Annotated in this window: 426 protein-coding genes, 9 tRNA genes and 8 pseudogenes (1 of these 443 running past the window's edge); 244 read left to right on the top strand and 199 right to left on the bottom strand. The window is 40.9% G+C overall.

Going from position 1 to position 428373, the window contains the following annotated elements:
• The coding region (locus PHY14_02805; protein ID MDD2693837.1) for a CTP synthase at nucleotides 1-1267 on the bottom strand (1267 nt) is incomplete at its 3' end.
• 261 nt (nucleotides 1268-1528) lie between these two features.
• Nucleotides 1529-3673 carry an elongation factor G gene (gene fusA, locus PHY14_02800; GenBank protein ID MDD2693836.1) on the bottom strand — a complete coding sequence of 715 codons (2145 nt, stop codon included), beginning with the start codon at nucleotides 3671-3673 and terminating at the stop codon, nucleotides 1529-1531.
• Nucleotides 3674-4148: 475 nt separating this feature from the next.
• On the opposite strand from fusA, the gene PHY14_02795 reads away from it, so the two are divergent.
• Both PHY14_02795 and PHY14_02790 read left to right on the top strand, forming a co-directional pair.
• Nucleotides 4149-7367 (top strand): hypothetical protein, encoded by a 3219-nt coding sequence (locus PHY14_02795; GenBank protein ID MDD2693835.1) that lies wholly within the window; start codon nucleotides 4149-4151, stop codon nucleotides 7365-7367.
• A 4-nt stretch (nucleotides 7368-7371) separates the two neighbouring features.
• Nucleotides 7372-10110: a hypothetical protein gene (locus PHY14_02790; protein MDD2693834.1), complete on the top strand. Its 2739-nt coding sequence runs from the start codon at nucleotides 7372-7374 to the stop codon at nucleotides 10108-10110.
• A 65-nt stretch (nucleotides 10111-10175) separates the two neighbouring features.
• Here the strand turns inward: PHY14_02790 and nusA are convergent, their stop codons facing one another.
• Nucleotides 10176-11261 (bottom strand): transcription termination factor NusA, encoded by a 1086-nt coding sequence (gene nusA / locus PHY14_02785; GenBank protein MDD2693833.1) that lies wholly within the window; start codon nucleotides 11259-11261, stop codon nucleotides 10176-10178.
• 312 nt (nucleotides 11262-11573) lie between these two features.
• Here nusA and PHY14_02780 point away from each other — a divergent pair, with 312 nt between their 5' ends.
• Nucleotides 11574-12224: a hypothetical protein gene (locus PHY14_02780; protein MDD2693832.1), complete on the top strand. Its 651-nt coding sequence runs from the start codon at nucleotides 11574-11576 to the stop codon at nucleotides 12222-12224.
• Between the two features lie 3 nt (nucleotides 12225-12227).
• Here PHY14_02780 and PHY14_02775 read toward each other — a convergent pair whose 3' ends face one another.
• Nucleotides 12228-13874 carry a replication-associated recombination protein A gene (locus tag PHY14_02775; GenBank protein MDD2693831.1) on the bottom strand — a complete coding sequence of 549 codons (1647 nt, stop codon included), beginning with the start codon at nucleotides 13872-13874 and terminating at the stop codon, nucleotides 12228-12230.
• Between the two features lie 521 nt (nucleotides 13875-14395).
• Here PHY14_02775 and PHY14_02770 point away from each other — a divergent pair.
• The 5 genes and pseudogenes from PHY14_02770 (at nucleotide 14396) to PHY14_02750 (ending at nucleotide 19463) form a co-directional block, all read left to right on the top strand.
• The gene (locus PHY14_02770; protein MDD2693830.1) at nucleotides 14396-15865 is read left to right on the top strand and encodes a His/Gly/Thr/Pro-type tRNA ligase C-terminal domain-containing protein; all 1470 of its coding nucleotides are present in this window, start codon (nucleotides 14396-14398) and stop codon (nucleotides 15863-15865) included.
• A gap of 1 nt (nucleotide 15866) precedes the next feature.
• Nucleotides 15867-16292 carry an NUDIX hydrolase gene (locus PHY14_02765; GenBank protein MDD2693829.1) on the top strand — a complete coding sequence of 142 codons (426 nt, stop codon included), beginning with the start codon at nucleotides 15867-15869 and terminating at the stop codon, nucleotides 16290-16292.
• Nucleotides 16285-16917: an ElyC/SanA/YdcF family protein gene (locus tag PHY14_02760; protein MDD2693828.1), complete on the top strand. Its 633-nt coding sequence runs from the start codon at nucleotides 16285-16287 to the stop codon at nucleotides 16915-16917. Before PHY14_02765 ends, PHY14_02760 begins: the two co-directional genes overlap by 8 nt.
• 11 nt (nucleotides 16918-16928) lie before the next feature.
• Entirely contained in the window at nucleotides 16929-18356 is a 1428-nt protein-coding gene (gene rlmD, locus PHY14_02755) for a 23S rRNA (uracil(1939)-C(5))-methyltransferase RlmD (GenBank protein MDD2693827.1), read from the top strand.
• Nucleotides 18357-18359: 3 nt separating this feature from the next.
• Nucleotides 18360-19463, top strand: a pseudogene (locus PHY14_02750) (aminopeptidase P N-terminal domain-containing protein).
• A 188-nt stretch (nucleotides 19464-19651) separates the two neighbouring features.
• Here PHY14_02750 and PHY14_02745 read toward each other — a convergent pair.
• Nucleotides 19652-20377 (bottom strand): annotated as a pseudogene (locus PHY14_02745) (endonuclease/exonuclease/phosphatase family protein).
• Nucleotides 20378-20516: 139 nt separating this feature from the next.
• Between PHY14_02745 and PHY14_02740 the strand changes: the two are divergent.
• From PHY14_02740 to PHY14_02715, 6 genes are all read left to right on the top strand, one after another.
• On the top strand, nucleotides 20517-21014 hold the full coding sequence (locus PHY14_02740; protein ID MDD2693826.1) for a hypothetical protein: 498 nt from the start codon (nucleotides 20517-20519) through the stop codon (nucleotides 21012-21014).
• 59 nt (nucleotides 21015-21073) lie between these two features.
• On the top strand, nucleotides 21074-21622 hold the full coding sequence (locus PHY14_02735; GenBank protein ID MDD2693825.1) for a nucleotide exchange factor GrpE: 549 nt from the start codon (nucleotides 21074-21076) through the stop codon (nucleotides 21620-21622).
• Nucleotides 21623-21632: 10 nt separating this feature from the next.
• Entirely contained in the window at nucleotides 21633-22244 is a 612-nt protein-coding gene (locus tag PHY14_02730) for a hypothetical protein (GenBank protein ID MDD2693824.1), read from the top strand.
• 45 nt (nucleotides 22245-22289) lie between these two features.
• Nucleotides 22290-23327 carry an RsmB/NOP family class I SAM-dependent RNA methyltransferase gene (locus PHY14_02725; GenBank protein ID MDD2693823.1) on the top strand — a complete coding sequence of 346 codons (1038 nt, stop codon included), beginning with the start codon at nucleotides 22290-22292 and terminating at the stop codon, nucleotides 23325-23327.
• A gap of 405 nt (nucleotides 23328-23732) precedes the next feature.
• The gene (locus PHY14_02720; GenBank protein MDD2693822.1) at nucleotides 23733-23981 is read left to right on the top strand and encodes a hypothetical protein; all 249 of its coding nucleotides are present in this window, start codon (nucleotides 23733-23735) and stop codon (nucleotides 23979-23981) included.
• 3 nt (nucleotides 23982-23984) lie between these two features.
• Nucleotides 23985-24425: a hypothetical protein gene (locus PHY14_02715; GenBank protein ID MDD2693821.1), complete on the top strand. Its 441-nt coding sequence runs from the start codon at nucleotides 23985-23987 to the stop codon at nucleotides 24423-24425.
• 17 nt (nucleotides 24426-24442) lie between these two features.
• Here PHY14_02715 and PHY14_02710 read toward each other — a convergent pair whose 3' ends face one another.
• Nucleotides 24443-24814 (bottom strand): hypothetical protein, encoded by a 372-nt coding sequence (locus tag PHY14_02710; GenBank protein ID MDD2693820.1) that lies wholly within the window; start codon nucleotides 24812-24814, stop codon nucleotides 24443-24445.
• A gap of 13 nt (nucleotides 24815-24827) precedes the next feature.
• Nucleotides 24828-25775 (bottom strand): rRNA adenine dimethyltransferase family protein, encoded by a 948-nt coding sequence (locus tag PHY14_02705; protein ID MDD2693819.1) that lies wholly within the window; start codon nucleotides 25773-25775, stop codon nucleotides 24828-24830.
• A gap of 264 nt (nucleotides 25776-26039) precedes the next feature.
• On the opposite strand from PHY14_02705, the gene rplC reads away from it, so the two are divergent.
• From rplC to PHY14_02600, 21 genes are all read left to right on the top strand, one after another.
• Entirely contained in the window at nucleotides 26040-26594 is a 555-nt protein-coding gene (gene rplC / locus PHY14_02700; protein ID MDD2693818.1) for a 50S ribosomal protein L3, read from the top strand.
• 48 nt (nucleotides 26595-26642) lie between these two features.
• Nucleotides 26643-27266 (top strand): 50S ribosomal protein L4, encoded by a 624-nt coding sequence (gene rplD / locus PHY14_02695; protein ID MDD2693817.1) that lies wholly within the window; start codon nucleotides 26643-26645, stop codon nucleotides 27264-27266.
• 90 nt (nucleotides 27267-27356) lie between these two features.
• Nucleotides 27357-27650 carry a 50S ribosomal protein L23 gene (gene rplW, locus PHY14_02690; protein ID MDD2693816.1) on the top strand — a complete coding sequence of 98 codons (294 nt, stop codon included), beginning with the start codon at nucleotides 27357-27359 and terminating at the stop codon, nucleotides 27648-27650.
• Nucleotides 27651-27758: 108 nt separating this feature from the next.
• Nucleotides 27759-28601, top strand: a complete 843-nt coding sequence (rplB, locus tag PHY14_02685) for a 50S ribosomal protein L2 (protein ID MDD2693815.1) — start codon at nucleotides 27759-27761, stop codon at nucleotides 28599-28601.
• A gap of 92 nt (nucleotides 28602-28693) precedes the next feature.
• Nucleotides 28694-28957 carry a 30S ribosomal protein S19 gene (gene rpsS, locus PHY14_02680; protein ID MDD2693814.1) on the top strand — a complete coding sequence of 88 codons (264 nt, stop codon included), beginning with the start codon at nucleotides 28694-28696 and terminating at the stop codon, nucleotides 28955-28957.
• An 80-nt stretch (nucleotides 28958-29037) separates the two neighbouring features.
• Complete coding sequence (gene rplV / locus PHY14_02675) at nucleotides 29038-29364, top strand: 50S ribosomal protein L22 (GenBank protein MDD2693813.1); 327 nt, start codon at nucleotides 29038-29040, stop codon at nucleotides 29362-29364.
• A gap of 18 nt (nucleotides 29365-29382) precedes the next feature.
• Complete coding sequence (gene rpsC, locus PHY14_02670; protein MDD2693812.1) at nucleotides 29383-30021, top strand: 30S ribosomal protein S3; 639 nt, start codon at nucleotides 29383-29385, stop codon at nucleotides 30019-30021.
• Nucleotides 30022-30066: 45 nt separating this feature from the next.
• Complete coding sequence (gene rplP, locus PHY14_02665) at nucleotides 30067-30483, top strand: 50S ribosomal protein L16 (GenBank protein ID MDD2693811.1); 417 nt, start codon at nucleotides 30067-30069, stop codon at nucleotides 30481-30483.
• 32 nt (nucleotides 30484-30515) lie between these two features.
• Nucleotides 30516-30737 carry a 50S ribosomal protein L29 gene (gene rpmC, locus PHY14_02660; GenBank protein MDD2693810.1) on the top strand — a complete coding sequence of 74 codons (222 nt, stop codon included), beginning with the start codon at nucleotides 30516-30518 and terminating at the stop codon, nucleotides 30735-30737.
• Between the two features lie 19 nt (nucleotides 30738-30756).
• Complete coding sequence (rpsQ, locus tag PHY14_02655) at nucleotides 30757-31005, top strand: 30S ribosomal protein S17 (GenBank protein ID MDD2693809.1); 249 nt, start codon at nucleotides 30757-30759, stop codon at nucleotides 31003-31005.
• A 73-nt stretch (nucleotides 31006-31078) separates the two neighbouring features.
• Nucleotides 31079-31447, top strand: a complete 369-nt coding sequence (gene rplN / locus PHY14_02650; GenBank protein MDD2693808.1) for a 50S ribosomal protein L14 — start codon at nucleotides 31079-31081, stop codon at nucleotides 31445-31447.
• A gap of 77 nt (nucleotides 31448-31524) precedes the next feature.
• The gene (rplX, locus tag PHY14_02645; protein MDD2693807.1) at nucleotides 31525-31830 is read left to right on the top strand and encodes a 50S ribosomal protein L24; all 306 of its coding nucleotides are present in this window, start codon (nucleotides 31525-31527) and stop codon (nucleotides 31828-31830) included.
• A gap of 80 nt (nucleotides 31831-31910) precedes the next feature.
• Entirely contained in the window at nucleotides 31911-32450 is a 540-nt protein-coding gene (rplE, locus tag PHY14_02640) for a 50S ribosomal protein L5 (GenBank protein MDD2693806.1), read from the top strand.
• 12 nt (nucleotides 32451-32462) lie between these two features.
• Nucleotides 32463-32687: a type Z 30S ribosomal protein S14 gene (locus PHY14_02635; GenBank protein MDD2693805.1), complete on the top strand. Its 225-nt coding sequence runs from the start codon at nucleotides 32463-32465 to the stop codon at nucleotides 32685-32687.
• 45 nt (nucleotides 32688-32732) lie between these two features.
• Nucleotides 32733-33119, top strand: a complete 387-nt coding sequence (rpsH, locus tag PHY14_02630) for a 30S ribosomal protein S8 (GenBank protein ID MDD2693804.1) — start codon at nucleotides 32733-32735, stop codon at nucleotides 33117-33119.
• Between the two features lie 88 nt (nucleotides 33120-33207).
• The gene (rplF, locus tag PHY14_02625; GenBank protein ID MDD2693803.1) at nucleotides 33208-33759 is read left to right on the top strand and encodes a 50S ribosomal protein L6; all 552 of its coding nucleotides are present in this window, start codon (nucleotides 33208-33210) and stop codon (nucleotides 33757-33759) included.
• 51 nt (nucleotides 33760-33810) lie between these two features.
• A complete protein-coding gene (rplR, locus tag PHY14_02620) occupies nucleotides 33811-34152 on the top strand; it encodes a 50S ribosomal protein L18 (GenBank protein ID MDD2693802.1) in 342 nt (113 codons plus the stop codon).
• 36 nt (nucleotides 34153-34188) lie between these two features.
• Nucleotides 34189-34896, top strand: coding sequence for a 30S ribosomal protein S5 (gene rpsE, locus PHY14_02615; GenBank protein MDD2693801.1), 708 nt, complete (start codon nucleotides 34189-34191; stop codon nucleotides 34894-34896).
• Nucleotides 34897-34976: 80 nt separating this feature from the next.
• Entirely contained in the window at nucleotides 34977-35429 is a 453-nt protein-coding gene (gene rplO, locus PHY14_02610) for a 50S ribosomal protein L15 (GenBank protein MDD2693800.1), read from the top strand.
• Nucleotides 35430-35548: 119 nt separating this feature from the next.
• Nucleotides 35549-36871, top strand: coding sequence for a preprotein translocase subunit SecY (gene secY / locus PHY14_02605; GenBank protein MDD2693799.1), 1323 nt, complete (start codon nucleotides 35549-35551; stop codon nucleotides 36869-36871).
• 168 nt (nucleotides 36872-37039) lie between these two features.
• Nucleotides 37040-37639 carry a 3'-5' exonuclease gene (locus tag PHY14_02600; protein ID MDD2693798.1) on the top strand — a complete coding sequence of 200 codons (600 nt, stop codon included), beginning with the start codon at nucleotides 37040-37042 and terminating at the stop codon, nucleotides 37637-37639.
• A gap of 139 nt (nucleotides 37640-37778) precedes the next feature.
• On the opposite strand, the gene mnmA is transcribed toward PHY14_02600, so the two are convergent.
• The 3 genes from mnmA to PHY14_02585 are packed head-to-tail and all read right to left on the bottom strand — an operon-like array spanning nucleotide 37779 to nucleotide 39950.
• Complete coding sequence (gene mnmA / locus PHY14_02595; GenBank protein ID MDD2693797.1) at nucleotides 37779-38873, bottom strand: tRNA 2-thiouridine(34) synthase MnmA; 1095 nt, start codon at nucleotides 38871-38873, stop codon at nucleotides 37779-37781.
• A 4-nt stretch (nucleotides 38874-38877) separates the two neighbouring features.
• The gene (locus PHY14_02590; protein ID MDD2693796.1) at nucleotides 38878-39609 is read right to left on the bottom strand and encodes an ABC transporter ATP-binding protein; all 732 of its coding nucleotides are present in this window, start codon (nucleotides 39607-39609) and stop codon (nucleotides 38878-38880) included.
• Between the two features lie 2 nt (nucleotides 39610-39611).
• On the bottom strand, nucleotides 39612-39950 hold the full coding sequence (locus tag PHY14_02585; protein MDD2693795.1) for a transcriptional repressor: 339 nt from the start codon (nucleotides 39948-39950) through the stop codon (nucleotides 39612-39614).
• Between the two features lie 220 nt (nucleotides 39951-40170).
• On the opposite strand from PHY14_02585, the gene PHY14_02580 reads away from it, so the two are divergent.
• On the top strand, nucleotides 40171-40785 hold the full coding sequence (locus PHY14_02580; protein MDD2693794.1) for a peroxiredoxin: 615 nt from the start codon (nucleotides 40171-40173) through the stop codon (nucleotides 40783-40785).
• A 52-nt stretch (nucleotides 40786-40837) separates the two neighbouring features.
• Here the strand turns inward: PHY14_02580 and PHY14_02575 are convergent, their stop codons facing one another.
• On the bottom strand, nucleotides 40838-41287 hold the full coding sequence (locus PHY14_02575; protein MDD2693793.1) for an NUDIX hydrolase: 450 nt from the start codon (nucleotides 41285-41287) through the stop codon (nucleotides 40838-40840).
• Between the two features lie 274 nt (nucleotides 41288-41561).
• On the opposite strand from PHY14_02575, the gene infB reads away from it, so the two are divergent.
• Nucleotides 41562-44045 carry a translation initiation factor IF-2 gene (gene infB, locus PHY14_02570; GenBank protein MDD2693792.1) on the top strand — a complete coding sequence of 828 codons (2484 nt, stop codon included), beginning with the start codon at nucleotides 41562-41564 and terminating at the stop codon, nucleotides 44043-44045.
• Nucleotides 44046-44099: 54 nt separating this feature from the next.
• On the opposite strand, the gene PHY14_02565 is transcribed toward infB, so the two are convergent.
• Nucleotides 44100-44483, bottom strand: coding sequence for a hypothetical protein (locus tag PHY14_02565; protein ID MDD2693791.1), 384 nt, complete (start codon nucleotides 44481-44483; stop codon nucleotides 44100-44102).
• A 242-nt stretch (nucleotides 44484-44725) separates the two neighbouring features.
• Here PHY14_02565 and infA point away from each other — a divergent pair, with 242 nt between their 5' ends.
• The 24 genes from infA to PHY14_02445 all read left to right on the top strand — a co-directional run bounded on the left by infA (nucleotide 44726) and on the right by PHY14_02445 (nucleotide 62902).
• The gene (gene infA, locus PHY14_02560; GenBank protein MDD2693790.1) at nucleotides 44726-44998 is read left to right on the top strand and encodes a translation initiation factor IF-1; all 273 of its coding nucleotides are present in this window, start codon (nucleotides 44726-44728) and stop codon (nucleotides 44996-44998) included.
• A 90-nt stretch (nucleotides 44999-45088) separates the two neighbouring features.
• On the top strand, nucleotides 45089-45202 hold the full coding sequence (rpmJ, locus tag PHY14_02555) for a 50S ribosomal protein L36 (protein MDD2693789.1): 114 nt from the start codon (nucleotides 45089-45091) through the stop codon (nucleotides 45200-45202).
• A gap of 42 nt (nucleotides 45203-45244) precedes the next feature.
• The gene (gene rpsM, locus PHY14_02550; GenBank protein MDD2693788.1) at nucleotides 45245-45610 is read left to right on the top strand and encodes a 30S ribosomal protein S13; all 366 of its coding nucleotides are present in this window, start codon (nucleotides 45245-45247) and stop codon (nucleotides 45608-45610) included.
• A 43-nt stretch (nucleotides 45611-45653) separates the two neighbouring features.
• Nucleotides 45654-46046, top strand: coding sequence for a 30S ribosomal protein S11 (gene rpsK, locus PHY14_02545; protein MDD2693787.1), 393 nt, complete (start codon nucleotides 45654-45656; stop codon nucleotides 46044-46046).
• Nucleotides 46047-46134: 88 nt separating this feature from the next.
• The gene (rpsD, locus tag PHY14_02540; GenBank protein ID MDD2693786.1) at nucleotides 46135-46755 is read left to right on the top strand and encodes a 30S ribosomal protein S4; all 621 of its coding nucleotides are present in this window, start codon (nucleotides 46135-46137) and stop codon (nucleotides 46753-46755) included.
• Between the two features lie 82 nt (nucleotides 46756-46837).
• The gene (locus PHY14_02535) at nucleotides 46838-47815 is read left to right on the top strand and encodes a DNA-directed RNA polymerase subunit alpha (GenBank protein MDD2693785.1); all 978 of its coding nucleotides are present in this window, start codon (nucleotides 46838-46840) and stop codon (nucleotides 47813-47815) included.
• 38 nt (nucleotides 47816-47853) lie between these two features.
• The gene (locus PHY14_02530) at nucleotides 47854-48213 is read left to right on the top strand and encodes a bL17 family ribosomal protein (GenBank protein MDD2693784.1); all 360 of its coding nucleotides are present in this window, start codon (nucleotides 47854-47856) and stop codon (nucleotides 48211-48213) included.
• Nucleotides 48214-48248: 35 nt separating this feature from the next.
• Nucleotides 48249-48680, top strand: coding sequence for a 50S ribosomal protein L13 (gene rplM, locus PHY14_02525; GenBank protein ID MDD2693783.1), 432 nt, complete (start codon nucleotides 48249-48251; stop codon nucleotides 48678-48680).
• Nucleotides 48681-48702: 22 nt separating this feature from the next.
• On the top strand, nucleotides 48703-49098 hold the full coding sequence (gene rpsI, locus PHY14_02520; protein ID MDD2693782.1) for a 30S ribosomal protein S9: 396 nt from the start codon (nucleotides 48703-48705) through the stop codon (nucleotides 49096-49098).
• Nucleotides 49099-49185: 87 nt separating this feature from the next.
• Complete coding sequence (rpsL, locus tag PHY14_02515) at nucleotides 49186-49605, top strand: 30S ribosomal protein S12 (protein ID MDD2693781.1); 420 nt, start codon at nucleotides 49186-49188, stop codon at nucleotides 49603-49605.
• A 120-nt stretch (nucleotides 49606-49725) separates the two neighbouring features.
• Nucleotides 49726-50181 (top strand): 30S ribosomal protein S7, encoded by a 456-nt coding sequence (gene rpsG, locus PHY14_02510; protein MDD2693780.1) that lies wholly within the window; start codon nucleotides 49726-49728, stop codon nucleotides 50179-50181.
• A 45-nt stretch (nucleotides 50182-50226) separates the two neighbouring features.
• Nucleotides 50227-50499 carry a 50S ribosomal protein L27 gene (gene rpmA, locus PHY14_02505; GenBank protein ID MDD2693779.1) on the top strand — a complete coding sequence of 91 codons (273 nt, stop codon included), beginning with the start codon at nucleotides 50227-50229 and terminating at the stop codon, nucleotides 50497-50499.
• A 79-nt stretch (nucleotides 50500-50578) separates the two neighbouring features.
• Nucleotides 50579-50815: a 50S ribosomal protein L32 gene (locus PHY14_02500; protein MDD2693778.1), complete on the top strand. Its 237-nt coding sequence runs from the start codon at nucleotides 50579-50581 to the stop codon at nucleotides 50813-50815.
• A gap of 71 nt (nucleotides 50816-50886) precedes the next feature.
• Nucleotides 50887-51348, top strand: a complete 462-nt coding sequence (locus PHY14_02495) for a transcription antitermination factor NusB (protein MDD2693777.1) — start codon at nucleotides 50887-50889, stop codon at nucleotides 51346-51348.
• Between the two features lie 26 nt (nucleotides 51349-51374).
• The gene (gene rnc / locus PHY14_02490) at nucleotides 51375-52145 is read left to right on the top strand and encodes a ribonuclease III (protein MDD2693776.1); all 771 of its coding nucleotides are present in this window, start codon (nucleotides 51375-51377) and stop codon (nucleotides 52143-52145) included.
• 44 nt (nucleotides 52146-52189) lie between these two features.
• A complete protein-coding gene (locus PHY14_02485; protein ID MDD2693775.1) occupies nucleotides 52190-53035 on the top strand; it encodes a hypothetical protein in 846 nt (281 codons plus the stop codon).
• Nucleotides 53036-53314: 279 nt separating this feature from the next.
• Nucleotides 53315-55519, top strand: a complete 2205-nt coding sequence (locus tag PHY14_02480; protein MDD2693774.1) for a ribonucleoside triphosphate reductase — start codon at nucleotides 53315-53317, stop codon at nucleotides 55517-55519.
• 273 nt (nucleotides 55520-55792) lie between these two features.
• Nucleotides 55793-55975, top strand: coding sequence for an anaerobic ribonucleoside-triphosphate reductase (locus PHY14_02475; GenBank protein MDD2693773.1), 183 nt, complete (start codon nucleotides 55793-55795; stop codon nucleotides 55973-55975).
• Entirely contained in the window at nucleotides 55969-56670 is a 702-nt protein-coding gene (locus tag PHY14_02470) for an anaerobic ribonucleoside-triphosphate reductase activating protein (GenBank protein ID MDD2693772.1), read from the top strand. The genes PHY14_02475 and PHY14_02470 overlap by 7 nt, the downstream gene beginning before the upstream one ends.
• 56 nt (nucleotides 56671-56726) lie before the next feature.
• On the top strand, nucleotides 56727-57227 hold the full coding sequence (locus tag PHY14_02465; protein ID MDD2693771.1) for a hypothetical protein: 501 nt from the start codon (nucleotides 56727-56729) through the stop codon (nucleotides 57225-57227).
• 99 nt (nucleotides 57228-57326) lie between these two features.
• Entirely contained in the window at nucleotides 57327-58895 is a 1569-nt protein-coding gene (locus PHY14_02460) for an AAA family ATPase (protein ID MDD2693770.1), read from the top strand.
• 79 nt (nucleotides 58896-58974) lie between these two features.
• Complete coding sequence (locus PHY14_02455) at nucleotides 58975-60984, top strand: HlyD family efflux transporter periplasmic adaptor subunit (protein ID MDD2693769.1); 2010 nt, start codon at nucleotides 58975-58977, stop codon at nucleotides 60982-60984.
• Between the two features lie 25 nt (nucleotides 60985-61009).
• The gene (locus PHY14_02450; protein ID MDD2693768.1) at nucleotides 61010-61669 is read left to right on the top strand and encodes an ABC transporter ATP-binding protein; all 660 of its coding nucleotides are present in this window, start codon (nucleotides 61010-61012) and stop codon (nucleotides 61667-61669) included.
• A gap of 15 nt (nucleotides 61670-61684) precedes the next feature.
• On the top strand, nucleotides 61685-62902 hold the full coding sequence (locus tag PHY14_02445; GenBank protein ID MDD2693767.1) for an ABC transporter permease: 1218 nt from the start codon (nucleotides 61685-61687) through the stop codon (nucleotides 62900-62902).
• Nucleotides 62903-62905: 3 nt separating this feature from the next.
• Here PHY14_02445 and PHY14_02440 read toward each other — a convergent pair whose 3' ends face one another.
• Nucleotides 62906-63370: a hypothetical protein gene (locus tag PHY14_02440; protein ID MDD2693766.1), complete on the bottom strand. Its 465-nt coding sequence runs from the start codon at nucleotides 63368-63370 to the stop codon at nucleotides 62906-62908.
• Between the two features lie 10 nt (nucleotides 63371-63380).
• The gene (locus PHY14_02435; GenBank protein MDD2693765.1) at nucleotides 63381-63752 is read right to left on the bottom strand and encodes a hypothetical protein; all 372 of its coding nucleotides are present in this window, start codon (nucleotides 63750-63752) and stop codon (nucleotides 63381-63383) included.
• A 111-nt stretch (nucleotides 63753-63863) separates the two neighbouring features.
• Here PHY14_02435 and PHY14_02430 point away from each other — a divergent pair, with 111 nt between their 5' ends.
• Entirely contained in the window at nucleotides 63864-64367 is a 504-nt protein-coding gene (locus PHY14_02430; protein ID MDD2693764.1) for a hypothetical protein, read from the top strand.
• 58 nt (nucleotides 64368-64425) lie between these two features.
• Here PHY14_02430 and PHY14_02425 read toward each other — a convergent pair whose 3' ends face one another.
• From PHY14_02425 to PHY14_02405, 5 genes are all read right to left on the bottom strand, one after another.
• Complete coding sequence (locus tag PHY14_02425) at nucleotides 64426-65043, bottom strand: hypothetical protein (GenBank protein MDD2693763.1); 618 nt, start codon at nucleotides 65041-65043, stop codon at nucleotides 64426-64428.
• Between the two features lie 355 nt (nucleotides 65044-65398).
• The gene (locus PHY14_02420) at nucleotides 65399-68005 is read right to left on the bottom strand and encodes a hypothetical protein (GenBank protein ID MDD2693762.1); all 2607 of its coding nucleotides are present in this window, start codon (nucleotides 68003-68005) and stop codon (nucleotides 65399-65401) included.
• 148 nt (nucleotides 68006-68153) lie between these two features.
• Nucleotides 68154-68963, bottom strand: a complete 810-nt coding sequence (locus PHY14_02415) for a hypothetical protein (protein MDD2693761.1) — start codon at nucleotides 68961-68963, stop codon at nucleotides 68154-68156.
• Between the two features lie 8 nt (nucleotides 68964-68971).
• Entirely contained in the window at nucleotides 68972-70030 is a 1059-nt protein-coding gene (locus tag PHY14_02410; GenBank protein ID MDD2693760.1) for a PilT/PilU family type 4a pilus ATPase, read from the bottom strand.
• A 12-nt stretch (nucleotides 70031-70042) separates the two neighbouring features.
• Nucleotides 70043-70294, bottom strand: a complete 252-nt coding sequence (locus tag PHY14_02405; GenBank protein ID MDD2693759.1) for a hypothetical protein — start codon at nucleotides 70292-70294, stop codon at nucleotides 70043-70045.
• Between the two features lie 167 nt (nucleotides 70295-70461).
• On the opposite strand from PHY14_02405, the gene pth reads away from it, so the two are divergent.
• The 7 genes from pth (at nucleotide 70462) to PHY14_02370 (ending at nucleotide 76979) form a co-directional block, all read left to right on the top strand.
• Nucleotides 70462-71001, top strand: coding sequence for an aminoacyl-tRNA hydrolase (gene pth / locus PHY14_02400; GenBank protein MDD2693758.1), 540 nt, complete (start codon nucleotides 70462-70464; stop codon nucleotides 70999-71001).
• Nucleotides 70986-71717, top strand: a complete 732-nt coding sequence (locus tag PHY14_02395; GenBank protein MDD2693757.1) for a TlyA family RNA methyltransferase — start codon at nucleotides 70986-70988, stop codon at nucleotides 71715-71717. The genes pth and PHY14_02395 overlap by 16 nt, the downstream gene beginning before the upstream one ends.
• Before the next feature lie 69 nt (nucleotides 71718-71786).
• The gene (locus PHY14_02390) at nucleotides 71787-72344 is read left to right on the top strand and encodes a hypothetical protein (GenBank protein ID MDD2693756.1); all 558 of its coding nucleotides are present in this window, start codon (nucleotides 71787-71789) and stop codon (nucleotides 72342-72344) included.
• 81 nt (nucleotides 72345-72425) lie between these two features.
• Nucleotides 72426-73196, top strand: a complete 771-nt coding sequence (locus PHY14_02385; protein ID MDD2693755.1) for a YebC/PmpR family DNA-binding transcriptional regulator — start codon at nucleotides 72426-72428, stop codon at nucleotides 73194-73196.
• Nucleotides 73197-73250: 54 nt separating this feature from the next.
• Nucleotides 73251-73730 carry a hypothetical protein gene (locus PHY14_02380; GenBank protein ID MDD2693754.1) on the top strand — a complete coding sequence of 160 codons (480 nt, stop codon included), beginning with the start codon at nucleotides 73251-73253 and terminating at the stop codon, nucleotides 73728-73730.
• Nucleotides 73731-73774: 44 nt separating this feature from the next.
• Entirely contained in the window at nucleotides 73775-74620 is an 846-nt protein-coding gene (locus PHY14_02375) for a hypothetical protein (protein MDD2693753.1), read from the top strand.
• Between the two features lie 34 nt (nucleotides 74621-74654).
• The gene (locus PHY14_02370; protein MDD2693752.1) at nucleotides 74655-76979 is read left to right on the top strand and encodes a penicillin-binding protein 2; all 2325 of its coding nucleotides are present in this window, start codon (nucleotides 74655-74657) and stop codon (nucleotides 76977-76979) included.
• Between the two features lie 45 nt (nucleotides 76980-77024).
• Here the strand turns inward: PHY14_02370 and PHY14_02365 are convergent, their stop codons facing one another.
• The 5 genes from PHY14_02365 to PHY14_02345 form a co-directional block, all read right to left on the bottom strand.
• A complete protein-coding gene (locus PHY14_02365) occupies nucleotides 77025-77303 on the bottom strand; it encodes a hypothetical protein (protein MDD2693751.1) in 279 nt (92 codons plus the stop codon).
• Between the two features lie 9 nt (nucleotides 77304-77312).
• Nucleotides 77313-78185, bottom strand: coding sequence for a class E sortase (locus tag PHY14_02360; GenBank protein MDD2693750.1), 873 nt, complete (start codon nucleotides 78183-78185; stop codon nucleotides 77313-77315).
• Nucleotides 78186-78279: 94 nt separating this feature from the next.
• Nucleotides 78280-79227 (bottom strand): RluA family pseudouridine synthase, encoded by a 948-nt coding sequence (locus tag PHY14_02355; protein MDD2693749.1) that lies wholly within the window; start codon nucleotides 79225-79227, stop codon nucleotides 78280-78282.
• A gap of 14 nt (nucleotides 79228-79241) precedes the next feature.
• Nucleotides 79242-80162 (bottom strand): hypothetical protein, encoded by a 921-nt coding sequence (locus PHY14_02350; GenBank protein MDD2693748.1) that lies wholly within the window; start codon nucleotides 80160-80162, stop codon nucleotides 79242-79244.
• A complete protein-coding gene (locus tag PHY14_02345) occupies nucleotides 80149-81342 on the bottom strand; it encodes a prepilin-type N-terminal cleavage/methylation domain-containing protein (GenBank protein MDD2693747.1) in 1194 nt (397 codons plus the stop codon). The genes PHY14_02350 and PHY14_02345 overlap by 14 nt, the downstream gene beginning before the upstream one ends.
• 495 nt (nucleotides 81343-81837) lie before the next feature.
• On the opposite strand from PHY14_02345, the gene PHY14_02340 reads away from it, so the two are divergent.
• The 3 genes from PHY14_02340 (at nucleotide 81838) to PHY14_02330 (ending at nucleotide 84960) form a co-directional block, all read left to right on the top strand.
• Nucleotides 81838-82320 (top strand): hypothetical protein, encoded by a 483-nt coding sequence (locus PHY14_02340; GenBank protein ID MDD2693746.1) that lies wholly within the window; start codon nucleotides 81838-81840, stop codon nucleotides 82318-82320.
• Nucleotides 82321-82439: 119 nt separating this feature from the next.
• The gene (locus PHY14_02335) at nucleotides 82440-83483 is read left to right on the top strand and encodes a sigma factor-like helix-turn-helix DNA-binding protein (GenBank protein MDD2693745.1); all 1044 of its coding nucleotides are present in this window, start codon (nucleotides 82440-82442) and stop codon (nucleotides 83481-83483) included.
• Nucleotides 83484-83571: 88 nt separating this feature from the next.
• A complete protein-coding gene (locus PHY14_02330) occupies nucleotides 83572-84960 on the top strand; it encodes an MgtC/SapB family protein (protein ID MDD2693744.1) in 1389 nt (462 codons plus the stop codon).
• Here the strand turns inward: PHY14_02330 and PHY14_02325 are convergent.
• Complete coding sequence (locus PHY14_02325; GenBank protein ID MDD2693743.1) at nucleotides 84944-86098, bottom strand: FecR family protein; 1155 nt, start codon at nucleotides 86096-86098, stop codon at nucleotides 84944-84946. The two genes, PHY14_02330 and PHY14_02325, sit on opposite strands and share 17 nt — an antisense overlap.
• Before the next feature lie 73 nt (nucleotides 86099-86171).
• Between PHY14_02325 and PHY14_02320 the strand changes: the two genes are divergently transcribed.
• A complete protein-coding gene (locus PHY14_02320; protein MDD2693742.1) occupies nucleotides 86172-86585 on the top strand; it encodes a hypothetical protein in 414 nt (137 codons plus the stop codon).
• Here the strand turns inward: PHY14_02320 and PHY14_02315 are convergent, their stop codons facing one another.
• The 6 genes from PHY14_02315 to PHY14_02290 form a co-directional block, all read right to left on the bottom strand.
• Entirely contained in the window at nucleotides 86586-87266 is a 681-nt protein-coding gene (locus PHY14_02315; protein ID MDD2693741.1) for a hypothetical protein, read from the bottom strand.
• 22 nt (nucleotides 87267-87288) lie between these two features.
• Nucleotides 87289-87525, bottom strand: a complete 237-nt coding sequence (locus tag PHY14_02310) for a hypothetical protein (GenBank protein MDD2693740.1) — start codon at nucleotides 87523-87525, stop codon at nucleotides 87289-87291.
• A gap of 56 nt (nucleotides 87526-87581) precedes the next feature.
• Nucleotides 87582-88037, bottom strand: coding sequence for an Hsp20/alpha crystallin family protein (locus PHY14_02305; protein MDD2693739.1), 456 nt, complete (start codon nucleotides 88035-88037; stop codon nucleotides 87582-87584).
• A gap of 43 nt (nucleotides 88038-88080) precedes the next feature.
• The gene (locus tag PHY14_02300) at nucleotides 88081-89115 is read right to left on the bottom strand and encodes a hypothetical protein (protein MDD2693738.1); all 1035 of its coding nucleotides are present in this window, start codon (nucleotides 89113-89115) and stop codon (nucleotides 88081-88083) included.
• A 4-nt stretch (nucleotides 89116-89119) separates the two neighbouring features.
• Nucleotides 89120-90481 carry a histidine--tRNA ligase gene (hisS, locus tag PHY14_02295; protein ID MDD2693737.1) on the bottom strand — a complete coding sequence of 454 codons (1362 nt, stop codon included), beginning with the start codon at nucleotides 90479-90481 and terminating at the stop codon, nucleotides 89120-89122.
• A 154-nt stretch (nucleotides 90482-90635) separates the two neighbouring features.
• A complete protein-coding gene (locus PHY14_02290; protein MDD2693736.1) occupies nucleotides 90636-91199 on the bottom strand; it encodes a hypothetical protein in 564 nt (187 codons plus the stop codon).
• A gap of 188 nt (nucleotides 91200-91387) precedes the next feature.
• Here PHY14_02290 and gatA point away from each other — a divergent pair, with 188 nt between their 5' ends.
• The 7 genes from gatA (at nucleotide 91388) to PHY14_02255 (ending at nucleotide 99025) form a co-directional block, all read left to right on the top strand.
• On the top strand, nucleotides 91388-92833 hold the full coding sequence (gene gatA / locus PHY14_02285) for an Asp-tRNA(Asn)/Glu-tRNA(Gln) amidotransferase subunit GatA (protein ID MDD2693735.1): 1446 nt from the start codon (nucleotides 91388-91390) through the stop codon (nucleotides 92831-92833).
• Between the two features lie 17 nt (nucleotides 92834-92850).
• Nucleotides 92851-93750: an FKBP-type peptidyl-prolyl cis-trans isomerase gene (locus tag PHY14_02280; protein MDD2693734.1), complete on the top strand. Its 900-nt coding sequence runs from the start codon at nucleotides 92851-92853 to the stop codon at nucleotides 93748-93750.
• A gap of 15 nt (nucleotides 93751-93765) precedes the next feature.
• Complete coding sequence (locus PHY14_02275; GenBank protein MDD2693733.1) at nucleotides 93766-94416, top strand: haloacid dehalogenase-like hydrolase; 651 nt, start codon at nucleotides 93766-93768, stop codon at nucleotides 94414-94416.
• A 77-nt stretch (nucleotides 94417-94493) separates the two neighbouring features.
• On the top strand, nucleotides 94494-96329 hold the full coding sequence (locus PHY14_02270) for a hypothetical protein (GenBank protein MDD2693732.1): 1836 nt from the start codon (nucleotides 94494-94496) through the stop codon (nucleotides 96327-96329).
• 3 nt (nucleotides 96330-96332) lie between these two features.
• Complete coding sequence (locus PHY14_02265) at nucleotides 96333-98030, top strand: CapA family protein (protein ID MDD2693731.1); 1698 nt, start codon at nucleotides 96333-96335, stop codon at nucleotides 98028-98030.
• 6 nt (nucleotides 98031-98036) lie between these two features.
• Nucleotides 98037-98768 carry a hypothetical protein gene (locus PHY14_02260; protein MDD2693730.1) on the top strand — a complete coding sequence of 244 codons (732 nt, stop codon included), beginning with the start codon at nucleotides 98037-98039 and terminating at the stop codon, nucleotides 98766-98768.
• Between the two features lie 38 nt (nucleotides 98769-98806).
• A complete protein-coding gene (locus PHY14_02255) occupies nucleotides 98807-99025 on the top strand; it encodes a hypothetical protein (GenBank protein MDD2693729.1) in 219 nt (72 codons plus the stop codon).
• Between the two features lie 18 nt (nucleotides 99026-99043).
• Here PHY14_02255 and PHY14_02250 read toward each other — a convergent pair whose 3' ends face one another.
• Nucleotides 99044-99346, bottom strand: a complete 303-nt coding sequence (locus tag PHY14_02250) for a helix-turn-helix domain-containing protein (protein MDD2693728.1) — start codon at nucleotides 99344-99346, stop codon at nucleotides 99044-99046.
• A gap of 162 nt (nucleotides 99347-99508) precedes the next feature.
• Between PHY14_02250 and PHY14_02245 the strand changes: the two genes are divergently transcribed.
• Nucleotides 99509-100132, top strand: coding sequence for an NAD(P)H-dependent oxidoreductase (locus PHY14_02245; GenBank protein ID MDD2693727.1), 624 nt, complete (start codon nucleotides 99509-99511; stop codon nucleotides 100130-100132).
• A 5-nt stretch (nucleotides 100133-100137) separates the two neighbouring features.
• On the opposite strand, the gene PHY14_02240 is transcribed toward PHY14_02245, so the two are convergent.
• Nucleotides 100138-102483, bottom strand: a complete 2346-nt coding sequence (locus tag PHY14_02240; protein ID MDD2693726.1) for an InlB B-repeat-containing protein — start codon at nucleotides 102481-102483, stop codon at nucleotides 100138-100140.
• A gap of 281 nt (nucleotides 102484-102764) precedes the next feature.
• Between PHY14_02240 and PHY14_02235 the strand changes: the two genes are divergently transcribed.
• A complete protein-coding gene (locus PHY14_02235) occupies nucleotides 102765-103397 on the top strand; it encodes a hypothetical protein (GenBank protein ID MDD2693725.1) in 633 nt (210 codons plus the stop codon).
• Nucleotides 103398-103458: 61 nt separating this feature from the next.
• Here the strand turns inward: PHY14_02235 and PHY14_02230 are convergent, their stop codons facing one another.
• Nucleotides 103459-103860 (bottom strand): hypothetical protein, encoded by a 402-nt coding sequence (locus tag PHY14_02230; GenBank protein MDD2693724.1) that lies wholly within the window; start codon nucleotides 103858-103860, stop codon nucleotides 103459-103461.
• Between the two features lie 247 nt (nucleotides 103861-104107).
• Nucleotides 104108-105013 carry a cation diffusion facilitator family transporter gene (locus tag PHY14_02225; GenBank protein ID MDD2693723.1) on the bottom strand — a complete coding sequence of 302 codons (906 nt, stop codon included), beginning with the start codon at nucleotides 105011-105013 and terminating at the stop codon, nucleotides 104108-104110.
• A 103-nt stretch (nucleotides 105014-105116) separates the two neighbouring features.
• Here PHY14_02225 and PHY14_02220 point away from each other — a divergent pair, with 103 nt between their 5' ends.
• The gene (locus PHY14_02220; protein MDD2693722.1) at nucleotides 105117-105782 is read left to right on the top strand and encodes a DUF4163 domain-containing protein; all 666 of its coding nucleotides are present in this window, start codon (nucleotides 105117-105119) and stop codon (nucleotides 105780-105782) included.
• Between the two features lie 15 nt (nucleotides 105783-105797).
• Here PHY14_02220 and PHY14_02215 read toward each other — a convergent pair whose 3' ends face one another.
• From PHY14_02215 to PHY14_02180, 8 genes are all read right to left on the bottom strand, one after another.
• Entirely contained in the window at nucleotides 105798-106577 is a 780-nt protein-coding gene (locus tag PHY14_02215) for a ZIP family metal transporter (GenBank protein ID MDD2693721.1), read from the bottom strand.
• A 567-nt stretch (nucleotides 106578-107144) separates the two neighbouring features.
• Nucleotides 107145-108089 (bottom strand): GTP-binding protein, encoded by a 945-nt coding sequence (locus PHY14_02210; GenBank protein MDD2693720.1) that lies wholly within the window; start codon nucleotides 108087-108089, stop codon nucleotides 107145-107147.
• A gap of 45 nt (nucleotides 108090-108134) precedes the next feature.
• Nucleotides 108135-108482, bottom strand: coding sequence for a transcriptional repressor (locus PHY14_02205; protein ID MDD2693719.1), 348 nt, complete (start codon nucleotides 108480-108482; stop codon nucleotides 108135-108137).
• Between the two features lie 55 nt (nucleotides 108483-108537).
• The gene (locus PHY14_02200; GenBank protein MDD2693718.1) at nucleotides 108538-109089 is read right to left on the bottom strand and encodes a disulfide bond formation protein B; all 552 of its coding nucleotides are present in this window, start codon (nucleotides 109087-109089) and stop codon (nucleotides 108538-108540) included.
• A gap of 28 nt (nucleotides 109090-109117) precedes the next feature.
• Nucleotides 109118-109492 carry a transcriptional repressor gene (locus PHY14_02195; protein ID MDD2693717.1) on the bottom strand — a complete coding sequence of 125 codons (375 nt, stop codon included), beginning with the start codon at nucleotides 109490-109492 and terminating at the stop codon, nucleotides 109118-109120.
• Nucleotides 109493-109576: 84 nt separating this feature from the next.
• Nucleotides 109577-109966, bottom strand: coding sequence for a Holliday junction resolvase RuvX (ruvX, locus tag PHY14_02190; GenBank protein MDD2693716.1), 390 nt, complete (start codon nucleotides 109964-109966; stop codon nucleotides 109577-109579).
• Nucleotides 109959-110426 carry a 50S ribosomal protein L9 gene (gene rplI, locus PHY14_02185; protein ID MDD2693715.1) on the bottom strand — a complete coding sequence of 156 codons (468 nt, stop codon included), beginning with the start codon at nucleotides 110424-110426 and terminating at the stop codon, nucleotides 109959-109961. Before rplI ends, ruvX begins: the two co-directional genes overlap by 8 nt.
• Nucleotides 110427-110496: 70 nt before the next feature.
• Nucleotides 110497-110946, bottom strand: a complete 450-nt coding sequence (locus tag PHY14_02180) for a hypothetical protein (protein MDD2693714.1) — start codon at nucleotides 110944-110946, stop codon at nucleotides 110497-110499.
• A gap of 317 nt (nucleotides 110947-111263) precedes the next feature.
• Between PHY14_02180 and PHY14_02175 the strand changes: the two genes are divergently transcribed.
• From PHY14_02175 to PHY14_02155, 5 genes are all read left to right on the top strand, one after another.
• Nucleotides 111264-111338: transfer RNA gene (locus tag PHY14_02175), tRNA-Gln, on the top strand.
• 251 nt (nucleotides 111339-111589) lie between these two features.
• On the top strand, nucleotides 111590-111901 hold the full coding sequence (gene rplU, locus PHY14_02170; protein MDD2693713.1) for a 50S ribosomal protein L21: 312 nt from the start codon (nucleotides 111590-111592) through the stop codon (nucleotides 111899-111901).
• A 188-nt stretch (nucleotides 111902-112089) separates the two neighbouring features.
• Nucleotides 112090-113091, top strand: coding sequence for a LysM peptidoglycan-binding domain-containing protein (locus PHY14_02165; protein MDD2693712.1), 1002 nt, complete (start codon nucleotides 112090-112092; stop codon nucleotides 113089-113091).
• 161 nt (nucleotides 113092-113252) lie between these two features.
• Complete coding sequence (locus tag PHY14_02160; GenBank protein ID MDD2693711.1) at nucleotides 113253-113510, top strand: RNA-binding protein; 258 nt, start codon at nucleotides 113253-113255, stop codon at nucleotides 113508-113510.
• Between the two features lie 116 nt (nucleotides 113511-113626).
• Nucleotides 113627-114616: an undecaprenyl diphosphate synthase family protein gene (locus PHY14_02155; protein ID MDD2693710.1), complete on the top strand. Its 990-nt coding sequence runs from the start codon at nucleotides 113627-113629 to the stop codon at nucleotides 114614-114616.
• A gap of 20 nt (nucleotides 114617-114636) precedes the next feature.
• On the opposite strand, the gene PHY14_02150 is transcribed toward PHY14_02155, so the two are convergent.
• Nucleotides 114637-115470, bottom strand: coding sequence for a bifunctional 5,10-methylenetetrahydrofolate dehydrogenase/5,10-methenyltetrahydrofolate cyclohydrolase (locus tag PHY14_02150; GenBank protein ID MDD2693709.1), 834 nt, complete (start codon nucleotides 115468-115470; stop codon nucleotides 114637-114639).
• Nucleotides 115471-116103: 633 nt separating this feature from the next.
• On the opposite strand from PHY14_02150, the gene PHY14_02145 reads away from it, so the two are divergent.
• Nucleotides 116104-116706, top strand: a complete 603-nt coding sequence (locus PHY14_02145) for a superoxide dismutase (GenBank protein ID MDD2693708.1) — start codon at nucleotides 116104-116106, stop codon at nucleotides 116704-116706.
• Nucleotides 116707-116741: 35 nt separating this feature from the next.
• On the opposite strand, the gene PHY14_02140 is transcribed toward PHY14_02145, so the two are convergent.
• The 15 genes from PHY14_02140 to PHY14_02070 form a co-directional block, all read right to left on the bottom strand.
• Complete coding sequence (locus PHY14_02140) at nucleotides 116742-117014, bottom strand: hypothetical protein (GenBank protein ID MDD2693707.1); 273 nt, start codon at nucleotides 117012-117014, stop codon at nucleotides 116742-116744.
• Nucleotides 117015-117083: 69 nt separating this feature from the next.
• Nucleotides 117084-118205, bottom strand: coding sequence for an MraY family glycosyltransferase (locus PHY14_02135; GenBank protein ID MDD2693706.1), 1122 nt, complete (start codon nucleotides 118203-118205; stop codon nucleotides 117084-117086).
• A 29-nt stretch (nucleotides 118206-118234) separates the two neighbouring features.
• The gene (locus PHY14_02130; protein MDD2693705.1) at nucleotides 118235-118987 is read right to left on the bottom strand and encodes a DedA family protein; all 753 of its coding nucleotides are present in this window, start codon (nucleotides 118985-118987) and stop codon (nucleotides 118235-118237) included.
• A gap of 81 nt (nucleotides 118988-119068) precedes the next feature.
• Complete coding sequence (locus PHY14_02125) at nucleotides 119069-119923, bottom strand: peptide chain release factor N(5)-glutamine methyltransferase (protein MDD2693704.1); 855 nt, start codon at nucleotides 119921-119923, stop codon at nucleotides 119069-119071.
• A gap of 60 nt (nucleotides 119924-119983) precedes the next feature.
• Nucleotides 119984-120433, bottom strand: coding sequence for a DUF1761 domain-containing protein (locus tag PHY14_02120; protein MDD2693703.1), 450 nt, complete (start codon nucleotides 120431-120433; stop codon nucleotides 119984-119986).
• Between the two features lie 102 nt (nucleotides 120434-120535).
• A complete protein-coding gene (gene thrS, locus PHY14_02115) occupies nucleotides 120536-122353 on the bottom strand; it encodes a threonine--tRNA ligase (protein MDD2693702.1) in 1818 nt (605 codons plus the stop codon).
• Nucleotides 122354-122357: 4 nt separating this feature from the next.
• The gene (locus tag PHY14_02110) at nucleotides 122358-122903 is read right to left on the bottom strand and encodes a hypothetical protein (protein MDD2693701.1); all 546 of its coding nucleotides are present in this window, start codon (nucleotides 122901-122903) and stop codon (nucleotides 122358-122360) included.
• Between the two features lie 17 nt (nucleotides 122904-122920).
• Nucleotides 122921-123286 (bottom strand): hypothetical protein, encoded by a 366-nt coding sequence (locus tag PHY14_02105; GenBank protein ID MDD2693700.1) that lies wholly within the window; start codon nucleotides 123284-123286, stop codon nucleotides 122921-122923.
• A gap of 273 nt (nucleotides 123287-123559) precedes the next feature.
• Nucleotides 123560-123841 carry a hypothetical protein gene (locus PHY14_02100; protein MDD2693699.1) on the bottom strand — a complete coding sequence of 94 codons (282 nt, stop codon included), beginning with the start codon at nucleotides 123839-123841 and terminating at the stop codon, nucleotides 123560-123562.
• Between the two features lie 9 nt (nucleotides 123842-123850).
• Entirely contained in the window at nucleotides 123851-124339 is a 489-nt protein-coding gene (locus PHY14_02095; GenBank protein MDD2693698.1) for a vitamin K epoxide reductase family protein, read from the bottom strand.
• 11 nt (nucleotides 124340-124350) lie between these two features.
• The gene (locus tag PHY14_02090; GenBank protein MDD2693697.1) at nucleotides 124351-124731 is read right to left on the bottom strand and encodes a hypothetical protein; all 381 of its coding nucleotides are present in this window, start codon (nucleotides 124729-124731) and stop codon (nucleotides 124351-124353) included.
• Nucleotides 124732-124733: 2 nt separating this feature from the next.
• Entirely contained in the window at nucleotides 124734-125180 is a 447-nt protein-coding gene (locus tag PHY14_02085; GenBank protein MDD2693696.1) for an NUDIX domain-containing protein, read from the bottom strand.
• A gap of 432 nt (nucleotides 125181-125612) precedes the next feature.
• Nucleotides 125613-126632 carry a hypothetical protein gene (locus PHY14_02080; protein ID MDD2693695.1) on the bottom strand — a complete coding sequence of 340 codons (1020 nt, stop codon included), beginning with the start codon at nucleotides 126630-126632 and terminating at the stop codon, nucleotides 125613-125615.
• A gap of 9 nt (nucleotides 126633-126641) precedes the next feature.
• Nucleotides 126642-127661, bottom strand: coding sequence for a Holliday junction branch migration DNA helicase RuvB (ruvB, locus tag PHY14_02075; protein ID MDD2693694.1), 1020 nt, complete (start codon nucleotides 127659-127661; stop codon nucleotides 126642-126644).
• Nucleotides 127662-127709: 48 nt separating this feature from the next.
• Nucleotides 127710-128366 (bottom strand): CDP-alcohol phosphatidyltransferase family protein, encoded by a 657-nt coding sequence (locus PHY14_02070; GenBank protein MDD2693693.1) that lies wholly within the window; start codon nucleotides 128364-128366, stop codon nucleotides 127710-127712.
• Between the two features lie 93 nt (nucleotides 128367-128459).
• Between PHY14_02070 and PHY14_02065 the strand changes: the two genes are divergently transcribed.
• Complete coding sequence (locus PHY14_02065; protein ID MDD2693692.1) at nucleotides 128460-129305, top strand: hypothetical protein; 846 nt, start codon at nucleotides 128460-128462, stop codon at nucleotides 129303-129305.
• Here the strand turns inward: PHY14_02065 and PHY14_02060 are convergent.
• The 5 genes from PHY14_02060 to PHY14_02040 form a co-directional block, all read right to left on the bottom strand.
• Complete coding sequence (locus tag PHY14_02060) at nucleotides 129297-129596, bottom strand: hypothetical protein (protein MDD2693691.1); 300 nt, start codon at nucleotides 129594-129596, stop codon at nucleotides 129297-129299. The two genes, PHY14_02065 and PHY14_02060, sit on opposite strands and share 9 nt — an antisense overlap.
• A gap of 366 nt (nucleotides 129597-129962) precedes the next feature.
• The gene (locus PHY14_02055; GenBank protein ID MDD2693690.1) at nucleotides 129963-131372 is read right to left on the bottom strand and encodes a hypothetical protein; all 1410 of its coding nucleotides are present in this window, start codon (nucleotides 131370-131372) and stop codon (nucleotides 129963-129965) included.
• A gap of 61 nt (nucleotides 131373-131433) precedes the next feature.
• Nucleotides 131434-132156 carry a M15 family metallopeptidase gene (locus tag PHY14_02050; protein ID MDD2693689.1) on the bottom strand — a complete coding sequence of 241 codons (723 nt, stop codon included), beginning with the start codon at nucleotides 132154-132156 and terminating at the stop codon, nucleotides 131434-131436.
• Nucleotides 132157-132218: 62 nt separating this feature from the next.
• Complete coding sequence (locus PHY14_02045) at nucleotides 132219-133163, bottom strand: magnesium transporter CorA family protein (protein ID MDD2693688.1); 945 nt, start codon at nucleotides 133161-133163, stop codon at nucleotides 132219-132221.
• Between the two features lie 118 nt (nucleotides 133164-133281).
• Nucleotides 133282-133365, bottom strand: a tRNA-Leu gene (locus PHY14_02040).
• 96 nt (nucleotides 133366-133461) lie between these two features.
• Here PHY14_02040 and prfA point away from each other — a divergent pair.
• The 7 genes from prfA (at nucleotide 133462) to PHY14_02005 (ending at nucleotide 144182) form a co-directional block, all read left to right on the top strand.
• On the top strand, nucleotides 133462-134568 hold the full coding sequence (prfA, locus tag PHY14_02035) for a peptide chain release factor 1 (protein ID MDD2693687.1): 1107 nt from the start codon (nucleotides 133462-133464) through the stop codon (nucleotides 134566-134568).
• 120 nt (nucleotides 134569-134688) lie between these two features.
• Nucleotides 134689-134937 (top strand): hypothetical protein, encoded by a 249-nt coding sequence (locus PHY14_02030; protein ID MDD2693686.1) that lies wholly within the window; start codon nucleotides 134689-134691, stop codon nucleotides 134935-134937.
• Nucleotides 134938-135043: 106 nt separating this feature from the next.
• Nucleotides 135044-135706, top strand: a complete 663-nt coding sequence (locus tag PHY14_02025) for a hypothetical protein (GenBank protein MDD2693685.1) — start codon at nucleotides 135044-135046, stop codon at nucleotides 135704-135706.
• A gap of 66 nt (nucleotides 135707-135772) precedes the next feature.
• On the top strand, nucleotides 135773-136741 hold the full coding sequence (locus PHY14_02020; protein MDD2693684.1) for a hypothetical protein: 969 nt from the start codon (nucleotides 135773-135775) through the stop codon (nucleotides 136739-136741).
• 94 nt (nucleotides 136742-136835) lie between these two features.
• Entirely contained in the window at nucleotides 136836-139199 is a 2364-nt protein-coding gene (locus PHY14_02015; protein ID MDD2693683.1) for a hypothetical protein, read from the top strand.
• Nucleotides 139200-139291: 92 nt separating this feature from the next.
• Nucleotides 139292-141385 (top strand): hypothetical protein, encoded by a 2094-nt coding sequence (locus PHY14_02010; GenBank protein MDD2693682.1) that lies wholly within the window; start codon nucleotides 139292-139294, stop codon nucleotides 141383-141385.
• A gap of 37 nt (nucleotides 141386-141422) precedes the next feature.
• Nucleotides 141423-144182, top strand: a complete 2760-nt coding sequence (locus PHY14_02005; GenBank protein MDD2693681.1) for a hypothetical protein — start codon at nucleotides 141423-141425, stop codon at nucleotides 144180-144182.
• A gap of 49 nt (nucleotides 144183-144231) precedes the next feature.
• On the opposite strand, the gene PHY14_02000 is transcribed toward PHY14_02005, so the two are convergent.
• The 5 genes from PHY14_02000 to PHY14_01980 all read right to left on the bottom strand — a co-directional run bounded on the left by PHY14_02000 (nucleotide 144232) and on the right by PHY14_01980 (nucleotide 150665).
• Complete coding sequence (locus PHY14_02000) at nucleotides 144232-146193, bottom strand: hypothetical protein (GenBank protein MDD2693680.1); 1962 nt, start codon at nucleotides 146191-146193, stop codon at nucleotides 144232-144234.
• Nucleotides 146194-146265: 72 nt separating this feature from the next.
• Nucleotides 146266-148119: a hypothetical protein gene (locus tag PHY14_01995; GenBank protein ID MDD2693679.1), complete on the bottom strand. Its 1854-nt coding sequence runs from the start codon at nucleotides 148117-148119 to the stop codon at nucleotides 146266-146268.
• 57 nt (nucleotides 148120-148176) lie between these two features.
• On the bottom strand, nucleotides 148177-148890 hold the full coding sequence (locus tag PHY14_01990; protein MDD2693678.1) for a hypothetical protein: 714 nt from the start codon (nucleotides 148888-148890) through the stop codon (nucleotides 148177-148179).
• Between the two features lie 221 nt (nucleotides 148891-149111).
• Nucleotides 149112-149993 carry a succinylglutamate desuccinylase/aspartoacylase family protein gene (locus tag PHY14_01985; protein ID MDD2693677.1) on the bottom strand — a complete coding sequence of 294 codons (882 nt, stop codon included), beginning with the start codon at nucleotides 149991-149993 and terminating at the stop codon, nucleotides 149112-149114.
• A gap of 9 nt (nucleotides 149994-150002) precedes the next feature.
• Nucleotides 150003-150665, bottom strand: coding sequence for a GNAT family N-acetyltransferase (locus tag PHY14_01980; GenBank protein ID MDD2693676.1), 663 nt, complete (start codon nucleotides 150663-150665; stop codon nucleotides 150003-150005).
• A 106-nt stretch (nucleotides 150666-150771) separates the two neighbouring features.
• On the opposite strand from PHY14_01980, the gene PHY14_01975 reads away from it, so the two are divergent.
• The gene (locus PHY14_01975; protein MDD2693675.1) at nucleotides 150772-151404 is read left to right on the top strand and encodes a hypothetical protein; all 633 of its coding nucleotides are present in this window, start codon (nucleotides 150772-150774) and stop codon (nucleotides 151402-151404) included.
• A gap of 151 nt (nucleotides 151405-151555) precedes the next feature.
• Here PHY14_01975 and PHY14_01970 read toward each other — a convergent pair whose 3' ends face one another.
• Nucleotides 151556-151888, bottom strand: coding sequence for a hypothetical protein (locus PHY14_01970; GenBank protein MDD2693674.1), 333 nt, complete (start codon nucleotides 151886-151888; stop codon nucleotides 151556-151558).
• A gap of 60 nt (nucleotides 151889-151948) precedes the next feature.
• On the opposite strand from PHY14_01970, the gene PHY14_01965 reads away from it, so the two are divergent.
• Nucleotides 151949-154105 (top strand): adenylate/guanylate cyclase domain-containing protein, encoded by a 2157-nt coding sequence (locus PHY14_01965; protein MDD2693673.1) that lies wholly within the window; start codon nucleotides 151949-151951, stop codon nucleotides 154103-154105.
• Nucleotides 154106-154212: 107 nt separating this feature from the next.
• Here the strand turns inward: PHY14_01965 and PHY14_01960 are convergent, their stop codons facing one another.
• The 4 genes from PHY14_01960 to frr form a co-directional block, all read right to left on the bottom strand.
• Nucleotides 154213-154362 (bottom strand): hypothetical protein, encoded by a 150-nt coding sequence (locus tag PHY14_01960; protein ID MDD2693672.1) that lies wholly within the window; start codon nucleotides 154360-154362, stop codon nucleotides 154213-154215.
• Nucleotides 154363-154580: 218 nt separating this feature from the next.
• Entirely contained in the window at nucleotides 154581-158207 is a 3627-nt protein-coding gene (locus PHY14_01955; protein ID MDD2693671.1) for a CarD family transcriptional regulator, read from the bottom strand.
• 63 nt (nucleotides 158208-158270) lie between these two features.
• Nucleotides 158271-158657: a four helix bundle protein gene (locus tag PHY14_01950; GenBank protein ID MDD2693670.1), complete on the bottom strand. Its 387-nt coding sequence runs from the start codon at nucleotides 158655-158657 to the stop codon at nucleotides 158271-158273.
• A gap of 84 nt (nucleotides 158658-158741) precedes the next feature.
• Nucleotides 158742-159287 (bottom strand): ribosome recycling factor, encoded by a 546-nt coding sequence (gene frr, locus PHY14_01945; GenBank protein MDD2693669.1) that lies wholly within the window; start codon nucleotides 159285-159287, stop codon nucleotides 158742-158744.
• A gap of 138 nt (nucleotides 159288-159425) precedes the next feature.
• Between frr and PHY14_01940 the strand changes: the two genes are divergently transcribed.
• The 5 genes from PHY14_01940 to PHY14_01920 all read left to right on the top strand — a co-directional run bounded on the left by PHY14_01940 (nucleotide 159426) and on the right by PHY14_01920 (nucleotide 169102).
• Nucleotides 159426-160229 (top strand): hypothetical protein, encoded by an 804-nt coding sequence (locus PHY14_01940; protein ID MDD2693668.1) that lies wholly within the window; start codon nucleotides 159426-159428, stop codon nucleotides 160227-160229.
• A gap of 284 nt (nucleotides 160230-160513) precedes the next feature.
• The gene (locus tag PHY14_01935) at nucleotides 160514-163903 is read left to right on the top strand and encodes a hypothetical protein (GenBank protein ID MDD2693667.1); all 3390 of its coding nucleotides are present in this window, start codon (nucleotides 160514-160516) and stop codon (nucleotides 163901-163903) included.
• Between the two features lie 19 nt (nucleotides 163904-163922).
• A complete protein-coding gene (locus tag PHY14_01930) occupies nucleotides 163923-164108 on the top strand; it encodes a hypothetical protein (GenBank protein ID MDD2693666.1) in 186 nt (61 codons plus the stop codon).
• A gap of 11 nt (nucleotides 164109-164119) precedes the next feature.
• Nucleotides 164120-168754, top strand: coding sequence for a hypothetical protein (locus tag PHY14_01925; protein MDD2693665.1), 4635 nt, complete (start codon nucleotides 164120-164122; stop codon nucleotides 168752-168754).
• 96 nt (nucleotides 168755-168850) lie between these two features.
• Nucleotides 168851-169102, top strand: coding sequence for a hypothetical protein (locus tag PHY14_01920; GenBank protein ID MDD2693664.1), 252 nt, complete (start codon nucleotides 168851-168853; stop codon nucleotides 169100-169102).
• Nucleotides 169103-169108: 6 nt separating this feature from the next.
• On the opposite strand, the gene uvrB is transcribed toward PHY14_01920, so the two are convergent.
• The 6 genes from uvrB to PHY14_01890 form a co-directional block, all read right to left on the bottom strand.
• Nucleotides 169109-171061, bottom strand: coding sequence for an excinuclease ABC subunit UvrB (gene uvrB / locus PHY14_01915; GenBank protein MDD2693663.1), 1953 nt, complete (start codon nucleotides 171059-171061; stop codon nucleotides 169109-169111).
• A 36-nt stretch (nucleotides 171062-171097) separates the two neighbouring features.
• Nucleotides 171098-171502 (bottom strand): hypothetical protein, encoded by a 405-nt coding sequence (locus PHY14_01910; GenBank protein MDD2693662.1) that lies wholly within the window; start codon nucleotides 171500-171502, stop codon nucleotides 171098-171100.
• 173 nt (nucleotides 171503-171675) lie between these two features.
• Nucleotides 171676-171957, bottom strand: a complete 282-nt coding sequence (locus tag PHY14_01905) for a hypothetical protein (GenBank protein MDD2693661.1) — start codon at nucleotides 171955-171957, stop codon at nucleotides 171676-171678.
• Nucleotides 171958-172009: 52 nt separating this feature from the next.
• Entirely contained in the window at nucleotides 172010-172414 is a 405-nt protein-coding gene (locus PHY14_01900) for a peroxiredoxin (GenBank protein MDD2693660.1), read from the bottom strand.
• Between the two features lie 11 nt (nucleotides 172415-172425).
• Complete coding sequence (locus tag PHY14_01895) at nucleotides 172426-172815, bottom strand: hypothetical protein (protein ID MDD2693659.1); 390 nt, start codon at nucleotides 172813-172815, stop codon at nucleotides 172426-172428.
• A gap of 95 nt (nucleotides 172816-172910) precedes the next feature.
• On the bottom strand, nucleotides 172911-173321 hold the full coding sequence (locus PHY14_01890) for a hypothetical protein (GenBank protein MDD2693658.1): 411 nt from the start codon (nucleotides 173319-173321) through the stop codon (nucleotides 172911-172913).
• Nucleotides 173322-173572: 251 nt separating this feature from the next.
• Here PHY14_01890 and dnaK point away from each other — a divergent pair, with 251 nt between their 5' ends.
• The 5 genes from dnaK (at nucleotide 173573) to PHY14_01865 (ending at nucleotide 177977) form a co-directional block, all read left to right on the top strand.
• Entirely contained in the window at nucleotides 173573-175450 is a 1878-nt protein-coding gene (gene dnaK / locus PHY14_01885) for a molecular chaperone DnaK (protein ID MDD2693657.1), read from the top strand.
• 51 nt (nucleotides 175451-175501) lie between these two features.
• Nucleotides 175502-176353, top strand: a complete 852-nt coding sequence (locus PHY14_01880) for a hypothetical protein (GenBank protein ID MDD2693656.1) — start codon at nucleotides 175502-175504, stop codon at nucleotides 176351-176353.
• A 111-nt stretch (nucleotides 176354-176464) separates the two neighbouring features.
• On the top strand, nucleotides 176465-176794 hold the full coding sequence (locus PHY14_01875; GenBank protein ID MDD2693655.1) for a hypothetical protein: 330 nt from the start codon (nucleotides 176465-176467) through the stop codon (nucleotides 176792-176794).
• Between the two features lie 147 nt (nucleotides 176795-176941).
• Nucleotides 176942-177598: an META domain-containing protein gene (locus tag PHY14_01870; protein MDD2693654.1), complete on the top strand. Its 657-nt coding sequence runs from the start codon at nucleotides 176942-176944 to the stop codon at nucleotides 177596-177598.
• Between the two features lie 91 nt (nucleotides 177599-177689).
• Nucleotides 177690-177977 carry a hypothetical protein gene (locus PHY14_01865; GenBank protein ID MDD2693653.1) on the top strand — a complete coding sequence of 96 codons (288 nt, stop codon included), beginning with the start codon at nucleotides 177690-177692 and terminating at the stop codon, nucleotides 177975-177977.
• Here PHY14_01865 and PHY14_01860 read toward each other — a convergent pair.
• The 13 genes and pseudogenes from PHY14_01860 to PHY14_01800 all read right to left on the bottom strand — a co-directional run bounded on the left by PHY14_01860 (nucleotide 177974) and on the right by PHY14_01800 (nucleotide 188998).
• Complete coding sequence (locus PHY14_01860) at nucleotides 177974-178681, bottom strand: FAD-dependent oxidoreductase (protein MDD2693652.1); 708 nt, start codon at nucleotides 178679-178681, stop codon at nucleotides 177974-177976. The genes PHY14_01865 and PHY14_01860 overlap by 4 nt on opposite strands.
• A 111-nt stretch (nucleotides 178682-178792) precedes the next feature.
• Nucleotides 178793-179113: a hypothetical protein gene (locus tag PHY14_01855; GenBank protein ID MDD2693651.1), complete on the bottom strand. Its 321-nt coding sequence runs from the start codon at nucleotides 179111-179113 to the stop codon at nucleotides 178793-178795.
• Between the two features lie 121 nt (nucleotides 179114-179234).
• Nucleotides 179235-180212: pseudogene (gene recA, locus PHY14_01850) on the bottom strand (recombinase RecA).
• Between the two features lie 174 nt (nucleotides 180213-180386).
• A complete protein-coding gene (gene lexA, locus PHY14_01845) occupies nucleotides 180387-181013 on the bottom strand; it encodes a transcriptional repressor LexA (protein ID MDD2693650.1) in 627 nt (208 codons plus the stop codon).
• Between the two features lie 144 nt (nucleotides 181014-181157).
• Nucleotides 181158-181703 (bottom strand): hypothetical protein, encoded by a 546-nt coding sequence (locus PHY14_01840; protein MDD2693649.1) that lies wholly within the window; start codon nucleotides 181701-181703, stop codon nucleotides 181158-181160.
• A 56-nt stretch (nucleotides 181704-181759) separates the two neighbouring features.
• Entirely contained in the window at nucleotides 181760-182017 is a 258-nt protein-coding gene (locus tag PHY14_01835; GenBank protein MDD2693648.1) for a hypothetical protein, read from the bottom strand.
• Nucleotides 182018-182279: 262 nt separating this feature from the next.
• Nucleotides 182280-183383 carry a DnaJ C-terminal domain-containing protein gene (locus PHY14_01830; protein ID MDD2693647.1) on the bottom strand — a complete coding sequence of 368 codons (1104 nt, stop codon included), beginning with the start codon at nucleotides 183381-183383 and terminating at the stop codon, nucleotides 182280-182282.
• A 156-nt stretch (nucleotides 183384-183539) separates the two neighbouring features.
• A complete protein-coding gene (gene trxA, locus PHY14_01825; protein ID MDD2693646.1) occupies nucleotides 183540-183854 on the bottom strand; it encodes a thioredoxin in 315 nt (104 codons plus the stop codon).
• Nucleotides 183855-184006: 152 nt separating this feature from the next.
• Nucleotides 184007-184576, bottom strand: coding sequence for a class I SAM-dependent methyltransferase (locus PHY14_01820; protein ID MDD2693645.1), 570 nt, complete (start codon nucleotides 184574-184576; stop codon nucleotides 184007-184009).
• Between the two features lie 490 nt (nucleotides 184577-185066).
• Entirely contained in the window at nucleotides 185067-185552 is a 486-nt protein-coding gene (locus tag PHY14_01815; GenBank protein ID MDD2693644.1) for a hypothetical protein, read from the bottom strand.
• 52 nt (nucleotides 185553-185604) lie between these two features.
• The gene (locus PHY14_01810; protein MDD2693643.1) at nucleotides 185605-187953 is read right to left on the bottom strand and encodes an ATP-dependent DNA helicase RecG; all 2349 of its coding nucleotides are present in this window, start codon (nucleotides 187951-187953) and stop codon (nucleotides 185605-185607) included.
• 63 nt (nucleotides 187954-188016) lie between these two features.
• A complete protein-coding gene (locus tag PHY14_01805) occupies nucleotides 188017-188679 on the bottom strand; it encodes a hypothetical protein (GenBank protein ID MDD2693642.1) in 663 nt (220 codons plus the stop codon).
• A gap of 10 nt (nucleotides 188680-188689) precedes the next feature.
• A complete protein-coding gene (locus PHY14_01800) occupies nucleotides 188690-188998 on the bottom strand; it encodes a hypothetical protein (protein ID MDD2693641.1) in 309 nt (102 codons plus the stop codon).
• 334 nt (nucleotides 188999-189332) lie between these two features.
• On the opposite strand from PHY14_01800, the gene PHY14_01795 reads away from it, so the two are divergent.
• On the top strand, nucleotides 189333-190727 hold the full coding sequence (locus tag PHY14_01795; protein ID MDD2693640.1) for a glycine--tRNA ligase: 1395 nt from the start codon (nucleotides 189333-189335) through the stop codon (nucleotides 190725-190727).
• Between the two features lie 45 nt (nucleotides 190728-190772).
• Here PHY14_01795 and PHY14_01790 read toward each other — a convergent pair whose 3' ends face one another.
• On the bottom strand, nucleotides 190773-191195 hold the full coding sequence (locus PHY14_01790) for a DoxX family protein (GenBank protein MDD2693639.1): 423 nt from the start codon (nucleotides 191193-191195) through the stop codon (nucleotides 190773-190775).
• 155 nt (nucleotides 191196-191350) lie between these two features.
• Between PHY14_01790 and PHY14_01785 the strand changes: the two genes are divergently transcribed.
• Both PHY14_01785 and PHY14_01780 read left to right on the top strand, forming a co-directional pair.
• A complete protein-coding gene (locus tag PHY14_01785; protein MDD2693638.1) occupies nucleotides 191351-191941 on the top strand; it encodes a DedA family protein in 591 nt (196 codons plus the stop codon).
• Between the two features lie 24 nt (nucleotides 191942-191965).
• Entirely contained in the window at nucleotides 191966-192790 is an 825-nt protein-coding gene (locus PHY14_01780) for a hypothetical protein (GenBank protein MDD2693637.1), read from the top strand.
• Nucleotides 192791-192802: 12 nt separating this feature from the next.
• On the opposite strand, the gene PHY14_01775 is transcribed toward PHY14_01780, so the two are convergent.
• Together PHY14_01775 and PHY14_01770 are read right to left on the bottom strand one after the other, a co-directional pair.
• Nucleotides 192803-193702, bottom strand: a complete 900-nt coding sequence (locus PHY14_01775; protein MDD2693636.1) for a hypothetical protein — start codon at nucleotides 193700-193702, stop codon at nucleotides 192803-192805.
• 75 nt (nucleotides 193703-193777) lie between these two features.
• Nucleotides 193778-195934 carry a polyribonucleotide nucleotidyltransferase gene (locus PHY14_01770; protein MDD2693635.1) on the bottom strand — a complete coding sequence of 719 codons (2157 nt, stop codon included), beginning with the start codon at nucleotides 195932-195934 and terminating at the stop codon, nucleotides 193778-193780.
• Between the two features lie 845 nt (nucleotides 195935-196779).
• Here PHY14_01770 and PHY14_01765 point away from each other — a divergent pair.
• Nucleotides 196780-196856 (top strand) — tRNA-Gly (locus tag PHY14_01765).
• Between the two features lie 50 nt (nucleotides 196857-196906).
• On the opposite strand, the gene PHY14_01760 is transcribed toward PHY14_01765, so the two are convergent.
• Nucleotides 196907-196980, bottom strand: a tRNA-Arg gene (locus tag PHY14_01760).
• Between the two features lie 121 nt (nucleotides 196981-197101).
• On the opposite strand from PHY14_01760, the gene PHY14_01755 reads away from it, so the two are divergent.
• Entirely contained in the window at nucleotides 197102-197905 is an 804-nt protein-coding gene (locus PHY14_01755) for a restriction endonuclease (GenBank protein MDD2693634.1), read from the top strand.
• Between the two features lie 107 nt (nucleotides 197906-198012).
• Here the strand turns inward: PHY14_01755 and PHY14_01750 are convergent, their stop codons facing one another.
• Complete coding sequence (locus tag PHY14_01750) at nucleotides 198013-199677, bottom strand: OB-fold nucleic acid binding domain-containing protein (protein ID MDD2693633.1); 1665 nt, start codon at nucleotides 199675-199677, stop codon at nucleotides 198013-198015.
• A 136-nt stretch (nucleotides 199678-199813) separates the two neighbouring features.
• On the opposite strand from PHY14_01750, the gene PHY14_01745 reads away from it, so the two are divergent.
• On the top strand, nucleotides 199814-200137 hold the full coding sequence (locus PHY14_01745) for a hypothetical protein (protein ID MDD2693632.1): 324 nt from the start codon (nucleotides 199814-199816) through the stop codon (nucleotides 200135-200137).
• A 114-nt stretch (nucleotides 200138-200251) separates the two neighbouring features.
• Here PHY14_01745 and PHY14_01740 read toward each other — a convergent pair whose 3' ends face one another.
• Nucleotides 200252-201655 (bottom strand): inorganic phosphate transporter, encoded by a 1404-nt coding sequence (locus tag PHY14_01740; protein MDD2693631.1) that lies wholly within the window; start codon nucleotides 201653-201655, stop codon nucleotides 200252-200254.
• Nucleotides 201656-201979: 324 nt separating this feature from the next.
• Here PHY14_01740 and glmS point away from each other — a divergent pair, with 324 nt between their 5' ends.
• From glmS to PHY14_01720, 4 genes are all read left to right on the top strand, one after another.
• Entirely contained in the window at nucleotides 201980-203809 is a 1830-nt protein-coding gene (gene glmS, locus PHY14_01735) for a glutamine--fructose-6-phosphate transaminase (isomerizing) (protein ID MDD2693630.1), read from the top strand.
• Between the two features lie 236 nt (nucleotides 203810-204045).
• The gene (locus tag PHY14_01730) at nucleotides 204046-204567 is read left to right on the top strand and encodes a type II secretion system protein (GenBank protein MDD2693629.1); all 522 of its coding nucleotides are present in this window, start codon (nucleotides 204046-204048) and stop codon (nucleotides 204565-204567) included.
• 49 nt (nucleotides 204568-204616) lie between these two features.
• On the top strand, nucleotides 204617-204976 hold the full coding sequence (locus PHY14_01725; GenBank protein MDD2693628.1) for a hypothetical protein: 360 nt from the start codon (nucleotides 204617-204619) through the stop codon (nucleotides 204974-204976).
• Nucleotides 204977-205139: 163 nt separating this feature from the next.
• Nucleotides 205140-205940, top strand: a complete 801-nt coding sequence (locus PHY14_01720) for an exodeoxyribonuclease III (protein ID MDD2693627.1) — start codon at nucleotides 205140-205142, stop codon at nucleotides 205938-205940.
• Between the two features lie 12 nt (nucleotides 205941-205952).
• On the opposite strand, the gene PHY14_01715 is transcribed toward PHY14_01720, so the two are convergent.
• Complete coding sequence (locus PHY14_01715) at nucleotides 205953-207182, bottom strand: hypothetical protein (protein ID MDD2693626.1); 1230 nt, start codon at nucleotides 207180-207182, stop codon at nucleotides 205953-205955.
• A gap of 8 nt (nucleotides 207183-207190) precedes the next feature.
• Nucleotides 207191-208669, bottom strand: a complete 1479-nt coding sequence (locus PHY14_01710; protein ID MDD2693625.1) for a hypothetical protein — start codon at nucleotides 208667-208669, stop codon at nucleotides 207191-207193.
• 121 nt (nucleotides 208670-208790) lie between these two features.
• Between PHY14_01710 and PHY14_01705 the strand changes: the two genes are divergently transcribed.
• Both PHY14_01705 and tilS read left to right on the top strand, forming a co-directional pair.
• On the top strand, nucleotides 208791-209429 hold the full coding sequence (locus PHY14_01705; GenBank protein MDD2693624.1) for a thioredoxin domain-containing protein: 639 nt from the start codon (nucleotides 208791-208793) through the stop codon (nucleotides 209427-209429).
• 78 nt (nucleotides 209430-209507) lie between these two features.
• Nucleotides 209508-210473 (top strand): tRNA lysidine(34) synthetase TilS, encoded by a 966-nt coding sequence (gene tilS, locus PHY14_01700; protein ID MDD2693623.1) that lies wholly within the window; start codon nucleotides 209508-209510, stop codon nucleotides 210471-210473.
• Here the strand turns inward: tilS and PHY14_01695 are convergent.
• Complete coding sequence (locus tag PHY14_01695) at nucleotides 210466-211158, bottom strand: hypothetical protein (protein ID MDD2693622.1); 693 nt, start codon at nucleotides 211156-211158, stop codon at nucleotides 210466-210468. The genes tilS and PHY14_01695 overlap by 8 nt on opposite strands.
• 162 nt (nucleotides 211159-211320) lie before the next feature.
• Here PHY14_01695 and rplK point away from each other — a divergent pair, with 162 nt between their 5' ends.
• The 3 genes from rplK to PHY14_01680 all read left to right on the top strand — a co-directional run bounded on the left by rplK (nucleotide 211321) and on the right by PHY14_01680 (nucleotide 213940).
• Complete coding sequence (gene rplK, locus PHY14_01690) at nucleotides 211321-211758, top strand: 50S ribosomal protein L11 (protein MDD2693621.1); 438 nt, start codon at nucleotides 211321-211323, stop codon at nucleotides 211756-211758.
• 25 nt (nucleotides 211759-211783) lie between these two features.
• A tRNA-Glu gene (locus PHY14_01685) sits at nucleotides 211784-211858 on the top strand.
• 108 nt (nucleotides 211859-211966) lie between these two features.
• Nucleotides 211967-213940: a DUF4153 domain-containing protein gene (locus PHY14_01680; GenBank protein MDD2693620.1), complete on the top strand. Its 1974-nt coding sequence runs from the start codon at nucleotides 211967-211969 to the stop codon at nucleotides 213938-213940.
• A gap of 23 nt (nucleotides 213941-213963) precedes the next feature.
• Here PHY14_01680 and PHY14_01675 read toward each other — a convergent pair whose 3' ends face one another.
• Nucleotides 213964-215169 (bottom strand): hypothetical protein, encoded by a 1206-nt coding sequence (locus PHY14_01675; protein ID MDD2693619.1) that lies wholly within the window; start codon nucleotides 215167-215169, stop codon nucleotides 213964-213966.
• A 93-nt stretch (nucleotides 215170-215262) separates the two neighbouring features.
• Here PHY14_01675 and PHY14_01670 point away from each other — a divergent pair, with 93 nt between their 5' ends.
• Nucleotides 215263-216597 carry a hypothetical protein gene (locus PHY14_01670; protein MDD2693618.1) on the top strand — a complete coding sequence of 445 codons (1335 nt, stop codon included), beginning with the start codon at nucleotides 215263-215265 and terminating at the stop codon, nucleotides 216595-216597.
• Between the two features lie 9 nt (nucleotides 216598-216606).
• Here the strand turns inward: PHY14_01670 and PHY14_01665 are convergent, their stop codons facing one another.
• Nucleotides 216607-217194 carry an inorganic diphosphatase gene (locus PHY14_01665; protein MDD2693617.1) on the bottom strand — a complete coding sequence of 196 codons (588 nt, stop codon included), beginning with the start codon at nucleotides 217192-217194 and terminating at the stop codon, nucleotides 216607-216609.
• A gap of 178 nt (nucleotides 217195-217372) precedes the next feature.
• Between PHY14_01665 and PHY14_01660 the strand changes: the two genes are divergently transcribed.
• The 4 genes from PHY14_01660 (at nucleotide 217373) to PHY14_01645 (ending at nucleotide 221070) form a co-directional block, all read left to right on the top strand.
• Nucleotides 217373-218959 (top strand): hypothetical protein, encoded by a 1587-nt coding sequence (locus PHY14_01660; protein ID MDD2693616.1) that lies wholly within the window; start codon nucleotides 217373-217375, stop codon nucleotides 218957-218959.
• 16 nt (nucleotides 218960-218975) lie between these two features.
• Nucleotides 218976-219101, top strand: a complete 126-nt coding sequence (locus tag PHY14_01655) for a hypothetical protein (GenBank protein ID MDD2693615.1) — start codon at nucleotides 218976-218978, stop codon at nucleotides 219099-219101.
• An 18-nt stretch (nucleotides 219102-219119) separates the two neighbouring features.
• Nucleotides 219120-219416 carry a hypothetical protein gene (locus PHY14_01650; GenBank protein ID MDD2693614.1) on the top strand — a complete coding sequence of 99 codons (297 nt, stop codon included), beginning with the start codon at nucleotides 219120-219122 and terminating at the stop codon, nucleotides 219414-219416.
• 79 nt (nucleotides 219417-219495) lie between these two features.
• Nucleotides 219496-221070 carry an MBL fold metallo-hydrolase gene (locus PHY14_01645; GenBank protein MDD2693613.1) on the top strand — a complete coding sequence of 525 codons (1575 nt, stop codon included), beginning with the start codon at nucleotides 219496-219498 and terminating at the stop codon, nucleotides 221068-221070.
• A 115-nt stretch (nucleotides 221071-221185) separates the two neighbouring features.
• Here PHY14_01645 and PHY14_01640 read toward each other — a convergent pair whose 3' ends face one another.
• Entirely contained in the window at nucleotides 221186-223309 is a 2124-nt protein-coding gene (locus PHY14_01640; protein MDD2693612.1) for a hypothetical protein, read from the bottom strand.
• A gap of 112 nt (nucleotides 223310-223421) precedes the next feature.
• Here PHY14_01640 and PHY14_01635 point away from each other — a divergent pair, with 112 nt between their 5' ends.
• On the top strand, nucleotides 223422-224909 hold the full coding sequence (locus PHY14_01635; GenBank protein ID MDD2693611.1) for a Mur ligase family protein: 1488 nt from the start codon (nucleotides 223422-223424) through the stop codon (nucleotides 224907-224909).
• 91 nt (nucleotides 224910-225000) lie between these two features.
• On the opposite strand, the gene PHY14_01630 is transcribed toward PHY14_01635, so the two are convergent.
• A complete protein-coding gene (locus PHY14_01630; GenBank protein MDD2693610.1) occupies nucleotides 225001-225447 on the bottom strand; it encodes a hypothetical protein in 447 nt (148 codons plus the stop codon).
• A 122-nt stretch (nucleotides 225448-225569) separates the two neighbouring features.
• On the opposite strand from PHY14_01630, the gene PHY14_01625 reads away from it, so the two are divergent.
• From PHY14_01625 to PHY14_01605, 5 genes are all read left to right on the top strand, one after another.
• On the top strand, nucleotides 225570-225722 hold the full coding sequence (locus PHY14_01625) for a hypothetical protein (GenBank protein ID MDD2693609.1): 153 nt from the start codon (nucleotides 225570-225572) through the stop codon (nucleotides 225720-225722).
• 134 nt (nucleotides 225723-225856) lie between these two features.
• Nucleotides 225857-227572: a 2-oxoacid:acceptor oxidoreductase family protein gene (locus PHY14_01620; GenBank protein ID MDD2693608.1), complete on the top strand. Its 1716-nt coding sequence runs from the start codon at nucleotides 225857-225859 to the stop codon at nucleotides 227570-227572.
• Between the two features lie 463 nt (nucleotides 227573-228035).
• The gene (locus PHY14_01615; GenBank protein ID MDD2693607.1) at nucleotides 228036-228665 is read left to right on the top strand and encodes a thiamine pyrophosphate-dependent enzyme; all 630 of its coding nucleotides are present in this window, start codon (nucleotides 228036-228038) and stop codon (nucleotides 228663-228665) included.
• 13 nt (nucleotides 228666-228678) lie between these two features.
• On the top strand, nucleotides 228679-229029 hold the full coding sequence (locus PHY14_01610) for a four helix bundle protein (GenBank protein ID MDD2693606.1): 351 nt from the start codon (nucleotides 228679-228681) through the stop codon (nucleotides 229027-229029).
• A 29-nt stretch (nucleotides 229030-229058) separates the two neighbouring features.
• Nucleotides 229059-229565 (top strand): Sua5/YciO/YrdC/YwlC family protein, encoded by a 507-nt coding sequence (locus PHY14_01605; GenBank protein ID MDD2693605.1) that lies wholly within the window; start codon nucleotides 229059-229061, stop codon nucleotides 229563-229565.
• Nucleotides 229566-229569: 4 nt separating this feature from the next.
• Here the strand turns inward: PHY14_01605 and PHY14_01600 are convergent, their stop codons facing one another.
• The 5 genes from PHY14_01600 to PHY14_01580 form a co-directional block, all read right to left on the bottom strand.
• On the bottom strand, nucleotides 229570-230136 hold the full coding sequence (locus tag PHY14_01600) for a hypothetical protein (protein MDD2693604.1): 567 nt from the start codon (nucleotides 230134-230136) through the stop codon (nucleotides 229570-229572).
• The gene (gene miaA, locus PHY14_01595) at nucleotides 230117-231025 is read right to left on the bottom strand and encodes a tRNA (adenosine(37)-N6)-dimethylallyltransferase MiaA (protein ID MDD2693603.1); all 909 of its coding nucleotides are present in this window, start codon (nucleotides 231023-231025) and stop codon (nucleotides 230117-230119) included. The genes PHY14_01600 and miaA overlap by 20 nt, the downstream gene beginning before the upstream one ends.
• Nucleotides 231010-232170, bottom strand: a complete 1161-nt coding sequence (locus PHY14_01590) for an AI-2E family transporter (protein MDD2693602.1) — start codon at nucleotides 232168-232170, stop codon at nucleotides 231010-231012. The genes miaA and PHY14_01590 overlap by 16 nt, the downstream gene beginning before the upstream one ends.
• 198 nt (nucleotides 232171-232368) lie before the next feature.
• The gene (gene dnaX, locus PHY14_01585; GenBank protein MDD2693601.1) at nucleotides 232369-234048 is read right to left on the bottom strand and encodes a DNA polymerase III subunit gamma/tau; all 1680 of its coding nucleotides are present in this window, start codon (nucleotides 234046-234048) and stop codon (nucleotides 232369-232371) included.
• Nucleotides 234049-234210: 162 nt separating this feature from the next.
• A complete protein-coding gene (locus PHY14_01580; GenBank protein MDD2693600.1) occupies nucleotides 234211-234474 on the bottom strand; it encodes a hypothetical protein in 264 nt (87 codons plus the stop codon).
• 274 nt (nucleotides 234475-234748) lie between these two features.
• Here PHY14_01580 and serS point away from each other — a divergent pair, with 274 nt between their 5' ends.
• On the top strand, nucleotides 234749-236011 hold the full coding sequence (gene serS / locus PHY14_01575) for a serine--tRNA ligase (protein ID MDD2693599.1): 1263 nt from the start codon (nucleotides 234749-234751) through the stop codon (nucleotides 236009-236011).
• 1022 nt (nucleotides 236012-237033) lie between these two features.
• On the opposite strand, the gene PHY14_01570 is transcribed toward serS, so the two are convergent.
• The 4 genes from PHY14_01570 to PHY14_01555 form a co-directional block, all read right to left on the bottom strand.
• Nucleotides 237034-237654: a hypothetical protein gene (locus PHY14_01570; protein ID MDD2693598.1), complete on the bottom strand. Its 621-nt coding sequence runs from the start codon at nucleotides 237652-237654 to the stop codon at nucleotides 237034-237036.
• Nucleotides 237655-237723: 69 nt separating this feature from the next.
• The gene (locus PHY14_01565) at nucleotides 237724-238146 is read right to left on the bottom strand and encodes a hypothetical protein (protein ID MDD2693597.1); all 423 of its coding nucleotides are present in this window, start codon (nucleotides 238144-238146) and stop codon (nucleotides 237724-237726) included.
• Nucleotides 238147-238467: 321 nt separating this feature from the next.
• Nucleotides 238468-238692 (bottom strand): alkylphosphonate utilization protein, encoded by a 225-nt coding sequence (locus PHY14_01560; protein MDD2693596.1) that lies wholly within the window; start codon nucleotides 238690-238692, stop codon nucleotides 238468-238470.
• Nucleotides 238693-238719: 27 nt separating this feature from the next.
• Nucleotides 238720-239112, bottom strand: coding sequence for a hypothetical protein (locus tag PHY14_01555; GenBank protein MDD2693595.1), 393 nt, complete (start codon nucleotides 239110-239112; stop codon nucleotides 238720-238722).
• A gap of 86 nt (nucleotides 239113-239198) precedes the next feature.
• On the opposite strand from PHY14_01555, the gene PHY14_01550 reads away from it, so the two are divergent.
• Nucleotides 239199-239876: a metallophosphoesterase gene (locus PHY14_01550; GenBank protein ID MDD2693594.1), complete on the top strand. Its 678-nt coding sequence runs from the start codon at nucleotides 239199-239201 to the stop codon at nucleotides 239874-239876.
• On the opposite strand, the gene PHY14_01545 is transcribed toward PHY14_01550, so the two are convergent.
• The 3 genes from PHY14_01545 to PHY14_01535 are packed head-to-tail and all read right to left on the bottom strand — an operon-like array spanning nucleotide 239873 to nucleotide 243143.
• Nucleotides 239873-240379, bottom strand: coding sequence for a methylated-DNA--[protein]-cysteine S-methyltransferase (locus PHY14_01545; protein ID MDD2693593.1), 507 nt, complete (start codon nucleotides 240377-240379; stop codon nucleotides 239873-239875). The genes PHY14_01550 and PHY14_01545 overlap by 4 nt on opposite strands.
• A 2-nt stretch (nucleotides 240380-240381) precedes the next feature.
• Entirely contained in the window at nucleotides 240382-241671 is a 1290-nt protein-coding gene (locus tag PHY14_01540; GenBank protein MDD2693592.1) for a hypothetical protein, read from the bottom strand.
• A gap of 2 nt (nucleotides 241672-241673) precedes the next feature.
• Entirely contained in the window at nucleotides 241674-243143 is a 1470-nt protein-coding gene (locus PHY14_01535) for a glycosyltransferase family 2 protein (GenBank protein MDD2693591.1), read from the bottom strand.
• A gap of 63 nt (nucleotides 243144-243206) precedes the next feature.
• On the opposite strand from PHY14_01535, the gene PHY14_01530 reads away from it, so the two are divergent.
• The 3 genes from PHY14_01530 to PHY14_01520 all read left to right on the top strand — a co-directional run bounded on the left by PHY14_01530 (nucleotide 243207) and on the right by PHY14_01520 (nucleotide 244752).
• Nucleotides 243207-243404: a hypothetical protein gene (locus tag PHY14_01530; protein MDD2693590.1), complete on the top strand. Its 198-nt coding sequence runs from the start codon at nucleotides 243207-243209 to the stop codon at nucleotides 243402-243404.
• Nucleotides 243395-243658, top strand: coding sequence for a type II toxin-antitoxin system RelE/ParE family toxin (locus PHY14_01525; GenBank protein MDD2693589.1), 264 nt, complete (start codon nucleotides 243395-243397; stop codon nucleotides 243656-243658). The genes PHY14_01530 and PHY14_01525 overlap by 10 nt, the downstream gene beginning before the upstream one ends.
• Nucleotides 243659-243741: 83 nt before the next feature.
• On the top strand, nucleotides 243742-244752 hold the full coding sequence (locus tag PHY14_01520; protein ID MDD2693588.1) for an aldose 1-epimerase family protein: 1011 nt from the start codon (nucleotides 243742-243744) through the stop codon (nucleotides 244750-244752).
• Between the two features lie 5 nt (nucleotides 244753-244757).
• Here PHY14_01520 and PHY14_01515 read toward each other — a convergent pair whose 3' ends face one another.
• Nucleotides 244758-245405: a hypothetical protein gene (locus tag PHY14_01515; protein MDD2693587.1), complete on the bottom strand. Its 648-nt coding sequence runs from the start codon at nucleotides 245403-245405 to the stop codon at nucleotides 244758-244760.
• A gap of 260 nt (nucleotides 245406-245665) precedes the next feature.
• Nucleotides 245666-246172, bottom strand: coding sequence for a type II secretion system protein (locus PHY14_01510; GenBank protein MDD2693586.1), 507 nt, complete (start codon nucleotides 246170-246172; stop codon nucleotides 245666-245668).
• Between the two features lie 299 nt (nucleotides 246173-246471).
• On the opposite strand from PHY14_01510, the gene rsmG reads away from it, so the two are divergent.
• From rsmG to PHY14_01455, 11 genes are all read left to right on the top strand, one after another.
• Entirely contained in the window at nucleotides 246472-247098 is a 627-nt protein-coding gene (gene rsmG / locus PHY14_01505; GenBank protein MDD2693585.1) for a 16S rRNA (guanine(527)-N(7))-methyltransferase RsmG, read from the top strand.
• A 39-nt stretch (nucleotides 247099-247137) separates the two neighbouring features.
• Nucleotides 247138-247518: a hypothetical protein gene (locus PHY14_01500; protein ID MDD2693584.1), complete on the top strand. Its 381-nt coding sequence runs from the start codon at nucleotides 247138-247140 to the stop codon at nucleotides 247516-247518.
• A 75-nt stretch (nucleotides 247519-247593) separates the two neighbouring features.
• A complete protein-coding gene (locus PHY14_01495) occupies nucleotides 247594-247716 on the top strand; it encodes a hypothetical protein (GenBank protein MDD2693583.1) in 123 nt (40 codons plus the stop codon).
• Between the two features lie 189 nt (nucleotides 247717-247905).
• Nucleotides 247906-248310, top strand: a complete 405-nt coding sequence (locus PHY14_01490; GenBank protein ID MDD2693582.1) for a hypothetical protein — start codon at nucleotides 247906-247908, stop codon at nucleotides 248308-248310.
• A gap of 196 nt (nucleotides 248311-248506) precedes the next feature.
• Nucleotides 248507-248582 (top strand) — tRNA-Gly (locus tag PHY14_01485).
• Between the two features lie 85 nt (nucleotides 248583-248667).
• Nucleotides 248668-248744: transfer RNA gene (locus tag PHY14_01480), tRNA-Ile, on the top strand.
• A gap of 25 nt (nucleotides 248745-248769) precedes the next feature.
• Nucleotides 248770-248846 (top strand) — tRNA-Pro (locus tag PHY14_01475).
• Nucleotides 248847-248918: 72 nt separating this feature from the next.
• Nucleotides 248919-248993, top strand: a tRNA-Glu gene (locus PHY14_01470).
• A gap of 157 nt (nucleotides 248994-249150) precedes the next feature.
• A complete protein-coding gene (locus tag PHY14_01465) occupies nucleotides 249151-249660 on the top strand; it encodes a hypothetical protein (GenBank protein MDD2693581.1) in 510 nt (169 codons plus the stop codon).
• Nucleotides 249661-249736: 76 nt separating this feature from the next.
• A complete protein-coding gene (locus PHY14_01460) occupies nucleotides 249737-250180 on the top strand; it encodes a hypothetical protein (GenBank protein ID MDD2693580.1) in 444 nt (147 codons plus the stop codon).
• A gap of 3 nt (nucleotides 250181-250183) precedes the next feature.
• Nucleotides 250184-251074 carry an FAD:protein FMN transferase gene (locus tag PHY14_01455; protein MDD2693579.1) on the top strand — a complete coding sequence of 297 codons (891 nt, stop codon included), beginning with the start codon at nucleotides 250184-250186 and terminating at the stop codon, nucleotides 251072-251074.
• Nucleotides 251075-251188: 114 nt separating this feature from the next.
• Here PHY14_01455 and PHY14_01450 read toward each other — a convergent pair whose 3' ends face one another.
• Nucleotides 251189-252427 carry an FAD-dependent oxidoreductase gene (locus PHY14_01450; GenBank protein ID MDD2693578.1) on the bottom strand — a complete coding sequence of 413 codons (1239 nt, stop codon included), beginning with the start codon at nucleotides 252425-252427 and terminating at the stop codon, nucleotides 251189-251191.
• A gap of 153 nt (nucleotides 252428-252580) precedes the next feature.
• Nucleotides 252581-253597: a ferrochelatase gene (gene hemH, locus PHY14_01445; protein MDD2693577.1), complete on the bottom strand. Its 1017-nt coding sequence runs from the start codon at nucleotides 253595-253597 to the stop codon at nucleotides 252581-252583.
• Nucleotides 253598-253706: 109 nt separating this feature from the next.
• Here hemH and PHY14_01440 point away from each other — a divergent pair, with 109 nt between their 5' ends.
• The gene (locus PHY14_01440; GenBank protein MDD2693576.1) at nucleotides 253707-254315 is read left to right on the top strand and encodes a tetratricopeptide repeat protein; all 609 of its coding nucleotides are present in this window, start codon (nucleotides 253707-253709) and stop codon (nucleotides 254313-254315) included.
• A gap of 44 nt (nucleotides 254316-254359) precedes the next feature.
• Here PHY14_01440 and hemE read toward each other — a convergent pair whose 3' ends face one another.
• The 3 genes from hemE to hemC are packed head-to-tail and all read right to left on the bottom strand — an operon-like array spanning nucleotide 254360 to nucleotide 256999.
• Nucleotides 254360-255385 carry a uroporphyrinogen decarboxylase gene (hemE, locus tag PHY14_01435; protein MDD2693575.1) on the bottom strand — a complete coding sequence of 342 codons (1026 nt, stop codon included), beginning with the start codon at nucleotides 255383-255385 and terminating at the stop codon, nucleotides 254360-254362.
• Complete coding sequence (locus PHY14_01430; GenBank protein MDD2693574.1) at nucleotides 255385-256065, bottom strand: uroporphyrinogen-III synthase; 681 nt, start codon at nucleotides 256063-256065, stop codon at nucleotides 255385-255387. Before PHY14_01430 ends, hemE begins: the two co-directional genes overlap by 1 nt.
• A 25-nt stretch (nucleotides 256066-256090) precedes the next feature.
• Nucleotides 256091-256999 carry a hydroxymethylbilane synthase gene (gene hemC / locus PHY14_01425; GenBank protein ID MDD2693573.1) on the bottom strand — a complete coding sequence of 303 codons (909 nt, stop codon included), beginning with the start codon at nucleotides 256997-256999 and terminating at the stop codon, nucleotides 256091-256093.
• A gap of 705 nt (nucleotides 257000-257704) precedes the next feature.
• Here hemC and hemN point away from each other — a divergent pair.
• The 3 genes from hemN (at nucleotide 257705) to PHY14_01410 (ending at nucleotide 260580) form a co-directional block, all read left to right on the top strand.
• Entirely contained in the window at nucleotides 257705-259084 is a 1380-nt protein-coding gene (gene hemN, locus PHY14_01420) for an oxygen-independent coproporphyrinogen III oxidase (GenBank protein MDD2693572.1), read from the top strand.
• A gap of 113 nt (nucleotides 259085-259197) precedes the next feature.
• Nucleotides 259198-259845, top strand: a complete 648-nt coding sequence (locus PHY14_01415; protein MDD2693571.1) for a hypothetical protein — start codon at nucleotides 259198-259200, stop codon at nucleotides 259843-259845.
• Between the two features lie 9 nt (nucleotides 259846-259854).
• A complete protein-coding gene (locus tag PHY14_01410; protein ID MDD2693570.1) occupies nucleotides 259855-260580 on the top strand; it encodes a hypothetical protein in 726 nt (241 codons plus the stop codon).
• Here the strand turns inward: PHY14_01410 and hemG are convergent.
• From hemG to PHY14_01375, 7 genes are all read right to left on the bottom strand, one after another.
• Nucleotides 260577-261104: a menaquinone-dependent protoporphyrinogen IX dehydrogenase gene (gene hemG, locus PHY14_01405; GenBank protein ID MDD2693569.1), complete on the bottom strand. Its 528-nt coding sequence runs from the start codon at nucleotides 261102-261104 to the stop codon at nucleotides 260577-260579. The genes PHY14_01410 and hemG overlap by 4 nt on opposite strands.
• A gap of 50 nt (nucleotides 261105-261154) precedes the next feature.
• The gene (locus PHY14_01400; protein MDD2693568.1) at nucleotides 261155-262324 is read right to left on the bottom strand and encodes a cytochrome d ubiquinol oxidase subunit II; all 1170 of its coding nucleotides are present in this window, start codon (nucleotides 262322-262324) and stop codon (nucleotides 261155-261157) included.
• Nucleotides 262325-262367: 43 nt separating this feature from the next.
• Nucleotides 262368-264086 (bottom strand): cytochrome ubiquinol oxidase subunit I, encoded by a 1719-nt coding sequence (locus PHY14_01395; GenBank protein ID MDD2693567.1) that lies wholly within the window; start codon nucleotides 264084-264086, stop codon nucleotides 262368-262370.
• A gap of 41 nt (nucleotides 264087-264127) precedes the next feature.
• Nucleotides 264128-264343 carry a DUF4492 domain-containing protein gene (locus PHY14_01390; protein ID MDD2693566.1) on the bottom strand — a complete coding sequence of 72 codons (216 nt, stop codon included), beginning with the start codon at nucleotides 264341-264343 and terminating at the stop codon, nucleotides 264128-264130.
• 103 nt (nucleotides 264344-264446) lie between these two features.
• Nucleotides 264447-265751, bottom strand: coding sequence for an MFS transporter (locus PHY14_01385; protein MDD2693565.1), 1305 nt, complete (start codon nucleotides 265749-265751; stop codon nucleotides 264447-264449).
• A 1-nt stretch (nucleotide 265752) separates the two neighbouring features.
• A complete protein-coding gene (locus tag PHY14_01380) occupies nucleotides 265753-266565 on the bottom strand; it encodes a hypothetical protein (GenBank protein MDD2693564.1) in 813 nt (270 codons plus the stop codon).
• A 355-nt stretch (nucleotides 266566-266920) separates the two neighbouring features.
• Nucleotides 266921-267691 carry a CPBP family intramembrane metalloprotease gene (locus tag PHY14_01375; protein ID MDD2693563.1) on the bottom strand — a complete coding sequence of 257 codons (771 nt, stop codon included), beginning with the start codon at nucleotides 267689-267691 and terminating at the stop codon, nucleotides 266921-266923.
• A 183-nt stretch (nucleotides 267692-267874) separates the two neighbouring features.
• Between PHY14_01375 and PHY14_01370 the strand changes: the two genes are divergently transcribed.
• Nucleotides 267875-268996: an acyltransferase gene (locus tag PHY14_01370; GenBank protein ID MDD2693562.1), complete on the top strand. Its 1122-nt coding sequence runs from the start codon at nucleotides 267875-267877 to the stop codon at nucleotides 268994-268996.
• Nucleotides 268997-269013: 17 nt separating this feature from the next.
• Nucleotides 269014-271062, top strand: a complete 2049-nt coding sequence (locus PHY14_01365) for an acetate--CoA ligase family protein (protein MDD2693561.1) — start codon at nucleotides 269014-269016, stop codon at nucleotides 271060-271062.
• Here PHY14_01365 and PHY14_01360 read toward each other — a convergent pair.
• Nucleotides 271059-272885: a DHH family phosphoesterase gene (locus PHY14_01360; GenBank protein MDD2693560.1), complete on the bottom strand. Its 1827-nt coding sequence runs from the start codon at nucleotides 272883-272885 to the stop codon at nucleotides 271059-271061. The two genes, PHY14_01365 and PHY14_01360, sit on opposite strands and share 4 nt — an antisense overlap.
• A 146-nt stretch (nucleotides 272886-273031) precedes the next feature.
• Between PHY14_01360 and PHY14_01355 the strand changes: the two genes are divergently transcribed.
• The 17 genes and pseudogenes from PHY14_01355 (at nucleotide 273032) to PHY14_01275 (ending at nucleotide 287387) form a co-directional block, all read left to right on the top strand.
• Nucleotides 273032-273340 (top strand): DUF333 domain-containing protein, encoded by a 309-nt coding sequence (locus PHY14_01355; GenBank protein ID MDD2693559.1) that lies wholly within the window; start codon nucleotides 273032-273034, stop codon nucleotides 273338-273340.
• Between the two features lie 88 nt (nucleotides 273341-273428).
• Nucleotides 273429-273749 carry a DUF2304 domain-containing protein gene (locus PHY14_01350; protein MDD2693558.1) on the top strand — a complete coding sequence of 107 codons (321 nt, stop codon included), beginning with the start codon at nucleotides 273429-273431 and terminating at the stop codon, nucleotides 273747-273749.
• Entirely contained in the window at nucleotides 273736-274446 is a 711-nt protein-coding gene (locus tag PHY14_01345) for a glycosyltransferase family 2 protein (protein MDD2693557.1), read from the top strand. The genes PHY14_01350 and PHY14_01345 overlap by 14 nt, the downstream gene beginning before the upstream one ends.
• Before the next feature lie 6 nt (nucleotides 274447-274452).
• Complete coding sequence (gene rfbB, locus PHY14_01340; GenBank protein ID MDD2693556.1) at nucleotides 274453-275406, top strand: dTDP-glucose 4,6-dehydratase; 954 nt, start codon at nucleotides 274453-274455, stop codon at nucleotides 275404-275406.
• 17 nt (nucleotides 275407-275423) lie between these two features.
• Nucleotides 275424-276425 carry a hypothetical protein gene (locus PHY14_01335; protein MDD2693555.1) on the top strand — a complete coding sequence of 334 codons (1002 nt, stop codon included), beginning with the start codon at nucleotides 275424-275426 and terminating at the stop codon, nucleotides 276423-276425.
• Nucleotides 276426-276430: 5 nt separating this feature from the next.
• Nucleotides 276431-277897, top strand: coding sequence for a hypothetical protein (locus PHY14_01330; GenBank protein MDD2693554.1), 1467 nt, complete (start codon nucleotides 276431-276433; stop codon nucleotides 277895-277897).
• Nucleotides 277863-278258 (top strand): GtrA family protein, encoded by a 396-nt coding sequence (locus PHY14_01325; GenBank protein ID MDD2693553.1) that lies wholly within the window; start codon nucleotides 277863-277865, stop codon nucleotides 278256-278258. Before PHY14_01330 ends, PHY14_01325 begins: the two co-directional genes overlap by 35 nt.
• A complete protein-coding gene (locus PHY14_01320) occupies nucleotides 278259-278978 on the top strand; it encodes a glycosyltransferase family 2 protein (GenBank protein ID MDD2693552.1) in 720 nt (239 codons plus the stop codon).
• A 22-nt stretch (nucleotides 278979-279000) separates the two neighbouring features.
• Nucleotides 279001-279873, top strand: a complete 873-nt coding sequence (rfbA, locus tag PHY14_01315) for a glucose-1-phosphate thymidylyltransferase RfbA (GenBank protein ID MDD2693551.1) — start codon at nucleotides 279001-279003, stop codon at nucleotides 279871-279873.
• A gap of 3 nt (nucleotides 279874-279876) precedes the next feature.
• A pseudogene (gene rfbC, locus PHY14_01310) lies at nucleotides 279877-280410 on the top strand (dTDP-4-dehydrorhamnose 3,5-epimerase).
• 516 nt (nucleotides 280411-280926) lie between these two features.
• Nucleotides 280927-281946 (top strand): dTDP-4-dehydrorhamnose reductase, encoded by a 1020-nt coding sequence (rfbD, locus tag PHY14_01305; GenBank protein ID MDD2693550.1) that lies wholly within the window; start codon nucleotides 280927-280929, stop codon nucleotides 281944-281946.
• A 128-nt stretch (nucleotides 281947-282074) separates the two neighbouring features.
• Entirely contained in the window at nucleotides 282075-282689 is a 615-nt protein-coding gene (locus PHY14_01300) for a hypothetical protein (protein MDD2693549.1), read from the top strand.
• Nucleotides 282683-283453, top strand: coding sequence for a nucleotidyl transferase AbiEii/AbiGii toxin family protein (locus tag PHY14_01295; GenBank protein MDD2693548.1), 771 nt, complete (start codon nucleotides 282683-282685; stop codon nucleotides 283451-283453). Before PHY14_01300 ends, PHY14_01295 begins: the two co-directional genes overlap by 7 nt.
• Nucleotides 283454-283795: 342 nt before the next feature.
• On the top strand, nucleotides 283796-284527 hold the full coding sequence (locus tag PHY14_01290; GenBank protein ID MDD2693547.1) for a class I SAM-dependent methyltransferase: 732 nt from the start codon (nucleotides 283796-283798) through the stop codon (nucleotides 284525-284527).
• 1 nt (nucleotide 284528) lies between these two features.
• Nucleotides 284529-285428, top strand: coding sequence for a glycosyltransferase (locus PHY14_01285; GenBank protein MDD2693546.1), 900 nt, complete (start codon nucleotides 284529-284531; stop codon nucleotides 285426-285428).
• Entirely contained in the window at nucleotides 285421-286410 is a 990-nt protein-coding gene (locus PHY14_01280; protein ID MDD2693545.1) for a glycosyltransferase, read from the top strand. Before PHY14_01285 ends, PHY14_01280 begins: the two co-directional genes overlap by 8 nt.
• A 5-nt stretch (nucleotides 286411-286415) precedes the next feature.
• Nucleotides 286416-287387, top strand: coding sequence for a glycosyltransferase (locus PHY14_01275; GenBank protein ID MDD2693544.1), 972 nt, complete (start codon nucleotides 286416-286418; stop codon nucleotides 287385-287387).
• Here the strand turns inward: PHY14_01275 and PHY14_01270 are convergent.
• Genes PHY14_01270 through PHY14_01260 form a run of 3 tightly spaced genes read right to left on the bottom strand, consistent with a single transcriptional unit; the run spans nucleotide 287384 to nucleotide 290223 of the window.
• Nucleotides 287384-288223, bottom strand: a complete 840-nt coding sequence (locus tag PHY14_01270; GenBank protein ID MDD2693543.1) for a glycosyltransferase family 2 protein — start codon at nucleotides 288221-288223, stop codon at nucleotides 287384-287386. The genes PHY14_01275 and PHY14_01270 overlap by 4 nt on opposite strands.
• A complete protein-coding gene (locus PHY14_01265; GenBank protein MDD2693542.1) occupies nucleotides 288213-289466 on the bottom strand; it encodes a glycosyltransferase in 1254 nt (417 codons plus the stop codon). The genes PHY14_01270 and PHY14_01265 overlap by 11 nt, the downstream gene beginning before the upstream one ends.
• The gene (locus PHY14_01260) at nucleotides 289450-290223 is read right to left on the bottom strand and encodes a dihydrofolate reductase family protein (GenBank protein ID MDD2693541.1); all 774 of its coding nucleotides are present in this window, start codon (nucleotides 290221-290223) and stop codon (nucleotides 289450-289452) included. Before PHY14_01260 ends, PHY14_01265 begins: the two co-directional genes overlap by 17 nt.
• 62 nt (nucleotides 290224-290285) lie before the next feature.
• Here PHY14_01260 and PHY14_01255 point away from each other — a divergent pair, with 62 nt between their 5' ends.
• Together PHY14_01255 and PHY14_01250 are read left to right on the top strand one after the other, a co-directional pair.
• A complete protein-coding gene (locus PHY14_01255) occupies nucleotides 290286-291464 on the top strand; it encodes a glycosyltransferase (GenBank protein MDD2693540.1) in 1179 nt (392 codons plus the stop codon).
• Nucleotides 291457-292302 carry a WecB/TagA/CpsF family glycosyltransferase gene (locus PHY14_01250; GenBank protein ID MDD2693539.1) on the top strand — a complete coding sequence of 282 codons (846 nt, stop codon included), beginning with the start codon at nucleotides 291457-291459 and terminating at the stop codon, nucleotides 292300-292302. Before PHY14_01255 ends, PHY14_01250 begins: the two co-directional genes overlap by 8 nt.
• 13 nt (nucleotides 292303-292315) lie before the next feature.
• Here PHY14_01250 and PHY14_01245 read toward each other — a convergent pair whose 3' ends face one another.
• The 3 genes from PHY14_01245 to obgE are packed head-to-tail and all read right to left on the bottom strand — an operon-like array spanning nucleotide 292316 to nucleotide 295436.
• Nucleotides 292316-292600 (bottom strand): hypothetical protein, encoded by a 285-nt coding sequence (locus tag PHY14_01245; protein MDD2693538.1) that lies wholly within the window; start codon nucleotides 292598-292600, stop codon nucleotides 292316-292318.
• Between the two features lie 42 nt (nucleotides 292601-292642).
• Nucleotides 292643-294013, bottom strand: coding sequence for a UDP-N-acetylglucosamine 2-epimerase (locus PHY14_01240; protein MDD2693537.1), 1371 nt, complete (start codon nucleotides 294011-294013; stop codon nucleotides 292643-292645).
• Between the two features lie 52 nt (nucleotides 294014-294065).
• Nucleotides 294066-295436 carry a GTPase ObgE gene (gene obgE / locus PHY14_01235; protein ID MDD2693536.1) on the bottom strand — a complete coding sequence of 457 codons (1371 nt, stop codon included), beginning with the start codon at nucleotides 295434-295436 and terminating at the stop codon, nucleotides 294066-294068.
• A gap of 165 nt (nucleotides 295437-295601) precedes the next feature.
• Between obgE and rpmG the strand changes: the two genes are divergently transcribed.
• Complete coding sequence (rpmG, locus tag PHY14_01230; protein MDD2693535.1) at nucleotides 295602-295775, top strand: 50S ribosomal protein L33; 174 nt, start codon at nucleotides 295602-295604, stop codon at nucleotides 295773-295775.
• Nucleotides 295776-295840: 65 nt separating this feature from the next.
• On the opposite strand, the gene PHY14_01225 is transcribed toward rpmG, so the two are convergent.
• Entirely contained in the window at nucleotides 295841-296119 is a 279-nt protein-coding gene (locus PHY14_01225; GenBank protein ID MDD2693534.1) for a hypothetical protein, read from the bottom strand.
• A 231-nt stretch (nucleotides 296120-296350) separates the two neighbouring features.
• Here PHY14_01225 and rpsF point away from each other — a divergent pair, with 231 nt between their 5' ends.
• From rpsF to PHY14_01200, 5 genes and pseudogenes are all read left to right on the top strand, one after another.
• Nucleotides 296351-296641 (top strand): 30S ribosomal protein S6, encoded by a 291-nt coding sequence (gene rpsF / locus PHY14_01220; protein MDD2693533.1) that lies wholly within the window; start codon nucleotides 296351-296353, stop codon nucleotides 296639-296641.
• A 23-nt stretch (nucleotides 296642-296664) separates the two neighbouring features.
• The gene (locus PHY14_01215; GenBank protein ID MDD2693532.1) at nucleotides 296665-297072 is read left to right on the top strand and encodes a single-stranded DNA-binding protein; all 408 of its coding nucleotides are present in this window, start codon (nucleotides 296665-296667) and stop codon (nucleotides 297070-297072) included.
• A gap of 29 nt (nucleotides 297073-297101) precedes the next feature.
• Nucleotides 297102-297314, top strand: a pseudogene (gene rpsR / locus PHY14_01210) (30S ribosomal protein S18).
• Between the two features lie 261 nt (nucleotides 297315-297575).
• On the top strand, nucleotides 297576-297926 hold the full coding sequence (locus PHY14_01205) for a hypothetical protein (GenBank protein ID MDD2693531.1): 351 nt from the start codon (nucleotides 297576-297578) through the stop codon (nucleotides 297924-297926).
• A gap of 148 nt (nucleotides 297927-298074) precedes the next feature.
• Nucleotides 298075-301752: pseudogene (locus PHY14_01200) on the top strand (alpha/beta fold hydrolase).
• Nucleotides 301753-302480: 728 nt separating this feature from the next.
• Here the strand turns inward: PHY14_01200 and PHY14_01195 are convergent.
• Complete coding sequence (locus PHY14_01195) at nucleotides 302481-303482, bottom strand: YvcK family protein (protein MDD2693530.1); 1002 nt, start codon at nucleotides 303480-303482, stop codon at nucleotides 302481-302483.
• A gap of 80 nt (nucleotides 303483-303562) precedes the next feature.
• Here PHY14_01195 and PHY14_01190 point away from each other — a divergent pair, with 80 nt between their 5' ends.
• From PHY14_01190 to PHY14_01170, 5 genes are all read left to right on the top strand, one after another.
• Nucleotides 303563-304441, top strand: a complete 879-nt coding sequence (locus tag PHY14_01190; protein MDD2693529.1) for an SPFH/Band 7/PHB domain protein — start codon at nucleotides 303563-303565, stop codon at nucleotides 304439-304441.
• Nucleotides 304442-304585: 144 nt separating this feature from the next.
• Entirely contained in the window at nucleotides 304586-304999 is a 414-nt protein-coding gene (locus PHY14_01185; GenBank protein ID MDD2693528.1) for an NfeD family protein, read from the top strand.
• An 18-nt stretch (nucleotides 305000-305017) separates the two neighbouring features.
• Nucleotides 305018-305716, top strand: coding sequence for a hypothetical protein (locus tag PHY14_01180; GenBank protein MDD2693527.1), 699 nt, complete (start codon nucleotides 305018-305020; stop codon nucleotides 305714-305716).
• A 102-nt stretch (nucleotides 305717-305818) separates the two neighbouring features.
• Nucleotides 305819-306082: a 30S ribosomal protein S15 gene (gene rpsO / locus PHY14_01175; protein ID MDD2693526.1), complete on the top strand. Its 264-nt coding sequence runs from the start codon at nucleotides 305819-305821 to the stop codon at nucleotides 306080-306082.
• Nucleotides 306083-306281: 199 nt separating this feature from the next.
• Entirely contained in the window at nucleotides 306282-306854 is a 573-nt protein-coding gene (locus PHY14_01170; protein MDD2693525.1) for a rhomboid family intramembrane serine protease, read from the top strand.
• Here the strand turns inward: PHY14_01170 and PHY14_01165 are convergent.
• The 3 genes from PHY14_01165 to PHY14_01155 are packed head-to-tail and all read right to left on the bottom strand — an operon-like array spanning nucleotide 306820 to nucleotide 311353.
• Nucleotides 306820-307401 carry an HD domain-containing protein gene (locus PHY14_01165; GenBank protein MDD2693524.1) on the bottom strand — a complete coding sequence of 194 codons (582 nt, stop codon included), beginning with the start codon at nucleotides 307399-307401 and terminating at the stop codon, nucleotides 306820-306822. The genes PHY14_01170 and PHY14_01165 overlap by 35 nt on opposite strands.
• A 5-nt stretch (nucleotides 307402-307406) precedes the next feature.
• Nucleotides 307407-307913 (bottom strand): hypothetical protein, encoded by a 507-nt coding sequence (locus PHY14_01160; protein ID MDD2693523.1) that lies wholly within the window; start codon nucleotides 307911-307913, stop codon nucleotides 307407-307409.
• 38 nt (nucleotides 307914-307951) lie between these two features.
• On the bottom strand, nucleotides 307952-311353 hold the full coding sequence (locus PHY14_01155) for an ATP-dependent DNA helicase (protein MDD2693522.1): 3402 nt from the start codon (nucleotides 311351-311353) through the stop codon (nucleotides 307952-307954).
• 131 nt (nucleotides 311354-311484) lie between these two features.
• Between PHY14_01155 and PHY14_01150 the strand changes: the two genes are divergently transcribed.
• The gene (locus PHY14_01150) at nucleotides 311485-311949 is read left to right on the top strand and encodes a hypothetical protein (protein ID MDD2693521.1); all 465 of its coding nucleotides are present in this window, start codon (nucleotides 311485-311487) and stop codon (nucleotides 311947-311949) included.
• Between the two features lie 27 nt (nucleotides 311950-311976).
• On the opposite strand, the gene PHY14_01145 is transcribed toward PHY14_01150, so the two are convergent.
• The 3 genes from PHY14_01145 to PHY14_01135 all read right to left on the bottom strand — a co-directional run bounded on the left by PHY14_01145 (nucleotide 311977) and on the right by PHY14_01135 (nucleotide 314249).
• Complete coding sequence (locus PHY14_01145) at nucleotides 311977-312165, bottom strand: hypothetical protein (protein ID MDD2693520.1); 189 nt, start codon at nucleotides 312163-312165, stop codon at nucleotides 311977-311979.
• A 35-nt stretch (nucleotides 312166-312200) separates the two neighbouring features.
• The gene (locus PHY14_01140; protein MDD2693519.1) at nucleotides 312201-313460 is read right to left on the bottom strand and encodes a UDP-N-acetylglucosamine 1-carboxyvinyltransferase; all 1260 of its coding nucleotides are present in this window, start codon (nucleotides 313458-313460) and stop codon (nucleotides 312201-312203) included.
• Between the two features lie 105 nt (nucleotides 313461-313565).
• The gene (locus PHY14_01135) at nucleotides 313566-314249 is read right to left on the bottom strand and encodes a response regulator transcription factor (protein ID MDD2693518.1); all 684 of its coding nucleotides are present in this window, start codon (nucleotides 314247-314249) and stop codon (nucleotides 313566-313568) included.
• A 218-nt stretch (nucleotides 314250-314467) separates the two neighbouring features.
• Here PHY14_01135 and PHY14_01130 point away from each other — a divergent pair, with 218 nt between their 5' ends.
• The 3 genes from PHY14_01130 to PHY14_01120 all read left to right on the top strand — a co-directional run bounded on the left by PHY14_01130 (nucleotide 314468) and on the right by PHY14_01120 (nucleotide 318674).
• Entirely contained in the window at nucleotides 314468-317053 is a 2586-nt protein-coding gene (locus tag PHY14_01130; GenBank protein MDD2693517.1) for an ATP-dependent Clp protease ATP-binding subunit, read from the top strand.
• Nucleotides 317054-317179: 126 nt separating this feature from the next.
• On the top strand, nucleotides 317180-318178 hold the full coding sequence (locus tag PHY14_01125; protein MDD2693516.1) for a hypothetical protein: 999 nt from the start codon (nucleotides 317180-317182) through the stop codon (nucleotides 318176-318178).
• A 97-nt stretch (nucleotides 318179-318275) separates the two neighbouring features.
• Entirely contained in the window at nucleotides 318276-318674 is a 399-nt protein-coding gene (locus PHY14_01120) for a cyclic nucleotide-binding domain-containing protein (protein ID MDD2693515.1), read from the top strand.
• A 54-nt stretch (nucleotides 318675-318728) separates the two neighbouring features.
• Here PHY14_01120 and PHY14_01115 read toward each other — a convergent pair whose 3' ends face one another.
• The 5 genes from PHY14_01115 to PHY14_01095 form a co-directional block, all read right to left on the bottom strand.
• Complete coding sequence (locus PHY14_01115; protein MDD2693514.1) at nucleotides 318729-320000, bottom strand: PspC domain-containing protein; 1272 nt, start codon at nucleotides 319998-320000, stop codon at nucleotides 318729-318731.
• Between the two features lie 10 nt (nucleotides 320001-320010).
• Complete coding sequence (locus PHY14_01110; GenBank protein MDD2693513.1) at nucleotides 320011-320346, bottom strand: PadR family transcriptional regulator; 336 nt, start codon at nucleotides 320344-320346, stop codon at nucleotides 320011-320013.
• 140 nt (nucleotides 320347-320486) lie between these two features.
• Nucleotides 320487-322085 (bottom strand): chaperonin GroEL, encoded by a 1599-nt coding sequence (gene groL, locus PHY14_01105; GenBank protein ID MDD2693512.1) that lies wholly within the window; start codon nucleotides 322083-322085, stop codon nucleotides 320487-320489.
• A gap of 307 nt (nucleotides 322086-322392) precedes the next feature.
• Nucleotides 322393-322707, bottom strand: coding sequence for a co-chaperone GroES (locus PHY14_01100; GenBank protein ID MDD2693511.1), 315 nt, complete (start codon nucleotides 322705-322707; stop codon nucleotides 322393-322395).
• 126 nt (nucleotides 322708-322833) lie between these two features.
• Nucleotides 322834-323463: an HD domain-containing protein gene (locus PHY14_01095; protein MDD2693510.1), complete on the bottom strand. Its 630-nt coding sequence runs from the start codon at nucleotides 323461-323463 to the stop codon at nucleotides 322834-322836.
• Between the two features lie 233 nt (nucleotides 323464-323696).
• On the opposite strand from PHY14_01095, the gene secD reads away from it, so the two are divergent.
• Genes secD through murI form a run of 3 tightly spaced genes read left to right on the top strand, consistent with a single transcriptional unit; the run spans nucleotide 323697 to nucleotide 326675 of the window.
• Nucleotides 323697-325421 carry a protein translocase subunit SecD gene (secD, locus tag PHY14_01090; protein ID MDD2693509.1) on the top strand — a complete coding sequence of 575 codons (1725 nt, stop codon included), beginning with the start codon at nucleotides 323697-323699 and terminating at the stop codon, nucleotides 325419-325421.
• Nucleotides 325422-325474: 53 nt separating this feature from the next.
• Complete coding sequence (locus tag PHY14_01085) at nucleotides 325475-325990, top strand: hypothetical protein (protein MDD2693508.1); 516 nt, start codon at nucleotides 325475-325477, stop codon at nucleotides 325988-325990.
• A gap of 1 nt (nucleotide 325991) precedes the next feature.
• Nucleotides 325992-326675, top strand: coding sequence for a glutamate racemase (gene murI, locus PHY14_01080; GenBank protein ID MDD2693507.1), 684 nt, complete (start codon nucleotides 325992-325994; stop codon nucleotides 326673-326675).
• Here murI and PHY14_01075 read toward each other — a convergent pair.
• Entirely contained in the window at nucleotides 326670-328403 is a 1734-nt protein-coding gene (locus tag PHY14_01075; protein ID MDD2693506.1) for a hypothetical protein, read from the bottom strand. The two genes, murI and PHY14_01075, sit on opposite strands and share 6 nt — an antisense overlap.
• A gap of 78 nt (nucleotides 328404-328481) precedes the next feature.
• Here PHY14_01075 and murD point away from each other — a divergent pair, with 78 nt between their 5' ends.
• Nucleotides 328482-329828, top strand: coding sequence for a UDP-N-acetylmuramoyl-L-alanine--D-glutamate ligase (murD, locus tag PHY14_01070; protein MDD2693505.1), 1347 nt, complete (start codon nucleotides 328482-328484; stop codon nucleotides 329826-329828).
• 15 nt (nucleotides 329829-329843) lie between these two features.
• Here murD and PHY14_01065 read toward each other — a convergent pair whose 3' ends face one another.
• The 5 genes from PHY14_01065 to PHY14_01045 are packed head-to-tail and all read right to left on the bottom strand — an operon-like array spanning nucleotide 329844 to nucleotide 340342.
• Nucleotides 329844-333161 (bottom strand): hypothetical protein, encoded by a 3318-nt coding sequence (locus tag PHY14_01065; protein ID MDD2693504.1) that lies wholly within the window; start codon nucleotides 333159-333161, stop codon nucleotides 329844-329846.
• Nucleotides 333162-333186: 25 nt separating this feature from the next.
• Nucleotides 333187-334737, bottom strand: a complete 1551-nt coding sequence (locus PHY14_01060) for an oligosaccharide flippase family protein (GenBank protein MDD2693503.1) — start codon at nucleotides 334735-334737, stop codon at nucleotides 333187-333189.
• An 8-nt stretch (nucleotides 334738-334745) separates the two neighbouring features.
• Complete coding sequence (locus tag PHY14_01055; protein ID MDD2693502.1) at nucleotides 334746-335423, bottom strand: ATP-binding cassette domain-containing protein; 678 nt, start codon at nucleotides 335421-335423, stop codon at nucleotides 334746-334748.
• A 15-nt stretch (nucleotides 335424-335438) separates the two neighbouring features.
• A complete protein-coding gene (locus PHY14_01050) occupies nucleotides 335439-338630 on the bottom strand; it encodes a transglycosylase domain-containing protein (GenBank protein ID MDD2693501.1) in 3192 nt (1063 codons plus the stop codon).
• Between the two features lie 35 nt (nucleotides 338631-338665).
• Nucleotides 338666-340342, bottom strand: coding sequence for an LCP family protein (locus tag PHY14_01045; GenBank protein ID MDD2693500.1), 1677 nt, complete (start codon nucleotides 340340-340342; stop codon nucleotides 338666-338668).
• Between the two features lie 336 nt (nucleotides 340343-340678).
• On the opposite strand from PHY14_01045, the gene rsmH reads away from it, so the two are divergent.
• From rsmH to PHY14_01025, 4 genes are all read left to right on the top strand, one after another.
• Nucleotides 340679-341599, top strand: coding sequence for a 16S rRNA (cytosine(1402)-N(4))-methyltransferase RsmH (rsmH, locus tag PHY14_01040; GenBank protein ID MDD2693499.1), 921 nt, complete (start codon nucleotides 340679-340681; stop codon nucleotides 341597-341599).
• Between the two features lie 31 nt (nucleotides 341600-341630).
• The gene (locus PHY14_01035; protein MDD2693498.1) at nucleotides 341631-341996 is read left to right on the top strand and encodes a hypothetical protein; all 366 of its coding nucleotides are present in this window, start codon (nucleotides 341631-341633) and stop codon (nucleotides 341994-341996) included.
• A gap of 80 nt (nucleotides 341997-342076) precedes the next feature.
• The gene (recR, locus tag PHY14_01030; protein ID MDD2693497.1) at nucleotides 342077-342667 is read left to right on the top strand and encodes a recombination mediator RecR; all 591 of its coding nucleotides are present in this window, start codon (nucleotides 342077-342079) and stop codon (nucleotides 342665-342667) included.
• 13 nt (nucleotides 342668-342680) lie between these two features.
• The gene (locus PHY14_01025) at nucleotides 342681-343214 is read left to right on the top strand and encodes a hypothetical protein (GenBank protein ID MDD2693496.1); all 534 of its coding nucleotides are present in this window, start codon (nucleotides 342681-342683) and stop codon (nucleotides 343212-343214) included.
• A 62-nt stretch (nucleotides 343215-343276) separates the two neighbouring features.
• Here the strand turns inward: PHY14_01025 and PHY14_01020 are convergent, their stop codons facing one another.
• Together PHY14_01020 and rplA are read right to left on the bottom strand one after the other, a co-directional pair.
• On the bottom strand, nucleotides 343277-344056 hold the full coding sequence (locus tag PHY14_01020; protein ID MDD2693495.1) for an NYN domain-containing protein: 780 nt from the start codon (nucleotides 344054-344056) through the stop codon (nucleotides 343277-343279).
• Between the two features lie 124 nt (nucleotides 344057-344180).
• Nucleotides 344181-344879 (bottom strand): 50S ribosomal protein L1, encoded by a 699-nt coding sequence (gene rplA / locus PHY14_01015; GenBank protein MDD2693494.1) that lies wholly within the window; start codon nucleotides 344877-344879, stop codon nucleotides 344181-344183.
• Nucleotides 344880-345033: 154 nt separating this feature from the next.
• Between rplA and PHY14_01010 the strand changes: the two genes are divergently transcribed.
• Nucleotides 345034-345327: a barstar family protein gene (locus PHY14_01010; GenBank protein ID MDD2693493.1), complete on the top strand. Its 294-nt coding sequence runs from the start codon at nucleotides 345034-345036 to the stop codon at nucleotides 345325-345327.
• Here PHY14_01010 and PHY14_01005 read toward each other — a convergent pair.
• From PHY14_01005 to dnaN, 4 genes are all read right to left on the bottom strand, one after another.
• Nucleotides 345324-346601 (bottom strand): sugar phosphate nucleotidyltransferase, encoded by a 1278-nt coding sequence (locus tag PHY14_01005; protein MDD2693492.1) that lies wholly within the window; start codon nucleotides 346599-346601, stop codon nucleotides 345324-345326. The genes PHY14_01010 and PHY14_01005 overlap by 4 nt on opposite strands.
• A gap of 72 nt (nucleotides 346602-346673) precedes the next feature.
• Entirely contained in the window at nucleotides 346674-347828 is a 1155-nt protein-coding gene (locus PHY14_01000; protein MDD2693491.1) for a DUF4143 domain-containing protein, read from the bottom strand.
• A gap of 62 nt (nucleotides 347829-347890) precedes the next feature.
• Nucleotides 347891-348910 carry a phenylalanine--tRNA ligase subunit alpha gene (gene pheS / locus PHY14_00995; protein MDD2693490.1) on the bottom strand — a complete coding sequence of 340 codons (1020 nt, stop codon included), beginning with the start codon at nucleotides 348908-348910 and terminating at the stop codon, nucleotides 347891-347893.
• A 37-nt stretch (nucleotides 348911-348947) separates the two neighbouring features.
• Nucleotides 348948-350069: a DNA polymerase III subunit beta gene (dnaN, locus tag PHY14_00990; protein MDD2693489.1), complete on the bottom strand. Its 1122-nt coding sequence runs from the start codon at nucleotides 350067-350069 to the stop codon at nucleotides 348948-348950.
• A 203-nt stretch (nucleotides 350070-350272) separates the two neighbouring features.
• Between dnaN and PHY14_00985 the strand changes: the two genes are divergently transcribed.
• The 17 genes and pseudogenes from PHY14_00985 (at nucleotide 350273) to PHY14_00905 (ending at nucleotide 364675) form a co-directional block, all read left to right on the top strand.
• The gene (locus PHY14_00985) at nucleotides 350273-350722 is read left to right on the top strand and encodes an NUDIX domain-containing protein (GenBank protein MDD2693488.1); all 450 of its coding nucleotides are present in this window, start codon (nucleotides 350273-350275) and stop codon (nucleotides 350720-350722) included.
• A gap of 74 nt (nucleotides 350723-350796) precedes the next feature.
• Nucleotides 350797-351154, top strand: a pseudogene (locus PHY14_00980) (four helix bundle protein).
• Nucleotides 351155-351201: 47 nt separating this feature from the next.
• The gene (locus PHY14_00975) at nucleotides 351202-351663 is read left to right on the top strand and encodes a hypothetical protein (protein MDD2693487.1); all 462 of its coding nucleotides are present in this window, start codon (nucleotides 351202-351204) and stop codon (nucleotides 351661-351663) included.
• A 170-nt stretch (nucleotides 351664-351833) separates the two neighbouring features.
• Complete coding sequence (locus PHY14_00970) at nucleotides 351834-352718, top strand: F0F1 ATP synthase subunit A (protein MDD2693486.1); 885 nt, start codon at nucleotides 351834-351836, stop codon at nucleotides 352716-352718.
• A gap of 90 nt (nucleotides 352719-352808) precedes the next feature.
• Complete coding sequence (locus tag PHY14_00965) at nucleotides 352809-353027, top strand: hypothetical protein (protein MDD2693485.1); 219 nt, start codon at nucleotides 352809-352811, stop codon at nucleotides 353025-353027.
• A gap of 46 nt (nucleotides 353028-353073) precedes the next feature.
• The gene (locus tag PHY14_00960) at nucleotides 353074-353553 is read left to right on the top strand and encodes an ATP synthase F0 subunit B (protein MDD2693484.1); all 480 of its coding nucleotides are present in this window, start codon (nucleotides 353074-353076) and stop codon (nucleotides 353551-353553) included.
• 15 nt (nucleotides 353554-353568) lie between these two features.
• On the top strand, nucleotides 353569-353922 hold the full coding sequence (locus tag PHY14_00955) for a hypothetical protein (protein MDD2693483.1): 354 nt from the start codon (nucleotides 353569-353571) through the stop codon (nucleotides 353920-353922).
• A gap of 51 nt (nucleotides 353923-353973) precedes the next feature.
• Entirely contained in the window at nucleotides 353974-355497 is a 1524-nt protein-coding gene (gene atpA, locus PHY14_00950; GenBank protein ID MDD2693482.1) for a F0F1 ATP synthase subunit alpha, read from the top strand.
• 127 nt (nucleotides 355498-355624) lie between these two features.
• On the top strand, nucleotides 355625-356539 hold the full coding sequence (atpG, locus tag PHY14_00945) for an ATP synthase F1 subunit gamma (protein ID MDD2693481.1): 915 nt from the start codon (nucleotides 355625-355627) through the stop codon (nucleotides 356537-356539).
• Nucleotides 356540-356631: 92 nt separating this feature from the next.
• Nucleotides 356632-357180, top strand: a complete 549-nt coding sequence (locus PHY14_00940; protein ID MDD2693480.1) for a histidine phosphatase family protein — start codon at nucleotides 356632-356634, stop codon at nucleotides 357178-357180.
• 2 nt (nucleotides 357181-357182) lie between these two features.
• Nucleotides 357183-357590, top strand: a complete 408-nt coding sequence (locus PHY14_00935) for a ribonuclease HI family protein (GenBank protein MDD2693479.1) — start codon at nucleotides 357183-357185, stop codon at nucleotides 357588-357590.
• A gap of 218 nt (nucleotides 357591-357808) precedes the next feature.
• Entirely contained in the window at nucleotides 357809-359209 is a 1401-nt protein-coding gene (atpD, locus tag PHY14_00930) for a F0F1 ATP synthase subunit beta (protein ID MDD2693478.1), read from the top strand.
• Between the two features lie 31 nt (nucleotides 359210-359240).
• On the top strand, nucleotides 359241-359696 hold the full coding sequence (locus PHY14_00925) for a hypothetical protein (GenBank protein ID MDD2693477.1): 456 nt from the start codon (nucleotides 359241-359243) through the stop codon (nucleotides 359694-359696).
• 202 nt (nucleotides 359697-359898) lie between these two features.
• Nucleotides 359899-360495 (top strand): isochorismatase family protein, encoded by a 597-nt coding sequence (locus PHY14_00920; protein MDD2693476.1) that lies wholly within the window; start codon nucleotides 359899-359901, stop codon nucleotides 360493-360495.
• A 36-nt stretch (nucleotides 360496-360531) separates the two neighbouring features.
• Entirely contained in the window at nucleotides 360532-361887 is a 1356-nt protein-coding gene (locus PHY14_00915; protein MDD2693475.1) for a hypothetical protein, read from the top strand.
• Between the two features lie 13 nt (nucleotides 361888-361900).
• Nucleotides 361901-362809, top strand: coding sequence for a ribose-phosphate diphosphokinase (prs, locus tag PHY14_00910; GenBank protein ID MDD2693474.1), 909 nt, complete (start codon nucleotides 361901-361903; stop codon nucleotides 362807-362809).
• A 57-nt stretch (nucleotides 362810-362866) separates the two neighbouring features.
• A complete protein-coding gene (locus PHY14_00905) occupies nucleotides 362867-364675 on the top strand; it encodes a dephospho-CoA kinase (protein MDD2693473.1) in 1809 nt (602 codons plus the stop codon).
• 47 nt (nucleotides 364676-364722) lie between these two features.
• Here PHY14_00905 and PHY14_00900 read toward each other — a convergent pair whose 3' ends face one another.
• On the bottom strand, nucleotides 364723-365022 hold the full coding sequence (locus PHY14_00900; protein MDD2693472.1) for an HNH endonuclease signature motif containing protein: 300 nt from the start codon (nucleotides 365020-365022) through the stop codon (nucleotides 364723-364725).
• A gap of 78 nt (nucleotides 365023-365100) precedes the next feature.
• Complete coding sequence (locus PHY14_00895; protein ID MDD2693471.1) at nucleotides 365101-365283, bottom strand: hypothetical protein; 183 nt, start codon at nucleotides 365281-365283, stop codon at nucleotides 365101-365103.
• Nucleotides 365284-365539: 256 nt separating this feature from the next.
• Here PHY14_00895 and PHY14_00890 point away from each other — a divergent pair, with 256 nt between their 5' ends.
• The 10 genes and pseudogenes from PHY14_00890 (at nucleotide 365540) to PHY14_00845 (ending at nucleotide 374743) form a co-directional block, all read left to right on the top strand.
• Nucleotides 365540-366154, top strand: coding sequence for a S24 family peptidase (locus PHY14_00890; protein ID MDD2693470.1), 615 nt, complete (start codon nucleotides 365540-365542; stop codon nucleotides 366152-366154).
• Between the two features lie 154 nt (nucleotides 366155-366308).
• Nucleotides 366309-366914 (top strand): annotated as a pseudogene (locus PHY14_00885) (NAD(+) synthase).
• A 337-nt stretch (nucleotides 366915-367251) separates the two neighbouring features.
• The gene (nadE, locus tag PHY14_00880) at nucleotides 367252-368112 is read left to right on the top strand and encodes an NAD(+) synthase (protein MDD2693469.1); all 861 of its coding nucleotides are present in this window, start codon (nucleotides 367252-367254) and stop codon (nucleotides 368110-368112) included.
• 5 nt (nucleotides 368113-368117) lie between these two features.
• A complete protein-coding gene (locus PHY14_00875; GenBank protein ID MDD2693468.1) occupies nucleotides 368118-368933 on the top strand; it encodes a hypothetical protein in 816 nt (271 codons plus the stop codon).
• Nucleotides 368934-369047: 114 nt separating this feature from the next.
• Nucleotides 369048-369905 carry a hypothetical protein gene (locus PHY14_00870; GenBank protein ID MDD2693467.1) on the top strand — a complete coding sequence of 286 codons (858 nt, stop codon included), beginning with the start codon at nucleotides 369048-369050 and terminating at the stop codon, nucleotides 369903-369905.
• 152 nt (nucleotides 369906-370057) lie between these two features.
• Nucleotides 370058-370660 carry a hypothetical protein gene (locus PHY14_00865; protein ID MDD2693466.1) on the top strand — a complete coding sequence of 201 codons (603 nt, stop codon included), beginning with the start codon at nucleotides 370058-370060 and terminating at the stop codon, nucleotides 370658-370660.
• A gap of 26 nt (nucleotides 370661-370686) precedes the next feature.
• Entirely contained in the window at nucleotides 370687-371247 is a 561-nt protein-coding gene (locus tag PHY14_00860) for an NUDIX hydrolase (GenBank protein ID MDD2693465.1), read from the top strand.
• Nucleotides 371248-371331: 84 nt separating this feature from the next.
• Nucleotides 371332-372027 carry an NUDIX domain-containing protein gene (locus PHY14_00855; protein MDD2693464.1) on the top strand — a complete coding sequence of 232 codons (696 nt, stop codon included), beginning with the start codon at nucleotides 371332-371334 and terminating at the stop codon, nucleotides 372025-372027.
• Nucleotide 372028: 1 nt separating this feature from the next.
• Nucleotides 372029-373258, top strand: a complete 1230-nt coding sequence (locus PHY14_00850) for an epoxyqueuosine reductase QueH (GenBank protein MDD2693463.1) — start codon at nucleotides 372029-372031, stop codon at nucleotides 373256-373258.
• A 321-nt stretch (nucleotides 373259-373579) separates the two neighbouring features.
• Complete coding sequence (locus PHY14_00845) at nucleotides 373580-374743, top strand: NADP-dependent malic enzyme (protein MDD2693462.1); 1164 nt, start codon at nucleotides 373580-373582, stop codon at nucleotides 374741-374743.
• A 51-nt stretch (nucleotides 374744-374794) separates the two neighbouring features.
• Here PHY14_00845 and PHY14_00840 read toward each other — a convergent pair whose 3' ends face one another.
• Genes PHY14_00840 through PHY14_00830 form a run of 3 tightly spaced genes read right to left on the bottom strand, consistent with a single transcriptional unit; the run spans nucleotide 374795 to nucleotide 376974 of the window.
• Nucleotides 374795-375550, bottom strand: a complete 756-nt coding sequence (locus PHY14_00840; GenBank protein MDD2693461.1) for a hypothetical protein — start codon at nucleotides 375548-375550, stop codon at nucleotides 374795-374797.
• A 16-nt stretch (nucleotides 375551-375566) separates the two neighbouring features.
• Complete coding sequence (locus tag PHY14_00835) at nucleotides 375567-375965, bottom strand: hypothetical protein (protein ID MDD2693460.1); 399 nt, start codon at nucleotides 375963-375965, stop codon at nucleotides 375567-375569.
• 55 nt (nucleotides 375966-376020) lie between these two features.
• Nucleotides 376021-376974 (bottom strand): TerC family protein, encoded by a 954-nt coding sequence (locus PHY14_00830; GenBank protein MDD2693459.1) that lies wholly within the window; start codon nucleotides 376972-376974, stop codon nucleotides 376021-376023.
• 126 nt (nucleotides 376975-377100) lie between these two features.
• Here PHY14_00830 and PHY14_00825 point away from each other — a divergent pair, with 126 nt between their 5' ends.
• Nucleotides 377101-377721, top strand: coding sequence for a hypothetical protein (locus PHY14_00825; GenBank protein MDD2693458.1), 621 nt, complete (start codon nucleotides 377101-377103; stop codon nucleotides 377719-377721).
• On the opposite strand, the gene PHY14_00820 is transcribed toward PHY14_00825, so the two are convergent.
• Complete coding sequence (locus tag PHY14_00820; GenBank protein MDD2693457.1) at nucleotides 377718-378701, bottom strand: MoxR family ATPase; 984 nt, start codon at nucleotides 378699-378701, stop codon at nucleotides 377718-377720. The two genes, PHY14_00825 and PHY14_00820, sit on opposite strands and share 4 nt — an antisense overlap.
• A gap of 100 nt (nucleotides 378702-378801) precedes the next feature.
• On the bottom strand, nucleotides 378802-380736 hold the full coding sequence (locus PHY14_00815) for a hypothetical protein (GenBank protein MDD2693456.1): 1935 nt from the start codon (nucleotides 380734-380736) through the stop codon (nucleotides 378802-378804).
• Nucleotides 380737-381854: 1118 nt separating this feature from the next.
• On the opposite strand from PHY14_00815, the gene tgt reads away from it, so the two are divergent.
• Together tgt and PHY14_00805 are read left to right on the top strand one after the other, a co-directional pair.
• Entirely contained in the window at nucleotides 381855-383093 is a 1239-nt protein-coding gene (tgt, locus tag PHY14_00810; GenBank protein ID MDD2693455.1) for a tRNA guanosine(34) transglycosylase Tgt, read from the top strand.
• Nucleotides 383094-383161: 68 nt separating this feature from the next.
• Nucleotides 383162-383401 carry a DUF465 domain-containing protein gene (locus PHY14_00805; protein ID MDD2693454.1) on the top strand — a complete coding sequence of 80 codons (240 nt, stop codon included), beginning with the start codon at nucleotides 383162-383164 and terminating at the stop codon, nucleotides 383399-383401.
• 32 nt (nucleotides 383402-383433) lie between these two features.
• Here the strand turns inward: PHY14_00805 and PHY14_00800 are convergent, their stop codons facing one another.
• The 4 genes from PHY14_00800 to PHY14_00785 form a co-directional block, all read right to left on the bottom strand.
• A complete protein-coding gene (locus PHY14_00800) occupies nucleotides 383434-383817 on the bottom strand; it encodes a hypothetical protein (protein MDD2693453.1) in 384 nt (127 codons plus the stop codon).
• A gap of 308 nt (nucleotides 383818-384125) precedes the next feature.
• Nucleotides 384126-384662, bottom strand: coding sequence for a permease (locus PHY14_00795; GenBank protein ID MDD2693452.1), 537 nt, complete (start codon nucleotides 384660-384662; stop codon nucleotides 384126-384128).
• A gap of 38 nt (nucleotides 384663-384700) precedes the next feature.
• Nucleotides 384701-386374: a multicopper oxidase family protein gene (locus PHY14_00790; GenBank protein MDD2693451.1), complete on the bottom strand. Its 1674-nt coding sequence runs from the start codon at nucleotides 386372-386374 to the stop codon at nucleotides 384701-384703.
• Nucleotides 386375-386414: 40 nt separating this feature from the next.
• On the bottom strand, nucleotides 386415-386798 hold the full coding sequence (locus tag PHY14_00785; GenBank protein ID MDD2693450.1) for a hypothetical protein: 384 nt from the start codon (nucleotides 386796-386798) through the stop codon (nucleotides 386415-386417).
• A 102-nt stretch (nucleotides 386799-386900) separates the two neighbouring features.
• Between PHY14_00785 and PHY14_00780 the strand changes: the two genes are divergently transcribed.
• Nucleotides 386901-387257, top strand: a complete 357-nt coding sequence (locus tag PHY14_00780; protein ID MDD2693449.1) for a hypothetical protein — start codon at nucleotides 386901-386903, stop codon at nucleotides 387255-387257.
• A gap of 12 nt (nucleotides 387258-387269) precedes the next feature.
• Here the strand turns inward: PHY14_00780 and PHY14_00775 are convergent, their stop codons facing one another.
• Nucleotides 387270-388946, bottom strand: a complete 1677-nt coding sequence (locus PHY14_00775; protein ID MDD2693448.1) for a U32 family peptidase C-terminal domain-containing protein — start codon at nucleotides 388944-388946, stop codon at nucleotides 387270-387272.
• A 243-nt stretch (nucleotides 388947-389189) separates the two neighbouring features.
• Here PHY14_00775 and PHY14_00770 point away from each other — a divergent pair, with 243 nt between their 5' ends.
• Nucleotides 389190-389399: a hypothetical protein gene (locus PHY14_00770; GenBank protein MDD2693447.1), complete on the top strand. Its 210-nt coding sequence runs from the start codon at nucleotides 389190-389192 to the stop codon at nucleotides 389397-389399.
• Nucleotides 389400-389616: 217 nt separating this feature from the next.
• Here the strand turns inward: PHY14_00770 and grxC are convergent, their stop codons facing one another.
• The 5 genes from grxC to PHY14_00745 all read right to left on the bottom strand — a co-directional run bounded on the left by grxC (nucleotide 389617) and on the right by PHY14_00745 (nucleotide 396084).
• Nucleotides 389617-389865, bottom strand: a complete 249-nt coding sequence (grxC, locus tag PHY14_00765; protein ID MDD2693446.1) for a glutaredoxin 3 — start codon at nucleotides 389863-389865, stop codon at nucleotides 389617-389619.
• A gap of 168 nt (nucleotides 389866-390033) precedes the next feature.
• Nucleotides 390034-390378 (bottom strand): rhodanese-like domain-containing protein, encoded by a 345-nt coding sequence (locus tag PHY14_00760; GenBank protein ID MDD2693445.1) that lies wholly within the window; start codon nucleotides 390376-390378, stop codon nucleotides 390034-390036.
• Nucleotides 390379-390495: 117 nt separating this feature from the next.
• Nucleotides 390496-390783 (bottom strand): metalloregulator ArsR/SmtB family transcription factor, encoded by a 288-nt coding sequence (locus PHY14_00755; protein ID MDD2693444.1) that lies wholly within the window; start codon nucleotides 390781-390783, stop codon nucleotides 390496-390498.
• A gap of 62 nt (nucleotides 390784-390845) precedes the next feature.
• A complete protein-coding gene (locus PHY14_00750) occupies nucleotides 390846-392555 on the bottom strand; it encodes a hypothetical protein (protein ID MDD2693443.1) in 1710 nt (569 codons plus the stop codon).
• 160 nt (nucleotides 392556-392715) lie between these two features.
• Nucleotides 392716-396084, bottom strand: coding sequence for an efflux RND transporter permease subunit (locus PHY14_00745; GenBank protein ID MDD2693442.1), 3369 nt, complete (start codon nucleotides 396082-396084; stop codon nucleotides 392716-392718).
• A 210-nt stretch (nucleotides 396085-396294) separates the two neighbouring features.
• Here PHY14_00745 and PHY14_00740 point away from each other — a divergent pair, with 210 nt between their 5' ends.
• The gene (locus tag PHY14_00740; protein MDD2693441.1) at nucleotides 396295-396621 is read left to right on the top strand and encodes a hypothetical protein; all 327 of its coding nucleotides are present in this window, start codon (nucleotides 396295-396297) and stop codon (nucleotides 396619-396621) included.
• Between the two features lie 16 nt (nucleotides 396622-396637).
• On the opposite strand, the gene PHY14_00735 is transcribed toward PHY14_00740, so the two are convergent.
• Both PHY14_00735 and PHY14_00730 read right to left on the bottom strand, forming a co-directional pair.
• Nucleotides 396638-397183, bottom strand: a complete 546-nt coding sequence (locus PHY14_00735) for a hypothetical protein (protein MDD2693440.1) — start codon at nucleotides 397181-397183, stop codon at nucleotides 396638-396640.
• 16 nt (nucleotides 397184-397199) lie between these two features.
• Nucleotides 397200-397745: a TIGR00730 family Rossman fold protein gene (locus PHY14_00730; GenBank protein ID MDD2693439.1), complete on the bottom strand. Its 546-nt coding sequence runs from the start codon at nucleotides 397743-397745 to the stop codon at nucleotides 397200-397202.
• Nucleotides 397746-398037: 292 nt separating this feature from the next.
• Here PHY14_00730 and PHY14_00725 point away from each other — a divergent pair, with 292 nt between their 5' ends.
• The 3 genes from PHY14_00725 (at nucleotide 398038) to PHY14_00715 (ending at nucleotide 407571) form a co-directional block, all read left to right on the top strand.
• Nucleotides 398038-401607 carry a DNA-directed RNA polymerase subunit beta gene (locus PHY14_00725; GenBank protein MDD2693438.1) on the top strand — a complete coding sequence of 1190 codons (3570 nt, stop codon included), beginning with the start codon at nucleotides 398038-398040 and terminating at the stop codon, nucleotides 401605-401607.
• Between the two features lie 321 nt (nucleotides 401608-401928).
• The gene (gene rpoC / locus PHY14_00720) at nucleotides 401929-405927 is read left to right on the top strand and encodes a DNA-directed RNA polymerase subunit beta' (GenBank protein MDD2693437.1); all 3999 of its coding nucleotides are present in this window, start codon (nucleotides 401929-401931) and stop codon (nucleotides 405925-405927) included.
• 126 nt (nucleotides 405928-406053) lie between these two features.
• The gene (locus tag PHY14_00715; GenBank protein ID MDD2693436.1) at nucleotides 406054-407571 is read left to right on the top strand and encodes a hypothetical protein; all 1518 of its coding nucleotides are present in this window, start codon (nucleotides 406054-406056) and stop codon (nucleotides 407569-407571) included.
• Nucleotides 407572-407604: 33 nt separating this feature from the next.
• On the opposite strand, the gene PHY14_00710 is transcribed toward PHY14_00715, so the two are convergent.
• Entirely contained in the window at nucleotides 407605-407940 is a 336-nt protein-coding gene (locus PHY14_00710; protein MDD2693435.1) for an inorganic diphosphatase, read from the bottom strand.
• Between the two features lie 102 nt (nucleotides 407941-408042).
• Nucleotides 408043-408429, bottom strand: a complete 387-nt coding sequence (locus PHY14_00705; protein ID MDD2693434.1) for a hypothetical protein — start codon at nucleotides 408427-408429, stop codon at nucleotides 408043-408045.
• A 207-nt stretch (nucleotides 408430-408636) separates the two neighbouring features.
• Between PHY14_00705 and PHY14_00700 the strand changes: the two genes are divergently transcribed.
• Complete coding sequence (locus PHY14_00700) at nucleotides 408637-409296, top strand: uracil-DNA glycosylase (protein ID MDD2693433.1); 660 nt, start codon at nucleotides 408637-408639, stop codon at nucleotides 409294-409296.
• A 3-nt stretch (nucleotides 409297-409299) separates the two neighbouring features.
• Here the strand turns inward: PHY14_00700 and PHY14_00695 are convergent, their stop codons facing one another.
• Nucleotides 409300-410136, bottom strand: a complete 837-nt coding sequence (locus PHY14_00695; GenBank protein MDD2693432.1) for a hypothetical protein — start codon at nucleotides 410134-410136, stop codon at nucleotides 409300-409302.
• A gap of 114 nt (nucleotides 410137-410250) precedes the next feature.
• Here PHY14_00695 and PHY14_00690 point away from each other — a divergent pair, with 114 nt between their 5' ends.
• On the top strand, nucleotides 410251-411036 hold the full coding sequence (locus PHY14_00690; GenBank protein MDD2693431.1) for a Kazal-type serine protease inhibitor family protein: 786 nt from the start codon (nucleotides 410251-410253) through the stop codon (nucleotides 411034-411036).
• Nucleotides 411037-411201: 165 nt separating this feature from the next.
• Here the strand turns inward: PHY14_00690 and PHY14_00685 are convergent, their stop codons facing one another.
• Nucleotides 411202-411816 carry a DUF45 domain-containing protein gene (locus tag PHY14_00685; GenBank protein ID MDD2693430.1) on the bottom strand — a complete coding sequence of 205 codons (615 nt, stop codon included), beginning with the start codon at nucleotides 411814-411816 and terminating at the stop codon, nucleotides 411202-411204.
• A gap of 134 nt (nucleotides 411817-411950) precedes the next feature.
• On the opposite strand from PHY14_00685, the gene PHY14_00680 reads away from it, so the two are divergent.
• From PHY14_00680 to PHY14_00665, 4 genes are all read left to right on the top strand, one after another.
• Nucleotides 411951-412379 carry a hypothetical protein gene (locus PHY14_00680; GenBank protein ID MDD2693429.1) on the top strand — a complete coding sequence of 143 codons (429 nt, stop codon included), beginning with the start codon at nucleotides 411951-411953 and terminating at the stop codon, nucleotides 412377-412379.
• 2 nt (nucleotides 412380-412381) lie between these two features.
• Entirely contained in the window at nucleotides 412382-412591 is a 210-nt protein-coding gene (locus tag PHY14_00675) for a helix-turn-helix transcriptional regulator (protein ID MDD2693428.1), read from the top strand.
• A 105-nt stretch (nucleotides 412592-412696) separates the two neighbouring features.
• Nucleotides 412697-413323 (top strand): sigma-70 family RNA polymerase sigma factor, encoded by a 627-nt coding sequence (locus PHY14_00670; protein MDD2693427.1) that lies wholly within the window; start codon nucleotides 412697-412699, stop codon nucleotides 413321-413323.
• Nucleotides 413310-414953 (top strand): hypothetical protein, encoded by a 1644-nt coding sequence (locus PHY14_00665; GenBank protein ID MDD2693426.1) that lies wholly within the window; start codon nucleotides 413310-413312, stop codon nucleotides 414951-414953. The genes PHY14_00670 and PHY14_00665 overlap by 14 nt, the downstream gene beginning before the upstream one ends.
• 35 nt (nucleotides 414954-414988) lie before the next feature.
• Here PHY14_00665 and PHY14_00660 read toward each other — a convergent pair whose 3' ends face one another.
• On the bottom strand, nucleotides 414989-415699 hold the full coding sequence (locus PHY14_00660; protein MDD2693425.1) for a DNA alkylation repair protein: 711 nt from the start codon (nucleotides 415697-415699) through the stop codon (nucleotides 414989-414991).
• Nucleotides 415700-415837: 138 nt separating this feature from the next.
• On the opposite strand from PHY14_00660, the gene PHY14_00655 reads away from it, so the two are divergent.
• Nucleotides 415838-416095 (top strand): hypothetical protein, encoded by a 258-nt coding sequence (locus PHY14_00655; GenBank protein MDD2693424.1) that lies wholly within the window; start codon nucleotides 415838-415840, stop codon nucleotides 416093-416095.
• 60 nt (nucleotides 416096-416155) lie between these two features.
• Here PHY14_00655 and PHY14_00650 read toward each other — a convergent pair whose 3' ends face one another.
• From PHY14_00650 to PHY14_00600, 11 genes are all read right to left on the bottom strand, one after another.
• Nucleotides 416156-418393 (bottom strand): hypothetical protein, encoded by a 2238-nt coding sequence (locus PHY14_00650; GenBank protein ID MDD2693423.1) that lies wholly within the window; start codon nucleotides 418391-418393, stop codon nucleotides 416156-416158.
• 21 nt (nucleotides 418394-418414) lie between these two features.
• Nucleotides 418415-418621, bottom strand: coding sequence for a hypothetical protein (locus PHY14_00645; protein MDD2693422.1), 207 nt, complete (start codon nucleotides 418619-418621; stop codon nucleotides 418415-418417).
• A gap of 66 nt (nucleotides 418622-418687) precedes the next feature.
• A complete protein-coding gene (locus PHY14_00640) occupies nucleotides 418688-418852 on the bottom strand; it encodes a hypothetical protein (protein ID MDD2693421.1) in 165 nt (54 codons plus the stop codon).
• Between the two features lie 77 nt (nucleotides 418853-418929).
• The gene (locus PHY14_00635) at nucleotides 418930-419427 is read right to left on the bottom strand and encodes a hypothetical protein (protein MDD2693420.1); all 498 of its coding nucleotides are present in this window, start codon (nucleotides 419425-419427) and stop codon (nucleotides 418930-418932) included.
• Between the two features lie 275 nt (nucleotides 419428-419702).
• Nucleotides 419703-419951, bottom strand: coding sequence for a hypothetical protein (locus tag PHY14_00630; protein ID MDD2693419.1), 249 nt, complete (start codon nucleotides 419949-419951; stop codon nucleotides 419703-419705).
• A 1-nt stretch (nucleotide 419952) separates the two neighbouring features.
• On the bottom strand, nucleotides 419953-420183 hold the full coding sequence (locus tag PHY14_00625) for a type II toxin-antitoxin system prevent-host-death family antitoxin (protein ID MDD2693418.1): 231 nt from the start codon (nucleotides 420181-420183) through the stop codon (nucleotides 419953-419955).
• 64 nt (nucleotides 420184-420247) lie between these two features.
• Entirely contained in the window at nucleotides 420248-420733 is a 486-nt protein-coding gene (gene rhuM, locus PHY14_00620) for a RhuM family protein (protein MDD2693417.1), read from the bottom strand.
• A 64-nt stretch (nucleotides 420734-420797) separates the two neighbouring features.
• Nucleotides 420798-421226: a MarR family transcriptional regulator gene (locus tag PHY14_00615; GenBank protein ID MDD2693416.1), complete on the bottom strand. Its 429-nt coding sequence runs from the start codon at nucleotides 421224-421226 to the stop codon at nucleotides 420798-420800.
• A gap of 1231 nt (nucleotides 421227-422457) precedes the next feature.
• The gene (locus PHY14_00610) at nucleotides 422458-422922 is read right to left on the bottom strand and encodes a hypothetical protein (protein MDD2693415.1); all 465 of its coding nucleotides are present in this window, start codon (nucleotides 422920-422922) and stop codon (nucleotides 422458-422460) included.
• Nucleotides 422923-423003: 81 nt separating this feature from the next.
• Nucleotides 423004-424176, bottom strand: a complete 1173-nt coding sequence (locus PHY14_00605; GenBank protein MDD2693414.1) for a DUF2130 domain-containing protein — start codon at nucleotides 424174-424176, stop codon at nucleotides 423004-423006.
• 9 nt (nucleotides 424177-424185) lie between these two features.
• Nucleotides 424186-424650 (bottom strand): NUDIX hydrolase, encoded by a 465-nt coding sequence (locus PHY14_00600; GenBank protein MDD2693413.1) that lies wholly within the window; start codon nucleotides 424648-424650, stop codon nucleotides 424186-424188.
• A 421-nt stretch (nucleotides 424651-425071) separates the two neighbouring features.
• On the opposite strand from PHY14_00600, the gene PHY14_00595 reads away from it, so the two are divergent.
• Nucleotides 425072-428373, top strand: the 5' portion of a protein-coding gene (locus PHY14_00595; protein MDD2693412.1) for a DUF6531 domain-containing protein. 3748 nt of this gene lie beyond the right edge of the window; the window shows 3302 of its 7050 coding nt (coding positions 1-3302); its start codon is at nucleotides 425072-425074; its stop codon lies off the right edge, out of view.

Raw genomic sequence — 428373 nt, 5'->3', positions numbered from 1 at the left:
TGAGACCTTTCTGGTGTTCCATGATATGGATGATATTGTTCTGTCCTTCTGGTGCGAATTCCTCACTATCGGCATCCGAGATTCCGAGCACATTACGGGCGTATTCGATCGCCATGATCTGCGATCCGAGACAGATTCCGAGGTATGGGATTTTTTTCTCACGAGCATACTGTGCCGCGGTGATCATTCCTTCTGTTCCACGATTCCCAAAACCACCAGGAATACAGATTCCATCAAGATTTTCGAGAACTTTTGTTCCTTCTTTTTCGATATCTTCCGCCTCGATGAATCGGAGTTTTACACGTTTTTGGTAAGCAAATCCTGCTGCCTTGAGTCCTTCATTGAGTGAATAATACGCATCTTCCAGACCGACATATTTCCCGATCATACCGATACGAAGCACATCATTGGAGCTATCGATATTCGTGAGGAGTTTTTCCCATTTTTTGAGATCTGGAGTGCTAATCGGGAGCTTGAGTTCATCAGCGATTCTCTCACCGAAATGTTCCTTATTGAACGAGAGTGGAACACGATAAATAGAATCAAGGGTTGGCGCAGAGATAACATGATCATCCTTGAGTCCGGTCGAACGAGCAATTTTGTCGAGCATATCCGCAGGAATGTCTGTATCAGCACGCACGATGAGAAAATCCGGATTGATACCGTAGCTCATGAGTGTACGGATAGAGTGCTGGATTGGTTTTGTCTTCAGTTCCTTCGATGCCATAAGGAATGGAAGAAGGGCAACGTGAACAAAAATAACATTCTCATGTCCGAGATCATGCTGGAGTTGGCGCGCAGATTCGAGAATATATTCATTTTCCATATCACCGACGGTTCCGCCAATTTCTATGATAGAAATATCGGCACTCGATGAATCTGCTCCATTACGGATTTTTTCCTTCACGAGATCAGTGAGGTGCGGAACAATCTGAACTGTTCCGCCGAGATAATCACCACGACGTTCCTTCAGGATGATTTCTTCATAGAGCTTCCCACTCGTGAACGAAGAGAACTTGTTCATGTCCGTATCGAGAAATCGCTCATAGTGCCCGATATCGAGATCCGTCTCAGTTCCATCATTGGTGACGAACACTTCGCCATGCTGGAATGGACTCATAGTTCCTGGATCGACATTCAGATATCCGTCGAACTTCTGACAAAATACATTGAATCCCATGCCTTTCATGAGGGCACCGATGGATGCGGCGGCAATTCCTTTTCCGATTCCTGAGAGAACTCAGCCTGTGACGAAGATTAGTTTCATGTCGAGATTTTGCTAGATTATAAAAATGAAAAAAGAGGTCAGTAAAGACCTCTTTTTTATTCGATGAACGATGTGTTTGGCACCTGTATCATGCAGAAGAATTATAGGGAAAAATCAAAAAAAGCAAGAAAAAATCCCCATTTTTCAGCAGGGATTTCATAAGTGCATCAATTTCTATTCTTCCTCAATACCATAAAAAATTCCCCAATCAAGGGGAATTTTTGTTTTTCTAAAACTTGTACTAAGTTTCAGTGTTGATTTCTATTCTTCCTCATCTTCCTCGAACTTCACTCCGCGTTCTGCACGGATTTTTTCTGTGATGTTGTTTGGAACTTGAGAGTAGTGTGCGAATTCCATTGCGTATGTCGCACGACCCTGAGAAGATGAGCGGAGATCGGTTGAGTATCCGAACATTTCTGAGAGAGGTACGTGAGCGCGGATGATTTTTGCCATACCACGTTCAGTCATTTCGATGATCTGACCACGCTTTGAGTTGAGGTTTCCGAGAACGTCACCCATGTATTCTTCAGGAGTATTCACTTCTACGAGCATGATTGGTTCGAGGAGTACTGGGCGAGCTTTCTTGGCAGCCTGACGGAATGCCTTGATAGCAGCCATACGGAACGCGAGTTCATTCGAATCCACATCATGGTAAGAACCGAATGTGAGAGTCGCGCGAACATCAACGATAGGATAACCAGCGATGATACCACGAGTGTAGGCAGTGAGAAGTCCCTTTTCTACACCAGGGATGAATTCACGAGGAACCACACCACCGACAATCTTGTTCACGAATACTGTTTCTCCCTTGAGTCCTTCTGGATCGGCTGCGCGCATCTCAGGAGTGATAGGTTCGAATGTCATAGTAACATCACCGAACTGTCCGCGTCCTCCTGATTGCTTCTTGTGTACACCACGCTCATCAGTAACTGTTTGGGTGATTGTTTCACGGTAAGCAACCTGAGGAGCACCAACGTTTGCTTCGACCTTGAATTCACGCTTCATACGATCCACGAGGATTTCGAGGTGGAGTTCACCCATACCTGCCATGATCGTCTGACCCGTTTCTACATTTGTCGATACGCGGAATGAAGGATCTTCTTCAGCAAGCTTATTGAGGGCCATACCCATCTTTTCCTGGTCAGCCTTAGTTTTTGGCTCAACAGAGATAGAAATAACTGGCTCAGGGAATACCATACGCTCGAGAACAACAGGCTTCGCTTCATCACAGAGAGTATCACCCGTTTTTGTATCCTTGAGACCGATGACAGCACCGATATTACCAGCTGGGATTTCTTCGATTTCTGTACGATTGTTCGCATGCATCTGGAGGAGACGTCCGATACGTTCCTTCCCACCTGATACAGAGTTCATCACGTATGAACCAGACTTGAGAGTACCTGAGTAGACACGAACGAAAGTGATACGTCCAACGAATGGATCGGTCATGATCTTGAACGCGATAGCTGCGAGAGATTCATTTGGATCTTGCTTGAGAACGATTTCTTTCTCATGATCATCCACATCAGTACCAGTGATGGTACCATTGTCGATATCGAGAGGAGAAGGAAGAAAGTCCACAACTGCATCGAGAACGAGCTGAACCCCCTTGTTCATGAGAGCGGAACCACAGAGAAGTGGATATACTGCATCGGCGATAACCCCCTTGCGGAGACCAGCCTTGATCTCATCTTCAGAAAGAGTTCCGTTTTCGAAGAACTTATTCATGAGTTCATCATCTTGCTCAGCTGCCTTTTCGACGAGCTTTGCATGCCATTCCTCTGCTTGAGCCTGGTGAGATGCAGGGATTTCCATTTCGATTACCTTTTCACCCATCTTTCCGTCGAAAGTGTATGCCTTCATGTTGATGAGGTTGATGATTCCAGAGAAATCATTCTCCTGACCGATAGGGAGCTGGATAGGGATTACCTTGTTTCCAGCGAGACGCTTCACGATAGATTCGTATGTCATCATGAAGTTACCACCAGTCTTATCCATCTTGTTCGCGAAGGCGATACGAGGAACACCATATTTATCTGCTTGTTTCCATACTGTTTCTGATTGTGGCTCTACACCTTGTGAAGCGTCGAAAACCGCAACAGCACCATCAAGAACGCGCATAGAACGCTCCACTTCGATCGTGAAGTCAACGTGTCCTGGAGTATCGATAAGGTTGAGGTCAACACCCTTCCATGAAGTGGTAGTCGCAGCGGAAGTGATCGTGATACCACGTTCCTTCTCTTGTTCCATCCAGTCCATAGTTGCACCACCATCGTGCACTTCACCGATTTTGTGATTGATACCTGTATAGAAAAGAACACGCTCAGAAGTGGTAGTCTTACCCGCATCGATGTGGGCACAGATACCGAAGTTTCGGAGATTCTTCAGGTCTTTAGAAATAGCCATAGAGAATAATTAACAATTAAAAATGAATAATTAAAAATTGAGGAACCCAATTACAATTCCGTTTCCGTCATTGCGAAGAATGCACCCATTGATTCACAGAGTGAATCTTGGAAGTACCATTGGGGTGAAGCAATCCAGATATGTTTCTGAAAAGTCTCGAGAAAAATTCCAATTTTCGCGGGAATAATATGAAAAAAATGGGGAATGTCAAAAATAGTTGAGAGTTGTGAGAATAGAGTTGTGAGAAGGGGCATGGGAAAAGGAAAATACAGAAAAATCCTCGCAAAAGATTTGTATACAGAAATTGGTTCATGTAGTAAGAGTATTGACTTTCTCAAAATAGAGAGAATAATTTGATTTCTAGACCATTATATATATATTTCATTCTATGAACCTCGAAAACCGTCTCAAATATTTGCGAAATATATGGAAATATGGTAGGGTGGAGGGGTAATTATATTTTTAATGTTATTGTATGGCAAATAGATACGATCTTGAGCTCGCGATTGATACTTATCGAGCACAAAACGGAAAAGAATCAGAAATCAGTCTTTTCGGTGATTCTTTTAGTGGTTTTGAGTATGGATCAAATCGTTTTTCTACTCGTGAGCAAACAATCTGGTGGCTCAAACAACAAAAGCCGAATCACGATGAAATCCAGAAGATGATTGCAAAAGAGCGAAAGGATTATCCAAATAGTGGACTCAACCCATTGTTTGAGGTATATGAGCGATACTATAAACAAGTACAGCAAGTACAGCAAGATACGAGTAATCAGCTTGATCAACAGAAAATCTCTGAAGGTTCCTCTCTTCGTTGAAAGGAATTTTTGGCGAAAGATGGGATTCGTAGTCTGGACTCTGATGGAAAAATTGACCTCAGTTTACAAGGTATTATTTTACCAAAAGATTCAGTTGTTACGCTTACTGGACGAAAGAAAGTTATAAATGGAAAAGAATTGGTTGAATACTCAAAGGTCTCAGCATGAGGAAAGATTCATAATGGTACTGGTTGGGTATATCTTTCAGATTTTCTTGAAAATCCAAAACAAAAGCCAGAAACAGTAAAATCACAGAAAGACGTTCCTCAAAAGAAGTCAAAATCAAAAACCACAGATTATCCTGACCAAACTTTGCTCTCTCCTGATGGCTCTGAGATATCAAAGAGACCAAAAGCCTCAGAAAGTTCTCCTGTAGCAGAGTCTACCGATTCAATCTTTACTAGAAAACAATCAATCATCTTCAAAGATGGGCCATACTACCTCACTGGACCAAAGTGAGCCCCTAAGAGAATCGATGCAGAGTCACTCCTATTAAAGTTAAATATTTCAAAAGAGGCTCCAGAGAATCTTAAGAGGTCTGTTGGTATCGTTCAGGATTTTGCTCTTCTTCTTGATGCGTATCTCCTAAAGAATCCTGGAAAGAAAGAGCAACATGAAAAAGCAATTCAGGAAGTTTCACGACTTTTTTCATCCTCTGAAATTCAGTCTTGAGAAAAGATTCTTGATGTAACAGCTATTACTCCAGCGTTATTTAGTAATAATAACTTTTTGAAAAATAGTGACCTCTATGTCATCAATGAGGCACTTCGTATCCAAGATGGTCAGAAGCGTCATCTTGCAGTACTCCAATTTATCCGTGATCGTCTGGATCAATCTGATATGGTTGCCCAGAGATTGATGCAAGAGAATCAGAAAGAGTTTGGATTTCCTGCAGATGAAGTGCTCTTAAGAAATGGAGACCTTTCTGCTACTGGACTCTGAGCGGAAGCTCGCAAGAAAATCAGTGAGGCAATTGACCGAGCAAGATCAGATGCGAATAGTAATTGGATAAAAAATAAGGAACAATATATTCAGGTCTTTCAAGCAAATCATCCATGAAAGAAGCTGGATGAGGATGATGCGAGAGTATGGAATGAGAATCTCACCATCCTCATGATGGCAAAGCGAGAGATAGTATATCAGACCCTCTACAACAAAGCACAAAATTCCGAAGAGCTCAAACTCCTACAAGATATTCTCGGTGCTGGAACATGGAAGATGTCTGATAAGTCATGGGATATATCAAAAGAAGTTGGCTGAATGATTGCGATGGAAGCTCTTGCTATTGCTGCGGGTGTGGTGACAGCCGGTACAGCAACGGTGACCATCAATTCTGTTATGTTTGCACGGAATGGTCTGCGTGCAGCAGAGATTGCTCGTGCATATAGCTCAGCAAGCAAAGTAAAACAGATTTCAACGACTTCTGCTCGAATCCTTGGGTCTGGTGTTGGATTTGAGTTCGGTGCTGCATCAACTCGTGGATTCATGGAAAATGGAGATTGGAAATCTATGCACTCAAAAGAGGGATATGTTCAATCCGTCGCTATGATGGGAGTTATGAGTGGAATTGGGAAATTGGTGACTTCTGGAAAACTCGGACAGGGAATTCAATTCAAGGAATGAGCGGGATTCGCAAAAAATATTCTCCCATTTACTGGACAAGTTACTATTGAGGGTACTGCCATATTTGGAACCAGTGCCACTATCGGCTCAGTTGTATTTGACCACAGAGATAATTGGACACTTGAACAAATGGCTCAAGCAATGCTCATGGCAAGTATGTTCAAGGGAGTTGGAAGAATCCTTGCGAAGAAGACTCCAAAGGGAGAAGTGGAGGTTACCCAAGAAGCCCCAAAAAGCACTTCTCCAGAGACTCCAATCAAAGAATGAAGAACTAAAACCGTAAGCGATGAACTCATTGCCCAGAATCAATCACTTGATGACCCTGCTCGGCTAAAAAAAGCAAGTGAGCGACTTGGTCGAGAGTTTTCTCAGGAAGAAAAAGATTCCCTTCTCAAGGCTCATAATGCCGAAACAGTGATGCAGAAATGAAGAATCCTTGCCAGAGAGAGTCAAACTCCAGAGGCAAGTGAGTCATGATTTAGCAAAGAGGAGACACGAATCCTCATGGAAGAGGGGTATGCTGGACGCCGTAGGGGCTTGGCCGAAGGTGTTTCTAATAATCAATCAGTTTCATCTGAACAGCCTCAGCATAAGGAACAAAAACATGAGAAACATGAAAAAGAGCATGATGCTCATGGTGATAAAAAAAAGAAACCAGAATATGAATGGAAGTGGAAGAATATTGATCTCGTTCTACAGGGGGATAACAGAAAATTCCGACAGATTTTTCCATTTGCTGAAAATAATGTTTGGTCTGGTATTAAAGATTTAACGAAGTGAGAATTGCATATAATGCAAGCTATACAGAATTCCGCTGCATGGGTTCAGAATCAGACTTTCTCTCAGATTTATAGAGAGATGTCGAGTCCTTGGAGAAATCATCCACAGAAGTTTATTCAGAATGCTGGAGATAACATACGAACACTTCTTCTTTCTTGAGAATCTGGTAAGTGGATGTCATGAGATAGACTCTGAAAGCTCGGAATTGTTATATCAGCATCAACGATAGATTATATTACCTCTGATGAATATAAGAAGAATTCTGATGGATTATTGAAGGCAATTGGTGATGGTACTTGATATGCTTTCGGGAAGTATGTTTTCAATCCGAGCGAAACAGTAAAACTGTATCAAGAGATTTTATTGCTTAATTGGGTTGCGATTACCATAAAAGAAGCTTCATCTTTTGTTGGTGCAGGAACATGAATCATGAAGGCTACCGTTGATGAAGTAAAAGATCGATTAAAATAAGTTTATGACCTCTCCCGAAATACTCCAAAATACATCTATTCCAAAACCAAAAGAAGTTCTTGAGCTTTCTCGTGAAGCTCTAGCACAAAAACTCGGTATTGCGGTTGAGAAGATTCCTTCAGATAAAGAAGTTATCAAAATCTTCGACGAGCAGCTTGATGAGATTGCGAGCACCATTGGAAAAGTTGATCCAGCCGAGCAAGCAAAAGTATTAAAAGAAAGACTTGCTGCAATCCAAAAAGCAGAGCTCGCAGATAAGGCAAAGGAACTTGCTGATAAATGAAAAGATATCCTTGCCTCTGAGGCTCTTGAACAAACAAGTAAGGCAGTTGGTGTAGCTACTGAGAAACTCAAAGATGAGGGACTTGCAGTTGGACAAGATGCTTTGAAGGCTGTTGGCACAATTGCAACAGCTGGAAGTATCGCTGATGCGACCAAAGGAATTGATTCACTTTCGAAGGCTGTTGATGCAGGAGGAAAAATGGTAGGAAAAGCTATTGATGCTATCAAAGATATTTTTTCCGCGCTCTTTAGGATGCTGGGTCTTGATAAGCTCTTCAAGAGTATTGGGGGGCTTTTTGGGATGAAGTTTGATGAGAAGGAGGAAAAGGTTCAGGATAAAATACAGAAAGGCGCAGAATCTTTGAGCACTACTGCTAAAGATATTCGAGGGAAACTCATAACAAAAGAATGAAGACAAGAGTTTATAGAGAAGATTTCAAAAAGCTTTTCAGAGAAAATTTCGATGACATATTTCTGAGGAAATAAGCTCTCTGAGGCGCAGATAAAAAAACTCTATTCGATTTTTGATGAATCACTTAATACAGAATCCATAGTAAAAGTTGCTGAACGATTGGATAAGGGGGAGATAAATATTGGTGAGCTATTCGATGCCACGCTTGATGTTGCTGGAACATATCCTGCTCGCGTTATGTGGGAACTCTCACTTTCAGGGATTATTCCATTCTGGGCGATTACTCAACAGGTTGTTCTCAATCCGGCAGGAAATCTTATCAAGCTTACATTTGATGGGCTTGGCTTGCCAGTAACTTCTATATCACTTGAGAACTTCGGTTCCATGCTTGAGAAAAAGGCTCAAGGTGGGGATAGTCACGCACTCGATATGGCTCGCGTACAGCTCTATGGAGTCAATAGTGTATTGTTTCGTACTATTGGCACCGTTCTTGGTTGAGCCGTTGCTGGAGGAATCATGTTTACCAATACAACTACAGGGGTGGATGGACTCAAACATCTCTCAAAACTCTCATATCTCAAGGAATATGACACGCTTGCCTCAGAGTTCTGAAAAATAGAATCAATCCTTGCAAGATGATCAGGATATACAGATAAACTTGGGGCATTTGCTCATATGCTGGATGGAGTCAGAGATCTCCGTGCAAATTCACTTGTTATGGAGGCTGTTACACAACATACAGTGAAAGGAAAGCTCAATCATCAATGAATTATCGATGCTCTCGACAGTCTCGTTGAGAGTAATCCTGAACTTAAGCATATCAATACTCAGGCACTCAAGGCAAGCCTCAATAATGAAAATGCTTTTCGTGAGGCAATAAAAAATCTTGTAAAGTGACCTTCGAGTACTGCAGGTATTGCAGATGCTCTCAGACGAGAAATGGCGAAATATGGTGGTTGACGGGCAGGTGAAGCGCTCAGATATCTAGAACATATAGACAACGTAAAAAAGTGGCAACAGTCACTCATCGGAGATGTATGAACCATGAGCGAGAAACTCAAGCGTCTCAAGCTTTCTTATGAGTCACTCAAGCTCGCAAGAAGTGGAGATACCGTTATCCTTCATATGGAAAATATGGATGATATATCCAAGTTTCGAGCATTTCTCTCAACAATACCTGGTGGTATCAAAGCACTCTCTGAAGTTATTCCAGCTGCATCACTTGTTGTGAGTCTCGGTTCGGTTGCATGGGATGCACGTGATAAAAAGAATGGTACAACAGGAGAAAGCCTTATGGATGTATGTAAGACAGCTCTTATTCCAGCATATGGAACTTGGGGGATCATCCGTGATAAGACCGTAAATTTCTGACAAATGATAGCAGATGGAGAAATGCCAGAATTTTCTGACATTGCTCTTACTGGAGTGGTCGGTGGAGTATTCTTATATGAGGTTACGCGAGTTTGAAGCTGACTTATTGATATGAGGAATGGAAACTTCGCAAAAGGAGCCGCAAAACTTACCTACATGCATGACATCGGGCGTGGTATCGGACAGATATCACGATGAGTGCGCAATGTTCGAACTCTTGCTACAAAACCAGCCGCAAATCCTGCAACAACAAAAATCCTTACGGGTATCGCATCAAAAATGCCACATAAGTGAAGGTTGGCTATTGGTGCTGCTGCAATGTTTGTCGCAGGGGGTGCATATGCGTATTTTTCTTGACCAGAAAAACCAGAAGATATCATGAAAAATCTCCAGAAAGACGGATGGATTGATGCTTCTGGAAGAATCACAGAAAAGCTGCGAGAACAATTCTATCTCAAGAATACAGAGCAGAGAAAAGAAATTATTGATGAGCTCTTTATTCTCGCATTAGAGAAGAATGATAGCCTCCCGAAGACACATTATGATGCAGAATGAGGAAAATATACTGTGGTTTGAGACGTCAAAAAATATAGATCCCTTATAGATAGTGAATTCCGAAAGCAATTACAATATTTAGGGTTGGATATTGATTTTTCAGATGAGAAAGAATCTGAATAACGTTTCTACGCTAGCCTAAAAATCCGATACCAAATGATATCGGATTTTTTGATTCATAAGATGTTTTATTCTTCCCCATCCGTTGGCTTCACCTCTTCTCCTCCGATAGTCGTGAGAGAGATGCGGTAACCGAGGAGGTCGCCAGCGATATTGATATTTGTACCACCACGACCGAGGACTTTCGCCTTCTCTTCATCCTTCACTGTCGCGCGGATGATCGTGTTCTCATCGTCGATATCGATGGCTTCGACGGTTCCTGGGATGAGTGCGCGGCGTACCATCTCGACCTGATCAGTTGTATAGTTGATGATGTCGATTTTTTCTCCGAAGAGTTCGTCGACGATTCCACGAACACGCATTCCCTTCGGACCGATGAGACATCCAGCTGGATCTACATCTTCCTCATCAGAGGCGACGATGATTTTCGTCTTCACACCTGGCATACGGGCGATAGATACGATCTCAACCGTTCCTTCCTCGAGTTCTGGAGTATTCATCTCGAAGAGCTTCACGACGAGTTCCTTATCCTTGCGAGAGAGAACAACACGAGGTCCGTTCACTGGATCGATCTCAACCTTGCGAACGTAGAGGTACATACGCTGTCCTGGAGTGTATTTGTCCTTTGAGTTCTGTTCTGACTTTGGAAGAACGACCTGATTCCCATTGTAGTCGAAAACAACGCGGTTTTTCTCCACGAGTTCGACACGGAGATTCACAATAGTATCTTCCTTGTCCTTGAAGAGGTGATAGAGTTTTTCTTTCTCAGTTTCCTGAATCTTCTGGACGATGACTTGCTTCGCAGCTTGAGATGCGATACGACCGAATCCCTCAGATCCGACGATCTCATCAGAGACATCGATCTCGACGGTGTCACCGATACTGAATCCAGAATCAGCACCACCGATTTCCTCGTATGATACTTCGAGGTCTTCGTCTTCTACTTCTTCGACAATAGTTTTCTCGATAGAAATCTCGACATTTCCTGTTGTGATATCGAGGTGAACGTTCACATTCGCATCCTTCGATGCGTAGTCTTTTTTGTATGCAGTCTTGATTGCATGCTCGATGATTTCCACGAGTTTTTCTTTGGCAATCTTCTTTTCAGCCGATATTTGGTTGATCGCGGCTTCGATCTTCTGAAGGTCGAACATAGATTATAGTTGGTTAGTAACTGGTGATTAGAAGGAACGATTAGGAACTGAGTCAAAAAAAGACTCGCTCGTTGAGCAGGTCCTTTTTGATTCGATAGAGGCATTATATGGGAAAAATGGAAAATGCAAATTTTATTCCTCTCATACTCATAGAAAGAACTTTTTTGACAAATCTTATTTAATAGTTACCTTGTAAAAATGTTACATCAATCCGAACTCAATAATAGGTTTTCTCTGGAAAGAAAAGATGAGATACTGAAACAATCACATTTCCTAGATCAAAATGGAAGGAAGGTGATTTTTTATAGATTTATGAGACAGGAAATTTTTGAGAAGATTTTTGATAGTGGAATTATTCTACCATCTGATAACGTGCCCAAATACAGTTGAGAAGATACAAGTTTTGGATGATTTATTAGGTTTGTGCGAGGGCATGGTTACGAGTGAGATATTGATATTACACCAGATGCAACTTATAACGATTTGGTTGAATGGGTAAAACATAAAGTAGATTATGTAACTCTGTGTTTGGTGAAAACAGGATGATTGCAGCAGTGCTATGCACCATTTCTTTCCACTTCTGTCTGATGAATATGATGACCAAACAGGATTGAACGTTATCTATATGAGTGAGGGCTCGTCGCAGAAATGTGTATTCCAGAAGATGAAGTACTCCTACCTATTGGCGGTGCACCAAATGAAGGAGAGAAGGAGGTGTATGTCACGAGAATTAAGATGGATTGGATTCTCCGTGCCTTTGTTGATATAGATCAGATAAAAAATGAAGTATTTCAGAATCCGAATCATCCGATGAATAAGTACTATAATGGAACTCTCTCGGAAGCAATAAATGCTTGGAGATTCCAAGAGAGAAAGGCGGACTACTTGCCATTATGATACGAAAAGACTTTCTTTGAGTCCGGTAGGTTCAAAAATGAGGATTGAAAGATATACTTAATTTAGATTCTACTTTCTATATTTCCTCCCCTTTAGTTCCTCTGGAAAGTGTTCCTGCCCGCTTTTCTTCGACTCGAGATTGTGCGCGTATTCATATCATTTTCCATATCCGATCTCCTTCATGAGTTCTGTCGGGGCATTGCGGAGATGGAGTGGAACACCGAGGTTTCCATATTCTCGGATATCGTTGTGCATCGCTTTTTGAGCCATGTAGATGCGATTGTCCTTCGGTGCATCGGCGAGATAGTAGGCGACATTCAGAAGAGGGAGTTCACATTCGGGCATTCCCATTTTTTCGCAGATTTCATAGACAGAATTCGCGAGGATAATTGCCTGTGCATCATAGATATCCTCACTCGCGAAGTTCATCATGCGACGGGCGATATAGCGCGGGTCTTCACCACCCGCGAGCATGCGACCTATCCAATATATTGCCGCATCGCCGTCTGAATCACGAAGGGACTTGTGCATCGCAGAGATGAGGTTGTGATGCTCTTCACCATCTTGGTCGTACATGAGCGACTTGCTTCCTGCTTCGAGGATCATCTCTCGCGTGAGCATTCATTCTCACTGGAGGATGCAAGCGGTTTCGAGAAGATTCATCGTATTGCGGAGATCTCATCCTCAGAGGCGGGCGATGAGTTCAAAAGGATTCTGGGGCTTCATTCCCCCTTGAGAAAGGGGGTTAGGGGGATTTTGTTTCCGTTTCTCAATGATTTCCATAATTCTCTCGCACACTCCCTCATAACTCTTATATACTTCCTCGTTTGTAAATCGTACCACTGTAAGTCCCAAAGTTTCTAATATTTCAGTTCTGTGGGCATCATACATCTTTTCTTCTTCTGTACAATGAGTTGTTCCATCTACCTCGATAACAAGATTGTATGCTGAACAGTAAAAATCAACGATAAAATGTTCGATTGGTTTCTGACGATTCCATGTTTCTTGTTGTTGCTTCAAGAATAACCAAAGTTTCCTTTCTGCTTCCGTCATGTTAGCTCTTAGTTTACGAGCCTTTTCTTTGTTGTTCGGATTATATTCTCGGAAAGGAACATCAGAAACTAAATCCCCCCCACCCCCTTTATCAAGGGGGAGTCCAAAATTAACATTCGGATACCGTTCCGAGATTGTCGGCAGATTTTTCATGATGAAATCCACCACTTCTTCAGATTTAATCGGTTCGAGGACATACGTCCGACAGCGAGAAAGAAGGGCATTGATGACCGTGAAGCTTGGATTCTCAGTCGTAGCGCCGATGAGCGTCACGATTCCTTTCTCCACCCATGGAAGAAGGACATCTTGTTGAGATTTGGTCCAGCGATGAATCTCGTCGAGGAAGAGAATCGTTTGTCGTCATTCGGAGAAGTTTTTCTGCGCTTTGGCGATGATCTTCACGACATCTTCTTTTTTCGAGAGAACGCCCGAGAGGTGGAAAAATTCTGCATCCAGTGAGTTCGCAATCACACGTGCAATACTCGTCTTGCCGCATCCTGGAGGTCACCAGAAAAGAATCGACGGAAGTCGGCCTGCTTCGATGAACTTGCGAATCGGTTTTCCGGCTCCGATGAGGTGCTGTTGTCCGACGAGGTCGTCGAGCTTCTCAGGGCGGAGAAGGGACGCAAGCGGCGTAATGTTTTGAGAAAAGAGAGAATTCATAGGTTGAATTGTATCGATATTCCCGAGGATAAAAAATCTTTTTGACAATTTCTCTCCAATCCATACTATCCAGATATGACTCATCAGGTTCGCATCCTCACACACCTTGTTCCGCCTCCCCTTTCGACTCTCGAAAGGTAGTTTTGCAAATCAAAAACCAAAATCCCCCACGAGAGTCAAAAACCGATGGGGGATTTTATTTTTCTAATATTTTTATTCTATGGGACCGAAACTCTAATATCTCGTATAAACGAAACAGGTAAGCTATTGCTGGTTACCTTATGATCAAATTTACAAGTTACTGAACTTACAAAAGAACAAATCAATCTCATACTTTCTCTCCAAAATTCTCTCGAACAAAAGAATGGAGATTGGTATCATGTTCACGTTCCAAATAGTCGATTCGGAAATGGTAAACAATCAACATCTTCGAAGCTTCTCATTGGAAAACTTCAAAAAAGATTTTTTGTTTCCGAAAAATAGACTTTTCCTTATAATACTTCCCGTTAACTTTTCCTCATATGCAAATCACTTCTCGCGAACAAGATTATCCACAGTGGTATCTCGATGTGGCTCAAGCTGCCAATCTCTTCGAGTACTCTCCAACTCCAGGTTGTATCACCTTCATGCCCAAGGCTGTTACTATGTGGGATAGGATTCGCTCTACCATGCAAGCAAAACTCGATCTTCTCGGAGTGCAGAACCTCTATCTTCCGATGCTGATTCCGATGAGCTTTTTCGAGAAAGAAAAAGACCATGTCGAGGGATTTGCTCCAGAACTTGCAGTAGTCACTATCGGAGGAAACAAGGAACTCGAAGAACCGCTCGCTATACGCCCAACTTCGGAGATGCTTTTCTGTGATTTTTTCAAAAATAAGCTCCAATCCTATCGTGACTTGCCTCTTCTCTACAATCAGTGGGTGAGTGTACTTCGTTGGGAAAAGCGAACACGCCCATTTCTCCGCACCGCCGAGTTCTACTGGCAAGAGGGACATACGCTTCATGAAACTCGTGAAGACGCCAACACATTTGCGCTTAATATTCACTACAAAGTCTACATGGAGACGATTCGTGAACTTCTTGCCATCGATGGAATCGCTGGAACCAAGAGTCAGAGTGAGAAATTTGCTGGCGCTGATACGACCTATACGTTTGAGCCAATGATGTCCAATGGTTGGGCTCTCCAGATCTGTACGAGCCACTTGCTCGGGCAGGGATTTATGGAGGGATTTGGTGTCCAGTATCAGGATAGAGAAGGAAAACTCACTCATCCATGGTATACTTCTTGGGGGCTCTCTACTCGTTCTATCGGTGGAGTTATCTCTTCGCATTCAGATGATAGAGGGTTCATCGTTCCGCCAAAACTCAGTGAATATCGAGCAACCATCCTTCCTATCTATGGAAAGGACAATGCAGAAAAAGTAAATGCCTACGCTCGTGAGATTGCGAAAGATTTAGTCTGAGGTGACACAGAAGTTCCAGTTCAAGGAGAATACTTCCGTGCTATCGTTGGTACAAAAGGAAAGGTGCTTATCGACTTCCGCGATGCTCGTCTCGGGGAGAAAATCGGTGATTGGGAACAATCAGGATATCCGGTTCGTATTGAGTGTGGAGAGCGAGATATCGAGTGAGGAAAGTGTGTGGTGGCTTCTCGTATCTCAGGAGAAAAGGTGATTATTGAGCGTCAACTCGCTGACGAAGCGGTGACTCGTATGCACGAAGAGTGACAAAAAATTCTTCTCGGGAATAGCGCCAAGCGTCTCCGAGAAAATACCGTTGCTTGTGCCACTCTCGAGGAGGTAGGTCAAGTCATCGAGGCAGGGAAATTTGCTCTCTACGAGTGGGATGGTAATCCTGAAATGGAGAAGGAAATCAAGGAAAAATGGAAGGCAACGACCAGGTGTATTCCATTTGAGGGACAATTTACTGACGATATTCTGACTCTCAAGAATCCAAAGAATGTGAAAGTAGTTATTGCTCGTAATTTTTAGTATGCAACTTCGTCTCGCGAGCATCGTAGCATTTTACCGACCAGATGGGAAAATCCTTATCCAAGATCGACGCAATATCCCAAAAGATGATATTGAGTGGGGATTTTTCGGTGGCGGTTGGGAAGCATGAGAAACAGCAGAAATGGCAGCTATCCGAGAGATAAAAGAAGAATTAAATATTCCACTTTTTCCTGATGATTTGAAGAAAATTGGTCTTACGATTCGGGAAGTGATTGATATTTCTCGACTTGAGGTGAATCTTTTCGCAGTTCAATGGAAGCCTGAATATAGCAATATCCTTTGTATTCATGAATGAGCTGGGTATGATTGGATATCTCCAAAAGATATGAGAAATCTTCATATTTATTCCATAGATTATCCAAACATCGACATTCTTGAACAATACTTTTCCACCCTTCATGCGTAAAATCCTTCCCCTCATTCTTGCTTGTCTTCTCCTTGTTCTCATGCTTCCATGGGCGTATATTTCATGGACGGTTCGAGGGGAAGTCTATCGCGATGTCGAGAAAATCCCAGAACGTGATGTTGGACTTCTTCTCGGAACCTCGCCATCCGCGAGCGATGGACGAGTGAATCTCTTCTACACGACGCGCATCGAAGCGACGAAGATGCTCTATGAACAAGGGAAAATCCACCATATTCTCGTCTCATGAGATAATGCAACCCAATCATACAATGAACCTGAGATGATGAAGAAATCGCTCATGAATGCAGGAATCCCAGAAGATGCTATCACACTCGATTATGCTGGGTTCCGCACGCTCGATTCTGTTGTCCGGGCGAAGGAAATATTTTCTCTCACGGGTTGAGTGACCATCATTTCCCAGCCATTCCATGTCGAACGAGCTCTCTTCGTGGCTCAGAATCACTCGATTGATGCGATTGGATACGGCGCTGCCAATGTGAGTTTTCTCATCGCACCGAAGGTGTACTTCAGAGAAATACTTGCTCGGTGGCTCGCAATATTCGATGACTGGGTCGGGACTGAACCAATGGTGCTCGGCGAATCAGAAAAACTTTATAATGAATAAATCTCTCTCCTATGGCTAAGAATCAAATCCTCGAAAATCTCACGATCGACAAGCTCATCTTCGGATGAAAATGACTCGCAACAGCATCTGATGGACGAAAAGTTATCATCACTGGTGGATGCATCCCGGGAAGTGTGGTGAATGTCCGCATCCTGAAGGCAAAGAAGTCTCACTATGAAGGCCAACAACTCGATGTCGTGAAGAAATCTCCGATAGAAGTTCCACTTCCAGAAGGATTCCAGCTCTATGGTGGAGCGAAGTGGCTCACTATCGGATATCCGGATCAGCTCGCGATCAAGGAATGACAGGTGCGGGAAGCATTTTTCCATCTTGCGGAATATACGGGAAATACAATCTGGCACCCCATCGTTCCATCGCCAGAGCTCTACGGGTATCGTAATAAGGTAGAGTTCTCTTGGGGAAAATATATTTCCGAACGAGAAGGGGTTCATGATGAGTTCCGATTCGGATTCCATGCGCAGGGACAGTTCGATCGTATTGTTGATTGTACGTATTGTGCACTTGCTGATAAAGAAATAAATGATATTTTTCTCGATGTTGATGGATTCTCGCGGAATTCAGGACTTCCGACCTATGATCCGAAGAAGGCAAACGGTTTCTGGAGACATTTTGTCGTTCGCAAAGCGAAAAAAACTGGAGAGATCATGCTTGTGTTCTCAGTGAATTCCACTTGGGAGAATCTCTGAGAAAAGCAATGATTTTTCACACAAATGGTTCAACAATTGTCCGAAAAGTATGGAAATATTGTCTCCATCTATTTTCTTGAGAATACAGGATTCGCAGATATTGTGACAGGGAATCCAGTTCTTCTCTCAGGGAAATCGACGATTACCGAGGAACTTCTTGGGCTCACATTCGAGATCCAGCCGAAGAGTTTCTTCCAGGTGAATACGTACGGCGCAGAGTGACTCTATACGCAGGCGATTGACTGTATTCATCACAAGTGAGGAGTGCTACTTGATCTCTATGCAGGAACAGGTACGATTGGGATTCTTCTGGCGAAGTATTTCGACCGAGTATATTCCGTAGAACTTGTGCGCGATGCGAGCCTCGATGGTGAGAAAAATGCGCTCCGAAATGGGGTGAAAAACGTCGAATTCGTCTGCAACAAGGCGGAAGTATTTGCTCGTGAGTTTCTCGAAAAAGGTGGGAAAGCCGATACAATCGTCATCGATCCTCCGCGTGATGGTATGCATCCATCGACATTGCCGAATATTCTCTCTTTCGGTGCGCGAGAAATCATCTATGTCTCATGCAATCCTGCGACTCTTGCTCGTGATCTCGAAGTTCTCGTCGGCAAGATGCGCGATGAGAAAACAGAAAAACTTCCGAAGTATCAGATTTCTGATGTGATACCTGTCGACATGTTTCCACATACGCATCATATCGAGACGGTGGTGAGACTTGAACTCTTATAGCCCATGAACTCCTACCTCCTCCTCGCATCCGGTATTTCACCACTTCGCAATGGCGATGTCCACTATCCGTTCCGTGTCGATTCGGATTTTCTCGCGTGGACGGGAATGGATATCGAGTGAGCGATTTTGCTTCATGATCTTCGCACGGGGGAACAGATTCTTTTTTTCGATGAAAGCGATGAGAAAAAACGTATCTGGGAATCGGTGAAGTGGGATATTGTTCAGATTCGCGCACACGGATTTGCCGGAGAAATTCTTCCTCGAAATGCTATGAAGGAATATCTAGAATGACTCGAGTGACAGTTTCTCTTGCCCGAGAAGACCGTTGCATCGACTGAAAATGAATATGTATTGATTCGTGAAATATTGGCAGGGAAAGTTATATCCAGTGCGGATCGCCACCTCATGGCGAAACGAGTCGTGAAGTCTGATAATGATATCGAAAAACTCCAGAAAGCCGTCGAAATCACCGAAAAAACGTACAATTATCTCACCCAAAATGTCCGTCCAGGGATGTATGAATATGAGGTGGAAGCAATGATTGCCTATCAGTTTCGACTCCATCGTGGTATTGAGGCATTTCCTTCGATTGTCGCGAGTGGATCGAATGCTTGCATGTTGCACTATACGCTCAATAATCGCCAAATTGAATCAGGCGATTTGATACTTATTGACTTCGGGATTGAACTCGATGGATATGGTGCTGATATTTCTCGGACGTTTATTGTGGATGGAGTGATGAATCCGAGACAAAAAGAAATCTATGATGCTGTTCTCGATGTGAAACAATTTGCAGAAAGTACCCTAAAACCAGGAGTTACTCGCAAGAACTGGAATATATGAGTGAAAGAATATATGTTCGCCATATGTTAGAAACTCTGACTTCCAAATATCAGGAAATACACAGCACTGACGAATCCATATTTTCCGCATTCTATTGGGCATTTTCTAGGACTCGATACGCATGATGTTGGTGATTCGGATATTTCTCTGGCGCCAGGGATGGTACTCACGATCGAGCCGGGAATCTATATCGCGAGTGAAGGAATTGGCATTCGTATCGAAGATGATTATCTCGTCACCGAAGATGGATGTAGAAGGATATAATAGTCCATCTTTTTGTCATTCCGACGAAGGAGGAATCTCTTTTAAATGCACTTTTGAGAATGAGATGTATTAAATCTCTTAAGTAAAATAAAAAGGGATTTCTCCACTCCGTTTCACTTCGGTCGAAATGACAAATGAGACATGTTAGCACTACTAAAAGAATCCTCCAAAAACTGGAGGATTTTGTTTTAGACGACTTCGAATTCTGCAAAAATTGGGTAATGATCAGAAGTCTTGATATCATGACGAATTTCTGAATATTTCGGAGTGATGCCTCGATAGAGGATGTGATCCAGTCTCAGAAAGCGTTTATCATTCTCTGGAATGAGCCATTCGAGTCCGAGTTTCTCTGTGATTTTTTCGAGTTCACGAAATCTTTTTTTGCTCCATGTATTGAAGTCTCCAGCCCAAATCATCGGTCCTTCATGACCCTGAATTGCCTCATATACAGACTCAATCTGACGAAGAAATGGTTTTCCAAGGTTAAAATTCATCGCATGAGTGTTCACGACGAGGAGTTTTTCGCTCTTTCCTGCGATGTTAATTAGACTGATTCCTGTCGCTTTTGGAGTTCGGAGAATCGGTTCGCGGTCGATTGTCGGAACAATCGTGAGGATTTTTTGTCGATATTTGGAACCTGTGAGTACTCCAGTTTCAGCATTTTTATTCAGAGAAAAACTGCGGAAAAAATCCCATTTGAAGTGACGAATATTTTCCCATATCTGATTCCATTTTTCTGAGAAAACCGCTTCTTGCATGAGGATAATATCGAATTCATGGAAGAGTTTTTCTATGTCGGTTTTGAGCTTTCTTGAGAGGCATTTGTGAACATTCCAGACGCAGATACGAAAAGAAGACTCAATCGCTTCCATTTCTGAAAGTCCGAACGTGAATGTGTTATCTTTTTGCATAACGGAGTCAATAATAAAAAGGGTTTCCCCTTATTTCTCTGGAGAGTGTAACAGAAAAAGGGTGAAAATGCAATCATTTTTTGAATTTTTTTGACTTCTTCATATAATGAGTCAGATTTTTGAACTTCTTAATTTTATTCTTATGAAAAAATGACTTCTCACTCTCGTTGCAGGGTATGCTGCCGGACTCGCTGTCGCCATGAAGTTCCGCAAGGATAAAAAAATTCCTAAAAAATCTGCAGTAGATTCCACAGAATCAAAAGTTGAGGATTTTATCACGGAAGTAGTCGATATTCATCGTAGTGCTTTTGATGAAGCGAAGAAATTCTTCGATGATCATTTTGAAGACGTGAATGATTTTGACAGCCTCAAGTCCAAAGTGGAACAAGTTCTATCTGGATTTATTCCAGAGATTCAGTCAAAAATAGAAAATCTTAGCGCTCAAGGTGAAGCCTATAAGCAAGAAGCATTGAATCTGATTGAGAAAGCATATGGAGAAAAACAAGCATTTCTCCAAAATGCACAAGCGCGAGCCGAAAGATTCGTCGATACGAGTAGTGACGTCCTCAAATCATGGATATCTGAAGCGACCAAGAAACTCGATGATGCTTATGAGAAGCTCAAGATGGAGATGAAATAATTCTTCGTATGACTCGCTTCCGCGAGTCATTTTCATCAATAACTTTTTACTTAATTTCTATGACACAACAAGATAACAATATCAATCCGAATGAAGAAAACCAAGATTCTACTATTCTCGAAGAAATAGCTCAGACAGCTGCGGATGAAACTATTTCATCATGAGATGGAAAAACACCAACCCAAGATGATATAATCGCTGGACTTCAAGCTTCATTGGCTCGTTCCCAAGCAGATTACCAGAATCTTCTTATGCGTGTTGAGCGTGATAAAGCAGATATGGTTCATTTTTTGTCCGCGAAGATTCTCCTTCCCCTTCTTTCTCAGGTGGATAATCTCGAACGTGCTATCAAGCTCAAGGAAGGGATAGAAGGTGATGGATTCGTTGACGGAGTTCGTTCTCTCTATGCTGGATTCCAGAAATATCTCGAATCGCAGGGAGTGATAGCATTCGATTCTATCGGACAAGAAGTAGATCCAGACCGACATGATGTCATGACGGAGATGGTAGGTGAATCAGGAAAAATCATCCAAGAATTCGAAAAGGGATATATGCTCCGAGATCGAGTGCTTCGCCATGCGAAGGTTGTAGTAGGTAACGGACAATAATATTTCTCATATGCATCAGACAATCCGCGAGATTCTCGCAAAAATGGAATCACTGAATAATGATCTCCGTGAAGAATATGATCGACTTGCCAAGAAATATGGTTTTTCTCTTCAGAAAAGACGTGTCATATTTCTCGAAGAATTCCGCAAGCGGAATAAGTCATTCAAATTCCCAACATGGCGATATGCGATTCCGACGAATATTCGGCATTTTCTCTCAATCCCATTCATCTATGCGATGATTGTTCCTACTCTTCTTCTTGATATTTTTCTGACAATATATCAATGGACTGCTTTCTCTCTCTATCATATTCCGAGAGTAAAGAGAAAAGATTATATTGTCTATGACCGAAGATTTCTCGACTACCTGAATCTGATCCAGAAAATCAACTGTCTCTATTGTAGTTATGTGAATGGAGTATTTGCTTATGCAGTGGAGATTGGTGCACGTACTGAGCGTTATTGGTGTCCCGTGAAGGCTGCGAATAAACCAAAATTTTCTCATGGATGGTATCGTGATTTCGCTGACTATGGGAATCCCGAAGAGTGGAATGAGAAATTCAATCACAATGAAGAAGTATTTATTCATGCTTCTGAGGAGAAGTGTTTTGTGAAGGAATAAAACATGTCAGATATTCCGTAGTATACAATTATAACCCAATTGAACATGTCAAAAATTCCACAACTCCTTCAAGATCGTCTCCAGAAAATCCTCGGAAAGGATTTTGATGCCGTTATGTCGGCTTATTCTCATGAGAGAATGGGTTCTTTTCGTATCAACTTCCTGAAGGGAGATGGTGCTGATGTTTTTGTGGAATTCGCTGAGAAAGGAATCGTCACCAAACCGTTCGACAATGTCACGGGTGCATATCTCTTCGACCGCGAACACGAATATGTGATCAAGGGAACTCGTGCGTTCTATGATGGGAAAATCTATCTCCAGTCGCTCGCTTCCATGATTCCTGTACTTGCACTCGACCCGCGTTCCAATGAGACGATTCTCGATGTTTGTGCAGCGCCAGGATCCAAGACGACGCAACTCGCAAGTATGATGCACAATACTGGGAAGATTGTTGCTATCGAACAGAATCAGATTCGTTTCGACAAGCTCATACACAACTGTCGTCTCCAGGGTGCGACGAATATCGAGTGAGTGAAGCTTGATGCGAAAAAATATTTCGAAGGCGATTTCGAGGTGACGGGAACTGAGATCCACAAGAAGGGAAAATATGCGAAGTATATTGAACCGAAATACTCGGAACTCACCGATGCGGTTGAACGCAAGATTCCTCTTTTTGACCGAATCCTTATCGATGCGCCATGTAGCGCTGAGGGTCGCATTCATCTCGAGAATGAGAAGACCTACGGATTCTGGTCACTCGCCAATATCGAGCAAAAAGCAGAACTCCAATATGAACTCCTTTCTGCTGCAGTTGATGCTCTGAAATCTGGCGGAACGATCGTCTACTCGACGTGTACGCTTGCACCGGAAGAGAACGAGTGAGTCGTAGCTCGAGTACTCGCCGAGAACAAGGATCTCAGAATCCAAGATATCACACTCGGACTTGCTGGAAATGCTTGGTGGAAGTTAGGACTCACTTCATGGAAGGGGGTTGAATACAGCGAGGATATGAAGAAAGCAATACGCATTCTCCCAAGTGGAGAGACAGAAGGATTCTTCATTGTGAAGATCGGGAAGAGATAGAAAAAAGTTTGATTTACAGAAAAATCTGATATAATGCCCCTGTCCTCGAAAGAGGAATGCTTGTGAAAGGGCAAAATAAATCTCCTTTGAAAAATCCCCATTACAGTGGGGATTTTTCTTTATCGTGACGGACGGACTTATGTCTTCGTCTCACGAAACGCTTTCGGAAAATCGAAATCTCGATCATCCAGCATCGCTTCCAGAGGAAGATTCTACGAGAGAATCTCATAATGTGAAAGAGTAAGAAAATAAATCTCCTTGCCCCTCCTGGAAGCAAGGAGCCGAGAAAGTATAAGAAATCAATACTGAAAATCAATAAAAGACCAAAGAGAGACAATCTCCATATATTTGCGATACGTATGAGAAAGTGCTACTATCATGGTAGTACTTTTTTATTGTCCTCATATGTCCATCGAAAATCCCCATGCCTCGGAACGATCTCCTGAACATCAGCAACTTCTCGATGCTCTCATCAACAATATGAATCAACTCGAGAAACTTTCTCCTGATACGATGAAGAAGCTCTCAGAACTCTCATTCGCAGAGCTTCAAGAAGTCGCACAGAAGTCAGAAAGACAACAATCTAGATTGCAAGAAGAATTAAAGAATCTGGATGAGAAAAAATCTCAAGGATTCCAATCTGCTCTTGTATAAATTATGGATGTAAAAGCCTCTCTGCAACATCCTGGGAATGTCCGTTTTGTGGCATTGCTCAATTCTTCTCCCTTCTCAGAAGAGGAACGGTACAATATCTATACCATTTTCGAAGTGCTGAAAGATGCTCGAAAGGTAGATATTCTCGATAACTGGCAGAAATACCTCGAGAAACTCCTCACCGTCAAGATCCATGCCGATGAAGAACGAAAAATCCTGGTACATGAGACATTCCAGAAAATAGTTGCTGAAATCGATGATGCATATCTCCGGCATGAAGAAGAGAAACAGAAAATCCAAATGGAGACAAAAAAGCGACAAGAAGAAATGCTTGCCGCTATGCGATACGACTTCGAGCAGAATCGCAAGAAAATCATCGAGATGCAGAAAAAAGAGGAAAAAGAGCGAGAGGAAGTGAAAGATCCACTGGCGTTTATGGTTTAAGGGAAGACAGAAAGTAGTTACTTACTTTCAATGAATTTTATGGTAAGATCAATTTCTTTCAACAATCGAGAGACTTCCAGTGTTGAATTTCACCAACTATTGTGTAATCACTTTAAAATTCGCAATGTTACATCGTAGTATCATGGGAAATTTCGTAACTCATAAGCAATAGCAATTTGACGATCAAGTTTTGGTGTTCACTGTTCTCATACAAGTTCCCCAATAAGTTTGTGGTAATTTTGAAATTGAAGCTGTCTTTCTTGCAGGCTCTTATCTTGGAAGTATTTTTGAATTGGTAAAATAAGGCTCAAATAAGCCACTATAAATCATAGTACCTCAAGTATTGTTGAAAAATGATTAATAATAAATTCCTGTAAAGTATAAAACATAATAGACTAAAGGTTAAAATAATAATTTCCCCCAATCCTCCATCTTCACTGCTTCCGCCCGCACTTTCTCATCATATCCGAGTTCGGTGAGTGTCTTTCTGATAGCTTCTATATTATAGTGACTTCACTTCAGATTAGAGAGAAGCGTCTTGCGTGGATGAGTGAAGGCGATTTTCCAGAGGTTGATGAGTTGTTTTTCTGTTTCAGGATTTCGAGTCTGCTTCACACTGAACTTCAGGACGATAGAGTCAATCTTTGGTGCTGGGTCGAAAGATTCCTTGCCAACATAGCGGACAATCTCGATCTCTTCACAGGCGAGTTCCATCGCGAGCGAGAGGAAACTATGATGCGGTTTTCGTGCACGACCTTCGAGTATTTTTTCTCCGACTTCCTTCTGCATCATGATGGTCATTTCTCTTGGTGGTGCAAATCTCCTTTGTAAAGGAGATGCCGACGAAGGAGGCAGAGGATTTTGTTCCGTATTTTCAGATATAAAATCTCCCTGTCACTTCGTGACATCCCTCTTTACAAAGAGGGTCTCAGGATACAAAAAATGAAAGAGAATCGGACTCGTTATATAATAGGGGATATTCGCAATCACAGAATATTCGTCATATATTGGTGTGAATGTGAGGACATCCTGATGATGAAGGGTTATTTTTATTCCTTCCTCCTTCGCTCAAACAGTTTCGACCCCCGAACCCCCATTTTGCTCTTTTTGTCATCTATTTTGAATCTTGAATCTTGAATCCAGAATTTCTACCATATCCGTATCGAGCTCCACGAGATCAAGACTCTTCGGATTTGCAGCGACGATATGTTCCGTGAGAGCACCATATCCAGGTCATACTTCTATGATATGTCGTCCAGAGAGTTCGATAGAACCCGCGATGTCCGTGAGTGCTTCTTGGTCGATGAGAAAATTTTGCCCGAGGGATTTCTTGGCTTTGATAGTTTGCATGGCGCTATCATATAGAAAAGGAAAAATATTTCCAATTCTGTCCTATTTTTTTATACAGTGAAGCATTCCTGACATTCATGACACTACGGTTTTCCTCTACAGAGAGCCAATACAATATCTTTTGTAAAAAAGTTTTTGACATATATTCCTTTTTTCATATTATCTGGCTACTTTTTGCAAAACAATAGTGATGTTGCTGGGTAACCATCCAAACTTGGATGCCTCCTTGCAACCTCTCATTTTAATATCTATTCTCCACACAACATGGCTGGTATTATCGGAAAAAAACTTGAAATGACCCGCGTTATTCATAACGGGGCTTTTACACCTGTGACGCTTATCCGCGTTCCGACTCTCACTGTCGCTCAAGTGAAGACTGAAGAAAAGGACGGCTACCATGCGGTAGTTATCGCAATGACTGAAGGAAAGCGTGTTACTCTTCGTGAAGTTCCTGCTACAGGAGTTCTCGAGAACGTGAACAAGGGTGATGAGATTTCTCTCGATCTCCTTGAAGGTGTTGAGTCTTTCACTCTCACGAGCGTTTCCAAGGGTAAAGGTTTCCAAGGTGCTATGAAGCGCTGGAACTTCCACGGAGGTCCTGCTTCTCACGGTTCAAAATTTCACCGCGCACTTGGTTCTATCGGTAACCGCAAACCACGTCGTACAAAACTTGGTAAGAAGATGCACGGACATATGGGTCTCGACACAATTACTCTCAAGCATGTTCCTCTCGTTCTCGTGAACAAGGATCTCCGCGTGATCGCAGTAAAGGGTCCAGTTCCAGGTGCTCGCAACTCTCTTATTACTCTTACATTCTAGTTTCCGTTTATACGAAAATCAGAATATAAAATCTAAAACTCAATTTTTATGAAAGCTCCTCTCTTTGACATAAACGGTAAATCCAAAGGAACTGTAGACCTCCAGGCTACTCACTTCGGAGTGACTCCAAATATGAGCCTCATCCACCGTCTCCTTGTTCTCCAACAAGCAAATGGTCGTATCGCTATCGCTCACGCGAAGCATCGTGGTGAAGTTGCTGGTTCTACGAAGAAGATGTTCAAGCAAAAGGGAACTGGTAACGCTCGTATGGGTGACCGTCGTTCTCCAATGCGTCGTGGTGGTGGTGCTGTGTTCGGTCCTCGCAACGAGAGAAACTTCTCTCTTGATATGAACCGTCAAGAACGCCGTCTCGCTCTCACTTCACTCCTTTCTACAAAGGCAACTGAGAACAACGTAAAGGTTATCGAATCATTCGGTCCTGAAACTGCAAAGACAAAAGCTATGACATCTCTTCTTACTGCTGTTGAAGCAAAGAAGCCTCTCATCGCTATCACTCGCGAAGAAAAAAATGCAATTCTCGGTGCATGGAATATCGTCACTACTAAGGTAGTCAACGTTGAATACCTCAATCCACATGATCTTCTCAAGTACAGTGATGTTATCTTCTCAGAGGCATCTCTCAAGCACCTTTACGAACATTTCTCTAAATAGTGGATTGGTAATTGGTAGAATAGTTACTGGTAACAGAAACGAAATCCCTACCGACTAATCACTACTCACTATCCCACTAATTACTATCCTATGAATTCTCTCTACTCAGTCATCAAACGATTCGTTGTTACGAACAAAAGTACCGACGGTGAAGTACGTGGTGTATATACATGTATGATTGATCCAGCAGCAACAAAAATCGACGTAAAGAATGCATTCAAGACCATCTACGGAGTTGATGTCGAAAAAGTGAATGTTCTCCATACTCGTGAGAAGTTCCACAATACAAAGCTCGGAGTTACTCGCAAGAAAGGTATCGAAAAGAAGGCAATGGTCACTCTCAAGAATGGTCAAAAAGTTGCTAACTTCGAAGTTATACAGTAGTAAATTGGTCAGTTAGTTGGATAGGAAACTGGTAATAAAACCAGAACCTCCGCTAACTCACTATCCTACTAACTCACTATCCTACTAATCTACTAATCACTATCTAATATGTGAATTAAGAAATACAAACCAACCACTCCTTCCCGTCGTTTCATGACAGGTCTCACGTATGAGGAGCTCACAACCAATGAACCACACAAGGCGCTTACTACCTACAAAAAGAATACTGCTGGTCGCAATAGCGCTGGTCGTCTCTCTGTTCGTCATAAGGGTGGTGGACATAAGAAGCTCTATCGTGTCGTTGACTTCAAGCTCGAAAAGCTTGATATCCCTGCTCGTGTTGAGACAGTAGAATACGATCCATACCGCTCAGCATTCATTGCTCTTGTATGTTACCGTGATGGAGAACGTCGTTATGTTCTTGCTCATATGGAGACTAAGGTTGGAGATGAGATTATCACTGCTGTGACTGCCAAGGCGATTCCTGGCAATCGTATGGAAATCGGAAACATCCCAGTTGGTCTCTACGTTCACAATGTTGAAATGATTGTTGGTCAGGGTGCAAGCACAATTCGTTCTGCTGGTGCTTCTGCTCAAGTTCTCTCTCAAGAAGGTGAATACACTCAACTCAAGATGCCAAGTGGAGAAATCCGCCTCGTTCACAAGAAATGTTTTGCTACTGTCGGTACTGTATCAAATGAAGATTGGAATCAAATCACTATCGGTAAGGCTGGACGTTCTCGTTGGATGAATCGTCGTCCTACAGTTCTCGGTTCTTCTATGAATCCAGTTGACCATCCACACGGAGGAGGTGAAGGACACCAATCAGTTGGACAACGAAAGGGTCCAAAGACTCCATGGGGTCGTCTTGCTCGCGGTGTCAAAACTCGTTCAAGAAAGTATACAGATCGTTGGGTTCTCCGCACTCGCGCTGGAAAACTTCAAGGGTAATCTTAGATATAAACTATAAGAGATAAGCTATAAGAATCCGAAAATCTCATATCTCATATCTCATATCTCATATCTCATAACTTAACTTATTTATGACTCGCAGTCTTAAAAAATGACCTTACGTTGACCTTCGTGTCATGAAGAAAGTCGAAGCACTCAATACAAGCGGAAAAAAGTCTGTTATCAAGACTTGGTCACGTTCTTGTACGATTGCTCCGGAGTTCGTTGGTCACACATTCGGTGTTCATAATGGAAAACAACATATTCCAGTATTTGTCACTGAAGATATGGTTGGTCACAAACTCGGTGAATTCTCATTTACTCGCCGATTCATGGCTCACTCTGGTAACAAGTAGTAATTGGTAGATTGGTGACTAGAAATTAGTTTTATGCCAATCACTATCCTACGAATCACTTCCTACTAATCACTAACATTATGAAAGCTTCAGTAAAAAACGTTCGAATTTCTCCAAAGAAACTCAATGTCATCGCCTACATCATCAGAAATATGACTGCTAAGGATGCACTTGATACACTCAAGTTCATGCCAAAGAAAGGAGCTGATATCATGTATAAAGTCGTTGCAAGTGCTGTTGCAAATGCAGAACACAATGATTCTCAAGCTGCTTCAGAGCTCGTTATCTCTTCTGTAAGTGTGAGCCAAGGTCTCGTCTATCGTCGTATCAACCCGATTTCTCGTGGACGTGCTCACCGCATTCTGAAGCGTACTTCACATGTTGATCTCTCTCTTTCTGTAAAATAATTCTTCTTCTATTCTTCTATGTGACATAAGGTTTCCCCTCTCGCATTTCGCATCGGATATATCAAGACTTGGCGTTCAACAGGGTACTATGATAAAAAGTCATATGCTCACCATGTTGCCAATGATGTTGCTATCCGAGCACTCGTTACGAAGCATTTCAAAAATCTTCCAGTAGCAAACATTTTCATTAATCATATGGGTGAGAATGTGCTCTCCATCGTGTCATTCACTTCACGACCAGCACTTCTTCTCGGAACAAACGATGAAAACATCAATGCTCTCAAGACAAATCTTGCTACTCGTTTTCCTGGATATACATTCAATCTTGAAGTGAAGGAAGTAAAGAAACCAGAACTTTCTGCTCAGATTGTTGCTGATTCTATCGCTCGCCAGATCGAAAAGAAAATGCCATACCGCCGAGTTATCAAGAATGCAATCGCAAAAACTATGGAAAAGGGTGGTCTTGGTATCAAGGTAAAACTTGGAGGTCGCTTGAACGGTGCTGAAATCGCTCGTCGAGAGACATACAAGGATGGAAGTATCCCAACTCAAACAATTCGTGCTGATGTTGACTTCGCTTACGAGCGAGCTGAAACTCCAGCTGGTACAATCGGACTCAAGGTCTGGATCTATAAAGGTGACGTTTTCAAGAAATAAATTTGCATTTCTTCAATTTTCTCTATACTCTTAACGCTTCTTCTCATGCTACAACCGAGCAGAACAAAATATCGTAAGGCACACCGTGGTGTCATCAAAGGTCTCGCAACTCGCGGTTCCGACGTATCTTTTGGTGAATACGCCCTCAAGGTTACCGAATCTGGATACCTCACTTCTCGTCAAATCGAGAGTGCTCGTAAAGCTATCGTCCGCTTCCTCAAGAAGGGTGGACAGCTCTGGATTCGCGTTTTCCCAGACAAACCATATACCAAGAAACCTCTCGAGGTTCCAATGGGTGGTGGTAAAGGTGGTGTCGAAATGTACAGAGCTCCAGTAAAACCTGGTCGTATTATCTTCGAAATTGGAGATATATCACCAGAAGTTGCTAAGGAGGCTTTTACGCTCGCTTCTTACAAGCTTCCTCTCAAAACTAAGATTCTTCTCTCTCGAAACGAGATGTAATCCATTCAATACAATTCTAATTCTCCATTATTATGGCAAAGGCGAAGAAAACATCATCAACTGAAACAAAAGACCTTCATACTCTTCGTGAGATGGATCGTGCTGGACTTCTTTCAGAGCTCCAATCTGCACGCAAGGATCTTTTCGTTCTCGAAATGAAACATTCCCTCGGTGAACTCAAGCAAGCTCACCTTCTCAAGAAGTCTCGTAAGTATATTGCTCAGATTTCGACTGTCCTCACTTCAGCTCTCTAATTCATTTATTTCACTCTCTATGCGTACAAAGACTTGAGTTGTTACAAGTACTAAAATGCAAAAAACTATCGTTGTTACGGTAGATACTTATAAAACACATCCAAAGTATAAGAAGCGTTATAAATCTTCTGTGAAGTTTTACGCTCACGATGAGAACGGACTCGCAAAACTCGGTGACACTGTCACTGTGATTGAGACTCGTCCTCTCTCTCGTCTCAAGCGTTGGTCTCTCGTAGAGGATTCTATTATCTCTCATTCTGCTGAATAATCCGCAGATTCAAGATGACGGATTCCTTCGGGAATCTGCATAATCCAAAAACTAAAATCTAAAATCTTACTTTATGATTCAGACAGAAAGCAGACTCGTTGTCGTTGATAACACTGGTGCTAAGGAAGCACTTTGTATCAAGGTACTCAAGGGTTCAAAACGCCGCTACGCAAGTGTTGGTGACATCATCGTTGTTTCTATCAAGAAGGCACTTCCAAATGGAAACATCAAGAAGAAAACTGTATGTAAGGCTGTCGTTGTACGCGTTGCAAAGGAAGTTCGTCGTGACGATGGTTCATACGTTCGCTCTGATGATAACGCTTGTGTTATTATCGATGACAAGCTCGAACCAAAGGGAACTCGTATTTTTGGACCAGTATTCCGTGAGCTCAAGGCTCGTGGATACCAAAAGATTATTTCTCTTGCTCCAGAAGTTGTATAATTCTTCTTACTTCAATATTCGTGATTCATCCGAATCGCTTATATAAAACGAAAAAGTAAATTCTAAAATCTCATTTTATGAAAATTCACACAGATGATCAGGTCATCGTCATTTCCGGAAAAGATAAGGGCAAGAAGGCAAAAGTTCTTCGCTCATTTCCAGAAGAGAAGAAAGTTCTCGTCGAAGGTGTCGGTATCGTAACGCGTCACATGAAGCGTCAAGGTACAACTCCTGGACAGAAGGTTTCTTTCGAAAAGCCTATCGATGTATCAAACGTTATGCTTCTTGATCCAAAAACAGGTGAACCAACACGTGTTGGATACAAGATGGAAAATGGAAAAAAAGTCGGTCGTGTTGCTAAAAAGTCTGGAACTCTCCTCTAAGAAAATGAATTTAGCACGTGAACTATTTTACTCTAATAGTTCCTTCTAAAATCTAAAACTAAATTCTAAAAACCCTTTCTATGTCTTACAAAGAACAGTACCTCAATACTATCCTTCCTGAGCTCGCAAAAGAACTCGGAATCGATAATCCAATGCAAGTTCCTCGTATCGAGAAAATCGTTCTCAATATGGGTATCGGTAGCTATGTCGCTGCTGGAAACAAGGACTTCTCTAGTCTCAAGAATGATCTTGCACTCATCACTGGTCAACTTCCTCGTGTGAACCACGCTCGTATAGCAATCTCGAACTTCAAGCTCCGTGCTGGAATGCCTGTTGGTATGATGGTTACACTTCGTGGAGATCGCATGTTTGACTTCCTTGAGAAGCTCATCGCTATCGTTCTTCCTCGTGTTCGTGACTTCCGTGGTATTTCTGGACGTGGTTTCGACCAGGCTGGAAACTTCAACTTCGGTATCAAGGAACATACTATCTTCCCAGAAGTTCCTCAACTTGATGTAGTAAAACCTCATGGACTTCAGATTACTGTCAAATTCAAGACTCAATCTGCAGAACATTCAAAGGCTCTTCTTAATAAACTTGGTTTTCCATTTACGAAATAATTTTTCTCCTCTATGGCTCGTACAGCAATCGTACATAAATGTCAGACAGCTCAAGATGAAGCTGCTCGCGCTCACGCACTCGGTAAGAAACCTCGTTTCTCAACGCGTCTCTATCACCGTTGTTCTCACTGTGGACGTTCTTATGGTTACATCGGAAAGTTCGACCTCTGTCGTATCTGTATTCGTGAGAAAGCAAATGCTGGAGAGCTTATGGGTGTTCGCAAATCAAGCTGGTAATATCGTATATTACAATCTACAATCTAAATTCTAAATTCTCAATTTATGATCATCGATCCAATCGCAGATCTTCTTACTCGCATACGAAATGGTTACCTTGCGCGTCTTGGTACTATAGAAGCTCCTTACTCAAAATTGAAGGCGGAAATTCTTCGAATTCTCAAGAAGAATGGATATATCGTGGATTTCTCTTTCTCAGAAGAGAAACATATGTTTACGATCACTCTTCAAGATGTAAGAAAGACAAAGTACATTCCTTCATTTCGTCGTATTTCTCGCCCTGGTCAGCGAATCTATGTGAAGTCTGCTGATGTGAGAAAGTCTCGCAACGGATATGGAATCTTCATCCTCTCAACTCCACGTGGAATTGTCACTGGATATGAAGCTCATGCTCTCGGTGTTGGTGGTGAACTTCTCTGTGAGGTCTACTAATTTCCTCAAGTTTGGACTTGGGAGTCAGCAGCGGATGCTCGGTGCTTGCTCAGAATTCCATACTTACAACTTTTAACTCAAATCTCTTATGTCTCGAATCGGTAAACAACCCGTAAAACTTCCTTCAGGAGTTACCGTAGAAATCAATTCTACAGATATTATCGTAAAGGGTTCTAAAGGAACACTTTCCTTCAATATTCTTTCTGGAGTTTCTGTAAAACAAGAAGGAGAAATCCTTACAGTTTCTATCGAAAATCAAGAAGACAAGCAACAAAAGGCTTTCTGGGGATTGACTCGCGCCATGATCCAAAATATGGTAATCGGAGTATCAGAAGGATATTCTAAATCTCTCGAAATCGTTGGAGTTGGTTACAAGTTCGATGTGAAAGGACCTCGAAAAATGGAGCTCGCCCTCGGTTTTTCTCATAAGGTCAATGTAGATGCGCCAGAAGGAATCACTATCGAAGCGGATAAGGAAGAAAAGAATAAGATTCACCTCAAGTCTCACGATAAGCAACTTCTTGGATACTTCGCTGCATATGTTCGCTCTCTCAAGAAACCTGAACCATACAAAGGAAAGGGTATCCGTTACACTGGTGAACATATCCGTCGCAAGGCTGGTAAGACTGCTGGTAAATAATCCCAAAAAAGATTTTCATTCAATCATTCATAATTTACTAATTATTCAACTATGTTGAAAAAAACTCAAAATCGTCTGGCTCGAGCAAAAAGAGTTCGCGCTCGTATGGAAGGTACTGCTTCAAAGCCACGTCTCTCTGTTTTTCGAAGCAATACACATATTTCTGTACAAGCTATCGATGATGCATCTGGAGTGACTCTCTGCGCTGCACATGATATGGCAGTAAAATCAGGAACAAAATCAGAAAGAGCAACAGCAGTCGGATCTGAAATTGCAAAGACTATGCTTGCAAAAGGTATTACAGAATGTGTATTTGATCGTGGAGGATATCTCTACCACGGACGTGTGAAGTCTCTTGCTGAGGCAGCTCGTGCCGGAGGACTCAAGTTCTAATTTCCGATTTTCATAATTTTTTTCTCACTTTTTCGTATGTCAGATATTCAGAATCAAAATCCTGAGACTACACCAGAAACTCCAGTAGAAGCAACAACTACTCCTACAACTCCTGCTGAAGGAACTTCTCGTCCACGTCACGAACGTTCAGGACCAAGAGGTGACCGCAAGCCACGCCGTGACGGTATGCGTGAAGAGGAGAAGGAATTCAAAGAAGAACTTCTTGCTATCGATCGTGTAACTCGTGTGACTGCCGGTGGTCGTCAGATTCGTTTCCGTGCATCTATCGTTATCGGTGATGGAAAAGGACGTGTTGGTCTCGGTACAGGAAAGGCTGGTGAAGTACAGGTTGCTATCGAAAAGGCAATCCGTGATGCAAAGAAGAATCTCATCACATTCCCAATCGTGAACGGTACTATTCCACACGATGTATCTGCAAACTACAAATCCTCTTCACTCTTCATTCATCCTGCTCATCCAGGTACTGGTATCATCGCTGGTGGTTCAGTTCGAAAGATTTTCGCGGTTTCTGGAGTGAAGGACGTGATCGCAAAACAACACGGTGCTCCAAACAAGATTACGAATGCTCGCGTAACTATGTCTGCACTTGCAGCATTGAAACCTCTTCACCTTGTTACTTCTTTTTCTAAGAAGAATGCATCTGAAGAGACAATAACTTCTGAAGTTGCTCCAGCAAAAAAGCCAGCAGCAAAGAAGGCTCCAGCAAAGAAAAAAGCAGAATAGTGTGTTAGTAGATTGGTGACTACTTACTAGTCGAAACCAATTACTATCCAACCAATTACTATCCAACTAATTACTACTTTATGACAAATCTCTCTACACTTAAACCAAATCCTGGTTCTCAGACTCGTCCACGTCGCGTGGCTCGTGGTGTTGGTTCTGGAATCGGAGGAACATCTGGTCGTGGTATGAATGGTCAGAACTCTCGTACAGGTAAAGGAAAGCGTTATCCAACATTCGAAGGAGGACAAACTCGTCTCTTCATGCGAACTCCAAAGAAAAGAGGATTTACAGCATATGCTCCAAAAGAATATGTAACTGTGAATCTCGATCAAATCGAAGCTCTTGCTCTCTCCGGAGTGACTGAAGTGGACTACGCAATTCTCTACGAGCGTCGTATCGTTCGTGCGAAGGGAAAGCTTCTCAAGGTTCTCGGACGTGGAACTCTCACTTCAAAAGTAATAGTTACTGCTGATGCTTACTCTGAAGCTGCAAAAGTGGCAATCGAGAAGGCTGGTGGAACTGCAAACAATTAATAGAATTTCTCAAAACTCCTCGAAAGGGGAGTTTTTTCATACCAAAAAAATCCTTTGCTTTTTCCATATTTTTCTCTACAATACGCGGGTTTAGCGTTCTTATTATTTCTTCTTATTGTATGATTACAAATCTTAAAAAAGTTTGGGCAACCGAGCATATTCGAAAAAAGATTCTTGTGACTCTTGGAATTGTTGCCGTGTATAAGCTTCTTTCTGTCATTCCAGTTCCTGGGGTGAACGTGGCTCTTCTCGAAGCGTTTACAGAACAACTTCGTGCGAATACACAACTCGCATTTTTTGGTTCTATTATGGGTGGTGGACTTGAGAGCTTCTCGATTATTCTCATGGGTCTCGCACCATACATCAATGCAACTATCATTATCCAACTTCTTGCGGTTATTATTCCATCACTTGAAGCACTCAAGAAAGAAGGAGAACAAGGACAGAAAAAAATGAATAATTACACACGTTATCTCACAGTTCCTCTCGCGCTTGCTCAGAGTTATGGTATGATCTACCTTCTGAATACCCTTATCGGTACAGGAGATTCAAGTGCACAGATTATCAACACAAGCAATTTCTGGGGAGTAGTTTTTCCTGCCATGCTTTTTATTACTGCTGGTACGATGATTCTTCTCTGGCTTGGTGATATCATCACAGAGGCAGGTATCGGAAATGGTTCGTCAATTATCATCTTTGCTGGTGTTCTTGCCGGTGTTCCAACACACATCATGAACTATATCACTGCTGGAAGTTACCAACTTCTCGTTATTCTTACACTTCTTACAGTTGCAGTTATTTATATCATCGTGAAGTTCACTGAAGGATATAGAAAAGTTCCTCTCGTCTATACTCGTACTGGTCGTGATGAACGTTCGTATTTTCCGATTCGTGTGAATCAGGCAGGTATGGTTCCTATTATCTTTGCGGTCGCACTCATCACATTCCCATCGCTTATTGGTCAGATTCTTCAGAAAAGAGGTTCTGGAACATCAGCAACTATCGGTGAATGGCTCGCTACGAACCTTTCTATGCAAAATCCAGGTTGGATATATATTGTCGTCTATGCACTTCTCGTTCTCGGATTTGCATTCTTCTATGTATCTATCACGTTCAATACGACAGAAGTAGCAGAAAGTATCCAAAAGCGTGGTGGTTATATTCCGGGTGTTCGTCCAGGTCGCGAGACAGCAACATTTCTTCAGCAAGTTTCTGATCGTTTGAATCTTTTCTGAGGTTTATTCCTGGCTATCATTGCCGTATTTCCATACGCGATTACGAAAATTAATAATGACTTTGGAATTTTCGGTTCTAGTGGAACAACGAATATTGATTTTCTCATTTCTGGTTCTGGACTTATCATCGTAGTAGGTGTTATTCTCGATATTATTCGCCGTATTGATACCGATATGAAGAGTTTCGATTACAAGAAATTCTACTAATTTTATCAACATTTTATCATCCCGAGCGTAGTCGAGGGATCGCTCTCAGAATCATCTTATGTGAATCAGAATGCTATTTTCTCATAAGTAAAAGAAAAAGAGATTCCTCCTATCGTCGGAATGACAAAAAGAGGAATCTTTTTATTTAGTTACCTATAATTTTCTATTATGCGTATTTGTGTTTGGGATACAGAAACAACCGGATTTCCTACTCGCGGAGGTGATATCGCTCAGCAACCATATATTGTCCAATTTGCCGCTATCGAAGGAGATTATACGGATGGTGTATATACAGAACTCGAACGACATGATATCATGATTAAGCCCGCAATTTCTATTCCTTTTGCTTCATCGCAGGTTCATGGAATCTACGATAAGGATGTGGCAGATAAACTTTCATTTTCTGCACATGCAGATTCAATCCTTCGAGTATTGAATCGTGCAGATATTGTCGCGGGACACAATATCGAATTCGATGAAGAAATTCTCTCCTATGAACTCCAGCGTATTGGACGAAAAGGAGATTATTCTCCGATGAAAAGCATCTGTACGATGCGTTCTTCGACGGATTATTGCAAACTCCAATGACGTGGATTCTCATTCAAGCCACCGAAACTCGCAGAACTGCATAAATTTCTCTTCGATGAATGGTTCGAATGAGCACATAATGCAATGGTCGATGTGGAAGCAACTATGCGTTCCTTCGTCGAACTGGCGAATCGATGAGTGATAACACTTGAGACGAATAACGTGATGCGACTGTTTTAGAAAAATCCCCGAAAGGGGATTTTATAAACTCTTCACGACGAATATGACAATCAATACGAAAATCATACCGATGATTCATTCCACAATGACCAATGTATACTCATATTTTGCTTTTTCTCGAGGTTTCATGGCGTGTTCATTATTGGATAATTCCGCTTCCTACAACGATTTCTCCGTCATAGATGACACAGATTTGCCCAGAAGTGATGGCACGTTGATTCTGTTCGAATACTATGTTCATTGTTCATTGTTCATTGTTCATTGTTATCTGACACTTCTGATCTTCTTGTCGGTATCTGATTTTTGCACCATATATTCTTCATTCTTCTGGAAGATGTCCGACCCAATCAGAGAGAGTGCAATTTTTCGAAAATAGACTCAATTCTGCTTCTGTTCCGACGGTAATCGTATTCTCTTTTATATTTTTCCCAATCACAAAGAGTGCTGGGCCACCACCAACCTGAATACCACGACGTTGCCCGATGGTATAGGAAAAAGCGCCTTCGTGAGTTCAAACTACTTTTCCATTGGTATCGAGTATATTTCCAGGCTTTTTGTCGATTCGGCGTTCGAGAAATTCTTTCATCGAAACCTTTCCGATAAAACAGAGTCATTGACTATCTTTTCTGTCTGCATTCGGAAGTCATACTGCTTTTGCGATTTCTCGGACTTCGGATTTCAGAAGGTGACCGATAGGGAAATAGGCTTTCGAAATCTGGAAAGGGGAAAGTCGCGACAGAAAATAGGATTGGTCTTTGTTTGGATCGACTCACTTATATAATTCAAGATTCAAGATTCAAGATTCAAGATTATCTGTACCAATATTTTGAATTTTTAATTTTGAATTTTTCATGATTCTTGCATAGTGTCCTGTGGCGATTCCCGAGAATCCGAGTGCGAGTGCTTCCTCTAGAAAAATATCGAACTTCACGAGATTATTGCAGAAGACATCAGGATTCGGAGTTCTTCCTGCTTCATATTCTCGATAAATATATTCGACAATGCGTTTTTCATATTCCTCCCGATAATCGAAAGTATAGAATGGAAGTTCCAAGTATTCAGCTACTCTTCTCGCTTCTTCGAGGTCGGCCTTGGTTGGGCAATTTCCTGGATTTTCCTCGTCGAGATAGTTGATCATGAATCCACACGACACCTCATGCCCCTCTTTTTTCAGGAGGTACGCCGATACAGCTGAGTCTACTCAGCCCGAGAGTCAGACAAGAATTTTAGTCATCGTATTATTGGAGTTTGGATACATGGAGTGCACTTTCATCGATCTGTTTCATGAAGAAATCTTCGAGTGGTTCGGTGAGTTCGTCGACGCGCATATTGGTGATGATTTCACCGACAGAAATAATAGCAAAAGTATCACAGACCGCTTCTACATCGGAGAGGATATGTGTGTTGAAGAAAAGGGTTTTTCCTTCATTTTTGAGCTCAAGCATCAAGTCTTTCACCATCTTGCGTCCGATAGGATCCAGTCCACTCATCGGTTCATCGAGAAAAATAAGTTCCGGGTCATGGAGAATCGCTTGAGCGAGTCCAATACGCTGGAGCATTCCTTTCGAGTAGGCATTGAGTCGCTTGTTGCGAGCATGGAGAAGTCCTACTTTCTCGAGAATGAAGTCTTTTCGTTTCTGGAGGTCTTCACCATGGAGTCCATAGAAAGCCCCATTGAAGTCGAGAAATTCATCCCCCGTGAGATATTTGTAGAGATAGGTATTTTCTGGCATAAATCCGATACGTTTGCGAACCGCAATATCATCGATAGTACTTCAGAAGATTTTTACTTCTCCTTCACTTGGCTTCATGATGCCAAGAATACACTTCATCGTTGTTGTTTTTCCAGCACCATTGGGCCCGAGAAAACCGAAAACCTCTCCCTTTTTGATAGAGAGATTGAGATCCTTGAGGAGAAGAGATTTTCCGACTTTTTTCGAAAGATGAGAAATGGAAATAACAGATTTCATAATTATATTTTTCGTATTTGGATGCGGATTTCAGAGACTTCATATCCAGAAGGGATACTTTTGAGGCAGACATTTTCTATAGGAAAATCACAGAAAATTCCGGTTTTCTCATCGACTAAGTGCGCATGGGTTTCGTCATTGCACTCATAGTAGGTTTTCCCATTGATGCCAGGAAAACGTCTGAGTGTTCATTCTTCTGCCATGGCTTCAATATTGCGATAGACGGTTGCTCGTCCGATTTTTGGCTCGCGAACACGCACTTCCTCGTAGATGTCCTCAGCGGAGAGATGACGACAGTCACAAGTATTACAGATGATGTCGCGGTATTGGTGTTTTCGCATGGCTCATGAAAAATATGCGCGTATTATGAGAAAATTTCTCGAAAAAGCAATCATTTTTAATGAGAATAATTCTCATTTTCATTTGATTTCCAGAGAAATATTTATATACTCCTGTGTGTTGTTACTTTCTTTTCCATAAGTTTAAGGAAAAGGGATTCCTACGGAATAACAAAAGGTTCCATCTAATAACTATTTCCTAATTACTAACCAACTATATAGTATGTCTTGCTGCAATAACGAATTCATGTTCGAACAGGTAAAAATCGATGCGCCTGCACCAAGTTTCGATCTTCCAGCGTATGATCCAGTGAAGGATGATACAATTCAAGTTTCTCTCGAGTCTCTCCAAGGGAAGTGGACGGTACTTTTCTATTATCCAGCGGATTTCACTTTCGTCTGTCCTACCGAGTTGAAGGATATGGCTGATGCGAAAGCAAAATTCGATGAACTCAATGTCACAGTTCTCGCGGCTTCTACGGATACAATTTTCTCTCATCGTGCATGGGTGAAACATGAAGGTCTCATGAAGGATTTTCCATACGTGATGCTCGGAGATCATGCGCTTGAAGTTGCTGATAAATACAGTATCCTCATGGAAGATGGAACCGCTGCTCGTGGAACATTCATCATTGATCCACACGGTGTATGTCGTGGTATCGAAGTGACGAGCGGGCCTCTCGGTCGTAATTCTGATGAGCTCATTCGTAAGATCGAAGCACTTCAGTTCATGGAAGCAAATCCTGGTACTGCATGTCCAGCAAAGTGGGCTCTCGGTGCAAAAACTCTCAAGCCGTCTATCAAGATTGCAGGAGAAGTGGAAGCGGAGCTTCAATAGTTTTTTGAAGCTGATATTTAGATAAAAAAACACGAGAAATACTCGTGTTTTTTTACATTGAATATTCGGAAGATTCAAATTTTTCTATACAATCGATAGTGTGTGGAATTGTATTTACCTGACGTGCTTCTGTATTTGAAAACCAACCAAAATCTTTATGTTCTTTTGGATTAAGATTAATTTCGCTATGAGGAGGTAGTTGCATAGCATACAGTGCATAAATAAAGTCACCAAAATCATTTCTTACATAATATGTATTAATATATTGTACACTTCTTGCCTGAACAAATAGTTCGGTTTCCTCGTAAACTTCACGGCGCATGCCATCATAGAGTGTTTCTCATTCACGAAGTTTTCCACCCGGAAATCCCCACAGTTGATTTCATTTCACTTGTTGGAGAAGAAGTACTTCTAATGCTTCATTCTCGAATCGATAAATCAAGCATCAAGCAACGGATGTCGGTGTTGAAGAAAAACCTGCAGGTTCTGTGAGGGATAACATGACTTGAAAAATATAAAATATATTGTGGTAAGTGATCCAAGGTAATTTATTTCACTATAAAGTTTATGTATTATTTGTCAAATATTAAATTCTTCTTTTTGACAAAATCCCCATTTTCCATAATATCACCGCACATTTTCGCATGAGTTCTCGCGGACTCTCGTATTTCATATTGTCGAAATACGAGCTTTTCGTGTATTGGCTCTAGTACACTTAGGGGGAAGTTATGAATCTCTCGGTGCACATATCCCTCATGTATAACCATTTTCCCTTCATGGCTCCAAATAGCACTCCTCAGGATGATTATTACGCTCAGATGCAGTCGGCTCAGAAATCAGGTGGTGATGATAAAAAACCACTCAAAATCAAGCTCAAGCCTGTCATCAAAAAAGTGAGTGAGAATACCTCGGAAGCTCCAGTTCCAGAGAGTCAAACTCATACTGAGTCTCCTACAGAAATCAAGCAATCTGCACCAACTCCAAAAGCCCGTCTTGTTGAGCGCGAACATGCGAGTGAGAGTCTCCTTCGTTCTGTGATGAAGCGTGATGCATGAACTCCGAAAGATACTCGTGATGAGAAGAAGTGAGGATTTCCGAAGATTTCTTTCTCCAAGGTAGAATCCAAAGTGAAAGTGCTCGAGAATCGCCCTGTGATGCAGATTCCTGATGAGGTTCCTCGTCGCCGTCGCGAAGATGGAAATACTTCCAATAATAACAATTCATCTGCTCCACAGAAGCGTCTTCGTGATGATATGAAGCCAATGTTTCAGCGTGATATTGGATTTTCGACTCCTTCGAAGGATGGAACAGCGAAGAAATCCAGAAAGGATAAAAATGGAAAAGATATTGTCGATGGAGGATTCCGCAAAGGAGTGAAGACGATTGGTGGTGATGATGATGGAGGATTCCGTCGTGGGAACAAGATTAGTTCCAAGAAAAGAGAGAAAAATATCGAAGAAATTGCCCAGGTACTCGTGGATCGCGCAGGACAAGAAGTTGCCATTGGTGATGTGATTTCTGTGAAAGAATTTTCTGACAAGATTGGTATTCCAGTGGCAAAAGTTATCGGAGAGCTCATGAAGAATGGTGTTCTCGTGAATCTCAATGCGCCAATCGATTATGATACATGTTTTCTTATCGGTGAAGCATTCGGAATCAAGATTATCAAGGAAATTTCTGAGAATGTCTCTGTCTCTGATCTCATGGATGGAAATATCACTGACCTCATCAATGAAGACGAGCCATCTCGACTGATCGAACGTTCTCCGATTATCTCTGTGATGGGACATGTCGACCATGGTAAGACCTCGATTCTCGACTATATCCGAAAAACAACGGTTGCATCGGGTGAAGCGGGTGGTATCACACAAAAAATCGGTGCCTATCAAGTGAAGCGCAATGACAAGAAAATCACATTTCTCGATACTCCTGGACATGAAGCCTTCACGATCATGCGTGCTCGTGGTGCAAAACTCACGGATATCGCAGTTATCGTTATCGCGGCAGATGAAGGTATGAAGCCTCAGACTATAGAATCAATTAATCATGCGAAAGCAGCTGAAGTGCCTATTATTGTGGCAGTGAATAAGATGGATAAGCCAGGGGCGAACCTCGACCTCATCCGTGGACAACTCGCAGAACAAGGACTCCAGCCAGAGGAGTGGGGAGGAACGACTGTTGTGGTTCCAGTATCGGCTCATACAGGGCTTGGTATCGAAGACCTTCTCGATATGATTCTTCTTCAGTCAGAGATTCTCGAACTGAAGGCAAATCCAAATCGTGGTGCGGTTGCAACTGTTGTGGAAGCACATCTTGATCAGAAGCTCGGTTCTGTAGCGACAATCCTCGTGAACACCGGTACTATCCGCAAGGGTGATAATATCGTCTGTGCTGGTGCTTATGGAAAGGTTCGTACACTCAAGGACTACAAGGGAAAAAATCTCGATGAAGCAGGACCTTCTGTTCCAGTTCAGATTACGGGACTTTCTCAGGTAGTAGAAGGTGGAGATATTCTCCAGGTAGTTTCTACTCCAGAACTCGCAACCACTCGTGCGAAAGAGTTTCTCCTCGCGAAGAATAAGAAATCCATCCATGCCTTCGAAGGTGCATCGCTCGGAATGCTCATGTCTCGCCTGAAGTCAGGAGCACTCAAGCAACTCAAAATCGTTCTCAAGACTGATTCGAATGGTTCGCTCGAAGCACTCAAGTCTGCGCTCGTGAAGCTCTCAACTCCTGAGACACAAGTCGTATTCATCCACTCAGCTGTCGGTGATATCAATCAATCTGATGTGATGATGGCAGGAACTTCTCAGGCACTTCTCATTGCCTACAATGTCGGTATTCTTCCTGCTGCGAAGTCAGCACTTTCTCAGTCGAAGATCGAATTCATCGACAAGAAGGTTATTTACCATGTTCTCGAAAAGGTTGAGGCTATCATCACAGGTATGATCGATATCCGCTTCGATGAGGCAGAACTCGGTATCGCGAAAGTGAAGGCAATCTTCTATACAGGAAAAAACAATTCCATGATGATCGTTGGTCTCGGTGTCGAGACAGGAAAGATCGAGAATCGTGCAAAGGTCCGTGTCATTCGCGGAGATCGCAAGGTTGGTTCTGGTGAAGTGGCGAATCTGAAGATGGGGCCACTCGATGTGAACGAAGTGGAAGAAGGAAATGATTGTGGTATCAACTTCAAGGGTGATGTCACTATCGAAGAAGGTGATGTACTCGAGTTCTACAAGATGGTACAGAGAAAATAATAAGGTGTTTTATAAAAAATCCCCAACTCGTGAGAGAAGGGGATTTTCTTATGTTTAATTGGGGAGTCATAACTTGCCTCGAGTATTTTTTATTTCCATCATTATTCCTCTTGGAATTTCGGAAGAAATCCCGAGTATTCCATCTTCATCCCAGTATTTGTCTATAATATACTCAGCAGTTTCCCAAGGATTTTCAAGGTATTTCCATTGCTTTTTGTCAAAAGGTACTCATCGATTCTTACGCGCATATCCCCGGACCTCATATCGTAAATACGGAACAAGACGCTGGAAAACTTGATTTACAGAACTCTGGTTAAGTGGTCCATTGATTCAACCGACGGAATCTATCTTCCTTTTAATAAGAGTACTTAGAGCCCGTTCTTCTAATTCAAAAGGGTTCACTTCTTTCCTCTCCGGGCTATTCATGTTATATGACATAATCAATAGTATTAAAGTGTAAATTTGGCGATTATATATTAATTATACTATATGTCAATTTTATTGTCCTACAATAGGAAAGAGTTCACATTCTTTATACATAAGTTACTCATTCTATACGGGACTTTCCCGCTTCAGTACAGGAAATCAATCTTTTTTTACAAATTGATTTGCATTATCTCATCATTTTTATATACTACACGAGCTTTTTTTGTACGACTACTTTAGAATACTCGATCCTTATGCCAAAAGATGATAAAATCGAAGTTGAAGGGAAAGTGCTAAAAGCACTCCCAGGAGCTATCTTCGAGGTTCAGCTTCCAGAAGCCTTCTCGAACATGGTGATACGGGCATATGTCAGCGGAAAGATGCAAAAGCATCTCATTCGTCTTATACCTGGTGATACTGTCGTGGTTGAGCTCACACCATATGATCTCACTCGTGGTCGTATCGTATTCCGCAAGCCGAATGCCAATGCTCCGCAACGGAATCCACAAAACAACAATCGCAAGTAACTCGAAAATTTCGAGGAAAACAAGGAATGAGAATTATAGTATCATTCCTCGTTCATAGTAATAAAACTTTTCATCTCTAACTTCATTCATATGAAAGTCCGCCCATCTGTTAAGAAAATCTGTGATAAGTGTGTCGTTATCCGCCGAAAGGGGATTGTTCGTGTTATTTGCCAAGAGCCAAAGCACAAACAGCGTCAAGGCTAATCAATTAACAATTTTCAATTAACAACTAACAATTATTGTATTATGGCTCGTATTGCTGGAGTTAATCTCCCCGACAACAAACATGCGGAAATCTCACTTATGTATATATATGGTGTAGGTCGTCCTCTTGCTCAACAGATTCTCACAAAGGTAGGAATTGCTTGGAATAAGAAAATGGGAGATCTCACTGAAGCAGAACTCGATATGATTCGTGAGGAACTCAAGAGTATCATTATCGAAGGTGATCTTCGTCGTGAAGTTGCTACCAATATCAAGCGTCTTCAGGAAATTGGTTCTTATCGTGGATCACGACATAGAAAACGTCTTCCAGTTCGTGGACAACGTACAAAAACAAACGCACGTACTCGCAAGGGTAAGGCTGTGACAATCCAGAACAAGAAGAAATAATATCTCTGTTCACTTCAAAATATAACCTTCTAACTCTCCCATTATGGCAAAAGCTACACTTCGCCGTTCAAAGAAAACACGAAAGAATGTCCCAGAGGCAATCATTTCTATCACAGCAACTCTCAATAATACGCACGTCGTTGTATCTGACCTTGCAGGTCAAGTTCTCACTTGGTCTACTGGTGGTACTGCAGGATTCAAGGGTGCTCGTGAAGCAACTCCATATGCTGCTCAGATTACGAGCGAACAAGCAGTTTCCAAGGCAAAAACAATGCACAATGTTGAACGTGCTTCTGTCTACGTAAAGGGTATTGGTGCAGGTCGTGAACAAGCAATTCGTGGAATCATCAATTCAGGAGTTGAACTTACAGCTATCTATGATATCACTCCAGTTCCACACAATGGATGTCGTAAGCCTAAGGCTCGAAAGCTATAATACTTAGCTATAAACTATAAGATATAAACTATAAGATTTCTTATTTACTATCTTATATCTCATAAATAATCTCTTATCTCTCAAAACCATGCGTTATACAGGACCAAAAATGAAGCTTTGTCGCCGAGAAGGGTACAACCTCTTCGGAACAGAAAAGTACAACCTCGAGAACAATCACCGTCGTGTTAAGCGTGCTGGAAAGATGTCTGAGTTTGGTGTTCAGCTCCGCAAGAAGCAGGCTGCAAAAAGACAATTCGCTCTTTCTGAAAAGCAATTCGCTCGTTACTACTCTCGTGCTGTAAAGACAAATGAAGTAACTGGTGACGCAATGCTCCGTCTCCTTGAGACACGTCTCGATACAGTGATTCTTCGTGCGAACTTCGCTCGAACGATCATGCAAGCTCGTCAGTGTGTGAGTCATGCTCACTTCCTCGTGAACGGTAAGAAGCTCAATATTCCTTCATATGAAGTTCGCGTTGGTGATGTTATCACTATCAAGGAACGCATGAAAGAATCAGCTCTCTATAAGTCTCTCGTTGAAGAATTCCAGGCTTTCGCTTCCAAGAACGCGGCTGCTCAGGTGACTTCCGCAAAATGGCTTACAGTGGATCCAAAGAAACTTTCTATCACAATCACAGCACTTCCTGAAAAGGGTGACTTCGATCAGATGATTGATGTACAGCGTATCATTGAGTTTTACTCAAAATAGTCCCATTCGATTCTCTTAGTATACAGTTCGGTTTTCTCATAAGAGTCATCTCCCCATTTAGCTCTTCACCACATATCGGTTTATGCACATCATCCATAATACCATCGGAGTTCCGAAAATTCGTCGTGAAGTTCTCTCTGCGACTGAAGAAAAGTTCATCATTGAACCACTTCCAAGTGGATACGGTGTCACTCTCGGAAATTCACTCCGTCGTGTCATGCTCTCCTCAATTCCAGGGGCTCGTGTAACAGGTATCAAAATCGCAGGCGCATCTCATGAATACATGACACTTCCAGGTGTTCGTGAATCTATCCTCGATATCATGCTCAACATCAAATCACTCGTGATTGCTAAAGAGACAACAGATATCGAATGGCTTTCTCTCTCAAAGAAAAAAGGTGGAACGGTTACTGGTGCCGACATCAAATGTCCAGGCGGAGTTGAGATTCTCAATCCTGACTGTTACATCACTACTGTTGATACTGGTTTTGATTTCGCGATGCAGATTCGTATCGAACGAAATGTCGGATATACTTCTATCGAAGATATCAAGAAACGTGAAGATGATGTAGAAGTTCTCGTTCTCGATGCAAACTTCTCTCCAGTTATCAATGTAAAATACGAAGTCAAGAATACTCGTTACGGTGAAATCACTAATCTTGATTCTCTCGAAATGGTTGTGACAACAAATGGAGTTATGTCTCCTTCTGATGTCATGAAGTTCTCAGCAAAAATGCTCGAATCTTACTTTGCTCTCTTCAATGAAGAGAAACTCCAGGTTGGAGGTGAGTTCATCTCTGATATCCGTGAGGTTATCGAGAAAGAAAAACAGGAAGTGAAAGCTGATCTCGAAAAGGAAACATACACTCCAATCGAAATCATGGGTCTCTCTCCTCGTACACTCAATGCACTCGTCAACGGAGATATCCTCTCTATCGAACAACTCACCAAGTGTACAGAAGCAAAACTTTCTTCTATCAAGGGATTCGGAAAGAAGGCTATGACAGAAGTTCGAGATGCTCTCAAAACTCGCGGACTCAAACTCCTCGGAGATGATTAGTCTGCAACTACAATTACAAACCTTAAAAATTTACAATTATGCGTCACCGCGTCAAGAAACATCTCCATCTTAGTGGAATGGATAAAGCTCAGAGAAAATCTGCAGTTCGTAATCTCCTTACAGGTCTTTTTACTCACAAGAGCATCCAGACAACTGAGAAACGTGCACTTGCGATTACTCCACTCGCTCATCGTCTTATCGACGTTGCGAATTCAGAACATACTGAATACAACAAGATTCGTATGATTGGTGCTGAACTCTTCACCAAAGAGGCAAGCGTATCTCTTCTCGCACTCGCATGAAAGTATAAAGATCAAAATGGTGGTTATACTCGCATTACTCCTATCAAATATCGTGATGGTGATGCTGCGAAGCTTGTTCGTATCGAGCTCGTATAATCCCTCTCAATCTAAATCTAAAATCTCATAATTCTATGAAAACTCTTGTCGCAAAACAACTCCTTGGAAACGAACGTAAATGGTACGTCGTCGATGCTAATGGAAAAAATCTTGGTCGTCTCGCAACGGGTGTAGCTCGTCTCATCTCTGGTCGTGATCGCGTAGATTTCACTCCACACATCGATAACGGTGCTAATGTTATTGTTATCAATGCTGAGAAAATCGCTGTTACTGGTACAAAAGAATCAGTGAAAATGTACCGCTCACACTCTCAATACATGGGTGGTCTCAAGGAGACAGTTTTCTCAAAGATGCGAACAAAAAACCCAACTCATATTCTTCGTCATGCAATCGAAGGTATGCTTCCAAAAAATCGTCTTAAGAGCGATATGTCTATCCGTCTCAAGCTCGTTGTTGGTACTGAACATGAGTTTGCTGCACAGAAACCTGAAACTATTACTTTATAAGTTCTCCTAAAACCTTACTATTATGTCAGAGAAAAAATACGCATACGCTGTTGGTCGCCGAAAGACTGCAGTCGCTGAAATCCGCCTCTATACAGGAAAGGGTGAAAATACTGCCAACGGTGCAGCACTCGAATCATACGTAAAACGAGCAGATCTTTTTCACAAGATTTACTCTCCACTCAAGACTGCTGGTGTATTCGATGCATTTCACTTTGATGTAAAGGTATCAGGATCAGGAGAGAATGCTCAGGCAGAAGCAATTCGCCACGCTATCGCTCGTGCTCTCGTAGTGAACGATGAGAATCTTCGTAAGGCACTCAAGGGTGCTGGACTTCTCACTCGAGATTCACGTAAGGTTGAACGTAAGAAACCAGGTCTTCATAAGGCTCGTAAGGGTCCATCTTGGTCAAAGCGTTAATCCAACTAGAAACGATAAGATATGAGATATAAGATGTAATTTCTTAAGCATCTCATAGCTCATAACTCATAACTTATAACTTTATTTATGCCTACTATCAATCAACTTGTTCACAAGAAGCGAAAAGATAAAACTCGCAAGAGTAAATCTCCAGCTCTTCAGTTCAACAAAAATACTTTGAAAAAAGAAATGAGCCCACTTTCTGCTCCACAGCGTCGTGGTGTTTGTCTCAAGGTGTATACAAGTACTCCAAAAAAGCCAAACTCTGCCCTCCGAAAGGTAGCAAAGGTTCGTCTCACAAACGGTTATGAGGTTATATCATATATCGGAGGTGAAGGACACAATCTTCAAGAACACTCAGTGGTTATGCTTCGTGGTGGTCGTGTGAAGGATCTTCCAGGTGTACGATACCATATCGTACGTGGTGTTCTCGACTGTCAGGGTGTTGATAAGCGTGGACAAGGACGAAGCCTTTACGGTACTAAGAAACCAAAGGCAAAGAAATAGATATAGGTGGTCTTTGTCATTGCGAGCGAAGCGTGGCAATCCAGTTATAAAAAGGGATTCTCCTTCGGAGAATGACAAAACCAAAAATCAATAAACTATTAAACTATTAATCTCTCAATTATGAGTACAAAAGGAAGCGTAGCATTCACAACAAAGAACGAACGACTCTCAAAGTTCGTGAACTATGTCATGAAAGAAGGTAAAAAAACTCTCGCGTTTAAGATTCTGAATCAGACTTTTGATATCCTCCGTGAAAAGGGATATACAAATCCTGAGGAAGTATTCGACAAGGCAATTGATAATACTATGCCAAAGATCGAATGTCGTCCAAAGCGCGTTGGTGGTGCTATCTACCAAGTACCAACTGAAGTTCCTCCAGGACGTTCATTTGCTCTTGCATCTCGTTGGATTCTTGCGGCAGCTCGTGGAAAGAGTGGAAAAGATTTCTCTCACTTCCTTGCACAAGAGTTTATCGATGCTGCTACTGAAACTGGTACAGCTGTCAAGAAAAAACTTGATGTCTACAAGATGGCTGAGGCGAACAAGGCATTTGCTCGTTTTGCAAACAACAGATAGTCAATAATTAACAAATTAGTAATTAAAAATTAACAATTATAGGATATGGCTCATAAAAAAGCGATGGGTTCGACCGCCAATGGTCGTGACTCGGTTGCCAAAAGACTTGGCGTAAAGATCTACGGTGGACAACCAGCATTTTCTGGAAACATCATTATTCGTCAGAAAGGAAATACTTTCTGGGCTGGTAATGGAGTTGCTCAGGGTGATGATTTCACACTTTTCGCAGTTCGTGATGGTGTAGTGAGCTTCCAAGAGAAGCGTCGTACTCGTTTCGACGGGCGTGTATATCGTGATATTTACGTTTCGGTTGTGTAAACAATGAACGATTAATAATTAACAATGAACACTATAGAGTTCCTTAATTATTAATTATTAATTATTAATAATTCTTCTTATGACTATCTCTCCTCAGCAACAACTCTCAAAAGTTCGCGGAAAAAAGCGTTATTCTGCTTGGCTCAAGCTCAATGCAAAACGTCTTAAGGATCTTGTATCACTTCAATACAATGAAGCAGGTGAAGCAACAGCTCTTTCTCACTTTGCATCTCCAATTACTGGTGAATACAAGGGACGAAAAGTTATCTCTATCCGAACAGGAAAAGGGAAGACTCCTACAAAAATTCGTGCCTAATACGACAAAAGAGAAGCTTTTAGGCTTCTTTTTGTTTTCCAGAATGGGACTTATTTTCTAAAGCTTTGGTTATGGTTTCTCGTCGTCGTACTCGTGAGTATCTTCTTCAGGCTCTCTATGCTCGCGCAGAGCTCGGTTCTTCTTATGATCGTGCAACTTTCACGGAGAGTTTCTTTCAGGGGGATACTCCTGATTCTTTTGAGTACTCATATGTCGATATGCTTGAAGGTGTGATTTTGCCACATGAAGCAGAACTTCTCTCGATTATCAGTCATCTTGCTCCGAAGTTTGATCTGGCAACGATGCCAGTACTTCATATATTGATTCTGATGATTGCACTTTCTGAGATTCTGTATGCGCAGAATCTTGGTATTCCTGAATCGGTCAGTGTGAATGAAGCAATTGAGCTTGCGAAACGTTTTTCCGATGATCATGGAAAAGGATTCATCAATGGTGCACTTTCTACATTTCTGAAGGAACGCGAGAAAATCCTTGCAGAAAAGAAAAATGTAAAGTTTCGAGTATTTAAATAAATCCCTTTTAGTCCTAATTTTTTATTATGACCCGCACTTCTCTTCGTTTTGATCGAGATGTGTTTGAATCGAAGGTAGAATCGCTTCTCACTTCGCTTCAGATACAGCCGAAAGATATATCTCTTTATGTGCTTGCTTGTGTGCATCGTTCGGTTCTGAATGAATCACAGACAGGCTATTCTGAATCCAATGAGCGACTCGAATATCTCGGTGATGCTGTTCTTGAACTTTCTGTGACGAGGGCACTCTTTTTTCATTTCCCAGAAAAACCAGAAGGGGAACTCACAGATATTCGTTCTGCGCTCGTACGTGGACGTAATCTCGCAGAGATAGCGAAGCGTTTGACTGTTACAGAAGCAATTCAGCTTTCTCGAGGGGAATCACTTGCTGGTGGACAAGAAAATGCCTATATTCTCGCGAATACGCTGGAAGCATTGATCGGAGCGCTGTATCTCGATCAGGGATTTGAGATTGCCGATGCTTTTATTCAGAAACATATTTTCTCGACACTCGATCATATTCTCGAGAATGGACTCTATGTCGATCCGAAATCATACCTCCAGGAAATTACCCAAGCTCTCTGGGGAATTATTCCAGTATATACCGTTATTGCAGAGGAAGGAGCAGATCACAACAAGACGTATATTATCGATGCAACACTGGGAACCGTTATTCTTGGTCAAGGAAAATGAACGAGCAAGAAAAAAGCTGAACAAGATGCTGCAGAAAAGTCGATTTCTCAGAGAAAAGAATGGGAATGAAAAATTACACTTCCGAAGAAAACGTATGGGAAATAGTTTCAACTTTTGCTTTTCTTTTCTGATTCTGTTATAGTCTCAACATGATTCAACTCCAACCCCACGAATATCCGAAGGATTTCTACTATCACCGTACTGGTTCAGCAACATATCGAAAATACCTCGAGTCATGTGGACTCACCACTTTTGATATCAATCATCCACCTCAATTTGCTTGGAAGAAAAAACTTTTCGGCAATACGGTGGCTATTATCAAGTATGAACGAACGGATGTGGAACCAGATATTGAGATGCTTCGTTCGACGCTTGGCGTGAAGCATGGGATGATCGCATGGATACCATATTCTCGCACCGAAGCACCAAAATGATGGAGACGACTCTATCTCACAGATCATTTTCAAGAGACGGGATATTCACTTCTCGAAGATGAGAACTATCCGAAAAAATGGAACGAACGTGCTCGACGTGCTCGCAAGAAATTCCTTGTTTCTGGAGGTGTTGTAAAGGCAGTATCAGCAGCTGAATATGTAGAAGCATTTCGTGCGACAAAAGTGAAACATTGGTACAAAAGCGACTATATTTCGTACTACAAAAAAATCACTTCTATTGGTGGAGAAAGTATTCGACAATGGCTCTGTTATGATACTTCTGGAAAAGCGGTTGCAGGACTTTCTGTGCATGACTTCAACGGAGATCATTCCGTACATCTCTCAGCATTTACTGGTAAGGATGCATATCCGATACAGTGAGGTACAGGCCTTATCGATGAATGGTACAAGGATTCTCTTGCGCGAGGTGTCAAGTATCTCTCTTTCGATCAACTCCGACAGAAGTGAGGACCGAACGAACAGAAATGATATACGGAATTCAAGAAAAACTTCATCGATTTCGGACTTTCGTTTCCGAAGGCGTATTTCCGGTTTTTTTAATGGTTAGGTTATTTATCAATATATTGTGTTCTATTATGATAATAAGTATCAATATATTGTGTTATTAAAATAAAGAGAGAGTATATTTCAGTAGAGAAATAGAGAAAGTCCAAATAGCTGATACGTGGCTTCCTCATACTCCGCGAAAAAGTCGATCCAGAAAAATGGTCGACTTTTTTCGAAAATGAATTGCTTTTTCATCATATAAACTATATATTGTGTTTGTTAGTTAGCTTGAGTAACTATATATTGATAATTTTAATTTACTCTTTTTGTGTTATGGCAATCTACAAGATAAAAAAACGAAATAGTACCATCGTAACATTCGAGCGGATCAAGATAGAATTCGCAATAGAAAAAGCAATTCGAGCGGTTGGTGGGAGTGATTTTTCGACGCTTCCGAACATGGTGGATGAGGTGGTGGATTTGACAGAATTTCGTCACGGAGATGATATCCCAACAGTGGAACAGATTCAGGATATTATCGAAGAAGTCCTCATCAAGCATGAGCATGATACCGTCGCAAAGGCCTATATCCTCTATCGAGCAAAGCGAACCGAGGCACGAGACGATACACAGATCATGCTCGAAGTGGGGAAGACGCTCGAAGAATACCTCGAGAAGAGCGATTGGCGCGTGAATGCGAATGCGAATTCTGGATACTCTCTCGGAGGACTTATCCTGAATACCTCAGGAAAGATGACAGCGAGTTATTGGCTCTCACATATCTATCCGAAAGAAGTCGGGAATGCGCACCGAAATGGAGACTATCACATCCATGATCTCGATATGTTCTGTGGATACTGTGCCGGATGGAGCCTGAGACAACTTCTCGAAGAAGGGTTCAATGGTATGCCGAACCGTATCGAATCCGCACCGCCAAAAAACCTCCAGGCTGCCGTGAATCAGATGATTAACTTCCTTGGCACACTCCAGAATGAGTGGGCAGGAGCTCAAGCATTCTCATCATTCGATACTTACCTCTCACCATTTGTGCACAAGTACAGTGAGGAGATCCGAGAGGATATCGAGAAGAATCAGATGAGTTTCCCGAGCGAAGCAATGAAGGAAAAATATATCGAAGACAAGACGTATAATTATGTACTTCAACAGATGCAGAATTTCGTTTTTGGGCTTAATGTCCCATCCAGGTGGGGAACGCAGACACCATTCACGAATATTACACTCGATTGGTCATGTCCAGAAGACCTTACCGATAAAGCACTCCATCTCGGAGGATATGAGAAGTGACTTTACTCGAAAACCTATGGAGAACTCGATAGGGAACGTGAGGTAGTGAATCGAGCACTTCTCCAGGTCTACAGTGAAGGGGACTATCGTGGACGAGCCTTCACATTCCCAATCCCGACGTACAATATCACTCCAGATTTTCCATGGGAAAGCGAGGCAGTGAATTCACTCTTCGATGTGACGGCGAAATACGGACTCCCATACTTCCAGAACTTCATCGGTTCTCAGTACAAGCGAGTTCCTGATAAGAATGGGAATATGATGCGCGTCGAGAATCCTGATGCCTACAAGCCAGGAGCGGTACGATCGATGTGTTGCCGTCTCCAGCTCGATCTCAGAGAACTCATGAAGCGAGGAAATGGACTCTTCGGTTCTGCAGAAATGACCGGTTCTATTGGAGTGGTGACTATTAATATGGCGCGTATCGGATACCTCCATAGAGGCGATAAAGAAGGATTCAAACTCCGAGTCTATGAGCTCATGGATCTCGCGAAAACCTCCCTCGAGATCAAGCGTAAGGTGCTCTCTGAGTGGCTCGGAAAGTGACTCTATCCATACACCTACCGGTATCTTCGTTCCTTCCGAAACCATTTTTCTACGATTGGGCTCAATGGGATGAATGAAGCGATCATGAACTTCACAAACGGGAAGGAAGATATCACCACAGACTTCGGTCGCGCATTCGCCACTGAGATTCTCGACATGATGCGAGAAGTTCTGAAACAATATCAAGAAGAAACAGGAAACATGTACAACCTCGAAGCAACACCCGCAGAGGGAACGACCTACCGATTTGCCCGTGAAGACAAGCGTCAGCATCCAGAAATGTTCCAGGCAGGGACGGAAGTGAATCCATACTACACGAATTCGACACAGATTCCTGTGAACTTCACAGACGATGCCTTCGAAGCGCTCGACTATCAGAATGATCTCCAGTGCAAGTATACCGGAGGAACGGTTCTACATCTCTACATGGGAGAGCGAATTTCTGATGCTACGGCGTGCAAGAACTTCATACGAAAAGTGATCGAGAACTACCAGCTCCCATATATCACAGTGACACCGACATTCTCCATCTGTCCGAAGCATGGCTACGTCAATGGAGAGCATGATTTTTGTCCGAAATGTGATGCAGAGATCGGATTCACTGGTCAGAAATTCGATATGAATGCCCGAGCCCCATACACGGCGGATGCTGAGAAAAAACAGGAACTCGAAACAATCTTGCTATAAAGTTCCTGTCATTGCGAAGAATGAAGCAATCCAGTATTTCTGAATCTGAGCGTACTTTTGTGAGACCAAAAGTACCAAAAATCTTTCCAAATCTTCCATGCTTCATTTTGGTATTTGTACGAGTTTGATTTCCTAAAATGCAAAAACTCGTTCGTACCTCACTCAAACAGTTTGCATTTCTTCACAGAAATCTGCACTGACAAATACGAAAAATTTGCATAAGGAAGAATACCTATACATTTTCAAATTCTTACTCTTTCACCCCTCTTTTCTATGGACCACTTCTTCGATGCCAATGGCAACAAGATCGAGCGAACTCGCTGTGAGATCTACACTCGTGTCATGGGTTACTATCGCCCAGTAACACAGTTCAACAAAGGAAAAAAATCCGAGTTCTACACGCGGAAGTATTTCGATGAGAAAGAGAGTATGAGTAACCAAGCGTGCGCATGTTAGTATCTGGACTTCAGAAGCTCTCACTTCTTGATTATCCGGGAAAAGTCGCTTGTGTCGTCTTCACTCCCGGATGCAATCTTCGCTGTGGATTCTGTCACAATCCAGAATTCGTGCTTCCTGAGAAACTTCTCTCTATCAAGGCATCTTTTCTGGAGGAACGAGAGTTCTTCGACTTTCTCAAGAAGCGACAAGGGATTCTCGACGCGGTTTCTATCTGTGGCGGAGAGCCGACGATGCATCAGGATTTACCTGATTTCTGTCGGCGGATCAAGGAGCTTGGATTCCTCGTGAAGCTCGATACGAACGGGAGTCATCCAGAAATACTCGCTCATCTTCTTGAAAAAAATCTTATCGATTATGTTGCTATGGATGTGAAGCATATTTGGAGTAAATATCAGGAGATTACGGGAAGAGATATTGAGATTTCGAAATATCAGGAAAGTATAAAGCTTATTATTGATTCCGCTCCTGATTATGAATTTCGTACGACGGTAATTGATGGTGTACATTCTCAGGAAGATATTCTCGAGATAGCATCATATATTCAGGGTGCGAAAGCATATTATCTCCAGAACTATCGTCCTGGAGAGGTTCTTGATCTGAGTTTTGTTGGTTCCAGTTTTACAGAAGAAAAATTGGTGAGTATTGCGAATGAGGTTAATCGAAAATGACTACACTGCACGGTAAGAAAATAACTTGACATATTTTAATATGGTATATAGTAATTATTACTATTTATTATTTATAGAATATGTCACAACAAACTCATATCTTTACTGGAATGAATATTGCTAAAAGGCAATTTGGAGTCTTACCAGAAGATTCGGTTATCATGGCAATCGGAAATAATAAGAATCCTCGATTTACTGATCGTCTTCTCGAGAAATATCCACAGATTGTTGCATATACTTTTCGTACTATCCATTCACGAGATGGGAATCATATTGATGCAAGGCGAGGGAATGCTCCAATTGTTTGGGTACCTGAGAGAGAACAAATGTTGGATGGGATCATTCAGTCGAGCAATGCTGTATCTATTCATTCTGATATCCAAGAACTTGATCCAGATGATTCAAAGCTACAGACACTTCAATGAAGGTTACAAGAGATTTATACTACTATTCGCTGAAGAATTGAGAATGGACTAAGTCTTAATGGGAGTATTACATTGGATAACAGAGTTGCACAGTATAGATTATCTTTCTATCAAAGATTAGATGATGATTTTGCTGGATTTCCACCTTCACGGTAATTTACCGTATTCTCAATTTCTGAAATCTCAGATTTCCTCTCAATTCGAGGGGATTTTTCTTTTCTGGATTTTCTCATTTTCCATATACTCATGACCATTATGTCACTCGACCTCAATCCTACATTCCAGAAGGCTTTCCAGCTCCTCGATACAACATCGCGAAATGTTTTTCTCACGGGTCGTGCTGGAACGGGGAAGTCGACCTTTCTCGAGTATTTCCGCTTGCATACGAAGAAAAAAGTCGTCGTACTTGCACCGACCGGAGTAGCAGCGCTCAATATCCATGGGGTGACGATTCATTCCTTCTTCGGATGGAAGCCACATACGACACCAGAGGATATCAAGCCTTCGAAGAAGAATAAGGAGCTTTTTGCGAAAATCGATACCATCATTATCGACGAGATTTCCATGGTGAGAGCGGATATCCTAGATCTGGTCGATGTCACGCTTCGTATCAATCGTGAAGGGATGAGACATATTCCATTTGGTGGTATTCAGATGGTATTTATCGGGGATCTCTATCAACTTCCACCAGTACTCACTTCCGCTGAGAAGCCAATTTTCATGGAACGATACAAGAGTCCGTATTTTTTCGATGCATTTGTGATGACGGACGGGGCATTCGATATGGATTTCGTCGAGTTCGAGAATATTTACCGTCAGCGAGACAATGCATTTATCGGCCTTCTCAATAAAATTCGCAATAACAGTGTGGAGCAGAATGACATAGAGCTTCTGAATGAGCGACTCATCGGAAAAGTACTTCCAGTTCGCCATGAATCGGGTGAAGGTTTTTCTATTACACTCACGACTACCAATGCGAGTGCAGAGACGATGAATTCGGAAAGACTCGGGAATCTTCCAGGACTTCATCGGACATTCGACGGCTATACAGAATGACATTTCGATTCCAAAAATCTCCCGACAGAACTTCATCTGATATTAAAAATTGGTGCGCAAGTGATGTTCGTCGCGAATGATACGCGCGGTCGTTGGGTGAATGGAACAATCGGTCGCATCGCAGGATTCAAAAAAGATGAAGAAGGAGAGGATTATCTCGAAGTCACGAAAGATGATGGAGAAACCGTGAATGTGACGCCGTTCGAATGGGAGATGTATGAGTACGCGCAGGATGATATCACGGGTGTACCGACGATGAAGGTGGCAGGTACTTTCACTCAATTTCCTCTGAAGCTCGCGTGGGCTATCACGATTCATAAGTCTCAGGGAAAAACGTTCGATCATGTCGTGGTGGATATTGGAAACGGTGCTTTCGCACACGGACAAGTCTATGTGGCGCTTTCTCGTTGTCGTTCATTTGAAGGATTATTTCTCATGAAGCCCATCCAGAAACGACATATTTTCATGGATTATGCGATTGTGCGTTTTCTCACGCGCTATCAGTATCGTATAGCAGAGCAACAAATGTCGCGCGAGGATCGTATCGATTTTATCGAATCAGCTATTATGGATGGGCAAGATATCGAGATGGTCTATCTGAAAGGAAAAGACGAGAAATCGAATCGTCGAATCACGCCGATTAGCATCGGGGATATGGCACACATGGGGAAAAAATATCTCGGCATGGTGGCACATTGTCATGAACGTGGTGAGGAACGTGTTTTTGCAGTTGCTCGGATTCTTGAGATGAAAAAAGTCGAGAAATAAAGAAAACTTCGAGATATTTCAACTTCACTTAAACTGGACATATTATATTTATCGTCATAAATTCTAATTTTATTTCTCTATGACTTTTAAGAAGAAGATTATTGTAAGCGTCTTGGTGCTTGCAATTGGTTGAGGAGGCTACTATTGGTTTTCACAAAAATCTGTCACAGATCGAGTAATAACAGCCCGAACTATTACGGTTTCTACTGGCTCCCTCTCCTCTACGATCAAGGCAACGGGGAATATTTCTGCTATGGAGGAATCTACACTTTCTTTTGCGAAAGACGGAATCGTTTCCGTCATTTATAAAAAAGAAGGTGATTCTGTAGTGGCTGATGATGTAATTGCTGAGATTGATGCTGGTACGGCAGATCTCGATCTCGAGAGTGCTGAGAGGAATCTGAGTGATGCACAAGCAACATATGATGAGCTTTTTGATCCAGCTGATGCTGCTGATATTGCCAAAGCAAAAGCAAACCTCGAAGAGTCGCAAGCTTCTCTCAAGCTCATGGAAACGGAATATGCGAATCTTCTGATCTCACAGAAGGCAACACTTGCACAAAACCAATCAGATCTCGATCTCCAGAGAGAAAAAGTCAAACTGACAGAATCTGAACTCGAATATACCAAGAAAAATATCTCTACTGACACTGATACGAATAATCTCGAAAAAGATGTGGCAAGTACATGGCTCATTGTCGAAGGAATTGATCGTGATATACCAGATATTCTCAGTGATCTCGAAGATATTTCATATGTAGATGATAAGATCAGTGACTGGTATGGGGATATTAGTAATCAGAACGCTACTCTAAAATGAAAGACGGATACTTTCTATCAGAGTATTCTTGTAGAAGTTGCAGCGTTCGGTACAGGAGTGAATATGATTCGAAATAATGGAGGAAATACCGACTTCGATACTGTGAATGATATTCTCCTGCAGGCACGTACACTCACAACACATATGTCTGAGTTCACGAGTCTCATTCTCCAGGAACTCGATGCGACTCGTGCGAATGCAACATGGTCGAGTGACACTCTAGACACCACGAAAAGCGATACCAAAACCATTGCAAGTACTCTCGCCTCAAAACTTTCATCTCTCAATTCTACGTACACAACTCTGAAAAATTATGGCAGTGATGATCTCCAGGCACTCTCTGACAAAAATACCATTACCGCGAAAGAACAATCGCTCGTAAGTGCACAAAACAGTCTCAAGAAAGCAGAACAAGATTTCGAACAACTCAAAAAAGATCAGGAAGTAAAACGAATATCGAGTCAAAACGAGATTGCTCGTCAGCAAAATACTATTACACAAAATCAATATAGCTATAATGAATTGATCAATGGCCCGAAAACATCGGAAATTCGTTCTGCAAAGAGTAAGGTTGAATCTGCGAGAATATCGCTCCAAAAAGTGAAAGAAGGTATGAAGGACTATCAGATTATCGCGAGTTTTTCGGGAACCGTCGAAGACATCCCATGGAAAGTCGGAGAAAGTGCTGAAACGAATGAAGGTATCCTCGTCGCGAACAAGGACACCTACAAGATAGAACTCTCACTTGACCAGATCGACATCGTGAAAGTACAAGAGTGAATGGAAGCAAGAGTAGTTCTCGATGCATTCCCAACTCAGACCTTCACCGGAGTCGTGACTTCGATATCTGCTACTCCAACCATCACTTCTGGTGTTGTATCATATACGGCAGTAGTCGGCGTCTCTATAGAGTGAGTGAATGTCATGTCTAATATGACAACAACCGTCACCATCATTGTTTCCAACAAAGAAAATGTCATCTTGATTCCCTCCGGAGCTATCACATCAGAAAATGGAAAAAGTTATGTGAATATTCAGACAGGTCGAGGAATAAACGCATCAACAGAGAAACGTGAAGTTACTATCGGAACCATAAGTGACGGAAAAACAGAAATACTCTCAGGACTGACAGTCTGAGAAACTATCTCGTACACTCCTATTTTCACCTCAACAACTACAAGAACATCATCATCTTCGACCTCAACGAGAAATACAAGTAACGGTGGCATGATGGGTGGTGGGATGGGTGGTCCTCCTCCTGGATTCTAGAAAATACTTCAAAAAAATATTTGTTATGCTCGAATTGAAAAACATCACGAAAGACTATGTTGTTGGTATTGAGACGATTCATATTTTGAAATGAATTAATCTCACTATTCAAGATGGAGAATTTGTTGCCATCATGGGGCCATCAGGAAGTGGAAAATCCACTCTCATGAATATTATCGGGCTTCTCGATCGTCCGACGACGGGAGAGTATTTTCTCGATGAACATGATACTTCGAAACTCACAGACAATGATGAAGCAGAATTTCGTGGCAAGAAAATTGGTTTTATTTTCCAATGATATAATCTCATTCCTCGTCTCACAGCATTGGAACAAGTTATGTTGCCATTGGATTATCAAGGAATGGGTGCGACAGAAAAAGAACGTCTTGCGAAACAAGCACTGGATCGTGTTGGACTTTCGAGTAAGTATGATAGTAGACCAACAGAAATGTCATGAGGACAACAACAACGTGTCTCTATTGCCCGAGCAATTGTCGGCGCACCTTCTGTACTACTGGCAGATGAGCCAACAGGAGCACTGGATTCAAAAACAGGACAAGAAGTTCTCGAAATATTTCGGTCACTCAATGATGAAGGACGAACAATTGTTCTGATTACCCACGATGAAAAAATCGGAAAAGCCGCAAAGCGAATGGTAAAGATTTTTGATGGGGAAATTGTATAGTTTTTATTTATTCCTATGAACCTTCTTCGAACGACAAAACTTGCGCTCAGAAATATGCTTGCCAATAAAATGCGAGCTGGTCTTTCGAGTTTGGGGATTATTATTTGAGTTCTTTCTGTGGTAGTTCTACTTGCTGTTGGGGAATGAGCAACGAGTAGTATTGTAAATACCGTTTCAGCATTGGGAACAAATCTTCTCACGATTTCTCCAGGCAGTCAAAATTCTGGGAATGTCCGTCAAATAGGTGGAAGTAATACGAAAGTTTTTACGATGGATCATGTCGAAATCATCAAGGAAATCGAGCATGTTTCCAAAGTTGCGCCACTCATCAACACTTCGAAACAATTGGTCTACAGTGACAATAATACGAGCGCTATTATCAATGGGGTGACTCCAGACTATGAAACCGTGAATAATACGAGTGTTACGGCAGGAACTTTTATCACACAATCTGCTGTCGATAATCGTGAAAAAGTGGCAGTCCTTGGACCAACAGTGGTAACAAATCTCTTCGAAACAGAGGATCCAATCGGGAAGACGATAAAAATCGGAAATAGTCTCTATACTGTTATTGGTGTCACAAAGTCAAAATGATCTGGTGGTCGAAACAGTTCTGATTCTGCTGTTTTTGTACCAATCACTACTGCTGAAATATCTCTTGCAGGAACAAAATACCTCTCCTCAATTTCTGTCATGGTAGACTCTGAAGAAAACATGACCACAACCAAAGATGCCGTCACAGAAAAACTCCTTGAAGTTCTCTGAATTGCAGATTCTGCGAATGCAACCTTCACAGTCTCGAGTCAAGAAGATACACTCGATACACTCTCGAGTATCACGAGCACATTGAAACTGTTTCTCTGAGGAATCGCCGCAATATCACTCATCGTCGGAGGAATTGGAGTGATGAACATCCTTCTCGTGACTGTATCTGAACGCACAAAAGAAATCGGAATCCGGAAGGCAATCGGTGCCAAGAGTCGTGATATCATCGAACAATTTCTCGTCGAGTCGGTACTTTTGACAGTTGTATGAGGTGCTATCGGTATCTTTTTGAGTTATGTCATTGTCTTTACGATTACATCGATAACTACCGCAATTACACCCGTGATTACGACAAACCAGATATTGCTTGCTCTTTCATTCTCTGTTGGAACTGGTCTATTTTTCGGGATATTTCCAGCGTACAAGGCCGCGAAATTGAAGCCAATTGATGCACTGAGGACGGAATAAATATTATTTTTTCTTTCCCACTCGACATACTTCGAGATTTTTATATGTATCCTGGATTGCCCAGAGAAGCCCGGCGGTTCCGAGGATCTTGATCTCGAGTCCTGAATAGGGAAGCATGCTCATCAGTGGAAGGAGTCCAAAATAAGATGCAAGTGTAAGCCCACAACAAGAAGATCCTGATATGATAGTTCCGATAATTCCTGAGAGTGTTCCGATTCCTGTTTTGTGATGGAGATTTTCTCTATGTCCGAATAGCATACCCTTGTAGAGTATCCCAATCAGGAAAAGTGGAAATCCAAGAATCATAACTACCGATAAAGAAATATCGATATAGGTATGGGTTTTTCCATAATTCCCGAACATAATAGCAATATCAGTGAAATACCACCAGATTCAGAATCCTATCAATACAAGGATGATAAAAGTGATGAAAAGCGATCGCTTTTTGAAAGGTTTAAGATAGTTCATAATAATCGGGTTATTCGACTGCTTGTGCCATGACTTCGAGACACCCGACAGCTGCCCAGACAATCATGATGAGTTTTGGCTCGAAAAGATGGAGAACGTAGAGAGTGAACATCATAAATCATCCAAGAGTAATAAGGATCGCCTGTCGAAGACTCGCGTTCATAGTCGACATTGTGACATCTCCACGATAGTAGATTTTCTTCACGAAAAAAATCAGCATAGAAAGTATGCTCGAACTCGCAAGCAGAAGAGAGATACTCATCAGAATCAGCGCGGTTTGTATATCTTTCTCAGGACTCATATAGTAGAGTAGAAGAAGAGTAGAGGCGCTACTGGATCAGAAGATAATGAGCAAGATGAAGAAATAAGATTTCAAGTGCATGAAATGAGAGAAAATTTGACAGAATGAAAAGAATAGGATAAAATTCAGAACAGAATATTTTATTTCCAGATAGGGAAAATTTTCCCTGAAGTATACGTATTTTTCTTTATTATGAAAGATTTTTTTACATCATACCGTAATGCGAATATCCGCAAATATACAAATTCAACTATCATAGCACTTACTTTTTCTATCGGTGCAGTGGCAAGTCTGAATCAACTCAATCCTCAATCATATCTCCTCTCGAACGTACTCGATGCGGGTGCTGAAGAGACAGTGAATTATTCCGCGGATATCATGGTGGAACGAAAAGGAAATCAGATCGATCTTCGTCTTGGAAAAGACGCATATGATGTAGACATGCTCTCACTTTCTCTCCTTGGGAATCCAGATGCATTTCTCGGACTCACTTCGTCTGATCCAAGTGTATCTGTTCTCTCGAATGAACCATGAGTCTACATGGTAAAATTCTCAGACAATAAAAAACAAATCAAAGCAGGGGAGATCATCACTTCACTCTCTGCAACCCTCTCTGGTGAAGTGAATCTTGCTCCTGTCGATGCATTGCTCACGAGCGCTGGACAGAGCTACAATCTCTCAGTGAAAGGAGAATAGAAAAAATCCATCCAAAAATCCCCCGTAATTAGGGGGATTTTCTTGTTCCAATAAACAATTATGGACTATACCATTTCTTCCCGAGATACTTCTTCGCGCGTTCCATAGGATTCGCGATGGTTCTTCACTGGAAGAAAACATCAGTCACTATTCCTGTGCTACTACGAGCAACGAGGAGAGGTTGCCCGAGATAATAGTACATTTGGAGCATCGGGGCGGAGGCGAAGGGTTCTTTCTGGGAAGTGAGGTAGGCATCAGGGTTAATTCATCAAAGTGCACCACCTACAAACCAACGAGCTCATCTCATCTCATAGAAATTAGAATAAGCAGATACTCACCAAAATAATCATGCTCACGTCTTAAAAACATTACGTGTAGCATATTCTTGTCCAGTATAAACAAATTGATATATCTGTGGATGATTTTTAAGTGGGAAATATACAGGAATCACCTGAGTTATCTGTATATCTCAAAACATTGGTGAACCCCCCATTACATAAAAGGTACAGAGCCATTCTTCTGCGGATTTTAATGAACCACTAAATGTTCCTGAATCAATCCAATCATGATAGAAATTCTTGAAGTCAGGAACTGTAGGATTTGATGCAAGCTTCTCCAGACATCATGGATATGGACCGTTTCAAATAACTTCAGCATGAGTGGAAATGCTTTTCAATAGAGAAAAAGGGAGGAGAATAAGAAAACAGATTACTAATAATTTATACATAATGAAAGTAGGTAATAAAAGTTATTTAATTGGAACGGTTACTATGCTTGTAAGATGGGTGCCAACTATAACATTTACTCCATTGTTGGGGTCTCATAAATCAGCTCAAATCACAAAATTAATAGGAATTACTTTCTTCTAGGCAAGAGCCAAAGAAAAATTGAGTAAAAAAATAGGATTTTTATCTTGCAAGATAATGTCGAAAACAATCTTTCGACGAACCCATTTTATAAACCAATTATTACAGAAATATTAAATTTCGAAAAGAAATGAGAAAATATATTGACTAGCGTATTTTTTATGTTTAGTAGTTTAGATTAATCCCAAATTGAAGCTTCCCAAGGTAATCTCCAGGCGAGCTCATGATACTCGCTTTCATTCCATATTTCACCCGATATATATACGTATTTTTTTGTCATGATTGATTGATGCTTTTCGAGACACTCGCGAGTGTTTGGGATGTTCCATGTGCTGTGAGATTTCCTGAATAGTTCATATTGTAGAGATCATATCACCATCCATTTGTTTCATTCCAGACACTGATTGTTCCATTTTCCATCGTGAGATCCTGGGTTCGCTGCATCGTGAGATCGAATCCAGCACCAACAGTTTTCACGGTGATAAGGAGTTCGCCACTTCCGAATCCCGTGATATCTGTCTGTTGTCCTCCGATGTCATACGTTGGAGCACTGATGGTCCATTCCACTGCATCGACAAAAAGTGTCACACTTTGATTACTCGTATTTCCATTGTTGTCCTTCACGGTGAGGTCGAATCGGTATTTTCCGAAAGGGAGATTCTGTATCTGGAAAGTTCCAGTGTGTGTAGTAACTCAGAGTGTCGTCGCATATGTTGGAGCAAGATCACTCGTATTCCATGTAGAAGTTCCGGCATTCCAGGAATATATTTTTGTCGTTGGTGTGGTAATATCGATATTGGAACCATCATCGAAATACGAGAACGAGAAAATGAAATTCCCACTCGGAATCAGTGATCCATCTGACACATTGGTCCCAAGCATAGTTGGGGCGGTTGTATCGACAGGAGGAGGAGCAACACTGACTTGAAGGTCTACATAGGATCCATTATTGCTTGTGTCACTCTCACTTGCATTACTGACAGTTGCCAAGAATCGGGCTGTAGTGTTACTTGCTGCTATTTGGGGATTCACAGGAATATTGACAGTATCATTCCCCAATAAATTGAGAGTCATATTTTTCGTACATGTGACTTCTGAGCCTATCTGCACACCACATGACCATCCATTATTCGAGAATGTGCTCAGAGGTCACAAAATATTATCAGGAATAGTCATGACAACTGTGTGTATGCCAGTAGAACTCGTATTTCCCACATTTGTCACTGTGATCGGAATAGTCGAAATTTGTCATACTTGGAGTTCTGGAGTTGGTTGACCGATACCAGATATCACATCAGGAATATTTTCTTGCGTATATGGCACTACTCTCCATGCGATTTTTCCTGTGTATGCACCTGGTGTCGATCCGAAATTCCAATTCACTCAGAATCCGAGATCTCCGGAAGTAGTTTGGATAGTATCTGCAAAATTCCGTCCTCCAGAGATACGATTCCTAATAGTTCCATACGGTCATACTTCCGCTGCTGTCCATGTGATTCCTGAGAGGTATCGTATGGCAGACATTTGATCGAGTACATTATCATATACTCAAATAGTGCGAGAGGGAAGAGATCCAGAATATCCAACATCATTTGCATCATTTCCTCATACCATCGAATCATTTCCGATATAGAAAATAACATTTCTAGAATTTCCAGATGGAATATTCACTTCCCAATCAATTGTGAAATATTTATTCGGAGCTATGTATTCCCAATTCAAGATAAGTTCATATATTTTCCCACTCACTGTTCTTGATAGAGTTGTAGTTCCATTATATGTATTTCATGATTGACTTCAGACGGTGGATTTCGTCGTCCAGTTATTCGACTCGCTCCAATAAGTAGTAGTACCAATTCGGAGAGCGAACCAGCTGTCAAGAGCACTACTACATCCACTACTAGGAGGATTGAGCGTAGAACCATAGATGTTGTTGTTCCCATCATAGTAGAGTTGAAACTGTCCACAGTCACCGATGATGAGCTTGAGATCATTGGATCCACTGACTCATCCAGTCGGATTGATGGTGAAACTCGATGCACCACAAGTATAGAATGTTACTTTTCCTCATCGTACCACTCCAGTATTTATAGGCCTTGAAGTGGTTCCATCAGGATTACAAGTGGCGTTTGGATCAGTCGTCAGTCCGCTTGTATTGTAGTCATTATCTCCCGCATGAAGAACGAGAATATCAACAACGATACCATCTGTCATATTCGGTGTATCTACACTGATGGCAACAGGTTTTGAGAAAATCAAATGTTGCCCTTCAATACCGAATTCGAATGTGATCGGGTCCACTGTTCCAGCATTGACTTGGAAACCTCTTTTTCTTTTTTCCATTTCTTTTTCTAGTTGTTCCACAGCTTTTTTCCTATTTGTCGGAGAAACTTCATGGATACCGATAGTGCTAGGGTTGATGGCGGTTTTGTTTTTTTCACGAATTATAGTTCCTATTTGTATATTGGTTTTGATGGGATTTTTTTCCATGCCATCGAGCGTGTTCTCTATTTGCTCTGTTTTCCGTACAGAAAAATTCTGCAATCTTGTATCAGGAGCGTCAAGATGAGTTCGTGTTGTTTTTGTATTGAAAAAACGGTAATCTGATCTTTCTTGTACGAGAGACATGATAGAAGTTGTAATTTCCTCTTTCTCATCCACATGCGCTGACACCAGAGCATTGTCCATATACGAACTCGGAAGTTCATCGAGTGAATGGAGTACGACGGTTTCGTCCGCAAAAAGAGATTTCTCGATCGAAGAAAAAATCAAAATACAAAGAATAAGAAACGAGATGTATCTCTTCAGGAATTTCATATATTTAGCATAGCATTTTCCGCTTCCATATCCAAAAATACCTTCCAAATCGGGAAGGTATTTTCATTGACAAATGCATTGTGTACAGAGGAATTATTGGATTCTATTTTTTCCAGTTTTCTTCGATGATTCGGATACAATTTGGGATGATATCCGCAGTGATTCTTTTTATATATCCGGCAATTCGTGGAGATTCCGAAGCGTATACGAGGAATCCATAATTATTCTCACGAGATGTGAGTCGAAAAATATGCGCGTGTTTCGTTCCGAGAAAATCTGTCTCGTGAAAATATGATTCTTGTTCATAATGTTCCATATCGATACGTTCATTCACAGGCACAATACCGAGAGTCGAACGATAGCGGAGAGAATAGACATTTTCGAGGATTTCGTGTCGTTCGATCCAGAGTACTTCAGGAAGAGAAAAAGTGTCCTGGAGAATTTTGAGCATTTTTGGAATACTTCTCGTCGTGTCAGACTCAATCGTATCGATGAGGGTATAGTCAAGGGTACGTTCGATATTTGCTTCTCGGATACGCTCATTCGCAGTGGCAAGACACGCTCGCATGAGATTCTCACGAAAATCTGGATACGAATTTGTCATTTTCTCGATATTTTTCTCATCCAGAAGATACGCATATCATTCGGATTTCGCGATGACTTTTATCGGTTTTTGGTAGGATCAGAAAAAGACACCTTCCCCGAGTGTGCTCGGCGCATCGATTTCTCCCACTTCATGGATTGTTCCAAAAGGACTCTCAGAAAATGCCGTATACCATCCATCCCCAAAAAGATAGAGAAAATGATTCGTCTCATGATCCACGACAATATCCCCCGAATGGTATTCTTTTTTAGGGATATTATTTTTGGCACATTGTGTGAGAAGGGATGTATAGAGGGATTTTTTTAGCATGAAATCGATTAGATATTTTCTTCGTTCAACAGATTGATTCGGTCACGATCGCGAATGAATCACTCGATAGTATGACGTGAGACGAGCCCATTTCTGTAGTGCGTGAGAATCGCATCATCCATGAGCATCATTCCATCTTTTTTCGATATTTCGAGAATAGAATACATGTGTTGTGTTTCACCACGAATGATGAGATTTCGAACGGAATCATTATTGAGCATAATCTCACGAGCGACGACGCGTCCAGATTGGTCAGCTCTCGGCAGAAGCATCTGAGAAATAACGCCCGTCAGCGCGAGTCAGAGTTGCATGCGGATCTGGTTCTGGGAAGCCGCAGGAAATGATTGAATAATTCGGTCTATTGTCTGGATAGTATCATTCGTATGGAGCGTCGAGAATACGAGATGCCCTGTTTCTGCGAGAGTGATTGCGGTTTCTATGGTGGCTAGATCACGCATTTCACCGACGACAATCACATCCGGATCTTCACGGAGAATTCCACGAATTCCTTCCGCGAAACTATCGAATTGTTTCCCGAGTTCTCGTTGGTGGATGAGTGATTTTTTGTTCTCATAGACGAATTCCACTGGATCTTCGAGTGTGATGATGTGACGAGAACTTGTCTGATTGATGTGTTCGATCATGGCTGCCATTGTCGTCGTTTTTCCGCTTCCAGTTGGGCCAGTGACGAGGATGATTCATTTCTCCACTTGTGTGAGATTGAGGAGTTCTTTCGTGAGGAGAATATCTTCTGGTTTTGGGATCACAGAAGGAATCGTACGCATGGAGATGCAGACACCTTTCAATACTTGAGAAATATTGACACGAAAACGAGTTCCAGTTCGTTCATAGGAAACATCCAGAGTTCTTTCGGTGAACGGACGTCCAAGAAAAATGGTACAAATAGTCGCAATATCCTCGTCGTTGAGCTTTCAGAAAGCTTCCACGGGAACAATTTCTCCGATAGCATTTCGGATATATGGATAGTCCTGAGGCGTGATATGCAGATCAGAAATATCATTCTTGATCACATCATCAACAAGCAGGAGGAATTTTGAGGCTTCCATAGAAAAAAGAAATTATGGTTGAGTGAAGTGAATTGGATTCGTCCAAGTGAATCCTTTTCGAGAAATAGAAGCTCGAAGCCTATCTCCAGCACTTGGCATTTCTGTTATTATGGCACAATCTCCAGCACTTACGATTACTTTCTCGATTTCAGTATTGAATGCGAAAAATGCATCGCGAAATCCTCGATGATTATTTTCCGCTGCATGGACATTGCAAAATGAGAACAAAAAGAATGCCACGATGTAAAGAAGAATTTTTTTCATAATGAAAATATTACATAGGTATTCTATCATGTTTCCGATAGAATGGTCAAAGATTTTGTATGGTCGATTTTATATATGTATTTATAATAAGTATTTCTAGAAAGAAGTTCCGTTCCATTTCTCGGGAAATTATTGATTTCTTCCATTTTTTTCGTATCTTTCTTCCTATGAAATGTATTGTTGGTCTAGGAAATCCAGGGAAGGAATATGTGAATACTCGACACAATGTCGGATTTTTTATGGTAGACCAGATTCGGACATCTTTCGGTTTCGACGATTGGCAGGATTCGAAATTTCATTGAGTAATTGCAACAGGGATGCTCGGTCAGGAGAAAGCTTTTCTCCTAAAACCCACAACCTTCATGAATCTCTCGGGACAGGGTGTTGCGAGCTTGGTGAATTTCTATAAGCTCAATCCAAAAACAGATATTCTCGTCATCTCGGATGATATTGATATGGAATTTGGGAAAGTTCGGTTTCGTGCGAAGGGGAGTCATGGCGGACAGAATGGACTTCGCAGTATTATCGAGCAACTTGGGACAGATGAATTTGCTCGTATCAAGATTGGGATCGGTCGTGATGAGCGGTATAGTGTGAGTGATTGGGTGCTTTCGCAGTTCCAGAAAGACGAGAAAGAAGTTCTTGCTACGGAAGTTTTCTCGAAGGTTGAGAGTTCTATAAATGAATGGTTATGAGACTCGATGTAGCACTAGCAGAAAGATATTCTTTTACAAGAAACAAAGCTCAGCAACTGATTGCTCTTGGGCTTATTTCTGTGAATGGAAAGAGTATCACGAAGACTTCATTCGAAGTCACAGAAAATGATGTGATAGATATCGAAGAAGATCGCCGCGTTCATTGGGTATCGCGAAGCGCAGAGAAACTCATCGGTTTTCTCGAAAAGTCAGACAATGAGAAACTTCTGCAAAAAGTATCAGGAAGTACTTGTCTCGATGTTGGTGCTTCGACGGGAGGATTTACGCAGGTTTTGCTTGAATATAATGCAGCACATGTGGATGCAGTGGATGTCTGAACCAATCAACTTCATGAGACGATCCGAAATGATGCAAGAGTCACGAGTTATGAAGAAACTGATATTCGAGACTTTACCTCAATGAATAGTTATGGAATTATTGTCTGTGATGCATCATTTATTTCACTGATTGAATTATTTTCGAGTATTTGCTCTTTTGCTGACAGAGAGACAGATATTATCCTTCTCTTCAAACCCCAGTTCGAAGTCGGGAAGGAACATCTCAGAAAAACGGGAGTGCCGAAAGATGAGAAATCTGTACAGGATGCTATGAATCGGTTCGAGAAATGTGTACATGATACTTGATGCGAAATATTGCAAAAAGAGAAGTCGACGCTTGTTGGTGAGGCAGGGAATCAGGAGTGGGTCTACTGGATACAGAAGCGATAAAAAATTTGCAAATATAGAAAAACTCTTACAATCAAGAAGAATTACTATTTTTATAACAATTTTATTAGTATGTCAGTTTCTCGCCAGGGTTCCGAGAACGGAACAAGATCTTCTTCATTTTTTTTGCGAGCTATAAAATCTGTCTTTTTTCAGGTTTCTATATTTTTCGCTATTGTTATTTTTCTCGGAGCTGGATACGCAGCTTGGTTGAGCATTGACTCTAGCGAATGAGAAGCTGGACAGCCAGTGACACAGACCTTAGTCCAAAAGATTATCAATAATCTGAATGATCTGAACGGAAAGGTTGCTACTCTCTCGAGTTCAGCTGGGGGAGTATGATACGAACAAACATGGCAAGATGTAACTTTAAGTAGAACCATGAATACTACTTATACAAATACTACTTCTAAACCAATTTTTGTGAATATAGTTGTTGCTGCTCCAGTAAGTGGATCATCAGACGCCAGTTTGTATGTTGATGACATGATAGTTGATCATTATACAACCAATGCCTATAATTGATGAGTAAATGCTATTGTTCCACCAGGAAGCACCTATAAACTCACATGATCAAATATTACATTAAGCATGGCAAATCCATCATATTGATGGAAAGAACTTCGATAATTAGATATATGATCGTATCTACTTGCGCTTTCCCTTTTTTTTCATATAGTTCCTCACGTTTTATCCCTTATTCGAGATACTATGTGACGCTGACCAACAGTCCAGGCTCAGAAAGATAAAAATGCTAAAGCAAAGGCAAAAATAAATACACTTCATGCGAAACTCATCACTCTTGCGGCTGAGCGTGGTGCAGATCCGACGCAGAACAATGCTCTCGCAGATGCGATTCACACAGCCAAAAAAGACGGAGTGACCGCAGATGTGATTGATCGTGCCATCAAGCGCGGTGCCTGACTCGATAAAGAAGGAGCAAAAGTGGAGGAAATTTTTTATGAATGATATGCACCTGGTGGAGTGGCGATTATTGTTCGTGCGCTTACTGACAATCGCAATCGTACTGCCCCGAATATCCGTCATATTTTTTCTGCATTTTGAGGAAATATGGGGGAGACTGGTTCCGTCTCGAACTTCATGTTCGACTACAAGGGACAGATTATTCTTCAGAAACTCGATGATATCGATGCATTCGAACTCACGATTCTCGACACTGATGCGGAAGATTACCATATAGAAAGTGAAACAATCGAAATTGTCACTGATAAGGCGGATTTGATTCATGTGAAGAAAGCTCTTCTGGATGCTGGATATGAGATTCTTTCTGCTGGAATTGGATATGTTGCGAAGAATTTCATCGAGGTAACAGATTTCGACAACGCACTCAAAATCTACAAGATGCTTGAGGAATTCGGTGAAGATGAAGATGTAGAAGTTGTTTGGAACAATGCTGATATTTCTGATACTCTTTGGCAGGAAGTTGTTGCTTTTGTCGAAGCACGAAAGTTCCGCACCTAACAAAAAGTTTGAAAATCCAAAAAACCCTGTATAATACGCGCATAATTTTTCTCTATGACTACTCCTACTGACGATACAGCTGGTGTTCCTGCAGAAACAAATCCTCCAGTACCTCCAGCTGGCGGACAAGCCCCAGTTCCACCACCACCTCCGCCACGTCCGAAGACTTCGAATGATACGATTTTCCAGCGATTTCTTGTTCATCCACTCACGACATTCGCAGAACAAGCTTTCATGGATCTTCTCGAACATTCCCTCTCACTTTCAACTTTCGAGAAGAAACGTGTCATCGATGCGATTCCGACGCTTTCTCAGTTCCAAGTTGATGAGCTGGTCAAGGTATTCGAAGATGAGCGTGTCGAATTTCGCAAGCTCATGCCAACAGAAGGGGAGATTATCAAGGGTCTCGTTATCAAAGCTCAGAATGAATGGGAACAACTCAAGGATATCTATACCGAAGAAGAAAAAGCAAATGCAAAAGCCAACGAAGATGCACAAAAAGCTGAAGACCTCAAGAAGTCTCTTGGACTCTAAGTTGTATTTCTTCCTATCTCCCGTATAATCCGGGGGATTTTTTTATGTATATTTCTGTTATTCCATTCTCGCACACGATTTCTCTCGAACCTTTCACGTATTTTGTCCACTCAGACTGGCAAGAACAGATACAAGTTGGGTGTCTTGTGGAGATTCCTTTTGGAAATAATATCGAACAAGGAATTGTGTCTGAGATTCTCGAGGAAGTTCCTGTATCGACAGATATTGGATCATTGCGACCAGTGATATCAGTGATTGCGAGTATCCCGCTCTTGGAGGAATATCAGATTTCCATGATTCTTGCTATAGCTCGACAATACTTCATACCCCTTCACAAGGTGCTTCGTATCTTTCTACCAGTACCACTCCTGAGTCGTCTGGATAAGAAAAACTATATAATCGAAACAAATACTGCGATTCCAGAACCTTCTGAAATACGACGAAAATATCAGATTCACCATTATACGAGTCATGCTTTTTCCACTTCAGATATCGAGAAATACTTCCAATCGGGAAGTGCATTTCTTTTTCCTGACGACTTTTTTCTCTTTTCGCTTGTATGAGATATGCTTCCGATTTCCTCACGAGTTCTCACGGATTCGACACCAGTTCACAAGGCAAAACAGTGGATGAATATATATGGTTGAAAAGAGAAAATAATAGTTTGAACTCGGAGACTTCTTTATTATAATCTCGCGCAGTACCAGCAGATTTACTATATAGAAGACGCATTCTGAGATGAGGATTATCAATATCCTCATCGTATTCGGAATCTCGATATTCTTCGTATCCTTGCTGATCAGTGACAATTTCACATCACGATTATCACTTCTACTCCGACGCTTGAGCTTTTTGCGAAATTTCGTGATTTCCAGATTTTTCCACAATAGTTTCCCCCAGATGCAAAAATAAGACCAATCTTCTATGAAATTTTCCCTTGAACATCTGATCAATTTTCTCTATCGTTATTTTCGTTCACTCGATAGGATTGGGATTATTTGGTATATTGCAATTGCATATATACTGCTCCTTCTCTTTACTGCGTTTAGTTTCACAGTCATTCATCATGCATTCTATGCACAGAAAGCGAAAGATCAGCAAACAATGATACTCAGAAATCCTGCGTCTCGTGGATCGATTTTTTCTTCTGATGATTCATTGCATGGTGCATTGGCAGTATCGACCAATCTCGGAAATCTCGCTATAGACCCATCCCAGTCGGGTTCTCGAGACAAGCTACTTTCGTTTTTGACCGATGTAGTATTCGACGAGTTTTGCCGAAACACTTCGGAGTGTCTCTCGAATATGAGTTCATATCTACGAGAAGATTTTTCGACTCGTGCTGATATGACCGTGACAGAGATGAAGGAGAAAATCCGTCTCTATCTTCTCACTAAAATGGATGCACCAATCGAAAGTGTCAGCGTAGCCGATACTCTGGCGGAAGATGTGATTCAGAAAATAGATGATTGGCAAGATTCTGCACTCTATTTTGTCTCCAATAATCTCTATCTCAATCCAACAAAAGTCCAAAATAAAGCAGAATTGGTAGCCCGACTTTCTCTTGCACTCGGAAAAACACAAGAAGAATTGCTCCCAAAATTCGAAATACGAAAAAAGCGACATCTGGAAATTATCAGAAAGATGAGTGTGACTACTCGTGATGCGATCACCAAGAGAATGGATGCCGAAAAACTAGCTATCAATAGTAAACAATTAAAAAAGGAGGATTCTATTTATGATTTTCTCAAGATAGAAGATAATCTCGTACGATATTATCCAGAACAAAATATTGCAAGTCAGATTACGGGTTTCGTCGATGGGGAAGGGAATGGGAAATATGGAGTTGAGTGATATTTCGATGAACTTTTGCAATCAGAGAGTCCGACACAAGTTGTGACGAAAGATAGTTCAGGTCGTCCGATTGGCGGATATGTCTCAAAAGATTTCATCACACTCAAAAATGGTGCTGATGTGAATCTGACAATTGATCGCAATATTCAAAAACAGATTTCTGCTATGCTCCAAAAATCAGTCGAAGAATATCGTGCGAATAAGGGAAGTGTGATCGTCATGAATCCAAAAACAGGAGCAATCATTGCTATGGCGAATTATCCTGACTATGATGCAAATAACTTCACGGATGTATATGAGATGGAACGAGTAGATTACATGAAATATCCGAATCCGAGTTTTGATCTTTTTGGTACAAATCTCTATGTTATCGATACTTCAAGTGGTGCATTTTTCGCGAATGTTGATGGCAAAAGATTGAACCTCAGGCAAGCGACTGATATAGAGATAGAGAGTCCAGCAATTCCAAAATATATGTATAAAAATAAATACGGTGCTGGAGTATATGTGAATGATGTTATTACTGCCCTCTATGAACCAGGTTCTGTATTCAAGGCAATCACGACAGCTATCGGTATTGATACAGGAGAAATAAATCCAGATGATACCTATTATGATAAATGATATGTTGAGCTTGATTATGGATGAGGAACAACCAAGATTAGTAATTTGGCGAGCCAATGTACTGGCCGACATACGTATCTGCATGCGCTCGATTGGTCATGTAACGTTGGTATGATTGATATTATCCAGAAGATTGGACCATCACTTTTCGATAAATATATTCGTGATTTCGGATTCTGAGCGAAGTCGAATATCACGCTCGATGGAGAGTATTATTCCCAGATTGCTCCATATGAGAAATGGTCTCGAACCCAGTTCTTCACTATGTCGTTCGGTCAAGGTATCAATGCGACGATGCTTCAGATGGCAGCTGCATATTCTGTGATCGCGAATGGAGGTGTCTATATGCAACCATATATCGTCGAATCTATCCAGTACAATGATGGAAAGAAGGTAGATACCATTCCGACTCCAATTCGTCGCGTGATCAAGGAAGATACAGCAAAGAAAGTAGTCGCTATGTTAGTAGATGGTGTAGAAAATGGTTTCGCAAAAAAAGGATGAGTTGCTGGATATACCATTGCTGGAAAGACAGGAACTTCTCAAATTCCGATGAAATGAGGATATGAGAACCGTATCATGAATTCCGATCTGGGGCATACTATCACTTCTTATGGATGATTCGCTCCAGCGAATAATCCGAAATTCGTGCTCATCGTGAGTCTGAATCGCCCACGTACTTCTGTCTATTCTGAGACAACATCATCGGCACTTTTTTCTGAGATTGCGAAATACTTGCTCGAATATTACAAAGTTCCAAAAAATTCATAATAAAAATCCTCCTACAATGGATCTAGGAGGATTTTTTGTTATAGATTATTGAAATGTAGATTTAAGCATAGCTTTTTCGATTTCTGCTTCCATTTCCGTCTGAATATCCTTCATGAGAATCAGATCAGAGAGTATATGTTTCTTTTTCTCGAATTGTTTTCTTTCGATGCTCAGTATCCGGACAATCTCTCCATAGAGGAGTATATAGTGAATCAGGATTGTGAGTGTGAGCAAAATAATAGTTCCAACAATAATTCCTATCAAACTGGGAGAATAGAGGGAAAGGTTATCGAGAGAGTACTGGAAGAGGGTAGTAGAATCCATAGAAAGAAATTATGGTGTTTCAACAAGTTCTGCAAATATAATCAAACGTTCGAGGGTTGTTCCAACTGGCCAACAAGTCATAAGTGAGAGTTCTTTTTTTGTGGGATCACGATTCTGAAGCGCTTCGATATCTCCAGGTTTTACGGTTGCACGATCCGTGACACGATAGGTGTATTTCTTCTGATAGTAATACACTGTGATTTCATCGCCATTCTGGAGTTGGTCGAGAAGTGCGAAGACATCGTTGTATTGACTCTGAATCCATGGATAATTTGAGGAGTGTCCAAAAATAAAAACATTTCCAATTTCTCCTGGTTTTGCTGTTCCAGGATAGCGTACGACTCATTTCTTGAGTTCTTCCATGAATGTTTCATGCATGACCTGGTAATCAGGATGTGAATCTACAAGCACATCAACCAGTGGAATATTTTTCCCGATTCGAGGAATAATAATTCGATTTTCGTATGGCGCGAGTGCGAAGCTCGTTTTCTTCGTTGTATTGCTGACACTGGCGAGCAATTCTTGTGCGGAATAAGAATCCTTGTAGACGATCTCAGGATTGGAATCAAGAAGTTTTTCTGTTACACTTTCGAGAGATTCTACTTTTTCGGTTTGTAGCGCTTCCGATGCGTGGACTTCTATACTAGAAGAAGAAAGTATATTCTGTACTTGATCGCGTGCGGCGAGAAGTGCATCAGGGTTGATATAGTTGAATATACGTGTCGAATAGGCACTATAATTGAGAATCGCGAGGAGTAAGAAGAATACCCCGCCAGTTACCAAGAGATAAGAAAAAAGAAAACGGAATGTGTTTCCAAGAGATGAGAAGATTCCTTTTTGTTTCTGTTTTTTTTCGAGAGCAAGAAATGGATCGGTATGCATGAGAGGAAATGTATATTGGTATTTCCTGTATCGTAGCATATCTCTTCCCGAAAAACAAAAACTTGAAGTTGACGAATTGGAAGATATTTGTCTCTTACGATATTATGTCACGAAAGTCTTTCGGATACGGCGCAGTTATCTGCATTGCTTTCTGAAGAATCGGATGCAAAAAAGTGAGAGAATATGCATGAAGAAGCTGCCGCTCGATTCCATAATTTTTCTTCGCGAAGCTATTCTCTCGAAGGTTTCCATACGCTTTGTCGCCGAGAATTGGCATTCCTTCATGTGCCATATGAACACGAATTTGGTGTGTTCGACCCGTTTCGATGCGACATTCGAGTAGACTATATTTCTCGTGAATATTTTCTTTGATAGTTGTGTAATGGGTTATTGCTTCTTGTCCGTTTGGACTCACGATTACTTTTGCCTCATCTTTCGCATTCTCTCGGCGTTCGAGTTTTGCAGTTATGGTATTTCGTGGTTTCGGAGGTTTTCCGATCACGATCGCATGGTAGATTTTTTCTATTTTTCCAGTTTGGAGAAGAGATAGGAGTATTTCGAGAGTCTTTTTTTCTTTTGCTATTAGGATCGCACCACTCGTATCACGATCGATACGATGAACGAGAGAAGGACGAAAAGAAAGGCTATCATATCGCCCATCTAGCTGATCATGGATGAGTTCTATTAGAGAAACTTCAGAGGTTTTATGATCCCCAGGATGGACATTGATTCCTGCTGGTTTGTTTATCACCATCAGAAATTCATCTTCATACAGTACTTCGAGTGTGATGGGGGAAATATTTTTTTCGTTTTTTTCCTCCAGTTGCATCATTTTCATTTCTTCCTCATGAAAATGGAGTTGGATTTCGTCATCTATTTCGAGACGATATGTTTGGTCTACTTTCTTCTTATTTACTTTTATTTTTCCAGTGCGAAGCCATTTATAAATGCTTCCGAGGGAAGCATTTGGAAGGTATTTCTTGAGAAATTTATCTACTCTTTGGTCGCTATCAGAAGCATGGTTGATTTGGATCAATTGCATAATTTGTTTATCGGTTATTGCACAACAGCGAAGTCGAGCGTGTTGCTCGTAGTAATTTGTGGAAGCTCAATCGTTCGGCTCCGCATGAAGCCATACGCATATCCATCTGCCTGAATATGCATATATTGCTGAGGCACACTTTTATTAAATCCAGTAATTTTATATTCTAGAAATGGAATTATTGTATTTGGATTTCCCATTATTGTTACAGGGCGTATCATCGAGAGTTTCAGAGTACATCGATAGCCAGCACAATCATTCCCATTGATTCAGAGATCATTCGTATAAAATTGTCTAAAAAGTTTGAAAATACCTTCGTTGGTGATGCCTATCCTTCCAGAAATATTCTTCGCTATTCCATCGATTTCGGATCAGAGAAATATACTCGTTTCACCACTTGCAAAAAGAGTATTTCCTGTCGATGTCAGCATCCAGAGAATCACGCCAGAATTACTAAGAGAAGTATCTATATTAGTACTTGTTTGAGTTGAATCGAGTTTTGGAATACGAAAATAAAAATTCACACTATCCCATGCGATTCCATCTGGTACTACGAGCTGTACTGGAGATCAGAGAGAAACCATATTCCAATCGGAATCATAAGGACTATTCCCAAATCCAGTTACAGGAATAGTTGTAGAACCAGTAAGGACTTTGAGAAGGCTACCAGTAATTGTTGTGTTTCACACAGCCGAAGTTGCTATATTCCATGGGGTGAATTTATCCACTCATCCAGTGAAAAGCGCCTTTTCGATAGAACCAAGTGCATGGTAATATGCAACATTTGAATTCTCGACTCCTTCACTTGACTTCGAGAAAGACAGCAGCCTCTCGATGAATACCGTACTCATTATGATGAGAATAATAAGTACGACAAGTGCGATAAGGAGAGCAGAACCTTTTCGGTTTTTGAGAAATTTACTATTCATTTCCATAATCTTCCAGGTTTATAGTGGTAGAAACAGTGATGGTTGGGTCATCATTTTTGATGATGGATCGTCTTTTCCATGCGAATCCCAGCGTGAGTTCCATACGAACATATGGATGTAGAAAAGGACTAATAAATCCTGGAGTTATGAGATCATCATTTGCTTTCCATGAGAGCCAAGGATCTTTGAGTGGATAAATATAGAAGCGTAGACTTTTCACATTGATATAGTCAGGGAAAAGATCTACCCAATCACTATCGTTATTCAGTGGAACTACACCGTATGCACCGGTGAGAGTTTTTCCGTCAGGACATTTCCAGTCGGGATCACAGACCCAAGTGTCGATTTTTCCATCGAAAGTTCAGAGTGTTGTTCCGGATCCATCATGATTCATACCAATATCTTTTCCGTTCATTTTGAGAATCTGTACATTCCCAACACATCCAGCAAAATTTCCCACTTCAGGGCTGCAACCCATGCCAAGAGGTGCTTCGGAATCTTGTTTGTACACAACTCGGAAGAGAGTTCTTTGTTTTCGAATACTGTCTATAAGATATAATTCTAACATTGGATTACTAATAACCTCTGGACCATTTCAGAGGTTCACATCGTCATCATCACCGACTACACTTCCATCACCATCTTCATCACCTTTATCATTATCACGATTTCCATTGTAGTCGGTGAATTGGAGCTTATATTCACCATATCGTTGCACGGAATTCGTGTAATCCGTATTCGCTGCAAGGGTATCTATGTGAGAATTGTATGCAGGACTAGAACATCCGCCCGTCCCCATGAAAGAAGAATCTTCACTTCCACAATAATAGAGCCATTCTCAAAAGTCGTTGGCACTTCCTGTTGCAGCGACTCATCATTTTCCATAATTTCCAAAGAGAGTCGGATTGGTATAGTGTCAGTTGATACTACTGAGCCCGACACGTTTTCGTCACCAGTATTCTTCATAGTCGATAGTCCCAGATTCCTTGATGCCAATTGTGAGTTTCTCACTGAAGGAATAGAGTTCTTCGAGAAGAGAAATCCGTTGAGTACTTTTGATTCGAGTGATGCCGATATTGGCAACAGCATCGAATACACTAATCATAATCAGAGAAAAAATTGTGATGCTGATAATGAGCTCAAAAAGAGTGAATCAATGTTGATTTTTGGGGTGAGAACAATACATAGAAATTATTTTTTCCGAAAAAGAAAAAGAAATGGGGCAAAGAGTGAGCGACCTATTTTTATTCCAGAAGGAAAGTTTTGGAAGTTTTTTGGTCCAGCGACGAGAATGAGGTGAAACAGTCGATATATTGTATTCCTTCCAGGAGAAGATTTTTTATTCGTTTTTTCCTGAAAAAGCTGGGAAAAGCTTTCTCTATAGCTCAGAAAAATATCTCGTATCAATCCAGTGAGAAGGAAGAAGATATTGTTCTGAAAGTTGCGCATATATTCACTTGAAAAAATACGGGTTATGAGTACAAGTATTAGCAGATTTCTCTCCTTACTCAAAAACTTTATGGATTATATACGGAATTCCAAAAATCGAAAACTAAAAACGCAAATTCTCAACTTTTTTTCGCGTATCACTTTCGGTGGCAAGAAGCTCGATATTGCAGGAAAAAGTATTATTCTCTGGACTTTTTTTCTGTTATGTTCACTTTTTTTCCCGTGGATTCATATGCATTTTCTCGATGGTATCAGCAAATCTTATTCTGCCTTTTCGCTCTATACAGGTGGCATCGGATACGGGATTATTTTCGGACTTTTTCTGATTATTTTTTTCCTGATTTCTCATGAGAAAAAAGAAAGAATCCGAGCATACGTTCCATTTCGTCTTTCCGACGCACAAGCGATTGTTTTTATAGATGCGATGATCCTGACAGCGATGATTCATTTTATTCTTATTTCTTTGACATATACGCAATTCGCACTGAATGGTGTAACGCTCGGAATTGGTTTTAATATTGCCCTGACTTCTACAATATTGATTCTCGTGAGTGCTTTTTTCTTTTCTCAGAGCGAGAAAGTAGCAGGGGTTTCTATGAGTTATCTCGACAAAAAAGATACAGAAGGTTTTTGAGAATATGATGATATTCTCTGAGAGATACATTCTACGAGAAGTCCAAAGGATGCAGACAAAAACATGACACTTCCGATTTAGAGTTCGTTCCGACAAATTCCCTTGACTTTACCAGAAAAACAATATTATTCTTCTATATTGTTATACAAATATTGCATATCTGCAATTGACACTTTTTCAAATTTTAACCGTCTACACCCATGTCTACTGCTACAGCTTTTGATGTTCACGGAATATTCAAGACTATCCTTGATTCTCTCGCAGAAAAAGAGCGTACTGTTATTTCTCGTCGTATAGGACTTACTGGTGAACGAGAAACACTCCAAGAAATCGGAGATACCTATGGTATCACTCGAGAACGTGTTCGTCAGATCGAAGATGTTGGTATCAAGAAGATTGGTCGAATTATGCGCTCGAGTCCGCTCATGGCTATCCAAGAATCAGGAGAAAAACTTCTGAAAATGCACGGAGGTGTCATGACGCGAGATCGTCTGATTAGTGCTATCATTGCAGATATAGGTTTTCAGGGGGTATTGAATGAGAATATTATCGATGTTCTTCTACAAGCAGACTTCAATCTTCAGCGTTCAAAACCACAACTCGGAACTCATACATATTATCATTTCCCAGAAATCCAGAAGAAAACCATCGAAGCAATTCATAAAGAAGCAATCAAGCTTCTCAAGAAAAAAGGAGATATTATGGAAAATGCTCCATTCTACGAAATGATTAAAATCAATCTTTTTGCACAGTTTGGAAAAGTAGAGACAGTGATGATTGATTCTGTTATGGATATCTATCTCGATATCGTGAAGGGAGAAGAGAAATTCGTCGGTCTCGAAAAGTGGAAGATTCTCAATCCTTCAACACTGAAGGATAAGGCAATCTATGTTCTCAAGAAGAAAAAGGAACCAATGCACTTTCTCGATATTGCTAACTCTATCACTGAATATTTCTCTGAACCAGTGAAGATCTCTACCATCCACAACGAGCTCATTCGCAATGAAGAATTCGTTCTGATTGGTCGTGGTATCTACGTTCTCAAGGAATGGGGATATCGTGATGGAACCGTTCTCGATGTGATTCTCGATATTTTCAAGAAGGCGAGTACTCCACTCTCAACAGAAGAGATTACTGCACGCGTTCTCAAGGTTCGCAAAGTAAAGACAACCACTATCTATATGAATCTTCAGAATAAGAAACATATTGAACGAGTCGGACGTAACCTCTACCAAGCAAAATAATCTGTATCCTAAAAATTCCCTCTGTAAAGGGGGATTTTTTGTATTTCTAGAATTCATTTGCTATACTAACAGATATAATTTCTTTTTTATGGAACCTTCAACTTTTATTGGTTTTTCTCTTGCTATTGTCCTTGGTGGTCTTATTGGTGCCGAACGCGAATTACCATGGGGGGGAACTCGAACAGGTGGAGCAGTATGATTCGGAGGAATTCGTTCCTTTGCTTCTATGGCTTTGTTTGGTGCGATAGCTGTTTGGCTGGATCAATTCAATTCTTTCTATCTCTGGGAAGTGATTGGTGCTATCATGTCTGCAGTTCTCATTATAGCTTCGTATATCTATTCCGCTTTTTATAAGGGAAGAGTTTGAGTGACGAGCGAATATGCTGCATTCATTACATACTGTATTGGTATGATCACGATGATGGGGCACTATACTGTTGCCGTGATTCTTTCGATTTTTCTCTTGATTCTCCTTTCTGCGAAGGAATATTTCACGAAATGGAAAGCACGATTTTCTCGGCAAGAGTTGGGTGATTCTTTGAAATTTGCTGTTATAGCACTCGTAATTCTTCCGCTTCTTCCAGATGTGAAATATTCACTCCTGGATATGGTGAATTGGCTCTATAGTGGAGGTATTGCATGGTCACATCCTGTTTTGAATGCGAAATTCTTCAATCCGTATAGTATTTGGTTTTTCGTGGTGGTTATGGCGGGTGTTGAATATGCGGGTTTTCTCCTCTCGAAAATGCTCGGTGATAAAGGATGAATTATTGCTTCCGGATTGGTCGGTGGACTCATATCGTCTACTGCGACGACCGTTGCTATGACACGAAAAAGTACCGAACATCCAGAACATGCGAACTCCTATGCTGTCGCGACACTTCTCGCATCGTGTATTATGTTTATCCGAGTGATTATTGTAGCAGCATATCTCTATATTGTTATTCTGGAGAATATTTGGATTCCAGCGACAGTGATGTTTCTCGGACTCGTTGGAATGACCGTTTACTATTACGTCAAGACAAAAAATGAAAAAGTCACTGCACTTATAGGTGAAAAAGAGCATGAATATGAAAGTCCATTTCAGCTTATTCCTGCATTACAATTTGCAGGATTGATTGTTCTCATCAAGTTTATTTCTCAGATTGGAGTTATCTACCAAAATATCATTCCACTCGAAGTTTCGAGTTATTTTATCGGATTGTTCTCAGGACTAGCTGATGTTGATGGTGTGAATTATATTTATTCCACGGCTGCAAAATCTGGAGAAGTCTCACTGCTTATCGCAACGACGACTATTCTGATTGCCGTTATGTCCAACAACACTGTCAAAGCATCTATTGCCTATCGATTCGGGGAACGACATTATGGATGAAAGGTCCTCACTGGTTTTGGAGTGAGTATTATTGCGGGACTAGTTATCATTCTCATTCAAAATATTGGAGCTATCACTGCTGAGGCTATGGCTTTAATGTAGGAATTGTATTGAGTATTTTCCGAGCTTCTTCCGTGAAATTCTTTTCCATGAGAAGCGTTTTGATGGTATTCAGGTTTTCTCATACTTTCGAACTTCATGCGTCGAGTATTTTCTGTGCTCATGGAAGTATCTCTCCGGACTCAAGTGTTTCCCAGATAGCCCCAACACGAAGGGTATTGAGAATATTTTCCATTCCTGAACCTGAGAGAAGAGATTTCTCATAGAGTGCATTGCGGAGCGAGTCTCGTGCTTCAGGAGTGCTGATTCACTGGATGCGCTGATAATAGGTTGTCAGGATTTCTTGAGGATATTTCGCAAGTTCAGTGACATTATTGGCGTTCAGAAGTTCGGAAACGCTGAGCGCCTGAAATGCTCGGAAATGCTCCAGAATCCAGCGTACAAGCTGATCATACTTCTTCACGAGAATATTCGCATTATCAGAAAGAGAAAGCTTCAGAGAAGTGACACGTTCCTGAATATACGTCGCATCATAGAGCGTATTCGCTTGCGCCCAAGCGTTGTCGAGGATTTCTTTTCCTCGAGTGATCCAGATATTCTCACTGTCGACGACTTCTCCTGGCATAAGCGTTACATTTTTCTGGGAACTATCCGTGAGAGTGACGGCATGATTCACTGCGTGGATATATTTGTCATCGAGATTGATCTCGAAAATGGTTCCACGAACTCATGCGACAATGTCATTTTTTGGAAGCTTCGTCTCGAAATAGGAGTCTCCGATGAGCGCGCGCACGACGGTTGACCATATTTTTCCTTTTTTGAGAGAAAAAGAGATTTGAATGTTTTCATATCCTGCATCGGCAATCATTTTCTGGATAACAATGCGTGTATTCGATCCGAGACGAGTGACACTATGATCAGGCCATGTGACCGTTGCAATCGAGTTTTTCGCTGTCTCGATGGCATCATTCGCTTCGAGATTATAGGTCTCATCTTTCACGAGCTCGATAGCATAATCTCCGCGAATGATTTTCGCTTCACCCTCCACGACACTGAGACTCGGAGTGACTGGATCATCCGCATGAATCATCTGGTAATAGCTATAAGCACTCCATGAGAACATGCAGAGAATTCAGAGAAAAAGAGTAATTCAAGAGAAAAGAAAGATACGAAATTTCATAACTCGATTGGAAAAAAATGTATTTCTCGTTATTGTAGGGAAACACGTACGAAATGCAATAACAAAGACACCCTTGCGAACTCATTTTCTCTACATTCTGATCGGTCTTGTTTTCTTCATTATCTATGAACTCTATCTCATAGGATTTTATAAGTATCAAGATTTCCAGATTAATAACCATGTCGCTTCGCTGAATACGACGAATAGCGCTATCGAGAAGAGAAATGATAAAAAAGATTTGCTCAATACGTACATCAGAACCAAAGCATATCAGTCAATGGTTGCGAAAGCGACACAGAATAAAAAACTTCCTGGTGAGGAAGTCATCAATATTGTGGAAGAATCTGATGTTGAGGGGAATGCTCCGATAGACGTGCGCCAGGTTATCTATGATGTACGGAAATCGGAAGATTCTCCCATGAAGGGAATGTCGAATCCAGAGAAATGGTGGTACATCATCACACATTTGCGAGAGATGTCAGTATAGTTATTGTACAGGATCTCGAATATAAGCAGTGAACTTTGAGACAGCGGTATCAATCACACGCTCATACCATTGCCACTTTTCTAGGAGTTGCTCATACTTGTTTTTGACTGTGTCAACATGTGTATCTTTCGCATTCTGGTATCACTTTGCGATTCCTTTGCTCGCGAGAATATATCCCATGTTTTCCCAAGCTTTTGCTTTTTTCTTTGCTGTATCGTTACAAAAAGTTTGTGGAAAGCTATCAGTGGTCGGAAGCGTCTCTGTTTCCGCTTTCCAGAGTCATAGTGTTTTAATATCACCACCAATATTTGTACATATTGCTTGGTATTTTGTCCCAAAAGGTTTGACAGTAGTATTGATATAATCAATCCAACTGAGTCCGTCAGTCTGTCTGTTTGATTGCATTTTTCGCATTATTTCGAGCGCTTCTTTGTCGAGGTCATTGAATCGCACAGACATGATAACAAAATACGCAATATCTTCATCACTCAATGCTCTGTTACTTCCTTTCGCGAAATCTCATTTGGGGCAAGTATACTCCGTAATACTTCGAGGATTTTTCGCCGCCAGACACTCTTTTATCTTACTTATCACTTCCGCATCGCTCACTTCCGCATGAAGGGAATTGAGTGCCGTGAAAAAAGTGATACACAAGATGAGAAATGAGAAAACAATTCGCATAAGCATTCTGAGATTATATATACTACTTTTTTCCGAAAATTCTTTTCCAGAATGATTTTTTTGGAATTTCTTTCACAGGCTCAATTTCTGGAACATTGTGTGTTTCTTCCGTTTTCTCTTTTTCTCGGAGTTTCGAGACACCATATATGGACGCGATAATTCCAGAAAGAATAACACCAGTGACAACAGCATCCATGCGTTTGATTCCTTTCTTTGCGACATTATCGTTTGATTCTGGGGTAGTATTTTGTGAAGACATAGAAAAAATTAAGATTCGTCAAGAGTATACTCTATTTCGTTCTTTCCTCCAAAATTTTATTCCCCGATTTTTATTGTCTTTGAAAAGAAAGATATTTTTGGTACATGAATCATGATAGTATTGTAGTCGACAGTTGCTTTGATCTTATTGAATGCGAGATTCTCTGGGAGAATAATCGATCGAGAAAATGGTCCATAATAACACTCTTCGACGAGCATTCTTTTCGCATCGAGATATATTGGTGCGTGTTTTCTCTCACCAGAAATAGTGAGAATATTGCGAGAAAGCGCAATGTCGATGAGTGCAGGATCGATTCCTGCAACAGGTGCGACGATGATGAGCTCTTCGGCGAGGTCGAGTACATCGACCGCAATCTGTCCAATATCAGCTTCATGATCGCGTTCTTCGCGGATTTCTACGTCGACTTCATGTTCCGAAGATTCCTCATGTGTTTCTGTGTGGTGTTTTGTCTCGCGTGCATCTTCTGCACCAATACCAAAAATCTTTGCCATAAATAGAAAATAAGAAATTGCAGTCATCCTATGCAACTTTTCCTTAATTGCAAGTTGACTCTGCCAGCACACGAGCATAGACGTCCATGATGGCATGTGGATTATGTATATATTTTTCTCCTCCTGTTTGGAGTTTGGCGAGAAAAAGAAGCTTTTCGAGGAATTCATCCGTGTGATTCGGATGAACAGTGATATCTGCATAATCACGAACGGGTGCAATATCAGATGATAAAATCGGGAGTCCATAGGCAAGTGCATAGGCAATGTTTGGTCATCCACTATAGTATCTTCCGAGCGAAATCCATCCGCTCGCATTTTCGTAAAGTGCATTTTTTTCTCATTTTGGCAAAGTTCCAATAATTTTCACATATTCCATGATATTGAGTCCGCGAATGCAATCAGAAATATATTTGAGATTGGATCCAAGATCACCAACGATAATGAGGCGTTTTGTACCGTTGTGTTCATGAATATAGTGAGAATATGCTTGGAGCAACTGGAATGGATTCCATTCATCTCCTCTGGTTCCTTCGACAATCCAGTACATGGGAGTTATGCTATATGGATGCAAAAGAGTAAAAGAAGAATATTCTTTTTTTGGAAGAAAATAGGGAATTACAGATATTTTTTTCTCAGAAATTCCGAATATTTCTACGAGCTCCATACCTGTTTCGAGATGTGGAACAACGATATGGTGAGATTTTCTGAGGAGTTTTTTATAGGCATTTTCTTTTTTCTTCCGTTCGAAATAATTCAGTTCACTTCTCGGGTAGAGGAGACTCGCATTATCGAAAATATGTGTCAATGTAGGAATATGTGGATCTATTGGTGTGAGTGTCGAGAAAGAAATAATCCGATCAGGCCCGTTTTTATGATTGGCAATTCTTTTCTTCCCAAAAATATCCCATCATCGTGGTACGAGAATGACATTTTTCTGGATGGAAGTTTCAGAATTTGCCAGATATGTTATCGTGTCATCTGGATGATATGTCTTCCAGAGCTCTACCCAGGCGACAGCATAATCTTCAGTGAGAGTGTCTGTAGGATTCGATGTTCGTATGTCGACGAGAAGATGCATACAATTAATCAAGCGTAATTTTTTTCGATTCTTCGATGCTGACAGCATTGTCAGTGATGATAAAATCACGAGAAGGATGATAGAAGGAAAGTGCTTCTTGTCCGATTTCTGCGATCACCGCGTCGAGAACTGCATCGAGTGGCATTTCTACTTGAGTTCCTTTATTCATGTCTTTGAGTTGACAGATTCATTTTTTCGCTTCCATAATCCCGATGACGATGACGAATCGTGCACCGACACGGTTTGCCTTCTTGAGCTGAACTTTGATAGATGGAGTTCCGAGAGAGATGAGGCTGTTGATACCTTTTCGTCGCGCTTCGATATTGAGTGGAAGAGCGAGTTTCTTCGCTTCATCGCCAAGTTGCATGATGTAGAGATGAATCTGATCCTTGTTGCGGAGTTTGACTCCATTTTCCATCATCGCTTCGATGAGACGTTCTGCACCGAAAGCAAAGCCAACCGCAGGAATCTCATTTTTCCATCCGATAGACTTCGAAAGCCCGTCATATCGACCTCCACCACCGAAGGCGTCTTGCGTACGACCACTTCCATCGACGAATTCCCACACTGTATGAGAATAGTAATCCAGTCCACGTACGAGCGTATGATCTTCTACGTAGTCCACACCGAGAATCTGGAGATATTCCTTCACTTTGTTGTAGAACTCGAGGGAATCTTTCTTCAGAAAATCAGTCATTTTTGGAGCAATTTTGAGAAGCTCCTGAACGTCAGGATTCTTCGAATCGAGAAGACGAAGTGGATTTTTCTCGAGGCGAGCGAGATCAATCTCATCGAGAAGGTGCTTCTTGTTTTCGAAAAAAGATTGGAGTTCGAGAAGGTATTTTTCTCGTTCTTTCGTAATTCCGAGAGAATTAATTTTGATAGTGTAAGTTCCTTGGAGCCCAAGTCCATCAAGGATATTTTTCATCGTGTAGATAGCTTTCGCATCGAGAATTGGATCTTCTTCTCCGATAATCTCTGCACCAACCTGATGAAACTGGCGATAACGACCTTTCTGAGGACGGTCATAGCGAAAATGCGGCTCGATATAATAGAGCTGAACTGGCTGTGGTTCTTCGAGCATGTGTTCGAGATAGGCGCGCATAACACCAGGTGTACTCTCAGGCTTCATGACGACTTCACGACCTCACTTATCAGTGAAGTCGAACATTTCTTTCGTCACGATATCAGAGCTATCTCCTGTCGAGTGCACGATGAGGCTCTTCATCTCGAGAATTGGAGTCGTGATACGAGTGAAGCCATTCGTACGGAATTCATGACGTGCTACTTTCTTCAGAAATGTGAAGTAGCGTTGGTATTCACCGAAGATGTCTTGCATGCCGCGGACACGTGGAGGAAGTTCCATATGGTTGGGAAAGTTAGAGGTTGGAAAAATGACCGATCAAATAGGTGTTGATTATAGTCGAAAGAGGGAGAAAACACAAGAAAATCGCACGAATTTTGTTCGTGCAATGAAGTGATGAATTTGAGTATAGGGAAAAGCGAGAAAAAGGCAAAGATTATTTCGTAGTAATCTCAAAAACTTCAGGTTTTTCTTTATCGGTCGGAATTTGAGAACATTGAGATAGCAATGTATCCATCTTATCTCGTTTATTCTCGGTAATAACAGAAATACGTGAACTTCCTTTTGGTGATAGATACCGAAAAACAACACCATCAGTTGTTACGATTTCTAGATATTTATATTCAGGATTACCATGAAACATGGTAGAATCATAAATCATTCTGTCCCCATCAAATATCATTGCTTTTGTGCCAATTCCTAATTTACTACCTCAGACATTTTTATCGTAATTCATTCCACTTAAAGGATGAACGAAATGTCCTCTTGATGGGAGTTTTCCTTGAGTTGTAGTATCAAATTTTTCGAAACCATCAATTCGAGTGATATTCCCATCACCATTTCTGCAAAGTACTGCTACTACTGAATTATGTGCATTTGTGAGGGTCACCTGGATTGCAATAGGATGCGTTGGTAGATCGAAACTTTTTTCTTGTGGATTACAGCCAGCGAGGGCACCTCAAATAAGGAGTCATGATGCAAATTTTGAGAGTGTATTCATAATGTTTAATTATATAATATATTTTATTATAGTGTTTCTATGAATTTGTCAAAACTTGTTTTCTCCATTTTTTTCACTATACTCCGGCAATAGTTCATAGACATAGAATAAATACAGAGTGAAGCAATCAAAAACACTGTTACTGAATATACTATTTTCTAATTACTACCATACTAATTTACTATTTCATGGAATTCAAAAATCTCTCCCTCATCGAACTTTCTGAGCTTATTCGTTCTGGAAAAGCGACTTCCGAAGAAATCTATACGTATTTTCTCGACCGTACAAAGAAATACAATGAAGAACTCAATGCATTCAATACACTTCCGATTGAATGAACAATGAACAATGAACAATGAACAATTGGAATGTGACTTCCGATAGCCGTGAAGGATATTTTCTGTGAGACAGGAGTTCGCACAACGGCAGCATCGAAGATGCTTGAGGATTTTGTTCCACCATATGAATCAACGGTGACAGAACGTATGAAAAAATCAGGATTCGTCGCATTCGGGAAAACGAATATGGATGAGTTCGCGATGGGGGGAAGTGGTGAGAATAGTGCCTTCGGTCCAGCACGAAATCCATGGGATACAACGCGTATTCCTGGAGGTTCATCTTCTGGATCGGCGGTTGCAGTAGTAGCTGGACTTGTTCCGGCAGCGCTCGGAACGGATACAGGAGGTTCGATCCGCCAGCCAGCGAGTATGTGTGGTATCGTCGGATGGAAGCCTGGATATGGTCGCAATTCTCGATATGGTGTTATGGCAATGTCATCATCACTTGATTGTCCTGGATACTTCACTCGCACCGTTCGCGATGCGGGACTTCTCTATGCGGCAACAGCAGGACATGATGCTCATGACATGACATCCCTCGAAGAAGAAGTGAATCTTGATGCGAGCATCTGGGAGAAAAAAGATCTCACTGGAGTCCGAGTCGGCGTCCCGAAAGAATATTTCATCGATGGTATTGATGCTGGAGTTCGTAGAGAGATAGAGGAAGCAATCGAAAAACTTCGCACACTTGGTGCTGAGATTGTCCCGCTCTCACTTCCGCATACAGAATATGGAATCTCTGTCTACTATGTCATCTGTCCTGCAGAAGTATCATCGAATCTTGCACGTTATGATGGTATTCGTTTTGGGCATAAGGCCGAGGGTGCACATGATATTGCGAAAAATCGCGCTGAAGGTCTTGGGTCTGAAGTACAGCGTCGTTCCATGGTCGGTTCTTTCGTTCTCTCATCAGGATTCTACGATGCCTACTACAAGAAAGCATCCGCAGTTCGTGAGCTCATTCGTCAGGATTTCGCAAATGCATTTAATCAAGTAGATATCATCGTCACTCCGACAGCGCCGAGTGTCGCATGGAAAATCGGAGAAAAAGCCAATGATCCACTCAAGATGTATCTCTCTGATATTTTTACGATTCCTGCTTCACTTGCGGGACTTCCAGGACTCGTTGTTCCAGTCGGATTCGCATCTCCTGAGGATGATAGTTCTGTCGAACTTCCAGTTGGTATGCAGATTCTTGGGCCAGTCCTCTGAGAAGAGAAGTGTCTCATGGTCGGTCATGTGCTCGAACAGGCGATGAAGTCCAAGATTGATGCGAAACAACCAAAGGTTTGGTAATTTTTCACTCTTTTTTTATGCGATTTTCACTATTTCTCCTCTTCGTTTTTGCTCTGTTTTCTTACTCTGGTAGTATCTTTGCTGCTGATTATGGAGTCGCTATCTTAGGAGATGCGATTGATTATGATTATACCTTGAAAGTTGATGGAAAAATAGTGGAAGCAACAGATTATGATGTTGCAGAAGCAAATGATATTTCTCCAGAATACTATGCATATATTAGTTCTCTCGGAAACAATGAAGAACCAGAATGACTCGAACAGTGAATTTTTGGTATGCGTGTAGGTGAAGAGAAAACGATTATTGTCCCACCAGAGAAAGGATTTCTTCTCAAGGATTATGAGAGATGAGCAAGAACTACATACTTATCAAACCACGGAACGTATACGGTTTCATGAAGTGATCTTTCGCCAGTATATAGTTATACTTACTCGCTTTCGGATGATTTTGATACAGTGATGCAGAAGCGTATAAAGGTAGGAGCTAAAGTAAGAGCATCATATTCGTCTCGATTTGGCACTGTGAAATCAGTTGATGGTGACGATGTGGAAATTGAGTTTGTCGATAAAAAGAGTCCTTTTTATTTCCGAAAACCTTTTGTCGGAATGGTGGTTTTCTATGAGTGAACAAAATATACAATCACAAAAATGGAGAACAATAATGTAACATTCCAGGTTGATTCGAAAAACGCTCCATTCGGAGATACTCCGCTTACTGTTGATCTTGAAGGCGAATATTATGGACAAAATATTCGCATCACACGTATTGAATGAGATAGGGTGTACTATATTCCGGTAGATTCATATGTCGGGAAAACGCTGGAATACACAGTGAAAATTCGAGAAATTTCTCGACAGGTCAAAACGGGAAAATACACGAGCACTATACGCACAACACTAGACGATTCTGATGAATAATAATCCTTTTCTCTTATGATTCTCATTTCTGATTTTTCCAAGACATTCACGCGGGCTGATATGCCGACGACTTGGTCGGTTTTTGTGAAAAGTGGAACTCTTGGACAGGATTATATTGATGATAGGAATCAACTCTTTGAGCAGTATTCCCATTTCGAACAAGAGGGGAATATCGAAAAAACAGAAGAGTGGTTTCTCGAACACGCGAAACTTTTCGCAAAATATAAACTCTCACGAGAACAGATTGATGCAATAGTTCAGGATGATCGATATTTTGCATCGCGTGCCGGAGTTGCAGAATTTCTCGCAGAAATCCAGGAGCAGGATATTCCGCTCTATATTGTTTCTTCAGGAATTAGTGAATTCATTGCTCGATGGTTCCAACTTCGATTCGATTACACGCCAGATATTATCATTGCGAATGACCTCATTCTCGAGAATGGTGTAGTAACTGGTGTGGATGAAGATTCTGTTATCTGCCCGCTCGATAAAACAATTGAACTGGAATTCGAACACGGAGATCAGGATATTATGCTCATTGGCGACAATATCGAGGATACGAAAGTAGTGCAGAATCCGACGAAAACTTTCGGATTTACGGATGAAGACCGCGGATTCGATGTGAATCTTGAGAAAGAGGGGAGCATGATGGATATTGTTTTATAGATTCTATTTTTCTTGCAAATAAATATATTTGCTCGTCTCGAGAAAACCCTTACAATCAGAGTATTCATAACATTTTTATGCAAAAAATTCTCATTGTTATTGGGTTATTGTTTCTTGCGAGTTGTAGTTTTCCATATTCCTCTTCATCAATCATTGTAGATCAGGGGAACGAGATGCTTTCTGGTGCAGATACATCTTCATGATGAATCAATACAGAGGTTTCTTCATGAACTGTAGCATCGGGAGGTACACTTTCTGGAGAGATTTCTTCTTCTGGAAAGATACAGGAGAACACCATGGGTATTGTTACTCTTTTTGATACCGTATCGTGAGAGGTGACGACTCCAAGCCCGAAAGATATTTGCGTACAAAGTATTTGTATTCATGGTGAGAAGCCATATTTCTCTGTCAAAGATGAATATGTACAATTTCTGGTACTGACTGGTGCAAATATGGATACATGGGCATATCTCTCACATCTTCCTAGTACATCTGAGGGTGAATATATATTCCAGTCTGAATGAGTTCGAGAATATCATATCAACAAGGATAAGACCGCTGCACGCTTGAAGAAAACAGAAATCATGTTTTTGAGCACTATTGAGGTTTCATCTATTGGGAGTCATGCATATCTCGTAAAGGAAACTTCTCAGGGGTGTGGAAGCACAGGATTCAAGCAATATTTTATTGACAATACTGGAAAGAGGATGAGTTTTGACTCACTAGGAAAAGAATATCCGAAGTCGCTTCAGGTTGGTAATATACAATTTTCTTCTTATTGGACAGAAGATGGACTTTCTTATATTTTTCGCCTTATTTCGAATGAAGGCATAGAAAAGATTGATACTATCCTTTCAGTCCATGATGATGTGGGCGCAAAAGTACTCCAATATATTCTCACTTCCAAGAGATTCACTCAGACATATGCTCTCGAATTTCGAGAATACCCAGGCATCATATTCCTCTATAAATCACCACTCCAAAGTTCCGATCGTATTATCTCTCTCGGAAATGATACAACTTGGAAATCCAAGAATCTTGGTGGCAATGGAAATCTATTGAATTTTGATCTTACAAAGAAAATTCTTAGTTATTACCAGAGAAAAGACGATGTTACACCTCTTATAGAAAATCGTCAAATTCTCAAGAAACAATCTGGGGCTTATGATGGTATCACTCCAGAAAGTGTAGTACCAGCTATGCTTCCTATCTTTCGAGTCACTCCTCTTGATAGTGAAGGGAATTATCTACTCTATCCTACTGATTCATATGAGTCAAGTCCAGTAGCCGAGCTCTGCAAGCCACTTGTCTATGTATATGATCGTGAACAGCGTGCCAATTCTCTTGAGGTTAATTTTCCTCATGGATGAAGTTTCACGAAGATTCTTCCAGCCTTTACTGATGTACAGAGTTGGGATTTCCAGGCAAATCTGGATGGAAATATCACGGTAAAAAATATTCCCAATACATTCGGATATCTCTATTACTCTGCTCGTGTTCCTGATTATACCTATAACACCAATGGTTGGCAGCTCTATGGTCGTGATATTCGCACATTTTTCGATGAGAAACTCGATGTTATCGGATTCAATTCACAGGAGAAAAAAGATTTTATCGACTATTGGGTTAATGAATTCGATGCTGATACGCTGTATTTTGTCTCATTCAAGTTCGATGAAGCGCTCGATCAGTATGTCACACTCAACTTCTCCGCAAAACCAAAACATCAGATGCGAGTCCTCCTCGAAGCATATCCTATGTCAGTAGTGAATCCGAAATATCTATGGCCAAAAGTCGGTGATAAATTCGATGCGTTTCTTCTCAAAAAGTTCATTCGTTCAGGGGAATTCGATGTATTCGAGTGGGGTGGTACAGTGCAGAAAACTTCAAATGACGGGGTTGTTATCCATTAATGTATGTTTCGAATCTTTATCATCATTTTCCTTTTTGTGAACATCCTTTCTGGGTGTTCTTTCGGATGAGAAAAGAATCACATTTCAGACGTTTCTCCACAAAAAAAGAATCCAACTTTCGAGGTTGTCATTCTTCCACACCATGGAATTACTGGAAAGAAAATGGATGAATTTTATCAGAACCTTGTGGCTGAGTTTGGAAATTTTGATCGGATTATTGTTCTTTCTCCTGACCACTATGGCATGACACGAAAGAGTATTGGGTCGATTCCTGAATCTCTCAAGAAGATATGCTATCAAGAAGTCTGTGTTCCAGGATATCCTCTTGATCCATATAGTGTCGGAACCCCTACGGGATATGTGTTCTCAGTATCAGGAGTAACACGCGAACATGGAATTGGTGAACATATTCTTCGAATCTCACGATTTTTCCCAAACACCAAAGTCACACCACTGATTCTTCGTAGGAAACTCACACCAGGAAAGGAAGAAATAGCTCTCGCAGAAAATATTGCAAATATCCGCGATAAACGCGTTCTGGTTATTGCGTCAGTCGATTTTTCCCATCATGTTCGAGAGGAATTCGCGAAATTCCATGATGCTAAAAGTATTGATGTTCTGGGTTCTGGAACTTTTGAGGATTTCTGAAATCTCGAAGTGGATTGTCGGAATTGCCTTGCTGTGGCACGTCTGGTTGCTGGGAAAAAAATGAAAACCCAATTCTCCCTTTCTACTCGGACAAGTGTCGATACGCTTCTCGGAAGTGGTGCAGAACTCGAGAATACGTCCCATATTCTCGGTATTTTTCGAGAAGTTCCTTCCCTCGAAGATACCTCTCGACTCGCATGTATTCCTTCTATTTCTGCATCGACTGGAGTATTTCTCTTTGCTGGAGATACGCATTGGGCGCGCGGATTTCCATATTATGAGAAAAAAGTGGAAGGGTATTCTGGGAAGGTGATGAGTATTCTCTATCAGAAATATGATTTACAGAATGACCTCCAGACCAAATATCATCGATTATTTTCTGGATATGATGATGTTATCGTGAATCTGGAATCAGGAATCGCAAGCGATGCGGATTGTCCACGAACCACGAAGTCTACGCAGATGTGGACGGATCCGAAATACCTCCCATGGCTTCATAGTCTCGGAATCACGCTCGCGAACGTCGCGAACAATCATTCACATGATTGTGGGAAAAATGTTTTCGAGAAAAGTTCTTCTGCATTTCTCTCTGGCGGAATCACTGATTTTGGATATTCTCGTGTCGCATTTCGCGATATTCGAGGAAATCATTTCGCATTCATCGGAGCTGATACGATCGATCGGCCACTCGATGCGACAGGAACTCTGGATCAGATACGTTCGCTCACGGCATCAGGATATCTTGTCGTCATGAATGTGCATTGGTGAATCGAATATAGCCCGACACACAATGCTCGCCAAGAAAAATTGGCTCATGATTTCGTCGATGCTGGGGCTCGTCTCGTCATCGGTCATCATCCTCATGTAGTTCAAGATAGTGAGATTTATCGATGAATTCCGATATATTATTCTCTGGGCAATTTTCTCTTCGATCAACCGTTTCCTGAGACACTGCGAGGACTTTTGGTCCAGTGTCAGATTTCTCCGACGAATACGTATTGTGAAGAACAGTCTATTTATCGCGATGCACACCAATTTTATCTTCATTTCTAATTTCCTATGAAAACTCTTATTTTTATACACGGTGGAGAATCTTTCTCGACACATGCGGAATATCTCGATTGGATAGAGAATACTTATCCAGAATGGATGCTTGATGCTTGGGCTCCTCAGGAAGAAAAATCGGATTGGAAGGTGAAAATTGCGGAGCAATCTGTCATGAATGGGAATATTGTCTATATGCCACAATTTCCGAATAAGCTCAATGCAAAGTATAGTGAATGGAAGATATTTTTCGATGCTTGGATCGAGAAAATTCCACTTTCAGGTGAAATCATTTTTATAGGAAATTCTTTAGGCGGTTGTTTCCTCTTGAAGTATTTTTCTGAGCTCAGTTCTCAGGATGTTCCTTTTGTCATTCCGACGAAGGAGGAATCCCTTTCAAATTCATCTTATGAGAATTTAGGAAGTTTTTCCTCAATAGAAGAAGAAAAAGAGATACTTACAGTATGACAAAAAAAGATATCAATAGACCAAATCCATCTTCTTGCTGCTTGTATTTCTGAAGGAAATTTCACTCCGCCGGACAATTACGAATTTTTGCAAAAGATTGGAAATCGAGTTCACATATGGCATTCTGAGGATGATGCCGTAGTTCCTTTTTCTGTCGGGCAAGAGCTCATGAGAATCCTTCCAGAAGCACAGATACATTTCTTCTCGACTGAGAAATGATATGGACATTTCCATGGAATCGAGAGAATCCCAGAGCTTGAGAGAGAAATTTTGAAATAGTGTTGACAAATAATAATAAATATGTACATTCATTTCATATGAATGTATGAAACCAAGTAAAAATCGCGGGAGTTCAGGCTCTTATTGCTACTAATGTTACAAAGAGAAATAGTAAGCAATTATTATCAAGAATACAAGTAGAAGTTGAACTTCTTCGTCACTGACTTCGACTTGAGAAAGGACTCGCAAGGATTCAAGTATCGCAAGCAATACAACTTCTCGAAGGAAAAGTCAAAGAAATTGTTGAGAAGCAATAAAAATAGCATCAATTGATGCTATTTTTTCTGTTCACCCCACCAGTGTGAGAGTTCGATGAGTCGATGTGAGAGTTCTTGCCCGAGAGGGGAGAGGATATATTTCCCACTTTCTGTATTTTTCTCGAGGATTCCTGACTCAACGAGTTCATGGAGTCGATCCGTCAGGATTTTTGTGTTGGCTCATCCGACGGCTTTCCCGATTTCTGTGAAGGTGGTTGCACCATTATCGACCGCTTGCATGATGAAGATGATCCACTTTTTTCCGAGGAGAGTGAAGAGGGCTTGGGCTTTCGGACATGCACATTGAGGATTTCGAACCATATGAGAAATTGTAAGGTCTTGAAGAAATTCTACGGACATATTTCCAATATGTACGAGACTTTGTCCACACAATATATTCCATTTCTTTTCTAAAGCAAAATTATTTGCATTTTCTTCATATTTGCATAATATCAAGTCACTTTATTTTTTAAATTGATTTATATGTCTTTTCTTTCCAATCTCAACTGGCGTTATGCAACGAAGAAATTCGATGTAACAAAGAAGATTTCTGATGCTGATCTCGAGAAAATCCTCGAAGCGATTCGTCTCGCGCCGTCATCATATGGACTTCAGCCATACCATTTCTATATCGTCACGAATCAAGAAGTGAAGGATAAAATCCAAGCAGTTGCATGGAATCAATCACAAGTCGGAACAGCATCTCACCTTATTATATTTGCTGCGCGCACGGATCTCATGCAGAATAAAGAAGAATATTTCACGCTCATGTCTGGTGGGAATCCAGAAGTTCGTGCGAAACTCAAAGGATTCGAAGATATGATGAATGGATTCATCGAAGGGAAATCAGAACCTGCTGATATCCTCGCATGGACATCAAAACAAGCGTATATCGCGCAATGATTTGCACTTGCTGCGGCTGCTGAACTCCAGATTGACTCATGTCCGATGGAATGATTCGATTCATCTGCTGTTGGTGGGATTCTCGGACTTCCAGAATCTCAGAAAGCAATTGCTATGATTCCTTTTGGATACCGTGATGCGAGTGAAACTCCACGACCGAAAGTTCGTTTTGCAAAAGAACAGATCTTTACAGAAGTAAATTAGATATTTTACGCTCCAGGAATCCATACATCTCCTCCTCCACTATCTCCTCCCCCACTATCTCCTCCTCCACCCAATCCACCTCAACATGCTTGACAACCCCCTCCACAGTCTACTCATGTTTCACCTCCGTCTTGGAATCAATTATTACAATTTACAGGCCATAAAGATGGAGATTTTGTAATGCCACAAGATGGAAGAGAGACATCAGAACACCACTGATTCCCACAACTATTACTCACATTCCAGTTAACATCATGATACCATTTTAGAAATGGAGTGAGCGGATTATACTTCACAAAAGTGCCTTCATAACAACATCATCAAACCATGATTCATAAGCCTCATACTCCACAACTACTTCATTCTGTAGAAGATTCTCCACCAATACTGAGATCATTACATATTGTCTCAGCATATGCTGTGGAAGCATTTCATTCATCGAGAATAGCGATAGTCCATTCAGTTCATGCTGACCCAATAATATAATATGATGTATGATCTGTCACATCTCACCATACTTTTGAGATGACACAATTATTGTGCACGCCAAGAGAAATGAATCGTATACTATTATTAGCGGCAGCTCCTTTCACACTTTGAGTAAATGAATACTTACATTCTTGACAACTTCCTCCACAATCTACTCATAACTCATCACCATCTTTTATACTATTCGAACATGATGGAGGGTATGAGATTGTATCCCATTTTGCATAGAGTGAAGTATTTCCAGTAATTGGAGTAGAAAAGTTCCATCCTGAAGTAAATCATGCATCACTATACCATCCACCAAATACATATCCGTCTTTTGTTGGTGCTGGTGATGGCTCTGTTGCGTTTGCTCACTGTGCTATATTCTGATCGGTCACAGGAGTTCATCCATTGGTATTAAAAGTGACAGTATATGTCATTGTCTCACACGTTCCTCCTTCAATACCACATTCAATAATACATGATCCAATAATGCCAGAATCAAGAGCATCGTGTCCAATCATACACATAGTTGTTTCTGGTGTACAACTTCCTTCAATATCTGTAACATCTGTAGAAAGACTTGATGGTCCTTGTCTCGAAGTGGTACAAGTATATCCAGTAAGAACAGCTGATACATTATCACAAGCAGTACCACTTTCTACAGACCCAAATGAGAAATGCCCAGATGCATCTGCAGTAGTACTTTTTCCACAACCATTTATTGTTGCTCCAGCTCCATTGGCTCCAAATGTTCCAGAGACACCATAGGTATGAAGTCCCCATTTTGCATAGAGTGAAGTATTGCCAGTAATCAGAGTAGAAAAATTCCATCCTGAAGTAAGTGCATCATTACTATACCATCCACCAAATACATATCCATCTTTTGTTGGTGCTGGTGATGGTTCTGTTGCAGTTGAGTTGTATGCTACACTCTGATTTCCTACAGGAGTTCATCCATTGGTATAGAAAGTGACCGTATATTGTTTTGCGGCACTACAAGGTACTGCTCCGCCACCATTGATTCCTTCACAAGTCCAATTATAGATACCATCTGTTGCAGTTGTATCATTCGGTGTAGCGGTCATAGATGCTATGCTACAAAGATTCGATGTAGGATATATAGGAGTTGGAGTTCCAGCGGCTGTACCACAATTTCCATCACTCGAACAAACGCGTACAGCTTCACAATTATCATCAATAGATCCAGGACTTCCGGCACATTTCCAAGTCTCAGTTCCACCACAGGAAGCAGCGATATAATCTTTTGCTACTCCTGATTTACACGTATTTGCTTCTGTACCACAGACACCACTTGACTCAGATAAGAAAATCGCATTATTCAGAATATAATTTGTTGGGCGAATATGATATCGTCATGCTCCATTTTTTGTATTGAGCGTATTGAGTATTCCTTCTTTTGTGAGTGTTCCTGTGAAGCCAGCAGTGGAACCAGTGTAGTTTCCTGTAGAGTCATTTTCCATTATTCCCATGAGCACACTTCCGATTCCGAGATTTCCATATCCGAATTGTCCATTATTTCCACATCCTTCATTGTATCCTGTTCCACTTGGACTGATGATTTCCGTCATGAGATATTTTTTGGTGAGCAACATATTCATCGGTACACATCCTCCGACATGGTCTGGGTATTTCCCATCATAGTCAAAACGAGAGCTATCGAGAGCACTTCCTATATTGGCAATTGCTGTGATACGACCAGCATCACGTCCTCTGCTCGCATATTTCCCAATCTGGGGATAGAGTGCGGCAGCCAATACTCCTATGATAGCTATGACTACCATGAGCTCAATGAGAGTGAAAGCTTTCTTTGTTACCATCATTCCTTGATTTGAGGAAAGATACTGTGAAAATAACATAAAAAAGAAATTATAAATAAAAATTCTTGTGCATATTACATCAATCAGGAGAGAAATGCAAAAATTTGAATCAGTATATTATGATATTTCAATTGTACTTCTTATAATAGTGTGTATACATACTATCTTTTAGTGTATTTTGAGTGTTATTTGTTATGGAAGGGTTTTCTTATAAAGGAACAGATTTTTATAGAGGTGAAATAACAGTTTACGTATAAAAATATTAATTTGACAAATGAAATATGGAATTATAATGATTCCATATTTTTAAAAGTTACTTTATGCTAGAGCAAGTAAATCAGGAACCTACATGACAGAGTATAGTTGAGCAATTAGTTAATGAAACTCGAGAATGATTGGCAAGAAGGGTAGATGATGCTATTTCTGATGCTATCGAATCTATTCATCAAGAACAAGTGGATTTCGAGTATCAAATGTATTTCTTTGCAACAATCTTTGATATGGACCGAGAAATCTGGGAATCATTATTCCCATGAGTTGCAGACTCCGAGATTATACAAGAGAAAATTCCTGAAATGGTAAAATATTTCGTTCAGAAAAATAAACCACGATCTATTTGAGTAACTTGTTACTATCTACAAGATAAAAATGAAGTAGACAATGATCCATTTGTTAGACTTTGATGGTATATTTTTAGTAAAGACTCTATGGAAGAAATACGGAGTGATGGAAAAGATATGCGCAGTTGGCTTGAAAAAATAATGAGAAAACCGGTAAAGATGAGTCCATGAGAATTTCTTCATTATTTTGTATGAGAACATGGGGTTACTGAAAAGGGAATTGCAATAATTGATACCTTTAATTATAGTCAATGAAATGCTTCTTATCTATCACTCCAACGTTCTGCTAGAAAGTCATTTGAGAGTTTATTTCCTAGTAGTTATTCCGAATAAGTCATCATTTCTAGATACTAAAACCTCCCAATTGTTGGGAGGTTTTCTTTTGATAATTTTTCTATTCTGTAACTGCTTTTCCTTCACCACCGAACTTGGTCGCGAGCATATCGATGATGCTACCATAGGTTCCACCGACGAGAAGCGTTGCCCAGAAGATGGTCCAAGTTGTCTCAGGACTCATCATCGCACCCGCTGCGAGTGAGACAGAGACGAAGACTCCGAGACAGAATCCACGGAGATACGATGGAATCGGGAAACCGAAAATGGGGTGGCGGGTATAGGCGCCAGCAAGTCCCACGATCATCCCGATGATGATACGATTCGTGAGAATCGTCCACATGAGGGCTGTTCCCCAGATATCTGGTGCTGATCCAGATGAGAGGTAGACACAGAGAAGTCCAGCAAGGAGAGCGAGAGGCATCGCGATAGCGAAGCGTTTTTGACGAGGATGAAGTTTCATATACGAGGAATAAAGAAATAAAAAGATACAGGGAAATTGTATCTTTTTGCTGGAGCATTTCAAGAAAGTTTTTGTGATTCTTTTTCCTGTTGCTCTATCCAATCAAAGTGATTTTGTCATTTCGAGCAAAGCGAGAAATCTCTTTCACATTTATCGTAAGAGATTTGATAATCCTTTTCTCATAAGCGAAAGAAAAGGGATTCCTCCATTTCATTATGGAATGACAAAACGGGAGATGATGACTATATTAGCACGTCTTTGTGCGAATGTCGCAGAGTTCTGGCGCATCGTCGATATCGAGATGGAGCGTAACAGTTGAACCAGGGAAAGCTGCCATTACTTTCGATTCGATCGCTTCAGAAATATCATGTGCCTCTCTGAGGAGAATATTTTTGTCCGCGAAAACAATATGTGCTTCGATGAATGTATGATCTCCGGAAGTGCGAGTTTTCAGATAGTGAAAATCTTCTACGCCTTTTTCTTCCATGATGAATTTCCCGATTTTCTGTATAGATTCGGCATCGAGCGCACGATCGAGGAGCATCAGGATACCACTCCAGATAATTGGCAGAGCATTCCGTATGATCCAGAGTCCGATACCGATAGCGAAAACCGCATCACACCACCAGAGCCCGAAGAATTTGCTCGCGAGAAGGGCAAGAAGGATTCCTCCATTCATGAAGAGATCCGAAGAATAATGAAGCGCATCAGACCGAATCAGAAGGGAATTGGTGACTCGGCTAATGCGCAAGAAATTCCACATAATAGCTCCAGTTCCGAGCATGGCGACAATCATCGTGATGATTTCTAGAGATGCAACTTCTGGTCACTTGTGTGCGAGAAAATTCATCACGCCGTTGTATGTCAGAAATGCTCCTGATGCAAACACCACCAGTCATTCGAAAATCGCAGCAAATCATTGTACTTTCCCGAGTCCATATGCGTATGTGTGACTGTGTTCTTTCTCTGAGAGCTTCAGTGCTATGACATTCACTCCCGAGACGAACATATCCATGAGAGAATCGAGCGCAGAACCGAGAATCGCGAGACTTCCTGAGAGGAATCCGATAATAGCTTTGATAATCGCGAGAAAAAGCGACATAACGAGCGCGAATCGGATTCCAAAAGATGCGGTTGTTGGGAGTTTGAACATAACCAAAAATTACTTTCTGAATATTAGAGTCTTTTTTTTCTTTTGCAAATTTTACTTTCGGTTCACGATTCATATACTACCCGTATATTCTAAAATTCTTTTTATGCGTAAATTTCTGATTTTTTGTTTTTTCTTTTTTCTCGGTGCTATCGTCGTCGATACTGCAGCCGCGCAATCATATCTGAATCCTGATGGATCTCGGGTGAATATCGAGATTCCTGCAGGGCTTCCAACGCCTGTCGCGAATACCCTTGATGCGAAGATTAAGAGCTATCTTCCGACGGATTTTGAGGTCGTGGACTTCTCTGGAATGGGAGAAGGTCAGAATCCTGCGAATTGGGAATATGATATCAATGTGAAGAAAATCTATTCCAATACAGGATTCACATCACTTCTGATGGAAACATATCAGTTCACAGGTGGAGCTCACGGATCAAGTGCTCGCATCGGTCTCGTGATCGATAATATTACTGGTAAGACATACACGCTCTGAGATTTCTATGATACCAAGAAATTGGTTCACAGGCTTTCTCCAGTATGGCAGATGCGTATCCGAAATAAGCTCTCTGCTGCACTCGAACAGACACTCACTGCAGATGAGAAATCTTGGATTCGTGATGGTACAACCGATATATTGCATTATCAGTCATTCATTCTGACGGATAGAGTACTTGTCGTGTTCGGTCAGCAATATCAACACAATGCGTATGCATATGGTATGCAGACACTCACTTATCCACTCGCACGACTCACAAATATGAGAAAATAATCCCCATTGGGGATTTTATTTTTGATGAGAGAGTTCATGCATCATAGTATCTCATTCAGTATGGTGATGGCTCGCGAGCCAGGTCATGAGACTGCATCCAATGAGAAATATTATTATGGTGGCATATTTCTTCTTCGATTGTGCGTGGATCATCGGAAGAAGGTCAGCAGTGGCAACATAGAGAAGTGAACCACCAGCGAATGCTGCAGCAAGTCCGGTGATAGTTTCATCCACATTCGAGAGTACAATATCAGAGAGAAAATATCCTGTTGGAGCTGCGAGTGCAAAGAGTCCGAGGAGGGTAATTTGGGTGGATTTCTGGAGTTTGGATTCTCGGAAAATCGCTGCGAGGGAAAGTGAGACAGGAATCTGGTGAATACCAACCCCGAAGAGAATCGCATATCCAGCAACTTCTGAGAGTCCCATTCCAGCACGAATACCGAGTCCATCGAGGATCGTATGAGCAAAAATCGCAATAAAGGAAATCACCGCTACATGATCATAGTGTTCGTGCGGATCCTCATGACTATGATCTCCGTGTATATGATCGTGATAGTGTGGCGTGAGCAGTTCTTCGATAATATAGATGAGGATGAAGCCTGCGAGAAATGCGTAAATCGCCAGTTCTGTCTGTTCGAGTGATTCGGGGAGAATATGAACGAGAGATACAGCAAGCATCGATCCCGCTCCGAGTGCGATGAGGAGATTGAGGATAGTGGGATTGACTCGTCTGAAAGAATAGAGAAGAAGTCCAGTTGCAGAGATAGATGTGAGAATGAGGAGAGGAAGAAACATAAATCAATGAATAATGAACAATTAATAATGAACAATTAGGGAACAGTTTTTGTCATTCCTGCGTAGGTGGGAATCTAGAGCTTCTGTGGTTTCTTTTTTTGTCATGTCGGAGACATCCCTTTTTTGAGCTCATCTTAAGAGATTTTGATTATCCATTTTTCATAATTGCGGGGAAAAATGGATTCCTACGGAATGACAAAGGAAAATAGGAAATTATATAGTATTATTCATAAGAAATAGAAAATGTCTTGACAGAGAGAGAGGAATTTATATGATTTATTTGTCATCAATCAGCCTTGGAGGTAATCGTGAGCCATAATCTGTTCGGATTCTTTACGATTTTTTTCTTTGTCTGTACGCTTTGGAACCTTACCAAAGTGATTACGGATAGGTCGACATTCTTCTCAGTACTTTTTGGATTGACGGGAGGTGCATGGCTTTTCATGCTTTTGCATCTCCTCAAGGTTCTGGATTGGGTTACCCTCACTCTTTGACAAACCATCGCCACGTGCGATGCAAGCAGAGGGTAGGAAATCTTTTGACTTATCCTCCGGGGTGAGTCTTTTTTTATGTCACAAACAAAACCGACCGTCCATTTTCTGTCGTTTCATCGAGGAGTTTCCGGATGAGAGATTCATCCATATCTTTCCCGATGAAGACGATGCGGGATTCTGCTGGGATTGCTCCAGTCCATGGATCCATCGTGAATCGGGCTCCAGCCTTCTGGATGAGCCACCACTCATTCGGGCGTTCGGTGAACTCCACGAATCCTTTTATCCGATAACAGTCAGTGGTGAGATCTTCGAGAAAAGCGTCGAGTTCTTTTGCTTTGAATTTTCCATTCGGTACGTAGGAGAAAACCTGGAGATTCTCGTGTCCATGCACGTGTCCTTTTTTCTCTTCACGAAGATTCTCCATGCTGAATCGTCCCGTCGAGAGGAGGAGATCGATATCGACTTTTCCATGACTTGCCTCGATAATCGGCGCGAACGCATTTACTCGGCGGATGAGTGTATGGAGGAGTTTTTTCTTTTCGCTATCGATGAGATCACACTTGTTGAGTACTACGAAATCGGCGAATTCGAGCTGATCGAGCGCAATATCTGGATGCGCCTGCAAGAGGTGTTCATAGTTCAGTGCATCGACGAGACAGATGATAGAGTCGAGCTTCACGCGACCTCACATATCATTCATGAGAAATGACTGCGCAATCGGAAGTGGCTCGCTCGCACCCGATGCTTCGATGATGATAGCATCGATTTGTTTCCCTGAGTCGAGAAGACGTTCGATAGCATCCATCCAATCCTTGCGCACGACACAACACATGCAACCGTTCGAGACCTCGATGAGCTCTTCGGTCGAACGTTCGATGAGATTGGAATCGATACTGGTTTCGCCGAATTCATTCTCGACAACGGCAATCCGGAGTCCGTGATCTCAGGTGAGGATATGATTCAGGAGCGTGGTTTTGCCACTGCCGAGAAATCAGGTAATAATGGTGATAGGAATCATAGAGGGATTAAAATTCGAGATATAAAATTCAAAATTAGATCGCTGTTATCTGCATTTTTCGCAACACTTCAGATATTCGACCGTCTCGCTTCGGAGTGCATCGGGTGCGAGCGGGAAGTGCTGTTCTTGGATAGAATGACACTGGTTACAGCATTGGAGTTTTATTCCTTCTTCTTGTTCTTTGTGACATTCACAGAGGACGAAATATTTTTCTCACTTGAGTTCTGCCTTGTGGATTTTTCCAGTTTCGAGAAATCGTTCCAGGATACGATAGAGTGTTGTCTGATTCATCTCTTTCGTCTCGATGAACTGAGTCTTGAGTTCAGAAAAAGAGAGCATTTTCTTCTCTGCGAAAAATGCGAGGATGTGGCGCTGGTGAATTGTGGACATCATAAAAAGCGGGAGTTACCCGCATATAATATGCATTTTTTTGCAAATGCAAATTTTGTTATATCTTCTTCGTCTTCAGTGCGAAGTAGAGTGTCGTCATTGAGAGGAGGAGAATCGCTATCGTCATGAATGGGATCGTGATATAGCCGAAAATCACGATAGGAACATCCGCACAAGAGATTCCACTTGCATCACATGGTGCGAAAAATGTGTCAGGATGGAGCATTTTTCGGACATTGAGACTATATTGATATGCCGCGAGAACGATTCCAATACTTGAGAGAACAAGTGAACTGACGATTCCAGAAATATATTCTTTTTTCCAGAGCGCGACTACGAGGATGATGGCCTGTGGATAGATAGCCATGCGCTGATACCAGCAGAATTCGCAGACAGCGAGCTCATAGATATTCGAGTAGATGAGGCTTCATCCGATAGAGCCGACGATGAGGAGAAGGGTGAGGAATGTCCAGACTTGGCGCGAGAAAAGTCCAGAAATCCACGTTCGGAATTTGCTGGAAACCGCAAACAAAAACCATCCGAGAATGAATATTGCTTGCCCGATAACGAGACAGATTCCGACGATGAGGGAGAATTGTTCGAGTGACATATTTTATGGAGAGAAATAATAAATTTTTTTAATGAAGAACACAGGCATTGCAAGACTTCATATGTGCATACGTGATACTCGAAATATATGGACTCGCGAGCTTGGTATGGACATCGTAGATAGCACCACAATTCTCGCAGAAGCTAATAGTGATAGCGTCATCTTTTTCTGCGTGATCGCATTGGCAAGGGAAAATCACACGCTCTCAAGCAATCGTCATCTCATGGATGAGTCCCTGATCACGAAATGCATCGACGATACGATAGAGCGTCGCAAGATTCATTCCTGGTTGTCATTTCTTTCCGACGAGTTCCTTCTTCAGATCGGTGAAGGTGATACGCGGAGATTGACCGAGAAGTTCGACGAAGCGTTTGCGAGATTCTGTGATACGAGCGATAGACATAAGAAAATAGATTAGAATTTTGTAGGAGAAAAATAATTGAGATGCGGATTATAGTGAAATTTTTTATAACGCAAATGTTTGCGATTACTTTTTTTCTGATTCGAGAAAATCTTCGAGAATGAGTCGCGCACTCTCGATATCGACATCTCCGTCGAATCCCGTTTCGTCGAAGGTGATTCTTGCTTCGCTTGAGGTGAGTCGTTCGTCATGAAGATGGATGGGAAGTAGTGTTTTCTTTTCGAGTTCTTTCGCGAATTGTTCCACACGTTTTCCGTGTTTCGACATACTTCCATCGATATTATACGGCATTCCGATGACGATATCGGTGATATTTTTTTCTCGGATGAGTTCCTCGATATGTGTAGAGAGTTCGTTCGTCGGAATAGTTTTGTATCCGAAAACAAATGACCCAACCGAATAGGCGAGTCATGTTTTCTTCGTTCCATAGTCGATGCTGAGATAGGTTTTATTCATCAATAGTGACATTTATAAATACTTTCGCGAGCGTGTCACGAGTGATATGGAGATATACCATGTGGGAACCCGCCGTTTTGATATGCGTTTTGTTTGGAAGCTTGATGTCTTTTTTCTCGAAATCGATACCGAATTTTTGTTTGATACGAGTTCCGACCTCATGTTCTCCGAGTCATCCGAAGACCTTATTTCCTTTTCCCTTGAGAGTGAACTCGAGTGTTTGTCCGTCGAGTTGTTTCTGTATATCGAATGCTTGCTCGAGGCGCATGCGTGCCTGGTCAGCACTTCGTTTTTTGTCGATTTCAATCTGCTTGATGCGTTCTGGAGTGACTTCACGAGCGAGTTTTTTCGGGATGAGGTAGTTGCGAGCCTGAGAAGTGGAGACTTCGATGATTTCTCCATGGCGTCCGACATTTGCGATATCGACGAGGAGTTCTACAGAGAGTTTTGATGGAGGCATACGATATGTGTTTAAGTATTCCCAATATATGAAAAATGCCCCGAAGGGCAAGATATATGTATAAAATCTACTACATCATATTTTTCATGCAAAATTGTTGCCTGTATTGTGGATATGCTCTAAATCAGATATCAAAAAGTTCTCATAATTGTTTGAGTGCAATGGTACGGACTTCATTTGTGTCATCATCATTGATAGTCTTTGTTTCTTGTTCTTGTCTTATTTTTATTCATTGCCATTCGTGATACAGTGGATCCTCTGGTTCCAGATTGCTCAGAAGCATCTGCCATGCTAGTATATCACGGACAATCACTTGTTCATTCTTATTTTTATAGAAGATTTCTACTGTATTCTTCCAGTCATTGGCACTTATCTTTTCTCCACCGAGAATTCTCGAACAACTTGCCTGAGTGGTTTCTTCTATGGGGTATCACTTTTCAGAAAGAGATACTACGGTGGTTCATACTATTATTCATCCAATTCATACAAAAGTTGCTACTCCATTCTTTATAGAAAACATATCACTAATTAAATTAATATTTTGTCAGTATATAATATTTCCCATAAAGTCAAATGATATGATGGATATGTTTATGGTTTTCTTCCATTCCTTGACATTTATCTTTTTTCGATTTCTGTTCCTTTTCTGGAAGTTCCAGAGAATGGAATCTAAAAGTTTTGACTTTTCTCATTTTTCACTATAATCCGCGAGGTTTTCTCTCTTTATTGGGATATCGCCAAACGATAAAAGAGGAATTGAATCTGTCATAAGTACTTCGAATACTTGATGACTACCCCTTCCACTTTTTTGTTTCCAGCTTTTCCTATTCATTGTATTGGGGTATCGCCAAGCGGTAAGGCAGCGGACTTTGACTCCGCCATGCGTAGGTTCGAATCCTACTACCCCAGCCATAAAAATAATTATAAATTCAAAATTATAAATGATAAATTCTGAATCCAGGAAATATTGAGAAAAATTCTAGGGAGAAAAACTCTTGATAATAAATAGTCTCTGCGTATAATGCTCCGCATTCGAGTCTAGGAAACAAATTCTTTGTATTTTAGACTTGGATTCGAAAAAATCCTTTTTTATCTCGCTTTGTTATAAGGAAACAAGATCTGCATCGCAGACCCTTATATAAGCATAACTTATTATCATTTATATGATTGCTATCGTAGAAATCGGTGGAAAGCAGTACACTGTAGAAAAAGGTCAGACGATTGATGTCGACAACCAGAATCTCGAAGTTGGTGCAACTCTCGAGACTTCAGCACTTCTCCTTGCTGATGCTGAAGGGAAGAAAGTTCAGGTTGGAACTCCTACAGTTGATGGTTCAAAGGTAACTTTCTCTGTTGTAGAGAATTTCAAGGATGAAAAGATTCGTGTATTCAAAATTATTCCAAAAAAACGTCATACACGAACTCGCGGATTTCGCGCTATGAAGACTCGACTTCAAGTTGTTTCTATAGCGTAGTGTACTGGGTGAAGCGGAGAAATTCTTCGACTTTGCCCCTACACATTTATTCCTAAAAATATGTAATGTCACCATACTTGAATCTTCGAGCTCGTCTCGAACGAGCAAATCGGAATAATCATAAAGCTTATTCTGCTTGGGAAACGTTTCGGAAGTTTAAATGGTTCACACTCGGCATGGTTATACTCATGCCAATCTATCCTTCGCTTTCTGTACTTGGTTCTGACTATAGTGCAGCGGCGGATTATGATGAGTCAACGATTATCACGGCATACAATGATGATGAAGAAATGCCAGCATACGTCACAGAAAATGGTTTTATCAGTACAGATTTCGATGTTTCGAGTCCTATTGCTTCGAGAGAAGATGTGAATGATGGAGGTACAAATACTATCAAGAAATCAGCAAGTTCAGAGAAGTATGTAGTTCAATCAGGTGATACGATTGCAAAAATTGCAGCAAGATATGGAGTAAGTACCGATACGATTCTTTGGGCAAATGATATGGAAGCAACAGATACACTCTCTGTTGGCATGTCCCTTCTGGTTCCTCCAGTTTCTGGAGTGATGCATAGGGTAGTTGCTGGTGATACTATTTCTGAGATTGCGTCACGTTATGATGTCGATGCGGATGATATCGTTCGTGTGAATAATCTTCGTGATGCAGCTTCTATTCGAAAAGGAATGGATCTTATGATTCCGGGTGCCGCTCCCAAGAAGGTCGCAAAACAGACGGAAGTGGGGAAAGTTCCAGAACCAAAGAAAACAACTACACCAAAACAGACGGAAGTAAAAAATGAAAATACAACTCCATCGTCCACTGTGGTAAACGGACTCAAGTCACGTTATACAGTGAAATATACTGGACTCTCTCGTGGATTTGCATGGGGAAACTGTACGTGGTATGTTGCTCAACACAAGACGGTTACATGGCGTGGGAATGCGAATCAATGGATGAAAAACGCGAAGGCTGCTGGAATAAAAACAGGTCAGACACCAGTTCCTGGTGCTATCATCCAATTCAGTGGTCGAGGATATAATCGCTACTATGGACATGTGGGTATCGTGGCTGATGTGACAGATGATTATGTCATCGTGAAAGATATGAACTATCGTTCATTGAATGAAGTCACTATCCGAAAGATTCCTCGTGATGATGAATCAATCGATGGATATATCTATGTTGATTAGTATAAATATTATATAGAAAAAACTCAGGATAATGCTCTGAGTTTTTTCTTGTTTGCATTTCTATAAATATCTATATAATGTGTTCGTCGAATTGTATCCTTTTTGTGCTCATAGAAGTCAAAGAGAGGTCGCGGCAATTTATTTTCTACTCTTTTTCTTATATGGCTACAAAACGCCTATTCGTTGGGAATGTTCCATTCCGTATTGACGGTGAGGAGCTCCGTGCTGCTTTTGAAGCAGTTGCTCCAGTTGCTGATTTTTTCTGGCCTACTGATCGTGAGACAGGACGCAAGAAGGGTTTTTGTTTCGTCGATGTAGACGAAGCAGATCTCGAGACTGTCATCGCTGAGATGAACGGTAAGGATATTATGGGTCGTCAACTCGCTGTGAACGAAGCTCGTCCACGCGAAGAGAGATAGTCTTTGTATCGAACAATCCTCAGGTTTTCCTGGGGATTTTTTTGTTGTGAGAAATGGAATTGACTTTTTGTGAATTTCTTTATTATATATAAAATTTTTCAACATTTCCCGAACACATGAATATACTTCAATGACTCAAAAATACATATAACTTTATTGTCACACCAGATTCAGCTATCACAGAGATTCCAAGACATATTGGTTTTATTATGGATGGGAATCGTACACCAATGAAGCAGTTAGCTTCTTTGTGAAATGAAAAAGTGATTCATTACCTTTCACAGAACCCTGATCTTGCATGATATACAATTACTACTCACAAGAATTTCTATCGGATTATCACTCCCTTTGGTCATACATATGAGATAGACTTGAATTTTCCTGGTTGACTGGGGTATATTGCAGGATATGAACGAATGCGGAAAGTGATTGACTTGTGTCTCAAATATAAAGTGCAAGTTGCCTCGTTCTGGTGACTTTCGACTGATAATATCGAGAAGCGACCGCAAGCAGAGCTCCAGGTTATCTATGAGATTATCGAAAAAGAAACAGCCCGAATGGCACAGGAGGCTCAAGAGTCATGAATACGTATTGAAGTAGTTGGGAATCGGGAGAAACTTGCACAACTTTCTTCTGGAGATCTTCCCGGTTCTGTCTTGGAAGCGCTTGATAGTGCAGTTGTTCAGACAAGTCACAATACGAGAATGACTACTGCTATGATCCTCGCTTATGGTGGACGTGATGAGATTCATTGGGCACATCGCGCAAGTATGTTCCAGATAGTACAAAGATCAGATTTTCCTCACAATGCCTCGGAAGAAGAAATACGAGCATATATTGATCGAATTGCAACAGAAGAACAATTTGCGAGCAATGTAGAATCTCATCAGAAACTCGGTGATCTGGATATCCTTGTTCGGACAGGATCAGGGAATGATGGAACTGTTCGTACTTCAGGATTTTTCCCATATGCTGACTATGCTGAGATTTACCAATTTCCTGGAAGTTGGCTCGATTTTCGAGAGAAAGCATTTCGTCGGATGCTGATTGCGTATGGCAGAGCAGATAGGAAATTCGGAGGTGAATCGAGTCGGAATTCTGCATAAGAAAATAATCCCAATTGGGATTATTTTTGTAGAGAATACGCCTTCCATGTATTCTCGATAAGTGTTGCAACAGTCATAGGGCCGACACCTCCAGGAACTGGCGTGATAGCACTCACAGAGTCGCGAAGTGATTCGAAATCTACATCGCCCACTCCATGTCCATCGACGAACGTCGAACCAACATCAATGATGATACTTTTTGGAGTGACCATATCTCGGGTGATGAGTCCAGGGTGACCGACAGCAGAGATGATGATATCTGCTTTTCTTGTGATTTCCGCGAGATTCTTTGTACTACTATTACAGCTCGTGACCGTTGCTCATGCATTGATAAGCATGAGCGCCATAGGCTTTCCCACAATATTCGATCGACCGATAACTACTACGTTTTTGCCTTGTACATCGATCTTGTAGTAGGAGAGAAGGGTCATAATTCCTTTCGGAGTACAGCTCCAGAGTCCATCATGCCCGAGGAACATGTTTCCAATCTGCGTTTTTGTGAATCCGTCCACATCCTTGGCAGGATCGATGCATTCCGTGACAGCATAGCGGTCGATATGAGAAGGAAGCGGTGCTTGGACGATGATGCCATGAATCTTCTCATTCTGAGAAAGACTGCGCACTTCTTCTTCGAGTGTTGCCTGATCGATCGTCACGGGAAATTGATAGAGTCAAAAGCCCATTCCCACTTCGCGCGCGCGCTTCTCCTTCATCCGAACATAGGAAAGACTCGCAGGATTTTCACCCACAAGCACAACAGCGAGCATGGGTTTCTGTCCATTTTCAGAGAAAGTAATCTCGTTCTTGATATTTTCGAGAATAGTGGAGGCAACGAGGCGTCAGTCGAGAATCATGGATTGGATTTATAGAATTACAGTATGATAGTTTTTACAGAGAGGATATGAAAATAGGTGGAAAAGGCAAGAAAAAAGCCCACGCGTAATGCGGGGCTTTTATTCGTGGGGTAAGCCCATCAGCGACTTCTCGCAATGTGCTTACCTTCCTGCACTTTTTGGTACAGGTAGAGATCCTGGAAAACCAGGTCACCTCCTCTCAGGCGGTTGTAAAGTGGGCAGTGGTTGCCCACCGTTTCTGTGCGTCAGCAGGGGCACGCCGGCCACGCTGTTCTGCAGACTTGCGATCCTCGCGATGATGAGTCGCCCCGCCCCGCTCTACGTATTTCATCGCTTGAACACCGGATTTTCCGGCGGAAGTCGGGACTTTTTGGTCTTTCATGGTCATGGGTTTCTCCTCTGTTGAATCTCGCTCCGATTGGAGTATCTATGATTGTTCCCATACAATCCAGACTAGGCAGCAAGAAGACTATCTCGCACCGCGTTTCATCAACTTGATGAATATATATTTTTACCAATACTTGTCAAATAAATATTATTACTTTTTATAACGAAACTCATTCTCATAAAGATTTGAATTTCTGAGAGAATCGGTATAATCAAATTCGATTTTAAATTCTAAAGTAATAAATTATGACACACACACTCCCAACTCTCCCATATGCGATGAATGCACTTGCGCCATATATCAGTGAGGAGACACTTCAGTTCCATCATGGAAAACATCACCAGACCTACGTCGATAACCTGAATAAGCTCATTCCTGGAACGGAGTATGAGAATCTCTCACTCGAAGAAATCATCCGAAAAGCGCCAGCAGGAGGAATCTTCAATAATGCTGCACAAATCTGGAATCATACATTCTACTTTGAAACACTTACGTCAGTTGAGAATATGCCAAAAGAGTCTCCAAAACCAGGCGAGAGTCCTCTCTATGATGCTATATCTCTGAAATGGGGGGATGGTATGGGATTCGTTGCTGAGTTCAATAAGGCAGCGCTAGCGAATTTCGGTTCTGGGTGGACTTGGCTCGTGAAGAAATCTGATGGAACACTCGATATTGTCTCGACATCGAATGCAGCAACTCCACTCACGACAGGGGACACACCACTTCTGACCTGCGATATCTGGGAACATGCATACTATATCGACTATCGCAATGCTCGTGCGAAATATCTCGAGAATTTCTGGCATGTGGTGAATTGGGCGAAAGTAGAAGAACGATTCAATGCATAAGAAAAATTCCTCGTATTTACGAGGAATTTTTTGGATTACTTCTTCTTTGGTTTCCATGGTGCATCTTCATCATCGAGCTCGGCTCGAATGTCACTGATACCCTCGAATGCTTGCATAATCATGCGATGAGAAAGATTATGATTCGCTTTCTCTTCGCGACGGAAATCAGAGAGATCTTCTCGAATACTTGCAAAATTCGCATCCGTTTTATTATTATGAACTTCTTGTTTGGCATTGAAAGCTTCTTGTTTTACGATGAAGTTCGAGAGAAGTTCGTAGAGGGAATTGAGAGAAATTTCTTGTTTCATATATAAAAATAATACATACAAAGTATACAGAGAAATCTTCAAAAAATCAAAAGAAAAACCATTGACAATTTATTTCTTCCGAACGATTGTGAGAATCTCTGTGAGGAAAATAGTGATGATAGCAATAATGACCAAGAGAATTGTCTTTCCTATAGTCGAGAGGAATATTGCAGAGACTCCAAAAATCGCCGTGAGAGAAAAAATAATCGTCCGAATCTGACTTTTCGATAATCCGAGTTCCATGAGACGAAAATGAAGATGGGTGGATTGTTCTCATTTGAGCGGATTTTTTCCTTTTAGGATGCGGTTCGTGACCACATAGACGAGATCAATGAGATAGATTCCGAGAACAGAGACAGCAGTAGCGATTTTCCCGCCAGCGACAATCGCGAAAGTGGCGATAAAGAAAGCGAGCATAATTGTTCCAGAATCTCCCATAATCACTTTTCTCGATATATCAGCCCGTGTGAGGAAAAACGTCGCAGGAATGATGATAACGAGCAGCGTGAGAAGGAAACGGGAATTCTCCTGACTGGCAAGAGAAGTCTCAGTGATATAGAGCTTGAGTGCGAGTCCAGCGAGGATGATGAACGATATGAGCGCGAATCCTCCAGTCAGCCCAGGAATACCGTCTGAGAAGTTCACACTATTGAACACTAGCACATACCAGAATGTCGTCACGAGAAGTGGAATATAGTATACAGTAATCTGCATCCCATTCACGGCAAAATCGAAATAATAATCCGTGAGGTTGAGTACTCCACCAAATATATTACTCACGTATGAGATTTTTATACTTGTGAGTCCGATGATCATCCCAACACCAATCTGCATCAGAAGTCGAAATATCGGCGGAATTCTGATAGGACTTTTCCCGATAGTATCCATATCATCGAGAAAAGAAATAATCGCTATGAATATCGCAAGTACGATGATAATATGGAGCCTATGCTCGAGAATCGGCGTGAAGTCGACGATTCCATAGAGTATCGGAAAAAATACAAGAAGTGTCAGAAGAATGCTTATGCCTGCTCCATAGGGTACAGGATCACGTCCTTGTTCTGACTTGTAGAGGTGTGGACGATCGAGGAGTGTCCATTTTCTCAAGAAATAAGAACATCCTGAAAGTATCAGTGGAGAGAGAATACAAGAGGCGAGAAAAAGAATGATGATTTCAAAAGAAAAAGACATAGTATCAGGTAAGGGAATTTCGAGAAAGATTATTTTTTCACTTTTGCGTCTATTTCACTTTGTTTGTCACGGATATAGGTCACGAGCAATTCTTTCTTGAAGAAATAGAAATACAACATAATTCCTACAAAAAATACAAGCATCACGGTTCCGAGTCGATCGAGAATCATTTTGTAATTATCGATAAAGAAGATTCCGAGCATATTGATGCTCGCAGCCCAGATGATAGAACCAATCATATTGTAGAGCCAAAAATTCCGCTCGAGCATGCCAGCACTTCCAGCGATGAATGGGACAAAAGAGCGGGTGAAGTTGTGGAATTTCCCGAGTACGATATACCAGAACCCGTTTTTCTCGATCTGTTTCACGAGGATTTTCTCTTCTGTTTTTCCGAGTCCGAACCAGTCACCGTATCTCTCGATGAATTCCTTTCCGAAATATTTCCCGATCCAATAGCCAATATAATTTCCGAGCATAGCGCCGATGATTGCTGCGATAATCGTGAATGCGAAATGATCTTTTGCCCAAAAACCTCAGACAAGAATCATAATATTCATCCCTGGAATTGCTGTTCCGATAAATGGAAGAGATTCGAGACATGCGGAAGAAAAGGCAATCAGATAATTCCAGTATCCGAGAGTTTCTATTAACTCGCCAATCCATATGATTCCCGTCTCTATCCAGTCAGGTTTGATGAATGATATGATGATGATTCCAAGCGTGAGAATAGTAAGTATTATAGCGAGAAATTTCGCGATAAATGAAAGAGTTCTTTTAAGCAAGATGAAGAAATTTAGAGTGCTTCCAGAGTATGAAAAAAGCCCCATTTTGCAAGTGAGAACGTATACTTCTTTTCGTCGAATTTAGAATATGATTTCTCCGAATCGCTCGATGCCTGCATAGTCAGCGAAAAACTCATAATTCCAGTTCGGATATTGTTGCATGACTGATTCTGCAACTTCACGTTGGTCGAATCCGAATTCGAATAACAGTTGGATAGTTGGATAGTTGGATAGTTGGTTGGCGAGGAGGTGAGAAAGCTGCTCGAAGAGGCGTTCATACAGTTCGAAACCCGTTTTTTCTCCACCGAAGAGTGCGAGTTTTGGCTCATGAACCGTATCTTCGCTCATATGTATCCAGTCTTCATCCTTGATATAGGGAAGATTGGTGAGAAATAAGACTTTTGATTCTGAATTTTTGATGCTATCAGGAAGATTCTCGAGCAAATCAGAGACAATGAATTGTGCTTTTTTGTCTGGAAAATGGGTGCGGAAATTTTTCTCTGCGATTCAAAGTGCTGCAGGGGAAATATCGAGAAATATGACTTCGTCGGCAAGATCTGCAACAGAAGTTCCGATGATACCTGATCCACAACCAATGTCGACGATAATTAGTTTTTGGTTTTTGGGGATAGCATGTACTTTTCATAACTGAAAAGTACCAAAAGGTTCTGAGGGGTGAAAAAACTCGTTCGCTTCGCTCAGCGGTTTCTTGCTATCATCAGACTCAAACAGTTTCCACCCCTCAGACTCCCCATCAGTTGCTATCATCTGTTTTTTGTACGTTCATTGTAGGAGTTGTCTTGCTCGACGAACGAGTCACTCGGTCTCAAGCCTCGGAATCAGAACATCAGGAGTCACGACGAAATCTCGACCAAAGAAATTCACTTTCCCCGTTTTGTATTCTTCAGGATAATTTTCTGGAAATAGAGGAGTCATAAAAAACGAATCAGTTGAATGATTCGTTTGTATAGTTTTATCAGGATTTTGCAAGGAGAACTAGAGGAAAAAAGTGAGAAATCCACACAGTGCAAGAATTCCCACGAGCCAATAACCGATGCCAATGAGTACAAGTGTGAATGGTTTTTGTTCGAAATACCAATGTCCAAGATCTTTGATGAATACAAATCCCATATATATTTTCACCACGAAAAGTGTCGCGAAAAGGGGAGTAAGTGTAATAGCAACGAGAAGCCAGAGAATCATCACAATCCATGTGACAGAGAATCCCATAAAAAGTTGCATTATGAGCATTACCACGAATTCATGGGGTTTTGGCATATCTTCTGGTTTCGGCTTTTCGAGGTGATTGAGTTCCATCCATTTTCTCCCGATATATCCGATCGGATTGTACCAGAACCATCCGAGAACGAAGAAAACGAACATTCCAAAAATAAGGATTCCCCAATGATTCAGAGGGGCAAGCATGAGTGAAAGAAAATTTTCCATATTCAGATGAAAAATAAAATTCTATACGGATTGTATTCTTTTTTCGATGGATGAAAAGAAAAAATCCTCAGAATTTCCTAGGGATTTTTTCTAAATACAGGATTATAAATTCTTATTCTTCACTTCTTCGACGATTCTCAGAGTGAACTCTTCGAGGGATTCTGTAGATTGTGCCTTGGTCTTGTAGTTGCGGACTGCAACACTACGAGCATTCATCTCTTGTTCACCGATAACGAGAATGTAGTTCACATGATCTGTCTCTGCATTTCGGATCTTTTTGCCGAGTGAATCGTTCGAACTGTCGAGCTTCACACGGATTCCTGATGCACGGAGTTCCTTGTAGACCTCATCTCCATAGGCAACGAATGATTCTCCGACGGGGATGATGCGAACCTGTTCTGGTGCAATCCAGAGAGGAAAGGTTCCAGCGAAGTGCTCAATCATGATTCCCATGAATCGCTCAAGACTACCAGAGATAGCGCGGTGGATGACGACTGGACGTTCTTCTTCACCTTTTTCGTTCGTGAACTTGAGTTCGAAACGGTTCGGAAGATTGAAGTCACACTGGATAGTGGCGAGTTGCCACTCACGTCCGATAGCATCCTTGAACATGAAGTCGAGCTTTGGTCCATAGAATGCTGCTTCTCCTTCCATACGCTTGTAGTTGAGTCCGTTGGCTTTCGCGGCATCTTCGAGCGCGCCTTCAGCTGTCTGCCAGACTTCATCGCTTCCGAGGTACTTGCTCGGATTCTGTGGGTCACGCACGGAGAGTGATACCCAGTATCCATCCATGAGTCCAAATGTCGTGTAAAATTGGCGGATAATTCCCACGATGGTACTTACCTCATCCTTGATTTGCGATACACGACAGAAGAGGTGACCATCGTCCTGAGTGATGGAGCGAACACGAGTGAGTCCAGAGAGTTGCCCGGTTTTCTCGTCACGGTAGACGGTTGCTGGCTCGAAATAACGAACTGGCATGTCACGGTAGGAGAACTGATTGTCCGCAAATATCTGCATATGATGAGGACAGTTCATTGGCTTCAAGTGGAACTTCTCCTTACTGGTTCCTCCGTAGACGGAGAACATATCTTCGAGGTAGTGTCCTGCATGTCCTGAAGTGACATAGAGATCCTCCTTCGCGAGGTGTGGAGTCCAGACGCGGTCGTATCCCTTGTCCTGGTGAAGTTGCCAGAGGTATTCTTCGATAGCCTTGCGCATGATCATCCCATTCGGTTGGATGAGTGGGAGTCCAGAACCAACAAGGTCAGAGATAGTAAAAAGCTTCAGCTTCTTTCCGAGGATACGGTGGTCGCGCTTTTTTGCTTCTTCCATCATCGTCGTGTAGGCATCGAGCTCAGTCTTCGTCTCGAATCCGAGTCCATAGATACGAGTGAGTTGCTTGTTCTTTGCATCCCCCCGCCAGTATGCACCTGCTATCTTGTCGAGCTGGAATGAGTCTTCTGGAATCTCGTTCGTGAACTGCACGTGAGGCCCGCTACACATATCGATGAAGGTTGCAGTCGAGAATTCTCCGAGAAATGCAAAATCCTTGTACACAGGATTCTGGAACTTCCCGATATTGGCGTAGAAAGAAATCACTGTCTCACCCTTCGCAGCAAGATCAGTGACCATCTCGAGCTTGTAGTCTTCGCCGAGGCTCTCGAGAAATACTTTCGCATCCGCGACAGAGAGAGAAAACTGACGAAACTCTTGTCCTTCACGGACAATACCGCGCATCTTTTTCTCGATTTCCTTGAGCTTGGATTCTTCGAGCGTGACATCACCGAAGTCGATATCATAATACCAACCGTTATCGACATCTGGTCCGATAGCGAGCTTGGCATTGGCACCCATGACCATGCGAGTAGCTTGGGCCATGATGTGGGAGAGAGAGTGGCGGCGAGTAGAGAGGTTCATAAGATTAAATATTAAGTAGTAATTGCTGTTCTTGAATTAAATAAGTAGAAATTATCTGTCTTAGAGTATCATGAGTTTCTTCATATTCTTTTCCATAAGATTCTAATAGTTCATCTAAATTCTTTCTTTGAATATGTGCTAATGGAGTATTATCCTCTATGTTTAATAGATTGGAAAGTTGCAATACTCTTTCAATGATACTTGTATTTGTTCAATAAGATTCTATGTCTTTCTTAAGATCTGGTAAATAAGACAGTGTGGTATTAAATAGGATATATTTTAGTTTAATGTTTTCCGCAAAGGATTCTACATCTATCGAAGGTTTATTTTTTAATTTTATAAGGATTTCATCTGTTAATGTAAGTAGTTCAAAACATTTTTCTTGTTTCTGAAAGAAAGATTCTTTTAGAAAGGAAAATTCTCTTTCTTTCCGTAGTTTTCACTTCTCTATTAAATGAAAATAAAGAAATTGAGAAAAAATAGATATTAGTATGCCTAAGATTGCTCATATGGCTCAAATTAGCGCGCCAGTAATTGTAGGGTCAGACATAGCAATTTAAAGTTAAGTTATTCTCATTTAAGTTCTTGAATTTTTTCATTAAATTCTATAGCTTTTGTGGGCATTCAAACAGATAAGTTTTTAGAATTATTATAATCAAATAAGTATAATGTTCATTCTGGGGAGTCAGGAAATTTTCAGGCTGTCGATTCATTCACTGCTATAAATAAGCATGAATTATGGGTTTTGCTATAAAAAGATTCTTTTGGTTTTAAGTCTGAATTCTTCAAGGTATTTAATTTTTCTTGCAAGAGAGTTTTTTCTATTTTAGAGCACTCAAGACTCTTTGTAAATAGCGTATCTTTTTCATCATTCCAGTCTATCGAACACGATGAGAGGAAGAGGAGTGGGATGAGGAGGGTGAGGGATTTCATAATTCAAAATTAAAGATTAAGAATTCAAGATAAGGGAACTGGATTCCGGGTCTTCGCCCGGAAGACGGGCAGGAAAATAAATTTTGATTTTTGTATTTTTCTGATATACTATCGGTACAAAAGTCTTCGGACCCTGAGGTTCTCTACACAAGTAGGGAACCGTTTTTATAGTGAGAGGAGGTTTCGTAGTGGTGCAGATTTGAGATTCTGAAAATCCGAGGTTTCGATATATCCTATCTTTCGCACGATGCGCTTGTTATCAAAGAGACGAATCTACGAGAGTATAGCAGATGAAGTAGATTCTCCATGTTTGAAAGAAAAGTAGAATTTTCATTCTCGAGGTTTACTCGTAAGCGGAATGCCTATGAATGTTTGCGTTCAGAACTTTTTTAGAACAATAACTGGTCGTTCGAAGAATTCATTTTTTCCATTTTGTTCGAAGCCAATGTTCTCTCCGATGCTCACATAACAGATTTCTCGCTCATTCACGAGAGATCGATGCTCTTTGGTGTCAATCCGAGATTTCAGGATGTGCCATTTTTCGAAGTCTTTCATGGTGTTAGATTATTTCGTGGTGTCGGCTTTTCAGTTCGGAGTTCACTTTTCTCCCTTCCAGATACATAGTGCGAGGAAGAAAATCGCGATGATGATAGCGGTACAGAGAGCACAAAGTGGACAGAATACTCCGACGACAAATTCCTGATAGATGACATAGCTATTGAAGAGGATTCCGCCAGCTGCGAGAATGGTGAGTGTTTTTGCCGGACAAGTTTTCTTCGTGAACCATCCGACGAGTGCTATAATGAAGAGAATTGGATAGACGACGAGTGCAATCATCGGGAATGCTACCTTGAAATCTCCGATTGCGAAGATGATGGCGCGAGGATTTTGCAGTATTCCACTACATGAGAGAGTAGAATTGATATCGCAGGGAAGTGACTGGAGCACAGAAGCATTCGCACCGTTCCAATATTGGTAGGCAGGAATAGAGAGTTCAATAGCATTGAAGATGCCGATAGCGGCGAGAACGGCGATGATGATATATTTACGCATAAGAAAAAAAGTTAAGAAAAATAATTTTGTTCAGGATGGTTTTGGTGGGTAAGTGCAAACATTTGTTTCATTTCTTCAGGAGAAAATATCTTTGTGACGCGGTATTTTCCATTCGTTTTCCGTTCTACATAATCGATAGTAGTTTCGAGTATCTGACAGAGTCACCAGTAAATCCATTTTCCATTTCGATTTTCTACAAGGAATACACGAACAGGATATGCGACAAAGTTTCGAAGTCCTGATTTTCCATGGAAAGAAAAGATTTTTTCAGAAAATTCTTCTCCCTTGAATGGATTTTCGATATGCTTTTCGATATCGAGTTCTACTGGAAATCCTTGTTCCATGGAAATCTGTAGGGTGTCATTGATTTCAAAAGTGCTTGTTGATGCCATAATTAGAGACGATAATCGATTTCGAAGTAGGTATTTCCGAGTTCTATTTGTTCGAGATATTCGCGGAATTGTATTTTTGTTTCTTGTTTCCAGTTGATCCAGTAGGTTCATTCCGATTTTTCTGGTTCGCCATTGATAGGAGTTCCAGAATACCGGAGAATTTCATAATAGAAATCAAAATACACACGATTGGAGCCATCTGATTGAGGACTGATGCGATGTCCAGATATGAGGAATTTCATATCTTTTTCTTCCACATCGAGTCCGACTTCTTCGAGGATTTCTCTCCGAAGTGAAGCGGTTGGAGTTTCGATTCACTCGATATGTCCAGCAGGGAGTCAGTAGTATCCATCCGAATATCCAGTATTCTTTCTTTTTATGGTTAGGACTTTCCCTTCATTGTTGCGAATGATGCCGAACACGGCGGCATAGAATTCTGGTTGACGCATAGGGATAAAATTAAGATATTTATTGTTTCTGTCATTCTGAGCAAAGCGAAGAATCCAGGATTTCTTTCACAAAACTTCCAGTGTACTTTTCATAAGTGAAAAGTACCAAAAGCTTCTTCTTTTCGGTTTGTTCGTTTTGCATTCTGTTTCCGACTTGTTTTCTAAAATTGCAAGACTAAGAAACAGTTGCAATTTTCGAAGAAAACTTCATCGACAGAAAGTCAAAACTCACAAAAATAAAGAAGCAAAATCAGGAATAAACATCATTCTTTTAAAAAATCCCCGCATTTCGCGAGGATTTTGGATATTAAAAAAGCCTTACGAAATCGTCGGGAAAAGAGTTGATGTGCTCGTACCAAGTTGTGCGACCATTTTCTAGGGTTGTAAGGAGATGGATTCATTATAGAGATTTTTCTGTTTTGGCAAGATTTTTTATGAGACTCATATAATGGCTATGATATCGTTTTTTCTTTTATATCCAGATAATTGTACTGGTTCATTGTGAGAATGAGGATCGAAAATAATCCAAGAGTTTCCATAGCGCGCACCGAAGGCACGATGTCCTTCAGTGACATTTTTCTTCGAGCGCATGAATATATCAGCGAAACGAATCATCTCTGGAATAGACTCGAAAGAAGTGAAACGAGGATGATTCTTCCCATAGAGTTTCAGTGAATCGAGAGCTGATCCTGCATGTGCAATCGATATACCGAAACTGTTAGCTACTGTTCGAGCTACTTTGGAACATTGAGGAATTCAAGTGGCAGGATTGATTTCTGCTTTCGGAAATGGAATTCCGTTGATAGTGGTTTCGGATTTCTGCAGTATCCCAAAAGGAAGTTCGATACAATCACCATGCTTGATAGAGAGTATTCTTCCTGTTTCTCGTCCATTCCATGTGAGTTCTCGGCAGAGTCCGCTATCGAATCGACCATAGGTTCCATTGATGACGACAGTATCTTGTTCCGCTGGGATGACGTCGAATGGTTCTATGGTACGGAGATGTTTTGGGAGATGTGCTTGGTACCAAGTATGTCATGGGGTATTGCTTTCTCGGATTCCGTCGAGTCGTATTGGAGAAAAAATATTTTCTTTCCCAAGAGTTTTTTCAGAAATTTGATGCCGTGGTTTCTGAATCTTCCCGAAATACACGAGTTCCATATATCCGACACGGAGAAGGTGTCCTTCCATGTTTTTCTGGTTTGCAAAATGCCGATACAATTCTGGATTATTTTTCTGAATCGCAGATAGGAGTTCTTGTTTTGCTTTCTCATCGAGTGCCATGAGAAAAGCTTCCTGATATTCTTCATATTTTTCCGTGAGTCATAGGAAAGTGGGAACATTTGCCTTCGCGAGCGCATCAGAAATAGCTCATGGAACAAGTGTGAGCACTCCGAGGCCCTTGAGAAATTCCCTTCGGGAAGGGGATGATGGTTGTTCGAGTTTGGACATAATAATTTTCTATCTTCAAGAATTGATATATTCTTCTCCCTTCATCGTAATCTGTCGTCCACGAGGTGTTCTCTCTATGAAGCCAATCTGGAGGAGATATGGCTCGACGACATCTTCGATAGTTGCAACCTCTTCACCTACCACGGAGGCAAGGGTCGAGAGTCCGACTGGTCGTCCATGGAATGATTCCATGAGATGAGAGAGAAGCTTGCGATCGAGGATATCGAGCCCATAGGTATCCACTCCGAATCCGGTGAATATCGCTTCACATTCAGTTTTTGTATCGATGGATTTCCCGACAGTAGCATAATCCCGAAGAATCTTCACATAGCGGTTCGCGATGCGTGGAGTTCCACGAGAACGCTCGGCAATCGAGAGGATGGCATCGTGAGAAATCGTCTCGAATCCGAGGATTTGGAACGAGCGAGTGACGATTTTTGCAAGGTCAGTTGGCTCGTAGAAGTCGAGCTTCATCACATTGCCGAAGCGGTCTCGAAGCGGATTCGAGAGGCTCGAGAGGCGAGTAGTAGCACCGATGAGAGTGAATCTCGGAATATCCATCTTCACGCTCGTGGCTCAGGTTCCATTCCCAATCATGATATCAATCTGGAAATCTTCCATTGCAGAATAGAGGATTTCTTCTATCTGCGGCTTCAGGCGGTGAATCTCATCGATGAAGAGAATCTCACCTTCCGTGAGACTCGTGAGCAGAGAAATAATATCCGATTGTTTCTCGATAGCTGGTCCACTTGTGCTCTTGATAGGTGCTCCCATCTCGTGTGCAATGATGGTGGAGATGGTGGTTTTCCCAAGTCCTGGAGGTCCATAGAAAAGAATATGTTCGAGTGATTCATTGCGGATTTTTGCGGATTCTATTGCGATTTTGAGGTGCTGCTTCATCTGTTCCTGTCCGACGTATTCTTCGAGCTTTCGAGGACGCAGAGAAATCTCCGAGACAATATCCTCTTCTTGGGATTTTGGTGACACAGTACGGATGATATCAGGATTTTTGGACGACTTGATAGGCATGGAGAGAGAATATTGATTTTCTCGGAAAAAGCAAAAATCTCCAAGAGTCTATTTCTGTTCGAGAATCTTGTTTGCCTTTTTGTTATAATTGTACCAGCACCAGAGTGTTCCCATGATTCCTATGCCTACTCATCAGAGACTTGCAGAATGGAGTGTTGCATCCATTTGTTCTAGATTTCACTCGAGAAATTGGATCCCATAGGTTCCGAGAAACTGCTGGAGATCTTCGAGAAAATGTTTTCCTCACATGAGTTTTACGAGAGACATCATCATAATAGCAGTCTTGGTTTTTCCGATTATACTTGGTCACAATTCTTTTTTCTTGTCATCAGAGATTCATTTCCATTTGTACGTCAGGTGAGAGCTATAGAGTGTTTGTACCACCAATGCGGAAGTGAGAAGGAGTCTCTCATTTAGCTCTGGAGAAGTGATAGTGAGGGCTGTGAGTCATGCTACGAAAGATGTAGCATCGACGAAGGGGTCAAGTTTTTTCCCGAATTCTGTTTTTTGTTTCAGGACACGTGCAGAAATTCCATCAAGTCCATCTCCGATAGCTCACGCTGCATATATGAGTGCAGGATAGAGATTCGGTCACCCAAGCACAATGGCAACACTGCTTCATATCATCATGATTCAGCGAGTGATGGTGATGCTATTGGGAACATTCAGGATTTGTTCCCCATTGTACACAATTCCATGTTTCATAAACTAATTTCTATGCAAAATATTACTAAAGTCAAATATAAGTTTGACAATTAAATAATAAAAATTATAGTTTTATTTCTATACGAAAAAATTATGACCAATTTCCCTCAGGAAAGTTCTGAACATTCATGAGAAATGGAGAATGAATTCCTCGAAGGAATTTTTTGTCATGCAAAATGTCGGAATCTTTCGGAAGGTGATAAGTTGCAAGTGGAAAAAGCCTTTGCTCTTGCTTGTAAGGCTCATGCACGGCAAACAAGACAGTCAAAAGTCAGAAATAAAAAGGATAAAGATCCATATATGGATCATATTATTGAAGTTCTTTGGGATTATCTTCGTATTACGAAAAGACCATTTGTTGAAGTAGATGATTTGGTGGTGACCATCTTGCATGATGTTGTGGAAGATCATCCAGAATATGCTCATGAAATCTTCTCTGAATTTGGAGATGCGGTATTTTCACGCATAGAAAGCATAAGTAAAGGATCTCCACGGGTAGTATGAGCTATCACTGAAGAACGTATGAGTCGACTGCTTTCTCCATGTTCGAGCGCTTTTAGTATTTCTATGTATTCTCAGATGTATCTTCGTCTCTTCGAGATAGGAGCTATATTTCCTACTCACCTTGAACTGTATGGATACCTTTGGTCTTTGTATCCAAGGATGCAGACCAACTTGAAAAATTATTATTTTCTTTGGAAGGTTGCATTATTGCCGGAAAAAGATTTCGAAATAAAATGTGCAGATCGTATGAGTAATCTCAAACATTTAACACATGTGGATAAAAAATATGTAGAAAAAACACTACATTCTACGAAGATATATATTATGAAGGCACAGGCATTGGGAAGGTATGATCTTGTTCGAGAATTGGATGTTGGAATCGAATCATTGGAACTGAAACAAGAAGAATTTATGAGAAAAGAAGCATTATCGTAGTTGGAGTTTTTCTCGTGCTGGTTTTTTCAGAGACGAGAGGGAAGTATTGATTGCTATGATGATTTCTTTCTGAAAAAGTTTCAATTCCCCGTTCACGATGGGTTTTTCGGTCGTGATGATAACATTTTTCTCTGTCAGGCGGACACTCTGGATATACTCAAATAAATCCTCTTTCCCAAGTTCAGAGAGGGTTTTTCGGATAGCGTTCCACGCGAGAGCTACCTCCATATCTCGGTCTCGATTGTAGTACTTCGGGTCGCGGGCATGTGTGGAGAGGTCGATGAGTTCCATAGTTTTTTATGTTTCCGTCATTCCTGACTGATTCAGAAATCTATTGTTTCCGTCATTGCGAGGTACGAAGCAATCCATGTTCTTCTTTTTGTCATTCTCGGAGAGAATCCCTCTATTCCCGTCATTCCGCACTTGATGCGGAATCTAGTGCCCCTTTTCCTAAAATACAAATACCCCAAGGGCACTTCCATTCTCCGCTTCGCTTCGAAAGGGGCGTTCGCTTATTTTCAGCTCAAACAGTTTGTGATTTTACACGGAAATCTTCGCGGACACATACGAGAAATTCGCATAACGAAGCGAGCAAGGAAACCACATCAATAGAATATGAAAACTTGCAAAATAAAGAAGCAAAAATTCCGAAACATTTTATTTTGATTTTTTCACGATTTTCACGATTTCACGTCCAACCGTCTGATTCTCACGACGATAGAGAAGACTACCTTTGCTCGTGTTGAGTTTCATTTCCCATGGAAGGAGTGAGACAACCTCGAATCCATTTTTCTCGATGACTTCGTAGATCTCACCGAAATACGAATACGTACCATGGATATTCCAGAATGGGAAGCTCATGACGATACTACCGCGGAAATTCGCATCAGCGAGTCATCGGAAGAAATCTGAATACATAGAAGCGAGTTTCTTGCGTTCTGCTTGTACTTTCTCGAGTCCGATATCGCGAGGAGACATAATCTCTCCGAGGAATCCTTCACTCACGATAGCGAGATTGAGTCGGTGGAAATCGATGGTTCCGAGTTTTTCTGCTGCATCTTTCACTTTCCGTGCATCGAGCTGGACTATGGAACTTCGGAAATCAGAAAAATCCTTATTCGGCGTTCCTCATACGGCACGGATGCGTTCCTGCCACATTTTCTCGGTCTTGATGAATTCCTCGAGACTATCAGTACTTGCACGAACCATTTCCGCAGAGATATCACTTCCATAGACTTCTGTGATTCCCATATTCGCGGCTTCGATGAGGGTTGTTCCGAGTCCACAGAATGGATCATAGAGAGAAATCTCTGAAAAACGTCGAACTTCTTCGTTATGAGAAAAATCTTTTCAGTCATTTACTATGGATGTAAACTCCTTTCAAAGATTTTTTCTTGCCTCGAATTTCTCGTTTTTGAGCGATTTCTCTGATACTGATCGTGCAAGATTGATCATCATTTGTACGAGTTTCGGAGGCATCATCCCGACTATCATATCGCGAGACTTTCCTGTATCACGGTTCGCATATGCATCGATATCCTGACAGGCAATAGTTACGCCGAATTCTTCTCCTGCGGGTGTCTGAATAAGGTTGTATTCTGTCTGAGATTTTCCGAGTTTTTCTCGTTTGAATACCGCACTGACGATATTCTTGTTCTCGATATTGACGAGACGTGCAGAAAAGCCTCTTTCTTGAAGCGTTTTCTTGATGCGGAGTCCGATATTCGATACAGGGAAATCGATACCATAGCTTCCGAGAGCGAAAGTCACTTTGCCACCTGAATTTTGAATCTTTCATTTTGAACTTTGAATTTCATGAATGACATCAGTCGGGAATCGTTTTGTATCCGTTTCTCCGAGAATCTTGATGATACGGATAGAACCTCCGATAGTGAGAAATTTTTTCGCGAGCTGTTCATCGCTATAGCCATGGATCTGGAAAATCGCAATTGTCTCAGTATGGATTCGATATGCGTCTGCACCGAAAACAGCAAAAAGTTCCGCAAGAGAAAGCTTCCACTCGCGACCGAGAGTGAAGGCGTAGAGATGAGTAGATGAGTTGTTCATGCGGTGGAGTATAGGGAAAAAATGAAAAATGACAAAAAAGAAAACCCTCTGAGAGGGTTTCTTATCTCCGCGCGATGATTTGTTGGAATCGGACATATTCTGTATAGGTCCATCCGAGATTCCGGAGCTTGGTTGCCATATCGACACCGACATATCTCCAATGCCAAGGCTCGACTTCATAAGTGTCGATGGCTTCACCTTTTTGATAACTCTGCGTCCATCCATATCTTTGAGCATTTTCCTTGAACCAAGCGATATACCGTCGATAATTCTGATTCGCTTCATAGTCACGTTCTGTCGTAGCATCGAATACATCCATCGCGAGTCCGAGTTGGTGTTCACTGTATCCAGAAGGAGCACATAGGGAGTCAGTACACTTTCCGAGATCCCACATCCATTGTTGGTAGGCGGCACTTCGGTACGTACTGATGACTGTGAGGGGAACGCCGAACTTTTTCTCGAAATCTGCTGCCATAATCCAGAGTGAGTCGCGTGCTTCCTTCCGCATTTTGAGTCCACTTCGACCAGCCATGTTGATATGTTCATTGTTGATGGGAACGAGATCATCTGGTTCATAACTTTTCTCATTGAGCGGAACGTCTCGGCTGACAAAACGAAAAATACTCGAATCTTCATAGAAGGGAAGTACATCATATCATTTGTGAATGATGCCAAAAGATGGCATTTTCGTTATTTGTCCAGTGATTGATTTCGTATCAGATTTCTCAGGAGAAATCCCTGTCCCAGCCATGATAGTAGAACCTGACTGGAGAGAGTCTGCCATACTAAAATGGCTCATGAATCAGAAAAAAATAACTGCGAGAATGAGTAATATTTTATACATTATTAGATAATCTTCTTTTTTATAAACATATAAGTTACGAGAATGAGCATGAGACTCAATCCACCGAGTGTGCTCCACATGACCGTGTCACTGAAGGGAAGACTCTCGATATTCATCCCGAAGAATCCAGTTACCAACGTGAGTGGGAGAATAAAAGCAGAAAAAACGGTGAGATAGGTAATCGTGGTATTGGTCTGAAGTTCGAAAACACTCTTCAGTGTGTCTTCCATGGAATCGATATTTTCCTGAAGGAGTTGTACTTCCGAAAAGATTTTATCGAGCTTGTCTTCCAGATTTTCGAAGTAGAGTTCTACTTCATCCGAGAAACGTTCCTTCATGCGGATTTCTATCATCTTGAGTACTGCAATCTGTGGCTTCATCATGTGCTTGAGCGTGATGATATTGCGTTTGCGCGTCATGATACTCTTGATGAGTTCGGTTCCGCGAGAATTGAAGAGTTCTCGTTCGAGTACTTTGAGATCTTTTCCGAATCGTTCCAGCATTTTCATGGTTTTATCGAGAAAGTTTTCGATAATCTCATAGAGGAGAAAAGCAGGCGTAATATGTTCACCATTTTCGATGCGCGTTTCATATTTTCCATAGACGCGTTTCATCGTCGTCGATTGATAGTATCGGAAACTGATGAGATAGTTCTTCGCGATAAATATATTCAATTCGTTGTGAATGTATCGTTCTGTGTTGGGTTCGTATTTCGGAAAGTGGAGGACAACGAAAAGATAATCGTCATAAGTATCGATACGTGCGTATTGATTTTCTTCGAGTATCGCATCTTTATCGAGTTCATGGAATCCGTATTTCTCCACGATCATATCGATATCGTCGAGCGATGGATTGATATAGTCCTGCCAGACTCAAGTATGTTTTTTTATGAGAGTTGGTGTTATTTCATCTTTTTTTGCTGATGTTTGAGTCCTTTTGATTGGCATGGTTTCTTGAAATTAAAAATTCAAAATGAAAGATTTAAAATCTTATCCAAATCATTTAAGTGCGTATTTATATAATATTTTCTTCTAAATTTTGAATTCAGAATCATGAATTTCTAAATGGTGCCCAGAGCGGGACTTGAACCCGCAAGCCGTGAAGCAGAGGATTTTGAGACCTCCGTGTATACCATTCCACCACCTGGGCGCGACAGCAGAATATAAAAAAAGCGAGCGAAGTCAAAGCGAGAATTTTGTTCTTGAACACAATTTTTACACTCGACTTTTTTCATTTTTGTATATAATGCAACTCTCGAATTTATCTATTACCGTCTATAACGTGAAATTCCAACTCGATAATATCATCACTGAATACGAAGCACTCGAAGCTGAACTCGCAGATCCAGCTATTTATAGCGATGTCAAACGTCTCAAAATGACGAACCAGAAGAAGAAAAATCTCGAAAAAACCGTTGATCTCTACAAAGAATATAAGCTTCTCTATGCGAACTATGATGAAGCAAAAGAACTCGTGACGAATGAGAAAGATCCAGAAATGCTCGAGCTCATGAAGGCAGAGATTGCTGATGCAGAAGCGCGTATTCCAGTTCTCGAAGAAGCACTCAAGATCGAACTTCTTCCGAAAGACCCGAACGATGACAAGAATATTTTTCTCGAAGTTCGTGCTGGAGTCGGTGGTGATGAGGCTGGGCTTTTCGCACTCCAACTCGCTGAAGCCTACAAGGTCTATGCGCGCAAAGAGGGATTCAATGTGGAAGTGATGTCTGAATCTTGGAATGATGCCTGAGGATACAAGGAAGTGACCTTCAAGATCGAAGGTGCGGGTGCCTATTCTCGGTTCAAGTTCGAATCTGGAGTGCATCGTGTCCAACGTATCCCAACGACAGAGAAAAATGGGCGTGTCCATACATCGACGGTGACGGTGGCTATTATGCCAGAAGCGGAAGATGTGGATATCGAGATTCGTGAAGAAGACCTCGAGATTATCGCTTGTCGTGCGAGTGGAGCAGGAGGACAACATGTCAATAAGACCAATTCTGCCATCCGTGTCGTACATATTCCGTCTGGACTGGCGGTCGAGTGTCAGGATGAACGATCCCAACTCCAGAATAAGATAAAGGCTATCTCTGTGCTGAAGGCTCGTCTCTATGCTCAAGAAGAAGAGAAAAAGGCGGCTGCTGAAGGAGCTGCCCGTCTCGCACAAGTCGGATCTGGAGATCGCAGTGAGAAAATCCGAACGTATAATTTCCCACAGGATCGTATCACGGATCATCGTATTGGACAGAATTTCTCGAATCTTCCTGTTATTATGATGGGGGATCTCGGCGATATTATCGACGCTTGTGCTATCGCAGATCAGACAGCAAAGCTCGAAGCTGCAGCAGGGTAGTCTTCAATGGGTGGACTAGAGCCATTTCTTACGAGATGGTTCTTTTTTAGAGAATCATTTTGTTTGACAATACAAATTTAGTATATATTATTTTCTTCTTCTTCATTAAACTTTCCATATATGATAACCGTTTGTGTATATCCAGAAAATCTTTGATCTCCAGATAGGCCTCGAGAAACGGCTGATAAGCTCATCGCACAGCTTCAACAATCACCTCCACTTCCTTTTGATCTTGCTTTTCAGTTCAAATATGGTCGTGAGGTTCGGGATGCTCTTTGAGGTCGTCATCCCGCCCGAGCATATATGGGAGAAGTATCCAATATGCTTCGGGCATATATCGCAAATCTTACCATTCAGTTCTTGGATTAGTTTATTTTCCCCGAAAATATGCTTGACATTTTATAAAAATATATAATATTGAATTTACAAGAAAGAAAAAATACTTTCTGAGAAACACTTCTAACAATTTCTATATATGAAAAAACTTCTTCTCCTTGCACTCGCGATCGCAGCACTCTTTCCACTTTCCCAGACATTCGCATATCCTGGATGTGATCGTGCTGATATCATCGTCGGTGGGCAAGTATGGGCAGGTTGCAATGCAACTACACAATCAAAAGGATCATCTGTGAAATCAGGTTGGTTTCTCGCTGGAGACAAAACCGCCTCATTTCTCTCCTATAATGGCTGGAATCAGCGTCTCGAATTCAATGGAAAATACAAGACTCAGGATTGGGGATGGACGGTTGGTCCATGTGCTCGTGGATATCGTATTCCGACTCGTGGAGATTTCGAGACGGCTATCTGGTACTCTCGCCTGAATAATACTTCGCTTGCGTCACTTCTCACTCTTCCAGAGAATGGAGGATACCGCACATATCGTGATTCTGATGGTGATCTCATGGTGGAATCTCAGATGAATGTTGCTGGTTCATACTGGACATCGACGAAGGAAGATATCTATGGACTCCGCAATATCGTTCTGCATCTTGGCACTGTATATTCTGGATATCGTATGGATGGAACCGATGGAGTCTGGAATAATGAGAAATATACTTGGCAGTACGATGATGCTGGACTCGAACTCGTTGGTGGAGAAGTGACTGAGATGGCGAATGTTCGGTGTATTCGTAGTTAGTGCATATTTTTGCTTTTTCCCGTGACTCATGGTAAGATATCGTCATTATGCGATATCTTTTCTTTTATGCGTACTACTCTCATCACTCTTGCGGTTCTTGTCCTTATCGGCGGTGGCATATTTTTCTTTTTCTCGAAAGGTGCTTCATTCGAAACTCTCTGGAATGCAACCCCAGCAGAACCATTGCCAACGAGTTATACAGACACGGTAGCTACAGCACAAAAAAGCGAATCAGAAGATATCGCGACGTACAATTCTGCTCTCGAAAAACAGGATGTGACGCTCTGTGATTCTATTGATTCAACTGCTCGGAAAACAGATTGTCAGGATACTATTCAGAGTGCTCAGGCTCAGTCGAATGATAATCTCGACGGATGTACCACTCTTTCTGATTCTGGCAAGACAATGCAATGTCAGGATAATATCTATGCTGCACGTGCTCAGAAAAATATAGATAAGACTCTCTGTTCGAAGATAGATGCGAAAAACCTCAAGAGCTATTGTGAAGAACAAGTGGATACGAGAAGCCTTCAGGATGCTCTGGAGAACAATATGGTTTCAGAATCTTTCTGTTCGAGTCTCGTGGAGAGTCTTCAAGATGAATGCAAGTCTTCACTCACGCAAGTGGATGATACAGCTATCTATACGGAGGCAATCAAGAAAAAAGATCTGAAACTCTGTGATACACTATCGAATGAAGATATACAAGGGAGTTGTCGAGATGCGATTATTCTTCAGATGGCACTCGCGGAACAAAATGGTGATTATTGTGCATCGATTTCTGATACAGAAAAGAAACAATATTGCGAATCAACACTGAACAAAAAAAATGATGCAGAACGATTCCAGGATATTGTGGCGACGGGAGATATAGCTCAGTGTAATAAACTTTCTGACAAGACTCTCCAGTATCAATGTTCTGATATGATTACGCTCGCACAAGTTCGAGTGACTCATGATAGCAATCTCTGTGGCGATCTCTTCAATACAGGAATGCAATATGCATGTGTACAGATTGCCAATGCAAATAAATAATAAACTATAAATATATTTTGGCTAGGTAAAAACAAGTGAAATACTTGCAAAAATTCGTAGAAACAAAAAAAGAGTGATATGCTTTTCTCATCGTATGTTACTCTTTTTTCGTTTCTTCATCAGTGCTGTTGCGACTTTTCTCGTCTTTTCTGGAACGAGCGTTTTTGCAGCAGTTGGATTCCAGAGCTATACGCCAGCAGCGAAGATATACCTCACAGGGTCAAATACTCAGGTACATTTCGATGTAGCGGAGGCATTGTATGATGCTGCTTCTCCTATTTCTGCACCATTGCTCGATACGAATACGAGGACTTTCTCTGGTACGTTCTATCTCTCTGGAGCAGGATGGGTACTCATGAATACAGGCAGTTATAGTATATATTTGGATTGTGGTACACAGCCGATTGCATGACTCACATCGAATTGTACACTGTCTGGCACTGCATGGAGTGAGACTATTGGCGATATTATTTTTGATCGAAGAGCACAATATCTTCCAACAACAGGAACACTTTCAGGGAAGATTACTACATATATTGGCGATATATCACTCAGTGGAGTCAGTTTGCCACTTTTGCCAGCATCTTTCGGAAGTGCAACATATACGCTTATGGCAGATCATGCAACACATTTTGATATAGTACATCCAGAAATCTATGAGTCAACGGGCGGACTCTGGTCATCGACTTTTTCTCCGATAGGAATTCCTGGTCTTACGAGAATATATTCTACCAAGAGTATGAATGCAGATCTATCGTTGGCTTATATGTATTCTCTCGAGATTATTGATCCGAATGGAAGTGTGACCCGATATATATATGATGTACAGAATAATGTTCCTGCGACTGTTCTAGTGAGTGGGAATCTGATAGAATCATTCTGTACGAGTGCTTCTGCTGATGCTCGATGTCCACTCTCACCGATGTCATTCGAATATACTGTGAGTGGAATTCCAGGCTATACTACGGTAGCAGATGGACAATCTTATGTCGATGCGTATATGAAGTTCCGTGATCGGTATGGAAATCAGATTGTAGGAGGAACTGTAGAAATCGAATATACTACTCCTACGAAACAAGTCCAAGTGAGTCTCGCAGAGACTTCTCATTTCTGATATTCTCCAGATGGAGATGCGATTATTCCTGCTGGTGGAGTGCTCGTGAATTTTCTCGATGGTACTACTTCTACACCTTTTCCTATTCTCCTCATTGGGCAAGACATCAACTATAGTTTCGCTTCGTACGCTCCAGGAACTATCCAGCTCACGAGTCTCAAGTATAATTGAGTTGATGCAGGAATCGTGAGTCCAAATATCGAGTTCACTCCTTGGTATGTAGTAGATTCACTTTCTGCATCGGATATTCGTATCGGAGAGGAGTCGATATTCGCAGGAAATGTATCGACTCATTCTGCTCGTACGGATGCGGTTCCGATGGTGATTCATGGTATCTCTATCGGCGATGGAGCATACGCGACATTCGCGGACTTCACGAGTACTCCGATGCTTGATTGCCAAGCGAATCAGAAAGATATATCGAGCTATCAGAATGCGTGTGATTGGTCGAGTATGGATGGAAAATATCTCCCAGCAATATATACGAGAACACTCGATCCCGCGGGTGAATCATACTCTTTCTCTGGAAAGTATAGCCCGATAATCGATCTCCCATATATTCCACCAGAACCAGTTATATCATCGGATTATATTTCCTATAGTGTAGATGGACGGACGATACTCTATCCGAGCATGTCAAATCCATCTTCCCTCGGGGCTTCACTCTTTCAGAATCTTCGTATCCGTATTCTCGGACAATCACAGGAGACGAATTGGTACAATGGTATTGCTGGAACATATCAGACGAGAGTAGACTTTCTCAATACTATCAGAAAAAATATCACACTCCTTTCCCGTAATCGTACAGATTATTCTCAGGCGGATTATTCCTATACCGGTGCCACACAACATATTACGAATAGTAGTTTCGATACCAAGCGAACGATTATTGTCGAAGGGGAAGATATTTTTATCGATGGCAATATCGATCTACATGATCGATCACTTGCTCTCATCGCACTGAAGAATCAGAGAACAGGAATCGGAGGCAAAATCCATATTGCACCGAATGTGACAGATGTGCATGCGACACTGATCGCAGAGAGTTCTATAGATTCATCCGGAGAGAATCAGCTCTATATTCATGGTTCTATCGTCTCGAACAATACTACTGGAGGCGCGAGCAAATCTCCTGTTGAGTGTCCGTATTTTGTCGCGACTTGTGATCTCGCGAAAGCCAAGCTCTATGATCTCGAATATTTCCGCAATGCATATCTGGATCTCACTGACAAAACAGGGCATACCGCATCGAGCACTACAGCACAACACTATCCTGACGTTTCTATGATTATCGAATACGATTCTCGTGTCCAGCAAGACCCACCACCTGGACTCAAACAGTAGATTCCATATAAAATATAAAAATAGTCAAAAAACTATTGACAATACAAAAGTATAAGTATTATGTATAAGATTTAATACTTATACTTTTTCGTATGAAAAATGCTAGAAACAATGTATGGCGCTCATTGGCTGCAGGTATTGCTCTCGCTGGAGCGGTGCCAGGAGTACAAGCAAGAACTCAAGAACTAATGAATTACTTTTTTAGTGCTTATGCTCCTACTCCAAAGGAGGGGAATAATGTGGCATGTCAGCCAAATAAGTCAGATGCACAATATCATCAGCATCTCACTGATGCTCGTGCTGTATATGCGCGTTGTGACCTCGCAAACCATGCTACTCTCGATACTCTTTGGAAAGTATTGGCTGATGCTAATCTTGATGGGCATGTAGATAAGCGAGATATAGGTATGTTATCGGGAAATCAACTAGAAAAATCAATCTCGGATATTGAGAATATAATGATAGAACAATGACAATTAGAACAATTCTATAGGAATGTTGCTTCCATATTCAAGCGATCTGGTGTAGAAATTCCAGATATTCAGACCAAAGAATCACTCCTTGAAGCAATACGTCAGAATCCTGAACTTATTCAGGCATTTCATATTGGATGGAATGCAGTTCTTCTCGAGGGAATACCATTCCAATTTCTCCTCCAATATGGTGAAAATGCAGATACGGAATGGCAGAAGAATCTACAGATAATCGAATCTCACCCAGAATATGGAAATCTTCTCGCTGAAGTAGCTCGTGCCGAAGCGGATCTTCCGAGGACAATCGATGCGCTTCTGGCTCAAGGAAAAATCACAGATGCAGTTCACAAGCAGGCACTTCTCGATCTTCAGAAAAATATCGATTCCGGGGAAATAAAGAATATGCTTCTTGCCCAAGCTCTTGTCGTCGCGCCAGAACTTATCGGGTCTTATTCAAGTTCTCATGCACAAGTGTCACTCCAGAATACCGGAAGAGAACAGATGGATGTATGACAATATAAGATCAAGTTCGGAATCAATGCTGGAGTTCAGGATACCAGCGAAGGAACAGTAGTAGTTCTCATGACAAGTGTTGGAGTGAAGTATCAACTCGATGGATCATCTCGTATCACTGCGAATATTGGAGTGAATTCTGGTCAGACAGGAGTATTTCCTGTGGCAGGATTTTTCTATACCAAGACCCTGAATCAGGAAGCATATACTGCAGCACCACTTTCGGATGTGAATACTATCAAGACAACAGCATCAGGATGAGTTGGGTATGGACTGACATGACCACATATAGCGCTCGGATACCGAGAAGACACAGGGGCAACATTTACCGAGAAAATCAAATTATCCAATGAACTTATTGAGACAGCATTTTCTTGCAATGCAAGTGATACTGTCGATGCTTGTATGGAGCGTATTCAAGATTTCGTTGCATCAGATATAGGAAGAAAACTTGATATTCTCGATATTCGTGCGATTCGTGGTCGCCTCATGGGTTCACAGTTCGATACTGCTACTTATGCCCGCAAATTGCAGATTCTCAAGCGTGAGAAAAAGCTCGTGAAATATATGTATCTCGAATATCTCGCTGCAGGAAAACTCGGAGAAACCAAGATCGCACTTGCAGGAGTGTTGCTCGGAATATTTGGTATCATGCCAGGTGTAAGTATCGATTGGCTCGATACAGAGAATGCGAGTGATTCTATCGCACAAGCTCATGCACATCTCCTCTCACAAGGATACAATACACAGGCTTCAGAATCCATGAATCCAGAAGAAGTAGTAGCGCTTTTCGACGGAGTATTCCGACCATACGCGAAAGTGTCGTATGAGAATGGTACTATTATTCTCACGGCGCGGAATACATATCTCCCATTCGGAGATGATATGGGTGCTCCGAAGAATCTCACAGATGAACTTCGAAGAGCTGGTATACAGATTACTTCCGATGCAAAAGATACAAAAGTCAGTCAGAATCAAATTATTCTTCCGCTCACAGATATCAAAGAACTCCAGCTTGATTCCTATTATTGGAAAGATGGATTGACTCTGGGTGTAAAACTTAGAACAAGAACTCGTAGTAATGCAGAGATGAAAAATACTCATGATCCAAAGAAGATAGCTGTACAAAAATATACTATCATTGTGGCACGTAAACCAACGACTGCTACGCCTCGAAGTATAGGTATCGGGGCAAGATAAGAACGTTTCTATTTATTTACTCGTTTCTATTTATTATATGCTTTCAATACATCCACAATCCCCGAGTATTCAGTCTGTAGGGATTCATCGCGCACAATTGGCAGAGGCATTGAATGCTTTCAAGGTAGCAGGTATGCAAATGGGGATTCTGTCATTCTGAAATACAGCGTATCTTGTGATACATAACCATATTTCAAAAGTTACGACATTCAAGAATATTGGATGCAAACCAAATGCATGAGAACAAACAGCTACAAAAGAAGATCGATTAGACCTTGATAATCTGCTTTGATGGGATTTGAGTTTTATTATGAATTCGATCCGCTCTCAAGGGGAACAAGTTGTAGTTTCTCCAAGAAATGGAGAGGTGCGTATAGAGAAAGAAAATGGAGTTGTACTCACTTTGGGAGAATATAAGTCAAAATCAGCTTATGTTTCATCAAATGATTGAACTATACTTGAGGAGGATGTTTCTGTAGGTAAGGGGGATGCACTCTTTTTTGAATGAAATGCATCACCAGCGGTAAATATGGCTTTGGCAGGTGTACAGCTTGCATCTGGTATGCCTGCTCCCACATATTCAGCTATTACGATTGAGAATATTGGATGATTATTAGAGGATGATTCTTCTGAGTTTCAGAATGTATTTTTTGATACATTAAAGAGTGTCTGAGTGACGATTGGCGATATGATAGTTCCATCGGCTCATTGACAAGAAGTAGTAGAGATCGTTACTACTAAGACAAATGGAATAGTAGGGAGGAATCAGGAAATTGTAGATAAACTTCGTTCAATTCTCGACACCAGTTTCTGACCACGAGGAATTCATCTCCAGCACGTCAATGGTCAGGATATGATTGTCATTCCTGGTGCCAAAATTTCGGTCGATGACTTCGTTGCGAACGTTCAGAATGGTGATGTCCAATGAGCTCTCCGTGCATGGATATATGAAGCTCAGGCACATAATCTCTGAGGAACCTCTTCAGATATGAATTCTGCGAGTCAGATGAATCTTCCTGCCGATTCCAAAAGTCTCACTGTTTCTGCTGGTCCAATTGTTGGGAATACTGCTGGGTCTGGACTTCGATTCAAGACGGTCTATGATAGCGGTACTTGGTCACTCGGAAGCGAGATTATCCTAGCTACAGAACTTCAGAGTTACTTCCTCGCTATAGGATTCCAGATCACTCAGGAAGTGAATGGTATGATCAGTGTAGCAGCAGTCACTCAGGATGCAGCGAAGGCTCTCGGGAATTCAGAATATCATGGCGATCTCAGTGCTATCAGTCTCTCAGCACAAGTGAACTATCGAAATGCATTTATCCGATTTCTCCATGAACAGGGAATAAGTACCACTCTTTCTGAAAAATCCACTATCTCCACAACGGTCACTGAAGAAGCATTTATGAATTTTATCCGTACGACAACGACCACGATAAAATGAAAAGAAACTACTCTTTGGGATGCTTTCTCACGTACTACACTTCTCGCTGGATACCGTTGGGATATCGGAGAAAATGGCCAACTCGTCGCATCAGCAGGAGTGAGCAATGATCCTGTGAATGGGACACGTCCAGTCGGAGGTGCTGATTATACATACTATGGTGACACATGGAAGGCAAGTCTCGGTGTACACGCCCAAGGAAAGACAAGAGTCCTCTCTGCGACATATACAGGACAGATCAATGAACATTGGAGTGGGGAAGCACATCTCAGATATGTACCTGCACAGGGTCCAGCTCGTGCGAGTGAACTCGTTGGTGTGAGTCTCGAATATGATTCGAAGCCAACATCACTCACAGCAGAGAAGAAATTCGTCCGTCCGAATGCAGATGGTACAACTCCAGTTCCTGCAACACTTGTCTGAGAAGCAGTCGACAATCCTATTCTGAAGCCCAATCCTACAACACTTGGGGAGGTGAAGCGTATTATCACAGAGACTCGTGCAACAAGTTCTGTAGATATGGCACGACCAGCAGCACCAGCATGTACTGCTGATGATATTGCGAATACGATCAACTGTGGTTCTCTTGATCCAGCAACACTTGAAGTATCTATGAATGGTGGAACTTCATGGTCAGGGTATAGTGCGAGTGCTACCTATCCAGGGAATCAGACGGTTCTCATCCGTACAAAGTCAAGTGGAAGTACTCCTGCGAGCATGGCAACATCGCTCACGTTCACAGAAAATATCGTACTGGTCGACCATGCCGAAGTCGTCACTCTCCCAACTCCGACGATCACTGCGACGAGTATCATCTTCGTAGGAGGAAGCGTAACTGATAGTGATAATCCTGGAGGCTTCACACCAAGTATCAGCTATCTCGTGACTGATGCGAGTGGTAAGCTTGTCTCTGCATCATCTCTCACTCCGAATACGGCGTATGCATGGCAGATGCAGTATACGACCTATAACGGAGCAACGAATACACTCACAGTAAAGAAAACAGTAAAACAAAGCTTCACGACACTTGATGTTGCACCAGTTGCCAGCGGTGCCTTCGCAAGCCTTGCAGATATGACAGTGAGTGACAATGCTTGATTTGGTCTAATTACCATAAATGCAGGATGAGTTACTGATCCTCTCGGTAGAACCATCACGTATTCAGCAAACGGATTACCAAACGATGCAAATGGGAATTTGAGTATTAATACTTTAACAGGGGTGATTTCCGGAATATATGATGCTCAAGGGGCTTTTGGAGATATTACCACATTCACTGTTACCATCACAGCTTCCAATGGAACCGGGCAGATCCAGAAAACATTCACTCTCTCTACTAAAAATGATGGATAATTATATTAAACTATATAAAAAGCGTTTCTACTTGAAACGCTTTTTATAATTATTGAATAGATATCTTTTTGATTGTAGTTCAGATTGAGGCTTGTAGATGGGCGGATGGAATTGATGGTGACCACAGATTTCCTACTACCATTTGAGTTGGATTAATACTCATAGGAAGATTGACCGTAAGAGATGTACTACTTGGAATAAGATCAATAGTTGTGCCTGTCGTTCTACATACCCCAGAATTTGGTGATGTTACCCATCAACACTTCCACGTTCCGTTCTCAAGTGAAACCTTAAGAGATCATCATAAATCTAATACATAATATTTTGCAGGAATATGTGTTATGTTTCCAACAGGACTTCCCAACTCAATCATCACTGTTCTTCCTGCGAGACTACTTGCTCATCCAGGGAAGAGGGGAAGTGGATAGGAGATATATTGTCCAGCTGTTGTTATTGGTATGCCACCATTGAATGAGAATGTTTGAGGTTGGAATACATATTTTGCTTGATAATTCCATTCATACCAGTCATCATATTTCCATTGATAAAAACCTCATTGATGTGATGTTTTACTGCTTGGGTTTATATTCACAAGAATATCACTCCATCATAGGTTTCGGAGTTCCTTCAGATCTTTACAAAATTCTCGTCCGTCATCATCAGGACAGTCACTATTCCATCATTTCCGATTTATTGTATCTGCAATATTGGTAGATTTGATATCAGCATTTGGAGTGGATATTCCGGATTTTAATAATCCATCATCGTAGAGAGTTTTTCATGTTATATCGAGTTTTCATGCTCGTAAATAGCCAACGGAGTTGAAAAAATACATATTCGTATTTCAGAGAGTATAATCCGCAAAAGCAATAAGTCCCTGTGGTAGACATGGCTCCATACCAGCCAAGAGAAGATTTTCCCAATATTCCTCACTTGTTGTGCCTGTAGGATCACAGATATCATTTTTGTCTTTTGTATTTTTTGGTTTGGTGATATCGAATTCCGTATTGATACGTGGAACTGCGCGCCTTTCGCTCATATACTCGAGGTCTGCTAGCGTGTTTTCTGCGACCTTTGGGGCGGTAGGGTTCGTATAGATAGAGCCACCAGCTACAGAGAGATTCGAGAGTGTCGGAGTACAATCTCCTGATGTTGGAAGTGTTGCGATTTTTCCAGTTCCGACAAATGTTGTTGTATTTTCTTTCGTACACTCGAGATTCACACCTGGTTGAGTGGAATGTACCACCTGGAAGGTTCCTCCTGGGGTTGCTGGAGGCAATACCCAATCACCATTTGCATTTTTCGTTGGAGTTGGAGAAGCCCCTTCTTTCGTGAACTGTATAGACGTTCCTCGTACACCAGCGACGATATCATCGTTACCGATGCGATATTCGCCATTCTCGGTGAGGACACGTCCCCAGAGTCCGCCATTGTTCAGGATAGCGTAGGCGATACTCTGTCCTCATGTTGTCACTCCAGTATCGAGTGAGACAGTTGATCCACCATCGAGACGTATGAGTGAGAGATCGGCGAATGCGATGGTGATAGGACATCCTGCATCGGTCTGGACGATATCTCCCTGAAGAACAATATCCCCATCAGAAAAAGTCTTCGTAGTTCCATCTGCACGATAGGCAATCGCTGCACCGACACAGGTATCTATCTGAACCGTCCCGATATTCACCGCGAGCATATTGGATGATCCACATACGGGTTTTCCATTTGCATCGGTCTTGATCCAGACATTCGGTGCGAGACAGATATCTTGAGCTTTGAGAAGCTTATCTGCGGTCACTCCACTCAGCATATTCGTATTCGCGACCGTTCCATCACCGATGTAGTTCGCGAGGTCGGTGGTGCCGAGGATTTTCGCTATCGCTCATCCGATTGTTCCATCTCCTGTGGGAACTCGTGGGAATCGACTATTGTCAGGAAGGAGATTCACGACGAGAGCATAGGCTCATCCGACTATGATGAGAACCAGAGCGACAATGACAGGGAATTTGCGCATAGTGAGAAAAGTTATTTTTCTTATTGTATACAAAAGCGGATATTTGCAATTATTGTTGGAGGTTTCTTGGACTTATTTTGTGCTTTCTTCTGGACGTTCTGGTGTTTTCTCTGCTTCTGGATTCTGGAAGAGAAATTGTTCTCGTTTTTCACGAGTATTCCAATTATCATTTCGAAATCGTTCATAATTTTGAAAACCGAAACTGATTCCATGCCAGAGTTCTCGGAAATTGGTTGGAGCGGTTTTTCCTGACTCTTCTGCCTTTCTTTGAAATCTCTGGAGTATGTCTTCACTCAGAGTCCTGAGTGATTTTTTCTGAGCATTATCGAGTTTTGGATTTCTATTGAGGTCAATCGGTTCGACGGTTCACTTATTGTGGAGATTCATGGCTTCTAGGAGGTCATCGAGTCACTGTTGACCGAGTTCTCCATAGCCGAGAGAATTGAGAATGCTGAGCGTCTCTGAAGCATTCTCAGAGAAAGTATCTACTCCAGGAGTTTCTATTTTTTTGATTGCTTCACGTTCTTTTTCGTATTCTCTTCGAGCATTCACATATTTCGTGAGCTTGTCACTGGACTTCAGATTCTCGAGCGCACGGAGTTTCTCATTCAGATCTCGTTCCGTTGCAGTTTCTCATCCAGCATTTTCGATACCGATTTTTCCCATCTCGATCTTCTCAGAGAGGATCTGATCCATGTAGGCGAAACCTTTCTTTGTCAGTATTCCTTCTGATTGTGCGGCTTGTGTACGGATTTCTTGTTGGAGTTTTTCTTGTTCTTCGGGTGTTCGAGCATTCTGTATCTTCTCGCGGTAGGTGTCGAATTGTCCTCCAGAAAAAGCCTTCTCGACCTCCTCGATAGAGAAGCCATCGAGGTTCTGGTAGTATCATGCGTTCTTCAAATCACTATGGATATCTTTGCTCGCTTCCTGATAAGTATTCTTGCTCCTGTCGAGCGATTCCCGTGCACCCTTGAGTTCTGGATTCTCTGGAACTTCCGTTCGGCTGATGGAGAGGTTATCTTGGGATTTAGAGAGCTTCGGTGGATGGACACTCATATCGATCTCGAACTTTTCTCATTCTCTTGCTCCATCCCATGTGAGCTTGTCACCTGTGCGGGTGATGAGGGTGTTGGGAGATTCTTTGGTGAGGGAATTAATAGTGGAAATTACTGATTTCTGTGTTGTATCAGATTTATCAGGAATGAGCTTTTCGATATTCTGAGCTGTCTCATAGACTGGAATATCGAGATGTCGAGCACTGTTGCGGAGTTCATCGAATTCTTTTCCGAATTGTCTCCCTGATTCTTTTACTTGAATTGCTTTCTTGATGTTCGCTTCCACTTGAGGATTCGAGAGGTAGTAGGCATCAATCATGTTGGTGATATCCTGCTGTTTCACTCCTCACTTTGCACTTACTTCACTGACATTTCCTATGGCTACTCCAGTTTTTTCTGCAATAGTTTTGGTGAGTTCAGGAGGAAGATTTGGTTTTTCTTGTTTTGCTTTCTCGAGTTCAGTATTAACGATGGTTGGGTCGAGGGATTTGACAGCATTGAGATCTTCGGAGAGTTTTATAAAGCGTTCATTATATTCAGTATTATTATTCACGACCTTTAGTCATTCTTTCCCGGTAGTAATTTCTGGTTTACTTCAATTCTCTCATCATTTACTATCTATAACTATTCCATATGCTATAAGAGTATCTTTTGCTTTATCTGAGGCGTCTGATGTTCAGATTTTTCATTCGGAGATATCTTTTTGAATATCTTGTAAACTATCAATGCAATCTTTTTTATCATTTCATTTTATTACTTCAATACTCGAAATGACTTCTTTTGGAAGTTGGAGACTCTGTATGAGTTTTATAAGTGATTGCTGTTCTGATGTTTGCTCAGGTTCTAGAGCCTGTTTCTGTTGTTCAGACATAAAAATATGATATCCCAATTAGGATATCATATTTTGTAGTAGAGTGCAAAAAACCGTCTATCCGAGTGCTCAAGTTGCACCAATCCACATATCTGTTGCTTGTTTGGACGCATCTTTCTTGAGGTCACTAATTTCTTTATCACTCATCTTGAGTTTTATTTTAGCTATTGTTTCCATACCTTGAATCATTCATTTTGCATCTTTTCAAGCATTTACATAGATATATGCAGCAATAAATCATTTAAATAATTGTTCTCTAGTAATTTCTTTACCACTTTCAACGAGCTTTACAAGGGTTTCTAGATCTCTTTGTGTCTTTCGAATGATATCATTTTTGTCCACTAAGGCGAGTAATACTTGAGAATCTTTATCATACTTCACAAGAATACTTCTGTTCATTCTTCTGTCTTTTCCTTCATCTCATGTTGAAGAACTGCCGTCAACAAGTTTTCCATTATTCGTTATTGGTGGCTGGATTATTCCCTGGGCACTCTTTGTATATTTCACTTCTTTCTTACTCCCATCCTGTTGTATCACGTAGGCAACATATACCTTCCCATCAGTTTCTACGTTTGCTTGTGCGAGAAGAATCGGTTTTGTCTCTTCTGCGAGAGGAATCATTCGAGATTGAGTATTGCTGATAACTTCGCTTACCCCTGGATATCCACTCTCAGCGAGAGCAGAAAAATCAGCAGCTTCCTGAGCTTGAGGATTTCCAGCAAGAGCAACAGTTGTAGCAAGTACGCCAGCAAGTTTTCCGAGTTCTGCCATAATAGATACAGTAAACGAATAATAACGCACGTATTTTATACCATATTCCTACCATCGTCAATATATTCTTTCATTATTTTCTTGATTCTCTGAGCTTTCTGACTATATTCCGCATCCCTTTTCTGATATTGATGGCAATAGATCCTTTGACGAAGAAAATATCCTATGTTTCGTAGGATATTTTGTCGTGGAATGTATACAATATGTGAACGGGAATTGGTTTATGAAGGGATACTTTCTCCCAAGAAAAACACTTCCTCTCATTGGTGAATATCGAATGCTTTGGGCATTACGAGGATATCTCATGGGGTTGCAAAGATAGGTTTTCTTGTTCCACCCTCATCTACAGAATATCCAATGAGCCCACTTCCAGGGGCTATGAGAGAAAAATTCTCTATACTTGGGATAGCATATTCAAAGCTCGTTCACTCGAGGATATAGACATCCTTCATTTTGATAATCATCTTTTCTCTGCCAATAGTATGAGAATATCGCATATCTATCATCATATTGGCAACGAGGAAGTTGAGCGCCATCTGATACGCATTTTTTGCTCACTCTGGATTGTTGTGATTTCCTGCCTCGAACGTGAATCCCATCCTTCCAGGGAAACTATTCATATATCCCTCACTGTCACCCGATAGCACACCATCTCCGAGCCTATCCCAGCCTATGATAACATGAGATATTCCAAGTTTCTGGGCAAAATCAAGATTCTTCTCTTCCACAAACATAAATGGTATGGATGGTCCAGAAGTTGAGTGGAGATCCATGAGTTTGGATACTTGATATGTCTCGAGAATATCCATGATTTCATGAGCGTAGAGCTCCTCTTGGCAAGGATTTGCTGGTAGAGTTCGCATGAAGCATCGATTGAGATTTTTCTCTACATAGCGAACTCATATTGAATGAGCCAGAGGATTACATAGAGGAATTACGATGAGCCTTCCTTTTGCGAGGATGCTATTTCATTCACGGATATCTTCTACGATCCGTAGAGCCGCCTGGATACCAGAGGTCTCATTCCCATGGATACCACCGAATATGGCAATCGTATCTCATGGCAATCACGAATCGAAGATATGATACTGAATTGTTGACATATTTTATAGTTACAAGATATATTGATCGATATGATGAATCAAGGTATCTCTCCCTTTTTCATCTATCGCATTCTTCCACCCTGGTGAATTGAGTATTATTTCCGCATCTTCTCGACGAGCTCATTGCATTAACAGAAAACAGGTATGATCCCGATCGGGGCAATATTCATGATTTTTTCTTTCACTGCATGCACAACATCAGCGAAAGGCTTCAGGATTTTTTTCTGAAAGCTGAGAAAATGAGACTGGAATGGCTCACAGCTCTTTTATATTGATGAGAACTTCCGGAAAGTTTCATGGAATATGAGGTTTTACCGTGGAATATAGTATCTGATTAGCTGATACTGCTACCTCTTTCAGTTTTTTGTGGAGTTGACCTCAGATACCATGTCATCGGAATTCACTATGTACCCATGCACCACTGACCTCGCATATTCCATCCGCAACAGGAAGCATTCATACACTACCAATCACTCTATTTCTTGTAGTTGCGATAACGATCTGATTATAGTTTCTTTGGGTTGTATAATGTTGAGTGCTTCTTTCTAGAAGTGCTTCTTCTCGAGCTGATATCGAATGAAGTTGCCCAGGAAGGGTTTCATATAGACTCTGGTTTTGTTCTCGAAGTTCGAGCATATTGAGTATCTGTACAGGAGAATTATCGGAATACATAGAGAAATAAAAATAAAGTATTTTGGTTATAAATATTTTTTTGTAAAAATCACGAAAGTAACTAATATGTTCTATATCAATAATATTTTGTTACATATAGAACAATATGAGAAAAGTTTCAGACATCATCACTGAAATTGTGACGAGACAAGCGTTTCTCGAAGAAGCGCTGAGTTATAATTTCTTGAATCTAACAGCATTTGCTGAATATATCCAGAAACAAGTGGAGAAAGAAGCAGCGAAGTCAGTATCAGTTCACGCTATCAAGATGGCACTTTCTCGGATGAAGCTCCGAGAGAATTTTAGCTTGTCTTCCGGAAATCATTTCTCAAGAATCTCTACCAGAACAGGACTCTCTATTATGACGCTCGTTCGTTCCCCGAAGAGTATTGAACTCGTTACACAGTTCATGACCGAGAGAAGAAGGGATACCAAATGATTCTTTACTATGATAGAATGAATGCATGAGATTGATATTATTTTTGAGACAGATGATTTGAATATTATTCAAGAAAAATTCCCCCAAAGTCTCCAGATACTTGTCGTATCGTGACTTGGACTCATTTCCTGAGAGCTTTCGGATCTAGAGATTTCCACTCCGTGATTGTTTTATAACATTACAAAACGACTCGCATTTCATGGAGTAAATATTATTCAAGTTCTCTCGACGTATCATGAACTCGGGATTATTATGAAGGAAGAGGATATCAAGAAGGGGATGAACTTATTGATGGATTAGTTGTGTTGCCAGAGGTTTGTTCTGTAATTTTCCTGTATCTTGGTTCCATTTTGTATTCCTTTCCAATATTGGTAACAAGATTTGACGAAAAAAACATCCTATGTTTATAGGATATTTTAGTGTGTGTCGAATATAATATATGAATGAGATTTTATCTACAGAGTATATTCCCCGAAGTATCGAATCCATAAATACATTGGTTCGATCCACAACTTTGTCCTGGAGTCGCGATTTTCTGGAACTTGCTGACATCATTCCCATCGAGTTTTGCAGCATTTTTCACAGTACCATCTCCAGTGTATGATGAGAGTTGTCCTGGTGTGAGTCCGAGGATTTTCTCCATGATATCTCCGAAGAGTCCACCGCTTGCAGCATTCGCGACTCATGCGAGTGTCGCGATCACGATGACGAAAAATACTCAACCAAATGTCACTGCGCGAAGGATTTCTTCGCGGAGGAGCGTGTGAAGTGTCGTTTTTTGCATAGATGGAAATATTAGGATATACTGCTCTGGAATCGGAGCTTTCTCTTGGTTTCTCAGTGTATGCACAAACTCAAAAATCTCAAACATATTTTCGCAATATGGGGAATCGTTCTTGTATTGATTTGAATCATTTATGTGATTGGTTCTGAGTATTTTCAGAAAACCACTCAGTATTTTATCTATCGTTCAGGAATATTTCAGAACATGATCTATCAACACACAATCAAAAAAAGTGATGATATTATTGTGATTCCTATTGATACCCAGATGATGAATGAGCTTCAGGCCAATAATCATTTCGGTGCAGCAGATGGAAGTCTTCGTATTCCGAAAAGCTGGTACCTCGAAGTTATAGATATGCTCGAAGAAGCATGAGTAAAGGCTATAGGTATTGATATTATCTTCCAGAATCGTGATGAATATGAGAAGCAGTTTGCTGAAGGACTAAAAAAATATAACAATATTGTTCTGGCAACACAACTAGATAGTGGATGAGGGAATTGCCAGAAAGACAATATTAATGAATCAAATGATGTAATAGGCTGTGAGAATTCACCACGATCGATTTATACAGGAACAACTTGGGGGTTTGTGAATAACCCCGATACGTATGCTACTCTTGCACAATCAAATCTCCCAAGTTATTATACTCTTCCGCTTCATTATCCTGAAAATATCTTGGAATCATTTGCACTTGCCGTTTACAGAAAGTATATTGGAGAAAAGACGCCAGAAACTATTTCTACATGATCAATATTGAATGTTGGTAAGAGAAATATTCCTCTTATTGAAAATGATAAATATCTCAATACCTATTTCTGACTCTCGAGATCATATATTTTGGATGAATGATTAAGAAGATTCGGAAAGAAATGAGTCGATATAAATACCGGTATCTCATCTACTGGGGCAGTGGGTATTCTTGGATTGAAGAATTATAAACCTCTTCTGAAGAAAACATTTGAAGGAAAGATTGTACTCATTGGTGAAGATGGTTCTATTCTTCATGATACCGTCAATTCTCCATATGCGGGTATAGATATACCAGGAGTAGAACTTCATGCGAATATGCTTGATTGATTACTCCAGGATAAACTCCTGCGAGAGTTTTCAGGAATTCCATATTATATTTTTATTACCATACTGACACTCTTATCCGTTACAGGATATTATCTTCTTCCAAAATTTATTGCCCCTCTTCTTGCTGGAATACTTTTTATTGTTGTGATATTTTTTGGCCGCTATATGTATGATGTCCAAAGAATAGTGATAAGCATCATTCCTGTATTTGTAGCAACAATTCTTTCTTTTCCACTCACATTCATCTACCGATTCTTCATCGTGGATCGTGAGAAACGCGAACTCCAGAAAAATTTCGGACACTATGTGGATCCACGTGTAGTCGAACAAATTGCTGAGAAAGACGAAGATATCGTTCTCGGTGGTGAACACAAGGATGTGACTGTGTTATTTTCCGATATTGCGGGATTCACGACGATTTCGGAGAAATTAGAGCCGACGGATCTGTTCTCGCTCATGACTTCCTATCTCTCGAACATGACGAATATCCTCATCGAACAAGGGGGAACGCTCGATAAATATATCGGTGATGCGGTGATGGGATTTTTCGGTGCGCCACTTGCGCTTCCAGATCATGCTATTCGTGGTTGTCGTACGGCGCTTCTCATGCGAGAGCGACTTCCAGCGTTCAATGCTGATATCACAAGACATGGTATGGATCCGATTGATTTCCGAGTGGGAATGGCGAGTGGCGATGTGATGGTGGGAAATATTGGTTCACAGGATCGATTCAACTATACGGTTCTCGGAGACACGGTGAATCTCGCTTCCAGACTTGAGGGAACAGGGAAGGAATACAATGTCCATATTATCCTCTCGCACGGTACTCGTACAGGACTCTCGGACGAATTCTTTGTCCGTGAACTGGATACTATTGCCGTGAAGGGGAAATCCGAAGGAGTCCGAATCTATGAGCTTATTGGTTTCACGAAGGATATCACTGATAGAATCATATATGAGAACTATGAGAAAGCTCTCACGCTTTATCGAGAAGGGAAGTACCATGATGCATGAGAAATTTGGGCAAATCAGAAAGATATTGATCCACCGTCGCTCGTGATGATGAATCGGTGTATTTCTCTGATTCGTGGAGAAACACATCTCGAGAATGGAGTGTATCATATGACACACAAATAACGATTTTGTCCGCGAATGCGTAGCAGGAGTGGATACAAAATCGTTATCCTGAACGAAGTGAAGGATCTCTCCATCTTGAAGTACGATTGGCGAAGAAAAATGTTATCCTAAGGAATGTAGTGACGAAGGATCCATGTTCCTGTCATCGCAAGCGAAGATCCAGTTTTTCCTGTCATTCTCGGAGAGAATCCCTCTGTTCCTATCATTCCGACTGGTTCAGGAATACAATTCCTTACTTTCGTGACCGAAAGTAACAAAGGTCTCGGGGGTGTCAACTCGATTTTGTAAAGTTGCTTCTCAATTCTCTCTCTGGGGACGATTGCCACCCCCGAACCCCCATCCTTCAGAAACATTGCATCTTTGCATTTTCTTTGCAATCCCCATTTCACTGTTTTTAATCACCCCCGAACCCCCATCCTCCAGGAGCGTTGTGTTTCCAATTTTTTCTAGCAACTAGTAACTAAGGTTCTAGCAACTATCAACCAACTAGTTCTTCGAGGAATTCTTGAACCGTTTTCCAATACCGCACTTCGGTGCGGATTTTTTTGACAGAAAGGAGAGTCATACGATTTTTGGTATCGAATCGGTCGAGAAATGCTCTGATTTTCTCGACTTTCGTGCCATCGTAGAAATCGAAAATGTAGTTCTGTCCGACTTTTTTCAGGCTCTCGAGTCCGTATTCTGAAAAGGTGAGACGTGCTCGGAGAAGGAGGAAGAGATTCGTGACGTGAGTGATGAGTGATGAGTGATGGGACATGAATTCTTTTCCTGCATCTGAATTATCTCATATTTTATCGTTCATAGTTCATATTTTCTCCATCATTTCTTCTTCCATAGCATCGAGTTCTTCGAGGGTTTCGATATTTTCTATTTCACGGAAAAAATTGAGCTTATCACTTTCTGACAAGAAAAGCGAATCGTCGAGTGCATAGGAAAGTTCGAGTTCGATTTTCACGGGTTTCTTTTTCTGTTTCTCATCCTTGATCTCCGCGATTTTCTCTTCGAGCATACGGAAATAGAGTGTGAGACCAACATCTTTACTCTTCCCAGCCTGCTTGAATCCGAGGACATCCCCAGCACCGCGAATCTCCATGTCACGCATCGCAATCTCGAATCCAGCACCGAGGTGTGTATTGTTCGCAATGGTGATAATACGCTCTTTTTCTATCGCGGCAAGTTCTGGCTTGCGATACATGAGATAACAGTAGCCTTGTTCTCACTTGCGTCCGACTCGACCGCGGAGCTGATGGAGCTGTGCGAGTCCGAAATCCTCTGGATCGATGATGATTATAGTATTTGCCTTGAGAAAGTTTACACCATTTTCGATAATGGTGGTTGTGAGGAGGATATTGTATTCTCACTTTTTGAAGGCATGGATACGATCTTCTATATCATCTCCGTGCATCTGACCGTGAGTGGTAATAATAGTTGGTTGGCTTTTTGTCATTCCGAGCGAAGTCGAGGAATCTGTTCCAGGTTGTATTTTTCATGAAACATTTCCCTTACTTTCGTGACCGAAAGTAACAAAGGTCTCGGGGGTGTCAACTCGATTTTGTAAAGTTGCTTCTCAATTCTCTCTCTGGGGATGATTGCCACCCCCGAACCCCCATCCTTCAGGAACTTCCTTTCATCAATTATTTTGAATCTTTCATTTTGAATTTTGAATTATTGATATAATTTCCTTCTCCATCTGTTCCATTCCACGGATACGGTTATGGACGATGATGATCTGTCCACCACGTTCGAGCTCGTATTGTATCGCATGGGCAATCGTCGTCTCAGTCCAAGTGCTCACGATAGTTTCGATGGGTTTTTTCTTTTTCGGAGCCGTTCCGAGAAGGGATACTTTCTTCAGTCCCGAGAGAGCAAGGTTGAGTGAACGGGGAATCGGAGTAGCTGAGAGAGAAAGAATATCGATGTTAGCTCGCATCTTCTTGATCGTCTCCTTGTGTGAGACACCGAACTTATGTTCTTCATCGATGACGAGAAGTCCGAGTTTTTTCCAGCGGATATTTTCCGATAGGAGTTTGTGAGTACCGACGACAATATCTACATTTCCATTTTTCATTCCATCGAGGATTCGTTTTTCTTCACTGGTACTTGTCATGCGAGTGAGACATTCGACATGGATTCCATATTCGGTGAATCGTTCCATGAAGGTCTCATAGTGTTCATCTGCGAGAACGAGCAGGGGAGAAATAACAGCAACCTGGTAGCCAGAAAGCACTGCCTTGTACATGGCATTCATCGCAACTTCTGTCTTTCCGAAGCCAACATCACCAGAGAGGAGCCGGTCCATCGGATACTCGGATTCCATATCGCGAAAAATCTCATGAATCGCTTCGAGCTGATCAGGAGTATAATCATAGGGGAATCGGGAACGGAATTGTTCTTCTTCTGTTGGCAGACTTTTGAAGGTGATTCCACGAGAAAGAGTGCGTTTGCTCGCGATCTCGATAAGTTCGGTTGCGATTTTTTCGAGTTCTTCGTCTGTTTTTTCGAGCGTTCGTTCCCATTCTTTTCCTGTGAGACTCGTGAGCTGTGGCTCGAGTTCTCCCACATATTTGCTCACACGATAGATTTCTGTGAGAGGCACGAAAATCTTGTCACCTCCAGCATAGTGAAGTTCGAGATATTCTCGACGGATATCTCAGAGAGTTTTATCCACGACTGCATGGAATCGTGCAATTCCGTGTTCTCGGTGCACGACATAATCTCCAGGATTCACATAGAGGAGAAGATCGAGGTTTTTCGCGAGGGATTTCTTGGTTCTGGTTCGAACGAAAATATTTCCGAGGATATCGTCGGTGATGACTATTTGTACTTTTCATGAAACTCTTTCCTTACTTTCGTGACCGAAAGTAACAAAGGTCTCGGGGGTGTCAACTCGATTTTGTAAAGTTGCTTCTCAATTCTCTCTCTGGGGACGATTGCCACCCCCGAACCCCCATCCTTCAGGATCCAAAAAAAAGCTCTCACTATATTCGCAACTTTCGAGTCCGCTTTTTGGAGTTGGAATTATCTGACATCCAGAAAGTGCATGGAATTCGAGAAAATCCTGCACGGATTTTTCGTTTTTTGTATAGAAGCAAATATTCGCTTTAGATGAGTTTTCTTCTATATAATGCTTCAGTGCGTCGATATGAGGGATATCAGGAACACTGACATCGAGTGAGATAGAATCTTCACGATGAAAATCGGTGAAATGGATATTTGCATGTTTTCTGAGAGTCTCGAGGTCTCCATGGAAGTCACAACCGATAAGGATAATGTTAGTGGGGTAGTGGGGCAGTGGGGTAGTGGGTTGGTTAAGTGGTCATTTCTTTGTTTCTGTCATTCTCGGAGATAGTCAGTATACCCCTTGTGGGTAGAATCCCTTTTCCTGTCATTCTGAATTTGTTTCAGAATCTAGTTTTCCTGATACATTCCCCTTACTTTCGTGACCGAAAGTAACAAAGGTCTCGGGGGTGTCAACTCGATTTTGTGAAAATTCCTCCTGATTCTCTTTCTGGGGATGATTGCTACCCCCGAACCCTCATCCACAAGAAGTAATCTGAGACAATAATTCCTCATTGATTTTCCCGACTTTTCGCTCGAACTGATTCTCATCGATTTTCTCGTTCTTGATCCAGATGAAGTCACGATAACTGCGATTCCCAGCACCATCGATTTCGATAATGCTATCGATTTCTGTATCGAACCATTCTATATGGATCGTATTTCCACTTTGTGCATGAGTGAGTGTCACGATACTTCATTCCCGCTTGTAGGTGCCGAGTTCACCACTGTATTCGCTGTGAGAATAGCCGAGTGCTATCAGGGTCTCGATCGTGTTTTCCATGGATTCTGTATTTCCACGACTGATCTTGTGAAGGGTCTTCCGTCTGAGATATTCGAGATTTCCTATTGTTTCGAGGATTTGAGGATGGATGACGAAGTTCCCAGTCTGGATTTCTGTCATTTCGAGAAAATCCGCAATAGTGTTGAGTTTCTTCCAATTCCTCTTTGTGACGCTTTCTCCGAAGTTTTCCAAAAGTTTCGTATCTTGTTCTTTATCGGTGATGATGATATTTTTCCCTCCTTCGCGAAAAAGACTCTTCAAAATGAAGAGTCGGGCAGTAGTACAGGTGGAATGAGAGAAAGTTGCTAGAGGGTACAAGAGTTGCTAGTTGCTAGAGGGTACAAGAGTTGCTCGTTTTTGTTTTTGGAAACTTATGAGTCCATTTATCATTTTGTGAATTTCTATTATCGATTCAGAGAGAATGATATATTCTTCATCAGAAATATAGCCAATATCTTTACAAATCAATAGTTGAGTTGAGAGTTCAGCAGTACTTCATCGAGCAATAACAAGATATCGAATAAATTCTGTTGTTGTTTCTCTTTCATTTCATTCTGCAATATTACTTGGTATACTTACAGCAGCCCTTCGTATCTGATCAAGTAATCAATAGTCATGACTCAGCTTTGAATTTTCTTGAGAGAATTTATAGATTTTGGTTACGAGAAGTATTGATTTCTTCCATACTTCTAGGTTTTCATATTTTGACATATGAGAGTAGTTTATTGAATATTTTCTTGCAAAAATCTTCTATCAACTATTAAGTCTAGCAACTAGCAACTTCTTATCTAACCACTAAACTTTCATAATGTCATCCTCTTTTGTTTTGAGAAAACTGTCTACTTCTTTCATTGCAGCATCGATTTGTTTCTGGAGATCGGTCTCATAGGATTTTGCTTCATCCTCAGAGATTTCTTTATTTGCTTTTGCAGAGTCAATTTTTTTCTTGAAATCCTGACGAACGGTACGAATTCCGACTTTCCCATCTTCTCCGAGACGACTTGCGAGCTTCACGAGATCACGACGACGTTCTTCTGTGAGTGGTGGTATCTTGATCATGAGAGATTCACCGTTGTTCGATGGGTTGAGACCAAGGTTTGCATCGCTGATTCCTTTCTCGATATCGCGGATAATGGTCTTATCCCATGGTTGAATGACTATTGTCTGAGCGTCAAGTGTCGATACTGCAGCTACGTTCTTGAGGGGTTGACTGCTTCCATATGCCATCACATAGACGCCTTCGACGATTGCAGGATTCGCGCGTCAGGCCTGGAGTTTAGCGAGTTCATTTTGTAGGTGATTCTTGGCTTTATGAAGCTCTTGTTGAAGATTCGTGAGCATAATGAAAAATATAATTATAATACAAATGTACAAATAGTGTATTCATTTTCTTCCTTTCTACAAGCTTTTTTTTGACAAAGAATCACCAGAATATACAATACGCTTTGTATATTTACATTCTTAATTTCTTCTCCCATTATGAGAACTTCTATTGTTTTTGTTGTTACAAGTATGCTTGTATCAGCAGCACCTCTCGTTCATGCAGCAACGGGCGATTCAGATTCTCCTCTTACTATTGCTCCTACAGTAGCTTCTGGTACTTCGGATGTTCCGACAATGACAGCAGCTCCATCTGCTGGTTCCGCTCTCGGTGAATATAAGACTATTAGTTGTAGTTCGAATTCTGCTTTCTCTATCAATAGTTGTGATCAGTGTTTCGATGGTGGAAGTGTAAAAGTAGGGGACAAGCTCACAGGACTTTTCGATAATTGGACTAATAGCTCACCTCTTACACTCTCTGCATACAAGGATGAACAGAAAACTCCGAATATGGTTCGATTCGGAAATACAACATGGACAACTACCCCTGCATCTGAGGCAAATATCTGGAAGTATTCTTCAGATATCGTATGGGTGACTCCTACTGGAGAGACAAAATCTCAATTCCTTCTTCTAGGAGGTCAAAAAGTAAAATTTCTCGAAGCGGACATCGGAGCAGGGTATACGCTCACAAAAACAGACAAGAAAGCAGGTGATCTCGTCGGTATGCTTCGCTTCCCAGTAGTATCACATACTATCGATGCTTCTGCGAATGAGAGTGCTGCCAATACACACTATGAATGTGTAGCGTACAAGCTCGCTGCTAGTGCTACTCCAGAACCTACGACACCTACTCCAGCAGAAGTCACTCAGACAAAAACTGGACCAGAGACACTTCTTCTCATTGCTGCTGCATTCTTCATCGCATTCGGCATGATGTTCACTCTTCGTCGACGTGTCTAGTCGTTTCTCTTGTTTCTCAAAAGTCGAACTTATTTGGTTCGGCTTTTTTGTTTACCTTTTCTTCACAGAAAAAGTATTGACAAAATATAATTTGAATCTAAGATTACCTAGAATTATAAAATCGAATAATATCCCCATACTATAGATTTTCCTTTTGGAGAAAGGAAATATGGGATATAAACAAATAAAGAAAAATAATGATACATGGAATGCATGTGCTATTTGCGTGGAATGAAGATATATGGTAGAGTGGAGTGGTAAATCTATTTTCTAATCATATTCATATGTTTACGATTCGTCATATACGTACTATGCTGACAACTTCTCTTGGGCTCACGAAAGGGGGAGTGAAGTGGGGGCTTTCTACTGAAGCTCAATCTGCACTTGATAGTCTCGAACGCGACAACTCTGTCGCTGATCTGCTCAAGAAAGCAAAAATAACTCGTGAAGAAATACAAAGGTTCCAAAATGAGAATCCTCCTGATGCTATCAAAATCGATCGTGTTGTTAATCACTTGGGTGATATTCTCAAAAAAATCGATGGAAAGAACACAAAAGATCGTCAGGCGGTCCTTACTCTTTTGGAGACTGCTATCTCAAATGCTCCTGAGAATTCTGATTCAAAGAAGTGACTTGAAGCACTGAAAACTCAACTAGAATGAGAGTATAAAAAAATCGATGAAAATAATTCAGCTGATAAAGATCAGACAAAGACTACTATAAAACAAGAAACTTCCCGTGCTTTCGAATCTGTGGTTCAGAAAAATAGTCGTGAACAACAGGCAAAAGATTTTACAGAATATGTAGCAAGTGGGCTTCAAGATCCTCTCAAAACATCATTCTTGGAGACATTCAAACAGGAATCTAATAATGATATGATTGGCGCACGTCAAAAGTATGAACTCGAGAGTGTGAGTATCCCGAATCTTCTCCAGAGTATAGAGGAATGAACTGTCTATATCGCAGATGGTGCCGAGTTCAATGATCGTCCGGCTGTGAAGAAATTCCTCGAATTCTATGAACAAAATAAGGCTGAACTTGCGCCAATCCTAAAACCACTCATGGTTGCAGCTCGCGCTGGACAGTCAACTGAGAGTGTTCGCAAGTCGGGAGATCTTCCTGCAAGTGGTGCAAGCAATTCAGATATCATCAAGTACCTCTCAAGGGTAGATAACTTCAAGACTCATGGAACCACAGCACTCGATCGTCAAATCTCTGCAGCAACGATTCTCCTCCTTGATAAGGTAAGGGGTGACGATAGTAGATTTCTTCAAGTTCTCTCCAATGCTGCAAAACTTGGCGGTGTTTCTACTGAAGTTACAAAAGATAAACTTGCCACCGATGCATCTCTCAAGTATGCTATCCTCGCTGGTATCCGCGAGGCATCTCGTCTTCCAGGACGTATCAATGCACTTATTGATATAAAGGGAATTTCTGGTATCGGCGAAAATGAGCGAAAGATGTTAGAAAAACTAGATGCAAATAAATCTGAACTTCTCGCTGGACTCAAGGATGGATTCCAGAAGCAACTCGAAAAACAGATAAAGGATGGAACAATTTTATCTGACCAGAAAGGTGAGGCACAGGGTGCCATCGACGCATATATTGCGGAACTCGGTAAGCAAGATTCTCCAGGATGGAATATCATCTCGAAGAATCTCGGTGCTGCTATTACCAATCGTGGTGTCGGTGCAGGTGCTGCTGCAACTATGGATTTTCCTCCGAACTGGCTTGCTGACAATGCGAGTCTTGGTTTCGCATTTTCTACTGGAAAACCTGGATTCGGTGTTGGTATCACATTCGATAAATCAGTAACTCCTGATACAAAGATTCTTTACGGTTGGGCTGGAACTCCTTTTGTAGGTGTATCAAGTCGTTTTGATCGCTGGGTATTCACTGGTATCGCAGGAGTGGGTGGAGGTATGGTCAATGTATCTCGTGATATGGGAAACAAGGATCTCGAAGTGAGAAACATGGAAAAGATGAAATCTGCAGAAGGAATCCTTTCCCAGATTGATGCTCTTGCAAAAGAAACAAATAAAAAAGCTACCAATATTGCATTTTCTTCTGATTATTCAAAATATCCTGAGACGAGTGATGATCCCATGGAACCAACAAAAGCTCGCATAGAGTCACTTGATAAGGCAATTAATACTGATATCCAGAATCGACTCTCACTTGCAGGATTCGACACTGAAACAAATCCAGTTATCCGTGCACAAATGATCTACAATGCGCTCAGTCAAGCAGTTCAATCTCGTATCGATCGCCTCCATCTCGATGATGCAACAGGTGGTTGGTCACTCAAGTCTCTTGGACTCTCTCTCGGTAGTTTTTCAGGAGTACCATTCATCCTTCCGAGCATCTCATTCGGACGTACATCCTATACACAATCACTCAAGCTGACTCGTACTGAGAAGCAGATTGAGGGGAAGGCTGCGGTTGCAGGGAAAGAGGAAATTAGTGAGAAAGATGTTTCTCTCGATACACTCGATCTTGATTCGACCGTTCGTTCTGAGCTCTCGAAGAAAGAAGTTCGTAAAAGTCTTTCATATATTTGGCAAAATTCTGTACGTTCAAAAGAAGCAAACAAGTTCTCTGATACACTCCAAAAGATTCAGGAAAGCAATAGTGATAATACTAATCTTGATACTGCAAAAACATCATTTCTCGAAATGGTGAAATGACTGGGTCTTTTCGCAAAACTCAGAGCCGTTGTATCGAAGGAAGCTGATCCTAAAAAACTTCAAGCGGTTCTCTTCGATATCCGTGGCGCTATGATGATGGATGCTAACCAAGCCGTGCATGTTTCCTCTAAGGAGTGAAATATCGATGTAACAGAGAAATCAGGAGATACACAAAAGCGTTTTGATAAGATGCTTGCTAAAGCTTTTGAAAGTGGTGGTATACTCAATCAGACTGGACTTACTCTGTCTGATTATGCTGATGTGCTGAAGTCAGGAAATGGGAATATCACTATCGGAGAACCAAAATCAAATACATTTGGCGCTATCGCTTCACTCAAGACATCCGAGAAATATATGGCTCTCATGCCAACAGGTACCATGCGTTTCGCTTCTCGTGACGGTCAAGAGTTTTCGAAAGATGTTTCCAATTTTGATGTAACTAAGAAAGAATGAATGCTCAAAGTGGCTCTTCCAGAAAATGGAGTAACTGACAAAGCACTTCGTACAAGCGTTGCAACAATTATGAAGGTTGATGAAGCAAAAGTAACTCACCAAAATATTGTCGAACTTCTCGCAAAATGAACCACTAAGATTGATGGTAGGGATGTGAATATGACGGGTCAGAAGTTCCTCCTCTGTGCTTATGGTGATTGTACCAACCCAGGTATCGCTATCGAACCAGGGAAAATATCTGCTCCAGCAGTTCTTGGAAGTCCTGCTGTAGCTGGTGATGCAAGTGCTGAATACAATATCCAGATATCGAGTCGGGCAGAAACTCTCGGGCTCACTGGAGCAATCGGATGGGTAGGGAAGAAGCCTGATTCATGAAATGGAGACAATAATAATACACAATCAGAATGATCAACTCATACATGAGGTGTAGACCAATGATCCATGGACCAAAACACTGGAACACCACTTCCAACACCTACTCCAACACCTACTCCAACACCTACTCCAACAGCTTCAGCATGAACAGCAGCTTAGTTTATTTATTATCAACTGTATGAAAAAAATCTTCATAATTTCCGGTATTACGATTTCTCTCTTATCTTCTTGTACTACAACACAACAAAATAAAAATCCAGAATCTAATACACAAATGCAGCAAAATGGCACCTCGATTTCTTGATCCAATATTTCCATTTCCGTAGAAGATGGAACGACTATTCCTGCTAATACTCAACCATAATTATCCATTTTATGAATACTCTTCGTATTTGAGTGATTGCATTGATTGCAGTGAGCTCATTCATCAATGTTCTTCCTCAGACTTTCGCTTCTGATGGAGAAGATACTGAGATTTCAGTTGCCTCGTGTCAATCAAAGTATGGCACGGCAGCAAATTCTTGTAATCAATGTTTTGAAAACACTATATACAATGGTCACTATCGTGCCTTGTATGATACGTATACAAATTCCTCACCAACTCAATATAAGGTCATGTATACGTCAGGTGACTTTAGGGGTTTGAATATTTCATATAATATACTTCAATCATCTGCCTCTTTCGTAGTATATCCGTCTGGATCTTTACAGATTGATACCGCAGTTCCGGATGGTATATTTTCATTTGATTCGATAGTTCCATCTCTGATTTCACCAACACGATGAAAGTATTTGTATTTCACACCAGGTTCTGTAAAAACGCCATTTGTCCGTACGAATCCAAGTACTGGACTCTGACTTTCATCCGTAGCAGCTGGTACGAATCCAAATACCGCTGCAATTCAAGTAGTATATGATACGAATGTGTATGCCATGAATGGTGCACCTGGTAGTTTTACCTTTGCAACTGGTATTCCAGAAACACAACGTGAATGTCAATTTCTGAGTCCTCGTTGGTGTGGTGATGGAATTGTCGATCCATCATATAGTGAAGTCTGTGACCCAGCAGATGCTTCTCACACTGGTTGGGGAGTGAGCGGTTGTGATACTTCATGTCAGCCTATCGGTACTCCGACAGGACCGAACCTCACTATCAAAAAAGCAGCTCAAGGAAAAGATGGTCAGTATGTTGATGATGCTGCACAATTAGCACCAGGAAGCGAGTTCTCATATACCTATCAGGTGACCAACAATGGTACCGCTTCAGCCAAGAAAGTAACCATCACTGATACTTTCCCACAATATGTATCTGTCACCGCAACTCCGACAGGAACCGACTGGACATGTTCTCAGGGAATGAAGTCAGTAGGATGAGTGAGTCACGCGACTGTTATCTGTACATACAACAAAGACTTGCCAGCTGGAGCAGTTGCACCAACTGTGACTGTGCCAGCCAAGATCGATAGTGCCACTCCAGAATGAACTGCACTCAGAAATATCGCATACGTCTGTCGTGAGTGACAAAATACTCCAGAATGTAATGTGACATGTACAGACCCAAATGATCCTACATGTACACCACCGCCACCACCGCCGAATTGTGATAGCAATGATTCTGGTGCACAAAAAGATCCTGCCTGTGTCGTGGTCGCGAATTTCGACCTCTCTATCAAGAAATATGCGAAATCTGAAGATGTTTTCGCTTCCGTCGATAATACCGAAAATTTCAACTATACTATCGTTGTCAGAAATAATGGAACTGGTACTGTGACAGGTCTCACGACCGTTGCTGATGCACTTCCTGCTCCGATCGTTCTCCGTGGAACTCCATCAGGAAATGGTTGGACATGTACAGGAACCGACGGTTCATCTGCATTCACTTGTACGACGACTGAATCATATCCAGCACGTACAGAGTTCAATGTCATCACTGTTCCAGTTCGTGTGACGAATCTCGTTTTCCGTTCCGCGGGATACATGAACTATGCGTATGTCCACAATCCGAATGAAGCTGATGGGAAACAGTGTAATGCAAATGGTTCTCTGCCGAATCCATCTCTCGCGGGTGCCAATGGTGAGAATCCTCGAGCCGTTTGTAATGAAGATACCAACAATCTCGATCCAGCCAATGTGAATCCTCCGAATCCGAACGGATTCGATCTCCGCATCAAGAAATTCGTCAATGGTGATGACGAATCGAGCCGTGTCAACGCGGATGGTACGATTAACTATACTTTTATCGTTCAGAATCTCGGTGAACTTGCATCAACTGGAAGAACTACTGTTACGGATGAGAATTTCCCTGCAGGAGTCACTATTGCATCGATCGCAACGACTCAGGGTGAGTGGACTTGTGCGAAGAATTCCGATACAAAGTTCACCTGTTATACAGATAAATCCTATGCGAAAGGCGAATTTTCGACTCTCATATCTGTCACTGCTACGAGTACTATAACTCAAGCATGATGGTATCAGAACTATGCATGTCTCTCGAATCCATATGATCCGAATGAGAACGAACCACTCGATGTACCAGTGAAGCAATGGAAAGTGAATAATTGTGATCCTGGAGAAGTAGTGATTGTTCCTCCTGGAAGTTTCGACCTTTCTCTCAAGAAATATGTTGCAGATCTCACAACAGGAGTTCCACTTCGTGATGGAGATCATCAGACATCGAATGATGGTTCCGATGTAGATCGTGATATTCTCACAGTGCCTCAGGGTGGAAGTATGCGTTATCGTTTTGTCGTGAGAAATCTCGGTCCAGTGACAGCAACAGGTACGACAACAGTAGAAGATACACTCCCGAATGACACTTCTATTATTTCTGTAGCTGGTAGTGGATGGTCTTGTACGACATCAGAAACTCGGAAATTTATCTGTACTCGTACAGAAGATCTTGCGCTTGGTGCATACTTCCCAGATATTGTTGTCGATGCTCAGGCTTCGAGTACGATTCCTGCTGGTGAATATTCGAACACCGCAACGGTGAAAAATCCTGGCGACACCAATCCGAATAACAACACTGATCCAGCAAATATCGAAATCGTTGCAGGAAATCAATGTGGTGCTATTTCTGGTGCACCAGTAGGAGCAGTTGCTCCAGGAACAAATACGACATATACGTGTGCTGCATCTGGATATACCGGAAGCATAGCGAATCTCGAATATCGTGTCGATTGTGGTACAACCACAGGAACATGGTCTTCATCGAATACAGGTACATGTGCCGCTCCGAATAGTTATTCCTCTTCTGATACAGTGACTTGTGGTGTCCGTGATCGAAATGATCCAGCAACCGTATTTTCTGGTTCATTCGTCGGAAGTTGTAGGGCTACTGTCACAACAACTGGTGGAAGTAGTTGAGGTTCTGCATATATCGGAAAAAAATGTGTGAATAATATTGCATCTTGTGCAACCTACAATTCTCTCGTAGCCTGTACATCTGATGGTATTGCTGCTGGTCTCTGTTATCCAGCTGATGCTATAGGGATTGCGAATTGTCAGAACCAACCACTTTCTTGTGGTGGTGGAGGTTGAGGCGGAGGCGGAGGTGGTGGAGGTTGAGGCGGAGGTTGATATTGTGGTGATGGAGTACTCCAGATTGGTGAAGAATGTGATGTTATCGGTGCAGGATGGTGTGTAGCATGTAAACTCATCACAACAACTCCAGGAGCCAATCCGATTATAGATATGTGGATGACGATTCCGACCCTTTCTCGTGCTCGTCTTGGATATAGTTGGCTCGAATGAGAAGCAGGAAAAATCGCTTTTAGTGAGAACCGTATGATTCTCGGTGTTGGTACAAAAGCCTTCACCCTTGCTGATACAGTTGGATTCGGCATCAAGACGCAATATGCAGTGCCTCTGATTATCGAAGCAGACAAGACCATCTGTCTTTCTTCTACTGGTGCGAATATGAATTCGAATGAGATTTGTACTCCATTCGGTCGCTATGCTCCTGATGACGCGAGTATTCGTCGAGAGAATATCTGTGGAACAGAATATATCATTCTCGGAAAATGAGACTATCAGGTTCCAACGAACTGTACTCCACCGATTGTATATGAAGGAAGAAATAGTGTATCATCCAATAATATAACTCTTTTCAAAGGAAAAGATGCATACCTTGTGTATCCAGCACGTCTCGGATCATCTACTCTCAATAGCGCATTCTTCGGTACATCGGTGGGGAATACGAGTTCACTCGTTCTCTCGAATGGTAGTACTACTCTTGCTCCACTGACAGCGATTTCTCTCGTAGCACTCGATGTTCGTGTTTCTGGTGCGATGATCGCTGGAAATGCTGGTACCGTGAATCGTGGAGTAGAGACATACGTGCGAGCAGGGAATCTCGTGAATCTCTTCCTCTCAGGAATTGCAACAAGCACTACAACCACCCCTACAACAACTACAACTTCGACGACACCTGTTGCGAATGTAGACGTTGGTTCAGTCACAGCAAATCCATCTATCAGTTCTCTCACAGATCTTATAGCGTATCGCCTCAATGGAAATCAGAATATTTTCTCTATCAAGGGAAATGTGACTATCGAAAGTTGTCCGAACAATACATTCGTTCTCGATGGAGTTCGCACACTCATCGTCGATGGAAACCTCACTATCAAGTGTAATCTCGTCTATGCATCAGATGATACGACTTCGAGTTGGGCATTCATCGTAAAAAATGGAAATACATACGTATATCCAGGAACGAGTGTTGCTGCTGACTTTGGTGTGACGAATCTTGGCTGAGTCTACGTGAATATCGATGGATCATTCCGTTCTCTCGGTGATGTCACATCTCAGAAAATCCTGAAGGTCGATGGTAGCATGTATGGAAATGCAGATCCACTCTTTGATTCTCGTCTCTATGTCCGTGGTACGAATGCGTATGAGATTCTCACAACAGGTGTTGTCCTCTCATATTCGAATCGTGCACTCGTGAATCCACCACCGCTTTTATCCGAATATCTGAATAATTATAGTGTCACTCGTGTGGTGAAATAATCAAACAATAAAACTCATGAGAAATCATGAGTTTTATATTGACTAAATAATAAATTATGATAAAATATAATTGTATTAATAATTAATTTTAAATATATGGCACTTGTATCATCACCAGGAGCACTCTGAAAAATGTGATATGTTGAACCAGAGTGACTTTCATCAGCTGAAAGAGCACAAGCTCTTACAAGATTTATTACCCTTGGTCTTCCAGTTGGACCTGCTGAAAAACTTATTGTTGGGAATCTATCTGGACCTGATTTAGTAAATGCTATTCAGGTACAAAACCAAATAGATAAAACAGGAGAAGGGGTATGAGTTATACTTTCCCAGAAAAAGCCAGAGTAGAGTTTTCTATTTCTTCTTTCTTACATTGAGGAGTTCATCCCGAATTTCTGCAGCGCGTTCGAAGTCGAGATTCGCGGCTGCGACATCCATTTCGAGCTCGAGACGTTTGATATACGTCCCGAGCTTTTCTTTTGTCATCTCGCCACCAGCGAAGATTTCGGTTTTTTTCTTCGGTATAGAGACTTCCTTCACACTCGATATGATGGTTGTTGGAGTGACTCCATGTTTCTCATTGTATGCTTTCTGAACTTCGCGACGACGATTGGTTTCGGCGATAGCATCGACCATGGCGATCGATTGTTTGCATCCATGGGAATACATGATGACGTGTCCGTTCGCATTGCGGGCAGCACGCCCGATTATCTGGAGGAGGGAAGTCTTCGAGCGGAGGAACCCGATTTTCTCGGCATCGAGAATCCCGATGAATGAAGTCTCAGGAAGATCAAGTCATTCTCGGAGGAGATTCACTCCCACGATGACATCGATAACCCCAAGGCGATAATCTCTGAGAATCTCGAGTCGTTCGATGGTCTCGATCTCTGAGTGAAGGTAGCGCACTTTGAGTCCATTTTCTGCGAAATAATTCGCGAGGTCTTCCGAAGATTTCTTCGTGATCGTCGTGATGAGTGAACGCTCTCCGCGGGATTTTGCAGCGGCAATATTCTTCATCAGGCTATCCACCATGAATTCCATATCTTCGATGGTGATCTCTGGATCGAGGAGTCCTGTCGGACGGATAACCTGTTCCGCGACAACTTTTTCATGAGCAGCCTCATACTTCGATGGGGTCGCCGAGACAAAGATGGTTTGCCCGATTTTCTGTTCAAATTCATCGAACTTCAATGGTCGATTCTCCATCGCAGAAGGGAGACGGAATCCATAACCGACAAGATTCTCTTTGCGAGCGCGATCTCCAGCGTACATCCCACCGATTTGTGGAATCGTGATATGCGACTCGTCGACGAAAGTGAGAAATCCATCTGGGAAAAACTCCATGAGTGTTGCTGGTGCTTCTCCTGGATTTCGATTCCCGAGATACATAGAATAGTTCTCGATTCCGTTCACATACCCGACTTCGCCGAGCATTTCCATATCATATTCTACACGCATCTTGATACGTTCCGCTTCGACGAGTTTCCCGTTTTCAGTAAAAAACTTCACCTGTTCTTCCATCTCATGTTTGATTTTCGGAAGGACGGATTCGATGATACCTTTTTCCGTGACGAAATGTTTTGCTGGGAAAATCGTGATAGTTTCGAGATTCTCGATGAGCTGGTGTGTGAGGTGTTCGATACGAGTGATGCGGTCGAGAGTATCGCCGAAGAACTCGAGTCGGATGATAGATTCACTCGATGACGGCCAGATTTCGAGAATATCTCACTTCACGAGGAACATTCCTGGCTTCCAGTCGGCAGTCGAACGGGTGAATTGCACCATGACGAGTTCTCGGATGAGGTTCTCGATGATATAATCTTTTCCGACTTCGAACTTCAGACACTGAGCCTCATATTGCGCAACTTCACCGATACCATAGATGCATGATACGGATGCGACGATGATGACGTCTTTTCTCGTGAGGAGAGATTCTGTCGCAGCATGACGCAATCGATCTATTTCTTCGTTGATGGTTGCTTCTTTCTCGATATAGGCTCCTGTCTTCACGACATAGGCTTCTGGCTGGTAATAGTCATAATACGATACGAAATAATGCACCGCATTTTCTGGAAAGAATTCCTTGAATTCTTGGGCAAGTTGAGCCGCGAGAGTTTTATTATGGGCGAGAATCAGTGCTGGACGTTGGAGTTCCGAGATAATATTCGCCATCGTGAAAGTCTTTCCAGAACCAGTCACACCGAGAAGTGTCTGGAAATCATTTCATTGCCTGATGGAATCAACAAGAATCCGAATCGCTTCGGGTTGGTCGCCTGTTGGCTGGTATGGGGAATTGAGTTTGAACATTCCGTGAGTATATCAGCTTTCTCACTTCTTGCAATCTTATCTTTCTTCCAAGTCTACCATACAAGTATTTCCTATAATATCGTGCAAAAGGTTGCCGATCTCTCAAGAATCTTGTTGCAGTTCTGTTCGTATTTCTCTTTCGAGGGTCTCATCTCCAAGAAGTATTACATACCTCAAAAGATTTTCCAATACTTCCATATTCCTGAGAGTATATACTTGTATGATTTTTGGGGATTCCGATGGGAGATTATGAACAATAAGTGCATACCAAACTCATTTGGACACTTTTTGTTGTATACCTCCCGCTGGTGTTCGAGCAAACGCTGAAATCATTCATGGTTTGATAATATGTTGTATTCATATATTACTCTCAGAAGATGCATCCATTAATCAGCTCATACTTGCGACTGACATTGGAGGAATATATTGAAGAATTGGCATACTCTAAAATAAATAAAAGAAAGTGATTACTTATTCTGGAATTGAGAGCTCCTGTTGTATTCTGGCTGGTATCCCTTCTCAAGAATCCGTGAGTGTATTGATACCTATTCGTGGATTCAGTTGAACCAGTTCAGATTCATCTCATACTGTTATATCTCCATTTAATAGTTGCTCTACAGTGTTCTGAATTGTTTCGGAAGTTGAACTATGATTCGTTTATCTTGTGTGCTCCCAATTGGTTCAGGAATAACGAGGAATCCGAGTGGATAGATTTCAGGAGTGTCGAGAATAAGTCATGCTTTTTGTGCAAATTCTTGACTGACGAGAAACCATTTTTTTGTTTCTGATTCTTGGAAAATCGTTGTATGAACACTCTTTCTGGGCATCTGGATATCAATATATCTGCCATATAAAGTATCAGAAACATGAATATTTCCGTGGAGTTCTCGATGCATAGTGAAATTGGTTATTTATTGTATAGTAAATAATATGATATATTTTGCAAGTTTATTTCTGGATTTCTTTCAGAACTTTTTCCGCATGTCCTGTGGCTTTTACATTCCGCCATTCCTGGAGGATTTTTCCACTCGAATCGAGAAGAAAAGTGGAGCGGATGGTACCAATATAGATTTTTCCATAATTCTTCTTCTCGCCGATGACACCGAATTGTTCATGGAGACTTCCGTCCTCGTCAGAGATGAGTGTGATGCCGAGATTGCAACTATCGCGGAAATTCGCATGAGAAGTTTCTGAATCTTTCGATACTCCGATAATCTGGATTCCAAGCACCTCGAAATCTTTCTTGAGTCGGGTAAAATCTTGCGCCTCGAGGGTGCAACCCGGAGTATTATCTTTCGGATAAAAATAGAGAAGTGTTTTAGGAGATTTGGATAGATAGGGTGTGAGGTTCATAAAAATATGGGTTATTTAAGGTTAGATATCTTTTTTGGATGTGGGGAATCATCAGACATATCATCAGAAAGGACCTTTTTCTTATCTTCCAGATCAACTCATGCGATGATTCGGTCCATCCAACCGAGATAATCTTCTCGTGCTTGTTTGTATTCCTCAGGTTCTTCAAGATGGAGTCTTTGAGGTATTAAGATAATAGAAGAAATATATTGGGAACAAATGTTTTGAATAATCTGAAAAGTTCTATAGTAGTCCCAATCATAGTCTTCTTCTAACATTATTAGTTTTCATTTTGCCCATTTCCTATTTGCAGCATTCTTGACAGCATTTTTGATTTTTGTACGAGTATATTCTTCCTCAAGTCGAGCATATTCAACATGTTCTGCGACCAGGGAATTCACGAATTCTTTGGTTTTTATTGGAAATAGTGGAGCCTTCTTTCCCCTTTCGAATAATACATCATATACTTGTTGAGCTTTATTACCTTTGAGTCGATTTACATTTCTTCATTCTCTCTCTTGGAATAAGTGAGATATTTCCTGATTTCGAGAATGTGTACGTTGTAGATTACTTTTTCTCATGATCCTCATAGTATTCTTCCCATTCCTTTTTTCAAACTTTTATGTAAAAAACAAAAAATGCTCGGGCTTATGGCGCCGAGCGAGCCATTGCTACCTCAAGGAGGCACTCTTTTTAAGAAAAGTACGGTAATCGTAAGCACCCAAAGTTGAGTGCTTACGTAAGTGGCGATCACCGCCTGCCCCAACTTGCCAACCCCAGCTATTTCGCGGATTTTCTCCGCGAAAAATAAGTCGCCGTTGGCACTCATATAGAATGCCGTGGCGAGGAGCCATAAGGCTCCTACGACCACTTTCAAAATCATCATGATCTCCTTTTCCGTACCCACGAACGCGGAATGCGCCGTGCAAGTCTCGGAATCAAGGATATTATAGATAGAATTTCATCTTTTCAAACTTTTATGTAAAAAACATATTCTAGCACGTAATATAAAAAAGTGCTAAAAACTTTTGACACGAGAAAAAAATATGATAAAATGCCCCACGAAGATATAAGATATGAGAGATAAACTATGAGATTCTTCTCAACTATCTCCTACATCTTATAGTTCATAATTTATATCTGATAACTCATATAACTATGTCAAAAATCATTGGTATCGATCTTGGTACGACGAATTCATGTGTCGCCTTCATGGAAGGTGGACAAGCAAAAGTAATCCCGAATGCAGAAGGAGGAAATACAACTCCATCCGTTGTCGCGAACAAGAAGGGTGAGACGATCGTTGGTATGCCAGCACGTCGCCAAGCAGTGACGAATCCTGCAGGAACGATTTTTTCTGCGAAGCGCTTCATCGGACGCAAGTTCTCAGAAGTGACTGAAGAGCTCAAGAATGTTCCATTCAAGGTCACAGAAGGTCCAGATGGAGGATGTCTCATCGAGTGGGATGGAAAGGGAGTTCGTCCAGAAGAGATTTCTGCGAAAGTCCTCGAAAAGCTCAAACATGATGCTGAGAAATTCCTCGGACAAAAAGTCACAGAAGCGGTTATCACCGTTCCTGCGTACTTCAACGATGCAGAACGTCAAGCAACTATCAATGCTGGGAAGATCGCCGGTCTTGACGTGAAGCGTATCGTGAATGAGCCGACAGCAGCAGCCCTCGCGTACGGTGCAGATAAGAACAAGGATCAGAAAGTAGCGGTTTATGACTTCGGTGGAGGAACATTCGATATTTCTATTCTCGAGATCGGTTCAGAAGGAACATTCGAAGTGCTCGCGACCAATGGTGATACTCACCTCGGTGGTGACGACTTCGATCAGCGTATTTTCGAATACGTCATGGCTGAGTTCCAGAAAGAAACAGGTATCGATCTCCGCAAGGATGCGATGGCAGTACAACGCGTACGTTCCGCATCAGAAAAAGCAAAAATCGAACTCTCAGCCAGTAGTGAGACAGAAATCAACGAACCATTCATCGCGATGAATGATGGTGTTCCATCGAATCTCCTTGTGAAAATCACTCGTGCGAAATTCGAAGAGCTCATCGCCGATCTCGTCGAGCGTTCACTCGAACCTTGCCGCAAGGTGATGAAAGATGCAGGTCTCCAAGCAAGTCAGATCAACGAAGTCATCCTCGTCGGAGGTTCGACTCGTGTTCCGATGATCAAGTCGAAGGTAGAACAATTCTTCTCGAAGAAGCCAAATGAATCCGTCCATCCTGATGAGGCAGTTGCTCTCGGTGCTGCGATCCAGGCGGGTATCATCCAAGGTGATGTGAAAGATGTTCTCCTCCTCGACGTGACTCCGCTCTCTCTCGGTATCGAGACGCTCGGTGGTGTGATGACTCGCATGATCGAACGCAATACGACTATCCCGACAAGCAAATCTCAAGTCTATTCAACTGCTGTTGATAACCAAGACTCAGTAGAGATTCATATCCTCCAGGGTGAACGTGAGATGGCAAATGATAACAAGTCTCTCGGTCGATTCATCCTCTCTGGTATCGCTGCTGCTCCACGCGGTATTCCTCAGATTGAGGTGACTCTCGATATCGATGCATCTGGCGTACTTCATGTGACAGCGAAGGATAAGGGAACTGGTAAAGAACAGAAAATCACAGTTCAAGGTTCGACTGGTATGTCAGATGATGAAGTCGAGAAACTCGTGAAGGAAGCGGAGGCAAACCGTGAAGCTGACAAGAAAAAGAAAGAATCTATCGAAGCTCGCAATCATGCTGACTCTCTCGTCTATCAGACGGAGAAAACGCTCGAAGAGAACAAGGGAAAATATGAAGAAGCTGATGGTGAGACTGCGAAATCTGCTCTCGAACGTCTCAAACAAGTCCTCGCTGACACCAATTCTACCAAGGAAGATATCGATGAAGCAACGAAGACTCTCTCTGATGTGATGATGAAGATCGGTCAAGCAATCTACGCTCACGCCAGCGACGCTGAGAAGCCAGGTGAAGAGAAGAAAAATGATGATGGTTCTGTGGAAGCTGATGTTGAGGAAAAATAAAAATCAATCCCCTACTTATTTGAGTGGGGGATTTTCTTGAATTATAAGAATATGTCAGCTAAAAAAACTAGTGATGTGAAAAATGATAAATTCAGAGAAGATATACTCAAACTAATTGATAGTAATTTGACTGCTATTAGAAATCCAGTTATTAAACAATTGATTATTCTTAATCCTGAATATGAAGGTGATCTAAAATCTGAACATCTTAGGAAAATTGAGAATCAAATCTTAGAAATTGAGGTAGTTCTTAAAGAATTATCTCCATTTGTATATAACATAAGGAATAGTATTTCTGATATAACTTGAAATAATCCGACTTGTGCAATCTATCTATTATTATGCTCCTGTATAGAATCATTTAAGGCAATAGTAATTCTATGAAAAAGTGGTTTCTACCAAGAAATTATGACAATAAATAGGAAATTAGAAGAAGCCATGACCCAATGTGAGGTATTTATGCATGATAATAATGAAGATATAATAACTAACTTTAATAAATGGTTTTCTTGAGCTATTATTTCTCATTCTGTTTGACGTGAGAAAATAGGTGCTTTGCATAAAAATACTGATGTAAATGTTGAGTCTTTAGGAAATTATATTTATCGCATGGAGTCAAATGTATCTCATAATGGATATATTTGAATGTTGGAAATGATTAGCCCATTTACTAAAGACTATGACTTAGTCTGATCAACAAGATTCCATAGAACTGCTTGAGCAATAGGGCATACCATTGGGAAATTAACACATTTTACTATTCTCTTAAAAGGAATTTACTTATATCTATTTAAAGATTTCAAAACGTTTGATAAGATTGATATTATTTTAAAAAGTCATAGTCCTGATATTGGTAATCTCAAGGTTTCTGAGAAAATGAAAAAAGATTTTCCCAAGACTTAATCTCTCCTCTCGGAGAGATTTTTCTTTTTCCGATTTTTCACTGCAACAATATTTGATTAGATTGAGATAATATGATATACTCTCTTTCAGATTATTAATAATTTTACATATATGTTCTGAAATACTCCTCAATCCGAAGCTCCAGTTTTACCAACATTTGAGGAACTCAAGTGAGCACTTCCTATCGAACTCCAAGCAGAATTCGATACGTTGGGAGATTGGATGTCTTCATTACCGCTCAAATACCCAGGAAGTGAATGAGAAAATTCTTATGATGGAGATGCTCTTTCTCCTGAAGAAGAGGTGAGACATGCTCGTTTTACAGAACTTTCGAATATGGCAACAGAAGCACTCAAGCAAAGTGGTTGGATCCCTGAGAAACCAAAGGCTCAATGATTACGACAGAGATTACATGATACTCTTGCTAATTTTATCAATTAAAAGAATCAAATCCCTCCACTCCAGAGGGATTTTCTTTTTCCTATTTTCGCTCCACTCCAGAGGGATCCTCTTTCTTTGTCACCATTTTTCCATATACTCGTCTTCGTATATATCAGGTTAAGGCTTTAATTTTTTTACTTTTCTCTTATGGGCAAGAAAATATATATCATCGGTGCGATTCTCGTATGAATTCTCGGAATTCGTTTTGCGGATGCTGCGACTGATGCGGTCGCATGTACTATGGAATATGCTCCAGTATGTGCAACGGTTCAGGTTCAGTGTATCATGGCTCCATGTAATCCTGTTGAGCAAACTTTTTCGAATAGCTGTATGGCTCGCGCTGCTGGTGCGACGGTTGTGAGTACTGGAGAGTGTGCACCACTTGTGGGAGGAGACAGTGACGAACATGGTTGCAAGGCTTCAGCTGGATACTCTTGGGATGCGACTATGAAGCAATGTGTGCGTCCATGGGAACAGAAGAAAATGACTCCACGCCAAGCACTTCAATCTTATGATTGGTCACTCGTGAGCCTGAATGACAAGAATATCACTCAGTCTGGCACACTTTCCTTCACTCGTCACACGTTCCATGCGAAGCTCTGTAATACTCTAAATGGGAAATATGTAGCACTTATGGATCGTCTCTTCACTCGTCAAGTGATGTCTACGATGATGTACTGCGAAGGAGATATCATGACGGTCGAGAGTCTCATGAGTGAGCGAGGACTCTCGTTCATGGTCGGGTCAGATACACTCACTATCACGACTCGAAAATGAGATACTATCGTCTGGCAAAAACCATAATGCAACACTTCCGCTTTCGAGCGGATTTTTTGTATGAAAATTGCATTCTCGAGTTTTTCTATATACTTGAGACAAGTTTTCTTTTTCTCTTATGGCTCAAATCTCTCGTTCCGAATTCACCGACAAAATCCAAGAATACATCAAGCGCATCAACCAGATTGCAGAAGAGCAAGGCTACTCCGTCATGATGGCGTATTATATCGCGGGCAATGAGACTGATCCTGATGATTTCATCATCGACTGGCGCAATATGGCGCTGAATGATAATCTCTACGCACTTTCCCGTTGGAATCAGGATATCATGAATAATTTCGATGAAGATAGTGAAGAGGATCGTTGGGGGAAAGGGACTGGAGATTTCGGAAGTACCTCGATCTAGAACTGTTCGAAAAATATTTGTTCTTTTGTCGCACCAAGCGCTTCGAGTTCTTCTCGGGCGCTTTTTACCATAGCAGGGGAGCCGCAGAGATAGAATTCTTCATACCCAGAAATATTTTCTGGAACAATCCAGTCGGTAACATAACCAGATTGGTATTTCGTATTCTGTGTTTGATGATCTGGAGAGAATTCGGTCTCACGAGAAAAGTAGTGCACGTGTTGGAATTGTTCGAATTGTTTCCCGAGTTCTGCGATTTCTGTCTGATAAAAATCATCCGAAAAATTCCGTACTCAGAAGATGAATGCGATATGAATTGGTTTCATATCTTTTTTTGTGCTCTCAAGCATCTGACAATAGAGTGGTGCAAATCCTGTTCCAGTTCCGATAAAACACTTATTCTTCGGGGTATCCTGCAGAATGAAGTGTCCAAGCGGAATCATCCCTGGAAATGTTGTTCCAACTTCCGCATCACAGATCATCGGACTCCCACGTCCATCAGGAATCCGCTTGATAATCAGTGTGAAAGTATCGGTTGTATATGATGCAAGAGAGTAGGCTCGATTGAGTCCTGGGGCAAGTTGGAACATGACGTACTGTCCTGATTTTGGTGGCTCCTTTGGGAGTTCTGGACATGAATACACGAGCTCGAAAACATCGTGTGTCAGTTGTTTCTTGGATGTAAGAATGAAGGAAGTTCGAAGCATTGTATGGTGAGATGAAGGTTCTTACGGAAGTTTTTTAGTTGCTATTGTGAGAAGATTCACGAAAAATCTCCCCGATTATGGAGAGATTTTGGTTTTTTTCAAGAAAGATTTTTAAGCAGCTTTTTTGAGTTCTTCTTTGAGTTCTTCTTTTGGGATTATGGAATCGTTCGCTGCTTCATTCATAGTATTGTTATACTTTGTACGTGCAGCAATAATTGCAGCAGCATTACTAGGGAGTATATTATTTGCGTTCACTATCCATCAAATGGCTCATTGTATAGGTCATATTACTGCAGTAAGAAGTCATCCATGTTCCTTTGCTAGTACTTCTAGTGCTTTAATCCGAGTTTCCACAGAAAAAACAGCATCATCATTATTTGTAGCCTGAGAGTTATTTGGTTGGGAAGATGTATTCTTTTCTACTTGAGTCATAATAAAATCTATGCCTGTATTATAGCATAGATTTTATTGGATGCAAATATTTCTGCGAATCAAGAACGTATTATTCCATATATCCTCTGGATCCTTCGTCATTTTATTTCTTCATGACTGCACGAACCGCATTTTCGATTTCCTTATAGATTTCTGGGTTTTCTTTGAGGAACCGGATAGAATTGTCTCGTCCTTGTCCGAGTTTTGTCTCGCCATATGAGTAGAATGCTCATGCCTTCTTGATGACTCATTTCTCCGCACCGATGTCGATCACTTCACCAGCGAGAGAGATTCCTTCTGCGAACATGATATCCATCTCCACTTCACGGAATGGTGCAGCAATTTTGTTTTTCACGATTTTCACGCGCACCTTGTTTCCCATTGCTTCTTTATCATCGCCAGTTCCAGTTTCGATCTTCTCTTTTCGACGGATATCGAGACGCTGAGAGGCGTAGAATTTCAGAGCATTTCCACCTGTAGTGGTCTCAGGACTTCCGAACATGACTCCAATCTTCATACGAATCTGGTTGATGAAGATAACGGTTGAGTTTGATTTATTGATGACACCAGTGATTTTGCGAAGTGCTTGGGACATGAGGCGAGCCTGGAGTCCCATGAAACTATCCCCCATATTTCCTTCGATTTCCGCCTTCGGTGTGAGGGCTGCAACAGAGTCCACAACGATGAGGTCAACAGCTCCCGAACGAACGAGTGCATCCACAATCTCGAGTGCTTGCTCTCCGTAGTCTGGCTGAGAAATGATGAGTTCATCGACGTTGACTCCGATTTTTCGCGCGTATTCTGGATCGAGCGCATGTTCCGCATCAATGAATGCAGCTGTACCTCCTGCTTTCTGGACTTCTGCGATGGCATGAAGTGTGAGTGTAGTTTTACCAGATGATTCCGGTCCATAGATTTCGACGATACGTCACTTGGCATATCCACCACCGAGTGCATCATCGAGCGCAATAGAACCGGAACCGAAGGTCTCGATATCGAGGTGGGATTTCTCACCGAGCTTCATGATGGAACCAGCACCGAATTGTTTCTCGATCATGGCGAGAGCAGAGTTGAGGGCGTCTTTGCGATTGTCAGTCATAGGAATTAGTGATTAGGAAGTAGTTATTAATGGTTGGTAATTAGTGATTAGCAAATCGGAGAAAAATGAAGAGACTATAGAAATAAAGAGAATAATGTCAGAAGCATAGATCATGCGAGAATGTAGTTCGTGAAGAGAAGAATATTGAGGTTCATAGTATGAAGGGTTGAGATATTAATTGAAGAGACCACCAGGAAAGGCTCGAACGAAGACTCATTGAATCATGATATTTCCATCGGATTCATCGAGGATAATCGGCTTGTGTCGAGGATTATCAGAGTGGGGAATGAGATATGTGGATCATTTTTCTTGGCGGAATTCTTTGAGGGTTGCTTCATCATTGATGAGTGCGATGATGATATCACCATTCCGTGCGATATTCGTCTGGCGGATGAGAACGAGGTCTCCATCGTCGATTTCTTTCTGATTCATAGAATCTCACTGTGCTCGGAGGAAGAAATACTTATCCGTGCGATTCACTATCTTGGTCGAGACAGGAATCTCGGTCTCGATGTTCTCCTCAGCGAAGATGGGCATCCCGCAAGCGACCGTGCCGATGAGAGGAATTCCTCTGACTTCATAGCTATCGCTCGTGAAGTTCGGTGAGAGTTGGAGCTCATCGCGGGAGTCGCGATAGAGCCATCATTTCTCCATAATCTGATCGAGGAGAACGGAGATGGATCGAGGAGAAGCGTATCCGAGAGCTACTTGAAGTCATCGGATAGTAATCTTCTCTCCATTCGCGAGGTATTCCTTCACTTTCTGGAGAACGAGTTGTTCCTTGGTGGTGAGTTTTTCCATAATCTTGAATACATACAAAGTATACATGTATATATATTCAAGAATTTCACGAATGCAAGTATTTCTTATAAAAATATGTGGACAAATGTATACATTGTATACTTTCTATGAAGACAAATAAAAAGAAATCCCTACAGAGAGGGATTATTCAGATCTTACTAAACTAAGAAGTCTATCCTTGAATCCTTGTAATCAAGTTCGTGTTTTACTCGTTTTTTGAGATGGCATCGGTTTCGGTTCAATCATTTCTTTTGCCATATGACCATAAGACTCAAGAATTTTGGTTGTATTTTTATTTCGGAACAGTGAAACGAGCATTCTATCAAGTTGAATTTTTTCCCCATGATTTTCGACTTTCATAATTTCTTCTTGGATTGCAATAATCTCATCAAGCCCTGTTATACCATAAGTTGAGTCTTGACTATGAGGAAGTTCTTCACCAACTTGAGTTACCCTTAACTGCGTTGCGAAAAAGTTATTCAGTCGCATCATACTATAAGAAGTTCAGTGCTCTTCCTCTCATTCTAACTCATCAGAAAGTCTCTTTAAGCATAATTGAAACAACTTAGCACGCCATTCATCTACTTTTTCTATAAATGCCATATTTCCTGCTAAGGCTCATATTTTTGCAGCCAAGAGATTATATTCTTCGCTTCTTTCCTGAACTTGTGGAGAATGAGAGAGTTGCATATATGGAATTATTATGTGAATTACAGATATAATATTGATTCTCTAATATTGTCAACCTAATTCTTCCTCTCATAATGTTCCTTGAGTCCTTCAAGTGTGCCGATAGCGATGCGCTGACTATGACAATGAGGACATTCATAAATATATTCACGCATTTTCTTCCCTATTTTCTGTGGCTCGTGTTGGATTGGTTCCACGACCTTTCGGCATTCGCGACAGTAAAAAGCGACTTCACCGCGTTCAGGATTGAAGTTGTTCTCACGTTTTTTTCCGAATGATGAGACATTCACGAGATCAGCGTATCAGGTAGACATATGAACAGATTTATATAACGAAATGATATGAAAATGCGAGGGAATTGCAAATTCTATGGAACCCACACATGTACTTTTATGACTAAAAGTACCAAAAGTCCTTCTTTTTGTTTCATATTTTGGAATCAGAAACGACTCATTTTTGGAATCCAAAAAACTCCTCCTTCGTTGTCAAACAGTTTCGGATTCTTATCAAAAATTTCGTCGACTGATTCTCAAAATACTCAATATAAAGAAGCAAAAAGGTTTCCTAGTATACAGTTTAATCTCCAAAAAGATTATCGAGCCATCATTTCTTGAGTGGTTTTCCTCACTCTGTATGAAGAAGTGCTTCATAGAGGCTTTTCTGGTCGTCAGAAAGCTTCGTTGGTGTAGCGATAATGAGATGAATGATAAGATGTCATTTTGTTCACTTTCGCTCCAGGGAAGGTATGCCTTCATGCTTGAAGTGGATCTCTGTTCCGTACTGCGTACCCGATTTTACGGTTATCGTTTTTTTCCCGAGAACCGGAATTTCGATGGTTTTCTCGGTTCCGAGAACCGCCTCAGCAGGGGAGAGCGAGACTTCATAGTGGAGATTCTCTCGTTCGCGAGTGAGTCCCGCTTCGCGATCCGGTACAGAAAAAGTGATATAGAGATCGCCGTTTCCATCTTTGCCACCATGACCTTCACCGCGCATCTTGATGCTCATGCCATTCTCGATTCCTGCAGGAATATCGATTGTCTTTGAGATCTTTTCTTCAGTTTTTCCTTTTCCATGACAATATGTACATTTCTCCGTGATTTTCTCACCAGTTCCATGACACGTGCTACATGGTCGAGATTGTTCCATGGTTCCGAAAATCGTCTGCACGCGTTCACGAACCTGTCCGCTACCATTACAGGTGGTACAAGTGTCAGTTTTTCCTCATTTCCCATGACAATAAACACATCGAGTTTCGCGAGAGAATTCGATAGTGCGATTGCTTCCACGGATAGCATCTTCGAGAGAAATCTTCATCTGGATCTCGATATCTTCACCAATATCAGCGCGACGTCGAGATTGTCCTCCTCCGAATCCGCCACCGAAAAACGATGAGAAAATATCCCCAAGGTCGCCTGCATCGAATCCTCACTGGAATCATCAGAACCCACCCATACCACCCATTCATTCTGCACTTCAGAATCGGTCATAATTGGACTTTTTCTGAGGATCAGAGAGAACGGAATAGGCTTCATTGAGTTTTTTGAACTCCGCTTCTTTGGTCTTATCTCCGCCGTGACGGTCAGGATGGAGTTCCATTGCCTTTTTTCGGTAGGCTTTTTTTATCTCATCTTCCGTAGCATTTTCAGATACTCAGAGTATCGAGTAATATTCTTTGGACATAGGAATAGAAAAGAAAAATACAAAAATTTTGTCATCCCGAGGTACGAGGGATCTCTTTCGATTTCATCTTATGAGAAGAAGTGTATTGCTTCAAATAAGAGCGAGGGGAAAGAGATTCTTCCTATCGTCAGAATGACAAAATAGAGGTACGAAAAATTAAACATATTTCGCGATGGCAGCCTCGAGAGTGGCAACATCCTGTACACCAACGAATTTCTCAACTGGTTGTCCATCCTTGAATACGATAATAGTCGGGATAGACATGATGCGGAATTGAGTCGGAACCTGAGGTTCGTTATCGACGTTATGTTTCATGATTTTTGCCTTGCTTTCGACCTTGCTCGCGAGTTCTTCGAGACGAGGAATCATCATCTGACATGGTCCACACCATTCAGCCCAAAAATCAACAAGAGTAACACCAGTGGCGATATTTTCTGCAAAAGCAGCATCAGTAGAAGCAAGAGTAGACATAGAAAAACAATTAAAAATTAACAATTAAAAATTAATAATTCAAAGGAGAATTCTAAATTTTCATGTCCGCAGTATATAAAAATCCTCGAGAAATGCAAGGATTTTAGTGAGAATAGTTCTCATTATAATAAATAATTCCGATAGAGTTCTTATTAGAAGGGGAGTGATTTTCTTTCGAGAATCATGATACTATCATCTTCATCCGTTTTCTCGAGTGTGTACTGGATTTTGTTATCAGAAAGCCAAAAATATAGGTCTTCCATCTTATCGCGAAACTTCTCAACATCGTCGATAACGATGATTGCATCAGGCGTACACTTGGAGAGAATGACAAGAAGATATTGGAGATATTCCTTCTTCATCGCATCGATAAAAACGAAATCGAAATACTCATCCGCAAGAGTTGGGAGGACTTTCTTGGCATCTCACCAGATAGCATGAATATTTTTGAGTTTGCAATTCTTGAAATATTCTATTGCTTCATTGTGCATATTCCATGCATATTCCACTGTCGTGATGGTGCTTGATTCTGGAAGAACGGATGCGAATTGGAGTGTGGAATATCCATTGGCAGTACCAACTTCGAGGATATGTTTCGGATTTTTCTCTTGTATGAGATTCTTGAGGAATTCCGCATTCTGTTCAGAGATATTCGGGATTTCTCGTTTGAGAGAAGTACTTTTGATTTTTTTGAGATGGAGGGAGATGATTTGGGAAGACATGTATTATGGGTGAAGTTTGGGTGAAAGTATACGAGAAGTGGCTCCATATACATGAGCAATTCGTAATTCTCTATCTACAATAGCATTTCTTAATACCACTCAAGTAGGGCTAATAATCTTTTCTTGGGATCTCGGTAATGCAAGAATATGTACAGGTTTTATACCTTTACGTTTATGGTCTTCTGAGTTATTGGATTCATGCCAGGATTGATCACCCCATTTTATTATTTCCCATTCTGTTTCATCCCAAATTAATTTGTCACTCCTGTAGATATCACTAAGAATCTTTTCAAGCCCTGAATCAGATGTATTTCGAAATATATTTGCCACTCTATCAAGTGTACGATAGATTTCTCATCGGGAATTATTATCCCCATTACATAGTAGTTTTGTAAGTGTCGATATGCGCTTCAAGAGATCATGTAAGCTAGCTCGAGAGTCAACTACAAGTAACTGTGGTGATGGTTTTGATGATAATGCAAGATTCCTTTTATTCATGGTTTTGTGTATTTTTAGAATCTAAATGGTGTTGAATGATGATATCATCGAGTACTTGTTTCCGTATTCGAATGATCTTTCATAAGAATTCTTCCACGAAGAATATATCAGACCTACTTGGTAAAATACTTAAGAGATGATTAATAACATTTCTATCGTAGGGTTTTGGATGTCATGTTCAACGTTGTTTCCAGAGCTGTTCCTGTCGGGATACTCATCGTAATACTGCTTCTAATAAATCTGGTTGTGATGCAAGCCTTTTTTTCTCCAGTGCAATATATGCTAGGTCATTTACTATTTCCGTACGTAATCTTGTGTCGGTTCATTCTCGTAATTTCTTTTTCCCATTTTTTGCAGCAATAAGATTCGCTACTTTTCATCGTATTCTATAGCCGATACGACGCCACTTTCGTGCCGTCTTTGCTGGTGATTCATCCGTTGTATCGAGATGACTATCTATGGAAATAATATTATTCATAGATTATAAACTTATGATGTATATTTTCCTTTTTTTTCCTGTCTTTGCAAATCTATTTTTGACTTTTTCACTTCATCCATTCTTCTATATCTGCTCTGATTTCTGAGACGAGAGCAAAATCAGTGATATCTGCGAAATGAAGATCAGGAACTCATGATTGACGGACACCATAGACTTCACCTGGTCATCGGAGTTCGAGGTCAATCTCTGCCAGTTCGAATCCGTCGTTCGTCTGTTCCATGGCTCTCAGTCGATCAGTTTTGTATTCTTTTGTTGTGAAGAGATAACAATATGACTGGTCATCACCTCGACCGACGCGTCCACGGAACTGGTGGAGTTGCGAGAGTCAGAATCTTTCCGCTGCCTCGATACAGATAATCGTCGCATTCGGATTATTCACTCACACTTCAACAACGGAGGTGGAAGAGAGGATATGAATCTTATTCTCATAAAAATCCTGCATGATTCTATCTTTTTCTTTTCCACTCATTTTTCCATGGATGAGTCCGATGGTGAGCTTCGGGAATATGGTCGAAAGAGTGATCTGCATCTCGACCGCGGAAGCGATATCTTCTTTCGATTCCGAATCCCGTACTTTTCATGATTGAAAAGTACCAAAAGCTCCCGAAGGGTCGACAAACTCATTCCCACTCTGCTGTCGCTCATCAGAAAACTGTTTTCATCTTCATTCAGACAGTGTCGCCCCCTCGGACTCCCCATTTTTCCAGCTTTTCATCTCCATATTCTTTTTGCTATCAACCAATGGAGAAATCCAGTAAACTTGTCTTCATTGTCGAATCTCTTCTTCGATAAAACGATACATCTCGACGCGTTGATCTTCTCGAACAACTCGTGTATGTATTAGCTTTCGCCCTACTGGATATTCATCGAGAATCGATACATCCTGATCACCATAGAGCGTGAGTGCGAGTGTACGCGGGATTGGAGTTGCAGACATATTCAGTCTGTGGGGAACTATACTAGATTCAAGATTAATGATTCAAGATTTATTGAAATGTATACCTTGAGGTACAAGATTTTTTTTATTATCATTTTGAATTTTAAATTTAGAATTTTGAATTTTCGAACAGTATTCTTCCAAAACTTTCCGTTGCTCGACTCCGAATCGGTGTTGTTCATCGACGACGACGAATCCGAGATTCGCGAATTGGACTGAATCTTGGATGAGCGCATGGGTACCGAAAATAATATCCGTATTTCCAGACTTGAGTCGCTCTCGTGCATCTTCTTTCATCCGTGCTGTGAGTGATCCGACAAGGAGATCTGATCGGATTCACCACTTCATGAGCCAAGCCTCATTGCCAGCGAAATGCTGGCGTGCGAGAATCTCCGTCGGAGCCATGATGGCAACTTGTAATCAGATTCAAGATTCAAGATTAATAATTCAAGATTTCGAGTCATTGGTACTTTCATTTTGTGCCTCAAGGTATACATTTCAATAAATTTTTCATTTTGAATTTTTCATTCGATTGCTAAGAATCATATGGATTGCAGCAATAAGTGCCACGACAGTTTTCCCAGTTCCGACATCACCCTGCAGGAGTCGTGCCATGGCGTGCGGTTGCTCCATATCCTTGAGAATCTGGAAAAGCACGATTTTCTGCTTGTTCGTGAGCGGAAAGGGAAGATCGGCAATGAGCGACTTCACGAGCTCCGTGTCGAGTGGTGTTGCTCGCGCATGTCCTTCGCTTGCCGCAAGTGCGTTATATTTTTTATCGAGACCGCGTTTCTGGAAGACAAAAAGTTCTCCATATCCGAGTTCTTGTTTTGCTCTCTCAAAAGCCTCTATTGATTCTGGAAAATGGATATCACGAATATTCGCATTTTTGCGTCGGAGTCATTTTTTCTGGCGGATATCGTCTGGAATCTCATCCGGAATATCATCGATATATCCGCGCAACAATGCCATTTTCTCACGAATCCAATTCCCAGGAATATAGTTCACATCAGAATATACAGGCAGAACTTCTCGACGTTTTTCTCGGTAATGTTCGATATCAGCACTATTCCACGAGAGTCGCCCATATTCATACTTCGCCTGTCCATAGATGATGACTATATCTCCAGGATGGAATTGTGTCAGGAGCATGCGACGATTCCACCAGACGGCTTCCGCATGGAATCCACTTTTGTCCGCGAGAACGGCCTTGATGAGGAGTTTCTTGTTGCGCGTGCTCTCTTCCGTGAGGAGTTCGATTTTGCACTTTATGGCTTGTTTCTCCTTAATATTGATGAGAGAAAAATCCTCAATCATCTCACTCTTATCTTCGATCCCACGCGGAAAAAGCGAGAGAAAATCTCGCACGGTCTCGATGCCTACTTCGCGCAGTTTCTTGATATAGGTATCCGTTGTATGCAGAAGGGATTTCGTGAGAATCATGCTTGCATTATAACGCAAAATGGAAAATCCGAAAATGCAAAATAAAAACCACCTTTTCGGTGGTTATTTGAGTGGAATTGACTTCGCAAGAGCTTCTATTATCTTTCCTCATGCAGAATTTGCCAGCCGACTCAGAGTGGAAACATCAATGCTCGTTGATAAGAAATCATACCACTTTTTACTATTGATATCAAAAGCATTGGGTCCGAATCATTCTATTGGTTGTATCGAACAAGCAAGATTGGATTGTTCCTTTCGTGATCCACATTCTGTAATGAGTTTTCCGCTTATTTTTGCAAGTTCTTCCTTGAATCGATCGAGATTGGCTGCTGGTATATTGATAACTCCAATTTCTTCACCTTTTTGTCCTACCATTTTATAGGTATTATTGGTAGGAGTGCGTATGAAGTTCACATACGGGAAACTTTCCGGTCATTTCTCTATATTATGATAAATAGATTCACGGGTCAGATACTTTCTATTAAAATGACCATCGCGAGTACGTGAAAGCGTACCACTTCCATCAGCAACACTGATAAATAATTCAAAAGAATCTCCTGCACGCGGATTTTCTCCATTCATAATGTATTCTAGATACTGTTGACGAATTCCAAGTGCATCAGCAATATTACTTATTCATTCACCTTGTTTGAGGACATAGGGTCATCTATTTTGTTCTCGAAGTACTTCGGGAGTGGTCTCTGGATGAGAATTAGTAAGTGTCATAATAGTACATTTAAGCAGCTACAGAAAAATCTTCATCATTCGCAGGGCTAACAGGAAAGGATGTTCCTGTTCTAGGATTATACATAATTCCATGAACCACTTGCCATGTTTGTCATGGTTGCACGCTGAAGAGGCTTGGCGGTGCAAAGATTCCCAGATTCTTCGCGACTTTTGCTACAGTATCACCATCCTGAACAGTATAAAAAACTGGATTTATAATCATTTCAACCGCTTCTGATATTCGTTCTTTTCTGCTAGGAAGCTCATGATCATGGCTTTGAGGAAGACCCTCAGGATTAAAAGGAAGAAGAGTATTCATGTTTTATATTTAATTGACCATAGTATCTTCTCACAATTCATTTGCTTTTGCAAATATTTGATATGTTTTTTGTGAATTTTTATTGCTTTTTCTTCTGGAGTTTTTATACTACACTCAGTTTTCTTTTTCTGTTGATGTTCAGGTGGCGCTCTACGGAGGAGAAAGAAGCACAATGAAGTTGCTCTGGATTCAGAGAACTTGGGTGGAACCGTCCGAAATAATTCAAAATTCAAGATTACGAATTCAAAATTAAAAGGACCCCAAGAAAGTTTATTCTTTTTTGTGGGTCTTTTTTGTCCACGAGAGAGAAACTTACTTCCTAACTTTTCTATTTATGGCAGCAGATATGCAAACACTCGTTACCTTTGCGAAAACAAAAGGTTTTGTCTATCAGGGTTCTGAGATCTACGGAGGTCTTGCGAACTCATGGGACTACGGTCCACTCGGAATCCTTCTCAAGGAAAATATCAAAAATCTCTGGATGAAGACTTTTGTTCAGAAGCGAAAAGATATGGTACTTCTCGATGCAGCAATCATGATGAATCCAAATGTGTGGGTTGCGTCGGGTCATGTTGGATCATTTTCTGATCCACTCATGGAATGTCGTGGATGTAATACTCGTCATCGCGCAGATAAGCTCATCGAAGAAGCACTCGAAAAAGATGCGAATTTTCCTGTACCGAACAGTTGGGCTGGAGATAAGACTTCTCTCGATGATCTCAATGCATATATGAAGCTCGGTCATATTGTATGTCCGAATTGTGGTGCGAAAGATTGGGGTGATGTAAAGCGATTCAATCTCATGCTCCAGACACATCAGGGAACGACAGAAGATGCACTTTCTCTTGTCTATCTTCGTCCTGAGACAGCTCAGGGAATCTTCGTGAACTTCCCGAACATTGCTCGCAGTTCTCGCAAAAAAATCCCATTCGGTGTCGCACAGTGCGGAAAGGCATTTCGCAATGAAATCACTCCGAAAAACTTCATTTTTCGAACTCGTGAATTCGAACAGATCGAGATTGAATATTTCTGCAAACCAGGAACTGATGCAGAACTCTTCCAGGAATGGCTCGAAAACGAGACAACATTCTTTACGGAAGTTCTCGGATTCAAGGCAGAGAAGGTTCGTTTTGTCGAAATCCCAAAAGAAGGACTTCCACACTATTCGAAGCGGGCTGGAGATTTTGAATACCTCTTTCCATTCGGTTGGGGAGAAATCTCAACGCTCGCGAATCGTACGGACTATGATCTCAATGCGCATATGTCCCTCTCGAAACAAGATCTCTCCTACTTCGATCCGTTTGATAATACGAAGTATATTCCATACGTGATCGAGCCATCTATCGGACTTTCTCGTCTCACGCTCGCAGCTATGTGTGATGCGTATGATGAGGTGACGAATGAAGAGGGAAGTCGTGTAGTGATGCGTTTTGCACCACAGGTTGCACCAGTGAAGGTTGGAGTATTTCCACTCGTGAAAAAATTCTCAGAACAAGCGGATGAACTCTATTCACTTCTTTCGAGTGAATTCATGTGTGAATATGATGAAGCGGGAACTATCGGAAAGCGATATGCTCGTGCAGATGAAATCGGTATCCCATTCTCTATCTGTGTCGAACCAGAGAACTACGATCAAGGTCAAGTGACGGTTCGCGATCGTGATACGGGAGAACAAGAAATTGTGAAAATCGAGAATCTCATCACTTGGCTCAAATCGAAAGGTTGCTAAAGAAAAATCCCCGAGAAATCGGGGATTCTTTTAATCGAACAAATATTATTTCTTTTCTCCTTTCGCCAGTCCGAGAAACTTGAGAACTGGACATTCATTCTGGTAGTACCAGAGCATGATGAACATCGCACCAAGAATAGAGAGATTCTTCATGAAGTTGTTGTATTGGTTCGTGTATGCGAGGCTTCCAGGAGCTTCCACCCAGAAGTTATGAAAGAATGGAGTCGCAACAATGAGGAATAGAATGAGAAGTGCAGCACCAGATCCAGCGAACTTTTTTCCCACGAGGAGAAGTGTTGCTCCGACGAGATCAAGAGCAATGGCACCAATGATAGCAATCACAGGAAATGGCATACCAGCACCATCAGCAATACCAACGAACATATCGAAGTTTGTTATTTTGCTATAAGCAGAAGAATAGAAAATAGCAACCAAGAGGAGCCGACCAAGAAAGAATAGCCAATTCATAGGAAGAAAAGTAAAAATATAAAGGTACGAAAATATTGTACGAAAACGTTCAAAAATGCAAACGTTTTTGCTTTATATTATAAATTTATCATATCTTGAAAAGGAAATTTGCGAGTTCCTCTTTTCTCGATACAATCCACATATAAATTTTTCTTATGCACGATCTTATCAATACACTTTTTTCGTTCTTTTCGACGATTGATTATACGGCGATTTTTATCCTCATGACGCTGGAATCTTCGATTTTCCCTGTTCCATCCGAGCTCGTCATGATACCCGCTGGGGTTTCTGCTGCTGCTGGACATATTGATCCATTTCTTGCTGTTCTTGTTGGCGGAGTTGGTTCTGTTGTGGGGGCGCTGTTGAATTATTGGATTCTCGGACAATGGCTCGGGCGTCCTTTCCTCGAGAAATATGGGAAATATATCCTCATCACGAAAGCAAAATACAAAAAAGCAGAAGATCTTTTTCTCCAGAATGACAGGATATATACATTTATCGGACGACTCCTCCCAGTCGTGCGTCATCTGATCTCGATTCCTGCTGGTATTTTTCGCATGAAGATGCTCCCATTTATCTCGATTACATTTCTCGGTGCGACTCTCTGGTGTGCGGTTCTTGTGACTCTCGGGTACATCTTCGGAGATAGTATGACAACTCTGATTGGACGATATGGGAATGAGGTTGGATATGTTTCTATTGTACTGATTGGTATCTATCTTTGGTTCAAGATTTTCCGGAAATAGTTTTCGAATCTATTTATATACAGTATGGGTACTTATATTTTCTGAACATACAATCTTGAGGTACTTGCATGAGAAATTTTTCAGAGTTTTCTTATTGCTTGAAAATATGCAATTGAACATCAACAATGAGTAGTAAATATAGGAAAAGAATGAGAATTAATCGATTGAGATACTGAGGAAACAATACTTCGTCGAAATGCAAAAACAAAAATAGACGAAGAAGTTCAAGAGATACTATTACAAAAGTTGATACAGATTATCGAGCCAAGAGACTTTATTCTTGATGCTGAAGAGGAAACTATGACATGTTCATCTTTCTCGAATCAAAATGCACAGGCAAGCATTATTATTGATCCGATTGATGGAACACTGGAATATATACAAGGAAGTGCAGGTTATTCTATCTGTCTAGCCCTTCTCGTTTGAGGAAGCTTTCCACTTATATATGTATATTATCCTACTAAGGGTATTTTATATGCAAAGGTTTGAGATGAGGTTTTTATTCAAGATATGAAAACAAATATAAAAACTAAACTTCAACCACCAAATACTATAAAAAAAGTGGTATATGCAAACAACAGGGTAATTCCAGAGGTTTTAACTCCATATGTAGAAGAGGGTTATTCTATAGTACAAAGTCAAGAAATATATTGATGGGATGATGCTCTTGTGGGGCTTATTCAATGAGAATTTGCACATTGTTTATTTCATACCCCGCAAATGAGAGATATCCTTATTGGATTTATAGGAGTGAGCCTTCTATGATGAAATTGTATAGATTTTTCAGGAAATTCTCTTATCTTACCAGAAAAATGACGTGTTCCTGAGGCACACTTTTATTTTTGATAGTTGGTTGGGCTTCTATGCTTTCACGATTGGTGAAGGATGGAATCCGAATTTCTCTGGTGCTGTCTCGCAATATTTCTCAATAGAGTCCATGAAGTAGGAGGGGAGTACTCACTGTATTTTTCATACTGTATAATATCCGACCAGCATCATCGCTGCATAACTTTGTGTATCGAAAACAGGAAGATTCACTTGATTGGTTCCGTATTGTATTCATGTCTCATTGCCGAAACAGAGGAAGAGTTCTCGATCATCAGGAACAACTGTGATAGCATGCTTCATTTGCTCATAGGTGAAGACGTCACGAGCAAGCTTGCGTCCAAAAAGTTCGATGAACTTCATCTCGATCATATCTCTCAGGAGTGCGAACTCGTTCGGAAGGACTACAATATACCCAGTATAAGATTTCCAGTCTATATTACTGAGGATGGCATCGATAGTCTGAGTGATATGATCACGAAGCTTGGAGAGTTCTCGATTCGCTTCAGCACCATAGAGGTATCCGAAATACGTCGAAGTATTGTAAGTATATGGTTCTGTATTTTTCGGGAAAACAAAACTCGTATCAGCAATAGTTCGAGCAGGACTGGTTTCGCTGGAAGAAATGAGAAATGTTTTCTTTCCCATTTTTTCCGCAAGTTCGAGAATAATAGGTGCATGCTTCTCTCCACTCGCTGAGACAACCACTACTTCTTCGATGGATGGAATATTTCGGAGTTTTTCTTCGACTTCTGATTCGGATGCGAAAAATGCTGGAATGTTCCGAAAAAGGATTTTCCCCGTCGCAATCCCATTTCCACTCCCGACGACGAGTGGTGCGTGGAACTGGGAAAAGTCTATCTGCGGGAGATTCTCCGCATTTTGATATGTATTGATAGTATCGAGGACGATGGTGTCGAGGGTTGGGAGGTTCATGGGATTCTTTTATACATTTCTTATCCTAAGATGTTCAAATATAAAATCATATACATGTAATCCTAGGAGTGGCAGTTATACTTCGGAATTGATTTTTTCCAGTCCAATTCGTCCTTTTTCTTTGTCGACAGAATAGACTTTTACCTTCACTATTTCACCGACCTTGGCAACCGTGTTCACATCTGCGATACGCTCCTTGACTCCGAATTTTGAGATATGGATCATTCCTTCCTTTCCTTTGGCAATCTCGACGATAGCACCAACCGTATCGAGGATTTTCACGATTTTTCCTTCATAGATATCACCAACCTCGATGTCTTTGAGAATACCCTTGATGAACTCAAGTGCTGCTTTTCCAGCCTCTTGAGTTTTCGCGGTGATAGTACATTGTCCATCATCTTCGAGGTTCACTTCCACACCGAAATCTTTTTCAATTCACTGAATCGTCTCACCACCTTTACCGATGACTTCGCGCATTTTCTCTTCTGGAACATGAACCGCGAGAAGGAATGGTGCATATGGAGAGAGTTCTTTGCGTGGTTCTGCGAGGCATTTTTTCATCTCACCCATGATATAGCCACAAGCATTGATAGACTTCGCGAATACTTCACGAATCACATCCATAGAGAGGCCAGAAATCTTACAGTCCATCTGAAGTGCTGTGATACCAGTATCTGTACGAGCTACCTTGAAGTCCATATCACCGAGGAAGTCTTCCTGAGCTTGGATATCAGCGAGAATCTCATACTTTCCAGTCGTCTCATCGTAGATCATTCCCATAGCAACACCTGCTACCATAGCCTTGATCGGCACACCTGCGTCCATGAGAGACATAGTCGATCCACAGACACTTCCCATAGAACTCGAACCGTTACAAGTCGTAGTTTCACTGACAACACGGATCATATATGGAAAATCTGTCTCATCTGGCAGAACTGGCTCAAGTGCCTTCTCAGCGAGACGACCATGACCAACCTCGCGACGTCCAACACCACGAAGTGGTTTCACTTCACCGACAGAGAATGGAGGGAAGTTGTAGTGATGGATATAGCGTTTTGTATCTTCTTCGTACATGTCGTCGATGAGTTGGATATCTGATGGTCCACCGAGTGTCGTGATAGAGAGAACCTGTGTCACACCACGTTCGAAAAGTGCAGAACCATGAGTGCGAGGAAGAATCGGCGCAGTAGCACGAACAGGACGAACCTCACCAGGCGCACGACCATCGAGACGTGAGCGAGTTCCGAGAACCGTCTTTCGCATGTGAGTCTTCACAACATCCTTCACACTGTCAGCAATATCTGCCATTTTTGGAGTATTGGTTTCTTCGTCGTATCCGAGTTTCTCAGCAACTGATTCTACGAGATGGTGGATAGCATCGTGGAACTCGAGTTTTCCGAGATTGTAGAGTGCCTTGATCTCATCTTCTGTGACAAGCGCATGGACTTTTGCGAGAACTTCTGTATCCGTCTCTACGACAGTGAGTTCTGTTTCAGGAAGGACGTAGACTTTTGTATATTCAGCAACGAAATCTTTCTGTGCCTTACAGAAATCCTTGATAATCGCGTGAGCGAACTCAAATGCGCGAACCATGAGATCATTGGAAACCTGATCTCCTTGGCTTTCTACCATGGTGATAGCATCTTCAGTTCCAGCAACGGTGAGGTCGAGGTGCGCTGTCTGGAGTTGTTCGAATGTCGGGTCAAAAATGAAATTCCCAGCCTCATCCGCAATCACGCGAACTCCAGAAACAGGAGCTTCGAATTCCTTCACGCCCGCGAGCATAACAGAGAGAGAAGCACCAGTGACACCATACCAACCGAAGTCAGAAACACCGCTCGAGCTCATGATAGTCGAGATAATCTGTACTTCTGTGCGAGTTCCTTTCGGGAACATCGGACGGATAGGACGATCGATGACACGACTATTCAGGATAGAAGTCTCGCTCGGACGACCTTCTCGCTTCATGAAGCGATTCCCACCGATTTTTCCATTCGCATAGTATTTCTCTTGGTATTCTACCGTGAGAGGAAAAAAGTCTCCATCTTTCGGATTCCCGATACCAGTAGTTGTGAGGAGAAAATTTCCATCCTCATCCTTGATAACCACAGAACCAGTCGCGAAGAGCGCGAGACGTCCAGATTCGAACGTGATTTGTTTCCCACCGATAGAGTAGGTTTTTTCGACAACAGCTCGCGAGAGTGCGAGCTTATCCTTGAGGGCAACAATCATATGGGTAGTGATTAGAAATTAGTAATTGGTGATTAGAAGGAACACCAGACCTTTTTTGGAAATATCACTCGTCGATCCAAAGAAAATGACTCGTATCAGCTTCTTCGGATAGGCGAGCAGTGATATACACAGGTGATTATAGAGAAAATGGGGGAAATAGCAACAGAATCCGTGCGAGCAAGAAAAAGACCCGCGTGAGCGGGTCGGGGTTGAAGGAATCCGGAAGAAATTCCTTCCGGGGTTATCGATGCCGTCAATTTACACTTTCGTAATCCAACAACGCATCGCTGTTCTCCTTCAATGTCCAGCGCTTACCCAGCTGGATGCAGGGGAATTCCCGCGAGAGCCTTGTGGGCCTCTGGAATATTCGAGGGTGATTGTAGGATGTATTTTCTTTTTGTCAAAATATTCTCAACAAAAGAAAAACACCCCTCGTGGGGGGTGTCGAGAACATGAGGTTTTGGAGTCCTATGTTCTACGATGAAACAAAGAAAATTCAGGAGGATTGCATTTGGGCTTGTTTAGCCCGATTTACGTAGACCTCCCTGAGGTGAGGGGGAATATGGGCTGGTAGCGGGATTTGGCTACGAACCTCTGGTTCAGTCGGTTTCTTGGTGGTGTTCATCGGTCTTTCTCTCCTTTAGCAACTCCATGAAGAGTGCGTGTGGTTGGAATAGTCTCAATTGTCAGCTCGCGAATCACTTCGCGAGAAAATCAAAAAGAGTTCGCGGACTATAGGAAATAAAAATTGTTTGTCAAACTTTATATATTTTTCTTTCTCGATTTCTCTATGAGGAAAACTTGATTTTCCAAAAAAATATATAAAATGCCTCTCGTACTCTTTTGCAGGTATAGCTCAATTGGCTAGAGTACCGCCTTGCCATGGCGGCTGTTGTGGGTTCGAGTCCCATTACCTGCTCCATATGAAACCAAAAATCCCTTCTCAATATGAGAGGGGATTTTCTGTATTTCTGGTGTCCTCGACAGGGATCGAACCTGTGTCACAAGCTTCGGAGGCCCGTATTTTTCCACTAAACTACGAGGACAAAAATATTTCGACAGCATATCCAAAAGTATGAGAAAGGCAAAAAATGCCTCGATAATTTTATGGGATTTGACCGAAAGGGAAAGAAAGGATAATCTATTATTACTTTCATTTATTTTTATATGCGAAAAACTTCATACAAAAGGAAGAGATATTATCATTCCTCTCCGCAAAGCTTTCAATCTTTTCTGGAAGATATGTTTGTTCGAATTTTGCAGTTTGGAGTTGCCTTGATTTTACTAGTACTAATGCCTTATTATATTAAAATAATGGAATATTATTTCTGGCTTGTTGATTATGTCATAAGGAATCCATATATTCTCATTCCCATTACAATAGTTGTAATGGTTGTTTTCTGGGTACTAATAAAATTTCAGAAGTACCGAAAGCAGAAAAGATATATGGCACTCCAGAGATTTAATGAAATTATGAAGTTAGATTGGCGTGAATTTGAAACATTTATTGCAAGTGTTCTTGAAGAGAAATGATTTCACTCAATTCTGTGAGCAGGAATAAAAGATTGATGAGTCGATGTAACTGCAATATATGATGAGCAAAAATATTTTGTGCAATGTAAACATTATGAAACAGATCTAATCTGAGTTGAGAAAATTCGTGAACTTCACGGAGTAATGAATGGTGAAAATCCTCCAGCAGGATGAATCTTTGTTACCACAACATGATTCACTACTGATGCCGTTTCTGAGGCTAAGAAGTATGGAATAGAACTTTGGGATAGAAATTATCTTAAGAAATTGGTGGAAAGTAGGGAAATAATACATGATACTTTCAATTCAAATTATGGTCTCTGTGAAAGATGTTGATGAGAGCTTATCTTACGAGTAGCAAAAAATTGAGAACATTCATGAGAACAATTTCTCGGGTGTGCAAATTACCCAAAATGTACTTTTATTAAACAATTATAGAAAAACCCCCCTCGATTTCTCGAAGGGGAATTTTTATTTCTCATCTTTCTCTTCCACAACATGAACGGGCTTCATAGTCGAACGAAGTGAGGAGAGAAGAAGCTTGCTTATTCTCATCCGAGCGAGTGATGACTTCCAAACCTTGGTTTGATAAAAGGGAAGTACTGACATTCGCGGAGCGGCTTGTCTTCGAGGAAGGCGAAGAATCGCTCACCGAATCCGAATCCACACGTCGGAGGCATACCGTGTTCGAGCATCTCGACGAAGTCCCATTCTGGCATCATCGCTTCATCATCTCACTGTGCGAGGAGTTCTTGTTGGAGCTCGAATCTGGATCGCTGATCGAGTGGATCATTGAGCTCTGAGAATCCATTTCCCACCTCACTTCCCGCGATAATCGGCTGGAATCGTTCGACTTTTCCTGGGGATTTCGCACTTGCTTTCGCAAGAGGAGAGATAATCTGCGGATGATTCACGAGAAATGCTGGGCCAGTGATGGTTTTTCGTACGTATTTCCAGAGCGTGTCTGTGAGACGTTCACGATTATCTCCTTCGTATTTCACACCGAGTTCTGCGAGTTTTGCTTTCATCTCTTCATCGGTCGCTGTGAGGAGATTGATTCCTGTTTTTGATTCCACTGCTTCGAGGTAGTCGACTTTTGGCCAGTTACCCGCGAGGTCGAATTCATGTCCTTTTGCCGTGAATTTCGTACGACCATATACTGTGAGTGCGATGGCTTGGTAGAGCTCTTGGACGAGTTTCATGCCATCCTCGTAGTCGGCGTATGACCAGTAGAATTCCATATTCGTGAATTCCTGGAGGTGTTCAGGACTTGAACCTTCGTTGCGATAGGCGCGTCCAATCTCGAATGTCTTCGGAAATCCTCCTGCCATAAGTCTCTTCTGCCAGAGTTCTCCGACACAGATGCGCATATAGACATCGACATCGTAGTCGTTGTGATGCGTCGCGAACGGTCGAGCCTCGGCTCCGCCCGTCGTATGTTCGATCGTCGGAGTCTCGACTTCGAGAAATCCCTTGTCCTTCATGAAGTTGCGAATCGTTTCCCAGAATTTCGCTTTGCGATAAAACAGAGCACGGAGTTCATCGTCCATTGCCATATCGAGGTAGCGCTTGCGGTAGCGCTCATCTTCATTCTCCATTCCGTGGAATTTCTCTGGAAGTGGGCGGATGGCTTTCGTGAGAAATGAGAATTCTGACACGAAGAGTGTGAGCTCCCCCTTGTGTGTGTAGAAAAGCTCTCACTTGACTCCGACAAAATCTCATAAATCAATCAGTTTCTCTGCGAATTTATATGCAGATAAAGATTCCGCGCTTCCGTCATTCTGAGGCTTTGCCGAAGAATCCAGTGTTTCCATTGTTCCTGGATCCTTCACTTCGTTCAGGATGACGGGAGAGAGTTCTGTTTTTTTCTCACCATCGACGATGATGTTGCAATTCTCACGAGAAAAAAGAATCTGGACACGTCCAGTTCCATCATTGATCGTCGCGAAACAGATTTTCCCGAAACTGCGATGAAGCATCACACGTCCAGCAAGCGAAACTTCGCTCACGGGCGCAGGGATAATATCTTCCACAGCACGAAAAGACGAAGTCTGACCTTCCTCGATTTTTGCTGGATGATTCACGAGAATCTGTCCAATCTGGTGTGTGATATCGAACTTGGTAGCGTATGGATTTACCCCGAGCGTTTTGATACGTTCGAGTTTTCGGATGCGGTCGAGGGTTTCGGTGGAGTAGTTTGGAGTAGACATAGTGGTATAAAAAATCCCTCCCAATATATGGAAAGGGAGGGAAAAGGCAAGAGATGCTTGTTCTTTACAAAATAAATTGACAATTTATAATTAAAATATAATATCACATTTATTCACCAAATAAACAAAGATATCCATGCTTAATACCTCTACACCTGCAGATAAGCCAGTTGTCCTTGCTGAACATCATGATATAGATGATTTAGGAGATACTGTTGTGGGCTATGGTTTTAGAGAAGGACACGCTATTGATGATATTGATAAACAAGGAGTAGTACTCCATGTTAGCTATGCAACTTCTGCAGAATTGGAGGAGCTTTGAGTACTTTCCAAAACATATAAAACAGATAAACAAGCAAAGGATAGATATAATGAGATATGTGAATGAATCAAAGGGCGTCGCCTGAAGGAAAGGTCTCATGAGTTATATAGGAGAATCATGGAGTGACGTCCGGGATAAGAATTATATTTTCTCATAAATTCAAAAAAATCCCCCTCTGGGGGATTTTCGACGAATGATTGAACGGCATTGGTCGAGCGGAGTATAGAATCTTTCCCTGATAAGTCAAATTTTCTAGAGAAAAAACCACTGAAGTCCGAGGAATAAAGTTCCTGCAATGAGAATCGTCGATGGCATAGTGAGTATCCATGCGAGGAGAATATGTTTGACCATATGTGGATCAATACCATTTTTCCATCCATGTTCTTCGACCATCGTACCTGCCACACTCGATGACATGACGTGAGTCGTAGAGACAGGGAGTCCGAGAGTAGAAGCGGCGCCAATTGTTCCTGCTGTGATAAAAGCAGAAGATGCCGCTTGTGAATAATTCATTTTATATTTCCCGATTTTTTCACCGATAGTTTCGACGATACGTTTCCATCCAATCATTGTTCCAGAACCGATTGCGATAGATACAAGAACAATAATCCACCATGGTACATAATCTGTAGCACCGAGCAGATTATTGATGTTTTCATTGATGTTCGCGAGAGAAATATGGACACTATTCGCACTTGCACTCGGGACAAGATTGTTTGTCTCGAGAGTATTGAGTGATGTATAATTATCCCGGATTTTGAATATATTTTTGCGGATTCCTGCACGATCGATTTCCCCATTTCCTGCTTTTGCGATGAGCGTTTGGAGTTCATTGGTTGCAATTTTTATATTACCAGTGAGTTCTGCTTCACGAGTTGGGAGTTTGTTCGTATCTATTTGTGCTACTTGGGTAGAGATAGCATGAACATTCTCTGAGAGTGTGTTCATATCCAGCTTCGGATTTATCGCGAAAGCGCTTGGAATCAGGGTTATGAGAATAAGCGTCGCGATTCCGACGCCTTTTTGTCCATCATTTTTTCCATGCATGAAGCTCACTAGTCCAGATGCGAGAATCAAGGTCGATCGTATAGCAAGACTTGGACGATCTCATGCATTCATAGGAGCCCTGAAGTATTCTTCGCGTTTGATGAATCGGTGTGCGATGTAGATGAGAATGAGAGCACAACCAAAACCAATAATAGGAGAAATCAAAAGTCCAACTACGACTTCTTCCGCTTTTCCCCAATGCGGAGTGAATTCACTTCCAGCAGCGGAATACATGATAGCAATACTGACTCAGAGAATCGATCCGATAAGTGCGTGAGAACTCGAAACTGGAAGTGCGAGATACCATGCTCCGAGATCCCAGATAATTGCAGCAATCAGAATCGAAAGCACAAGCAGAATACCAAAATTGGTCGGTTGTTCAGTGATAATTCCGAGTGGTAGAAGATGAAGAATACTCATGGCAACCGTAGTTCCACCGAGCAAAACCCCGAGAAAATTCAGAACAGCAGCGAGGAATACTGACTTTTTCGCTTCGAGAGAATGACTATAAATAACAGGTGCGATGGCATTTGCTGTATCATTCATTCCGTTGATGAATTCGAACGAGAGGACGATTCAGAGACAGAGAATGAGAATAAAAATATCCATAAGATTGAGAGAGATTCGAGGGCTATCTTCCAATTTTTCCATAATCACGAAAAAAAAGCAAATATTCGACGAACTTTTCCAGCAAAAATGTGTTATTTTTTGCTTTTCCAAAGAGAAAAAACTTTTTTCTCACTAAACAGAAAAAGGGAAACTGTTTTGACTTTCGCCTTCAGAAAAATAGATTGTTGTTAGTTGATTAGCTTTGGTAATTGATATATCAACAAACTTGGTGCTGTGAACTTTCCAGATTTTGTCATCCCGTAGGGATCCCTTCAAAATTCATCTTATAAGAATTTGATTTTTTTTCCTCATAATTATTTCTCTATGTGCTGAATATTTGCTTATAATGGATCAGAAAATCCAATTCCTCTTCTCGTCGAATGACTTCGCAATCTCGAATATCGCGGATATGATTCTGCTGGTCTTGTAGCACTTTCTCCGACGGGAGAGATTTTCCTCGAGAAAGCCGTCGGGAAAGTCTCGAATCTCGCGACGAAAGTCGAGAAAAACGACAAAAGAAATGCGGATTATACAACGGGAATTGCTCATACACGCTGGGCGACACACGGTGGTGTAACGGAGAAAAATACACATCCCCACTATTCTGAGGACATGCGGTTTTTCGTCGTTCACAATGGTATCATCGAGAATTATCATGAACTCAAAGAAGAACTTCAGAAAAAAGGATACCATTTCTACAGTGAGACGGATACGGAAGTAGTCGCGAAACTTATCGAAGAAATGTATGAGAAAGATCTCCTTTCGACGTTCGAGCGAGTGCTGACGAGATTGGTTGGTGCTTACGCCCTCGCGGTTGTCGATCGCGAAGATCCTGGAGTGCTTATCGGTGCGAAGCTCGGAAGTCCGATGATTGTCGGAGTTTCAGACGAAGGAACATTTCTTTCGAGTGATATCAATGCTGTTTCTCGAGTGGCGACAGAATTCGTGACATTGGAAGACTATGAGATTATTCGTATCGAAAACGGGAAATATTCTATCTTCGCACTCGGAGAAGAAGTAGAGAAAGATCGTGAGAAAATCACGGAAGAATTCCAGACGGCGAGTATCGGGAATTTCGAGACGTTCACTGAGAAAGAAATCAATGAGATTCCGGATGTTTTCATGAATGCACTGAAGGGTCGTATCAATTTCGATACCGAGACCATCACGAATGAGACACTCGATGCACTCGGAGATCATGAGATCGAACGAATCGAGATTATCGCGAGCGGTTCGAGCTATTTCGCTGGAGTGGTCGGTTCGAGCTGGTTCAAGGAGATTGCTCATATTCCGTGTGATGTTCGTATTAGTAGCGAATTCTTGTATGATACATTTCTTCCGAACAAGAAAACACTCTATGTCTTCATGTCGCAATCAGGTGAGACGGCGGATGTCCGCGAGAGTCTGAAGATGGTGAAAGAAAAAGGATGTCTCACATTCGGTATCGTGAACGTAGTCGGTTCGACGATTGCTCGCATGTGCGAGATGGGACTCTATACACATTCAGGAGTGGAAGTCGGTGTCGCATCGACCAAGAATATCATCGGGCAACTCGCAGTGCTCATCCTCATGGCACTCGCACTCGGGATGAAACGCGATCTTCAGGTGAAGGATGCACGTGAAATTATCCGCAAGATGAAGGAACTTCCGACGAAGTTCCATGACCAGCTCATGGCCGCAAAATCCCTGAATCCAATCGTCGAGAAATATTCCAAATACCAGAACTTCTTCTTCCTCGGTCGCAATCTCCTCTATGGAACTGCCGCAGAAGCATCACTCAAGCTCAAAGAACTCACGTACCTTCATGCAGAATGCTATTCGAGTGGAGAACTGAAGCACGGTCCGCTCGCACTTATTCGTCCAGAGATGCCATCGATAGTACTGAATCTCAAGTGAGTTCTCCGTGATAAGACAGAATCGAATATTAAGGAGATCAAGGCTCGAAATGGTGTTGTGCTCGGAGTGGTCACGGCTGGCGAAGGGAAGCGCGCAGATCTCTATGACGATGTTATCGAAGTGCCGAGCACGCATCCGCTTCTCTCTCCGTTTCTCCCGCTCATTCCACTCTGGCTCATGGCGGTGGGAATTGCGAAGAAACTTGGGCGTGATGTGGATAAACCGCAGAATCTCGCGAAGAGTGTGACGGTGGAATAGAAAAATTTGCAAATCTGAAAAAGCTCTTACAATAGAAGAGCCAAAATACCGTCCATTTTTTATTGTTCATTTGCTCAGAATCATGTAGGGGTATCCTGTTCAGGTATTCCTCCTCTTCTGAGCGAATGGATACGGTGTTTTGGCGAACATAGAGCAGGGTATCCCTTTTATGTTTGCCAAAACTCTCAACATCATGACTCTATTTTGGCGTGTTTATTATTTTACATGCTTTTATTATGCATAAGAGGTGAGGATTCACGCTTGTGGAACTTATGATTGTTATTGCGATTATAGGGGTACTTGCACTATTATTGCCGAGTATTTCTCATATGTATTTCGAGCGAGCAAAACAAACTCAAACAAAAGTTGCAATACTAAATCTGCAAAATATTATCGAAGAAGCAAGAATTAATACAGATAAAGTTCTCTGACAAATAACGGGAAGTTATTGTACGGAGTATAAATGTAAACCACCTCCACGTTGAGATCTCACTTGACCACTAGTAAATATTCCAGAAACCAATGAATGCTATACCTCATGGAAGAGTGCAGTGGATAAAATATTTTTCTACGCTTGACATGATAGTGCTGAAGCGGAAAAATACTATCGAGATCCATGGAATGCACCATACCTTCTCGATGAAAATGAATGAGAATTTGCCACTGCGTGTGATCGTATCATGAGTTCCTTTTGAAATGCTTTTAGCTGACTTTATCTCTATAAGTTTTCCCGTCTTGATGGAGTTATTTGCCCGTAATTAAATATCATAAACTTGTATTCGAACAAATTACTGATATGCTCTTCGAATGTGGCTTATCCGATTCCAGAACATCGAGACACGCGACTATCATCGGGTCGAGCGATTTTGTCATCAGGTGGATTTTGTGCCGAAGAAGTTCTCTGCGATGCTCCTCACGAAAGGGATATTGTTGTATGTGTTCCAGAAGAAGTCTTGGCGTCAGATAGGGAAGGAGCTCAATGTTCCGCATCTTTCCGTCTATAATTTCTATTCACATATTCAGGATTCTGACGAACTCCATGATTTTCTTCTCTATTTTATCGAGCGGAGGATCGTCCTCTCGATCGCTGATGAGAGAAATATTACGCGGGAATATCTTGAGACAGATGAGATTGTGGAGAAAAGTAAGATGATGTTTCTGAAGTAGGAATAGAAATGTATAATTTGATTTATTTGCGTCGACTGATTCTCAAAATACTTCAAAGAAAGAAGCAAGATAGATTCCAATTTTTTCAAGGATAATCAAAAGAATTATCTTGTAATTACATATTTTTTCTATAATCTTCCCTTGTTCTTTATCGTCAAAAATTATGCGAATAATCTCCTGGAATGTGAATGGTATCCGTGCGGTCGAAAAGAAGTGAGAAATCCAGAATCTCGTGAATACGTATAGTCCAGACATTTTCTTCATGCAAGAAATCAAAGGAACTCCTGATAAATTCTCAGAATCCATGAATCATCCAGAATGATATATAGCTCACTACAATCCCGCTGAGAAGGCTGGATATGCTGGAACGGGCGTATGGATTAGTTCGCGTATGTATGATGATTATGATGTGGAATTTCTTGATTCATTTCTTGGTGATCCGACGGCGAATGAAGGGAGAGTGGCGCATGTGAAACTTACATCAAAAAAGTCATGAGAAAAAGTACTTCATATTTTTGGTATCTACTTTCCGAATGGGGGAAAATCAGAACAAGCATGGCACGATAAACTTGTATTCTATACGGAATTCGCGAAATATATGGACGAACTGCGTGCGAGTGGGGCAGGGGTGATATGGGGATGAGATATCAATTGTGCACATCAGGAGATTGATCTCGCACGGCCGAAGGAGAATGATGGGAAAATCGGATTCCATCCACTTGAACGTGCTTGGCTCGATGGTCGAGTGCAAGATGGTTGGCATGATATCTGGCGTACAAAAAATCCCGACGTGCGGGATGTGTATTCTTGGTGGGATGTGATTACTCGGTCCCGCGAGAGAAATGTCGGGTGGCGTATCGATGCGCTTTGGGCGGATGATATTACTATAGCAAATATTCGCAATATAGAGTATCTCACCAACCAGATGGGATCAGATCACTGTCCGATGATGCTGGATTTCTAGAGATAGCAATTTCTATCGACAAGCACCGACGATACTCGGATTTTCTCGCATACAGTTTTTCTGCATATCAGGGATCTTCTTGAGAAGGAGTTTGTTGACTTCTACGAGTTGCATATGGATGCTCACAAGATTGGAGAGCATTTCTTCATTGACTGCCGTTTCGTCATTATTCGATATGATAGTGCTGAGTTGACTCCAGATGATTGTCACATCATCTTTGTTGATAGCTTTTTCTGTCTGGATTCTGAGGCGTTTTTTCAGATAATCTTCTGTATTCGTTACCTTGAGAAATGATTGCTGAAGAGGATTGGTAATATTTTCGAGTCATTGTGCAATGGATTGAATACAGTTCTGTCGTGTTTTTGAGAGCTCTTCAACCGTAGAATCGGTGCTGGTATTTCTCCGGAAACATGACAGATTCTCGAGCATGGTCTTTTGTGCTGTTGTAGAAAATCACTGACGAGCGAGTTCTCGTGAGAGTAGTCTTTTCTCGAGATCTTGTTGTTGTTGTGGGGTTCATTCTGTGCCACGGAACATATCAATTGCTTTTTTCCAGCTATCAAATGAGTTTCCAATATTTTTGAAATTGATATCTACAGCTCATTGAAGCTTCGATACTATTTCCTCAAAATCATATTGATTCTGGCAACCACTTGTCGCATCCTTGCTGTAGTTTGCGGCAATCTCCTGGAAGAGATTCTTATCAGCATCAGAAATACCTTCAGGAAGGCTGATATCTCCACCAGCAACTCTTTTGAAATATGATTCGACTTTTCGGTTGAGAGTGAGCATATCGCCTAGAACTGTTTCTGCTGTTTTTCCTCATTCGGTTGTCACAGATGTTTCGAGATTACAATTATTGGCGACAATCTTGAGAGCGTTTGTGATTTTTGTTTCTTTCTCATGAATGATTTGTCCCTGACGAATCACTGGATATCGAGAGTTTCCTTCTGCAGCGATGAGGATATTGTACTGGAAATCTACTACAAAATTCGTATCCAGTTCTGACCGAATATCAATACGATCCATCGCTTCGAGAAATTTTCTCTCATTTGAAAAAGTGCCATTGCAATTGTTTTTCTTTCCAGCACTGATAACTGACATTATTCGTGCATCCGTTGCATTGAGGTAATTCTTGAGCAGAGGAGTGGGTCCATTTTCTATCGAACAAGCTCCTTCTGCTGCCGAGAGCAACTGAGGGATAGTTCAGAGTACGAGGATGATGGGGAGAATTTTTTTCATGTTCATAGTTATACACAACCTGTTGGTTTACTATCCATCTGAGTTCCTATATTGACGATATTTGTGATGACCTGCACCATCGATCGAGTGAATGATTCGATCTCTGAGATGTCAGTAGAAAAGGTATTTGCATACGTATTTCTCCCTTCATCCATATACAGTTCCATACAGTTTGCACCGATTCCATATTGATTCGTATCTTGGGGTGTTGTCGTAATAATTCGATTGTCATAGTTTTCTGTATTGGATGTAGTGTTGAGGCTATATCCTGCTACTTGTGGGCCATTGGCTGCTTCTATATTCGTCGGGAGTCCAGATGTTGCATATGCACAGCGTTGTATCTGGAGGAGTTCTTCTTCTTCAGATTGTGGGGTTGCTTCGGATTTGAGTCGTTTTTCTTTTTGAGGTTTTGTTACATAGTATACACGAAGTCCAGAAAGAATCTCAGAAAGTTTGAGTTTATCAAAAGAAAGTTCTCCCATCTGATTTCTCATAGTTTGACAGGCAAGTTGAGTTTTCGAGATTGGGTCAAGAATCTCAGTATGTTTCTCGATGATTCCTTCGATCGAAGTGCTTTTTCCGCCACCGAGGAGATTCATATTTCCAGAGACAAATCGCACATCAATACAGAACATACCACTACAATTTCCTCCAGGATGGAAAAAATCCCCAGCACTTGTCGGAGTGGTTTTGTTAGTGGAACTCGATGAGAAATTTTTCGAGATGTCACCACCATATCTGAGATCATTGGGCACTGACATATCACTACTGAGAGTACTGTCGAGTTCATTCATGAAGTTCTCATCTACGAGAGAATCGAGAGGAATGCTAGTATCATTGGTGCTACAGAGATTGCCGAGGTTCGTAGTATCGAGATTTCCTGTATTGGTTGCACCTGTGCTGGCTTCTTCGACAAAAAGTGCTGGGACTGCATTTCCTGCTAAATAACTTGCGAGAGAGGATTTCGAATTATTAGTTACACCATTGTATTTGAGATCTTCAGAAAAAAGAAGTCCATTGATTCTATCAATATCTCCGACGATATCATAATCAGAATTATCTTTGTTCCCGTCCGTATAGAGTCCAATAGCAGAAATCTTTTGGAGTTTATCGGTCTCATTGGTTTTTTGTGCAACCAGTTCGGTATAGGTATTATTCAGGCAAGTCATGAGTGCTTGATATCACTCTATGGTTATATTTTTTCCTTTGAGCGCTTCGGAGAGCTTCCCATAGTCGAGAATATCCGTACTCGTTGCCTTGTCGGCGATGAGATCGATATTCGGACATCCTGCTCAGAATTCACCGAGTTTTGGCTTTTTCGCCATCTCGGTTTTTACCATTTGATCGATGAGTGTATAGCTTCCATCATCGATTGTCGAATAGAAATCCAACCCCAGAGAAGATCCAATATAACTGTCAGCCGCATACGAAAAACTCGGTACCAATGTAGCGAGGAGAAAGACGATGCGAACATGAAGCTTTGTCATGTTTCCATTCTATCCAAAAGGTCGAGAAAATGCAAAAATTTGGAAAAAGAAAAGAAATATATAGAATCAGGAAGTTCTTTTATGAAAAGAGCTCTTTTAGATTTATAGCCCTCTTTAATTTATGTGAAAATATATAGTTCTTCTTTTTTCTCTGGTATTTCTCGCATCTTGTACGGGTGTTGTGACAAATACATCTCCTACCCAGAATACGTCTGGGGCCACTGTAGGTATCGTGATAGATGCTCCAACCTATGGAAGCGGAACCCACCAGATTGAATATTATGCTGACTTCCAATGTCCGGCTTGTATCAACTTTTCTCATACATTTCTCCCAGTTCTGGAAGAATTGGCAGCCGCAGGAAAGGCGACTATCACCTATAAACAATTTCCACTTACTCGCATTCATAAGAATGCCTACCGTGATTCCCTTGCATTTTACTGTGCTGTCGAACAGAATGGGAAATTCATGGACTACAAGAAGGCTCTCTATGCACTCGAAGAAAAGAAAGCAGGAGCAACCGTATCCGATGATGAACGTGTAGCTGCGGCTGATGGGCTTGGTATTGACACTGTGAAATTCTCATCATGTCTCAAAGAGAATACATATGCAGCAAGTGTAGATCGTGATGTGGCTGATGGTGATGCAGCACGTGTGAATGCTACTCCGACCGTGATTCTCGATGGAACAAAGCTCGATTTTTCAATCTTCTCGACTGTCGATGACTTCAAGAGCCAGATGGATCGTATCCTTTCCAAGTAATATATTCTTCTGAAAAACTCTCATCATAATTGGTGAGAGTTTTTTTGTGATTTTCTTCTTTTTCTATACTATAATTCCATGCATACATTTATTGAAACATTTTCGAAATACATTTCTCCAGAAAATACAATCATCCTTGCCGTGAGTGGAGGAGTGGATAGTATGGTCCTTCTGGATCTTGTGCGCAAGTGCCATCCTGAAGAAAATATTATCGTAGCACATTTTGACCATTCACTTCGAGGAGCTGAATCAGATGCTGATAGTGATTTTGTTACGAAATTTTGCAATAGTATAAATATACGAATCAGGACGAAGAAAATGGATATCGGAACACTGGCAAAAGAGAAGAAATGATCGCTCGAAGCAATTGCTCGTCATGAGCGTTATATGTTTCTCGAAGAAGTCCGCAAAAAATATCATGCGAGATATATTCTCACTGCGCATCATGCCGATGATCAAGTAGAAACGATTCTTCTGAATCTTCTGAAGTGAGGAAAAATTCAAGGACTTTCCGGGATGAGCATCGAATCAGGCTACATTCTTCGTCCATTTCTCACCAAAACAAAAGCAAATATTCTCCACTATGCTGAGACGTGTCATATCCCATATCGGGAAGACAGTACCAATTCTGATACGAACTTCGAACGAAATAAGATCCGTCATCAGGTGACACCAATATTACTGGAGATAAATCCATCATTCCATCGCACTATAGAGCATCTCGCGGAATATATGCAAGATATGACGGCGTATTTCGATGTTGCTTCGTGAGATTGGTTCGCGAATGCTGAGAAAAATTCCGGAAAACCAAAAACATTTCTTATTACAGAATTTCAGTGAGTTCATCCATTCTTCCAGCGAGAACTCATCGTCGAACTCTATCGTCATGCACATCATGGTTCCAATCAGGGGCTCTCGGCAAAGTTGGTGGAAGAATTGATTCGGTTTATTGCTGATAAAAATTCTTTCTGAGTGAAAGATATCGGAAAACTGCATCTCGAGAGGCGAGGGGAGAGGATAGTTATTGGTTTTTCTTCTATATAGATCAAAAGGACCGTCCGAGAATCAGAGTAGTAGGATCAAATATTGTTGATGTATTTTTTGAGGTGATTTTGAGAAAAGTATGGCTCTGTCCAGAAACTTGAGTATGAACGTATTCTACCTTTATGGCTCACGTTTTGTATTTATATGAGCCATATTCTATGAGGGTCTTTGCTATACTCGAGAGTATTCGACAGTTTCCAGTCGTGTTTTCTTGGAAAGCAGAGAGATTCTTTCGAGAAGAGCCAATTTCTTTTTGGAATTGTGCATCGAGAAACATTCATTCTCATTCCATAGGAAGATAGTCTTCCAATAAGATTCTTGCATCATTCTCTTTTCCTTGAATAGTTGGTCATATATCGAGAACTTCTCGAACGAGTCCTATGTCAGAATTCTTGTTTCTCAGGCTATAGTTATAGATAGCATTCCATGTGAACTGATCGAGTTTCATCTTTTCTACATCTTCTTCTGTGAAAAATCCCATATTCTTTCCTGAAATTCCTTCGATAAATGGATATGAGAAATGTTGTTTCAATATTTGTGATGTTGCATCCATGAGTTCCGTAAGAGTTCTAATGGTATTCTGGTTGTATGTCTCGAAAAAATAGTCAGCTCATTGTGCAGATATGGATGGAACTTCAGGAATGGTGTTTACAGAATTCCTGAGAGATTCTCAGTGATTTGGCATAAGAAAATGATTATTTCTACTACTATATCGCATTCGAAAGATTTTGTCATTTTTTCTTGCATTTTTCCTATATTCTTTATAATACGCGAGCTTCTACGTTTATATATCTCTTGTTTATATCATGTGTTTCCCGACCATGATGCGACAAACCACTTTATTATTATGGCTCCTAAAAAACCAACAAAAGTTGTAAAACTACAACTCAAGGCTGGTCAGGCAAATCCAGCACCTCCAGTAGGTACTGCGCTTGGTCCTACCGGTATCCAGATCGCAGAATTCTGTAAACAGTTCAACGACAAAACTAAAGATCAGATGGGGAAGATTCTTCCTACAGTGATCAATATTTATGAAGATCGTTCTTTTGATTTCTACACAAAACAACCTCCTATGACTTGGTGGATCAAGGATGCACTCAAGCTCGCATCTGGTTCGAAGGAATCACACAAGGTCAAGGTCGGACACCTCACTATGGATCAACTCAAGACGATCGCAGAAGGGAAAATGCCAGATCTCAATGCAAATGATCTCGACGCTGCTATGTCTATCGTAGCGGGTTCAGCTCGTTCTATGGGTATCACCACTGATCTCGGAAAGAAATAATATCCAAAAAAGCCCCCAACCATTCGGCGCTATCGTCTAGTGGTTAGGACACGGGATTCTCATTCCCGGAACCGGAGTTCGATTCTCCGTAGCGCTACCACATTGTTGGGGCGCTTTTTTGATTGTGAGAAACAGAAATTCAGGTAGAAAATTTCCTGTTTGACTCTTTTCGAAAAAACGTAAAATGAAACTACTTTAAGTTTTCTTTATGACTTCATTTCTTTCATTGTTTTCTCTCGCACATCTGAAATCTGAACTCTCAAGAATCGTGAAGCGTTTCCCATTTTCTGTATTTCTCATACTCATCGTGAGTGGAGTATTCACCTATCTCAATGCACAATGATATGATATAGATAAGGATATTTCTCGTATCCTTGGGAATGTCATAGTTACGAGTATTGTGACATTCTGTCTCGTGACCGCAGCAGTGCTATCTCTCGAGAAACTGAACGTCAGAAGATGGATCAAGATACCGATTGGAATCGGATTTCTCGCGTTTGGAATCCTTTTCTATCTCGCGCTCGGAAACGATCCATTCAATTCTATGGAAGGAACAACCCTTGTTTTCCTGACGTTTTTTGGATTCTTTGCATTTCTTTTTTTCGCACCATTCGCGGCTGATCTGGGAGGAAAATGATATAAGGAAAATGTATATGTGAAATATTTCTATGCGCTTGCGACCGTCTTTCTCATGTCGACGATTATTGGTGGAGCGCTGATGGCTCTGGGATCTATTGCACTTTGGAGTATAGATACACTTTTTGATGTCACGTGGATTTCGGATAAAGCATATGGATATTGGGCAATATTCGCACTTTCTTTCACAGCACCACTTTTCTGACTGGTTCGTATTCCGACGAGTGAGGATATCACTCTTGCGAAGGGAAATGAGAATCCGTTTTTTACATTTCTCGTGAAGTATGTCGGACTTCCGTTTATTTCCATATATTTCCTGATTCTCTACGCGTATTCGGTGAAGGTGCTTCTGAATTTCCACGATTGGCCAAAATGACAAATCTCCTGGATGGTGATAGGATTCTCGGTTTTTGGGTATATTATCTATATTTTTTCTCAAGTCATTGGAGAAAATAATGGCATTATTCAGCGAGTGCGTCGATATTTCCCATATGCGGTGATCCCACAAGTCATGATGTTGTTCTATGCGATCTATCTTCGAATCGCTCAGTATGATCTCACGATGAATCGCTATTTTGTCGTCGTTTTCGGCATCTGGCTTCTCGGGATTTCTCTCTATTATGGCTTTTCTCGAGAAAAACGACTTGCCTTCATTCCTGCGACACTTGCGGTTATTGTCTTCGTCATTTCGATTGGTCCATGGTCAGTCTACAGTCTTCCATTTCATCGTCAGTATGAGAGATTGCTCGTGGATCTCCAGTCTGCGAAAATCCTTTCTGGAAGTGTGATTGTTCCACTCGAGAAATATGAAGCGATCGATCCAACGCTTTCGAATGATATCTATGAGGGTATCGGATATGTATGTCGGTTCGATGATTGTCAGACGATTCGTACGCTTTTCACTCATGAGATTACTGAGGCTGAAGCAGAAAAACTGAAAAAATGGCAAGCATCCGAAGAAAAATATCAGAAATGTCTCGCAGATAAAAAAGAAAATTGTTATCGTGATGAATACTACAAAGAACTTCAGAGCTATGAGATTCAATCAACTATTTCTGAGAAAATCAAAGTTCGGAATTTTCCATACAATGGGAAAAATGCTATTCCACAGACATTTTATTTCGGACTCAAGAATACTCAGTTCGAGATATTTCCACTCGATGTAGCAGGATATGAGAAAATCGTCCGTGTTGTTGGGAAAGATGATTATGCTTATCAGTGAGAAGATATTATGAGATTCGATATGAATGCACTCAAGTGAGAATTGGTATTGAGTGGACAGGTTGTAGAAGTGTTCTGACTCGATGATATGCAGAAGCATTTTCTCGCGCTTCATACGAATGCTCCACAGTGGGACACGATCAATCCATCGAAAGACGAGATGACTTTCCTCCTCGAAGGACAGCAGTATAGTATGAAGGTAATTCTCCAGAATATCAATATCCCGAATCCAGAATATCATGAAGGAGAAAATGATAACTCTCCGCAGGCAGTATATACGAAGTATTCTAATGCGGATGGATATGTACTGGTGAAGAAGAAATAAGAAATAAGACCCGAATTTGGGTCTTATTTCTTATACCAGAAACGGCATTCTTCGCCACCATTGAGGAGTTTCTTATTCGCGAGTCCGAATCGTACATCGACGGGGTATGACGTGATGAATCCGCCGCCATTTTCACCGACTTCGCGGATAAGTTTCCGATAGATATCATCGATATCTTCACTCTGGAGACGATTTCCATATGGAGGATTGGTGATGAGAGTTATAGGTGATGAGTGATGAGTGATGAGTGAACCCATACTCGTCTCATCGTTCATATCTCATCGTTCATATCTCAAATAATTTCCTACCGAGAAATGAATATCTCCCGCAACTCCAGCACGTCGTGCATTTTCTTCAGCAATTCGTACCATCTCAGGTTCGATATCACTAGCGAGAACGGTATATTTTCCACTTGGATAGATTTTTTTCTCGGCTTCTGCACGAGTATTCTCGAGACGTTCTTCATCAAAAAAAGGAAGTTCTTCGATACGGAAACTGCGGAAAAGTCCTGGTGCGATATTTCGCGCTATCATGATGGCTTCGATAGGAATCGTTCCTGAACCACAAAATGGATCAAGAAGGGGAGTACTGTATTTCCAATTGGCGAAAGCCACGAGCGCTGCTGCGAGGTTTTCCTTTATCGGTGCTTCTCCAGATTCACGGCGGTATCCACGCTTGTGAAGCGGATCACCCGTGATATCGATAAGGACATGAGCGACGTTATCGATGAGGAGGATGAGAATATGAACTTCTGTGTCATTGGTATAGTTCGGCGTATTCAGTGTCGAAAAAATCGCATTCTGTGCGACACTTTGGATAGTCGGAGTACTGGTGAGAGTTGATCTCGTCGATGATGCTTCGATAACGATTTGTTCTTTTCCTGTCAGATAGTCGCTCCACACAATTTCTCGAAGCACTTCATGGAGCGTGTCGAAATCAGTGATTTTCTCTTCGCGAAGTGAGAGATAGACACGGTTCGCAAAACGACTCCAGAGAAGGAGTTCATACATGTTTTTCTCAGTCCCATCGCACTTCACGAGACGATCTTGTCCGCGGATATTGTCGAGACGGAGCTTCTCACATTCCCGCTTCACGAGGGATTCGAGTCCTGACTGACAAGTGAGAAGGAAATGGTAGGATTGTGGGTTGGTAGGATTGTGGGTTGGTAGGCTTATGCTCTGAAGCTTTGCCTCTGCTGTTTTCGGAGTATAGGAAATTATTTTTATCATGTCGGTGAGTGTATGGAAAAAGTGAATTATATCCAAAAAATAAATTTGACAATTATTAATATATTTATATTAATAATTAACTATTTTTATTCTATGAATACTTCCGAGCAGATTTTCCTTGATACTTATCAACAGAGCATAGATAATAATCAAAAACGTGATAGTGATTTTCTTGTATGGATAACAAGTCTTCAACAAGATTTTATTTCATTAGGAGTGGCTTATTGCGACGCATGGATTGCTTATATTCAAGATTCCTCGCTTTCTCTTGGAAAGAAGAAAAATATTATTGCCAAACTCCAACTGCTTCGTAAAAAATACCTTAGTATAAGTAAGATGTCTCTTGTTCAGTTTGAGTTAGGTCTCCAGATGATGAATTTTGAGAAGAATCCAAGCATTGTTCGAGATATAGCTAATATACCACTAAGCCCCAAGTCATCACTCAATAGAGAAGAGAAGCGCCAATATTTTTGACTTTTTTCTCGATTGCTTTGTTCTCGTAAATACAATCCTATTGGAAATATTCTTACTCTGGAAGATGAAGTCTCAAGTATTCTTGCATCTTCCCAGAAGGTCATTCAACATAAAAATACCTCATCCGAAGACGAAGGGGGTATAGCCCAATCCAATCCTAAACCCAGAGAACCATCAGGGCGTTTTGTGAGTATTGATATAATTCAGAAACTCCAGCATAATTCAGAAACTCCAGCACAAAAGATGGGTCAGATTCAGGCACGATTGGACAATATTCTTTCCTGACCATTTACTGAGAAGCATCTTCAGGAATTAGGAGTTATGAGGCAAAGAGTTGAAGGTATGAGAGTAGAGACCAGACAAGAAAAACTCAGGATGGAGACCCTGAACCGTATTGATAGTGCAATGAATGGAATTAGGGAGAATATTTCTTCGCCAACAACTCAAGTTCCTCTCATAGAAGGAGAATCCAACCTTTCTCAAAAAGATACTGATAATCCCGTGGAAATACTACCACAGAATAAGGAGTGGAAGAATTATATAGAAGAACTCTTATTAAATGGACTAGATCATACACTTTCCAGTACGAAGAAGAACTGACGTGTTGCAGTCGGTGACGGATCATTTGTAGTAAAGGTACTGCGCCCATTCTTACAGAGCCTCATTATTTTACTGGATACCAATAAAATTAATGCCTCGTCCACTTCCTGGCAAGAAATTATTATAGCGTTGGATTGAGTTCATGATGATCAAGATGCAGCAAGAATGGCATTTCGATGAATATTGGCACAGTCTTCTCATTCAGGAGTATGGAAAAATTTATGGCAGTGACTCATTGCTGCAATTGAGATATACTCAAATAATGCTGAATTTCGAGAAAAAAGAAATGCATGAAAAATACCACTATCTAATGTTATAGAATTCATGCGCGATAATCCCCCACCAACTCGGTAGGGGATTATTTTAGGCATTGAACTTTGGTTTATATTCTTTCTCATAACGTTCCTCACATTCCTTGATGATTTTCTTCGCTTCTTCGACCCCGAAGAATCCATCCACACGGCAAGTTCCTGGCTTCTTGAGATCCTTGTAGTGTTCCCAGTAGTAAGTTGTCTCCTTGAGCCAGTGAGCACCGAGTTGTTCGTAGCTCGTGATATGATCCATACGCTTGTCGTCAGCGATAACACCGATAACCTTATCATCAACTTCACCACCATCATTGAACTTCATGATACCGATGATACGGATTTCTGCGAGAGACCCAGGGATAAGTGGCTCAGTCACACCAACAATCTCTACATCGAGTGGATCTCCATCTTCATCCCAAGTGCAAGGGATTGCTCCATATGCGAATGGATATGAGAGAGAAGAATATCCGACACGGTCGAGCTTGAGTTGACCTGATTCCGTGATGATTTCGTATTTGTTGATAGTCATGGAGTTGAGCTCGATGATAGTATTGATACGATTCTCACCTTCGTCAGCAAAAGCAGGGAGAACATGAAGAAGATTGAGCATGTATTTGCTTGGTGCGTGGTCGATATTGGCCATGAGAAAAAAATTAGAATATAGGAATGAAGATAGAATATGAAAAAATCAGAAAAATCAAATTCTCTTCAATATATTTATGTATAATTGATAAAATAATTTTGTATATAGATACGGGATTTTTCCCTTGATAAGAATCCCTTCCTTCCTATACTAGGTGACATTATCCTTATTTATTTCTATGTCTAAAAAATATCTCACACTGCTTCTCGTTCCATTTTTTGCTTCTTGTTCGCTCACAGGTGCTCCCACTGACTTCACTGGAATGTACAATTCTCATGTGAAATCTCAGATAGAATCTCTCCGTGAAATCGGGAAAGACCTCGGAATGAATCAAAAATATGCTGTTGATGGTTCTATGCAAATGATTGCTTCTGTTCCTGGATTTATGAGTGGCGTTTTTTCTAGTGACTATTCATCGAAGGTAAATGGGCGAGATGCAGAATTCACGGCACGAAATCTTCTTTTGTCATATGAGGCACTTATAGCATCAGGATCAATATCACTTGATACACTTGGCATCATTTCTCATGAAGGTGATGCGTATTTCCTCATGAAGGATCTCAAACAAATGAATATGCTCAGTGAAGATGTGATGGGTGTTATTCAGAAATATAGTAATATTTGGCTTGCTCTCACAAAAGAAGATATGAGGGATTCATTCTCTGGAGCAACGGAGAGTGATGCACTTTCGTATAAGATTTCTGAGTCACTTTCTTCTCTGACTCTTGATGAGGTTGAGGGCTATCTCACGAAATATCCAGTGCTTCAACAGACAAAAGATCTCGGAATGTCTGGTTCGATTCAGAGCTACGAAGTGATGTTGGATGTTCAAAATATCGTTTCTCTGGTTGATGTGGTAACTATTCGTTTGACAGGAAGCGGGATGACAGATGAAGATAAGAAAGAGTTTTCTGAGAATCTTGCATCACTTCAGGGAACTGGAGTAGTGAGTTATGATCCGAAGAATCCGAAGTATTTCGATATGCAACTCGCGCTCACGACTGAGCAAAATGAGTCAACAAAGATAGCACTTCATCAAGATGTTGATGTATTTGCTCTCACGGCAACAACAGGGGGGAACGCGTTTTCTATCGCTACAGAAAAATCAAAGACAGGAGAAAAGAATCTCACTATCAGTATGAGTCAAGATGGAACTGAAGTCGGAAAACTGATTGCAACATTGAAGTATGATGGTGAGCGTCTCGCAGAACTCACGACAACACTTTCATCTCCTGCACAAGGATTCACAGTGACGATGAATCACAAAAATGCTAAAGACGGTTCATTCGAAGGGAACATGAACTTCGGTGTTGGAAGTGCTACATGGACAGGAAAAATTCTCAATAAAGCTCTCGCAGCTCTTCATATTCACGGAGCGGTTATCGGAAATACACTCGCACTTGATCTCGAAAAATGATCTGATGATATGATTCGTGGTCCGATCGTAGTGAAATCTGGAAATGTAGAATCATTCAATGCTGATGTTGGACTTCGCGCAACTCCAGAACGCTTTTCTCTCATACTTGATATGGCGATTCCAACAGATGATACAGATACAATGGAAGCTCCAAAGGCACATTTTGAAGTAGACGTTATCGCGAAACGTTCTGATTTCTCTGGAAAAATCAATGTTCCATCCGAGACAAAACCATTCAAAGAATTCATCGATGCAATCAGTGCATTGGAACCACCAGAAACTTTCATCGAGGATAGTTCTGAGTTTGATGATATCTCAGACATCGATTTTTCAGAGTCAAACGAATAATTCTCATATTTTTTCTATGCGCAAATTTCTCATTACTCTCACAGTTATTGCTCTCATTCTGTCGATTGTTGGAACAGGAGTGGTTGTCTATATCGATATGACTACACCAGTTGATCCTCAATCTGCGGTATCGGTTGAATAATTCATTTTCTACTTTTCTATGTCTGATCAGCAACTTACCAACGAGCAAAAGCTCGAAGAACTCTATCAAATAATTACCAAACAAGAATCTCGTCGCAAAACGGCTATGGTAATGAGATTTTTCAAATGGATTATTATTTTCGGATTTCTCTATCTCATCGCAACGAATCCAGAAGCGATCATGGGAAAGGTGACAGAAATGATCAAACCACTAATTCTCTCAACAGCAAGTGGCATGATCGAGAGTCAGAAAACTGAACTCGAGAAAGCTCTTCAGGATATGCTTCCTCAGTGATCGTTTTCTAATATGCAGTAAAATAGAAACTCTATCGATAGATGACTCATTCAAAGGAACGGCAACGTTCCTTTTTCCTTAAAACAACTAAAATACTCTTATGATTATAACTCCCCTCGGACATACAGAATTCCTCGTCGATATCGCGAATGATGCTGGTCGCAATATTCGCATCATGGTAGATGGTTGGCTCTCAGATTTTTCTGTCGGTGACCTCATGGAACGCAGTGTGAAGGTCGAACTCGATATGGAGAATATCAAAACCGTCGATATTATCTATGTATCGCATTCACATACGGATCATCTTGATCCATATACTTTGTTGCCTATTTATAGAAATGCGAATCCGATCCTGCTTCTTCCGTATACGCTCGCATTTGTAGTACCACTGATTCGGGAATATATCCCAGAGATTCATATCGAGATATTGTACCCACATCAGGCATTCCGCTATGAGGGAATCGGTATCACGGGACATATGTTCCCACAGAATACCATCACTAATGAGGATGATGTAATGATGCTTTCGATAGAAAACGATCGAGAACTGCTTTTTGCGGAGATCGATACACTTCCGGAAGAAGATGATCTCGATACACAAAAACAACTTTTTCGCATTCTTTCGAAAAAACCATATGAGACCGTCTGCTATCTCGCGAGTCGCAATGAGCTTCCTGGGCAACTTCCGGTCCTCGACCTTCCGATCAAAAAACGAAAAGCCTTCCGCGATGAATATATTGCCGGACGAAAAGAGGAAATGTATTTCTCGTATCAGAAAGGAGAATATGAGGATTTCGCGAACTTTCCGAACATGTACGAGATTCCGAACCTGGTGCGAGGATTTATCGGGCAGGGAATTGTCTATCCGCGTCGTTTTTCGCTCGATTATGCTCGTGTGCAGATTTTTCCACTCGAAGAGATTGCATCCATGGAGTCAGATATTGCTCGCGAGTGTGGCTATGAATTTCCTCAGAAGGCGCTCCTTCCAGGTCGACAGTATCGTGTCGAGAATGCAAATATCGAAACATGAAGAAAAGAATGTCCTATCGGAGAACTTATCATCGATCGCGAACATGGGAATCTCGAGAGTACTGATCCTCGCCTCTATGCTGAGGCTCCACTTTTTCCACGAGAGAATCTCGATATAGACGGAGCGAAAAAGCGAATTTTTGAAGTACTCAATACTCGATTCCTTCCGTATTGGTCAGCATCGGCAGTTGCTTCGCTTCGGTCGGCGCTCATCAAAAATCATGATGGATGTTATCGGATTGGACTCAAGGTTTCTGTCATTCCGGGCTTGACCCGGAATCTAGAAAGTATTACAGATTCTGGATTCCTGCCTACGCAGGAATGACAGGAACAATGGATTATTTTCGAGTATTCACTCGCAGATGTCGCGTTCCGTGAAGTTCCATATTCATCTGAACTTCAAGTCGACGAGGATTATTGGCTTCTCGATATTGTCGATTTTCTCGATGGTCGTCAGGAACTCTACTCGAACTTCTGGCATCGACTCGATCCGAAAAAAATCTATCGACTCTGGATGTGTCTCGGTGCGAACTTCTGCAATCATGATCTCCTCCTGAATAAATATCGACTTCACTTCGAGCGTGCGAAATCCTGACTCACGGTTAAGAGTTTCGTCGATGAGGTCTACAATAATCTTTCCCGATAATAGATTTATACTGCTGTATGGAATATTTTTCTTCCTCGGGTATGTGTATCTCTATCATGCGAAGAAGAAATAAAAAAAGCCCACCAGCCGCGGGTGGGCGGAGGGTGGGGGTGTATTAAGGTATAATGTGATTACATTTTTCTTCAAGTGATTTGAGACAAAACTCAATATATAATTTATATTCTTTTTCATTTCTCACTCATCTCATAAAGAAATGGTCTGAATTTTCTAGAATTTCACTACGAACTAATTTTATAAATTGTTTTATGTTCTTTATGATTCTTGTTAATTTTTTAAAATGAGTATTTTCAATATTCCACTCAATATTTTGAAGGTGGAGTAATAATATTTCACAATATATCTCTAAACTATTAGGATGATCTCATCAAACTTTTAACAACTTTTCTGATTTTTTTACTTTTCATAAAACAAAAGCATCAACTCTACCTCTTTCTCATGTATATCCTATACTTTTCAATATTGAATCAATGATATTCATATTAGAATATGCGTTTCTGATTTGAGTTTTTGATGAACTGATTAATTCTTCTGGTTTTACAAGACCATTTTGAATCATGATTTCTATGAGATTGTCTTTATCTCACATAATCTCAATCATCATGAGCTTGAGTCTTTTTGATACTATTATATTTTGAAAAAGAGTCTTAATATTTTCTCATCTTCTTAAAAGTTCAAAAGTAGCAAGAATTTTTTCATTTATATCGTTTTCGTCTTGCGTTCCGTTTGGTAAAACTGCAATTTCTGATTGGACTATATTTATGAGTTCTTCTTTTGATAATTTTTGGTATTTTTCAGGATTGAAAAACTGAGAAATTACATTTCTTGCCTGCGCAAATGATTCATAATATGGATTATTTTTTATCTCTTCTGGTGTATTTCTTGGTTGAGAAGGAGAGGTAAAAGTATCTGCTTTTATAAGTCCATCAAATCCAAGTATATAGGTTCCATATTTTTCTGTTTGAATAAAATACGCTGAAAAGTTATGATGATGTATCGTTAAAATATTTTGTGTGGTAACTCTACCGTTTACTCAAAGATTTTTGAGGAGATTTTCTAAATCATTACTACTATAGGAATTATATGGAGAAACAAAATCTTTTAAGAACGATTCGAATTCTTCTTGAGTTTCAATTGGTTTGCAAAACTCTATGTTATCTTTTACATGTTTTTTTGTTTTATCAACAATACTTTGAAGTCATTCTTTTTCAATTTCTTCTCAAAGAAGTTGAATCGATTTTGGAGAAAATAATTGTGCTGGACTAACTATATTAAAACCATCAATATCCTTTACTGGTTCTCACTCAATCAAGAAAGTACTAATTTTATTTCTTATGTAGTGGTCTTCTCATCCTATATATTCTATTCATACTTCAATACCTGGGGTATTTTGGTTATGAATTTTATACGCGCAGTTATTTTCATCCACTACTATGGCACATCACATATTTCCGTTGAGACCGTATACTGCTTTAAAGAGCTTATTTACATGCACTTCTCCATAATTTCATTTAATAGATGAATCTCCGTCGTGAAAAATCATTTGTGCAGGGTATACTCAAATGCCGTTATCTTCTCAACTTGGAGAATGTATTACTATTTCAAATGCATGAGATCAATTTCTTGGATTTTTTATTGCGGGTGATAAAATCTTCCATCTTTTTTCTCCGTTGCTATTCGTACATTCTTCAAAAAATAATCACATAAGTGGAAATATATTTTTTGCTTCTTTTCATCCATTTCATGAAGTTTCCTTTATTTTCTTTGGATATTCAACGCGATTGATTTTACTATTGTCTTCTACTCATTCCAAAGTGTTCCAAGGAATTATATTTCCATGTATATCATAAAAATTTCATTTTTGTTTTTTTTCATCATAAACATAAAGAATTACTCAACCTAAATTACTAGACGCATGTAAACGAGAAAAAATTGGAAGTGTGACATGAACGATTTTTCCTTGTTGTAGCCAATTTTCTATCGTATCAATACTAGGAATTTCTCAACCACTGGATAATAATGCAATGAGGTGTTGAACTTGTCCATATTTTAAACCACTTTTAGCATCAATTTGATTAAAAAATTTTTCTTTAAAAGTATAATAATATATGTTATCACGAGCTCGCATCATTTCATCAAGATGACTTCTATTTGCATATAACGCTTCCAGAAAACATCTTAATCAGGGAATACTTTCTTGTGAAGTTTCAGGAGTATCCATAAAAGTGAATATTAAAAAGTACTGTTAATATTCTGCATAATATATTTATTTTAGTTTTTGTCAAATGTAGACATTTTTTGCCTTTTCTTCACTTTCTCATATAATTCCGCCCATGCAAAATACTCAAAAACACCTTCACGTCATCGGCATTGGCGGCATCGGAGTCTCGGCTCTTGCTCGCTACTACAAGCACCTTGGTTATACTGTCTCTGGTTCGGATGGCGCGGATTCACCATTTCTCGATACACTCAGAAGTGAATGATTCGATATCCACATCGGACACACGGCAGACAATCTCCGAGATGATACAGAGCTCGTTATCTATTCCGAGGCGATTATCACGAAGCCAGATCTCACACCAGAAGAGCAGATTTATTCGAATCCAGAGCTTGCGAAAGCCCGAGAACTTAACATTCGACATATTTCCTATCCAGTTGCGCTCGGTAAAGTCTTCAATGCGAAGCAGGGAATCGCAATCACGGGTTCTCATGGAAAGTCGACGACGACGGCCATGACGACGCTCATGCTCGCGAACGAGTATACGGATAATCCCACGATAGAAATCCCTGCAGATGGAAGCTTCGCATATGTGCCGACGGCACCAGGGTGCTCGGCGATCATCGGGACGCAGGTTCCACAGCTCGGGAATACGAATTTCTACACTGAGATTCAGGCAGAAAATTTTGTCATCGAGGCGTGTGAGTACAAGCGTTCATTTCTCCAATATCATCCATATATCACGGTTATTACGAATATCGACCTCGATCATCTGGATTATTACCAGAATCTTGAGGATTATATTTCCGCATTCCAGTCAATTGTTGATCAGACGCGAGGATTTGTAATCATCTCTGCGGATGATGATAATTCTCGGAAACTCCAGATTCCTGATGAGAAAAAAATCATCGTTGGAAATGGGAAAATCGTCTATTTTCCGCGTGTGGAAGAGATGTGTTGCAACGGAAAAAAATGCTACACCGTCGAGAAGGATATGCCACTTCCAGAGCTCCACCTCCAGGTTCCTGGCGATCATCTCCTTCAGGATGCGTATCTCGCATATACGGTAGGACGACTGCTCGGGATGCAGGATGATATCATTGTACCGAAGCTTGAGTCGTATCGTGGTTCATGGAGACGTTCTGAGATTGTGAAAACGACAAAAAATGGGAATATCCTCATGTCCGACTATGGTCATCATCCGAATGAGATTCGACCCACCCTGCATGCCATTCGCGAAAAATATCCAGACAAGAAGCTCTACGTAGTCTTCCAACCGCACCAATATTCTCGTACTCGCGAACTCTTGCAAGAATTCGCAATAAGTTTTTCTGATGCTTCGACACTCGTAATTCCAGATATTTATTTCTCTCGAGATAAGAAAGAAGATGTTGAGTGGATGACGACAGAGCGGCTTGTGGCCGCGATTAAAGATGCAAAATTAAAGATGCAAGATAAGGAATCAGACATGGTACTAAATGGAAAGGGACTTGAAAATACTACCAAAATCATTCGTGAATATGATGAACAAAATCCTAGATCTTCGGTAATATTGCTCCTCGGGGCAGGGGATGTGGATGGACTCAGATATGATATATTTTAGATGATTTTACAGATTCAGAAAACATAATATACCACCTCTTTCCGAGAGGTGGTATAAAAAATCCCGATATAACAGTTTTACCGTATTGATACTATCCTCGTGGTAACTTATTTATGAATTCAAACATTTTATCTAGTAAGTGCGGATACTTTACACTAAGTCTCGATATATCTTGTTTTAGTCCGCCATTTCATAGTAAATTGATTACTTCACTTTTTTCTGGTTCATTTTTAGATCTTCATAGTCTCTGATTGAGATCAATTCTTCGATCAATAAGAATACATAACCATTTCAATACTCTTAATCAATCTATTGCATCCTCTTTGGAGAGGAAGTCTAGGTCTAGATAGAATATATTTGGTTTTGATTTTAAGTATTCTTGTATGCCTCCTATAGAGTAAACATTATTCCTTTGATAAATACTCATATCAGGGCCATATAACGCCATAGCCTCAAAATAGAATTGAGTCTTTGTATTTGGAACTTCTTTTACATTATCTTGTATAAGCGATTCTCCTAAGTTAAGTTTTTCAGTCATGGTGCTGATATTATAGATAAGTATTTTGAGTAAATATATTCTTTTTATTTATTAATGTCAAATTCTTGGACAAGAAGAGGTTCTATATTTTGCTTTCCTGAACTTTTCAGTAATATCATCTCATGAATCTCTCACCATGACATCTCATCTGGACAACTATTATGACACTTATCATATCACATCTCGGCGCGAATTATCTGAAAGATAATACTCCACGAGGATATTGGTTCTGGTTCACGATATTGAATATTGTATTTGGATTGATGGTTATGTAATTATTTCTTACTTTAATCCCAGTAGTTTTGTTGATAAATATTTTTCCTTTCCCTAACTTTGGTTAGGGTTTTTTATGGTTTGATTTTTCATTCTTTTTCCCTATACTTCCGCCATAAAATCGAACTTTTCTCTCATGCAAAATCGCTACGGAATCCGCATCGCAGGGCCAGCTGGTCTCGGTATGCACTCGGTGATGGATATCATCGCCAATACTTTCTCCACTTTGGGATACAATGTGATCACTGACAGTGAATATCAGTCGATCATCAAGGGTGGACTCAATTTCTACGATGTGAACATCTGTTCCGCATCGCCCTATATTGCTCGTGAAGTCGACGTGCTCATTTCACTCAATGAGAAAAATATCACCCCAAATCTCGTGGATCTCAGAAAGTGAGGGCTTCTCATTGCGAACAAGAAATGGATAGAAAAAGTGGAAATCGCTTTTCCGACGCTTCGTACGGATTTTGTTGTCATCGATCCGCTCATCCAGGACAAATACGAAAATACCTATCTTGTGGGGATGCTTGCTGGATATATCGGTGTAGATATTTCTGCTTTTGAGCCATGGATCGCGAAATCTTTCCAGAAGAAATGAGAGGAAACGGTTGCGAAAAATTTGCAGATTTTGAAAGAATATGCGGAAATCGGGCGTTCCCGTCATTCTGAGCGAGTTTATCCCCTGTGGGGAAAGAATCCAGGTGCCTGAGACTCTGGATTCCTGCCTCCGCAGGAATGACGGACACCAAAGCAACTCACTTACGGAAATAAGGCGATTGCCTACGGTGCGATGGATAGTGAACTCGAGTTCTATTCAGCGTATCCGATGACTCCCGCTTCGACGATTCTTTCTGAGATTGTGAATGCAAAACGTATTCCATATCTTCAGGCAGAAGATGAGATTGCTGTGATGAATGCGGCTCTTGGAGCTTCATTTACTGGAGCTCGTGCGATGGTGGGGACTTCAGGTGGAGGATTTGCACTCATGACGGAGGCACTTTCATTTGCTGCTGAGGCTGAGTTTCCGATTGTGGCTGTGCTTTCTCAACGCGCGGGTCCAAGCACAGGAACTCCGACCTATCATGAACAGGGTGATATGCTCTATGCAGTGCGTCCGACTTTTGGTGACATCGAGAATGTCGTGATGATTCCTTCCTCTATGGAAGAATGATATTACATGGGCGGACAGTCGCTCAATATCGCACAGAAATATCAGACAACCGTGATTCTCCTTACGGACAAGCAATTCTCAGAAGGAAAGGTGTCAATCGGGGAACTCGTACCTGCACCAGTTGAACGTGGAAAATTGATTACAAATCCAGCCACTGACTACAAACGCTATGAGCTCACGGATGACGGTATTTCTCCATATGTCCGTGTGGGAACTGAACAAGGTGACTTCATTGCGACATCATACGAACATGACGAATATGGTGCGACGACTGAGGATATGCTGATGAAGGTGAAAATGACTGAAAAACGAGCAAAGAAACTCCAGAACTTCTTCGAAAAAGAGGGAATCTACGGATATGAAGTGGTAAATCCAAGTGCGAAGAAAAAGATGGTAACGACGAGTTTCAATGCCTACACGGCACGAGCATTTGTCGAACAGAATCCAGAATGGGGACTCGTGATTATCAAGTTCCTTGCACCAGTCGATGTTCGTCTTCGTGATGAATTCGCGAAGTGTGAGAAAATCGTCTTTGTCGAGAACAACTACTCAGGACAGCTCGAAGGATACCTCACAAAAGAGCTTGGACTCGCGTATATCGCAGGACTCGAAATCGGAAACCTCAGGAAATATGATCTCCTTCCGTTCTATATGGAAGATCTTAATTCTTTAATCTAAATGTTTATGAAAAATTGAATGCCTGGTATTAGAGTTTCTTCATATTGATTACCGAAAGTAATAAATTCAGAAGCACATAAGCAATTTGTTGGAAATGTATTTGGTATGCTTCATGGAAAACCAAGAAAAACTTCCAGATTGGTTCAAGGATTCGGGGTTGTAATTTCCAACACTTTAAGTAATAAGTAAAATTCTATGCGCTCTTGACTCACAAGCATTCAATGAGAAAAGACATACGTGTTTATCGATAGTCAAAATGTGAATCTTGCCATTCGTGATCAATGATGGCAACTTGAATTGGAATAAATTTTTTCGTCATCGATTCGCTGACAAATAAACGAACGAAACTCGAATACATAAAAAAAGACACCACCTAGAGTGCAATACTCGAGACAACGTCTTTCAATCGTGATACACGAGTATCATATCAGAAAACTTCTTAAAATCAAACTTTTTATAAAATATGCGCTCTTGACTCACAAACATCCAATGGTGTCCTGGTTGCGGAGACTTCCTCATCATCATGGCAATCAAAAATGCATTCAAGGAACTCGGAATTCCATCACACAAGCGTGTGGTAGTTTCTGGAGTAGGTTGTTCTGGAAAGGCCTCTCAGTATATCGATGGATATGCGGCAGAAACACTTCATGGTCGTACTCTTCCATTTGCTACTGGTGTGAAGATGGTGGATCCATCACTCACGGTGGTTGCAGTTGGTGGTGATGGTGATGGCTATGGAATCGGTATGGGGCATTTTATCCACTCGTGTCGTCGAGACCTTGATATCACATATATCGTCTTCAATAACGAGAACTATGCACTCACGACTGGACAATCCTCTCCAACGACTCCGATTGGTGCAGTGACCAAGACTGCTCCAGAAGGGAATCTCATTGCTCCACTCAATCCGATAGCACTTGCGGAACATGCAGGATGCAAGTTCACGAAAAAGGCACAATCCAAAAATTTCCAAGAATTGAAAGAAATTATCAAAGCAGCAATAGAGCACAAGGGATTTTCTCATATTGACGTTGAACAGGATTGTCCGAGCTTTAGACGATGGGCAGTAAATCAATGAACAAATAACAATTAACAGTGAACAATATATGAAAGAAAATATTCTCAAAGAAAAAAGCTTTCATTTTGCGTTGGCAGTTGTAAGACTTTCTCAATTTCTTATTTCTGAAAAGAAAGAATTTGTTTTATCGAAACAATTTCTTCGAAGTGGTACAGCAATTGGTGCCTTAATTCGAGAGGCGGAATATGCTCAGAGTCGTCCTGATTTCATTTCAAAACTTCATATTGCTCTAAAAGAGGCAAATGAAACAGAATATTGGATAGAGTTGCTTTATGCTTGATGATTTGTGGAGCTTGATGAATACAAAGAATTTCTTGAAGCAAATAAAGAACTTCTGAGAATGCTCATTTCCAGTATAAAAACAACAAAAAATCCTTAATTGTTATTTGTTCATTATTTATTTATACATTGATATTTCTTCTTCCTACTGATACATGCTACGGTCTTGCAGGTGAATTCACTGAGCAGGATTACCAGGAAATCTATCGTCTGAAAGGACGGGATTTCACGAAGCCGCTTGCATGGTTGGTGAAGGATTATGAAGATCTCCAGAAATATATCGAAATTACGGATGAACAGATAGAGTTCCTGAAAAAATACCCTCGTCCATGGAGTATTCTCGGGAAAAAGCGCGAAGATTTTGTTTTGCCAGAATTTCTCAATCCAATAACCTATGAGAAAATATCGCTTCGTGTAGCGGAAAAATGTATTATTGCAGATATTCGCGATAATTTATCGTATCCACTTTTTCTCACTTCAGCGAATATTTCTGGAAATCCAGAATCAAAAACTCTCGCCGAAGCGAGAGAATATTTTCCATGATTGAAATGAGTCGATGGAGGAATCTGTGATGAGCCACCATCGGATATTTTTGAGTTCTGAGAGGATGGTGAAGTGAAATATCTCCGAAAGTAAAATTTTAGGACTCAGACTGATTTTGATAAGAAGAAGTGAACATATGATTTTCTTGCCATAATTCAATAACTGATTCTCATCAATGTCAGCAACGAACAAGTGATTGAGTTAATTTTTTCGTATCAATATGACCGATTCTTTCAGGGTAATATATTGCTATGAGATTTCCTAAATATTGCTCATTGAGAAGATATCGTATTCATGATTCTCCATAGATTGTGGCAAACTGTTTAAGTACTTCTTCCACTGGCTCTTCAGGAGATGCCATGATTTCTTCAAAAACTGATAAAAGCTTTAATGCTCACATTGATTCTCGAGTATTTCAATCAAAATATCACAAAGATGAATCATTTCTTACTCTATAAAGCTGTATACTCACTCTTCGTCTAACAATCGGACTTACTTTGGCTTCACCTGTGAGAACAGAAGTCAAAAAAGCAACTTCCTCAGGATATCGAGAAGTGAGGAATAGGGCTATACTTTCTGTATTATCTGGAACTGTTCGGAGATCTTGTAAGGATTTCTCTGGTGAAACCTCTCGAAAAGAGAACTTAAAAACTGAAGCAGTCATATTTCTTATTCCAAGTTATCTGCCGTTTTGCATAGTTCCGATTGTGTTGTTGAACTTCCGCGATACAGGCTTCAAGTGAGAGTTCTCAATGGAGATATTCTACCACTTCTTTGTATCCGATAGTAGCGAGTCCAAGGCAATCCGAACCGAACGTATTCGCAATATACTTAATCTCATCTATAAGTCAAGAAGTAAACATATTTTCTACACGTTTATTGATTCGTTCGTAGAGAATTGGTCTTTGGTCATCGGTGTATGGCGTGAGAAAAAGCGGTGCAAAACGGGCTTTCTTTTTGTCTTTTGATTCTCGTTTGGATTTTCCGGTCGCATGCCAGACCTCGAGTCCACGCATCACATAGCGAAAGTTATTCACTTCGAGTTCATGCGCATATTCAGGATCGACACTTTCGAGCATTTTCCAGAGAACTTCATTTCCTTCTTCGAGTCGGATTTTCTCGAGTTTTTCTCGATATTCCCAATCAGGCTTTGTATCAGGATACGCCATCTCATAGAGAATCCCATCGATATAGAGTCATGTTCCGCCGCAGAGAATTGGGATTTTCCCTTGTTGTTGGATTTTTTCGACTATCGGAAGTCCCATGTTCACAAAATCTACGACCGAGAATTTCACAGTTGGATCAATCACATCGAGCATATGATGAGGAATACCTTGCATTTCTTCTCTGGTGATTTTCCCAGTTCCGATATCCATATGTCGATATATTTGCCGAGAATCGACAGAGATGATTTCTGTGTTCAGGTATTTTGCCACATCGAGAGAAAGTGCCGTTTTACCACAAGCGGTTGGTCCATAGATGACGATAATCTTCGGAAGTTCCGTTTCTACTCAGAGAAATGTATCGAGTTTTTGTTTTATGGATTCGTTCATATTCGTACACGCAGAGAATATTCTTTTTTGATGGAGTTGATATATTTATCGAGGTCTTCCACAAGTCCGATGAATATCGAGAAAAGTGGAACTCCTATAAGTAGTCCAATCAATCCGAAAAAGTGTTCTGAAATCGTGAGAATCAGGAAAGTAATGAAGACGGGAAAATGTACGTACGAAGACACGATTTTTGGGTTCAGATAATATGCTTCGACAGCATGAACTACTCCCAGCATGACGAGAACTCAGAGAACTGAAGAGAGTCAGCCATATCCGTAGGCGATGATGATAATTGGTATTCCTGAGATAATCGTACCAAAAACCGGAATGAAACCAAAAATAAATACTACAAGTGCGAGCGTGATAATATAAGGAAATGATCATCCACCATGCATAAAACTAATAACAATCAATCCCAAGACAGTGAGAATCGAATTTACCAGCGCGATAATAGACTGTGCACGGAAGATGACACCGAATCCAACACCGATTTTTTTCGCGACAATCGCATATTCATCGTAGAAAAAAGCAAAATTGCCTTTACGGATTTTTCAGAGAAAGGTTCCGATTTTCTTCCGTTCGATGATGAATATATACGAGAGTGCGAGTCCAATAAAGAACTTCATGAGAATGAGTCCTCCGCTAGTTATATTCGTGAGGATAAATTGACCAACAGATTCGAGATTTTTCGAGCTGAAAATATTCTGCGTGAGTTCTTCTAGTCCGAGATCGATCGTCGTACTTTCTTGGATTTTGTTGATAATTTCTTGTCATTGGCTCGCAATAATTGGAGCTTTTCATACAAATTCTCGAACATCTTCAGCAATTTTCGGAACAATATTGATGAAGATAAAGGTAACCATAGTGATAAAAATCACATAGAGAATGCTTACGACGATATTGGTAGTAGCGTATTTTGCAGCGATTTTATGTCGTGTATCATTTTTCCCTTTTTCGCCCCAGTCATGGATATGGGATGCGATACTTTCTGCAGCTTCGAGAAATATATACGCACAGATAAATATGATGAAAAACAGGGCAAGGAAGTCTGAGAGTGACCAGGCGATGAGTCCAAGAAGAGCATAGGCAATGACTTTCTCGAAAAATTTCTCGGAAAATATAATAGGAAGAAGTGTGCGAATCATATTTCTTTTTAGGTAAAGATGAAGAGGAATAGATACATTCTATAGAAAACCTTTCTAAACGCAAAAAATCCCAAAAAGAGATTTAAATACACTTTAAGAGATTTTGGCAGGTTTCTTCTTATAATTGCAAGAAAAAGGGATTTCTCCGCTCCGTTTCACTTCGGTCGAAATGACAAAAAGGTGTATTTATGAACATTTTTAGAATACATCATCGACGTTCAGATTCGCTGTTCCTCATTCTTCGAGTCGAGTTTCCACTTTCCACTTTCATCCGAAAAGCTTCTCGAGTGCTTCAGTGATAGCATTTTTGGTCTTCGGAGTATCGACGCGTCCATGATTCCATGATTTCGAGAAAATCAGGACAAGTGTATTATTATCCTGGAGTTGGAATCGAGCGGTTTTGAGGTCGGTCATGAGTGCCGCATTCTCCGTGCGGAAATGAGCAATGAGGGCAGGGAAGGAGAATGATGAAATAGTGGGTTGGTCAGATGGTGGGTTGGTAGGTTGATTTTTGCTTGTGTCATTGCGAGTGGAACGAAGCAATCCAGTGTCTCATAGTTTCTGTCATTCTCGGAGATAGTCAGTATACCCCTTGTGGGTAGAATCCCTTTGTTCCTGTCATTCCTGACTCGTTCAGGAATCCAGTGTTTTTGTCATTCCGAGCGAAGTCGAGGAATCTCTTGATACATTCCCCTTACTTTCGTGACCGAAAGTAACAAAGGTCTCGGGGGTGTCAACTCGATTTTGTACAGTTTCTTCTCAATCTTCTTTCTGGGGACGATTGCCACCCCCGAACCCCCGTCCTTCAGGAACAGGCGGAACTGTAGATTTTTTAGGAGATTCTACGTTTGAATTTTCATTTACGATTCTTTCTCCTCTTTTCACGATTTTGAGGAATGTAATCTCGATCAGCATCATGCCATCAGGAATGAGTTTGATTTTCGAATGTCATTCCATGAGAAGCGTGAATATGGCTTCGTATTCGAAAAAGTGGGCATCAGAAATATGCTCAAACATCAAATCTCGAAGACGATAGAGGAGCTGTTCGAAGAGTCCGCGCGCATCAATATGTCCAGTTCGGAGGTTTTCGATAACCGAGAGGATTCCTGCAATATCAGAGATTCGGAGTTTCTCGATAATATCATCGATAAAAGAATCCTCAATCAGTGCGAGTGTGTAGCGGATATGTTCCGCATGAACTTCTCAATCAATCGTATTCTGCTCAAGGAGTGTGAGAGCATCACGGAGTCCACCACGCGCCACGCGTGCGATGAGTTCGATGGCTTCTTTTTCGGCGGTGATATTCTCTGACTGGCAGACGAATTTGAGTCGAGCGATGATGTTTTCTGTGGTGATTTTTCGGAAGTCGAACCTCAGTGTACGGGAACGGATCGTCTCTGGGACTTTTTCTATTTCTGTTGTTGCGAGGATGAACTTCACATGAACTGGTGGTTCTTCGAGTGTCTTGAGAAGTGCATTGAATGCACCCGTTGAGAGCATATGAACCTCATCGATAATATAGACTTTGTATTTTCCTTGGTTCGGCTCGAAACGTGCTTTCTCGATGAGGTCACGGACGTTCTCGACACCGTTATTGCTCGCTCCATCGATCTCGATACAGTCGAGCATTGTTCCATTATCGAAGGCATGGCAATTCTCACATTCATGACACGGATTCCCATCACAGAGATTCGTGCAGTTGACTCATTTTGCAAGGATGCGCGCGCTCGTTGTCTTCCCAGTTCCACGAGATCCATGAAAAAGGTATGCATGGCCGACGCGGTCACTCTTCAGGCTATTTCTGAGAATGGTAGTGATATAGTCCTGTGAGATGACAGAATCCCAATCTCGGGGACGATATTTCGTATAGAGAGACAATGCTTCGCAAATTAATAATTAAAAATGAATAATGAAAAATCACAGAAATCCAAAAAATGGGAATTTACGCTTTTCATTCTATTACGAGTGCTACTATATGAAAAATGTGGGAAAAAACAAAAAAATCCCCTGACAATTCAGGAGATTTTGCGTTATAGAAAATTATTCAAATCTCTCAGCTTCCTCGACGGCATCATCGATGAATTCATTCACGAATCGACGCGATAGTATGAGAATGCCCATCCCGATAACGAGTGATGCGAATGCAGAAATATTCGGATTACTCGGAAAAAGATAGTGATCTGCGAGATTCCATACGCCTCGCCAGAAAAGAATCACTGCTGCACCAACGAAAAATGCTTCCAGTCGTTGGCGCCAGATATCACGAGGAGTTGGTTTGTGATGAAAGAGTCGGTGGAGAATCATAGAATAATACTAGCATATTGATACAAGAAATGCAAAAAACGAAATATACCGAAAAAATTGAATTTTCTTGGCTTCTTTCTATAATCAGCATCAAGTTACAGAGCAGTTTTCTTTTTTGTCATTCCGTAATGCAATGGAGGAATTCCTTTTTCCTGCAATTTATGAGAGATATACAACCAAAATCTCTTAAGATTTTTTGGAAGGGATACCTGCGGTATGACAAAACAAAGAATTCCTTGTAATCCCTCATAAATAATCTCTAAATTCTCATCCAATGATCGACATCAAAATCCTCCGCACCAATCCTGAACTTATCCGTGATAGTATCGCGAATCGCAATCTCAAGTTCGACCTCGACCGTCTCATCGCTGTAGACGAGGAGCGACTTGCCAAGCAACAAGAAGTCGAGACCCTTCAAGCGGTTCGCAACAAGGTATCGAAAGAAATCTCCGCTCTCAAGGATGCAACCGAGAAACAGGAAAAAATCGCTGAGATGAAAGAAGTAGGCGACAAAATCAAAGAAATGGAAACGAATCTCGCTGAGACAGAAGAGGAATACAAGCTCATGCTTGCATCACTTCCGAACTTCCTCGATCCGACGGCTGCCATCGGTCCAGATGATTCTGGAAACGTGGTTGAGTCAACTTTCGGAACTCCACGCAAGTTCGACTTCGCACCGAAGGCTCATTATGAGATCGGAGAAGCTCGCGAATGGATTGATATCGAAAAGGGTGCCGAAGTCTCTGGTGCACGTTTTTGGTACCTCAAGGGTGATCTCGTTCTCCTCCAGTTCGCTATCATGCAATATGTCATGAACGAGATGGTAAAAAAGGGATTCATGCCAGTTATCCCTCCATATCTCGTGCGCGAACCTGCCATGTATGGAACAGGATTCTTCCCGGCTGACCGATCACAGATATATGAGGTGAATCCAGGTGAAGACGACCTCTTCCTCATCGGAACGAGCGAAGTTCCTCTCACGAGCTATCATGGGAATGAGATTATCGATGTAGAAAACACTATCAAATACGTCGGATATTCTGCATGTTTCCGTCGCGAGGCAGGAACGTACGGGAAGGATATGAAAGGTATCCTCCGCGGACACCAGTTCGACAAGATCGAGATGGTCTGTTTCGCAAAACCTGAGGATTCTGCGAGTGTTCACAATGAGATGGTGGCTCTGGAGGAATCCATCTGGCAATCTCTCGGTATCCCATACCAGAAGCTCAATGTGTGTTCTGGAGACCTCGGAAATCCTGCCATGAAAAAGTACGACCTCGAGGCATGGATGCCAGCGCAGGACAAGTTCCGTGAGGTGACGAGCTGTTCCAATGTTGGTTCGTTCCAGTCTCGCCGTCTCGGTATCCGCTACCGCAACGCCGAAGGTAATCTCGACTACGTCCACACACTCAATGGTACCGTGATTGCGTTCTCTCGCTGTCTCATCGCCATCATCGAGAACTATCAGAATGAGGATATGACTGTGACGATTCCAGAAGTGCTCAGACCGTTTATGGGAGGAAGAGAAACAATTTAATTTTTAGTACTATAATTATGGAAATATTACAAGCTGCATTGGATGCATGGGTTCCACACTCAGGATTCGAAGTTTTATGACCGAAGATTGATACTATATCCCTAGATATACATAATTAGAATCAATACCAGGTTCTCTGATTATATTGGACACAAAAAAACAAATGGTACTGCGAGCTTGTGGTTTATAATTTTCTTAATAAATCTACCATTATACAAAACCAATTACTTTATAACTTTTTTTATGCCTTTCTCTGATATAAAAGCTGCATGGTTGCAAGATGCTGAATTCAAACATCTCTGAGATAATATAGGATCGAGATGAGAGTGATGTGTTAAGCCTCTTTGTACATCCACATGAAGAAGGGCTTATAACATGCTCATGTCTTCTATTCAAATTAACCGTCAAAAACAAATGCATCAGGAGGCTTGTGGTTTGTAATCGAAAATAATGTCCTTCCTCCTCAATCCCCATCTCAACCTCACCACTGTCCGCATCGAAACTAAGAGATATGTACTTGTTCCATTCTCGCTCGATGGAAGAGTGGATATTCATGAACTCACAGAAGAGTTTTGCAAGGTGAATAAGGATTTTTTTGTGAGCCCGTTTCTCCCGAATTATGAACAGGAAATTAAATTCCTTCAGAAAGTTATGCAAGATATAGAGGAAAAGAAAGTGTTGGAGTTATTTATTCTCGAAAAAAATACCAATCGATTTATTGGGTGTGTGGGACTCAATCGCATGGAAGAACATCGGATGAATATCTGACTCTGGATTCGTACCGATGAGCACGGGAAATGATATGCTACAGAAGTATATGTAGCCTTGATTAATTGGGCACAAGAGAATATCAGATATCGATTTCTCAGGCATGCACTCGATCCGAGGAATGAAGCGAGTCGAAAACTCGCACTGAAGTTCGGTGGTATACTCCAAGATGAGACGGATGAAAAGGAAGTGAGATTTACCATATTCTACTGCAGAACCAAAAATAATCCTCCCAAAATTGAGAGGATTATTTGTTATTTCTCGATGAGATTCATGAGTTCAGGAAGTTTATCGGTTGTGCCGCTGATAGTGAGTGCGCCAGTATTTCCAGTGACACTGTATCCGAGTTTTTCGATAGAAGGTCTCATATTCCCGAATCCACCACTTCCAGTCGTGGTGATAGTTCCATTCACTTTTCCATTATTGGAGTTGAATGAATAGTTCATATTGGAATTGTTCACACTACGGAATCCAGTGTATTGTCCATTGCCTTGAGGAGGAATATTTTGCATCATATCACCCATCTGTCGCATCATCCGATTGTGTCGGCGTTCCATATATTCCATCTGTCGATCGAACATATCCCAAGGATATCTCTCATAATTATCAGTATTTTCGAAGCGATTCGAATGATTCATAGAGTGATCATATCGCCCATAGTTCGCGAATCAGCCAAAAGAGCTGGTACGATATTCTCGGTATTCGTAATGTACTATGAGACTCGCGAGAAGGAGTGTAAGTCCGATGGAGATATACCAAGCAGGATGGAGCGAAGATACGGATTTCCATGATGTATGGTACCATTTTTTTGTATTTGCAGTGGGGGTTTCTGGTTTCTCCTGTACTTCTTCTGGAGATGTATTTTCTGTAGTCATAAAAAAGAAATTAAGAAATAATGTTCAGAATATATTTTACTGAGTTTAAGAGAACTTGAAAAACTCGCACTAAAGCGATGCGAGTTCTTTTTCGACTTTTGCGAGATCATCTTTCGCTTCTTTGTCATCAGGATTTTCCGCGAGATAGCTCTCGAGATAGGATTTTGTTTGTTCGAGCGTATGTCGTTTTTCTGCCTTTTCTGCTTCTGATTGACGCTTTTCGACACGTCGTTTTTCATATTTCTCGAGATCGATTCATTCGGGAAGATGTTTGGTATTGGCGGGGAGGATATTTTCTGGCGCATATGTCGGTGTGAAAAACCGATCCCACGTCGACCAAGGATTCCAGGCATTCCGAAAGAGACTGTTTGTGTCGTATTCAGGATTTTTGGTGACGAATTCTTGATAGGCATCGTAGTCATCAAAATCCTTCTGGAAAGTGTGGACTTTCCCGTTTACATTCGAACGGGAAATAATTCTTCATTTGAACATAGTGAGGAAAGTTAGAGAATAAATGCTGATTTTCGGAAGAAGTTCTTGAGACCAAATCTGTGGAAAATATTGTTCCGTTGGCAAGTGTATTTCTTCCTGAATTAGCACGTATATTATATATGTGCTAATTATAAAATCAAGAAAAAATAGATGACAAATAACAGAAATAATTTTATAGTAATTATTCATTTCCAAAGATATCATGATATGGTTGTTTTCTCTTTTTTTGTCTGAAAATGGTCTCTATAAGATTATTTCTATATCGAATTCTTGTTCCAAAAACAAAAAACCTCCAAATTTGGAGGTTTTTTTGAAGAGTAATTATACTTTTTTCACGAATTCTGTTCTGAGAACGAGTCCTTTTACTTCAGGAATATTCGCCGTGATCTCCTCTGGATCATCCGTAAGACGAATATTTTTAACTTTCGTTCCTTTTTTGAGCGTGACTTTTGTTCACTTCACAGCGAGCTCCTTCGTGAGCTGGATAGTGTCACCAGAGGCGAGTATGTTTCCGAATGCGTCTTTGACTTCGAGATTTTCTGACATAAAATAAAAATAGATAATAAAAATAATTTACCACACTCGACCGACCCAATGTCGTGAAAAAGCATATGCTGCCATCGCATCTTCGGGAGTCTCATGAACGAAGCTCATTGTATCTATTCTCCCGAGAGTTGAGAGATTAGAATCAAGAGAATGAGGATGAACTACAATTCAGTATGCCCTTTCTGCTAATTTTTTTCCAAGAATAGGTGATTCTAGATCCGAGCGACGTCGATCCATTCATTCAGGGATTTTCCAGAGCTTCCCATCTTCATCATAGAGCTGGTATGCTCCAGTTTTTATATCTGAGAAAGCAAGTGGAGTTATTCCATCTCTATGGAGATTCAGGAGCCTTGAGTATTCATCCCAGCTTTGGATCCATCAATCAGATTCTTCATGCGTTCGGTCAATTATTTCAGGCATATATGGTATTAAGAATATGTTTTTGAGTATAACCGATTTGCAAAAAATACAAATAATTCTACAATTCATCCATTATCTGAAAGAATATGCAACGTACGTTTTTTATCGGTGATGTTCATGGATGTTATGATGAGCTTCTCGAACTCTGTGAGAAGATCTGACTTCAAGATGAAGATCATCTGTATTTCACGGGGGATATTATCAACAAGTGACCGAAGTCACGGGAAGTTGTGGAATTCGTCAGAAATCGTCCGAATACGTGGAGCGTGATCGGGAATCATGAATATTTCGCATTCGCTGATGCGGTCGATGTAGACGCGATGCTTCATCTCGAATCTGGACATAAGACTTGGATCAAGAATTCATTACCGAAATTCTCTGATCTCCAGATAGAACTTGCAGAACATCGTGAGTGGATCCTTTCACTTCCAAAAATTATTGAGACGGATGATTTTATCCTTGTGCATGGTGGGTTCCATCCAGATCATGGTATCGATACACCGATCGAGATTGCGACACTGATTCGACTTCACGAAGAGAAGCCGTGGTATGATTTCTATACAGGAACGAAGAAAATCATCTATGGACATTGGGCGGTCGATGGGCTCAGAATACGAAAGAATACTATCGGACTCGATTCTGGATGTGTTTTCGGCGGGCATCTCACCGCATATTGTCTCGAATCAGAAGAGTATTGGCAAGTGCATGCGCATCACATCTACAAGATTCCAGCCGATTGGAAAGGGAAGATAGGGTATGTTTAGTTATATTTTCTCTCATGTTCCAATAGCCACTTTTTTCTCTCGATCCCTCATGCATATCCCGTGAGGGATTTGTTTTTGCCGATGACGCGATGGCAGGGAATGATGATAATAATCGGATTTCTATGATTCGCTCCACCGATAGCTCGCACGGCTTTCGGATTTCCGATCATAGTTGCTTGTTCGAGATAGTTTCGAGTTTCTCCGTAGGGAATCATCCGAAGCGCTTGCCAGGATTTTTCCTGGAAATCAGTTCCATAGAATTCTAGAGGAATAGAGAAAGTCTTCCGAATGCCTGCGAAATACTCTGAAAGTTCTTTCTTCGTTTGTGTAAGTATCAGATTTTCTCATTCTTGGATCGTGGAACTGAAAGATTTCTGGATATTTCGTTTTTTCTCTTCGAGTTCGTGAGAGTCACAGAAATCGAGCAATATGAGTGCATCGTCTTTCGCGATGGCAAAGAGATTTCCGATAGGACTCGGTATGGTCTGAGAGAAAAGTTGCATAGTTATCTGAGTTTCTGATTTTTCCATGTAGCTCACCAGATTTCTCCATCTTTTCTATAGAGTGTGAAATCTTCTCAGAGAGCGAGAATCTCTCCATCTACGATCCAATGAATCTCATCACTTCCATGATAAATAAGAAGCAGAGCAGATTGTGTTTTTATGAGAAGGTTTCCTTGATTCTCCATGATTCTAATCTCATCGAGCGATATATCAGGAAATGGAATCGTCCGTGTTCGTAGAGGATTATTCACATCGAGAAATGTGAGAAAAGTATTGATTCACCTTTTCCCAAAAACAAGGAGATTGGTGTCGGTTTGTTCAACATGTCGTATGGTATCTAGGGGAGTTCTGATATGATTCTTTTCTCCTGTGAGTGATATGAGTATCCCACTCTGAGTATAGTACCATTGGTTTTCTATAGAGATGAACTGAGAATTCTGATCGATCGTGATTCCACTCAGAGAAATATTTTTCTTGAATTTCATGTTTTCATATGGAATAATTCCGAGTTTTGTGCGTATGTATTGTTTTTCGATATCGAGCACGCCCGTGAAGAGTTTGCCCTCGGACGATATGGCTTCTGCTTTTTTCGGACACAAAAGAATCAGATGCTTCACGAGCACGGTATTATTACATTTCTTCACGAAAGATTCCCAAGAATCATTCTCTTCTGTGACCCAAGATCGTGTCAAAAGATCATACGAAACAATCGTATTCCCAGAGAGAAAACGTCATTCTCCGATTGGAGTTGTGTTTCATGATCCGATCAGGATTCCTGTGGAGAAATCTCATTCAAAAAGAAGAATTCCGCTCGCACTATTGGCTGTCCATGTATTGGTGTCAATCTTGGATATTTGAGTGAGCTCCTTTTTGTAGAGAGCATACCTTGGCGTTGGCATCAGATTGATCGCATCGATGTAGTATGGTTTTTCTCGATTGATGGCGAAATGAAAAACTCCAGGAAGATATCATTCGCCACTAATGGTGAGCGTATAATCACCATAATCGACCATTTTTTTCTCATCATTTCCATAAGGATTGTTGTTGAGAACGAGTGAACTCGTATTGGGAATACTCTTCACATTCACGATGCCGAAGGAGCGAATCGTCACGCCTCATTCTTCACCACTCACGCTCTCTGTTCCGAGAATATGCGTCAATCGGAAGTCAACACTCGGATAATATCCCTGAAAAAAGAAATACAAAAATCCCGCAAATACAAAAACAACGAGCCAAAATATTCTGGCAGCGACTCGTTTCGCACGGATTTCTTCTTGATAGGATTGGATCATAATTATTTTCGTGTCATTTTCTGAGTGGTATCGAAGTTATCGATGCGTTTTCCGAAGAAAAGTCGAACTTGACTCTCGATAGCAGGAATAGAAAAAAGAGTAAGCGTGAGAATAGGAACCGCTATCCACTGGACGAGATTATAGAGATAATCCCAAAAACGAAAATGCGTATATCGGCGCATAATATGGATCGAGAGAATACTCGGAAATACGACCGTCGCAAACAGTACAGTGAATATGATCGATGTGGCAATCGGAACAGTGAATGCAGCGAGTGAATGATCGATAGTATAGAAAATCCCTGGAACATATCCGATGAAGAAGAGCATGAATGGTCCACCAGCCCAGAAAAGATGATTATACACCAGATAAATCGTCTTTCGGATTTTCTCAGCACGAGGAATCTTCGGATCATCGAAAAATGCAGGAATCACATATTCTACATCACTACAACCCCACGACCAACGACGAAGTTGCTTGTATTGGGAGCGAACCGTACGATAGAGATTCGTCTCATCGACGAGATCCATTTTGCATATTGCTGGTGTATTCACGGTACGAAAAATTCCATGCCATCCGAAATAACTTCTCCAGTATTGCATTCCATCTTCCACGATAGAAGTTTTCGACCAATAATTCGCTTGCTTGAGACAGAGGAGAGACTGTCCATAGACCGCGAAGTTGCGATAGAATTCTGGATTCTGAGATTCGAAGAACTGCCACATCGTTGTCCCGAAGCCAATAATTCGCGTGAAAAATCGTCCTTCACGCCAGTTGTTCGAATAGACAGGCATATATTGGTATATGGCGTGATCGCGACAATCGGTCGTGAGAAATGTATAGGTCACAATCGAGAAAAACCGATCTTCAACAATCGTATCCGTATCAATCGTCGAGACAAAAGTATGTGCTGGATCGAGTTGCACCATGGATTCATACGTCTGGATCGCATAGGTGATATTCGCTCACTTCACTCGTCATTCATCAGGAAGTCCATCAGGATGCACAATATTTACTATCTTCATTCCCTTATTCCCGTGTTCTCGAATGATTCGTTCTGCATATTCCGTGGCAGTTGGAACGCGAGATTCTGTCGCGAGAAGGATAGTAACATTTCTCGGATACATGTATTCGTTCGCGAGGAGTGCCAACACATTTTCTTCGATGACATCGTATGGTTCTGTATATATGGGAACAATGACGATATGTCGGAGGTGTTTTCCTCACTTTCGGATGATAGGATTGCTTTTGTAGCATTCTTTCTCGATCTTCAGGAGCCTGAGATACGACTTCAACACGTAGAAATACGACTCGAACACCTTCACGGTCCAATACGAAATATAGAGTGCGATAAAGAAGAGTCCTGTCTGATAGTGGACTTCCATCAGAATGAGTGGAAGGAGAAAGATTCCAATCAGGGAAAGAAGGGGAATTTTTGGGAGCCAATATGTGAGATTGAGGTACTTGCGCATTGGCCGACATTATAAGAAAAGAAAAAAATTTGCAATCAAGAAAATCAATATATAATGAAAAACATGACTACTACTATATCGCTTGACATTCCACAATCACCACATGCAAAGGATATTCAAGATGCACTTCCATATTTTGTGCGATTTTCTCATTCTCATCCCGAGGAGATGGAGGATATCATCCTTGGTATGCGTATGCGAGAGACCGATGATGAGCCTACTATCAGTCTTGCAGATTTTCTTCGTTCATCATGAGAGTAGAGATCAAAAGAACATTCGAAAAAGATTTTGCTCGAATTCCCCATTCCGTTAGACCAAAAGTAACGGAATTTTTACTACAGATTTCTGAAGCTTCTCATATCCAAGAAATATACGATATCAAGAAACTTGTTGGATTCAAAGGATTTTATCGTGCCAGAATCGGAGATTATCGTATTGGTTTCCGATATCTCGATGAGATTATCATTGTTGATCGAGTTCTCCATAGGAAGGACATCTATCGCAACTATCCATAGAAAATTCTGTTACAGAGATGCTCTATTTTTGTTTTTTTCTGCTTTTTCTGTAGACTTTTTCGACAATCCATTTTTCTTATCCTATGCAATATACTCTTACTTATGCGGACTCATCGATCACCGTGTCCTCTCTCGGAGCAGAGCTCCAATCCCTCCAGAGATGATGAACGGAATACCTCTACCAGAAAAAAGAAGGATTCTGGCAGCGACAATCTCCTGTTCTTTTTCCGATTGTTGGGTGACTTCGTGATGGGAAATATATGCATAATAACAAAGAATATATACTTTCCCAGCATGGATTCGCACGGGATAGGGAATTCACATTGATTCAAGATGCAAGATGCAAGATGCAAAATGAAGACAGTAATATCCCTGTCATTGCGAGTGAAAGCAAAACAATCCATCTTCCAGGAAATTCTCTCACTTTCCAACTCGTTTCCGATGAGCAAACACGATCGAAATATCCATTCGATTTCGCATTGACGATTACCTATATATTGAACGAATCCTGACTTCGTGTCGAATATTCAGTCAGAAATACGGGAAATGAACCACTTCTGTTCTCGATCGGCTGACATCCAGCGTTTGTGATAGAGAGTATCGATGAGTGTAGTATCAGATTCGAAGGAGAGAAAGATACACTCATCGTGGATCGTCTCGAGAAATGACTTCTGGCTTCTTCTTTTGTCATTCCGACGAAGGAGGAATCCCTTTCTCCTCAAATTATGAGTGAAAATATATCTGGTTCTCAAAAAGTGAATCTGGAAGAGATCTCTGACGAGATGACAAAAAAACATGAATATAGTCTTCTACTCTCGGAATCATTCTTCGAAAAAGATGCGATGATATTCCGTGAACTCCATTCTCAGAGAATCACACTTCAGAAAAAGAACCAAAAAACCCTCGAATTCGATCGAGGGAATTTCCCACACTTCGCTCTCTGGAAACAACCGAATGCTCCGTTCCTCTGTCTCGAGCCATGGCAATGATACGCGGATAGTGTTGATGCTACAGGAATCCTCTCGGAAAAACTGGGAATCATATCGCTTGGGGTAGGGGAGAATATGGATTTCTGGTGGGGGGTGGGTGTATAGTTTTACTAGGAAGAATATTGCTTCTTAATAATCTTTATAGCTTCCTCATAAGCTTCTCTGTTAGTTATGAACTTCCTATCAAAGAAATAAAATAATGCTATTTTATATTTTGGTAATTCTAAAAATATAAAGTCATTCGTTTTATGAAAGAAATGAAATCATTGATTCTTTGTTTTAAATAAAACTAAGGAATTAATCTTGGAAGTTTTATTTTTTACTGAAATATTTTTTAGAGCCTTCCGAAATAATGTGAGTATTTTTGATGGGGAATCTTCGCTTGCCATTATGGCAATAGGGAGATTTCTTAAATATGGTATAAAGTCACTTCAAGAATATTTAAGAAATTTTCTTCGCATATCGAGAATCTGGAACTTATATTCGATAACTTCTAGCCAACAAATTATATCACCAATTTCTTCGTCATTTAAATCAAATGCAATATCTTTATATTTCTCAAATAACCTTTTTATATACCTTTCGAGAGAACTTAAAATTTCCGAATTGCAATATTTACAGGCTTTTATGGTTGTTTTATTGTATGTCTGTTCGGAATTATTTATGGTTGTAATAAAGAATTTCTTTGAACATCATTCGAATACCCACTTTGGTAAAACGTGTTCCTTACTTAGATTATCATCAGTTCCACAAAACATACAGATTTCTTTGCGCCCAGCTTTTTTATAGAGATTAATATGATTTACATCAATAAAATTAGTGATTTTCTGAGAATTTTTTCTTATCTGAGTTCGTAGTTGAACTAAATTCTTTTTAATTTCCATAGCATGAGTATATAGAAAATTTATTTTATGAAAATTGGCTCAAGAAAATTACTCACTTTTTGTCTTAGGAAATATTCTCTTCGGTGCCACAGGAACAAATGGCTTTGGATTCGGTTTCGGAGATGTCGATTCTATTATTGCGGTCCTACAGTGAAACAATATCGATGAGCTGATCCGTTTTCTCACTGGATTGCGTAGTTCTGTTCGAGGTCGACTCGTACTCATTCCGTCGCGAAAATAAATACGTATCATTGAGAGTTAGGACACGCAAAATAACTTCAGTATTTGTACATATAACAAAGTGGCCATATTCCTATGCGGTCTTTTGGAGAAGTGCCCGCATATTGTTTTATAATAGGTTCCATAGTTTGATCCCAAGTAAAACCGTTTGGATAATCTTTACATTCATGAGTAAACCCTTGTGTGTTTAGAAGTAATGGAGAAAATTGAGGATAATCTCCATGATCAGTAGAGTATGTTAATATGGCTGTATTGATAGTTTTTGCTCAAGTAAAACGCGTAGCGTCGTGCGCCCTCTTAATATATCCAGTAACTGATGGGAAGAGTACTCATGCAAGAATACCTATGATAGCGATGACTATCATGAGTTCTACGAGAGTGAATCATTTTTTTCGAATCATATTAGACGAACAAAAAAGGGTAAACTACTGCCACGATGTTTACCACAACACACGACACTTTTGTACCAAAAAGATACAAAGAGCAGGCAAATAGTTTACCCATTTATACCGTCTGATACAAAAAAGAGTGTCGAGAATGTGTTGTGGTGCTTCAATTATAGATGTTCCATGAATTTTGCAACTAAAAGTCTCCATTTGTATTATTGTTGTACTATAATGAATCTGTGAGAAAACAATAATATTTTGTATTGATATTTTTCTCCTTTTGCTTTTTCCTGTTTTTTCTATACATTTTCGGTATGAAAAACATATTTCTCCAACATAACTTCGATCTTTCCCATGAAGAACTCGAACAATTCCAGAAGTTTCTCTCGCTTTTTATGGAGTATAATTCTCATACCAATCTCTCTGCGATTCGCGATGAAGCAGGAATTATAGAGAAACATTTCGTCGATTCGCTCTATGGCGCAGCAGCAGTGGAACTTCATGGTCGGATTCTCGACATCGGTTCTGGATGAGGTTTTCCAGGGATTCCATTGAAGATTATTGCACCTGATTTACGGATTACTTTACTCGATTCTGTAGGAAAAAAGGTGAAGGCAATGAATCATTTCGTAGAGAATCTCGGTCTCACAGGAATCACCGCTATCCAAGAACGTGCAGAAGTGCTCGCGAAAAATCCAGAACACAAGGCTCAGTATGATTTTGTCGTCTCGCGTGCGACAGCATATATGACAGAGATTCTCACGTGGGCGGAACCATTTCTCGCGAAATCAGGGAAAATCATCCTCTACAAGATGCCATCGGAAGATGAGAAAAAGGATATTCTCAAAGTGACTAAGCGACTGAATCTTGTATTGGAAGGGGAAATGGAATATGAACTTGCTGGTAAGGAGCGGATTATTTACGTATTTTCGAGAAAATAACCGATCCAGATTTATAACTCTTTCTATTTAATTTGTAGCATGGAAACATACCAAGATTTTTTTCGATGATTTAGGAAATATACAGATTCACAACAATTCCAATGATATCCATTTGTTCGATATATTGTCGATCGTATTCTCGATGAGCGAAATGCGAATACGAATAGTCGGTTCTCGAAGTTACTAGATCAGAAGAGGATGTTTTCCATCGGTGATGTTCCTTATATGTATCGATTTCATATCGAGAGACTCACTCGAGAACAAGTCCAAGAATTACTCTCGGAGCTTGATTCACCGAGAAATAAAAGCACAGGACTAAATAATACTCTTGACGCTGAGAGGCGTTTGGTAATGTTTGCATTGAGATATTTTCTCACTTCAATAGAAGAGCTTCCTGATTTCCTGAAAAAATCAGAATAAAAGACCTCCAATATTTGCAAAATAAAAAAATATGTGTTAGGATAATTTTACATTTTATCTCTAATAATTATTCATATGAAACAACATATTGAACAGTTCCATGCGAAACACAACGTCCGTCCATATACTCTGATTCTTCTCGGACTTCTTGCGGTTACCAATAATGCTCTTGCAGCTGCAAGCCTCATTCAATTCTAAAAATTCATAAACTAAAGAATTCAAGAATTATCTCCGAAAGGAGATTTTTTTGTTTTCCGTTTTTTCATATTCCAGAGAACTCTTTTAGATTAGACATTATTTTTATGGATTTGGAAGTCATCTTTTCTTGAAATGAAAACGGTTTTTTATATACTCAACCGAGTATTTAGCATTTACCTTTTTCTATTTATGGCTTCCAACAATTTGTTCCAAGATATTCCTGTAGGAAAAACTCTTGCAGTTGCATGGGTTCTCTTTACTTCTCTCTTTTTCTTGTACTTTGTTTCATATCCTCTCATCGAGAGATCCAAGCTCGATGCAGCGGCACAAGCTGGTTACAACAATGGATATGGTGCAGCGGTGAATATGGCAATGTCTTCATTCAGTGGTAACGTTCTCCAGAATGGTTACAACAATGGATATGGAACAGCTGTTACGCAACTTGCTCAGGCTCTCGAGAAACAATACCAAGATGGTTGTACAGAAGCAGTTCCTGTCACTATTGGAACTGGATCTGTAGGTATCGTGAGTGTAGATTGTCTCCAGAAAAATATGAATTCCGCTTCGGGGGCTACAGAACCAACCAAAAAATAATAGATTCCAAATAAAGCTTTAAAAAAAATCTATAATTCCGAAAATCTCCCACTGGTCATGGGAGATTTTTCTATCTCAGTACCATCAAAAAATGATTATAAATATTATTGAGCAGAATAAATGATTTTTCTAAAAAACTTTTGACAAGTGAAGACGTTTTTATAGAATGCGTGAGCTTCGTTCATCGAAGACACGTGCGGGTGTAGCTCAATGGCTAGAGTCTCTGCCTTCCAAGCAGACTGTTGTGGGTTCGAGTCCCATCGCCCGCTCCATTTTTTCTGAATCAACCAGAGTTAGTGTTTGGATTCTTAGAAAACAAAACATTTCTAGATTCTGAATTCTAATTCCTTTTTTTAAGGGCGTATAGCTCAGCTGGTTAGAGCGCGACACTGATAATGTCGAGGTCCCTGGTTCAAGTCCAGGTACGCCCACCATCTATCGTTTCAGAAGCATAATTTTCGGAGACTGGCGCAATTGGCTAGCGCACATGCTTTGGGAGCATGGGGTTGCGAGTTCGAGTCTCGCGTCTCCGACCATTTCAGTTCAGAAAAGTTAAAGTACATTTGTCCCTCACTAGATCGCGTCCGAAAGGATTCTCATTCGAGCATGGCGATATCGTCTAGTGGTTAGGACAGCGGGTTTTCATCCCGTAAACCGGAGTTCGATTCTCCGTATCGCTACCATCATCTCGTGAGGGACAAATATACTTTTTAGAAAGAGCTTATTCTCAATAGGCTCTTTTTTGTTGTCCTGAGAAATCCGCAATATTCGGACTTTTTTAATTTCATTTAAACTATATTCTATATAGTCACATTTCGTTATATTATAAATTTCTTCATTATGTCAAAACCTTCATATTCACTTGTTGTCAAAACCTTCATATTCACTATTGTTATCGGACTTGTATGTCTCTCATTTCTTGCTTCTTGTACTTTTGGTGGACCACAAGGGTGAGATCAGACTACTTCTTCAGATTCCTCTGTCACAGATTCTTCGACTTCTTCAGTGGAGATTCAAGCTACTCCTGTAGAGAGTTCCATCACAACATCTTCTTCTGTAGAGAGTTCTACCACCCCAACAACAACTACAAAAACGGTTTCATATGCAAGTCCATCTCATCATGGAAGTACAACTACACAATTTTCTGTGACGACTCAGGATGGAGTTATCACCGCTGCAAGTGCCACATTCCAGTCAGGAGATCATGATGATCAGAAATATCAGAGTGCTTTTTCTCGAAGTATTGCTTCTGCGGTTGTAGGAAAAAAGACAAGTGAACTGAATCTCGATGTTGTTGGGTGAGCCTCTCTCACGACTGCCGCTTTCGAACAGTTCGTGAACGGCATCTAAAAACTCAGAATAAAAATTGATTTATTTTATAAAGTCTTTATACTCGCGTTTGTGAGTATTTTTTAACACCCATTTTATGAAATCATCGGCTCTCCTTCCACTAGTTCTCTTGGCATCAATCTCTACACTTGCATCTTGTACTCATCCGAATGAGATGTCTTCTATTTCAGGAGAAAGAAATATTCCCATCTCGACGTGAACTTCGTCTCCTGATATGCTTTCAGGTTCAGAATCTACCTCGTCTGCAACGGCAATGACCACGACTCGTGTGGTGCAATATCGATCTCCAGCGGGCATGGACGACGTAGAGTTTTCTGTGACCGTTGAGAATGGCATCATCACAGCAGCATCTTCTCGGACACTTGCTACCAATGATGGTTCCAAATATAACCAAGATAATTTTGCATCAGGAGTTTCTGGAAAAGTCGTCGGAAAATCAGTGAAAGATTTTTCTATAGATACGATTGGCGGGGCCTCTCTCACGACTGCCGCCTTCGAGAAATTCATTCAATCACTCTAGTGTATGTATTGTTTTGATCTTGATATTATTGGGACGCATCTTTTGATTCGATTGGAGTCTTCTTCGCCGACTTCGGTGGATGAAGATTTTTTACTGATAGAAAAACGATTAAAAGATTTTGAACAGAATTTTTCTCGTTTTATTCCCGGGAATTGGCTCCATAATCTCAACATTTCTCGAAAAGGAATTCTCGATGAAGATGCTGTCCGTATGCTTTCATTCGCACTCAAAGTAGCGCAGAAAACGGATGGATATTTCGATCCGACGATTGGGAAAAGACTACGAGATCTTGGTTATGGGAATCGAGAAACGGAAATTCGGAAAAGTGAAAATATTTTTGATGATATTCTCTCAAGTTCAGAGACGAAAGGTGGAGGAGATTATCGCGATATTTTTCTGCAGGAGAAAAGTATCACTCTCGGAAAAGATATTGAGCTCGAATTTGGTGGAGTAGGGAAGGGATACTTGATCGATGTTCTGAAAGAAATCCTCGAAAAATATCCACGATTTCTCATCAACTTTTGAGGTGATCTTTTTGGTCGAGGTGGTTGGAAAGTAGGATTGGAGAGTCCATTTTCGAGTGAGGAGATTGTCGGAACATATATATTGGATGAGAGCTTCTTGGCTTGTAGCGCTGGTACGAAGCGAAAATGGGGGAATAGTCATCATCTTGTCAATCCAAAGACTGGAGAATCTGCGAAGGATGTCGTTGCGACTTATATCGAAGGAACTTCTGGAATCTGTGTAGATAGTTATGCGACCGCACTTTCTGTGATGCCATGGGAAATGGCATGTGAGATGCTCGAGAATATTCCTGAGATTGAAGGCGTTTTGGTGCGATATGATGGTACTTTTTATCAGTCGAAGATGAGCAAATCGGAATTATTCTTATAAATAGAAAATCGCCCATAGAATGAGCGATTTATATTATCTGGAGAGATCCTTCGGTTTCACCTCAGGATAATATCTTTCTTCACCAATCGTACTTCGTACTCTTGGGGAAAGATATTATTTTCCTTTCTTCCCGAATCCGAGCTTGACCATCATCATCTTGAACATGTGTTCAGCCCAACGTGGAGGAATACGACCTTTTCCATAGAGCATATAACTATCGAGAATTTTTTTCCAGTATGCATTGTATCTATTGTGCCATACGATATCAGTACCATTTTCTGGTTTGAAGTAGATGTTTGAGTAGACACATCCTGCTTCACCGCCACCCATATTCATGATACAATAGACTTCTGGAGTGTATTTGAGAACTTCGCCCGTTCCAGTTACTTCCTTCATGAGAGCGGAAGTGGCAATATCAGCTTGCATCATCGCGAGGTGACCGAGTTTTGGCTGAGTCATCGCATTGAGATCACCAGCCGCGAAGATATTTGGATAGTCGAGATGACGCATCTCTTCATTGGTTGGCATGAATCATTTCTCATCACCAAGACCAGAATCGATAAGAACCTGGTGTCCCTTGTAGACAGGAATCATGATCACCATATCCGCAGGAAGTTCTGTTCCGTCTTCGAATTTGATTCCTTCTTTTGTGATTTCTTTGGCTACTTTCGAGAGGTGTAGAGGAATATTCTTCATGCTCATGAGTCCACCGACAGCACCACGAACATCATTTCCGATATCTTCGAAGAAAATCTCTCCTGGCGTGAAGACGTCGATAGTTGTCTTCTCGCGGAGTCCTTTCTCAGAGAGAAGATGATGCAACATGAACATAGATTCACCGATTGGTCCTTCACATGGAGCCTGGAACGGAGGACAAGACACGCGAGTTCCCCATTTTGACTGGGCAGAACCGATGACGATTTTTCCACCTTGGAAGTTTTCTACGGCTTTGGCGAGCTTCTCTGCATGAACATCGTCACAGACAGAATATCCGAATTCTTCGTGACCAGGAATAGCGTTGAAATCCTTATGTGCACCCATGGTGACAAAAAGATAATCATAACTGAGAGTTTCGCCATTTTCGAGTGCGACTGTTTGAGCTTTCGGATCGATGAGTTTTACAGCAGATTGTATGAATGTATGACCATTTTTTTCGATAACGCCTTTGAGTTCGAAACTTGCTTCCGCAATATCTTTTCCATCGTAAGCAATCTCAGGAAGTACAGGTTTGAGGAGCATAGAACTTCGTTTATCGACCACTGTGATTTCGAATTGTTTTTTGCACGCGAGATTCCGAAAAGTACGAATTCCTGCAAAACCAGAACCGAGAATGACAACTTTTTCCTTGTTCATAATGAGAGAGGAGTAAAAAATAAAGTACATATATATTGTCGCATTTCATGAGAAAAAGCAAACATTCTCTTGTCTTTTTGTATATTTTCCCTTGAGAAAAAATCTTTCTCCATTCTAAATAAAAATACCCCATGGATTATAGGGTATTAGACTTTACTCGAGAAATGAACTCAAGAAATCTTGGAATTCTCATCGAGCGTTCGGACAAGGACAGACATGATATTCTGATATATCGTGTTCAGCAGCGATTTCTCGATATTCGATGTCGAGCTCGAATTTCGTCTCGCTGTTGTCGATGGTGAACGAGAGTGGGAAGATGATTACTTTTTTCCCAGAGAGTTCTCCGAGTTTCTCATGAAGTGAAGGTCATATCCACTTCATCGGGCCCACGCGTGACTGATAGGCGAGATGGATTCCTGAGAAATGTATGTTTCTTTCTCTGAGATTTCTCGTGAGGATTGCTACATGATCTTCGATCTGGGATTGGTAAGGATCTCATTTTTTCACGATTTTCTCTGGAAGTCCGTGCGCTGAGAAAACGAGTTCGTATTCGTTTTTGTCATTCTCCTTTGGAGAATCTCTTTCTGTCTGAGATAATATTCCCCTGATAATTTCAATGATAATATTGTTGTATCTTTCGTTTCTATAAAAAGGTTCGATGATACGAACGGCGATTGTGTTCTCAGATACTCTGGATGCTTCACTTCGCTCTGCTTCATTCAGAATAACAGGAACGAGTCTCGCTTTTCTCATTGTATCGAGAAATGAATCAACACTCGACTTCACTGTCGTGGTGGAATAGTGAGGATAGAGCGGAAAAAGAGTAATTTCCTGGATTCACTTTTCTCGGAGTTCTTCGATGACTTCATTATTCGTCGGGTGAGTATAAGTCATCACCGAACGCACCAATATATCTTCGTGTTGATTCTGGAGATTCTTCACGAGTTCATCGGTGATGGCAGGAAGGGGAGAACCACCGATTTTCTCATAGTTCGCCCATGAGGCATCGAGGCGCTTTTTCGTGATGAATCGCGCGAGAAGTCCACGGAAAAAATCACTCCGAATCGTGAGGATATTCGGATCGCGGAACATATTCAGGAGAAACATTTCGAGTTCTGTCTTGGTGGTGGCACCACCCATATTCATGAGGATGAGGGATTTGTTGGGCATGGAGAGATTGTAGAGTTTTTTACTCTATCTGAAACTTTACAACAGATAAAAGTATTGACAGATAATTATAATTGTATATAAATAACATATATTTCTATAATTTTATTATATGAACGATACTCCAGACTTAGGATGATGCTACGACGCGGTAGCAGAATACAATCTTCCTTATATCCCCTTTGCATTGATACAGAAGTGAGCAAATGATAGAATGAGAGAAATTATATCTATGGAACAACAGGACGATCAATATGATAATCGTGAACTAACTGAACTTGTATTGCATCACATGAATCTTGGAGGAAGATTTCTCGATATTATTTGACATCAGCTTAGTAAACAATGACAATATGAAGATGCAATCTCATTCTATGATCTATCGGTGCTATCATATCGTCAGAAGTGACTGAATCCCGATTATAGATGATTAATGAATGGGGGTGTTGCTTGTATCGAATCCAAAGAGTATCAACAATCTGTAAACTTGTTGATACAGGCCATAGAGAGTCCTTATATCCCAGAGGAAGCTAAGTGGGTATGTTATAGTAATCTTTGATTAGCTTATCTTCATCTTTGAGAATATGAAAAAGCTATAACTTTCTTTACTGAAGCACTTAATGATCCTTACTTTCCAGAAAACCAAAGCCCTCTTGTTCATATAATGTTGGTAGGATCCTGCCTTGCAGCAGGACGGCATATCACTACAGGTGACGAATAGCTCGTATTGTTAACATCTTCCACCAACTTGCTTTGGTGGTTTTTTTATCCTCGATAACTCTTCACCGCATTCACAAATGCTTTCGCATGCTCTACCGGGATATCTGGGAGTATACCATGACCGAGATTGACGATGTATCGGTCAGTGCCAAATCGGCGAATCATCTCGTGGACTTCTTGCTCGATTTGTTCTGGTGGGAGATAGAGATGACTTGGGTCGAAGTTTCATTGAAGAGTGATATTTCCTCCTGTCATTTTCCTTGCTTCTTCTGGTGTGATAGTCCAGTCAATCCCGATTCCATTCGCGCGAGTTCGGGAGAGTTCTGTAAGCGCGTAGTTGCTGCCTTTTGGGAAGAGAATAACAGGGATGATATCTGCCAATTCATCAGCAATCCGAGTCAGATAGGGAAGTGCGAAAAGTCGGAAATCCTCAGGAGAGAGAAGTCCGCTCCAGCTATCGAAAACCTGTACCACATCCACTCCAGCCGTTACCTGATTTTTCAGATATGCAATTGTGATATCAGTGATTTTCTCGAGAAGTGCATGAGCGAGTGCTGGTTCTGTGAGACAGAACTTCTTCGCTTTATCGAACGTCTTGCTTCCTTTTCCCTCGACCATGTAACAGAGAAGGGTGAACGGTGCACCCGCGAATCAGATAAGTGGGATTCATCTTTTTTCTAGTTCTCATTTCGTCAGACGAATAGCATCATAGACATATCTGAGATTATCCGCTGCATTCGATGAGAGTTTCTCGATGTCTTCTTTCGTTCGGATAGTATTCGGGAGAAATGGTCATTTGTTTTCGATGAGTTCAACCGTGAGTCCCATCGCTTGTGGTACGACGAGAATATCAGAAAAAAGAATCGCCGCATCTACTCCGAGGATATCGACGGGCTGAAGTGTGATGGCAGTTGCGAGTTCTGGAGTCTGAACTCGAGTGAAGAAATCATACTTGTCTCGGAGTTCGCGATATTCAGGAAGAAATCGTCCCGCTTGGCGCATGCACCAGACGGGTGGACGTATTACTGATTCTCAATTGAGGGCTTGAAGAAGGAGTGGTTTTGTATTCATTATGGTTGAGCAAAATGGGCTATAACAGTTTCTAGCATATTTTCTTCACTCGATTCCGCTATAGTGATGACATTCTCGAAAAAAAGTCTGCGAAGATGAATAGTTGTGGTATTGCCGATCGAGAAAATCAGGGCCTCAGGATCAAGTGAGTTCTCAACGAGAAATGCATCTACTTGGGATGGACTCCAGAAAAGCATTGCATCGAGTGTTTCTACTTTTCTTGGTTTTGGGATTTTCTCATAGACTTCGAGAATTTGTATTGCAATATGTGCTTCTGAGAGTTCTCTTTCGAGCTCATTTCTGCGGATATTGCTCGTCACATGGAGGACAGATTCTGGCGCCGAATCGATAATGATGATTCCGAGATTGCTCGCATCGCGTGCAGTTCCGACCACGTCGAGTCATGCTTTTTTCGCTTCATCTGCGGTTATTCCTTCGATTGCGAAAGCTTGTTTCTGTGAAAGTTCTGGAATAATTCCTTCGATTGATCGCACGGCATTCTGACTCGTGAATACGAGAGGAGAAATATTTTTCTTCAGGATTTCTGTCTTGTGCGCATCGAGCGTATGCTGAATCTCGACAAAATCATAATCTTCGATAGAAAATCCGAGTTTCTCGAGTTTTTCTTTGTTTTCTGGTTTCAGCCTTCGCGTACTGATGAGATGAATGGGTTGATTCATAGAAGAAAAATAAAGAATAAAAGAATTACATTCGATTAAATGTTTTCAGTATCGCTTCACCGCCATTTCGTATCACTTCCTCGGCTGCGCGTTCTCCGAGAGTCATGGCTTCATCACGAGGAACTCGAAGCTCGACTTCGACTTTTTCACGTCCATCGGTCGTGAGGATATTTCCACGGAAATCACAATAGTCACCATCGAACTCGGCGAGCGCAGCAATCGGCATCGAACATCCACCGAAAAGCGTGCGAAGGAATTGGCGCTCGATATACGTCGCAAGTTCTGTGTCACGGTCATTGAATGCACGACAGAGTTCGATAACTTCTTTATTTTTTTCCAGGCAAGTAATTCCGAGAGCTCATTGGGCGGGAGCTGGTAATAACCAGTCCAGAGCAACAGTATTTTCTATTTCGAGTCCAAGTCTTTCTATCGCTGCCGCAGCGAAAATTGCTCCACTCCAGTGAGTATTTTTCTCGAGCTTCTCGAGACGAGCCTGGATATTTCCACGAAGCGGTTCGGTCGCATGAGTTGGATACCGATTGAGCCATTGGGCTCGACGTCGTAAACTACTCGTTCCAATCACATATTCGAGACTTTCTTCTGGAAGAGTTCCTTTATGAATGAGTATATCTCCATAATTCCCGCGCTTCGGCACACTCGCGAGAATTATTCCTTCTGGCAATTTGGTTGGGACATCCTTGAGCGAATGTACCGCGATATCGATGCGACCATCGAGGAGGGCGATATCGAGCGTCTTGGTGAAAATTCCCTGAACCCCCATCTCATACAGTGGCGAAACAAGATCTTTTTCTCCATCACTCTTGATAAAAACGAGTTCTGTTTTGATGCCGAGTTTTTCGATTTCTTTTTGGACGTATTCTGCTTGCCAGATGGCGAGCTTGCTTTCGCGGGTTCCGATGCGGATAGTTTGCATACCTTTTGGTGTATAGATTGAGTTCTTTTAGGATATGAAAAAGTGGGCAGAAAGCAAGATAAAAGGCTTAAGACTAAGGAAAAAGTCTAAGAAAGGTTTTTTTCTTTTGTCATCCCGTAGGGATCCCTTTTTCTTGTACTTATGAGAAAAGATTTATCAAAATCTCTTAAGGTGAGCCGGAAAGAGATTCCTCTATTTCGCTCCGCTTCATGGTGGAATGACAAAATGGAAGAATATTTGAAAGGATACGAGTTCTCTGTATACTTACTCGTGTTTCCGTCATTCTGAGTGTAATGAAGAATCTACTTTTGCTCCGTCACTCTCGAGGAACGAAGCAATCCAACCACTAAAATTGTCATTTCGAGTGTAGCGAGAAATCTTCCATTTAATTTTTCAGAGTCCAAATGTACTTTTGCGAGACCAAAAGTACCAAAAGTCTTTCAGAGGTCTTCCATGCTTCATTTTGGTATTTGTTACCAGTTTGATTTCCTAAATCACAAAAACTCGTCGCTTCACTCCTCAAACAGTTTGTGATTTCATACAGAAATCTTCACTGACAAATACGTAAAATTCGCATAAGGAAGAAAACCACAGAGACGATAGAATAAGAAATCAAAACTCACAAAAATAAAGAAGCAAAATCAGAAACAAGAAGACAAGAATCCATCCTAAAAACTAAAAACTACATACTAAAAACTCACCTTCATGCACATCCCAAAACCCCTCCTCGACAAGTATAACACTCCCGTTCCGAGATACACGAGCTATCCGCCCGCGAATTATTTTCACGCTGGTGTTACGAGCGAGCAGTATCTCGAACTCATCGAGTCATCCAATCACGATGAACCGAGCAATATTTCCTTTTATGTGCATATTCCGTTCTGTGCGCAGATATGCCTCTACTGCGGGTGCAATCAGATAAAACTCGGAGAAAAGAGCGCTGTCGATATCTATCTCGAAGCACTCAAAAAAGAAATCCAAACTATCACCGCCCATCTCGATAAGAACCGAAAAGTTTCTCAGATTCACTACGGCGGTGGAACGCCCAATATTCTCACGACTGACCAACTCTGAGCAATCAACGACATTTTCCACAGTCAATTCGAGTTTACTGAGAATCCAGAAATCGCGATCGAATGTCATCCTGCACACTTGGACTTTGCATATATTGATGGCTTGGTGAATGCAGGATTCAATCGCATCAGTATCGGTGTACAGGACTTTGATGAACGCATCCTCGCCAACGTTCACCGACTGCCATCCCGACTTCCTATCGAAGACCTCGTCACCTATATCCGAGAAAAACATCCAGAACTCGGAGTGAATCTTGACTTCATCTACGGACTTCCTGGTCAGACAACAGAGAGTTTTCTCGCGACTATCGAACGAGCAATCCAGATTCGCCCTGACCGACTCGTGACGTTCTCCTACGCGCATGTGCCCTGGGTAAAAAAATACCAACTCGCGCTCGAGAAAATCGGGCTCCCAACCGCCGAGGACAAGATGGAGATGTTTGCGCGTTCTCGTGCTTTTCTCAGGGAATCTGGGTATATCGAAATCGGAATGGATCACTATGTTCTGCCGTGAGATGAACTCGAAGTAGCACTCCAAAACCACACACTTCATCGCAACTTCCAGGGGTATGCGACGCGTGATACGACGGGTCAGGTCTATGCCTTCGGGACGTCGGCTATCACTCAACTCACCGGCAGCTACATCCAGAATGTGAAAGATATCGAGACGTATACTGCTACACTGGAAGCAGGACAACTCCCGATAGAGAAGGGATACGTTCTGAATCAGGATGAGATAGTCATCCGCGACATCATCACGGAACTCATGTGCAATGGATATCTGGATTTCTCTATCATCGCGAATCGATACAACCAAAGTACAGAAGACATAAAAAAACTCACCAAATTTTCGCCGAATATGTTCGACGAGTTTGTCGCGGACGGACTCATGGAATATGAAAATGATATTATCTCTGTCACGGAACTCGGTATGTTCTTCATCCGCAACATCGCCACTACACTTAATCCTGCCTACACGGAAGGGAAGGGGGTGTATTCGAAGTTGGTGTAAAAACTATTTGACAATATATATATATTTACTATTGTAATAAATAACTCACAGGAGTCTATACTGCATTGTGCTTTATTGGATAATCTTGGAGGAAAAACTCATAGGAGAATGCCATGAGTATTGGACTTGCAATTGGTTTAGTAATTGACCTAGGAGGTCTCCTTGGTCAAGGAGAGGGGGCAAGTGGTGGCAGTACCGAAACGGGTGGAGGTGACGGAGGAGGGGATTTTCTCTCTGATGTTGCTGATATGGTTGGCGGTGTTGTTGATGAAAGGAGGATGATTCAGGTGCCTTTCAGAAACATCCCGAAAGCAATAAAAAACTTTCGGATGCTTCCTTTTTTTGTTCCATCCCTCGCCCTTGCCGCAGAAAAGACTGGAAGCAAGGCGTGGTACCACAACTTCGCCTTCTACATCGGTCCCGTAATCGATGTTGGTTTCCTCTACTTCACTGCTGGTGCTTGCTTAGGTGGTTTCGGCTGTCTGGCAGGTGGTGGTGGGTTGAAGTTGGGCAACTTCGGTATTGGTGTTCTCTTTCCTTTCTGGAAGTGGTGGTGATACTCATTTCCAAAGGTGTTTACAGGGGCTGTCTTCGGATGGCCCTTTATTTTGGGTAGAAAAATCCAAGAATTAATTCCTCCCCGAACTCTCGCACTTTCTTTAATCAATTTTGCTTATACAGAAGGGAAGTGGGTGTATTCGAAGGTAGTACAAAAGTTAGTTGACAACATGGATAGAAAATCTAAAATACAAATCAAATAACTTCTTTGTATGTCAGAAATTATAAAAGCACCTCCTTCAGTATATATTGGTGGAAATTATTTGTCCCCAACAGATATCTCACGCGAACAGTTTAGGAAGATTATGGCAAGTTGTCTTGATATCGGCTGAGATGATTTATGAAAACTCATGGCAACTTATGATCTCGCAAAAGTAAGTTTTGGATACAAGTTAGTAGTAACTCGTCGCTCAGGAGATAGATATTTCGAACATCCAAAAGCTATTGCTCTCATTGGTGCAGTAGAATGTCGAGACAAAAGTCTCGTGAACTCTCATGCTCGTCTTCTCCATGATAATGATGAAGATACGCGAATCGGAGTGGAGAGTCTTCAGTATCTTATTGGAAAAGAGGTTGCTCATCGAGTAGCATCTGTTTCGAATCCAAAAAAGACAGGAGATGCTATTCTTGATAAAGAGAGAAAGAAAGTTCATTATGCTAGTATAAAATGAGATCCTGAAGCAGGAAAAATAAAAGTTCCCGATAGAATCGGGAATCTTCGAACCCATGAGATTCGGTTACTACTTGATGGTTTTATACAATCATCAAGTGCTTCAAAAGAGCAAATAGAAAGATGGATCAAAAATGCAAGGTGACAAGTACAAGAGACAGAGGAATACATTATTCCTATTGCTGATACCTTATGAGGACTATATATTAGCTTACTCCTTCAGGAATTTAGAAATCTTGTAGAGGGAATTCGAGCAGTTGAATCTTAGAGTCTCCCCACCTCCTCTGCGAACTTCTTCACTTGTTCCCAATCGGTGAACTCGATGGGTTCTGGAGTTTCGAGAGGTCATCCTGTCATTCGCATGATGAGGCGGATCATGAACGCATCGAACCAATTGTAGATATTGTAGTCGAGCTTGCCCGCGAACACGGCAGAGAGTTGTGGCTTCCACTTGATTTTCGCGAGGAATTTCCGCACGTAGGGATTGGTTTCGGGGGTGCATTTCTCGGATTTTCGTGCGACGAGATTCACGGAGAAGAAGGCATTCTTTCGCTGTGATAGTTCCTCCGCATGAGCATCAATCCACTTCACTATCGATTTGTGGTGGTAGCCGTAGCGGATAGAGGAGCCGACAATGATTTTGTCATATCCCGTGAGGTCAACAGGCTCTTCGAGAACATTTCGTACATCAACCTCGTGATCCATGGATTCGAGCGTGTCACGGATGACACCTGCAATCTTCTGAGTGTGACCGTCGGTGGTGGCGTAGATGATGAGTGTTGGGGTAGACATAGAAATAAGAGAAAGAAAACTCCCGAAGGAGTTTCTTGAGAATTATATGATTAGTAGGTGCTTCCGGATTTTTCATTCATGATATCTTTCCCAATGCCGTCATCTCGTAGCTTGTTCCATACCCATGAGATATATGCGAGAACCACAGGCGCAAGGAGTGATGCATAAGAAATTGCTATGAGCGTGTAGCGGCTTGATGAAGCATTTTCTATCGTGAGTGAACTCTGAAGATCAGTGAGAGAAGGATAAAAAACAGTATTGTTCCATCCGACGAAGAGAAGGAGTGTGAGTGCTACGAAGAATGTTCCGAGTGCCGAGAACCAGAATGCTCGACGGAACTTCGTGAAATATCCGAGAACGATTCCGAGAACCACCATGAGAACTCCATAGACGAATCCTGCTGTGACGAATGGCATTTCGAGAAGATTATGCAGGTACTTGAATTCTTTCATAGAAACAACCCCTGTGAGTGGATCATAACCGAATCCGTCTATTGTGAGAATCTTGTAGAGGAAGAAGAGGAAAAATACGAGAAAAAAGAGTGTTGATGGAAGGAGATATTTTCGGGCTCTTGCGACGAGTTCGTTATCGTTGATATTCTTGATGATATTGAGACTCGCAAGAATCGTTGTCAGGAGGACAATCGCAACACCAAAAGAAATATTCGTGAGCCATGCACCCTGGAGTGGATTCCAAAGAGCTTCGAGTCCATGCCATGCACTATCCCATACAGATACGGTATCACCTGAGAGAAGACTTGTTTTCTCGACATGGAAGTTCGCACCTGTGAAGAATGTGGCGACCGCGACACCAATAAGGAGAGGGACACCTATTCCATTCAAGAGAAGGAATACTTCGTATGTCTTTTTTCCGAGAAAATTTCCTACCTTTTTCCTGTACTTGAATGAGACACCTTCGATGATGAAGAGAAAAAGAATCGCGAACCAAACGAAGAATGCACCACCGAATGAAGTCGAATAGAAAAGTGGAAATACTGCGAAGAATGCACCACCGAATGTCACGAGAGAAGTGAAGGTGATCTCATAGCGTTTTCCGACGGTATTGAGCATTTCGGTTTTTTCTGCTTCTGACTTCGCGAGGAGAATCGCGAGCGTCTGGCCTCACTGGACATAGAGCATGAATACGAGTCCTGCACCGATGAATGAGATAATGAACCAGAGATATTGTTGGAGTTCCAGAGTGGAAAGCGTTTCGAACATAGTGAAGAAAATTAGGAATTATATGAAAAGAAAGGAATCATGATTATTCTGCTTGTTTCTTCGGTGCTCTTTTTCTTGGAGCTGGTTTTTCTGTTGTTTCCTCGACTTTTTTTACTGCTGGCTTTCTTGGAACAGGTTTTTTGACTGGAGCTTTTCTTTTGGCTGGAGCAGGTTGAATAGATTCTTTTTGAGCTGTTTCATCTTCATCTTCATTGTCATCTTTTGTTGCTTTTTCTGCGATTTTTGGTCCAACTTTTATCTGATTCAGAGCAATGCGGAATGCAGCAATGAAGAGTGTTGTGAATATGAGGAAGAATCCGATAAATATAAGTGCAACATTCGTCGTGCTTGTTGCAGATATGGCTGCCTTGGTAGGGAGAACTTCATAGACAATCCATGGTTGACGTCCGACTTCTGCGACAGCCCAGCCGAGTTCAGAAGAGATATAGACGAATGGAATAAGAATAATCGCAAAAAGAAGAAGGAAACGATATTTCTCAAGCGTTCTCTTGTGTGCAAGCCACCACATGAGAGGGAAGAAGAGGGCAATGAAGAATCCGAGCCCGACCATATAACGGAACGACCAGAAGAGGAATGGAACATTTGGTACGAGTTCCCCGAGATTATTCTCATCGAAATAGCCATATCCGAAATCTTTCTCATATTTCTTGTATTCATTGAGTGCTATTTGTGCGCTGATAGTATCTCCATTTTTGCTATATTCTTTATACTGTTTGAGTGCTTCGATAGCGATTTTTCCATTGCGGATACGCTCTGGAGCTGAGACGATTCCATGTGCAGGATCTCATTCTAGGAGATTTTTGATACCAGGAACATAGGCATTAGTGTCACCAAAAAGAAGCCAAGAGAGAACTCCAGGAAATTTCATTTCCCAGAGAACATCGCGAGTTCCGTCGGCTTTCTGTTCACCGAAGAATGCAAATGGAGCAAATCCCGCATGAGTTCCTCATTCATAGAGACCTTCCACAGCTGCCACTTTCATTGGCTGGTATTTTGCCATATCCTTTCCAGCGAGATCACCAGCGATAATATTCATGATAGAAGCGACAGCTCCAAAAATCGAAACAAGAGCAATTGTTTTGTATGCGAACTCTTTTTCTCTTCCCTTGAGGAGATACCATGAACTAATACCAATGACAACGACACTTGAGAGAGTGATGGCAGAAGAAAGGGCATGGAAAAGCTTCGTGAGTGCAACAGGGTTGGATACTACCCCCCACATATTGATCATCTCATTTCGGAGCGTGTCAGGATTGAATACCATTCCTGTTGGATGCTGCATCCAACCATTCGCGATGAGAATCCATACGGCTGAGAATGATCCACCGAAAGCAACAATCCATGCAGATGCGAGATGGAATCTCTTACTCACTTTATCCCATCCGAGGAGCATCACTGCGAGAAATGTGGTCTCGAGGAAGAAGGCAGCGAGTCCTTCGATCACGAGTGGTGCACCAAATATATCTCAGACGAACCAAGAATAGTTCGACCAGTTCGTTCCAAATTCGAACTCAAGGATGATTCCCGTTGCAACTCCGACAGCGAAGTTGACGGCAAAAATTTTTGTCCAGAACTGAGTGATTTTTTTCCACATCTCACTTCCAGTGACGAAATATATCGTCTCCATAGTGGCGATGATATACGTAATACCGAGCGTGAACGGAACAAAAATCCAATGGAATCCAGCGGTCAGTGCGAATTGCGCACGAGACCAGTCGACGAGACTCAAGAATTCGAACATAGGGAAAAAGGTTAGAAAAAAGAAATAAAAACATTTTGGTGCTACTTCCCGAGATTGAGAAGATTCTCAGCTACATGATTTGCTCGATCTGTGTCATTATCGAATTGTTCATTGAGAATATCAGGAAACAAAAAATTGGCGATAATCACGAGGAATATCACCTTCACAATCACGAGCTTCCACAAATTCCTTCCGAAGATGGTCATGTTTCTGAGTCCATTGTAGTAGAAGAAGAAAACAGAGCGAAGAAAGGACATGAATGCTTTTTTATGTACTGCTACCAGTATAAAGGATTTTTTTCAAAAGCAAATTTTTGTACTAAAAATGTATACAAAGAAATACTTTACCCATCTGTTTCTTTTATCACTTCACGAATGTTTCCGAGAGGTTTTTGTAACTTTTTGTACCAAATGCAATCATCGTGACAATGAGCCCAACGAGTCCTGCAAGAACGAATACAAGAGCCATTGCTCGATCGGGAGTTGTACCCCACCATCCACCGAATATCTCATCTCCGACAGGACTGGCAAGCCAAGGAATCACGAGGAATTGTGTGAGCGGTCCAACAAAAAATGCAGTAAGAGGAGAAGCAATATTTTCCATCGATTGTCCAAATCCAAAGACTCTTCACTGGCGTTCGAGAGGAACCACCTTTTGCATAATAGTTTGTTCTGAAGATTCTGCGATAGGGCCGAGCATCATGAATCCGAAAAATCCGATTCCAACGAGCCAGATAGAAGATACAACAGGGAAAAGTATGCAGATAGTCCACATAATGGCGTTGACGAAGAGAAGGGTTTTGACGGGATTTCTTCCGAGTCCGTATTTTCCGACGATCATTCCTCAGGCGATGAATCCGATACTTGTAATCGCAAGAACCGTTCCCCAGATTTCTACCGATACGAGAGAAAGTCCGTATGCGTCCATCAGTGACATGAATACTCCTCCGAGAAAGTTGTTGAACATCGCAAAGAATATCATCGCAAAAAGTCCAGAAATTCCTGCGATAATCCGTATTGTTCCTATCAGATCGATCTTCTTATCATCTTCATGTCGATCATCGAGGTATGACTCAGGAGGAAATGAGAGTGAGAGAAGATGGAGTATCACGAGGAGTGTCACTGTCATACTAATGCCTACTGCCCAATCCATCCCAAGTCGTCCGATAATCAGTCCCGAGAAAACCGATACTACCGTGAATACGAGTCCATTCACTGCTCCAATCTGCCCATTTGCCTTGTCTCGTCACTCTTCTGGAATGAGGATGGTCACGAGAGTCGAGAGTGCTATCATACGGATATTACCCACCACCACTCCGAGCATCGTCACGAAGATGAAGAGCCACAGCCAAGGATTCCACATATCAGTCCATGCAGATTCAGGAAAATATGCGAGCATACCGAATGCGAGTGAATAGAAAAGGAGGGAAGTGACTGATGATACGAGCATAATCGGCTTCTTGCGATGATGATCGACGAGAGATCCGAACCAGATACCTCCGAAGAGATTGAGGACTAGATATATCCCTCCAAGCATCCCTGTAATGAAGACCGAGTGTGTCTCGAGATAGAGCCAGAAAGTAATCGCAAACCAGATCAGCATATTCGTGAATCCAGCGATTGCGGTGTTGATGAGGATGTGGGGGAAGAGGCGAGAGTTATGCATTTTATAAGTTTATTTGATTATCCATTATTTGTTTTCATGCATTCTCTTCTACAATTTTAGAGACAAAGTAAATCCTTTTTTTAAATAGCTTACTATCAGTTAAATAATCTTTACTCCAATTTCTAAGCAGTATTTTTACGGCTTCAATTAATAAAGATTGTAGATCAAGAGAAGAAATAAATACAGTAAGACTTCATTTTAGCTTGTCTTCGATTTTTCTTGCACTCTTTGCATTATTTCTATGAACTATTCCTATTCATTCAGAAACAGAATAAAAATGTACTAAATAGTTTCTAAAATTTCGCATCTTTTTCGGTGTAATTTTTCAGAGAAATTTACTATTTTTCTTAAAGTATCAATTTTCAGTTGAGAGTAAAAATTTCGCAATAAACTTTTCTTTTTCTTTTGTATTCAATGTATGTTCTAAGAGTTCTTCCTTACTACCTAGTTCCAAGTTATATGCGATATGTAGACAATATATAGTTTCAAGAAATGCAAATAAACTTAGCATTTCTCATACTATAGCGGGCTTTCTGTACTCAAATTGACTTATGAGTAAATCAAAATCAATCTCTTTTGGAGAAGGTAGATTGATTCCACTATCTTCAGCCTTTTTTGCAATAGTTCTAGTATAGTTAAGTAGTTTATTTAGCTCATCTTTTATAATACTGATACGCTCTTCCTGCTTTAATAAAAATTCAATATCTTTTTCTATATTCATTAAAAATTCAAATATTGGTGTAAGATTTGGTGATAAAATTATATTTCAGTTGATTTCATCGAAAAGAATATGAGTAGGTGTATCATCAGACATTATTATTTGTGATTCTTATTATGAGTTTGAGCTATTGTATTTTCAAGTCATGTAATTCCCATAATAATAAATCCTGTTGATAAAATAAGTGTAATTAATAATGCTATCTCAAATCACCAAATATTGTAACTAGTAAAAGTTACAATAATATTTAATATACTTGTTATAAAAAAGGGTTTTAGAATATTTGTTCACTCCATAGTAAATAAAAATTATAAAAATATATAGATTTCTATTGTACCTTTTTCTTATGTTTTTCAAGACTTTTTAACTTCTCAACACCTTCTCCATCATTTTCCCTTTTGCAAGTTCATCTATGGCTTGTTGGGGGGAACCAGTATCTATATACTCAGAATTATTTCTTCCTGATAGATAAATAGAGTTCCACTAAGAGAGTGCATACCAATACAAAAGTAGTTGTGAGAGTGAACTCTGCATATCTCTCTGATTCAGCACCGAAGAGAGGAGATAGAAGAATGAGGAAAAAATTCCAAGCAGCATGTACTCCGACGAGAAAGATAATATTCTGGTATCGTAATCGAAGCAGTGATAAAATCAATGCAAACAGAAACATATTGATCAGATAATATATCGTATAGTTATCCTGAAGCTGGATATGTACGTATGAGAAGATGATTGCTGAGATGAGTATCGCTATCAATCGGGCATATTTTCCATCGAAGAGACTGATATAGAGTCATCGATAGTGCAATTCTTCATAGAATGCAGAAAGTGGGATGAAGAAGAGATATCCCAGAATCATGAATAAAATATTCTTTCAGAATTCAGGATTGAATGCATACGGTATCGAATGAAAAACGACCCCAATTCACACAACAATAAAAACAAGAAGTAATCCATAGAGTCCTCCGCGGAAGAATTCTTGAAGCAATAGCTTTTTGTCTGTGATTCCTATGCCTATGAGTTCTGAGAATGGTCTCCTGATGACATATTTCCAACCGAGAAATATGGAAAGGAGCATGATAGGAAAATAATCTGGGAACTTGAGTCATGGATGGAGAAAGGTAAAATATCCGTAATCAATAAGCTGTATCGCAAAGAGAAAACTAACAGCGAAAATGAGATGCTTGAGTCATTGGAATGAGAAGAGTGGGTATTTTTGCATATTTTCGAAATTCCTTCAGAATACCTTGCTGTCTTGTTCAGGAAAAAACTCGTTGAATTATACTGCTTCGTATGAAAAAGCAATAATGAAAGTGTGTAATCATCGCAAAATATCGCGAAAGAATTTCCATTTTTTCGGACTTTCCGATATACTCAAGGTAGTTATTACTTTTTCCTTCTTCTCATGAATCTCCTTTCTGGAATGAATGGACTCCGAGCTCTTGCGGCCATCATCGTGGTGGTCTATCACTTGAATCAACAACTTCCGACAGACTGACTTTCAGTCTCAGTATTGGCTGGACACAATTTCATTGCTCGACTCTCGCTCGTCGTGAGTGTTTTCTTTTTTCTCTCTGGGTTTTTCCGAGCTCTATCCTACTGGAAGGTACTCGATACTCCCGAGAAAATACCAGATTTCTGGTCGTCACTGAAGGATCGATTCTTCCGCATCGCACCCGCATATTATGTAGCGCTTGTTCTGAGTATCATCGCAACGGTACTGATTGGGAATACAAATTCTCTCAATATGTCGGCGATTCTCGCAGGATTTTCCTTCACGACATGGATGAATCCAGATACACTTTTTCCAGTGATTCTGAATGGTCCACTCTGGTTCGTGTCGTTCGATATGCTCGGTTGGATCCTGACTTCGCTCGTGATGATGGGACTTTTTCGTGTCGGTCGGAGATATATGATTCCGTATTTTCTCACGGTCATTCTCGCGACATTCGCTCTTCATGAACTCTGGATATCGCTTCCATGGCATCAGACGAGTCAGTTTCCAGCGAATTACTGGTTTCCACTTTACAATCCGTTTCTCTTTTTTCTCCACTTCTTGTTCGGGATTATTGCTTCCGGTATTGTTTACACTTTGCAGAAGCGAAAAGTACAACCTCACGTGTTTTTCGATATTGGAGTAATAATTATCGGTATTGTTTTTTCTGTCTTCATCTGGTTCATTCGCGATGTCTGGGATGATTTCGCGTATTCTTATCCGAAGTGACCGTACTATTTCCCATGGATTCAGATTCTCATCGCACTCGGATGTAGCATATTGCCATTCACTCGATATATCGGAACTTGGCTCGATAATCGCTTCGCTCTCTTCACGGCGAAAATATCCTATAGTCTCTATCTGATTCATGGAGTTATCATTGCATTTTTGCTTGCGTTTGTATTTCGAAATCCGCTCTCTGTCCAAGAGTGGGGAGCGTTCGTGATGATGACAATAGCGTTCTCATATCTCGCAGCGTTTTTGCTCTATCGTTTCGTCGAAGTTCCATCTATTCCGAAAAAACAAAAATAACCAATAACAAAATTCTTATGATTGGATTCAAAAAAATCGAAAGTGTCGTCGTCATCGGTGCATCCGAAGATACTCGAAAAATCGGGAACATCCTTCTTGCGAAGAATCAGGATTTCTCCGGTCGCGTATACGGAGTCAATCCGCGATGAGGAAATGCGTATGGGAAAGATTTTTTCCCGAATATCTCGGCGCTTCCTGAAGTTCCAGATATTGCCATTTTCGCGATTCCAGAGGCTTTTATCTATGACTCACTCGAAGAGGCAGGTGCGTTCGGTATCCAGAAAGCAATCATCATCACTGCAGGATTCAAGGAAGTAGGAAATAAGGAGTGAGAAAAACGACTCCAAGAAATCGCTCTAAAATATGGAATTCGAATCCTCGGGCCGAATTGTCTCGGATATGGCGATACTGCGAAATGACTCAATCTCTCTTTTGGTGGGAATTTTTTCGAGTCGGGAAATATCGGGATTATTTCCCAGTCGGGTGCCATGGCGGTTGCGATTACCGATGTGCTTTCTGAGCGTCGTCTTGGATTTTCCGCGTTTTTCTCACTCGGGAACAAGGCAGATATCGATGAATCGGATATTCTCGAAGAGCTTGCTGATGATACTCATACTGAGGTGATTGCCGTGTATCTCGAGAGCATTGCTCGTGGAAAAGTTTTTCTCGAAATGCTCAAAAAAGTCACTCCAAAAAAACCAGTCATTGTCATGATCGGTGGTGTTTCTGATCATGGGAAGAAAGCAACTGCTTCGCATACAGGTTCGCTTTCTGGCGACCGAGTTATGTATGAGGCAGCGATTCGCGAATGAGGTGCGATGCTCACATACTCGCTTGCAGAGTTTTTCGATTTGCTTCAAATATTCTCTCGTGCGGCTCGTCGCGACATCGTCGGGAATCCGTATATCATCACGAATGCAGGATGACCAGGTGTGCTCGCGACAGATCAGTCAGAATTCCATCATCTCGAATTGGCAACTATCACGCCAGATGAAGATGTGAAACTTCGCGTCAATATGCCGACGATGATGAGTACGAAAAATCCGATCGATATCATCGGCGATGCGGATAGTGAACGTGTTGCACAGATACTTACGAATATCGTGATGGTTCGTCCCAGTGCCGATATTCTTTTTCTCTTCACGGTGCAGGCGACGACAGATATCGATGCCATTGCAGAAAAAATCGTAGAATTCTCGAGAGAAAATCCTTCGTATCATATTTTCATCGGGCTTATTGGTGGGGAGACGATTCTTCGTGCGCGCGAGAAATTCGCTCAGGCGGGAATATTCGTCACACTCAGTACGGAGTCACTCATCGGAAGCTATGCGAAGCTTGCGAATCAGAGGAGCGTGAATCAGAAGCAACCGTCAGAAATCGCCACTATTCCACACGGAGAAAAGAAAGAATCTCTCCTTCTCGATCAGAATCAGACGGAAGAACTCTTCCAGTCTTATAGTATCGCATCGACGAACACGCGAGAATATACAACACTCGAAGAAATCCTAGACCATACAACAAAAAACACCTGACCGTTCGTGATGAAAATGGCAGGAAAACGTATCATCCACAAGACGGAAATCGGTGGAATTGTTGGTCCAGTTTCATCTCGAGAAGAAGTGACTACTGTCTATGAGACGCTCCAGAAAAATGGAGAAATATACTGCAAAAATGGGGAAATGGAATGAGTAGCAATAGGGAAATTCCTCACTCCGTCACCAAAACTCGAACTCTTTTTCGGTGCGAAACGCGACGCGAATTTTGGTGAGACATTCATCGTCGGGGCAGGGGGAATATTTCTCACGATTCTCGATGATACCAGACTGCATATCGGACAGTGGACTCGAGAAGAGATTGCTGATATTCTCGCATCACTTCGCTCGTATCCGCTCATGACAGGATATCGTGGACAGCAACTCGCTGATATAGATGGCCTTATTGTACTCCTCGAGAATCTTTCTCGACTCTTCTTCGAGCATCCAGAAATCCGAGAAATCGATATCAATCCTATCATTTTCAATGATGGAAAACCGTATGTGGCGGATGGGAAGTTGTATATAGATTAGCTAGCCACCTCCCGTATCATCCCTTGTACACTCGATTTTCCATTCCAGATATTTTCTTCGAGTTCGATGACGAGCGAGACGATATTTCCAACCATGAGTGCTGATTTCTTGTCTTCCGCATTCCAGAGGATGAATTTGATATCTGGATTTTCGGCGATTCGGAGAGAAATATGTTTTCCCTCTGCGCCGAGTGTTCGTTGTTCGGTGATAGTCACGTTTTCGAGCATCCAGAGCGGTTTCGGATTCCCGATGCCGAATGGTTTGAAAGTATCGATGATTCTGAGGGTAGCAAGATTCGCAAGCCGGGGATCGAGGATGCTTTCGATTTTAAGTGTTTTTTCTGGGATTTCTGCGAGATTGTACCGTTTCGCGAATGCTTCATTGATGGCTTTTTGGAAATCGGTGAATTTCGATGCTTCGATGGTGAATCCTGCTGCCTGACGATGTCCTCCATATCTGACGAAGAAATCCTTGCATTCATCGAGCAATTCGACGAGATTGCACCATTCTGGGGAACGACAGCTCGCTACTAAAGTGGCGGATTCAAGATTTATCGAAGAGTATCCTGTGGACAAGATTCAAGATTCAAGATTGCTAATACTATGATTTTGAATTTTGCATTTTGCATTTTGCATTTCACTTTCGTATTCCCGTTTTTTCGTTTCTTCACTTTTTCCTTCATGCTGTGAGCAAAGTACGATAGATGGTCGATCGTAGGCTTCGGTGAGTTTTCCAGCAACCAGTCCTATGAGTCAGTGTTCCAGTTTTTCATCTACAAAAAACAAAATCGCATCATCAGGATTCGCTTCCATGAGTGCTTTTTCTGAGAATTGTTTCACGACTTCTTGACGACGACTATTGAGTTCTTCGATCTCTTCGAGGAATTCATCGCACCGATCCTCACTTGCGAGGAGCCAACGAAGTGCTGTGAGCGGCGTATCCATTCTTCCACTCGCATTGATACGCGGGCCGATTTGGAATCCGATAATATCAGCATTTCCTTCGACTTTATCGTTTCCTTCGAGGAATTTCCTGAGTCCTGCAGATTCAGAGTTTTTCATCTGGCGCAGTCCAAGAGTTGTGATAGTCCGGTTTTCTCACATGAGTGGCATACAGTCAGCGACAGTTCAGAGACTTGCGAGATCGATGTATCGAGCAAGCACCTCATCCCCTGACCCCTTCTCCTTCAGAGAAGGGGAATTGGTATTATTTCCCTCTCTTTTAGGAGAGGGATTAAGGGTGAGGTGGATTCCATGAAGAAGCTTGAAAGCCACACCAGCACCAGCGAGATTCGGAAATGGATAATTGCTATCTTTTCGCTTCGGATTCAATATAGCGACAACTTCGGTTGGGATTTCTTCAGGAACCGCATGGTGGTCGGTCACGATCACGTCGATTCCGAGCGATTTCGCATGACGAATTGGTTCGATATCGCGCGTTCCACAGTCGACTGTGATGACGAGCTTCACATTTTTAGGCGCCAGCTCATCGAAGAAATATGACTTGAGTCCATATCCATCATGAACGCGGTGGGGAAGACGATAGGAGACGAGACATCCGATTTCTGTCAGGAACTTCACAAGAATCGCAGTACTCGATACTCCGTCGACATCATAGTCTCCAAAAATCACGATTCGTTCTTGATTTTCTCGCGCGATGAGAATCCGGTTTACAGCCTTCTCCATGTCTGGCATGAGAAACGGGTCATGAAGGTCAGATATTTTCGGCGAAAAAAATGCAGTATCATTGGCATCGATATTTCGATTCTTCCTGAGGATTTCTGCTATGTTGGTACTCGGATTGTGTTGGAGATGAATATTCATAAATTTTGGAGCTTTTTTGACTTTGGGATATCGACGAGTATACTGAACGAGCTCCAAAAATAAACTTTTTCTCTATAAGAACTTTGTTTTTGTAGATGTATATCTTTCCAAATAAAACTATTTTTATTTTCTCACTTCATCATCCTATGAAAACACGAATTCTCCTCGGAATTGCTACTCTCTTCATCCTCGCTTCTTGTACGCTTGGCTCACAGAAAGTTCCACCAGCGAATCCTCCGATGCCGACAGCTCCATCTGGCGCGTCAATTCCCGATGTGACTTATCCGACTTCTCAGTCTGATTCACTAGCAACGAAGTTCTGTACCTCGAAATGAGGTTCAGTTTCTATCGAATCTTCCGGCGGTGTAGATATGGCATATTGTACACTCACGGATGGAACGAAGGTTGACGCATGGCAATATATGAATACAGAGACATCGAAGAATACGCCATAAAAAATATCACCTACCAATCATGAAAATCATGGTTGGTTTTTTTCTTGTCTTTCTTCCTGTTTTCCTTACAATCTCGTGCATGAATCTTTTGCAAATATTTTTCATTATTTCGGGAATTATTATTTTTCTCGTTGCGTATGATATCGCGAAACGTGAACGTTTCAATGCGTTGCATTTTCTCGTGTTTCTTGGTGTCGGAAGCGGACTTCTGATTTTCACATTCGTTCCAGAAGTGCTGGATTATATTGGGAAGATATTCGGTATTGCACGTGGTGCGGATGTTCTCGTGTATGTGAGTATCATTTTTCTGTTTTATTTTGTTCTCTTACTTCTACGCAAAATAGAAAATACTCGTGAGGAAGTCACTCGTCTTGTTCGTGAAATCGCCATCCAGAATGCAAAAAAATAACATCATTTTTCTCATCCGTGCCTACAATGAAGCCACTCGGATTCTCACGGTGATCGATGAGATTTTTCAGGCTGGATATCATCAGATTCTCGTAGTTGATGATGGTTCATCGGATGATACGCCTGAGATTCTGCAGGAATATATCGACTCTGGAAAAATTCACTATCTGCGTCATGTGATTAATCGTGGTGGAGGTGCTGCGCTCGAGACCGGTTTCGAATACATTCGACGAAATGCAAGTGAACAGGATTGGGAGTATGTTGTGACGTTCGATGCGGATGGACAGCACCGAATTGAAGATATGTCTGAGTTTCTCGAAACATTCCGAAAACAGCCAGAATTGGATCTTATTTTTGGGTCTCGATTTATCGTGAAGACTGATTCCAATGTTCCAGTTATGCGACGACTGACACTCTGGTGAGGAAAGATATTCACTTCCCTGATTTCTGGAGTTCATCTCACCGATGCTCACAATGGGTATCGTATGGTTCGAGTTCCAGCCCTTCAGAAGATGAATCTCACCATGGATGGTATGGAATACGCGAGCGAATTTATCGATCAGGTGGGGAAATATCATCTGAGATTCACAGAGGTTCCTGTGAATATTCACTATGATGAATATACTCTCGGGAAATGACAACGATTTGGTTGACCAGTTCGTATAGTACTTCGCATGATTTACAAGAAATTTTTCTAAACTTTTATGTCTCAAATAATTATCATCACTGGTGGCGCTGGATTCATCGGTTCCAATTTTCTCTCGAAATATGTTCTCGCATTTCCAGAAATTCGCTTTGTGAATGTGGATGCACTGACCTATGCAGGAAATATCGAGAAAATCACTCCTGAAGCTCGTAATGCTCCGAACTATGCTTTCGAACATGTGGATATTCGTGATATTGATGAGCTCCGCGCGGTATATCAGAAATATCAGCCAACTGATATTATTCATTTTGCTGCTGAGTCGCATGTAGATAACTCCATTCGTAATCCTCGTCTTTTTACCGAAGTCAATGCCCTCGGGACACAGAATCTTCTGGATTTGCATCGTGAATTTGGACTCAAGCGATTTCACTATATTTCGACGGATGAAGTGTATGGAGATATTCCTGAATCTGGATTCTTCACTGAGGAGACACATCTCGAACCCTCTTCTCCATATTCCGCTTCGAAGGCTGCTGGCGATATGCTCACACAGGCATATGGTCGGACTTTCTGAGTGGATTATACGATTACGCGCTGTTCGAATAATTATGGTCGCAATCAGAACTTTATTTCCCTCATTCCGCTTTTTATCTCGAAAATGGCGAAAAATGAGAAAGTACCACTCTATGGTGATGGTTCGAATATTCGTGATTGGCTCTATGTAGAGGATCACTGTGATGCTATCTGGGAAGTATTCACTCGTGCAGAACGAAGTTCTATCTACAATGTCGGAGGAAATAATGAATACACGAATCTCGAGATTACAAAAATCCTCTTGGGTGCGATGGGAAAATCTGAAGATTTGATTAGTTTTGTTCCTGATAGACCGGGACATGATAAACGCTATGCGATCGATGCGACGAAAATCAAAAATGAACTCGGATGGGCGCCGAAGGTGAAGTTCGAAGAAGGGATTCAGAGAACGCTGAATTGGTATCAATCGATTATTTAATTTTTGTTTATTTGAGTATGTCTTTTCGTAGAATATTTCTTGCATTTCTCCTCTTTGCTTGGTGCTCTTGAGTGTATGCATATGAACAACAAGGTTTCGTGAATTATACGGAACAAGCGGGATGAGTAGTGGATTTCCAATGTGAGAAAGAATGTATCATTCTCCTCGGAACAAAAAAGAATTTTGATACGATTCATTTTGCTGGGAATCTGACGGGAAGCGGATTGATCGGTTATGGACTTCTCAATAATCAGGAAGTAATACCATGAGCAGTCCAGAAAATAAATGGAACGCATTCGGACGATTTTGTTTTTTCTCTCCGTGACCTCACATATTACGATCAGATTCCAGAAAGTATTCCCGTATTACTGTTTGTCGAATGAACAGTACAGGGGAATCATGCGAGCTTCTGACTCGAGAAAAGTTCTTTCGCTGATCGGATTGCAACCGGATGGAATGACTTCTGGAAGAGTGAGAGTTTGACTCCGTATAGCATCAATTTTCGCTACTGAGTCAAGATTTTGTGAGTATCGATTATTACCATAGCGTATTGGATATTCGTACTTTTTGCACTCTTTCTCCTTCTTATTCCGAGATTCAGAAAAAAAGAATATTTCATTTCTCTTGGAATTATCCTATTTCTCATCATCGGAACCCGCAATCTCTATACGTACACATGAATCGTCAAGTCCTGACTCCAGAGCTATACATATGCTGAAGCTGACCAGAAAACATTTTTCGATTTGTGAGATTATATTGTTTTCACAGACAAGATTCGCACGGCGCTTGAGCTCGATACACGAACTGAAAAAAAGGATTGCACTATATTTGTCGATAGCATTCAAGATTGGCCGTTCAAACCACATTGGGATTCCCAATATCTGCGACCATGTCATGTGGTAGAGGACAAGAATATGGCTGATTATTCTATTTTCTATCACAAGCCATTGGTACAAGATGGAAGTGGTACCATTCTCTTGCAATACAATCAGAATTTTCTACTCAAAAATCATAAATAATTCCTATGTTTTCTACGTCATCACTTCTCCTTCTGGAGGCGATCGGTATCAATATTTTTGTTCCTCTGATTGCTGGGATACTTTTTCTCTGGATATTTTTCGGAACTTGGATCAGAGGAATGGCATTATATAGTATTGCATTTTTTATCGGCACGGGAGTAATCGCATATTCATTGTTCAATCTTCAGTTTCTCTATTTTGGAGTAGGAATGATGGAATATCTCGTATTGGTAGCGATTCTCTCCTGTATGCTGATAGCGAAACTCTATTTCCGAAAAGAAAAATTCCGAAATTATTGGAATACTCTCAGGATTTCTTTTTCAGGGAAAACGCTTCTTGGAGCTTTTCGCGAATCGTCATTCATTCAGAAAATCATAATTATTTGGTGATTCTTTTTTGTAGTATCTTTTTCGGTTGTAGGGTTTGTGTTTGCCTCACACTTTCCGACATATGCTGACGACTCGTTCGGCAACTGGAACAAGCCAGCGATCAATATCTATTATGATGGATGAGTAGAAATATTCGGGACAGCGGAGGAACGATTGGGACGATGAAGAGAAGGATATCCTATATTCATGCCTATCTACAAGGCGCTCATTTCTGATTCTCTCGGCAGTTTCAATGATATATACATCAATTTCTGGCAATATTTTGGCTTTCTGTTTTTCCTCATTTTTATCGTATCCGTCACTTTCGAAAGGACACAGAATCTACTTCTCTCACTCTTGCCAGCGATTCTCGTGACAGGATTGCCATTGATATTTTTTCATAGTGTAGAGTGATACTATGATCTTGCATGTGCTCTATACTCCACATTTACTGTCTATTTTCTCTATAGATTCCTCGAAGAATGAGATGAGAAGAATCTGCTTCTTGCTTTTCTTTTCGGATGTATACTCACGAATATCAAAAATGATGGATTGGTTGTATATTTTATCGGGATATTTCTGGCATTCTTCGTGATTGTATTGCTGAGAAAACAAGCAATATCATTTTTTCGCTCTGTTCTGACACAGAAGAAAACTCTCTTCTCGCTTCTTGGTTCTATCGCTTGGTTCATAGCACCAGCGATGTTTCTGAAGTATTATTATGGATTGTGATTCAATCAGGCTGCTGGACAGACAACAGGAATCGGACTTTCAGATACCATTCATTCTGAGATATTCTCAGTATTTCCGACGATTTTCTTCTGAGAAGATAATTACAATATTGCACTCGTATTTGTCGTGTTTTTGCTCTTCGTTCCATTCTGGAAAAAGCGCACAGATATATATCCGAAATTATTCCTCGTATTGGCTTCGATTTTTGTATTCTGTATATTGATTGCGGTTTTTCTTTTCACGGAGAACTATCTCTGGGTCATGAATCAGACCACCGTGAATCGAGTTTTTACCATGGTATTTGTTCTTCTTTTTTCTTTTTCCGGTATTCTCTTATATGATAAAAATCACAAAAAAGGTTCTCTCTTATAAAATTTTTCGTTATTTCATCGGATGATGATTGGCAGCGTGAGTTGATCTTGCGGCACTGTATTTTTTTGTTGATTTACTTCATTTTCACTATATTCTTGGTGCGGTTTGTGCGTTCGTGATTTCCTTTCTATTTGGTTTTCTCTTCCAGAAATTCATTACTTTTTCTGCACCGTGAGGCAATCATCTGAAACAAGGCATGATATTTCTCTTGTTTCAGCTCGTTGGACTCTGACTCAATCTCATTATTCTTTCCATTTTTGTTGGCTATTTCGGCTTTTACTACATGTATGTTGCGATAGTGAGCAAGTGAATTATCTTCATATGGAATTTCACGATGAATCACTTTTTTAATTTCAAATAAATGCAGAAGCTCTCGATCATTATTCCATTTCTCAATGAAGAAAAAACAATACACACTATTTTGATGAGGATTGTTGCATTGCAGAATCTCAATTATCATAAAGAGATTATTCTCATCAATGATGGTTCTTCTGATACAAGTGAACCAATTATCCAAGAATTTATCTGACAGGAATATCCGCATACGAGTTTCGTACTTCTCAAAAATACGAAAAATCAAGGAAAATGATTCTCATGCAAAGAAGGAATTCGACATGCGACTGGAGATGTATTCATCATCCAAGATGCAGATCTCGAATACAATCCTGATGATTATGCGAAAATGCTTCAGACTCTCGAGGAGAAAAATCTGGATATGATTTATGGATCTCGCAATCGATGATTCGTAGAAAATGGATTTCATTATTCGTACGTGAGCTTCTTGCTCGGAGGACTTTTCGTGTCATTTGTAACCTCGATTTTTACTGGAAGAATGGTGACGGATGAACCAACGTGTTACAAGATGTTTCGATCCCATTTGCGAGAAGATTTGCTCTTACCAGAAGAAAACGGATTCGAATGGGAGCCAGCGATTACGACACTTTTGCTCCGAAAATGATTTCGTTATGGAGAAATCTGAATACAATACTCACCGAGAAAAACAATCGAATGAAAGAAAATAAAATGGATCGATGGAGTCAAAGCTTTGGTGGCAATCGTAAAATGGAGATTTAAGTCTTAATATATATTTATTTTTCAGTCTTATGAAAGGAATAATCCTCGCAGGCGGCTCAGGAACTCGCCTCTATCCGATCACGATGGCTATCTCGAAGCAGCTCATGCCTATCTATGATAAGCCGATGATCTACTATCCTCTCACGACCCTCATGCTCGCAGGGATTCGAGAGATTCTCATCATCACCACACCCGAAGATCAGCCTGGTTTCAAGCGGCTTCTTGGTGATGGATCTCAGTGGGGAATCTCACTCGAATATGCGGTACAACCTTCTCCAGATGGACTTGCTCAGGCGTTTATTATTGGTGAAGAGTTTATTGGTGAAGATGATGTCTGTCTTGTACTCTGAGATAATCTTTTTCATGGTGATGGATTTTCTATCCTCCTTCGCGAGAGTGTTCGCATCGTCACACAAGAACGGAAGTCAGTGGTATTCGGATACGAAGTATCTGATCCAGAACGTTATGGTGTCGTCGAGTTTGATCGTGGACACAATGCGATTTCCATCGAAGAAAAACCCGTAGAACCGAAGTCGAATTTTGCGGTTGTAGGACTCTATTTTTATACCAATGATGTCATACAGATTGCGAAAAATGTGAAGCCAAGTAATCGCGGAGAGCTCGAGATCACATCCGTGAATGCGGAGTATCTGAGTCGTGGACAGCTGAAGGTGGAGATCATGAATCGTGGATATGCATGGCTCGATACGGGGACGCATGAGAGTATGATGGATGCGGCGAATTTTATCTCGATTATCCAGAAACGCCAAGGACTTCAGGTTGGCTCACCAGAAGAAGTTGCCTACCGTATGCTCTGGATTGATAGGGATCAAGTGGCAGCTCTTGCAAAACTGATGATGAAAAACGAATACGGGAAATACCTTATGAAACTTGTAAAATAAATTATGGCATTCAAGAAAATAGAAACATCACTTCAAGATTGTTACATTATTGAACCTCAAGTTTTTTGAGATTCGAGAGGATTTTTCATGGAGACGTATTCTTCGGTCGAATTTGAGAAAATCGGAATCACTGCGAATTTTGTGCAAGATAATCATTCGAAATCGAAGAAATGAGTGCTTCGCGGGCTTCATTTTCAGACTCGAAAACCTCAGGCAAAGTTGGTGCGTGTTGTTTCAGGTTCAGTGTATGATGTCGTTGTAGATTTACGTCATGATTCTCCCACATATGGGAAATGGGAAGGATTTCTCCTTTCAGAAGAGAATAAGAAAATGCTCTATGTACCTCGTGGTTTTGCTCATGGATTTCTCACGCTCGAGGACGACACAGAATTTCTCTACAAGTGTGATGATATCTATGACCCAGGATATGAGGGGGGAATTATCTGGAATGATGCAGATCTCCAGATTGATTGGGAAAAGTTTGGCATAGAGGAACTGGAAATTTCGAAGAAAGATCAGGAAAATCCCACATTCCAAGCATTGCAAAATACGGAGATTTTTATCTCAGAATTCCAGAAAAATTGGAAAGAATGGTTTTCTATAAAACCACAACTGCATGCTATCCAATCAGCTCCTACAATCAAAGAATGACAGATTTGGTGGTGTCATATGGGGGAGAATATTGGATCAGAATTGAATGGAAAATGAGATAGGTTTCTTCGACCAGTAATTGTTTATAAAAAACTCTCAAAACATCAATTTCTTGGTATTCCCACAACGACGCAAGAACATAGCTGAACATGGTATTTATGACTACGGCATCGAGGAAAAAATATTTATTGTGCATTGCATCAAGCGCGCGTTTTTGATACTCGGCGTCTCCTAAATCCTCAAGGATCTCTGGATTTTCAGGACTTTACTCTTCTCAAACAATCATTCCAAAATCTGTATATATAAAAAATCTGCCTCATATCTTTCGATATAAGGCGTTGTGGGAAAGTCCCAAAATGTATAGAAATTATATTAGTAATATTTCAAAAATCAAAACTTTTTATGAAAGAACAGAATTTACAAAAACAAGCGTCAAGACAATCTATCATTGATACTTCAATTCAAAAGGAGGTTCCCAAAATCAAAATCCTTCTCACGGGAGGAAATGGAATGCTTGCATATGATTTTATCCGAACCCAATCAGAAAAGTTCGATATCGTTGCTGTGGATAGATCGGAGTGTGATATCACATCTTTCGAGTCGGTGATTCAGTGTCTCGCACTTCATGAGCCTGACATTCTCCTGAATTGTGCTGCTTATACGGCGGTCGATGATGCGGAGGGTATTGGTATGAAAATGTGTTATGAAGTGAATGCTCTTGGTGTTCATAACCTCGCTCGTGCGACTTCCGCATTCGGAACCGAATTCATCACGATTTCGACGGATTATGTCTTCGACGGAGAGAAATCAGAAGGATATCTACCATCCGATGAATGTAGTCCAATCGGAGCGTATGGGATGAGCAAATATCTCGGTGAGAAACTCGCACTATCAGAAAATCCGAGAACAATCATCGTGCGAACGAGTTGGCTCTATGGATGAGAGATATGAGTGATGAGATATGAGTGATGAGATATGAGTGATAAGATGGAGGCAAAAAACCAAAAACGAATTTTTAAAAACTTCGTGAATACAATGCTTCGGCTCTCGGAAAGCAAGTCTGAGCTCAGAGTAGTTTCTGATCAGCATGGGATTCCGACTTCGTGTGTGGATCTATCTCAAGCTCTTGTAGAAGTGATTGAGAATATCGAAGAACGAGAATATGAAGGAAAAATTTTCCATTTTTCGAATTCTTGTGATGAATCTACAAAAAACGAATCACAAAAAACGAATTCTATTACCTGGGCAGATTTCGCGAGAGAAATATTCCAATTGACCTGAAAAGATACAAATGTGATTGATTGTACTTCTTCAGAATATCCGACGAAAGCGAAACGACCATCGTGGAGTATTCTGAAGAATGATTCAGAAATTCGACTTCAGGATTGGAAGGAGGGGTTGAGAATGTATCTAAAACAGTAATAGTCATCAAACAATAGGAGTCTACTTGGGAGTGATACGAGAAATAGAGTTCGAATTATACTTATATCTTGACTTCTATAATATTTTTTTATAATTCTATTAGTTATACTTTTCTATATCTAAGAGAAATGAAATATACAGAAATTCAACACAATCTTGCAACACTCCAGGTTTTTGGGATCAGTGACTTGAAGATGCTGGATGATAAGTTCAACAAATCAAAACTCTCAGACTGGAAAAAATCTGGATACATCAAGCAGATTATTCGAGGATTTTATCTCTATGGAAATACGAAAATAAATCAGAATTTGTTGTTCAAAACATCGAATACGATATATGCTCCGAGTTATATATCGCTCGAAAGCGCATTTTCCTATTATTGATTTATTCCTGAGCAAACTTTCAGTATCACTGCTGTTTCCACGAATAAAACTGCTCATTTTGACACAGACTTTTCTCATTTTACTTACAAGAAAATCAATCCTACTCTGTTTTGGTGATATCAAATAATCACTATCGATCAGACAAAATTTCTCATAGCTGAACGAGAAAAAGCAATCATCGATTATCTATATCTCAATACTCACATAAAATGCACGGAAGATTTCGAGGGATTACGCCTCAATGAAGCAGTTCTCAGAGAAAAAATAGACCAAGAAAAGCTCATAAAATACGCTAATATGTTCGGTAAAAAGACAGTAATAGAAATGGCACATCTTCTCCTAAAATTCATAGCATGATAAATCTGGAATATATTACCTCTTTTTACTCGGGTAAAGAAAAAATATTTGAACAATTTATTCTCAAGGAATATCTCCAATACACGATATTGGATATTATTTTTTCCTCGAAATATGCTGCGCATCTCTCTTTTCTCGGATGAACCGCCATTCGACTCATTCACCACTCTACGAGATTTTCCGAAGATTTGGATTTTGATAATTTCTCTCTGTCCGAGGAAGATTTCGAATGACTCTCTCGGGTCGTGAAATGAGAACTCCAGAAACTCTGATACGAAGTGGAGATCAAGAATGTCTACAAATGAGCTTACAGATGCTATATACGACTCCCGAAAATACTCAGAGAACTCGGATTCTCTGAACTCGATGACGAGAAAATACTCATACAAATAGATACAGTAAAACAAGATTATCAATATGCATCTGATAAAAAAATCATCGATAAATTCGATGTCTATAAGCTGATCAATGTATGTCCTGTGGATATCATTCTCTCGAAGAAAATCCATGCTCTCATAGACAGAAAGAGAACAAAATGAAGAGATATATTCGATATAGTTTTTCTCTATAGATTCACTCTCCCTGATTTTGATTATTTGTGAGCCAAAACCGGAATAAAAAATACTATTGAGCTCAAAAAGACGTTACTTGATTTCTGCAAAACGATATCTCTCCCGGAGATGGCGGATGATGTCAGTCCTTTTCTGATAAATCCGGATGAAGTACGAAGAGTACTAGGGTTTAAGGAATTTGTAGAAGGACTATAGAAAAGAAGGGATTCTCTCCGATGGATTTGCCTATATCAACATCAAACAGAAATGTCTGAGTTGGAAGGGGTAGTAGAGTATTTAGTTTGACTTTGGGGGCTGAGGGCTTAAGATAACGGGAAAAATGAAATGCACGTAAACTTTTTGCAAATGTAGATTTTCAAAAAAGATCTCTCAGTTCCCTGAAAAGGAAGTTCCTGTTCTTAATTGTACCTCTTCAGAATATCCGACGAAAGCAAAACGACCATCGTGGAGTATCCTGAAGAATGATTCAGTCGTTCTTCTTCCTGATTGGAAAGAAGGATTAAAAAAATATCTTCGTAATTCCTAAATTTATTATTTATGGCTACACATATGAACAAAAATGACTATACCAATTATTATAAAAATCATGGAGGATATCAGAATTCTGAAAAAGCAAGTGATCGCGCTCTCGAAATCCGCATACGATCTCTCCGAGCTAATTTCCAGAAACTTATCAATCCCCTCGATCGAAATATACGAATTCTCGAAATTGGATGTGGACAATGAACATTCGCAGAATATCTTCGGAGAGAATGATTTACAGACTATACGTGATTTGATTTTGATTCTGTAGCCATAGACTCCAATAAAAATACATTTCCAGGGTACCAGTTTTCTGACGGAGATGTATTAGAATTCTTACAGAATAATGGAGATACTTTCGATCTCATATTCATGTCTCATGTATATGAACATTTGACACCAGAAGATGGACGAGAAATGGCAGAAAAAATTTATCACGCGCTCAAAACACAAGGCATATGGTTGAATATTATGCCCAATGCGGGCTCCCTGTTTTCTTCTGCATTTGGGCGATATGCTGACCTGACTCACAAGACGCTTTATTCTTCTGGATCGATGAGTCAGCAGTTATTGAGTGTTGGATTCCAGAAAGAAAATATCAGTCACTATAATTCGACTTTTCCCTATATATTCTTTGAATATTATCAGAGAGTCGTGCGTTTTCTTGCTCGATTATTGCTCCGATCACTTGGATATCTGAATGATGCTATCACAACATTCGAGATTGTTACTATAGCGAGAAAATAATATGCCAAAAATTTCCATCATCACCACTACATACAGGCACGAGAAATTCATTGCACAGACCATTGAGTCTGTTCTTTCACAGACTTTCACTGACTGGGAACTTCTGATTGGCGATGATTCTCCCGATGATGCGACATGGAATATTATCCAGAATTACACCGAGAAATATCCAGAAAAAATAAAGGCATGGCATCATAGTCCAAATAAAGGAATTGTTGGAAATATGAATTTTCTACTTGAAAAAGTAAGTCTTGAGAGCGAATATATAGCTTTTCTCGAAGGGGATGATATGTATACACCAGATAACCTCGAGAAGAGGTTGGCGATTTTCAGAGAAATGCCTGAAGTGATGCTCGTCTATCCACAAGTGAGTCTCATCGATGCGTGAGGAAACATCACGCAGAAAAACCTGTATCCGAAGCCTCCGATTCCATCGTGTGAGATTCAGTGAGTATATTTCACTTGTTTCGAGAACGGATCTATGATATTCTCCTACAGCAGTGGAATGGTGCGAAGAAATATCCTCAATGAATGTAGGATACGGAATCTCGGAGATGAGAAGAATTATTCTGTGTCAGATTGGGATTTTTATTTCCAATGTGTGACACGCTATCTCGTGTATTATCTCGATGAGAGTCTCGTACATTATCGTCAGCATAGCACCAATCTCTCTCGTGGTACAACCAATATTGGAACGGATTATCTCCAACTCATCGATGCATATTTTCGGATGGGGATTTTGCAAAAATGAAAAACTCTCATATATTGCCTGAACCCATACATATCTGTACGCTTCATACTACGAGCAAAGATCCTTCTCGTTATTTTCTTGCCAATGCCGATAGTTTTATATATCTTCAAGATTGCCTATTTCTTATTCTGAAAAAAGTACAATGCCTAAGGTCTCCATCATCACTACTACATACAAGCATCAGGATTTTATTTCACAAACTATCGAAAGCGTTTTGTCTCAATCTTTCACTGACTGGGAACTTCTGATTGGCGATGATTCTCCCGATGATGCGACATGGAATATTATCCAGAATTACACCGAGAAATATCCAGAAAAAATAAAGGCATGGCATCATAGTCTAAATAAAGGAATTGTAGGGAATATGAATTTTCTCATCGAGAATGCGCATCCTCAATCCGAATTCATCGCTTTTCTCGAAGGGGATGATATGTATACACCAGATAACCTCGAGAAAAAACTCGAAATATTCTGAAAATATAGAGAAGTACAACTCGTATATAGCGATCTGAGTTATATTGATATTCGAGGAAAGATTCTTGTAGAGGGTTATCTGAATCATCGAGGTTGTCCTTTTTATCAGGATACTCGAGTATCTGGAGATGAATATTTCAGACAGGTTGCAGGTCCGATTGTGTCGTGGAGTACAGGAATGGTGCGAAAATGAATATTTCAGACGGTTCAGATTAATGAAATCTTTCCTATGGATGCAGGAGATTGTGATTTCTATTTCAATATTTCTGTACGATTTCCTATATACGGAATTCGTACACCACTCACACTCTATCGTCGCCATTCCAATAATGTTTCTCGTGTAGGAAGAGAAACTCTTCGTTCTCAGCGAGACGCAAATATTCTCTATATGAGAGATAGAACAGCAGAATATATTCGACAAGGATTTATCGGAGCGAAAACCGCTCGCCAAAAGACAGCATACATCTACATATCTTTTGCGATTTTTTCTCTCGAACATGGACTGAAGAAGGATGCTTGGGATAATCTCCGTCTCGCTTTTCGAGAAGATTTCTGGTATGGATTCCATTACAAAATAGCTATCGGAATATTTTTATGCATTCCATCACGAATAGGGAAATACATCCTGAAGCAAATAATCAAACGAAGTGATAACTAAACAATATGCCTAAAGTCTCCATCATCACGACTACATACAATCACGAGAAATTCATCGCACAGACCATTGAGTCTGTTCTTTCACAGACTTTCACTGACTGGGAATTGCTCATTGGGGATGATTCTCCGAGTGATGCATCATGGAAGATCATAGCAGAATACACGAAAAAATATCCAGAGAAAATCCACGCTTGGCATCATTCTCCCAATAAGGGAATCGTCGGAAATACGAACTTCCTCCTCGAACATATTTCGGAAGAATCTGAATTCGTTGCTTTTCTCGAATGAGATGATCTCTATACTCCTGATAATCTCGAGAAAAAATTGGAAGTATTCCGGAAATACAGAGAAGTTCAGCTTGTGTATAGTGACTTGAGTTTTATCGATGGTCAGGATACAGTGATTCTCGAGAGTTTTTTCCACTATCGTGGCGTGCCATTTTTCCAGAATGAGATGATTTCGGTGAATGATTTTATCCTGTTGCCTGCATGACCGATTGCTTCGTGGAGTACGGGGATGGTTCGTCGCACAATGATAGAGAAATATCCTGTCGTTGCTCGCTGGGAAGATAAGCGGTATAGCATCGCAGATTATGATTTCTATTTTCAGGTGGCAACTGCAAATCAGGTTTATGGTATCGATGAACCATTGACACAGTATCGACGTCATGGCGGGAATCTCTCCGGTGCAAATGGTGGCACTTCAGGAGATCTGGGTCGATGGATTGATCTGGTTTTTCGAGAAGGACAGATTCCTGAAACTGTATACAAGACCAAAAAATCTTGGCTTTCCATCACATTTGCGATTTTCGCACTCGAACATGGACAAAAAAAAGAAGCATGGAAATATTTTCTTGACGCATGTAAGTTTCATCCATTCTATAAGTTGCACTATAAAATCGGAATCCTCGGATTCCTTGTGATTCCTGCCTTTCTCGGCAAAAAAATTCTCCGAACACTGATTCGGAGAGGAGATTAATCTCTCACATATTTCTTCCACCACTCGTTTCACTGAGTGGTTTTTATCTCGTTCCCGAAGAGTCGGAAGGGGATTCGTTCAATCGGGTTCACCCAGTTTCCGAGCTTACAAAAATTCAAAATCGGATAGACGATTTTTCGCATGATTTCCCAGAGAGTGGTGAGGGTTGCATAGCTCACAGAATGGAGTTCATAGGCTCGTCTGAGATTTTTCCAGGAGAGCGTATACCATTTATAACTATAGTTCCCGCTAGATTTCTTCACGAGATGGAGCGTGAGCGATTCGTCGAGATTGTGGATGAGTTTTTCTCCGTGGCAGAGATGTTTCTTCACAGAATACGCGTCGCAGAAATATTCATTCGCAGTGTCATATCGGAATTTTCCATTATTTCGGAAGACGAATGATGGATGGATCGTATAGTAATTCGCATGTCCGAGCATGTATTCGAAATACTTCTTATCCGCTTCATAGTACATCACGGTCTTTGTCCCGCATCCGACGTATTCGTCATGTGATTCGAGAAAATGTACCTGTTTTTCGAGTTTTTCCCGATGCCAGATATCGTCATGATCCTGGATAGCGATGTATTCTCATTGTGCTTTTTCGAGGAGGAGATTGAGTCCATTGTAGGGACCGAGATTTTTCTCGCTTTTGATGAGTCGGATTTTCTCACTTTTCGGGAAATACTTCGAAATATCCTCGCTCGAAGCATTGTCGAGAATGAGGATTTCCGTATTCGCATACGTCTGATCGATACAAGACTGGAGTGTATATCTGAGGTATTCTCCAGGATTGTAGGCGACGATGAGGATCGAGACGAGGGGGTTATTGTGCATGATTTTCTATGAAGGTGAGTATCTTTTTCTGGAAGTTTTCTTTCGAGAACTCCATTCCTCGGGCTTGGATTTTCTCTGTATCCCATTCCAGTGTTTCGAATCTTTCGATGGCTTCATTGAGTGCTTCTGGAGTTTGCGGTGAGAAAAATATTCCTGTCTCGCCGTCGATGACAGATTCAGTTCCTCCTCACCGACCATAGGCAATCACGGGAGTTCCGCTCATCATCGCCTCGACTGGTACCAGTCCGAAATCTTCTTCTGGAGGGAAGAGAAATGCTTTTGTCTCAGTGTAAAGTTTCAACTTTTCTTCCTTCGGAGGATTGAATACCCAAGTGATATTGTCCTTCGACTTCTCACAGAGCTCACGGTAGAGGAGATTGTCTGTATTGGTGGCGAGGATGAGCTGCTTCCCATTCGCATTGAATGCATCGACGAGGAGATCGAGCTTCTTGTAAGGGATACATCGACTCATGCCGAAATAATATCCACCTCACCCCTCGGTCCCCTCTCCTTCAGAGAGGGGAAGCGGTACCTGAAACCCCCTCTCCTGTAGGAGAGGGCTGGGGTGAGGTGCCCCCGGATATATCACCTCACTTTCTCTATTATAATACGTCTTGATTCTCTCCGCTGTAGTTTTGGAGTTTGCGATAAAGTAATCTACTCGTTGTGCAGCAGCAAAGTCTACCTTCTGCATCCAGTTCTTCACGAGACGGAATACGAACTTCACAAAAGGATTCATCCATCCGAATTCCATCATATCTTCATATTCTTTCGCATGACTCCAATAGTAGCGCGTCGGTGTATGGCAGTAGACGATGACTTTCGGTCTTTGGTTATCTTTTTGTCATCCTTGCGTAGCGAGGATCCCTTTTTTTCTAGGAAGAGATTCTCCTTCGGAGAATGACAAATTATCTTTATTTTTCCACTTTCCCATTGCTACTTGTTTACTCTCCGCACTACTCGAACAGATTACTACATCGTATCCTGAGAGATCAAAACTCCGAAATGCCCAAGGTCTGAGAATTCCTGCGAGTTTGTGTTTGCGGTTCAGAAATGGGATTTTCTGGAGCCAACTCGTATATACATTTCTTCACTGGAGCATCGGATGATCCATGAAGCAGACGCTCGTATAGATATCCGCATTAGGAAAAAGTTCTAAGAGATGCGAGATAACGAGTTCTGCTCATCAGAAGTCGATGAGCCAGTCGGCGATAATGGCGATACGTTTATTTTTGGGATTCATTATTGGATATTACTGAATAATTGAGATGAAGGTATGAGTTTTCTAGGATTTTTACATCATCTAACTTTAGTATTCAGATATCTCAAAGTTCATTGATGGATGAGATTGGTTTTCCTCAAATTATTCAAGGTGTAGAATTTCCTCCAACCAAAATAGGGGCAATTACTAAGGATAGTTTATCAATGAGTCAATTTCTCAAAAAGACACTATTGAGGTTTCATCCACTTTGAATTGTGATATTATCAATCCTAAATTCATTATGTAATTTCTCAAATAGATCCTTAAAATCAATACTATCCTCATAATAAATAATTTCCAAGTTCTTTGTTTTTTGTTGAAATGCTGGATGATTTTTATTTGTTGTAACGATAAAAAGAGTTGTACTCTTTCTTATGAGGTTCTCTATTCATTGTTGAGTAAGGTGAGGTTTATTATCGATTACAATAAAGCTAACAGGTAATTCTTCTATATGCTCAACTGGATTATTTATTCCTATTTTTGCAAGTACTCTTCCTGAATTTAGAGAATATAAGTCGGTTTGTTGTTCCAAATTATAATATTGGTACAATCATTCCTTTACTGTTTTTATGTTCGGAAGATCTTTATCATAGTCTAGATTATCTGTATCTGATAAAGAAATCTTTCCATCAATACTTGAGAGGAGGAATAATGTATTTCTTGTTCGGTTCATACTTTCGATTCTATCTTTTTCCCCCCATTTTTCCAGTTTTCTTTTCTCACCAAGCAGGATTATCATACTTTTTCTTATTTTCCATATCTTTGCATTGATTTCATGAGTGAAAAATCTATACTTTCCGCATGCAAAATACTGATACAAAGAAACCTCGCATCGCTGTTCTCCATGATTCATTCCTCTATCGTGGAGGAGGAGAACGGCTCGTGACCCTGATGGCGAAGTCACTCGGTGCAGATCTCATTTCTGGGTTTTTCTCAGAAGGGAGTTTTGATCCTCGAGAACTTGGATTCGAAGGGAAGATGATTGCTCTCGGGAAACCGGTTTTCGCGAAGGGGATTCGTCATCTCACGTTGGCGCATCGATTCCGTCATGGAACGAGAATCCTTCGAGAATATGATATCGTGATTTTTTCTGGGAATTGTCTCGATGCCCTCAGGCATGTTCGCACGGATGCGAAGGTACATTATTACTGTCATACGCCACCACGGTATCTGTTCGATTTCCGTGAGCGGTACATGGAGAAATTTCCCTGACTGATTCGCCCGATTATGAAGATGATTTTCGATAGACAAGCGAAGAAGTATATTGCGGCACTTGGGAGATTTGATACGATTTTCACGAACTCACAGAATACACACGATCGGCTTCTGCATTTCTGTCACGCGGAATCGACGATCCTCTATCCTCCGACTGATACTGAGAGATTCAAAATTCAAAATTCAAAATGAGAAATTACAGTTCCGAATAATCTTGCATCTTGAATCTTGCATCTTGAATCAAAGTCATATTTCCTCTCGACTTCGAGACTCTCTCCTCCGAAGCGTGTCGATGTCGTCATCGAGGCATTCCGACAGCTCCCTGAGAAGAATCTCGTCTTCACCTACGGGCAGAATGATCCTGAGAAAGAACGACTTCTCGCGCTTGCAGCTGGATGCAAAAATATTTTCCCGATTCCTGCTCCGAAGGAAGAGATATTCATCTCACTCATATCGAGTGCTATCGCGAATATCTATATTCCAGTCGATGAGGATTTCGGGATGTCGCCCGTCGAGTCGATGGCATGCGGAGTTCCAGTGATTGGTGCGAATGAGTGAGGGCTTCTTGAGACAGTGATCGAGTGAAAAACAGGAAAGCTGATAGAAATTCAAGATTCAAAATTATGAATTCAAAATTTGAAACAGGTGATACGGAATACTCCGAAAGAAGAATGGATAGAAATGAAGGAAGATTGTAGAGAACGAGCTCAGGCATTTTCTCTCGAGGCTTTCGCAGGAAATCTAAAAAAATATATCTATGAATAAAAATACCACTCTCCTCAACATCCCGCTCTATAATGGAATGTATTCTGATTTTCTTGCGACGATTCAGAATCCTACCAAAAAAATACTCGTGTTCACGCCGAATCCAGAGATTTTTGTTCGTGCGAATCGTGATGCTGAATTCATGGATGTACTGAAGCAAGCCACCTACAATGTTCCTGATGGTAACGGGCTCTATGTGTGATATATGATGCAGGAGGGAAGATGATTTTTTTCTGCTGGGTTTCGTACATTTTTCGATAAAAGAGGTGTCAGAAACGACTATGGAGAACTCGTGAAGGGAAGTGACCTCGTAAGGGATATATTAGAAGATTCAAGATTCAAGATTCAAGATTCAAGATGAGAACTCGAAAAACGAAGAATTCTGGTTATCGACCGAAAAAATGCCGTACCAAAAAATGATCTCGAGCGTAAGAAGGCAGAAGTACAGAAAGATCTCAAGAATATCATCGAGTCAAAATATCCTGGTGTAGACCTTTTTGTCGTATTTTCTGGAGAAAAAACTCCTGAGGAAATCGCAAAACTCGTCGAAACAGAATCTATAGAATATGTATTCTCTTGTGTTGGCATGAAAGTTCAAGAGAAACTCCTTATCGATATTTTCTCACATTTGTCTGAATCACAGAAAGTGGTTGGACTGGGTGTTGGTGCATCGATCGATTTTCTCCTCGGACTTCAGAAGCGTGCACCAATGGTATTCCAGAAGCTCGGACTCGAGTGGCTCTATCGCCTTATTACACAGCCAAAAATCCGAGCAAAAAGAATCTGGGATGCAGTGTATCATTTTCCGAGACTTATCAAAAATTCCTCCAAACTTTAGTTGGAGGAATTTTCTATCTCTCTTCACCATTGAGCCAGGCTCTTTCAACGGCAGTAGAGAAAAGTTGTACTGCTTTTCATGATCTAGAACTTTTGAGGAGTCCATGATCTGCTGCTCATGCTGTTTCTTGCATGAGTTGTCATCGAAAGATGGGGTTTCCAATATTATTTCTTGCATGATTATGAACAATTGCCGCACTCACTTGCCCTACAAGAGTTTCTGAAATCGGTTTTCGATCGTATATGTTTTTCGCATGATTTCTAGGAAGATCTGGTCGCACAAGTTTTTCTTTAGGCATAAGTGAGTAAGTAAAATTCTATAAATAATATACGTCGAGTTTTTATATTGTCCAATCAAAATACTTTTCCACTCCGAGTCTCTCATGATCCAGTCGGAAGAGTTTTCATTCCTTCTTCAGGAGCTTTAGAACTCAGTTGACGATTTTTTCACTGACGTTTTCTCCGTAGAGGTTTCACTTGCGCATGTTCGGATTGTCGTAGGCTCACTTGGTGATGTCAGCGATGAGACGAGCATTGACTGGTGGAGCGAGGACATTGGCTCCTGCGAGGAGTGTCTCGGTTCGGTCGCTCCCGAATCTGACGGTCACACAGGGGAGTCCGACGATATTGGCTTCTTCTTGCATACTTCCAGAATCTGTCATGACGCAACCAGCATGGGTGAGTATATCCATCACTTCATGATGATGAGCAAATGCTGGTCCATAGGCAAAGTTCTCTTTATATTTTTCTCGAAGTGATTCTATATCAGCGCGGAGTTCGTATCGGTCGATTGCTGCTTCTGAGGCATTGAGCCCGAGAAAACAGACAGGATATCATTCGATGATGAGTTTCTTTATCCCGTTGTAGATAGCAAGAAAACGCTCTCTTACTTCACAATTTTCTCGACGGTGAATCGTGATAAAAATCGGTTTTTTCCCCTTCATATTCGGATAGAGGTCAAATGCTTTCGAAGTTGGGATTTTCTCACAAGAAAGTCGTACAGCATCAGCGACCGTATTGCCGACGACTTCGATACGGTCATCCTGGAATCCTTCATCGATCAGGGTTCTCTTGTAGAGTTCGTGCGGTACAGCAAAATATCCAGTCGAAGGCTCAACACCTCGTGTGTCGAACTGCTCTGGATATGGCTCGATACTTCCGAGCTCATAGATACGGTGATTCTGCATGTAGGAATAGTACATTTCCCAATCGAAATCTCCATGCATGTACTCGGTGAAGATACGATGATAGAAATGTTCGTTCGGTGTGAAAGTACGGATTCCTGCCTCGACGTGAACCACAGCGAACTTATTCAGAAATGCAGCCTTGTCGGCAGTTGTAGCTGTGAGCGTATCTCCGTGAACGTATGGAACGGGGATTTTATCGTATTCTCCAGAGAGCTTCACGAGGAAATTCCCGAGTCGTTCGATAATCTGAGAAAATTTCTCATGGAGTTTTCCTGAGACATTGAGCTGGATATCGACGGTCATGCCAAATTCCTGGAGAACACCCTCGGAGAGATTGTAGTCGTAGTGTTGACCCGTATGCGCGAGGATTACCATTTCTCCTCGTTTTTTCAGTTCGAGGTAGAGTGGTGCTTGTTTGATGATATCTGGCTTGGTCGCAATCATTATGATATGCGCGTATGTGTGCGGATTATTTTGGATTTCTTCCCAGAAGCCGTCGCGGATTTGTATATCGTGTAGAGTCATGGAGTCTAATATAGACAAAAAGAGGAGTTTGGCAAAGAAAAAGAGAGAAGAATTATTCCTTCTCTCTCATAAATATGAGTCCTTCGAGTGAGAATTTCTTCCCAGCAATCCAGACACCCGGTACAACGAAGTCCTCTTCACCTTCGAAGAATCCTTGTCCTTCGCGAGAAATCTCATCAGCAATCAGGAGCTTGAGTCGCTTCATGACACTGAGACGTTCCATGACATCATAGATACGATTCACTCCATCGGTGTAGCGAGTATCAGTCATACGAGCAATTTCTTCGATACGAGTTCCAGTGACTTCATAGTCTCCATCATCACGTTTCTTGATGTGACAACGTTTTGGATCTGCTTGGCGAGTCTTGAGGTCATAGATCTTCACTTCTGGAGTTTCAGTTTCTCCGTCAGTGATCATATCTGATTCTACTGGTTTTGGGATTCTCTCGATGAGAATATCTCGGAGTTCATCGATACGGATATAGGCTCCTGCAGAGATTGTGAGTGTCACTTTCTTTCCCGTTTCTTTTTCGAAAATATGCTTCATCTCTTCGAGTTGATCTGGGTCGATGAGGTCAGCTTTTGAGAAAACAACGAGCTCTTCTTTGTCTGCCATTTTCTCGCTCCAGTTCTCGAGTTCCTTACGGATGGTTCGGTAGTTTTCTATCATGAGTTCTTCTCCTTGGCTCGCATCGAGAAGATGGATGATGATGCGACAACGGTCGATGTGCTTCAAAAATTGGAATCCGAGTCCTTTTCATTCGCTCGCACCCTCGATCAATCCTGGAATATCTTCGATCACGAGCGATTGTCCTTTCCATTCCATGACACCAAGATTTGGCGTGAGGGTTGTGAAGGCATAGTCAGCGATTTTTGGCTTCACATTCGTGATAGATTGAATAACAGTAGATTTTCCAGCATTTGGAAGTCCGACAAGTCCAACATCAGCGACGAGCTTCAGTTCGAGCTTCACATCACGTTCATCACCGACGTCTCCGAGTTCCGCAAAATTCGGTGCTTGGCGTGTACTGGAAGGGAAGTGGGCATTTCCATATCCTCCACGACCACCTTCACAGAGAGTGAATTCTTGTCCAGGTTTTGTGAGATCACAGATGATACTTCCGTCTTCATTATCGGTCACAATCGTTCCGACAGGCACTTCGAGAATCGTATCTTCGGCACTTGCTCCATGCATTTCTTGGGTACCTCCCTTCTCTCCATCATCCGCCTTGATGGACTTCAGATGACGAAATTTCCCGAGTGTTGTCTCGTGCGTCGTGGCACGAAGGATGATATCTCCACCATCGCCACCATCTCCACCATAAGGACCACCTTTTGGGATATATTTTTCTCGTCTCCAAGAGATGATGCCATCACCTCCTTTTCCTGCCTTGAGTGTCAGCTTGACTTCGTCGATAAACATGTGTAGAAATTAGTAGGTTAGTTGGTTGGTAGAATAGGGAAAAAACAGAAAAAAGCAAAAAGAACGAGAAAAAACTTGCAAAATATAATATTTCTATATGATACGTCCATTCTGGGGCTTCGAGAAAACCTCGAAATTCCAATCTACCATCTAAAAATATCTATTATGGCAAAGGGAAAATGTACATACCAGGTTGGTAAGGCTGCTGGAGGTGGACGTCGTGATTACGTCTATGCTGTGAACAAGAAGAATCTTCCACAAGGAGAGAAACTCAAGCTCATGAAGTATGACAAGGTGACTCGTACACACGTTGAGTACACTTTTGTTGACGCGAAATAATTTCTGAATCCAATTCAAAAAAAGACCGTTTCGACGGTTTTTTTTGTTTTCTTTATGTTTGAAGATTATGCTTTTTGTGTCAACTCGAAATCAGGAATCGATGCAAGGAAATTTTCGACTTCACTTTTTTTCGTACTCTGGAGATCATTGTAGTATTCTTCGAGTGTGATGAGTCTTGCATCGAGAAAGGCTCGCTCAGAATGAGAAAGAATAACTTTCGTGATTTCTTCATACTGCATATTATATTGGAGGAGTTTCTTAATGAGTTTTTTGCTCACTTCGACATCATTCATGGTACCAAAAAGTTCACGAAGCTTTGGGGATTCTTTCTTGCGAGAAGACATGATGATTATAGATTATTGAAATAGTATTTGTTTTTGTTTCGGGTGACGTGAGAATATCTTAGCGCATTTTATTTTCTCATGCAAAAACTTGAGCTTGCGTATTTATTTTTTCATCGCGAAAAAAGTTTTGCTTTTTTCCTCCTTCTTTCTATAATGCGCTCGCATTTTTTATAGGTGCAATTTATATCCTTCTTGCGGCTATGACCGTAAGATATTAACCCATAGGATTCTATGAGAAAATACGAACTCATGATGATCGTGAACCCTGAACTCGCAGAAGCAGAGCGCAATGAGCTCGTTGCTACTATCGAGTCAGAACTCGCGGATTCTGGAGCTAAGGTGCTCGAGAGAAATCATCCAGGTGAGCAAAAGCTCGCTTACCGCATCCGTACTTCGGATGTTGGATACTACCTTCTTTATACTCTCGAAAGTGAGGGAAATGGAGGATTTTTTGATGTTTCGAATTCATTCAACATCAAGAAAGATATTTGGCGTTACATGTTTGTTAAGCTTGAAGATTAGTTTATTTCATCATTTCTCCATTTATGAGAACTATCAATAAGGTTATCCTTATCGGAAATGTAACAAAAGATCCTTTTGTAAAAACAACGGCAGGTGACAAAAAAGTAGCAACCTTCACGATTGCCACTAATCGGTACTACAAAGGTCCAGCTGGAGAACCTCTCTCCGAAGCAGAATACACCAATTGTGTCGTCTGGGGTCCACTCGCAGAACGTACTGAGCAATTCCTCACCAAGGGGAAACTCGTCTATATCGAAGGTCGACTCAAGACTCGCATCATCGATAAAGAAGATGGCACGAAGCTCCACAAGACAGAAGTAGTTGTCGGTCAGCTCATCTTCCTCTCAAAAAGAGAAGATTTCGCAGAAACAGACACTCCAGATCCTGTAGACTTCGATGACTTCTCTGATCTCGAAGGTGGTAAATTCTAATTTTAATTCCATTCTTAATCCTATTACTTATGTCTAAAAAAGTAAAAAAGCAGTGTCCAATCGACGCTGAAGGGATCACTCAGATTGACTACAAAGATATCGTTCTTCTCAAGAAATATCTCACGAAGTTCAATCGTATCATCCCACGATACTATAGTGGTGTTTCTCTTTCGAATCAGAAAAAACTCGCAACTGCTATCAAGCGCGCACGTTACATGGCACTTCTTCCATACGTACTCGAAGTTCGTCGTCCCACTACATCTGCTGTTACAACTCCTGTTGAGACTCCAGTTGCACCAGTTCTCGACGAATCAGCGGTTGCTGTCTAATTTCCTGAAAAAGAGTGAGTCTGGTCAGACTCATTTAACTCCCACTCTTTTGGTTCTAGCTTTGTAAAAACTGAAAACTCTTCATTGGTCGTGAAGAGTTTTTACTTTTTTTTTGACTTTTATCTTTGAACCTGATATGATAGCGCTGTCGTTTATATTTTTAATTATTCATATATGAACACTCTTACAAAGCTCGCCCTTACTGGAACAGCTGCGGCACTCACTGCGGAACAGTCTTTCGCAGCTATCACTACAGGTACGGTTGATGACCGCCTCAAGGGAACAACTCAGACAAGTGTGGTAGATGTTGCTGTGAATATCTTGAATGGACTTCTTGGTCTTCTTGCACTTCTCGCTACTGGATATGGTCTCTATGGAGGATTCCTCATGGTGACTGCTGGAGGTGACGAAGAGAAGGTGAAGAAAGGAAAGAATATCCTGATCCAGGTTCTTCTTGGTATCGTAGTGATCTTCCTCTCATTCTCTATCGTGAATTGGGCTGTTGGATTCCTTGCGAACAAATAAGAATCTACATTTTTCTTAAAAACCTTTGCTTTGGCAAAGGTTTTTTTGTTGTATTTTTCCAGATTTTCTCTATATTGAGAGAGATTTATTTCATGAATTATCCTTATTTCCTTTCAGGAAATTTTGTAGTTTATAATTAATAGCTTCTATGCCGTACAATCATACCGAACTCGAACAGAAATGGCAAAAATTTTGGGAAGAAAACCAGACTTTCCAGACGAAGAATCCACCATTTGATATACAAAAACCCAAGAAATACATCCTCGATATGTTCCCTTATCCATCAGGATCTGGACTTCATGTCGGGCATCCGAAGGGGTATGCAGCGACCGATATTGTCTCGCGTTTTTATCATGCGAAGGGATACAATGTTCTCCATACGATGGGTTGGGATGCTTTCGGGCTTCCCGCTGAGAACTATGCTATCAAGACTGGTACTCATCCAGCTGTGACGACCGCCGCGAATATTGCTATTTTTAAGGAGCAACTTCAGTCTCTCGGATTTTCCTATGATTGGAGTCGCGAGATTGATACGACCGATCCGAAATATTACCAATGGACACAGTGGATTTTTCTCGAGCTCTTCAAGCGCGGACTCGCATATGAACAGGATCTGCCGATCAACTATTGTCCGAGTTGTAAGACGGGACTTGCGAATGAAGAAGTCCTCGCTGACAATACCTGTGATCGTTGTGGCACTCGCGTCGAGAAGCGCGCACTTCGTCAGTGGGTTTTGAAAATTACCGAATATGCAGATCGACTCATCGAAGATCTCGATGGACTCGATTGGCCAGAGGGCGTGAAAGAGATGCAACGCAATTGGATAGGGAAGAGTGAGGGGTGTGAGTTTCGGATGATGAAAAAAGTAGAATGAAAGCCACTTGCTCTTATCCTTCATGGATGGGAAGATGAATGAACCACTTCCGTTCATTTTCATGCTTGGCAAACAGGGCTCAAGAAGGAACTTGAAGATATTGGATATGAAGTAATTATGCCGAGTTTACCCAATCCAACCCAACCAGATTTAGAAAAACAATTAGCATTCCTTGATCAATATAAATCAAAGATGAATCAAGATTCCCTTGTGATAGGGCATTCTATGGGATGATTTCTCGGGATGCATTTTGTGGAGAGACTTGAAAAAAAGATTGGTAAACTTATTTGTGTTGCTCCAGTATTCAATGGGCTTATTGACTCTGTTGATTGGAGTGCGAGCATGTCAGAAGTATCATGGGACATTGGTTCTCGTACAATGAAAACACAATATCATCCAGATAAAATCCGTGGAAATGTTAATGACTGGCAAATATTCTTATCAAAGAATGACCCATATATTACTTATTCTGAGGCTAAAAAGCATTTTGATGACATCTGAGTAACCCATTTTGATATCGAGAGTGCAGGACATTTTAATGACCGAGACAGTGCCACACATAATCTTTTCTTAAATAAAATCCTTCCATCCATCGAAGTTTACACCACTCGTGTCGACACGGTTTATGGAATGACTTATGCTGTACTTGCGCCGGATCATCCTCGTGTCTATGACTTCATCACTGATGAACAGTCGGCAGAGTGTGAAGCGTATATCACTGAGGCAGCGAGTCGCTCGGATCAAGATAGAACCAACGAAGGAAAAGAAAAAACCGGAGTTTTCACCGGCTCATATGTCGTGAATCCATTCAATGGAGAAACGGTTCCACTCTGGATTGCGGACTATGTGCTCGGTCACTACGGTACTGGTGCAGTGATGGCGGTTCCAGCGCATGATGAGAGGGATTTTGCCTTTGCTAAGAGGTATAGTCTTCCTATCAAGCAAAGCGTTGCACCAGTTCTTGGAGTTCCAAAACAAAATGCAGTTCGTCGAGATTTTACAAAAGCACTTATTGTAAAAGATGGAAAGATTCTTGTTTTTAAATTCAATAAATTTGAAAATCTTTATGACCTTCCAGGTGGTTGAGTAGATGAAGGTGAAGATATACTCACGGCTATTACAAGAGAAATTAAAGAAGAAACGGGTTTTCAGAATTTTGTAGTAAAAGAGTGCATTGGTAGTTTTCATATGAATCATCATGCTCCTGTAAGAAAAGTGGAAAGAGAAGCAATGGCTAGTTTTTTTCTTGTTGAATTGCTCAATGAATCGCGAGTTGAAATGAGTTTGGAAGAGCATGAGGATTTTTCTTGGGAATGGCTTTCTGTAGAAGAGGTTCTTGAAAAATTTACTGGTATTGATTTGCACAAGAATTTCGCTTTTGCTATCAAGCATGCATTTTCTCCAAAGGCTACTTCTGAAGATGGAATTCTTGTGAATTCTTCTGGATTCAATTGACTCACTTCCGCAGAAGCTCGCCGAGTTCTCTCTGAAAAAGCAGAATCCGAAGGCTTCGGTCGCAAAAAGGTAAACTACAAGCTCCGTGATTGGCTTTTTTCTCGTCAACGATACTGGGGAGAACCGATTCCACTGATTCATATTAGTCATGAGGATTATGTGAAGTTACCAAGAGTAGAGAAACTTAAGGATGCAAAAACTGGTGAAGCGTGTATCTATTCTCCCCTTGACAAGGGGGAGTCAGAGGGGGTTACACTAAATAAGGATTCCTCTTATGTAACCCACCCTAACCCTCCCTTTTCAGGGAGGGAACTTTCAGAAGAATTCCTGGTTATCGATTGAAAAATATATTCCAAGATCTATGATGGTATTAACTCGAAAATCATCATCGACTCGAATCTGCCTCTTATGCTTCCAGAAGTAGAGAAATATGAGCCAGCAGGGGATGGGCAATCGCCACTTGCGACCGTAGAGAGTTTCGTGAATGTAGAACTCGCGACGAATCTCATGGGAAAACGTGAGACGAACACGATGCCACAATGGGGTGGAAGTTGCTGGTACTATCTTCGCTATATGGATCCTGCGAATCCTCTCGCCCTCGCGAGCAAGGAAGCGCTTGAGTACTGGCAGAATGTGGATGAATACGTCGGAGGAACGGAACATGCAGTGCTTCATCTCCTCTATGCGCGATTCTGGCACAAGGTACTCTATGATATTGGTATTGTTCCGACGAAAGAACCATTCCAGAAGCTCGTGAATCAGGGGATGATTCTCGCGTATGCCTATGAGCGTGCGGATGGTGGACTCGTTGCAGTGGATCTCATCGAAGAAAGAGATGGGAAATATTTCGAAAAATCAACAGGAACAGAAGTGAAACAAGTGGTTGCGAAGATGTCGAAATCTCTCAAAAACGTCGTGAATCCGAACGATATTGTCCGCGAATATGGTGCTGATTCGCTTCGTCTCTATGAGATGAGTATGGCAGATTTCCGTGATACGGCTCCGTGGAGTACGGATTCGATTATCGGAGTTCGTCGTCTCCTCGATAAGGCATATTCTACGTTCTTCGAAGGGAAGAATACTGCAAAAGATGATATGAAAGCCATGAAACAGCTCCATAAAACGATCAAGAAAATCGGGGAGGATATTGTCGAATACAAGTTCAATACAGCGATTTCTGCGCTCCAGATTCTCCTCAATGAAGGACTTCCTCAGGATGCTGAGTTCCAAACTGAATGGAAAGAATCATTCGCGATTCTCCTTCATCCATTCGCACCGCATATGGCAGAAGAACTATGGTTCCTGATTCAAAATGAAAAATTCAAAATTCAAAATAACGGAGCAGATTCTTCGCAAGCTCAGAATGACAATGTTTCTAATCTTGAATCTTGAATATTGAATCTTGAATCCGTTTATAACGCTCCTTGGCCAGAATATGATGAATTCATGCTCGTGGATGATGAAGTGACGATTGCAGTTCAGGTCGGGGGAAAACTCCGTGGAACCTTCACATTTCTCAATGGTGTCGGACAAGAAGAGGTCTCAGAAGTTGTCCGTGCTGATGAGAATATCGCGAAGTGGCTCGAAGGAAAAGAAATCATAAAAGAAATCTTTATCCCGAATAAAATGCTGTCGATTGTGGTGAAATAGCATCCACTCATCGATAAAATCCAGATTATACGTCTGGATTTTATCTTTTCTATACCAGATTACATAAGGAATTTTCGAAAAAAATTTGACTTCTTCTTCTTCTTCTGTAGGCTATACCTTGCCTGTAGTATTGGGCAAATCCACTTCTTCTTTTTCGAGGAGATTCACATGGCCATCGTCGCCCAACCCGTCGCCCGCTCCGCGCCGTCCTGAAGGACAGCACGGTAGGGCAAGGAGAGAGGGGTTGCCTAAAAAACACCCCTCTCCTCCCCGTAATACCAAAACATATCATATCGTGAGGAACTTTACGAGTTAGCTTGCCTGAATCTAGGTCGAGTTAAGCCGTATAGCTTCTTCTTGCCTCATTTTCCATGAGAAAATGAGGTGCTAGCGCCCCTTTACCATAGGGGGCTTTTTTATGTTTGTTATAGTATAAATATATTCCAGAAGTTGGAGAGAGATGCTTATAATATGCACCAAAGAGTACATGATAAAGTATGACTATATCAATGTCCTCTTCTCCAAAAGAAGAGGATTAATAATCAGATTTATGTTGTATTATAGGCAAAAGATAATTATTTTATCCACCCACCCACGATGTCTTCGAGGATTTTTGTGAGCTTTTCCGGATCGTGACGGACATAATCACCATTCGTATGTACAAGGTCACGATCGATTATTTTATATCATTTTTTCTCAAAGAGTGAATAATCTTTGATTTTAAGAGGCTTCTTGTTTTCCTCAGCACGGTATTTCTCGACCACTTCATCAGAGATATAGCCGTTGTTCACGATGACATAGTTGAGCTTTCCTGGATCGATATATTTCTCGATCGTATTGATAAAATCAATCACTTCCATATTGGTGGTCTCACCGCGTTTTGTCATCGCATTGCATATGTAGATGATTTTTGCACTACTGGCGCTCAGTGCCTCACGCATTCCGACAGAGAGAAGATTCGGGACAATACTCGTATAGAGATCTCCAGGCCCGATGATGATATAGTCAGCATTCATGATAGCTTCACGAGCACGAGGATTGAGATTCCCTTCTGCACCTTCGAGCCAAGCATCGACGATATTCTGGTCGATGTTATGTGACCGTTCGAATACGTTTTTATCTGAGACGTCGATATTTTTCTCCCCCACGACGACGGCTCCATCTTCGAAGCGAACAGCAAGATTCACATCCTCGAGTGTCACAGGAATCACACGTCCGCGAACGTCGAACATTTCTCCCATAGTATCGATAGCCTTTTCTACATCTCCTCCAGAAATATCCGTGAGAGCAGTGAAGAGGATATTTCCGATTTTATTACTTCCGATGACTCATTCTTCTCACTTGAAACTGTATTCGAAAAGTTTTCTCACGATTTCTGTATTTCCTGCCAGTGCCGCGATAGCACGGCGAAAATCTCCAGGAGGGAGGATACCATATTTGTCACGAATGAGTCCGGCAGTTCCACCATTGTCTGCAACGGAGATGATGGCTGAGATGTTGAATTCTGGATTTCGCTTGATTCCGTAGAGAACATTGAATGTTCCAGCTCCACCACCGATAGCAACGATATTAGTCATTTGAAGGAAGTTTAAATTTTTTGCTTTTTTGGACGAAAACTATACGATTATAGTGTTTTTATTTTTTTATCAACTTCTCTATGACACCAGGATTTATTATTTTTCTCTTGATTGTGATTGCTGTCATGATTCCTGCCTTTATCCGCAAGATCAATCAGGGTGAGGTTGGGCTTCGAGAATTCCTCGGAAAATATACGGATACGGTTGGGCCTGGAATATTTTTCCTCATTCCTGGTATCCAAGCTGTAAAACGTGTTGACATTCGTGAACAAGTTGTCACAGTTCCTGAACAGCAGATTATCACCAAGGATAATGTCGGAATGGCAGTAGATGGAGTTATCTATGTCCAGATTATCGATCCATATCAGGCGACCTATGACATCAACAATGTCTTCATGGCGGTCGTGAACCTCGCGCAGACCAATCTCCGTAGTGTGCTCGGTACAATGTCTCTCGATGAGACACTCTCGAATCGTGAGATTATCAATGGACGACTTCTCGAATCTCTCGATCGTGAGACGGGAAAATGGGGAATCAAGGTGCTCCGTGTCGAGATCAAGCGTCTCGATCCACCAGATGATATTCAGAATGCTATGAGTAAACAGATGAAGGCAGAACGTGAGAAACGTGCACAAATTCTCGAAGCAGAAGGATACAAACAGTCTCTCATCACAAAATCAGAAGGTGATAAGCAATCAAAAATCCTTCAGGCAGAAGGGGAACGTGAGTCTCAGATTCTCCGTGCTCAGGGTGAAGCGAATGCGAAGATTGCTATCGCAGAAGCCGAAGCGAAGCGCATGGAACTCGAGTCCAATGCTGCGGTAGAGTTCTTCAAGTGAGCTGCAGTGACAAAGGAACAGCTCAAAGTAATCGAAGGAGCTCTCGGACAAAATACAAAATATATTCTCGATTCTGATATTCTTGCTGGGGTGTCGAAAATCTTCGGAGGAGCGAAATAGCTATAAATGATGAATATAAATAAATTACTCTTTTGTCATTCTCGCTTGCGAGAATCCCTTCCTGACAATAAAGAGATCCTCCTACGGAGGATGACAAAATTTTAATTCTCTACAGTTTTCATTTATAATTTCTAATTTTATAGTATGTCTATTCTCTATTTTTGGATTGCAGCGGCTATCATTTTTCTCATCATAGAAATGGTAACGACTACATTCTATGGTCTTTCTCTCGCTATTGCGAGTGCGTTTGTGGCGGGATTGGTGTATTTTCTTGGAGATACGACCTTCACTATTCTTCAGGGAATTGTATTTGCGATTTTGAGTCTTATCTTTGCTTTTGTACTCCCGAAACTTCTCTCTCCTCAAGATCCGCATATGCCACAAGGAGCTGATCAATATATGGGTCAAGTTCGCACTATCAAGAAAGTCAGCGGTGAATGGAAGGTGACTCTCGATGGAGTTGATTATCTGATTGAGTCAGAAGACGATCTTTCTGCTGGCGATAAAGTCGAGATTACTGGGCATCATGGTGTGACAATGCGTGTGAAAAAGAAATAATCCATAAAAGTTTCTGTCATGAAAAAAATCGATCAAAGAAAAGTTCATATCCTGAAGCTCATCGTCGAAGAATATATCAAGACTGGAGAAATTACGGGCTCAAAGTCACTTCTTGCAAAACATGATCTTCAGGTATCATCTGCAACAGTCCGCAATGATATGGCTTCCCTCGAGAAAATGGGACTCATTTTCCAGCCCTACAATAGTGCTGGACGACTTCCGACGACTCGTGGACTTCGAGTTTTTGTGGATTATCTGATGGAGGCGATGCCTGCCGTATTTCTCGAAGCAGAAGAAGAATATGCTCGAAAAGTCGAGAATAACCGCATCGATGATGCCCTCTATGCTCTCGTATCTCGATTGACGAAAATCACGGGTGAGATTACGTTCGCGTGCATTCCTTCTCTTGGTGCTTCGTATTATCTCGGACTTTCGAATTATTTCGATAGAAATAAAGGAGTCATTGGCGAAGAAATGTATCAAGTGATCAAATTTCTCGAAAATAAACATCAATTTCTCGATATTCTCTCAGAACTGGAGATTACCAATCGTATTTCTGTCTTCATCGGGGAAGAGAATATTCTTCCAGAACTCGAGAGTTCGACCATGATAGTGAAGAAAATTGAAATCGGGGAATATGAAGGATATCTCGGAATTCTTGGTTCGACGAAGATGGACTATGCATTCAATATCACGGCGCTGAGACAAGTATTATAAAAATTTGCTTTTCTGAAGCCTTTCTATATACTCCATTTGTTTTGACTCGTGTATTTTCGGGTTTTGACATTTTTTATCTCAAAATACTGTAATTCCTACAATATGGATCATAAAGAAAAGAAATCCCTCATGGAAGGGTTCGCTACGCACAAGGGCGATACTGGTTCTCCAGAAGTTCAGGTTGCTATTCTCACTTCTCGTATCGAGAACTTGAAGAATCACCTCGAGACTCACAAGCAAGACAATCACTCTCGTCGCGGTATCGTGATGATGGTAGCAAAACGTCGAAAACTTCTTGATTACCTCAAGAAGAAGGAAGAATCTCGCTATCTCGCTCTTATCGAGAAGCTCGGACTCCGAAAATAATTACCAAAAACCCTCGTTCGAGGGTTTTATTTTTGTCATCTCGTAATGAAATGAAGAAATCTCTCTCCGCTGTATTAAAGCTTCTCAAAATATATTTGAAAGAGATTCCTCACTCCGTTCGGAATGACAAAATGATATGAAGAGTTGTATTCTTTCCAAAAATTCCTAAAATCCCTTTATTCGTAAAGGGATTTTTTCTATGCGTTCATACAAAACTCAACTTCCATTTCCATTCTATCCGAAAGAATATTTCTCTCATGCACTTATTGTAGTAGCAGTGATTGTATCTGTACTTGGATTTCTATTTCCAGGTATTGTATCGTTATTTGGATTTCATCATATTTCTCTTTCTGGAGATGGAATGATTCTATTTATTGGGCAGTTATTTCTCTATCAGTTTCTTCATGGAAGCATCTTGCATATTCTTTTCAATTCCTATTTTCTCTACCAGGCATGACCAGAAGTGGAGACTCGCATGAGTAAGGGGCGATTCCAACTCTTCTTTCTTCTCAATACGATTTTCGTTGCTGCGGCGCTCTGGTTCTTCGCTCCATATTCTCTCACGATTGGTATCTCGGGATTCTGTATGGCGATCCTCTCGTATCTCTGGATTGATCTCCATACGGCACATCATCCGATGGCGAATCAGATTCTCGTCATGCTCGTTCTGAATATTGCTATCGGATTCATGGGAAATATTAGTTTCGTCGGACACTTTTTCGGTGCAGTTTTTGGGCTTATATGGTGGTACTTTCGGAAGAAACAATGGTAGAAAATATTGGATGGTCGACTATCTCGAGAAGTTCAGGAAAGGGGAGGAAATATTTTCTATAGTTTCTCATAGCTCATGGATATTCACTTCTCCATCCTATTTTTTGAAGTTTTAGGAGAAATTGCATTTTGTCGAATGCTTTTGCGAATTGTGCATCGATACTTTCTCCTTCTGCATATTCTTGCCAAGCTTCACGGTCGCTCGGGTTTGAAATCAGAAGTGTCATTGCCCATTCCTCACGAACATGCTTCACATGAGCATCGATGCGTCGTGGATCGGTATCTCCCGTGAGAATCTCAGGAATATCATGTACTTCGAGGAGATGGACGACTCGGAGAGGATTTCATCCATATTGCTCGATGATATGAGAATATTTGCGTGCGAGCTCTATACTTTCCCTGGTATGATCTAGAACAGATTCTTCTTCTTGGATTTCAGGATCTTTTGTCCAGACTCTTTGTACATCTGATAAAAATTTCTCAAGAGCGAGAATTGATTCGGAAGATTGATGAATATTGTTAAGTTGATTGAACTGCTCAAGAAACATAAGAATTATTTATTTGTTTCTGAACTATATTCCAATTCTTCTCTTGCAGTTAGTATATCATGTTGGAATTCTTTCCAACCGTTTTTTAGAAGTCTGTGTGCAAGATGTATTTTTTGACTGATTGCTTGAGGTCAAAATCCTATTTCTTCTTTTATTGCATTTAAACTTTCTCTTCATTGTATGATAAGTCCAATAGCCCTGAGTCAAATATATTGATGGTCTTGGACTTTTATATTACAAGTGTTTTTAGGAATTGTTTTGTATCTTTCCGTGAAAATATCAAAAGCATGGATAAGTATTTCTCTGTCTGTATCTTTTCCTCATAAGAAAGGCTCTACAACATGAGGTGGTATTCAGAATAATTCACAAGTGGCCTCTAATCAAGTTCTTTTCTTTCATAGTAATGTTGCAATTTGTTGTGATTGATATCAGAGAAAACCTGATCTGTAAGTGAGACAGAGGGGTCATCCTTCTCAGTAACCTCGAGGATTCTGCAAGTAGTATCTGGACATATGTTAAAGCGTTATTTTAATATAAAATAATAAAATAACTATATTTGTCAATTTAATAATTTTTCCTCGAACATCCTGATTCCTTCCAGTGTTTTCGGATATTTCGAGATATCAGGAAAGTCGAGATTCTGGATTTTCGATATCACTGCGATGATGAGTCTCTTTGTCCGCTCAATCTCTCCTTGTTGGATATACTCGACAACACGGTGGAATCGATCTTCATCACGATTTTTCTCGACGAAGAAGAGTTCATATCGCTTGTTCTGGAACATACGCCAGCGAGGAGAGAGTTCGAACAAGATCGCATAGAAACAGAGTTGGAGACGATATTTCCATTGCTTGATCTTCTCATATTCTGCTCCGCGCCCATCAAAAGTATCGAATCCACTTCCAGTCTTGTAGTCAGTGATGATGAGAGAATCGTCAGGAAGCCGCTCGATACGGTCGATTTTTCCTGTGAGTTGGATGGCATTGGTTTCATCCACTGGCAAGAATGTTCCACCATGTGCCGCACGGAAATCATATTCGAGAAAGAGTTCTCCATAGGATTGTCCCGTGATTTCCGAGTAGAGCGATTCGAGGTTTTCTTTTCCCCGTGCGAGATAGGTTTCTTCGGTTTTTCGGTCGAATCCTTCCTTTCTCAGATATGTTTCGAACGATTCGAAGAGGATTTCTTTCTTGTAGGTTTTCTTGCCCGCGTAGTCGGTGAAGAAATCTTCGAGTGCCTTATGCATCGCAGAACCATAGGTGGCGGATATATTTTTTGCCTGGGGGAAACGGAGGAGGGAATTCGAGACGAAATATTCTGGTCCAGCATCGGCAACATTCAGGAAGTTCTGGAGTGCTGTGGCATTCATGACGAAGAGTTTCTCGATACGGTCGCGAAGAAAGTCTTGTTCTTCGCCGAGATAGGGAAGTGCAAACAACTCTTTTTTCTCGATTTCGAGTGTTTCCGTGAGGCTCGTGAGTGGTGTGGTCGTGGACTCTTCCCAGTCAGTACTTTCGACTTCGATACAAGCAAGTGGCTCGAGAGATTTCTCACTGATACTCTCCTCGGAATAGGTGATAGTGAGTGCATCCTTCGCACGAGTGAAGGCAGTATAGATAAGCCGCTCGATATCACTATCATCATCCCGATCGGCTTCGAGTGGGAGATTTTTCGGAAGAGTTGATCCAGAAATCTTCCCAGATTTGTATTCTCTCGTATGGATGCATGGCACGTAGACATATTCCCATTCGAGTCATTTTGCTTTGTAGACCGTGATGAGATTGACAGCATTGGATTCATCACCAATGATGTGGGAGACTTCTATCTGGATATCGTACTTCTCGATGAGATCGAGGATTTCTATAGCATCATGGAGCGTGAGATAATTCTTGCCATTCTTGTAACTGCGGACATTTTCTATGAATGCTCGCATGTTCGCCAGATGACGTGAATAGAGTATATCTCATCAATTATGGTTCGATATATGTCCGAAAAAGTGAGAATACAGAGGTGAAATGTATTCTTCTTTTTCTCCAGAGAACATATCGATCTGGAGTGGATTTTTCTTTCCTTCATCATCGTAGTCATCAGGAAGTGAGAGTTGATTCGCACCAGTGATATAGTCGATAATATCTTCGAGTCGTTCGGTGTACGCTCTCTGAGAAAGCTCCTTCAGAAAATTCCCTATATTTCGTATCTTTTCATCTTCATGGTTTGCGAGGGTTTCGATCCAGGATTTCGTCGTATCTTTTCGAGCATGGTAGATAGTCTTGGATATATTCCAGAGAATGAGACGATTGATGGCGAAACACGAATGAGAAATGATACTCACGAGAAGTTCAGCATTTTCCTCCCGATAACTTCCTTCGAGAGTATCGAGAAGCTTCAAAATATTGAGGATGAGGATGATAATCTCATTGTCGAAAATAGATTCATCCTTCGAGAGATTGACACTGATATTTTTCTCGAGTAGTCATTTTGCTATGAGTTCGAGCGTTTTATTCTTCTTCGTAATCACAGCAATTTCGTTCGGATGGATTCCAGAAGTGGTTTTTGATGCAATATCATCGATGATCCATGAGATTTCTTCGAGTTCATTCTTGAATTTCCTTTTTCTGACACTACCGCCAGTTTCTCGAATAGCTTCGAATTTTTTCACTGCTCCTTCGAAGATATTTCATATATCGTTCATTTCTGATTTGATAACTGAACGACTTGCATGAATAATCTCTTCTTTCGAACGATAGTTTTTCTCGAGGATAATCAGTCGAGTATCTGGATAATTATCGTGAAAATCGCGGATATTTTTCGTATTAGCTCACTGGAACTTGTAGATGGACTGATCATCATCACCAACAGCGAAAATATTCGGATTCTCGGTATTAACTGAGAGGATTCCGTTGATGAGTCGCATCTGAGCTTCATTGGTGTCCTGGAATTCATCGATCATGATGAATTGGTAGGTCTCTGCGAGACTCATGCGGACAATATCATTCTCTTCGATGAGGCTGATAGCTTCGAGGATCATATCAGAGAAGTCGATGAGTCATTTTTCCTTCAGAGTATTCTGATACAGTTCGAAAATATCAGCGAGAGCGAGTTGTTTCTCGAGCTTGCTGGTTTCCTTGAGTTCACGGATATTTTTGTAGTTCTTCTGTGTCCAAGTATCGCGCCAAGCGTTCATGAACTTCGTGCTGTTATCTCATTCGTATAGTTCCCATGCTTCACCGAGACTTCGCGAAAATACTGTTTCGAATCGTTCATAATTTCCTATATTTTTCTCTGATTCGGACAATTGTTGAACCTTTTCTGTGAATAATTGGAAAAGTTCGATCTTTTTCGCCTTTTCTTCTTTCTTTTGTCCGAGGCTATCTATCTGACTCCAATATTCGCTGATGATAGGGTTTATCTGCTCTATAGTACGACGATTGAGCTCAAGAATCACTCGATAAAATGCAGGAGTAATTCCTCATTTCTTGAGATTTCCGATATTTCCGAGGACTTCCTTGATCGTATCACTGGCACGAAATCCTGGCTTGTACGGATTATCCCATGAGAGTCACTCGAGAATATGGTCGAGAATCCGTGAAGATTCAATCATATCTACAGGCTTGGCGTCAGTGTATTCCTTCGAGAGATACCGAAAACGATTGATAACTTCATTCCCGAAACTGTGGAACGTATGAATCGCAACACGATATGCATCCTGGCCAATCATGCTCGCAAGGCGTTCTCGCATGTTCTTGGTAGCATTTTCTGTGAATGTGAGACAGAGGATATTCGATGGGAGGTAGTCTGTCGTCTGAAGGATATTGGCTATACGAGCTGCGAGAAGTTGTGTTTTCCCACTTCCAGGTCAGGCAATCACGAGCACAGGTCAATAGATGGTTTCGACTGCTTCGAGTTGTTTTTCATTCAGAGAAGCGAGGATGTCAGAGAAGGATTTTTGCATGCATCCAATTGTACAAAAAAACTCGAGCAAGTCGAGAAAATTATATATAATTATTAAAAAGTAAAAATATTATTTGACAATACAGAGAGAGAGAATAAGATAAAGAAGTTTATTAGACTATTCTTCCATCTATGAATACATCGCAAGGTTATCTCTGAAGTTATGAAACTCAAAACAAGGGTGTGTATATAAGAGATTTTAGTGGAAAAAATTGTGGAGAATTATCTGCAAGTCCACATGTCGTAGAAAATTATTTACAAATTCAAGAATCTTTTTATACAGAAAGGGAAGCTAAGTGAGAATATGTTAGCAAAATGACAGGAAGATATAAAGAAACAGCGAATAAAATAAGACAAGAGTTGGTTGATGTGCTTTCTGATGTAGATAACTTCTCTCGGCTGCAGCATCACGGTGCTCATTTTACAGAGTGAATGGTAGTAAACTATTTTCTATGACTTCCTAAAATTGATATTCGAGATACTGATAATTCGCTGTGAGATTCTTGGATAAATAATATGGAATCTCTTGTTGATAGCGCGAATGCTATACTTGAATGGGCACAGAAAAATGCAGAAGGCCCAGTAAGTGTAATCTAATTATAATCGTTCCCTTCGTAAGTGTATCTATAGAAATTTTAAAATAGTATCCGTCTCTTTGGCGGATATTTTTTGTTCTTCCTCTTCTTTTTCCTTTACTTCTGCGCTGATTTTATCTGCATTTTTGTAGGCTTCTTGCATTTTTCTGATTTGTGCTTTTGTGAGCGGTATTTTCGCGTGATGTCCGCTCGGTGGTGCGAAGTCTCAGTATCACATAAGTGAGTAGATTAGTTATCTAGAAAAGAGAAAAGTTAGACTGTCTCAATAATTCCACCCAGTTTCGCGATTTTTCCGATAATGTCTTCATAGCCACGCTCGATATATTCGACATTCGTGATGGTTGTCTCTCCTCGAGCAATCATCGCCGCGAGAATCATAGTGACTCAAGCTCGGAGATCCCAGCTCGAAACCGTTGCACCTCTGAGGTGTGTTTTTCCGAATATGAGCGCTTCGTGTGGATTCATGATGGCAATATGTCACTTCATCTTCTCTATCTCGATGAGCCAATTGAGTCGACCTTCGAAGAGGACTTCATGGATACGTGACATGCCATCTGCTTGTGTGAGGAGGAGAGCAAAAGGGGATTGGAGATCTGTCGGAAAACCAGGATAGACATTCGTCTGGAGATTGGCGCATCGAAGACTCGAACGAGAATTGTAGACGGTGATGATATCTTTTTCTTGATCGAGATCGAAGCGCACTCCGATATCTTCACACTTGCCGAGAAATGCAGTGAGGTCGCTGATTCTCGCATGTTCGATTTTCACTGATGGTTCAGCGGTGAGTGCCCCGAGTACCACAAAAGTTCCACTTTCGATATAGTCTGAGATGACCGTTGCTTCTGCAGTATCTGGAATAGTTCCGATTCCTTCGATTCTGATGTGATGATCATAGGTAACCTCGATATTCACGCCAACACTTCGGAGAAAATCAATGAGACAGATAACGTGTGGTTCGATGGCACCGAGTTCGATAGTCGTTTTTCCTATACGGAATGCTGCCATCATGAGAATATTCTCTGTGGCAGTCACAGCGAAATTCCCGCGAATAGTGATATCTTTCCCATGATCTTCTCACTGGAATGCGATATTTTCACCTTCACCCATATTCTCATAACCATAGGTTGAGAAAGCAGTGAGATGTTCGTCGATAGGGCGTTTTCCGATATTGCAACCACCTGGATAAGGAATCTCGAGTCCACCGAATCGCTTGAGAAGTGGTGGAAAAAGAAATATTCCAACGCGAATTTTTTTGATTTTCTCGCGATCGAGTCAATGAACACTCATATGTGTGGTATCGAGTGTGAGTATTCCATTATCATGGAAGTCGACTTTGACTCCGAGTGATTCGATGATAGAGAGAAATGTGTGAACATCTCCAATATGTGGAACATTATGGAGGGTGAAATGTTTGAAAAAGAGTCCACAGGCAATGAGCGGAAGTGCTGCATTTTTAGAGCCAGATATTTTTACGGTGCCAGCGAGATTTTGAGGGCCAGAGATTTTGAGCATCGATAAATAGAGAAAGTCTCCTTATTCTATGAAAATAGAGAAGACTTGCAATTTTTTTCAGATATTCCGTTTATTTGTAATAATTATGGTTCAATAAATGAACAATTACAATTCATTGACTCGATATCAGATTCCACGGATTGTTTCTATTTCGATAGAGTTTCCGATTTTTTTCCGGAGATTTTTGATATGCGTATCGATCGTTCGATCATAGATATATTGATCGTATCCAATAATATCCTTCATGAGCGATTCTCGCTTGATGATTCCTTTGCTATTTTTCATGAAATATTCGAGAAGTGCAAATTCTGTTTTTGTGAGTCGTAGTTCCTCTCCATCTACTGATGCTATGTGTGTTTTTGCGTCGAGTGTGATATTACCAAGCATGATTGACTTTCATGATGGTTTTTGTTCTTTTTTCATTTCGCTTCGCTTGATGACCGCATGAATGCGGGCGACGAGTTCCCGTGCAGAGAATGGTTTGGAAACATAGTCATCGGCACCAAGATCCAGAAGTGTGACTTTATCGTCTTCGCTTTCTCGTGCAGAAAGAATAATGATAGGTATTGTACTGATTTCACGTATTTCCCGACAAACATCAATACCATTTTTTCCAGGAAGATTGATATCGAGAACAATAACCACCGGTTTTTCTTGGCGGAATGTATCGAGCGCATTTATGCCATTTTTGCATGTCGCGATATTGAAGCCAGATTGTTCTAGATACATCGAAAGAGGAGTGAGGATTCCCTCATCGTCTTCTATGAGAAGAATTGTGTTTGTGCTCATTGGGAAAGGAAGAGTAAAGACTGGGGATGATTGTATATGAGAGTTCCCAAAAATCAAATACTCTTAGACTGAATGAAGAGAAATGTGCAAGGAAAAATACTTCCATTATTCTCCATTTCTTGCTATGATAAAGGAACTATTACTGCTTGATTTTCGAGAGAATTTCCTATAATCTTCACACGAAATTTACAGTTTCATTTCATAATACAATCGTCTCTATGCTCAATCAGTTCACCGAAGAATACAAAAATATCATGCTCGCAGCCGAGAATCGCGCGAAACAATTTGGCTATTCTGAGATTCTTCCAGAAGATGTTATTATTCAGATAGCTCATATCCAAGAAGGGAACATATTCGATCTTTTTGCGAGTTTTGGACTCAATGACAAAATTGTAATCGATGTTCTTTCTCGTCCTCCTTTTGTGCATGAAGATGGAATCCGTGATGGGCAATATATTGGTATCTCTTCACGAGTGAAAGAGTTGATTGTCATGAGCATGAAAGTAGCGGCTAGTTTTCAGAAATCGCAAGCCAGTGTGGAAGACTTTCTTTTGGCACTCTTTCGTATTCAGGGAGAAAATTGGTTTTATCAATTTCTGGATTTTGTGGGTATTTCTCCGAAAGACTTCGAGAACCAGTTGATGGAGATAAATAAACTCATCGCATGATCTTCTATAAAGGAAAAGTGAGAAGGAGAGAATGGAATATTCGGCCCCATTGATGATATTGTGAAAATGCTCGAAGAAAGTATGGGTTCGAGTAATATTCCAAATACGGATAATAATGGTTCAAAAAATGCACAGAATCCGTTTTCTCATAATAAACCGCAAGATAAGAAAGATTCCAAGACTCCAGCACTCGATTTCTTCGGGATGGATCTGACACAAAATGCGCGTGAAGGAAAGGTGGATCCTATTATCGGTCGTGAGACAGAAATAGAGCGTCTGATTAGTATTCTGAACCGAAAAACGAAGAATAATCCATGTCTTGTCGGAGATCCTGGAGTGGGGAAAACGGCTGTTGTAGAGGGGCTTGCTCTCCGTATTGCAGAAGGGAAAGTACCATTTGCTATGCAAGGAAAACGAGTCGTATCAATCGATATGTCGCTCATGGTTGCGGGTACGAAGTATCGTGGGGAATTCGAAGGACGTTTGAAACAAGTGATTGATGAGGCTTCGAAGCTCGAAAATGAGATTATTCTTTTTATCGATGAGATTCATACGATTATTGGTGCTGGAGGATCAGAAGGAACACTCGATGCAGCCAATATTTTGAAGCCTGCTATGGCACGCGGACAGATTTGTCTCATCGGTGCTACCACTCTTTCAGAATACCAGAAATATATCGAAAAGGATTCTGCACTCGAACGTCGATTCCAGAAGATTGATGTTCCAGAACCAGATTTCGATACTGCGGTCGAAGTGATTCATTGACTGAAGACAACATTTGAGGAATTTCATAACCTCGTTATCGAAGATGATGCGATTCTGGATGCAGTTGCTCTCTCGAATCGTTATATCACAGAGCGATTCCTTCCAGATAAGGCGATTGATCTCATCGATGAAGCATGTAGTGCGAAGAGTATGACCTATAGTTTCGACACTTCTGAGGTAGAAGAAATCAAAGAAAAAATCCAAGACCTCCAGAAAGATATTGAGTCGTTCCTCATTTCTCAACAGTATCAGAAAGCGCTTGCAAAACGAAAAGAACTCGAAAAGCTCACACAAGAAATCGAAACAAAAAAGAAAAAACGAGTGATTCCGCACAAGAATCGTCTTCATATCACATCGGCAGATGTTCAGCGTGTGATTCATCAGATGACGGGAGTTCCGCTCAAGAATCTCGAAAAAGAAGATCTCTCGAAGCTCCGAGGACTTGCTCCAGCAATCAAAAAGCGCATTGTCGGTCAAGATGAGGCGATTGATTCTATTGTGAGTTCATTGAAGCGTTCCCGCGTTGGAATATCGAACCCTAATCGTCCGATTTGATCATTTCTTTTTCTTGGACCAACGGGAGTAGGGAAGACAGAGCTTGTGAAAGTGCTTGCAGAAGAATTTTTCGGTGATGAGAAAGCTCTCATAAAAATCGATATGAGTGAATATCAGGATAAGTCGAGCGCATCGAAGCTTATCGGTACTACAGCGGGATATGTCGGATATGAGGAGGGTGGACTTCTCACAGAAAAAGTCCGCAGAAAACCGTATTCAATTGTGCTGTTTGATGAGATTGAGAAGGGGAATTTCGATATCTACAATCTCCTTCTTCAGATTCTCGAAGATGGTGCTATCTCTGATGGAAAAGGACGACTCGTGAACTTCAAGAATACGATTGTCATCATGACTTCGAATATTGGTTCAGAAGAGTTCAACAATGAAGCTGCAAAAATCGGGTTCAATACTTCCGAGAGCGATGAGAAAAAGATTATTTCGGATTATGCTGGGATTCGTGAACGTGTTCTGAAACAGCTTCCTGATACCTTTGCTCCGGAATTTCTGAACCGTATTGATAAGACTGTTGTATTTTCTCCACTCGACAAAAAGGTACTCAAGTCGATCGTTCTACTTCAACTAGATGACCTTGTTTCTCGACTCGATACTATTGGAATCACTCTCGTATACGACGCGAAAGCGGTGACTCACATTGTCTCAGAGACGTACAATCCAGAATATGGAGCACGTCCAGTGAGACGCTATATTCAGGACAAAATCGAAGATGCTATTGCGGATGAGCTCGTCGACAAGAAGCGAAAAAAGAAAGTACAACTTTCCGTTGAGAAAAAAGCATTGAAGTTCAGTTGGGAATAATTGTTATACTTTTTTGTACAGAAATATCCTCTCTCAGTAGAGGATATTTTATATCCACACAATAAATTTGACATTTCGTAACAATTAGTATTATGAATGAAATTTATTCACTCAAAGATTTATATTATGTTGCGAAGAATTCTTTTTACCGCTCTTCTTTTTCTCGGGATTACGTTTACACTTGATACAAGTTTTGCATCTTCTGGTGAGGTTTCTGCTGTTACGAATTGCAATGGTACACAGATTGTTCGTACTGAAGTTGGTCAACTCCAGATTCTTCATGTCGAAAAAAATCTTCCTGGTTGTGTCGGTACAAGAACAGCAGAGGCAACAGAAAATATTCCATCTTCAACTGTTTCATCAGTTCAGACAGAAGCTGTTTCGGTAGAATCTATTTCTTCTGCATCAACAGCAACTGTCATCACGAATTGTAACGGGAATCGTATCACACGAGAAAATGGGACATCAACTCTTACGCATGTCGAGAAAAATCTTCCTGGTTGTGTAGGGCGTGCATTTGCTGCTTCGGGTACTACTTTTGACCCAAAAAATGGTCCAGCCTTCGATATTCGTTCCACGGACATCACGAATTATCGTACACTTCAGATGCAGAACAAAGGAATCCGATATGTGAATCCAACTCGAAGTGTGAAGATGCGCGCATCTGGAAGTATGTTAGCTCAAGTGAAGGCATACTTGATGAAAAATGATGCAGTGGTTGTATCATGAAAGGAAACTGGTTGGGTCAAATCACAAGGTGCAACAGCGGAAGTGACAGATACAAAATCGAATACAGTCATTGCTGAAACAGGAGGAAAAGCTCTCGGATACATCGCTGCGAAATATCTCCGCCTTCCGAATGCAAGTGATCTCGTTCGTATTGGTCAGGCAGATCAGGCATACTGGAGTGATGTTGCTCATGTGAATGTTGCTCATCTCGTGAATGTTCGTGAACATCCATGGTATGGATCAAAAATCAAATTTGTTCTCTCAAATAAAACAAATCTCTACGTTGTCTCTACGGTTGATAATTGGTCAGAAGTTATTTCTGATGATCGTACGATTCATGGATTCATTCGTTCTGACTTCATCGTTGTCGATAAGGCTCAACGAGTTGATCGATAAAAATATAATCATAAATCCTCTTCTGCCTTTTGGAAGGGGATTTTTTTGCATTTTTTCCAAGAGTTTGCTACAATAGAATCATCTTAATTATCATTCCATGTCTGCAAAAATTGATGAACTCTATATTTTCGATGGATTCTCGAAAGAGGAAATTACGTATTTTCTACTCATGAGTCAGACACAGTATGTAAAGACTGGGGAACGAATTCTCTCTGTCGGAGATACATCCAATGGCTGTGCATATTATATCAACAATGGCTCTGTTCGTATCATCAAGTGAGGACAGGAAATCGCAACTCTCGGTACTGGAGCGTTCTTTGGTGAGATTGCGCTTATTACCGATGAACCACGTGATGCGACAGTAGAGGCAGTAGAGGATACGGAATTACAAGTGTTTTTGAAAGATGACTTTTTCACGCTTTTGCAGCGTTCTCGACATGGTGCAGAACTTCAGGCTGAGATTCTCCGAAGAGTACGCCAAAAAGTAAAAGAATAATCATATAAAAAACCTTCAGAAATACACTGAAGGTTTTTTTGGTTCTCTATTTTTCTAGTTCCAGTCGCTATACGTTCCGACAATAGTCATTTCTTCAGGGATGATGATTTCTATATTTCTTCTCGGAAATGAATATGGGACGCGTGATTGAAAGTCAGATCATGAAGCATTCTCGATCGTAAGGATATTTCCAGAAAGTGTATACACGAGTGGATTGATTTTCTCGATGATTTCTTGTGCACTTCTCTGATTCTGCGACTGGATTGTCGTAGTGCTTCGAATAGAAATTCCTTTTCTGTTTGCTTCTTTTCGTATCATCAACCTCTCTTCCATATCGAGTCGATGATGCATATTATATCAGTTATCCAGATTATTGAGAATTTCGAGAGTGTTTCCCGTGAAGTTAAGCATTTGTTCTTGGATAACATTCTCACTCCACATATACTTCTGGAAAGTCTCAAAACCTCCTGCAGCGAGAAGGATAAATCCAATCCCAGAAAGCAAAGTGACCATCATCCATCACATTTTCCCGAAGAGATTTTTCCCGATAATACTACCAAATATTGCTATCACTACGACGAGTGAGAGAACAGTGAGAAGTGGCGCAGCGATGAGTAGGGAATCAGGTATGATGGCAGGGAAGTATTGGTTCTCGAATTCTATGCCACCAGAGAGGAGAAATCCGGAAACAATCACTCCTCACACAAAACATCCAGCGAGACCGAGTCCGATCAGTCCAAAAACAATAATGAGAAATAAACGGAAAATTCATCGAAATGAAGTTCCGACCAACGAGACGAGTTGATCGATGATTCCTCTTTTTGCCTCAGTTTTTTCTTTTGACGTTGGTTTTGTTCCGTTTGGTAATAAGAAGGCAAGCGCGAGGTAGATGATTATTCCCGCTCCCCATGCAATCGTGAAAAAAATGAATCCAAGACGTACCCAGAGTACATCGATCTCGAAAAAGTCTCCTATTCCAGCACACACTCAAAAAATAATTCATTTTTCTGTATTTCTTTCGAGCTGTTTTTTTCGAAATGGTGTTTTCTGGTGTTTTGTTTCTTCATTGCTCGATTCGGGAAATATATCTTCAGGTTCACCGATGTCATTCACGATTTTGATAACATCCGCATCTTTTAGAGTTGTCTCATTTTTCTCGAGTTGAGACAATTTTTCTACGAGACGTTCCGTGATATCATCGAGATAATTCTGAGATATATCATGCATCTCGATATAGGATTTTAGGCGTTTGATATAGGATTCGAGAAAATCTTTTGAAGTTTCAGAGGTTTCGAATGATTTTCAGGAGAGATGAAAAGTTGCCATAAATAGGTAATTATTGAGTAATAGTATTGACTGCTTCGGATAATTCATTCCATATATGTTTCATGAGGATATGAGTTTCGCGACCATTTTCCGTCAGTCGGAAGTATTTTCTCGGAGGTCAAGAAGCAGACTCTACCCAATAATATGAGATGAGTCCATCGTCTTTGAGACGAGAAAGAAGCGGATAAAGCGTTCATTCGACAACGAGGAGCTTGTTTTTTTTCAGGATTTCGAGTATGTCTGACGCATAGGATTCACCTTTTCCAATAATAGAAAGTATCATATATTCGAGGATACCTTTTCGCATTTGGGTGGTGATTTTGAGCGTTTCTTCCTTTTGAGGCATAGATTATTAGTTACATAGTACTATGTACTGCAAGGTAGTATATAAGAAATGATAGATGATGCAAGTTTTTCTCGAAAAATTATAAAAAATTCCCCGAAGAAGGGGAATTTTCTAGAGTCCAAGATGTGATTTATATATATTTAGTACATTCCCATTCCGCCCATACCTCCCATTCCACCACCTGGAGGCATTGCTGGTTCCTCCTTTTTCGGAGCATCGACGATGAGTGCCTCAGTCGTGAGGAACATTCCCGCGATAGAGATAGAATTTTCGAGAGCGGAACGTTCTACCTTGGTTGGATCAATGATACCTGCCTTCACGAGATCTTTGTATTCATCCATTGCTGCATCATATCCATAGTGTGCATCACCATTTTTCAAGATCTCATTTACGACGACAGCACCTTCTTTTCCAGCATTGTCGGCAATCTGGCGAACTGGATAGGTGAGTGCGCGAGCGACGATATCAGCTCCGACTTTTTCTTCGCGAGAGAATTTCGCAGTTTCGAGGACTTTCGATGCCTTCAGAAGTGCGACTCCACCACCAGCGACAATACCTTCATCGACGGCAGCCTTGGTAGCATTGAGCGCATCTTCGATACGGAGTTTTTTCTCCTTCATCTCGACTTCACTCGCAGCCCCGACCTTGATTACCGCGATTCCACCAGCAAGTTTCGCGACACGTTCTGCGAGTTTTTCTTTATCGTAGTCCGATTTTGTGATAGATATCTGGTTACGAATCTCATTCACACGAGCATTGATGAGATGCTTGTCACCACCTCCACCGATGATGGTCGTATTGTCCTTGGTTGAGACAACTGCCTTCGCATGACCGAGGTGTTCGATAGACGCATTTTCGAGTTTGTATCCCGTCTCTTCAGTGATGAGCGTTGCACCAGTGAGAACAGCGAGATCCCTGAGCATTTCTTTTTTTCTGTCACCAAAACCTGGAGCCTTGATACCGAGAACGGTGAGAACTCCCTTGAGCTTGTTGAGGATAATTCCCGTGAGTGCTTCTCCATCGATATCATCCGCGATGATAACGAGTTCGCGTTTTCCACTCTGCGCGAGGGATTCGAGGACTCCGAGGATATCCTTGAGACTTGAGATCTTCTTGTCGGTGATGAGGATAGCAGCATCATTGATGCGTCCTTCCATCTTTTCACCGTCCGTGATCATATACGGAGAGATATACCCATTATCGAACTTCATACCTTCAGTCACTTCGACTTCGAGACCGAAAGTTTTCCCTTCTTCAACGGTGATGACACCATCTTTTCCGACTTTTTCCATCGCATCAGCAATGATTTTTCCTACTTCATGATCCTGAGCAGAAATAGTGGCTACTTGTTCAATTTCTTCCTGAGTATTGAGCGTCTTGCTCATATTCGCGAGTTCGGCTACAACGAGGGAACCTGCTTTTTTCATACCGTTCTTGAGCTCGATCGCATTGATACCCGAGCGGATCTCACGAAGTCCTTCCTTCACCATCGCGTAGGTGAGAAGGGTAGCAGTAGAAGTTCCGTCACCAGCTGCATCGTTCGTTCGGCTCGCTGCTTCCTTGATGAGATCAGCACCCATATTCTCGACTTTGTCTTCGAGTTCGATCTCTTTCGCTATCGTGACACCATCGTTGGTTACCTGTGGTGCACCGTATGATTTCGAGAAAATAACATTGCGACCCTTGGGTCCGATCGTTGCGACAACCGTTTTCGCAACTTTCTCCATACCGGAGAACATCTGGAGACGAGCTTCATCTCCGAAGTGAATTTGTTTTGACATAATAGAATTTATGGTTATATTTTAAATTATATTTTCTTAATCTAAATTACATGGCTCGTAATTTCTTTAGTGAATTTTCTTGTACAGACTGTATTGGGAATCATAATGATAATTGTCAGATGAATCCACCTACATTGGTATGATTTTCCAAGAATGGGGAACATACTTTTGGTTATCCTAAATTATCTGATAATTGACCCTGTGCTCAATGAATATGCAAGAAAACAGGAAGGAAATTCATCGATATATTTTTGGAAAGAAAAAACTAGTTTATTTTCGCCAAAATATACTCAAATGCTACAATCTTATACGTAGTATCTCCGATTTTCACATCATCACCAGAGTATTGTCCGCTGATAACCCGATCTCACTTCTTGAGGTCGGTTTTTATTTCGACACCATTCTTGTCGGTGCGACCTGGGCCAACAGCGATAACCTCGTAGAGAGATGGGCGTTCCTTGTTTGCTGAGTCAGGAAGGATTATACCTGACGCGGTTACCTTGTCCGCCTCGACGGGCTTCAGGAGGACACGGTCGGAGAGTGGGGTGATCTTTTCGATCATGTCATGAGAGAGGCTCATAATAAATAGAAAAGTTAAAAAGTAAGAAGAGTATAAAAGAAAAACTAATTTCTCAAAAAGATTAAAAAATTAGCACGTACATATTATACGTGCTGGATTATTTGTCAAAAGTTTTTTTGGAGTTTTCTATACTTGATGCATAGTACTACTCTCGATGGATGGAATCTCGACACCAATCATAGAAAGGAATTTTTCCATATGTTCGATGTCTCGAATTTGTTGTTCATGACGTTCCTTTTTTGCAGTCTTGGTATGGAACTTGTAGCGAGTGAGAAGTGTGTATACGAATTGCCAGTAGGCACCATCAGAGATATCTACACGACCGATTGTCCTGATTTCTTCGAGAAGTCGCTGAGAGAAATAAAATTCATGTTTTGTTCCGATATTGTCGAGATCGGCATCTTGGATGATCTTTTCGAGGTGTGTTTTTGGTTCAGAGAAGAGAACCGTTGCCATGATAAGACCTTCGATTTTTTCGATTCTTTTTTCTGGGTGTCCGTGAGATTCGAGCCAACGACGAGCAATTCTTGCACCGATAAACTCATTTTTGTTGTATTGTTCTGTGAAGCCAGTGTCATGAAAAAGACAAGCAAGCTGAAGATCTTCGAAATCTTCCCCTTCGATATTTTCTGCAAGTGCGAGATATGTAGCACGTTCATAGACTCAGAGTGTATGAGCAGGATTATGATATGGGTAATATTCACATTTTCGGAGAATATCGAGAACATACGAACGAGCTTGGTTGATGAATTGCATAGTGTGCAAGTTTTTAGAGAATATATTCTGGACAAATAAAGACTGTAACGTTTCCTACATGAAATGCTATAATCATGCCCTGATAGCAATGACTCTATCATATTTCCTTTTTTCTTGCAAAAAAGAGAAGTTTTTTTATAATCCGCACACAAAAGGCATATAATGCATAGTCATAGTAGAAAAATGACATAATTCTTCTATTTGCTGTTATAATTTATAATTCATAATTCTTTATGAAGCTCACTCTCCGTATCGGACTTATCGTTCTTCTGACACTTGCATCAGGACTCTATCTTTTTCCTTGGGATAATTATGGAATGTCTACCCCGAGTTTTATCAAACCATACAAATATGGTCTCGATCTTCATGGTGGTGTGGAGCTCGATTACAAGGTCGATCTTTCCCTCGTGAAGGAGGCGAATAAGAACGCAAAAACGACAGTGAATGAAACGAGTGTTGTCGATTCACTGAAGACTATCATCGATAAGCGTGTAAACAGTCTTGGTCTCGCTGAACCAACGATTCAAACAGCGAATTATGGTGGAGAATCTCATATTATTGTTCAGATTCCGACACAGGATTATGGAAATATTTCTGAAGAAGAAAAACAGAAAAAGAGCGCGGATGATATTGCACGAGCAAAAGACACTATCGGAAAAGTCGTGCAACTCGAGTTCCGCGAGGAGAAAAAAGAAATCACTGAAGCAGATCGTGCAGAACGAAAAACTCTTGCGGACAATATTCTTCTCGAACTTCAGAAAAGTCCATTTGCGACTGTAGGTGCGAAGTATCGTGACCAATATGAGAATGTCGGGTTCTTTATCGGAACAGGTTCTGATCTACCTTCTGAAGCACGATTCGATGGATATGAATCTATTGCCCAATTTCCACATCGTACTGGAGTTGTCACAACTCTCACGAATGAACGATATGGAACTGGTTCTGACGGGAATCTCACAAAAATCGGAGATCCTGGATATGCTGTCGTCGAACTTTATGGCATTACGAGTGAATCTGGAAGTACAAAGAAGGAATATTCTTATGGAGTGATTTTCGTAGATCAGCGTCCAAGTGAGTGGACTCCAGCGAAAACTGCTGATGGAAAAGTACTCAATGATAAATATCTTACTCGTGCTGGTATTTCCTTTACTCAGGCAGGAAAGCCTCAAGTAGATCTCATCTTCAATGATGAAGGAAAGAAAATTTTTGCAGAACTCACAAAACGTCTCATCGGAAAGCCTATTGCTATCTTCGTTGGTGGGCAACTGCTCACAGCTCCAACAGTTCAGTCGGTGATTCCTGATGGACGTGCAGTTATCACTGGTGATTATACGATTGCTTCGGCACAAGAACTCGCGAACAATATCACCACTGGTATCGTTCCAGCTCCGATTTATCTCACTTCTGAGCGAACGATAGATGCAAAAATCGGACAAAATGCACTGCATGAGATTCTTATAGCAGGTCTTATCGGACTGGCTGCAATCGTAGTGTTTCTCACGATTTTCTACCATGTTTCTGGACTTCTTGCTGGCATAGCATTGGTGATATATTCACTCATTCTCGTCGCTCTTATCAAAGCGTTCGGAGTGGTTCTCACTCTTGCTTCTATTGCTGGTGTGATTCTCTCTATTGGTCTTGCTATCGATGCGAATATTCTCATTTTTGAGCGTATGAAGGAAGCTCTTCGTGAAGGTCATACTCTCGAAAAGTCAGTCATTCTTGGTTTCGACAAATCGTGGACAGCTATCTGGGATTCACATATCACATCTTTCACTTCTGCCGTGATTCTCTATATGTTCGGAATTTCCCTCATCAAGGGTTTTGGTCTGATGCTCGGTCTTGGTATCCTCCTCTCACTCTTTACAGCCATGTGGGTGTCTCGTATTCTCATACTTGCAGTTGGTCGTACAGGACTTGGGAAAAATGCAAATCTCTTCGTAGGACTCAAGAAATAGTTGATAAAATACATCTTTCTTATAAAATCAGGTGAATAACCTGATTTTATTGTATGTTAAGAAGGATTCTTTTTATTGAACATAGTTCGGAACAAGAACAATCATTTATCAAGAGAATGGAATTCATTGTGAACAGATGATGACCGGTAGATGAATGGGTAATGGGATTATATAGAAAAGAAATTTTGAAGAGATATTTATTTGCATGTAATGAATGAGAATTATATCTTGCTCTGGAAAAGATGATTCTGGAACAATATGCAAAATGAGAAGCACAGAAAGTTCATGAAAATCCAAAGATTTCTTGATTAGTACAAGCAAATATACTAAATATCATTACTGTACCTGCTGCAAATGACTCGGATATATGGAACTGAATCGGTAAAGATACTCGTCATATTCTCGAAAAATACTGAATCGGTCTTGCCGATATTTCTATACCATTTTCTCAACTGAATAGTTTGAGTTGGATTTATGATCTGGAACGCGAGCAGAAGCAGGAATTTACTCGGCAAGAGGTTTTGGAAATGATAGCAATAATTCCAGAACTTCTCAAAATTCAACTCTAAAATGATTCTCTGATTTTTCGATTCATGACTCGGTGGAAAGGTGGTGATGGAAGCATTCCAGAAGGAATTTCCAGATATTTCGATGATCCTCGAGATGGACCGCGAGAATGCTCCATACGGAGAAAAAAGCGGAGATGAGATTCGCGCGCTGACGAAAAAGGGAGTAGAAAAACTTTTCGATAAATGAGCTGATGTGGTGATTATTGCTTGCAATACAGCGAGTGTCCACGCACTTCGCTGGCTTCAAAGAGAGGTTTTCCCAGGGAGACATATCCTCGGAGTGATGATACCAGGATCTGAGAAGATTCTCGAACTGGGACACAAGAAAGTGGGAGTTCTCGCGACAGAAGCGACTGTGCGTATTCGTGGCTACAAAGAGCGTGTTCATATCACAGACAATACCATCCATATCGAAGAAATCGCAGCACCAGGGCTTGTTCCGTTGATAGAGCAGGGGATTATTGAGTGAGAAGAGATTGATTTTCTGCTTCATGAATATTTGAAGCATTTTTCTCCGGATATTGAGTCACTCGTGCTCGGATGTACGCACTATCCTCTCCTCGAGGACTCAGTACATCGAGCGTGGCAAAATGTCCACAATAATAAGCCCCCAGTCATTATTGATCCAGGGGTGGAGTCAGCGAAGAAGTTTAGAGGGTGGATGGAGAGGAAGGGGTTATTATAATTGAAAATTCTGTAAATATTTCATTAATTCTTTATATGAAACCTTTTCTTCTGTCTTATGAGAGTCTTCTGAGTGTTTTTGGATTTTATAAAATTTTCCATGAGCAAGCCATCGATTCAAAAATATTTCTTTCTCTTTATTGGTAAATATGAGTGCCCCATTGACGACATAAGGGATAAGCCATCCTTCATCTATATACTTCATAATGAGTTCATTGATACGGAAAGGTTTCCGTGAATCTTGTCAAAGATAGGAACGGATTCTATCGAGCTTTGATGATGCTATACGTTTATCAAATGCTCGATATAATCCACGAAACGTATCGAATTTTGAAGCACGCATTCTTAGCTCAGTAATGCCTTTTCCTTTAAAATATCCATCTTCATTCTTTTTCCAGTTATACGCTTCTCGAGTCAGAACTTGTAGTTCACTTCAAAGGGCATTGATTTCTCCACCATATTCCAAGAATCAAGAAACAGAAAAATTGTTAAGATTCGGGTTTGTAGTAGCATTAGATACATTCTTTGCATCGAGAGGAAGTTTCTGACTTTGTCACTTTGTGAAAATGTTTTGGATTTGCTGTTCGGAAAAAAATGTACGGTTTGTGGTAATGTATCAAAAATTTGGCATAGCTTGCTTAACTCACTTTACAATCTGAACCGTTTCATTGAGAGAATCTCATGAGGAATCTTCTTGTATTAGACTCATCCCTACAAGATCCCGGATACTATCTGCATTGGTGTAGTCTTCATTTTCTGCAAGTTTTTGGAGGATACTGAGAAGTGTTTTAGCTCGCCAGTAGAGTGTGAATTTCTTACCATTCTTTTGCAAAGGATATTCATAGAGTATGGTACCATCATCTTCCTTTTGAGTAATCATTTCTTTGTTTACCGTTATTCACATTCTTTTGAAGACAGGGATCATATTTTCTGGTTTTACTGCTTCCTGGGCTTTATTGATGAGGTTTTCGATTTCTTCAAGGTTTCCCCACGCAAAAAATGCTTGAAGAATACGTGCAGCATTTTCTCTTCGTCGTCCATAGTGAGAATGTTTTTCATTACTCATTACATCGGCGATTTTCTTTGCGAGTTTTTCTATGGTATCACATGACATCAATTCTTGATATATTCCATTTTCTTCTCAATATACGAGAGGAATCCATTTGAGTATTTTTCGATATATTTGAGTATAATGTTCCTGTATATTTGAGTCATCACATCAGGCAATATTCTGGATGAGTGCTTGTCGGATATATTTTGTATATGTTTGTCTTTTCTTGTTGTTTGGTATTTGAGCGAGAGAGTATCCACTAGAATCCAAAAGTGATGGTTGTTTCGAACAAAAAGCAAGAAATTCTTGATTCTTGAGGAGAGAATCAATGGCTGTTCGTATTTTTGGTCCACTATCAGCCTTTCTATCTCGTATAAGAAATATTCTACTTATCTGTACACTCTCATCCTGACCAATACTATATATACCGCGTGAATCTAGTCTGACGTATTTATGTACCTTTCTTTGTAGATCTGGCCAACATGTAGGGTGATCTTGAAAGAAACTCTTCAAACTTTCCTTGATGGTTCCATGAAAATATTGGTCACAAGCTTTCATAATACTTTCCTGGTCTTCCAGCATGAGAATAGACTCTGATATTTTTGCCACCTTCTCAATATATTCTTGAGGAGATCGTTTTCTTGCTGTATCAAGGGCTTGTTGGACTCAGGTAGTCAAAAAGAGATCATTTCTAAGATAGATTGCAATTCGTGCACTCTTTCATATAGTTGTGGATAATGTAAATCCAATAGTCATATGTACTGTATCTACTGAAAAAATAAAGTTGGGCAAGCGGTAGCGAAGCTCTGTGAGTACCAAAACATCCCGTATGAGATGATCGACGATAGTGATGCTGTTACTTCTTTCGAGAAGTATGATGTCATCATCCCATCGCCAGGAATTCCTGGGATGCACCGAATCTATGCGACAGGCAAGATTCTTGCGGAGCTTGATTTTGCTTATCAGTTTCTCCCGAAGAAGTTCGAGATTGTCTCGATCACGGGAACTGATGGGAAATCTACCACTTCGTGGATTGCTTACAATATACTCCAAAAGGAATTTTTTGGCAAGAAAAGCGTGTATCTTTCCGGGAATTTCGATATCCCTTTTTCAGCAACCGTTCGAGAAATTCTCGAGTCAGGAGAAAAAAAAGGAATTATCGTCGTCGAAATGTCGAGCTTTATGACCTACGCCATACGAACATTCCAGTCTACGTATACAATATTCACGAATCTGAAGTCCGATCATCTGAACTGGCATCGCGACCTCCAGGAATATATCGATGCGAAGATGAATCTCGTGAAACATACTGTGAAAAAATCCATTCTCAATGCACAGATTCTCGAATTTGCTCGTGAAAAATGACTCAATGTTGAGCTTCCAGAAAATGTGAGGATATTTGCCCCTGTCATTGCGAGGAATGAAGCAATCCAGGAAACAATAGGGAATCATAATTTTTTTGCTGGATCGCCACACTCCGTTCGCGATGACAATACACAAGACAGAACTAATGGAGAGGATATCATCATCTCCGGACGAAAAAAATATATACTTTCTGAGACCCACTTCACTGGATTCCATAATGCGATGAATCTCCTCTCGGTAGGGCTTCTCGCGAATGAGATGAGAATCTGCTCGAAGCGGATGAAGATGTATTTTTCCGAGATTACAGGACTCTCACATCGACTCGAGAAAATCGGAGAAAAAAATGGAATTATTTTTGTCGAAGATTCGAAGTCTACTTCGAGTCAGAGTCTCGAGGCGGCACTTGGTTCATACGGCGAAACGAAAAATCTTCTTCTCATTGTCGGTGGTTCAGATAAGTGAGATTCTTTCGGACATCTTGCTCCGAAGTTCCATGAGCGAGTCAAAGCAATGGCTTGTATCGGTGCTACGAAAGAGCAATTTATCCATATTGCTGAGCAAGAAAATATTCCGTATATTGCGACGGATTCCATGCTAGATGCCGTGAATTGGCTCTATGCTTGATGAGAGAAAAATGATGTACTTATGATATCTCCAGGATGCGCGAGTTTTGGACTTTTTCGGGATTATCTGGATCGTGCGAATCAATTCCGAGAGGCTATAAAATACCTCCCATAATTTGGGAGGTTTTCTTTAGTTTGTGCCAGTTCCTGTCGTTCACGATGCAGTTGTAGTTGAGGTCTTTATGGAATTATCATTGATCTCGAAGAGTGCGAACCAGCTCTGTCCAGCATAGCTTGCAAGTATTTGTGAGAGTTTTTCAGGATCTTGGGAAGCATTATAGGAAGCAATTGTTTGCTTGAGATCCTCGAGGCTTTCACTGAGTGTTCCACTTCCATTGAGTTTCTCGACGATGAGTTGATGACAATTATAGAGCTTCTGATTTCGCGGAAGAGTTGTACCAGAGTGATACGATTCATAGTTTGTTCCCGCAATATTGATAAAATCTATGTCATCTTGGAGTCGCCCATCTTTGTACTCATCCAGCGCGAGTTCGAGACATGTATTATCTGTGCTTATGAGCTTCAGATTTTTTGCTCGCATAGTGAGAAGGAGGCGTTCAAAACGATTCGTAAGATCGTGTCGAGGATCCTTATCTATTGTTGCTGCATTGAGATCTACGAGGAGATATTTGAGCCCCATTTTTCTCATACGTTCCACGGTTTCCTCTGGATTGGGAGTATAGATATAATTGCTAAATCCACTGACGAGACTGTCGTCGAAATAACGTTTTCTATTGTTATCAATCAAATATGTCATGAAAGTTCCGATGCGATAGATTCCTCAAGTATTGGATTCAGTATTGCTTGGATAGAGAATTTTCGGATAGATAAAATTTCCGATTGTTTTCGCATCTTTCTTGAGTGCTGTATTATTTTGCGTTCGAAGTTTCAGGATAATCTGATGTACATCAGATATATTCATTTTATCTTCATTTTCTTCGAAAAGCTTCTTCAGATTATCTGAAATAGCAAGGTCTTTTATTTGTCTGATAACACTCTGTGGAGAATGTAGGTTCATGGTTGCGATAGGATCCGCATAGTCTGAACGGTAAGCGAAAATCGCTTCATCCTGTGAGAGAATATTGTACTTGTATTCATTGTAATATGCAGATCGAAGATTATTCCATCCGTGTGGGAATGTAGACCGAAGAAAATACACTCCAATAAGAATAAAGAATATGACAGCAAGTGTGACTTTCACACTGATGAGATCTTCATCTTTTTCTTCTTCTGATGTGTAGTCATTGAAGAGTGTCGCTCCGAGTCCGATGATGGCAAAGAATCCGAAATATACCACGATACCATACCATACGATTCCGAATGCGCTGATCATGAAAATAAATCCATAAATTCCCATGAACATCAATATCTCTTTGAGTTTATTATTGGTGTCTGTTTTTTCGAGTGAATAATGAACGACAACGAGATACAAAAGATTCATAGCTATCATAATAGCATAACCCACTCCATTTCGGAGCTCGATATTATTGAAAAATCCAGTGATAGAATCGCGAGTTCCGGGTATGAAATAATACAGCGTCATCAAAAGAAGAATCCCAAGAGAAAGTATTCCGAAGATTCCCTTTCTCGAGCGTACGAAAAGCAATACGGCAGGAACGAGCGCGAGAAATATATAGGTAATCTCTGTGAATTCGCCACTTTGGTTTTTCTGGAATGTGAGGTTTGCTGGAAGTTTCAGATAATTATTGATACCGCTATCGTATCAGAAATATCTTCCGAAATCTTCATTCTGTGTTTGTCCACTGGATGTTACTGCACTTGAGAGACTATCTTGTATTTTCTGGAATTCCTCTTTGGTATAGAATTGTTTGTAGTCATATTGTGTCGTTCATCCAGAACCATTTAGGAGAGCATCGATGCTTGTAGTTCTTGCTTCAGTATAGTTCTTGATGACCCATGGCGCTAGACTGATTCCAAATCCCAGAATAAATAAGAGACTAGCGATAATCCAAGATTGGAAAATCTGGATTCCTTGTTTTTGCTTTTCGAGAATTCACCAAATAATCCCAAGAACTCCGAGAATTCCTGATACAATAGTGATTCCTTGTATAAGTGTATGATCACTTGGCATAGTGACATTGAGCTTTGCCCAGAGATTCCCTCCAGTGAATACAGAAATGAAAATAAAGAAAAATCCAAGATAACCACCGATCGAGAGAAAGCGATAGGCAATGAGTCCAAGCGCGCCGAGGAAGAGCATGAGTGTCGTGACTTTGACTCAGAAGGCAAAGCCCGTGAGAATTCCTGCGAGAAAAATAATAGAGAAAGTTCGTTTTTTTGTATCAGAACTTTTCCAGAGAGAAAAAAGAACAGTAAAGGCACTTACGCTAAAAAACATAAGTGCTGGATCGAGTTTCATATCTTTCGCCTGTTGGAATACTGTCATCGGCATGACATAGAAAACCGCCGCAAGAAGAACAGGAAGCGAGAGAAGTGATTTTTTATTTTTTTCTTCGAAAATATAGGAAAGACTCGAAATAATCGCAATAACTGCAAGAATACCACCGAGTTGGTTGATATAGAAAGCCTGAGCTGCAGTATATGAAAAGAGAAAACCAGTTCCTGTGACGAGTTGCCATACATAGAATCCTGCGCCCTTGAGAATCTCACCAGAAGTTGCCATGAGTTTTGGGAAATTCATATAGACTCCGAGATCATCCCATCCGATCGGCATCGGACGAAGCACATTGATGAGTGATACCGAGAGGATAAAAGTGAGAAAAAATACAGCAAATTCAATGGATAAAAGCTTGAGATTTATGGCTTCGATAAATGAACCATTGATATTATGATTCGGGAGAACTATTTCTCGCGTTCGAATATCTCGATATGTTTCGACAAATCCAGGAATACCAACAACTCCAGTGATAGCAAGTGTCACGAGAAGTATAGTAAGTGTGAATCCAAAAGCCCAAGCTAAGAGAAGCAGTAAGGTACTAAAAACGAAGAAGCCAATACTGATTTCTGCAGGCACGCGAATACACATATCTTCATTTTTCCATTCCAGTGGTAAGAGATTCATGAGAGAGAATCCGACACTTCTCGCGAGAATCGCGAGAAAGAGAGGATAAATCAGGAGAGAAAGAATATGAAAAAATAGCACAAGACTCGAAGGAGTGGCTCCGTTCAGAAATGGACTTTTGAGCACTTCAGTCAAGGATGAATAAAAACCACAGACTATCAGGAGATGAAGAAGTATTCCTCCAAGAATAGTGAAAAATCCAATCTTCAGCTCTTTCTTCGGTACAATAAAAACAGTATATGCTTTGTAACATGCATAAAGAATCCCAATTACTGCCAAATAGCCCCAGAAGTCACTTGCGCTCTCTATATGATTGATGCTACTGTAATTGGTGGAATAATATGTGATCACAATATACATAGCCCAGGAGACAAGTCCGATACCTGCGAGAATAAGCTGAATCATAAAAGAAAAGGTAATGAGTATATTATTAGAGCATTCCACTACGAACCTTCCGAACAGTAGAGAGAAATTCTTTGATATGGGAAGTATTTACGATGAAAAATATAGTCAAACTTCACAATAAAGCAAATCCTATAGAAGGAGCATATTGTAGCCTACCTGTAAGTCCGAATGTTATATCTCGTCCATCTTCCAGGAGAACAAAGGCAATCATAAAGAAAATAATAGCTCATATGTTCTGGAGAAAGAATCTCCAATTGAATCATACTGTATATTCATGAATAGCACGATAACTCAAGAACCACATCAGTATCCATGATATTCCGACAGAAAATGATGCTGCTGCGGATCCGTTTGGGAACGGAATATATCCATACTTGTATCCGAGAATACAGATGAGGTTGACTGATATATTCAATAAAAGCGTCCAAATAAGAATCTCAATACGCTTTCGAACGAATCCAAGTCCTCCAAGTATCTGAAAATTGATCTGCACCAGTATATTGAATATGAGAAAAGGCGCGACAAAATACAGTGCTATTCCAGATCCAAGAAACGTTTCACCAAAAAGAAATGCAGCAATTTCTTCACTAGAAACAAAAAATAACCCAGCCATCCATGCTATAATCACCGATGCGTATGTCGAAAATGTAGAATAAATAGTTTTGATTTTCGCTTTTTCTCCGCGTCCACCGATTTCTGATATGACAGGAAAAAGAAAAGAAATAAGTGGACTCAAGAATATAAAAGGAATCCCGACCAGTGAGAGATATATAGCATAAATTCCTGCATCATAAACACCAAGAAAATAGGTGAGAAATTGCATATCAACCTGATGAAGCAGTGTTCCGACGTTCGCAGAAAAAAGCGTTCAGAGAGAATATTTTATGATTTCTTTTCGCAGAAGTGTATCTTTCTGAAGCGGAATCGTGAGATGTTGTCGATAGTACGAAATATAAAAGATAATGCTTCAGAAAATAAGTCCGATATAAAGACCAATAATCCATGTCCATGAATAACTATAGATATTCCCACTTCCTGAAAACAAGAGGATACTGGCTCCAATCATTGTGACAAACATTCGGAAGAACTCAATCATTTTCATTATTTTTGTGTTCTGTATGGCATTGAGGAAAGTCGTTATGACTTGTATCAGGTGAATTCCGATAAAATACAGCGTCAATATCTGGATGACTCCTTGGGCTTGTTCTGTGTGGAAATAATGCCCTGCAATCCATGATGATCAAAAAAATAACCCCAAACTCACGAGAGTACTCGTAATAATCTGTACTGATAGGGTAAAAAGAAGCAGATACTTCGTTCGAGCATAGTCATTCTTGATGATATATTTCGGGAGAAAATAATTCAAGCTCTCTGTGAGTCAAAAATCAGTATATGTTCCGAGAAGACTCAGAAGTGATATGGTTCCATAAATAATCCCAATCTCACTCGGATTCAAATCTCCTGTCAGAATAATACGTATAACATATCCCAGTGGCGCAGTCAGAAAAACAAAAAGATACAACCAAGCACCTTTTGTAATAAATTTTCGTGAGAGCGATTCTTCTTTGAGAAGCATAAATATAACTAGAGATTATAGGTTCCAGGTTTTTCGTCAGAGAAAAGTACTCCATCTTTGAATGTAATAACTCGTTTTTGCATTTTGTCGACGAGTCTATCATCGTGTGTTGCAATGATTACTGTTTTTCCTTCTTCATTCAGTTGCTTGAGAAGTGTTATGATTTCTTCTGCATTTTTCGGATCGAGATTTCCCGTCGGCTCATCACCGATAATAATATCTGGATTGTGGATGAGTGCACGCGCAATCGCAGTTCGTTGGAGTTCTCCTCCTGAGAGTGATTCGATGAATTTATCTTTTTTCTGAAGGAGTCCAACCTGAGAAAGAACTTCAGGAACGCGCTTTTGAATCGTATTGTCATCATATCCACAAACTTCCATAGCAAAAGCGACATTCTCTCGCACGGTTTTTTTCTGGAGTAATTTGAAATCTTGAAAGATGACGCCGATGCTTCTGCGATAGGTGAGAAGTTCACGATTTTTGAGACTTTTGAGATTTTTTCATACATCAGTGAATATATCTCATTGGTTGGGAGAAATAACACCGATAATAGATCGGATAAAACTCGTTTTTCCGCTTCCAGACGTTCCAATGAGGAAGACAAATTCCCCAGGCTCTATCGAAAGTGAAATATCTCTCAGGATAGTTCGTTCGCCATAGGAGATGAGGATATTTTCGAATCGCATAATATAAAGCAAAGATTAACGTGCCAAAATGGAGAGTATAATTTTTCTTTCTACTGTTTTGAGGTTTCCATCGATGAGTTTGATTTTGAGTGTGTGATTCCCAACAGAAAAACCAGAAGTACTGACGGGAACGACGAATACATCACCTGCTGTTGCATTTTGTATTGTTTTATCATCGAGTGTTATAGAGATTTCTCGTGATTCTGTACCCACTGTGACACTGAATCGGAGATTGAAGCTATCTCCAGCATAGAGGCTGATTCGACTATCACTATTTCTCGGATTTGTTGTATTGATCTGTGGATCAATATTTGTATTTGTTTGAGAAGATGAAGTATTAGAATTTCCTATCTTTATTGTTCTTGATTCTGTATATTTGTACCCAAAATTATCCACCAATTCTACCGTAAACGTATTATCTCCATTGGTGAGATTCATGCTTGTTCTCTCTGTACTATTTGCTTTTCCTCCTGTTCCATAATCCACATCTGAGAGAATCTCGCTTCCAGATCTGAGTGTGAAATGTCTAATCGCTCGATTTCCAATCCATGATGCTTCGAGAATTTTCTTTCCTTCATTTTCGAGTCCACTATTTACTCACACTGTTTGGAGTGATATAGAAATATCTCCAGGACCACTTGGTCGTTCGCAAGGAGTTGTTGATAGTTCGATTTTTCCACTTTCGGAATAGGTTCATGCAGCCGTGAAAAATCCAGCAGTCCAAGCAGGATCATACCCGTCAATAATAGGTTTTGTACTCGGTATATACATCGTGGCGATTGATGCTTCTGGCGTATTTTCCGATACAGGGCCATTACAGAGTGTGTCAATACGCTCTTCTTTCATTCCACCATCATACTCTTTCATTTCGACTGCCATGATGGTCGAAATTTTCTGAGAATCAGGTGTGGTACTCGTTGCGAGTTTACCACTGGCTTTAGTGATGGTATATTTATAGATTCCACTTGGTTCTTTCCAGTCTTCTTTCGGGAGATCTTTGAGTGCAAATTCCATGAATCATTTCCAGATATTTGCCGCACAATTGAGTCCATCACAGGTTCATTTTGTCTCTTTTCCATTCACATTTCCCGCCCAAACAACCGTTGTTATCTGCGGAGTATAACCGATAGTCCAGAGATCACGAGGAAGGATTTTGTCTTTTGTGATTTCTTTATTCGAAGTTCCTGTTTTGGCAGCGACGACTCTTCCTGGAATCGTGAGTGCATTTCTCCAGAAAGCTGATTCTGGTCGAGCATCATTATCAGAGAGGATTTTCGTGATGATGTAGGAAGCGGCAGGAGAAAATACTTCTTTCTCAATAGGTTTTTTGACTTCTTCGATGATATCACCATTCGAATCTTCGATTCGTTCTATAGTGTAGATATCTCGTTTGATTCCGAGATTGGCAAAAACACTATATGCCTGAAGCATATCAATAGGACGAACTTCCCCAGCACCAATCGCAAGCGGTGCCCCATATCCGAAATTCTCTTTCAGTGTACCAATACCAATACTCTTTGCGAATTTTATGATTTCTTCTTCTCCACCAGCAAGATAGAACATTTTGATTGCGGGAATATTTCGTGAATAGGCAAGGGCATTCTTGAGCATCATGATACCCATGAAAGTATTATCATAGTTATTCGGTTTGTATTTTGCTCAGAAGCTTGTTTCTACGTCAGCAACAGGGCTTTCAGGTCCAATCGGATTCTTCGAAATCGCGAGAGAATAGACAATTGGTTTGAAGGATGATCCTGGTTGGCGAGATGCAAGCACCATATTATTATTTCCGCCATTATCCTCATCATTGTAATCGGGTCATCAGACCATTGTGAGGAGTTTCCCTGTTTTATTGTCCATGCTCACGAGGGCAGCACTCGATGCGCCATACTGTTTCTTATTTATTTCTACCTGTTTCTTGAGGAGTTCTTCGGCTTTGTCTTGGAGTTTGGAATCAAGTGTTGTATAGACCTTGAGTCCGCTTGTGACATCGATATCTTTTCCATATTTTGCTTCGAGATATTCCTTGATGTACATGACAAAATACGGATATTTTATATCACTGAGATTTCGTTGGAATTCGAATTCGAGTCCATCGTAGATGATTTTTTTGAATGTCAATCCATCAATCATTCATTCATCGAACATTCGACCAGCAACAAAATCCTTTCGCCCGATAATATATTCGAGTGAATATTTCTCTGTGCTACCAGAATCCGATGAGATGGTATCAGTGATAATGATATCACCAAAAAATCCGAGAAGATCATCGTGGCTAATATTGATACAACCAATACTATTTGGTTTATAGAGAGAATTTCGTGTATAAGCTTCCTTAATACCACAAATCGAGACGTTATCTCATTTTCCTTCTATCGTTATTCCACTGAGATAGGATTTAAAAGGAGTATAGAATTTTTTGTATTCATCTCTTTTTTCCCATGTGTCCAAAAGAGTTATCTGGTTCGGATCAGAAGCTGGATAAATATATACTTTTCCCATGAGACGATCACGATGATTGTATGGAGAATAATATGTTGGTCACTTCGGCAGAGAGGCGAGGATGGTCGCCCCGAGTGGACCAATGTCTTTCGCACTTTTTCCGAAATAGGTTCTCGATGCTTCTTCGATTCCGTTTGCATTCGAACCGAAAGAAAACGCATTCAAGTACATTTCGAGAATTTTTTCTTTCGAATATTGCTCATTCAGTCTATAGGAAAGATATGCTTCCTGAATCTTTCTTTTTATGGATCTTTCTTGGGTGAGAAGTGTATTACGTATGAGTTGTTGCGAAATAGTCGAAGTTCCACTTACTTTATCTGTTCGTCCGAGAATATAATTGCCTCCAGCACGAATAATTCCGAGAATATCGACTCATGGATTCGTGAAAAATGTTTTATCTTCTGTAGCTACAATAGCATCCTTTATGTATTGGGAAATTTGATCATATTCGATATATGTTCGTTTTCCATTTTTATAGAGCGTGTAGATGGGTTGTTTATCTTTATCATAGATAATGGTACTCTCACGAAAATAATCCCCGCGCGCGAGCGATTCGATAGAGGGTATATTTCGGAGAAACATCATCCAGAAGATAAATATCCCAATAACGCTGATAATGAGAAATATGCCTATCCATCGAAGAATTTTCATCTTTTTAGAACCGCTTTTTATGTGTTTCTTACGAAAGTTCGGATGTTGTATCATAGAGAAAAATTACAAGAAAAGTATATGAAAATTTTCTAATTTCCAAAATCTTCCCACTGTCATGGTTGAATTGTTGTGTTTGATGTTTGATCTATAGGTGTTTGAATTGTTGTTTTTGGAGGTGTTTGAGTGTTTTTTATTTGCGTGGAAGTCGTTGTTTTCGTTGGAGAAGTTGTTTTTGGATTCCCACTTCCCACAGTAGTCTCACCAGAAGTACTTGTCGGTGGTGGCGCAGGAATATAGTATACCGGAGTTACGAAAGGAAAATAGGATGTTATATCATCTCCGAGAACAATCTCGATTTTTGGACCATCATTGGTCACATACTCATTATGTGGAACAATAATTTGAGGAAGGGATTCTTCGAGATATTTGAGTGCTTGAACAGTTGTAGATTTTGGATTGATTCCCACCTTGACATCTTCGTGCCAATAGATGTTGATATGACTCTGAGAGATACTACCCGTTGCAATAATTGTTGGATTTCGAGTCGAAAGAGGAATTCCGAGTTTCGCGAGTCCCATGGCAATATCTTGAGCTTTTTTGCTATTTGCTTTTGAGCTCACGATTACGACTTCATTTGGGCTTTCTGAGAGATCTGGAAAATGGAATGTCACATCCACAAACCGACGAATATCATCATAATAACTGAGTTTATTCACGCGTGCATTCTCAGGAATCAGAACCGAGGCGCCACCGAAAAGGTCACGACTTGGAGTATAGAGATATGAACCGATATGACATTGTTTTATAGAAATACACACATCGTTCAATGAAAGAATTTTTATACTTTCTGTTTTTACTGATTTGTAGCTATATGCTGTTTCTGCCATTTTCGCGAGACTCATATCGGTATCGATATTTTCCATAACGGCAGAAAATATATCACTGATCTTTGCAGGACTCGTGATTGTATCAGCACCGAATAATTTTTCTTTGATTGCTTTGATGATGAGTTGTTGGCGATTCGATCGATCAAAATCACTCGTAGAATGGCGACTTCGTGCATATTTGAGAGCAAGATCTCCATCCATGAGTTGAAGTCACTTTCGTATTATGAGGGTCTCATAACCCCAGTTATCATCGGGATATTCTCGATCCACGAGATCTTCCGGAACATCGATCATGATTCATCCGAGAATATCGATGATTTTTTTGAATCCAGAAAAATCAATAACGACATAATGATCAATCTGTTGTCCGGTAATCTCAGAAACTTTATCTGCGAGATACTTGACTCCTACCTTATCAGACTTTCCTATAGCATAGAGACTATTGATTTTTCCAGCTCATTTCCCTCCTGGATAAGCAATATAGAGATCTCGTGGAATGGAGAGAAGTGTTACTTTTTTGTCGTCTCCATTGAGCGATGCGAGCATGATAGAATCCGTGAGATCACTTCCATCATGCCCACGTCCGCCAATACCAGCGATCAGAATATTCGTTGTTCCTTCTTTTTTCAGAGAAATAATCGCTTTGTCGATAAGTGGCTGAAATGCTTCAGAACCAAACTTTGAGTTATCTTGGTTGGCCCAATTCATCACGTAGGCAAAGGCAAAAAGCCCAGTAATGAGAAACAGGGAAATCCCGATAATCCACCGAGATATATGTCTTTTTTTTGGAACTTGTGTTTCTTTTTGTTCTTGTTTCTCCTCTTCTTGAGGCTTTTCCTGTATCTTTTTAGGAAGTTTTTTCGTTTTGAATCATGACATGTGCCGATTATAGAAAAAAGTGCTCTTTTTCAAAAAGAAAAACAGACTTTTTTACATTTTTCTCACGACTTAGAAATATATTTCGCAAATATTTTTTTGTTTGGATTTTCTATAATGTTTCCAGAATCAAAAAATGAAGAAGGAAATTTTCTTTCTCCATATGATGCATGATGTGATTTCTTTGTGAAATATATGTGAATAAAATGTCAGAAAATAGATTATAAAATAATAAATAATTTATACGTCAATAAATCTTCTCTGTGATATGCGAAGTTTTCTTTTGACAAAAGCAAAAATCGGACTAAATTCGAGATGTATAGTGAACCAAAAAATACCTTGACTCAACTGCATGATCCTGTCCTCTATGAGGAAGTTCGAGAAATCTACCTTTCTCAGACACAAAAACACATCGTTGTCGATGCTACTACGTGACTCGGGTGACATGCAGGTATGATGGCGAGTGCTCTCGGTTCGGATGATATCTTCATCTGATTCGATCGAGACAATGAGAATCTCTCGCTGGCACGTTCTCATATAGAAAGTCTCGGAACTGTTTGCCAGAGTCACTATATTCATTCTAGTTTTGCTTTTCTTCAGGAAAAACTCGAAGAAAAGGGAATACAGGAAATAGACTTTATCCTCTATGACCTTGGAGTGAGTAGTGTTCATTATGATGTTGCGGATCGAGGTTTCTCTTTTCGATTCGATGGTCCGCTCGATATGCGGTTCGATCGCACTCGTGGGAAAACGGTTACTGACATCCTCATGACACTCGATGCACCAGAATTGGCTCGGATTTTCACTACGTATGGTGAAGAGAAGAAGTCATGGTTCATTGCTCAGGCAATCGTAAAGGCACGAAAAATCGAAACTATCGATACTACCTTCAAACTCTTGAAGATTATCGAAGAATCCAGTTTTGATCAGAAATCGCCGACTCGAGTATTCCAGGCTCTTCGTATCGCTCTGAATGAGGAATTCGAAAATATCGAGTCTTCACTCAAACAAGCACTTGATCTACTCTCAGTTGGCGGGAAAATCCTCGTGATTACTTTCCATTCGCTCGAAGATCGTCTCGTGAAAAACATTTTCGCACCATATCTCGAAGATACGATCAATGAAGTCACGTGACAGATTCAGGTGAAGTCAAAATATAAAAAATATACCAAAAAACCAATCATCCCAACAGAAGCTGAAATAGATCGAAATCCTCGAAGTCGTAGTGCAAAGATGCGAGTTATAGAAAGAATTTACTAAAAGTTCTCAGTTCATAAAATCCAGGTTTCCTATGAATGCAAACGTTCTCGTAGCAAAAAAATGACATATCCCTTTTTTCTCAGAGAGAAAAGCCGCGCGTGAATACTATCGTCTCTCATTCACGCAGACCTATGTTCTTGCTATTGTGATGATTGCACTTCTTGGTATCTACTACGTCTGGATTCTCAATGAGAACGCAACAAAAGGTTACAATATCCGTACGCTTCAGGTTCAGAATCGTGAACTCGCATTCCAGGAAAATCTTCTTGATATTCGTATTGCTGAAGGGCAATCTATGGAAACAATCATGAATTCTCCAGTTATTGCTTCCATGGAAAATGTCGAGCAGCCAACATTTCTCGTGATGAAAAATACAGCAGTATCTATGAATGAATAGGGTAGTATTAGTTATTAGTTATTGGTTATTAGTAGGATAAAACTACTAATTGCAAGTGACTAGTTACTCATTATTCTTCAATGCCCGAAGCACTCAAGCGCCTTATTGACATGATTCACTATCTTCCAGGAATTGGAGAAAAAACCGCGGCAAAGCTCGCGTTTTTTTTGCTGAAGGCGAATAGTGCCTATGTGAAGAATTTTGCAAAAGCACTGAATGATGTTCATGAGAAAGTCCGAGAGTGTGAAATCTGCCATGGGATGACAGATATTGAACATCCTATCTGTAGTATCTGTGCTGATCATAAGCGAGACGAACATATTCTCTGTGTGGTCGAGGATTATCTCGATATGCTCTCGATCGAACGCACGGGCGTCTATCGTGGTCGGTATCATATCCTTGGCGGTGTGGTGTCTCCGATTGCTGGAGTTCTTCCAGATAAGCTCAACTACAAATCCCTATTTGCTCGAATCGGAGAAAGTCCTGAGATGACAGAAGTGATTCTCGCGATGAATCCGAACATAGAAGGGGAGGCGACAGCACTCTATGCTATCGAACATATGCCACGGGATATAAAAATCACCCGCCTCTCGAAGTGACTTCCTCATGCGGGAAGTATCGAATATGCGGATGAGATTACGCTTCTTTCGGCGTTTCGGGGGAGGGGGTAATATATTCTTTATTATGTTCTACGAATCTCGTTATCCAAAAAATGAATTGATGAATCTAGCAAAAGAGATGGAAAAATTCTCTTGAAGATATTTATGTTACTCAAATTGGAATTATCAACTTGAGAGAAATGTTTTTATATGATTTTATTTTATTAGAAAGCTAATTGAATCAAGATATAAAATTACGGACGATTTAAGAGGCTTAAATATTGAAGTTAAATCATTTAAGTTTATATGAAAGAAGAAACTTATGCTACCAATATGAAGTAATGCTGAATATGATTTTGAAAGTCCCAATATTGAGAATCTAGATATTAAAGAAATTACTCATCAATTCGTTCATTCTCAATTATTTTTTGGTATTAAAGAGTGAAGATGATTGAAATATATTTGTGTTGCTTCCGATCGTAAAATTTATGAACGAATTTATCAAATCGATATTTGAGACATCATTAAAATATTTAGATTATTTGGTGAAAATGAAGTTACGAGTACGAGGTCACAATATGATATATCAACTTGAAAAATAATAATCAATAATGGGTAACCGTGTGTTATTAGGTAATTTTATTTGGTATTTAGAAATATGGTTAATGTAGTTTCTCCAAATTACGCCAGGGTATTTTTCACATAGATGAGCTTATATCTGCCTTTTCCTCCATCATTTCGTTCCACAATTTCGAATTTTCCTGTCGAGGCAAGAAGGGGGGTGAGTTTATTGAATCCGAAATTTCGAGGATCAAAGTTCGGTTGTTTTTTCTGGAGAAGTCCACCAACATCACCGAGGAATGCCCATCCATCATCATCGGCAAGATCCGAAATGGTATTCTGAATCAGTTCGATAACCTCTGGCGTGATAGTGTCGAGAAGGGGAGTGAGTTCAGAAAAAGGAATAATTTTTTCTCACTTTTTCCCTTTCTTCTCGGGTGTGATTATTGTAGATTTTTCTGGCTGCTTCTTGAGGATCTCTATATAGATGAACTTGTCACAGGCGACGATAAATGGTTTCGGAGTTTTCTTCTCACCCATTCCGTACACCGCCATTCCTGCTTCACGGAGCCGTGTCGCAAGACGAGTAAAGTCACTATCACTCGATACAAGACAAAATCCATCTACCTTCATGGAGTAGAGAATATCCATGGCATCGATGATCATCGCGGAATCGGTTGCATTTTTCCCTTGGGTATATCCATATTGCTGAATCGGCGTGATGGCGTGTTCAAGGAGGATATCTTTCCACTTCGTGAGTCCAGGACGTGTCCAATCACCATATATACGCTTAATTGTAGGATTCCCATACTTCGCAATCTCTTCCATCATTTCCTTCACATATGCTGATGGGATATTGTCACCGTCGATGAGTATGGCGAGTTTTTTGTCTGTTTCCATGAGTTAGGAGGTGATGATTATTTTCGATGTTTTCTATAAGAGAAGGGTATGGAAAAGATAGGAAAAATCAATAACAAAAAATTCCCCATTCATTTCTGAATAGGGAATTGGATTTTGATTGCGATTAGATGTTGCTGATATCGAGCTTGATACCAGGACCCATAGCGTTACAGACATAGACACTCTTGATGAATGATGCACTTCCCTTGAGACCAGCAGGGCGAGAACCCTTAACAGTCTTCACGAAAAATTCAATATTCTCCTTGAGTTTCTTATTTCCGAATGAGAGTTTTCCTGCAAGAGAATGAACATTTCCCTGCTTGTCGTTCTTGAATTCGAAACGTCCAGCCATAAGTTCCTTTGCGATAGCAATGAGATCGTCACCAACAGTTCCAGCCTTTGGATTTGGCATGAGACCCTTTGGACCGAGAACTTTCGCTACCTTACCCATTTTCTTCATCATTCCTGTTGTTGCGATAGCGATGTCGAATTCCACCTTTCCCTGAAGAACAGAGTCGATGAGATCTTCGTTTCCTGCTACAGTAACACCAAGAGCTTTGAGTTCAGCTTCATTTCCGAGATCAGTGAAGGCACCAATTCGTTTTGTCTTACCAGTTCCGTGAGGAAGTGAGAGAGTAGAACGAACGAGCTGATCAGCTTGACGTGGATCGATTCCGAGATTGAAGTGGAGCTCGATTGTAGGGTCAAACTTTACAGTGTTTGTGCGCTCAAGAAGCTCTACAGCTTCATCTACTGAGTATGCGCGATCTTTTTCGACGAGTGCAACCGCTTGGTTGTACTTCTTTCCGTGAGTTTTTGACATAGTAAAAAACGTGAAAAAATAAATTTGGTCCAACCGTTCTTTCTGAGCTTTCTGACCAGGAAAACCGTAGGAACTCCCACATTTCACGTGATATTTGGACTCGTGGATTATATGTTTATTTTGCAAAAAGCAAATTTTTCTCTATGATATCGCTATGTCAAATACACTTTCCATACATGGACAAGAAGTCCAATCTCTCGATGATATTTACCTTGCAGTAGAATCATATCTTGATGGGCGGTGAGTAGTGCTCTATTCGAGAAATCTGGATGCGCTCTATGACGTGCTCTCTGAAGTGTCACTTGAGAAGATTGTGATTCATGAAAAACGAAAACTTAAACATACACTCGAACAAAATCATGATGAAAGTGACGAAATGAGTGATTATTATCGTTTGCTCAGTGTTTTTTCTGATCTCGATGGGGTTGATATTGTTCTGGAAGATTAGTTATTCGGTAGCTCGAGATATACTCTTCTTTTTCGAGGATTCTTATCAATAGTTTTCCGGTTTTCCCCGAGTCACACATAAAGATATCATGATCTCAGATATGCTTTTTGTGAAGGAATATTCTCTTCATCGATGTCTATAGACATATAAGCATCAGGATAAATATTTCTGTAATAAAAAGTACTTCGGGTAATAAGTGGTGTTGCGAGTCCTTTTCCTCGAGCATTTGGATAGAGACGAATTCATCCTGTATGGATTTTATCACTATTTTTTTCGATCGTTTCAGCAAGTTCGATATTTTCCACTTCCCCAAATTCTGGTGGTTCAGATGGTCTACCGAACCATATTCCTGCGATAGATCCATCTTTTTCCAGAAGACTAAAAACATATCGTCCCGTATCATAATACCAGCTTTCGAATTTTTCTCGACTCGAAAACCGTTTTCTGTCACCTGTATTTATCTTCAATGCCTCATCGGAATCATCGTTTGTATAATCCATGATAGGTTGGATAGCCTTCTGTGGAATGCCAACGTGAAGTGCATATTCTCAGATATTTTCGAGAAAAATCGACTTTCCAAATTCTGGTCTTTCGAGATTAAGAAGGTGGAGATTTGCTTTTTCGAGATCTTCCGTACTTGTGATATCGATGAATGGATATTGAAGAGAAAAGATTTTGAATGAATGATTCTTTGCAAAATTCTGGATTGGCGCAATGAGTTCATATTCACCACGCTCTGATATAGGAATATTTCGTGCATCACGAATAACTTCACTATTTACCTTAAAATAAAGAACACTCGCGAGATTCCCAATATATTCTGTTGGTTTTTCGATAATATCGAGAATATTTCATGATTCGTCAGTATGGAATATTCCGTATTTCTCAGGATGTGCAACTTTTCGCGCGAGAGCACCATATCAATCTGATTGTGCGAGATTGTCGATATCTTTCTGATTAAAAATCTGATCAGATGTCACGATGAAACAATCTCCTGTAATATCAATTCCCCAGAGTGCCGCCCCTGTTCCTGCTGCATCAGCCTGTTCGTGATATCGAATAGGGATTCCATGAAAATTATTTCAGAAATAATTTTCTATGACTTCTTTTTTGTATTTCACAACAATAACAAATTCATCAACATATGGCACAAGATGTTCCAGATTATATTCTAGAAGAGGTTTTCCTTCGACTTGTACCATAACTTTTGGGATAGTATCAGTGATGGGCTTGAGTCGAGTTCATTTCCCAGCAGCGAGTATGATGGCTTTCATATGACAAAAATATTTCAGAAACTTTATTGATTTCATGGTTTTTGTAAAGAAAAATCCACCGATTCTGGTGGATTAGATAGCTGCGTGTGGCAGGATAAATACTGGAATTCAGGAGAGCTCTTTACGTTCCGTGAGAGATTCATTCATGATCATATATCGTTCGACACGGTCATGATATTCAGAGTCGAATGATTTCATTGCTTGAGAAATGGCAGATGAATCTCGACTGACTACTTCAATCGGAGTAACTTTCTTTGTCATCTTGTCTTCGAGGATGAAGGTAACTTCTGATCCTGACTTCTTGCGATAGTAGTATATGTCATGAGAATCGTGGAGCTTGCGTTCGATCTCGAGGTAGATGAAGTTCTCGATTGCCCCCATCTTCATAGCTCCCTGATAGTACATATCAGAGAGGAGAGAACGATATATAGAAAGATCACTGAAGTATATCTTCACATGGCGTGAAGTCTCCGTCTCCATGTCTTGTACCCAAGCTCCAACTGGTTTTATGACATTTTTTTTCAGGAGAATCTCCATGTATTTATTTACTTTCCGTCGTGTGATGCCGAGAAGTTTCGCGAGTTTGTCAGCCTTGAAGCAGTTTCCTGTCTCCATAGCCAGTGCACGAAAGAATTCTATGAATTGTTCATATTCTTTATCGTACATTTCTGATTTCATATCTGTACATATTTCGAAAAAATCAGAAGAGATAGTTTCTGGATTTCCAATATGTCGAGGAAGATGTCCGAGATGGATATATTCATCTTTTGCTGTATTGACCGCATGAATATCAGCTGCCCCATTCATGATCTCCCCCATGTTTATAGGAGCCCCCATGGTTTCGCTATATTCACGGAAACTCACGAATGGGAGTAGAAAATCTTCTACGCGTTCATCATCGATTTTTTGTTCAGCCGTAAAAATAACTCTACAATCAGTCTGATATGATTCTATAAATGTACGAATATAATCAATATCAACTCAATGTTCACTATCTAGAATAATAGTGCTGATAGATTCTTCTTTGACTCAGAGTTTTTCTTGGAGTTCTGTATCGAATGGATCAAGAAAAAGCGTCTCAGAATCACTCAGTGTTCCATCTTCTTTGAGTGTATTGAGGAGATGTGTCTTCCCAACTCCATAATCACCCACAAGAACGATATATTGTTTCTCACTGGTGAGGAGGATTTCCTTGAACTTGTCGATGTAAGTATTTCTTTGGAACATAATAAAAGTCTGCCATGAGTATAGCAGACTTCTTGGAAATGTGCAAATATTTAACCGTTTCTCTAAAATTGTCGGAGAAATCGGATATCTGGATTCTGGAAGTAACGCATATCAGGAATCCCATACTTGATCATCACAAGGCGATTGAGTCCGAAACCGAAGGCAAATCCTGAATAAATCTCTGGGTCAAGTCCTCCTTCGCGGATAACATTCGGATGAATGAGTCCTGCTCCCATGAATTCAATCCAACCTGATTTCTTGCAGATTCGACATCCTTCTCCATCGCAGAATGGACAAGAGAAGTCTACCTCAACTCCTGGTTCTACGAATGGAAAATATCCAGGACGCATACGAATCGTGACTTCTTTTCCGAAAAGATCAGACAGCATGGTTTTGATAGTGAACTTCAGGTGTCCCATTCCAATATTTTTATCTACCACAATTCCTTCTACTTGGTAGAATGTATTCTCGTGAGTGGCATCGACATCTTCATTGCGAAATACACGACCAGGAATAATCACTCGAATTGGTGGTTCCTGGTTCTTGAGAAGAAGATTCTGCATGCAAGAAGTCTGAGTAGCAAGAACATTTCCATCTCATTCGAGCCAGAATGTGTCTTGCATATCACGAGCTGGATGATTCTTGGCAACATTCACCGCATCGAAGTTCAGGTATTCTGTCGTCACTTCGGTTGATTCATAAATATCGAAACCCATACGCCTAAATGTATCCTCAACATCCATGCGAACCTGAGTAATCGGATGAAGACTACCATTTTCTGGAGTGAGGGGAATAGTCATATCTTCCCATTCTTCGCGCAGTTTTGATTCTATTTCTGTACGTTTTATCACATTCTTCCGATTTTCTATGGCTCCTGAGAGGGAATCACGAATCTCGTTCGCACGTTTCCCGACAGTTGCTTTTTCTTCATTGGAGAGGTCTTTGAGTCCTTTGAGGATGACAGTGAGTTCGCCCGTTTTTCCGAGAATCGTATTTTTGTATTCTACAAGAGATTCCTCAGAATCTATCTGAGAAAGGTTATCGATGACACGTTTTTCGAGGGTATTGAGGAGGGAGAGCATAATCTTTCGGGTAATTTATACGTATGAGTGAATATGATTATATTTTGAGTGGCATGATGAGGTGTCGGTAGCTGTATTTTCCATCTTCAGCTGGAACTCATTTGATGACGATAGGGGAGAGTGCAGACTTGTATTCGAAGCTGATATAGTCTTCCTTCATGACCGAGAGGACTTCGAGAAGATATTGTGCATTGATACCGATGATTTCCTCGTGTCATTCGACGGAACCCGTGAGGGAAATGCTCGATGCACCAACTTCCGTGTCTCCCGTAGAGATTTCGACGACGCCTTCATGTTTGGATCGGATTCGAGTATTGTAGTTATTCTCACGTGCTACGAGATTGGCTTGCTTGAGGCTGGTTGTGAGGTCATTTCTGAGAAGTGTTGTTTTTGTGCTATGTTCTTTTGGAAAAAATCCATCGTATTCTGGGAATTTTCCCGAGAGGAGACGAGAAGAGAGTCGGATATTTCCGCGAACCGCGAGGAGTTGATTCTCATGAAAATAGAGTTCTATAGCATTGGATTCACCTTCTTCATTCACGATACGCAAGAGTTCTTGAGCTGTTTTCTTCGGTATGATAACAGGTGTTGCATTATTTCCATTTCCAGCAACACGGAGTTCTGAGAGACGGAAACTATCAGTGGATGCAAAAATGAGAGCATCTTCTGTAGGTTTGAGATAAATACCAGCAAGAACAGGACGAATCGCTCCGTCAGCGGTAGAAAAAAGTGTTTTTTCGATGGCTACTTTGAGATCTTTTGTTTCTATGGTGAGTGGAGAATTCTTGACGAGTGAAGGAATAACTGGGAATTTCTCTGCACTGGCTCCTTTGAATTTTGTATCGCTTCCTTTTGTCGCGAATCGGAGACTTCCACCCTTTTCGAGTTCAACCGTGACTTCATCATCTTGTATAAGAGCAATATAGGACGTGAGAAATTTCGAAGAAATAGTGAATTTGCCTTCTACTTCCACATCAACTCCATCTTCGATAATATATTCAATTGCCATTTCGAGATTATTTCCTGTCACAGTGAGTTTTTTGTATCCCGCTTCGATGAGAATATTCTCAAGAATTGGAGTCAGATTATTGGCTCCAGTTGCATGGCTGGCAGCTTCGATTGCTTTTCGGAATATAAGGGTACCAATACGAAAACGCATTATGATAAATTATAAATTATAAATTATAAATTATAAATGTGAGATTATAATTTATGTTTTAGCTCCAAGAGGAAGGGAAATCCCCCCAAAAATTACATACCTAGATTATAGAGAAAGTCCGAAAAAGCAACTTTTTGACGAGAAGTTTTTTGATTTTTTCAGTATTCTTGCTATAATGCATCCAATACTTTAAAATCATACCTATGACAGAACTCCATGAAAAGAGTGCTGGCGGTTTGGTGTATAGAAAGATCTGAGACAGAATCCAAGTTCTGATGCTCGCATGGAAAAATGCGAAAAACGAACTCGAATACGTCCTCCCAAAATGACACATCGAAGAGAATGAAAGTGCTCTCGAAACAGCTGTTCGTGAAATCTCTGAAGAGACTGGACTCGCTGAATCAGACCTCAATGTCGTCAAATTCATGAACAAGATTGCCTATTCATTTATCGCCGGATATCTCGAAGGTGCCCCAATCATCCACAAAGAAGTTTCCCTTTTTCTCGTTCGATATACCGGGAAATCTGAGCCTCGTCCTCGTCGCGAAGAGCGATTTATCGGATATAAATGGTTCGAACCAGAAGAACTCAAGAAGATATTCTTGAAGCCTGATGTTGTCGGATTTCTCGAAAAAAATAAACATTTTATGTAATAAATAGTTTGTTGGTGTGTTAGTAGGATGGTGGGTTAGATACAAAAGTTATTGTTATTGTATAACCTTTTCATATGTATTCACATAAAGAATTGAATGTTTGGAAAAGAAGTGTAGATATTGTAACTGAAACCTATAAGCTTCTTGAAAAATTCCCAAAATCTGAACTCTTTGGTATTACAGATCAAATTAAACGAGCAATCGTATCGATTCCAAGTAATATTGCAGAATGAGGTGCTAGAGGTACGGAAAAAGAGCAAGTTTATTTCCTTATATATCGCTCGTGGATCTTGTGCAGAAGTAGATACACAACTCCTGATAGCAAAAAATCTTTGATTTATTTCAAATGAAGACTATATTCTACTCGAAAATGAATTGGCTATAGTAGGAAAAATGCTCACTAGACTTATACATTCTTTTAATTTGACTTAGTTATAGTTTAACCAACTAACCAACTAACCAACTAACCAACTATACTTATGGAATTCCTCTACAAAAACAATGCGCTCACAATCGAGTCAGATAAGAAGATTATCGAAATCGCAAGCAGTTCTCTCGTGCTTGATGGTATGTCTGTCGATATTCCTGGAGAATATGAGAAAGGAGGTTTTCTCCTCTATGTTCATGCAGAAAATGGAGTGAACTATTATCACTTTCGAGTCGAAGGATATTGGATAGCATATATTCCAGCTCTTGTTACCGAGATTTCTGGTGATATTCTCGAATTTCTCGGGAATGTCGATGTCCTCGTCATGCCAGGTGCGAAATCCATGCAGGTCGTTCTCGAAAAAATCGAACCAAGACTTCTCGTCACCTATGGCGAACTCGCACATGAGATTGCTGTGGCGCTCGGTTCCTCAGAACCAGCAGTGACAAAATACAAGCTCAAAGAAGCAGATCTCTCTTCCGAGAAGACAGGATGTGTAGTGATGGGGGAATAGAAAAAATTCAAAATTAAGAATTCAAGATTTAAGATTATCGACATTGGCAGAAAAATGAAAAGTCTCTGAAGAAATTCAGGGATTTTTTTAAACGATATTTTCTCCTCAAGAAAAACTTGCAAAACAAACGTCTTTCTATATACTTCGCGCGATTTCTCAAAACACAAACTATGTCTGGTATCCAAACCGAAACCACATCAGAGACTCTCGAAGTAGCACATGAAGTTGCTGTTTCTGGCGAAGCACATGCAGGAGCTCACGAAGCAAGTCCTCATATTTTGGCCGTCACTGGAGAGCCAATTCATGACTGGCAGATTGCAGGATATCCTATCACGACTACTGTTTTCTCGACTTGGATTGTGATGGCTGTGATTTTTGTCTTTGTTGCACTGTTTCAGATTGCGCTTCGTACGAACTTGATTCCTCGTTTTCGTTCTCTTGGTCTTGATATTGTGACTCGTTTCGACAATTTTCTCACAGGAATTCTCGATAGCAAAAAAGCAGTACGAGTATTTCTTCCGCTTGTTGCCGGATTCTTTGTATTTATTTTTGCAGGGAATATTGTCGGATTGATTTTCGATTATGTGACTATGTCGATTCCATCACTTCGCACATATCTTCGTCCGATAAATGCAGAAATTTCAACAACTCTCGTCATGGCACTTGCAACTATTATTATCGCACAGGCAACTGCAATTATCATAAAGTGACCAATCCATCACTTTATGCATTACTTGTTCAATTTCTCGGGTCATGGAATGATTGAAAAGATTATTAATGTTCCCGTTGGTTGGATTCATTTTCTTGGAGAGTTCACTCGTATTATTTCTCTCTCAGTTCGACTTTTCGCGAATATTTTTGCAGGAGTAGCACTCATTGGAGTTATTGCATACCTTGGAACAATGCTTCCACTTCACGGACTCTACGGTATTGGCGGTGTTCTCGTTCTTCCATTTTGGTTTTTCGAACTTCTCGTTGCATTCCTTCAAGCATTTATATTCATGACACTTGCGGCGGTATACTTGAAAGAATCCATCACCAAAGAATCTCACTAAATCTCAAAGCCAGAACGGAGTCTTCGGTCTCTTCGAAGATTCTATCCTGACTTTCAGGACACTCTTATTTATCCTTTTTCCTTTTCTATTATGGAACCAACTTCAGCTGTAGCTCTTGCTAAGGGTATCGCTCTCATTGCCATCATCGGTCCTGGTATTGGTATTGGTCTTATTGGTGCTGCTGCACTCAATGCTATCGGACGCAATCCAGCCGCTTCAAAGGAAGTATTTACTCCTATGCTTATGGCGTTTGCCTTTGCCGAACTCCTTGGTCTTCTTGCGTTTCTTGCTCTCTTTCTTATTAAGTAGTCTTTTTCCTTGTAGGAGATTTTCTCCTTTCTAACCTTCCTTTTTTATGGATCTCATCAATATTCCGACATTTATTATCCAGACGATCAATATTGCAATAGTTATTGGAGTTCTTTCGGTTTACTTTTTTCGTCCATATCTCAAGTATCTCGATGAAGAGGCGAAAAATAGAAAATCTCTCGAAGAGAAACTTCAGAAATCTGCGCATATCGTCACAGAAGCGCATGCTCAGGCTGAGAATATCGTCGACCAAGCCAAAGTCGATGCTCGATTGACTGCTTCTGAGATTCTCGAAAATGCTCGAAAAGAAAGTGCGGAGATTATTGCAAAGGCTCATGCTGATGCTGATGTCGCGCGTTCAAAGGGATTTGCTGATGTAGATCATGAACGCAAAGTTATGGCAGATGAACTCCGAACGAAAATTGTCGATATTGCACTCAAATTGAACGCAAAGATTTTTGGTGAGAATACAAAAGATCACACAGAATTTCTCAAGGCTCAGACAAAAGATATTTCTCTCTCGTAATTCTTCCATTTTTTTATGACGACCCCTAAACTTTCTTCATATTCTCGCGAGTTTCTCACAGATACGCTTCGTGTTCTGAGGAACTACAAGAACTCTTTGCGCCAGGTAGGACATCGCGCAGTTCTCTCAGATCCTCGCGTGGTTACTGAGATGATTCCTTATGTAGAATATGCGCCCGGAATCGAAGATGTGCTTCTGAAGAAATATACTGAGACTTTTTGCAAAAAATATTTCAGTGAATATTCAGGATCTCAGGATGCGATTACTTTTCGAGAAAATCCAAAACTTATTGCTGGCGTCCGTTTTCATTATGGTGATGATATTGTCGAAGTATCATTTCAGAAACTTTCCCATCTTTTTCATAGTTAATTTTCAGATATGTATTTCGTATCTAAAATCTAAAACCTAATATATCTTTTTATGTCTCAATCTCCTGTACAGCTTGCTTCTGACCTCATAAAATCTCTCGAACGAGAGATTGATACCGCCGATCTTTCTCCATCGAGAGTGAATGCGGGAGAAGTGGTCTATCTCGGTGATGGTATCGCGAAAGTCGTCGGACTCAAGAATGTTGCCTACAATGAAGTAGTGGCATTCGAATCTGGTGCTCGTGGTGTTGCCATGAATCTTGAAGAACACTCAGTTGGTATTGTTATCCTTTCTGGATTCGAAGGAATTCATGAGGGAATGGTAGCAACTGCTACAGGAAAAATCCTCGAAGTTCCAGTGGGCGAGGCACTCCTCGGACGTGTCGTGGATCCACTCGGAAATCCTATCGATGGAAAATGAGAAATTAAAGCTTCAGAGCATCGTCCAGCAGAATTCGTCGCTACTGGTGTTATGAGTCGTAAGCATGTTCATGAACCAATGGCTACTGGTATCAAGGCGATTGATGCGCTGGTACCAATCGGACGTGGACAACGCGAATTGATTATTGGTGATCGTCAGACAGGAAAAACCCAGATTGCTATCGATACTATCCTCAATCAGAAGGGAAATGGTGTGAAATGTATCTATGTTGCTATCGGACAAAAAGATTCCAAAGTGGTTGCTATTGCGGAAGAACTTCGCAAGGCAGGTGCAATGGATTATACAATCATTGTTGCTGCGGGTGCATCATCTCCTGCTGCGATGCAGTGGCTTTCTCCATTTGCTGGTGCTGCTATGGGTGAATATTTCATGTTCAAGGGAGAACATGCACTCATTATTTATGATGATCTCACGAAACATGCGAATGCCTATCGTGAAATGTCACTTCTTCTTCGTCGTCCACCAGGACGTGAAGCGTATCCTGGAGATGTATTCTATCTTCACTCTCGTCTTCTCGAGCGTGCTGCGAAGCTTTCTGATGATCTTGGTGCAGGTTCTATGACCGCACTTCCGATTATTGAGACTCAAGGTGGTGATGTATCAGCATATGTTCCAACCAATGTTATTTCCATTACCGATGGACAAATATTTCTCGAGTCAGGACTTTTCAATTCTGGTGTAAAACCAGCTATTAACGTTGGGCTTTCTGTTTCTCGTGTTGGTGGTGATGCCCAGACAAAGGCGATGAAGAAAAATGCTGGTACACTCAAACTTACTCTCGCACAATATCGTGAGTTGGAAGCCTTTTCTCAGTTTGCTTCTGATCTCGATGCAGATACAAAAAAACAACTCGAACGTGGAAAACGTATGGTAGAAATTCTCAAGCAAGATATTTATTCTCCGGTGACTTTCGAGCGTCAAGTTGCTATGATTTTCGCTGGTTCAAATGGATATCTCGACAATATTTCTGTTGATCAGATTCGTCAATATGAACATGATCTCTATCTCGCACTCGATCGTGAAGAAAAGATTCTCACAGCCATCCGTGAATCCCGTGATTTCTCTGATGAAACAAAAGCATCACTCAAGGAATTCCTCGAGAACTTCGGAAAGCTTTTTACGGAAAAGAAATAATTTCTTTTGTCATTTCGAGCGAAATGAAATGAAGTCGAGAAATCTCTTTTTAAATCATCTTAAGAGATAGTTCATAAGAGATTCTCCTTGCGGAGAATGACAAAATTACAGTAATAATTACTTATTTATGGCATCAGGAAAAGAAATCAAATCTCGAATCAAATCCGTCAAAAATACAGGGAAAATCACGAAAGCCATGGAGCTTATTTCTACTGTGAAGATGAAAAAGGCACAAGATGGTGTTCTTTCACTTCGTCCATTTGCTCTTGCGACTCTCTCTATACTGGGAAAAACCGCAAAAAATGATGACATTCTTGGTGTATATTCACATGTTCCAAAAGATGCCAAAAAAGAACTTCTCATTCTTGTAGCCTCTCAAAAAGGACTCTGTGGAGGATACAATGTAAATATTTTCAAAAAGGCAACAGAGTATATCCGAGATGATGGTGATCTTCCATATACACGTGAATATGACTATATTACCATAGGAAAACGAGCTCGTGACTTTATTCTCCGTACAGGGCAAAATCTTCTCGCCGATTTTTCTGATGAAATAGATGATCCACTCACTCCAGCGGAATCTCGAAGGATGGTTCGTACGGTTATCGAGGAATGGAAAACGGGAAAATATTCAAAGATTTCTGTGATTTATAATCACTACGTTTCTGCTATTACGCAGCTTCCCGTGGTGAAGCCAATATTTCCAGTCCAAAAAGATGAGATATTCACTTTCTTGGAACGGGTTGCTGGCGGGAAATATCAGAATGATTCCTATGAAGGTGACTTTACGATTGAACCAGATGTTGAGACGATTGTCTCATTCACTATCCCGATGATTTTCGATGCGATTTTCCATGAGACATTATTGGAAGCGAAGGCTTCTGAACATGCAGCTCGAATGGTGGCTATGAAAAATGCAAAAGATAGTGCAAATAAGAAAGCTGCTGGACTTACACTTGTCTATAATAAAACTCGTCAATCTGCTATCACAAAAGAAGTTTCTGAGATTGTGAGCGGAGTGGAAAGTATGAAGGATAATTAGAAAATGATAAATTGTAAATGATAAATGATAAATGCAAGGCAAAAAGAAATCTCCAAGCTTTACTCTTGGGGATTTCTTGTATAATGTCGGGTATGTTTTGTAATCTGAAGAAAAAACAAATCATCCTCGTACGGCATGCAAAGGCAATCGAGCGAAACGAATGGCAAGGTGAAGATTTCGATAGGCCTTTGAGTTCTATCGGCGAAAACTCCAATAAAATGGTTGCCAATTATTTGCGACTTATTGGAGTGAGGCCGAATCGTATCGTTGCGAGTCCGTCCGCTCGTACAAAGAGTACTGCTATTGATTTGGCCAAAAAATTCTCACTTGATACAGTGGAATATGTAGACGATTTGTATAATGAAAATATCCTTCCTACGAGAAATGCGATGAATATTCACATGAATATTGTCAAGAAGACAAAAAAAGATTGTGATGTTCTTGTTATTGTTGGACACAATGACGATCTCAGTGATTTTGCGGCATTTCTCTCTGGTGAATCAGTTCCGTCGATGAAAAAATGATCAGTTATCATACTTTCGCTTCCTGAGTGTTCTGACTGGAAAGATGTCAAACCCGGAACTCTCAAATTTATTTACTATCTTACACCACAATTTCTTCAATTGGAAGATCTTGCATAGTTATGAAATATATTGTCTATACAGATGGATGATCTCGTGGAAATCCAGGTCCTTCGGGGTGTGGAGTTTTTTTGTCGTCAGCGGATGGACAAGTGATAGAACGTCGATATAAGTCCTTGGGTATTGCGACGAATAATATTGCTGAATATACTGCGGTTCTCCTCGGTATCAGTCGCGCTATTGAGCTTGGAGCAACGGAGATCGAATTGTATGCTGATTCCAAACTCGTGATCGAACAACTTTCGGGCAATTATAAAATCAAAAATGCACAATTAAAAGAAATATTTCTGGATATTCAGGAGAGAATAGGGAAGTGGGGTGGACACATTTCTTTTACGCATATTCCTCGTGAACAAAATAAGGAAGCAGATCGACTTTCGAATGTGGCGATGGATTCATGAATGAGATAATTGGAGGATAGGGGGAATGAGAATATTTATGGAGAATGTTTTCATAGAAAAAACTCTATATTTTGCTTTGCATTTCTTCCTTCTTTCTATATAATTCGCGCGTTAATCGGGAAATGGGTATTTCTTACGTTTCGATATTGCCATCTTCTTCAGGTTTTATGACCTATTGAATAAGTTTCGAAATTCATAATTCATAATTTATTATTCACAATTTTCTTATGTCTCATACAGGTATAATCACAAAAATTATTGGTGTCGTCGTCGATGTTGAATTCACAGGAGGAAAGGTTCCTGAGATTTATGAAGCGCTCGAAGTTCAATGAGCTCCACATAAACTCATTCTCGAAGTTCAACAGCAACTGGGAGATGGAGTTGTACGTACAATTGCGATGAATCCTGTAGATGGAGTGAAGCGCGGACTTACGGTAGTTGCGACTGGTGCTCCTATTTCTGTGCCAGTTGGTGATGGAGTCCTTGGTCGTATGTTCAATGTGCTTGGTGATCCGATCGATGAGATGGATGCTCCAAAAACAGAAAGAAAAGATCCGATTCATCGTTCTTCTCCTTCTTTTGAAGAACTTTCTACGAAGACTGAAGTATTCGAAACAGGTATCAAGGTAGTAGATCTTATTGCTCCGATGTTGAAGGGAGGAAAAGTAGGTCTCTTCGGAGGTGCCGGAGTCGGAAAAACAGTGATCATGCAGGAACTCATCCATAATATTGCATCAGAACATGGCGGGTATTCTGTAGTTGCTGGAGTTGGTGAACGTACTCGTGAAGGAAATGATCTCTACCATGAAATGAAAGATTCAGGAGTGATCGACAAAACTGCCATGGTATTCGGACAGATGAACGAAGCGCCAGGACCTCGTGCTCGTGTAGCCCTCACTGGTCTCACGATGGCTGAGTACTTCCGTGATGTAGAAAAGCGTGATGTTCTTCTCTTCGTGGATAATATTTTCCGCTTTACTCAAGCTGGTTCTGAGATTTCTGCTCTTCTTGGTCGTATTCCATCTGCAGTAGGGTACCAACCAACTCTCGCGACAGATATGGGTGCACTTCAGGAACGTATTGCATCGACAAAAAATGGTTCGATTACATCTGTTCAGGCGGTATACGTTCCAGCCGATGATCTCACAGATCCGGCTCCAGCGAACACATTTGCTCACCTTGACTCAACTGTAGTATTGAATCGTTCCATTGCAGAACTTGGTATCTATCCTGCGGTAGATCCACTCGATTCTACTTCTACCGTTCTCACACCGAAAGTTGTGGGTGAAGAGCATTACAATGTGGCTCGTAACTGTCAGAAAATCCTTCAACGTTATAAGGAACTTCAGGATATCATTGCCATCCTCGGTATGGATGAACTTTCTGAAGACGATAAGCTCACCGTATCTCGCGCACGTAAGATTCAACGTTTCTTTTCTCAGCCATTCTTCGTTGCGGAGCAATTCACAGGTACTCCAGGTGTATATGCGAAGCTCGATGATACAATTCGTGGATTCAAGATGATTATCGAAGGTGACGTAGATCATATTGCGGAACGATTCTTCATGTATAAAGGGACAATCGATGATGTGAAGGCAGCATTCGAAAAAGAAACTGCTGAAAAATAGTCTTATTGTATCTCTCGAAAAATTATAAATTATGAATCTTATTATTACTTCAGCATCTGGAAATATTCTTTCAGCTGAGAAGTTTTCTCAGATTCGTCTCATGACTGAGGCGGGTGAGATCACTGTTCTTCCTGGACATGAACCGATTCTCTCGGCTATTCGTCCAGGAGTTATGTTTGTCGAGTATTTCATTGGAAATAAGCCACACACAGCAGAATATGCAACTGGTGGAGGTGTTCTCAATATCACTCCTGAAGTATGTACTATCGTTGCGGATGTTGTTGTGGATGCTGATAATCTCACGGATCTTGAGTATATTGAATCCCAGAAGAAAGAAGCAGAAAATCTTGTCAAAGAATATCGAAAAGAAAATGGCGCTACTGTTGATCCACATAGGCTCATCGAACTCGAGTATGAGCTTCTCAAGTATTCTGCCATGCATCAGCTCAGTCACAAGTATCATATCTCTCAAGGTGGTCGTAAATAATCTCGGATTTTCCGGGATTTTTTTATGAAAGAAAATATAAGAAATAATAAAATTACAATTTCTTTTTGACAAGTAATCATTTTTTCATATATTTACAAGTGTAAATATAACACTTAATAAAAGAAAGGCCAATGGATGGCTTAAATATTTTCTCACTTAATAAGTTTAATAATTACACCTTTATATCCTTACTTTTATTTCTATGAGCAATACAGCACTTATAGTCGTAGATTACCAGAACGACTTTGCAGAAGGGGGATCCCTTGCAGTGAATGGGGCACGCGGTTTAGCAAGTTCCATCCAGGAACAGATGAATCTTATAAAAAATGCATCATGACTCATTATAGCAACTCGCGATTGGCACCCTGAGAAAACACTTCACTTTGATAATTGGCCAGTACACTGTGTTGCAAATACTCCATGAGCAGCATATATAGATGGAATTGATTCTAGTATGATTGATACAGAGATATACAAGTGATTTCGAAATAGTAATGATGGATATTCTGGTTTTGAATGAGTAGATGCACTCTCGGGTGATGAAAAAGAATGATTTGAAGTCCTTTCTTCATCTCGTTCACTGGAACAGATTCTCCGAGCATCGAATGTTCAGGTACTAAAAATAGTCTGACTTGCCACTGACTTCTGTGTATTTGCAACGGCACGAGATGCGAAAAATCTTGGATTTGATGTTACAGTTCTTCGTTCATGAATTGCAGCGGTCAACGTACCAAATCTTCCAACGGGAGAAGATAAGCTCCGTGAACTCGCAGATATGTGAGTAAAAATTTCCTCTTAAATAAACGTAAATATTACACTTCATAATTTTCATCCTATGCGCACTTCACTTCCATATACACTTCAAAATTCCTTTGCACCTGCCCGAGATGAGGCAGAAGTGCAGAGCCTCCTCAATAACGATGTCTACAAGTTTCTTATGCTTGATTTTATATTAGCTCATCCAGAATATGCGAACTTGAATGTGCGCTGGAAGATGAAAGTGCGAAACCAGGATATACAACTTGCAAATGTTATCCCTGAAGCAGAATTCCGTGCACAACTCGATGCTACTCGTTCGATTGCATGAGTAAGTCCTGCAGATATTTCTTACCTTCGTGGAATGACATCAGTAGGTGGACGCCCACTTCTTCGTGAAGAGACACTTAAATTCCTCGAAACATTCCGTTTGCCTGATTATCTCCTTGAGTCGGATGGAATAGGTGGATATAACCTTTCTTTCGAGGGAAGTTGGCCAACATCTATGATGTGGGAGATATTGGCACTCAAGATTGTGAATAGTCTCTATCTTTCTTCGTATACAAAGAAAGCAAAGATTACCAGTGTGGAATGGAATCGTATTATGAATAGCCTTATGGGACGTCTCTATGCTGATATTGATACTGTGAAAGCTGATCCACGTATTACATTTTCAGAATTTGGAACCCGCAGGGCAGCGAGTACAGATATTCATCGTCAAGTACTTGAGATACTTCAGAACGAGCTTCCAAATCAGTGTGTTGGAACTTCAAATGTCATGTTGGCTCGTGAGTTTGGACACAATAATCCTCGTGGCACGAATGCACATGAACTTCGTATGATTCCGACGGCACTTCAGGATACTCCAGAGGATATTATCGATACAATGTATAGTGTTGATAGACAGTGGATGGCTCATTTTCCGGAGCTTGCTATCCTTCTTCCAGATACATTTGGAACCAGTTTTTACTACAAAAATGCTCCAAAGGATATCATCGAAGGACACGTAGGAACTCGATTTGATTCCAAGGATCCGATTATTGCAATTCCTGAATATGTGAATTTTCTCCTTGCAAATGGACAAGATCCATCCAAGAAGATGGGAATCCCGAGCGATGGACTCGATGCAACATCTATACGAGATATTACAGAAAAATGTTCTTGAATGGTGGGGAAGCTCACGTACGGATGGGGAACTGGTCTCACTAATAATACCAAGTGATTATTTCCTCGCGAAAAAGAGAATTTTGGTCCATTTGGTTCATTCTCGGTGGTGATCAAGCCCGATGCAGTTCAGAGAAAAGATGGAACATGGACATCCTGTGTAAAGCTCTCAGATAATCCAAATAAAGCGATGGGTTCCCCTGATAGGGTAGATTTATTTAAGAGGACATTTGGTGTTGAAGGTATGGAGAGTCAGAAGGTTGTGGTATAACAAAAAATTGAATATGAAACAAACAATTCTTGGACATCCTCGTTTTGATTCCTTAGTTGATACGGTTGTCACAAATAATCCAAAGCGATTTGAGAAGGGAAGTGCTGAATTTCTCCGATTTCCTGATAACACTCCAAATCTCCGATTTCCGAATGTGAAAAAGGATATTGAACATCGTGATGTGACGTATATTGGAGATTTTTCTCAGGCGGATGAGCTCTTTGAACACTATAATACTCTTTTCAATCTCGTAAAAAATACCGCAGACAAGGTTCGTATTATTCTCCCATATTTTCCGATGGGAACTTCTGAACGGGTTGAGCGAAAAGGAGAGACAGAGACAGCGCATGCCTTTGCTCATCTCATCTCTTCGCTTCCTTCTGGACGTGATGCAAAGAATTCGGTCCATATCTTCGATATTCATGCCCTCGTAGAACAATCACTCTTCAATCCTGATCGTATCAATGCAGAGCTTCATACAACAACTGGACTTTTGAAGCTTAAGAAGTGAGAAGTTATTGCTTTTCCGGATGATGGCGCTGCGAAGCGATTCAAGGATATATTTCCCGATGTTCCTCGTATTATCTGTGGAAAGATTCGAGATGGTGAGAAGCGTATTGTGACACTCAAAGAGTGAGATCCAAAATGAAAAAAGGTGATTATTATCGATGATCTCATTCAGACAGGGGCGACTCTTATCGAGACGGCACATATGCTTCGGGCTATGGGGGCTACTTCGGTTCGAGCATTTGCTCCTCATGGAGTCTTTCCTAGTGATTCACATATCCGTCTCGCGAGCGAGCTCGATGAAATCGTGGTAACCGATACTATTCCTGCAAATATCGATCGAGCGAAGGCACTTGTGAATATGCGAGTAATATCGATCGCACCACTCATAGAGAAGATTCTCAGAAGGAAATAGGATATTGACAAATATATAAATAATATATATTGATTATTAATCATAACTTGTATTTCTATGAAGCAGACGGCACTCTATCCGGGATCATTCGATCCCGTGACTCGTGGACATGAAGATATCATTGCTCGTGCGAATGAACAATTCGATGTGCGGGTAGGTGTTGCAGTGAATCCTGGCAAATCTCCAGCATTTACCCTCCAGGAACGAGTTCGTCTCCTTCAGACAGCAGTAGGAAAAGAGGGGATTGATCCACTCTCAGTTGTTCGTATTCCTGGTTCGACCGCAAGATGGATGAAACGGAATGGAATCTATAAAATGGTACGAGGACAGAGAGATGCTCTCGATGAATTGGCAGAGGCACAGCTTGAACACTTCAACACTCTAGAGTATCCTGAAATTAAAACAGTTCTCTTTGGGGCAGATGAAGAACTCAAATATGCTTCGTCGTCCGCTGCAAAGATGCTCATGAAGGCGAATCATAATCCAAGCAGTGTTGTATCGCTTGATGTACAAGAAGCACTCACATCGAGGCTCCTCTCGCAATATCCAGTCTATATCGCTGGAGGTATGTGAGCAGGGAAGTCGACGATTTCCCGTTCTCTCGAGGAACAAGCTCGAAATGTGGGAATAGGTGTGAAATATATCGAACTTGACCAAGTCTGACTCGATATCTATACAACGCTCAATGAACCATATTACCAGTGAGTCAGACAGAAACTTCGTGCCACCTTTGGGAGTGATATCTCTCCAGATGGCAACTGGGTTGATAAGATGATTCTCCGCGAGAAACTCAAGGATGCTTCAGGACATATTCAGACTGAACAACTCCAAAAATTGGATGCCATCATGATAGAAGCTATCGAGTTCCGCTATCGTGATATGATTGAGTGATTCCAGGGAATCATCCTCATCGATGGGATTATTAAGGAGTGATTTTCTTTTTCTCGTCTTGCTCACAACAATATTCTCTTCGTCGATACGAATGAATCCGTACGCATCGATCGACTGATGCGACGATATGAGCGAAAGTGAGATAGTGTGGGTCGTGAATATATCGCTTCGATGATTCAGTCCCAACCATCACGAGAACAAGTTTCATCGATGGTACAATCTCAGATTGATGAGGAATCACATGGATCTCTCGAGCTTGTAGATGGAACGGATGCTTATGATACAAGAAAAACATTCTTCCAACTCCTCAATCAGATTGACCGATATGGAGAACTCCGAGCAACGTGGATACTCTCGAAGCTCGGAATACAGGGAAATATGCGTGAGCATCTGAATTTCTTACAATCCAAATACAACGAGTCACACAGGTACTATCATACCTGGGAACATATCGTAGAATCCCTCACAATACTTTTTCAGATGGCGATCGATCTCGATCTCTCGGACGAAGAAATTATGAAAATATGATGAGCACTCCTCGGACATGATCTCGAATATGCAGTTGATCCAAAACGATACAGAACCAATGAGTCCAATAGTGCTCGAATCTGGATTCGGTATCTGGAGAAGTATGGGGTGAATATGAATCATCTCGAAGATATCGAAGACCTCATCAAGGAAACTCGTCATGGGCGTGTCCATGTTCCCGAGAGACTCATATCGAGAGTGATGCATGATGTAGATATGGCTATCCTCGGTTCGTCATGGGAACGATATCGTATCTATGGTTGAGATGTTCGTTCGGAGTTTGCTCCAGTGATGTCTGGTCTTGCATTCGAGACGGCTCGTCGTGAGAAATTCCTCGAGCCAGTTCTTGCACAAGATGGTAAGATATATAAGACGGAGTGGGCTGCTGATAGGCTCACCACCAATCTTATAGCAAATATACGTCGCGAAATCGCCGGACTCTCATAATCAACAATCAGAAATGGTTGTTAATTATTTTTATGATTTCCTCTATATTAGAATTTTCATGTTCAGACAGCACAGACAAGTTGTCCGTCACTTTTTGCGGCATTATTTTCCCAACGTAGAGGCTGTAGGTTTGATATATCATCACTTCAGTTTTTGGAAGTAGGGACTATATGGTCAATTTCCCAGCCATATTTTGAGTTTCTATTACCGTAGTCAGAGAACTTCATCCAAGCTCAGCACTTATCAAAACGCCACATATTAGAATCATACTGAGAATCTACTCATCACTTATTCCATACAGCGAGCTTCTCAGATTCAGAAAAAGTTTTAGTAAAATTGGTAAACATAGAAATATATAGTAACGAAGTAAAAATTGCGCCAACCAGAGTAAAGTTTAAATATCCCACTCATGTGGGATATTTAAACTACTTATGTTTAGTGGGGTCTACTAATACATAAGTCATTCCAGGTTTTGGAGTAGGAGGGAGAGGCTTTCACCTTACGGCTGTAATTTCTCCATTTCCCGCGGTACCACCTCGAGGTCATACTAGTCAGTATTGACCAGAACGGGGTGTTTCTGTACCTGGAGTAAGATGAATCTTGCTCATAGGACTTTTGGGTTAGCCACGAAATAAACTTGATTTCTTTATTACTTTCGATAACATGTTCTTGCGTTAAACAATATCTGAAACTAATAGCTCCATCACGAGCCATTTTTTTGTGGTTAAAAATGGCTCTTAGATACAAGATATTGGGTTTTTAAGTAAAGTCAAAACATTTTTCAGAGATTTTCCTATTTTGTTATTTTCAAGAAAATAAACTTGTAAATAAGGGGGATTTTCATATAATTCACAAAAAATCACCATGATTCTCAATTCTTTTCATAAAAATATTCTAGCATTTCTCAGTAGTAATACCGACGAATCCTTTACTCTTATGGATATTGGTAATGAGGTCTGATTGGATCATCCACAAAAGGTGCAAGATAAATTGAGTCAATTAGAAAAATGATGATTTATCAAAAGAAATCCTTTTTGATGATTCCAAGTAGCAAAGATATCTGAGAATGATAATAAGATTTATCTTCCATTTTTTGGCTTTGCTCAATGTGGAAATGCTGGAGAAGCCATATTAGATGAATATCCAAAAAAGAAACTTCCAGTAGATAAAGATGTTATTAATCCGATGTTACAGGATGAGTATTTTATTACAAGAGCTAAAGGTGATTCAATGCAACCATTTATTGATAATGGAGATTTTGTACTGATTAAAGTACAAGAATGATATAACCCAGAGGATAAAGTTCTTATAGTTAATGACGGTATTCCCAAGATTAAGAAGGTGATTAGTGATTGAGGAAAAGTTGTTTTGCGCTCCTTTAATAATGAACATAAAGATTTTGTTCTTGATGAAGATAACGAGAATCATGTAGTTTGAATTGTGAAAAAAACCTTCCCTAAAGGCACATATATAGTCTAAATTCTCAACTTTTTCTTTTGACTTTTAAATCGAAAAGGATATAAGTGTATATATAACACTTAATAAATAGCCAGATTCGTTTGCTTCTATTTTTCCTCTATATTAAGTGTAATATTTACAATTAACAATATTGCATATGATTAGCATATCACAGATGAATGTCCAAGCAGGACAACCAGAAAAGAATCTCAGACAGATGAAGCAAGATATGTCGCTCGCGAAAGAACAGGGAAGTGAGCTCGTGATATTTCCTGAACTTGCACTTCCAGGATATATGCTCGGGGATGAGTGGGAGAATGACACATTCGTCCGAGAATGTGAAGATATGAATGCAGAGATTATCGATGAGACTCGTCGTCTTGCCCTTGGTACCATCTGGGGAAATGTAAAAACCGATGCGAATAGAGTGAATGAAGATGGTCGTCTCCGTAAGTACAATGCAGCATTTGTTGCACAGAATGGGATTCTTGTTCCTGGGGGGCTTGGTGATGGTTCTATTATTAAGACACTCATGCCAAACTATCGTGAATTCCGTGACAAGCGACATTTTACTTCACTTCGGGATCTAGCATTCGAGGAAGGGAAGGGTCTCAGTGATATGAAGGAATATTATCAACCATTTGAGATGGTGATAGATGGTGTGAGGCGTCGAATCGGAGTGATTATCTGTGAGGATATGTGGGATGATGATTATGTTGTGAAACCTGTAAAACTCCTCAAAGAAAATGGAGCTGATATGATTGTAAATGTCTCTGCTTCGCCGTATGGTATCGGAAAACAATCGAAGCGTGATAGACTCCTTGCACGTCAGAGTGAATGAATTGATCTCTATTATGCAAATAATGCCTGAGTACAAAATAACGGCAAAAATATATTTGTCTTCGATGGAGCAAGTCCCGTGTATCATGATGGAAAAAAGATATTTCAGGCACCATGATTTCGTGCTGGAGTATACCAGGTGGATGAAACAATTACGAATGGGGAAACAGAAATCGAGAAGATAGCAATGGCTCTTATGACGGGATTTCAGGATTTTATGAACCGTATCGGACAGAAGAAAGTTGTCATCGGGCTTCTCAGGTGGAATAGACTCTGCCGTGGTTGCTACAATTGCTGTACTCGCTCTTGGTCCAGAAAATGTAACAACGGTGAATATGCCGAGTGAATACAATTCAGCAACCACAAAATGACTCGCATCAGATCTTGCCAGGGAACTCGGTGTGGATTATAGGATTATCCCGATTCAAGAAAGTGTGGACTATACTCGAGCACAGATTGAAGGAGTATTTGGAGTATCGACTGCGGGGCTTGTGGCTGAAAATATACAGGCTCGTGATCGTGGTTCTCGTGTACTCGCAGGAGTAGCTGCCTCACTCGGTGCTGTATTTACGAACAACGGAAACAAGACCGAAGTGGCACAATGATATGCAACCCTCTATGGAGATGTGAGTGGTTCGATTGCGCCAATAGCCGATCTCTACAAGACACAGGTATTCGAACTTGCGAGATATCTCGCAGGGAAGTATCAGCTTCCGACATTGAGTCGAATCTGTGATATTCCACCTTCCGCAGAACTTTCTCATGATCAAGCGGTAGATGAAGGAAAGGGAGATCCATTCATCTTTGAATATCACGATAAACTCCTTTTCCAACTTATCGAGATGCGACGAGATCCTGCTGATATTCTTGAAGCGCTTCTAAAATGAGAACTTGATACACTTATCGGTGCTCCTCGAAAGATAGTGGGTCCAGATGGATATTTTCCTACCAATGAATCGTTCATCACAGATCTCGAACGTATCTGGAAGAATTACAAGATATCTTACTTCAAGCGCATTCAGGCTCCACCGATTTTGACCGTGAGTCGCAGGGCTTTTGGGTATGACCTTGAAGAATCACAAAATGGAGTGCATTTTTCTCGAAATTATGCTACAATCAAAAATAAAATTTTATCATAACGTATATGAATCAACATGAATTTACACTCAAAGATGAACGAGGCCACCTGTCTTTTTTCTATGATTCTCGTTCTCGAAATATCGCAAAGATACAGGAGTTTCTCGCGTCTCCGAATATTCGAAAACTCCAAGAATCGATAGAAGAACGTGCTTATATTGTGCTTGGTTGAGATGGTCTTTTTGTACACGTAGCAAAAGAAGCTCATCGAGATGAATGTTCTATTCTTGGGATAAATTTTGGTACAAAATGATTCCTTCTCCATGATCAGAGTATTTTTGATCAGGGTGAGCTCTTTTTCTCAGCACGGGAATATCCGATTCTTCATGCTGATGTACATATAGGGGAGGAACATGTTCATGGACATGCTTTTAATGAGGTCTATGTAACACGCGCAGGTGATGCGAGCTCAGTACATCTTTCATTTGCTCAACGAGGCAAGATTATCGAACGATATTCGGGAGATGGGCTTATGATATCGACACCCGCGGGTTCTACTGGATGGAGTCGAAGTTATGGTGGAGTAATCCTTCCACACAATGCTAACTTGAATGTACTTACTCCACTCGGGAATACATTTCCTCGTGATTTTCACTCGACGGTAATCCCAGATAAGGGGCGAGTTCGTATCAAAAATGATACTACCCGAGAGGCCCCTATCGATATCCTTGTGGATAATCGCAGAATTGTCTCTATGGAATCTCGTCCATTTGAACTCGTGATAGAGCGTGCATCCAGGTGAGTACGACTTTTTATCGAACAATCATATCGCGAGCGTTGGGATGCAAAAATCTACGAAGAACAAGGAATGACACTCGAATAATAATTTTTGATTTTATGATATCTATGGAAAAATTCTACTCTGATCTCCACTTTCATACAACCGATTCGGATGGTATACTGACGAATGAGGAGAGAATTGTAGGGATACTTGAACTTGATCCTCAGAAAAAAGGTGTTTGGGCAACAACGAATCATGATAGATTTTCACCAGGCTTTGTTGAAGGAGCTCGTGCTCTATGAATTCATAGCAATTTGGGCAACAGCAATTTCAGCCCACAGTGATGCACTGAATCTTTCTCTCCATGTAACATGCTATGCTCCAGTTCTTTCTGAACAGATTCGTTCGATTGTGAATGATATTGTTACGAAAAGACAATACAAGATTCGTGGGCAGATAGAGAAGTTGCAGGCTCGATGATTTCCCATCAATGAAACGGATTTTTTTGCCTGGATAGTAGCCTCGAAGATGTCTCCAGAGAGTGCCACGAATTGGCATATTGCCCAGTACCTCTGGAGACAAAAAAAGACACTAGAATTGGTTTCTGATCTTACAAGTGGCACTGTTACTTCGGAACTTGATTTTATGCGAGAGTGTTTGCGTGAAAATGGTGATTATGCAGAAATTTGATATCATAGAATTCCTCGATATGAGCCGGAACTCGATGTAATTGCATGAATTGCAGAGAGTGAAGGGGCTATTCTCTCGATTGCTCATCCGAATTTCTCATGCACTAAAAAGTTGATAAGGGATTATGGTGCAACAAATAACTTTGAGAGGATAGAGGCTTTTCGAGAACGAATTGTCCCGATTATCTCAGATGCAGGAATCCATAATTATGAGGTAAATGCACTCGCGAGTCCAGAATGGAAGGATGCAATTGTGGATACTGTCCGAAGAACAGGGGGTATGGTAACATTCTGAAGTGACAATCATGGACTCAAAGAAGCAGATAAAAAACATGGTATTTTTGGTCAGATAAATAAGCATCTCGATGCAGAAACAATTAAATAAGCATCTCGATGCAGAAACAATTGCACCGATTATCACAAGACTTCGTTCGTTTCATAAGATTTGTACAATAAGTGTAAAGTATACATAAATAAATTTGACTTCAAAGAAAATATGAATATATAAGTGTATATATAACACTTAATAAAAAGTATATGAAGACACATGAAATGGTAATGTACGGTGGAGCATTCAATCCTCCTCATAAGGATCATACTGGAATCATCGGAAAGCTCCTTGAGAGTACGGCAGAAAAGGTAATTATTATTCCTACTGGAAAGCGAGATGATAAGGATTATAGTGATGTTACGGATAAAGAGAGGGAATCGATGATTCGCCTTGCTACGGAAGAATTTGGAAAGCGTGCAATTATTGATACTACATTCCTTTATGGGGATATGCCCACAACTACCTTGAATCAAGCAAAGTATCTTGAAGAGAAATACGGTAGAGAGATTCCCCAGGTATTTGGATCTGATGTAGCACCACGGATGCGATGATGGGATCCAACAGGATATGTTGCCGATCGATTGCCAAAGGTATTCATTGCTCGTCCTGGATATGCTATTCCAGAATGAATTGTTTCGAATTATAGTGAATTAGAGTATCACTCACTTGGTCATTCGAGTACTCGCGTTCGAGAAGAAGTAGCTCGTATTTTACGAGGAGAATCAAAGACACTCGATAGTATACAACAGATGATTCATTCAAATGTTTGTGATTTCATTCTCCAAAATCGACTTTTTCACGCATTTTAATAAGTGTACTATTTACAATTAAATATATGAAAACACCAGAAATTACAAGAAAATATACTATCAAAGCAGGGAAGTTTCTCTCATTGCAACAACTCGAGCTCACTCATCCAGATGGCAAAAAAACTCCATATGAGGTAGTGGAAAGAAATGCAAACAAGGTATTTTGAATCGTATCAGTACTTCCGATTACGGTATCTGGAGAAATTATTATGATTCGTCAGTATCGTGCTCCACTTGATAGAGTGCAACTCGAATTACCAGCTGGATGTGCTGAGAGAGGAAAGCATGCAACCCTCGAAGATGCAGTACATGCTGAACTGAGAGAGGAGACAGGATATGTGTGTGATAATATCTCTCGTGTTGCTGAATTCTCTTCATCCTCTGGTATGACGAATGAAACAGTACATGGATTTGTAGCGCGAAACTGTGAGAGAGTTTCCGATATTCTTACCCTAGATCAGGATGAGTATATCGAACGAATTCTTGTACCTATGCAGAATTTCAGATCATTTATCTTCTCTGAATTGGCAAGAGGAAATATCCTCGAACCAAAAATGCTTGCAATGATGTATCTTGTGTTTTGATAAAGGGGGATGGTTGAGTTTTGAAAAAAGTAAAATTGATTGCAATTTATAGTTTATATATATAATAAGTGTATAATTATACACTTTATGTCCACACTTCATCCAACGTATACTGATGATATTTTTAATCTCTCCATTCCTGTGCTTGCAGTAGATATTGTCTTATTTACTGTCTACAAGGATCAACTCTGTGTTGTACTTGTTCCTGGTCGGAATGAATGGGCACATGGTAAACTTACTCTTCCTGGTGGTATTATCGGAAGAGGTGAGACTCTTGAGGGGGCAGCAGATCGTATTCTGAAGCGAGATACGAATATTGAGTGAGTCTATAAAGAACAGCTTTATACGTTTTCAGCCCCTGGTCGTGACGATCGAGGAGACGTGGTATCGTGTTCATACTATACACTTGCTGGAGCAAGACAATTTCTTTCCATGATTGATCTCACCAAAGTTTCACTTATGCCATATGATCAAGTTTCTCGTGATACTGTTGCATATGATCATGCAGATATTATTCAGTATGCATATCAACGACTGAAGTGGAAGATGGAATATACAAATGTAGTAAAGAGTATATTGCCAGAGAAATTTACCTTGCGGGAAATTCAAGAATTATATGAAATTATTTTTAGGAAGTCTTTTGATAAGCGTAATTTTCGAAAAAAAATACTCTCACTGAATATGATTGTTGAGCTTGATGAATATGATACAGAGAATTCCAAGCGTCCAGCTAAACTGTATACTTTCTCTGATACAGATCTTAAGATAGTTGGTATTCTATAGTATGATTTATATTTTTGGTGCCGCATTCGATCCGCCACATTCTGGACATTCTGCAATTATTCGAGCACTGCTTCACTACAAGAATCCTGAGAAAATCATCATCATACCTTCAGGGAAAAGAAATGATAAGAGCTACAATGTGAGTGATGAATATCGCAAGAAAATGTGTGATATTTTTATCGAAGAAATCAGTGACTCTCGGGTGATTGCTGATTATTATTTTCTCGATACATTCACAGATGAGATGATCACGTATGATGTGGATATGTATGTGCGAGAGAAATATGGAGATAATATTATTCATGTATTTGGAACAGATACAATTGCTTCTATGCCAAGTTGGGATGAGGAACAATATGCTGCAAAAGTGATTCGGAAACTGTTTGTACCTCGTAGTTCCAACTCTTTGTCATCCTTGCGAAGCGAAGATCTGTTCATTGTAAAAAGAGATTCTCTTTCAGAGAATGACAAAATGAAACAGTTGTGAATTGAAAATTACGAGTTCTTTACCGATTCTCATATTCCTGATATTTCTTCGACAGAAATCAGAAAAATCATCCCAGAATACACAACACTGAAACATCTTTTCGATGAGAATCCGAAATTTGTCATTCCAGGACTTTCGACGCGGATTTCTCAGTACATTCTCGAGAATCGACTCTATCGTCCGAAATTGGTGCAAAAACCGAAGATTCTTGTACATGTCTGCTGCGGACCGGATGTTACCATGCCAATCCTCCAGCTTCGTGATGAATATGATGTGATATGTTTCTGGTATGATCCGAATATCCAGCCAAAAGAAGAATACGATAAGCGGTATGAGGCGTTCGTGAAGATTTGTGAGATTGAGAATATTCCGTACATCAAGTGAGCGTACGATGTGAAGCATTTTTTCCATCGGATTCGTGGACTCGAACATACGCCTGAGAAAGGGGAGAAGTGTACGAATTGTTATGATATGCGCATGTATGTAGCAGCGAAGCTGGCTGCAAAACTTAAAATTCCATACTATACGAGTTCACTGAATACAAGTCCGAAAAAAGATCTCGAAAAACTCTTCAAAATCGGAAAAAAATACGCAGAAAGATTTCACCTCGAATTTCTCGATATTCCATTTCGCAAGCGAGGTGGATTCGAAAAATCGGTAGAATACACGCGCAAACATGGAATTTATCGACAAAATTATTGCGGATGTGTGTACTCGATACGTGATTGATGATTTTCCGGATAAATTTATGAGAATTGTTCTCATTTTATTTTGCTTTCTCAGCGAATATTTTTATAATCGGACACAGAATGTACTTTTGCAAGACCAAAAGTACCAAAAGTCTTTCGGAGTCTTCCATGCTTCATTTCGGTATGTGTTTCCCACTTGATTTCCTAAATCACAAAAACTCCTCCCGATGGTCGTCAAACAGTTTGTGATTTTATACGGAAATCCGCGTGGACACAATATTCGAAATTCGCATAAGGAAGAAGCAGAATGAAAAAAGAGACAATAAACAAGAATCCTTTCTAAAAACTACATACTACATACTAAAAACTCTCATTTATGGACCACTACCAACGTTCGCTCGAACTTCATAAGAAATATCAAGGAAAACTCCGAATGGAGTCTATCGTTCCGCTCGAGACTCGCGATGATCTCTCTTGGGCATATTCCCCTGGAGTGGCGGAGCCATGTCGTGAGATTCACAAGGATCCATCGAAAATGTATGATTACACGCTCAAATCTCGTACAGTCGCGGTGATTTCTGATGGTTCTGCGATTCTCGGAATCGGGAATCTCGGACACAAGGCGTCGATGCCCGTCATGGAAGGGAAGTGTGTCCTCTTCAAGGAATTCGCATGAGTCGATGCTTTCCCGATTATTGTTGGAACACAGGATGTGGAGGAATTGATTCGGACAGTCAAGAATATTGCTGATACGTTCGGTGGCATCAATCTCGAAGATATTTCTGCACCACGATGTTTCGAGATCGAGGAACGCCTCAAGGCAGAACTCGATATTCCTGTCATGCATGATGATCAACACGGAACTGCGATAGTGACGCTTGCGGCACTGATTAATTCCCTCAAAATCACAGGAAAAAAGAAGGAAGAAATTCGCGTTGTTGTGAATGGTGTCGGTGCGGCCGGAGTAGCGATCACGAAGCTTCTTCTTGCGTATGGCGTGAAGGATATCGTCATGGTCGATACAACAGGTGCTATCTATCAGGGTCGAAAAGATGGGATGAATCCGGTGAAAGAAATGATTTCGAATATCACTAATACGGAGTGTATCTGGCATCCAGAAAGTAAATCTTGTATTCGTGGTGGTCTCGCTGAAGCAGTTCTTGGTCGTGATGTATTCGTCGGAGTTTCTGTTGCGGGTGCACTCACTGCAGAAATGGTTCGTACCATGGCAGTTGATCCCATCATCTTCGCACTCGCCAATCCTACTCCAGAGATTATGCCAGAAGAAGCGAAAAAGGCTGGAGCTCGTATCATCGGAACGGGTCGTTCGGATTATCCGAATCAGATCAACAATGTTCTCGCATTTCCAGGGATATTCAAGTGAGTGCTGAAATATGGAAAGAAGTCCATCACCGAAGAAATGAAGATGGCAGCAGCACTCGCACTCGCGAACTATATCGAACATCCGACAGAGGATATGGTTCTCCCGAATCCGCTCGACAAGTGAGTGGCGGATGTTGTTGCAGAAGCGATGAGATAAAAGAAATAAAAACCACTTCGTGAGAGGCGGTTTTTATTATCAAATAATATACTAATGAAAGAATTCTTTTGGAATATTATTGTCGACAATTGGTGTTTGTGGTTGTGTGGATGGCTGGAATATTTCACGATAGCCTTCTAGGGTTCTCTGCATTGTATCGACTACTTCATATCATGCGGGTTTCGGGTTTCCTTGCGTTTCAAGTACTCATGCTTCATAATATGGTTCTGAAAGCAAACCATTTTCATCCATCCAATGCTTTAGTTCTGCTCCTTTGAGCTCTTCCTGCTCAATTTTGAGAGCTATTTTATGAATTGGATTCCAAATAGCAGGAATTATTATTTCAGCATCTTCTCATCATGCCTGAGTCCATTTTTCCTTTCTATCTGCTAGAACGTGATTCCGGCTTTCCTCGTCCATGGGTGGTTGGTGGAATTCTCACTTGAGTGCCCCTACTTCTACTTCGCGTACAACTTCGAATCGCTGATCAAGAAGAGGTACTATCTTTTCCAAATATTTTGTAATACTTTTTTCTTTGAGTTCGGTTCTATCGTATATAAGTCATGTCTCATATGCAGTTCGGAGGTTCTGAAAGGCAGTCATAAAAACTCCCTGATATTTAGAAACAGGTTCTTCACAAAGAAAAGTAGTGTGTATATATGCATTTCAGAGCTCTCTATTTTTGATAAGTTTTTGTATGGAAAGCAGTATAGCTATTATCTCCGCATCAATTGCATCAATCTTTTCTCTGAGTGGAACAATTTCCGATTCGTATGTGCGTGGCGGTGTTTCGGTAAGGGAATTCATAGATTATTCGTAAATACTAAGGGATTGGGGTGAGGTCGTGTATGATTCTCGAACATGCGGCTCTGAGTCGGGCACATCAGGAACGCATATCAGTATTATTTTCGTCTATAGCTGCTTCCTTGACTCATGCAAGGATGTAGCTACATGTTTCGAGAGTCTTTTGTACAAGAGCATCTCTATGAGATGGTGATATATGTTGTATATTTGGAAAAAGGAAATTAGCAAGTTCCTCGACACCTACACATATGGGGATTCCTCAATCTGGGTTCGGTATTGAGTAGACTACTCTTTCTTGCACTATCGTACGAACTCGAATACTTGGTGTATCTGAGGAACAACTCAGAACGGTTAAGAAATTTCTTATATCCTCAGGAATGACTTCTGCTTCAGAAGAAGATGGGCAAATAGTATCCATAAAAAATCACAATCAAGTGAGATTGTGATTATAGATAAAACTATATAAATGTAAACTATTTTTCAAATAATCTTCTGAGAAGTCCATGTTTCTCAGGTTCATTTTCTATTCGCAGTATTTCCAGAATACCCAGAATACATATCATGATGAATCCATATTTGTAACCGTGATGAGAATTCATGAATTCCGTGATTCGCCCACCGAAATTGGTCACGAGAATTAGGAGAATAAAAATCGTTACCATGAGTGGTTTCCCATTTCTTTTTGCCCAATCAGCAAAGGCAGAGTGATCTGGACGGAGATATTTCGTCTGGAGAAATGCGAACCCACCAACAACAAAAATAAGGAGAAGAGTAAATATACTCGACTCTGGGACTCAGAAAATAACGGGTTCTGCCACTTTCGAGAATCATTTCTCGAGCATCTCGAGGGCTGTGAAGAGGATGATAAAAAGTCCAAGCCACTGAATCGAAGGGTATTTCTCGAGCATTTTGGCAATCCATCCAGAGGCAACAACCATGAGAATAATCGAGATAATGAGACCAATTCCGAGATTGACGATATTTCCATGGCTTGCTCCTGCGACTGCCAGAACGTTATCGAGTGACATAGCGACATCGGCGATGATGATAGTCTTGATCGCAGTACTGAGAGTATTTGCTTCTTTTGATCATTCTTCGTGATGTTCATGAGCACGAATCTCGCGATAGAACTTCCATACAACATAGAGAAGTAGTACTGCACCGAGGAATTCGAGTCCTGGAATCTGCATGAGCCAGACTGCACCGAGCGAAAAAATGATTCTGAGAATCGTTGCGCCAGCCACCCCCCAAAAAATCGCTTTTTTGCGTTCTGATCAACTGAGTTTCTTGGTTGCCATTCCGATAAGGATAGCATTGTCTCCACTCATGACGAGGTCGATGAGGATGATATTGAGGAGTGCAAAGAGTCCTGCAGAAGTAGCAAGATGAGCAAAATCGGAAGAAAGAGTTGCTAGGATATCAGTCATAAGAAAAAATGAATATATATTCGGATTGTATGTAATATCGAGAAAATGCAATATTTTTGACAGGAAAGGGAAGAATGTGGTAGAATCTTGGTAATTATTGATGTTTAATGTTTAATTATTGATAGTATGGCAGTAAGAAATCCAGAAACTCAGTGAGAGCAAATTGATACTCTTGAACAAAAACAAAAAAGAATTGAGGGTTTTGACGATTTCTCTGATTCTGGAAAACGTGCTTTCGATGATCTCTCGAGCGAACTCGGAAAGCCAAAAAATGGTGGAGAAAAATATGAAACGTCAGATATCCAAGATGCTGCATCTAAGCGTCTCGATAAAATGGTGGAAGCTTCTGGAGTTCAAGTGAGTAAACTCAATGTTGATGAGAAACAAAAACTCGAAGACATAAAAACAGAGCTTCTCCAGAATATGAATGGAAAAAATCAAAAGGAGGCAATCGAAGAATTCGGGAAAATCCGAGAGAAAATCGCGGGAATTATCGCCGCAGGTGATGGAAAGTCACAGAAGACAACACAGGATTTTCAGCAGTCACAAGAACAAATACAGCAGTCACAAGAACAAACTCAGGATGCCTTTGAGAAATTTCAGGATTTTCTTCAGGATGCAAGGAAAAATCAGGAAGAACAACAGAAGAAAGCAAACAAACAACAGCATCTTGCTCAGGAAGCGTGAAACCAAGAGCGTCTTGCGGCTCGGAGAGAAGCGGATGAGATACTGAGAACTCTCGCCTAAGGTACCTTCACTTCATCGAGTATAGCACTGATAATATCATCAGTGCTTTTATTTTGCTTCTGAGATTCATATGAGAGTCCGATACGATGGCGGAGAATATCGTGTGCCAGAGTTTTGACATCTTCAGGCAGGATATAATCGCGACCTTCGAGGAGTGCGAGAACTTGAGCCGTTCGGATGAGTGCTATACCGGCGCGAGTAGAAGCCCCATATGATAGTACTTTAGTGGGTTGGTAGGTTGGTAGGTTGGTGGCTGGATGGCTATGTTTTCGTGTTGCATCGAGGATATTCGATACGTATTCGATGAGAACATCTGAGACAAGCACATGTTCTCGGATATAGTCGCGCATCTCACAAAAATCTCCAATCTCAATCTGTGGTTTTTTTGTCACTTCTTTCGATTTTGTCATGGTCGCGAGAATCTGCTTCTCGCTCTCGATATCTGGATACGTGATGATAATCTTCATCATGAATCGATCGAGCTCGGCTTCTGGAAGGGGATAGGTTCACTCATGTTCGAGTGGATTCTGTGTCGCGATGACGAAAAATGGTTCATCGAGCTTCATCGTCTCGTCACCAATCGTCACTTGATGTTCTTCCATAGCTTCGAGAAGAGCAGATTGGACTTTCGGAGGTGTACGATTGATCTCGTCTGCGAGGAGAATATGAGTGAAGATGGGTCATTTTCTCTTCGAGAAAGTTCCGTGTTTTGCATCGTATACTTCTGTTCCGATGAGGTCCATCGGAAGGAGATCAGGCGTGAAAGAAATACGCTTGAATGCAAAATCCAGAGTCTCAGCAAGCGTCTTCATCGTGAGGGTTTTCCCGAGTCCAGGAACTCATTCGAGGAGGATATGTCCGCCAGCAAAAAGAGAAATGAGAACGTTCCTGACGAGCATATCTTGTCAGATAATAGTCTCATGGATAGAACTTTCGAGCGAGAGAATCGTTTCGCGAATATGAGTGAGAGCAGGGTTCACGTTAATTCAAGATTAAAAATTAAAGATGCAAGATTATGTATGAAAGAATATGAAAATCATGGATTTTTGCAAAAAAGAAATCTCTCTGGGGAAGGAGAGATTATATTTTCGCTGAGGCGGTTTCCAGTTGTTCCTTGAGAGCTATATCATTGATTCATCCACTTTCTCTCAGGATTCATTTTTGCTTGAGAATCAGTGCAGGATTATTTTCTCTACCTGGTTGATTGAATACTCTGATGAGATTTGGGATATTTGTTTCTTTTGGGATTTTCTCTTGTCCATAGATGAGAATTGTCATAATTCTCAAAAATTTCTCATCTTCACGTATTCCATAGGTTCCATCAGTTCATCCGATAGCATCAGGACGAACTTTACTGATGTAGGCATTTACTCTTTCCATTTTTGGAACGAGAGGTCAGAGTCAGATAGCATAAAATCTACCAAGTTGTTCTATCGTTGTTGGTATATTTTCGACAGGAATATTTTTCGCGATGATTTGTCACTCTGGTGTTCGTATGGTTCGAGAAAGTACTCAACTATCACCCACTTCCACACGGCAGTTCATGAGTTCGTTCATTCCAACAAACGAATTCTGTCACATGATACTTGTTTCTCCGAGTTTCACACTTCCGCTTTCCTCTGACATGTTGGCAATATTGAGTTTGCCATTTTCGTATAATTCTCCGATAGACTTGGTTTCTCCGAGATTCATATAGGCAGCATTCTTCTCAATGATATCGACGAAGTTTTTTTCTTCGACGTATTTGCTCAGGAATACTTGTGTATCAATCCATTTATCGATTTGTTCATCTGAAACGGTAGTTCCTGTCATCTTTCTGAAAAGGTCACGACTATCCTCTTTTGATACTCAAGGACTCTGTACGTAGTTCGTCACGGCGACAGCTACGCGAGCAGTATCCGCAGTTTTTTGTTCCGAAATCTGTCGCTGGAGTTCAATATCACGAGGATCATCATTGAGTTTCGCGAGATTGGTATGTATCTCTTGACGACTGAGTTGGACTCACACTTCAGCTGCATTCTGCACTCGTTTTTCTCATTCTGGTGTGAGTTTTCCGATTTTTTCATCAGGACGATATCTACTTGCTTCTTGTTTGGCAGCATGTGCAGATGCTTGGGTTCTACTTGCTATTTCTCGTGTCTGGAGACTTTGGAGATATTTTTTGAGTTCACTTTGCGGTTTGATGAGAGCGAGGAGTAGTGACTTTTCTTCAGAAGTGATGTTATCGATTTCTACTCTTTTGTTTCAGATTTTCTTGAAGAATTTTTCGTTTTCTTCATTGATAATGAATTCCCCTCGGAGATCGTTAAAAGTTTTTCTTCTCCATTTGATTGATTCAGAAAGTGCTGCTTTTGTAGATTCGATTTTTATTTTATTAATATCCCTATCAATCGACTCCATAATTTTCTTCACGTTTTCACTAGACGTCCCTTTTGTCGCAAGATAGTTGTATATTACCTCTACGTGTCATGATTTGAGAGCGGATTGCAATTCATCATTGTTAGCAAGTTCTGGTAAGAATCTTATAGTATCAGAAAATAGTTTTGTAATATCTCCAGGAATTTGATGAATCTTCTTTTGTTCGATAAGTGCATTTTGTGTTTTGATAGTTTCTCGATATGTATCGACAAAAAATCATTTTGCTGATTCTATTCACTGGAAGAGTTGGGTATTGGGATTTGTTTTACTCACATACAGTCACACTGCAGCGATTCACTCGTTTCCTATAAATTTTCTAAAAGATTCTTTCCAGTTTGAATCCGCCTTGATAAGATTTTGGAAAAGTCATCGATTGACTTTTTGTATGTCAGTTATGAACCAGTTGGCAACATCTTTGATAGATATGACCTTGTACTGTCCATTGTCATTGTGTACAAAGTGAGGAATAGTAGTTTCCTTGGTTCTTTTCTCAGCTTCTGCATTTGCCTCGTCAAGTGTCTTTTCTGACTTGAGATCAGCAAATGCTTGAGAAATTGTTCAAAAGGCACCTTCACGAGCACTTTGAATAGATTGCACAAGAGGCATCTTTCGTACTTCTATATAACTTTTAAAAGCCTTTGAGAGATAGGGATTTTGTTGGATTTTCCCAAATTCATCATTAATAAACTTTATTTTTTCTACTTTAGTCTCTTTTGACTCTAGTGATAATTTCCAGTTTTGAATAATCTGATCTCATTGCTTCTTTTCAGATTCATTAGGCAGACGATCACTGAAAAATCTATCAAAATCTTCTTTTGTAAACTCCTTTTTTTGTCTCGCAGAAAGCTTGGCAAAAGTTCTGAAATTTTCCTGAAAAACTCTTGTATCTCCAGAATGTCAAGTAGCTGCTTGTAATAATTTACTTCCACGACCAGTATATTTTCAGAACTCTGAGCTACTCGTGATATTTATGAGAGTTTTAATAACCGATGTATATTCATTTGGTGCTCATATGGATTTTAGGTTTTCCAGTTCTTTCTGAAGAGAGTGAGTTGATTTTGCTCAGAAAAGTAACTTTCTTGTCTTTCGTGCGAATTCTCACCTGAATCATGATTGTACTTGCTCTGGATTTTCTAGACATTTTTGTATCCATTCAGAAGTATAAGTTTCTAGAGGGTGATTCTTTATAAAATCCTGTACTTCTGAATTTGTGGTTTTCTCAGGATTTTTTACTCTTGAGAAATCAATGGTTATATTTGGTATTCACAGAAGATCTTTTATATTTCTTTGTCTATCAGGTGGTATATCTTTTTGGATTCATCCTGGAGATATTCAGAATATATATCCATTGTAATTCGATAATACCACAAGTTTCGATGACTTTTCTTTTAGGGCTTTTAGAAGAGTAGGATTATTTTGCAGTTCCTTTTCCTTTTGTTGGAGATACTTGTTCAAAAAAATCATTGCCTTTTGTCTATCGGGTTCTTTCAAAAATCCCTCCAACATTTCTTTGGTGAGAGTATTGAGTTGAGTCTTATCGATGATATCCCTACTTTCTTGTGTTTTTTGCTGACTCTCCCTTTCTTTTCCTATATCTCGAGATATATCGAACAAAACTCTGATGTGATTTTTACGATTGGTCCACATACTTCCGTATTCTCCCATATTTTTCTATTTTTTGCAAAAAATCCGCATTTCTCTATAATCCCGCCAATATGTCAAAAGAAAAATTCTCATTTCATCTCGAAAAAACTGATGGATTCGCTCGCGCCGGCGAGATCACAACCCCACACGGGAAAATCCAAACACCGATTTTTATGCCAGTTGGAACCCGTTCGGCACTCAAGTGACTCACGACGGATCAGATTCGTGATATTGGCGCGGAGATTATGCTCGTGAACAATTATCATTCCTATCTGAAGCCTGGAACCGAAGTGATAGAATCATTCGGTGGACTTCATAACTTCATGGATGTTGATTTTCCGATTCTGACCGATTCTGGAGGATTCCAGGTTTTTTCTCTTTGAGGCCACCTCACCCCTAACCCCTCTCCTAAATGAGAGGGGAACATCGGGAACCCCCCTTCTCTGAAGGAGAAGGGGCGGGGGGATAAGGTGCTTGCTCGTATTACTGAAGAATGAGTTCATTTTCGCTCATATCTCGATGGTTCGAAGCATTTCTTCGCACCAGAAAACGTGATGGATATGCAGTCAGCGTTCGGTGCAGATATCATCATGGCGTTCGACGAATGTGCGCCAGGGGAGTCGACGCACGAGTATGCCCGAAAGGCAATGGAACGCACGCATCGTTGGGCAGTGCGATCTCGCGATCAGTGGCAGAAAAATGAAGAAATCCGAAAAGAAAAATGACTTCATCCACAAGCGCTTTTTGGTATCATCCAGTGAGTCGTCTATGATGACCTCCGTCGTGAATCGGCAGAATTCATCAAGTCTCTCGATCTGCCTGGAATTGCCATCGGTGGACTCTCGGTAGGGGAGTCCAAGGAAGATATGTATCGTATTCTCGATGTCCTCGCGCCAGTGCTTCCAGAATCGAAGCCACACTATCTCATGGGCGTAGGAACTCCAGAAGATATTGTCGAAGGAATCGCACGCGGAATTGATATGTTCGATTGTGTGCTCGCGACGCGTATCGGTCGTCACGGTGAGGCGTTTAGTTCGTATGGCAATATCAAAATCGGAGGAGAAAAATATAAAATGAGTCAGGAAAAAATCCCGATGCTTCCCGAATATGAGACGTCTGTCTCGAAAAGATACTCGCTCGGATATCTGCGTCATCTCGTCAATGTTGGTGAGGCAACGGGTGGAGTTCTTCTTTCGCTTCATAATATTGAGTATCTTCTGAAGATCACAAAAACCGCCCGAAAAGCGATAGTCGAGGGGCGGTTTCAGGAATTCAGAGAGAGATTCTGGAGTGTATATCCGAAAAAATAAAATCCATTTGATTTCATTCTCTGAATCTGCTAGAATACTTTCCGTTATTTCTCTAACTTATTTCCCCTATGCAATTCGATCATCATCCATTCCTCCAGGATCATCCAGAACTTCAAGAAAAGATCCATGAACTCAAAAGTACGAACAATCACTTCGCGAAACTTCTTCGTGAATACGAAGGTCTTGATAAGGAAATCTGACGCGCAGAAAGTGAAATTCCTGGCTACATGATGAGTGACGATGAACTCATAACACTGAAAAAGGAAAAGATCAAAATCAAGGATGAACTTATTGCGATGCTCGGGTAAATAGAAAACCTCAGGAAATTCCTGAGGTTTTTTTACATTCCGAGGATTCCTGCATTTGGGTCAAGTATCTTGCTGCGAGTAGTGTATTCTACTGGAAGTCCAGTCTGTAGATCACATCTTTTGATAGCTTTTCATCCATTGTGTCCTTCTGTGAAAGCTTTCATTTTTTCGATGAATTTTTGCGACCAGAAAGATTCTGGATTTTGGATAGATGTACAGTCGACTGTGTACCCTCATCGAAGATATTGAGCAATTTCTTTTCGGATATCATCCCAGAATGCTCATGACATTTCTGGATTCCCAGAAAAAGATTCTATGACGATAACATTTCTTTGTTTATCGACGATATATCGTAAATGTATATTTCCAAAAATAGCATGAATGTATGGGTGTTGTGAAGTATGTGGAGTATTCATAGAAGAAAAATAAAAAAATAAAACCTCTCATTTGTTTTTGAGAGGTTGGTTCGTATTTTATCGGCATAGTTCATACAACAATAACCTCTCGAGAAATCTGAGAAGGAGAAGGAGGTGAAGAGATGCGTATGTATTGTGAATCATAGAAAAAGAAAAATAAAACTCCCCCGGAAATCGGAGGAGTTTTTGTACTTGCTTTGAGCACTCAAAACTACCCCCGAAATGGAAGGAGAAGAAGTGCGAGAAGTGAAGTATAGGTTTGGTTCATAGATTGAATATATAGATGAAACAGGGGATTGTCAAAAGATTTACATATTTCTATGATCCATTCCTGGCATAGTATCATTCATGTTCATGGGGGAATTCTGCATTGGTTGTTGCCATCCGAGAATACTCGGGTCAAGCATCCCGAATATCATGGCAATATGCGCAAAGACGAGAAATATTCCGACAAATGTCGCATGAAGCTTGAGAGATTTTCTCTCTCCTGTAGGTCACCCGATAATTCACATATCCACGAGTGCGATTCCGACAAGAGGAATGATACCGAGGAGATAGAATCCAACCGCAACCACATCAGCGATACCACGCCATGTTCCCGTGGTCGTGAGAGGGATAACAGCAGTGAAGAGGAGGTAGAAAAACACTCCGATAAAGTAGATTCCTCCTGTGATGCCTGCGAATTTGCTGAGTGTTGCGATGTTTCCAGTACGTTTTCCAGTGAAAAGAATAACAAGTTCTGTGATGGCAACCGTTTCAGCGAGAATAACGGGAATTGCCATAAAAAGGATGAGATTCCAAGGTTGGTTGCTCGCGAGGAGTTCCATGTAGTGAGTCATTTGCATAAGAGAAAAGAAAGAGAATAAATAAGAAAGTTTTTAGTCTATTGTTCTACTGTGTATCCGAACATCATCCCTGCGAAGAGATGTTCGACGATGTGACAGTGTGCCATCCATACTCCAGGATTGGACATATCTACGAGGATATCTACTGATTCTCCTTTTGGAATCAGAACCGTATCTTTCCAGACGAGATTATCATTCTGTGTTCCGTTTTGGTTGAGTACGAGGAATCTCTGTCCATGCATATGGAATGGATGTTGCATCGGATGCATCGAGTTTGGATCATTGTAGATATGGATTTTTACGAGACTTCACTTCTGGAAAGTCCAATCGATATCCATATTCTTTTTTCCAGTCGTATCATCCGTGAGTTCCCATGTGAGGTTTTTATCACTGGAATTGATATTCATCATGTTCATAGTATCTTCCCATTCTATCGAGTCATCATCAATCATTCCATTTCCCATGTGCATATTTCCCATGTTTTCCATTCATTTCATGGTCATACCAATAGTGAGACTCTTGTCTGGTGCTTTGGTAAAATAGGATTCGATACTTCCAAGCCCGCCGAGAATATCATGGGAATTGAGAGTTTCGAAATCTTTTTTGTATCATGAAATCTGAGAATTTTCCGTGACAGAAAGTGTTCCAAGGGAAATATTTTTTCCACCACCGATACTTGAGATTGGATAACTTCCTGATTTTGTCGGCATAATATCGATGATATATCGTTCCGCAGGGGAAATGATGATATGATCCACCCATGTTTCCTGCTCATAGTATCCATTATCTCCGCCGACGAGTTTCATCTTCACACCTGGAATAGTGAAGTCAAAAGGTCGAGCATTGGCGGTATTCACGAGATAGAGTCGTTTCACTTCATTCTGCTTCATGGTGAGAGAAAAATTCGTTTCACCATTTATGAGCATCGTATTTCCATAGCGACCCATGAGCGTATAATCGACACCTCTGCTCGCGAAATTCGCAAGCGTGCCATCAGAATTCAAGAGAATATCATCGAGTACTATGACAGATTCAGTATCATATGTTGGTTTTTCGGCTGGGTCATAGACAAGAAAAGTTCCATATTCTCCCGCTTCTTGTTCGAAGTCGTCACGTGTATGCGGATGGAACCAGAAAATTCCAGTATCAGGGAATTTTATCTTTTGTTCATAAGTGTTACCAATCGCAATAGGATCCTGAAACCCTCATAGGCTTTTTGGTACACCATCATACTGGTTATCGAGGCGGAGTCCATGTGGATGAATCGTTGTCTCGAGTCAGGCAACTGTGTTCTTCACACGAAAGATAACCTCTGCTCAGCGTGGCACACGAAATGTTGGTCCAGGAATACTTCCATTATAGGAAAGGAGAATGATAGATTTTCCATTCACCACCTTTCGGACTTTCTGTATCGTGAGATTATAGGTATCACCATTTTTCAGATTCACGACTTCTGTTGGCTTCGCATCAGTAGTGGTGGCGTCATCCGTGAGAATTTGTGTATTCAGAGATTCACTGGTATTGGTTGTTGTTTCGGTGAGATATTTCTCACATCCATTCATTTCGGGCATCATCTTGCAATGCTCGCGCATCATAGTTTCCTGAGGGGATTCCGCTGTTCCTGTATTGGTAAGTGGCGGAGTGATAGTGTTATTTGCTCCACAGTTTACGAGAAAAATCGAACAAAAAATAAAAAGAAAAAATTTTGGCATAGAAAAAATAGTCAGAAAATAAAAATATTCTTCTGTTTTTCTATACGGTGAGCTTCACGATGCCAATATAGTTCTCTACGAATTGCCATGGTGGATCCTGGGAATGTACATATTGAGTCTCATATGCATTTTCTTCTCGGTGATTTTCGAGAGTCCAATATGGAAAAATCGCTACAACAATCTCTGGAGCATGAGAAAAATTCGCACTCGAATATCACAAAATATCATGAACCGCTTTCAGGCATATTCCCATGTCATGTGTTTTTGTATTTTTTGTATTCTCTTCTGTACAATCATGACAACAATCGGATTCTTCCATATTATGAGCATCTGGAGCAATATGAGATTCCTCTGCATGCATAATTGGCATGAAGGGGAGAAATCCAAGTGCGATGATGAGAAGTCGAGAGAGAATGTGGTGCATAACTATCGTTGATAGTATAGGAAAATATGTGTATTCAAAAAATATTTAGTTGACTTTATAGATATTTCGACTATTTATAAGCTATAACTAATATATAAAATTATGGGAAGAGGTGTTCATGAAATGGGTGATTCTTTTGAATTGGAACTCCAAGGTGGGGATTTTGCTCTTGTGACTACTATGCCATCAGGATTATCAGGAATAAAGGTTGTAACTGTTAATCATGGAGTCTTTTTTGCCCTTGGGATTCCTACCGTATCTAATGTTCCAGAATGAGCTACATGTGGCAACTGCACCAATCCGAATTTTCGTCCCAAGAGATGTCCGCGAAGACCAGATGAGGAACATTTTATAGTTGGATGAGATCCTGCTGATACTTTGGCGCTTTTTGCTCGAAAGGCTCATCAAATATGTCCATGATATAGTGATGAACCAGGTGATATAAGAAACCTCCCATAATCGGGGGGTATATTATTTCTTTTTCCCAAAGATTCTTGAGAGCTTTGATTTTATTCTTACTCCGAAGAATTGTGCAGATTGTGAGAGGTGATGTTTTTTCTTCTCGATCCAACTATACCCAGATTTGCTCACGGAGATTTCCACTTTTGCAATGGGATTTTTCTTGTTCCCGATTCGGATTTCTTTGTGGATTTTTGCAGATTTTTCTGGACTTCCGAGGTCTTCTTGGGTACGGATGAGTGCGTATTCTGTTGGTCTTTCAGGAACTGTGATATAGACATCAAAGCTTCCTCCATGTGCTGATGAGATTTCTTCACCTGTGAGTGAGTAGATTTTTTCGAGGGTGAATTCGACAGATTGTGTTGGGGAAATCATACGGAGCTTATCCCCAACATCGATACGATTTTTCACGATGATGCGAGCAATCTTCCCTGATTCGAGAAGTGTTTTGAGATTCTCAGGAACGGACTGGATTCCTGTACCGCAAGGGTATCACTCCCTTCGGTCGAAGACCTGCGCAGGAATGACAGAAGCATTCTCAGAAACCTGGATTGCTTCGTTCCTCGCAATGACAGAATCAGTTTCTGAACTATTCATTGTTCATTGTTCACTGTTCATTTTCACGATTCCCGCCATCTCCTCTTCATGGAGTTCCTTATTTTTCTCGAAATAGATAGCCTTCTCACCTGGATTGCCCACGAGGAATCCTGGAGTATATCCACGATTCGAGATAGCGAAAACCTCATCCGAAAGTCCAGCAATATCATAAGTTTCTCCTCGTTCGACCGCATTGAGCGCTGGGCGATAGGCACGACCTACACCCGCGAGATAGTTCACGGTTTTACTTCGTCATTCTACCTTGAATGACACGACTCCTGCATCGGCGAGCTCTTGCATATAGGAGAGGAGACAGATGTCGCGTGAGTTCATGATATAGGTTCCATATTCATCTTCGTCGATGGGCATGAGTTCTCACTTGCGCTCGCGTTCCTCGAGGTAGAACTCTCCCGTGAGTTCCTCATAATCTTCCGGTCGTCCAGTTGAGTCGTAGAGTTCTTCTGGTGATGCATCTTTTTTGAACACTTTGTATTCCCAACGACAAGAGTGGGAACAAGTTCCCTGATTCGGATCGCGGTGGCTAAAATAATTCGAGAGGAGACAACGTCCAGAATATGCCATACAGATAGCACCATGGACGAAAAACTCAAGCTCGATATCTGGTACCATTTCGTGAATCTCCTTCACTTCGCGGAGTGAGAGTTCGCGAGAAAGGATAATACGGGTGATTCCCATCTCTTTCCAGAACTGTGCCTGCGCCCAGTTGGTGTTATTTGCCTGCACGGAGAGATGGATTTCTGCCTGTGGGAACTCTTTCCTCACGAGGTGGATGAGTCCAGGATCAGACATGATAAAGGCATCTGGCTTCATATCCATCATCTTTTGGAAGTTCGCCATAAAAGGCTTGATCTTCATATTGTGCGCGTAGATATTCGCGGTGAAGTAGATCTTCTTCCCGCGAGAGTGACAGTACTCAACACCTTCTGCAAGTGATTCCCAAGTGAATTGGTTCTCGCGAGCACGGAGAGAGAACATTGGTACTCCGGCATATACTGCATCGGCACCATAGGCGATAGCGTATTTGAGTTTTTCGAGGTTTCCAGCAGGGAAGAGGAGTTCTAACTTTTTCATACTGAAAAAGAATTAAAAATTAAAAATTAAAAATTAAAAATGAAAAATTAAAAATGAAAAATTAAAAATTAAGAATACAAAAGGAATTTTCTGATTTCTGTCATTCTGACGAAGGAAGAATCTGCTCATGTTCCCGTCATTCTGAGCTTCGCGAAGAATCCAGGATTTCTTTCGCGTGATTCATTTGACAGATACTAATTAAGTGATAAAATAATTATGTTTTATTTTGTAAAAATATTTTTTATGTGAATAAAAACCAACGAAGACGGAATGTATGTTGATCCTAGTAATCCAAACATTTTATTGGGATGAGCTTACTTGTTACCTGGATGAAATTACTGCGATAGAAAAACTTACGAGAGATACCTTGAGATTAATCAGAAATATCTTTCGCCCGTTGCTTTGGCTGTAAAGAAAGCTATGAGTAATCGAAAACCAAAAACCTTCCATTAATTCTGGAAGGTTTTTTTATGGACAAAATCCTCACCCGCTTCGCGGGAGCTCCTTTACAAAAGGAGCTATAAAAAAATCGTGCCAGAACTTCTAACTTCAGACATTGGAAAACGGAGCATGGATTGCTTCGTACCTCGCAATGACGGAAACAAGAGGGTTCTGCACGACTTCTCTTTATGGCGTGGATTATAGTGAAAAAAAGAAAAAAGCAAATTTTCTAGAGTCCAAGCTTTTTCGTGAGTTCTCATTGTTCATGAAGTGCTGCGATATCAGAATATCCACCGAGACATTCATCATCGAGAAAAATCTGGGGAACGGTTCTCATATGAGATTTTTCCATGATTTTCATGAGAGTATACTGATCATTTGTGACGTCGATTTCTTCGTACGTTGCTCCGAGTGATGAGAGGAGGGTTTTTGCCTTGACGCAGTATGGACAGTAGTCCTTGGTGTAGATGGTGAGCATAGAGAATGAGGTATTAGGTTATAAGAGATAAAATAGGGTTATTTTTGTCATCTCGGAGAGATATCTTTTTCTTGTATTTATGAGAAGAAATAATCAATATCTCTTTAGGCGATTTTGAAAGAGATTCCTTCATTTCATTGCGGAATGACAGAAATAGAAATGGAATTTTTAGAACAATCCAAAAAGTTTTTTCTTTTCGCCGTGAACAACCTTGTTCGGGAATTCTTGGGCGAATGTACCGATTCCACCGAGAAGATTCGTTGCTGGGATGTTCGCATTCTCGAGAAATCCACACATATGACCCGAGCGTCCACCACTGAGACAGACGAGAATGATTTTTTTCGAAGTGTCGATTTCATTCATCCGCATTGGGATAAGGTGCATGGGAATATTTCGAGATTCAGGAATATGAATTTCAGCATATTCACTCGTTCCACGAACATCGATGAGATCGATTTTTTCTGGCGATTGTTCGAGTAGGGAAGCGAGTTCTCGAGGAGTTATGGAATTCATATGACAATAGGATATGAGAAATAGAATAGAAGAAATTATGATATTTTGTCATTCTCCATAGGAGAATCTCTTTATATGCTTGGAGGGATTCTCGCAAGGCGAGAATGACAAAGTTTTTTATTTACAAAAAATTTTCTGCATCTGATTCACGAGTTCGAGAACGCGAGGATCCGCGATGGAATAGGAGACGAATTGTCCACTCTTTTCTGATGTGAGGATTCATTCATCCTTCATTTTCCCGAGGAATTGAGAAAGTTGGGATTGTCCGATGGTACAATATTTCTCAAGATCACCGACAGTCTTCGGTCATTCTCGGAGCTTGCAGAGAAGGAGAAAACGTTTCGGATGAGCGAGGAGCTTCAGGAGATGAGCGACTTCGGTTGCGCGTTGTTCGATATTTTCCATGTGGTGAATAATTTTCAGTATATTATGAAAATGTAATATAAAGTCAAAAGAATTGAGATGACCTATTTCGAGATGCTTTCTCCATCATAGAGGTTTTCTTTTCCATCGGTGATGATGGTTGCTCATTCTGGAACTCAGAGGACTTCCGCATAGCTCATATCAGAACCGAGGATTTCTACGAGTTGGAATCGCGCTTTGCCATCTTCGAGTACATAGACTCCAGGTGGTCCATATCGTGTGAGGATGCTTGAGAGTGGAATGAGGGTTCCATTTTGGAGCGAGGATTTTTTGCGTTCGAGATGGAGCGTGATTTTTGTTCCGACAACACCCGTTCCTGAGAGAACTATTTCTGTATAGTTTTTGTTGTGGAGTGGATCTTTCTGCTCTTGGAGAAGTGTGATTTTTCCTGTCAGAGTCTCGTTATCCAGGGTATTAGCAGTGATGATTCCGTCAATTTTATAATTATAGAGTGAATTATCGATATAGGTCTTCACGATTTTTATATCTGAACTGGTCATTTTGACGAGTGGTGTTCCAGCGCCGATGACCATGCCTTCTTCCCCGAATTTCTCGAGAATGACGCCATCGAATGGAGCACGGATGATGCTATATTCACCAGATTCACGAGCGAGAGAGTAGCTCATCTGATTTTGTGCAATTTGGAGTGATACTTCTCATTTCTTTCATTTCACTGTATTGACGTTAGTCTCTATTTCTTGGAGTTTTGCCTCTTTCTCGGCGAGAAGTGTTGCCTTCGATTGTTTCATGTTCTGGAGTTCGAGTTCGAGTGCTATGATATCTTTGTCTGCGACACTTCCAGAGCCATTTCCTGTATTTGTGATCGTGAGATTTCCATTTTTCCAGGTGACAAAAGTTGCTTCTGAAGCCTGCTCATTCGCACTGAGATTCGTCCAGATTGTATTCCATCCGTCGAGTCTCTCCTGAGAAAGATCAGCTCCGACGACACTATTCTGAAGCATAGTATTCATCGCTGTGGCATAGAGACGAGCTCCATTGTATGCATAGGTGAGATTCCGGATAGCCTCACTCACATCAGTTATAGTACTTCCTGTATCAGTGTATTGTCGGATTTTTCCTCGGAGTTCATAGAGTATTCCCCATTTATCTTTCGCAGTTTTCTGAGAATCGCCGATGCGCGCACCGAGATACGATTCCCAATTATCATTCGCATATTCGAAATTGGTGGTGATTCCGAGGATCTTGTCACCTTCGTAGAGCATCGAAGTACTGATACGATCGAAATCATTCGCAAATGTCACAAAGCTCGATTCGAGACTCACGTTTTGATTATTGAGATTTTGTCGTGCTTTCGCGAGATTGGTTTCCAGGGTTTGGATGCTCGTATCCATCTGTTTGATTCGTTCGTCATAGAGTTTCTCTGTCGTTTTTCCGATACCTTCTGTTCCGATGCGAATTGCATTCGTCGTGAGACCGAGACTTTCGAGTTCAGATCCAATCTTACTCAGAGCATCTGTTTGGATAGAAGATTCTTGATTCCCGAGTCGTGCGATGATTTGTCACTTCTTCACTGTATCACCAGGCAGGACGTAGATATCTGAGACAATACCAGCCGAACGAAATGCAAGCGCACTGGTTTTTCCTCATTCGACCGTTCCAATAATATCATCCTTTACGGTGATATTTCCCGATTGGGTCGAATAGGTAGAGAAATGTTTCTGAAGCACCACTTCCTCCTTGTCACAACTGACGAGGAGAAGGGGAATGAGAGGGAGGAGATAGAGGGATTTCATATTGATAGTTGGTTGGTTAGTTGGATAGTAATTAGTGTTCCTTTTGTCATGTCGTAGACATCCCTTTCAAACGCATATTTATGAGAATTTGATTATTTTTTATTCATAATTGCAAGAAAAAGAGATTTCTCACTTTGTTCGAAATGACAAAACATTTTTGCTATTTTCTATTTTCTTCTTCGGCGAGAATTCAACCAAAGACGATGTGGTCAGTATGATGAATCTGTTCGACGTAGTGATTCGAATATTTCCTGAGATACGTGTAGTAGAAAATCGGGATGAAGTAGAGTGTGAGAACTGCGGAAGCTGAGAGTCACCAGATGATAGACCATGCGAGACCGCTCCAGACTGGGTCGCTCGTGATGATAAATGAACCAGCAACTGCGGCAATCGATGTGAGCATGACAGGAACAAAGCGTTTTTTTGAACCTTCGATAACCGCATATTCGAGTCATTTTCCTTCGTGGATGAGCTGATTGATATAGTCGATGAGGATGAGGGCATTCCCCACCACGATACCGCCGAGCGCGATAGCGCCGATCATGGCAGTTGCAGTGAAGTAGATTCCTGAAGTGAGGTAGAGTATCGAGAATCCTGGGAATATCCCGAAGAATGAGAGGAGAAACGTCGTCATCACGATACCTCCGACGATGAAACTTCCGAATTGTGTCACGATGATGAAGTAGATGACAAAAAGAGAGAATATCATCGCGAGTCCGAGATCACGGAATGTGTCCATCGTGAGTTCCCATTCACCACCCCAACGGAGGATATATTTCTTTCCGTCTTTTATATTTTCGAAAGTGATAGCATATGGTGTGGCACTGATTTTCTTGTATCCCGTTTTCGCGAATTCCTCATCACCGAGGATACTATAGAGATGGAGAATCGGGTAGACAACCGAATTCGCTCCCATCTCCGCATAGAGATGAATCGTCTCTGTGCGGTCATCCGTGTAGATATCAGAACTCTTGAATCCAGTCTGGATAGTTGCGATATCATCGAGATAAATACGTTCACCAGAGGGATTCATGAATGAGAGTTTTTTGAGGTCACTCGGGTCATTTTTTGCATCACGGCTGACACTGACAGAGATTTTCGCAGCACCATATTGTCCATCAGTGTAACGAGAGATAGAGAGAGGAATTTCTCCGAAATAACTCTGGATTGTTGCTCTCACTTGTGCTTCGGTGAGTCCTGTCTCGAGGATGCGGTCATGGTCGAGGACGATTTCGAATCCAGGACTGGTCGTAGAAATCGACGTACTCACATCGACGAGTTTTTCTTTTTCTCGGATATTCTCGACGACACCACGAATCGCATTCGCAAAATTCACGAGCGATGTTGTCTCGACTCATTCCTCCGCTTGAAGCTTGATATGGAACGTCGCTTGTGTCGGAGGTCCTGGCGGATCTTCGAGGAGCCGCATCGTGATATCGGAGTATTTCTTCATGATGGCATTCTCGAGAATCGGACGGAGCTCTATCACGAAATCCTCGGAAGTGATATCTCGATCGGCTGATGGGCTGAGATTGATGCGAATACTTATTTGGTTTTCTCCGATACGGTTATTCCCACCGCGGAAGAGATTCGCGAAATCCGGAAGGAATCTGTCACCAACGGTTGCATTGATGTCCTCGATAATACGGAGATTTTCAGGAAGGATTCGCGTATATTTCGCTTCACCAGAAACAGCAGTTTCTTCTTTTTTGTAGCCGAGGAGAAATGTCTCGACGTCGTGTGTGATATTCTCGACGGTATCGACGGTCGCATTGCGCGGTGCATCGATCCAGAGATAGACTTGGTTCTTGTCTGCTTTGGGGAGCATACGAGCCTTGAATACGTCCATCATGATCGGCGCAACGAGGATAATGACGAGTGATATCCAGAATCCGAGCTTGAGGAGGCTGCGTTTTCTTATGCTTTTTTCATCGCGATTGATGAAGAGTTGGAGTTTTTCTCCGTACCACTTCAGGAATCCACCTTCTTTGTGTTCGTGATGTCCTCATTTTCCAGGGCGGTAGAGGAAGCTCGCGAGAAATGGATTGATACTAAATGCAACGACAAGGGAAGCTGTGAGAGCAATCGATGCAAAAATTGGAATTGGCTTCATGTAGTCACCCATCATTCCCGTCACCGCGAACATCGCGACAAAAGAAATTACACGAGTAATCGTCGAGAGGACGATACTGACACCCACTTCCTTCACAGAATCGAGAATCGCTTCGAACTTCGATTTTCCTGTTTTTGGAATCATTGCGAGATGACGGGCATTGTTCTCAACCATCACGATTGAGTCATCGACGAGAATACCGAGCGAGAGAATCAGGGCAAAAAGGGTGATACGGTTGATATCGAGCCCGAGAATCAGTGCGACGATGAAGACAATTCCGAGCACCATCGGGATGCAGAAGGCAGCATTGATTGCATCGCGAACTCCGAGGAAGATGATGAGAATCACGAGGACAATCGCAATCGATACAAAAAGGTGGAGCATGAGCTCGTTTGTCGCATGTGCAGCCGTCTCTCCTTCATCTTGGATAGTGATGATATCGACATTTTTCGGAAGTGTTTTCTGTGTTTCTGCGACAACTTCATGGATTTTCTCGACGACATTCACTGCATTGGTTCCCTTGAGTTTCGCAACACCGAGAAATACTGCATCATGAGGACCATTGATATCACTCATTCGGTATGCACTTTTGATATCGATAGGTCCAGTTTCTATACTGGCAATATCCTGGAGAAGGATTTTCTTGCCGTTTGTATTCGAGATGATGAGATTCTTGATAGACTTCAGATCGTTCGTGTTCTGATTCAATACAACACTATAATTCTTCTCATTGTTCGTGAGATTGCCGACCATACCTTTTCCGAAGCTATTTTGGAGTTTCCCGACGACAGAGAGAATATCGAGCCCGAATGATTCGACTTTTTCTGGTATGAGTCGGATAGAAATATCGTTCGAATATCCACCGATAATATCGATTGTTGTTGTACCTTCAATTTTCTTAATATTTTCTCGCAGTGTTTTCGCGATATTCTGGAGGTACTGACCACGTGCTTTCTCATCCAGATCGCTTCCAGAATAGACGATCGCATACGAGACTTGCGGGAGGTCTTCTGGATCGATCGAACGGATCTGGACATTTTCTATACCATATGGCTTCAAATCGTAGTTCGAGTACATTTTGTCGTAGAGTCGTGTTTTCGCAGCCTCCTGATCGATACCCACTTGGAATGATATCATGATACTGACATAGCTATCTGTCGCATATCCATAGACCTTATCGATGCCGACGAGCTCATGGACTTTGTTTTCGACCGATTTCACGACGTATTCATAGCCTTCTTTCGCATTGTATCCAGCAGTTGGAATCTCGATGAGAAACGCGGGCGCAACGATAGAGGGATTGTATTGCTTCGGCAGGAGAATATAGGAGAGAAATCCGAAAATGGAAATGATGAGAATGAGAATAAAAGTGATTTTCTCATTTTTCAAGAAGAATTCCGTGAATCGTGCAATCATGAACTAGATATATTATAAAAATGTAATATTTATGAGATATTATAAAAATGTAATATAAAGTCAAAAGAAATTTGTAGAAAATCCGTTTCTTGCTAGATAAACTTGATTTCCAAAAGTCTTTTTATATGCTTATGTCAGTAAGTTTCTTTCAAAAAATATTATAACTTATTGAATATGACTCTAACATTTTGCAATCAAAGAGATTGACTTATGCGTCTTCTGCAAGAAGAAAGATTATCTGGGAATAGGACAATGATTTCTCAAGAATGAATCGTAATACCTCTTTCAGAATACATCGATGCATTATGAAAAAGGATAGTTGTTTTACTGACACAAGCAAGAAATGAATATCGAGCACAAGAGTGAAGTGATTATTCTTTTCAAAAATTTCGGGAAAATCTTTTCCAGAGACCTGAGTTTGAAGGTATGGCGAATTTAGTACGATTTTATGGTTGGGATGAATATTCTCCATTAGGGGCATTCGGAAAAATAGATATTGATAGCGGTGAATTTCAAGATGTTATAACCCCTACCTAATTTCTTAACTCATTTTTTATTGTGCTTGAGGTTGTGTCTTGAAGTGATTTTTCACCATCAATCGAACAGCTATAATAAATGTGAGAATCATCAGAATCATCCCGATATAGTGAACGATGATAGCGAAAGTATGATCGTATTCGAGCATATTCATCATCGTGAGGAGATTGCCCCAGTCATGTGCTTCTTCGCTCATGCCTCCGATAAGCGGCAGAGAACGAGCACTGGCATCAGAGATATAGAACGCAACATCCGTCATATTTTGCCCCGTCCACCAGAGACAAAAAAGTGCTCCAAGAGGACTCGGAGTTTCTTGCTTCAGAAAAACAAAAATGAGAGAGAAGGGAAGGAGGCATTGAAAAAGACTTCCACCAAGTATCGTCATGAATTCTCCAAAAGGTATAAAAATCACATGACCTGCCTCGTGGAATATGAGATCTGGTCCGTGCATGAAGGCATTCATCACCTCCTGATTCACATCGAGTGTGAAGAATTGGAGAGAATAGAGAAAAAGGGGAATGAGAAAAACGGGATAAAACCAAGAAAAAGGAGTTTCAGACATAAAGAAATATTAGAGATTATACTCCGAGGCTATCCAATAAATCTTCCACTTCATCACGTACAATAATAAGATCCATATCAGAGACTGATACAAATCCTTCTTCGACCATATGGTGGAGATAACTGATAAGGGGATTATAATATCCTTCGACATTCAGGATTCCGATAGGTTTCTCATGTTGAGAGAGTTGTCTGAGTGTGAGAACTTCGAAAAATTCATCCATTGTACCACATCCACCAGGAAGAGTAATGATAATATCAGCACGTCCATAGAGAATCGTCTTTCTCTCATCCATTGTTTCGATATAGATGAGTTCATCACTTTCATAGAGAATAGTTCCATCACGTTCTTTTCGTTCGAGAAATCGTGGCATAACGCCAATAACTTTTCCACCATTTTCTCGCACACCAGCAGCTACCGCTCACATGAGTCCACGATTCCCTCATCCATAGATGAGATTGTGTCCACGAGATGCGATACTATTTCCGATTTTGATCGCGAGTTCTCGATAGAGAGGATTACTTCCATCACGTGCACCACAGAAGACACAGATATTTGCCATAAGTTCATATAAAATCTGAAACGAGACTACCAATTCTTGTCTGTTTTGCAATCTTTTCTTTTTTCTTGCTTTTTTCCGCTTTTTCATATAATCAGCCCATCGCACTCACAGATTTCCGAATGAGTTATCCACTGTGAGGGCAGTTTTTCGTGTTTGTACACGTGAGACACCATATTTTCGTCAATCTCTCCTCAAGGGGTTCTGACCTTGTCATGGCAGAACGAGGAAGAGAAATTGCGAAAGATTCGAGAGAATATTTCTCTCTTCTCTAATTCCCTAACACCTACATTTCATGGCGAAGAAAAAAGAAACTCAAGTTTCTTCACCTGTCACATGAGCTCCAGAGGCTAGTTCTCTCGGGGCGATTTATCATGACCAGGGAAGATACTTTTTTACCGATGATCGTACGATCCTCGAACTTCCAGGACTCATCGAAGTACAACTCGACAGTTACCGTGATTTTCTCACTCGTCGTCTCGGACAGGCTTTTGATGAAGCTTTTCCTATTGATGACTTTTCTTGAGAGAAGATTTCTATCTACTACAAGAGCTATGCACTCGAAGAACCGAAATATTCTGTCTCAGATTGTAAGCGCAAGAATCTCAACTATGAAGCACCGCTCAAGGTTCGCTTCGAGATGCTCAACAAGCAATCAGGAGAAATCAAGGAACAAGATGTATACCTCGGTGGTATTCCACTCATGACGGAAATGGGAACATTTATCGTGAATGGTATCGAGCGTGTCATCGTCAATCAGATTATCCGCTCTACTGGTATGTTCTTCACTCCAGATGTTCGTTCGTCGAATCTCTTTGGTATGAAGATTATTCCACACCGTGGAAGCTGGTTCGAAGTCGAGATCGAGAAGAAATGAGTGATCAATGTAAAAATCGACAAAAAACGAAAAATCCCAATGACCGTGATTCTCCGTGCATTCGGATACGAATCTGATGCAGATATTTTGAACGCTTTCAAGGGTGAAGATGAATGGATCACAAAACACATTGCACCAACGATCGAAAAGGACAAGACAAAAAATCGCATGGAAGCACTCTATGCTATCTACAAGCTCCTCCGTCCAGGAGATCTCGGTACTGACGAACGTGTAGAACAACTCTTCCAGTCTACATTCTTCGATGCGAAAAAGTTCGAACTCGGAGATGTTGCACGTATCAAGATCAATCGTAAGTTCTCCAAGCATTTTCCTGAACACAAGAAAGCAGTCGATGCTACTGAGGCAGATAAGTTCCTCACGGGAGCTGATTTTCTCATAGGTATTCGTTATCTTCTTTCTCTCTGTGAACATCGTGAAGGATTCTTCATCGATGATATCGATCACCTCGAGAATCGTCGCGTTCGCTCTGTGGGTGAACTCGTATACGACAAGGTGAAGGTCGGTCTCGCTCGTATGGAGAAAATCGCGAAGGATCGTATGACGATCATCGCTGATCTCGAAGAAGCGGTTCCAGGAACATTTATCAACTCACGTCCTATGGTGGCGGTGATGCGAGAATTCTTCGGTACGAATCAACTTTCTCAGTTCATGGATCAGTCGAATCCTCTCTCCGAGCTTTCTCATAAGCGTCGTGTAACAGCGCTCGGAGTCGGAGGTCTCACACGTGAACGTGCTTCATTCGAAGTTCGTGATGTGCATCCTACTCAGTACGGTCGCATCTGTCCAATTGCTACTCCAGAAGGACCGAATATTGGTCTCGTTCTCCATTTTGCATCGTATGCTCGTGTAGACAAGTATGGATTCATCACCACTCCGTTCCGAAATGTTCTTCACTATGTGAAAAATGATGGAACAAGCGCTGTGAATCGTATCGCTCTCACGGATATCGTCGATGAGAAAGGCAAAGTAATTGTTCCAGAAAAGACGTATATCACAGAAGAGCTCGCAAAAGAAATTCAAAAGAAAGTAAAAACAGAAGAAATCGAAGTTCGAGGATTTCTCTCGGATGATTATGAATACTTCGATGCATATGAGGAACGTGATCTTATCATCGCAGAAGCAAATACTCCAACCGATGAATATGGAAACTTCATAGAGACTCGACTTTCTGCACGTCGTTCATCAGAAGCAACGGTTGCCTATGTCCGCGAAGTGACTCACATCGACATCTCTCCGAAGCAGCTCATGAGTGAGACAACGACATTGATTCCATTTCTCGAACATGATGATGCGACTCGTGCCGAAATGGGAACGAACATGATGCGTCAAGCAGTTCCTCTCGTTCGTGCTGAGGCTCCAGTGGTTGGAACGGGTATGGAACGAATTATCGGTGAAGGTTCTGGATATGTGATCAAAGCAGAAGATGCGGGTGAGGTTATCGGTGTCGATGCGAAGCATATTTCTGTTCTCTATGCCAACGGAAAGAAAGTGACTCATCCACTCCTCACATTCGAACGTTCGAACCATGATATGCTGATTCATCAGTGGGCTCGCGTATCGACAGGAGAACATTTCGAAAAGGGAAAAATCCTCGCAGACGGACAAGCTATCGACAATGGTGAACTCGCAGTCGGACGAAATCTCACAGTGGCATATATGCCATGGGAAGGATACAACTATGAAGATGCGATTATCATTTCTGAGCATCTTATGGAAGATGATTTCTATACATCTATCCATATCAACGAATACATCATGGATGTCCGCGAGACAAAACTCGGGCCTGAACAGACAACGAATGATATCCCGAATGTTTCTACTGTGAAGCTCAAGGATCTCGATGCAGATGGTATCGTTCGTATTGGTGCTTATGTCCGTGCCTGAGACATCCTCGTCGGTAAAGTGACTCCAAAGGGTGAAGTAGAACTTTCTCCTGAAGAGCGTCTCCTTCGTGCTATCTTCGGTGATAAGTCGAAAGATGTGAAGGATTCATCACTCATTCTTCCATCAGGTTCTGGTGGTAAAGTTATCGGAGTGCATATCCTTCGTCGTGAAGACGGAGATAATCTTCCAACTGGTGTATTCAAGCAGGTGAAGGTCTACGTGGCACAAACTCGAAAAATCGAAGTAGGTGACAAGATGGCTGGACGCCACGGTAATAAGGGTATCGTCTCTCGTATCGTTCCTCGTGAAGATATGCCATTCATGGAAGACGGAACTCCAGTAGATATCATCCTGAATCCACTCGGTGTCATTTCTCGTATGAACATCGGTCAGATTCTCGAGACACACCTCGGTGGTGCGGCTCGCAAGCTCGGCATCAAGGTAGCAACTCCTATCCTGAATGGTGTAACCACTGATCAGATTGCATCTCTCATGGAGCAAGCAGGAATCCCATCAGACGGAAAGGTTCAACTCTACAATGGAAAAACTGGTGAACCATTCAAGGAAAAAACAATGGTCGGAGTGAAATACATGTTGAAGCTCCATCACCTTGTCGAAGACAAGATCCATGCACGTTCCGTTGGTCCATACTCTATGGTGACACAACAGCCACTCGGAGGTAAGGCTCAGAACGGTGGTCAGCGTCTCGGAGAAATGGAAGTGTGGGCGCTCGAAGGTTATGGGGCAGCCAATATCCTCCAGGAAATGCTCACGGTGAAGTCAGATGATATCAACGGTCGTACACAACTCTACGAGGCAGTGGTCAAAGGAAAGAAAATCCGACGTCCAAATGTTCCAGAATCATTCAATGTTCTCCTGCGTGAACTTCAAGCACTCAATCTCAATATCGACCTTCTCTCAGAAGAGGAAGTGCTCGCACTTGAGACAGAGATGAAGAATCGCTATGAAGAACTCGAAAAACTCGAAGGAGCATTCGATGTCGAAGTAGATATTCCAGAAGCTTCCGAAGTGAAGGAAGAAGCTCCAGTGACAACTTCTCTTCCAGAAGAAGATAAAGAATAAAAGTTCCCGGTATACAGAATTTACATCTCGCCACTCACCTTCGTATGGCATTGTCCGAGAGAAAGAGAAAATATTTCTCCTACGAACTCTTCATATTACGTGGTACGAAGGAAAAGTGGGCAACAGCTTTCTGTCATGTTCCTTTGTCATTTCGTAGCGGAGCGGAGAAAACCCTTTCAAAATAATCTTAAGAGATTTATATTAGTATTTCTCATAAGCAAAAGAGAAAGAGATTCCTCCTTCGTCGGAATGACAAAAACAAAAAGTGACAGAATCCAAAAACTAAATTCTAACTCCTAAAATCTACAATTTATGTTTCCAATGACAAAAGATCTTGAGAATTTTCTCAATGATAAAATCACTGACTACTCTCAGATCGGAAAGCATGCAGGACGCCGAGATATCACTGTCGGGAAAAACCTCGACAATCTCCGTGCGATTTCTGTAGGACTTGCTTCGAAGGAAGATGTCCGTGCGCTTTCTTATGGTGAGGTTCTCATCTCTGAGACAATCAACTACCGTACACAACGACCTGAACGTGGAGGACTTTTCTGTGAACAGATTTTTGGTCCACGCAAGAACTATGAGTGTGCATGTGGAAAGTACAAGCGTATTCGCTATAAGGGAGTTATCTGTGAGCGATGTGGTGTAGAAGTCACGACTTCTCAGGTTCGCCGTCAGCGAACGGGTCATATCGAGCTTGCTGCTCCTGTGGCGCATATTTGGTATTTGAAATCAGTTCCATCTCGTATTGGTCTTCTTCTCGATATTTCTGTGAAGCGGCTCGAACAGGTAGTGTATTTCGCTTCCTATATCATCACTGAAGTCTATGAAGACAAGCGCGAAGAGGCAATCAAGGAACTCGAAAACGCCTACAAGAACCAGAAAGTAACACTTCAGAAAGAAGTTCAACAGACTATTGGTGAACTCACACTTCAACTCGAAGAAAAGAAAATTTCGAAGAAAGAATTCCATGAACTCGAAGCACTTCATACTCGTCGTATCGATGAACTCGATACTGAATATGCGAAACTTCGTGATTTGCTCAAGATTCTCAAAGTAGCGGAAGTTATCGGAGAACTCGATTATCGTGTCATCTACGACAAGTTCCCTCATGTATTCAAGGGTGGTACTGGTGCCGAGTATCTCAAGATGCTTCTCGAACGTATCGATCTCAAGGAATTCATCGCAGAAAATCAAGCAGAACTCAAGACAGCTCCGAAATCAAAGCAGAAGAAGATTCTCCAGAAATTGAAGCTTGCATCGTCACTCTTCAAGTCTGGTCAGCGTCCTGAGAACTTCATTCTCTCAGCACTTCAGATTCTTCCTCCAGATCTTCGTCCGATGATTCAGCTCGATGGTGGACGTTTTGCATCGTCAGATTTGAACGACCTCTATCGTCGTGTTATCAATCGTAACAATCGTCTTCGAAAGCTTTCTGAACTCGGTGCTCCAGAAGTGATCCTCAAGAATGAGAAACGTATGCTCCAAGAAGCAGTTGATATGCTCCTCAATGGTGATGTTCGTTCGAATCGTCCTGGATACACAACAGCAACGAAGAAGAAGCTCAAGTCCCTTGCTGATATCCTCAAGGGAAAACAAGGACGTTTCCGTCAGAATCTCCTCGGTAAACGTGTTGACTACTCTGGTCGTTCCGTTATCGTCGTCGGTCCAAGTCTTCAGATGAACGAATGTGGTCTTCCGAAGATTATGGCATTGACGCTCTTCAAGCCATTTGTTATTGGAAAACTCATCGAACGTGAGATTGCCTACAATGTGAAGCATGCAGAGAAAATTATCGAAGAAAAGACAAAAGAAGTCTGGGATACACTCGATGAGGTGATCGATGGAAAGCATGTTCTCTTGAACCGTGCTCCGACACTTCACCGTCTCGGTATCCAAGCATTCCGTCCAGTACTTATCGATGGTAAGGCAATTCGTCTTCATCCACTCTGTTGTACAGCGTTCAATGCCGACTTCGACGGAGACCAGATGGCAGTTCATCTCCCACTCACGATCGAAGCTCAGAATGAAGCTGCAAACCTCATGGTAACGAGCAAGAATATGCTCAATCCATCGAATGGTGAACCAATCGTTGCACCTTCGCAGGATATGATCCTCGGATGTTACTATCTCACGAAGATTGAACCAGGTGAATCGAAATACGCCTATGCAAGCGGTGAAGATGCGATGATTGCTTATGAGAACAAGATTATCACACTTCATACTCCAGTGAAGATTCGTATCGATGGCAAAATCGTTGATACGACTTATGGACGTTTTCTCTTCAATGAGATTCTTCCAGCGGAACTCGGATATGTGAATGAGACTATCGGAAAAGGTCCTGCGAAAAAACTTCTATCAAGATCCTTTGATCTTCTTGGTGGAGAACGTACAGCGTTCCTTGCTGATGCTATCAAAAATCTCGGATACAAGTATGCGACCCTTTCTGGTCTCACTGTTTCCGTGTTCGATATGCATATTCCGGCTGAGAAATATGAATTTATCGAAGAAGGTGAAGAGAAAATCAAAGATATTCAGAAAGCATTCTGGCATGGTTTTGTCACAGAAGAAGAACGTTATCTCCAGTCACTTCAGGTTTGGGGAGCAATCAAGTCTCGTGTAGAAAAAGAAATGAAAAAGAATTTCGATCCTTCGAATCCAATCTATAATTTCGTCGATTCTGGAGCCCGCGGTTCATGGGGAAATGTGACTCAGCTCTGTGGTATGAAGGGTCTCGTGGCATCTCCAACCGGTGAGATTATCGAGCTTCCAGTCAAGGGAAACTACAAGGAAGGACTTTCTGTTCTTGAGTACTTCATCAACACGCATTCTGGACGTAAGGGTAAGGCAGATACGGCCCTCAAGACCGCTCAGTCAGGATACCTCACACGTCGTCTCGTTGATGCAGCTCAGAATATTCTTGTTCGTGAGCATGATTGTGGAACACTTCAGTTCGAGACATTCGATCGTAGTGAGACAAAATCACTCTTCGGTGATACATTCGAAAATAAAATCTACGGACGATATACATCAAGTGATACGCTCGATGCTTCTGGAAAACTCGTTGCTCCAGCTGGAACATTGATTACGAAAGAAGTTCTCAAGATGATCCTTGAGTCATCGGCTACTCAGGTTTCTGTTCGTTCTGTACTCACATGTGAATGTGAAGAAGGTGTATGTCAGCGTTGTTATGGACTTGACCTTGCCACTTCAGACATCGTCAAGATTGGTACTCCAGTTGGTATTATCGCCGCTCAGTCGATCGGTGAACCAGGGACACAGCTCACGATGCGTACGTTCCATACAGGTTGAGTCGCGAAAGAAGGAGGTGATATCACTGCGGGTCTCTCTCGCGTGGAAGAACTCTTCGAAGCACGCAATCCAAAATATCTCGCAGAAATCGCTCCATTCGATGGAAAGGTTCTCGATATCGAAAGTGAAGGTTCAGAAGTGACTCTTACTTTCGAAGCACTCGATAAACAATCTCGTGAATACTATATCACAGATTCCACTATGACTCTCACAGTCAAGAAGGGTGATACAGTAGAAGAGAAGCAGATTATCGCAAAATCGAAAGAAACACGTCAGAAAATCCAAGTATCACATGCTGGTCGTGTAGTCAAGGTGACAGATGATATGGTTGTGATCGAAGATCTCATTCCAGAAGTTCGTACATTTATCATCCCAACAGGAAGAAATATCCTCGTGAAGGTCGGTGATGTTGCGAAAATCGGATCAAAAATCACTGAAGGTCATGTGAACCTCCAATCTCTCATGGATATTGCTGGTCCACTCTCGACAGAACTCTATATCGTTTCTGATATCAAGGAGATCTACTCTTCACAAGGACAGACGGTGAATGCGAAACATATCGAACTCATCGTTCGTCAGATGTTCTCGAAGGTGAAGATTACCAATGCTGGTGATTCTACATTCTTCCCTGGGGATATCGTGGATATTATCCGCTTCCGCAAGGAGAATCGCGAACTCGCGAAAAATGGAATGAAGGAAGCAATCGGTCTTCAGATGCTTCTCGGTCTCACGAAGATTTCTCTCTTCACAGAGTCATGGCTCTCTGCAGCATCGTTCCAAGAAACAGTTCGTGTACTCGTCGATGCGTCAACTTCTCGCAAGATCGACAATCTCGAAGGATTGAAGGAAAACGTTATCATCGGTCGTCTGATTCCTACTCTCAACTACTTCGAGAACAATCGTGATGTAGGAGAATTCTTCTCTCATGAATCAGATGGAACAGGTGATTATGATGATTCGAATGACTCATTCGAAATCACAACAGCAAGTACAAGTCTTGTCTAAGTCCCAGAAAATTAAAGCTTTAAAAAAATTCCCCTCGGTCAGGAGGGGAATTTTTGCTTTTTCTCTTGACTTTTTCATTAAACAAGTATTATAAGAAATGTCTAGTATATTTCTTTTTTATTGTATATGGAAAAATTCTCTCGAATTGGAGCAAAAACTATAATTCTCGCTAGTATTGCTCTTGTAGCTTTCTCAGGATTTTCTTCCTCAGTAGTAGCATATTCTACTCGTTATCAACAACAGGCAAGTACCTTTGTCGATAATTATATCGAGCGATTGCAGCGTGGTGGATATTCGACGTCCGATATGACTCAGATGCTCATAGATCTCCGCTCTACGTATGTGAAGAAACAAAAATCGCATCTCTATACGGGAAGTGCACTCCAGAATATCGAAGCCGTAATCGATGAACTCGATAGTGCGATTGCTGGTGTCTCTGAAGGTGCATGTGGTACATGTGATGTGTACGATAATTTCAATGTGTATGTTCCACCGAAATCCAATTATTATAATAATTACAATTATCCATACTATAATGGATACAACTACAATTATAACTACAACAATTCGACATATTATCCATACTACCCATACAACTCCTATACTTCAACCGTTAGCAATGAGACGGTTCGCGCGTTAAATGTAGTGCTCACTAGTAATAATTACAACTCTACAGAAATCCGTACAGATATCGTTCGTGAGAATACGAACAATTCCTACAAGACGTATGATGTGTATACATTTGTTCCTCAGTCGAGTGGTTATTCGAATTCACAGCCAGCTTCGAGCCAGTTTGTTTCTCCGTCACTTTCGCGTCAATTTTCTACACTTCAGGGGCGCACAGTGAGCACGTATTTCGGTGTAGTGTATGACTACAACCGTGTGAGAAATATTCGATCAAGCGCTGAAAGTGCTACGAAAACCGCACAATCCACACTTTCTTCTTATGCGAGTTTCTCAGATACTTATCGTTCACCTTCTCCTGATGACTTTTCTCGCCAGGCAGTATGGAATGGATCTACGAGAACATATCGGTTCTATAGACTCTATGTCGCTCGAGACAATAGCCAGGCATTCGTGGTAGAATATGTTGAGTCTGGAAGTGGTTACAATGGGTATTACCAGAATAATGGATATTCTCAGTACAACGGATATTCTCAGAATATCAGTGGAATCGACACTAATTCTTTCACAGATAATGGTTCATACTTCACACACACATATCGCACGGTGAATGGATATTCCAAGCGTTACAAACAATATATCTATACTCCATCAGCAGGATCGAATCCTTCCACCGTGATTTCGAATCTTGGCATCAATAGCCGAGCCACGTATCAGAAAAGCACGAATCGTTCCCAATATGTGAATAGTGTCTATACGAATACTGCTATCAATGGTTACACGGTGAATAGTGGATATGTGAATTCTGTAGAATCTTCATTCTCATCATACGGATATAGTTCTTCGTATGTGACGCTTCCTGGCTCCAATTCTCAAATCAGCTTCGCTCCACGTACTGGATATGACTTCCAGTATGCTCGTCTCTCAGACAACACGTATCGCATGTATCGTCTCCTTGTTGCCGAGGATGGCTCTGATGCGTATGTGACTGAGTATATCCAGAATCAACCGAATTATTAGAAATGAAAATTCCGCGGAAAGCGGAATTTCTTTTTATCTCCAGATTTCTGACTCGAAAAACTGTTCTTGAAATTCTGTGAGTGTTCGGATCTCTTCATCCGTGAAGTCTATTCATTCTGGCACAATTATCAGCTTGTCATCATCGTCATCGGTTCGATGAATTATAGCTATGCATATTCCAGTGAATATTTCCATAGGTTCAGAGATTCCGAGTACATAGGCATCGATTTCTTCTCCATCACCAGAAATTGTATCAGGCACAAATCCATAATTCACCGGATAAGTGAAGTTCCACTTTGGATGGTTGCTTCCTAGTGGTCTGTCTATCTTGATGGTGAGAGTTTGGTGGAGAAAGGAAGAAATGTTCATCATGTTTGCTTCTATGAGATGTTTTGCGAGGAAAGAGTAAAATATGCGAGAGCGAAGTGCTTTGATGCGAACTTCATCGAAGCTGTTAGGCGATGTTGATTTTTAATCTAATAAAGCGTTTCTTACTTTTTCTTTCAGTTGCTCATATCTACCTTTCTTATTTTCATAGGACAATAAATAATCACGAGTGGTGGCAAAGCCTTTTTTCTTTTCGATGCCATTTGGAATCACAGTATCTTTTGGAAATTGAGAACGTGTCAAATCCACTTCTTTACCATTAATCAAGTTGAAAAAGTGAGAAACTTTTTGACCATTTGGTAATGATGCTTCAGTCCAAACAATTTCACCTCCAAAATAATCGTTCACAACTAACGCTGTTATTGCACATTGGCCAAAAGATGAATTTGATTCACTCCATTCAGCAGGACAATATGAAGTCTCCTTTGACCAAGATTTTTTTAATGCTTTTTCTAATTCAATTAAATTCATATTTGTAGATTAAAAATCAATTTCGTACAACTACGTTCTATGCGAACTTTTATTTGATTTTATGCTATATGGTCATAAAATACGAACCAAGTGAAGAAAGAAATATGACTCATAAATTATATGTATTATGGAGAAATATCAAGAATATCTCCTCCAGCTCGCGAGAAAAGAAGTAAAGATAAAATATCCAATCACCACTGTAATCCAATGCCTGTCCGTATTCATCCATCCTGGCAAGCAGTTCTTGCTGCTGAATTCGAGAAACCGTATTGGGAAAGTCTCACGAGTTTTGTGAAAGAAGAATATTCTACGACTCGTTGTTTTCCAGAAGGGAAGAATATTTTCCGAGCGTTCGATCTTACACCGTTTGATGATGTGAAGGTCGTGATTCTCGGGCAGGATCCATATCACACTGCAGGGGCTGCGATGGGACTTTCTTTTTCTGTCCCGTCTGGCAGCAAGCCCCAGCCGAGTCTCAGAAATATATTCAAGGAACTTCAAGACGATTTGGGAAAAAATCGCACCAATACTGATCTCACAGATTGGGCAGAACAGGGAGTTCTGCTTCTGAATGCGGTTCTCACGGTTCGCGAGGCGAGTCCAGCATCACATGGCGGGAAAGGTTGGGAACAATTCACAGATTCTGTGATTCGTCTCCTATCAGAAAAAAGAGAATGACTCGTATTCATTCTCTGGGGGAATTTCGCCATCTCGAAGAAATCTCTTGTCGATGCGAAAAAACATCATATCATCACTTCGCCACATCCATCACCATTTTCGGCTCACAACGGATTTTTTGGTTCGAAGCCATTTTCGAAAACCAATGCATTCCTGAAAGATACTGGAAAAAAAGAAATAGATTGGTAAAAATTATTGTCGCTTGAGAAGAAGATCGGACCAAAAAAGAATAACACGAAGGTTTGGTTCTTGGTTTACACTCGTTTTATAAGCGATTTTTTTATCGGAAGTGATATTGAGTGTATCGATTTTATTGAGGAGAATTTTCTGGAATATATGGATATATGCGTATGTCATCTCTTCATAGTGCACTATACTGTTCACATCTTCATCGAGAAAACCCTGCAATAATTGCTCTCAAAAAAGCTGAGAAAAGTAGTTGAAATTTTTGCGGAACACCTTCTGGAGATAACGAACATCTTCTACTCCACTACTCATCGTGTGATGGATGGCACACTTTCTATGAATAGGAATATCATAATCATTCTGACAAGTTCGGATAATATGGAGTATTTCGTCGGTCGAGAAAAAAAGTGTCGCATCGTGTTTCTGAAATGTCGAAAGCAAAAAATCTTCATCAATCTTTCGATATACTCGCATTCGTACTGCGATGAGCCGCACCACGATTCCTGCGTCTTCTCATGACCAACGGTATTTGGTAATAACTGAAAAAACATCTCTCGCAACATCGAGATAGAGACGAATAGGAAAAATCTCGGGATGATATTTGTGAATATCAAAAAGAATCTCTGTAATCATTGATCGTTTCCGATCGAAATCCACGATGAGAAATTGCTCGAGATATCGTGGCATTGCATCATTTTTCTGGAAGAGAATATTCTCATCTTCTGTCGGTTCGATTCTGGAAAATAAATTATTTTTCTTGAGGACTGCGATATTCATCGATCGTTCAGCGATATTCTTGGGTATTACGAGTTCTTTCAGGATGTGACTCTCGAGTTTTATCATTCAGTTGTGAATAGGGTGCTCGATTATATTTTTTTATTTTCTTTTGCCAAAAGAAATTTGCATTTTTTCTCCTTTCGACGAGAATACAACATATTATCCATTATCTTATTTCTTATGAAAAAGAAGGTGCTTCCTGTTCAGAAAGAAGATACAGAATCTTCGTATACAACGATTCTCGCGACCATTCTTGTCACGATTCTTGCATTTCTTTCTTTGGAATATTTTTTCCAGTTTCCATCGAGTTTCTTCACACCAAAAAATGAGGAGAAAATCGATATTGTTCGTCCAGAACCTTCTGATTCTGGCTCAGAAGATAGTCCGAGTATTTGTACGATGGAATATGCTCCAGTGTGCGGAACGGACTCGAAAACATATGGGAATGCTTGTATGGCTCGCGGAGCAAAGGTCACTATCGCGCATGATGGAGAATGCGAGCTCCAGAGCATTCCATCAGAGAATATGTCTTCGGGGTCAGATTCTGATTCACAGACAGGGTCGGTTTCATGAACTATAGAAAAAACTTCTCAGATTCTCCCCGTTGTTTCGGTTGATACGGGATCGACCCAAAAACCACTTTTTGATAGTGGTTCGTATCAGTTTTATACGAATACTTCAGTTGGTTATGAGATCGCACTTCCGAAATATGCATATTATCAGGGGTATGGAGCTCGAGATGGAGCGGCACATACTCTCGCAATTAGTATCACCAGTACTGGTGTTGATTCTTTTGATACGGCAGATGTACGTGTGTATTATTATAAAAAACTCTCTTCTGAGGCTATTGCTGGTGCTCGTCAAGTGACTCTTGCGAATGGATGAGTACTTGTTATTGATGGTGGGAATTCCCTGAATCCGAAAATACAAAAAATGATGGATATTATCCAAATGAGTGCGAATTAATCTAATAATCTTATAGCATTATGTGCGAACATCCTGATTCTAAAGTGGTTTTATCTGAGTGAACCAAACAGGCCCTTGTAAATACTCTTCAATGAAGGGTACAGCAGGAATTGGGAATTACTCTTACTCCTAAAAATCTTTTCGCAACAGTAATGGAATTGGATTTTAAATCTTAACAGCTTTCATAATTTTCTCATATTCCGGCATCATAGTATACACCAGATTCCAAAAAGGTTTCTGGTGATTTTTTTCGCGCAAATGCGCAAGTTCATGAGTGATGATAGCATCAATGAATTCCCTCCCTGAGAAGGGAGGGTTAGGGAGGGTTACATGAGAAGAATTCTTATTTTGTATAACCCCCTCCAACTCCCCCTTTTCAGGGGGAGAGTCTAGATACCCCGCTAGTCGATAACTAAAACAAAGCCCATTCTTTCCACTACAGCTTCACCAACGATGTTCGGATTTTGTGATCTTGATACTGGCATATTTTGGGAGATTGTGTGACTTCCAGATTTCTTCCACTTTTGGCACGATATATTCGAGAAGTTTCTTTTTCATCGCAATAATTTCTATTTCTGAATGTTCCTCTTTTTGGATTTTCGATGGAGCATTTTGAATCTTTTCTTGGAGTTCTTTTATCCAATCTTTTTTTCGTTCGATAAAATTCTCGATGAAACTCACAGGCATTCTCATGGGTGCACGAGCAATGAGTTCACCATGTTTGCTTATCTGAATTGAGAGAGTTCGGCGCTTGGAGCGGATGAGAGTATAGTGGAACATGTATTCTATAAATTCTGAAAATCGTATGAGTTTTTCTATTTCTCGCAAATGATTTTCCACAAATTGTAAAAAATATATTGCATTATGTTAAATATTTCATACAATTCCTATGTTTATTCATAAATTTATCTATTATGATTGCACGGAAAGAATGGTTCGGGCGCCGGAAATATACCGGATGGGGGGTGAGTCCGAAGACATGGCAAGGCTGGGTCTATATAGCATGTGCTGTAGGGATCCTCGTATGAACTCAATCAATCCTTCCGAATGATGATCGTACGAGATCAGTTGTGACGATTGTTTGGGTAGTACTGCTTCTTATCGATGTTCTGCCGCTCATGTTTTCTGTGAAGAAAGATGAGAGGGAGGTACAGGTGGAAGCAATTTCCGAGCGTAATGCTGCATGGTTCATGGTACTCGTACTCACGCTCGGAGTTCTCTATGATGTCATCCATGCTACTATGACTCAGAATATCGCAGAAGTGAATTGGTTCGTGATGGCAGCACTTCTCGGCGGTGCGGTGGTGAAGTCAGTGACGAATTATATCCTCGAACGTGAATAATTATGCAAACCAAAATCAAAGAACTCCGTGCTCGAAAAAATCTCACACAAGAGGAACTCGCACAAGCGGTTGGTGTCACACGGGTGACGATAGCACTCCTCGAGAAAGGCAAGTACAACCCCTCCCTTCGTCTCGCGAAGATGATCTCTCTCGCTCTGGGTGAAGAGATAGATATGATATTCTCTTGGGAGCCAGAGGAACTCATGCCATAAAACAAGAAATAAAAATAGGAAGTGATTTCCTATTTTTTTGTCACGGATTTCCCATACAATAGTCTTAGTTTTTAGGAAGTCTTCTTTTACCGGTAATTTTCTCCTATGATCCTCCAGTCTCTCGCCCAATTCCGTGCAGGGAATCAATCTGCATTCTCGGATATTTATGATGCTTCGTACGATACCGTCTATCGATTCGTCTATCATCGTACGCTCGATACGGTTCTCACAGAGGATATCATCTCGGATATCTATATGAAAGTGCTGAGAAATATTTCTACACTTCGTGCGACGTCCGAGTGAGAATTTTTCTCATGGATTCTCCGAATCGCGTATACAACACTCATCGATACGGTTCGCCGAGAAAAACCGACAGATTCTCTCGAAGATATGATGCATGAGCCAGGTTATGAGAAAAATCATGCTGCCGATATCGATAATCAATCCAAACTTGAAGAAGTGCTGAACTTTATGAACACACTCTCGGAACGCGATCAACTTATTCTCTCGATGCGCGTCTGGGATGAGCTCTCATACGAAGAGATAGCGGCTATCACGGGTGAGAGTGTCGCGAATTGCAAGCAGATCGTCTCGCGGAGTCTCGCGAAAATCAGTGCCAATGTCTCATACCTTTTTATCTTCTCAGTTTTATTGCCCATTCTTTTGTCATTCTCCGTAGGAGAATCCCTTTTTGTCATCGCGAGGCATGAAGCGATCCATGAAAACACATAAAAAATTCCTTTGAGTGACTGGATTGCTTCCCTTGTCGCAATGACAGAAACAATGAGAAAGAGATTCTCGCAAGCGAGAATGACAAAAATGGTATCAGACTTTTAACTTTTATTCTATGCAACCAAATATCCAAACCCTTCTCGAAGAACTCTATCTCCTCGAACCTTCTCTCCGTGAAAAAGAGGATCAGATTGTGCACATTATCGAAAATATGCAGAAAAATCGTCCGAATATCGTGATCAATGAAGAGTTCAAAAACGAACTTCGTGCGAAACTCTTACTCGAACTCCAACCCACTAACCAACAATCCCACCAACCCACTACATGATGGAATTGGTGATGGATTTTTGCTGGACTTTCCACAACGGTTTTCGCGACTTTTGCTGGATATGTTTTGCTCGGTGGGCTCACATTCCAGACGATACCGAGTAAGCCATCTGATGGAACGGTTCTCACTGTGACCACTTCTCCACAGAAGCTCTCCTTCGCTCCGACTATCACAAAAACAGGAGAAAACGGATTCGGAAATACGATTGTACTTTCGCCTACTGCTACACAGCCTCCCAATCCTGAAGCGATTTCTGCTCGAATGGCTGGAATGGGTTGAGTGTCATCATCCAAAATGATGGCAACTGATGCAATCATGCCGGTACAAGATTTTCCATACTATCAGTATAGCTACACTGGAGCACTTCCGACTGTTTCTGGAAGTCTCGTCGTTTATCGGAAAAATATGGTTCCATTCACTTCGAGTGAGACTTCATCATTTCTCGCGGGACTTGCACTCGATGGGATCAATCTCCGTGCCTTCGAGAATTCGAGTGTCACGAATCTTTCATTTTCTGAGAATCGTGACTTCGGTTACATTGTGAATATGGATTTCTCTGTCGGGAATATCAGTATCTACCAGAATTGGGAGAAATGGCCACAACCGAAATGTGATGCGAACGGATGTGAACAGCCAGTGAAATTGACCGAAAAAGATGTTCCATCTGATGACGAGTTCACACGTATCGGTGATGAATTCCTCGCGAAATATGGTATCGATCGCGCACTCTATGGTACGCCGAAAATCGATAACTCATGGAGAATCATGTATGCTCGTGTAATGGCTGAGAATCAGGATGGATATATCCCAGATCAATATACGCTCACATATCCGATTCTTCTCGATGGCAAGAAGCTCTATGAAGAATACGGTGGATACAAGGGAATCTCGCTCAGTATCGATATCCGTACCAAGAAAGTCGTGAGTATGAGTGGTCTCGAGAAACAGAATCTCACGAGTTCTCTCTATTCGAATCTGACAGACACGACTCTCATAGAAAAGATGATACCATTCGGTGGGCGATATGAGTCAAAAGCAGGAGAAAATCAAAAAACAGTGACCGTCAATCTCGGTGATCCAACTATCGAATATATCCATGTCTATGGAGAATGGAAAGATGGAAAATACGATGAATACTATGTTCCAGCATATGTCTTCCCAATGCTCGACAAGCCAGAAGGCTCTTACCTTCAGGATACAGTCACTATTCCACTCGTCGCTGACTTCGCGAAATTCGTTCCGATAACTGATACTCCTGTTGGAGTTCCAACACCATTGATGATGGAGAAAGCGGTGCAGTAAATTGAAAACCGGAGCGTAAAAACTCCGGGGTTTTTTTATCGTTTCATATACTTCGTCTTCTTCTCTGTATCCAGTCTCTCTATCGCATATCTGAGCATTGTGCGTGGCATACGAGTTGCATATTCATCGAGAAACTCACAGAGCTTGTTTTCGCTCACACGTTTCCCAACCTCGCGGAGCATCCATCCGCAGGCCTTGTGCATGAGGTCGTGCGGATGTGAGAGAAATCTTGGCACAATAGAGAATGTGAGTTTCTCATTTCATTTCTTGATCTGGTAGAAGCTCGCGAGGATGATGATACGATTCGTCCAGAGATGAGAACTTGCGATACAATCATCGATGAGCTTCACTCATTCTTCATGAGTGAGAGATTTTTCGATATATGGCCCGACGATATGCTCGGCAGAAGTATCGACGAGATCCCAGTTATTGATATTTTCTCGGTGATTCATATAGAATTCTGCGAGTTGTTTTATCGGATATTTTTCTTTTTTTGCCCAAGCAACGAGTGTGAGTACGCCTGCAAGTCGCTCTTCATGGTATGGAGATTGGAGGAGTATTTCTACTTTTTCGAGATCCATTTCTCCGAGATATTGGTTCACGATTTTCCTTGTATTAGGAACAGGAATTCCGAGAAAAATATCTCATTCCCCGTATTCTCATGGTCACGACTTAAAAAATCGAGCTGAGACTTGTGCATTCTCAGAACTAGCAATAGCGCGAAGTGAGGATTGGATAGGAAGCATAGCAAGATTATTTCGAGAAAATGCTACACACTTTTTCCGCAATAGCAAGAGAAAACCTATCTGGATTTTTAATACTTTCTTGACAAGTTGTATACATTGGGTTAGTATGCAAGTACTTATCATCTAACTTTCATGTATATGTACACAAAACACTTGGTACGAGGTATGGGAGTTCTGGTTCAGGATGGGGTGAAATGGAACAAGGAGAATGATTGAGGTTGAGAGCTAGACCTTCGGTTGCTGACTGTTGCTGAAGCGTCTGCTATGGAATCGAATACTCTCATGGTTCACAATAAAGAAGCAGTAAATGCTACACTCAATAAAAGAAAAAGACCAAAAAAGCCAAGAATATGATCATGGAAACAATGTCCAGGTCGTACAGAATTGTCGCACTAGTTAAAAATCCGCCGAATGGCGGATTTTTTGCGGACTTTCCTAGAACTCTAGTCTGTTGTATTATTTCTGTTTCTTCCCGCCCCACTCGATCGCAGAGAATCCTGTCCGAACGAATGGTGTGAGAACTTGTTCAGGAATGCTTATCAGAGCATCGAGTCCTTCGAAATCCATGAATATGCGTTGGATACTCTCTGGTGTTGGCGTGATAGTGATGGGGGCTGATCTTTGCATTTCTCTATTCCCAAGGAAGCTGATACGATAATATGGTTTGTCCTTCATATTCGGAATCCAATACTCTGTGAAGTCCGAGATTTCTTTCTCATTGAGCCCGAGAAAGGAGAGTTTCTCATCGAGAAAGGAAGCGATATTTTCTTGTTTCACGACAAAGCCGATCGTTGGCTTCGGATAACTGATAACATCTTCCCAGAAAAGGTAAGGGTACGATGACTCATTTTTTGTCATTTCGTCGTGAAGCGGAGAAATCTCTTTTTCTGGCACCTTTGAGGATAATGACTGACTTTCTCTATACGATGATTTTGAAAGGGATTCCTTCGGAATGACAAAAAGAGTTCCATCGGGTTCTGCTATCACATTCCAGCCATTTCCATATTCTGGAATACTCGTGAGAAGTTTTTTCTTCCAGTCGAGCGAGACAGAGATATTTTCGGTTTTCTCAGGATAGAGATAGATGACGGGCTTCGCGGCACAAGCGCTCGGCATGATGGTAGAATATGAGATGAACATGACGAATCTTCCGAATGGATCGCGCCAGAAAAATACTGGAAGTGTTTTTGTGTATGCTTTGAATGTGAGAGGTTTTCTACAATTGGCTCCATTTTCATTATCGAAGCATCATTGCCAATCGAGCTGCTCCATATAGCCATAGTCGTACATCGCGCGCAGGAATGGATGATTTTGGTTTTTGAAGGAGAATATTTCTTCGCGACCGCCAGCAATTCCGATTTTTGTCAGATCGGATTCCTGATAGGTGAAAATCGTTTCTGACGCAGGAATATCGAGAGGAACTTTGTCCTTCCAGACTTCTGGATTATTGCGTCTTTTTTTGTCGAGAATATACATTTCCTCGAAACGGAATTTCCCGTCAGGAATGTTGAAATACGTTCCATCTTTAGTGCCACAACTCGGAGAATCTTGGTAACCATAATCTTTCAAAATCATCCTTTTTCCATCATTTTTCCGGAGATTTATAGTGATGGATTCCTCTGGATTTTTCTGTCCTGCAAAAGGAATAGAGAGTGTATAGAGTGCTACGGTATGATCAGGAAGTTCCATGAAGATGGCATCGGAAGCAAAGAGTCCATGCTGAGATTGTTCGGTCCAGTATTTCTGTTTCGTCGCATCGTCGAGTTTCTCGAAAACCTCGCTCCCACTTGCGGTCGAGAAAAGATTTTGTATGTTCTGATATTCTGTATCACCCCAAGTTTTCACTCCACTTTTTTCGATATAGAGTGGTTTTCCTACCTGTTTCGAGAGATCATCGAGTTTCTGGAGATTTTCTGAAGAGAATGGGATATTCTGGCGACCAATGAAAGTGAGGGTGTAGTTTTTTCTGTCTTTTTTCCACTTGATGGTTGTCGGAATCTCATAGGATTTTCCGATAATTGGGAGGAATTTTGCTTCTTCAAATAGATGAACCGGTTTCTGGAGTTGGCTTTTGAGTCGGAGAATTTTTCCGATTTTTGTGGGAGTATCGAGACGATTCGTTCCTGGAGTATAAGGAATACTCGGGAGAAAATAATATTCGCCATTATAGGCAATGAAATAAAAAGTACTATTTTCGAGTCCATAAAAAGCAGAAGTTCACAATGAAAAGAGTGTACCACTACTATGATCTGTCAGATGAATAGTTCCTAATTCTCGGTAACTTCCAGTGCTTTCTGTGTATGTATCTGCATACGTATCGGATCAAATATGTCTGAAGAATCCGAGCGGATTCATCGTTCTCGGTGCATCATAGAACTCGATGCTTCCTGAGAATCCAGTGAATGATTTTTCTACTTTTTGATATTCCGTCCCCAGATTTTCTATGGATTCTTGGACGGCTTTCTCATGAGCAAGTTGTTCTTCATACGTATAGTTTGGTGCTGGTATTTTCTGTGTCACGAAGTTCGCAATGTGTTCATCGAAAAGATTGCTGAGATGATCGAGCGAGGAATCTGCTGATACGGATGGGATTATCTTTGCTTCTTCATGTGATCTTGGAGAGAAGAGGAAATATCCTCATACAACAAAAAACCCAAGAAATATCGTGATAAAAATGGGTGTGTATTTTTTCATGGTGAAATGATGATGTAAATATTATCTTCCTCGTCCTGCGGCGCGACCTGGACGTTGCTTGTTCGGGGGATTGAAGTTTGTTGCTCATTTTCCGAATCGGCTTCCACCCTGGAATCCAGCTGGCCCGAATCGAGACACTTTCTGTGCTACTGGTGGAATTTTGCTGGTTTCTTCTGTTTTTTCTTCCTCATTTTCAGGAAGCTCTTCATCGAGATTATCTTGTGACATATAGGAATATTTAGGATATGGGAATTATAGAAAAGGAAAGGGAATTTTCAAGTGAAATACGAGTTTTTATTGTCTTCTTCCGCGAGCGCGTCATTTTGCTTTGTAGAGTTTGGATCCTCATTTTCCATATTTGCTCGGTCATTGTGCTCAGATAGAAGAGAAGCTTCTATTGAGTGTCTGCTCTTCTGCGAGTTCTTCTTCGTCTTGGAGATGTGGCGGTTTGATTGGCATAAATCGAAATTGAGTATGGACAGAGTATATGGAAATATGGAGAAAATGGAAGAAAAATCCTCTTAGTAAGAAGAGGATTATGAATTTTTGTATCTATCATTCAATGTACGTATCTGCCCATAGAATTCCCGTAGGAGTGGCACATATTCACGGACCTTCATCTTCAGGGTGACTAGGAGTATTTTCCGTGATTCATCTTTTTCTGTCCTTGCCTGTTCATCATAGGCCATCTCCATATCATGTATGAGCTGAGGACTATGTGTTCTTCATCGTATATACATGAGGAAGAATATATCACCAGCACCGAAAAATGACTCATCTGTCTTGCAGACATCATATCACAGCATAAGTAAGTGTGTGAGGTGTTCGAGGGCATGGTATTCATGGGGGCAAGTTTCGCATCACGGTGCTCGGGTGAATACATAATGCATTGCTGCAACCGATTTCACATTGCAGCCGATTCCTGTACTTGCATAACCCTCTTCCTCTATCGTTCACTGATTTTGTTGGACGAGATCATGGGTTTTGAGAGCATCTTTCTGTACTCATAGGTCTCATATATTTGCAATTTCCATAATTTCATAGATAAGAAATGCTTTCAGGGAATGTATATCGTATATTCTCTTGTGCTTATTGAATTTTCGGATACCTCTCTATTGAGAATGTTTTTGTACAGCAATTGGAGAGTCTGATTTACGAGTTATATTAATTTACAATAGAAAGTCAACTAATTTATATGATTTATTATGAAATACGGAAATTGTAAAGATCACTACTCCTTGTTAATTAAGATTCACTACGGTTTTATCATCATCTCTTTCTCTTTGGATCCAATTTAAGCGAGAAATGACTATTGATGACTATCTATTGCTAACACATAGAGAATTTCTCCATCGAGTTCACAGAGTGCTCGATATTGCTTATTGATACGGAAATACCAAATTCTATCTTCTTTTGGTTCGCGGATTTTCAGATCTACATTCGAGAAATGTCACGCAATGATGAATATTTTCGCTTTCTGGTATTGTTTTTCGAGTTGTCGTTTCACGAGATATTCGAGTGCTTCGGGCGCGATAAATACCTGACGGATTTTTACCATATTAGTAGTTTATGAATGCACTTTTTGAGAGTTTTCTCGCTTTTGTGAGGGATTCCTGAGTCTCAGAAGAGAGTTCGGAAATAGCTATTTCTCCGAACTCGACAGGTTCTTCATATTGGATTACCATGGCGAAATTTTTCCCATGTTTTGTGATGATGACAGGCTCGCGAGGAATGGTATTCATGAGTCGCTCGAAGTTATTCTGGGCTTCGACCGAAGTGATAGTTTGCATATGAAGATTTTAATATATGTCCATTGTATCTATAATAGCTACTTTACAAGTTTTTATGGTTTTTTTATCCCTGATTTATCAGGTTCACCACCAGCTTTATCATCATCTCTTTCTCCTTCGGATCACTCTGGGCAATGAGGAGATTTAGTGGACTTTTCTTCAATTTATCAAGACGAGATTGGTTGATAGAATACCCTTGGACGAGATATTCCTTGAGTCTGGCGGTTGTCCACTGACGGAATTTGATAGCATTTTTGGAATTAGTACGGTAACCAACCGCAAGAATCATATCCAAATTATAGAACATAACTTGGTAGGTTTTTCCATCTTCCGCAGTATGTGCAAATTTTACACATACTCAGTCTGGATCTAGCTCATCAGTATTTAAAACATTGCGAATATGTTTATTTACGACCGTTCTATCGATATCAAATAACTCGGCAATCTGTTCTTGTCGAGCCCAGACGGTATCGGATTTCTGATCCATCTGTATCTGGATTTCTCCATTCTTTCTCTGATAGATGATGATATTATTATTCTCGTTGTTCATATATGAAATACATATGTATACAGTATATACATATGTATAATATTGCAAATGTTTTTCCAGAGAACTATCCAATCCTCTTACTCATCTTCTGGATGATATTGTTCGCACGCTCGATCTCGACAGATTCTGCTAAATGGATGATATCCGAACAGAACTCCTCGGCACGAATGATGGCTTCTGTGAGCTTCGCCTGACCTCCTGGAGCAATAGCGACATAGCTCACACGTGCATCACCCTCGTGTGCTTCACGTCTCACGAGTCCGACCTTCTCCATCGGGAGGAGAAGTCGGGTAATCCCGCTTGCTGTGAGTCCGATTGTATCCGCGAGATCTACGCGACGGAGTCGTCCATCTGGTGCAACCGAGAGTGCATGGAGAATCAGAAAATCTGACCATCCGAGTCCACCGAGCCGAGCATCGAGTCTCCGTGAGAGAACTGTCTCGATACGAGAGAGGGAAATGAAAAATGAAAGAGTCGGGGAAATAGGAGACATAAAAATATACTTAATTAATAGTTGATAGACGAGCAGAACGAGGAAAAGAAGCTTGCTTATTTTCCGAGTGAGCGAAGTCTTCCGAGCGTTTAAAAAACGGCAAGCATTGCCGTTCACGAAGTGAGTAAATGTAATTTACTTTTTAAATGCTTGACAGGTCAAGTATATAGAAAGTGTTTATGAAGTCAAAAAAGAAAAAAAGACCATTTCTGGTCTTCTGGCTTTCTAATGGTGCTGGCTCGTGGAATTGAACCACACTTGCTACCCCTCCTTGTATATCAGTCCGCTATAGTTATTGAAGATTTTGTGCTTTTTGCTAACCTGCAACCAGCGGGGGCGAAGCCAACACTCCATACGTCAATATTAATTAGTTTAATCATAACTTCATAGATATCATTAAATGAGAAATAAATCTTATATAGAAATCATACAAAGACTATAACTGAAACCAATACTTTCGGGAGAACCCCATTTTATGCAGATAGTGATATATGTAAAATTATTTACCTTTACATAATAATGTATTTATATATTCTATGTGTTAGAAGATTCTTAGATTCTTAAAATTTTCTTGTAAATAGAATTCGTTTACTTCTTTATAAAATAATAGGTATGTTTGATTATTTTTTTCCAAAGAATAATATGAAGGAGTGTTTAAATTGTGATGCATCATGTACAAATTGTATTGGTTGTAAAAGTTTACAATGGTGCCACTATTGTGTCTGATCAGGTACTTCATCTGGTTGCCAATATTGTCATCAAATCAATTATTCTAGAGATAGCTTTTATTGTAATAATGTTTCAAATGTTCGTAATTGTCACTATTGTGATGCATGTATTTTTTGCGAAGATTGTTTTTATTGCAGAGGTTTAAAATTTACGAGAAATAATATATTTTGTTACTTCATAGATGGGTATACACCTCAGGGAAAGGAATTTACTAAAGGAGTTGCTTTTCAAGGAAAAGAATTTAGAATTTTTAATAAACAGGTTTCCGAAGATGAGTTTAGGAAGGTAGAAAAAACTATTCATGAGTTAACAAGATTTAATACAGGAGTATATCATATTGACTTTAATTATAATGATTGTTGGTCATGACGTTTTCAGATTGCTTTTGTAAAAATGTGGAAAAAACTTTCCCCAGATGAAAAGCAGGTATTTTATAATATCCCGCATTTTAATTGGGAGTGATTTTCTTATATTACTTGAATTGAAAAAGAATAGTCTATTTTTAGAGAATATAATCAATTATGGTTTTTAAGAAATCATTTGCTATTTCGAAATTCTCTTTTTGTTTATCGAATTTTCAAAACTCTTTAAGTCAATGAAACAAATTATTTCTATATCTGAAAATAATTAATAGCATTCCGAGTATTAATTCATCAGAATTTGAAGTTTCTCACAATAAAACTTTCTTTACAATATCTTCTCGGTCGCTAGTTCGGAAAAATAGCTGATATTTATCTGTAAAAACTCAATTTAAAACATATCGATCCCTGAAATAGGATAGGTGTTTTTCAAATAATTCAATATCCAGAGAATTGCTTCAAATAAATTCAGATGCTTTTGTAACACTGAAACTTTTATTAAACAAAGTATCTTCAAATACGTTCCATAACAAAACAAAATCTTTAAGTGCCATTAGGTCATCTTCTTTAAAAGAAGTTCAAAGTTTCTGATTTAGGAAATCTAGCATATTTTCAGATTTTTATTTTCCATAACTTTAGCAAATCGGACAATGTAGATAAGATTGCTTCGTGCCTCGCAATAACAGAAATTATTCCTCCCCACCCCCCAATTCCAAATACTCGACCGTCCCAAGTTGCGACCCGATAAGTCATTGCATGTCACCATAGAGTCGAGCAGTATTATCGATGACACGAGAGAGTTGTTTCTCACGAGCACTCCACATTTTCTCCATAGCGCGCTTCTCACGGTCGAGATCATCCTTCATCGTCGAAAATGCCTCGACGATATTCTCGATCTTTGCCTTGAATTCTGGAGAGATGAGGTAGTTATAGAGGACTTCCATCTTCTCGTCTTTCCCCTTGAGACTATTGCGTACCTTCGTCATCTCGATGATATGTGCGCGGAGGGCAATCGTGAGTGGGAGGACAGACTCGTAGTCTGTGACCCAGATATCGCGGTAGAGTCCGAATCGGTTCACTCATTCTGGAAGAACGGATGAGACGATGACAGAGACTCCAGCGCCGACACGGAGACGATCTTCTTTGAGTTTTTCTACCCAACCATCAGACCATGCTTTCGTATTCTTCGATTCCCAAGCGATGACACCAACGGACTGACCGAAATCATTGCGGACTTCTTGGATGATATCCGCTCACTTGATGCCTTTCTCCACGTCAGAAATAATGTCGATAGGGAAGCTCTGTTGCAATAATTCCTTCAGCGCATCTTCCTGGATTTCTCCTTGAATCTGCATGCTTCATTGATTCGCCTTGCGGTTCGCATCTTCGACGGCGCGTTGTGTCATCTCGAGTTGTTTCGTGAGTTCAGCGATACGCTTGTCAGATTCGAGCTTCATCTTCTCATTCTCGAACTTGGCACGCTCTTCTGCTTGTTTTCGAGCTTCTTCTTCGACTTTCTTGCGTTCTTCCATTTTTGCCTTCTCGAGTTCGAGCGCTTGATTGCGCTTCATATTTTCGAATTCTTGAGATTGCTTGAGAAATTCCATTTCTTTTTTCTCTGCTTCATCACGCTTTTTTCGCAAATCTTCGAGTTCGACTGCTTGTTTTTGTGCATCTTCTCGGGCTTTTGCTTCCGCCTTCTTCACTTCCTCTTGTGCCCAAGCAAATGCGCGTTTTTTCATGTCAGCTTCTACTTCTGTTTTCATTTTCTCACGCATCTCTTCCATCTCATGTTTCTGGACGTCTGAGAGAGAAAACTGGTGACCGCAATTCGGACAAGTGATGAGATTCGTGTTGGACATAGGGGAAAGTTAGAGATTATTTCTATATTGGAGGAAGGCTTCTATGCAGGGCTCTTCATCATGTATGAGTGGAAGAGTGAGAGCAGTTTCATGATTGAACCATCCATATTCAGTATGCTCATCACTCAGAATGATAGGTTCTCCATGATATTCTGCACAGAAGAGATGATAGATGAGGTGTTTATTATCCCGCTCACGGATGATATAGAATGTTTTCACATATTCGATACTGTCTTTCGAAAGGAGAATTCCTGTTTCTTCTTGCGTCTCACGGATGATTGCTGCTTCGAGAGTTTCTCATGATTCGACCTTCCCACCTGGATCTCACCATGTGGATCATTCGGGTTTATCTGAGTGGCGCTTCAGGAGGAGAAATGAATTGTCTAATGTATAGAGTATACATCATACGATTTCTGGCGCGTCTTGGAAGGCTTCTGTTTTTGTATCGATAATCATATCAGGAATTATTTCCATGAAGTATAACAAAAAAATCCATGGCGTCCATGGATTTTGAAAACTTGTAATAAATAAAAGGCAGGCAGTTTCAATTAGTTCATCTATTCTAAATATTTCTACATCTTCTTGGTCACAGTTTTTCTTCGAACAAGTTCTTTTTTCATGATGTAAATGAAGTAAATAGAGTTCTTTCTATTTAGAGTACTTTGTTATGAAATAGAGAAAATCAGATTGGATACCTTCTTTTTTTATGGAATATGTGCACATTAATTGTAACAGAACAAGTATTTTTCTGCTTGATTTATACGGAGCATCATTATACTTTCTATTGTTAATACAAATTCTTTTGCTGGGCACAATGGATTCATTTAGTATTTATCTTTTTTATATGCTCGAGAAAGCTAAGGAGTGATGGAATAAAAAAAAGAGTATATTTTTCATGATGTATTCTTTTTTTATTGTCACTACGTTCGTTGAAGTCTTACTAACTTCTTTTTATGAAGTTAACGCCTTCTCACTTGCTCCAACAATTCATTCTATTTCAGATTCTGGCAATTGGAATGATCCAGGCGCTTGGTTAGAAGGACGAGTTCCAACTGTTGATGATATTGTTCTCATTACTTGAGATATTTCTATCAATGGAAATATTACCGTTCAAGGTCTTTTAGTTGATTCAATTGGTAGCTTATCTGAAGCAAACGATATTACCATTACTGGTGATATTGAAAATCTTGGAACCATTTCTTGAATTTCACAGATTAATCTTGGGTGAGGTATTATTAATCAAGGCTCTTTTACTATAGGAAACATCACTACTTATGGTACCGGTTCTAGAACTCTCGATTTCCACGATACTACTCTCACTGGAAACCTTTCACTCAATTCAGATATTTCTGTTATCTGAGATCTCAATGTTACTGGCCAGATATCCTTTAATAATGGAAACCGAAATATTTCCCTAGAAGACAATCATGGCATTACTACAGGAGTTGGGTTTTACTATGGTCAGGCAACCGTTTTAGGAGGAATAAATTCTTTTCTTAAGACTCGTGGATATATCTATGCGATGACTATTACCGGTTCCCTTGACTATTTTATTTTCGATGGAAAAGATGGAGACAATCCAGATTCGGAGAAATATCTCTGTCAGTCTACGATTAATGCAAAAAATGTTAACCTCACGGAGGGGTCATATACTTATCTCAATGAAAGTTGTTTCGATACCACTCTTCACACGAATATATTTCACCTCTTTTCTTGATCCACCATAGCAATCTCGAATAGAAAGACACTTACTGTTTCTTGAGATGTGGTGAATGAAGGAAATATTTCTGATGTTGGATCAATGGTGGTAGGGGGAAATATTGAGAATCGTGCCATTTTCTCTATACCAAATCTTTACCTCTTTGGTACCGGTTCTAGAACTCTCGATTTCCACGATACTACTCTCACTGGAAACCTTTCACTCAATTCAGATATTTCTGTTATCTGAGATCTCAATGTTACTGGCCAGATATCCTTTAATAATGGAAACCGAAATATTTCCCTAGAAGACAATCATGGCATTACTACAGGAGTTGGGTTTTACTATGGTCAGGCAACCGTTTTAGGAGGAATAAATTCTTTTCTTAAGACTCGTGGATATATCTATGCGATGACTATTACCGGTTCCCTTGACTATTTTATTTTCGATGGAAAAGATGGAGACAATCCAGATTCGGAGAAATATCTCTGTCAGTCTACGATTAATGCAAAAAATGTTAACCTCACGGAGGGGTCATATACTTATCTCAATGAAAGTTGTTTCGATACCACTCTTCACACGAATATATTTCACCTCTTTTCTTGATCCACCATAGCAATCTCGAATAGAAAGACACTTACTGTTTCTTGAGATGTGGTGAATGAAGGAAATATTTCTGATGTTGGATCAATGGTGGTAGGGGGAAATATTGAGAATCTCTGAACCTGGACAGCTCCAACCTATATTTCCTGGTCTTCCTATCCGGGTGCATCGAATTATAATCTCATCTTCACCCCATGAACCTCAACTGGTATTAGTACGACAAGACTCTTATACTATATCACGGATAAAATCAATGGACAATACTATTGGCAAGTCACTCCAGACAATTGAACTGCTTATCCTCAGAGATGTATTAATATGGGTTGCATAGAGGGATGAACATATATTCCATCTCAACCAAATTCGACACCACTATTTACAGTGCCAACTCTACAAGATGTACTAAAACTCAATGTATACTCAGATGAAAGGCTTCCTCATATTTTTTCTAACACTTCCAATAACACCTCCATTACCACCCAGTCCCAAGATGCCCTCGATCCGGTGAATCTTTCGACAGGAGATTTCACCTACAACAACACTCTCCTTCATCTCGGTGGCAATAGTCTCGACTACGATTTTACTCTTCAGTATCGCTCTCGCTCAGTCTACGACTGACCAGTAGGACAGAATTGGGATCACAACTACAACAAGAAACTCGTAGAAAATACAGGAGGAAGTGTGACCTACTACGATGGAAAATTCGGGAAATATACTTTCGTTGTTTCTGGTTCTGGATTTGCTCACATGGGTGGACTCAATGTTGATCTCGTGAAGTCAGCCAGTGGAACCTACACCATGTTCTTCAATGATGGAACGCAGTATACCTTTGGTGTTAACAACAAGATTGCTACTCTTACCAACAAGTACAACCAATCTCTTGATTTTGCCTACAACAGTTCTGGAGCTCTTACGACTGTCACTGATACTCTCGGTCGCACTATTACCTATACTTATGATACTACTGATCACCTTACGAGCGTTGCAGAATCAGGAGGGAAAAGTGTCACTCTCTCCTACTATGGCAGTGGAGAAACTGATGGCGGACTTCATGATCTGAAAGCTATTACACTCAAGAATGGCAACGATACGAAGACTATTAGCTTCACGTATTACACCAATACGGGAGACAATAATCTTGATCACAATATCCGCAAACTCATTGATTCCAAGAATCAGATCTATGTAGAGAATACCTATGATGCGAATGATCGAGTCATCTCACAGAAATATGGGAACGATGTAGGAAGCTATGTCTACACCCTTGCAGATATCCATGAAGATGATACTCTGACAACCGTTGGAATGGGACAAGTTATCGGAACCTATGTGGTGAAAAATCGGGCTACCAATCGCAATGGAAAAGTGACAGAGTATACCTATGACCGTATGGGAAATGTTCTCTCTCGGACGACTGATCTGGGATCTGGAAATACGGTGACTACTCGCTATACCTACAACGAACTCGGACAACTCATCGAAGAGATTCTTCCGAATGGCAATGGTACAAAATATACCTATGATGCACTTGGCAACAAGAGTATGATTCGCAAGAAAGCAGATATGTCTCACGCAGATGATGATGCTACTGATATTGTGACGACACTCACATACAATGGAGCAAAGAATACACTTTCCAGCGTAGTTGATCCACGTGGGAAAATCACAGAATTCATCTCAGATGCGAATGGAAATATCATAGATATTGTGGAGAAAGATATGAATGGAGCAAGACTCCGTGGTTCTCATTTTGTCTATGATGCTCTCGGTCATCTCACTGAGTCTACCGATGCGAGAGGAATTGTTACCAAGATGACGTATGCAGATGGTCGTCTCATGAGTAAGGCGAGTGGATATGGAACTCCAGATGTTACCACCACGAGCTATACCTATGA

This window comes from Candidatus Gracilibacteria bacterium (assembly GCA_028687475.1).
GTDB lineage: Bacteria > Patescibacteriota > Gracilibacteria > BD1-5 > UBA2023 > STC-74.
This window is presented reverse-complemented; position numbering and strand designations above follow the sequence as displayed.